This is a genomic window from Streptomyces sp. CB09001, assembly GCF_003369795.1.
GTDB lineage: Bacteria > Actinomycetota > Actinomycetes > Streptomycetales > Streptomycetaceae > Streptomyces.
Genome location: NZ_CP026730.1, coordinates 112,295 through 559,080 on the forward strand (window position 1 = coordinate 112,295; position 446,786 = coordinate 559,080).

Consider the following 446,786-nt stretch of genomic DNA (forward strand, 5'->3'; position numbering starts at 1 on the left):
GAGTGACGTGAAGAACGGGTTCTCGATGTCCGGGATGATCAGGGCGATGACACTGGAGCGCTGTTTGCGCAGCGACCGCGCCAGCCGGTTGGGCGCGAAGCCGAGTGCCGCGGCGGCCTGCTGCACGGACTGGACCCGTGCCGGGGTGACATTGCCGCCGTTGAAGACCCGTGAGACGGTCGCCGGGGATACTCCGGCGGCTCGCGCCACGTCCTGGATCGTCACCACCTGCGCCCGCGCCCTCTCACTCCGCGTAAGGTCCACCTGCTTACCCTACCCGCGTCTGAAAAGGATTTCACCCTTGGCTTGAGCGGGTGAGCGGCGGACGGACCGGCGCGGGACGCTCCCGCAGCCGGCGACCGCGCCGGGTGAGTCCCCAGGGCTTGAGGAGCGAGAGCACCGTCATGAACACATAGGCGGACAGGGAGACCACCGGCCCGAAGAGCACGTCCCCCGCGTCGGGCAGCGGCTCGCCGGCGGCCACGGCGGCGACCGCCGCGTTCACCCCGGGGCGCAGCGCGAAGAACGTGGCGGCGGTCGTGCCCAGGGTGAGCCAGAACTTGGTGTACACCCACCGGTGCCGGGCGAGGCCCCACGGCGTGCCCAGGGCCAGCACCAGACCGCTCACCAGGGTGAGCAGGGCGAGAGGGAGCAGCAGCCAGTCGGCGAACAGCTTCATGCAGCGGGCGGCGGCCTCCACCGCCACCGGGGAGGCGCTCGTCGCCGCGGTGACGCCGAGCGCCAGCAGCCCGAAGGTGAGCCCGAGCCAGGCGGCGGAGGCGACGACATGGACGACGAGGGAGGCCCTGCGTGCGGGGCGGCCGAGTTTCACGCCACCCACGCTGCCGGTCCGCGGCCGCCGAGGCGTCCCGCGACGGGAGTATCCGCCCGTACTGGCCCGGGCGTAGGCGGCGGGGGACGCCGTGACCCGATCGGCGCAGGCCTCGGACGCCCGCACTGCGCGGGGCACATGGGCGTCCTAGCCTGGGCGTGTCTTCGAGGAAACGCCGCTAGGAGTTCCCATGCGTCTGCCCATCGAGCTCAGGCATGTCGCCCCACGACTCGCCACCGGGGCCTTCATTCTCAATTCCGGTCTGGCCAAGCGAGGGGCCGACGAGCAGACCGCTGCGATGATGCACGGAATGGCGAAGAACACCTATCCGTTCCTCGGCAGACTGCGGCCCGAGACCTTCCTCCGCCTGCTGTCCGCCGGTGAGATCACGCTCGGTGCGGCGCTGCTCCTGCCGGTCGTGCCCACGGCTGTGGCGGGCATCGGTCTGACCGCGTTCTCGGCCGGGCTGGTGGGTCTGTACCTGCGCACCCCGGGGATGCGCGAGGAGGGCAGCCTGCGCCCGACGCAGGACGGGACGGCCCTGGCGAAGGACACCTGGATGCTCGGCATCGGGATCGGATTCGTCGTCGACGGGGCCACTCGCAGGCCCTGCTGACCTGGAGCGCCGGGCGCTCCGGCCGGTCCATGCCCGCCGCGGCCCCCTACGACACCGCCGCCCGGCACCAGTCCTGCTCGGTGCGGGACAGCATGGCCCCGACGGTGTCCTCGTCGGGCAGGGGCCCGTGGTCCCCCACGACCCTCAGCGCGGAGGCCGCGGTGATGTGGCCCAGGCGCAGGGCCCGGGTGAGGTCCGTTCCGTGCCACAGTCCGGCGAGGAATCCGGCGGCGAACGCGTCGCCCGCCCCCACCGGCTCCACGACCTCGGTGGTCAGCGCGGGCACGGTGCACGCCCCCTGCCCGGTGAACGCGGTGGCACCGCGCCCGCCGTCCTTGACGACGAGGACGCGCGGGCCGCTCAGCAACCGGCGCACGTCCGTCGCGGTCAGGTCGGCGCCCCACAGGTCCTGGGCCTCGTCCAGGCCGACGAAGGCGATGTCGGCACGGTCGGCCAGGTCCCGGAGCACCGCGGCGGCCGTGTCCGGCGGCCACAGCGCTGGGCGGTGGTTGACGTCGAAGCTGACGGCGTGGGTGCGCCGCGCCGGCGGAGTGCGCAGGGCTCGTTCCACCAGGGCCCGGCAGGACGGGGACAGCGCCGGGGTCACCCCGGTCAGGTGGAGGAGGGCGGCGCCGCCGAACCGTTCGTCGTCCAGGACGTCGGGGCCCAGCGCCGAAGCCGCCGAACCCTGACGGTAGTAGTGCACACGGGTCCCGGCGGCGCCCGGGTCCTTCAGGAGCAGGCCGGTCGGCCGCGCCGGGTCGGTGCGCACGCCGGAGACATCCACGCCCGCCCGCGCGACGGCCGCCCGCACCCGCCGGCCGAGTGCGTCGTCCCCGACCGCCGAGAGCCAGGAGACGGGCAGGCCCAGGTCCGCGAGGTACATGGCCACGTTCGACTCGGCGCCCGCAACCGACAGGCGCAGGGACTCGGTGCCGTCCAGCGAGTCCGACGGGTCCGGGGCCAGGGCCGCCATGGTCTCCCCCAGACACACCACCGGTCCCCGCGGTGGCCGCCAGGGGCTCGTGTCCGGACCGGCAGCGTCGTTCGCGGGCCTGCGTACGGGGGTGTCGTCGTCCCCCTCGGACACGGGCCCCGCGTCAGTCACGGCCGGGCCTCCCGCACGGCGGCGCGGAAGGCGCGGGCACGGGTGCGCAGGCCGTCGAGGCTGCCTCCGTCCGCGGCGTCGCCGATCAGCGGGGAGCCGACCCCGACCGCGGTCGCTCCCGCCGCCAGATGGGCACGGGCCGCCGCCTCGTCGACACCGCCGACGGGCACGAGGGCCTCGTGCGGGAAGGGGCCGCGCAACGCCTTCACGTAGGCGGGTCCGCCCGCCTGGGCCGCCGGGAAGATCTTCAGCGCGGTGGCGCCGAGGGTGCGCGCGGTGATGACGTCGGTGGGCGTCATGACACCGGCCAGGACGGGCATGCCCCGTTCGCGGGCCGCCGTGACCCCCTCCCCCAGGCCCGGGGTGACCGCGAAGTCGGCGCCGGCTTGGTGGGCGGCCACCGCGTCGTCCGCGGTGAGGACCGTCCCGGCGCCCAGGGGCCGGTCGGGACCGAGGGCCGCTCTGGCGCGTTCGACGACCCGGAGGGCGTCCTTGCCTGTCAACGACACCTCGATGAGTTCCACGCCCTCCTCCGCCAGCGTCAGCACGGTGCGCAGCGCGGCGTCGGCGTCGTCTCCGCGCACGATGGCGACGAGGCGGTGTGCGGCCAGGGCAGCTCGCAGATCCACAGACTGGTCTCCTACTCCGGGGCATCGGGGGCACGGGGGGAGCACGCAGCGGCACTCGACGGCCAGGGTAGAACGCCGCCGCACCTGGCCGGAGGCCGGGGCTGACATCCCATTACGTACAGGGCGTATCCGGCACGAACCCGGGACGATGTCCAGCTTGCGCGTTTTGCGGCATTCCTCATGGTGACCCGGGTGGAGGACATCCACGTGCGACGAGGTGAGAAATATGCTGGTGCTGGGTCTCCTGCTCATGGCGGGCGCCGCCGCCTTCGCAGGCCTGCTGATCGCGTACAACCTGTCCGGCGGTCCGGACTACACCGTGACCCTGCTGGGGAGCGACCCATTCACGATCAGTACGCTCGGGGCGTTTCTCGGCGGCATCGCCCTGACTCTGATCTTCGGCCTGGGCATGTGGATGCTCTTGGCCGGGACCGTCCTGGCACGCCACCGCGGCAAGAAGCGCCGCAGGGACCGTGAGACCGCCGAGCAGGCCGCCGCCGAGCGCGACGCGATGGCCGGCCGGCTGGAGGGCCGGGGCAGCACGAACGACGCGGCCGAGCCGGCCGGTCACCGGCGCCCCGCCGCCCACCGACCGCAGTGGCTGCGGCCGCACGGCCACCACTGACCGGCCTGGACAGGGGCCGACCGGCCCGGCTCACCCGCCGGACCGGTCGGCTCGTCCCATGTGCGGTCCACCGGCGGGCCGGTAAATACGTTGGCGGTGACGCGAGCCCGTGATGGGATGAGCGACGACGGGGGCGGCTCCCCGGCGTGCATCCTTCTCACCTTCCTGAAAAGACCGGCGCGCCCACTCTCCGCCCCCGTTCTTCCGTCTCTTCCGTGTTGAGCCGTCGTGGAGGGCTTCCTGTTGCTCGCTGCCGAGTCCGTACTGCTGCGCCGTGACCAGAGCGTGTACGTGGACCGAGGGTCCGAGCCGGGCGGCGGAACGGGACCGGCACTGCGCCGGCTCGAGGCCGAACTGCTCGGCCGCGGCCACGTCGTCTCCGCGCAACTGCACGAGGTCCTGGCCTCGTTGGACTCCGAGGAGCTGGCGGCCGCGCACATACGCACGGTGGGACTGGTCGACGACCTGCTCGGCTCCGACCGTACCCACACCCCGCTCTTCCGCCGCTTCCCCGGTACCGTGCCGCGCGACACCGAAGCGCTGTACGTGGACCGGGTCTTCGCCTACCTGCTGCAGCAGCCGGAACAGCCCTGCGTGCTGTGCGGCGAGGCGCGCACCGTCCTGCCCGTGTCCCCGTGCGCGCACCTGGTGTGCCGGCTGTGCTGGGACGGGTCCGACTACGCGGGCTGCCCGTTGTGCCACCGCCGCATCGACGCCGACGACCCCTTCCTGCGCCCGGTCCGCGCCGTCGGCGCCGCCAGAGCGGCCGTACCGGGCCCCTTGCGGCTGCTGCGCCTGGGCACCGCCCTGGCCGCCGACGCGACCGCGGCGGTGGACGCCCTGCTGGCCCGCCGCACTCCGCTCTCGCCGCAGGACCGGTACGACCTGGTGACCCTGCTGCCGCTCACCCCGGCCGGGCGGGGCCTGCTGCCCGAGGACATCCCGGTCCGCGAGACCAGGGCACTGGTGCTGGGCGCGCTGGTGCGCGAGGCGCCGCCGGGGCTGCCCCTGCGTGACCTGCTGACCGAGCGGCTCACCACCGCCACCGACGTGCTGCGCCTGCTCGCCGTGGTCTCCGGCGGTGACGCCGGGCTGGTGACGCCTTCGCGTTTCACGAACGTCCCGCGCTCTCTGCGCCGCGATCTGCTCTCCGTCCTCGACGGCCTGCCGACCCCGTATCTGGTGGAGGACGTGCTGCGGCACCCCACTGCGTGGAAGCGGGCCGCTGAAGTCCTGCACCCCTTCGAGCGGCACACCCGGCAACCCCGGGCCGCCCTCGCCTTCGCGGTGCTGCGCGACACCCCGGTGGATCCGGGCACCGCGTTCGGCGCCGCCCTGCTCGACACGGCCGCCGCGAACCCGGACGCCGTGCGCGTGGCCGGCACGCGGATCCGCCCGGCCACCTGGTCGGGACGGCTGGAGCAGGCCCTGACCGGGGGCGACGCGGGACGGGCGTCGGCCCTCGCCGGGGAACGCCCCGGTGAACTGGTGCGCCGCCTGGACGTGTTGCTGCGCCTGCACACCGGTGACGTGCTGGTCCCCGAGCTGGCGACGGCTCTTCGGCGCGGGCTGCCGAAGGTGGGGCCGGGTCCGCTGCTGTCGGCGCTCGGGGCGCTGCGGGTGCGCACCGAGGACCGCGTCGGTGACCGCCGGGTGTTCTTCCCGCGCGGGGACGTCACCCGGGCCCTGTCCGTGCCCGAGCGGCGCCCCGCGCTGCCCACCTCACTGGTGTCGGAAGTGGTCACGTCGTTGGAGGGGGAACTGCTGCGCAGGTTCGCCGCCGGGGAGCCGTACGAGCTGTCGGTGCTGGACACCGGGCTGGCCGGCCTCACCCTGCCGTTCACCGAGCGGACCGCGGCGAAGGCCCTGGTGACCGTGGGGCGCGGCAGCACGCAGGCACTCCCCGAGGGTGGCGTACTCCGGCTCTTCCTGCACTGGACGGAACCGCGGGGCAATCGCACCGACCTGGACCTGTCCGTCGCGTTCTTCGACGCCGCGTGGAAGTTCACCGGCCTGTGCGACTACACGAACCTGGTGCACGGCGGGGAGGCGGCGGTCCACTCCGGCGACCTCACGTCGGCCCCGGCACCGCGCGGCGCCACCGAGTACGTGGACCTGGATCTGCGGCGCCTCGCGCTGCGGGGGGACGCCTACGCCGTCCCGCTGGTCTTCAGCTTCAACAACATCCCGTTCGAAGAACTGCCGGACGCGTTCGCGGGTTTCATGGCCCTGCCCGCGCACGGCCCGCGCGACGCGTCCTACGACCCCCGCACGGTCCGGCAGCGGTTCGACCTGGCGGGCGACTCGAAGGTGTGCCTGCCGATGATCGTCGACCTGGGCCGGCGGCGGGCGCTGTGGACCGACACCCACCTGCCGGCCACGGGCGGCTTCCAGAGCGTCCGTTCGCACGGCGGCGACGGTCTGGCCACGGTGGCCGCGGACCTCTGGCAGCAGTTCACCTCGGGCGGCCGGGTCACCCTGTGGGACCTCGCGGTCTGGCGGGCGGCCGCGCTCTCCTCGCAGGTGGCGGTGGTGTCCCGGGAACCGGAACCCGCCCTGCTCAGCTACCGGCGCCGGCCCGAGGAGACCGCGGCCGCGTTCGCCGTGAGAGTGTCGTCGCTGAAGGACGCCGAGGAGCATCGCGAGTACGTCGACCCCGACGCGGCCGCGGCCGGTCTCTCCGCCGGCAAGCGGATCTTCCTCGCGACGGTCCACGGGGACGTCCACCCGCCGGGCGCGACGGGCACGGCCTACCGGCTCTTCCCGGGCACCGGCGACGCGCGGCAGACCCTGCCCCGCGTGACCGCCGGAGACCTGGTCGCCGACCTGGCGTGAGCCCCTACGGTGCCCTGGAGACGGCGGCGCCCGGGCGACCGGTGGCTCCGCGGGCCGGCCGCCGCGGAGGCGAAGCCGCGTGCCCTGCGTACGGGCGCACCGCGTCAGTCCGCAGCGACGCGGAACTCGAATTCGGGACGGTCCCACGGCACCGCGGGCGGATTCGCGAGCGCGGTACCGGTCCGCACCGCACCGGCGCGGTGGTAGAAGCCCTCGGCGGGGAGGTGCGACACGACCTTGACACGGTCTAGCCCGGCGGCTCGGGCCTCCGACCGCATGTGCGCGACGAGCAGCCGTCCGATGCCCCGTCCCTGCGCTTCGTCGGCGACGAACAGCAGGTCGAGCTCCGGCGGAGCGAGGACGAGCGAGTAGAACCCGAGGACCCGGCCTCCCTGGTCGTCGGCGCCGACGGCCACGAAGACACGGTGGGCCTCGATGTAGTCGGGCCCGACCCGGTAGCCCGCGACCGCGGCCGCGTACTGGCCCGCGTAGGCGCCCGAGCCGCGCACGAGCCGGGTGAGCCGTTTGGCATCCCGCGCGACGGCCCGCCGTATCGTGACCGGCGGGTCGGCCGGGGAAGTGCGAGGCCTCATCCGCAGAGTATTTCCCACCGGGGCGTCCACCAGCCATTCCCACAGGTCAACGGGCTCCTCCGCGCGGCGGGGAGCACGCCACGCCCCGAAGGGCCGGGCAGCCGGGTGCTGGGACCCGGGTATCGGTCGTGCACCCGGAGACGACCCGGTACGACGCCGAGCGGGTAGTGATTCCACGGGTCGTGGGCCACCACTACCTGCGGGTGGGTGGCCGCTGCGGAGTCGGGGGAGGAGACAGGGATGAGTTCCGGAGAGACAGGCGGTTTACCCGAGGGGGAGCAGCGTCGGCCCCCGGGAGAAGAAGCAAGTGGCAGCTCTGGGCCACAACGGCCGAGCAGGAGACCGGGCGATGGCGACAGACCTTCCACTCGGCCGGAGGGCGATGCCGCGGCAGCGCAGCCCGGGGACAACGGCCCACCTCGGGAGGGAGGCTTCTGGCACAGGCAGACCAGGATGCTCGAGATCGTCGGCACCGTCGTCACGGTGATCGCCGGGGTGGCCGGACTGATCTTCCTCTTCTGGCCCGACGCGCAGCCCAAGCCTGAACCCGAGCCGCCGCCGGCGGTCCAACTGGTCGACTCGGACGTCGACCGGGAGCAGAACATCGCTGCCGATGTGGTCTTCGACGGACAAGTAACCGAGCAGGTTCAGGTGCCCGCGTCCCTGGTCAGCGCGACGCTGAGGAACAGCTCGGACAATCCCGTGCTGATCACCCGTGCTGAAGTGAACCTTGCTTCCGCCACCGCGGTCCACTGCCGCTATGGTGCCGGGCCGACCGACATCACGGCGCAGTACGACATCAAGCTCCCGGCCGACCCCCAGGCAGGTGCCGTGGTCCCCCGGAAGATGAAGTACACCCTCCCGCCGCATGCCCAGGAGCGGATCGCGTTCACGGTGGGGCCCGAGCGTTACGGAGAGGGGTCGGTGCCCTGGATCTATGCCTTCACGATCTCCCTGTACATGGACGACGGCGCCTCGGTCACGGTGCCCCAGATCACCTACCTGGCTCCGACCGACATGGCCACGGCTTTTCTCGCCATGGCGGAACAGGCCACGGATGCGCAGCGGCCGGGAGGGCCGGGGTTGATGGACCCCTCGTGCATCTCCGAGCAGGCCCGCTCCGTGGCTCAACTGGTCAGATCCGCGCCACGTCCGTCGCCGGAGTTGCGGGAGTTCAGCGCAGAACTGACCCGCGTGGCCGCTCGGTGAACGGACGTCGTGCCTGGCGCCGCTTGCCGTGCACGAGCTCGGGGTGATGGTCAGGCGGCCCGGGTGGCGAAGGTCGTGGCGAGGGTGCGGGCTCGGTCGTGGGCGGCCGTCATGGACGCCTCGTGCAGGGGGAGGAGCGAGGCGAGGGCCGGTGCGTGGGGGGCCATGGTCAGCTCGGGTGTCACGGTGGTGACGTCCAGGCCGAGGAGATCCTCGTGGCCCAGGACGGTTTCCAGCGTGGGCACCAGGTAGTCCAGGCCCTCCCTCGGAGCGCCGGGGGCATAGCTGCCGCCGCGGGCGGATATCAGCAGGGCGGGGCGGCCCGCGGCCGGGGAGGCCCCGGCGTGGGTGAAGGTACGGTCCGTGACGAGGATCTGGTCCAGCCACGCCTTGAACGCCGACGGCATGGACAGGTTGTACAACGGCACCGTGAACAGGTACGCGCCGGCGCCGAGGAACTCCTCGATCAGCTCGTCCTGCAGTGCCTGGGCCTTGGCCTGCTCGGGGGTGTGCCGGGCCGGGTCGGCACTGCGGGCGGTGACGCCCGCCGCCGTCAGGTGCGGCACCGGAGAGGCCGCGAGGTCGCGGTGGACGACCGGGCCCTGCCACTGGTCGCGGAAGGACTGGGCGACCTGGCGGGAGACGGACGCCTCGCCGAGCGAGGAGGAGTCGATGTGCAGCAGGTACGACATGGTGGTTGCGCCTTTCGAGGAGACGGGTGTGGGGTGGGGTGGCGGGTCAGGGGCGGGCGGGGACCGCGCATCCGGCGGGGCCGCAGCCCGGGGCGTCGCCCGCGGGGGTGAGGGTGACGGGGTGGGCTTCGTCCCAGGCGGTTCGGAGCAGGGCGAGCAGGGCGTCGCTGCTCTGGGCGCCGGGGACGCCGTAACGGCCGTCGACGACGGTGAACGGGGCGCCGGTGGCGCCCAGACGCTGCGCGCGGCGGGCGTCTTCCTGGACCTGGGCGCGGTAGTGGCGCTCGGTGAGGGTCCGGCGCGTCAGGTCACGGTCCAGGCCCAGCCGGTCGGAGAGCCTGAGCAGGTCGTCGAGGGTGAAGACGGGTTCTGCCCTGCCGAAGTAGGTGTGGAAGATCGTGTCCCAGGCTTCGCGGTTCTTGCCCTGCGCGGTGGCGTGGGCCAGGAACTCGTGTGTCAGGTCGGTGTTGCCGACGACGTTGTCCAGCACCCGGTAGGGGCTGAGCCCCTCGGCGGCGGCCAGCGTCTCGATCTCCCCCGTCGCCGCCTCCGCCTGCGTGCCGCTCATGCCGTACCTGCGCAGCAGGATCTCGCGGACGTCGATCGTGCGGTCCGTGGGGAGCCCGCCGCCCAGCGGGAAGGAGTGGTGGACCGTCTCGACCTCGTCGCCGTGCTCGAACCGCTCCACTGCCCGGTCCACCCGGTGACTGCCGAGCCCGCACCAGGGGCAGGTGACCTCGGCCCAGATTTCTACCTTCACGGCTTGACCTCCAATTCCTACGTTTTGTTCGTAGCGCCATGATGCGCCAGTATGGAGGTCGTTACAAAAGGCACACGGGTGTGCGCGACGGAGAGGAATGGGTGCCATGCCGGACAGCACCGATACGGAGATGGCGGCCGCGACCGGGCCGTGTGCGAGCATCCCCGCCGAGCACATGCCCTTCGTCCGACAGGTGTTGGACCGGGTCGGCGACAAGTGGAGCATGCTGATCGTCGTCGTCCTGGACGACGGCCCGCTGCGCTACACCGACCTGCAGCGCCGGATCCCCGGCATCTCCCAGCGCATGCTCACCCACACACTGCGCCAGCTCGTCGCGGACGGTTTGATCACGCGCACCGCCTACGCCGAGGTTCCGCCGCGGGTGGAGTACGCCCTCGCCCCGCTCGGCCGCGGCCTGCACGAGATCGCCATGCGGCTGATCGTCTGGGCCGCGGACCACCACACGGAGATCCGTGCCCACCGCTCCCGGGCCGACACCGTCACCGCCCCGCCCCGGCCCTGACCCGCGACCGACGGTGTCATCCCGCCCGGGGGAGCCGGGAGGCGTCACCGGTCATGACGTCCTTGGCCACCAGGCACCCTGCGCCAGTCGGCGTCGGCGTCGATGAGCTGCTGCGCGAAGGCGGGTCCACTTAGGCGAGAGCCGCGATCTCGACTCCGCGAAGCCTCCGCGGGTCGGGGTGCACTCCCCTCACAGCGCCGGAGCGTCGCCGGCCTCCCTCCCGGCCCTCCCGTTGCGACGACGGTCCGCGGCGAACATGAGGGCGACACCGGCGAGGGTCCACAGGCCCAGGACGAGTGCCGGGCCGCCCGCGCCGGTTCCGCCGTAGAAGGCGTTGGCGCGCAGCAGGCTGCCCGAGGCGCCGGGCGGCAGGAGCTGGCCGAGCGTGGACCAGCCGTCGGGCAGCCAGTACGGGCCGGTGGTGAGGCCGGAGAGCGGGTTGCCGAGGAACATCATCACGACGGAGCCCACACCGAACCCGGCGTATCCGAACAGCGACTCCAGCCCGAGGAACGGGATGGCGAGCGCGGCCATGCCCAGCCCGAGACCGAGGGACGTGACCCAGTAGTCGCCGTCCAGGGTGCCGATCCCGAACTGGAGGACGGCGGTCACGGCTGCTCCACCGGCCAGAGCGAAGGCGACGACCCCGGCGAGGCGGGTCCGCAGATTGGCGTGGCCGGGGAAGAACTGGAGCAGGGCGATGGCGGGCAGCATGCCACCGAAGATCATCGGCAGCGCGGCGGCGGCGAGTCCGGTGCCCCGCGGGTCGTCCTTCGGGAAGGGCACCACGTCGTGGACGGTCGCGGGGACGTGCTGCTGACCGGCGAGCGCGGTGCCGAGCCCGCTGATCGCGTTGCTGATCATCTGGCCGCCCGCAGTCGCCGTGTAGACGGTCACGCCGTCGTCGCCGAAGGCGAGGCCGCCCACGGCGTCGCGCTCCTCGACGGCACGGACCAGGGCACGGGAGTTGTCATACGCCGTGACCTCCCAGTCGTCGCCGGAGAGCTGCTTCTGCACGGCGGCCACCGCTGACTCCGGGCCGGTGACGCCGAGCGGAGCATGGTGGGGGCCGCCGCCGGCAGACCTCGCCGGCGAGTTCTCGTCGGTCGTCAGCGGTCAAGGCACCGCGCGGGCATGCGATCTCGATGAGGAACATACGGATCCTCCCAGAGTCGGAGACGGTCTCGCCACTATACCCCTGGGTGGTATGAGGGGCGGGCTCTCGAACCGCAGCGGCAGTCCACCGTCGTGGCACCGGGAACCGCAGGAGCAGCACATCGGCAGCGGATCAAGAAGGCCGGCCAGACCGACATCCCCGACGGGATGGTCGTCTACGGCCTGCGGCACTTCTTCGCATCCAACTGCCTCACCCACGGCATCCCGATCACCGACGAGCGCCTGGACCTGACCGATGAGCAATGGGCACGCCTGGCGCCCTGCCTTCCCCGCACTGCGGGGGGGGTGCCTCTATGTCCTTCGTCAAGGCGCCCCTGTCGGGTTTGGGGTGATTCGGTCTTGCTGGGGTCATGCCGCGAGCTCGACGCCCGCGGGCATGCGGGATTCGTAGAAGGTGCCGTCTCGGAGCATGGCGAACAGGACGCTGATGCGTTGGCGGGCGAGGCGGAGGAGGGCCTGGGTGTGGGTTTTGCCGCGGGCTCGCTGGCGGTCGTAGTAGGTGCGGGAGGCGGGGTCGGCGTTCATGCAGGCGAAGGCGGACAGGAACATGGCGCGTTTGAGCTGGCGGTTGCCGCCTCGGGGCGCGTGTTCGCCGTGGATCGAGGTACCGGACGACTTCGTGGTCGGGGCGAGTCCGGCGTAGGAGGCCAGGTGGGCGGCGGTGGGGAAGCTGGTGCCGTCGCCGACGGTGACCAGCAGGACGGCGGCGGTCCTGACGCCGACGCCGGGCATCGACGTCAGGACCGGGGAAAGAGGGTGGGCCTCCAGCAGGGCGTTGATCTGGGCTTCCAGGGCCCGGCGCTGTTCGTGGACAGCGGCGAGAGAGCTGGCCAGGGAGGGCACGACGATGTCGAGGGTGCCGGTTCCCGGGACCACGACGGTCTGCTCGTCCAGGGCGTCGAAGATGTCGTCGATCAGCCGCTGGGCCATGCGCGGGGCCTTGGGCCGGACGAGCTCGACGAGCCTGCGGCGTCCGGCTTTGCGCAGTGCGGCCGGAGAGCCGTAGCGCTCCAGCAGCCAAGTGACGGCCTGGTGGTCGAGGCGGGGGCCCAGGACGCGCTCCAGCGAGGGGTGGAACTGGGTGAGCAGGCCGCGTATCCGGTTGGAGGTGCGGGTGGCCTCGGCCGCGAGGTCCTGGTCGAAGCCGACGAGGACCGAGAGCTCGGCGGTGATCTCGTCGGTGAGCTCCAGGGAACGCAGGGTGTGCGCCATCGTGCGGGCCGCGTCCGCGATGACCGCTGCGTCCTTCGCGTCGGTCTTGGCCTCGCCGGGATACAGGTCGGCGATCCGCCGCATCGCCAGGCCGGGCAGGTAGGCGACCTTGCAGCCGGCGTCCCGGGCGACCGTGAGCGGGAGGGCGCCGATGGAAGCGGGCTGGTCCACGATCACCAGGACCGTGCCGAACTTCGCGGCCAGCTTGTCGAAGACGGCCCGCAGTCTCGGCTCGCTGTTGGGCAGCTGCTTGTCGAGGACCTTCTTCCCGGCCGGGGTGAGTCCGTGGCCGTGGTGAGCGGTCTTGCCGACGTCCAGGCCGAGGAACACGCCCACGTCTTCGGTGCCGAACATCGCGCCCTTTCAGGTGAGTTGCACGTGCCGGCCTCGGCAGTGGTGTCGTACGCGCGCATCCACGTTATGCAGACCTGCCGCCCGCGAGCTGTCCGGCATTGCGCCGGACCAGGCGGTGGCCGGACCTCTCATCAGCGTCTCCGACGGCACCTCCCGGGCCCGGTGACACCACCCCCCAGGTCATACCTTCGACAGGGGGACACAGTCATGCCGGGCCCGGAGGCCAGCGGCCCTCTTGCAGGACCGCGGAAAACATAACGGGGACAGGACGTTGGTGACGGGGAGGCGGGTCACACCTGCCGCCGGCTGGGATCAACGTGGACCTGATTGAACCCCTGGTCCAGCAGGGCTGGGCGGTCCGCGTTCCCGTCCGATCGGGCCCACTGGCTGGATACAGCGTCGAGCACAGCCGTGGCGGCGTTGGTGAGCAGATCCGCGGTGTACGGGTCGAGGTCGGTCCCTGGCCGATCTTGGAGCGCGTCGCTGACTCGCCTGCGCCACTCGGTTCTGCGCTGGTGGAGTCGCCCAGCCAGTGCGGGCGTTGCCTCGATCAGGCGGATGGTTGCGAGCGCCTGCTCACTGGCGTGGATCTCCTCCTGCCAAGCCTGCAGGACCTGGTGCAGGCACTCCCACGGCCCTTCGCCCGCTGGTCGCATTGCGATGTCGGCGACGACGCTCTCTCCGGTGAGGTCGATGCCGTCGAAGACGACGTCTTCCCGAGCGCCACCTTCGCGCCCTTACCGGCGTGGCTCCCGTCCTGGTCGCGGCCGACCGGCATCCCGGCTACCGGTCGCGGCGTGGGCCCGCCGGTACGGGCCGCCCGTCCGCCTGGTCCAGCATCATCACGCCCACGTCGTCTCAGCCATGGCCGAGCACGGCGTACGGGAGCCGGTGCTGGGCGTTGCCTTCGACGGCACCGGCTACGGCGACGACGGAGCGGTCTGGGGCGGCGAGATCCTCCAAGCCGGCCTCGCCGGTTTCCGGCGGCTCGCCCATCTGGCGTACGTGCCTCTCCCGGGTGGCGACGCGGCCGTGCGCAACCCGTACCGCATGGCACTGTCGCACCTGCGCTCGGCGGGCATCGCGTGGACTCGTGACCTGCCGTGTGCAGCCGCCGCGGACGATGGTGAGTTCGCATTGTTGCGGAAGCAGTTGGACTGCGGTGTGCAGTGCGTCCCGACCTCCAGCATGGGCAGGCTCTTCGACGCCGTCTCGTCCCTGACCGGACTCTGTCACCGGGTGGACCACGAGGCCCAGGCCGCCGTGGAGCTGGAGGCGGCTGCTCTCACGGCGGGCGAGGTCGACGAGGGCTATCCGTTCACTCTCGACCGGCCCGGGCGTCTGTTGACCGCGGTCGTCGCGGACCTGCGGTCGGGCACGCCGCCCCAGCTGATCGCCGCTCGCTTCCACCTGGCGGTGGCGGACGCCGTGTGCTCGGCCTGCCGCACGGCCCGCCGGCACACGGGGATCGGCACAGTGGCCCTCACCGGTGGGGTCTTCGCCAACGCATTGCTGGAGCAGCTGTGTGCCACGGCTCTGCACGCTGCGGGGTTCACGGTGCTGAGACACAGCGTCGTGCCACCGGGCGACGGTGGTCTCGCTCTGGGACAGACAGTGATCGCAGCCCGAGTCGGCAGCGACTGAGCGAACGAAGGAGAAGCACATGTGTCTCGCGGTGCCGGGGCAGGTGGTGGACATCCGGCAAGAGGACGGAATCCGCATGGCCAGCGTCGACTTCGGCGAGGTCGTCAAGGAGGTGTGCCTCGACTACCTGCCGGACATCACGACCGGCGAGTACGCCATCGTCCATGTGGGCTTCGCGATCCAGCGGCTCGACGAGGAGTCGGCTCTCGCGACCCTGGGCCTCTTCAAGGAGATCGACGCGCTGGACGAGGAGTTCGGAGATCCGTGGGCCCGAGCGGCGGCGGAGGCGGGTCAAGCACCCGAGGAGCCCGACCAGTGAGATACATCGACGAGTTCCGGGACTCCGGGCTGGCCCGGCGGCTCCTCGACGACATCACCCGGTCCCTCACACGGCCCTGGTCCCTGATGGAGGTCTGCGGCGGCCAGACCCACTCGATCATCCGGCACGGCATCGACCAGATGCTGCCGGACGGGATCGAGCTGATCCACGGTCCGGGCTGCCCCGTCTGCGTCACCCCGCTCAACGTGATCGACAAGGCCCTGGACATCGCCGCCCGCTCCGACGTGGTCTTCTGCTCGTTCGGCGACATGTTGCGGGTCCCCGGCAGCCATCGCGACCTGTTCCGCGTGAAGAGCGAGGGCGCGGACGTCCGCGTCGTCTACTCACCGCTGGACGCGCTGAATGTCGCACGGCGGGAGCCGAACCGACAGGTGGTGTTCTTCGCGGTCGGGTTCGAGACGACCGCCCCGGCCATCGCCATGGCGGCCCGGCAGGCCCGGAGGCTGGGCCTGAGCAACTTCAGCCTTCTGGTCTCGCACGTCAGGGTGCCCCCGGCCATCGAGGCGGTCATGCGGTCACCGGGGTGCCGGGTGCAGGCGTTCCTCGCGGCCGGACACGTGTGCAGCGTGATGGGGACGGCTGAATACCCGGCCCTCGCCGACGCGTACGGGGTACCGATCGTGGTCACCGGCTTCGAACCGCTGGACATCCTGGAGGGTATCCGCCGAACGGTACGTCAACTGGAGCGCGGCGAGCACCGGGTGGAGAACGCCTACCCGCGGGCCGTGCCCGCACAGGGCAACCCGGCGGCGCTCCGAACGCTGCGCGAGGTCTTCTGCACGACGGACCGCTCCTGGCGCGGCATCGGCGTGATTCCCCGCAGTGGTTGGCGTCTGCGGGACGCCTACCGTGATTTCGACGCGGAGCACAGGTTCGACGTCGAGGACCTGACCGTCGAGGAGTCACCGGAGTGCCGCAGCGGAGAGGTGCTGCAGGGACGGCTGAAACCGCACGAGTGTCGGGCTTTCGGTACCACCTGCACCCCTCGGACTCCCCTCGGCGCAACCATGGTCTCCAGTGAGGGCGCCTGCGCCGCCTACTACCTGTACCGACGAGTCATCACGCCCGATGCCAAGGAGACGGTCGCCCATGACTGACGGCACCACGGACCTCGCCGACTGGTCCTGCCCGGCCCCGCTGCGCGACCATCCGGTCGTGGTGATGGGCCACGGCGGCGGAGGGGCCCTCTCGGCGGAGCTGACCGAGCACCTCTTCCTCCCGGCCTACGGCGGTGAGGTCCTGGCCGGTCTCGCCGACTCGGCCGCCGTGACCATGGGCACCGCACGGCTCGCCTTCTCCACCGACACGTACGTCGTCCGGCCGCTCGCCTTCCCCGGTGGCGGCATCGGGGATCTGGCGGTCAACGGCACGGTCAACGACCTCGCCATGAGCGGGGCGGTACCGGCGTACCTGTCCTGTGCCTTCCTCCTGGAGAAGGGCACGCCCATGAGCACGGTCGGCCGGGTCGCGGACCAGATCGGTGCGGCGGCGCGGGCGGCGGAGGTCCAGGTGGTCACCGGCGACACGAAGGTCCTCGACTCGGGGCACGGCGACGGCGTGTACGTGAACACCTCCGGGATCGGGCTCATCCCCGACGGGGTCGACATCCGGCCCGGGCGGGCCCGGCCGGGAGATGTGGTGATCCTCAGCGGTCCCGTCGGCCAGCACGGCATCGCGGTGCTCAGTGCGCGTGAGGGTCTCTCGTTCGGTACGGAGATCGTCAGCGACACCGCACCGCTGCACGGCCTGGTGCGGGAGATGCTCCTCGTCACGCGCGACATCCACGTCCTGCGCGATCCGACCAGGGGCGGTCTGGCAGCCTCACTCAACGAGGTCGCACGGGCGTCCGGCACCGGAGTGGTGCTGGACGAGAGAGCGGTGCCGGTCCCCGAGCCGGTGGCCGCCGCCTGTGCCTTCCTCGGCCTGGATCCCCTGTACGTGGCCAATGAGGGACGCCTCGTGGCATTCGTCGCCCGGGAGGACGCGGACGCGGTACTGGAAGCGATGCGCGCGCACGTCCTGGGCCGCGACGCCGTCGTCATCGGCGGGTGCGTGGCGGAGCATCCGTCCGTGGTCGTGGCCAGGACCGCGTTGGGCGCAAGCCGGATCGTCGATCTGCCGCTCGGTGAGCAACTGCCGCGCATCTGCTGAACCGGGCCGTCGGTGCGCGAGGCCCGGAGATCCGCGTCGGACACGATGGGCCAGTGGCGGGGGTCGGCGAAGAGGCGCGACGCCTACGTCTCCCGCAGTGGCTGGATGACGCGGCCGCTGACCCGGTGCGGCAGGACTCGGACCCACAAGTCGCGCTTCCCCCCGGCCCAGGGGCCGGTACCGAGCCTTCGTTCCAAGACCTCCAGCGCCTCGCGATCGGCCGGGTGCTCGGCGGTGCCCGCCAGCAGGACGCTCCAGCCCAGGCCGGTCTGCTCGTCGACGTGGTCGGCCTCGAACGCGATCGCCTCTCCGACACGGACGCCCGCCGCGCCGGCTGAGTCCGTCCGGTAGACGACGCTCCGCCCTTCCACGAGGAAGTTGACCGGCACCACCACCGGAGCCTCCCTGCCCGGGTCGACCGTGAAGGAGATGCGGCCGATGCCGTGCGTTCCCAGCCGCTGCCAGCACTCCTGCTCGGACAGCCGCACCAGGACGGGACGCTGGGCCGGACCTCCCCTTCCAGGCGGCGCGTCCGTCCGCCCGGCCGTCAGCTCCTCGTAGGGCATCTCCAGCACGACCGCGAGCCGCGCGAGCGCCCCGGGGTCGAAGTCGCCGGCCCGGCTCTCGACTTCCCCCAAGTATGTCGTGGACATGCCCGCTCGCCGCGCCAGCTCGTCGCGAGACATGCCCAGCTGCCGGAGCCGCACCGCCATCCGGTCGGCCATGCGGCCGGCCTCGGAAGAGGGCTCAGCCCCGTCACCTGACCGTTCTGGATCGGCGTGCACGACTGTCCCCTCCATTCCTTCCGCCTTCCTCCAGAGGAGCAGATGCACCGTCCGTCCGCCAGCGCAGCGAACCGCGGCGAAGCCCACCGAACAGCGTCCGGCCGGATCCGTGCCGGGATCGGGGCTCGTTCGAGTCGAAGGTCCCGCGGGTCTGGGCCGAACGAAACCGATGGGCGGCCTGTACGGCCCTCCCCGCGAACGGCGCGCTCGATGGACACTGGAGGTGGTGGACGAAAGTCGCGCCGAGACGACCGTGACGGGGTCTCGCGAGCGCCGCGATCACAGAACGGAGGCCCACGGAAGACAACCTCAGCACCCGGGTATCCGGCCCAGGAGCCGGACCGCCGGTGGGGTCACTGGGAGGGCTCCATGGTTCAGGTTCAACTCGACCGGCAGACGGTGACCACCTTGGTGGCCGAAGCCACGACCGCCCCATCCATGCACAACGCGCAACCGTGGCGCTTCCGGTTCCTCGCAGCCGAACGCCTCGTACTGCTGCGCGCCGATCCCGAGCGGGCCATGCCCCGGTCCGATCCGGGGAACCGGGCGCTCCACATCGGCTGCGGCGCGGCCCTCTTCAACCTTCGCGTCGCCGCGGTGCACGCGTCCCTGGTACCCCGTACCCACTTGCTTCCCGACCCGCGGGACTCTCTGCTTCTCGCGTCCGTCCAGCTGGCCGATCTGTCGGAGGCACCGCAGGAGAGGGATCTGTGGCGGCTGCACCCGGCGATTCGACAACGACGCACGAGCCGTCACCCGTTCTCCGAGAGAGACATCCCCGAGGACGTCCGGGCCACGTTGCAGGCGACCGCGGCACGAGAAGGGGCGACCTTGCTCTTCCCCGGTCTGTGGCACGTCGAGACTCTGCTCGCACTGGTCCACGATGCCGAGAGTCGCGACCTGCTGCGGGCGGAGGGGAATGAGGACATGGTGCGCTGGACCAGGCTCGGCGGTGAGGTGGACACCGCTGTCGACGGCGTCCCCGCGTACGCCTTCGGTCCGCGCAAGAGGGACGGCAAGGCCCCGGTGCGCGACTTCTCCGGACGCAGGCCGGTGCCCGACCGGGAGAGCGCGGCCTTCGAGCGCACTCCCCATCTGGCCCTGCTCGGTACCCGCAGTGACGGCCCCAGGGACTGGCTGATGGCCGGACAGGCTCTGGAACGCGTTCTTCTGGAGAGCACCCTGGCGGGTCTGTCCACGTCCTTGACCTCGCATCCGCTGGAGGACCGGGAGCTCCGCCTCCTGGCTCGGGATCCCGGTTCGGGCGTCGGCCACGTACAGATGGTGCTTCGTCTGGGGTACGGGCCGAAAGGGCCGGCCACGCCTCGACGGCCCGTACCGGATGTATTGAGTATCGGCTGAGGGCCGCTCTCCCCCACGCGGGCCGGCCGGCACGGGCGACGCGCTGGGCCAGCCACGCCCGGATGCAGCACGAAGGGCGATGAGGTACCCCTCAAGGGAGAACGCAGCATGTTCACACAGAGCGGAGGCTGCCTGTGATGACGTCAACCGTCGGTGCGGGCCCTGCCGTACGAAAGGGTCGCTGTGCCTGAGCCGGGGCGCCGCGAGGATCCGGCCGTGGCACAGCGCGCGGACGTCCGCGAGACGCACACTGCGGTGGTCTTCTTCGTGGAAGATCGCGTGTACAAGCGCAAGAAGCCGGTGGATCTGGGGTTCCTGGACTACACCACCCTGTCGTCGCGTCGCGCCGTGTGCGAACGCGAGATCGAACTCAACCGGCGGTTCTCTCCGGACGTGTACATGGGCCTGGGTGAGCTCCGTACCCCGGGTGAGCAAGCGGCCGAGCCACTCGTGGTGATGCGGCGCATGCCCGATGATCGCCGCCTGTCTCACCTCGTACGGACGGGAGCACCCGTCGACGACGCCCTACGGGCCGTCGCCAGGCAACTGGCCGCATGGCACGCCACCGCACCCCGGGGCCCCGGCATCGCGGAACAGGGCACACGGGACGCCCTGGCGTCGCGCTGGGAGGCCGGCTTCGCGCAGGTAGACGCCATGGCGGCCGAGGGCCCGACGCCGGGCGAGACGGCGGAGGTCGAACGGCTGGTCCGCCGCTATCTCGAGGGACGCAAGCCCCTGTTCGACCTCCGTATCGAACAGGACCGAGTGCTCGACGGGCACGGCGACCTCCTCGCCGACGACATCTTCTGCCTCGGCGACGGGCCGCGGATCCTTGACTGCCTGGAGTTCGACGACCGTCTCCGGTACGTCGACGGTCTCGACGACGCCGCGTTCCTGGCCATGGACCTGGAGCTGCTCGGTGCACCCGAATCCGCAGCATTCTTCCTCACCCAGTACGGCGAATACTCCGGTGACCCCGCACCGCCGTCCCTGTGGCACCACTACGTCGCCTACCGTGCCTTCGTCCGAGCCAAAGTGTCCCTGATCCAGGCGCGGCAGGGCGCGCCCGGCGCGCAGGCGGCGGCGCGACGGCTCGTCCTGATCGCGCTGCGCCATCTGAGGGCCTCAGCCGTCGGCCTGACACTCGTCGCCGGACTTCCCGGCAGCGGGAAGTCCACGCTGTCCGGCGCGCTTGCCGACCGTCTCGGAGCGGTGCTGCTCAGCAGTGACCGTGTGCGCAAGGAGTTGGCGGGGCTCTCCGTGCAGCAGAGCGCCGCGGCCGACTACGGCGAGGGGCTGTACACCCCCGAGTGGACGGCCAGGACCTACGCCGAACTACTGGACCGGGCAGCAGCTCTCATGGCTCGGGGCGAATCCGTGGTTCTGGACGCCACGTGGATCGACTCGGCCCAGCGCGAGGCGGCACGGCGCACCGCCGAAATCACCGGCGCCGACCTCGTGGCCCTGCACTGCCACGTGCCCAGCGACGTGGCAGCTGCCCGCCTGAACACCCGTACCTCCGGCTCGTCCGATGCCGACCTCGGCGTGGCCGACGCCATGGCGGCCGAAGAACAGCCGTGGGCCGAGGCGGTCGGCGTCGACACCAGCGGCTCCCTGGGCTCCGCGGTCGCCCAGGCTCTGGCAGCTGTCCGGCCCTGGGGCTCGGACCAGGCCAAGGTGTTCCGACGTCCCTACATGGAGCCGGGCTGACGTACGACGATGCCCGACCGTCCCCGTGGGGGGCCGATCGTCACTGGCCCAGGGGGGCACGCCGCGCTTCCATGGAGGGAGCGACCGACGTTGCCGCGCCGCACGGACCGAGGTGCCCATGAACCGCTTGCTCCTCGTCGCGCGACTGCGCCGCTCAACGGCGGCCATCGCATCCCCCCGACTCGAGCACGGCCTCCTCGCTGTCACGACCGCGGCTCTGGTGGGTGGAGCCGTCGCCCACTTTCTCGACGCCACCGGCCTGGCAGACCTCTTCTGGGGGCTGGGCACCCTGGCCGCCGTTGTTCCCGCGGTGGGCTGGGTACTGGTCGCACTCCGGCGCGGGCACGCGGGCGTGGACCTGATCGCCGTACTCGCGCTCGGCGGCACCCTGGCCGTCGGTGAGTACCTGGCCAGGACCCTGATCGCGCTCATGCTGGCCACGGGCCGCACGCTGGAGGAAGCTGCTCAGCGCCGCGCCTCCCACGACCTGCACGCCCTGCTCGCGCACGCGCCCCGCTCGGCACGACGTCGCACCGACGAAGGCGTGGTCAGGGTGCCGCTGGGAGAGGTCGCTGCCGGGGACGCACTGGTAGTCGGCCCGGGTGAGGTCGTCCCGGTCGACGGCCGCGTCGAAAGCGCCGAAGCGGTCCTCGACGAGTCGGTGCTCACCGGTGAACCGCTCCAGGTCACGCGGCACCGGGATGAGGGGGCACGCAGTGGCGCGGTCAACGCCGGCGGCGCGTTCGACCTGCGCGCCACCGCTACCGAACAGGACAGCACCTACGCCGGCATCGTGCGGCTCGCCCAGCAGGCCGGCGCGGAATCGGCGCCGGTGGTGCGGCTGGCGGACCGGTACGCCGCCTGGTTCCTTCCGCTGGCACTCGTCACGGCGGCACTGGCGTGGCTGGTCAGCGGCTCCCCGGTGCGCGCGGTCGCCGTACTGGTGGTCGCCACTCCCTGCCCCCTGCTGCTGGCCGCCCCGGTCGCCGTCGTCTCCGGTCTCTCCCGTGCCTCCCGCCGCGGTGTGGTCGTCCGGGACGGTGGAGCACTGGAGAACCTGGGCCGGGCCCGCACCCTCCTGCTGGACAAGACGGGGACCCTGACCGTGGGCCGTCCTTGTGTCCTGGACGTGGTGGCCGCCCCGGGTCGCGTGCCGACGGAGGTCTTGCGAACGGCCGCCTCGCTGGACCAGTTCTCGCCCCATGTGCTGGCCCAGGCCATCGTCGAGACCGCTCGGACTCGAAGGCTGGAACTGTCGGAGCCGACCGAGGTGACGGAGGAGCCGGGCCGGGGGCCCGGGGCGTCGTCGAGGGTCACCGCGTCTTCATCGGTCGCGACGACGCCGCCCGGGCACGGCCGGCCTGGGCGAAGGCGGTCGACAACCGCGCCCTCCTCGACGGGGCGACCGTGGCATGGCTCGCTGTCGACGAGCGCCTCATCGGTGCCGTCCTACTGCGTGACCCCCTGCGCCGCGATGCTCCGCACGCCGTGCGTCGGCTCCGGGACGCCGGCATCGGACGACTGGTGATGCTCACGGGCGACCGGGCGGCCACGGCTCAAGAGGTGGCGGCCGTTCTGGGACTCGCCGGCGTCCGCGCCGGACTCGGTCCTGCCGACAAGGTGGCCGCCGTGCGCGACGAACGCAGTCACGCCGTCACGGTGATGGTCGGAGACGGGGTCAACGACGCACCCGCCCTGGCCGCTGCGGACATCGGTGTCGCCATGGGTGCCCGGGGCTCCACGGCTTCCTCCGAGGCCGCCGACATCGTGCTCACCACCGACCGCGTCGACCGCCTGGCCGACGCCGTTGTCATCGCTCAACGATCGCGCCGTATCGCTGTGCAGAGCGCCCTCAGAGGCATGCTGCTGTCACTGGCCGCCATGGTCGCGGCCGCTCTCGGCCTGATCCAGCCCGCCGTCGGCGCCCTGCTGCAAGAGGGCATCGACGTCGCGGTCATCCTCAACGCCCTGCGGGCCCTGCGCGCCGGCCGTGCCGAGCAAGTGGTCCTCGCACCGGCCACCGAAGCCCTCGTCCACCGGTTCGCCGCCGAGCACGACGACCTGCAGGATGTCCTCCAGGCGGTGCGTGCCGCCGCGGACCGCCTTTCCGGGGTTCCCGAGCCGTCGGCACTCGCGAGCGTCGAGGAGGCGCACCGGCTGATCACCGAGCGACTGCTGCCGCACGAGTACGCCGAGGAGCATCAGCTCTACCCGGCTCTGGCACCGGTGCTCGGTGGCCCGGAGTCCACCGCGACGATGAGCCGCGCGCACACCGAGATCGGACGTCTGTCCCGCCGCATCGCCACCCACCTGCAGCTCGCCCGTGCGAACGGCGGCCTGGCCTCCGAACAGCTGGACGACCTCCGCTCCTGCCTGTACGGCCTCAACACCGTGCTGCGCCTGCACTTCGCCCAGGAGGAGGAGAGCTACTTCTCCCTGGCCCCGTGACACGGGCCCCATGCCGGTGGATGCCGGGCTCGCACGCGGCGACGGCCTCGACGATGTAACTCCTCACTCACCCTGAGACGGGTCGCGCAGCCCGCGTGGCCGCGATGTCGCGCTCGGCGATGTCCAGCAGTTGCTGAGCGATGTTACGCAAGCCGCGTCCTGCGGCCGGCTCGTCGCCGATCTCCGGCACGTTCGCGTCGGCCGGTGGCGATGTGCGGTCCCACGACCGGTGAGCGCCGTGGTACCGGTTCCAGCACCACGTGCGCCTTGGTACCTCCGTCGTCGACCTTGCCGTCCCCTGTCCGCGCCTCACGTCACCAGGTCTCGCGAGGCGTCGCTCGTTGCTTCATGGTGGTGGGAGGGGGGCGGCGGCCCAGCTCCCGCGGCTCACCCGCCAGTGTGTTCCTCGTGGCTCTTCCCCGCACGCAGTGAGGACGGTTCTTCTGCCTCGCCGTGACGTCGATATCGCCAGGAAGATCAACCTTGGTTCCCTCCCCCGCCTCGGGAAACACCCCCGCCCCGGTGGCATGCACGCGACCCGAGTGCGGTCAGGACCCGGCAGGTGTGAGGGAGCTCAGTGCCGCGTCGAGGCGGCGACCGGCTTCCTCGGCCACGGGCGTCATGGCGTCGACGCCCGTGAGGGTGACCATGGTGCCGGGGTCGATGGCCTCGACGACCACTCGGTCGCCGTCGCCACGGACCACGACGTTGCAGGGCAACAGAAGCCCTACGGACCGGTCGGCTTCCAGGGCTCGGTGCGCCAGAGGCGGATTGCAGGCTCCGAGGATCAGGTAGGGCTCCATGTCCTCATCCAACTTGGCCTTGAGAGTCGCCTGTACGTCGATCTCGGTCAGGACTCCGAAACCCTGGTCGGCCAGGGCCTCACGGACGTCGTGCTGCACCTGATCGAACGGGCCTTCCAGCTTGACGGTACGACCGTAACGCATGGTGCTTCCTCCCCGCTTCTGAGGCTACCGGGGTACCCGGCGGGCGCACTCTTCACGCGCTCCGCGAGGGAAGGCCGCGAGGTTGCGCGTCACTCGACTTCTTCTGCTTCGGCCGAGCCCGTCGGTGCCGGGCAACGGGCGGTCTGATTCCGTACTTCCCGCTGCGGCGCATCTCCTAGGATCGCAGGAACCGTACGGGAACGAGCGGGAGGGGCTGCGGGGGCCTGTGACTCTTGACGGAGAGACGTACCACCGGAGACCGGAGCAGGAGCCCGACGGGCGACTCCCCCGCACGATGTCGAAGCAGGACGCATACGGGGTGGTGCTGGACTGCCTCTCCCGGACACCCGATGAGGTGCCCCGCACCCGTGCGCTGGTCCGGGCGGGAGAGACGAAGCCTTGGTGGTTCACCCCCCTCAGTCTCTTCATCGCCGTGCTCGGCACCTATGGCGCGTTCTTGTCGGGCGCGGGGACGTACTTCGTGTTGCGGGACGCTCCGCCTGCGGTCGCGATCGCCTGTGGTGTCTGCGCCGCTCTGGCCGTGTACCTGCTGTTGCTCGTATCGTCCGCGTGGTTCGACCGGACCGGACGGCGAGAAGGGCTGGTACACAGAGGCACCGACGCGGTGATCGCCTGCGTTCGTGCCCTTGAGGCGCCGGAAGCAGATCGTGCCGGCCTCCTTCAGGAGGTCGACGCCCTGTATCGCCGGATCGAGCCTCTCGTGCTGCGCGCCCACCGGACCCGCGGCACCATGGGGAGCTCCTCGCCACGGCGGACTGTCGCGCGTCAGCACGCGGAACTGGTGGCGGGCGCGCTCCGCCGCGACCTTTGCCGCGTGGATGCCGAGCCGCGGGAGGCGCTGCGAGATCTGGCGGGAAAGCTGGTCACGGTCTGCGAGCGTTACGCCGAGGGTCGGGTGGGTCGGCTACTGACCGAGGTCGACCTGGAAGGCGTGGAACCGGTCACCCTCGCTCGCGAGAGGCTCCGGGAAACGGCGCACATGACGGCGGTGGTCCTCGCGATGTTCTGCGGAGCGCTTGCCGCATGGCTGGCCTGCCGGGCCGCCGGCCTGCCGAAGGGCCTTCCCTTGGAAATGGCGCCGGTGGTGGGGATGGTGCTCGGCGGACTGCTGGCTGGTGGCTGGCAGCGCATGGCACGGGTGGCGGAACTGCTGCCAGGACGGTAGCGCCGCCACAGGGAGGCCGTGCTCCGGGGCAGCACCTGTCCGGTGCGCGGCGACGGCCACGCGGTCGCACGGCCCACCGCGTGCCCTGCGGGTACGGGGATACCGACCGACGTGCGCATGCGCTGCTCGCGACCGACCAGTACCGTGCTGACACGGAGGGCATCGGAACGCGGGGGCTGGAGGTCGCATGGCAGGCAAGGAGCTCCGGACGATCTCACGCAGAACGTACGAGACGGAGTTGCTGCGCTTGCAGACCGAACTGGTGAAACTCCAGGAATGGGTTCTGACCGGAAAGAAGCGCGTTGCGGTGGTGTTCGAGGGCCGGGACGCGGCCGGTAAGGGCGGCGCCATCAAGCGGCTCACGGAACACCTCAACCCCCGAGTGACGCGTGTCGTGGCACTGCCCCGACCGACCGAGCGGGAACGCACACAGTGGTACTTCCAGCGGTACGTGGAGCACCTGCCCGCGGGCGGCGAGATCGTTCTCTTCGACCGCAGCTGGTACAACCGGGCCGGGGTCGAGCGCGTCATGGGGTTCTGCACCGGCGAAGAACACCGTCGGTTTCTGCGACACTGCCCCGTCTTCGAAAGGATGCTCGTCGAGGACGGGCTCCTGCTGCGGAAGTACTGGTTCTCTGTGAGTGATGTGGAGCAGCAGGACCGCTTCCGGCGTCGCCTCGAAGACCCGCTGAAGCGCTGGAAACTCTCGTCGGTGGATCTGGAGTCGATCACCCGGTGGGAAGCCTACTCCCGCGCCAAGGACGAGATGATGGCGGCCACGGACACTCCCGAGTCCCCGTGGTACGTGGTGGAGAGCGACGACAAACGTCGGGCCCGGCTCAACATGATCGCCCACTTCTTGGACTCCGTCGCCTACCGCGACGTGCCGCCCCCCTCACTCACCCTCCCGGAGCGCCCACCGCCGACCGGATACACGCGCTCGCCCAGGGGACTGCAGACGTACGTCCCGGACCACGCGGCTCGCTTGTGACAGGTGATGGGGCGAGGCCACCGGCACCGACGTCGTGCAGCGAACCCCGTCACGTGACCTGTGGCACCACTACGACCGGGCAGGACGCGTGCTGCAGCAGCGTATGGGTGACCCGCCCGAGCTGAAGGCCGAAATGGCCCGACCGGTGACGGGCCCCGACGACAACGAGGTCGGCTGCGGCCGTCTGATGGACCAGCACCTTGCGGGCAGGCCCTTCGACCGTCCGCTTGCGCAGCCTCACGCTCGGATACTCTGCCGCGACTTCGGCCACCAGTGTGTCGATCAGAGCGGAAGCTCGTTGCTGGTGCTGGTACTCGGAGTCCTCACGTGACGTCCCGTCGTCGGCGTTCTCGTACGCCGGACACCGCCAGGCCCGCACGACGTCCAGCTCGCAGCCCCGTACGTCGGCCTCTCGAAAAGCGAACCGCACGGCCTCGCCGCTGGTGTCCGGGTCGCCGGCGCCGAGCAGGACGCGGGCGTGGGAGCCGGACAGCGCCGACTTCTCACCCCTGACGACGATCACCGGGCAGTCGGCCCGAGAGGCGACGGCCAGGCTGACAGAGCCGAGGAGGGCGCCCTTCAGCTCCCCACGGCCTCGTGATCCGGTGACCACCGCTGTGGCGTGCCGGCCTTCGGCCAAGAGCGCGGACACCGCTTCCGCGGGAACCGTGTCGGTGTCGACCGTGAGGCTGGCATCGTATCGCCGGACACGCTCTGCAGCGGTGCCAACGATGTTCTCAGCCATCACCTGCTCCGAGGGGCGTTCTCGGCCCGCCGTCGGCAGTGCTCCCTCATACCGCTCCCAGAGAGAGGCGTACACCAGACGCAGCGAGAGCCCTCGGCGTTGTGCCTCGTCCACCGCCCAGTCGATGGCAAGAAGGCTGCCGTCCGACCCGTCGACGCCCACAACCAGGGGGAGTGCCATCATCCCCACTACCCTTCTCTCTTGGTGCCGGTTCACGCAGCAGGGCTGCCACCTTCACGGTGGCATCGGGCGCCCGGGTTCGGCAGGGGCGATTGGGCCCGTACAAGGGACCTTCGACCCCACCCGCCCAGGCCGTCTCGGCCTCGTCCCGAGGGCCGGTGTCCCCATGGCCTGCGCAGTGGCGAGGGGTGAACATGAACAGAGGGGGTATCGCGAGACGAGGCGATCGTCATGGAACGGATCCAGGTGACAAGGCGACCGCGCCCTCCACGGCGGCCGGATCTTCCCGACCTGCGCACACCGTCGGGACGTCCCATGCCCTATTAGGCGCTGTCCGGGCGATCACATGACCGCTCACTCCCTGGTGCGTTGTTGTGGCCCTGGCGGACTGCGGCTCACGCACCGTGTGCGCTTCCCCTGATTCCGTAGCGCAACGCGTCCGGCGCCCTGAGGTCGTACGGCGCGTGCGGCGGCGCTCCCGTCCGGGGCCGACGGTCCCTCGTCAGTGCCCGGGAGGCCCATGGTGCCCGGGGGCTCACCCGTTGCAGACTGGTACCAGGGAGGCGGTCGCACCCGGCCGCCGCCCAAGACACTTGCTCGCCCCGACGGACCGCAGGAAGTGGAAGGAGACAGAACAATGACCTCCACGACTACGCTCCCCATAGCCATGCCGGCAGAGCACCGCGAACGTCTGCTGCGGCTCGCACGCCAGGTCTCGTTCCCGTCGGGTGCGCGGCTGTTCGAAGAGGGGCGACACGCCGATCGCTTCTGGATCATCCGCACGGGAACCGTCGTTCTTGACATCCGTCTCCCGGGCCGACGCAACGCCGACATCGAGTCGCTGGGCCACGGAGAACTGCTCGGCTGGTCCTGGCACTTCCCCCCGTACCAGTGGCACCTGGGCGCCGAGGCACTCAGCCCGGTACGGGCCTGGGAATTCGATGCGGAGACCGTCCTGGCCATGGGCGCCGAGCACCCGGAGTTCGGCCGGGCGATCGCGTCCTGGGTCGGACAGGTGGTGGCCGACCGCCTGCAGAGGACGCGCATCCGTCTGCTGGACCTGTACGCGCCTCATGGCAGCGGAATCCTGCCGTGAGTACAGCTCCTCGGGGCGAGGAGGAAGCCATGCTCAACAGCCCTCACACCGTAAGTGACGTGATGACGCACACGGCTGTCGCCGTGGGTCCACAGGCCCCGTTCAAGGACGTCATCGCGCTCATGGACCAATGGAAGGTCAGCGCTCTGCCCGTACTCGAGGGCGAGGGACGGGTGGTCGGTCTCGTGTCCGAGGCCGACCTGCTGCCCAAGGAGGAGTTCCGGGACAGTGACCCGGATCGGTTCACTCAGATGCGGCGCCTGACCGATCTGGCCAAGGCCGGTGGCCTGACCGCGGCGGACGTGATGACGGCCCCGGCCGTCACCGTCCATCCCGACGCCACCCTCGCCCAGGCCGCGCGCATCATGGCGCAGCGCAAGGTCAAGCGGTTGCCCGTCGTCAACGCCGAGGGACTCCTCGAAGGCATCGTCAGCCGGGCCGACCTGTTGAAGGTCTTCCTTCGCACGGACGACGACATCGCCGACGAGGTCGGCCAGGACGTCGTCGCCCCGCTCTTCCGCTCACTGGCGGACAACGTCCGGGTGGAGGTGTCGGACGGTGTCGTCACCCTCAGGGGGCGGGTCGAGGACACCTCGCTGGTTCCCGTCGCCGCCCGCTTGGTGCGCGCCGTGGAAGGTGTCGTCGACGTCCGGTGGAATCCGGCGGACGCCGACACGCTTGACGAACGGTGACGGACTCACTGACTGCCCACCTACTCCGTCGCGAATGCATCGACCGCGGTTCCGTAGCCGCCACCGCCTGGGGTGACCAGGACGAACACGTCACCGGCCTGCACCGCAGTGGAGCCACAGGCCGCCATGGGCACAACAATGCCCTCGCGTTCCACGCAGTGGTGGTCGAGAACGCCCACCCTTACGGCGCACCCGGGAAGCGCTGCCGGGCGTTCACACTCGCGTCACACATCACCAGTATTCACCCGTCCCCGCCCCATCCCATCGCCGCCCACGCCACCGTGCGTCGCGGTCGTCCATGAGACGCCGCCTCGCTTCACACCAGCCCGGTGCCGTTGCGCGACCGGCGGCACGTACGGGTGTGCGGCCACGCCCGCCGCGAGCCGCACACCCTGTTGTGCAAGCACCTGCCTCACTCAGGTGCGTCGCACCGGAATGGTCCGGGTTCCCGCCTTCGGGGTCGGAACCGGGACCGTGATGGTCAGTACACCGTCCTCGTACTCGGCAGTCGCCTTGTCGTCCTGTGCTCCGGCCGGAAGCCGGACGGAACGGGCGAAGGTGCCGTAGCGGAATTCGGTGCGGTGCTTCTCCTTGGTCTCCTCCGTGCGCTCGGCGCGCACTGTCAGCAGACCGTCCTCGACGGCGATCTCGACGTCCTTGTCGGGGTCGATGCCCGGAAGCTCGGCCTTGAGGACGTACACGTCGTCCGTTACATGCTCCTCAACCCGGATGCCGTGCAGACCGGGGGCGACGGGTGCTCCGGGAAGTCCGGTCTCGACCCAGCCGAACAGGTCGGGCCAGCCCGGCAGCCGCTCCAGCACGCTGCTCATATGACCCTCCTTTCCACCATTCAACGATCGCTCCGTCGAGCACTGCGTGGAAGGGCCGAACGACCCAGCCGGTCTGCCGGAGGAGCTGCGTTCTCCGACTCTCCTGCCGGACGGTGCCTGGGGCCCGTCAGCGCGCACCGCACGTCCACGACGCCCTCGACCGAGCGCACCAGCCGTTCGGCCAGCGGAACGAACGAGGTGTCCGGCACCCGGCCGGTGAGTGTGACCACTCCCTCGTGCACCTCCACGCGGACCGATTCGAGCCCTTCCGGGAACCGGCCGCCGACGATCTCCCGACGGACTTCCTCGGCGATGTCGAGGTCGGACCGCAGGAAAACCCTGAGCAGGTCCGCGCGGCTGACGATGCCCTGCAGTACGCCGTCGCGGTCGACGACGGGGAGACGCTTGACCTTGCGACGTGCCATGGCGCGGGCTGCCCGGGCCACAGGGGCGTCCGGGCGGACGGTCACGGCGGGAGTGCTCATCAGGTCCTCCGCGGTGACAGCCCGAGCCTTCACCAGCGCCTCGGGGATCCGGCTCCGGGGACCGCGCTCGTGGTCGGTGTCACGGAATTCCTCCTTGCGCAGCACATCGGCCTCGGAGACGACACCAATCACGTGGTTTCCCTGATCGATGACGGGAAGTGCACTGATCCGTTGTGTCTCCATGGTCCGGACGATGTCCTTGAACGTCGCTCCACCGGCCAGGGCGATGACTCTGCGGGTCATGACGTCCTCGACCCTGTAGACGTGGCCGTCCATGGCTTCCTCCCACCCGGGTGGTGAGTGTCCCGACACCTACAGAGTGTGTCACCGGCTCGGCGGACGCATGGGGCCCAGTGGCCACAAGGACTGACCGGCCGGCCCTTCCTCATGCCCCACTACCAGGTGCAGATTTGTTCTTGACCGGGCACGAGCGGCTACGGGCAGGTGAGCAACATGTCGGATGTGACGACCACGGACCTGTACGAGGTCACGATGGCCCTGTCGTACCTTCTCGAAGACATGAGCCGGCCCGCGACGTTCAGTCTGTTCGTGCGTGACCTGCCTTCCGAACGTGGATTCCTCGTCAGCGCGGGCATCGAACCGGCGCTCGACTACCTCAGCGCCTTCCGCGTCACCTCGGCGGACGCGGAGGACTTCGCCTCCGCTCTGCACCGTCCGTACGCCGACCTCTCCCCGCTCTGTGGCATGACATTCACCGGCGAGGTGCGCGCCGTGCCCGAGGGACGTGTGGTCTTCGCCGGAGAACCACTGCTGGAGGTCACCGCGCCGCTCGCGGAGGCTCAGCTCGTGGAGACCTTCCTGCTCAACCAGGTCTCGCATCAGACGGCCGTGGCGTCGAAAGCGGTGCGGTCCGTCCTGGCCGCCGCGGGGCGTCCGGTGGTCGACTTCTCCCTGCGCCGCACCCACGGGACCTCCGCCGGAATGCAGGCCGCGCGCACGGCGGCGCTCACGGGTTTCGCGGGGACCAGTAACGTGGCGGCGGCGGTCCGCTGGGGGCTGTCCGCGTCCGGGACGATGGCGCATTCGTACGTCGAGGCGTTTCCAGACGAGGAGGCCGCTTTCCGCGCCTTCGCCCGCGCCCACCCGGGGCCCGTGACGTTCCTGGTGGACACGTACGACTCGGTACGCGGGGTCCGTACCGCGGCTCGTGTCCTGCGCGACCTGGGGCGGGGGCCGGGGTGTGCCGTACGGCTGGACAGCGGTGACCTCGGTGATCTCGCCCGTCGTGCGCGCGCCGAACTGGACCGCGCCGGCCTTCCCGGCGTCCGTGTCGTCGCCAGCGGTGGCCTGGACGAGTACGGCGTGGACAGCCTCGTCCGTTCCGGGGCGCCCATCGATGTGTACGCGGTCGGCACCCGTGTGGGCACCTCCGCCGACGCTCCGTATCTGGACTCGGCCTACAAGCTGGTGGAGTACGACGGGCGCCCGGTAATGAAATTGTCGTCCGCCAAGGTGACGTCGCCGGGACGCAAACAGGTCTTCCGCCGTCAGGGGGGTGACGACGTCATCGCCCTGTGGGACGAGCCGGGGCCGGCCGGGGCGGAGCCACTGCTGCGTACGGTCATGCGTGACGGACGGCGGCTCCGGCCACCGGACACCCTGCCGGAGGGACGCGCGCGCCTCACGGCAGAGCTGGCGACCCTGCCGGCCGACGCACTGCGTATCCGGGCTCCCCGGCCGAGCCGAGCCGTGTGCTCCGAACGGCTGTCCGGACTGACCGCGGACCTTCGCAGGCGCCTCGGTTCGTTCTAGTCTCCTCGCCCCGGGCTCGGTGCGCGCAGTCCGACGGGCGTCTCTCCGCTGGCGCGGTGGCGTGGTAACGGGCAGCGTGGACAGTGGCGGACGACGCTCATGAGCGAGGTGACCATGCAATCCTCTGATTCGGCAGCACGGGTGGTCGTGGGAGTGGACGGGTCCGCGTCCTCCTATGCCGCGCTGCGCTGGGCCGACCGGTACGCACGCTCCGTCGGTGGTGTCGTGGAGGCGATCCACGTCTGGGACACACCGTCCGCCGTCGGTTTCGCCGGTCCGGCCATCGACCCCGATTTCGACCTGGAGCAGGCGCGTGAGCGTTTCACGGCGGAGCTGAACGCCATCTTCCCCGAGGAACGGCCGCCGGGTTTGCGGGAGGTCCTCGTGGAGGGCGACCCGTCCGAGACCCTCATCCGCGCTTCCCAAGGGGCCGAACTCCTCGTGGTGGGCCGCCGGGGCAGGGGCGCCTTCGCGCGGGCGATGCTTGGTTCGGTGAGCCAGCGCTGTGCTCAGCACGCGGCCTGCCCCGTCGTCGTCGTTCGCCAGGAATCGGAAGCCGACCCGGTTCACTGACCCGTCTCCCCGCTGGCCGCCCGCCCTGGGCTGCTTTGCGACGCGCGGGGCCATCGTCTGCATGGAACAGAGGGCATCGCACCCGTACGACGAGTGAGACGCACGGAGGCGTTGACGGCAGGGCGCCCACGCCGGGGCCAAAGACGGCGTCCCCGGCGGCACTCATCGCTGAGTCGTCTCCGTGTCCCGGACCGTCTCCCCGGAGACGGCGCTGCGCACCGCCAGCACCACCTCCGGCGCCTGGGCCAAGGTGTTCGTGACGGTGCAGTGGGACACAACCGCGCGCAGGGCGGCCTGCTTCTCTGCCGGCAACGCGGGAGCCGTCACGGTCAGGTGCAATGTCGCTACGCGCGGCGGCCGGTCGTCCGCCATCTGGAACTCGGCGCGGACGGAGAAGCCCTCCCGGCCGGCACCGTGCCGGTCCAGGAAGCGCCCGGCGTAGTGCGCGGCGCACGCGGCCACCGCTGCCACGAACAGCTCCACGGGTGTGGGGGCGGTGTCCGTTCCTCCTTCGGTGAGCGGTTGGTCGACGGTCAACTCATGCCCACGGACCCGGATCGCGTAGGCGTCCCCGGCGACCGACACCGCCTCGACGACTCCGGGCACGGCACGGGGCCCCGATTCCACAGCGGCTGCCTGGAGCAGCAGCAGACCGGCCAGACGCCTGGCCTCCTCCGCCGTGAGCGACGTCCACAGTTCGTCCTCGTCGTAGGAGGCGAAGGACGTGTCCAGGACGACGCGGCTCATCCGCGTGGGCAGCCCCTCGGGAGTGAACCGGGTGACATTGAGCGTACGGCCACAGCGTGTGTGCAGTTTCATCTCGTCTCCCGTCGAGTTTCGGCCGACCTCACCGCGTCGACCGGTCCTGGTCCGGTCCGTCGCCGTCGTGGCACGTGCTTACGGGGCCGGACGGCCCCTCCTCGCGCGCCGTGTGAGCGCACACCCCTCACGGGGCTGGGACGGAAGTGATGCGGCGCCCTGTCAGGCGTTCCATCTGCACGGCAAGCCACATGGTGCGTCCTCCGCCGGCCCACGGCTCGGTAGGCGCTCTTTCGGTCAGCCAACGCGCCTTCTCCGGATCCGTCACGGTCCGGCACCGGCCGACCACGAGGACGCTCCATCCCTGGCTCATGGGGTCGTCGATGTGGTCGACCTCGAAGGCGACCTCACTGTCCGCGGCTGCGGCAGTGGCCGCTTCGGGGGCAGTGCGGAACGCGATGGTTCCCTCCGACACCACGTAGTTGAGGGGGAAGACCGCCGGGCCGTCCGGCGTGTTCAGCGCGAGGCGGCCCACTCCGTGTGCGGAGAGGAGGGCGCGGCACTCCTCCTCGTCGAGGTCACGCAGCACGGGGTTGCGAAGTGCCACTCCCTGGCCCGGCGGGCGGTCGGCGCCGCCTCCCTGCAGTTCGACGTATGTCGTGCCGAGGGCGTCAGCCAGTCGCACGAGGCTGCCGAATCCCGGGTCAGCGGTGTGCGTCTCCAGGTAGGCCAGGTACTGCGGTGCCATCCGGGCCCGCTGGGCCACCTGCTCCAGGCTCAGGCCCTTGCTTCGGCGCGCCGCGGCCAGGCGTCGGCCGACGTCGCCGGCTTGGGCGGCGACCGGCGCGGAGCCCGCCGCTTCGCCACGGGGTACGTCCGGATTCGTTCCTGCCGAAGCCGTCGTCTCTTCTGCCCCGTGGTCCACGCGCGCGTCCGGGTCGGGGAACACCAGAGTGACGTCCCCGGTGTCGGACCAGCGCACGTCGTACGGCGGAGTTCCGTCGTCGTGGTGGAGTCCGACGATCTCCCCGTCCCGACGGGTGACGCCGGTGGACGGGCTTTCGACGATCAGACGGTCGCCGAGGTGTGCGTACATGACCGTGCCCTCTCCGTCGAAGGGGTCCCTGCACTCCAGCCTCGCGCGGAGACGCCATGCCCACCATGCGGCCGACGGTCCCGGTGGGAGTGCCGAACGGCCCTCGTCGTCGGCCCGAAGGACTCAGGCCGGGGACAGCGCCGAGCAGCACGTTGAAGGTGAGGAAGTGCGGACTGTCGCGACATCGGTGATCCGCAGCGGCTCGACGCCCGGAGGAGGCTGTCATGCAGCACCGAACGATAGGTGATCTCATGACCCGGCCCGTTGTCCACGTCCGGACGGACACGACGTTCAAAGCGGTCGTCGCGACCCTTGCCCACAACGATGTCACCGCCGTACCAGTAGTGGACGACATCGGCCGCCCCGTCGGTGTCGTCTCGGAGGCGGATCTGGTCCGCAGAATCGCTCAGCGCCCCGACCCCGCCGGCCCGACCCGGCTCCCCGAGCCGACGGACCGCTCCACCGGTGAGAACGTCACGGTCGAGGAGCTGATGACCACACCCGCGGTGTGCGCACGACCGGAGTGGACCGTTGTGGAGGCCGCGCGGATCATGGTCGCTGAGGGAGTCAAACGCCTTCCCGTGGTCGACGAGGCAGAGCGTCTCGTCGGCATCGTCAGTCGTGGCGACCTCCTTCGGGTGTTCCTGCGCCGCGACGACTCCCAGCGGGAGGAGATATCTCGCGACGTCCTGGTTCGAACGCTGGGCCTGGCACCGGCCGACATGACGGTAGAGGTGGATGAAGGCCAGGTGACCATCGCGGCTCTCCTGGACGATGCCCAGCTCGTTCCGGTCGTCGAACGGCTGTGCCTGGGCGTCGACGGCGTCGTCTCGGTCGACATGCACGTGTCCGGCCGAGGAGCCGGCACAGGCCCTGTCGGCACCCGCGATTGAACCGCCGCCACGACCGAGGGAGACGCCGTGGGACAGCGATCCGATGGTCCACGCGGGGCAGGTCGGCACCCGCCGCGCCCTTTTGGCAGTCCGGCCCGACGAGGTTCGGGGCCGTTCGACCCCCTCGGGTCCCGAGTGGGTGCCCGAACGGCCCCTGGACCGCGAATCGCCGCGGCGTGAGGCTGAAGGGGACAGCCGGAGGTGGTCACAATGCGCGGAGGCACAACCATTCGGCGGTCCCTGTGGCGTTGGCGCCGCAATCCGCTGCGCCGCCGCGAGGACGTGCTCGAGGCCTGGATCCTCCTGGTCGTCTGGTTCGTCATCGCCGTCGCCGGCCCCGTGGCCGGGGTGTTGGCATCCCACGCCGCGGCACACAGTGCCGCAGAACGGCGTGTGGAGCGGCACCCCGCAACCGCCACACTCGTGTCGGACGCATCCAGCAATCCCCTGGCCACGGGGACGACCGGAGGCCGGGTCGACGCGTCCGTGCGGTGGACGGCACCTGACGGCACGCGGCACTCGGGCAGGATCCCCGTCGACGAAGGGATGAAGGCCGGCTCGCGAGTGACGGTCTGGACGGACTCCCAGAACCAGCTGACGACGGCGCCGCCATCCGCCACCCAGGCAGGGGTGGACGCGGCGTTCATGGGTGCCGCGTCCTCCTTCGCCGTCGTGGCGGCGGCAGCCGCCGGCTACTACGGCGCGCGAGTCGTCCTCAACCGGCGTCGCCGCGCCGCGTGGGCGCACGAATGGGAGGACGTCGGTAGCCAGTGGGGACGAGCGTCCAACTGAGTCCGGGCGCCTCGTTGCGGTCCCTCCCGGCACTGTTTCCAGCGGTTCCCGGGGCAGTGAGAAGCCCTTCGGGGGACAGAAGGAGGACGGATGAACGGCTTCATGGTCGTGGGCGCCGACGGTTCCGCGCCGGGTCTCGAAGCCGTCGGCTGGGCCGCACGTGAGGCGGAAGTCCGCAACGTACCGCTTCAGGTCGTGCACGCGCTGGCCCGGCCGGCACATCTGCCGCTGGATGCCGCCCTGCCCAGGTCGGTCCGAGAACGTTTCCGGGTGACGGCGGATGCCGTGGTGGAGGAAGCGCTCCTGCGGGCTCGCGCCGAGGCGCCGGACGCCGACGTTTCGGGCCTGGTCATTCCGGGCGAACCGCTTCCGGTGCTCTTGGCGCGGGCTCGGTCCGCCGCGATGGCCGTCGTGGGGCACAGGGGTCTCAACGCCTTCCCAGGAACACTTCTCGGCTCCGTCGCGACCGGGCTCGCCGCCCACGCCGAGTGCCCCGTCGTGGTCGTACGCGAGCCGGCACGACCGGCGGGTCCCGTGGTGCTGGGCGTCGACGGATCGGCAGCCGGAGCGGCAGCCGTCCGGTTCGCCTTCCAGGAGGCTTCCCAGCAGGGCACGGGCATCACCGCCGTGCACGCGTGGACGGCCTGGAACGCGCCGATGCCGCCTCCCACGGACGAGACCGAGCCCTACGCCTACGGACCCGGCATGCTCGCGGCGGAGGAGGAGCGACTGCTGGCCGAGACGCTTGCCGGCATGCGCACCCGGTATCCCGACGTGAGAGTGGAACGCAGCACCGTCCACGGACCGGCACGGCCGGCATTGATCGAGGCGAGCCGCACGGCGCGGCTGACGGTGGTCGGTTCCCGGGGCCGCGGAGGCTTCACCGGCCTGTTGCTGGGCTCGGTCAGCCAGGCGGTCCTCCACCACGCGCACAGCCCGGTCGCGGTCGTACGGGCCTGACGACGACGGCGGCAGGGCCGCCCAAGACCTCTGGAGTGGAGGCGCAGACCATGCGCACCGAGATGAAGTCGTCCCCCATCGTGGTCGGCGTCGATGCCGATACCGAGAGGCGCGCGGCTCTTGCCTGGGCCGCCGACGAGGCCCGGCGTCGACGGCGGCCACTGGCCCTCGTACACGCCCAGGGTGAACCGCTTCCGGGGAGCAGGCAGGATCCCAGTCTCCCCTCATGGCAACAGTGGCGCGACGAACCGCACGCCAAAGGAAACGCCGTGCTCGAGGACGCGCTGGCTTTCGTCGAGAAGCGCTGCCCCGGCGTCGCGGCGTCCGCGCTGCTGGCCGAGGGACATCCCGCGTGGGTTCTGGCCGAACAGTCGCGTCATGCGGCGCTGGTGGTGGTCGGCTCACGGCACCTGGGAGCCGCACGTGAGCTGTTCTCCTCCGCCGCTGTGGCGCTGCCGCTGAGCGCGCGGTCGGCATGCCCGGTCGTCGTTCTGCGCGAGGACGAGCACACGACCCGACAGCCGCCCCATCTGGTCGTCGGCGTGGACGGCAGCCCGAACTCGGCGGCGGCCGTGGACTTCGCGTTCGAGGAGGCCGAACTGCGCGGCGCGAACCTGCGCGCCCTGTATGTCTGGCACACCCCTCTGCTCGGTGCCTTGGACGAACGCGCCGCACTGCAGGAGTGCCGGCGGGTGCTGGCCGAGACGACGGCGGGGCGTACCGCGGCCCGTCCGAGCGTGGAACTGCACCACGAGGTGGTCGAGGGGCACCCGGTCCAGGAACTGAGCAGAGCCGCTGCGGATGCCCTCGGTCTGGTCGTGGGCACCCGAGGGCGCGGCGGCTTCCGCGGCATGCTGCTGGGCTCCGTCAGTCAGGGCATTCTGCATCATGCGTACTGCCCGGTGTTCCTCGTCCCCCACCGGCAACACCAGTGATCCTCCGGAAGCTCACGCTCAGGGAAGGTGCTCGGTCATGACGCAAACCGTGGTGGTGGGAGTGGACGGCTCCCCGTCGAGTTCGAGAGCGGTGAGGACAGCGGCCCGGGAGGCGGAACTGCGTGGTGCCGGACTGCGGCTGGTGCATGCCTTCGGATGGCCGATGCCGCACGTGCCGCCAGGCGGCCCGCCCTGGAATCCGGACACCCGGGACGTGCGCGAGCTGGCCGACGGCACACTGGCCGATGCGGAACGGCTGGCGCGCGAAGTGGCTCCGCGTGTGGAGACCACCCGCCACGTCACCGTGGGCGAGCCGCTGATGGTGCTGGAGATCGCGTCTCGCACGGCTTCCGTCGTGGTGGTCGGCAGTCGCGGCCTGAACGCCTTCACCAGCCTGCTGCTCGGCTCCACCGCAGGGCATCTGGCGGCCCACGCCCGCTGTCCGGTGCTGGTCGTCCGCGGGCGGGGCGACCCCAACGGCCCCGTGCTGCTGGGAGTGGACGACGCACCCGCATGTCGGGAGGCCGTGCGCTTCGCCTTTTCCGAGGCCTCCACGCGCGGCGCGGAGTTGCTCGCTGTACACGTGAGCGGGTCAGGAAGCGTCGACGCGTACGACGGACCCGCCGACCCGCCCTTCGTGACGCGAGACGCGAGGCGTGAGCGAGTCCACGCCGAGCACGTGCTCGATTCAGTGCTGGCAGCCCCCGCGGACGAGTACGCCCATGTCACGGTGCGTCGTATGCCCGTCGTCGGCCGGGTGCGCCCAACGCTCGTGGAGGCCAGCGCCGACGCCCAACTTCTTGTGGTGGGTGCTCGTGGCAGGGGCGGGTTCGCCGGCCTGCTGCTCGGTTCCGTCAGCCAGGCTCTCCTGCACCATGCGCAGTGCCCCGTCGTCGTCGCCCGCCACGCCGGTCCTCCAGTGCCGTGAGCCGGGGGCCCGGACTCTGTTCGCCGGAGTCCGGGCCGCCGTCAGATCTCGGTCAGTAGATCGTCCACCTCGCTGACGTCGGCGATGCGCTTCACGGCATCGGTCAGAGCAGCGATACGCGCCGCGTTGAGTGCGCCCGTGAGCGTGACGACACCGTTGCGTACCCGCACCCTCACCTGAGAACTCGGGATGTCGAGTTCACGCAGGACGCGGTCCGCGATCTCGTCGTGGATGGCGCTGTCGTCGCGCACCAGGGCATGCAGCAGTTCGTTCCGGGTGACCACTCCCACGAGCCGGTCGTGGTGATCGGTGACGTAGATCTGCCGGACCCTTGCCCGCGCTGCCGTCCGTGCTGCTTCGATCACGGCCGTCCATGGCCGGACCGTGACCACCGGTGCAGTCATCAGCGCGGCCGCTGTCTCCTTCGCGACCGGCACCTTCGCTTTCGGGAACAACCGGACGGGCCCGGTGCCGCCCTTCGGCCCGGCGAGCGTCGCGGCACGGGCCAGCAGATCGGATTCCGCCACCACACCGATGACGCGCCGGTCGTCGTCCGTCACGGGCATGGCCTCCGCATGCCTGCGTGCCATCGCGCGAGCGACGTCCAGAAGCGGGGTCCCGGCGGTAACGGTCGGCACGGCGCCCGAGCGCCGCATGATGTCGGACACCCGGAGGTCCGCGACCACCCGCGGCCGCGCCGCCCGCCAACGTGCGTCTCCGCCCCGCTGCCCCTCCATGGGAGAGGCTCTCCTCGGGCGGCCTCAGCCGAGTGGGATGCCATGGCCTGCAGATAGCGCACCATATGTTCTTGCCGGTGTTGCAACGTCCGTTGCGCTTGGTCGCTCATGGCAACCTCCCACACTCCGGTTCACGTCTCCCACTCCACCGTCTCTCGGGCACCGGGCCGAGCCCAGGGTCGCCCGGCCCCGTCCTCGCGCCGATCGGCCCGGCTACGCCGGCGTTGCTTCCTCTCTCCCCTGTCCCTCCGCGGTATCCACCGGTGCCCACCAGACGAGGCGTGTGCCGTCGCCTTCCCGAGCCTCCAGTTCGAGCTCTCCCCCGCATGTCCGCGCCCGCTCCTCCATGTTCCGCAGACCGCTGCGGCGACCCCCAGGAGCGAAACCCACACCGTTGTCACTTACCGTGAGCCGCACCTTCTTGCCGTCCGTCTCCAGAAGGACGTCGACATGGTCGGCACGCGCGTGCCCGGCGACGTTGGCGAGCGCCTCTGACAGGACGGCCAGAATGTGGTCCGCGATCTCCCCGGCCACGTGCGTATCCAGCAGGCCCGCCATGCGAACGCTGGGAGCGAAGCCGAGAACGGCCACCGCATCTCCCACCGCTCCCACGGTCCGGGTACGGAGACCGGGGGTCGCTTCGTCGTCCCGGGAACGCAGGCCGAAGATCGTCGATCTGATGATCTTGATCGTCTCGTCGAGATCGTTCACTGCCCGCAGCACACGCTGCCGGGCCTTGTCGTGGTCGATCAGCTTCCCGGCACTCTGCAGCGTCATAGCGGTGGCGAACAAACGCTGGATCGCGAGATCGTGCAGGTCACGGGCGATCCGGTCTCTGTCCTCCAGCACAGCGATCTGTTCCGCGTCACGGCGACGATCGGCCAACTCCATCGCCACGGCCGCCTGAGCAGCGAAGACCTGCAAGGACTCGGTCTCACGATCACTGAAGGAAACACCGCCGCCCTCGCGCGCCAGGAGCACCACGCCACGCACGCCTTCGCTCGACCCGATGGGCACGGTCACCGCCGGGCCCAGCCCCTCGAACCGCCGAGGGCCGGCCGAGATCCGCTGGTCCCGGGACACGTCCGGGCTGCTCACCGGCACACCTTGCACGAAAGCTTCGCCGACAAGCGTCCCCTGAACGGGCAGGACCATCCCGCGCAGCACCTCGGCCTCCTTCCCGATGGCGAGTTCCACCGCCAATGAGTCGGTGCCGCGGACCGGGATGGCCACCACCCCCAGCGCCGCGGCGGTGATCTCTCGACTCCGTTGCGCGATCAGCTCCAGAACGTCGCTCTGCTCAGCACCCGACATGAGCGACTCGGCGATCTCCGCGTTCGCCTGGAGCCAGCGCTCACGCAACCGGGACTCCTCGTAGAGCCGCGCGTTGTCGATGGCCACACCGGCAGCAACCGCCAGCGTCGACAACACTGACTCGTCGTCCTCGTCGAACTGCAGACCACCACGCTTCTCGGTGAGATACAGGTTGCCGAAGACATGGTCGCGTACGCGGATCGGCACTCCGAGGAAGCTGTTCATCGGGGGATGGTTCGCCGGGAAGCCGTACGAAGCCGGATGCTGGGAGAGCTTCGGGAGCCGCAGCGGCTCCGGGTTTCGAATCAGCTCACCGAGGATCCCGTGTCCTTCAGGGAAATGACCGATGCGCGCGATCTGCTCGTCGTCGACACCCACCGTGTAGAAGGCGGACAGGCTCCGGCCGTCCGGGCCGATCACGCCAAGTGCCGCATATTCCGCGTCAACGAGAGTCGCCGCAGCTTCGACGATCGTCCGGAGGGCTTGTTCCAATTGCAGATCACGCCCTACAAGAAGCACGGCTTCCAGGAGGCTGTGCACGCGGTCCCGCGTTCCACGGGCCGCGTCCAGACGGGCCTGCAGTTCCCCCAACAGCTCGTCGAGTCTCAGCTGCGGCAGCTGCACAGACGCGTCCCGGGCCTCTTCGGAGCTTCCCACTGCCATGCCTCCGTGCCCTCGGGCTCTCGACCGGCCAGACACTCTCTTGCCACAGTAACGGCTCACGTTGGGAGAGCAACGCCGACGAAGCACGGAGCCGGAAGCAGACGCGTGTGGCGTACGCCTTCCAGCAGTACACGGGTTCGCGGGCATTTGACCATCCGCCGTGAACCGCTCCGTGCAGCAGCGGTCGCGACGCACCGCGCGGCGTAGCGAAAGTACTGAGATGCTGGAGGTGAAACAGCGCTGTCCGCGGGTGTACCTCGACAACCCGGTAGGGAACCGACGACCGGGTCCTGGCCGGACGGAGGACGGAAATGGACGCACAAACCTACCTTGCGTACGACTACCCGCTGCTCGGAGCCTTCTGGACGATGCTGATGATCTTCCTGTGGGTCATGTGGTTCGTCCTCCTGTTCCGCGTTGTCATCGACGTCCTCAGGGACGACGAACTGAACGGCTGGACGAAGGCCGGGTGGCTGGTGTTCTGCATCGTCCTGCCTTTCCTGGGTGTGCTCGTTTACGTGATCGTCCGTGGCAGGGACATGGGCCGCAGGGAAACGACCCGGGCCCGTGCGCAGCAGCAGGAGTTCGACGCCTACGTCAGAAAGACAGCGGCCGGAGGCTCAAGCAGCGTCGACGAACTGGCCCGGCTTTCCGAGATCCGGGACCGGGGTGCCATCACGAACGAAGAGTTCCGCAGGGCCAAGGAGCTTGTTCTCTCTGGTCACGGTCCGGCAGAACGGGCCGGTGATGGAGAGACGTCATGACTCGGACCAGCACGGACAAGGCGCACGGATCGTTCCTTTCCCGCCCCGGCGTCCGCCGTCTCATACCATTCGCGGTGATCACCGCGATCGCGCTGATCTTCATTTTCGAGAACAGCGCGAGTGTTGAGATCCGTTTGCTGATTCCGATCGTGACCATGCCGCTGTGGGGCGCGCTCTTGATCGCCTGGGCACTTGGCATGCTCGCCTGCCTGTTCACCCTGCGGCGACGGCCGAATCGGCACTCACGTCGGGCGGACTGACCCCGGCCCTCGGCCATGCACGCGCAGAGCGGCGGTCACCGCCCCTGCCCGGTCCGACCAGCCCGCGGCAGTCAACACCGCCGCTGGGCTCGGCGAGTCATCGGCAAGGCCGAACGGCCCACCCTTCCGGGACCGGTGGGCTTCGCATCGGGCCGGCCGGTGAAGGGACGCTGGAAGCGGCATACCGTGCCGGAACCGGCACACAGTCCTCCGAGTCGAGGAGCGGGAGACATGGTCCGATACGTGTACGACTTCACCGACGGCGGGCGCGAGCTGGCCGGTCTGCTCGGTGGCAAGGGGGCGAACCTGGCCGAAATGACCCGGCTCGGCCTGCCGGTCCCGCCGGGCTTCACTCTCACCACCGAGGCGTGCCGGGCGTATCTGGAGACCGGCGCGGAGCCGGCCGGTCTCGCCCGCGAGATTTCCGCGCACCTGGCCGAGATGGAGAAGGCTGCCGGGCGGCGGCTGGGGCAGCGGGACGACCCGCTGCTGGTGTCCGTGCGGTCGGGTGCCCGGTTCTCCATGCCCGGCATGATGGAGACGATCCTCGACGTGGGCCTGAACGACGACTCGGTGGCCGGTCTGGCGAAGGCGTCGGGCAGCGCGCGCTTCGCCTGGGACTCCTATCGCCGGCTGGTCCAGATGTTCGGCAGCACGGTGATGGGTGTCGACGCCGCGCTGTTCGCGGGCGCGCTGGAGCGTCTGAAGGAGCTGCGGGGCGTCTCGGACGACGTGCACCTCGACGCCGCTGACCTGTCCGGGCTCGTGGAGGCGTACAAGGGACTGATCCGCCGCGAGACCGGCGAGGACTTCCCGCAGTCCCCGGCTCACCAGCTGCGGCGGGCGGTCCTGGCCGTCTTCGACTCCTGGAACAGCGAACGAGCGCGGCTGTACCGCCACCGCGAGCACATCCCGGACGACCTCGGCACCGCCGTCAACGTACAGCGCATGGTCTTCGGCAATCTCGGGGCCGACTCCGGCAGCGGCGTCGCCTTCACCCGCGACCCGGCCTCCGGACGGCGCGGACTGTACGGCGACTACCTGCCCGACGCACAGGGCGAGGACGTCGTCGCCGGCATCCGCAATACCGTCCCCCTGGCCGAACTGGAGCACCTGGACCCGCACTCCTACGGGCAGCTCCGGGAGCACATGCGGACGCTCGAACAGCACTACCGCGACCTGTGCGACATCGAGTTCACCATCGAGCGCGGAAAGCTGTGGATGCTGCAGACCCGGGTGGGGAAACGCACCGCCGGGGCGGCCTTCACCATCGCCGCCGCCCTGGCGGACGAGGGCCTCATCAGCCCGGACGAAGCCGTCGCGCGAGTGAGCGGGGAGGGACTGGCCCGGTTGATGTTCCCCCGCTTCGACGCCTCCTCGACGGGTGACCCGCTCACGCGCGGCCTGCCGGCCTCGCCGGGCGCCGCGGTCGGCGCGGCCGTCTTCGATTCCGCGGAGGCGGTACGGCGCCACGCCGCCGGCGAGCCGGTGGTCCTGGTGCGCCAGGAGACCAACCCGGACGACCTCCCCGGCATGGTCGCCGCCCGGGCGGTGCTGACCAGCCGTGGCGGCAAGACCTCGCACGCGGCCGTTGTCGCGCGCGGCATGGGCAAGGTCTGCGTCTGCGGCGCCGAGGAGCTCGTGGTGGACACCGAGGGCCGGCGGCTCACCACCGGTGACGGCACCGTCGTCGAGGAGGGCACCGTGCTGTCCGTGGACGGCTCCGCGGGCACGGTGTACGCCGGTGCGGTGCCCCTCGTCGACTCCGCCGTGATGCGCCGCCTGGAGACCGGTACGGCCGACGGGGCCGACGAGGCTCCGGACGCGGTGGTCGGCGCCGTCACCCGTGCCCTGGACCGCGCGGACGCGGTACGGCGGCTGGAGGTCAGGGCCAACGCCGACACTCCCGAGGACGCCGCGCGCGCCCGCCGGTTCGGCGCCCAGGGCATCGGCCTGTGCCGCACCGAGCACATGTTCCTGGGCGAGCGGCGCCGACTGGTCGAGCGGATGATCCTGGCGGAAACCGAAGCGGGCCGCGACCGGGCGCTCGACGCCCTGCTGCCGCTGCAGCGCCAGGACTTCACGGGCATCCTCACGGCAATGGACGGGCTGCCGGTCACCATCCGCCTCCTCGATCCGCCGCTGCACGAGTTCCTGCCCGACCGCCTCGACCTCGCCACCCGCCTCGCCGCCGCCGAAGCCCGCGGTGAGGTCGTGGACGCGCACGACGCCGAGCTGCTGGACGCCGTCAACCGCATGCACGAAGAGAATCCGATGCTCGGGCTGCGCGGCGTGCGTCTCGGCCTGGTGGTTCCCGGGCTGGTCGCCATGCAGGTCCGGGCGATCGCCGAGGCGGTCGTGGAGCGTGCCCGGGCGGGTGGCAACCCCCGGGCGGAGATCATGGTCCCGCTCGTCGGCGACGTCACGGAGTTCCGGCTGGTGCGCGAGGAGGTGGAGCGCGTCCTGGCCGAGGTGTCCGCAACGACAGGCGTCCCGGTGGCCTGCCCGGTCGGCACCATGATCGAACTTCCGCGGGCGGCGCTCACCGCCGGACCGATCGCCGAGGTCGCGGAGTTCTTCTCCTTCGGCACCAACGACCTCACCCAGACCACCTGGGGTTTCTCCCGCGACGACGTCGAGGCGGCCTTCTTCTCCGCCTACCTCGACAAGGGCGTCTTCGCCGCCTCCCCCTTCGAGACGATCGACCGCGAGGGCGTCGGACGGCTGGTGGAGACCGCCGTCACCGAGGGCAGAGCCGCTCGCCCCGCCCTGGAGACAGGTGTGTGCGGCGAACACGGCGGAGATCCGGAATCGGTGCACTTCTTCCACAGCGCCGGTCTCGACTACGTCTCCTGCTCTCCGTTCCGGGTCCCGGTGGCACGGCTGGAGGCCGGACGGGCCGCACTGGACGAGGGCGAACCCGACGACAGCAGGTGAAACCTCATGCCCTTTCTGTTCCCCGGGATCTCCCGCCGTGCTGCCGCACGTCTCCGACGGAGTGTCGAAGCTCATGAATTCGGGTTCGCCACGTGTGTGCCGTCGGCTTCGGGGGGCGGTCATTCCTCCAAACCGGGAAGGAGCGGTTCATGGCCCCGTCCGGCCCGTCACGAGGACGGGCGCACGCCGTACACGGTCCGTCCCGCGAGGAGTTCGCGACCAGTGACGATCTCGGGGGCGATGCGGACGAATACCTCGTCCGGCCACGGCACCCACGAGCGTGGGCCGATCACTGTGAGACGGTCCCGCTCAACGGGGTCCGCTGTCACGGAGGCGACTCCGGTGACGACGACGCTCCAGCCGGCGTGTGTCGCCGCGTCGACTTGGTCGGCCTCGAAGGCGACGACGGCCCCGTCGACCGCGCGGACCATCTCGGACGCCGCCGAGGTGCGCAGCAGCACGGCATCGTCCTGGTCCAGGCAGAAGTTGACCGGGAGGACTGCGGGCAGGGCGTCGCGTGTGAAGACGACCCGGCCCACATCCGCCGTTGACAGTCGCTCAAGGCATTCCTGCCGGTCCAGTTCGCGGAACCCGTCGTTGTCGTACATCAGCCGCCACCCGTATCTCGCGTGTGCGTACTCGTGATCACGGCCTTCTCTCTCCGGTCGGGACGGAGATCCACACCGCGGACTCCGCCCCTGCTTGATGATCATTCGGCGGGCGACCGCCGACGCGTCCGGCGGCGTACGTGTCCGACGCGCGGCCCGCCCGACGGACCGGGCGGCGTCACACCGCGTCTGCGGCGACGACTCCGCTCTGGGAACTGCCGAGGACCACCTTCAGTGCTCCGGTGTCCGCGGCGCCGGAGAAGACCTCGTACGCCTCCTCCATGCGTTCCAGTGGGAAGGTGTGGGTGACCAACTGGGCGGTGGGAAGCCGTCCGGAGGCGGTCATGCGCAGCAGCGTGGGTGTGGACCGGGTGTCGACCAAGCCGGTGGTGATCGTGACGTTCTTGATCCACAGGTCTTCCAGGTGCAGGGACGCCGGCTTGCCGTGCACGCCGACGTTGGCGACGTGCCCGCCCGGACGCACCATGCGGGTGCACATCTCGAACGTCTCCGGTACGCCCACGGCTTCGATGACGACATCGGCGCCGAGTCCCCCGGTCAGGTCGGCGACCAGTTGCTCCGGTTGCTCGCGGGCGTCTGCCACGGCGTCGGCCCCGATCTTCCTGGCGGCCTCCAACCGGGCGGCGGCCAGGTCCACGACGACGATCCGTTCGGGCGCGAACAACCGTGCCGTGGCGACGGCGGCCAGTCCGATGGGCCCGGCGCCCACCACGACGACCGTGTCCCCCGGGCGGACGTGCCCGTTGAGCACACCCACCTCGTAGGCCGTCGGGAAGATGTCGGCCAACAGTACGGCGTCCTGGTCGGCGACCGCACCAGGCAGGGGGTGCACGGAGAGGTCCGCGTACGGAACGCGTACATACTCCGCCTGGGTCCCGTTGATCAAGTGGCCGAGGATCCAGCCGCCTCCGCCGAGGCACTGGCCGTACACGCCCTCACGGCAGTAGCGGCACCTTCCGCAGGCGGTGATGCAGGACACCAGGACGCGGTCTCCCGGACGTACGGTGCGCACGTCCGTGCCGACCTCGACGATCTCGCCCACCGCCTCGTGGCCGAGGACGGTTCCGGGGCGCACCTCGGGGACGTCCCCCTTCAGGATGTGCAGGTCCGTGCCGCAGATCGTGACGGCGTCGACCCGGACCACCGCGTCGGTGGGCTCCTTCACGTCGGGGTCGGGTGTGTCCTCCCACCCGGACCGGCCCGGCCCGTGGAATACGTAGCTCTTCATCGCGATGCTCACCCTCTCTGTGCTCGGGAGCCTCCGGGGCCTGGTGACCGGTCTGCACCGAGTGGGCCCACGACCGCCGGTTCGACGGGGATCGCCCCACAACTCCAGCCTGTCCACGGCAACGCGCCCACGCTTGGGCCGGTCGGCCCTCGCCTGTCGCCTGTCGGCCCTGGGTTGGGCAGGTTCGTGGTGCTCGCTCGTGAGGGTTACGGCGAGCGGCCGCGAGCCCATACGCGGCGGGCAGTAGGGGCCTGTCAGGGGCGTTGCGCCCCTGCAGGGAGAGCCGTGGAGCATGGGCGGTTCACCTTCCGTCGGGAATCGTCTGCCGCCCAGTCCCCTCGTCAGCGGAGTCGGCGCAGATACGGGTCCTGCGGACGGCGCGGCAGCAGGCGAACTCGGGCATCCAGGACCGAGAGCCCGCCGGATGTCGCGAGAACCGGGTTGAGGTCGGCCTCGGCAAGTTGCGGCACGTTCTCCGCCATCCATGAAAGCCGGTGGAGGAGTTGCTCCAGGGCGTCAATGTCGACCGGATCCGAGCCGGAGGCTCCGAAGAGCAGCGAAGCGCAGCGCGGTGAAGCGATCAGGTCGTGCACGTCCAGATCGGTGAGGGGAGCGAGCCGAGCCGCCCGGTCGGCGAACACCTCCGTGGCGGTGCCGCCCAGTCCGAAAATGATCAGCGGTCCGAAGACCTGGTCCTGGACGACACCGGCGAGCAGTTCGGTACCGCGTCCAGCCAGCGACTGCACGACGACCCCGGTCATCAGTCCGTCGAAGCGTGCCCGAAGATCCTCGTATGCACTCCGTACCTGGCCTGCGCCGATGAGATCAAGACACACGGCATGCTGGTCACTCTTGTGCACCAGTCCCGGCCAGTAGGCCTTCAGTACGACCCGGCCGTCGGGACCGCCCAGACGCTCGGCGGCGCGTATGGCTTCGTCCTCCGTCTCCGCCCAGGCCCACGGGACTTGTGGGATGCCGTAGCAGCTCAGGAGTTGGGCACGGGTCCGCGGCCCGAGCCATCCTCCTTCCGGGTGCGCCGCAAACCAGTTGTCTGCCACGGCACGCGACCGGCGCGTGTCGATCCTCTCGGGAATCCTTCTGATGCCGGGTGGGCGGGCCAGCCAGGCCGTCCGGCGGGCGGCGTGGGCCAACGCGCGTGCCGCCGCGTGCGGTTCGGAGTACGAGGGGATCACATTCCCCCCGGTGGCCGGCAGCAGACGGACGGACAGGCCCTGTTCCATACGGACCAGCACTGTTGGACCGCGCCGTCCGGCGGGCCCCTGCGTGACGGCTCTTACGAGGTCGTCGCCGGTCGCGGCGGCCACCGCCGTGGGTACGAGGGCGACCACGACGGCGTCGACACCGCGGTGGTCGGTGAGCAGGTCGAGGCAGGCACGCAGTTCGTCCTCACCGACAGCGGCGGTGACATCCACCGGGTTGCCGACGGCCGCTCCGTCGGGTAGCACCGCCGACAGGTCCTCGCCCAGGTCGGAGGCGAGCGCGGGCAGCGCGAGTCCCGCTTCCACACATGCGTCTGCGGCCAGTACGCCGGCCCCGCCCGCGTTGGTCACGATCGCGACCCTGGGGCCGGCGGGCAGCGGTTGGGCATGGAACAGGGCGGCCGCCTCCAGCAGTTCGCCGACCGAGCGGGTCGCGGTGATGCCGGCCTGAGTGAACAGGGCATGCCTCGTCAGAGTGCTGGTGGCCGCGGCGGCACTGTGCGAGGCGGCAGCCCGACGCCCCGCGTCGGTGCGTCCTGCGTCGACGGTGAGCAACGGCATCCGTCGGGTGACACGCCGGGCGGTGCGCGAAAAGGCCCGCGGGTTGCCGAAGGACTCCAGGTGCAGCAGGGCGAGGCGGGTCACACCGTCGTTCTCCCACCACTGAAGCATGTCGTTGCCACTGACGTCGTACTTGTCGCCGAGCGAGGCGAACGTCGACACCCCGATGCCCAGACGGGACAGTCCTTCGAGCAGGGCGATACCGACGCCACCGGACTGAACGCCGATGCCCGCGGATCCGGGGCGCGGGTGTCCGGCGGCGAAGGTCGCGTCCATCCGCAGCGCCGGGTCGGTGTTGGCGACACCGAGGCAGTTGGGGCCGACAAGGCGCATTCCATAGGTGCGGCAGGCAGTGAGCAGCGCCTGCGCCTGAACGGAGTCGAGACCTGCCGACACCACCGCCAGGGCGCGTACACCGGCCTTGCCGGACTCCTCCGCCACGGTGGGCACGGCGGGGGCGGGGGTCGCGACAACCACGAGGTCGGGCGGGAAGGGCAGTTCAGCGACTGCCGGGTACGAGGGGACACCGAGGAGTGCATGAGCGTGAGGATTGACGGCGAACAATCGACCGGTGAAGCCGCCGGTGATCAAGTGCCGGAGCACGGCGCGTCCCACGGACCCAGGTCGTCGGCCGACCCCGACCACGGCGACTGCCCGGGGCCTGAACAGAGGTTCCAAACTCGCCAGGTCCGCGGTACGGCCACGGTCCTCCACCGCCCTGAGGTAGGCGTCGTCCTGGTCGAGCGTGATGGTGCAGCGCGTCTCGGGTCCGTCTGCTCGACGGGTGACTCGCAGCCCCAGATCGGTGAAGAGACGCATCACTTCCCGGTTCTCACTGAGGGCGTCGGCCCGGAAGAACGTGATGCCGTCGGCCCGGGCCGCGCACGCCAGGTGCTCGACGAGCAGTGTGCCGACGCCGCGATGGTGCAGGCCTTCCGCGACAGCGACGGCCAGCTCCGCCGACCCTCGCTCGTCGCCCGCGTCGTACTCGGCGAGGCCGATGATCCGGCCCTGTAGCTCGGCTACCAGGGCCCGGCGGCCCGGCCTGGCCGGTTCGCATGCGTGGTCTGCGGCGAGGGCGGCGGAGCCAGGGCTCACGGCGAAAAAGCGCATGCGCAGGTTCTCGGGCGACATCTCCTCGTAGAGCCTGTGCAGTTGATCACGATCCTCGGGTTCCACGGCGCGAATGCGAACGGTGGTGCCGTCCGCGAGCAGGGCGTGGATAGCCGGCCTTGCCAAAACCGCTGTCATCGGGCTCTCCTCTCGCCAGTACCGATAGCGCTGACCGATGCCGCGTTACCCGGCCGACCGGTCCCGGCCGGCTGCGTGGCCGCGCAGTGCGCTCACGTCCGCTCGGGCACGACGACGACCGGGCAGGCCGAGCGGTGCAGGACGGCGTGGGCGACCCGGCCGAGCCGCCCGTGGACGCGGCGGCCGATCACCAGCAGGCCTGCGTCCGCCGAAGCGGCAGGCAGCACGGCGCGGGCCGGGCCCTCGACGGTGTGCCGCCCCACGGCGACATCGGACGGTGCGTCTCCCAGGGCTGTTTCCAGCTCCTTGGCTGCGCGCTCCTCGTACAGCCGGGCGGGTTCTCCCGTCAGCAGTGGGTGATCGACCGTTTCGTGGGCGGGGCAGCGCCAGGCCCGTACGGCTGCCAGCGGCACCTGGCGCAGATGCGCTTCGGTGAAGGCGAGCCGCAGGACGGATGCCGACGTCTCGCCGGCACCGATGCCGACGACAATGCGGTCGTGTCGTCCTCCGAGGGCCCGGTTGTCGTGGTTGCCGCGTACGACGACGACCGGGCAGTCGCTCATGGCGGCCACGGTCCGGCTGACGGAACCCAACAGCCTGTCGGCCACACCGCTCCGACCTCGGCTGCCCACAATGATCATGGACGCGTTCCGTCCCGCGCACACCAGGGCGTGCTCGGCCTCGTCGGGCGCCGTCTCAGTGGTGACCACGAGGTCGGGATGCCACTGCCGGGCACGCCGGGCTGCGGCCTTGAGGATGTCGTCAGCCTTCATCTCGGTGGACGGCCTGCCCAGCTCGCGGGCGAGCGCGGCACCTTCGTACCGCTCCCACAGGGTCCCGAAGACCACGAGGAGCGGGACTTCGTGCAGGTCGGCCTCGTCGGCCGCCCAGTCCACAGCCCGCAGACTGGACTCGGATCCGTCTACTCCGACCACCAGAGGCAGATACATGACGCCTCTCCTCTCGACGGGACGCGTCAGGGATGCGCCACGACGGCGACGGGTGCGGTTGCATGGTGCAGCACCGCGTGCGTGACGGCGCCGATGTGCACGCCCAGCGGGTTGCGCCGAATGCGCCGCCCGACGACCACCAGGGACGCGTCGTGCGACACGTCGACCAGATGGTTGGCGGGGCTGCCGGAGCGGGACACCTCGATGACCTTGACGCTCGGGTACTTCTGCCGCCAGGGCAACAGCACGCGGGTAAGGTCGGCCGCTTTCCTACGGGCCACCCCTTCGTTCAGTGAGGCGTCCGCGGCCAGTCCATAGGGGGAGTAGGCCGGCAGGTGCCAGCCACTGACCACGCACAGCGTCGTCCTGCGGCACCGTGCCTCCGCGAAGGCGAAGTCGAGCACATCGTCGTCAGAGCTGCCGATGTCGAGTCCGACGACGACCGGACGGAAGTCAGTGGCTGCGGACGGGATGCCGACGGGGTCCATGACGTGCTCGTCGGCCGCCTGCTCACCGGCACGTACGAAGATAACGGGAGTCTCGGTGTGGACGATCACCGATTGACCTACCGAGCCGACCAGAAAGCCGCCGAGTCCGCTCAGGGCGCGCGAGCCGAGGACCAGGAGTTCCGCCTCGTCGGCGGCCTTGACCAGGGTGTCCGCCGGTGGGCCCGACCGCTGGTCACTGGTCACCACGACACCGGGATGACGCAGTCGGAGCCCTTCGCCGGTCTCCCGCGGGACACGCTCGGTCCAGTACCGGTGCGTCTCGGCACCGAGAATCGGATCCTGGGTCAGGGCTGCGGGGGCCGGCTCCCACACGTGCAGGAGTCGTACGGGCAGGTCACGCAGATCAGCCTCGCGGGCCGCCCACTCAGCGGCGGCGTGGCTCTGAGGAGAGCCGTCGATCCCTACGGTGATCGTGCGGGTCATGCCTCCCACCTCCCGTGTCGGTCCTTCTGACTTCAGCATTGCTCGCAACAGGTGGACGGGGTAGGGGCTGCTCGTCCCGGAACACGGACGAGGGTCCCTTCGACGGACTGCCGGAGCCGACCGGGCCGGGCACACGGCAAAACGGTGGTTGTGCCGCCGCTCACTCCCTTTCGTCCCGCAGACGGTCCTCCGCGTGGGTGGCGATGACGGCGGCCTGGACGCGACGCTCCACGCCCAGCTTGGCGAGCAAGCGGGAGATGTGGTTCTTGACCGTCTTCTCGGCCAGGTACAACCGCTGGCCGATCTGTCGGTTGGTCAGCCCCTCGCCGATCAGTGCCAGGATGTCCCGCTCCCGCTCGGTCAGACCGGGCAGCGCGTTCGACTCCTGCTCCCGGTCCTGACCGCCGCGCAGGCGTGCCATCAGCTTCGCGGCGGCGGCCGGGTCCAGCAGTGACTGGCCACGGGCCACCGTGCGTACGGCCGAGACGAGGTCCGAGCCCTCGATCTGTTTCAGGACGTATCCGGCCGCGCCCGCCATGATCGAGTCGAGCAGCGCCTCCTCGTCGTCGAACGAGGTCAGCATCAGACAGGCGAGGTCCGGCATGCTCGACCGCAGCTCCCGGCACACGGTCACCCCGTCACCGTCCGGCAGCCGTACGTCCAGCACCGCGACGTCCGGACGCAGCGCAGGGACGCGCACCAGGGCCTGCTCGACGGTCGCCCCCTCGCCGACCACGGTGATGTCGGGCTCGTCGTCCAGCAGGTCGTGCACCCCTCGCCGGACCACTGCGTGATCGTCCAGAAGAAAGACTGTGATCGCGGTCACGCGGTCGGGCTGCTCGCTGTCCATCGTCGATCGCTCCTCGATGAGGCGTCCTGCCCACAGTGCCAGTCTTCTTCCAGCAGGGACCGAATGCCAGGGCCGGTCGGCCCTCTTCCAGCCGTCCGCCCGGCTCGCGGCTCCGATGCCCGGCAGCCGACGGCCTCCTCGTTCAGCCGTTGCCGGACGTCCAGGTCTGTCCGTCCGGCATCACCGCGAACGCGGCGACGCCGGGCAGGGTGCCCAGCCACCCGTGGGCTTCGGCGCCCATGCAGTACGCAGCCGTCGCGAGCATGTCGGCCTCCGTGAGCGAAGATGCGGTCACGGTCAGCGAGGCGAGGCCGTCCGTGGGCGGCGCGCCGGTGCGCGGGTCCACGATGTGGCATCCCCGCTCGCCGGGCCTGGACGTGGCGATTGCCAGCGGGCCTCCGGGCGACTCGACCACCGCGGCGCAGGAACCGGGCCGGAGGGGATGGGTGATGCCCACGCGCCAGGGCCCGCCGTACAGTTGCACGTCCCCTCCCCCGTTGAGACACACGTGCTCCGCCCCCGCCTCGCGGAGCAGAACCGCAGCACGCTCCACCGCCCATCCCTTGACGAGACCGCTCGGGTCGAAGACGCCCGAGTGCCACGCCGCGAACCGGCCGCCGGTGCGCCGGTGGGCGTCCGCACACAGGGCGAGGATTTCACGCAGTTCCGGCTGCCACTCCTCGGGCACGGGCCGCCCGTCCCTGACGCGACTGACGGCGCTGTCCGGCCGGAAGGGCGAGAAGACCTCGTCGACGTGGTGCAGCAGGCCTTCGGCCGCGTCGAGGGCCCGGCGGAGGCTGGGCGTGGGTTCGGCACGCACCGTGCAGGAGAACGCCGTGCCCATCGTGTGCACCACGCGGTGCAGTTCCGGCTCAGGCACGAGCCTGGTCCAGCGCGCTCTGCAGAGAGCTCATGTAGCCCTCGCTCGTGTAGGTCGCGCCCGAGACCGCGTCGAGGTGGGCGCTCTGGGCGTCCACCGTCTCCTTGATGAGAGCGGGCACCGCCGAGGCGTTGATCTGCCGGCTGCGGGGGTCGCCGCCGGGAGACTGCACGGCGCGCGCGGCGACGATCCGCGAACCGTCGAGCGTGAGCTGCACCTGAACGGGTCCGTAGCGGGTCTGGACCGTGGGACCTGTGACCGTACGGGTTCCCGAGGAGGTTCCCCCCGTGCCGGTGCCGCTGCTCGGCGTGGGCGTCGTGGCGGGCGGCAGGGCGCCGACCGGCGGATGGTGAGGCTTGAGGGACAGCGCGAGGACCGTCACGGTGACGGTGGCGGCGCAGGTCAGCGCGGTGCGGCGGACGGGGTGGGCGCGCATGGCGGGGCTCACAGTTCGAAGGACTCGTGGTGGATGCGGGACGCGGGCACCCCGGCGTCCCGCAGGGCGTCGTACACGGCCAGGGACAGCCCCCTCGGCCCGCACAGGTACACGTCGTGCCGGTCGACGTCCGGCACGATCGCCCTGAGCCGTTCCGCGGTGATCCGGACGCGCGCGCCGTCCGGGTTGTTGAGGACGTACACGAGACGGGCTCCGCGTGCGGCGGCGACGGCTTCCAGTTCCCCGCTCAGCGCCAGCTCCTGCGGGGTGCGCGCCCGGTAGAGCAGCGTCAGGTCGCCGGGCGCGGCGGGCAGCGTCTCGAACAGCGTGCGCAGCGGGGTGATCCCGGTGCCGCCCGCGATCAGCAACACCTTGCGGCGGCTGCGTCGTGCCGCGGTGAGGGCTCCGTACGGCCCTTCCGCCCACACCCGGGTGCCGGGGCGGAGGGCGGCGACGGCCGCACTGTGATCGCCGAGCGTCTGGACGGTGATGCGCATCAGGTCGTCGCGCGGCACGGCCGAGAGCGAGTACGGATGGCTGGCGCCCCGCATGCCGGGGGTCAGGAAGCGCCAGCGCAGGAACTGCCCGGGCCGGGCGTCGAGCCGGTCGAGCCGGCGACCCTGCATCCAGACGGAGTACACACCGGGCGCCTCGGGCACGACGGCCTCGACATGGATCCGGTGCCGGAGATTGAGCCGCACCGGGATGAGGACACGGAAATACAGGACCAGGCAGGCCACGGAGACGTACAGCGTGTACCAGGCGGCGCGAGCGGGCGGGTTGCTCACGAAGTCGGCGCCCAGGGCCAGCTGGTGCGAGAAGCCGAGGAAGACCGCCGCGTACGTGAACAGGTGCAGGTGGTACCAGGTCTCGTAACGCATCCGGCGGCGTACCGCGCGCGCCGAGGTGTAGCCGACGGCGAGCAGTATCAGGGCGCCTGCCGTGGCTTTGAGCATCTCCGGCAGATCGAACACGATCGTGCCGAGTTCTCTCAACGCCCCCACCTGTGCCTGTGCCGCGTAGCCGAGGACGATCAGCAGGATGTGTGCCAGGAGCAGGCCGATGGTCCAGCGACCCGCCGAGGCGTGCCAGCGCGCGGCACGGTCGCTGCCCACCCGGCTCTCCAGCCACGGCACCCGCGCCATCAGGGCGACCAGCAGGGCACACATGTATCCGCACAGGAGCCCCGTGATGCGCCCGGCACCGGTGAGCCAGCCGGCCGCGCCGACGACCGAGCCCGTGTCCCTCCACCACAGCGCGAGTACGGCGATGCCTCCGGCCCACGCGGCCGCCTGGAGCGCCGCGGCCGGTGACGCCCGCCACGGCGTGGCGGGGGCGCGGTGCCGCGCCGGGGGCGGTCGGTCGGTCACGGTAGCCATGGACGTCTCCTCGGGCAGGGGCTGTCCACTGTGGCGCCGCGACCTCTGAGCCGGCTCTGAGCCGCACCCCGGCCGCGACGGTACGCGGGGCGCAGACGACGTTCAGAGGAAATCCAGAGGGTTACGGGGGATGCTGGGACGGCCATGACCACACCCAGCGCAGTCCTGACCCGTGCCGACGGCACCCCCGTGCGCGTCCTCGTCGTCGACGACGAACCCGATCTCGCCGAGGTCGTTACCGGGGCCCTGCGCTACGAGGGCTGGGATGTCCGCGCGGCGGCCTCGGCGGATGCCGCCGTCCGCGAAGCCCGCGCCTTCCGGCCCGACGCCGTCGTCCTGGACATCATGCTGCCGGACCGCGACGGGCTGTCGGTCCTGCGCGACCTGCGCGCCGAGCAGCCGCACGTGTGCGTGCTGTTCCTCACGGCGCGGGATGCCGTCGAGGACCGCATCACCGGGATCACGGCGGGCGGCGACGACTACGTGACCAAGGCGTTCAGCCTCGGGGAGCTCGTCGCGCGACTGCGCGGCCTGCTGCGCCGCGCCGGGATGACGCGCGAGCGGGCGACCGACTCCCTGCTCGTGGTCGGGGACCTGGAACTGGACGAGGACGCGCACGAAGTCACCCGGGGCGGCGACCTGATCGACCTGTCGCCGACCGAGTTCCAGCTGCTGCGCTGCCTCATGCGGCACGCTCGTCAGGTGTTGAGCAAGACGCAGCTTCTCGATCTGGTCTGGTCCTACGACTTCGGAGGCGGTGCCCACGTCGTCGAGCTGTACATCTCGTACCTTCGCAAGAAGATCGACTCGGGCCGCACCCCGATGATCCACACGGTGCGGGGCGCCGGGTACGTCCTGAAGCCGGCGCCCCAGTGAGGTGGCCGCGCCTTCGTACGCTGCGCGCCCGCCTGACCGCCGGACTGCTCGTGCTGCTCGCCGTCGCGTGCGCCACGGTGGGCGGGGCGGCCGTACTTGGAACTGAACGGGTTCCTCACCGACCGCCTCGACCAGCAGCTGGCCGACACGGGCAGCGCTTTCGCGGCGAGTCTGGAGCACCCGGACACGGACCACGACGACCACGACGGAGACGAACGCGGTGACACCCGCCGCCAGGCCGCCGAGACGCTGGGGGTCCGGATCGCGGACGGCCGGGTGACCAACGCCGCCGTGGTCCGACAGGGCGACGCACCGGCTGACGTGGTCACCCTCGAGGTCGACGCCGACGACGCCCGGGCCCTCGCGGCTGTGCCCACGGACGGACAGGGCCACAGCGTCGAGCTGACCGGCCTCGGCGACTACCGAGTGATGGCATGGCAGGGGCGGGACGGCGACACACTGATCACCGGCCTGCCGCTGGAGCCGGTCGAAGCGGCGGTCCACCGGCTCGAACTCGTCGCGGGCGGCGTCTTCGGGCTGGCGCTCGTCGGTGCCGGCGTCGCGGGTGCGCTCTGGGTGCGCTGGTCCCTGCGCTCCCTCAGCCGCATCGCCGACACCGCGACCCGGGTCAGTGAGCTTCCCCTCGCGAGCGGGACGGTCGCGCTGCCCGCGCGCGCCCCCGACACCCGGCCGCGCAGCGAGGAGGTGGACCAGGTCACCACCGCGTTCAACCGGATGCTGGGCCACGTGGAGCATGCCCTGACCCAGCGCCAGCGCAGTGAGGAGCGTCTGCGCAGCTTCTCCGCCGACGCCAGTCACGAACTGCGCACCCCCGTGGCCTCGGTGCGCGGTCACGCCGAGCTGGCCCTGCTCCACCCCGGCCCCCTGCCACCCGAGGTGGGCCGCGCGCTGGAGCGGATCGCCGCGGAGTCGGCCCGGATGGGCGCCATGGTCGACGACCTTCTCCTGCTCGCCCGCCTAGACGCCGGCCGCCCCCTGGAGGACGAACCCGTCGACCTGACGCGGCTCGTGCTGGACGTGGTCGACGACGCGCGCGCCGCCGGTCCGGATCACCGGTGGTCCCTGGAACTGCCGCGGGAGCCGGTCATCGTGTCGGGCGACCGGCACCGCCTTCACGAGCTTCTCGCGAACCTCACGGCCAACGCCCGGCTGCACACACCTCCCGGTACCGCGGTGACCGTGGGTGTACGACGGGACGACGAGGGCACCGCCTGCCTCACGGTGACCGACGACGGGCCGGGTGTCCCGCCCGCCCTGCGCGACCACCTCTTCGACCGATTCGTCCACGGAGACGGCCCCCGCGGCGCCGACGGGGGCGGCACGGGCCTCGGGCTGTCCATCGTCGCCGCGGTGGCCGCCGCACACGGCGGCACCGCGACCGTCACCGGCGGCCCGGGCACCACCACGTTCACCGTGCGCCTGCCGCGACGACCGCCTGGATAGCCTCGGCCGGCATGGGACTGGAGCGTCGCACTGGCCACGGACCGTGGCCGTCGGGGTGCACCGGACGTGCTGGGGATCCACTCTGGAAAGGAAACCGGCAGTGATTCCGTCAGGCACTCCGCCGGGCTTCCGGCGCGTGCCCTCCACCGACTTCAGGAGGCGGCCGTGAATGCAACAGCGCACAGTGTCGACCCCGTCGACGTGGCCCGAGCAGCGTTCCGGTCCGTGGCCGCCGGACATCTGGACCACTTCACCGAACTTCTCCACGAGGATGTCGTCTACGACATCGTCCCCGTGGGTCGGCGCCGGGGCCGACAGGCTGTGCGGCGGTACTTCGAGGAGGTCCGCCTGGCCATGCCCGACCTGGTGATGACCATGGAACACGCCGTCGGAGACGACCGGTACGCAGCGGTGGAATGGCGCATGACCGGTACCTTCGACGGAGCGCCGTACCAGGGTCTCGCCCCCACGAAACGGCACATCGCCCTGCAGGGTGTCGACTTCGTCGAAGTGGACACCGGACGCATCCGGCGTTCCCGAACCATCTTCGACGGCGCCGAACTGGGCCGCCAGATCGGCCTCCTGCCCTCCCGCGGTTCAGCGGCCGACCGTGCCGCGACCAGGGCGTTCAACGTGAAGACGCAGCTGACCGACCGCTGGCGGGAGCATCACGCGCGTCAACGCAGCCACGCTCCGTAGCCCCCGCCTGGCGCCTTGGCCCCGCGCGCGGACCGGCCGTCAGCGCATCCCGTTCCTGGGAGGACGCCGGGCGGGTGATCGTGGTGCCCTCGCGCCCTCGGGGCCCTGTCCTGCGGGCAGAGCGTGCCCGCCCCGTTCCGCGTCCGGCAGGGCGGCTGCCGCCTCTCGTTCCCGAGCCGCCTGCTCGGGATGACGACGCTGCCAGTAGGGGTTGTCGTGCGACAGCTTGCTGGACACCCGGCCGTACATGCCGAACGTGGCGATGGCCAGTCCCATGACGAAGCTGAAGATCACGTTGGTCATCCCGAAGTCGAGGACGTTGGCGCGACGGTCCAGTACGAAGACGTGGAAGAACCCGCTCAGGACGAAGAGCGCGCCGACCGTCATGTTGAGGACCGAGGCGAAGTTGCCGCCGACCGCCGCGCCGGCGAGCAGCGTCAGACCGACGACGGCGGAGATCACGCTGAGCGCGACGTTGGTGGTCATGCCGGCGATCGTGTCGCCCGCGGTGTCGAACGGGCTCAGCGCGTCCGCGAAGCCGAGACATGCGAAGACCAGCAGGACCAGCCCGCAGAAGCCCGCGCCGTAGCGATAGACGGTGGCCAGATGGTGATCGACGGGCATTTCGTCTTTTAGCCTCATGTCCGTTGTTTCCGCGTGTGCGCTTACTTCGGATGCATGTCCGGAAACAGGGCCCCGGGCCGGTACCGCAGCGTGCATCCGCCGCGGGCCCTGTATCCGAAGTGGGCAGTGACGACCTGGTGCGGGCAGCGGCCGCACCGCCCGGCCTGCCGGCAGGAGACGCTCATGCACGAGGTGGCGACGGACCAGGCGTTCGACGCGTACGGCCGGCGGCACGACGACGGCGTCGGTGGCCGTCCGGCGCGGGAGCCGGTGGTACGGCAGGTACCGCTCACCTGGCGCGGCCTGGGTCTGGACACGATGGCGTCGCTGCTGGTGGAGTCCTTCGGCCGCCTCGGCAGTCGCTGCTTCGCGGCCCGTTGCCAGTGGCCCCGCCTGCATCCGCTGAACGAACGCGCGCTGGGCGCGGTGGCGCACCATCCGCTGATCATGGCGGAGTCCACCCGGCAGCTCGCCCTCGCACTGGAGTACGGCCGTCCTCCGGGAGCGGTTCGTGCTCGGCTCGAACCCGTCTCGGTCGGCCTGGGACTGCGGCTGCGGTCGTGGCCCGTGGAGCGGGACGGCGCCACCGACGTGGACGTGCGGATGAGCGTGAGCGATCTGGTGACCGTGGCCGGTCGGCCCGTGTCCCATCGCGTCACGACCGAGTTCCTGCACACGGGGGAATCCTTCGGGTCGTGCACCATGCGGTTCACCCGCCCGGCGGGCTCGGCGGTACCCGTGGAGGGAGCACCGCTTCCGGGTCTGCTGCATCCCCCGGCGGCCGCGGTCGGTGCCACGGCCGCCGGCGACGTGATGCTGGCGCGGACCCCTCGGGAACGACTGGTGACCGCCCCGCGCGACCCCGGGCACCCGGTGCTCCTGGCAGGCCGGCCGGCGCGCATGCCCCTGTTGGCGGTCCTGGAGGCGGGGCGGCAGGCGGTTCTGCTGGAGAGTGGGATGACGGCTGCCGCGGTGATCGGGCTGCGGGCGGACGTGTGCGCACCGGTGCCGTCGGGCGGTGCCCTGATCGAGACCTTGGCGGAACCGGGCGGGTCCCGGTTCCTGGCCACGGCCGGGGGCCGCCCCGCCGCGACGGGCGCGGTGACGTTGTGGAGCAAGTGATCGGAAGTCCCGGCAAGGTGTGGTGAACGGACCGGAAGGAAAGAGCCGTGGCGGCGAACGGACGGCAGGACCAGGAACGACTGCTCTCTCTGGTGACCGGCGCCTCCGGGTACGTCGGCGGACGCCTCGTGCCGGAGTTGCTGGGGGCCGGTCACCGGGTGCGGTGTCTGGCCCGCACCCCGGCCAAACTCCGTGACCAGCCCTGGGCGTCCGATGTCGAGAGCGTGCGGGGAGACGTCACCGACCCGCGTTCCGTCGCCGAGGCCATGCGCGGCGTCGACGTCGCCTACTACCTGGTGCACGCCCTCGGGTCGGGCTCCGGCTTCGAGGACACCGACCGTCGCGCGGCGCGCGTCTTCGCCCAACAGGCGTACAAGGCGGGCGTGCGGAGGATCGTCTACCTGGGTGGTCTGACTCCGCGGGGCGTTCCCGAACGCACGCTCTCCCCTCATCTGCGGTCACGCGCGGAGGTCGGCCGCATCTTCCTCGACGCACCCGTGCCCGCCACCGTGCTGCGGGCCGCTGTGGTCATCGGATCGGGGTCGGCGTCCTTCGAGATGCTGCGCTACCTGACCGAGCGGCTTCCCGTCATGGTGACGCCCAGTTGGGTGCACACCCGTACCCAGCCCATCGCGATCCGCGACGTGTTGCACTACCTGGTCGGGTCGGCCACCATGCCGGACAACGTCGACCGCGCCTTCGACGTCGGAGGGCCGGGCGTGCTCACCTACCGCGAGATGATGCGCCGCTACGCCACCGTGAGCGGGCTCCGGCGGCGGGTCATCGTGCCCGTTCCGGTGCTCACTCCCGGGCTGTCCAGCCACTGGGTCGGCCTCGTCACCCCGGTCCCGGCCGCCCTCGCCCGGCCCCTGACGGAGTCCCTGCGTCATGAGGTGGTGTGCCAGGAGCACGACATCGCCCGGTACGTCCCCGACGCTCCCGGCCGGCCCCTGCCGTTCGACGAAGCCCTGGCGCTGGCCCTGCGTCGGGTCCGGGAGGCCCAGGTGGCCACGCGCTGGTCGTCCGCCTCGGTCCCCGGGGCCCCCAGTGATCCCCTGCCCACCGACCCCGACTGGGCCGGCGGCAGTCTGTACCAGGACGAGCGGGAACTGCGGGTCGACGCGTCTCCGGAAGCCCTGTGGAAAGTGGTGGAGGGCATCGGCGGGGACAACGGCTGGTACTCCTTCCCGCTGGCCTGGGCCGTCCGCGGCTGGCTGGACCGGTTCGTCGGCGGTGTCGGGCTGCGCCGCGGCCGGCGGGACGCCCAGCACCTGCGGGTCGGCGACTCGCTGGACTTCTGGCGGGTCGAGGAGATCGAACCGGGACGGCTGCTGCGGCTGCGTGCGGAGATGCGGCTGCCGGGACTGGCGTGGCTGGAGATGCACGTCGAGACGGACGCGGAAGGCCATACCCGCTATCGGCAGCGTGCCCTGTTCCATCCGCGTGGGCTGCTCGGCCACGCCTACTGGTGGTCGGTGTCCCCCTTCCATGCCGTTGTCTTCGGCGGCATGGCGCGCAACATCGGTCAGGCCGCCGCCAAGGGCCTGACCGCCCGCAGGAGTGATGACCGATCGGGGCGCATCCGGCGTCGACGCAGCCCGCGAAGTGTGGAGCACTGAGCCTTCGTCCAAGCACCACTCAAGCACCACTGCGCCAGGAGTGACGTCATGACCGTCGCGGTCGTCCTGTTCACCTCGGACCTGCGTCTGCACGATCACCCGCCTCTGCACGCCGCGCTCGAGGCGGCGGACGAGGTGGTGCCGCTGTTCGTCCTCGACGCCGGCATCCACGCGGCGGGGTTCGACGCCCCCAACCGCAGGGCCTTCCTCGCCGACTGTCTCGGCGACGTCGACTCCTCGCTGCGCCACCGCGGTGGCCGGCTCGTGGTCCGCAACGGACCGGTCGTCCGGGAGGTCCGCGCGGTCGCCGCCCAGTGCGGGGCCGCCGAGGTGCACGTGGCCGCAGGTGTCACCGCGTACGCCCAGCACCGCGAGGAACGGCTGCGCGAGGAACTGGGCGAGGACGGCGTCGCACTGCGCGTGCACGAGACGGTGATCACCGCCGTCGCCCCGGGGGCGGTGACGCCCTCCGGCTCGGACCACTTCGCGGTGTTCACTCCCTACTTCCGCCGCTGGTCGCAGGTCTCGTCGAGAAAGCCCCTGGCCGCTCCGCGCACCGTGCGTGTGCCGGACGGAGTCCGCGGCGAGCCGCTGCCCGACCGCGCGGACGTGGCCGGTGCCTCGCCCGGTCTTCCGGCCGGAGGGGAGACGGCCGGGCGCGACCGGTTCGCACGGTGGTCGCGCTCCGGACTGTCCCGCTACGAGGAGCGGCACGACGACCTCGCGGACGATGCCACGTCCCGGCTGTCGCCGTACCTCCACTTCGGTGCGCTCTCCCCGCTGGAACTCGTCCACCGGGCCCGCGCGCACGGCGGGCCCGGCGCGGAGGCGTTCGTCCGCCAGGTGTGCTGGCGGGACTTCCACCACCAGGTGCTGGCGGCCCGGCCCGAGGCGTCGGTGAAGGACTACCGCACCCGGCACGACCGCTGGCGTGACGAGGAGGACGCCGCCGAGGACATCGTCGCCTGGCGGGGCGGACGGACGGGTTACCCGGTCGTCGACGCGGCCATGCGCCAGTTGCGTCACCAGGGCTGGATGCACAACCGGGCACGGTTGCTGGTGGCGAGTTTCCTGACCAAGACGCTGTACGTCGACTGGCGGATCGGCGCCCGGCACTTCCTGGACCTCCTCGTGGACGGCGATGTCGTCAACAACCAGCTCAACTGGCAGTGGGTCGCCGGCACCGGCACCGACACCCGCCCCCACCGCGTCCTCAATCCGCTCGTCCAGGCCAAGCGGTTCGACCCGGACGGCATCTACGTACGGCGCTGGGTCCCCGAACTCAGGAACGTGACCGGCAGGAAGGTGCACGAACCCTGGCGCCTGTCGGCAGCGGAACGAGGAGAACTCGACTACCCGGACCCGCTCGTCGACCTCGCCGACGGGCTCGCGCGCTTCAAGCACGCCCGCGGCCGGGACTGAGGGGACGCGTCGTGCACTGGCTCTTCGGTGACCAACTGGGTCCGCACTTCCTCACGCCGGGCGAAGGGGGACCCGGACCGGAAACCCCGTTGCTCATGATCGAGGCGCGCTCCGTCTTCCGGCGGCGCCGATTCCACCGGGCCAAGGCCCACCTGGTGCTGTCCGCGATGCGCCACCGCGCGGCCGAACTGGGCGACCGCGTCACGTACGTGCGTGCCGACACCTACCGTCAGGGCCTCGAACGGGCGGCGCGCGGGCGCCCGGTCGGCGTCCACCACCCCACCTCGCACGCGGCCCTGCGCCTGGTGCGCACCCTGCCCGGAGTGACGGTGGGCCCCGCCCGCGGCTTCCTCGTGCCGATGGCCGACTTCACCGCCTGGGCCGACGGCCACGGCGGCAGGCGCCTGCGGCAGGAGGACTTCTACCGCTGGGTCCGCCGCGGGCACGACCTGCTCATGGACGGCGAGCAGCCCGCGGGAGGACGGTGGAACCTCGATCACGACAACCGGGAACCCCCGCCCCGCGAGGCCACCTCACTCCAGGTCGGCCGCCCGTACCGGCCCCGCGAGGACGGCATCGACGAGGAGGTCCGCCACGACCTCGACCGCTGGGAGCGCGACAGTGACGTCTCCTTCGTCGGACGGGACGGGCCCCGCCTGTTCCCCGCCACCCGGGCGGAGGCGCGACGGGCACTGCGGCGTTTCGTCGAACACCGGCTCGCCACGTTCGGCCCCTACGAGGACGCCATGCTCGTCGGCGACCCCGCGATGAGCCACAGCCTTCTCTCGTCCTCCCTGAACCTCGGCCTGCTCGACCCTGCCGAGTGCGTCGAACGGGCGGAGCGCGCCTGGCGCGGGGGTCTGGCGCCGCTGAACAGCGTGGAGGGCTTCGTGCGGCAGATCGCCGGCTGGCGCGAGTACGTCTGGCAGGTGTACTGGTACTTCGGCGAGGACTACCGGCGCTCCAACACGCTCCGGCACACCGCGCCGCTGCCGGACTGGTGGAGCGGCCTGGACGCGGACGCCGTGCGGGCGAACTGCCTGCGCACGGTCTTGGCCCAGGTGCGGGACACGGGCTGGACGCACCACATCCCCCGACTGATGGTGCTCGGCAGTCACGCGCTCCAGCGGGGCTGGGACCCCGCCGCCGTCACGGACTGGTTCCACCGCTGCTTCGTGGACGGCTACGACTGGGTCATGCTCCCCAACGTCGTCGGCATGTCCCAGTACGCCGACGGCGGCCGGATGACCACCAGGCCCTACACGTCGGGCGGCGCGTACGTGAACCGCATGAGCGACTTCTGCGGCCCGTGCGTCTACCGGCCCGGCGACCGCACCGGCGAGCACGCGTGTCCGTACACCGCCGGCTACTGGGCGTTCCTCGACCGGCACCGGGAACTGCTGGCCGGCAATCAGCGCGTGGCCCGGCCGGTACGGCAGTTGGACCGGCTCGCCGGCCTTCCGGAGGTACGCGACCAGGAGCATGCGCGGGGTGACACACCCCCTTGAACCTCTCACCGTTGCGCCGGTGGGGTGAAGTCGGACCGGACCCTGCGCCGGAGCGGGCAGAAGTCAGTGCATCCGCAACAGGGCGCCCGGTGGAAGCAGTGGCGTGCGGACAACCAAGAGTGAGAAGGGGCTGCGCATGCCTGGACTGCCGCCGATGGTGGCCCCACCGGCCGAGCCGGTCGACGACCCCCTCACCGCGTCCGACGCGGCGAACGCGGTCGGCACCGTCCTCGAGGAGGTACTGGACGAACGACTGCGGCACTCCCGTGCCGTCGACCCGGTCTTCGCCCGGGAGTTGGCCGACCGTCTCGCGGCGCTGACCGCGCGGGGCGGAAAGCGGTTGCGTACCGCGTTCGCCCACTGCGGCTGGCGCGCCGCGGGCGGCTCGGGAGACGCCACGGCCGTCCTGCGAACGGGAGCCGCACTCGAACTGCTCCAGGCGTGTGCTCTCGTCCACGACGACGTGATGGACGGCTCGGTGCGGCGACGAGGTACACCGGCCCTGCACGTCGACCTGGCCCGCAGGCACTGGGCCGCGGGCAGGCACGGCTCGTCGGAGTCCTTCGGCACCTCGGCCGCCGTCCTGACCGGTGACCTGGCCCTCGCCTGGGCGGACGACCTGCTGGCCGAGACGGCACTCGGTACGCCGCACGGCACGCGCCTGCACGGCGAGTGGCGGGCGATGCGCACCGAGATGGTCGCCGGGCAGTACCGCGACCTGCACGCCCAGGCCGCCCGGTCCTCCGGCGTCGACGAGGCGCTGACCATCGCCACCTTGAAGAGTGCCCTGTACACCGTCGCGCGGCCCCTCGCGCTGGGAGCCGTGCTGGCCGGAGCCGAAGAGGAAGCACTGGACGCGCTGCGGGCGGCCGGCCGGTGCGCCGGGCTGGCCTTCCAACTGCGCGACGACCTCCTGGGCGCCTTCGGCGACCCCGCGCTGACCGGGAAACCGGCCGACGACGACCTGCGCTCCCGCAAGCTCACCTACCTGCTCGCCGTCGCCGTCCGGCTCGCCGATGCCGCCGATGACCACTTGTCGGCCGCGGCGCTGGCTCCGGACGCGGACCCGAAGTCCGACAGGGCCGTCCGGCAGGTGCGGTCCGCGCTGGTGCGCACCGGTGCCCGGGACCTGGTGGAGGCGAAGATCGGGGAGCTGACGGACATGAGCCTCGTGCACTTCGACCGCTGCGGCGCGCGCCCGGCCGTGCGGCACGAGTTCGCCGCGCTGGTCGGGCGGGCCACGGGCGCGGCCCCGCGTGGTGACGGGGAGGTCGCGTGAAGCGGGTACCAGGGCCGACCGACCACGTCGTCGTGGTCGGGGCCGGGCTGTCCGGACTGGCGTGCGCCCTGCACCTGCTGGGTGCGGGCCGCAGGGTCACCGTCGTCGAACGGGACGCCAGCCCCGGCGGCCGGGCCGGCCGGGTGCGGCGGGCCGGCTACGCGATGGACACCGGTCCCACGGTGCTGACCATGCCGCACCTGGCCGACGAGGCGTTCGCCGCCGTCGGGGACAGCCTCCACCGCCGCGTCGAGTTGACGGCTCTGGATCCGGCCTACCGGGCCTGTTTCGCGGACGGGTCCTCACTCGACGTGCACACCGACGGCGAGGCGATGGAGGCCGAGGTGCGCCGCTTCGCCGGACCTGCGCAGGCGGCCGGTTACCGCGACCTGCGGCAGTGGCTCGAACGGCTGTACCGGGTGCAGATGCGCCGTTTCATCGACACCAACTTCGACTCTCCCCTCCAGTTGCTGCACCCGGACCTGGCCCGGTTGGCGGCACTGGGAGGATTCGGACGCCTGGACGGCCGCATCGGCCGCTTCCTGTCCGACGAGCGCCTGCGCCGCGTCTTCTCCTTCCAGGCGCTGTACGCCGGGGTGGCCCCCGCCCGCGCACTCGCTGCCTACGCGGTGATCGCCTACATGGACACGGTGGCGGGCGTCTGGTTCCCCAAGGGTGGCATGCACGCACTGCCCCGAGCCATGGCCGACGCGGCGGCGGACGCGGGTGCCGATCTGCGCTGGACGGCCGAAGTGGACACGCTGGAGCGGTCCGCGGGCCGGGTACGGGCCGTCCGCCTGGCCTCCGGCGAGCGCATCGCCTGCGACGCCGTGGTGCTGACGTGCGAACTGCCCGCCGCCTACGGGCTGCTGGGACGGGCACCCCGGCGTCCGGCACGGCTGCGGCACTCACCGTCCGCCGTGATCCTGCACGCGGGCACCGACCGCACCTGGCCGCACCTCGCCCACCACACCATCTCCTTCGGCGCCGCGTGGGAGCGCACCTTCGAGGAGCTGACCCGTACCGGAGAGCTGATGAGCGACCCGTCCTTGCTGATCACCCGCCCCACCACGCACGACCCGGCCCTGGCACCGCCCGGGCGCCACCTCCACTACGTCCTCGCGCCCTGTCCCAACACCCACGTCGGTCCGGAGGCAGCCACGTGGCGTGACCTCGGCCCGCGCTACCGCGACAGCCTGGTCGGCGTACTGGAGAAGCGGGGGCTGGAGGGATTCGCGGACAGTGTCCAGGAGGAGCTCCTGGTGACGCCGCTCGACTGGGACGCGCAGGGCCATGCGGCGGGCAGCCCCTTCTCGGTCTCCCACACCTTCGCCCAGACCGGCCCCTTCCGCCCGCGCAACCTCGTACGAGGGCTGGACAACGTGGTGCTCGCGGGCTGCGGGACCACCCCGGGAGTCGGCCTTCCGACCGTACTGGTCAGCGGCAAACTCGCCGCCGCGCGTATCACCGGCGGCGCCCGCTCCCGGCCCGCCCGAACGCGTCGGTACCCGGCCGTTCCCGCCGCGTATCCCGCCCCCGCCCCGGCAGGTACCGATGAGCCGTCGTGAACTGGACGCGGCGGGGATCACCGATCCCCCGCTGCGCGCCGCCTACACCCGGTGCCGCCGGCTCAACGCCCGCCACGGCAAGACCTACTTCCTGGCCACCCGCCTGCTGCCACTCGAACGCCGCTCCGCCGTGCACGCCCTGTACGGCTTCGCCCGCTGGGCGGACGACATCGTGGACGACCTCGACCGGCACCGCACGCCCGAGGAACGCGACCGGTTGCTGCGGCGCCTGGAGAGCGACCTGGCCGACGGGCTGCTCACCCGGGCGGGCCGCGAACCCGTGGTCAGGGCCGTCGCTGACACCGCCGGCCGGTACGGCATCGATCATGCGCTCTTCGCCGACTTCCTGTCCTCGATGCGGGCCGACCTGACCGTCACCCACTACCCGACCTTCGCCGATCTGCAGGGGTACGTGCACGGTTCGGCGGCGGTCATCGGCCTGCAGATGCTGCCGGTCCTCGGCACGGTCACGGCCCGGGAGGAGGCAGCGCCGCACGCGGCGGCGCTCGGCGTGGCGTTCCAGCTCACCAACTTCCTGCGCGACGTCGGCGAGGATCTCGACCGCGGGCGGGTCTACCTGCCCGGTGATCTGCTGGCCGCGCACGGCGTGGACCGGCCCCTGCTGGAGTGGAGCAGGCGTACCGGGCGCCGCGACCGCCGCATCCGGGCCGCTCTCATGGCGGCGGACGCCATGACGCGGCGCGTGTACCGGACGGCGGAGCCGGGCATCACCATGCTCGATCCGCGGGTGCGTCCCTGCATCCGTGCCGCGTTCACCCTCTACGGCGGGATTCTCGACGCGATCGCCGAGCAGGATTACAGCGTGCTGCACCGTCGTGCGGTGGTGTCGCGTCGGCGTCGGGCGGCAACGGCCGCTGCCGGGGTGCTGCGCGTAGCCGGTGCCCGGTTGCGTGCTCGTACGGAGGACCGCGTGGCACGGGCAGGAGCGTCGGCAGTCGAACGGAAGGGTCCGGTGCGGTGAGTGGTCGAGGGAACGGCAAGCGGTGGTCGCCACCCTTGCGCCGACGTGCTTCCGGTCCCCACTGGGCGGCTCAGACTCCGACGTGGCGACAGGCACGTCCCGCGCTCATCGCCGACGCGCTCAAGAGGGCGTCCGCCCGTCCGTCCGGCAACTGGTTCGTGGTCGGCGCCTCCCGGAACGTGCGCGCGGGCGACCGGCCCTACGGCCGGACGGTCGGTGGTGTGGAGGTCGTGCTGTGGCGGTCGGAGGACGGCGAGCCCCATGCCGGTGAGGGCAGCTGCCCGCACCTGGGCGCTCCGCTGCGCGACAGCCGGGTGGTGTGCGGCACGCTGGTCTGCCACTGGCACGGGCTCGCCCTGGACGGTTCCGCGTCCGCCGGCTGGCGGCCGTTCCCCGTGCACGACGACGGCGTACTCGTCTGGGTGCGGCTGGACGAGGTGAGCGGCGAGGAGCCCGGCGAGCGGCCCGTCGTGCCCGCCCGGCCTCTGACGGGCCGTGGGGTGGACGCGGTGTTCACGGCGGTGGGGCGGTGCGAACCGCAGGACGTGGTGGCCAACCGGCTCGATCCGTGGCACGGCTCGTGGTTCCATCCGTACTCGTTCGTCGACCTTTCGGTGGTGCGTGAGCCGCAGGGGGACGAGGACGACGCCTTCGTCGTCGACGTCTCCTTCCGGGTGGCTGGGCGGCTCGTGGTGCCGGTGCGGGCCGAGTTCACCGCGCCGGAGCCGCGCACGGTCGTCATGCGCATCACCGACGGGGAGGGCGCCACGTCCGTGGTGGAGACGCACGCGACGCCGCTGACCGGGCCGGACCACGAGCGTCCGCGCACCGCCGTGGTCGAGGCGGTCGTCGCCGCCTCGGACCGGCCCGGCTTCGCCGTGGCCCGGGCCGCGGCCCCCGTGCTGCGCCCGCTGATGCGCCGTACGGCCGGACGGCTGTGGCGCGACGACCTTGCCTACGCCGAACGGCGCTGGACGTTGCGCAGCACCGGTCGGTTTCCCGGCTGAGGGCGGCCGCCGGTCAGGGCGCCGAGTGGCGCCCTGCGGCGGCCGCGAGCGCTCGCAGCACGGGCGACCGCCCGGTCCGGGGAACCGTCCACAGGGTCTGGCCGCGCACTCCACGGTCGGCGAGCAGGGCGTTCGCGGCCAGGAAGCCGGTGGTGGCGGCGCGTTCCATGAGGGCGACGGGCAGGTCGCAGCGGATTCCGTCGCCGGCCAGGGTCAGCCACGGGTGGGGGGTGCGCACGGCGGGGCGCCGCCGGTGGGAGCCGACCTCGAACAGCGGGCAGTCCGAGCGCCACTCGTGCCGGGCGTCGACGACGCGCGCCTCACGGGTTTCCGGGTACACCTGGTGCAGCCGGTCGGCGAGTTCGTCCTGCACCTGCTTCGGTTCGGCCGCCGGGTCCACGGCGTAGGCGTGCAGTTCCACGACCGATCCCCCGTTCCGCGCGGCCCAGCGGGCGGCCTCGCCCTCGTACCGCTCCAGGACGCTGACGTTGTCCAGTCCGTCGTAGCCGCTGGTGCCGAGGAACCCGGGCCGGTCGGCGTCGACCGGCCGGTCGAGCCAGAGCCGCGAGACGAGGAACGGCGGCGCGGTGCGCAGGGCGGCGATGGCGTCCCGCCAGGCGTCGGTGCCCAGGCCGGGTGACGCTGCGACGGTCTGCCGCAGCCCCGCGGTGTCGAGGGCCAGCACCACCGCCTGGTGGCGGTCGGCATCGGTGTCCGTGATCACGTCCGCTCCCCCGCCGTCGCGCGGAAGGACCCCCTGCACGGGGGTTCCGGTGCGCACGTCCACTCCGAGGCGCCGGAGGTAGTCGCCCAGCGGGTCCCACAGTGCCTGGGGGAAGGGTTCGGCCGGTACGTCGAAGAGCAGGCCCTCGGCCGATCCGAGGAAGTAGATGTGGAACATCAGCAGCAGTTCCGCGGCGGACAGCCGCCGCGGATCGGCGAAGAAGCTGCGGGAGAACACCTCGAAGGCCAGGTGGTGCGCCGCTTCGGGGAAGCGCACGCCTTCCAGGAAGCCGGTGGCGGTGACGGTGTCGAAGCGTTCGTAGACCTCGGGCACGCGCACGTCGAGGAGCGGCAGTGCTGCCCGCGCGTCCATCGCGGCGAGGTCCCGCCACCCGAAGGTGGGACTGAGCGCGACGAAACCGAGCGCGCTGAACGGCGGGGTCCGCGGGACACGGGCGAAGCTGTCGGTCAGACCGCCGCTGTGCCGCAGTGGGTAGTCGGGCAGCGGAGTGAGGCGCTCCAGGCCGGGGTCCGTGCGGCGGAGCAGTCCGCGGAGGTTGTAGTACTGGCGGAAGAAGGCATGGAACCCTCGGGTCATGGTCACGGCGCTGCCGTCCGCCAGTGTGGTGCGCCGGCCGGAGAGCCGGCCACCGAGTGAGTCCCCTTTCTCGTACAGGGTCACGCGGGCGCCGCGTTCGGCCATGAGCGTGGCCGCGGCCAGGCCGGCGATCCCGCCGCCGATCACCGCGACCGACGGCTCGTCACCGCGTCGGAGTCGGTCCGCACCGGGTGCGGGGAAGACGATCTCGGCCTTGCGGTCGCGGCCCCGTCGGGCGGCGGTGGTGCGGTGGGCGGTCACCGGACGCGCTCCTCTGTCGTCCTGGGCTCGCCGTTGCGGGCGAGGAAGGTGTGCACGATGCCCGTCTGCCATCCGGCGACGGGGGCGACGCGCACCGAGCTCAGGCCCGCCCGCCTCAGCCGGGCGGCGAACTCGGGTGCGGTGTCGAAGGCGACGACGCCGTGCCGGAGATGGCGGTAGAGGGTGCGGTCGCCGGTGAGCGTGCCCGCGGGGACGACGAGCCCGCTGCACACCGCCGACCACAGGGCCCGGTGCACCGGTGAGCCGCTGAGGCTGTACTCGTGGGCGGCGAAGCGTCCGCCCGGCCGCAGGAGTCCGCGGACGCTCCCGAGGACCGCGTCCGGGTCGGTGACGTTGCGGAACAGGTAGGCGGCGAAGACCGCGTCGAAAGGGCTCTCGCCCTCGCGGGCCGCACCGACTTCCTCGGCGGTCAGGTGGAGGAAGCGCACGCGTGCGGGCCACGGTTTGGCAAGTGCTCGGCGCAGCATACCGGCGGACGCGTCCACGGCCGTGATCCGGGCCCGTGGGGCGGCCCTGAGCAGAGCCCGGGTGGAGGCGCCGGTGCCGCATCCGAGGTCGAGCAGGTGCAGTCCGGTCCCGTCGTCCGGGAGCGCGAGGCGTCGCGCCGAGCGCAGGAGGCCGGTGCGGTGGCCGGGGTTGAGGGCCGTGAGGCGGTCGTAGGTGTGGGAGGCGTGGTCGAAGGCGCGGGCCAGGTCGTGGTCGCGCAGGAGCGTCATCGGGTGTGTCCTCCGGTTCGGTCGGCGGGCCGGGAGCGGCGCGGGAGAAAGGGCACTTCGGCCGCGGTGCGCAGCATCGGCCGGACGGGGGTGCGCAGCCCGATGCCCCACTCCTCCCGGAGCGAGGTCGTGCCGTCGAGGAACCTCAGCAGACGCTCGGCCGGGACCCGGCGGAACAGGTCCGTGAAGAAGCGCGGCCCATCGATGCGACCGGTGTCCAGGGCGCGCAGCAGGATCGCGTCCATGGCCAGTGCCCGCAGCCCGTGCGGTGCCGGGAAGCGGTCGTGTCCGTCCCGCAGGGCAGCGGCGATGGCCCTGCTGTGGCGTTGCACCGCGGCGAAGGTGTAGCCGGTGGCGGGACGAGTGGCACCGCCTGCGGTCCCGATCCGGAACACGGCGTGCCCGGCACGCCGTGGAAAGCGGGCGTCGGTCATGGGGATGACGCCCTGCTCCGTCCGTTCCACGGTGAGTCGGCCGAGTCCGAGGATGTCGCGGCAGTAGTGCCCGAGTGCCGACTCGTACGCCGCGGTGGTCAGCACCTCGCGGGAGAACTCGGTGTACTCCACGAGCGCCCGGTCCGGCGCCAGCGGCAGGACGTAGCCGAAGGCGAGCCCGTGGGCCGGCTGCGGAACCCGGAAGTCCATCAGATCCGCGACCGCGGGATCGAACCGGTCGGTGTCGGTGCGCACGAACCAGCCGCGGAAGTGCTGGAGCAGCCGCGTACGCGCCGGCGGCAGACCGGGCAGCGGCCGCGAGTCGAAGACCCTGCGGGCGTGCAGCGTCAGAAACCGGCCTCCCGGCAGCGCGCACCGGACCTCCGCGCCCGCGGGTACGGCGCGCACCGCTTCCGCCGTCCCTCGCAGAAGGCGCGCACCCTCCGTACGGGCCAGGCGGCCGTGGACCAGTCGCTCGAAGTCCGCGGAGCGCACCATGCGGTAGGTGAACGGGGCCGGATCGACGGTGACCGAACCGCCGACCGCGCCGTGCAGACGCAGTACGGACCAGGAGGCGCTGACCGCCTCTTCGAGGCCGTCGGTGCCCGCCCCCCAGTAGCACCAGGTGCGCTCCGCGGGGCGCAGCGGGCCGTCCGGCGGCTCCACCAGGGTCACGGCGGTGGCCGTGCCGCTCTCCGTCAGCCGGTGAGCGAGGCTGAGACCGGCCGCACCGCCACCGAGGACGAGCACGCCAGAGTCCTCGGTGCAGCGGGGTGTCACCACGGTCGGCGTCCGACGACCGGGCTGCCGTCGGGGCCCGGGTGCCGCAGTCCGCCGTGCACCTCGGAGCCGGTGGCCGGCGTGCCGGGACAGGTTCCTGCCGCTCCTGCCGCCAGGACACGCGCGACAAGCACACCCCTCGGATCCACGTTTCACCCCTCAGTACGGACAGCGATTCCGTCCGGTCGCCATGGCTTCGGGACCTAGGCCGTCCATGGATGCGGCCGGACTCCACTTCATCACTGGCGTCGCCCCTGCGCTTCCAGGTCCGCCCGTACCTCCCGCGCCGCGCGCGTACCCGATGCCAGGGCACCCTGCACGGAGCCGGTCGCGCGGTGGTCCCCGCACACGTACCTCCCGGGGCCGAGGCGGGTGGTTCGGCTCAGCGGCCACGGCGGAAGCATCGCGGGCAGCGCGCCGTCGACGGTGCGGGCGGCCACCTGCTCCCAGCCCCTCGTGTCGGTCCCGTACAGCTCGGCCAGCCGCCGGAGCAGCGCCTGTGCCCTGCCGGGGAGGTCCGTACCCAGCACGGAGGTGGAGACCAGTGCGGTGCCGGGGGGCGCGTACGTGGGAGCGACTTGGCTGAGGACGCAGGTGTTCAGGATCGCTCCGGTGCTGTCCACCATGAGGATCGGTTCGGCCGTCGGCGGACTGTCGGTGGCGTGGTAGTAGGTGGTGACGGTGCGCGTGGCCGGAACGGACAGGTCCGGGAGCAGGCCGGCGGCGGTCGCCGGGTCCGTCGCCACCACGACCGCCCGGGCCGGCACCTCGCCACCGTCGCCGAGCAGCGCTCCGGCGTCCGTGATCTCCGCGACGGGCGTACCGAGGCGCAGGACGCCGTCGGGCAGGCCGTCGGCGAGCTGGGCCGGTACGGCGCCGATGCCCTCAGCCGGCAGGCACAGGGACCCTCGGGCCATGCTCCGCCAGACGAGGTGGAAGAACCGGGCGGAGGTCTCGAGCCGGTCCTCCAGGAAGACGCCGGACAGGAACGGCCGCAGAATGCCGGCGATCGCGGCGTCCGACAGTCCCGCCCCGGACAGGGCTGCCGCGGTGGAGCGGTCCCGGCGTCGTCGAGTAACGGACACGGGCAGTACGGCGTCCCGTGCGGTGAGTGCCGCCAGCGCGGTCAGATCGCGGGCCGACAGGGCCCGCCCCGGTAGCAGCGTCCCCGCCGCACGGGGCTCCCTGGTCGGATCGGCGAGGCGGACGGGCCCGCTCGGAGTGTGCGCCACGACGCCCGCAGTGAACGGCCTCAGTCGCAGGCCCTTCAGGGCCATACGCCGCTTCACCTGCGGATAGGAGGTGTTGAACACCTGGAACCCACGGTCCAGCAGGAAGCCGTCCCGCCGGTCCGTGCGCATCCGGCCCCCGACACCGTCGGACGCCTCCAGGAGTGCCACCCGCCATCCGGCACGGCACAGGTCGAGGGCGCAGGCCAGGCCTGCCAGCCCCGCACCGACGACGACCACGTCCGCTGCCCGGCGATGTCCGTCGCTCATCTGTCTCCTCACTCGACGTCATGTCCGTGCTGTCCAGGCGCTGCGGGCCGACCGTTCGGCCCCTCCGCCTCGGCCGACGTCCCAGACCGTTCGGCACGGGCCGGGGACCGAAACCCGGTGCGAGTCGCGGCGAAACGCCCGCCGGCCGACGACCGGGCCACGACCACCAGGTCAGCGGACCACGTCACCCGGCCGATGCCCAGCCGCCACGACGAAGGGCAGTCGGACGACAACACCTCACGGGTACACCGACGACTCCAGAGCGGCGACCGCTTCGGCAAGCCCCGACGGACGCGCCAGACCGGCCACCGCCTGGCCCGACCATCCGGGGCCCAGGGTGAGCACGACGGGCCGCCGCCGGGCGCCGCGCACGCCCCACTCCATGGCGGCCACGTGCTGGGCCAGCGGCCGGCTGGCGGTGGTGCGGGACTGCGACCACAGCGCCACCGCGGCCGGCCCGGTCCTGCGCACCGCCGCGACGAGCGACTCTACGGGCAGCGCACCTCCGAACATCCGCACCGGGATTCCTCGCTCCGTGAGTGCCGCCGACAGTACCTCCAACGGCAGCGTGTGATTCTCCCCGGGCACGCAGGCAAGCACCGTGGTGGCACCGGGGCGGTCCTCGACCGTGCGGGATGTGGCGCATCGGAGCGCCCCCGACACGTGCCAGGACAGGAAGTGCTCGACCTCGACGTACTTCTCGCCGGACGTCTCCCACTTGCGGCCGACGGCCTGGAGCGTGGGCACGATCACCTCGGTCCAGGCGGCGACCAGCCCGTGTTCGGCGATTGCGGCGAGCAGCAGTTCGTCCAGGACGGCGGCGTCCAGGCGCAGGGCGGCCCTCGCGATCCCCCGGCACTCCTGTCGCACGTCGCCCAGTCGCAAGCCGCTCCCCGCCCGGCTTCGGTGCCCGCCGGAAACGCGTCGGGCCGCGTCCGTACTTCGGGGCCCGGGCGCTGTCGGGCCCTCCTCGCTGCGCGCGAGCCGGGCCGCCTCGGCCGGTGGCAGCCCGGTCGCCGTCAGGGCGCACATCCGTTCCAGCCTCGCCACGTCCTCCGCCGTCCAGCGCCGATGCCGTCCACCCGTGTGCGCGTCCGGCCCCAGTCCGTACCGGCGGTCCCACGTGCGGACCGTGGTGGGCGCCACCCCCAGACGCCGGGCCACCTCGCCGGTGGTCAGCCCGCCTCGGCGTGTACCGCCCTCGCCGACCGGGTCGTCACTGGCTCCCGTGTGCGCGTTCACACCCCCCACTATACGACGCACAAACGACGCGTGTTGTCTGCGTCGTTTGTGCGCCCCAACACTGGGACCACGCACGAGGCAGCCACGCAGGGCAGACCGGCGACGTGCAGCTCGGCGGACGGCCCCTCCCGTCCCCCCGTACAACGCACGGCAGGAGGAACGGGCATGAACACGCGCACACGACCGACCACCGCCTTGGTCCCGCCCGTGGAGGAGACGCGGTACGAGGAGGAACTGGCGCAGGGCCTCGTGAACGCCGACGAGGAAGCGTTCGCGGCGATCTACCGGCGCTGGGGATCACTCGTGCACACCATGGCCACCCGGTCCCTCGGCGACACTCACGAGGCCGAGGACGTGACCCAGCAGGTCTTCGTCGGCGCATGGCGCGGGCGGCACGGTTTCCGGCCCGAGCGGGGCCCACTCGGCGCCTGGCTCGTCGGCATCACGCGCCGGAAGATCGTCGACGCGCTGGCCGCCAGGACACGGCGTCTGTCCCTGATCGAGTCGGCCGGACAGGACGTCACGCCCGCCCGTCTCGTCCGGCCGGCACCGGACGAGGTACTCGACCGCGTACTGCTTCTGGAGGCCCTGTCCCGACTGCCCCCAGCCCAGCGAGAAGTCTTGTGCCTGGCCTTCTACGAGGACCTGACACAGGCCCAGATCGCGGAACGCACGGGGGCGCCCCTGGGCACGGTCAAGAGCCACGCCCGCCGCGGCCTGCACCGGCTGCGCACGGCAGTCGACCCGGGCACCGCGCAGGAGATGTGCGCCTGACCGGAAAGGAGCGGAGACGGCCGGGGCGCATCCATGGCACCGGTCACCCGCGAAACACCTCTGAGACTGCCCAGCAGGCGGAATCTCCCCAAGGAGGGCTGATCCTCATGACTTCCCGCACCACCATCACCGTCGCCGCCTCGGCCGGGGCCTGCGTCCTGGCCCTCGGCCTGACCGGACCCGCCGCCACGGCTGCTCCGGAACAGGCGCAGGGCACGGGCCTGGTGTCCGTCTTCCACGGCATCCCCGGGATGACGGTCGACGTCTACGCCAACGGCGACGAACTGCTCAGCGGCTTCAAACCCGGCACGGTGACCGATCCCCGGTCCCTCGACGCGGGGACCTACGACATCGAGGTCTTCAAGGCCGGTCAGGATCCCGACGGCACACCGGCCCTCGGGAAGGAGGTGAAGGTGACCGAAGGCAGCAACGCGACCGTCGCCGCCCATCTCTCCACCGACGGCAAGCCCCGGCTGACGACGTTCGCCAACGACGTCTCGAAGACGGACACCGGCAAAGCGCGCCTCACGGTACGCCACGTCGCGGCCGCGCCCGCCGTGGACGTACGGGCAAACGGGCAGCCCCTGTTCACCGACCTGACGAACCCGGGCGAGGACACCACGTCCGTCGACTCGGGCACCGTGACCGCCGACGTCGTGCTCGCCGGCACGGACACCGGGGCCATCGGACCGGCCGAACTCACTCTCAAAGAGGGCACGGCCAACGTTGTCTACGCGTGGGGCAGCGCCGAGGACAAGACTCTGACTCTGGCCGACCAGACCTTCAGCGGCCCGAAGTCGACGCCCCACGCGGTCCACCCGGGCGGCGCCGGCGCGGCAATAATTCCGAACTCGTCCGACCAGTGGGCGCTCTGGGCCGCGACGCCGGAGCGGTCGCGGTGACCGGAATCCTGGTGTGCCACCGAGTCACCGGCCCGCGTGGCGGACACCGTGCGAACGACTGACCGGACCGGCGAGGTCGGCCGTCACACCGGCGGCCGACCTCGCCGTTTCGGGCCGGCCGCCGAAACCCGCGCCGGGACCGCCCGCTTCCGGGCTTGCACCCCCGTAGCGGGAGGCGGCTGCCGAGCCTTTGCCCGCGCCGGACAGTCACCGCCCGGCACCGCCGTCGCGGCCGCGTCGCCCAACCGTGATGGCCCCCGTCGTCGAACGGCTTACGTGTGCGCTGCCGTTCGGGTTCGTGCGCGGGTACTACGCCGCCAACCTCGTCGGCCCGGCGGAGTCTGCACGCGAGTGACCACACGCCGCCCAATGCGCGAGCGGCGTGCACGGGCAAGGACGACGAAGCCCCAGAGCAGGAGGGCGCAGTGGGTCACGTACACCCCTCGCACCTGGTGGATCTGGCACTCGGTCACGCGGGGGGCGACGCGGACGTCGGCGCCCTGCGGCACGCCGAGTCATGCCCGCGCTGCCGCGAGGAACTGCTGCGGTTGACCCGCGTGGTAACCACTGCGCGCAGCGTGGAAGCATCGGACTTGCCAGTGGCTCCGCCCGAGTGCGTGTGGCAGCGCATCTTCCTCGAAGCACACCAGGAGACCGCCGGGCTGCCCCGACCCGGGGAACACCCCGCTCACCGGTCCGCCGGCGGGAAGGCTCGCGTTGTGCAACACCGGTGGACGAGCCGCGCGGACAGGGGCCTTCTCGGACGCGCTCTGGCCACCGCCGTCCTTCTGCTCCGGCGGAGGCGGATCAAGGCCGGTCGGGCGACTGATCGATAGTCCGACGCGGAGGCGGTACGGGCCATGGACTCCAACGATGCGGAGTCCGGACGTCTCGCCGCCGCCCGGGCAGGCATCGCGGCCCCTCGCCCCTTGGGAGTCGGGACCGAACACGGTTGCGACTGCCCTCATTTCTGAGGGGCTGGTTGTGCAGACCGGCGGCGCGGCGGGTGTCGTGGGTGACTCCCCCACCACCAGCGTGCCGCTGTCTGTGCCCGCCGGGGGTGAGCGCTTGGCCTCGCCGGACCGCGGCGCCTGCCGTCACGGCGTTCGTGGCCCCTGCGGGCTGTCGAGCGCGTGGGCCCAGGCCAGCAGTTCGGGAGCGTCCAGCGACGGTAACCACGCGTCGGCCCGGATGGCACCGTCGCCCTGCGGCCGGGGACCGACGCCCAAGACCCGCAGGCTTGCCCGGCGGGCTGCCTCCACACCGGTCAGGGAGTCCTCCACCGCGAGCGCCCGGCGTGGGGGGACACCGCAGAGCCGGGCCGCCACGGCGTACACGTCGGGATGGGGCTTGGGGCGTACGCGGTCCCCGGCGTCGGGGACGACGAGGTGCCGAAAGTGCGCGAGCAGCCCGGCCCGTTCCAAGCTGCCTTCGACCACCACTCTCGGGCAGTTGCTGGCCACCGCGAGCGGCAGACGGCCGGAGAGCAGCCGTACGAGCCGGGCAGCACCCGGCATCGTCACCGGTTCTTCGGTGACCAGTGCCAGAAAGTGGTCGAGAAGCGCGGCTGTCAGGTCCTCGGCCAGTTCGGGTTTGTGCACGGCCTGGGCCATGAGCCGGCCGCAATCCTCGTAGTGCAGGCCGAGGGCCTGCTCCGCGAACCCGGGCGGTGGTTGAAGGCCGTGCTCCCGGAAGGCCCGGCTGCGGGCCTCCTGCCAGTGGCGTTCGCTGTCCATGAGGGTGCCGTCGCAGTCGAAGACGACGGCTTCGAGTGACCAGTCGAGCAAAGCGTGGTCCAAGGTGGTCACCGGGGCCTCCCATGCTTTCGCACATATGCGGTATTCCCGCCTCCACAGGAAACGGAAAGATAGTTCCCACTACGTTATTTCCGCCCGGGCAAATCGGGCAATAACCCTTTTCGGTGACTCGACGGGCGTCAAGAACAGGTGTATAGCGATGCGGCGACCCGTCTGGCGCGGCCGTTGAGCGTCAACGCCACGCGACTGCCGGTTCGGTTGACACGCACGCTCGACCGCAAGGCCCGGAGCGTTGTCCTTCCATTACCACTCGCACGCGTTCGCATTCGAAAGAACTGTGTAATTGCCGCCCGAAAGGGCCCGTTTGGGCTCCGGGCGTACGCTGGCGCACTAAATTCGTGGCCCGGCATCAGAACACATGAGGGCGGACGGAACGTTGCAGGAACGGGCGAAGGCAACCCGCAGATCCCTGGTGGAAGCGGCAGCCCAACTGTTCGCCGAACAGGGATATGCTGCCACCAGCGTCAACGGCATAAGCGCGAGGTCGGGCCGTACCAGCGGCGCCGTCTACTTCCACTACACCGGCAAGGAAGGAATCGCCGTCGCCGTCGTCGAGGATCGGTTCGCCACCTGGCCCCAGCTCGCAGCACGCTACGGAGACGACACCGTCCCCCCTCTCGAACGGCTCGTCGCCGTCAGCTACGACATCGCACACGCCCTTACTCGGGATCCCGTGACGCGTGCCGGTGCCCGTCTGTGGACCGAGCGCACCGTCATCAAAGCTTACGTTCCCGACCCCTTCGCACTCTGGACCGCCGCCACCACGCGACTGCTCGCACAGGCCCGGCTGGCAGGACACGTCAACGAGGGCATCCGCCCCGCCCGCACGGCCCGCACCCTGGTGCCCGCCTTCTTCGGTCTGTGCACCCTCACCGAGGCAATCGAGGGCACGACCGTCCTCGACGGCCGCGGCGAACCAGCCATGGGCCAGGCTGCTCTGCGAGTCACCGGCGACACTCGCCCTCCCGCGTCCGATGGTCACGCGGACGGTCAACCCTCTGCGCCTTCGAAAGGACAGTCGGCGCCACGCCGGGAGACCGAGGCGTGAGCTTTGCAGTAGCTGACAGTGTGCGCGGCAGTCGATCGCACAGTTGCCGAGCCCCCCGCCGGGCAGTCGCGCCACTAACCTCACCGCTACAGCAGTCGCACCTCTTGTAGAACCTCCACAAGCGACCAGGTCGAGTAGCAAGTCAGTGCACCGGAGCGTTCGACGGCTGCCCGCCGGTTCAGAATCCATCCGACGGTCAGCCAGTCTGCAATGTCACCACCATCACGGCAAGGTAAGCCACGCACTCCGCCGGTATCTGTTGACGCGTCAGTATGGTTAGCAAGGGGTTAGCAAGTGTCCTGCCACAGCCACCCACACATGGACACACTCTCGACAGGTACGGCTCGGCGCATCGGGCTTGCAGCGAACCCAGTCGCCCAGCGTGCGTGAGGAGCCCGTGAAGGACGACGGCAGGACGGCCGACCGGCTGGCCACCACTGGCCCGTCATCGATTCCAGCAGGTCAGCGCAGCCTTCCGCGCGGCTTCAGTGGCACCGAAGGCAGCACAGGGGCTGGCAACGGGTCCCCGTCGTACCCCTCCACCTCTCCGAACCGCGCCCCTTCCATCCAATCCCGCCGGGCCTGTACGATCTCTTCCTGCGACCGTCCGATCCAGTTCCAGAACATGATCAGCTCCTCCTCGAACGGCTCGCCGCCCAGCAGCATCAGGCCCGCGTCCGAGTCGGCCCGCAGCGGCAGTTCGGTGCGGCCGCAGCCGAGGTAGAGCATCGAGCCCGGCACCAGGGGCACACCGTCGACGTGCGCCGCGCCGCTCATGGCCAGTACCGCGTACTCGAAGTCCCGTTCCAGCGGCAGGCGTACGTCCGTGCCGCCGGTGAGGGCCAGGTCGGCGCCGACGAGGGGGGTGTACGTGGTGCCGGGCGAGGTGGCGGTGTCGAGGGTGCCGAGGAGCACGGTGGCGGTCAGTCCCGGGGCCGCGACCCGGGGCAGTTCGGCGTGGAACTCGAAGTGCGGGTCGGTGTGGCGATGGGTGTCCGGCAGGGCCACCCACAGCTGCGCGCCGTGCAGGAGGCGCGCGTGCGGGCGCGGGCTCTCCTCCGAGTGGCTGATCGCGCGGCCGGAGGTCATCAGGCCCAGCTGGCGCGGGCGGATGGTCTGCAGGCTGCCGGTGGAGTCACGGTGCAGTACCTCGCCCTCGTGCAGCCAGCTCACCGTCTGCAACCCCATGTGCGGATGGGGCGGCACCTGCATGCCGGGCTCGTCGGCGATGTCGTCGGGGCCGTAGTGGTCGACGAAGCACCAGGCGCCGACCATGCGCCGGCCCAGGTTGGGCAGCAGTCGGCGCACCTCGGTGGACTCGCCGAGCTTGACGTGGCGAGGGCTGAGAAGTTCCCGTACGGGCTCCGTCACCACGAAGCCGCGGCCGCCGCAGAGACTGGGTACGGCCTCGCGATCAAGGTTGCTCATGCCGCCCAACCTAGACCCGGCGGGGCCCGTGCGTCAGACGGACCGCGGGCCGTCACCGTGGCGGGCGACAGTGCCCCCACGAGGACCTCCACGCACGCCTCCAGCAGTAGTGGAATGTTCAACCGTCTGGAGTGGTTGCACGGGCCGAAGGAGGTCTCCAGTGGACATGACGTACTACGACCACGGAACGCCGGCGGAGCGCTGGGAGCGCGGGCGGATGTTCTTCGACGCCAAGGACTACGCCGCGGCCGCGCGTGTCCTGGACGGACTGGTCGCGCAGGTGCCCGAGCAGAACGGCCCGCGGCTGCTGCTGGCGCGTTCCTACTACCACTCGGCACAGCTGCGGCGGGCGGAGGCCGAGCTGCGGACCCTCGTCGAGCGCGACCCCGTCGAGCAGTACGCCCGGCTGATGCTGGGCCGTACCCTCGAACGGCAGGGGCGGCAGGAGGAGGCCGACGCACAGCTGCGGATCGCCTCGGCCCTCGCGGGCGACTTCGCGGAACTCTGAGCGGGAACTCGGAGCGTGGCATCCTGGCGCGATGGGAACCGCGATGGGAACTCCGAGTGATCGTGTCCCGCTGGCCGAGCGGGTCGAGGAACTGCTCGCCGTCGGCGGCCCGTTGCCCGTCGTCGCGGCCGGTGAACCGGTGCTGCGGCGCGCGGCGGAGCCGTTCGACGGGCAGTTGGCCCCCGCACTCCTCGCGAGGTTCGTCGAGGCGCTGCGGCTGACCATGCACACGGCGCCCGGCGTCGGACTGGCCGCGCCACAGGTCGGCGTGGGGCTGCGGATCGCGGTGATCGAGGATCCGGCGCCGGTGCCGGAGGAGGTGCGGGTGGCGCGGGGGCGGGTGCCGCAGCCGTTCCGGGTGCTGGTCAATCCCTCGTACGAGCCGGTCGGCGCCGGGCGGGCCGCGTTCTTCGAGGGCTGTCTGAGCGTGCCGGGCTGGCAGGCGGTGGTGGCGCGCCACGCCGAGGTGCGGCTGCGGGCGCGGGACGAGCACGGACGGGCGGTGGACGAGGTGTTCGCGGGCTGGCCGGCCCGGATCGTGCAGCACGAGACGGACCACCTCGACGGCACGCTGTACCTGGACCGGGCCGAGCTGCGCTCGCTGGCCTCGAACGCGGCGATGGCGGCGCTCTGGTCCCAGCCGACGCCGCTACGCGCGGCGTCGGCACTGGGCTTCGAACTGCCCGGCCCGGCGGCCTGAACGGGGCGGCCCGAGGCCCGGCGGTCTCAACCCCGCCACCTGCCGGCCCGGGCCAGGCGGCTCGAACCCGGCGACCGAGCCCGACACGCCCGTGCCCGACCCGCCCGTGCCCGGCGGCCTGGTCCCGGCGACCCGAGCCCGACACGCCCATGCCCGACACGCCCATGCCCGGCGGCCTGGTCCCGGCGACCGAGCCCGACCCGCCCGCGCCAGCCGGCCCAGGGCCCAGCCGCCCGAACCCAGGAGCCCGAACCCGGCGGCCGGTACCGGCGCCCCGGCCGGCCACCGGGCCCCGCTCCCCGCTCCCCGCTCCCCGCTCCCCGCGAGGGGACGCGTCAGTTGTCCCGGTACGTCTCCAGGAGCCGCAGCCACACCTCGCTGATCGTCGGGTACGACGGGACCGCGTGCCACAGGCGGCTGATCGGCACCTGGCCGGCGACGGCGATCGTCGCGGAGTGGATCATCTCCCCGACGCCGGGGCCGACGAAGGTGACGCCGCGGACGATCTCGTCCGCCAGGTCGACCACCATGCGGGCGCGGCCCTTGTAGTCGTCGCCGTACAGACTCGAACCCGCCACCGCGATGTCGACGTCGACGGCGCGGACTCGGTGCCCGGCCTGTTCGGCCTCGGCCAGGCTCAGGCCGACGGACGCCACCTCGGGGTCGGTGAACACCACCTGGGGAACGGCGTCGTGGTCGGCGGTCGCGGCGTGCGCGCCCCAGGGGTCGGACTCCAGGATCGGTACCCCGGAGGCACGGGCGGCGATGGCGGCCCCCGCGATGCGTGCCTGGTACTTGCCCTGGTGGGTGAGGAGGGCGCGGTGGTTGACGTCGCCGACGGCGTAGAGCCAGTCGTGGCCCTCCACCCGGAGGCTGTCGTCGACCGGCAACCAGGAACCGGGCTTCAGTCCGACGGTCTCCAGTCCGACGTCACCGGTGCGCGGCGTCCGGCCGGTGGCGAAGAGGATCTCGTCGGCCTCCAGGCGGTCGCCGGTGTCGGTGACGGCGACGACGGTGCCGTTCTCGCGGGTGACCGATTCGACGGAGACGCCGGTGCGGATGTCCACGCCGGCCTCGGTGAGCCCCTCGGCGACCAGTTCCCCGGCGAACGGCTCCATGCGGGCGAGCAGGCCGCCGCGCACCAGCATCGTCACCCGGGATCCGAGGGCCTGCCAGGCGGTGGCCATCTCGACGGCGACGACTCCGCCGCCGACCACGATCAGCCGGCCGGGCGCGCTCTTGGCGCTGGTGGCCTCGCGGCTGGTCCAGGGGCGCACCTCGGCGAGTCCGGGCAGCGGGGGCAGGGCGGCGGCGCTGCCGGTGCAGACGGCGACGGCGTGCCGGGCGGTCAGGGTCCGGCGGGTGCCGTCGGGACCGGCCACCTCCACCGTGCGTGGTCCGGCGAGCCGCCCCTGTCCGCGGTACAGGTCGGCGCCGATGCCCTCGACCCACTGGACCTGGCCGTCGTCCTTCCAGTGCGAGGTGAACCCGTCGCGGCGGGCGAGGACGGCCTGCGCGTCGAGGGGTTCCTGGACGGCCCGGGCGAGCCCGGGCAGGCGGCGGGCGTCCGCGCGGGCGAGGACCGGGCGCAGCAGGGCCTTGCTGGGCATGCACGCCCAGTAGGAGCATTCGCCGCCGACCAGTTCGCTCTCCACGATCGCGGTGGACAGCCCGGCCGCGCGGGTGCGGTCGGCGACGTTCTCACCGACGGGGCCCGCCCCGATCACCACGACGTCGTACGTGAGGGAATCCGATTGCGTCATGGGGTCAGTCTGGTGGGTGGTGTGCCGCGTGGCCACATGGGTACGTGCGCGGAATACCCACCAGGTCGGCAGTGTTGTGCCGACGGCCCGTCCCCCGAACCAGGAAGAGGGATCACCTCATGACCAGCACCGTGGAACTCACCAAGGAGAACTTCGACCAGACAGTCACGGACAACGAGTTCGTGCTGATCGACTTCTGGGCGGAGTGGTGCGGTCCGTGCAAGCAGTTCGGACCGGTCTACGAGAAGGCGGCGGAGGCCAACCCGGACCTGGTGTTCGGCAAGGTGGACACCGAGGCGCAGCCCGAGCTGGCGCAGGCCTTCGGCATCAGTTCGATCCCGACGCTGATGATCGTGCGGGACCAGGTGGCCGTGTTCGCGCAGCCGGGCGCGCTGCCGGAGGCGGCCCTCACCGACGTGATCGGACAGGCCCGGAACCTGGACATGGACGAGGTTCGCAAGGCGGTGGCCGAGCAGCAGGCGCAGGCCGGTCAGAGCGGCCAGGAAGGCCAGTAGCGGGCCGCTCGGCCGCCGGTCAGCTCGACTCCCGGTGCACCACCGTCGCGCCCAGCACCTTGCGGCGTTCGGGCGCGGCGCCGGGGTCGTGCACCGCCCGGTCGACGAGTGCGGCCAGGTCGCGGCCGGCGGGCAGTTCCAGGTGGACGGTGCTCAGCCGGGGCCGCAGCAGCCGGCCCAGCATCAGGTCGTCGGCGCCGATCACGGCGGCGTGGCCGGGAATGTCGAGGCCCTCGTCCTGGAGGGCACGCATCAGCAGCATCGCGTACTCGTCGTTGTACGCGAACACCGCGTCGAGCCCCAGGGGGCGCCAGCGTGCCGCGAGGCGGGCGGCGTCCCCTTCGTCGTAGGCGAGGGACAGTTCGGTGACGGTGGCGTCGGTGCCGGACACGGCCGCGCGGGCGCCCGCGAGACGCGGCGCCGAGAAGACGTCCAGGCCGCGTTCCGCGGGCACGACGACGCCGATTCTGCGGCGTCCGCGCTCGTACAGGTGACGGGTCGCGCCGCGGCCGACGCCCGCCTGGTCCGTCAGCAGCGCGTGCGCTCCGTCGACGGCCTCGGGGCCGAGGGTGACTACCGCGCGTGCCCCGGAGCGTTTGAGGACCTCCACGCCCTGCGGGCCGAGGTCGGAACCGGGTGCGAGGACGGCGACCGGGCGTAGTTCGGCCCAGGCGCGGGCGGCCTCGTCGCCGCGCAGGCCGACGGTGCCGTACTGCACGACGGTGTAGTCGAGGCGGCCGAGCGCCCACTGGAGTTCGTTGAGGAACCGGCTGTAGAGCGGGCCGGCGGGGAAGGACGGCGCCGGCATCAGGACCATGCGGCTGTGCCCGGCGCGCAGTGAGCGGGCCGCGGCGTGCGGGACGTAGCCGAGTTCCCTGGCGGCCTCGCGGACGCGGCGGCGGGTGGGTTCGCTGATCCGTACGGCGCCGGTGTTGTTGAGGACGTAGGAGACGGTCGCGCGCGACACGCCGGCCAGGCGGGCCACATCGGCGCTCGTGGGCACGGAGCGCGGTGCGGTGGGATCGGGCGGTGGATTCGGTATCTGCACCATGACGTACGGCATCCTGGCAGAAGCCGTACGCGGGGCGGAGGGCGGGGCAACGTCCTTGGCGGCGGACGCCGTTCAGGCCACGGGGTCGGTGCGGGTCACCCGGGCGACCAGGTCGTACCAGCCGGCCCGCAGCCGCTCCGGGGGCAGCCCGCACTGTTCGGTGAGGTGGTGGATCAGCGCGGCGTCGAGATACGCCAGCAGCGTGTGGGACAGCAGTTCGCTGTCGCCGTCCGGCACCGCCTCCCGCAGCAGCAGGGCGAGGTGGCCGAGCAGGAAGCGGCGCGGCGCGGCCGTGTGGCGGCGTTCCGCGCTCGGCTCGGCGGCGAGTTGCAGATCGAGTTCGTCGATGGAGCGGCGCAGCTGTGCGCAGCCGAAGGCCCGCAGCCGCTCGACCGGCGGTGCGCCGGGGCCCAGGGGCGGCGGACCGCTCAGCAGCGCGGCCTGGAACTTGCGCTCGGAGTGGTCCAGGAGCGCCGTGAGCAGTCCGGTGCGGTCGCCAAAGCGGCGGAAGACGGTGCCCTTGCCGACGCAGGCCGCGGCGGCCACCGCCTCCATGGTCAGGGCGGCCGCGCCGTGCTCGGCGACCAGGCGCCCGGCGGCCTCCAGCAGCCGGGCCCGGTTGCGCGCGGCGTCGGCCCGCAGGCAGGGCTCGTCCTCCTCGATGCCGGTGCCCAGTTCCAGCAGCTCGGACGGGCCGACGGCGTCCGGGGGCATCGGGAGGGAGGGCGGCAGGGCGGCGGACATGAAGCCAGAGTAAAGCATCGGGAAGAAAACTGGACCGCGGTCCGTTTGAGATGTTAGAAATTAAACGGACCCCGGTCCGGATTGTTACCGCAGTGTTTCGGCACGCCCGCCGACACGTGTTCCAGCAATGGGAGTACTCATGTCTGTCCGCATCCTTGCGCTCGTCGGCAGCCTTCGCGCCGGTTCGCACAACCGCCAGCTCGCCGAGGCGGCCGTCAGGTTCGCGCCGGAGGGCGCCGAGGTGCAGCTGTTCGAGGGGCTTGGCGAGATCCCCTTCTACAACGAGGACGTCGACGTCGAGGGCAGCGTCCCGGCCGCCGCCGCGAAGCTGCGCGAGGCCGCCCAGGGCGCGCAGGCCTTCCTGCTCTTCTCGCCCGAGTACAACGGCACCATCCCGGCCGTCCTGAAGAACGCCATCGACTGGCTGTCCCGCCCCTACGGCGCCGGCGCCTTCACCGGCAAGCCCGTCGCCGTGGTCGGCACGGCCTTCGGCCAGTACGGCGGCGTGTGGGCGCAGGACGAGGCCCGCAAGGCCGTGGGTATCGCGGGCGGCAAGGTGATCGAGGACCTCAAGCTGTCCATCCCCGGCTCGCTGACCCGCTTCGCCGAGACCCACCCGGCCGACGACGCCGAGGTGGCCGGCCAGCTGACCGAGGTCGTCGCCCGGCTGCACGGCCACGCGGACGAGGCCATCGCCGCCTGACCGGCGCGGTAGGACGTCGTACGGGACCGGAGCTCCGCCGAGCTCCGGTCCCGCCGCGTGTCAGGCCACCGCCGCGGCGGCCAGCGTGCGCAGCTCGTCCAGCGCCGCCGCGACCGCCGCGCGACCGTGCCCACCGCCGCGCGTGCAGGTCAGCAGTTTGCGGTGCGGCCGCCCTGCGCAGGGCACGCGGACGATCGGCAGCTCGGGGGTGAGCCGGGCGAGCCGGGGCACCAGCGCCACGCCGAGCCCGTGCGCGACCAGGTGGGCCGTGACGTTCCAGTCCACCGCGAGATGGACCACGTCGGGGGTGAACCCGGCGGCACCGCAGGCCGCCACCATGTGCGTCCGGCAGGGACTCTGCGGCAGCGGCGCGATCCAGGCCTCGTGGGCCACGTCGGCGAGGTCGGCCTCCTCCCGTCCGGCCACCGGATGGTCCACGGGGACGACCAGGTCGAACGGCTCGTCCAGGAGCGGCCGCTGTTCGAAGCGGGTGTCGGCCGCAGACGGGCTGGCCGGAGTCGCCTCCACCACCGCCAGATCGCTCTCCCCCTCGAAGAGCAGGTCGAAGCTCTCCGCCACGTCGACCTCCCGGATCCGCACCGACAGCCGGGGGTGCCGCTCGCGCAGCCGCGCCGCCATCGGGGCCAGCAGGACGGCGACGGCCACCGGGAACCCCGTCACCCGCAGCGGTCCGGCCGGGGCCCCCTCCCCCGCCCGCAGTTCCTGTTCGGCCTCGTCCCAGCGGGCCTCGATCGCGTCGGCGTGTTCCAGCAGGCTCTCCGCGGCGGCGGTGAGCCGCACCCCGCGCCCCTGCGGCTCCAGCAGGTCGACGCCCAGGTCCCGGGCGAGCTGCCGGATCTGCTGCGAGGCGGCCGAGGTGGTGAAATGCAGGGCGCGGGCCGCCGCGGTGACGGTGCCGTAGTGGGAGACGGCCCGAAGCACATGCAGCCTGCGCAGATCAATCATGAAGTGCACGCTTCACGGTGAAGTCCGCAAAGTCAACCTGGACGTGAACGGATCCGCGGCCGCACCCTGTCAGTGGCGCCACGGTGGGCCCAAAATCCCACACCGGCATCCCGACGTACCACTGACGCCCACTGACGCACGAGGAGTCGCCATGCCCAGCACGACCGGTCTCGTCTGCCCGCACTGCGGGTGGCCCGACGGCGCCGAGCCCTTCCAGGTGCTGTCCGCGCACCCCACCGGAGCGGGCGGCACCCTGTGGACCCGGTGCGCCTGCGGTTCGCTCCAGGCCCGTGTCGTCGACGGCCACGGCACCCGCGTGGTCTCGCGCGGCAGGCCCACACCCGCCGGCTGCTGAGCGACTCCGGCAACCGCAGCGACCGGAGCGCCTACCAGGGCAGCGGGCCCGCCGCGTCGAAGTAGCCCCCGGTGGGTCCGTCCGGACCCAGCCGGGCCATCCGGACGATCACCTCTGCGCCCTGGGCCACGGTCTGCGTACCGGTGTTGCCGTTCAGGTCGGTGGCGGTGAAGCCCGGCTCGACCGCGTTGATCCGCATCCCGGGGAACGCCTTCGCGTACTGCACGGTCAGCGCGTTGACCGCGGTCTTGGACGCCGGGTAGGCGAGGCCCGGGTAGCCGTACCCGGGAGTCTCCGGCGAGGTGAGCCCGGTCAGCGAGGCCAGGCCGCTGCTCACGTTGACCACGACCGGCGCGGCGGAGCTGTGCAGCAGCGGCAGGAACGCGTGGGTCACCCGCACCAGACCGAAGACGTTGGTCTCGAAGACGGTGCGCAGCAGGTCGGCGGTCGTGTCGTCCGCGCCGGTCACGGAGTTGTGCTCGCCGCGCTGCTCGATGCCGGCGTTGTTGACCAGCACGTCCAGGCCGCCGTCGGCCGTCACGGTCCGCACGGCGGCGGCGACGGAGGCGTCGTCGGTGACGTCGAGGACGAGGGGCCGCGCACCCAGTTCCTCGGCTGCGCGGCGGCCGCGCTCGGGATCGCGGGCGGCGGCGTAGACGGTGTGGCCCGCGGCGAGGAGGCGGCGGGCCGTCTCGAAGCCGAGGCCCTTGTTGGCTCCGGTGATCAGTGTGGTCGTCATGGGGTCAAGCCTGCGGCGCGCCGGGGCGGGCAGCCAGGCGTCCGGTCTTCCTGGGACCACGGGTACCAGGAAGAGCGGACGCCCGAGGTGTTCACTGGGGGCATGACGGCTACGGAGTTCGGGCGGGCGCTGCGGCTGCGCAGGGACCGGGTCTCCCCCGAGGCGGCGGGGCTGCCCGCGGGCGGGCACCGGCGGGCGGCGGGACTGCGGCGCGAGGAGCTGGCCCTGCTGGCCGGCGTCTCCGTCGACTACGTCACCCGCCTCGAACAGGGCCGGGCGGCCAACCCGTCGGCTCAGGTCGTCGAGGCTCTCGTACGGGCACTGCGGCTGCCGGCCGAGGAACGCGCGCATCTGTTCCGGCTGGCCGGGCTGGCGCCGCCGGGTCCCGAGAGCGTCCCGGGGTACATCCCGCCGAGCGTCCACCGGCTCCTCGACCGGCTGGCGGGCACCCCGGTCGCCGTGTACGACGCGATGTGGACACTGCTGCTGGCCAACCCGCCCTACGCGGCGCTGATGGGCGATCCGTCCGAGTGGCAGGGCCCGGAGCGCAACGGGGTGTGGCGCAACTTCGTCGGGCCGGAGAGCCGGGCCCGGTACACGCCCGACGAACGCCGGTCCTTCGAGTCGGCGCTCGTCGCGGACCTGCGCGCCACCGCGGCCCGCTATCCCGCCGACCGGCGGCTCGGCCGGCTGGTCGCGGAGCTGCGCGCCCGCAGCGAGCGGTTCGCCGAGCTGTGGCGGGCGGACGCGGTCGGCCGGCACGAGGCGGCGCGCAAGACCATCGACCATCCGCGGGTGGGTCCGGTCGTCCTGGACTGCGACGTGCTCGGTGTGGCGGGCAGCGATCTGCGGATCATGGTCTACACGGCCGAACCGGACACCGCCGACGCGGAGCGGCTCGCCCTGCTCACGGTCCTGGGCACCCAGGAGCTGGTGGAGTAGCCCGCCGTGGTGGCCACCGTCATGCCCGCTCCTGCCGCCGCGTGGTCCACAGGCTGGTCGCCGTGGTGACCGCGAGGACGAGCACGATGAACCCGAGCGAGAAGGGGATGCCGATCTCGGGCACGTGGACGCCGGACTCGTGCAGGGCGTGCAGCACCAGCTTGACGCCGATGAAGCCGAGGATGACCGACAGGCCGTAGGAGAGGTGCACCAGCTTCTTCAGCAGGCCGCCGATGAGGAAGTACAGCTGCCTGAGGCCCATCAGGGCGAACGCGTTGGCCGTGAACACGATGTACGGGTCCTGGGTGAGCCCGTAGATGGCGGGGATGGAGTCCAGGGCGAAGAGGATGTCGGTGAAGCCGATGGCGAGCATCACGACCAGCATCGGGGTCATGACCCGCCTGCCGTTGTCCTCCGCCCACAGCCGGGTGCCGTGGTAGCGGTCGGCGACGCCGAAGCGGCGCTCGATCGACTTCAGCAGCTTGTTCTCCTCGTACTCCTCCTGCTCGTGCCCGCCCTTGCGGGCGTCCTGGACGAGCTTCCAGGCGGTCCAGATCAGGAAGGCGCCGAAGACGTAGAAGACCCAGGAGAAGGCGGAGATGATCGCCGCGCCGGCCGCGATGAAGGCGGCGCGCAGCACCAGCGCCACCAGGACGCCGACCATCAGCACCCGCTGCTGGTACTGCGAGGGCACCGCGAACTTCGCCATGATCAGGACGAAGACGAAGAGGTTGTCGACGCTGAGGGACTTCTCGGTGAGGTACCCGGCGAAGAACTCCCCGCCCGGCCCGCCGCCGCCGAACACGAGCAGCCCCACGCCGAACAGACAGGCCAGGACCACCCAGACGGCCGTCCAGATCCCGGCCTCCCTCAGGGACACGTCGTGCGGCTTGCGACCGATGAAGAAGTCGGCGGCGACGAGGACGCACAGGCCCGCGACGGTCAGCAGCCAGACGCTGAGGGTGACGTTCACCGGTGCTCCTCGTTGCGGTACGGGTCGCGTACGGACGGTCCTTGGTCAGGGTGTTTCCGGGATGCGGCGCAGGCAACCCGGCACCGTGCGCGGCTCCAGCACCGAAACCGGCGCGCGCGCCGGCCGACTCGGACGCGACGGGCGCCGGACGACCCTTCGGTCCTCGCCCGGGTCAGCTCGCCCAGTCGAGGAGGCGTTCCCGGTGCTCGGGGGCGCGCAGGTGGGCGAGCGAGGCCTTTTCCAGCTGGCGGACGCGTTCGCGGGTGAGGCCCACGTGCCGGGCGACCTGTTGCAGGGTGCGGGGGCGGCCGTCGTGCAGTCCGTAGCGGAGGCTGAGGATCAGGGACTCACGGGGTGCGAGGGTGCCGACGGCCTCCCGCAACTCCGCGGCGAGCGCCTGGAATTCGGCGACCTCCGGGGCGCGCAGCACCTCGGTGTCGGGGATGAGGTCGCCGACGACGGTGTCGCCGGTCTCGTCCACGGGGGTGTCCAGGCTGACCGCGTCCCGTCCGACCCGGCGCAGCCGGACGACCTTGTCCACGTCGATGCCGCTCTCGGCGGCGACCTCCTCGGTGGTCGGCTCCCGGTCGAGGCCCGCGCGGAGCTTGCGTTCGACCTTGGCGAGCTTCTGGAGCTGCTCCACGACGTGGACCGGCAGCCGTACCGTGCGCGCGTGGGTGGCCAGGCCCCGTTCGATGGCCTGACGGATCCACCAGGTGGCGTACGTGGAGAACTTGAAGCCCTTGGTGTGGTCGAACTTCTCCACCGCCCGGATCAGTCCGAGGTTGCCCTCCTGGATGACGTCGAGGAGCGGCAGTCCGCGGTGGGCATGGCGTTTGGCCATCGACACGACGAGCCGCAGATTGGCCCGCACCATGTGGTCCTTGGCCTCCTGGCCGTCGTGGACGGTCTCCTCCAGCGTGCGGCGGCGCCCGGGCGCGGGAGCGCGCTCGCCGGTGTCGGCGGTTTCCAGTTCCTCCCTGGCCCGGACGCCCGCCTCGATGCGGGTGGCGAGCCGTACCTCGTCCTCGGCGGTCAGCAGGGGCGTGGCCCCGATCTGGGTCAGGTACTGGCCGAGCAGGTCGGGTTCCTCGTCGGGTTCGGGGATCCGGGTGCGCAGCCGCGCGGTGCGGGTGGTGGCACGACGGTCCTCCCGGGTGCGTGCCGCGGGTGTGCCTGCCGTGGGCGCCATGTCGTTTCCTCCGTCCCCTTCCGGATCACAGGGTTCCGGTCCCGCGTCCGCTTCTCAGCCGGCGGACCACCACCAGCAGGTCGGCCGCCGCCAGCAGCGCGAGCGCCGCGCACACCACGGCGACGACCACGAGCATGCCGCGCCCGGGGCTGTCGCCGGGGGCGGTGTCCGCGGCCCACACGCCGAAGCACACCGCCCCCGCGAGGAAGAGCGGCAGGAAGACCGCCGACAGCAGCAGTCTCAGCCGCAGGGCGCTCCGCGCCTGGACCGGTTCGCTCATGAGTGGCCGGGTGCGGCCCGGCTGATGTCCGCGAGCGCGGAGTCAGGGTCGTCGCTGGCGGCGAGGTCGCCCAGGGTGACCACGCCGACCGGGACACCGCCGTGCTCGACGACCGGGAGCCTGCGCACGGCGTGGCGGCGCATCAGCTCGGCGGCGCGGTCGGTGGTGTCGTCGGGTTCGAGGGTGACGACCGGCGGGGGCGTGCACACCGCGCCGACGGTGGTGGCGTCGGGGTCCCGTCCGTCGGCGACGCTGCGCAGCACGATGTCGCGGTCGGTGAGCACGCCGAACAGGTCGCAGTCGTAGGTCACCAGGACGTCGCCCACGTCCTCCTCGCGCATCAGCCGGGCCGCCCGGGCCACCGTCGTCATGGGCTCCACGGCCACCGCGGCCGGTGACATCACGTCTCGGATGCGCCGTGTCATCTCGCGCCTCCCGGGGTCGGTAGGTGTCGTTGCGGGGCTTGCTGCGGGCCGCGTAGCCCGGACCCGGGCCGGTAAACCGTTCCGCGGCGCCGGGCTCAGCCGGGGTCGATCAGGGCCAGCCCGATGTCGGGACGGTGGGTCCTGGCCAGCTCCGCCGGGCTGTCCCGGACGACGACCTCCAGCGTCGGCCAGACCCGGCCGGACAGCAGGTGGCCGCCGCGGGTGGAGCCGTCGGACAGGCCCAGTACGGCGTGCAGGTGCGGGGTGGGTCCGTCGTCGGCGACGGCGATGTCCCCGATGAGGGACAGCACCTCGCACTGCTCCCGCACCGGGATGTGCCGGTAGTCCTTGGCCTGCCGGTCGAACCAGCCGACGACCGCCCGGGAGAAGGCGCCCACGGCGGTCACCTGGGAGGCCCCCAGCGACCGGTCGCGGGCGAAGTCGGTCAGCTCGGCGACCGCGTCCTCGCCCCGGTCGAGCACCACCACGTACACGGCGGACGGACCGTCCTGGACCTGCTGCCACTTCATGGCCCGGCGGGTACCCGGCACGGGCCGGGGCAACCCCGGCCGGCTTCCCGGCCGGCGCCCGACGCGAGATCCGGTGCGGGTCGTGGCGCACGCTCGGCGTGGACACCGACGGGTTCGGCACCGCCCGGCCGCCCTCGTCCCGGCCGGGGACGCCGACCGCGACCGGCCCGCAGCACGCCGAGGTCCGGAGGTCACCGGGGCGGTCGCGGTGACTCGGGCGCGTGCGTCGGCCCCGGCGCGCCCGTGACGTCGCCGCGCCGCGACGCCGTCACGTCTCCAGGGCCCGGCGGACGGCGTCGAGCCAGCCGTCGACCGGCCCGAAGGTGAGCAGCCCGCTGCCCGCGCCCGCGAGTTCACCGGACGCGGGCAGCAGCCTGTCGTAGGTCCGCCGCAGGGCCGGGCGGTCGTCGAGGGCGAGGGCCAGCGCGGCCTCGGCGCAGCACAGCGCCTCGTAGAGGAGGTCGGGCGGCGGTTCGGTCAGGGCCCGCAGGGCGTTTCGGGCCTCGGTGCCCCGGCCCTCGGCCAGCAGGGCGAAGGGCTCGGCCCAGGGCCGGTACGGTCCCCAGTCCGCGCCCGGGTCCACCTCCGCGGGCCGGCCGTGGGCCAGGCGCAGGCCGAGCAGGGCGAGCGGCAGCAGTCCGCGTTGCAGACCGGGCATCCCCGCGCCGTCGAGTCGCGCGGCGGCCGAGCGGTAGGCGGCCTCGGCGCTGTCGTGGGTACCGGCCGAGGGGTCGGCGGTGGCGGCCCGGCGCAGGGCCAGGTACCAGGCGGTGAAGACGGCCACGAGGGGTCGCTCGTGCCGTTCGGCGAGGCGGTCCACAGCGGTCGCGTGCTCGTCGGCGGCCGTGAAATCGGCGCGCGCCGAGCGGGCCTGGAGCCGGATCAGACGGCCCAGCACCTCGTGGTTGACCAGGCCGTGCCGGGTGCCGAGGGCGACGAGTTCGGCGCCGATCGCGTCCCGGCGCGGCGCCAGTCCGGCGCGGGTGCAGGACTGCATGAAGACGCCGTTGAGGGCGAAAGCCAGCAGGGCGGGGTCGTCCAGGCGTCGGGCGATGCCCTCGGCCTCGGTGGCGGCCCGCGGCCCGCGCGGGCCGCGCACGCCCCGCGACTCCAGCGCGACGGTGGCCAGCAGACGGCAGCGTGCCGCCTCGGTGGTGGGGTCCTTCGGCAGGGCGCCGAGAGTGCGCTCGGCGGCCTCGACGAGGCGCCGGGCCAGTTCGGGGTCGTCGCTACGGGTCCAGTTGGCGGGGACGTCGTAGGCGCCGATCACCCGGGCGGTCAGTTCCGCGTCGCCCGTCTCCTCCGCCGCCAGGACCGCCGTCATCCGGTGCTCCCGGGCGGCCTCCAGACCACCGCCGCCGGTGACCGCGAGGCTCCGCAGCAGGCCGACGGTGGATTCCAGGCGGGCCCGGGAGCCGGCGGCGACCGTACGGTCGTACGCCTCGGTGGCCCGGGCCCAGAGCCTGGCCGCCGCGTCGGCCGGTTCGCCGGGCGGGTCCAGTTCCGGGTCCTGGGCGAGGATGCCGGCCTCCAGGCGGCGCAGCCGCGGGCCGGGGTCGATGCCGAGCCGCCCGGCCAGCAGGGCGCGGGCCCGGCGCAGCACGGCGAGGGCGTCCGCCTGCCGCCCGGTCCGGTACAGGGCGAGCGCGAGCAGGCGCCAGGAATCCTCGCGCCAGGGGTGCTCGGTGAGGTGCGCGTCCAGGTCGGGGACCGCCTCGGCGGCGCGCCCGAGTTCCACGAGCAGTTCCGCGCGCCGTTCGACGGCACGCAGCCGCAGCTCGGTGAGGCGGGAGCGTTCGCCGCGGGCCCAGTCCGCCGCGCCGAACTCGGCGTAGGCGGGTCCCCGCCACTCCCCGAGGGCCGCCCGCAGCCGCTCGGGAGCCTGAGCGGCCGGCAGCCGGTCCGCCTCCGCGACGGCGGCCTCGAAGCGCCACGCGTCCACGGTCTCCGGCGCCGCGCGCAGGGCGTAGCCCGGTCCCTCGGTGACCAGCAGCCGGGCCGGGGCGCGCGGCGGGCGGTCGGGTTCCAGGGCGCGGCGCAGGTCGCCGACGAAGGTGCGCACCGCTCCCACGGCCCGCGGCGGCGGCGCGTCCCACAGGTCCTCGACCAGGCGGGCGACCGGGACGACCCGCCGCCGGGCCAGGAGCAGGCGGGCGAGCACGGCCCGGTGCCGGGGGCCCTTGAGGGCGAGCGCGTGGGGGCCGCGCCGTGCGGTGACCGCCCCGAGCACACCGAACGTGACCGCTTCCATGTTCCGTGTTCCGTCCGCTCCGATCCGCCACCGCGCATGCGGTCACCACGGTACGCGTGCGGGCCGGTCCGTCCCCGGCCGGTCGCCGGCCGGCTGCTGATCGGTCGCCGGCCGGCTGCTGATCCGTTGCTGATTGGGGCGCGGCAGCCTCGAAGGCGTCGCCAGGACGTGTGACAAGAGCAGGAAGAGAGAGGCACTGACCACCATGACCACCCTGACCACCACCGTGGAACCGGCCATTCCCGGCTTCACCCACGAACGGGTGACGGCCACCGACGGCGTCGGCCTGCACGTGGCCGTCGGCGGCACGGGCAGCCCGGTCGTGCTGCTGCACGGCTTCCCCCAGACCCACCTGATGTGGCGGCACGTCGCCGCCGACCTGGCGGCCGACCACACGGTCATCTGCCCCGACCTGCGCGGCTACGGTGCCAGCGACAAGCCCGCCGACCCGGACGGCACCGCGTACGCCAAGCGGGCCATGGCGGCCGACGTGGTCGCCCTGGCCCGGGAGCTGGGGTACGAGCGGTTCGCGCTGGCGGGTCACGACCGGGGCGCGCTGGTCGCGGTGCGCGCCGGGCTCGACCACCCCGACGCGGTGACGCACCTGGCCGCGCTGGACGTGCTGCCGACGCTGGACATGTGGGACGTCCTGCACGGCACGACGGCGGCGGTGGGCTTCCACCTGTATCTGATGGCGCAGCCGCCCGGGCTGCCGGAGCAGCTGATCGGCGCCGCGCCGGAGGCGTTCTTCGGTCACTTCCTCGACGTGTGGACCCGGGACCCGGACGCCCTGCCCGCCGACGTCCGCGCCGCCTACCTCAAGGCGTCCCGCGAGGCGGTGCCCTCCATCGTGGCCGACTACCGGGCCTCGGCCGGTATCGACGTGGACCACGACCGGGCGGACCGGGAGAACGGCAACCGGCTGCGGATGCCGGTGACCGTGCTCCAGCAGGACTGGGGTGCCGCTCTCGGGTACGACGCCGCCGCGTTGTGGCGGGCGTGGGCCCCCGACCTGCGGCACGAGACCGTCGGCAGCGGGCACTTCATGGCGGAGGAGGCGCCGGACGAGGTCGCCGGGGCGCTGCGCGAGCTGCTCACCCGGTAGCGCCCACCTCAAGGCGTGTGCACAACGATCGGTTGTATGTGGTGCCCGGCCGGTTGTTTGATCCGCCCGGCCCCGGCTCGCTTTGATGTCGGGCGTGACGGAGTCGGGTGTGGTCGAGTCGGACGTGGTGGACGGCGGGTCGTTGGGGCGGGGGTTCGGATGGCTGTGGGGTGCGTACGCGGTCAGCGCGTTCGGCACGCGGCTCGCTTTCGACGCCTTTCCGTTGATCGCGGTCATGGTGCTGGACGCCGGTCCGGCACAGGTGGCGGCGCTCTCGGCGGCCGGCCTCGCGGTGGGCGCGGTGGTGGCCGTGCCGCTCGGGCCCTGGGTGGAGTTCCGCCGCAAGCGGCCGGTGATGATCGCGACGGACCTGCTGCGGTGCGCGGTGCTGCTGAGCGTGCCGCTCGCGTACGCCTTCGGCCGGCTCGGCTTCGCCCAGCTGCTGGTCGTGTCGGTCGTCGTCGCCGCGGCCGACATCACGTTCAGGGCCGCCGCCGGTTCCTGTCTCAAGGCACTGGTGCGAGGGCCGGCCCTGCTGCGGGCCAACGGCCGCCTCGAGGCGACGACCTGGACCGCGGCCGTGCTCGGACCCCCGGTCGGCGGGGCCGCGATCGGGCTCTTCGGCCCGGTGGTGACGGTGGCGGCCGACGCGGTCAGCTATCTCCTCTCGGCGCTGGGCATCCGCGCGATCGGGGGCCGGGAACCGCACCCGCGGCGCGCGGCGGCGAGCCGGTTGCGGGCCGGTGACCTGCTGGACGGCTGGCGGTTCGTGCTCGCCTCACCGGCTCTGCGTCCGCTGTTCCTCAACACGGTCCTCGTCAACGGGCTGATCATGGCGACGGCACCGTTGCTGGCCGTGCTCATGCTGGGCGACCTGGGCTTCTCGCCCTGGCAGTACTCGCTCGCCTTCGCCGTGCCGTGTGTCGGCGGGCTGGTCGGCTCGCGGCTGGCCGGACCGCTCGTGGCACGCTTCGGGGAGCACCGGGTGCTGGTGACCAGTGGCGTGCTGCGCGTGTGCTGGCCCGTCGGGCTGGCCTTCGTCGGTCCGGGAACCGGGGGGCTGGTGCTGGTGATGGCGGTCGAGTTCGGACTGATCACCTCCGTGGGCGTGTACAACCCGGTGTACGCCACCCGTCGGCTGGAGTTGACGCCCGCGGACCGGGTGGCGCGCACCCTGTCGGCCTGGACGGTCAGCGGGAAGCTGACGACCGCGGCGCTGACGGGGTTGTGGGGCCTGCTGGCGGGCCTGACCGGGACGCGTACGGCGGTCGCGCTCGCGGGCGTGCTGCTCCTGGCGACCCCGCTCCTGCTGCCGCGGCGGACTCCCTCGTCCGCTCCCTCCCCGTCCCGGCCCACCGCTGACGGCTGAGGCCCCACCGTCCCGCGCACGCCACCGCACCCCGACGCAGGTCGCCCAGGCACGGCCGAACCTGTCCAACCAACCGACCCCGACGGCCCAGACCCCACCCGCGACCCCGGCCCCGCACCCGCCCGATCCGGCCCCGAACCAGCCCGCCGGACACGAAGGGCCGTCGGGCACCCCGCCCCTCACACCCCCGGAGACACACCCGCGCCCAGGTCGGGGAAGCGTCGGCGGGCCTCGGCGAACAGGGTCGGGTAGTCGGTGCCGTGGGTGACCGCGGCGGCGAAGAGGGCGCCGAGCGCGGCGCGCAGGGGGTCCGGATCGGCGGCGGCGCGGAGGGCGGGCAGGGCCAGGGCGCGGCACATCGGGGCGCCATGGTCCGCGCCCGGCGGGTCGGGCGCGGTGAGGGCGGTGCGGGCGTCGGTGAAGAAGCGGTCCCAGGCCCGCCGGGGATCGTCGAACGGGGCCGGCAGGGGCTCGCCCCGGTCCAGCGCGCTCAGCGCGGGCGCGATCCAGTCGACGCCGTCCAGTCCGGCGGCGGTAAGTGCCCGGCGGGCGGCCCAGCGGGCGAGGCCGCGCTGGGTGGCCGGGCACACCGCGTCGACGGCGTCGAGCAGCTCCCGGTCCAGCGGCACGAGCCCGCGCGCGTCGGCACCGGCCTCCCGCACGCGTCGGCTGGGCAGCCGGCCGCCCCAGGACCGGATCTCGGCGCGCTCCCGCTCGGTCCGCGCCCCGGACACGGGCGGCTCCAGGGCGCGCGCGTAGCGGTGCCGGTGTGCGGCGCTGCGCGAGGTCTGCCGCACGACCCGGTCCGCGCTGGGCGGGGCCGGCCAGAACTGCAGCAGGTACTGGCCGGCCCGCCCCGCGTCCCGGGCCGTGGCGGACCCGGCCCCCGCACCGCCGTCCATGCCGCGTCCGCAGTAGCGCACCCGGTGGTCGGCGGGCGGCAGGGCCCATTCGCACAGGGCGCCGTGGCCGCAGGGCAGCACCGCGGTCGAGGCGGTCAGCGGGCGGAAGGACGCCTCCACCACGTCCTCCCAGCGGTCGTCGAGAGGCGGCGCGGCGGCGTGCACCTCGACGGTCAGTGCGACTCTTCCGCTGCTGAGGCCCGTGCAGAGGAAGAGGCAGCCCGGGACCGCCGCGCCGCACAGACCGTTGGTCTGCCCGGCACAGGCCTCCGACGGCACCGGCGCCCACGGATCGTGACGGCTGTCCACGTGGAATCGCCCGTGGGCGACCGGTAGTTCACCCCTGTACACCGTCCGCATCCGCACGGCCAGCCCCCTCGCATCCGGCACTTCGAGGCCACCAGTATGCGGAGAGGGTCCGACAACGGTCCCGGCGATCGGCCGCTGACGGCCTCGGGGACGCCGGTCAGCAGGCCCCGGGCACGTCCTCGGTTACGCCGTTCAGCGGCGAGGTCGGGTCACTGCCGTAGGGGCGGGTGAAGGCCTCCATGCCGTGCCCGGACGGGTCGGTGAAGTACACGCCCCGGCCGCCGTCGTTGCGGTTGATCCGGCGCGGGTGCCGGCCGTGCGGGTCGGCCTGGATGGGCGTCCCGCCCTCGACGAGCCGGGCGAGGACGCCGTCGAACTCGTCCTCGGAGACGAGGAACGCGTAATGCTGCACGGGGATGTCGAGGTCGACGGTGGCGAAATCGAGGGTGACGCCGTTGGCGGTCGTCACGGGCAGGAACATTCCGGCCGGTTCGCCGACCTCGAGACCGAGGATTCCGGCGAGGAAGTGGGCGGACTTCTCCCGGTCGTGGGACAGAACGATGGTGTGGTTGAACTCGACTGACACGGGTCAATGCCTCCACGGGCATCTCCACGGCGCCTCCATGCCTCACCCGGACGGTGACCGACACGCGATGCCGCACGATGATCATACGCCCCGGGTCCGCCCCCGGGTCCACCCCGATCCGTCCCTGCCCCACCCCCGATCCGTCCCTGATCCGCCCCTGATCCGCCCCTGATCCGTCCCTGATCCGTCCCTGATCCGCCCCCGAGATGTGTCAGAAATCTTTGACAGGTAGCTCCGCCCCCCGTCAGCCTTTCCTGACAGGTACGACGAGAAAGGGGTGCGATGCCCGAGGCCCCATCTCCGGCACCGACCGGTGACGAGTTGCTCAAGGTGCTCTCCGCGCTCGGCAATCCGCACCGCATGCGGATCGTCGCGGCGCTCCTGGAGAGCCGGAACTACGTCAGCGCACTGGCCCGCCTGATCGGCATGGGCCGTCCGCTGCTGCACATGCACCTGCAGCGGCTGGAGGCCGCGGGCCTGGTCGCCGGCACGCTCGAGGTCGCGGAGGACGGCAAGACGGTGAAGTACTACGACGTCACCCCGTTCTGCTACGAGCTCACCCCGCGGGTCGTCGCGCAGGCGGCCGCGACGATCACCGACACCACCGAGACCGACCGGACCGCCGGCCGGAGTGCGAAAGAGGAAGCGAAGTGAACGAGGACGTGGTGACTCTCGCCGCAGGGGCCGAGGAGCTGGGGGTCCTGGTCGGCGCCGTGGGCGCGGCCGGGTTCTTCGGCCTGATGATCGTGATCGTCTGGCAGGTCGCCGCCACCTGGCGGGCCCGGATGCTGGCGGCGCGCGAGGAGCAGTACAAGGAGCTGGCCACGCGGTACGCGCGACTCCTGGAGGACACGGTGGAATTGCAGCGCCGCACGGTGGAGGAGCAGCGGCAGACCCTCGACGAGCTGACCCAGACCCGGCTCGCGGTCGGCTCGATGGAGAAGATGATGCGCGAGATCGAATAGGCACCGCCACCGGACACCGCCGCACACGTACGGCCGGGAGCGGCAACTCCCGGCCGTACCGCGGCGGAACACACCCGACATCGCCAGATGTCACACCGGAGACACACATCCGTTCCGTACACCGCGGCAGGTCGGCACACCTGAGCGCCGCGGTGCGGTTCCCGTGCGCCCTCGTGCCGGTCGACGACCGGCGGGCGCGTTCCCCATGAAGGAGATTACTCATGCGTGCGCTGTTGCGGCGTGTGGCCCGTGCGCCCGGTGGGCGGCGCGGCAAGTGGTACGTCCTGGCGGCCTGGCTGATCGTGGCCGTCGCGCTCGGTCCGCTGGCGGGCCGGCTGGGCGACGTCGAGGACACGAGCGCCAACGCCTTCCTGCCGCGCGGCGCGGAGTCCGCGCGGGTCAACACGGAGCTGGAGAGGTTCCGCACGGACACGCTGATGCCCGCCGTCGTCGTGCACACCGGTGCGGGGGCGAAGGAACAGGCGACCGCCGACCGGCCCGTGCTGGCCCGGTACGCCGCCGCGGGCGAGGAGGTGTCGCCGCCGGTCCCGTCCGAGGACGGGAAGGCACTGATGACGGTGGTTCCGCTGGACAGCGAGGACGACATCACCGGGACGATCGACGAACTGCGGGCGTCCGTGGGCGCGAACGCGCCGCCCGGCGTGGACGTCGCCGTCGGCGGACCGGCCGGTTCGCTCACCGACCAGGTCGCCGTCTTCGACAGCCTGGACGCCACCCTGATGCTCGCCACCGGGCTGGTCGTGGCCCTCCTGCTGCGATCACGTACCGCAGTCCCGTCCTGTGGCTGCTGCCGCTGCTCTCCGTCGGCTTCGCGGCCGTCCTCACCCAGGTCGGCACCTATCTCCTGGCCCGGTACGCCGGACTGCCGGTGGACCCGCAGAGTTCGGGCGTGCTCATGGTGCTCGTCTTCGGCGTCGGCACCGACTACGCGCTGCTCCTCATCGCCCGTTACCGCGAGGAGTTGCACCGCCTCGCCGACCGGCACGAGGCGATGCGGGTCGCGATGGTCCGCTCGGGCCCGGCGGTCCTCGCCTCGGCCGGCACCATCGCGGCGGGCCTGGCCTGTCTGGGCTTCGCCGACATCAACTCCTCGCGCTCGCTGGGCCTGGTGGGCGCCGTGGGCGTGGTCTGCGCCTTCCTCGCGATGGTCACCGTGCTCCCGGCCCTCCTCGTCGTCACCGGCCGCTGGGTGTTCTGGCCCTTCGTGCCGAGGGCCGGTACGCCCGCCCGGGCGTCGCGCACGGTGTGGTCCCGCGTCGGGTCCGCGGTCGCCCGGCGTCCCCGCCGGTCATGGCTGATGTCGGTGGCCGTCACCGGCGGCCTCGCGCTCAGCACGGCCGGTCTCTCCATGGGGCTGACCCAGGAGGAGATGTTCCAGGACAAGCCGGAGTCGGTCGTCGCCCAGGAACGGATCTCGGCCCACTACCCGTCGGGTGCCTCCGATCCGGTGAAGATCGTCACCGCCACGGCGCACGCCGACGCGGTACGACGGGCCGCGGCGGACGTCGGGGGCGTGGCCCGGGTGGAGGCCGGGGGCGACCGCACGCCCGACGGCGGCCGCACCCAGCTGTCGGTCGTCCTGGCGGACATCCCGGACAGCGAGCGTGCCAAGGACACGGTCGGCGGCCTCCGGGACGCCGTGCACCGGGTGGCCGGCGCGGAGGCGCTCGTGGGCGGCACCACCGCGCAGTACCTGGACACCCAGCGGGCCGCGGGGCGCGACCTGACCACGGTCGTTCCGATCGTGCTCCTGGTGGTCCTGGCCGTGCTGGTCGGGCTGCTGCGCGCCCTGGTCGCCCCGCTGCTGCTCCTGGCGACCGTGGTGCTGTCGTACCTGGCGGCGCTGGGCGCGTCGAACCTGCTCTTCGAGCACGTACTGGGCTTCGCGGGTGTCGACTGGTCGATTCCGCTGATGGGCTTCGTGTTCCTGGTCGCCCTGGGCATCGACTACAACATCTTCCTCATGCACCGGGTGCGCGAGGAGACCGCCCGGCTCGGGCACTCCCGCGGTGTGCTGGAGGGCCTGACCAGTACCGGGGGTGTGATCACCTCCGCCGGCGTCGTGCTGGCCGCGACCTTCGCCGTCTTCGCCGGGCTGCCGCTGGTGACCATGGCGCAGCTGGGCGTCCTGGTCGGGATCGGCGTCCTGCTGGACACCTTCCTGGTGCGTACGGTGCTGGTGCCCGCCCTCGCGCTCGACATGGGCCGCCGGTTCTGGTGGCCGGGCGCGTTGTTCCGGCGCCCGGCGCGACAGGAGGCGCCGTCCGTCAGCCGGACTGGGAGCTGTCCTTCAGCGCCCCCCAGCCGTGCCAGCGCTCCACCTCGATCCAGGCGCTGACCCGGGGACGCTCCCGGTCCGGATACGGGTTGCCCGTGTAGTGCCGGGAGAGACGGTCGATGCCGGAGAGGTCCTCGTCGTCGCGCATCTCCGCGACGCGGCCGATGAGGGTGACGTGGGTGTACCACTCGTCGCCCGAGAGGACGGTGAGGGTGACGCGCGGGTCGCGGCGCAGGTGTCCCAGGCGCACGCGGCCCGCGTCGAGGTTGATCAGCACCCGGCCGTCGTCGTCCCACGCGTACCAGGTGGGCGTCGAGACGGGGGCGCCGTCCTGGCGGAGGGTGGCCATGACGCAGGGGTTGGGGCGGCGCAGCAGTTCGACGGCCTCGGGCGGCAGCGGCGGCTTCGACATGCGGTCTCTCCTCACGGTGTGGTGTGGTGCGGCACCGGGTCCGGTCACCGGTGCCGGGCTGTCTCGTGCACCCGGTACCCCGGGTGGGCTCAGTCGGTCGCCTTCTCCTCGAAACTGGCGAAGTAGGCCGCCGCCATGTCCTCGTCGCCGTGTCCCTGGGCGGCGGCCCGGGCGAAGCGATCCGCACCGGCCGCGGCGAGGTCCAGCCGGACGCCGTTCGCCTCGCCGGCCTCGACGATCAGGCGGGCGTCCTTCTCGGCGGTGGCGACGGCGAACTGGGCCGGCGTCAGCGCGCCGTCGCGGATCAGCCCGGCCTTGGCCCGCAGGTAGCCCATGTCGAGCGGACCACCGGCGATGGCGTCGAAGAAGCCGTCCGGGTCCACGCCCAGTGCCTTGGCGAGCGCCAGGACCTCGCCGACCGCGTTCGTGGCGGCGAGGACCCAGCTGTTGGCCACCAGCTTCAGCCGGGTGGCGCTGCCGGCCGCGCCGTCCTCGCCGGTCCACACGGTGCGCGAACCGACCGCGTCGAACACGGGGGCCACGGAGTCCCGCGCCTTGCTCGGACCCGCCGCCAGCACCAGCAACTGACCGGCCTCGGCCGGCTGCCGGGTGCCGAGCACGGGCGCGTCGAAGAAGACGAGACCCCGCTCGTGGGCGTAGGCGGCCAGGTCGGCGACCGCGTCGACGCCCGCGGTGGTGGACTGTACCCACACGGTGCCGGGACGCAGGCCGGGCTCGGCCCGCCGCATGACGTCGAGGGCGGCCGGGCCGTCGTACAGCATCGTGAGGACGACGTCGGCGCCCCGTACGGCCTCCTCCGGGCTGTCCGCGACGTGCGCGCCGTCGGCGGCCAGCGGCTCGGCCTTGTCCCGGCTGCGGTTCCAGACGCGGACGGCGTGTCCGGCGCGGGCGAGGTTGCGGGCCATCGGGGCACCCATGATGCCGGTGCCCAGGACGCTCACGGTGAGCTGGTCGGTCATGACGTCGCCTTCTGACTCGTACTGTCTCGTGTCGCGGGTGGCCGGGCCACGGCGAGCCGGGCCCGGGGCCAGCCTGCCACCGGACGCGGGTCCCCGCGCGTCCGCGTTGCCCCGTCGCGTACGGTACGGCCGTGAGCGCCTTCACCGACGACATCGACAGCAACGGCGAGACCGTCCCGGGCCGTTACGGTCCCTCCGCCACCACCGAGGCAGACCCGCGGGAGGTGGGCCGGGTGCGGACCGAGTACTCCCCCGCGCACGACGGCGATCCCGATCCCGGCGAGATCGTCTGGACGTGGGTGCCCTATGAGGAGGCGGACGGCCGGGGCAAGGACCGGCCCGTCCTCGTGGTCGCCCGGGAGGCGGCCGGGACCGTGCTGGCGGTGCAGCTGTCCAGCAAGCGGCACGACGGGGACCGGGAGTGGGTGCCGATCGGCAGCGGGCCGTGGGACCGCTCCGGGCGGGACTCCTGGGTCGACGTCGACCGGGTGCTGCGCCTGCACGACGCGGGCATGCGCCGCGAGGCGTGCGCCCTGGACCGGATGCGTTTCGACCTCGTACGGCAGCGGCTGCGGGAGCGCTACGGCTGGAGCTGACGGGAGCGCTACGACTGGAGCTGACCGGGACATCCGGCGCCCTCCGGGAAGGCGCGCTCGAAGGCCACCCGGACGGTGGCGCCAGGGGTGCGGTCCAGGATGCCGAACGCCACCCGCTCGAAGGCACCGGCGAACCGCCCGTCGGGCCCGAGCAGGGTCCGGAACGCGCCCGCCACCCGGGCGGGGTCGTTGCGGAACACCCCGCAGCCCCAGGCGCCCAGGACCAGCCGCCGGTACCCGTGGGCCGCGGCCGTCTCCAGCACCCGCTCGGCGCGCCGGGCGAGCGCGGCGGGCAGGTCGGCGGCACGCTCCGGGGCCGTGCGGAGCACCACGCCCGCGTTGGGCGCGGCGGAGGTGAGGAATCCGGCCCTGAACGGCTCGTCCAGCAGGCGGCCCCGGTCGTCGCGGAAGACGGGTACGCCGGGCGAGTGGACGACGCGGTCCGTGTAGAACGGGTCGCGGTGGGCGCGGTGGTGGTCGTAGAACTCGCGCGCCCGCAGCAGGCAGGTGTACAGGGCGGAGGCCCGGCACAGGGCCTCCTCCTGGGCCTGGGCGCCGTTGAGGTAGCCGCCGCCCGGGTTGCGTGCGGAGGCGAAGTTGAGCACGGCGACCTCGCCGCCGAGCCGCCGGGCGGCCTCCAGGCTGCTCTCGCCGGTCACCTCGAGGACCGTGCGCACCCGGGCCGGAACGGACACCTCGACGGGCCCCGGCCCGTACATCCGCGTACCGTCCCGGGCCGCCCCGACCGCCGCCGCGAGGGACACCTCACGCCCGTCGGACGTGCGGTAGGACCCGGCCGCGACGATCTGCTCCGTCTGCTGTGCGATGCCCCGCAGGCGCGCGCTCACGGCGCCACCCCCGTGGGCGCCGTGACCGCGCGCGGCGCGGTCTCCCCCGTCGTGCTCATGCGGGAATCCTGGGTGATGCTGAGGGTGCGGTGCAACGGAGTTTCCCGACCGGCGAACGACGCGGAAAGCCCCCGGAAACGGGCGGCTCGCGGAGATTACCGAGCGGGAACGTCCCGAAATGCATCCTTGTGCGGAGCGGCACGAGGGTCTTGGGTGGGACGAGTGTGCCGGCCCGGCCCACTGCAGAGGGCCCGGCGGCATGGTGGAATCTCAGGAGGATCCCGACATGTCCGATTCGGTTGGTGGCTGTATCCGGCCACGTACCGCGGTCAGTGAGGCCGAGGTCGAGGCGCTGGTCCGCGGCATCTGCTTCAAGACCGGTCCGCCCAGGCGCCTCGGCGTCGAGGTGGAATGGCTCGTCCACGAGCTGCGCGCGCCGCAGCTCCCCGTGTCACCCGAACGGCTCCACGCGGTGTACACCGCGCTGCGGGCCGTGCCCCTGAGGTCGGCGCTGACCGTCGAACCCGGCGGCCAGCTGGAGCTGAGTTCGCTCCCCGCCGCCTCGCTGATGGAGTGCGTCCGCTCCGTCTCCGCCGACCTCGACGCCGTCCGCGCCCTGCTGCGCGAGGACGGCCTCGCCCTGGTCGGCCTCGGCCACGATCCCTGGCAGGCGCCGCGCCGTTACCTGCGGCAGCCGCGCTACGACGCCATGGAGGCCTGTCTCGACCGCACCGGCCCCGGTGGCCGCTTCATGATGTGCGCCTCCGCCTCGGTGCAGGTGTGCGTGGACGCCGGGCACGAGGAGCCGGGGCCGCTCGGTCACGTACGCCGGTGGTGGCTGGCCCATCACCTGGGCGCGGTCCTGCTGGCCGCGTTCGCCAACTCCCCGCTGTCCGGCGGGCGCCCCACCGGCTGGCGGTCCACCCGGCAGCTGCGGTGGACGCAGATCGGCCCCGGACGCGCGGGCGGTCCCCCGCTGGACAGCGACCCGCGCGGCACCTGGGCGCGGCACGTGCTGGACGCCCCGGTGATGTGCGTGCGCCGCGACGGCGGCCCCTGGGACGTGCCGGAGGGCCTGACGCTGCGGGAGTGGACCCGCGAGCTGGTGCCCCGGCCGCCGACCCGGGAGGACCTCGACTACCACCTCACCACGCTCTTCCCGCCGGTGCGTCCGCGCGGCCACCTGGAGCTGCGGATGATCGACGCGCAGCCCGGGGACGACGGCTGGATCGTGCCGCTGGCGGTGACCGCCGCGCTGTTCGACGACCCCGAGGCGAGCGAGACCGCCTACCGGGCCGTCAAACCCCTGGCGGAGCGCACACGCGGCCTGCCCGCGCCGCACAACCCGCTGTACGAGGACGCGGCCCGTGCCGCCCTCACCGATCCCGAGCTGCGCGAGGCGGCCGTCACCTGCTTCACCGCCGCACTCGCCGCGCTGCCCCGGCTCGGCGCGAGCACCGAGGTGACGGACGCCGTCGCCGGGCACCTGGAGCGCTACGTCCTGAGGGGCCGCTGCCCCGCCGACGATCTGCTGGACATGCCGGGCGGCGCGGACCGTGGCCCGCACGGGAGGGAGACCCGCTCATGACCGACCCCACTGACGCGACCACGACCACAACGCCCGAGGCCCTGCGTGAGCGGGCCCTGACCACGCTGGTCACCGCCCGCGAGCGCACCACCCTGCTCACCAGCTGCGTGGAGGGCCCCGACCTGACCGCCCAGGTGTCGCCGCTGATGTCCCCGCTGGTGTGGGACCTGGCGCACATCGGGAACCAGGAGGAGCAGTGGCTCCTGCGCGCGGTCGCCGGGCAGGAGGCGATACGTCCGGAGATCGACAGCTTGTACGACGCCTTCGAGCATCCGCGCTCCGAGCGGCCGAGCCTGCCGCTGCTGTCGCCCGCCGAGGCCCGCAGGTACGCGGCGGACGTGCGCGGGCGGGCCCTGGACGTGCTGGAGGCCACCGCGTTCGACGGGACGCGGCTGACGGAGGCGGGCTTCGCCTTCGGGATGATCGCCCAGCACGAGCAGCAGCACGACGAGACCATGCTGATCACGCACCAGCTGCGCAAGGGCCCGCAGGCCCTGACCGCGCCCGACCCGGACCCTGTACCGCTGTTCACGGGACCGGCCGAAGTCCTGGTGCCGGGCGGCCCGTTCGCCATGGGCACCTCCACCGAGCCGTGGGCCCTGGACAACGAACGCCCCGCGCACCGGCGCGAGGTGGCGCCGTACTTCATCGACACCGTCCCGGTGACCAACGGCGCCTACCGGGCGTTCATCGACGACGGCGGCTACGACGACCCGCGCTGGTGGACCCCCGAGGGCTGGGACCACATCCGCCGGCACACCATCACCGCCCCGCTGTTCTGGCGCCGGGACGGCGGGCAGTGGCTGCGGCGCCGCTTCGGGGTGACCGAGGCGGTTCCGGCGGACGAGCCGGTGCTCCACGTGTGCTGGTACGAGGCCGACGCGTACGCCCGCTGGGCGGGGCGCCGGCTGCCCACCGAGGCCGAGTGGGAGAAGGCCGCGCGGTACGACCCGGCCGGCGACCGCGCCATGCGCTATCCCTGGGGCGACGCCGACCCGGGCCCGGAGCACGCCAACCTCGGGCAGCGGCACCTGCGCCCGGCCCCCGCGGGCAGCTACCCGGCCGGTGAGTCGCCCCTCGGCGTACGGCAGTTGATCGGCGACGTCTGGGAGTGGACGTCGAGCGACTTCGCGCCGTACCCGGGCTTCAGGGCGTTCCCGTACAAGGAGTACTCGGAGGTGTTCTTCGGCCCCGAGTACAAGGTGCTGCGCGGCGGTTCCTTCGCCGTGGACGCGGTGGCCTGCCGGGGCACGTTCCGCAACTGGGACTATCCGATCCGGCGGCAGATCTTCTCCGGGTTCCGCACGGCCCGGTCGGCGTCGGCACAGGCCGCCTGATGTGCCGCCACCTGGCCTATGTGGGCCCCGGGGAGCCGCTCGGCGACCTCCTCGTCACGCAGCCGCACGGTCTGTACCGCCAGTCGTGGGCGCCGCGGCACCAGCGGTACGGCACGGTCAACGCCGACGGGTTCGGCGTCGGCTGGTACGCCGAGGGCGACCCGGTGCCCGCCCGGTACCGGCGGGCGGGCCCGATCTGGGCGGACCAGTCCTTCGCCGACCTCGCGCGGGTGGTACGGACCGGCGCGCTGCTCGCGGCCGTACGGGACGCGACGCTGGCCGGCGCCGACGCGGAGGCGGCCGCGGCCCCGTTCGCCGCGGGGTCCTGGCTGTTCAGCCACAACGGGGCCGTGGCGGGCTGGCCCGCTTCGCTGGCTCCGGTGGCCGCTACGCTGGCGCCCGCTGAACTGCTGTCGCTGGAGGCGCGCAACGACTCGGCGCTCGTGTGGGCGCTGGTCCTGGCCCGGCTGCGGGCCGGGGACGACGAGGGCCGGGCGCTGGCCGAGACGGTGCTGGAGGTCGCCGCGGCGGCCCCGGCCTCCCGGCTCAACCTGCTCCTCACCAACGGCTCCACCGTCACCGCCACCACCTGGGGCGACACCCTGTGGTACCTGTCCCGGCCGGGTGGCGGCACGGTCGTCGCCTCCGAGCCGTACGACGACGACCCCCACTGGCAGGAGGTCCCCGACCGCACCCTGCTCACGGCGAGCCGCACCGACGTGCGACTCGCCCCGCTCAAGGACCCGGGCGGGACCGCCGCCCCCGGCCTCGGCCCGACCGACGCTTTCGTCTCTGCGAAGGAGCCCCGCACGTGAGCCAGTTCCGTCTGACCCGGACGCTGCCCGAGGACGCCACGGACGCCGCCCTGCGCGCCGACGTCCTGGCGGGCCTGACGAGCACGCCCAAGTGGCTGCCGCCGAAGTGGTTCTACGACGCGCGGGGCAGCGAGCTGTTCGAGGCGATCACCGCACTGCCCGAGTACTACCCGACCCGGGCCGAGCGGGAGATCCTCGTCGACCGGGCCGGGGAGATCGCGGCGGCGACCGGCGCCCGCACGCTGGTGGAGCTGGGCTCCGGCTCCTCGGAGAAGACGCGCGTGCTGCTCGACGCGCTCACCGAGCGGAACGGACTGCGCGGCTACGTGCCGGTCGACGTGAGCGAGAGCGCCCTCACCCAGGCCGGGCGGGCGCTCGTGACCGAGCGCCCCGGACTCCAGGTGCACGCGCTGATCGCCGACTTCACGGCCGGTCTGACGCTGCCCGACACGCCGGGCCCCCGGCTGGTGGCGTTCCTCGGCGGCACCATCGGCAACCTGCTGCCGGAGGAACGCGCCGCGTTCCTGGCCACCGTGCACTCCCTGCTCTCCCCGGGCGACAGCCTGTTGCTGGGCACCGACCTGGTCAAGGACGAGGGGGTGCTGGTCCGCGCGTACGACGACGCGGCCGGGGTGACGGCCGAGTTCAACAAGAACGTGCTGTCCGTGGTGAACCGCGAGCTGGAGGCCGACTTCGCGCCCGCGGCCTTCGATCATGTGGCGCTCTGGAACGCCGAACGGGAGTGGATCGAGATGCGGCTGCGCTCCCGCACCGCGCAGTCCGTGAAGATCCAGGCACTCGACCTGGCCGTGGACTTCGCGGACGGGGAGGAGTTGCGCACCGAGGTGTCCGCGAAGTTCCGGCGGGAGGGTGTGCGGACCGAGCTGGCGGCGGCCGGGCTCGACCTGGCCCACTGGTGGACGGACGGCGAGGGCCGTTTCGCCCTGTCGCTGAGCGTGGCGCGCTGAGTCCGGGGCGTCGGCACGCGCCCCGGCACCGGCCGGTCAGCGCGTGTTGACGTCCAGCAGTTCGGTGACGCGGTCGGAGGCCTTCCGGGCCTCCGACTTCGCCTTCGCCCCCTTGAGCACGTTCGTCATGTACTCCTTGATCGGGTTGTCCGCCTCGACCGCGCCCCACCGGGGCGTACCGGGGGTCGCCCGGCCCTGTGCGGCGCCGGCCGCCATGGCCTCGATCCCCTCCTCGCCGGAGACGTCCTCGGCGAGCGACTTCTTGTTGGGGACGTAGTTCATGGTGCGGGCCAGGTCGGTGTTCCACTTGGTGCTCACGAGCGCCTCGACCACGGCACGGGCGCCGTCCTCCTGGTCGGTGTTCTTCGGGACGACGAGGTCGGAGCCGCCGGTGAAGACGGCGCCGGGCTTGTCGGCGCTCTTGCCGGGCACCGGGAAGAAGCCGATCCTGCCCTTGAGTTCGGGGTTCTCGCGCAGGATGGACTGGGCCTGGCCCGGCACCGCGATGATCTGCGCGACCTGTCCGTTGGCGAAGACCCCGGCCTGCGGCGGGTGTTCCTCGTCGGCGTCGACCGGGCCCTCGCCCAGGGCCTGCAGTTCGCGGTAGAAGTCCATGCCGCGCAGGGCTGCCGCGGAGTCCAGGGCGCCCGTCCAGACGCCGCCCTCGCCGTCCTGGGTGGCGAGTTCGCCGCCCTCGTCCCAGATGAATCCGGAGAGCGTGTACCAGTCCTGCCCGGCCAGGTAGATGCCCTGGTCGCCGTTCTGGTCGAGCTTCTCCGTGGCGGTGAGCCACTCCTCGCGGGTGCGGGGCGGCTCGTTGATGCCGGCCTGCTCGAAGAGGTCCTTGCGGTAGATGACGACGCGGTTGGCGGCGTACCAGGGGATGCCGAACTGCTGGGACATCCACTGCCCGGGTTCGGCGAGGCCCGGCAGCCAGTCGCGGATGCCCCAGTCGCGCATCGACTCCAGGGTCAGGTCCTGCAGCCGGCCGCCCTCCGCGTACTGCGGGACCTGGGTGTTGCCGACCTCGACGACGTCGGGTCCGTCCGTGCCGTCGGCCTTCAGCGCGGCCTGCACCTTGTCGCCGATCCCGGTCCACTCCTGGATGCGGACGTCCAGGTCGAGGTCGGGGTGGTCGGCCTCGAAGCCCTCGGTGAACCGCTTCAGGAAGTCCTGCGAAGCGCTGTCCTTCATCAGCCACACGGTGACGGTGTGCCGTTCGCTCCCGCCGTCCTGCGAGATCAGGCCGCAGCCGCTGAGCACGGTGGCGGACACACTGACAAGGGCGAGCAGGCGACGTCTCACGAGGGGTCCTTCTGACTGACGAACAGAGGGCGCGGACAGGTGTGTCCTGCACACGCGAAGGGAGACCCGACGTGGGGGACGAGCCCGAAGCTCGAACGGGTGTCTGGGATTTTGGTATGGACCATTACAAAGGTCAAGGGGAGGTACCGGAGGGTTTCCACCCCGAACGCCGATGCCTCGCGCTCCGTCCCGTCTTGGGGCACGGTGGAGTGACACAGGGCACACCGCTGCCCCGTGGAAGGGAGCACCGCATGTCGAACCACACCTACCGGGTCACCGAGGTCGTCGGTACCTCGCCCGACGGCGTCGACCAGGCCGTCCGCAACGCCGTCACGCGCGCCTCGCAGACCCTGCGCAAGCTGGACTGGTTCGAGGTGACGCAGGTGCGCGGCCAGATCGAGGACGGGCAGGTCGCGCACTGGCAGGTCGGGCTCAAGCTCGGCTTCCGCCTGGAGGAGTCCGACTGACGCCCCCGAGGCCCACTCCGGCGATCACGTGCCTCAGGTGCGGCCCTCGCGCTCCTGCGCCACGCGCAGCTCGGCCGACCGGGCCGCCCAGCGTGCCCGGAGCACGGGGAATCCGGCCCGTTCGGCGTCGTCGCAGACCAACTCGTCGTCGTCCACCAGGACCCGGACCTCGCGGGTCCGCGCGAGCCGCCGCAGGATCTCCAGCTTGGTGCGCCGGGCGGGCCTGCGGTCGGCGTTGCCGCGCATGTGCACGGCACCGTCCGGCAGACCGTGCGCGGCCAGCCAGTCGAGCGTGTCGCGCCGGCACCGCTCGGGCCGTCCGGTGAGGTAGACGATCTCGCACTCCTTCGCGCTCTCCCGCACCAGCGCGATGCCCTCCGCGAGGGGCGGATCGTGCGGCGCGGCGGCGAAGAAGGCGTCCCAGTCGCGCGGCCTGCGCTCCAGGAACCGCTGCCGGTGCGCGGTGTCGGCGAGGGTGTTGTCCAGGTCGAACACGGCCACCGGTGGCCTGCTGCTGTCGCTCACCCGCCCACCCTAGAGCGCGCCGCCGGGAATCTGTGCGGCGTGCGGGCGTTGAAGACGGTGTGACCCCTGCACTCGCCACCACCCGCTTCTCCGTCCTCGACCGCTCCCGCATCCGGGCGGGCCGCAGTGCCGGGGAGGCACTGCGCGACACCGTGGAGCTGGCCCGGGAGGCGGAGCGGCTCGGCTACCACCGGTTCTGGGTGGCGGAGCACCACGGCGTGCCCGGGGTGGCGGGATCGGCGCCGACCGTCCTCGCGGCGGCCGTGGCCGGGGCCACGCGCCGCATCCGCGTCGGCACCGGGGGCGTGATGCTGCCCAACCACCGGCCGCTGGTGGTCGCCGAGCAGTTCGGCGTGCTGGAGTCGCTCTACCCCGACCGGATCGACATGGGACTCGGCCGCTCGGTGGGCTTCACCGACGGCGTCCGCAGGGCGCTGGGCCGGGAGAAGGACGACGCCGAGGACTTCGACGCGCAACTGGCCGAGCTGCTCGGCTGGTTCCGGGGCACCTCGCCCACGGGCGTGCACGCGCGCCCCGCGGAGGGACTGACCGTACCGCCGTTCGTGCTGGCCATGGGCGAGGGCGCGGCCGTCGCGGCTCGTGCGGGCCTGCCGATGGTCATCGGCGACCTGCGCGACCGGGACCGGATGCGCCGCGGCATCGACCGCTACCGCGCCGCGTTCCGCCCCTCCGAGTGGAGCCCGGAGCCGTACGTCGTCGTCTCCGGCACCGTCGCGGTGGCCGCCACGCCCGAGGCGGCCCGGCGGCTCCTGGTCCCGGAGGCGTGGTCCATGGCCGAGGCCCGCACGCGGGGCTCCTTCCCGCCGCTGCCGACGGCCGAGGAGGTCGAGGCCCGGACCATGACAGGCAAGGAGCGCGACCTGTACGAGGCCGGTCTCGCCGGCCACGTCACCGGCACCGAGGAGCAGGTCGCCGACGAGCTGGAGACGCTCGTGAAGGAGACCGGCGCGCAGGAGGTGCTGGTCACCACCAGCACGTACGACCGTGCCGCGCTGCTCGACTCCTACCGGCGGCTCGCCCGTGTCACCGGTACGGGACCTCTCGGCACCCCGGCGTAGAATCGCGGGGTTTGTCCCACCCACCGTACGGAGCTCCCCGCGATGCACAGCCCCCATGACCCGTACGTCCGGGTGCGCGACGCCCGCGAGCACAACCTCAGGGGTGTGGACGTGGACGTCCCCCGGGACGTGCTGGCGGTGTTCACGGGCGTCTCCGGATCGGGGAAGTCGTCGCTGGCCTTCGGGACGGTCTACGCGGAGGCGCAGCGGCGCTACTTCGAGTCGGTCGCGCCCTACGCCCGGCGGCTGATCCACCAGGTCGGCGCGCCCAAGGTCGGCGGGATCACCGGGCTGCCGCCCGCCGTGTCGCTCCAGCAGCGGCGGGCGACGCCGACGTCCCGCTCCTCGGTGGGGACGGTCACCAACCTCTCCAATTCCCTGCGGATGCTCTTCTCCCGCGCCGGCACATACCCGCCGGGCGCCGAGCGGCTGGACTCCGACGCGTTCTCGCCGAACACGGCGGCCGGGGCCTGCCCGGAGTGCCACGGCCTCGGCCGGGTGCACCGCACGACCGAGGAGCTGCTGGTCCCGGATCCGTCGCTGTCCGTCCGGGACGGGGCGATCGCCGCGTGGCCGGGCGCGTGGCAGGGCAAGAACCTGCGGGACGTCCTCGACGCGCTCGGGTACGACGTGGACCGGCCCTGGCGCGAGCTGCCCGCCGAAGCGCGGGAGTGGATCCTGTTCACCGACGAGCAGCCGGTGGTCACGGTCCACCCGGTGCGGGACGCGGGCCGCATCCAGCGGCCGTACCAGGGCACGTACATGAGCGCCCGGCGCTACGTGCTGAAGACGTTCGCGGACTCGAAGAGCGCCACGCTGCGGGCGAAGGCGGAGCGCTTCCTGACCAGCGCGCCCTGCCCGGTGTGCGGCGGCGGCAGGCTGCGGGCCGAGTCCCTCGCGGTGACCGTCGGCGGCCGCAGCGTCGCAGAGCTGGCCGCGCTGCCGCTCGCCGAGCTGCCCGGCCTGCTGCCGGCCGAGGGCGAGACGGCCAGGGTCCTGACCGAGGACCTCACCTCCCGGATCGCGCCCGTCGTGGAGCTGGGGCTCGGCTATCTGAGCCTGGACCGGCCCACCCCCACCCTGTCGGCGGGCGAATTGCAGCGGCTGCGCCTCGCGACCCAGCTGCGCTCCGGGCTGTTCGGCGTCGTGTACGTCCTCGACGAGCCCTCGGCGGGTCTGCACCCGGCGGACACGGAGGCGCTCCTGACGGTCCTCGAACGGCTGAAGGCGGCCGGCAACTCGGTGTTCGTGGTGGAGCACCACCTCGGTGTGATGCGCGGCGCCGACTGGATCGTGGACGTCGGCCCGCTGGCCGGGGAGCACGGCGGGCGGGTGCTGTACAGCGGCCCGGTCGACGGGCTGGCCGGGGTCGCGGAGTCCGCCACCGCCCGTCACCTCTTCGACCGCTCCCCCGCGCCCGCCCGCGAGCCGCGCACCCCGCGCGGCACGGTGACGGTCGGACCGGTCACCCGGCACAACCTGCGCGAGGTCACCGCGCGGTTCCCGCTCGGGGTGCTGACCGCGGTGACCGGCGTGTCCGGCTCGGGGAAGTCGACGCTGGTCGGCGAGATCACGGAGGACCTGGCGGGGGTGGACCGGCTGGTCTCGGTCGACCAGCGGCCGATCGGCCGCACCCCGCGCTCCAACCTGGCCACCTACACGGGCCTGTTCGACGTCGTGCGCAAGGTCTTCGCCGCCACCGACCGGGCGAGGGAGCGCGGGTACGGCGTGGGCCGGTTCTCCTTCAACGTGCCTGGCGGGCGCTGCGAGACCTGCCAGGGCGAGGGCTTCGTCAGCGTCGAGCTGCTGTTCCTGCCGAGCACGTACGCGCCGTGCCCGGACTGCGGCGGTGCTCGCTACAACCCGGAGACGCTCGAAGTGGTGTACCGGGGGCGGAGCATCGCCGAGGTGCTGGACCTCACGGTGGAGGGCGCGGCAGAGTTCTTCGCGGACACGCCGGCGGTGGAGCGCAGTCTGGCCGCGCTGCTGGACGTCGGTCTGGGCTATGTGCGGCTCGGCCAGCCCGCGACGGAGCTGTCCGGCGGGGAGGCGCAGCGCATCAAGCTGGCGAGCGAGCTGCAGCGGGGACGCCGTGGCCACACCCTGTACCTGCTCGACGAGCCGACGACCGGTCTGCACCCGGCCGACGTGGAGGTGCTGATGCGCCAGTTGCACCGTCTGGTGGACGCCGGGCACACCGTGGTCGTGGTCGAGCACGACATGAGCGTGGTGGCGGGGGCCGACCACGTGCTCGACCTCGGGCCGGGCGGCGGCGACGCGGGCGGCCGGATCGTCGCCGCGGGGCCGCCCGTCGAGGTGGCGCGCGCCCGGGACAGCGCCACCGCGCCCTATCTGTCCCGGGCCCTGGACGGCGGGCAGCGCCGGTGAAGTCGGTTCACCGGCGCACGGTCCCGCGCTGACGGCGGGGGACGGTCACTCGCGGCCCCGCCGCTTGCCGCCCCGACCGGTCTCGTCCTCCGTGAGGGACTCGGTCTCGGCCTCGATGCGCTCCTTGCGGACCTGGCCGCGCACCGTCTCGTTCTCCGTGAGCTCCTCCGTGGTCATCCGGACCCGCTCCACCGGCACCGTCTCCGTCTCCACGACGGGGCGTTCCGCGTGCAGCGTGACCTCGTGCTCGGCCTCGCTGATCTCCGGCCCGGCCAGGGCCTCGTCACGGTTGGCGTCCGTGATGGGCTCGCGTACCACGCGCACTTCCTCGTGGGTCACCGGAACGGTCTGCTGGACCTCTTCCGTGACCACGTACTTGCGCAGCCTGGCCCGGCCCGACTCGTGCCGTTCGACGCCGACGCGCATCTGCTCCTCGGAGCGGGTCATGGCCTCGTCGCCGCGCATGCCCTCGCGTTCCATGGCGCCCTTGCGGCCGGTCATGCCGCCGGCGGTCCCGGCCTTGCCGGTACCGGCCGTACCGCGCATGTCCTTCCCGCCGGCCCCGCCGGTCCGGCCGGCCATGCCCGCCGCACCCGCCGCTCCGGCGGCTCCCGCCGCTCCGGCCGCGCCCGCCGTGCCCGGTCCCGCGGCAGAGCGGCCGTCGTCGGTACGCTCAGCCTCGGACAGCACGCTGTCCCAGTTGATGCCGTAGTAGTCGTAGAGCCGGTGCTCCTCGGTCTCCGACAGATGGCCGCCCGCGTCGACGTCGACAGAGGGCGCGCCCTTGACCTGGTCCTTGCCGTAGGGAACCTCGAGGTGGTCCTGCACCAGTGCGGCGTCCCGGATGGGCACGAAGGACTCGGTGGAGCCGAACATGCCCGTCTTGACGCTCACCCACTCGGGGCGCCCGGTCATGTCGTCGAAGAAGACATGCTTCGCGTCGCCGATCTTGTTGCCGTCACCGTCGTAGACCGGTTGGTCCAGGACGTTGGCGATCTCTTCACGGGTGATCATCTGCCATCACCCTCCTTTCGAGTGCCTGCCTTCCGGTTGTCCGCATCCGGCGGTATGGAAACGGAACAAACCTCACAAAGCACACATACTTTTCGAAGGTGCTTTCCCCTGGTCACCGTGGACCGCGTACTCGGCGGCCCGGGCCAGGGCACGGCGGTCACGGTGGCGGCCAGGCGGTACGACCGGCCGCACCTCCACCTCGGCGGTCAGGCCGCGCGCCGACGCCACCCGCCACAGGGAGGCGAGCAGCGTGTCCACGCCGACGAACGCGGGCGTCGTGCTCACCGCCCGCTCCCCCGTCCGGTAGTGGATCCGGACCGGCTGGACCGGCACCCCTGCGTCCAGGGCGGCCTGGAACACCGCCCGGCGGAAGGGGCCGTGGGCCCGCCCGCACCACGTGCTGCCCTCGGGGAAGACGGCCACCGCGGCGCCCGCGCGCAGGGCCCGCGCGATCGCGTCGACCGTGCCCGGCAGGGCCCGCGGCCGGTCCCGTTCGATGAACAGCACCCCGGCGCGCGCCGTCGGTGCGCCCGCCACCGGCCAGCGCCGGATCTCGCTCTTGGCCAGCATCCTCGCGGGGCGTACGGCGGCCAGCAGCGGGATGTCGAGCCAGGAGACGTGGTTGGCGACGAGGAGCAGCCCGCCGCCGGGGACGGCGGCCCCCGTGACGCGGACCCGGACCCCGGCGGCCCGCACGACCCACCGGCACCAGCGCCGTACCAGGGCCGCGGGCAGCCTGCGCCGCAGCCCGGCGGGGGCCAGCACGACGGCGATCCCGGCGAGGAGCAGCACGGCGACCGCGGTGAGGCGCAGCACGGCGTGCGGTACGGCCGCCGCGGCCCGGGACCGTTCCACGCACGCGGCGGGGGTGCAGGGCGCGACGGGCAGCCAGCCGCTCATCAGGCCGGGGCCAGCGAGAGGAAGTGCCGCAGGTAGCGCGGGTCGACCCGGTTCATCGGCAGCAGCACGTACAGGTCCGCGACGCCGAAGTCCACGTCGTGCGCGGGCTCCCCGCAGACCCAGGCGCCGAGCCGGAGGTAGCCGCGCAGCAGCGCCGGCAGCTCGGTGCGGGCGGCGGGCGCGGCCGGGCGCGGGACCCACGGCAGCAGCGGCCGTACCCGGTACTCCTCGGGCGCCAGGTGCTTGGTCCGCACCCGGTCCCAGGCTCCCGCGGCGAGGGCCCCGCCGTCGGCGAGCGGGAGCGAGCAGCAACCCGCCAGCCACGCGTGGCCGCGGTCGGTCATGTAGCGGGCTATGCCGGCCCAGACGAGTCCGATGACGGCGCCGTCGCGGTGGTCGGGGTGCACACAGGACCGGCCGACCTCGACCAGGGAGGGCCGGATCGCGTCCAGGGAGGCGAGGTCGAACTCGCTCTCCGCGTACAGCCGTCCGGCGACCGCCGCGCGCTCCGGCGGCAGCAGCCGGTAGGTGCCGACGACCTGCCCGGTCGTCTCCTCGCGCACGAGCAGGTGGTCGCAGTAGGCGTCGAAGGGGTCGACGTCGTACCCGGGCTGCGGGCTCGCCAGCAGCGCGCCCATCTCCCCGGCGAACACGTCGTGCCGCAGCCGCTGGGCGGCCCGCACGTCGTCCTCGTCGCGGGCGAGGGCGACGGTGTAGCGACGGGGAGCGGCGGGCTTCGGGGGACGGTCAGCGGTCAGTACGCCGGTCATGGGTGCTCTCCTGGTCGTGAGAACGGTGGTCGTGGGGACGGCTCCGCCCCAGTTCTTCCGACGCCGGCTGTACTGCACATGACGACTGCCGGGAGCGCGGATGTGCGCTTCCTGAATGCCGGGCTCCCGCTCCCGCTTCCCGGACGCCGGGGGCGACCGAGCGAAACGGGGCCGGGAGGAGCACCTCTCCCGGCCCCGTCCGTCCGCACCTGTCGGCGAACGTCGTGGGGCTACTTCCTGGCCACCTTGCGCGTGGCCCGCAGCCACTCCTTGTTCATGCTGGTGATGGACACCAGGGGAATGCCCTTCGGGCACGCCGTCGCGCACTCGCCGGTGAGCGTGCAGCCGCCGAAGCCCTCGTCGTCCATCTGCGCCACCATGTCGAGCACCCGCGTCTCCCGCTCGGGCGCGCCCTGCGGCAGGACGCCCAGGTGGTTCACCTTCGCGGAAGTGAACAGCATCGCCGCCCCGTTGGGGCAGGCCGCCACGCACGCGCCGCAGCCGATGCACTCCGCGTGCTCGAAGGCGAGGTCGGCGTCCGGCTTCGGCACCGGCGTCGCGTGCGCCTCCGGCGCGGCACCGGTGGGCGCGGTGATGTAGCCGCCGGCCTGGATGATCCGGTCGAAGGCCGAGCGGTCGACGACGAGGTCCTTGACGACCGGGAATGCGGAGGCCCGCCAGGGCTCGATGTCGATGGTGTCGCCGTCCTTGAAGGACCGCATGTGCAGTTGGCAGGTGGTGGTGCGCTCGGGGCCGTGGGCGTCGCCGTTGATGACCAGCGAGCAGGCGCCGCAGATGCCCTCGCGGCAGTCGTGGTCGAAGGCGACCGGGTCCTCGCCCTTGAGGATGAGTTCCTCGTTGAGGGTGTCGAGCATCTCCAGGAAGGACATGTCGCTGGAGATTCCGTCCACCTCGTACGTGGACATGACGCCGTCGGCGTCGGCGTTCTTCTGGCGCCAGACGCGCAGGGTGAGCTTCATGCGTAGCTCCGCTGGGTGGGGTGGACGTATTCGAAGACCAGGTCTTCCTTGTGCAGGGTGGGGGCGTCGCCGGTGCCGGTGAACTCCCAGGCGGCGGCGTAGCCGAACTCGTCGTCCCTGCGGGCCGCCTCGCCGTCGGGGGTCTGGGACTCCTCACGGAAGTGGCCGCCGCAGGACTCGGCGCGGTGCAGCGCGTCGAGGCACATCAGCTCGGCGAGTTCCAGGTAGTCGACGATGCGGTTGGCCTTCTCCAGCGACTGGTTGAACTCCTCGCCGGTGCCGGGGACCTTGATGCGCCGCCAGAACTCCTCGCGGATCTGCGGGATGCGCTCCAGGGCCTTGCGCAGGCCGGAGTCGGTGCGGGCCATGCCGCAGAACTCCCACATCAGTTCGCCCAGTTCCCGGTGGAAGGAGTCCGGGGTGCGGTCGCCGTCGACGGACAGCAGCAGGTTCAGCCGGTCCTCGGTCTCGGCCAGCACCTCCTGCACCACCGGGTGATCGTCGTCGACGTCGTCCTTGTGAGGGTTGCGGGCGAGGTAGTCGTTGATGGTGGCCGGGAGGACGAAGTAGCCGTCGGCCAGGCCCTGCATCAGCGCGGAGGCGCCTAGCCGGTTGGCGCCGTGGTCGGAGAAGTTGGCCTCGCCCACGGCGAAGAGGCCGGGGATCGTGGTCTGGAGGTCGTAGTCGACCCACAGTCCGCCCATCGTGTAGTGCACGGCGGGATAGATCCGCATGGGCACCCGGTACGGGTCCTCGTCGGTGATCCGCTGGTACATGTCGAAGAGGTTGCCGTACTTGGCCTCCACCGCCTTGCGCCCCATGCGCTCGATGGCGTCGGCGAAGTCCAGGTAGACGCCCTGGCCGCCGGGGCCGACCCCCCTGCCCTCGTCGCAGACGTTCTTCGCGGCGCGGGAGGCGATGTCGCGCGGGACCAGGTTGCCGAAGGACGGGTAGATGCGCTCCAGGTAGTAGTCGCGCTCGTCCTCGGGGATCTTGTTCGGCGGCCGGTCGTCGCCCTTGGCCTTGGGCACCCAGATCCGGCCGTCGTTGCGCAGCGACTCGCTCATCAGCGTCAGCTTGGACTGGTGGTCGCCGGTGCGCGGGATGCAGGTCGGGTGGATCTGCGTGAAGCAGGGGTTCGCGAAGTAGGCGCCCCGCCGGTGCGCCCGCCAGACGGCGGTCGCGTTGGAGTTCATGGCGTTGGTGGAGAGGTAGAAGACGTTGCCGTAGCCGCCGCTGGCCAGGACGACGGCGTCCGCGAAGTAGGTGTCGATCTTCCCGGTGATCAGGTCCCGGGCGACGATGCCGCGGGCCCGGCCGTCCACGACGATCAGGTCGAGCATCTCCGTGCGGGCGTGCATCTCGATGTTGCCGGCCGCGATCTGCCTGCTGAGCGCCTGGTAGGCGCCGAGCAGCAGCTGCTGCCCCGTCTGGCCGCGGGCGTAGAAGGTGCGGGAGACCTGCACGCCGCCGAAGGAGCGGGTGTCCAGCAGACCGCCGTACTCGCGGGCGAAGGGCACGCCCTGCGCCACGCACTGGTCGATGATCTCGACCGAGATCTGCGCCAGCCGGTGCACGTTGGACTCGCGGGACCGGAAGTCCCCGCCCTTGACGGTGTCGTAGAACAGGCGGTGGATCGAGTCGCCGTCGTTGCGGTAGTTCTTCGCGGCGTTGATGCCGCCCTGGGCGGCGATGGAGTGGGCGCGGCGCGGGGAGTCCTGGTAGCAGAACTGGACGACGTGGTAGCCCTGTTCGGCCAGCGTCGCGCCCGCGGAGCCGCCCGCGAGGCCGGTGCCGACGACGATGACGGTCTTGCCGCGCCGGTTGGCGGGGTTGACCAGCTTCGCCTCGAAACGGCGGGTGTCCCAGCGCTCGTTGACGGGTCCTGCCGGAGCCTTGGTGTCGGCGACCGGCTCTCCGGTCGTGTAGTCGGCGTAGGTTGTCATGTCAGCTCACCACTCCGGTCATGACGCCCACGGGTACGGCGATGAAACCGATCGTGAGCAGCAGCGCGAGGACGTTCGCGGTCGTCTTCAGGGCACGGTCGCGGGTACGGCTGCCGGCGCCGAGGGTCTGGGCGGCGCTCCAGAAGCCGTGCTGGATGTGCAGGCCGAGGGCGAGCATCGCGACGATGTAGATGACGTTGCCGTACCAGGTGGAGAAGGTGTCCACGACGTTCTGGTAGGGCTTGCCCGTCTCGAAGCCGCCGGAGTGCACGGTGCCGGTGGTCAGGTCGAGGAGGTGCCAGACGATGAACAGGCCGAGGATGATCCCGCCCCAGCGCATGGTGCGCGTCGCGTAGCTGGAGCGCGGCTTCTTGTGCACGTACTTGCTGGGCCGCGCCTTGATGTCGCGGCGGCTGAGCTGGTACGCGGAGACGGCGTGGGCGACGACGGCGACCACCAGCACGACGCGGATCAGCCAGAGCGTCCACTCGTAGTGCATGAACGGCTCGCCGACCGTGCGCAGCCAGTGGGCGTAGTGGTTGAACTCCTCGACCCCGAAGTAGATCTTCAGGTTCCCGATCATGTGGGCGACCAGGTAGAGCAGCATGACGAGACCGCTGACCGCCATCACTGTCTTCTTGCCGACGGTCGAGTCCCACACGGTGCGCGCCAGGGACGGCCGTCGGTCCGTCCGCGTTGCCAGAGCCATGTCACAGGACGTTACGGGCCCCGCACCTCATCGGTCCAAGACATGGAATGCCTGGTTTCCATAGGGCTTGGCTATCGACGTCGTATGCTCGCGGTATGCAGTTGCAACAGCTCCAGTACTTCGTGGCGGTCGCCGAGACCCGGCACTTCACCCGGGCCGCCGAGGTGGTCCACGTGGCGCAGCCCTCGCTGTCGCAGCAGATCAAGGCACTGGAGCGGGAGCTGGGCGCCGACCTGTTCCTGCGGGCGCGGGGGAACATCACCCTCACCGACGCCGGGGAGGCGCTGCTGCCGCTGGCCCGGCGCATCCTGGCCGACGCGGACACCGCCCGGCACGAGGTGCTGGAGCTGGCGCAGCTGCGCCGGGGCCGGATCAGGCTGGGCGCCACCCCGAGCCTGTGCACCGGCCTGCTCCCGGACGTGCTGCGCGCCTTCCACGACCGCTACCCCGGCATCCAGCTGCTGATCGAGGAGGGCGGCTCGCACGACCTGGTGCGGGAGCTGGCGCGCGGCGCGCTGGACCTCGCCCTGGTCGTACTGCCGCTGCCCACCGCCTCACCGGCACTGACCACGGTGGAGCTGCTGCGGGAGGACCTGGTGGTGGTGTCCTCCCCGGAGTCGCCCCCGCCGGGCGGCGGGCGCCGTGCCGTGCGCATCACCGACCTGGAGGGCGAGCGTCTGGTGATGTTCCGGCACGGCTACGACCTGCGGGAGCTGACCGTGGCCGCGTGCCGCTCGGCCGGGTTCGAACCGGACTTCGCCGTGGAGGGCGGGGAGATGGACGCGGTGCTGGGCTTCGTGCGGGCCGGGCTCGGCATGGCGGTCGTCCCGCGGATGGTGGCCGCCCGCTCCGGTCGCGGGCTGCGGGTGACCCCGCTGGCCCGGCCGGGCCTGTACCGGACGATCGCCCTGGCCCACCGCAGCGACGTGGCTCCGCCGCGGGCGGCGCGGGAGCTGCAGCGGATGCTCCTGGAGCGGTGACGGACCCGGCCCGTCAGGCGAGCGTGGCCGGCCTGAGGACCTCCTCGCACCAGCGGCGGAAGCTCGTGGGCGCGGTGTCCGGGGTGCTGGGCTCGACCGCGCCGTAGAAGCCCTGGGCGTCCATCGCCGAGGCCATGTCGGCCAGCCCCTGGGCCCCGCTCTCACTGGCCCCGAACCGCAGGGCGGACGCCCTGTACGCCTCCGGGGTGGTCTCCCGTACCCGTACCGGGCGGCCCAGCACGTCGGACAGCACCTTGGCCATGCCCTCCGGGGTGAGGTCGTCGGGGCCGACGAGCGGGACGTCGGCGCGGCCGGTCCAGGAGTCGTCGAGGAGCAGACGGGCGGCCGTGGCGGCGATGTCGGCGGTGGCGCAGGTCCGCAGGACGCGGTCGGCGGCGTACGCCATGCGGAACTCGCCCGTGTCGCGCAGGGCGGCCGCCTGCCCGAGCAGGTTCTCCATCAGGAAGGGTGGGCACAGCGCCCGGTAGTGCACACCGGTGGCCGCGATCCGGTCGTCCATGGCGAGCGAGGCGGAGACCGGTCCGGCGTCCTTCGCCACGCCGCGGCCCAGGCTGGAGACGGCGACGACCCGTGCCACGCCCTGCCGGGCGACCACCTCGCACAGCGGCAGTGTGAAGTCGCGGAAGTGGCCCTCGACGCTGTCGGCGCCGGGCGCGGGCGGCACCAGCCAGAACACCTGGTCGGCGCCCTCGCAGGCCGCGCCGAGGATCTCGGGGTCGGCGTGCGAGCCCTGGAACACCCGGGCCCGCTCCCGGGCCCGTGCGGTGAGCCGGGCGGGGTCGCGGGCGACGACGCGCAGGGCGGTCCCGTCGTTCCGGGCGGCGAGGCCGTCCAGGACGTTGTCGAGGACCTGTCGGCCGATTCCGCCGGTCGGGGTGGTGATGACGATCACGAGCACAACTCCGGTTCGGGGAGGGGGAAGAGGGTCGGTGCGGCCGGGGCGGCAAGGCGGTCTCCTTCGCTCTCCGGCGCTCTCCCATCCTGTTCGCCGGGCGCCTGGAACTGAAGGATCGACCGGATCCCGCTTGTTACCCTGAAGGCAATACCGGGCGGCACCGGAGGAGGCGGAGCATGGAGTCGCGTTCCCTGCGCTACTTCGTGGCGGTCGCCGAGGAACTCAACTTCGCGCGCGCCGCCGAGCGGCTCGGCATCTCTCCGCCACCCCTGTCCAGGGCCATCCGCCGCCTGGAGACGGAGCTGGGGGTCACCCTGTTCGAGCGGACCACCCACAGTGTCACCCGGACCCCGGCCGGGGACGTCCTGCTCGCCGAGGCACGCGTCGCGCTGGACGCCCTGGAGGCCGCCGGGCGGCGGGCCAGGCGGGCGGCCGAGGGGCCGAAGCTGGTGCTGGCCGTGAAGGCCGACGGGGACGCGGGGCTGCTGGAGCCGGTCCTGGCGCGCTACGCCCGCGAGCCCGGGTCCGTGCCGGTCACCGTCCGGCTGTGCGGGTGGCAGGAGCAGCCGCGGCTGCTGCGCGCCGGCGAGGCGGACGTCGCCCTGGTCCACGCGCCGTTCGACGGCACCGGCCTCGACACGGAGACACTGGCCGCCGAACCGCGCGTCGCCGTCCTCGCCGCGGACCACCCGCTCGCCGCCCGCGAGCGGCTGGAGCTGGCCGACCTCGGCCTCGACGCGGGCAGCGTGGAGCGGCACATCGACGAGGCCCGGCGCGGCCACGACGACCTGGCCCAGGTGCTCACGGCCGTCTCCCTCGGGAAGGTGGTCACCCTGCTGCCCGCCTCGGTGACCTCCCGCTACCCCCGCCCGGGCGTCGCCTACCGCCCGGTCCTGGACGCCCCGCCGGTCGTCCTCTCCCTCGCCTGGCCCCAGCAGTCACGCTCGACGGCGACGGCGGCTCTCGTCCGCGCGGCGGTGGAGGTCGCCGAAACCGCGCGCGACGGGGCGTGGGCGCACGGCCAAGGCTGGAATCCGGTCCGCCCGTGACGGTGCCCGGGCGGACCGACGGTCCCGCTCAGCCGGTGGCGTCCACCAGGGCCAGTTCGTGCAGCCGCTCCGGCGGGCCGGGGCGGGCGTAGTACCAGCCCTGGGCCGTGTCGCAGCCCAGTATGCGCAGTTGCTCGGCCTGGGCGCCGGTCTCCACGCCCTCCACGGTGACCGCGAGGTCCAGGCTGTGGGCCAGGGCGACGATCCCCTCGACGATCTTCAGGTCGACGGGGTCGGCCGGGAACTGCTGCATGCTCTGCGTGAACGAACGGTCCAGCTTGAGGACGCTCACCGGCAGCCGGCGCAGGTTGGCGAGGTTGGAGTAGCCGGTACCGAAGTCGTCCAGGGCGATGTCGACACCCATCTCGGCCAGTCGGCGCAGCGGCTTCAGCAGGTCGTCGTCCGCGCCGATCAGCGCCGACTCGGTGACCTCCAGGCACAGCGCGTCGGGCGCGACGCCGGTGCGCTCCAGGATCTCCACGGTGTCCTGGACCAGGCCGGGATGGGTGAGCTGGCAGGGCGAGAGGTTGACGTTGATGCGCAGCGGGCCCGCGGCGCCGCCCTCGCCGTACCGCTCCCGCCAGACGCGGGCCTGGCGTACGGACTGCTCCAGGACCCAGCGGCCCAGCGGCACGATCAGCCCCGTGTGCTCCGCGAGCGGGATGAACCGGTCCGGGCCGAGCACCCCGTGCTGCGGGTGCAGCCAGCGCACCAGCGCCTCGGCGCCGCGCACACTGCCGTCGCCGAGGTGGACCAGCGGCTGGTACTCGATGAAGAACTCGCCGCGCTCCAGCGCCGCGGGCAGCGCCGTGGTCAGCCCGTGCCGGGTGATGACGCGGGCGTCGGCCTCCGGGTCGGCCAGCTCGAAGCGGTTGCCGCCCGCCGACTTGGCCCGGTACATGGTGATGTCGGCGCTGCGCAGCACCTCGGCCGGGCTGCGCTCCCCCGCGGGGCCCTCGACGATGCCGATGCTGCCGCGCACGGTCAGTTCACGGCCGTCGACGCTGACCGGGGCGAGCAGCGCGTTCATGATGCGGCCGGCCAGCTCGTCGACCTCGTGCCGGGTGTCGGGCCCGGTGGTCAGCGCCACGAACTCGTCGCCGCCCAGCCGGGCGACCATCTCGCCGGGCGCGGTGGCGCAGGCCTGGAGGCGGTCGGCGACCTCCACGAGCAGCCGGTCGCCGGCCGCGTGGCCGAGGCTGTCGTTGACGGTCTTGAAGCCGTCGAGGTCGAGGTAGCACAGGCCGAAGCGCTGTCCTGGACCGGCGTTCAGGGCCTTCTCCAGGCGTTCGAAGAAGAAGCTGCGGTTGGGCAGCCCGGTGAGCGCGTCGTGCGTGGCCTCGTAGCGCAGCCGCAGGTTGAGCAGCCGCCGCTCGGTGGTGTCCTCCATCAGCGCCAGCTGGTACTGCGGGGTGCCGTCGGCGTCGCGCAGCAGGGAGACGGTGAGATTGGTCCACAGGACCGTCCCGTCGGGCCGGTAGAAGGCCTTCTCCACGTGGTAGTGCTCGCGCTCGCCGCGCACCAGCTCGTCGTAGAGCCGCCAGGTCTGCGGCGCGTCGTCGGGGTGCGTCCACTCGGTGGCCCGGCGACCGCCGAGCGTGGGGTCGGCGATGCCGAACATGCGCATCAACGCCTCGTTGACCTGGAGGACGTTGCCGTCCAGGTCGGCGATGCCGATGCCTATGGCGGCGCCCTCGAAGACCGCTCGGAAGCGGGCCTCGCTGGCGTGCAGGGCCTCGGCCACCACGCCCTGCGCCTTCAGGGCGGCCTGCGCGATGGCCTCCTGCTCGGCGAGGGTACGGACCCGCAGCGCCCCGGCGAACCCGGCCGCCATCGCGTGCTGGAGCCGCGCCGAACGGGCCCGCAGGTCCTCCGGGTCGCCGTCCTCGCCGCAGTAGAGCACCAGGTAGGCGTCGACGCAGTCCAGCGTCCGGGAGAGCGCCTCCGGGTCGGTGCAGTGCGCGTCGACGAGGGCGGCACCGACCGCCCTGGCCTCCTCCGCGTCGAAGCTCCGGGCGCGCAGCACGTCGCTCAGCCGGCGGGCCAGTGGCAGCAGTTCCGCCTCGAACTCGGGCCGGGTGGAGGACGTCGAGGTCACCGGGAACACCGCCCGGCTCCAGATCGTCGCGAACCGCCGCAGCCTGTCCTCCGGCCCGTCCGGCTCCGCGCTCACGCCGTACGCCCCACGCCCGCGAACCCGGAGAACGCGTACGGGTCCTCCTCCTCCGGCTCGCCCTCCGGCCTCCAGCGCGGCATCGGAACCAGTCCGGGTTCCACCATGTCGTACCCCTCGAAGAACCGCGCGATGTCGTCGCGCGAACGCATGATCAGCGGATTGCGGATGTCCTTGTACACGTCCACCGCGCCCCCGGCCCGCTCGGCGGGCAGCGGGATTCCCTCGTACGAGGCGTGCGTGAGGACGAGCAGGCTGCCAGGCGCGAGCGCGTCGCTCAGCTCGGCCACCGCGGCGTACGGGTCGTCCTCGTCTTCCACGAAGTGCAGTATGGCAACCAGCAGCAGGGCGACCGGCCGATTCAGGTCGATCAGCCGCCGCACCTGGGGACTGGCCAGGATCTCCCGCGGCTTGAGCAGGTCGCCCGCCACGACGTCCGCGTCGTCGTGACCCGCCAGGACGGCCTCGCTGTGCGCGACCGCCACCGGGTCGTGGTCCACGTACACCACGCGGGCGCCGGGGCGGCTGCGCACGGCCACCTCGTGCACGTTGCCGAAGGTCGGGATGCCGGAGCCGATGTCGAGGAACTGGTCGATGCCCTCGTCGGCCGCGAAGCGCACGGCCCGCCGCATGAACGCCCGGTTCGCCTGCATGATCTTGGGGAGCCCCGGCATGAACTCCATGGCCCTGCGGGCCGCTTCGCGGTCCACCTCGAAGTTGTGCGAACCGCCCAGGTAGAAGTCGTAGATCCGGGACACGCTGGGCACCGAGATGTCGATGCTGCGAGGGGCCCAGGCGGGACGCTCCATCTAGCTCTCCAAGGCATAGGCGATCCGGTGTTCGAGCTGAGGCTACTGATCGCCCGCCAAAGGGGCGAGCCCAAACGGAAATTGACCGTCCGTTCCCGGTCACTGCCCGGGGCACGTGCCGTGGGCGAAGGCATGCCAAAGCACACGAACGGGACCGTCCCCGCCGTGTGGGCACGGAGGGGACGGTCCGCTGGTCGGACGCCGAAGGGCGGCGGGCGGGAGGTCGCTACTTCTTCGGCGCGCCGACCGGTTTTCCGTCGGGCTTGACGGCGTACCAGGTGCCGCCGACGCCCTGACCGTTGGTGTCCCCGGCCTTCTTGTCGCCGGCGAAGGTGTAGATGGGCCAGCAGTCGATCGTCTGCTGGGCGGCGCCGTCGGGCCGGGTGAAGCTCATCAGCCCCTTCTTCTCGACGCCCTTGGTGTCGTTCGTCTCGACGGGCGCCACGACCGGCCACTTCTCCAGGCAGGCGCCGGTGCAGGCCGACACCGGCTTCGGCCAGGCCTCGTCCTTCATGAAGCGGTAGACGGTCATGCCGTTCTTGTCGACGACGATCTCGCCGAGCTTCGGGTCCTCGCGGGTGGACAGCCCGGCGGCCGGCTCGGCCTTGGCCTTCTTGCCGTCGGCGGCCAGCGCGTACCACTTCTTGCCGACCCCCTGGCCCTTGACCTCCCCGGCGGCCGTGTCCTTGGCGTAGCGGTACGCGGGCCAGCCGCCGATCGTCAGCTGCTTGGTGCCGTCGGGGCGGGTGACCTCGCCGAGCAGGTCCTTGTCGATGCCCTCGCCGGCGAGGGCGTCGTCCGCGGCGACCGGCGGCCAGGTGGTGGCGCAGTCGTTCTCGCAGGTGGTCTTGGGCGGCTCGGCGGTGTCCGCGTCGAAGCGGTAGAGGGTGCGACCCGCTCCGTCGGTCACCAGATCGCCGATCTCGGCGTTCGCCGAGACGGACAGCTTGCCCGCCGGCTCCGGCGCGCTCGCCGAGGCCTGTCCGGCGCCCGCCCCGGTACCGAGTCCGTCACCGGCGCCGGTGCCGAGGTCGCCGACGTCGCCGGGGGCGGCCGTGGCGCCCACGTTCTGGCTGCCGGTGGGGCCACCGCCGTCCTGGCCGCACGCCGTCGTCAGCGCCAGCAGCGCCGCGGCGCCCGCCACGAGTGAGGCGCTCCGCCAGGAGGTCTTCATCGTCAATCCCCGATCGTCACGAAGGTGTTGGGGCGCCCTGCTGGGCCACCGCACGACACTGGGTACGCACGGGGGAGCCCGTTGTGTTCAACCGGTCGCGGGCTTTCTTCCCGTCCGCCACCGGCACGCGGCGCGTCGTACAGGTTTCCGGGCTCCGGCGCGAGCCGATCCGCCGTCGTCAAACCCCTGGTGGGCCCATGTCCCTCCTTCGGGGCAATCACCGGGTACTCGGGCGTGGGACGGTGCGCCAGGCTTCATGATCTGCGTCGTGCATGGACCCGAACCGACCCGATCCGCCGCTGCCGGACGGGTGTTGGCCCTGGTGACGTTGACGTTCACCCTCGTCGGCATACCGGTCGGCCCGGCGCGGGCCGACGCGTGTGCGTACGCGTCGACCGGACCGGACGGCACCGACGCGGTGGCGGTCGCCGGGAGCGCTTCCTGGCCCACCATTCCGCCCTGCCCCAGGCCGACCCCGACACCAACGCCGACGCCGACGCCGACACCCCCACCGGACCCCGAACCGACGCCTCCGCCGCCCGAGCCCACTCCTCCGCCCGCCCCGAAGCCGCCCCCGCCGAAGCCACCGGCGCCGGAGCCCGAACCGCCGCCTCCCGCCCCGCGGCCGGCGCCACCGCGGCCCGCCCCGGAGCCGAGCCCGACGCCGACGCCCGCTCCCACCCCGCCGCCGGCCCGTTCCGCGGCGCCCGCCCCCGCGCCCTCGGTCACGCCCACGCCCCGTCCGTCGCTCAGTCCGGTGCACTATCCGCGCCACCGCGCCGCCCGGGCGCCGCAGCGTTCCTCGCGCGGGACCACGTCGCCGCTCGTCTTCGTCCTGCTCATCACGGTGCCCGCGGTGGTCGCCGTCGCCGCGCTCCGTGCGCGCTGATCCCTGGAGGCCTCTCTTGCCGGAATGGCTTGTTCTCACCCTCGCGATGCTGGCCGCCTGCGTCGTGGTGGTCATCATCACCCTCCTACGGCACCGCACCGCGTCCGACGACGAGGACATCACCGAGACCCCGGACGTCATCGAGTACATGACGATGTGGATCGGCGTGGTGTACGCCATCGTGCTGGGCCTGGCCATCGCCGGTGTCTGGGAGGCGCGCAGCGCCGCCGAGGCCGACGTGCAGACGGAGGCCGTCGCGCTGCACGAGATCTCGGAACGGGCCCGGGTCTACCCGCCCGACGTCCGTGACCGCATCCGGGCGGATGTCAACGCCTATGTCGGACACGTCGTCACCACCGAGTGGAAGGCCATGGCCGACCACGCCGAGGTGACCGACCGCGGCACCGAGCTGCTCGACCGGGTCCGCGCGGACGTCACCGACTACGAACCGAGGTCGGACTTCGAGGCGCAGGCGTACCAGCCCCTCGTGGACCAGGTGGCCCTCGCGGACCAGGCCCGCAACGCCCGTGCGCAGTCGACCGGGGCGACCATGCCCGGGGTGGTGTGGTTCGGGCTGATCGCCGGGGCCGTCATCACCATCGGGATGGTCTTCGCCCTGCAGATCCGGCGCACCACCCGCGAACTGGTCCTCGCGGGCCTGTTCTCCGCGCTGATCGCCTTCCTGCTCTTCCTGATCTGGGACTTCGACGCACCCTTCAGCAGGGGGGTCTCGGCGTCGACCGACCCGTTCCTGAGCCTGTTCCCCGGCGCGGGGGACTGACCGGGCACCGGGTACCGGCCCGCTGACAGAACACCGGGGACGGCGGCGGCCGACTCGCCGTCACCGTCCCCTGAGCGGCCCACACTCTTGCCCCATTCGCGCGACTGCGATCGCGGCGACGTGCACGGCTTCCTAGCGTTCGGGACATCGAGGTGCATTCCTGGCGCGAGCGGAACAGGTCCGCCGCTGCTCCTCGGGGACCCGGAGGATTCACCATGCGCGCGATACCCCTCGCCTCGGTCGCACTGCTGGGCGGCGCCGCCCTCTCCGCCTGTGTACCGGCCGGGGCCGTGGGCTCGAACACGTTCGGCTTCACCGTCAGCCCCGCCACCGTGGCGCCCGGCGGCGAGGTCACGCTGGGAGTGGGCCGTACCGAGGCGGGGTGCCGGGGGCGGGTGACGGTGACCTCGCCGGTGTTCGACACGGTCACCATCCCCCGGGACGAGTCGTCCGCCACGGCGCGGGTCGACCGGGACGCCCGGCGCGGGGCGGTGTACCGGGTGACGTTCGCCTGCCGGGACAAGACCGGCACGGTGGACCTGACGATCGCGGGCGGCGGCTCGCACCACCCGACCGAGAAGCCCTGGCACGACAAGGGCGTGCACGCCGGTCAGGGCGGCAGCGTCGCGGGGTTCGACCTGAGGCAGATCGGGCTGGGCGCGGCGCTCGTCGTGGGGGCGGCGGGCACCGCCTACCACCTCTCGCGCCGCCGTTCCGGCGAGGACCGGGCCTGACCCATCCGCACCGACCCACCCGCAGCGCGCGGCACTTCGCCCCGGGTCCCACCGGACCCGGGGCGAAGTGCCGCTGCCGTCCTGCGCCGCGGTCAGATCCGCCGCTCGGACCGGCGGCGCATCCAGAACAGTCCGCCGCCGGCGACGGCCGCGGCGACGAGCCCGCCGCCGATCGCGATGTCCGTCGGGGTCGCCCCGCTGGAGCTGCTGCCGCCGAGGCCGCCGCGGACACCGCCGATGACGGTGAAGGCGGCCGGCCGGGTCAGCCGGCGGCCCGAGCAGTTGACGGTGATGTCGTACGAGCCCGGCCTGGCGTCCTGCTTGATGGTGGCGGTGCCCTTGGACGTCTCGTTGGCTCCTCTGACCGGGGTCAGGTGGGTGGTCCGGAAGGCGTCCGAGGTCATGGTGCCGCCCTGGGGGCAGCCGTCGACCGTGACGGTCATCTGGCCGCCGCGGGCGATCACGCTGGGCAGCGCGACGATGTTGCTCGGCTGGTTGTGGTCGCCGCCCGCGGTGGCCGTGGGGGCGGCCAGTCCGAGGACAGCGACGGCGGCGCCGGCTGCCGCGAGGGCACGAGTGTTGCGCATGTGATCCTCCGCGGAAGACGCCCCGGGTCCCGTCCCCGGTCGATCGGCGAGAAAGCGCCTCCCAGAAAGACCCTCAGTTGCCCTGCCCGCAGCCGCATTTCGGGAATGGTCCGTCCTGGTGAGCGGGTTGCCGGGCCGAAACCGCGCGAGTGGATATCGCCGCAGGTCACGCCCCGTCAGAAAATCTTGCCGGTCATCTCCCGGATGGCGCACGGAAGGACGCGCGCACCACCCGTTCGCCGCCGCCCCGTCGCCGGTCCCACGCACGGCGCTTAGCGTGCTCGTATGCGCGGATGACCCGGCGACGGCCGGGTCGAGAGGGGATGGCGAATGTACGACTCCGAGTTGGCCGAAGAGGAGGAGCGGCGGAGGAAGCGCGCTCCCTGGGGCGTGATAGCGCTTGTTCTGCTGACCGGTCTCGCGCTCATCCGCAACGGTTCCGGGGAATTCGACGAGGGCCCCCCGCAGCCCGCGTCGGCCGCCGCGTCGGACACCCGCGCGGCGACCGGCGACGGCGCCGCGGCCGGCGTGACCCCGCTGCCGTATTCGGTGCCCGACCAGGTCTCCATCCCCGCCATCCAGGTCGACGCGCCGGTCATGGGGGTCGGTCTCGACGCGGACGGCTGGGTCGACGCGCCGCCGCCCGAGGACCCGAACCTGGCCGGCTGGTTCACCGGCGCGGTCTCCCCGGGGGAAAAGGGCACCGCGGTCGTGGTCGGCCATGTCGACAACCAGCAGGGCCCCGCCGTCTTCTACGGACTCGGGGCCCTGAAAAAGGGAAACAAGGTGGAAGTGCACCGCCAGGACGGAAAGACGGCGGTTTTCGAGATCTACGGCATCGAGGTCTTCGAGAAGAACAATTTCCCCGGCGACCGGGTCTACGGCTCGAAGGGCAGCCCCGAATTGCGGGTCATCACCTGCGGCGGCGGTTTCACCAAGCAGAACGGCTACGACGGGAACGTGGTCGCCTTCGCCCGCCTGGTCGAGGTCCGCTGAGCGTGCCCCGGCCGGGCGGGCCCGGCGGCGGTCAGACCAGGCGCCGTCGGGGGACGGTGAGGTGGTAGCCGGAGTCCAGCAGCTCGGGCAGATAGCGCCGCAGGGCGCGGACACTCTGCGAACGGTCGCCCCCGGCGTCGTGCGAGAGCACCACGACACCGGGGGCCGCGCCTTCCTCGACCCGGTCGACGATGGTGCCGGTGCCGGGTGTCGTCCAGTCCAGGGTGTCCACGGTCCAGGCGAGCGGCTCCATGCCGAGTTCCGCGCCGAGCTGGAAGGCGGCCCGGTTCCACGCTCCGTACGGGGCCCGGAACCAGCGGGGCGCCTCCCCGTAGGCCTGCTCGACGACCTCGCTGGTGCGCTCCATCTCGGAGCGGATACGGCGCCGGGTGAGTTTGGTCAGCAGCGGGTGGGACCAGGTGTGGTTGCCCACCACGTGTCCCTCGTCGGCCATCCGCGTCAGCAGGTCCCGGTTGTAGTCCGCCATCTCCCCGCACACGAAGAACGTCGCCCGCACGTCGTACTTCGCCAGGGTGTCCAGGATCCGCGGGGTGTACTCGGGGTGGGGACCGTCGTCGAAGGTGAGCAGCATGGTGCGGCCCCGGCCCGTCATGCGCAGGATCGGCTCGCTGCGCACCGGGGGCCGGCCGGGCGCGGCGCGCGGTGCGCCGTATCCGGTCAGGGGCTGGAGCCGGTAGGCGGAGGGTTTGAGCGGGCTGCGCTGCACAGGGCCCGGGGCGGGTACGGGGGCGGGCGGCCGGGACGGTCCGTGTCCCAGGCCCGCCGCGAGTGCGCCGCCGGCGCCGGCCGCGCCCAGGGCCGCGACGCCGGTGAGCAGGGTGCGGCGGGTGAGCAACTGGTCCTTCTTCATGACTCATCAGTCGCCCGGTCACGGTGCGCCGCACCTGAGCAACACCGGTGCGGCGGCATGAAACCACCCGCCCGGCGCAAGATCACCGGGGACTCCGATAGCCTCGCCGCGTGACGGAACAGCACTCCCATCAGTTCGAACGCGGCACGGACGGACCGAAGGTCATCGTCGTCGGCGTGGACGGCTCCGACTCCTCGCTGCGGGCCGCGGCCTACGCCGGGGGGATGGCCAGGCGGCAGGGCGCCCTGCTCGCCGTGGTGTACGTGCAGCCGGTGCTGGCGGGTGGTGCGGCGCTCGGAGCTTCGGTGGCGGAGACGACCGACGAGATCGCCGAGGGGCTGGTCGCCCAGATCCGGGAGGCGACCGAGCGGGTGAAGGGGATATTCGACATCCGCTGGGAGTTCCACACGTTCCGCGGCGACCCGTACAGCGGACTGAAGCAGACGGCCGACGAGCTGAAGGCGGACGCGGTGGTGGTCGGCGCCTCCGAGCAGGCCGGTCACCGGTTCGTCGGCTCGGTCGCGGTGCGGCTGGTGAAGGCGGGGCGCTGGCCGGTGACGGTGGTGCCGTAGCACCGGTGGGGTCGGTGTGTGCGTCTTGGGACCCTTGTGCGTCGTGACTTCCGTCACGGACCTGTGTGCGTCATCATGATCCACCGTCAGCCGTTTGCCGTTCACGAAGAGGTGAGGCGCATGGCCCGGTTCCGCATGGGTGAGGGTGTTCTCCGCCGCAAACCCATCGAGCATATCGAGGAGACGGAGAGCGGCGGGGGCCTGGTGCGCTCGCTGGGGCTGTGGCAGCTCACCGCGATCGGTGTCGGCGGCATCATCGGGGCCGGCATCTTCACGCTGGCCGGCACGGTCGCCAACGGCACGGCGGGGCCCGCGGTCCTGATCTCCTTCCTCATCGCCGGTGTCGCGAGTGCGGCGGCCGCCCTGTCGTACGCCGAGTTCGCCGGGCTGATCCCGAAGGCGGGTTCCGCCTACACCTACGGCTACGCGGTCCTGGGCGAGCTGGTGGGCTGGTTCATCGGGTGGGACCTGCTCCTGGAGTACACGGCGATCGTGGCGGTGGTCGCGATCGGCATCTCGGGCTACTTCAGCTTCCTGGTCGGCGAGATGGGGGCCGACCTGCCGAACTGGATGCTGGGCGCGCCGGGCACCGGGGACGGGCACAAGGTCGACCTGTTCGCGGCCGTGCTGTGCCTGCTGATCGCGTACCTGCTGACGCTGGGCATCAGGAACGCCGCCCGCTTCGAGATGGTCGTGGTGGTGCTGAAGGTGCTGGTGGTGCTGCTGGTGATCGGGGTCGGCGTCTTCCACATCAACAGCTCGAACTACCACCCGTTCTTCCCGTTCGGGGTCGGCGGGGCGTTCACCGGCGCGGCGACGGTGTTCTTCGCGGTCTTCGGCTACGACGCCATGTCGACGGCGGCCGAGGAGTCCAAGGACGCCCAGCGGCACATGCCGAAGGCGATCATCTACTCGCTGATCATCTCGATGGTGCTGTACGTGGCGGCCTGTCTGGTGCTGACGGGTATGCAGAACTACAAGGAGATCGACCCGGAGAGCGGCTTCTCGACGGCGTTCAAGTCGGTGGGGCTCAGCTCGCTGGCCGACATCATCGCGGTGGGCGCGATCATCGGCATCCTCACGGTGATGTTCACGTTCATGCTGGGTGTCACCCGGGTGTGGTTCTCCATGTCGCGCGACGGGCTGCTGCCCAAGTGGTTCGCCAAGACACACCCGACGCGGCACGTGCCGACCCGGGTCACCTGGATCGTCGGGGTCGCGTCGGCCGTGATCGCCGGGTTCCTGCCGATCGGCGAGGCGGCGGAGCTGACCAACATCGGCATCCTGCTGGCGTTCGTGGTGGTGTGCGCGGCGGTGATCGTGCTGCGCTACCGGCAGCCGGAGCTGCCGCGCACCTTCCGTACCCCGTGGATGCCGTTCGTGCCGGCGCTGGGCATCGTCTTCTCGATCTGGCTGATCACGTTCCTGCAGTGGCAGACCTGGGTGCGGTTCGCCGTGTGGTTCGTGGTCGGCCTGGTGGTCTACTTCGCGTACTCGTACCGGAAGTCGGAGCTGGCGCGCCGTTAGAGGGTGCGCAGGAACTCGGCGACGATGCCCGTGAACGCCTCGGGCCGCTCCATGTTCGGGTAGTGCGCGACCCCTTCGACGGTGACGGAACGGCCGTCCTGGACGGTACGGGCGAGCCGTTCCGCGTCCGCGATCAGATCGGGCGCGTCCAGGGCGCCGTTGACGGCGAGGACCGGGACGTCGATCTTCGGGACCCGGGGCCAGGTGCCGGTCAGGGGCACGTGGTGGTTCTCCTCGTCCGGCGTGTGCTTGGAGAGGGTGCCGAGAGCCATCTCGCGCACCCGGCGCAGCACGTCCGGGTCGACGTCGTCGAGGGTGCGGTGCTCCCCCGGCACGAAGCGCAGGAACGCGGTGAGCCAGCCCTCGACGTCGCCCGCGGCGAGGGCGCCGGCCTGTTCGGCCCGCACCTGGCGCACCCACGGGTCGGTGTACTCGAACTCGCTGGTGGACGCGCCGCAGGCGACCACCGCACGGACCAGCTCCGGGTACTCGATGACCGTGTCGGTGGCGATGGCCCCGCCCATGGACACGCCGACGAGTACCGCCGAGCCGGTGTCCAGGTGGCGCAGCAGCGCGGCGAGGTCGTCCGCCCAGCGGAACGGCCCGCTCGCGTTGGCCGAGGCGCCGTGTCCGCGCACGTCGGGGGCGATCACGCGGTAGTCGCGGGCCAGGGCCGGGATCTGGGCGTCGAACACCCGGTGGTCGGTGAACCCGGAGTGCAGCAGGACGACCGGGTCTCCCGCGCCGGTGTCGCGGTAGGCGAGGTCGCCGTCGGCGGAGGTGAAGAAGCGGAGGTCCGAAGCAGCGTTCATGACAACCAAGGTGTCAGGTGAGGTCGACTTTGGCAACCTGGGTGTCATGATGGCGGGGTGAACGACATCGACGCACCCCTCCCCCCCGACGCGCTCGCCCGGCGCCTCACCGAGGTGTACGACCTGGTCGGCCCCCTCTACCGACGCGCGCAGCGCGGTGTCGAGCAGGGCCTGGACGGCGACGGCCCGTCCGTGGGCGTCCGCGCCGTGCTGACGATGCTGCGGCGCGGCGGGCCGATGACCGTGCCCCAGATGGGCCGGGCCCAGGCGATCAGCCGTCAGTTCGTCCAGCGGATGGTCAACGACGCCGCGGCCCAGGACCTGGTGGAGAGCACCCCGAACCCGGCGCACCGCCGGTCCTCGCTGATCCGGCTGACCGCCCGGGGCCGGGACACGATCGACGCGGTCCTCGACCGGGAACACCGACTGCTGCGCGAGGTCGGCCCCGGCCTCACGGACGCCGACGTCACCACCTGTCTGCGGGTGCTCGGCGCCATGCTGACGGCCCTGGACCACGTGGCCGACGCCTGACCTACTTCCCCATCAGCAGCCCGTCCTCGGCGGCGCCCCGGCTGAGCACCACGTCGCGGATGCGGTCGCGCACGCCCCGCAGCTCGGCGCCCCGTTCCAGCGCCCGGTCGAGGTTCACCACCCGGCCGGCGTCCACGTCGAACAGCTGCGGGACGAACTCGGCCTTCGTCACCTTCCAGCGTTCGCCGTCCCGGTCGGGCGGGGCGAAGGTGAAGCGGCCGATGGCCGACTGGTTGCCGCGCGGATCGCGGGCGCCCTCGTTGTTGACCATCTCGCCCGCGATCTGGTCCCCCATGCCGTACACCACCCAGGTGCCGTTGACCTTCTCGTAGGCCTGCGGGACATGGGCGTGGGTGCCGAGGATCAGGTCGATGTCGGGGCGGTCGCCGGTCCGGGCGGCGGTCAGGCTCCGGGCGAGGGCCAACTGGTCCCGGTCGGGCTCGTCCTGCCATTCGGTGCCCCAGTGCATGGACACGACGACGACGTCGGCGCCGGCCTTCCGGGCGGCCCGCGCGTCCTCGACGATGCGCGCCTCGTCGATCAGACCGACCGCCCAGGGCTGGTCCGCGGGCAGCGGCCGGCCGTTGGTGTGGAGGGTGTAGGAGAGGTGGGCCACCTGGGCCCGGCCCGCACGCAGCACCGTCGCGATGTCCGCCTCGGCCTCGGTGCGCGCCGTCCCGGCGTGCCGTACGCCGGCCCGGTCGAGGGCGTCCAGGGTGCGGCGGATGCCGTCCGCGCCGTCGTCGACGCTGTGGTTGGAGGCGGTGGAGCAGCTGTCGTATCCGGTGGCGGCCAGCACCTTGGCCACCTCGGGCGGGGACTTGAAGAGCGGGTAGCCGCTGTAGTCGCCGTTCTCGCCGTAGACGGTCTCCATGTGGCACAGCGCGAGATCGGCCCGCGCGACGACGGGCCGGGCACCGGCCAGCATGGGGCGGAAGTCGTAGCCGGAGCCGCCGGCGTCGAAGCGGGCCCGCTCGATGATCGAGTCGTGCGGGAGCACGTCTCCGGAGGCGACCAGGGTGAAGGAGCCTTCGACGGCGGCGGGCGGGGCCGGGGCCGGGGGCTTCGGCGGTTCGTGGTCGCGGGCCTGGCAGGCCGCGCCCGCCGTGAGGAGGGCGGTCAGGGCCAGGGCCACCTGCCGACTGCGCGTGATCATGCGTTCCCTCCGCTGGGTCGCACACACCGATGAAAAGTCACATTTACGTACGAACAGGTAAAGAGTCACGGCTCGTCACAGGCGGCTTCGACACGCCCATTAGCCCGTCCGGCGGGCGCGATCCGGGTGCACGGCGCCCCGGCGACCGCGGACCGACCGTTCGTCGAACCGTTCGTCGACGCGATCGACCGTCCGCCGCACACCCGTGCGTGCGCCCTGTCCCCGCCCGGCCCCCTGCGATGCCATACGGCCATGACGGCCGGAATCACCCTGACGGACACAGTGAACGGGACGACCGCCGAGCACGAGCTCGCCACACTGCAACGCGAGCACGGCCGGCCGCTCTTCGCGCTGCTGCTGCGGCTCAGCGACGGCGACCGGCAGCGCGCCGAGGACCTGGTGCAGGAGACCCTGGTCCGCGCGTGGCAGCATCCCGAGGCCCTGCGCGCCGACGACTTCGACTCCGTACGGCCGTGGCTGCTCACCGTGGCCCGGCGGCTCGCGATCGACGCGCGCCGCGCCCGCCAGGCGCGCCCTCCGGAGGTCGGCGACGCCGTGCTGGAGAACGCGCGCGTCTGCGCGGATCACGCCGAACGGGCCGCCGCCGCCCTCGATGTGCGGGAGGCTGTGAAGACACTCACTCCGGAGCACCGTGAAGTCCTGGTGCTGGTGTACTTCCAGGGGGCGAGTGTGGCGGAAGCCGCGGCCGCCCTCGGCATCCCACCCGGTACCGTGAAGTCCCGCGCGTACTACGCGCTGCGCGCCATGCGCAGGGTGCTACCGGGATACGCCGCCGACCTGCGGTGAAACCGACCTTTTGGTCAAGCCTCCGTAAAGCGCCTTGCCCAGGACCCCGGTTGAGCAGTCGGCTGTCCTCATCCGTGTTCCGGACGGGGGTCCATGACCCGGGTCGGGCGACGCGCACGCACCGGAGGAAGGCAGGAAGGGATGCTGCACAGAGGTCAAGAGAGCACGGACGGCACCGGCGGGGGCGAACTGAGCGTTCCCATGGCGTGGTTGTACGCCGAGTACATCGCCGACGAGCTGCTGCGGAGCGGCGACCTGATGCCGCCGACGTCCTTCGAGTTCCGCGCCGGACGCGACGCGCTGGCGCTCACCGTCTTCCTGTCCGACACGGAGAACGAACTGAGCGGCATCCGGGTCGTCACCCACCTGGAGACCTGGCTGTCCCTGACGGCCTACGACCAGCCCTGGCACGAGTGGGTGCACGGACGGCTGGCCGAGGTCACGGCCGACGCCCTCGCCGCCGGACGCCGCTCGCCGGACCTGGAGCTGGCCCGGGCGGCCTGGCGCTGGCTCCAGGACACCGAACTGCTCGCCCCGGACCTGAACGCGGTGCCCGGGGGTGCGCCGGTGACCGGAGAGGACGAGGGGCCGAAGGTGTGGACACCCGCCTGGCAGCTCGGGCTGCCGCTGGGACACCTCGCCATCCACCTGTTCTAGCCTCCGCGGCCGGCTCTTCCAGCCTCCGCGGCCGGCCTCTTCCAGCCTCCCCGGCCGGCCTCACGAACTTTCCCGCGGGACGGACCAATCCGCGCCTCGGGCCGCTCCGAACACCTTGGTTGCGATTCCGAGGTGGCTTGAGTGATTCGGCTGTCGGGTGCGTACGGGTGGGAGCAAGGAGTAACCCCACCCGCACCCAACGGTACGAGGATTCGGCATGAGGTCCCTGGAGAGGCATCGTGACGTCGGCGCCTATGCGCTCGGCGTGCTGGACGAGGCGGAAGCCTTCCGCTTCGAGGACCACCTCATGGAATGCCCCCGGTGCGCGGCCCAGGTGACCGAATTCGGCCCCGCCACCCGCCAGTTGATGCTGTACCGGCAGGCGACACCCCGTATCGTCCACCCCCTGACCAGGCCGGGACCGCGACTGCTCGACCGGCTGCTGACCGAGGTGGCCACGCGTCGGCGGGCCGGCCGGCGGCGGGTGCTGTACGCCGTGGCCGCCGCCGTCGTGTGCGCCGTAGCCGGGCCCGGCGCCGTGCTGTACGCGAGCCAGGGCGACCCGGCGGCGCCGGTCGCCGCGACCGACGCCCGGTCCGGGGTGTGGGCGCGGATCACGGCCGAGGACGAGATTTGGGGCACGGACGTGCGGCTCGAGGTCAAGGACGCGGGCGGCCCGCGCTCCTGCCGGCTCGTCGCCGTGGGCCGCGACGGGTCCGAACAGACGATCACCAGCTGGATGGTCCCCGGGCACGTCACCCGGCCGCACATCATGCGCGGCGGGGCCGCCCTGCACCCCGGACAGATCGACCGCTACGAGGTGCGCACGGCGGACGGCGAGCACCTGGTGACGCTGCCGGCCGGATGACCGCCGCTCCGGCGACCGCCGGCCCCCGGGGCCACCGCTACTTCAGCAGTCGGGACATCCTGCGGTCCGCCAGCGGTTTGCCGCCGGTCTGGCAGGTCGGGCAGTACTGGAGCGAGGAGTCGCTGAAGGAGACCTCGCGGACGGTGTCGCCGCACACCGGACAGGGCTCTCCGGTGCGGCCATGGACCCGCAGCCCGCTCCTCTTCTCGGCCTTCAGGCGTCCGGCGGCGATGCCCCGGGAGCGTTCCACGGCCTCGGTGAGCGTGCCGCGCAGGGCCGCGTACAGGCGGGCGGTCTCCTCGTCGGTCAGGGAGGCGGCCAGTTTGAACGGGGACATCTTCGCGGCGTGCAGGATCTCGTCGCTGTACGCGTTGCCCACGCCCGCGATCAGGCTCTGGTCGCGCAGCGCGCCCTTGAGCTGCCGCCGCTCACCCTCGAGGAGGGCGGCGAAGCGTGCCTCGTCGAAGTCGTCGGCGAGCGGGTCGGGTCCGAGCCGTGCCACGCCCGGCACCTGCCGCGGGTCGGCCACGACGTGGACCGCGAGCCGCTTCTGCGTGCCCGCCTCCGTCAGGTCGAAGCCCGCACCGGTCTCCAGGGCGACCCGCAGCGCGAGCGGGCCCTTTCCGGGCTTGGGCAGGCCGCTGGGCAGGCTGTCCTTCCAGTGCAGCCAGCCGGCCCGGGCCAGATGGGTCACCAGGTGCGGGCCGCCGGCCGTCTCGACGTCGAGGAACTTGCCGTGGCGGTGCACGGCCGCCACCCGGTGGCCCTCCAGCGCCGTGAGCGGGGGGTCGTACGTCTTCAGGACGCTGATCGCCACGGGCAGGACCCGGACGATCTCGCGGCCGGTGAGGTGTTCGGTCAGGAAGTCGCGGAGCGCCTCGACCTCGGGCAGTTCTGGCATACGTCCAGAGTGCCACCGGCCACCGACGGCGCCAGCGGGTTCAGCCCGCCCCGTGCGCCACCACGAACTCCGCCCAGACGACCTTGCCGCCGCCGCGTGCCTCCACCCCCCACTCGTCGGCGAGCGTGTCGACCAGGAGCAGCCCCCGTCCGGACACCCCGTCGGCCCCGGCCTCCCGGCGGCGCGGCAGGGCGCTGGAGGAGTCCTCGACCTCGACCCGCAGCCGCCGGTCCGTTCCGGTGAGCAGCCGCAGGGTGACGACCGCCGAGCCCTCGGTGTGCATGAGGGCGTTGGTCGTCAGCTCGTCGGCGACCAGTTCGATCTCGTCGCTCTGGCCCCGGGCGCCCCAGGACCGGACCGCGGCGCGGATCATGTGCCGGGCCTCGGTGAGTCCCTCCGGGTCGCCCGGGGAGACGTGCTGCTGCACCCGGCCGAAGGTCCGCGGGGCGCCCAGGCCGTGCCGGCGCAGCACCAGCAGCGCGACGTCGTCGTCGCCGCGCCGCTCGTCGACCACGTCGATCAGGCGGTCGGCCAGGTCCCGCACGTCCTGCGGCCCGGAGGTGATCAGCGCGGTGAGGACGTCCATGCCCTCGTCGAGGTCCGCGCCGGGCTGCTCGACCAGACCGTCGGTGCACAGCAGCAGGGTGTTGCCCGGGTCCAGCTCCAGGGTGGCGACCGGGTAGGCGAGGCGCCCGAACTCGGCGGACAGGCCGAGCGGCAGCCCGCCCTCGACGCGCACCAGGCGGCAGCTGCCGTCCCCGAAGCGCAGCAGCGGGTCGATGTGTCCGGCACGGACCACCTGGACCACTCCGGTGCCCAGGTCGGCCTCCGCGTAGAGGCAGGTCGCGAAGCGGTCGGTGTCCAGCTCGTGCAGGAAGACGGAGGCCCGGGCCATCACGGTGGCCGGCGGGTGGCCCTCGGCGGCGTAGGCGCGCAGCACGATGCGCAGCTGGCCCATGACGGCGGCGGCGTGCGTGTCGTGGCCCTGGACGTCGCCGATGACGGCGCCGACGCGGCCGCCGGGCAGCGGGATCAGGTCGTACCAGTCGCCGCCGATGTCCCGGCCGAGCGCGCCGCCGATGGACGCCGCGCGGTAGCGGACGGCGACGTCGCAGCCGGGGACGCTGGGGATGGTGCGCGGCAGCATGGCCTGCTGGAGTCCCTCGGCGAGGTCCATCTCCTGCTCGTAGAGCATGGCCCGCTGGAGGCTCTGCGCGATGCCGCTGCCGAGCGCGACCAGCACATTGCGGTCCTCCGGGGAGAAGCCGTGCCGGTCGCTGTAGAGCAGCCCGATGGCGCCGATCGGCCGGGCCTGGGCGATCAGGGGCAGATAGGCGGCCGCGGTGATGTCGAGGTGGGTGATGTCCTTCCACAGTCCGGGGTAGCGCTCCGCGAACTCCTCGGGCGACTCGATGAAACGGGGACTGAGGGTCCGTACGGCCTCGCTCATCGGGTACGGCTCGTCGATCCGGGTGACCCGGGTCCCGGGGATGAAGCTGTTCTCCGGGCCGTCGGCGACCAGCCGGATGCGACCGGCCTCGACCAGGCCCATCACCAGGCTGGTGGCGCCCAGCCGGGTGAGTCCGTGGGTGTCGCGCAGCACCTCGATGACGTCGTCCACCGTGCGGGCGTGCGCGAGGGCGGCCGTGGCGAGCTGGACGACGTTGGTGAGCCGGCGGCGGGCCTCGTCCTGCACGGCCTGGTCGCGGCTGGCCGCGGTCTCGGCCATCTCCTGGGTGGCGTCGCGGACGATGCCGATGATCCGGCGCGGGCGGCCGGTCTCGTCGCGGCGGATGTAGCCCTGGGTGCGGGTCCAGCGCAGGGTGCCGTCACGCCGGCGCAGGCGGAAGTAGGTGCCGTAGTTCTCGCTGCCGTCCTTCATGGCCTGGGCGACGATGGCGTCCATACGGCGGCTCTCCGCCGTGGGCACGCGCAGCGACAGCGACTCGGGGCGCCCGTCGTACTCCTCCGGGCGCAGGTCGAACACCTCGTGGGCCTGGGCGTCCATGTGGAACAGCCCGGCGTCCAGGTCCCAGTCGAAACTGCCCATGCGGTTGAGCGCCAGGATCGGGTCCGGGTGGGCGGGCCAGTCGTCCGGGAGTGACGGGGCGCTCGCTCCCCGATCAGACATGGACCCCACCTTGCCAGGATTTGTCGGAATCTTCGACTCCTGGTCGCCGGACAGGGGAAAGGGTCCGGAGGGGGCCGGTGGCCGACCGGGGGTACCCGGAGCAGGTACGAGAGGAGCCCGGCCGTGGAGTGGTTCACCGCACCCGACTACTGGCTTGCCCGGCTGGTCTTCCAGCGGGCCCTGGCCGTCGTCTACCTGGTCGCGTTCCTGACGGCCGCCCTGCAGTTCCGGGCGCTGCTCGGCGAGCGCGGTCTGACGCCCGTGCCCCGCTTCGTCGAGCGGGTGCCGTTCCGGCGGGCGCCGAGCCTGTTCCAGTGGCGCTACTCGGACCGGCTCTTCGCGGGCTGCGCCTGGGCGGGCTGCGCGGTGTCGGCGGCGCTGGTGGCCGGGCTCGACTCGCTGCTGCCGCTGTGGGGGGCGATGCTGCTGTGGCTGGTGCCGTGGGCGCTGTACCTGTCGATCGTCAACGTCGGACAGACCTGGTACTCGTTCGGCTGGGAGTCGCTGCTGCTGGAGACGGGCTTCGTCGCCGTGTTCCTGGGCAACGAGGAGGTGGCGCCGCCGGTCGTGGTGCTGTTCCTGCTGCGCTGGCTGCTGTTCCGGGTGGAGTTCGGGGCGGGGCTGATCAAGATGCGCGGCGACGAGTGCTGGCGGAAACTGACCTGCCTGGACCACCACCACGAGACCCAGCCGATGCCGGGCCCGCTGAGCTGGTTCTTCCACCACCTCCCTGGGCCCCTGCACCGTGTCGAGGTCGCCGCGAACCACGTCACGCAGCTGGTGCTGCCCTTCCTGTTGTTCGCCCCGCACCCCGTGTCGACGGCCGCCGCGGCGCTGATGATCGCCACCCAGCTGTGGCTGGTGCTCTCGGGCAACTTCTCCTGGCTCAACTGGGTCACCATCGTGCTGGCCCTGTCGGTGGTCCGCTTCCCGGCCGATGCCCCTTCCGTGGGCGCCGCGCCGCGCTGGTACGAGGCCGTGGTCCTGGCGGTGACGGCGCTGCTGGTGTTCCTGAGCCACCGGCCGGTGCGCAACATGATCTCCCGCCGCCAGGTGATGAACCGCTCCTTCGACTCGCTCCACCTGGTCAACACCTACGGCGCCTTCGGCTCCGTCAGCCGGGTCCGCTACGAGGTGGTGATCGAGGGCACCGCCGACGAGGTCGCCAGGAAGGACGGCGACTGGCGGGAGTACGAGTTCAAGGGGAAACCCGGCGACCCGCGCCGGTGGCCGCGCCAGTTCGCGCCGTACCACCTTCGCCTGGACTGGCTGATGTGGTTCGCCGCGTTGTCGCCCTCGTACGCCGGATCGTGGTTCGGCACCCTGGTGGAACGGCTGCTGGAGAACGACCGCGCCACGCTGCGGCTGCTGCGCCACTCCCCGTTCCCGCCCAACGCGCCGCCGCGCTTCGTGCGGGCCCGGCTGTTCCGCTACCGGTACACGACCTGGCGGGAGCTGCGGGAGACGGGCGCGTGCTGGGAGCGGACGTATGTCCGGGAGTACCTGCCGCCGACCCGGCTCACCGCCTCCGGGTGAGCCGGGTCGGCCGAGGCGCTACGCGCGCTTCAGCCGCAGGGTCATCAACTGGAACGGCCGCAGCCGTACGGTGATCCGGTCGCCGTCCGCCCGCGGGGCCTCCGCGTCCGCCAGCGGGCGCTCCAGCAGGTCGGTCACCTGGACGTCGGTGGCCGCGAACCCGGTGGTGAGCGTGGCGCGGGCCCGGCCGCCGTGGGCCTCGTGGAAGCGGAGGACGACGTCGCCGCTGCCGTCGTCGGCGAGCTTGACGGCGGTGACGACGACCGCGTCCCGGTCCACCGTGACGAGCGGCGCGACCTCCCCGGCGCCGCCCGTGACACGCCGCTCGGGCAGGTTGATCCGCCAGCCCTCGCGCACGGCGTCGCCGATGCCCGCGCCCGGCACCAGCGCGTGCCGGAACCGGTGCACGCCCTGGTCGGTCTCGGGGTCGGGGAAGCGCGGGGCGCGCAGCAGGGAGACCCGTACCGTGGTGGTCGTACCGGAGTCGCCGTCGGTGCGGACGGTGCGGGTGACGTCGTGTCCGTACGTCGAGTCGTTGACGACGGCGACGCCCCAGCCGGGCTCCTCCAGGTGCACGAAGCGGTGGTTGCAGGCCTCGAACTTGGCGGCCTCCCAGCTGGTGTTGGTGTGGGTGGGCCGGTGGAAGTGCCCGAACTGGGTCTCCGACGCGTACCGTTCGGCGTGCACGTCGAGCGGGAAGGCGAGCTTGAGGAACTTCTCCGTCTCGTGCCAGTCGACCTCGGTGTACACCTCCAGCCGTCGCTCCCCCGGCGCCAGGGTCAGCACCTGGGTGACGCGGGAGGAGCCGAAGGAGCGGACGATCCGCACCGACGCGCCGTCCTCGCCGGGGACGACCTCGTCGGCGTCGGTGAGGTCGGTGACCGTGTTGCGGTAGAACTCGTCGACGTCCCAGGCGTCCCACATGTTCGGGAAGTCCGGGTGGAGCTGGAGCAGGTTGCCCGCCCCGCCCGGCGCGATCGTCTCGCGGTCGGCGGCGAGGTCGTACGCCGAGACGACCAGCCCTCGGTCGTCGATCCCGACGCGCAGCAGGCCGTTGTCCAGGACGTGGCCGCCGCCGGGGCGGGAAGTCAGGCTGGTCCGGCCCTCGGGGGCGGGGGACGCGGCGGCGCCCGCCGGGACCCCGGCCCGCGCGTGCGGGGCGGAGTTGAAGACCAGCGGGGTGTCGCCCTCGCCGGCCAGGGCACGCTGGGCGGCGTCGATGATGCCGTTCAGCTCCTCGGCGACGCGGTCGTAGGTGGCGCGGGCCTCGCGGTGCACCCAGGCGATGGAGGAGCCGGGCAGGATGTCGTGGAACTGGTGCAGCAGGACCGTCTTCCAGATGCGGTCCAGGTCGTCGTACGGGTAGGGGAACCCGGCGCGCACGGCGGCCGTGGCCGCCCACAGCTCGGCCTCGCGCAGGAGGTGTTCGCTGTGGCGGTTGCCCTGCTTGGTCCTGGCCTGGCTGGTGAGGGTGGCGCGGTGCAGTTCGAGGTACAGCTCGCCGACCCAGACCGGCGGGGCGGGGTTCTCGGCCTCGGCCTTCTCGAAGAAGGCGTGCGGGGTCTCCCACTCGACGGTGGCCGAGCCTTCGAGGTTCCGCAGCCGGGCCGCCTTGGCGACCATCTCGCGGGTGGTGCCGCCGCCTCCGTCGCCCCAGCCGGTGGGGGCGAGGGAGTGCCGGGCGACGCCCTTGTCCTTGAAGTTCCTCGCCGCGTGGGCGATCTCGCTGCCCTTCATGGAGCAGTTGTAGGTGTCGACGGGCGGGAAGTGGGTGAAGATCCGGGTGCCGTCGATGCCCTCCCAGCGGAAGGTGTGGTGCGGGAACTTGTTCGTCTGCGACCAGGAGATCTTCTGCGTCAGCAGGTACTTGGCGCCGGCCGCCTTGATGATCTGCGGGAGGCCCGCCGCGAAGCCGAAGGTGTCCGGCAGCCACGCCTCGTCGTTCTCGACGCCGAACTCGTCGAGGAAGAACCGCTTGCCGTGCACGAACTGGCGGGCCATCGCCTCCGAGCCGGGCATGTTGGTGTCCGACTCCACCCACATGCCGCCGGCCGGCACGAAGCGCCCGTCGGCCACGGCCTTCTTGACCCGCGCCCACACCTCGGGCCGGTGGTCGCGCACCCACGCCCACTGCTGGGCCTGGGACATGGCGAAGACGAAGTCGGGCTCGTCCTCCAGCAGCGCGGTCATGTTGGAGGTGGTGCGGGCCACCTTGCGGACGGTCTCGCGCAGCGGCCACAACCAGGCCGAGTCGATGTGCGCGTGCCCGACGGCGCTGATGCGGTGCGCGGAGGGGACGGCGGGGGCCGACAGCACCTCGGTCAGGCGGGAACGCGCCTGCTCCGCCGTGCCGTTGACGTCCTGGAGGTCGATGGCGTCCAGTGCCTTGTCGACGGCGCGCAGGATCTCCCAGCGGCGCGGTGACTCCACGGGCAGCTCGGCCATCAGCTCGCCGAGCACCTCCAGGTCGAGCACCAGGTTCCACACCGTCTCGTCGAGGACGGCGAGATCCATGCGGGCGAGTGTGTACTGCGGTTCGCTGCCCGCGGTGTCCTTGTCGCCGAGCTGGGTGGGCACGAAGGGGTGGTAGTCGAGGATGACGGGGTTGGAGGCCGCCTCGACGTGCAGGCGGACCTCCTCGCCGCCCTCGACGGGGGCGCCGATCCGCACCCACTGGTTGCGCGGGTTGAGGCCCTTCACGGGGGTGCCGTCGGGGCGGTAGACCAGGCCCTCGCACTGGAAGCCGGGCATGTTCTCGTCGAAGCCGAGGTCGAGGACGGCCTCGACGGTCCGGCCGGCCCACTCCTTCGGCACGGTGCCGGTGACGCGGAACCAGCTGGTGCCCCAGGGCGCGCCCCAGCGGGCGCCGACCTCGATGGGACGCGGTTCGGCGGCGAGTGCCTCCTCGACCGGGACGGGCTCGCCCGGCGCGTGCCAGACCGCCACGTCCAGCGGTACGGACTCGGGGTAGAGGGCGGGGCGGACGCGCTCGTCGAGGACACGCTTGAGACGGGCTTCGACCAGGCTGCGGTCGTCATGCATGCGGGTGCTCCGGGGTCGGGGGCGGGTGGTGCCGGGGTGGGTCGCGGGGGCGGGGACCGACGTCAGGTACAGCTCCCCAGCGGGACGCGCTTCGAATCGTGCGGCGCCCTCGTTCCGCCGCGCGGGGCGGGGGTCACGGGGCGGGGACCTGGTCGGGGGTGACGACCTCGGTGATGCCGCGGGCCGCGAGGTGCGCGGGGTCCGCTGCGCGCGTGTCGAGGACGGTGGTGGGACGGGCGCCGTCGGCGACCAGCCGGAAGAAGGCGTCGAAGACGGCACCGCCGGGGGCGCAGGCCGAGCGCGCTGCGGGGTCGGCCGGAACGGCGAGGGCCGTGGTGCGCGGGGCGGGGGCGGGGCGGGCTCCGTCCCGGGCCGCGCGCGCCGCGCTCGCCAGCACCCGTGCCGTGTCCTTGGGGCGCCGGTCGTTGGTGAGGAGCCCGAGCCCGTACTCCAGCTCCGGGAAGTCGGCCAGCGCCCGGGACACGTCGTGGGAGCACCACCAGGTGACGCCCCACAGGTCGGGGCAGTCCAGGGCGTTCTCGACGGTCGCCTCGGTGAAGGCGGCGGCGTGCTCGGCGGGGACCAGGGGTGCGGGGGCGCCGACCTCCTGGAGCCAGACCGGGCGATGCGGGTCGTCGGCCCAGGCCTTGCTCAGCTCGATCAGGTAGGCGGCGTGGTGCTCGCTGGGCACGGAGGCGCGGCCGTGGCGCTGGGCGGTGCCGTTGAAGACCCAGGAGTGCACCGCCGTGACGGCACCCTGCCGGGCGGCCTGGGCCGGGGTGAAGGGCTGGTCGTCCTGGTACCAGGTGGCGTCGTACTCGGCGTGCAGGTGCATGCGGCCCGGGGCGCCCTCCTCGCAGGCGGCCAGCATCCGCTCCAGCCAGGCGTCGATCTGGGCGCTGGTGGCGCGGTCCGGGTCGGGGTGGGGGCCGGCGGAGAACTGGTTGACCTCGTTGCCGAGGGTCATGCCGAGGAAGTTGGCGCGGCCGGCCAGGGCGGCGGCGAGGGTGCGCAGGTAGGCGGCCTGGCCGTCGATGACCTCCGGGTCGGTGAACAGGTTGCGCCGGTGCCAGGTGCGGGTCCAGGCGGGCACGTAGTCGAAGCTGCTCAGATGGCCCTGGAGGCCGTCCACGTTGACGTCGAGGCCGCGTTCGCCGGCCGCGTCGGCCAGCGCCACCAGGTGCTCCACCGCGCGCTCGCGGATCAGGGTGCGGTTGGGCTGGAAGTACGGCCACAGCGGGAAGACGCGGACGTGGTCCACGTCCAGCGCGGCGATGGAGTCCAGGTCGGCGCGTACGGAGTCGAGGTCGAAGTCGAGCCAGTGGTGGAACCACCCCACGCTCGGGGTGTAGTTGACGCCGAAGCGCACGGCAGAAGGCATGCGGTGTCCTTGTGAGGGGGAAGCGGGTGGTTCAGCCCTTGACGGCACCCTCGCCCACGCCGCGGAAGAAGTACCGCTGGAGGCAGGCGAAGAGGACGATGAGCGGCGCCACGGCGATGATCGTGCCGGCGGCGACGAGGCGTTCGTCGTTGGCGAAGGTGCCGTGCAGGTAGTTCAGGCCGATGGTCAGGGTGAACCTGGACGGGTCGCTGAGCACGATCAGGGGCCACAGGAAGTCGTCCCAGGCGCCCATGAAGGCGAAGATCGCGACGACGGCGAGGGTGCCCTTCACGGCGGGCAGCGCGATCCGGTAGAAGCGCTGCCAGACGTTCGCGCCGTCGACGAAGGCGGCCTCCTCGATCTCGTGCGGGAGGTTGAGGAAGGCGTTGCGCATCAGCAGCACGTTCAGGGCGCTGACACAGCCCGGCAGCACCACGCCGACCAGGGTGTTGTTGAGGCCCAGCTCCCGCATGGTGGTGAACTGGGCGATGATGATGCCCTCCACCGGCACGAGCATGGCCAGGATGAACACCAGCGTGGCGACGCGTCGGCCCCGGTAGCGCAGACGGGCCAGGGCGTAGCCGGCGAGGGCGGCGCCGACGCAGTTGGTGACGACGTTGGCCGCGGCGACCTTCAGCGAGTTCAGGGCGTAGTCCCACACCGGGATGGTGTCGGCGACCCGCTCGTAGTTGTGCAGGGTGGGGTCGGCGGGCAGGAACTTCGGCGGGGAGCTGAAGATGTCCTCGGTGGGGCCCTTGAGGGAGGTCGACAGCTGCCACAGGAACGGCCCGATGGTCAGGGCCAGGACGCCGAGCAGCAGCAGGTAGCGCAGCGCCAGTTCCCACCCACGTACGCGGCGGCCGTGCTCGTCGGTGACGCGCGGCTCCCGTTTCCGTCCCCGGTGGGTGGCCCCTGGCCGCTCGGCGGGCCGGGTCTTCTCGGCGATGCTCACGCATCCTCCTTCCGGTCGGCGCGCAGAACGAGCAGCATCAGGACGACGGTGACGACGAAGACGACGACGGAGATGGCGGAGGCGTAGCCGACCCGGCCGGTGAGGCCGGTGCCGGTGCGCTGGACCAGCATCACGAGGGTGGTGTCCTCGCCTGCCGGTCCACCGCTGGGGCCCGCCATCAGGTACACCTCGGAGAACACCTTGAAGGCGGCGACCGAGGAGAGCGCGGCGACCAGGACCATGGTGGAGCGGACCGCGGGCACCGTGACGGTGAGGAAGCGGCGGACCGCGCCCGCGCCGTCCACGGCGGCGGCCTCGTGCAGCTCACGGGGCACGTTGGCCAGCGCCGCCAGATAGATGATCATGTAGTAGCCGAGGCCCTTCCAGACCGTGACGCCCATCGCGCTGAGCAGGATCAGCCACTGGTCGCTGAGGAAGCCGACGGGGCTCCCGCCGAGCGTCTCCAGCAGCGAGTTGACCAGGCCGCGCTCGTCGAGGAGCCAGACCCAGATCAGCCCGACGACGACGATCGAGGCGACGACCGGGGTGTAGAAGGCCGAGCGGAAGAAGGTGATGCCGGGGATGTTCTTCTGCACCAGCAGCGCGAGCAGCAGCGGCAGCAGGACCAGCGCGGGGACGACCCCGAGGACGTACAGGGAGCTGTTGCGCAGGCCGATCCAGAACATGTCGTCGTGGAGCAGCTCGCGGAAGTTGGCGAGGCCCACGAACTGGCCCGGGACCAGGGTGCGGCGGTCGGTGAAGGAGTTGACGAGGGTGGAGACGAACGGGTAGAGGATGAACGCGCCGGTGATCAGCAGACCGGGTGCGGCGAACAGCCAGGGACTGGCGGGCAGTTGCCGTCGCACGCGCCGGGCGCCGCCGCCCTTGCGGGCGTCCGGTGTGCCGGTGGTGAGGGTGGGACTCGCCATGATGTCTCAGCCCTGCTGCTGAAGCAGCCGGTCGCACGCCTTGACAGCGTTGTCGAGGGCTTCCTCGGGGCTCTGCTTGCCCTGGAGCGCCTTGGCGACCTCGTTGCGCAGCTCGGTCTTCATCTGCTCGCTGAACAGCACGGGCGTGTAGTTGACGGCCGTCTTCAGCGACTTGGCGGCGGCGACCCGGACACGGGTCTCGTCGGTGCCGTCCTCCTTGGTGAAGTACGGGTCGTCCAGCGAACCGGCGGTGCTCGGGAAGATGGCGACCTGCTTGGCGAACGACATCTGGTGCGCCGCGTCGGTGACGTAGTGCGCGAAGGCGACCGCGGCGGGCTTGCGCTCGCTCTGCGCGTTGACCATCAGGCCCATGACGTACATGTTGACGTGGCCGGTGCTGGTGATCTGGTCGGTGATGCCGATGTTCTTGTACAGGTTCGGCGCCTGCTTCTTGAAGTTGGCGAGGTCGAGGGCGCTGCCCGGGTTCATGGCGACGGCGCCGGTGAGGAACTTCTTCCCGGAGGACTCGGGTGTCGCCGTCAGCGCCTGCGGGTCGAGGGCCTTGGCCTCGTACAGCTCCTTGTAGCGGGTGAGGAGCTGGACGCCCTTGGCGTCGTTGAACGCGAAGGCGGTGCCCTCCTTGTTCATGAGCGGTACGCCGTAGCGGCCGAAGTCCTCGATGGTGGGCACGTTGGCGAGCGTGGCGACCTCGCCGTCGGTCTTGTCGGCGATCTTCAGGGCGGCGTCGAAGACCTCGTCGTACGTCTTCGGCGGCTGCTCGGGGTCGAGTCCGGCCTTCTCGAAGAGGGACTTGTTGTAGAAGAGCGGACCGGTGTTGAGGTACCAGGGGAAGGCGTAGGTGCCGTCCATGCCCGGTATCCGGTGGCTGGCCCAGGCCCCTTCCAGGTACTCCCTCTCGTACTGGCCGGCGGCCTTGTCCAGGTCGAGGGCGAGGCCCGCCTTGGCGAGCGGGGCGACGAGGTCCGGGGAGACGTTGACGACGTCGGGCAGGGTGCCGCCGGCGGCGTCGGCGCTGATCTTGTCGGCGTAGCCCTCGCCGGGCTGGTCCACCCACTTGACGTGGGTGTCGGGGTACTTCTTCTCGAAGTCGGCGATCAGGCCCTCGAAGTAGTCCTTGAAGTTGGCCCGCAGGTTCCAGGTCTGGAAGGTGATGTCGCCCTCGACCTTGCCCGAGGCGTCGGTCGAAGAACCGCCGTCGCCTCCGGAGCCGCAGGCACTGAGCGGCAGGACGAGGGCGGCGACGGCGGCGACGGCGAATGTTCTGCGCGAGGTGGGCACGGTGACACGTCTCCCTGAAGGACGTCGGCGGTGGGATGCCAGCGACCATGCACGGCGATTCCGCGGAAAGTCAATGGATTCACGCGAACTAAAGCGAATGAGGCAGCATTAGTCCAGGTCAGAGAGGTGTGGACGAACACTTGCCAGGAACTACTAATGCGCTTTAGGATCTTCACACTCAAGCGCTTTAGCTGAGACATCTCTCACCGCTCGCACCGAGGAAAGGAGCGCGCATGCCGGCCAAGCGGCCCGCCGCGCGCCGGCCGACGATGAAGGACATCGCACGCCGGGCCGGGGTCTCCGAGAGCGCGGTGTCGTTCGCGCTGAACGACCGGCCGGGGGTCTCCGAGATCACCCGGGACCGGGTGCGCCGGGTGGCCGAGCAGCTCGGCTGGCGGCCCAGTACGGCGGCGCGCGCGCTGTCCGGGGAGGGCGCGGCGACGGTCGGCTTCGTGCTGGCGCGGCCCGCGCACACCCTCGGCGTCGACTCCTTCTTCCTGCAACTGGTCTCGGGCATCCAGGAGGTGCTGGCCGGGCGCCACCTGGGGCTGCTGTTCCAGGTGGCGCGGGACGTCGAGGACGAGTGCGCGGTGTACCGGCGCTGGTGGGCCGAACACCGGGTGGACGGTGTCCTCGTGGTGGACCCGCGCACCGACGATCCGCGCCCGGACCTGCTGGACGAACTCGGCCTGCCGGGTGTGGTGATCGGCGGGGCGCCGGACGAACGCCATCCGGGGCTCTCGACGGTGTGGGCGGACGACGCGGGTGCGATGGCCGCGCTGGTGGACGGGCTGCACGCGCTCGGGCACCGGCGGATCGTGCACATCGCCGGGCTGCCGGACCTCGCCCACACCGAACGCCGTGTCCGCGCCCTGCGTGCGGAGGCCGGGCGACGCGGTCTGGGCGAGGTCGAGTCGGTGACCACCGACTACTCGGACGCCGAGGGCGCGGCCGTGACCCGCCGCGTACTGGAGGCACCCACGCCTCCGACCGCCCTGATCTACGACAACGACGTGATGGCCGTCGCCGGGGTCGCCGCCGCGGCCGAACTCGGCTTCTCGGTACCGGTGGACGTGTCCGTGGTGGCCTGGGAGGACTCGGCGCTGTGCCGCATGGTCAAGCCGTGGCTGTCCGCCCTGTCCCGGGACAGTGTGGAGTTCGGCCGCACGGCGGCGACGGAGCTGACCGCCCTGCTGGACGGCGGCCCGGCCCGGACGGTGCGGGTTCCGGTGCCGCGGCTGATCGAGCGGGACAGCACGGGAGCGGCCCGGCCGTCGGCCTGAGGGTCGGGCCGGGCGGCCCGGGCTCCGACCGGCGGGTGGTCCCGCCCTGTCCGGCGTCCCTGGGCGTGACCGCGCCGACCCACTGGACGGCCGGTACGTCGGTGGACGCGCGGGGCCTGGACCGGCGGTTGCCGACCGGGCGCACGCGGGTGCACGCGGCCCTCGGGCGGCGCTTCGCCGGCCGGGTGGCGACGGGCTCGGGCCGCGAGCGGCTGCGCGAACGGCTGGAGCCGTTCTTCGCCGGGTACGACGTGCTGCTCACCCCGGCGCCGGCCCGCCGCTCCCCCGCGGCAGGGCCCTGGCACGAACGGGGCCGGCTGCGCAACGTGGTGGCGAACTCGGCGTACTCACCCTTCTCTCCGCCGTGGAACCTGACCGGCCGGCCCGCGATGTCGGTGCCGTTCGGCACGCTGGACTCGGGCGCGCCCGGCGCCGTACAGCTGGTGGGGCGCCCGGGGTCGGAGGCGGCGCTGCTGGAGCTGGCGGAGCGGATCGAGGCGCTGCGGCCCTGGCGGCGGACGGCGCCGCTCGACTGAGGATGCCTACAGGGCGCGGTGCATGATGTGCAGGCCGACCCGCCCGTGCCGCGGGTGGTCGAAGGCGTCCGGCACCGTGCCGAGGATCGTGAAGCCGAGGGAGGTCCACAGCCGTACGGCGGGGTTGGTCTCGACGACGGCGTTGAAGACCATGCCCCGGTATCCGTCGGCCCTGGCGGCGTCCAGGACGTACTCGGCGAGGGCCCGGCCGGTGCCGCGGCCTGCCCGGCCGGGGTCGACCATGAAGCCCGCGTTGGCGATGCGGGCGGCGGGGCCGCCGTAGTTGGGGGTGACGTAGGCCGAGCCGACGACCGTGCCGGTGTCGTCCTCGGCGACGTAGACGCGTTTGGCGGGGTTCATCCACAGGGCCCGGGCGTCCTCCTCGGAGGTGTCCGGGTCCCAGGCGTAGGTCTCGCCGGCGGCGACGATGCGGTGCCAGAAGGGCCAGATGTGCGGCCAGTCGCCGGCCGTGGCTTTCCTGATCGGCATGGGCGTGAGTGTGGCACGCCCATGCGCGCGGCGGCCTCGGTGGGTGGCGGGCGGGTCAGTCCACGCTCGGCAGGATGTGCGGCTCGGCGAGGTCCTCCTCGTAGCCCGCGAGGCGGATGGGGGCGGAGCGCGCCCACACGTCGAGGCTGCCGATCTCGCCGGGCCGGCGGCCGGCGCGCCCGGTGCGTTCCTCGGTGCGTTGCTCTGGGTTCGTCGTCGTTTCCGGTGTCACCGCGCACTCCTTATGTGTCGGGTCACCCTCGGGCCCGCCGGCGCCAGTCTCCTGTCCGGCACCCGGCGCCCGCTCGGGTGTGGGTCGAATGCAGTTCGGACGCGGTGGCGCCGGCAACTCGTGCGGAAGCAGGCCGTTGTGAACCGGCTTGTCCCATGACGGACCTGGGTGTGGGTAGTGCCCTGTGCTGCCGTCCGTCCGATTCAGATTAACCAAATGAGCGGGGGCGCGCTCTATGGGGCTCAAAAGATGGGACAACCATTGCCCTTCACTCCGCGCGCAGTTGACCCGAGTCTGCCCCGATTCCTCCACTTCCGCACGGTGTGCAACTCACCCGTTCGGCCTACATCGACGTCCGCACCTTCGAATGTCGGCGGCGCCGGGTCGCGCAGTTAAGTTCCCGTTGGCTGCGGCGCAAGCTCGCCATGGTCTGCTGCTCGTCGGCAACGGCTGTCTCGTGGGAGGACCGAGGCATGGAACTGCGCAGCGTCGAGGAGCTGATGGACCTGCTGTACGCCTGCCGGGGCGAACGGCCCGCCGATGGGGCCGGTGGCGGGCCCGGGGATCCGCACGGGCACGCGCTGCGCACGGCCGCGCTGCTGCGTCGGCGCCGCCCTGCGGACAAGGAGCTCCAGGTCGCGGGGCTGGTGTCGCCGGTGGGGCGGCTGCTGTGGCCCGGCAGCCCGGCCGCCAGGACCGCCGACGCGGTACGGCCACTGCTGGGCGCCCGCGTCGCCCGCCTGGTGCGCCGTCAGGCCCACCCGGAGGCCTGGGACCACGACGACGACCTGGTCAGCCTGCGTCAGGCCGACGAGGAGGCGCGCACCGCCGTCTTCGACGCGGGGGTCCTGGAGGACTGGCGCACGGTGCTGGAGCTGACGGCGGCACGGAACGCGCGGCTGGGTGCGGTCGACTGAGACGCCGTCCGGTGCGGTCCGGCCGGTCCGGCCGGCCCCGGCCGCCCGGAGTGCCGGGAGCACTGGGAGCGCTGGCAGGGCCGGGAGCGCCGGAAGGACCCCGTCACCACTTGCCGGGCGCGTAGTCCTTGAGGAAGACGCCGTACAGGTCCTCGCCCGCCTCGCCGCGCACGACGGGGTCGTAGACGCGGGCGGCGCCGTCGATCAGGTCGAGGGGGGCGTGGAAGCCCTCGTCGGCCAGGCGCAGCTTGTCGTAGTGGGGACGCTCGTCGGTGATCCAGCCGGTGTCGACGGAGGTCATCAGGATCCGGTCGGTGTCGAACATCTCCTGGGCACTGGTCCGGGTCACCATGTTCATGGCGGCCTTGGCCGCGTTGGTGTTCGGGTGACCGGCGCCCTTGTAGCCGCGGGCGAACACGCCCTCCATCGCCGAGACGTTGACGACGTAGGCACGCCCCGCGGGCGCCTTGCGCGCGGCCTCGGCCATCGACGCGCGCAGCGCGCTGATGAGGATGAACGGCGACGTGTAGTTGCACAGCTGGGTCTCCAGCAGTTCCACCGGGGAGATCTGCTCGATGGTCTGGACCCAGGTGTTGGAGTCGACGACGTCCGGGACCAGCCCGCCCGCGTCGATGGCGGTGCCCTCGCGGTGCCGGACCACGCTGGCGTTGCCGGCGACCAGGGCGAGGTCGGCCACCTTCTGCGCGTCGAGCCCCGAGGTGCCCAGCGGCAGAGCGGCCAGGCCGTCCACCGCACCGGAGTTGAAGGCGCCGATGACCTGGTGCGCGGGCAGTTCACCGGCGGGCAGCGGGGCGCTCTCGCCCTCGACCAGCGCGGCGTACGCGGAGGGCAGGCGGCGCACGGTCTGGGTGGCGTTGTTGATCAGGATGTCGAGCGGCCCCTGCTCCGTGACCTGCTCGGCGAGGGCCACGGCCTGGGCGGGGTCGCGCAGGTCGATGCCGACGACCTCCAGGCGGTGCAGCCAGTCGGCGGAGTCGTCCATGGCCTTGAAACGGCGGATGGCGTCCTTGGGGAAGCGGGTGGTGATCGTGGTGTGCGCGCCGTCGCGCAGCAGCCTGAGCGCGATGTACATGCCGATCTTGGCCCGGCCGCCGGTGAGCAGCGCGCGCTTGCCGGTGAGGTCGGCGCGGGCGTCGCGGCGGGCCCGGTTCTCGGCGGCGCAGTCCTGGCAGAGCTGGTGGTAGAAGTAGTCGACCTCGGTGTAGCGCTGCTTGCAGATGTAGCAGGAGCGGGGACGCTGGAGTATCCCCGCGATCGTGCCCTGCTCGGTGCGCGAGGAGGGCAGCAGGCCCTCGGTCTCGTCGTCGATGCGCTCGGCGGACCCGGTGGCGGTGGCCTCGGTGACCGCCTTGTCGTGGGCGGTCTTGGCGGCCCGGCGCTCCTGGCGGCGGCGCTGCTTGACCATGCGGTAGATGTGCGAGGTGGCCCGGCGGACCCGGATCGCGTCCGGATGGTCGACGTCGAGTGTGTCCAGCTCCTCCAGCACGCTCAGGCAGACGGCGAGCCGCTCGGGGTCGATGCCGGGGCCGTACGCCGGGGCGGTCGCCGCTCCGGCGGACACCTCTTGCGTGGACGCCCGGCCGGCGGCCACCTCGTCCGTGGTCGCCGAGCCGTCCTGTGTCACCGTCATCGCCGCTGCCGTTCCCTGGTCACCGTTGCGGCGCTCCGGGAGGCGACCGCTGTCGAACAGCGGATTTTATTCAGCGCGCGGCGTGGATCCAAACCCACCGGGGTCAGGGACGGCATGCCGTGAGCAACGTCTCCACCTCCTCGGCCACCGCCAGGGCGAACCGGTCCAGGTCCGGCACCGCCTGCGCGTCGGCGACCAGGCCGTAGTGGACCTGTCCGCGGTACGTCGATACGGCCACCGCCAGGGAGTGGCCGCGGGCCAGCGGCGCCAGCGGGTAGACCTCGGTGAGCGGGTGCCCGCCCAGTCGCAGCCCGAGGCTGGGCAGCGGCACGCTGGTGACCAGGATGTCGAACCAGAGCCGGGCGGCCCCGGAGACCAGTGGCCCGCCGAGCCGGTGGCCGAGCGCGGGCACGTGGTCGGCGAGCAGGGCGACGGCTCCGGCGCCGCGGCCGGGCCCGGCGTCCTTGTTGCGGTCCATGGCGGCGCGGACCGCGCCGAGGCGGGAGAGCGGGTCGGGGTCGCCGACCGGGAGTCGCATCAGGTACCCGGAGAGCCGGTTGCCCGGCGGATGGGCGGTGTGCGGCCGGCGTTTGGAGACGGGGATCAGGGCCCGGGGCGCGACGCCCTCGCTGCCGTCGCCGCGCTCGTCCAGCCAGCGGCGCAGGGCGCCGGCGACGACCGCGATCAGTACGTCGTTGACGGTGCCGCCGGTGGTCTTGCGGACGTGGTGCACGTCGTCGAGGTCGACGGCCACGCCCGCGGTCCGGCGGGTGCCGGAGGACGCGGCGGTGAGCGCGGGCGAGGAGCGCACGTCGAGGGTGGACAGCGCGGCCGCGGCACCGATGTCCAGGGCGCGTCCCGCGTCCGACAGGGCACCGCGCAGCCGGTCCGGCAGGGCGCGCACGTCCGGCAGGAGTCCGCGCGGCGGCTGCTCGGGGCGGGGCCGGGGGGCCGGCAGGTCCATCGGGTCGAGGACGCCCGCGGCGAGGGTCAGGGCGCGCAGACCGTCGGCCAGGGCGTGGTGGAACTTGAACAGCACGGCGAAGGACCCGCCGTCCGCGCCCGGCAGCACGTGCGCCTCCCACGGGGGCCGGCCGCGCTCCAGGGGGCGTTCCATCAGGCGCCCGGCCCGGGCGTGGAAGTCCGTGGTCGGGTCGTGCAGCCGCACGTGGTCGAGCGGGTCGAAGCGGGGGGCGGGCTCGCGGGTCGCGCCGCCGAACGCGAACGGCCGGCGCAGGGTCAGCGGTGGCTGCCAGGTGTCCCGGATCCTCATCCGCAGTCCGGGCACGCCGGGGGCGCGGGCCGCGAGCAGGTCCGCCGCGTGGGCGCCCGCGGTGGGCGAGTCGGCCTCGAAGACGCCGAGCGCGCCCAGGTGCATGGGGTGCTCGGCGGACTCGATGTTCCAGAACGCCAGGTCGAGGGGAGCGAGCGGATCGGGAGTCACGGGCTGGCCTCGCAAGGACGACGCATGGGTGGCGGATGGACAACGGGTGGACAAGCAGTCAATCGCTCTCCGACGATTACGGTCAAGTACGATCAAGCTACGCACAGTTAACAGGAGATTAAAGTCCCGCCCCTTTCGGCAGGGGCGGGACTGCTGTGACTCATGGGGCGCCTGTGCTCACGTCAGCGGCGGCGGCACCGCCTCTGCCCCGGTACCCCACCCGGACGGCTGCGGGCCGACCGTGAACGCGAGCGACCGCACGGAGCGCAGGGCGTCCGTCGTCAGCCACGTCCGGGGGTAGGCCGAGCCGTCGGTGCGGGCCGACTGGACGTACCGGTCGGTGTCCGAGGTGCCGGGGGCGGTGATCGTCAGGGCTCCGCGCGGGTAGTAGCGGCGGTCGAGGGTGAGGTCGACGCGGTCGAAGACCGGGGTGGACAGGCCCCAGGTGTCGTAGCCGGGCTGGATCGGGAAGATCCCGATCGAGGACAGCACGTTCCAAGCGGACATGGTCCCGAGGTCGTCGTTTCCGGTCATACCGGTCGGCGTGTCGGTGAACAGGGTGAGCGCCGCGTGCACCACGTCGGTCGTCTTCCAGGGCTGCCCGGTCGACAGGTAGGTGTACGGGGCGATGAGGTCGGGCTCGTTCTGCGGGTTGTACTTGTCGGCGTTGTAGTAGTCGTACGGCCCGTTCACCCACACCTCGCGGGCGGTCTTCGCCGGGTCGGCGAGGAGCTGGTCGTAGGCGAAGAAGGAGTCGAGCCGCTCGTTCGCCGCCTCGGTGCCGCCGATGAGGTCGATCATGCCGGGCAGGTCCTGCGGCACCAGCCACTGGTACTGCCAGGACGTGCCCTCGTGGAAGCCCTCGCTCTGCGCCGGGTCGGCCGGCCCGGTGAAGGCGCCCTCGGCGTCGCGGGCGCGGAAGAAGCCGGTCGAGGGGTCGAAGACGTTGCGGTAGCTCTGGGCGCGCTCGGCGTACCGCTTCGCGTCCGCCTCATGGCCGAGGTCCCGGGCCATGCGGGAGAGCATGGCGTCGGACAGGGCGTACTCCAGGGTGGCGGAGGCGCCGTGGTCGTAGTCGGAGTCGCCGGGCTTGGCGTGCGGGCGGCCCTTGACGTACGGCGCGAAGCCCTCGGCGAGGTACTCGCGGTTGGCCTCCCGGCCGACGGCCGGCGAGTCGGCCGGAGGGACCCCGTCGGCGTTCTTCTTGAGCGCCCGGTAGGCCTTCTCCTCCCAGCCGTGCAGCAGGCCCTGCTGGTAGGCGTTGGTGAGGAAGGGGGTCACCGGGTCGCCCGTCATGATGTTGGTCTCGACGGTGCCGTAGCCCCACTTGGGCAGCCAGCCGCTCTCCTCGTCGATCTTGATGACGGAGATCGCCATGTCGCGGGCCTCGCGGGGCGCGAGCAGGGACAGGAGCTGCGACTGGGTGCGGTAGGTGTCCCACAGGGACCAGTTCTGGTAGTACGTGAAGCCCCTGGCGCGGTGGACCTCCTGGTCCCAGCCGGTGTAGCGGCCGTCGACGTCGCTGCCGACGTTGGGCGCGAGGAAGGACCGGTACAGGGAGGAGTAGAAAGTGCGGCGCAGGGTGTCGTCGCCACCCCGGACCTTGACGTCGTCCAGCCGCTGCTCCCAGGTGCGCTCGGCACCGCGGCGCACGGAGTCGAAGGAGTGCCCGCTCTCGGCGCGCAGGTTGAGCGCGGCGCCGCGCGCGTCCACGTAGGACAGGGCGGTGGTGGCCTCGACGGTGCGGTCCTTCGTGGTGTCGAAGCGGACGTAGGCGCCGTCGCCGCCGCTCTTCGCGCCCGCCGTCACGGTGCCGTCGTCCCAGGTGCCGTAGGAGGCGAAGGGCCGGTCGAAGCGGGTGATCGTGTAAACCGTGTACGGCTTCGTGTCCTGGCAGAAGCCGCTGCCGGTGATCGCGGTGCGCACGGTGCGGCTGTCCAGCACCTCGACCTTGGTGCTGATGTTCCTGTGCAGCGACTGGCCGGCGTTGAGCAGCACGTTGGCCTTGTCGGTGGCCGGGAAGGTGTAGCGCTGCACGCCGGTGCGTTCGGTGGCGGTCAGCTCCGCGTCGACGCCGGAGTCGAGGCCGACCCGGTAGTAGCCGGGGCTCGCCTCCTCGTCGTCGTGGCTGAAGGAGGCGGCGTACTTCGCGTAGTCCGTCTCGGTGACGTCGCCGGTGGTGGGCAGCACCGGCAGGTCGCCGCCGAGGCCGCAGCCGACGCCGGAGAGGTGGACCAGGGAGAAGCCGCGGATGCGGGTGTCGGAGTGGTCGTAGCCGGTGTTGTGGCCGGTGTCCGGCGAGAACTGCACCATGCCGAAGGGCACGGCGGCGCCGGGGTAGGTGTTGCCCTCGTTCTCGGTCCCGATGAAGGGGTTCACGAGGTCGGTCAGGTGCTGGTCGGTCGTCGGGGCGGCCTGCGCCGCCGGGGCGGTGAGCAGCGCGGACGCTGCCACCACCCCGGCCACGCACAGCCGCAGACGCCGGGTGGCTCTCATGTGCCGTGACCTCCGGAAGGTCTGCTGTGTCGTGCGGTCGTTCCTCGAGTGAGCGTGATCAGGCGGTGCAGCCCGCCGGGGTGGGCCGGGACGCGTCGTGGATGAGTGCCTCCTGGGCGGCCCTCACCCGCTCGACGTCCGGCTTGAGCACCTTGCGGTCGTACGTCGTCAGGCCGTTCAGCTCGCCCTCGACGTCCGAGATCTGGGTGTAGACGGCGCCGTTGCTGCCCCGGCAGACCAGGGCGCGCACCTCGTCGAGCTTGGTGAGGTAGTCGTCCGTGTACGTCTGCGGGTCGACGTCGACGTACGACTGCTGCACGGACCAGGCATGGCCGGGCACCGCCAGGCCGAGGCCGCCGTACTCGCCGGTGACCAGGGCGCGTTCACCGTCCGGGGACGGCGGCAGGGCGGGGCTCGGATAGCCGTGCTCGTCCATGATGTCGCCGGCGCCGCCGTCGGCCCCGAGGTTCAGGCCCGACTGGTTGTTGACGAGCCGGGTCGGGTCCCAGGCCTTGGCCTGCGCCGCGACGCGGCCGATGTCGTACTGGCCCCAGCCCTCGTTGAAGGTGACCCACATGACGATCGACGGGTGGCTGACGTGTTCGTCGATCATCTCCTTCATCTCCCGCTCGTACTCGGCGCGGGCGGCGGTGGACGGGTTCTTCCCGGCGGTCATCGCGGGCATGTCCTGCCACACCATCAGGCCCAGCTTGTCGGCCCAGTAGAACCAGCGGTCCGGCTCGACCTTGATGTGCTTGCGCACCGAGTTGAAGCCGAGCTGCTTGTGCAGCCTGAGGTCGTACGCGAGGGCCTCGTCGGTGGGCGCGGTGTGCAGTCCGTCCGGCCAGAAACCCTGGTCGAGGGTGGCCATCAGGAAGGTCGGCTTCCCGTTGAGCATGGTGCGCGGGACGCCGTTCACCTTCTCGACGGCGATGGAGCGCATCCCGAAGTAGCTGTCGACCTGGTCGCGTCCGACGGTGACCTTGAGGTCGTAGAGGAACGGGTCGTCGGGCGACCACAGGCGCGGGTCGCGGATCTTCAGGGTCAGCGGCTCACCGGTGCGGCCGCTCACCGTGGCGACCTTGCGGTGCCCGGCGTACGCCGTGGCCTTGACCCGCACGCCGTCGCGCACGCCCTTCGGCTCGACGGTGAGCGTGCTCGCCGCGCCGTCGACGTGCGGGGTGAGCTTCAGGGAGTCTACGTGGTCCCGGGCGACCGGCTCCATCCAGACGGTCTGCCAGATGCCGGAGCTGGGCGTGTACCAGATGCCGCTCGGGTCCAGGCGCTGCTTGCCGAGCGGCGGGTTCTCGCCCTCCGCCGCGTCGGTCGGGTCGTAGACGCCGACGATCAGCTCCTGGGTGCGGCCGGGCTTGAGGGCCTCGGTGACGTCGGCGCTGAACTTGTCGTAACCGCCCTTGTGGTCGGCGACCTTGGTGCCGTTGACGTACACCTCGGACTGCCAGTCGACGGCGCCGAAGTTCAGCTGCAGCCGCTGGGAGGAGCCGATGTGCCAGTCGCGGGGCACGGTGAAGGTGCGGCGGTACCACATGCGGTCCTCGTGCCGCTGGATGCCGGAGAGCTGGGACTCCACCGGGTACGGGACGAGGATGCGCTCCTTCAGGTTCTCGCCGACCGGCGGCTGCTCACCCGCCTCGGCGGCGGCGAACTGCCAGCGGCCGTTGAGGTTCTGCCACTCGTCTCGGGTCAGCTGCGGGCGCGGGTACTCCGGGAGGGCGTTGTCCGGCCCGACCTCGTCGGCCCAGTCGGTGCGCAGCTCGTAGGTCGAGTCGTTGCCGCCGCTGCTCCAGAAGGCGTTGACAACGTTGCCTTCTGTGTCGGTAAGGCCGCCTTCGCCGTCGTAGCGGACGTCGGCGGCGCCGGGGGCGTCGCCGTTCTTGTTGCCGACGACGGGCTGGTCGAGGGCGACGAGCAGGGCGCTGGGGTCGGCGGGGTCCAGCTTGGTCTCGCCGAGCGGCCACGTGGCGCCGCCGATCACCGCTTCGAGGTGGTCGGTGAGACCGGCCGGGGGTGCGGCCAGCGGGCTCGCGAAGTCGAGCTTGAGGGTGCGGCCCGTGGACTGGACGGTGGTCGCCGTCGCACCGTTGTAGTCGAAGCCGTCGGGCAGGCGGAACGCCGACTGCGGGATCGCCTCCTTGCTGCCGCCGGGCTCGGTCCAGCGCAGGTGGAGGTTGGAGCCGCCGTAGTGCTCGAAGTACTCCAGCTTGATGTCGTAGGACTGGCCGGCCGTCAGCTCGATGGGCTGGGCGGTCTGTTCGCGGTCCCAGTCGTCGACCCAGTGGTCGATGGCGAGCTGTCCGCCGACCCAGAGGCGGAAGCCGTTGTCGCCGATGATCGAGAAGGTGTGGGCGCCGGTCTTCTCCGGGACGAGCTTGCCGGTCCAGCGGACGTTCACGTCGTCCGACTGCCCGGTGGCGAAGGCGAGTCGCGGCTCCAGGGTGTTGAAGTCGACCTGCGGGTCGAAGCCGGTGGCCTTGAGCTCGTGGAAGTCGAAGGCGCCGGGGGCGGACTGGGTGTAGTACTCGCCCTTCAGGCCGTGGATCTCCGCGGTGTCGTCGGCGGCGGACGCGTTGGCGGCCGGCACGGCGGCGAGTCCCGCGACGCCGAGCGCGGCGGCCAGCAACAGGGCGAGTCTGTCTCTGAGTCGTTTGGTGCGCACTGACCCTCTCCTCGAGAACGGGTGGTGGCTGATGGCTCAGGACATCGATGTCATACATCGATGTAACGGCAGCGGTGCAGAGGCATGACAACACGGATTCCGCTTGACGTCCAGGGACATGACAACGGCCCCGGGATCAACGCGCGTATCACGGGTGTCGCGCGCTCCCGGGGCCGCCGTCCGCCCGGCCGGCCGTGTCTCACGGCACCCGCTGCCCCTTGCCCAGCGCGATCACGCCGCCCTTGGAGACCGTGTACAACTCGCCGTCCCGCTGCGGGTTGACGCCGATCGTCGCGCCCGGCGGCACCTGGACGTTCTTGTCCAGCACCGCTCCGCGCACCACCGCGCCCCGGCCGATGTGCACGTTGTCGTGCAGCACCGAGCCCTGCACGACCGCGCCCGGGTCGACCACCACCCCCGGGGAGAGCACGGACCGGGTGACCTGACCCCGGATCAGGCAGCCCGCGCTGATGATCGACTCGCTGGCGATGCCGCCGGCGTTGAAGCGGGCGGGCGAGAGCTGGGTGGAGTGGGTGTAGACCGGCCAGTCGCGGTTGTAGAGGTTGAACGCGGGCCGCTCGGCGATGAGGTCCATGTGGGCGTCGTAGTAGGCGTCCAGGGTGCCCACGTCCCGCCAGTAACCCTGGTCCCGGGAGGTCTCCCCCGGCACGTGGTTGGCGCTGAAGTCGTACAGCGCGGCCTCGCCCCGATCGGTGAGCCGGGGCAGGATCGAACCGCCCATGTCGTGCAGGGAGTTCGCGTCCTCGGCGTCCCGGTGCAGGGCCTCCACGAGGGCCTTGGTGGTGAAGACGTAGTTGCCCATCGACGCGAAGACGCACCCGGGGTCGTCGGCCAGGCCGGGAGGGTCGGCGGGCTTCTCCAGGAATCCTGTGACGGTCTGCCCGTCCGAGCCGGGCGTGATCACGCCGAAGGACGGCGACTCGGCGCGCGGGACCCGTATCCCGGCGACGGTGACGCCCGCCCCGGACTCGATGTGCTGGGCGAGCATCTGGCGCGGGTCCATCCGGTACACGTGGTCGGCGCCGAACACCGCGACGTACTCGGGCTGTTCGTCGTGCACCAGGTTCAGGGACTGCAGGATCGCGTCGGCGCTGCCGAGAAACCAGCGCGGGCCGAGGCGCTGCTGGGCGGGGACCGGGGTGACGTAGTTGCCGAGCAGGCTGGACATCCGCCAGGTGGTGGTGATGTGCCGGTCCAGGGAGTGCGACTTGTACTGCGTCAGGACGCAGATCCGCAGGATGTCCCCGTTGACCAGGTTGGACAGCACGAAGTCGACGAGCCGGTAGGTGCCGCCGAAGGTGACCGCGGGTTTGGCGCGGTCCGCGGTCAGGGGCATCAGGCGCTTGCCCTCTCCGCCCGCCAGCACGATGCCGAGCACCGAAGGACCTCCACGACGCATGGCCGCTCCCCTCACCCTCGTTCACCCTCGGCCGCCCCGGGCGGGGCGGCTCAAGCCCGCTTGAGGATCTCCTCGTAGAGCCGGACCGTGCGGCGCGCGACCGCGTCCCAGCCGAACTCCTCCACCGCGCGCTCCCGGCCCGCCTCGCCCATCCGCCGGGCGGCCGCCGGATCGCCGAGGACGGAGTCCAGGGCGCGCGCGAGACCCGTCTCGAAGGCGTCGTCCGCACCGTCCTCCCTCGGGACGAGTACCCCCGTCACGCCGTCGGCCACGACCTCGGGGATGCCGCCCACCCGGGAGGCCACCACCGGGGTGCCGCAGGCCATCGCCTCCAGGTTGACGATGCCGAGGGGCTCGTAGACGGAAGGGCAGACGAAGACGGCCGCGTGGGTCAGGAGCTGGATCACCTCGGGGCGCGGCAGCATGCGCGGGATCCAGTGCACGCCCTCGCGGGCGCGGCCGAGTTCGGCGAAGCGCTCGCGGAACTCCTGGTCGATCTCGGGGGTGTCCGGGGCGCCCGCACACAGCACCACCTGAGCGGCCGGTTCGATGTCCCGTACCGCGCGCAGCAGATGGGGCACGCCCTTCTGACGGGTGATGCGGCCGACGAAGAGGACGTACGGGCGGGAGCGGTCCAGGCCGATCCTCTCCAGCACGTCGGTGCCGTGGTCGGGCCGGTAGAGCCGGGTGTCGATGCCGTTGTGCAGGACGTGGACCCGGGAGGCGTCGAGGTCCGGGTAGCAGCCGAGGATGTCCTCGCGCATGGCGCCGGAGACGGCGACCACGGCGTCGGCCGCCTCGAACGCGGTGCGCTCGGCCCAGCCGGACAGCGCGTAGCCGCCGCCGAGCTGCTCGGCCTTCCAGGGACGCAGGGGCTCCAGGGAGTGGGCCGTCACCACGTGCGGGACGCCGTACAGGAGCTTGGCGAGGTGGCCGCCCAGGTTGGCGTACCAGGTGTGGGAGTGCACCAGTTCGCGCCCTTCGAGGGCGGCGGTCATGGCGAGGTCCACGGAGAAGGTGCGCAGCGCGTCGTTGGCGCCGTCGAGCGCGGACCAGGGGCGGTGGCGCAGCACGCCGTCGCTGCGGCCCTCGCCCCAGCTGTGCACGTCCAGGTCGACGAGGCGGGCGAGCTCCCGGGCGAGGAACTCGACGTGGACTCCGGCACCGCCGTAGACGTCCGGCGGGAACTCACGGGTCAGCAGTCCCACGCGCACCCGGAACCTCCCGTCTCGGCGGCTGGTTCCCTCATGGTCACCCAGAGCGGGCGCCTGGGGAAGAGCGCGGGGGGCGCGGGGAGTTGCCGGGCTCCGGCGGGCGCGGGGAACGGGTGGGCCCCGGCGGACTCGGGAAGCAGCAGTCGCCGCAGACGCCCCCGCCGGGCACCCGGTAGTACAGGCAGCAGCTGCGGCGCCGGAAGGACGTGCCGGTGAGCGTCCCCGCGCCGGCGAGCAGTGGGTGGGCCAGCAGACCCGCGGTGAGCGACCGGGCGCGGGCGGCGGTGTCCGTACGGCCGTGTCGGCGGGCCCAGCGGTCCAGTTCCCGGCCGGCGCCGGCCAGGGCGGAGGCCGTGTTGCCGCGCAGCAGTCCGGTCGCGACGCCGTACCGGGTGTGCACGGCCTCGGTGAGGGGCGCCAGGTGGGTGGTGAGGACGACGTCCGCGACGGTGGCGCCGTCCCCCGGCTGGGCGCGCACCTCGGTGAGCCACAGGTCGTCGGGTGCGGTGGCCTCGGGGTCCCAGTGCAGCAGGCGCGGATCGAGATCCGGGACGTGTCCGTACAGGACGGCGCAGGCCAGGGTCACCGACCACAGGCGGGCCGCGAGTCCCTGCTGGGCCACGGAGGCGGCGACCCGGGCCTCGGGGGCGCCGAGCGCGGTGGCGACCTTGCGGACGCGACGGCCCAGCGGGTCGGACCAGTCAAACGGAACCTGAACGTCCGCCATCGCGTCTCCGTATTCGGTGTAACCGGGGCACTCGGACGCGTAGACGTGTGCGAGGGGCGAGAGGGCGGCGGGCCGCCGTGACGGCGCGGTCCGCGAGACGCGCAGGACCGAGAAGCCGCCGAGCGGGCGGAGGGCGGAGAGGGCGGGGTCGAGGTCCACGGAGAGCAGTAGTATCAGGGCCCTTAGGGGACGGGGCCAGGGGTCGGGGTCGGAAGTCGCCCACCCTGGGGAGGACGGCGGCGCCGTCGTACTCCATCGGTAGTAGGACCCAAAGAATGCTCAGGGACGACGACGGGAAGACCCTGAGACGGCATCGTGTTGTCCATGGATGACGACCGTTCGCCGCGCCGGGCCCAGTGCCCCCGCCTCACGCAGAGGAGCAGCCGATGAGCGCCCTCGCGTTGTCCGTGCTGCTGTCGCTCGTATCCGCGGTGGCCTACGCGGGCGGAGCGATCGTGCAGGAGCAGGTCGCGGCGTCGTCCCCGGGTGCTCAGTACGCTCCTCTGCGCCGGCCCGCCTGGTGGGCGGCGGTCTCGCTCAACGGCCTGGGCGGTCTGCTGCACGTGGTCGCCCTCGCGCTCGGTCCGCTGAGTCTGGTGCAGCCGCTGGGAGCGCTCACCATCGTCTTCGCGCTGCCCATGGCGGCGCTCTTCGTGGGCCGCAGGGCCGGTGCGACGGCCTGGCGTGGCGCGCTGATGGCCACGGCGGGTCTCGCCGGTCTGCTGTCCCTGGTCGGCGCCTCCGACGCGCAGTCGCTGGACACGGCGCAGCGGGTCGGGGCGGCTCTGGTCACCGGTGGCGCGGTCGTCGCGCTGATGATCGCCGGCCGGGCCGCGCACCGGCACCCGGCGGTCCGCAGCATCCTGCTGGCGACCGCGTCCGGCATAGCGTTCGGAATGTCCTCGGTCTTCACCAAGACGGTCGCGGTCGACTGGAACGGCGGGGTGTCCGCCGGTGATCTGCCGTCGCTGGCCGTGATCGGCGTACTCGCCACGGCCGGCATGGTGCTGTCGCAGGCCTCCTACCGGGGCGCCGGTCTCGCCGCCCCACTGGCCACGCTGACGGTCGTGAACCCGGTGGTGGCCGCCGTCGTCGGCATCACGATGTTCAACGAGACGTTCCGTCACGGCACGACCGGCACCGTGCTCGCGCTGAGCTGCGGTGTGGTGGCCGCCGGTGGACTGATCATGCTGACGACGGAGCGCATCGCGCGGGAGGGCGCCGGTACGGACGGGTCCCCGGCCCTGGCCGCGGACACCGTGGCACTCCTGGAGGCCGGAGCGGCAACGACCGGGACCCCGGCACCCGGGCCGGTGCAGGTGGCCGGACCGGTGCAGGCTCCCGGGCCGGCGCAGGCGGCTGGACCGGTGCAGGCACCCGTACCGGCCGAGGACGCCCCGGTCCGGGAGCCGGTGGCAGCCGTACCGCAGGTGGCCCGGCTGTCCGACAAGGTCTTCGTGCCGTCACCGGTGGCACAGCCGGTGACGGACCTCGCCCCCGCCGAGGAGGCGTACGAAGCACGGATACCGGAGGAGAGCGACGACAACACGACGCTCTCCTACGGCCCCTTCTACGGCGGCCCGTTCATCCCGCCGCCCGTGCTCGGCCCCCGCCGGGTCCGGATCAGATCCTGACGCCGCCGGCCCGCAGGTACGCCACCGGGTCGACGTCCGAGCCGAAGCCGGGCCCCGTCCGCACCTCGAAGTGCAGATGCGGGCCCGTGACATTGCCCGTGGAGCCGGAGCGGCCGAGGCGCTGACCGACGCCCACCGACTGACCGTTCCTCACGGAGATCGCCGAGAGGTGCGCGTACTGGGAGTATCGGCCGTCCCCGTGCCGGATCACCACCTGGTAGCCGTACGAACCGCCCCACCCCGCGCTGACCACCCGGCCGTCCGCGACCGACTTGACGGAGGTGCCGGTGGGGACGGGGAAGTCGACGCCCGTGTGGTAGCCCTTGGACCAGGAGGAGCCCGACTGGTGGTAGGGCGTGCCGGTGGCGGCGTCGACGGGGGCCACGACGGCTCGGTGGGCGGTGGCCTTGCCGGCCGCCCTGGCCTTGCCGCTGTCGGCGGACGACTCCTTCGGCGCCTTCCGCTGCTCCTGGTGCTTCTGCTCCTGCCCCTTCTGTTCCTGCCGCTTCCGTTCCTTCGGCTCGTGCTTCGGCTTCTGCTTCTGCTCTTTCCGCTGCTGCTTCTGCTGCTTGTCCTGCTGTTTCTGCCGCTGCTCGTCCTGCTGCGTCCGCTGCTGCCTGCCCTGCGGTCTTCCCGCCTCGGGGCCGGGCGCCTTGGTGGTCCCCTGACCGCGCAGTGACAGGCGCTGGCCGGGCAGGATCAGGTCGGGATCGGAGCCGATCGCGCTGCGGTTGGTCTCGTACAGGCGCTGCCAGCCGCCGCGGACCTCGTGCGTGTCGGCGATGCCGGAGAGGGTGTCGCCGGTGACCACCGTGTACATCTTCGCCTTGCCCGCCCGGGACTGCGGGGTGGTCTGCGGCTGGATGTCCTTCACCGAGCCCGACTTCTTCTGCGCGGGCGCCGCGGACCCGGCCGGCCGGATGTCGGGCGGCTCGCCGCCCCGGGTCAGTCCGGCCCGCTCCGAGCACACCGGCCAGGCGCCTGGGCCCTGCGTGTCCAGCACCTTCTCGGCGACGGCGATCTGCTGTTCCCTGGAGGCCAGGTCGGCGCGCGGGGCGTACCGCGTGCCGCCGAAGGCTTCCCAGGTGGACTGGGTGAACTGCAACCCGCCGTAGTAGCCGTTGCCGGTGTTGATGTCCCAGTCGTCGGTGGACTCGCAGGCGGCGACCTTGTCCCAGGTCTCCACGTCGGCCGCGTGGGCCGTGCCGGTGCCGACGAGGGGAAGGGCCAGTCCCGCACCCCCCGCGGTGACGGTCAGTGAGGCGCGGTTGATCCTGTTCGGCTGATACCGGCGGTGCCGGCCGCGTACGGCCATGGAGGTCCCCCTCGACATTGCGTCAGGAGGGGCAAAAGTAAGCGCCGCGAACAGGCCATGACAAGACGGCAACCGGCCGGTTGGTCACCCCGAGTGGCCGGGAACGGGCGGCCGTTGGCCGGATGACGGGTCGGCCCACTGAGGCGCCCGGCCCGTTCCGCGCGTACTGAAGTCCCGGGGGAGGACGGGAAGCAGAAAGTGCGACGCGCGTCCCGGCACGTCAGCATGGTCGAGCGGCGAAACCGGCGATACTGGCGGGCACCGGCACCAACTGCACGGGGCACCACGTACACAGGGCAACACCTACACAGGCACCACGGACACCAAGGTCACTAGGAGCCAACCCAATGAGTACTACAGCGCAGATCGGCGTCACAGGTCTCGCGGTCATGGGCCGCAACCTCGCCCGCAACTTCGCCCGCAACGGCTACACGGTCGCGGTGCACAACCGGACCGCGTCGCGCACGCACGCGCTGGTGGAGGAGTTCGGGAGCGAGGGCGACTTCGTCGCGACCGAGACCGCCAAGGAGTTCGTGGCCGCGCTGGAGCGCCCGCGACGTCTGGTGATCATGGTGAAGGCCGGAGACCCGACCGACGCGGTGATCCGGGAGTTCGCCCCGCTCCTGGAGCCCGGAGACATGATCATCGACGGGGGCAACGCACACTTCGCGGACACCCGGCGCCGGGAGCGCGAACTGCGCGAGCAGGGCATCCACTTCGTGGGCACCGGCATCTCCGGCGGCGAGGAGGGCGCGCTGCACGGGCCGAGCATCATGCCGGGTGGCTCGAAGGAGTCGTACGAGTCGCTGGGCCCGATGCTGGAGAAGATCTCGGCGAAGGCCGCGGACGAGGCGCCCTGTGTGACCCACGTCGGTCCCGACGGCGCCGGGCACTTCGTCAAGATGGTGCACAACGGCATCGAGTACGCCGACATGCAGCTGATCGGCGAGGCGTACCAGCTGCTGCGCGACGTCGCCGGGTACTCCCCCGCGCAGATCGCGGAGATCTTCCGCACCTGGAACACCGGCCGCCTGGACTCGTACCTGATCGAGATCACGGCGGAGGTGCTGTCGCACGTGGACGGGGCGACGGGCAAGCCCTTCGTGGACGTGGTGGTCGACCAGGCCGAGCAGAAGGGCACCGGCCGCTGGACGGTGCAGATCGCGCTGGACCTGGGTGTGCCGGTGTCGGGCATCGCGGAGGCCGTCTTCGCGCGTTCCCTGTCCGGGCACGCGGCACTGCGGGAGGCGTCGAGCGGCCTGGCGGGCCCGAAGGCGTCCCCGCTCGGCGAGTCGGAGGCGGCGGCCTTCGCCGACCGGGTGGAGCAGGCGCTGTACGCGTCGAAGATCGTGTCGTACACGCAGGGCTTCCACGAGATCGCCGCGGGCAGCGAGGAGTACGGCTGGGACATCGATCTCGGCGCGGTCTCCGCGATCTGGCGCGGCGGCTGCATCATCCGGGCGGCCTTCCTGGACCGCATCCGGGCCGCGTACGACGCCCGGTCCGACCTGCCGAGCCTGCTGTCGGACAAGACGTTCGCCCAGGAGATCGCCGCCGCGCAGGACGACTGGCGCGAGGTCCTGGTCGCCGCGACCCGGCAGGGCGTGCCGACGCCGGGCTTCGCCGCCGCCCTCGCCTACTACGACGCCCTGCGCGCCGAGCGGCTCCCCGCCGCCCTGACCCAGGGGCAGCGGGACTTCTTCGGGGCGCACACGTACCGCAGGACGGACCGGGACGGCGCGTTCCACACGCTGTGGGGCGGGGACCGGTCGGAGGTCACCGCGTAGCCCCTTGCCCGGTGCCCGCCTCGCCCCTGGGCTCAGGTGAGCGGCGGCCCCGGCTCCGGGTTGGGCACCGGCTCGGGCCCCGGCGGGATCGGGGACGGCGAGGGCCCGGGAGGGTCGGGAGGCGGCTGCGGGCCGGGGCCGGGGGGCGGAGGGGTCGGCTGCGGGCCGGGCCCCGGAGGCTGGGGCGTGGGCTGCGGGCCGGGCCCCGGGGGCGGCGGCGGAGGGGTCGGCTCCGGACCGGGGGCCGGTGGTGAGGCCGGGTCCGGGTGCGGATGTGGTGGCTCCGGGTCCGGACCTGGAGCGGGTCCTGGAGTGGGCCCGGGCGGGACGGGATCCGGATACGGGTTCGTCATGGTGCTGTCCTCCGGCCAGTCGGTCGACGTCGGCTCTGTGGACTTGTCCCCCGCCTACCCGACGGCCGCCTCCCCACTCACTCCCCGGCAGGAACCCCGGGGTCCGGGTGGCCCAGTCCGCCCGGCCGGACCCGGCGGGCCGCGTGCGCCCCGGCGGCCAGTCCGGGCGCGGGGCTGGCCAGCACGGGGACGCGGGCCGTCGTCGACTCCCTGGCGGGCGCCATGGACGCCTGGGCCAGGACGATCACGTCGGCGCCGGTGGCGGAGTCGGCCGCCTCGACCACCCGTCGCAGGTAGTCCCCGACGTCGCCCGCCTCGAACCGCGGCCAGGCGCCGTCCACCAGCCGGGTCCGCACCTCCACGGGGCGGCCCGCGCGCTGTGCCTCCTCCTCGATCAGCGCCGCCGTCGGAGCGAGCGTGCTCTCCAGGGCGGCGAGGACGAGGACACGCGGACCGACGGCCACCGCGGCCGCGGCCATGGGCCGGTCCACGCGCAGCACCGGCACGCCGGCCACGGCGGCTGCCGCCTCGGCGACACCACCGATGGTCGAGCAGGTGCACAGCGCGGCGCGCGCCCCTTCCGACACCGCCCGCGTCAGCACGGCAGCGACGGATGCGGCCACCGCCTCGGGCCCGTCCCGCCGGGCCCGCTCCAGCAGCCCGGCGTCGACGTGATGCCGCAGTTCAAGGCCCGGATGCGCCGCGTCACGCAGCGCGTCGAAGACCGGAACGTGAACGGCCGAGGTGTGCAAGAGCGCCAGCACGCGCGTCCCCGTCCCTCTCTCTTGGTCCGCGGTCAGAACAGCTCGGGATGGGCCACGAGCCACTCCTTGGCGGCGCGCAGCAGCTCCGGGGCGGCGGCGGGCGCCTCGTCCGGGTGGCGCTCGGCCCACTTCACGACGTACGGGCACAGCGGGGCGACGGTGACGCCCTCCCGCCGTGCGATCCCGTACAGCTCACGCGCCAGGGAACCGGCGATGCCGTGGCCTTCGTGGGCCGGTTCGACGATCGTGTGGACGGGGACGAGGGCCCGCTCGGGGCCGTCGAGCTCGAAGTACTCGATGCGGCCGACGACCTCTCCGGCCGCCACCGCTTCCAGCCGCCCCGCCGCCCTGTCGTCACGGATCTCGATGTCACTCACGGCCACGCTCCTCGTCCCCGCGGGATCAGCAGGTCAGTACACCGGTACGTCAGGCCGACACGGCCTGAGGGCTGCGTCGCTGGTCCGAGCCCGGTACCGGCTCGGACGCGTCGGCGCCCAGGGCGACGATACGGTTGTCGCCGTCCACGTGCACGACCCGGGGCCGCAACGACCGTGCCTCGGCGTCGTCGACCTGGGCGTAGCTGATGAGGATCACCAGGTCACCGGGGTGCACGAGGTGCGCCGCGGCCCCGTTGATCCCGATCACCCCGGACCCGCGCTCCCCCTCGATGACGTACGTCTCCAGCCGGGCCCCGTTGGTGATGTCCACGATGTGCACCAGCTCACCGGGCAGCAGATCCGCGGCGTCCAGCAGCTCGGCGTCGATGGTCACCGAGCCGACGTAGTGCAGGTCGGCCTGGGTGACGGTGGCACGGTGGATCTTGGACTTGAACATGGTGCGGAACATCGGGGCACTCCCAAAAGTAGGCTCCCTGCCCGCGTTCTCGCAGGTCAAGGGCTATTTCGACACCCTACAACGAGTCGCGTGTCCGGACAGCCGTCCCGCACTCTCCTCGGGACTCACGCTGCCCCCTCACAACCCACCGTGGCGCCGGCAGCCCAAGCCTACGCAGCGCCCCCGAAGGACGTCCGTGATCGCCGTCACGCCTGCCGCTGAACGGCGATCTTCGTCCGGCCTTCGTCGGACGGTCCGACAGCCAGCTCCATGAGGACGTCGGCGCGGGCGTAGTAGTCGGACACGGGGAGACGGTTGCGGGGGATTCTGACGAATCCCGCGTCCTCGTAGAGGTGGAGGGCGGGAGCCAGTTTGGTGTTCGTGCCGAGGAACAGCCGTGTCCCGCCGAGTGCCTTGGCGCGGTCGATCGCTGCGGCCATGAGCAGGCGGCCGATGCCGCGTCCTTGCGTGGCGGGCGCCACGGCCATCTTCGCCAGCTCGAACACATCGTCCGGATACGCCAGAAGCGCGACGCAGCCGACCACCGACCCACTGCCCGGCTCCTGGGCCACGAGTACGTCGCCGCCCGTGGCCACGATGCGGCCGAACGGATCACCGAGCACGGCTCGGTCCTCGTCCTCCAGGGTGAAGAGGCGCGAGATCCACTCCTCGTTCAGCGCTTGGAACGCTTCGGCGTCACTTTGTGTGGCGATCGAGGAGACCTCGATGGGGGCAGAGGCATACGACATGGGTGCGGACTCCCTTCCGGTGTCGCTTCCCACAGCGTCCGGCCATGCTCACCCATATGTCCAATACCAGCATCAGTGCCTATCAATAAGCTGCCCCTATGGATCGACGCATCGAGCTTCGCCATCTGCGGTACTTCCTGGCGCTGACCGAGGAACTGCACTTCGGCCGCGCCTCCCGTCGGCTGCACATCGCTCAGCCCGCGCTGTCCCAGCAGATCAGACAGCTCGAGACGATCGTCGGCGTCGAGCTGTTCCGGCGGACCTCTCGGAGCGTCCGCCTCACAGAGGCGGGGGCGGCGTTCCGGCCACGGGCTCAGAGTCTTCTGGACACGCTGGCCGCCGACCTCGACGAGGCCGGGCGCGTCGGCCGTGGCGAGGCCGGCCGCCTGGACGTCGCCTTCATCACCTCCGCCACCACCATGGTCGGCGAGCACCTCCGGGAGTTCTCCCGGCGCCGCCCCGAGGTCCAGGTCAAACTGCACGACGGCTTCACCACCGATGTCCTGGCGGCCCTGGAGCGCGGCACGGCCGACGTCGGAATCGTCCGGGATGCCGAGAAGCGGGACGACATCGACCTTTGGCTCCTGGCGTCGGAACGGTTCGTCGCCGTCGTCCCCGCAGATCACCCCGCTGCCGTGGGCGACCGGGTGGCAGCGCGAGCGCTGGCCGCCGACCCCCTGCTCCTCTTCCCGCGTTCAGCGGGACCCAAGGCGTTCGACACGAACACGCGGCCACTGCGGAACGCCGGCGTCGACGTCAAGGTCACCCAGGAGTGTTCGAACTGGCACACCATCGTCACGTTCGTCGCGGCCGGCCTCGGTGTCACTGTCGCTCCGTACAGCGTCACCACACTGCTTCCCTCGGGCGCCCGAAGGCTGGAACTCGACGAGCCGACCACGGTGAGCCAGGTCTTCATGGCCACCCGCCGAGGAGACGACCGCCCCCTCGTACAAGCCTTCATCGCGGCAACCGGCCAACGGCGGTGATCTCAGGTCGGATCCTGGCCCGCCCCGGAGTGGGCCGCCTCGGCGGTGGCCGGGGGTGTCCCGTGCGGAAGAGCGCCCTGCGCGAGCTGCTCCCGCACATCGCGCGGCACGCGCATGCCGTGACTGCGCAGATCGTCGATGAAGCGTGCGACGAGCGGATCCGGCTCCGTGGACGTCACCGCCACCAGTTGCCTGACCCACCGCGGAGAGAACGACCGCACTGCGCCGGGAAAGCCGTGGCTGACCGCGCTCACGGGACACACGGCGATTCCCAGTCCGGCGGCCGCGAGTTGCGGTGCCGTCGCGGTCACCGATGTCCTCATCACCGTCTGCGGGTGGACGCCCACGCGGGCCAGGGACTGGTCGAGCCAGGCGCTGAGGCCGTTGTCCGGTGTGAAGTGGACGAGCGGCGCGCCTTCGAGGTCCTCGAGGCGGACGGCCGGCCGCTCGGTCAGCGGATGGCCGACGGGCGCCGCCCATACGATCTCCTCCTCCGCGAGGGCGGTGATCGTGAAGCGGCCGGCCGAGGGCGCGGTCAGCACCGCTACGTCGACTTCGTCGGAGTCGACGAGGCCGAGCGCCTCGTCCATCGCCGTGGACTCGCGCAGCGTGATCGCGACCTCCGGGTATCGGTGATGCCACTGCCGAACGACGGCAGCGAGCAGCGGCACCGTGAGGCTCTGTGCGCAGACCAGTCGCAGGACACCGCCGGCCGCCTGGCCCGCTGCGCGCGCCGACCGAACCGCGGAGGCTGCCGCTTCGATCGCTCGTCTGGCGTCCGCTACGGCGGCACGCCCCGCGGAAGTGAGCTTGACCCCCCGAGGCTCGCGGCGAAGCAGAACCGTCCGGGTCTCGCGTTCCAACGAAGCGAGCTGATGGGAGACGGCGGGTTGCGACGAATGCAGCAACAGCGCGGCCTGTGTGATCGATCCGGAGTCCGCGACAGCGACGAGGCACTCCAGTGCCCGCAGAGAAGCCATCCATGAATTGTATGGCAAACCTTCAAAGCATGATTGCGATCGAGGGAAGCCATTCGGATCCCTGACTGCTCCAACCCACGAGACCTTCCCGCCGAGGGCGGCGAGGGGCTCACACAGAGCGAAGGAGAAGGAGAGGTCCATGGCACACGTATTCGTCACCGGCGGTTCCGGGTTCATCGGTCAGGTACTGGTACGGCGACTCCTCGGAGAGGGGCACACGGTAGGGGTTCTGGTTCGAAGCGAGGCTTCGGCTGCGAAGATCTCGGCGCTGGGCGCGGAGCCCGTGCGCGGCGAGTTGACCGACCCGCTCACGTGGCGGAACGACCTGAAGGGCCGCGACGTGGTGTTCCACCTCGCCGCCGAGACGGATATCACCGCTGATCGTGAACGCCATGAACTGGTGACCGTTCGGGGCACCCAGGCAGCGGTCGACGCTGCTCGCTACGCGCGGGTTCCACGCTTCGTCCACTGCGGGAGCGAGGCCGCGCTGCTCGCCGGTGCCCCGCTCGTGGACGTCGACGAGACGGCGCCGCTGCGGCCCGACTCGGAAGCCGCCTACAGTGCCACGAAGGCCATGGCAGAGAAGATCGTGCTCGACGCCAATACCCCGGACTTCGCCACGGTGTCGATTCGCCCGCGGTTCGTCTGGGGACCCGACAGCTTCCTCGTCGAGAGCCTGGTCGCGGCCGCGAAGGCGGGACAGTTCGCCTGGATCGACGGAGGCCGCCACACGACCGACATCACGTTCGTCGAGAACGCCGTGGAAGGACTCGTCCGCGGATGGCAGCGCGGCCGACCGGGGCAGGCCTACTTCGTCACTGACCGGCACCGTGTCACCCTCCGCGAGTTCCTGGGGGCCCAGTTCGAGATCTACGGCGTCGACGTCGACGTCCCCGACATGGACGCGGAGACCGCTTCCGGCCAGGTCCCCGTTCCCGCTCGGTGGTTCCTCGGGCAGGAGTGCACCCTGCGCACGGACAAGGCCGTGACGGAGCTCGGATACGAGCCCGTTGTCGCGCACGCCGCCGGCCTGGAGGCGGTCAGGGACTCGGTGGCCGTCGGCCGCGTCTGAACGCGTATCCATCGTCGGAATACGTGACCGCCCGCCGGGCAGCGGTCCAACGTTTGGAGAATTTCATGTATGACAAGGTGATTTGGCCCCAACCGTACGACCCAACGGCGTCGGCTCTCTACGCGCTCAACGACATCGACGTGAAGGCGCCGCCCGAAGTGGTGTGGAAGCTACTCGTCGACGCCGAGAACTGGTCGAGCTACTTCCCTCCCGAGGACCGGGTCAAGATTCGGTCCGGAGGGATTCGGTCCGGAGGATCGGGACTGGCTCTGGGGACCCGGTTCAGCCGAGTCACGGTAGGTTTCCCCATGATTCTCCACGTGACGGAGTACGAGCCGTTCACCAGGCTCGCGTGGGAGACGACGGTCGACGGCGACGAAACGGGTTCGAGCGCGTACCACGGCTGGGTCATCACCCCCACGGACGACGGCTGTCACGTATTGACCGAGGAAACGCAGCAGGGCCCCTTCTTCGTCGAGGAACTCGGACGCAAGCACCCCGGTGCGCTCTACCGATACCACCAGGACTGGGTCGAGTGCCTCGCCCGCGCCGCCGAGGCGGAAGGGGCGAAGCCCGCAGCATGACCAAGGCCACTCGCCCCACCAGGGTCTCGACGTGGTTGTTGTGGGTCACGGCCTACAACGAGCGGGCTACGAGCTGTGCCGTGAGTTCCACGCACCGCGTCCGGGCGGCGGAGAAGCCATAGGGCATCTTGGTCACCGCTGCGAGGGCGCTCGTCCGGGGGCTCTCCTCGCCGCTCACCTCGGCGTCGTAGGTCTCGAAGAGTCTCTCCTCGGCCACGTCGAGTCCGGCCGCTTCGATGGCCTGGAGCAGGGCCTTGTGGTGGGCGCAGTGCTGGGCGGCGAGTTCCTCGACCTGCGGGTCGTGCGGGTCGACGGTGTCGTCGAGGGCGGCGTCGGCCGCGTCGAGGCGGTCCGCCTCGGCCCGCAGGTCGGGACGGGTCGCCAGGGTGATGAACACGCTGGCCTGGATCGCGGCGCCCAGCGGCCCGAAGATCCGTTCCGTGACCAGCAGGGCGTCCAGGTCGGAGGGGCGCAGAGCGCCAGAAGGCAGGTGGCTGAGCCGGTCCGTGACCAACGGGGAGAGCAAGCCCAGTGGGCTGCCCACGGTCCGCAGGCGCTGGACCGCCGCGCGCTGACGCTTGATGTCGGCCTCCTGGGCGGCCAGGGTCTCCTCCAGCCGGCCCAGGACGCCCTCGACGTCCCGGGCTTCGTCGAAGGCGCCCCGCATGTCGTCCAGGCTGATGCCGGCCTCGGACATCTTGCGGATCCACAGCAGGCGGATCATGTCGTCGTAGCCGTAGCGGCGGCGGCCGTCTCCGCCTCGCTCGGGCTCCGGCAGCAGACCGATCTGGTGGTAGTGGCGAACGGCGCGCGGGGTGGTTCCGGCGAATGCGGCGGCATCGCCGATCTTGACCTCGCGGGGAGGTGTGGCGGAGGGGTACATCGCAGGCAGGCCTTTCGTGCTGTGGGTGCCCTCGACGACACCACATGCCACTACGGCATGTGCAACTACACCCCACTCGGGCCCGCAACGAGGTCGGGTCTCACGTCCAGGTCTGGACGGCCCGCGGCTCGGCCGAAGCCGCGGGCCCCTTCTCGCGGGTCCGGACGCCGCTCAGGGCGCCGGCTCCAAGGTGCGGCCGGGAAACTCCGCTCGGGTCAGGGAGAGCAACGGGCGGGCCTTCACCGCGGTCTCCTCTAACTCGTCGGCCGCGTCGGACAGGGCGATGATCTCGTCGGCGGTGACCGTGCCGGTGCGGGCGGTGCGGGCGGTGCGGGCGGTGCGGGGCGAGATCGTTGCGGACGAGGTCCACGATCACGAGGTTTTCCGCGCGGTCCTTCTCGCTGCCGCGTCCGCCGAGATCCTCAGGAAGCGCTCGGGAGACGTGCTGAGCACGGACAGGTCGGCGCCGAGGAGAGGAGCGCGGCGACGGGGGCGGGGCTGGTGCGGCGCAGTCGCGGTGGGCCTGCCAGGGGTCGAGTGGGCCGGTGCCGCAGCCGGCCAGCCTCGCCTCCGGGGTCGACCGCGAGTCGTTCGAGCGGTGCGCGGCACAGCCCGTCTTCCAGGAGATCTTCGGCGCCACCAAGCGCGTGGTCGACATCGACCACCACCGCTGCGCGGTGATCAGCACCGGCGAGGCTCCGTCCACCGCACGGTGACGCTCGGCGCACGCCTCCTCAGCAGTCACACCTCAGGCCCTCCCGGCCCGCCCGACACCTCATGGAGATCCGGAACCCCACGGTCAGGACCGGCATCTCCGGCGAGCCTGGGAGGCGCTTCCTTCATCACTGGGGCGTGGCCCATGAGCCGGAACCCGCCTACCCGCGCCATCCGGAACTCAACACGACCGGCCTACGGGCCTACGGACCGCCTGGCACCTGGCACCTGGCACCTGGCACCTGGCACCTGGCGGACGGCACGTTCGTCGAAGCCCAAGGGCCTCATGACGAAGGAGACGTACGCGGCGAAGGTCGCGCGCAAACGGGAACTGGCCCTCCACCACGGTCTGCGTCTCGCCACCGTCACGGCCGAGGACCTGGACCGCCTCCGGGAGGTCTTCGTGGACTGGCTGGGAACAGCGGCCGGCCATCGTGGAGTCGGTGCCGTTCAGCAGACGGCGGAAGGAGCCCCGCAAGCCGCCGCCGACGCTGATGGAAGACCTGCGCGAAGCCGTCGGGAGAGGTGACCGGGCCTCCGCCCGAGGTCCGCGACCGTGCTCGATGCTCAGCGACCGGCTGCCTCCGTGAGTACGGATTCCAGCAGACCGAGGCTGGCCAGGATCTCGGCCTGCCGGGCCGTGTCGAGGCCGGTGGTGGTCAGGCGCTCCAGTTCCGCCCAGGCGTCGGCGACCTTCGCGCGCAGCGCGAGGCTGGCCTCCGTCGCCTCGACGATCACCGCTCGTCGGTCGTCGGGTGAGGCGCTGCGGCGGACGAGACCGGACTTCTCCAGGCGGGCGATGCTGCGCGCCATCGTCGGAGCGTCCGTTTCGACCGCGGCGACCAGGTCGACCTGCCGCTGCGGGCCGCGCTCCCAGAGCGCCATCAGGATGAGTTCCTGTCCCGTGTGCAGGCCGGTGTCCCGCAGCAGCCGGCCTGCGAGCACCCGATGGAGCCGTGCCACTCGGAAGATCGCGTGGCTGACCGGGCCCGCCCCGGCGGGCGTGGCCCGTTCCCTCGGCTGTTCTCGCATGTCGTGATGGTACTCCCGAAAAAGTTGTCCGGCCAAGGAATGCGGTCTACGTTTTACTTGTTCGGCTAAGTATCCGATCGTTCCGATCCTCGGGAGAACAACCATGTCCACCGCTTTCCAGCCCACCACCGCAGGAACCCTCAAGCTCCGCAACCGCATCGTCATGGCTCCGATGACCCGCAGCCGCGCCGACGGCACGCTGCCCACCGCCGACACGGCGACCTACTACGCGCAGCGTGCGAGCGCCGGCCTGGTCATCACCGAGGGCGTCCAGCCCTCCGTGATCGGACAGGGCTATCCCGCGACGCCCGGCCTGCACGCGGCCGAGCAGGTCGCCGCGTGGCGAAAGGTCACCGACGCCGTGCACGCGGCGGGAGGCACGATCGTCGCCCAGCTCATGCACACCGGCCGCATCGGTCACCCGAGCACCACCGAAGCCTCCGGGCACGGCGGGCTCACCCCGGTCGGCCCCTCGCCGGTGAAGGCGGCGGGACAGATCTTCACGCCGACCGGTCTCCAGGACCACGTCGTCCCCGACGAGCTGACCGAGGCGCAGATCACCGACACGATCGCCGACTTCGCCGCCGCGGCCCGCAACGCCGTCGACGCCGGGTTCGACGGTGTCGAGATCCACGGCGCGAACGGCTACCTGCTCCACCAGTTCCTGACCACCAACGCCAACCTGCGCACCGACCGCTGGGGCGGCTCGCAGAGGAACCGCACCCGACTCACCCTGGAGGTCACCCGGGCCGTCGCAGCGGCGATCGGCGCCGAACGCACCGGCATCCGGCTCTCCCCGGCCAACGGGCTTGGCGACACGGCCGAAGACGACTACGCCACGCTCTACCCGCACCTGGTCGCCGAACTCGACAAGTTCGGCCTCGCCTACCTCCACCTGGTCGAGGCCGGGGACCCCGCTCTGACACCCGCGCTGCGGGCCGCATGGGCCGGCACGTTCATCCTCAACTCCGCGGACGCCGACACCGCCGGGCAGTCCCGCCGACTCGGCCTCGTCGACGGCGGGCAGGCCGACGCGGTCTCCTTCGCCCGGCTGTTCATCTCCAACCCCGACCTGGTCACCCGGCTCGCGACCGGTGCCCCGCTCGCCAAGCCCGATCTGAGCCGGGCCTACGGCGGCGACCGGCACGGCTACACCGATTACCCGGCGCTCGACGGCACCCCGCCGGCGCTCTGAACCGTCGACCACCGAACCCACCCACAGCAAGGACACGACCATGCGCGCCTACACCCTGAACGCCTACGGGCCCGACGGAATGACCCTGACCGATGTGACCGAACCCGAGGTCGGACCGGGGCACGTCAAGGTCCGCGTCGAGCAGATCGCCGTCAACCCGCTCGACTGGAAGATCCGCAACGGCTACCTCGCCGAGATGCTGCCGCTGCCGCTGCCCGTCGTCATCGGCAACGACGTCGCGGGCACCGTCCTGGAGGTCGGCGACGGCGTCGACGACCTCGCCGCCGGTGACCTGGTGGCCGGCTTCGCGGACTCGGGCGCCTTCGCCGCCGTCGTGGTCACCCGCCGCGAGCGCCTCACCAAGGTGCCCGACGGGCTCGATGCCAGGCTGGCGGCAGCCGTCGTCACCTCGGCCGAGACCGCCCAGCGGGTGATCGGTCTGCTCGACCCGGCTCCGGCGTCGACGCTCGTCGTCAACGGCGCCGCCGGGGCCGTCGGCAGCGCCGTCACCCAGCTCCTGACCGCCGCGGGGCACCGGGTGATCGGCACGGCGAGCACCGCCAACCACGACCACCTGCGGCGCCTGGGCGCCGTTCCGGCCGGCTACGGCGACACCATGCCCGCCGAACTGCGCGCCGCCGCCCCCGACGGTGTCGACGGCGCGATCGACACCGCCGGACGGGACTTCGTCGCCCGTGTCGAGGGACTGATCCCCGCCGACCGCATCGTGACGATCGTCGACTTCGCGGCCGGTGCGCGGGGTGCCATCGTCGCGGGCGGCGACCCGACCCAGCTCACCGCCGAGACCGTCGCTACCGTGCTGGAGCAGGCCGCCGAGGGCACCTTCACCGTCGAGATCGACGCCGTGTACCCCTTCGAAGCGCTCGACCGGGCGCTGGCCCGCAGCGAAGCGGGACACCTTCGTGGCAAGCTCCTCGTCACCGGGCCGTCCTCGTGACCGCGCCCGACACGGCGACGCAACGGCCATGCGTGGGGCGGCAAGCCGGAAGGCGCTCCGCCGCTCGCGTGGCGGTTTCACCACCAAGCTCCACCTGACTGCGGATGGCCGCTGCCGCATCCTGTCACTGGTCATCACACCTGGACAGCGTGCCGACTGCACCCAGTTCGAGGAGGTGATGCGACGGTCTCACACGTCGGGTCGGTCGACGAAGGCGCGGCGCACGGCCTCGCGCAGGGAGGCGCGGCGGCGGTGGTGGATCTGCTGTCCCTCCGAGGCGGTTCCCGTGGTGGTGATGCTGGCGGCCGACCACGTCATGGCCATCGCGATGACCATCGAATGGACGTCCTGGGCGTCGATGTCGGAGTTGAGGGTGCCGTCCTCCTGGCGCTCGACGAGCGCGGCGATCTTCGCCGAGTCGCCGTTGTTCGGGAACAGTGCTCCGACGGGCCTGCGCTCCAGGCGGTTCCAGGTCGCCAGCCGCACCACGGCCGGATCGGCCAGGTAGGCGTCGTACAGCCGAACCGCATAGCCGGGCAGGTCGTGCGGGGTCAGCCGGACGACGTCGGTCAGCGCATCGACGTGTTCCGCCAGCACCGCGTCGAACAGCGCCTCCTTGCTCGGGAAGTGGGAGTAGAGCTGGGACTTGTTCGCCCGTGCCTGTTTCGCGATGCGATCCACCCTGGTTCCGGCGATGCCGTGGTCGGCGAACTCCCGGGCCGCGGCATCGAGCAGCCTTCGGCGGGTGGCCTGTCCGTCGCTGCGTACCCGTCGCCACTCTCGTTCTTCGGTCACCCCTCCATCCTAGATGAACCAGCCAGTCCATCTCCGTGTTAGCTTAGATGGACCAACTGGTACTTCTAGGAGTGATCATGAATGCGACTTCGGAGCGAGAACGCCTCGCGCCGGCCCTGCTGACCGAGGGGCCGCTCCGTCTCCTGATCGGCGGAAACTGGGAGCCGGCACGGTCCGGCAAGGTGGCGCCGACCACGGACCCGACCACCGGGCAGGTGCTGACCGAAGTGGCGGTGGCGGGCCCCGAGGATGTCGACCGTGCCGTCGCTGCCGCTCGCCGGGCCTTCGAGTCCCCGTCCTGGTCGGCGATCACGCCCCAGGAGCGGGGGCGTCTGCTGTTGCAGATCGCCGACGTGCTGGAGGAGCACGCCGAGGAACTGGCCGTGCTCGACTCGCTGGACATGGGCGGCGCCCTGGTGACCATGCGGTGGCTGGCGGGGCAGTGCGTCGACGTCCTGCGTCACTACGCGGGCTGGCCCACCAAGATCTACGGGCAGGCGGCGCCCTCCGAGCCCTCGAAGCTGCACTACGTCCTGCGTGAACCGCTCGGCGTCGTCGCCGCCATCACGGCGTGGAACGGCCCGCTGCAGCAGCTGGTCTGGAAGATCGGCGCCGCGCTGGCCACCGGCAACACCGTGGTCGCCAAGCCCGCCCTCTGGAGTTCCCTCTCGGCGATCCGGCTGGGCCAGTTGCTCGCGGAGACGGACCTGCCCCCGGGTGTCGTGAACATCGTCACCGGGGACGGCGGAACCACAGGGGAGGCGCTGATCAGCCATCCCGACGTCGACAAGATCTCGTTCACCGGCTCACTGGCCGTCGGCCGCCACATCCAGGAGACCGCCGCGCGCGATCTCAAGCGGGTCACCCTGGAGCTGGGCGGGAAGTCGCCGACGATCGTGTTCGACGATGCCGATCTCCACGCGGCCGCGCAGACGGCGGTAGCCGGATTCGCGATGGGGAGTGGACAGGGATGCGTGGCCGGCAGCCGGATCCTGGTCCAGGAAACGATCTACGACCGGTTCCGCGAGCTGCTGCTCGAGGAGATGGGGAAGTACGTCGCCGGCGACCCCTTCGAGCCCGGCACGATGATGGGCCCCCTCGCGGCTCCCGAGCACTATGCACGGGTCAACGACTGGATCGACACTGCTCGCGAGGAGGGGGCGACCGTGACCAGGGTCGCGGACTGGGAAGCCGACGGGCGGTTCATCCCACCCACCTTGCTGGAGAACGTCGATCCCGGTATGCGCTCTGTCCGGGAGGAGATCTTCGGTCCGGTCTCGGCGCTGATGTCCTTCACCGACGTCGAAGACGCGATCGCCCGGGGCAACGACACCGAGTACGGCCTGTCCGCCTCGGTGTGGACCCGAGACATCGGACGGATCAACCGTGTTGCGCGTGGCATACGCGCGGGCACCGTCTGGTTCAACACGTTCGGCGACATAAGTACCGGGACAGTGCCGTTCGGCGGGTTCAAGGGCTCGGGCATCGGACGGGAGCACGGGACCGATGTTCTCAGCGCCTACACCGAGGCCAAGACAGTGATGATCAACACCTGACCGGTGCGGCCGGTGGTTGTGTGCCCTCTCGGATTCCTCGGCGTCGAGAGGCCCCATCCCTGCCGTCCCCGCCTCCAAGCAGATCATCGGAGGGCGCCGCCTCGGGCATGTCGAGGGAGACGCCGGGGTCGCGGGTACGACTTCCACGACCCGCCGGTTCTCCTCGAAGCGGGACGACCGAGCCCCCCTCCATCCCCGACGCACCGTGGAGTTGGCCACCGCCGGGCCCGCCAGGTCCACGGCGGTGGCGTTGCGGGTCGGGTTGGGGCCCTCGACCGGTGCAGCCCGCCGAACGCCTGCGACACCTCTCCGCCCAGTGTCGTTCGGTCGGCGGCATCGGCAAGTAGCCAGGACGCGACATGCGAGATCACTTCATCGCCGTCAGCGGCGACGATGGTCTTCGGGCCCTACCGGGCGCAGCACTCAGCAAGGTCTGTTCTCCCTGGCCACGGAGCACGTTCTGTGTTTGGGGTCCGATCACCTTCAAGATCGTGAAGCGCCCGGGCCAATAGGACGTCGAACCGCTTGGCTGTCAGACGACTGCTGGATGGAAGGTGTCACGTGCCACTCCAACACATCACGATCCCGCGCGGACCGATCGAGCTGGCGGCCGATCTCCACCTGCCCGACGACGGTGAGGCCACACGCACCGTCGTGCTCTCCACGCCAGGCAGCAGCGTCAAGGAGCAGATCGGCGCCAACTACGCCTCCAGGCTCGCCGCCAGGGGCATCGCGGCGCTCGTGTTCGACCCCGCCCACCAGGGCCGCAGCGGCGGCGAGCCGCGGGACCTCGAGGACCCGTACCGCCGCGGGGAAGACATCAGCTACGCACTCGACGCGCTCAGCACGATCGTCGGCGTCGATCCGGAGCGCACTGGCGTCCTCGGCGTCTGCGCGGGCGGGGGCTACGCGGTACATACCGCCCGTACCGATCACCGCATCAAGGCTGTCGGCGTGGTCGTTCCCGTCAACCTGGGCGCCGCGTTTCGCAGCTTCCAGCCGGATGGCCCGGCCGCCGCACTCGATGCCATGGCCACCGCACGCCGCACCGAGAACCGCATCGGGGAGCTCACCCGCGAGAACTGGCTCCCCGACACCGTTGAGGACGCCGCCGCCGGCGGCGTGACCGACATCGACACTCTGGAGGCAGTCCGGTACTACCGCACCGAACGCGGTGGGAACGAGTACTCGACGAACCGTCGGCTCTCCCGCAGCGACCCACTGCTCCTGGGTTACGACGCCTTCCATCTCGTCGATCAGCTCATGACCCAGCCGCTACAAGTCGTCCTCGCCGGCCGCATCGGCACCACCGGCTCGTACGAGAACGGCACGCGACTCTGGGAGATGGCCCCCAATCCGGTCGATCTCATGGTGATCGACGGCGCGGGCCACTACGAGATGTATGACGAAGCCGCCTACGTCGACGCCGCCGTCGACCGACTTGTCGGTTTCTACACGGCCAATCTCTGAGGGGAAGACGTCGTCGTCGCTGAGCGCCCGGGGCGGCCGGCAGTGGCAGCGCCGTCAACGCACGCAGCAGGCTCGGCCGCGAGACCGCCAGGATGGCGCGGCCGCTGTCGGCGGCGTCCGTGGCGCGATGTGCCTCACGCCGGTGAGGCAGACGGACACATCATCGACGCTGCCGAGCATCGTCACGCCCGTGCTGAGTTCCTACCTTCGAAAGGAGACATCAGCCCGACATCTGGAGAAGCAGTTGAAGATCGAGAACTCAGTGGCGCTCGTGACGGGAGCGAACCGTGGCATCGGTGCACAGTTCGCCCGCAAGCTCCACGAGAGAGGGGCGTCGAAGGTGTACGCCGGGGCACGGGACGCGGCGCGCGTGACGGTGCCGGGTGTCGAACCGGTATCGCTCGACATCACCGACCCGAAGTCGGTCGCCGCGGCTGCAACGCTGGCCGGCGACGTCACGCTGCTGGTCAACAACGCTGGGATCGCCCAGGCACAGGATCTGGTCGACGGTGATGTCGACCGGATCCGCGCCGAGATCGAGACGAACGTCTTCGGGACGCTGGCGATGATCCGCGCGTTCGCTCCGATACTGGCCCGCAACGGTGGCGGGGCGATCGTCAACATCCTCTCCGCGGCCTCCTGGTTCTGCTACCCGGGGAGCAGTTCCTACGCGGTGAGCAAGGCGGCACAGTGGAACTTGACCAACGGTGTGCGCATGGAGCTGGACGCGCAAGGCACGCTCGTCGTCGGCGTGCACGTGGGACTGGTCGACACCGACCTGACGTCCGCCCTGGACGTGGAGAAGATGCCGCCGGCCGAGTTCGTCGAGATCGCGCTCGACGGGCTCGAGAACGGCCAGCTGGAGATCGTCGCCGACGACCTGAGCAGGCGCGCCAAGGCCGCCCTGGCCGGTGCGCCCAGCCTGGCTGTCCCATGAGGACCCTCCTCGACCCGGTGGTGACCGGCTTCGAGGTCACACACGATATTGCTGGGAGCAGTTGACATGCATGCACTCGTTCATGCCCCGTCGGCTCGGACCGGACTTGCTCTCGCTGAGGTCCCCGACCCCGTCCCCGCCGCCGATGAAGCGCTGGTCGCGGTGGAAGCGGTGTCGCTGAACCACGGGGAGGTGCGCTACCTCGCCGCGATGCGGCAACCGGGCGAGGTGCCGGGCTGGGACGCGGCCGGCGTCGTCGTCACCCCTGCCGCCGACGGTTCCGGCCCACCGGCCGGCGCCCGCGTGACGACCTTCGGCGCCGCCGGTGGGTGGGCCACCCTTCGGGCGGTGGCGACCGGCGAGCTGGCCGTCGTTCCCGACGCCGTCGATCTCGGGGCCGCCGCGACCGTACCCGTCGCGGCGGTGGCCGCGCTGCGGGCGCTGCGCCGCCTCGGGCCCCTGCTGGGCCGCCGTGTCCTCGTGACCGGAGCCTCCGGTGGGGTCGGGCGCTACGCCGTGGCGCTCGCGTCCCGGATGGGCGCCGAGGTCGTGGCCGCCGTCGGCTCTCCCGAGCGCGAGAAGGGGCTGCGGGAGATCGGCGCGTCTCGTGTGGTGCACGGCCCTGAGCTCACCGGCCTCGCCGGCAGGCTCGCGGGCATCGTCGACAACGTCGGCGGCGCCGCGCTTGCCCGGGCGGTCGACCACCTCGAGCCCGGGGGGATCGCGGTGAACGTCGGCGCGACCTCGGGGGAGCCGCTGGTCCTCGATCTCGAGGCGCAGCGCCGCCGTGGAGCCGGTACCCGCGTCGAGATCTTCGTCCGGGGTGGCGAGAGCGCCGACGACCTCACCTTGATCCTCGACCTCCTGGCGAACGACTCGCTCGACCCGCACATCGGTTGGCGCGGGTCGTGGCGCGACGCCGACGACGCGGTCGACGCCCTGCTCGGCCGCAAGATCGACGGCAAGGCCGTCCTCGACGTTTCCTGACCATCCGACCACCCGTTCTCCCCCAGCATGAGGAGCCACCATGTCCACCGAACACCGCGGCACTCCGTACCCCGGCACCGCCCGACCCCCTACACGCACCGCCCGCATCGCATGGGAGGGAGATCTCGAAGGAGGCTCCGGCCAGGTGACGCTGGAGAGTTCACGGGTCGCCACGCACCCGATCTCCTACTACGAGCGCACCGCGCAGGACGCCGGCGGCACCACCAGCCCCGAGGAGCTGCTCGCCGCCGCGCACACAACCTCCTACGTCATGGCCCTCTCGGCGGTCGTCGCGCAGTCCGGCGGCACCCCGGAATCCCTGGACGTGAGCGAGGACGTCTCGCTTGCACCCGATCCCGCGGGCGGGTTCCGGCTCGCGGGCCTCACGCTCACGGTGCGCGGGCGGGTCGCGGGCCTGGACGCCGACGGCTTCGCCGAAGCCGCTCGACGCGCAGCCGGCACCGACCCGTTCGGCAAGGCGCTCGCCGCGGTGCAGATCACCGTGCATGCCGAGCTCGAGCCTTGAGCACCCATCCCCTCCGGCGGCCACCTCTCGGCGACGCCGTTTCCCCACCTTGAGACGGAGAACTCCCATGATCCGTTATTTCGCCATGCTGACCCGGTTGCCCCAGGTCGCCCCGGAGGTGTTCCACGATCACTGGCGCCACCCGCACGCGACCTACGGCAGCCTGATCCCCGGCATCCGCACCTACGTGCAGGCCCATCAGATCCACAGCGACCTGCTCGACGCCGACCAGGCCACGCACGAAGCCATTTCGGTGATCGAGTTCGACTCCGTCGCCGAGGCCCGCGGCCTGGTCGGCGAGCGGCAGTACTACGACTGGATCCTGCCCGACGAACCCCTGTTCATGGACAAGTCGAAGATCGAGAACTTCGCCACGGAGGAGGAGGTGCTCGTCGCCCGCCCCCGGCCCCAGGACGGGGCGAGCTACGGCGATGCGCAGTGGTACCACCTCGACCGCAGCGTGACCATCCAGCTTCTGCAGTTCGTCCGGCTCGACGGCAACGCCGACTGGGCCGGCAGTGACGACGCCGACCTGGGCCGGCGCATCGGCGCCCTGCGTCACGTGCGCAACCACCCCTCCAGCGAGTTTCACGGCGACAACCCGAGCTTCCTCGGGGCACGGCAGCTCTGGTGGCCGACCCGGACCGCCTTCGAGGACGGCGTGGCCGCGGACCCGGAGGCGTTCACCGAGCTCGTCGGCCGCGGCGGCCACTCCCTGACCGTCCTCGTGCAGTCGGAGCGCTTCGTCCGATGACCAGTCGCGCCGTCCAGTGCGGCATCAATCACCTCGAGTGCCACAGAGCCGTGGCCGCGCGATACGACAGGCTCGCGGTCCGCCACGAGGCGAGAGTCCTCGTCGCGGCCATCGACGAGTGGCGGTGACCAGCAACGCCGGTGATCTGCGGTCTCCAGGGGACGAGCCCCGCCCGCCCAGCCGCGCGTCAGCTACTCGCTCAATGCCACACGGAGCCCGGGACACCCGCTCCCACCTGCGAAAACACCCTAAACCACCGGCATTGCGGTGACCAGCACATTCGATACGCACTCCAACACACCATCACGAGAGGCCGACATGACATTCGGGTTCTTCTTGCCCAACTTGGGGCCGGCGGCCACCCCGGAGGGAATCAGCGAGATCGCGCGGCGCAGTGAAGAGGGCGGGTTCGGATCGCTGTGGGTCACCGACCGTCTGCTCGTGCCGACGCGGCCGACCCGCCGGCACCCGGGCTCGGCGGACGGCCTCCCCCCAGAGGCGCACCGGTACGCTCTCGACCCGATCGCGGTGCTCACCTACGTGGCCGCCCGGACCTCCCGCATCCGTCTCGGCACGAGCGTGCTGATCGCCAGCTACCTCAATCCGGTGGTACTGGCCCGCCAGCTCACGACGCTCGACATCCTCTCCGGCGGCCGGGTGGTCGCCGGGCTGGGCGTCGGGGCGAACCCGGAGGAGTTCACCGCGACCGGCGGTGACCTGTCCACACGCGGGCGGCGCATGGACGAGTTCCTGGACCTGCTTGTCTCGGTGTGGACCGAGAACCCCGTGAGATACGAGGGGCGGTTCTTCACCGTGCCCGAGTCCTCGATCCTGCCCAAACCCGTCCAGGACCCGCACCCGGCGATCGCCCTCGCGACCAACAGTGCCGCAGCGGTGCGGCGCGCTGCGTGCTTCGGTGCGGCCATCCACCCGGTGAACGCGGCCGGCAGTGACCTCGCCGATCTCGTCGAGCTGTACCGGTCCGCGCTCGCCGAGGCCGGTCGTGACGCGGGTGACGGACGAGTCATCCTCCGCGCGGAGATCTCGCTTTCCGACCGGCCACTCGGCCACGATCGCGCCCCGTACCACGGGACGGTCGAGCAGGTCGCCGACGACGTCGAGAACGCGCGCGGGTCCGGCGTCACCGAGGTTCTGTTCGACCCCTCCTACGCTGCGGGATCGCTGAGCGAGTTCGAGTACTACCTCGACGCGCTCATCCCCGTGGCGCTCGCCGCCACGTGAGGTGGCGGGCGCCAGTGAGCACCCTCCGTGCGTGCGACCGCTACGTCGGCAGTCGGCGACCGATGTGCGCGGCCGCGCGCACATCGGTGCGGAACTCGCTCGGTGTCAACCCGTGAGCACGCCGAAAGGCGCGACTGAACGCGTGCGGCGAGGTGTACCCGACGGCGGCGGCCACGGCCTCGACCGTGTCATCGGTGTCGCGAAGCCGTGCGACGGCTAGATCGATACGCCATGCCGTGAGGTAGGCGCCGGGTGTCTGGCCGAGCGCGGCCGGGAACCGACGCGACAGGGTGGCGCGCGACACCCGGATCGCGTCGGCCAGGGTCGCGGTCGTCCAGGCGCGGTCGGGCTCGCGGTGGATGCACTCCAGCGCATCGCGGACGACCGGGTCGCGCAGCGCGCCGAGCCACGAGCTGGGCGGCTGCGCCGGTTGCGTGGTCAGCCACGCCCGGACGAACTGGAGCAACAGCAGATCGATGAGGCTGTTGACGGCCGCGGTGGTGCCGATCTGTGGGTGGGCCAGTTCCCGGGTCAGCAGCCGGACGGTGTCGTCGAGGTAGGCCCGCTCGCTCGCTGCCACGTGCACAGATCCCTCGAGAGCGGTGATCACCGGCGTGCTGATCTCCGGGTCCTGCTCGTAGTGCAGGGTCACCAGGGTGGTTTGCGTCGGTTGTGCCCCGAGTTGCAGGACGTCCCCGATCACCCGCGCCCGGTCGGCCCTCTCTCGGTCGCAGGGGCCCATCATGACGCCCGGCTCGCTTGCCAACCCGTGCTCGGTGCCCGCGGGGAGGAGCACGGCGTCGCCGGCTTCCATCCTCCGCGGCCGCGTTCCGGGGACAGTGAGCCACAGTGTCCCGGCAGTGACAACGTGTAGGGCGACGCCGGGAAAGGTATCCAGCCACAGTCCCCACGTCTCGCCGGCCTCCACGCGCGTCCCCAACGAGCCACGCGCGCCGGAGACCCGCAAGGCGTCTGCCAACAGGTCCATCTCGCCAATCTACCCGACGAGAACCGGCGGATCCGCCGGTTGCCATCAGGCACGCACCAGCTGGTCCGAGGGGGCGTGTCGGATCACCGGCGCCGGCGCACTGGCGGTCTGGGCGACGAGGCCGCCCAGCCCCTCCCCCATGCCGAGCCGCAGTTGCTGGAAGCGGGCGGCGACCGAGCCCTCGGTGACCCGCATGTAGGTGTCGCCTCGGTCGGGGTCGTTGAGGCTGAGGTAGGTGACGTCGGTGCCGAGGAGGGAGCGGGCGCGCTGCACGATCGCGCGCAGTACCGCGTCCAGGTCCCGCAGTCCTGCGAGGTCGTGGGCGGTCTCGAACAGCGCGGACAGCTCGGCCTCGCGCCTGCGCCGGCCCTCCAGCTCCGAGCGCACCCGCAGCGCGAGGCGCTTGGCCCGTTCGAGCGCGTCGATGCGCTCGGCCGGTCCGCCCTCGGCGCGGGCGAGCAGCACCGGCTGCTCGTAGGCGTCGGCAAAGGCGCATCGGGCCAGCAGCTCGAGGAACGGCGTCTCGGCGGACTGCGCATGATCGCGGGACATGCTCACAGGATTCCTCATCACCCGTTCGTCCCGGCAGCCCTGTGGAAAACCCCGGCTCAGTGCGCGGTCCAGCCGCCGTCCAGGACGAGTGAGGTGCCCGTGAGGCCGGACGTGTACGGGCCGCACAGGTACGCCACCGCTTCGGCGACCTCGTCGGGTTCGATCAGCCGCCGCAGGGCGCTGTCCCGCAGCAGTACGTCGGAGAGCACCTGTTCCTCGGGGACCCCGTGGGCCCGGGCCTGGTCGGCGATCTGCCGCTCCACCAGCGGGGTGCGGACGTAGGCGGGGTTCACGCAGTTGGAGGTGACGCCGTGGGCGGCGCCTTCGAGGGCGGCGGTCTTGGACAGGCCCTCCAGCCCGTGCTTGGCGGACACGTAGGCCGCCTTGTAGGCCGAGGCCCGCAGACCGTGCACGGAGGAGATGTTGACGATCCGGCCCCAGCCCTGCCCGTACATGTGGGGCAGGGCGCCGCGGATCAGCCGGAAGGGGGCCTCCAGCATCACGGTGAGCACGGTGTGGAAGACGTCCGGCGGGAACTCATCGAGGGGGCGCACCAGTTGCAGCCCGGCGTTGTTGACGAGGACGTCGGTGCCGGCCGCGACGCGTTCGGCGGCGTCCAGGTCGGTCAGGTCCAGGATCTGCGGCTGGACGCTGCCCGGGAGGTCCCCGCAGCTCCCGGCGAGCGCCTCGAGACCGGCGGCGTCCCGGTCGACCGCTCTGACCTCGGCCCCGGCCGCGGCCAGGCGCAGTGCGCAGGCACGGCCGATGCCGCCGGCGGCGCCGGTGACGAGGGCGGTGCGGCCGTGCAGGTCGAGCGAGGAGGTGTGGGGGGCCTGGAGGACGCTGGGCGAGGTCATGCCCCGACCCTAGGCAGCGTCCGCGCCACCCCCCATGTGGGTACGCCCCATACTTCAGAAGGAATCAGTGGGTTCGAACCATGTGGGGGCGTCGGACATGGCCTGCTTGACCCTGGTCTGCCCGAAGTCCTTGATGTCCGGCAGCGCGTCCACCGCGAACCAGCCCACCTCGAGCGACTCGTCGTCGTTGACCCGGGCCTCGCCGCCCACGGCCCGGCAGCGGAAGGTGATGTCCATGAACTGGCAGACGTCACCGTTGTCGTAGGTGACCGGCTTCAGCGCCTGCACGAGGACCAGCCGCTCGACGACGCACCGGACGGCGGTCTCCTCCTCGACCTCGCGCACGGCGCAGGCGGCGGGCTGCTCCCCCGGCTCCGGGATGCCTCCGATCAACGACCAGCGCCCGTTGTCGGACCGGCGGCCGAGCAGCACTCTGCCCTCGTCGTCGAAGACGACGGCGGTGACTCCGGGGAGCCACAGGAGCTGGTGTCCGGCCGAGGCGCGCAGGTCGCGGATGAAATCGGGAGTAGTCATGTGTCCGACCCTAACGGGGCGTCCGGACCGCTCCCGCCCTCGTCACGGGGCGTGCACCGGGCGTACGGCTACACGTCGCGGGCGCGTCGACCGCGCACACCGGCGCCGACGGCCCAGCCGAGCCCGCCGGCGGCGACCAGCACCAGGGCGATCTCGGGTGCGATGCCGAGCCGGGTGGCGGGCGTCTCGGAGGAGCGCAGCGGCACCTCCTGCACCAGGGAGTCGGCCACGAACATTCCGGTCCTCTGGGTGATCCGGCCGTCCGGCATGATGATCGCGCTGACGCCGCTGGTCACCGGGACGGTGACGGTCCGGCTGTGCTCGACCGCCCGGATCCGGGACATGGCGAGCTGCTGGTAGGTCATCTCGCTGCGGTCGAAGGTGGCGTTGTTGCTGGGCACGGAGATCATCTGGGCGCCGTCGGTGACCTCCGAGCGCACGGCCCAGTCGAAGGCCGCCTCGTAGCAGGTCACCAGGCCCACCTTGGTGCCGGCCATGGTGAACACGCCGGGTTCGGTGCCCCGGCTGAAGTCCCGGCTGACCATGCTCGTCCAGGTGTCGTTGATCGCCCCGATGAGCGAGCGCAGCGGCAGGTACTCGCCGAAGGGCTGGATCTGCCGCTTGTCGTACGTGTCGACGGGGCCCTTGTCCGGGTCCCACAGGATCTGCTCGTTGAGCAGCTTGCCGTCGCGTTCCACGACGCCGCCGACCGAGATGGGCGCGCCGATGGCCTTGGCGGCCCGGTCGATGACGAGGCGGGCGTCGGCGTTGGCGAAGGGGTCGATGTCCGAGGAGTTCTCCGGCCAGAGCACGAAGTCGGGGCGTGCCACCTTGCCCGCCTTCACCTCGTCGGCCAGGCGCTGTGTCTCGCGCGCGTGGTAGTCGAGTACGGCCCGGCGCTGGGCGTTGAAGCCGAGTCCGGCGCGCGGCACGTTGCCCTGGATCACGGCGACGGTCGCGGTGCCGTCCTCCGCCGTGTCGCTGACCAGCGGCCGGGCGGCCACGGCGCCCACCACGGGTACGGCGACGCCGAGGAGTGCCACTGCCGCGGCGCCGCGCCGCACCTCGTCGCCGCGGCGGGCCCGGACGGCCAGGCGCACGGCCTCGTGGAGGGCGAAGCCGCACAGGACGACCGCGAAGCCGAGAACCGGTGTGCCGCCGACCGCGGCGAGCGGCAGGAACACGCCGTCCGCCTGCCCGAACGCGATCTTGCCCCAGGGGAAGCCCTCGAAGGGCGCACGCGCGCGTGCCGCCTCCCCGGCGATCCACAGCGCCGCCGCCCACACCGGCCACCCCGGCAGCTTCGACACGGCGGCGACGCCCGCGCCGACCGCCGCCACGAAGAGCGCCTCGATGGCGGCCAGGGCGAGCCAGGGGCCGGGGCCGACCTCCACCCCGGTCCACACCAGCAGGGGGAGCAGGAAGCCGAGGCCGAAGAGGTAACCGAGGCCGAGGCCCGCCTTCCAGCCGCGGCCGCGCAGCACCCAGCCGAAGACGGCGAACGCGGGCAGCGCCAGCCACCACAGGGTGCGCGGCGGGAAGCTGATGTAGAGGAGCACTCCGGAGAGCGCCGCGGCGGCGGCCGGGAGGAGGCGCACGAGCCGCGAGACGGCCCGGGAGGCGGGCGTGGTCTGCGGATGCGTCCGGTCCGACTCGCCGACGGAAGTTGCGGTGGCTGTCACCCCCCGGAGTGTACGGCGGGTGACCTGGCCGTGGACAGGACGGTCCGGGGACGTCGAAGGGCCGTGGGCGACCCCTGCCGCATCGTTTCGCCACAACCGGGCGCCGACCGGTCCACAATCCGCCGACCAGCCGTTACGGTGTGGCCGAGCCCCGGACGCCGGCCCGATTCCGCCAGGCGGCGGGGCCCGTGAGGTCAGGGGCGACGGGGCGGGGGACACGGTGGGTTCGAGGGGGACGGCGTCCGCGTCCGGTGCGGCCTGAGCTGGGCGGTGCCGGGCGGCTTCGTGCCGGACGCACTCGCCGCGTCCCTTGAGGGGCAGCTGACCTCCCATCGCGTCCGGCTCTGGGCCGACGCGCTGGAGTTGCTGCGCGGGGACCCGGCCCTCGGCGTGGGGCCGGGACGGTTCGGGGCGTCGAGCCCGACGGCCTCGGGGTCGCCGGTGCCGGACGGCCGCCCGCACTCCGCGGTGTGGCAGCAGGGGGCCGAACAGGGGCTGGTGGGGGCAGCGCTGCTGGTCGCGGCCTTCTGCTGGGTGCTGTACGCGCTGTGGCGCTCCCCGCGCCCCACTCCGGTCGCCCTCACCGCCGGCGTGGCACTCACCGGGCTCGCGGCCGTCGCCGCCGTCGGCAACGCGCTGAGTTTCTCCGCGGTCCCGCTGGGCGCGGGACTCCTCGCTGGACTGGCCACGGCCCGCCCCCTCGCCGAGGAGTCGCCGGCTCGGGGCACGGACGCAAGGCCGCGGAACGGCCGGCTGCCCCGCTGAGGCCGTGCGGTTCGGCGTACGTCTCGTGCCGCGGGCTCGGCGGGCCTGGTTCCCCTGTCTGTCTCAGTGTGCCGGGCCCGGTGCCTTCGGGCGCAGACGGTCCTTGATGACCTGGACGGCCGCCTCCGCGTCGTCCACGGTGATCGTGAAGGTGTGACCGTCCAGCAGGCGCAGGATCAGGCCCTCCCCGCGCCGTACGACGACGGCCGTGCCCATCTCCGGCCGCCACCGGTAGCCCCAGCCGCCCCATTGGCGCGGGGTGACGTGCGGCGCGAACTCGGCGCCCGCGACGTGGGAGAGGGGGATGCGGCGGCGAGGCACGCCGATGTGGCCGCAGCGCACTTCGAGGCAGTCCTCGTCGACTCTCAGCGCGACGTGTACGAACGCGAGTGTGCCGAACAGGACCAGCAGTCCGGCCGCGATGCAGCCGACGACGGCCATGGCGAGCGGGGCGACGCCGGACTCCCAGGCCGATTCGACGGCCAGGGCGATGCCGAGCGCCAGGCAGGCGGCGCCGATGAGCGCCAGGAACCACTGGACCCGGCTGGTGGCACGGCCGGTCCAGACGTTGGGCTGTGGGACGGTCTCGCCGTGGCGATGCCTCATGGCTATGAGGTTACTCATGTTTCGCTGCGCGGGTACCTCGTCGCGCAGGGTGACTGGGCCGACCGGGCGCGGAGGACTCGTCAGCCGGCCGGTGTGACCGCGCGCAGGAGCCTGCCCTCGTCGTAGGCAAGCGCGGGCGCGGGCAGGGGGCCCTCGCGTCCGCTCAGCAGCACGGTCAGGGTGCCGGTCGCCGGGGCGCCGGGGTCGGGGCGGGCGCCGATCCGGCGCAGCGCCTGGGCGGCCACCGCTCCGGCGGAGCCGTGCAGAACGAGCCGCGGAGCGCGGGGGCGCTGCACGGCGGCGCGGATGCGCTCGGCGACCAGTTCGTAATGGGTGCAGCCGAGGACGACGGTCGTCACGTCGTCGGGTGTGAGGGCGGCCGCGGCGGCGACGGCAGCGGTGACCGCGGTCTCGTCCGCGTGCTCGACGGCGTCGGCGAGGCCCGGGCAGGGCACCTCGGTGACCGTCGCGTCCCCCGCGAAGTCCTCGATCAGGCCCCGCTGGTAGGGGCTGCCCGTAGTGGCGGGGGTCGCCCAGATCGCCACCGGTCCGCCGCCGGCCGCAGCGGGCTTGATCGCCGGCACGGTGCCGATGACGGGCACCTCGGGCTCGAGCCGGGCGCGCAGTGCGGGCAGCGCGTGCACCGTGGCGGTGTTGCAGCCGACGATCAGGGCGTCCGGGCGGTGTGCCGCGGCGGCCTCGGCCACGGCGAGGGCGCGCCCGGTCAGATCTTCGGGGGTGCGCGGGCCCCAGGGCATTCCGTCGGGGTCCAGGGAGAGGATGAGATCGGCGTCCGGTCGCAGCCGTCGTACCGCGGCGGTGGCCGCCAGCAGGCCGATTCCGGAGTCCATGAGCGCGATCTTCACCCGGCCACCATAGACGATGCGCCGCCACCGGCCGGTGCCGTGCGGCAGACTGCGCACGTGAGCGCCGATGCGTGGACTTCCGTCGTGACCGTCGTGACCTTGGTGTCAGCCCTCTCCCTCGCCGCCTGGCTGTGGCTGCTGTTCGCCCGGGGCTTCTTCTGGCGCACGGACGTCAGACTTCCGGCCCTTGAGGAGCCCGGCGTCTGGCCCCCGGTGTGCGTCGTCGTCCCGGCGCGCGACGAGGCGGCGGTGCTGTCGTCGAGCCTGCCGTCGCTGCTCGCCCAGGACTATCCGGGGCGGGCGGAGGTCTTCCTGATCGACGACGGCAGCACGGACGGCACGGGTGAGCTGGCGTGCGAGCTGGCCCGGCGGCACGAGGGGCTGCCGCTGACCGTGGCCTCGCCGGGGGAGCCGCCCGCCGGCTGGACGGGCAAGCTGTGGGCGGTGCGGCACGGCATCGGCCTGGCGCGCACGCGTGAGCCCGAGTACTTGCTGCTGACGGACGCCGACATCGCGCACGCTCCGGACAGTCTGCGCGCGTTGGTGTCCGCGGCCGGCACCGGAGGTTTCGACGTCGTATCCCAGATGGCCCGGCTGCGGGTGGATAGCGTGTGGGAGCGGCTCGTGGTACCGGCCTTCGTCTACTTCTTCGCCCAGTTGTACCCGTTCCGGTGGATCGGTGGTGGCCGCGCCGGGAGCAGGCGGCAGAGGGCGACGCGGACGGCGGCCGCGGCGGGCGGTTGCGTACTGCTGCGGGCCGACGCCGCCGAGCGGGCGCGGATCCCGGACGCCATCCGGCACGCCGTCATCGACGACGTGGCCCTCGCCCGCGCGGTGAAGGGCGCAGGCGGCCGGGTCTGGCTGGGCCTGGCCGACCGGGTGGACAGCGTGCGCCCGTATCCGCGGCTGCACGACCTGTGGCGGATGGTCTCGCGCAGCGCCTACGCGCAACTGCGGCACAACCCGCTGGTGCTGGCCGGAACGGTGCTCGGCCTGGCCCTGGTGTATCTGGTGCCGCCCGCGGCGGTGCTCGTCGGCGCGGCGACGGGGCAGGGCGCGACGGCCGCGTTGGGCGCGGCCGCCTGGCTCGTGATGGCGGGGACGTACCTGCCGATGCTGCGCTACTACCGGCAGCCCCTGTGGCTCGCGCCGCTGCTGCCGTTCACCGCGTTCCTCTATCTGCTGATGACGGTCGACTCGGCGGTGCAGCACTACCGGGGGCGCGGCGCGGCCTGGAAGGGCCGCACTTACGCCCGTCCGGACGCGGTGCCCGAGGAGGGCCGAGCGGGCTGAGCTCCTCCCGGGGGCGGGTCATTTGCGGCCGGGGGTCCAGTTCATGCCCCACCCGTAGGCGTGGTCGACCGTTCGCTGCGGGCTCACCCCGCGGTCGGGCACCAGGTAGCGGGCCTCGCGCTGGACGACGAGGTCGTTTCCGGTGTTGGTGATCAGCGCGAGGGCGCACACGGTCGAGGGCACGGTGCACTCGTCGAGCGAGAAGTCGACCGCAGCGCCGTACTGCGGCTGGAGGGTGACGGTGGCGTGCAGGTCGGCGAAGGAACGGGCGCCCTCGTAGATGGTCACGAATACGAGGATGCGCCGGAAGTACTGCTTGTGGTCGAGGCTGATGGTGAGGTTCTCGCCGGTCGACACGGCGCCGGTGCGGTCGTCGCCGTCGAGGTGGATGAACGGCGGCTGGTGCAGCGCCCCGAAGGCGTTGCCGAGCGCCTGGACGACACCCTTGCTGCCGTCGCTCAGTTCGTACAGGCAGCACAGGTCGAGGTCGAGGTCGTCGTGCATGGCGACCGGGCGGCCGAGCTTGCGGGCCCAGCCCGAGAACTGCTTGCGCACCTGCCAGTTGAGGTTGACGCGCATGGAGCCGGAGGTGCCGCCCTGCTTGGTGAGCGAGACGGAGGGCGCCGCCTTGGTGAGCGTGACCTTGGTCAGCCGGACCGGCTCGGCGGAGGGCGCGGCCGGGGGTGGCGGAGGCGCCGCGGACGGCCGTGTCACGGGAGGTGCGGGAGGCGCCGGCGGGGGCATCGCGGGCGCGGGGGCGGGCGCGGGCGGGGCCGTCGGCGGGGCGTACTGCGGCTCGTCCACCGAGATGCCGTAGTCCGTGGCCAGGCCCTCGAGTCCGCTGTCGTATCCCTGTCCGACGGCGCGGAACTTCCAGGCGCCCTGGCGGCGGTAGAACTCGCCCAGCACGAAGGCCGTCTCGACGCTCGCGCCCGGGTTGTCGAAGCGGGCCACGACGGTGTTCCGCGTGGTGTCGCGCACCTCGATGTACAGATCGGGGACCTGCCCGAACGCTCCGCCGTCCGAGGAGGCGGCGAGGATCACCGTCTCGATCGCGGGCTCCACGCGCGTGAGGTCGACGAGGAGGCTGTCGGTCACCCGGCCGCCGGCGTCCCGCTTGCCCTCGTGGCGGACCGAGCCGGAGGCGTGGGCCGGCTGGTTGTAGAAGACGAAGTCCGCGTCGGAACGGACCTTGCCGCCCACCAGCAGGAGGGCGGAGGCGTCCGCGTCGGGCACGCCGGGGCCGGATCGCCAGCCCAGTTCGACCCGCAGCGCCGCCGTCGGCACCGGGGTGTTCGACCCTTTCGACATTGACATGTCCGCCCCCATCACGTGTCACCGAGCCGAGTCGTGTCCCGGCGAATCGTCGAGTTCCTGACGCACAACCTATTCTCCGGGCGGCCCGCCCTTGAAGAAGAGGCCGGCAGAAGGTTCGGTCAACCGCCGGTAACCCGTGCGGAACTCGGCCTTTACCGCAAAATCGCGTGGCGTGACGCCCTATTTTGCCAAGTTCGCTCGCATTGGGGATGCCCGGTCACTGCGGACACGGAAAACAACCCTCTTATCGGTCTCCCCAACCAGCACATCGTGGGCTTAACTTATGGCCATGACCTCCCCCCGCTCCACTTATGGCGGCGGCTACTACTCCGCCTCCTTCCCGGACACCCCGATCTACGACTCGCTCGTGGCCGAACGGGGCACACCGCAGATCGCCCCGATCCGGGTCCCCGCCGCGTACGACATGCCGAGCAGCAGCCATCTGCCCGCGCTGCCGTCCGCCCTGCCCGCCCTCCCGGCGGGCCCTTCGCAGCCCTCCTACGGATATTCGCAGCAGGCCCCGCAGCCCGCCCCGCTGCAGCAGGCGCCCGCCGCGTACATCCCGCACCAGGCGACCGCGCCCCGCGGCTACCCCGGCCCCCAGCAGCCGCAGCAGCCCCGCCCGGGCGCGCCCGGCCCCGCGGGGTACGAGGCGATGCGCCCCGCGGCTCCCCGGCCGGCCCCCGCGCCGTACCAGGATCCGTACAACCAGCAGCAGTACCGCGGCTACTGAGCCGTCCTCCGGGTTGTCGGTGCCGGCTGGCACGATGACCTGATGGGGTACGCGCGACTGCAGTCGATCCACGTCCATCCGGTCAAGGCGTTCCGGAGCCTGTCGCTCCAGGAGGCCGTCGTGGAGCCCTGGGGGCCGGCCGGAGACCGACGCTGGATGCTGATCGACGACGGGGGAAAGGTCGTCACGCAACGCCGGCAGCCGCGCCTCGCCCTGGCCGCCGCCGAGCTTCTGCCCGGCGGCGGCGTACGGCTGTCCGCGCCCGGCATGGCACCGCTCGCGGTCCCGGTCCCGCGCGCGGTGGGCACCGTGACGGTGCAGATCTTCCGGGACAAGGTCGAGGCGCTCCCCGCCGAGGACGCGGCCGCGCACGCCTGGTGCAGCACGCTGCTCGGAGCCGACGTCCGGCTGGTGCACCTGGACGATCCCGCCACCCGCAGGCCCGTCGACCCTGCGTACGCGCTGCCGGGCGAGACCGTCTCCTTCGCGGACGGGTTTCCGTTGCTGCTGACCACCACCGCCTCGCTCGACGCCCTCAACTCCCTGATCGCGCGGGGCGAGCACGCGGACGAGGGCCCCCTGCCGATGAACCGCTTCCGGCCGAACCTGGTCGTCTCGGGCACCGAGCCCTGGGCCGAGGACCGCTGGTCCCGCGTCGCCGTCGGCGAGGTCGTCCTGCGGGTCGCCAAGCCGTGCGGGCGGTGCGTCGTGACGACCACCGACCAGGGCACCGCGGACCGCGGCGCCGAGCCCCTGCACAGCCTCGGCCGGCACCGTCGCGTCGACGGCAAACTGGTCTTCGGGCAGAACCTGGTCCCGCTCGGCCCCGGCACGGTCCGGGTCGGCGACCCGGTGCGGATCGTCGAGTGACGTGCGCCCGTTCGTCCGCACGGGTTCAGGGTTCCCGGCTCAGGGCTCAGGGCTCAGGGCTCAGGGCTCAGGGCTCAGGGCTTAGGGCTCAGGTTCCGGACAAACGGCCCGGTAACGGGAACCCGGTCCGGGGTCCGCGCGTTGGGCTTTGTGAGAGGTTCATGAGAACCAGGCCGGCACGGGCCACCGCGCGGCGACGGCACGCCCCCGCGGTCCGGCCCGCCCGGGATCCGCGTGGACGGCTCGACGGGGGTGGAGCGGAGCGGTGAGGGGGTGAGCGGGTGCGAGCGGTCCGAGGTCTCTGGCGCTGGAGGGGCAATCCGCTGCGCCGCGGGAGCGACCTGGCCGAGGCCTGGGTGGCCCTGACGGCGCTGCTGCTGATGCTGTCCGTGGCACCCCTGTTCGGCGTGCTCGTCGGCGGCGCGGCGCAGAACGCCCTGCAGCGGTCGGTGCGCGAGCAGCACGAGTACCGGCACCGGGTGACGGCCACCGTGGTCCGTGCCCTGGAGCGTTCGCGTTCGGCCGTCGACCCGGAGGGCGCCTCCTCCGGCGACGAGCTGCGCAGCCGTGTCCTGGCCGCCTGGACCGGGCCGGACGGCTCGCGGCACGAGGGCCCCGTCCTGGTGGGCATCGACCGCCCGGACAGCGGCGACCGGTTCGCGATGTGGACGGACGCGCGGGGCCGTGAGGTGGCCCGCCCGCTGGATGCCGAGACCGCGACCACCCACGCGGTGCTCGCCGGGATCGGCACCGCGGTGGCGGTGGCGGCCCTCGTGGAGGCCGCCCGACGCACAGTGGTCTGGCGCCTGGTCCGCCGCCGGTACGCGCGCCTGGAGCAGGAGTGGGAGCGGGCGGGACCGGACTGGGGCAGGACCGGCGCGGGCAGCTGACGGGCTTCCGCCACCGGTCAACTCACCACCTGCGCACACGCTACGGTGGACCGGCCGAACCGAATCGGCGACGACCCGCGTACGACGAGGTGGGGGCACAGCAACGCCATGGCACAGGGCACGGTCCAGGTGACGCACACCGGCACCTCGCGGTGGCGGCGCCGCACGGGTGAGTACGCATCGCTCGCCGCCGCCCTGGAGGCCGCGGCCGACGGTGACGTCCTCACCGTCGCCCCCGGGACCTACCGGGAGAACCTCGTCGTCCAGCGGGCGGTGACCCTGCGCGGGCCCGACGGCGCCCAGGGGTCGGTGCGCATCGCGCCGGTCGACGGCGTCCCGCTGACCGTGCGCGCCCCGGCGGTGATCCAGGACCTGCACGTGGAGGGCCAGGACGCGGCGGCGCCGGCGGTGCTGGTCGAGGACGGTACGCCGGAGCTGCTGGGCCTCAGGGTCGTCGCGCGTTCCGCCTCCGGGATAGAGGTGCGCGGCGCGCGTCCCACGGTGCGGCGCTGCACCGTCGACAATCCGGCCGGTGTCGGCATCGCCGTCCTGGACGGCGGGGGCGGCGTGTTCGAGGAGTGCGAGGTCGTCGCGGCCGGCCAGGCGGGCGTCGCGGTGCGCTCCGGCGCCCACCCCCGCCTCGAGCGCTGCCGGGTGCACCACGCGGCGGGTTCCGGACTGACGGCGACCGGCGAGGGCTCGGCGCTCGAGGCCGTGGGCTGCGAGGTCTATGAAGTGCGGGGCAGTGGCGTGCAGGTGACCGCCCGGGCCACGGCCCACCTGACCGACTGCGACGTGCACCGCACCACCGGCGACGGTGTCACGCTGGACACGGACGCGGTGCTCACCCTCGCCGACTGCCGCATCCACGACATCCCGGAGAACGCGGTCGACCTCAGGTCCCGCTCGGTCCTCACCCTGACCCGCACCAGCGTGCGGCAGTTCGGACGCAACGGCCTGTCGGTGTGGGACCCGGGCACACGCGTGGACGCAAACCAGTGCGAGATCTTCGACAGCACCGGCGACTACCCGGCGGTCTGGGTCAGTGACGGTGCCACCGCCGTGCTCGACTCCTGCCGGGTGCACGACGTGCCGGACGCGCTGTTCGTCCTGGACCGCGGCTCGCGCGTGGACGTCGTCGACAGCGACCTCTCCCAGGTGCGCAACACCGCCGTGTCGGTGAGCGACGGCGCCACCGCGCAGCTCGACGACTGCCGCATCCGGGACGCCGCCACCGGCGCCTGGTTCCGCGACCACGGCAGCGGCGGCACCCTGAACAACTGCACCCTGGACGGCAATCGCACCGGTGTGATCGTCACCAAGGGCGCCGACCCCACCATCGAGCGCTGCACGGTCGACTCGCCTTCCGAGGCGGGCGTGTACGTGTCGGCCGGAGGCCGCGGCAGCTTCCTGAACTGCCGGGTGACCGGCAGCGCCGGCTACGGCTTCCACGTGATCGACGGCTGTCGTACGACGCTGCGGAAGTGCCGCACGGAGCGGTGCGCGCGCGGCGGTTACGAGTTCGCGGACGGCGGCCCCGACACGGCGTACGACTCCGGGCCGCTCGTCGAGGACTGCACCAGTGACGAGAGCACCGGCCTGACGTCACCCGCCGTGCCCGAGCCGGTGGTGCAGACGTCGGCCCAGTCCCCCGGTCTGCTGGGCTCGATCCCCGGGCAGCGCACCACAGAGCAGGAGCCGCTGATCGCGGGCACCTTCCCGCCGGAGCCGGCCCGGACCTCGAAGGCCGTCCTGGGCGAACTGGACGCCCTGGTGGGCCTGGACAGTGTCAAGCGCGAGGTCCGGGCGCTGACCGACATGATCGAGGTGGGCCGGCGCCGGCAGCGGGCGGGCCTCAAGGCCGCGTCGGTCAAGCGGCACCTGGTCTTCACCGGCTCCCCGGGCACGGGCAAGACGACGGTCGCCCGGCTGTACGGCGAGATCCTCGCCTCGCTCGGGGTCCTGGACAAGGGCCATCTGGTCGAGGTGTCCCGGGTGGACCTGGTGGGCGAGCACATCGGCTCCACGGCGATCCGCACCCAGGAGGCGTTCCAGCGGGCGCACGGCGGCGTGCTGTTCATCGACGAGGCGTACGCGCTCTCGCCCGAGGACGCGGGCCGGGACTTCGGCAAGGAGGCCATCGACACGCTGGTCAAGCTGATGGAGGACCAGCGGGAGGCCGTCGTCGTGATCGTCGCGGGGTACACGGCGGAGATGGAGCGCTTCCTGTCCGTCAACCCCGGTGTGGCGTCCCGCTTCTCACGTACCATCACCTTCGGCGACTACGGCCCCGGGGAGCTGCTGCGGATCGTGGAGCAGCAGGCCGACGAGCACGAGTACCGGCTGGCGCCGGGCACGTCCGAGGCGCTGACGAAGTACTTCACCGAGATCCCCAAGGGCCCGGCCTTCGGCAACGGCCGCACCGCCCGCCAGACCTTCGAGGCGATGGTGGAACGGCACGCGAGCCGCGTCGCCCAGCTGTCCGACCCGAGCACGGACGACCTGACCCTGCTGTACCCGGACGACCTGCCCGGGCTGCCGTAACGGAACCGGGGCGGGCTGCCGTAACGGAACCGGGGCGGGGTGCCCGGCCGGGTATCAGCAGTCGCCCGCCGTGTCGTCGGCGGCCGGGACGGTGGCGGCACCCTCGGTGTGACGCGGTGCCGGCACCTCGGGCCGCAACCGGGCCAGCAGCCGGCCGCGTTCCTCGGCGAAGGCCGGGTCGGCCTGGTATTCGGAGTGGCCGAGGATCGGCGCCGGCAGCGGGTGGAGTTCGGTCCGGCCGTACGTCAGCGGGTCCTTGAGGGGTGCGCGGTCCACGGCTGGGCCCGCGTCGCCCGGCAGTCGCATCGGGCCGCCGATGGGGTCGGTGCGCCGGTAGAGGTTGCGCCAGCAGTCGACCTCCTCGTGCAGTGAGGCGAGCGCGTCGGGGCCGAAGTGGGCCGGGAACCAGCGGCCGTACAGCCGCTCCAGCGGGGAGCCGTAGGTGAGCAGGGCGACGCGCCCGCGGGCGGACGGTTCGAGCTGCCAGGACGCGGCGGCGGCGAGGACGCTGCCCTGCGAGTGCCCGGAGATGACCAGCCGGCCACCGGTGGCGCGGGTCCAGGTCGCCATCCGCCAGGTCAGGTCGGGCACCGCGCGCTCGGCGTAGCAGGGCGGTGCGAAGGGATGCGCGGCGCGCGGCCAGAAGGTGCCGACGTCCCACAGGATGCCGATGGTGCGCCGCGCGGAGGCGTCCTTGTAGGCGCGCCTGCCCCAGGTGACGAACAGTATGAAGCCGAGACCGATCAGCCAGGAGCCCATGTCCTGCGCGGTCTGCGCGGCCCCCTGGACGACGGCGTACGTGCCGCGCGCGGCCTCGCCGGGCACCTGGTCCGTCGTCAGGGCACCCACCAGGGCTCCTGCGCCGAGGAGCAGGGTGGCGGCGGAGGTGATGGCGACGAGGAGGGGCACCCGGTCGGTGAGGGTGGCCATGGCGCGGGTGAGGGCGATGCGCCGCGTGCGCCCCGGGTCGCCGGCCTCCCCCGGGTGGTCGCCCTCCACGGCGTCCCGTTCCGCGCGGGCCAGGCGCAGGGTGTGCCGGGCGAGCGCGGCGCACAGCAGCAGGACGACGACGAGCAGTGGCGGGATGACGGACGCCTGCCAGGTCAGCAGGACGGGCGGTCCGTCGAGGGAGGTGCCGGTGCCGTCCATCCAGTCGGAGACGCGCTGGGCGACGCCGCCGGACATCACGCCGCCCAGCGCGCAGGCCAGCATGGCGACGGCGGGGCCGCCGAGGCCGCGGAGCGCGGCGCGGGCGTCGGGGCGGCTGCGGTGGAGCAGGTGGGCGACCACGGCCAGGGTGACGACCAGCAGTCCCTGTACCAGGGCGATGCCGCCGAAGGCGGTGTTCCCGGACAGCCGGCCGCCCGAGGTCCAGTCCGGGCGGGCCCAGCCGCCGTAGAGCAGGGCGAGGACGAGCAGGAGGAGGGCGGCGAGCGGCAGGCGGCGTACGAGGTGCTCGTCGAGTGTCCGGTCGATGAGCCGCTCGCTGCGGCCGCGGCGGCACACCACCGCGATCACGGCGACCGCCCCCGCGGCCAGCGCCGCCAGCAGCGCCCATCCGAGCGTGTCGAGCAGCGCGGGCCCGCCCGGCCGGCGGTCGAAGCGGGCCGCCGGGACGGCCACCGCCACGGCGACGGTCAGCAGACCGGCGGCGGTGTGCGCGGCACGCAGCCGGGCCACCAGACGGCGCCCGTACCAGAACCCGGGGCGGCCCAGCGCGCCGCGGCGGGGGTCCTCCTCGGCGTCGATCTCGCGGTCCATCGGCTGCTGGGACTCGTACGCCCGCCAGGTGCGCAGCGACAGGTACCAGAGCAGCCCGGTCAGGGCGGCGGGCACCGCGGCCGCGAGGGCGAGCCTGCGGCCGGGCGTGCTCCACCAGCCGCCGCCCGACAGCGCCGGTGACAGGAAGCCCAGCCAGGAGTGCCGCTCGGCGCACGCGCGCGTGCCCGCGCACTGCCAGGCGACGAGGTCGAGGGCGACCTCGCAGGCGGCCGCGACCAGCAGCACCGTCAGGGTCAGGCCCGTGAGCCGCAGCAGCAGCCCGTAGAGGCGGACCGTGCGGATCCGGTCGTGGGCGGCGGGCCGCATCCAGTGCGCGATGTTGACCACCATGAAGGGCAGGAGCAGCAGCCACAGGGCGCGGGTGCCGTTGCCGGAGGTCAGGTTGCACCAGACGTAGGCCTCGGGCACCGGCCGGCCGCGGTAGTCCTCGGGCCGGGACTCGGCGTCGGCGTCCTCGGTGCGCCGGAAGACGGCCGCGACGTGGTCGCCGGTGATCCGCACGGTCCGCGGGTCGTCCAGCATCTCGGCGGGTGTCGTACCGCCCACTCCGTGCACCAGGAGTTCCAGGGCGGTGCCGCTTCTCGCGTCGCTCCCGCCGGTCCCGGCCCGTTCCTGCGCCTTCTTCACTGTGCGCGCTCCCCCGTGACGTGCCGTCGGCTCTGTCCGTGCGGGCACAAGGATCTCCCTTCCGCGGACCGCGTACACCCCTCGGCACGGAATCTCCCCGATCCGTGCGACCGGTGGTGCCCGGGGCGGGCGGTGGGCGCGGGCCGTGGCGGGGCGTGCGAGGATGGGACATCCGCGCACGGGTGCGGGGAGAAGTCCTCATCAGAGCGAGTGCGGCGGCGTGTCGGACGGTTTTGCGGCGAAAGGACCGGGGCGTACGTGAGTGAGAATCCGAACCTCCTCGCGGAGCAGCGGCGCGCCCTGATCCTCGACGAGGTGCGCCGCCGGGGCGGGGTCCGGGTCAACGAGCTGACCCGCAAGCTCGGTGTGTCGGACATGACGGTCCGCCGCGACCTGGACGCGCTGTCCCGACAGGGCGTGCTGGAGAAGGTGCACGGCGGCGCGGTCCCGGTGGCCGAGGCGAGCACGCACGAGCCGGGTTTCGAGGCCAAGTCGGGTCTGGAGCCGACCGCCAAGGAGGACATCGCGCGGGCCGCGGCGGAGCTGGTGGCGCCGGGCGCCGCGATCGCCCTGTCGGGCGGTACGACGACGTACGCGCTGGCGCACCGGCTGGTGGACGTGCCGGATCTGACGGTGGTCACCAACTCGGTGCGGGTGGCCGACGTGTTCCACGTGGCGCAGCGTACTTCGGGGGCGCGGCAGGGCGCGGCGACGGTGGTGCTCACCGGCGGGGTGCGCACACCCTCGGACTCGCTGGTGGGCCCGGTCGCGGACCAGGCGATCGCGACGCTCCACTTCGACGTGCTGTTCCTGGGCGTGCACGGGATATCGGCCGAGGCCGGCCTGTCCACGCCGAACCTCGCGGAGGCCGAGACGAACCGGCGGCTCGTGCAGTCGGCACGGCGTGTCGTGGTGGTCGCGGACCACACCAAGTGGGGTGTCGTGGGCCTGAGTTCGTTCGCCGCGCTGGAGCAGGTGGACACGCTCGTGACCGACTCCGGACTGTCGGCGGAGGCCCGCGCGGAGGTCGCCGAGCACCTCGGGCTGATCGTGGCGGGCGAGCCGGAGCCCGAGACCGACTGACGTCGACGCCGGCCGTGCGCGGAAGCTCTCTGTCCCGAGAGCCGTGTCGCGAGAGCCCCTGTCACGGGAACGCCGGCCTGGTGCGCCTGCCGGGTGTGCCTGCCGGGCAGGGCGCCGCGGCGGCCGGCCGTGGGGCGCCCGCCCCGCTGACACCCGGCGCGCCCGGGTCTATCGTGGCGCCACCCAGCCGATCGTCCGCCGTGCGCGCGGCTTCGCCCCAGGGGGTGGTGTCCATGGCTCGCCGTCTGCGTCCGGTGGGTCTCGACTTCGTCGAGACGGCACCGGTACGCCTGGTCTTCGCGCGGGAGGTCTCCGCCGCTCCGGACACCGTCTTCCGCGCCCTGGCCGAGGACGTGCCCGGCTGGACCGCGTGGTTCTCGGCGGTGACGTTCGCCCGGCCCATCGGTGAGGGCGCGGGGCGCGAGATCCGGCTCAGGGGCGGTGCGCGCTTCGTGGAGACGGTGCTGGCGGCCGAGCGGCCCGAGGTGTACGCCTACCGCGTCGACGTCACCAACGTGCCGGGCGCCCGGGCCATGCTCGAGGAGTGGCGGCTGACGCCGGCCGGTGCCGGGACACGGGTGCGCTGGACGTTCGCGGCGGACGGTACGGCGCCGTTCCGTTTCGTGCTCGACCGGGCGCGTCCGGGGCTGGGACGGGCTTTCCGGGGCGCCGTCACCTCGCTGGACCGGCGGCTGCGGCGGCCGTAGCCCGGCGACCGGCGACCGGCGACCGGCGACCGGCTCAGTCGAGCAGGCGGCCGGTGCGCAGCAGGGACTCGATCGCCGCCGTGTACGGCTCGATGTCGAGGCCCTGTTCGGCGAGCCAGGCGTCCGAGTAGTACTTGTCGAGGTAACGGTCCCCCGGATCGCACAGCAGTGTCACGACGCTGCCCCGCTCCCCCGCGGCAACCATCTCGGCGACGATCTTCAGCGCGCTCCACAGCCCGGTGCCCGTGGAGCCGCCCGCCCTGCGGCCGATCACCCGCTCCAGGGAGCGTACGGCCGCGACGCTCGCCGCGTCCGGCACCTTCATCATGCGGTCGATCGCGCCGGGCACGAAGCTCGGTTCCATCCGGGGCCGGCCGATGCCCTCGATGCGGGAGCCGCGGTCGCAGGCCACGTCGGGGTCGCCGGTGGTCCAGCCCTCGAAGAAGCAGGAGTTGTCCGGGTCGGCGACGCAGACGCGGGTGTCGTACTGCATGTAGTGGACGTAGCGGGCGAGGGTCGCCGAGGTGCCGCCGGTGCCGGCCGTGGCGACGATCCAGGAGGGCTCGGGATACCGTTCCAGCCGCAACTGACGGAAGATCGACTCGGCGATGTTGTTGTTGCCGCGCCAGTCGGTGGCGCGCTCGGCGTAGGTGAACTGGTCCATGTAGTGGCCGCCGGTCTCCGCCGCGAGGCGGGCCGACTCCTCGTACATCCGCCGGGAGTCGTCCACGAAGTGGCACCGTCCGCCATGGAACTCGATCAGCCGGATCTTCTCGGTGCTCGTCGTGCGGGGCATGACGGCGATGAAGGGCACGCCGACCAGGTTCGCGAAGTACGCCTCGGAGACGGCCGTCGAGCCGCTGGACGCCTCGATCACCGGGCGGTCCGGCCGGATCCAGCCGTTGCACAGGCCGTAGAGGAACAGGGAGCGGGCGAGCCGGTGTTTGAGACTGCCGGTCGGGTGGGTCGACTCGTCCTTCAGATACAGGTCGATGCCCCAGTGCTCCGGGAGCGGGAACAGGAGCAGGTGGGTGTCGGCCGAGCGGTTGGCGTCGGCCTGGACCTTGCGGACGGCCTCTTTCAGCCAGGCCCGATAGGCGGCGTCGCTGTGATCGACGTCGAGAGTGGTGCCGGTGCCGGTCTGTCGGTCAGTGCTCACTTCGGGGGCTCCTTACGCCGCGCGCCGACGGCGGACAGCGCGGCCGACACCTGGATCATAAACACCTTCCACACGCTTCTCACCTGCATAAACGCCCCTTTGGGGGCCTCAAAGGCACCCCTGGGGTGCGGGGGTCGACGCGGCGGGGGCGCGACGGGGGGCGCATTCACGCGAGTGCTCCGGTCGCCTCCGGAAAGGCCCGGCGCGTACTGGTGCTCGGAGCTTGGCGCGGGCAGACTGCCAGCGGCGGAACCGACGCGCACAAGGGGGCGACGGCGATGGCGGAGCCGGAGTTCAGGGCCACGGGGGTGCGGATCGGCAAGCGGCTGCGTTCACTCACCCGGGCCGGGACGGTCCGGATCAGCGGTGGCCGGGTGGAGTTGCTGACCAGCTACGGCAGCGAGATAGACAGCGCGCCGGTGCAGTCGGTGCGCGCCTCCCGCCCGTGGTTCGCCCCGCAGGACCGGGCGCTGGCCGACCTCGACGGCAAGCGGTACCTGCTGACCCTCGGCGAGCGTGACCCGGCCCCCGGCGAACCGGGGCCTCCCGCCGCCCGCCGCTTCATCGAGGCGGTGCGCAGGGCGGCCGGACGCCGCGCCTGAGAGATGTCCGTAACTTGCGGTGCCTCACCCCTTGCGTCACGCTGGTCTCACGTCACTCTGGGTTTACCGGCGATAACGCTGCGAACCAGCCCGCCGGCCATGACAGCGGGCGACGTGCGCCACGTGCGGCTCGCTGGATCCGAACTCCGTGTTCTTCCGGACCTCTATGTCGGGGAGTCGCAGCCGTGATCACTCACCCAAGCAGACACTGCACGGTGGAGCTCCAAGCCCTGCCGTCGCGGATCGGCCAGGTCCGCAGAATCGTATCTGCGCAATTGCGCTACTGGCATATGGATCTCCTGATCGACCGGGCGGTGCTCGGCGTGACGGAGTTGCTGACCAATGTCCACCTCCATGCGCGGCCCGACAAGACGTGCACCGTGGAGATAGAACTGCTCCTGGACCGGCTCACGGTCTCGGTGCGCGACCACGATGCGCGACTGCCCGTCGTGGACGATGCCGAACCCCTCGCGACGTGCGGGCGCGGCCTCGCCATGGTGGCCGCGATGAGCGAGAGCTGGGGCGCCCGGCCGGACGGCGAGTCCGGCAAGGTCGTCTGGTTCACGCTTCCGACGGCCGTGACCGCCGCGCCGGTCACCGCGCCACCCGTGTCGGCCCGTCCGCCGCGCCGTCTGGTCGAGGAGGTGCCGGCCGCCGCGTTCGCCGAGGTCGAGCACACGGTCGACCTCGGCACCCGCCAACCCGCTCCCGCCCGGTCGGCCGTTGTCGGCTGACCGGGCGGTGACCGTCCGCCGCCGCGGACCGCGCGGTACGGGTTCCGGCCCACGGCCGGGACGCGGATCCGCGACTGCGGCGGCCCCCGACCGCCGTGGCCGGTGGCGGCTCCGACGGCACGTCGGACGTCCGGAGGGGCGCGTGACGGAGGCCGGGCGAGGCGGAGACTGAGGCCGGCCAGAACGGGGCGGGACGGGCCGGGGCGGGGCGACCGATCGATGTCTCCGCTACCGGCAACCGTTGGCACCCGTGTCCCTCAGGGGTCCGAGCGTCCTTTCCCGCGGCGTCAACCCGCGCGGGTGCGGACGATCCGCGGTCGGTGCACCCGCCCGTCCTGCGGTGACGGGCGGTCGGTGCACCCGCCCGTCCCGCGGTGACGGGCGGGTGCACCGGCCGGGATGTCACCCGTACGGCGCGGGCTACTCCGTGGCGACGGCGCGCAGTACGTCCAGGCGGGATGCCCGCCGGGCCGGGCGCAGGCCCGCCAGGGCACCGGCCCCGAGGCCGACCAGGGCCACCACCGCGAGCTGCACGGGCGGCACGGCGAAGGCGAAGGCGCTGTCCGAGGCACCGTCGGAGGCCGCCACCAGGACCCAGCCGAGGAAGGCGCCGAGGCCGAGCCCGCCGACCGTGCCGAAGGCGGCGACCAGGACGGACTCCCAGCGGACCATGGCCCGCAGCTGGGCCCGGGTCTGGCCGACGGCGCGCAGCAGGCCGAGTTCGCGGGTGCGCTCGTGAATCGCCAGGGTGAGGGTGTTGGCGATGCCGAGCAGGGCGATGAGCACCGCGAGGGCGAGCAGCGCGTAGACGAGGGTCAGCATCATGTCGATGCCGCCCGCCGAGGACTCGGCGTACTCGTCGCGGGTCTGCACCTCCGGGTTGCCGTACTGGCCGGCGACCTTCTCGACCGCTGCCTTGCCGGCGTCCGCGCCCACTCCGTCCTCGAAGGCGACGGCGACCAGGGTGTCGGAGTCCTGGGTGCGGTGCGGGGCCCAGGCCGCGCGGGTGATGACGTAGTCGCCGGCGAGTTCGGACTGTCCGTAGACCGCGCGGACGGTGAAGGTCCCGCTCCGCCCGTCGGTGAAGGTGAGCCGCGTGGTGTCGCCGGTGGTCAGCCCCTGCTTGTCCGCCTCGCTCTCGGTGACCGCGATGCCGTCGGTGCCGAGGCCGTCCAGTGAGCCGTGGACGGCGCCCAGGTCGAAGGTGCGGTTCAGGGCGACCGGGTCGGTGACGGTCAACGCCCGTCCCTCGCCGTCCACTTTCGCGACGCCCCGGCCGAGGCCGACGGCGGTGTCCACCTCGGGCAGCTTCTGGACCGCTCCGGCCAGTCGCGGGCTGAGGCCGCTGCCGCCGGCGCCGAAGGAGGGCGCGCTGACGGCGACGTCGCCCGCGAAGGACCGGGAGACGGTCTGGTCCATGGTGGCCTTGAGCGAAGCCCCGAACACGGTGAACAGCGACACGACCGCCACGCCGATCATCAGCGCCCCGGCGGTGGCGGCCGTGCGCTTGGGGCTGCGCAGGGCGTTGCGCCGGGCGAGGACGCCGGTGACGCCGCGCAGCCGGTCCAGCGGGGCTCCGAGGACGCGTACGGCGGTGGCGGAGGCGACCGGGCCGAGCACCACGAAGGAGGCCAGGGCGAGGACGGCGCCCAGTCCCGCCAGCCACACCGACGGGGAGAGCAGGACCCCGACGAGTGTCACCGCGAGGGCGAGCGCGAGCAGCGCCGTGCCGGTGACCGCCCGCGCGCGGGAGGCGCCGGAGGTGTCGACGGCCGTCTCGCGCAGCGCGGCCAGGGGTGCGGTGCGGCCGGCCCGGGCGGCGGGCAGCAGGGCGGAGCCGAGGCAGACCACCACGCCGACGGCGAGCGGCAGCAGCAGCGACAGTGCGCTGATCACCAGGGCTCCCTCGGGGAAGGGGAAGCCGATCGCCGGGAAGAGGGCCTGGAGTCCGGCCGCGATGCCGATGCCGCCCGCGAGCCCGGCGGCGGACGCGGTCACGGCCACGACGGCCGCCTCGACGAGGGTGGCGGCGGTGACTTGGCGGCGGGAGGCGCCGAGGGCGCGCAGCAGGGCGTTCTCGCGGGTGCGCTGGGCGACCACGATGGCGAAGGTGTTGTGGATCGAGAAGGTCGCGACGAGCAGGGCGATGCCGGAGAAGACGAGCAGGAAGGTCGTGAACAGGGTCAGGAACTGGCTGGAGATCATGTCGGTGTTCTCCGCGGCCGACTCCTGCCCCGTGATGGCCTCGACGCCGTCGGGCAGCGCGGGGGTCAGCCGGTCGACGAGTTCCCGCTGGCCGACGCCCGGCCCGGCCCGCACCTGGATGCTCGCCGCCTCGCCCGGCCGCGCCGTGAGGTACTTCTCGGCGTCGGCCCGGGTCATGCCGGTGAAGGTCACCTGGGCCATGCCGTCCTCGCCGCCGAAGGTCGCGAGACCCACGACGGTGACCTCGACGGGGTCGGGCGTGCGCAGAGTGGTGGTGTCGCCGATCGCCAGGCCGCCCTTCTCGGCGGCGCCGCGGTTGACGACGACCTCGCCGGACCTCTGCGGGGCGCGGCCCTCGGCGAGGCGGTACGGGTTCAGCTCCGGGTCGGTGATCCAGTTGCCGGCCAGGGTGGGCGGGCCCTGGCCGCCGATCGGGTCGCCGTTCGCGCCGACGAGCTGGCCCGCGCCCTGGATGCTGGGGGCGACGGCGGCGACGCCGGGCACCCGCTCGATCGTCCGGACCAGGTCGGTGCCGACCGGCTGCCGTACGCCCTGGCTCTCGCCCGGTGTCGTGATGGCGTCGGCGCTGCGGACCACGACGTCGGTGCCACTGGCGGCGTTGCCGAACATGGTGTCGAAGCTCGCGCGGAGCGTGTCGCCCATGACCAGGGTGCCGGCCAGGAAGGCGACACCGAGGACCACGGCGAGGAACGTCCCGGCGAAGCGGCGTTTGTGGGCCCTGAGCGAGGAGACGCTCAGGCGGACGGAGGCGTTCATGAGGGCACCTCGAAGGCTTTCATCCGGTCCAGGACCTTGTCGGCGGTCGGCGCGTCCATGCGGTCGACGAGGCGTCCGTCGGCGAGGAAGACGACCTCGTCCGCGTGGGCGGCGGCGACGGGGTCGTGGGTGACCATGACGACCGTGCGGCCGGTCTGCCGGACGGTGCGGCCGAGGAGGCCCAGCACCTCGCCGCCGGAGCGGGAGTCGAGGTTGCCGGTGGGCTCGTCGGCGAAGACCACGTCCGGCTGTCCGGCGAAGGCGCGGGCCACGGCCACGCGCTGCTGCTGGCCGCCGGAGAGTTCGGCGGGCCGGTGGTGGAGGCGGTCGCGCAGTCCGACGACGTCGATCAGCGCGTCGACCCACTCGGTGTCGCCCCGGCGGCCGGCGAGGTCGAGGGGGAGGGTGATGTTCTCGGCGACGGTCAGCGTCGGCACCAGGTTGAAGGCCTGGAACACGAAGCCGACGCGGTCGCGGCGCAGCAGGGTGAGCCGGCGGTCGTCGAGGGTGCTCAGGTCGGTGTCGCCGATGCGGGCGGTGCCCGAGGTGAGCGTGTCGAGGCCGGCGGCGCAGTGCATGAGGGTGGACTTGCCGGAGCCGGAGGGCCCCATGATGGCGGTGAAGCGGCCGGCCGGGAAGTCGACGCTGACGCCGTCGAGGGCGCGTACGGCGGTGTCGCCACCGCCGTACACCTTCACCGCGTCCACGACCCGGGCCGCGGCCCGGGTGGCGGTTGTCGTAGTCATGCCGCACCGCCCTTTCCGGTCCGGCCGAACTGCTCGTCCAGTACGGACAGGCGGCGCCAGTACTCGTCCTCGTCGATCTCGCCGGAGGCGAAGCGGTGGCCGAGCACGGTGATGGGCGAGTTCTCCTCGACGGTCCTCGGCCGCCCGGGGCCGCGGCGCCCGCGCCACACCGTGCGGCGCAGCAGGGTGATGCCGCCGCCGATGATCAGTGCCCAGATCAACGGGAAGAGCAGGATCCACGGGCCGGGCCCGCCGTCGCCGAACTGTGCCAGGGTCTCCATGTCGTCCAACTCCTCGGTCGCGATGTCCCTTGTGTCGCTTCCGAGCCTCGCTCCGGGAGGGGGTCCCGGTCGTCGTACGGCCAGCGGCAGTGCGGGTACGACGCAGGGAGTACTCCGGCGGTCCGCGTCTGCTTCTCCGCGTCTCTCGTCGGCCGCTCGACTTCTCCGCGCCTCTCGTCGGCCGCTCGACGCCTGTAACTACTAGTATGTACAGTGCTTGCATGAGCACCTCGGAACGACTGATCGAGTCCACCCGCGAGCTGTTGTGGGAGCGCGGGTACGTGGGCACCAGTCCCAAGGCGATCCTGGAGCGGGCCGAGGCCGGGCAGGGCAGCATGTACCACCACTTCAAGGGCAAGCCCGACCTCGCACTCGCCGCGATCCGGCGCACCGCCCAGGAGATGCGGGGCGTCGCCGGGGCCGTGCTCGCCGGTCCGGGGACACCGTACGAGCGCATCGCGGCGTATCTGCTGCGTGAGCGCGACGTCCTGCGCGGGTGTCCGGTCGGGCGTCTGACGATGGACCCGGACGTGATCGCCGACGACGCCCTGCGCGCCCCCGTCGACGAGACCCTCGACTGGCTGCGCGAGGAGATCGCCCAGCTGGTCGAGGAGGGCAGGGAGCAGGGTGAGTTCGCACCCTGGCTGGACGGCGAGGAGATCGCGGCGGCGGTCGTCGCGACCGTGCAGGGAGGCTACGTCCTGGCCCGTGCGTCCGGTTCCCCCGCCGCCTTCGACGCGGGTGTCCGGGGCCTGCTCTCGCTGCTCGCACCGCCGAAGTCCCGCACCCCGTGACGGAGTTCGCAGCCACCGAAAGGTCCGGAGGATCACGACCGTGCATGCCATGCAGTACACCTTCACCCTGCCCGCCGACTACCCGATGGGCGTCATCAGGGAGCGGGTGGCCCGCACCGGGCATCTGCTGGACGACTGGCCGGGACTCGGGCTGAAGGCGTATCTGATCCGCGAGCGGGGCGAGGACGGTTCGCCGGTCAACCAGTACGCGCCGTTCTACCTGTGGCACACCGTGGAGGGCATGAACTCGTTCCTCTGGGAGGGCGCCTTCCAGCGGCCCACCGACGACTTCGGCAGGCCCGCGGTCCGGCAGTGGACGGGCCTGGCGTACGAGGAGGGAGGCACCGCCGGCGGCCCCGCGCGGCACGCGGTCCTGCGGCGGCACCGGGTGCCGGAGGGGGTGCCGCTGTCGGAGGTGGCGGCGGACGCGGTGCGGGAGACCGGGCGGCTGGCGGCCACCGGTGGGGCGCTGCTCGCCGCGGCGGTCGTCGACACCGGGCGCTGGGAGCTGGTGCACTTCTCACTGCACGCGGGCGGCGCGCCCGACGGGGTGGAGGGCGAGGTCTTCAAGGTGCTGCACCTGTCCGCGCCGGGGCGGGCCCTGCTGCCGAGGGGGCGCCAGTGGTGAGCGCCGTCCGCACGGTCCTCGGGGACGTGCCCGGCGGGGAGTTGGGGGTGTGCGACGCCCACGACCACCTGTTCTTCGCCAGCCCCCGGCTGCCCGGTGAGGAACTGCTCGACGCCGCGGCGGCACGGGCGGAGCTGGCCGCATTCCGGGCACGGGGCGGCGGCGCGGTGGTGCAGTGGACGCCGTACGGACTGGGCAGGCGGGCCGCCGATCTGCCGGCTCTGTCCCGGGACACCGGCGTCCACGTGGTGGCCGCCACGGGACTGCACCAGGACGTCCACTACGACCAGGACACGCTCGCCGCGCTGCGGGGCCGGGCCGCCGAGGTCTTCGTGGCCGAACTGACCCGGGGCATCGGGACGTCGGGCGTCCGCGCCGGGCTGATCAAGGTGGCGGGCGGCTTCCACGCGCTCGACGGGCACGCGCGGTGGACCATGTCGGCGGCGGCCGAGGCGCACCACGCGACGGGGGCGCCGATCGCCGTGCACCTGGAGCTGGGCACCGGCGCCCTGGACGTCCTGGAGCTGCTGTGCGGCGAGTCGGGCGTCCCGCCGCACCGGGTGATCCTCGGTCACCTCAACCGCTCCCCCGACCCCGTGACCCATCGGCAGGCCGCCGCGTCGGGGTGCTGGCTGGCCTTCGACGGACCGTCGCGGGCCCACCACGCCACCGACTGGCGGATGCCGGACGCCGTGCGGGACCTCGCCGAGGCGGGTTTCGGCGACCGGCTGCTGCTCGGCGGCGACACGACCACGGCGTCCGCCCGGTCGGTCGACGGGGGCCCGGGGATGCCGTACCTGCTGCGCCGCGTGGCCCCCCGGCTCGCGCTCGCCGTGGGCGAGGAGCCGGTGCGGCGCGTCCTCACCGAGAACCCGGCGCGGGCGTTCGCCGTCGACTGGCGCTGACGCGCCCCTTCCACCGACTTGTCCCGGCCCCGTCCGACAGGAGATCACTCATGCCCTTCGTCCGCATCGACGCGCACGGCTGCGGCACCGGCGACGACCGGCTCGACGCGCTCGGGCGGGCCGTGCACGATGCCCTGGTCGAGACGCTCGGCATCCCCCGCGACGACCGCTTCCAGGTCCTGACCGCGCACGATGCCGCCGCCCGCACCCTGCGCCACGACGACTACCTGGGGGTGCGCCGGGACGCGGGCATCGTGTTCGTGGCGATCACGCTGCGGGCCGGCCGGACGACCCGGCAGAAGGAGGCGCTGTACGCCCGGATCGCCCAACTCGCCGAGGAGTATGCGGGGACGGCCCCCCGCAACGTCTTCGTCACCCTGACCGAGAACACCTCCGCGGACTGGTCGCTCGGCAACGGGCTGGCGCAGTACGTAGGGTCGGGGTCATGCTGAGACTCGGAATCCCCGTCGTCGGTGTCACGGACCTCCCCCGCGCGGTGGCGTTCTGGACGGCCGCGCTGCCGCTGGTGGCCGTGGAGGAATGGCAGAGCGAGACCTGGCGCACACTGGAGTACGCGGACGGCTCCGGGCGGGCCCTCGGCCTGCTGCGCAGTGACTCGCCGCCCGAACCCCGGCCCCGGCTGCACCTCGACCTGTTCACGGACTCGGCCGAGGAGCAGCGGGCGGAGGTGCGGCGGCTGATCGGCCTCGGCGCGCGGGCCGTCGAGTGGGACCTGTACCCGCCCGACCCCGACTTCGTCGTCCTGGCCGACCCGGACGACAACATCTTCTGCGTCGTCGACCTCGGCCACGCCCCGAGCGGAAGCGACCGGCCCGCGCCCTGAGGCGTGGGCACGTCCGGCTGCCTACGCCGGCACGCCCAGCGGGTCGTCCAGGACCGGCTGCCAGGCCAACTCGGCCGCGCCGACCAGGCTGTTGTGGTCCAGGCCGCAGGGCAGGATGGGCACCCCGCCGCTCTGGCCCCACAGGCTGCGCCCGGCGACGACCGCACGCAGCCGCTCGGGGTCCGCGTCGAGGAGCGCCCGGTGCAGTCCGCCGAGGATGATGCGGTCCGGGTTGAGGATGTTCACCAGGCCCGCGAGTCCCAGGCCGAGACGGTCGATGAGGGTCTCGGTGGCGGTGCGGACGGCCGGGTCGGCGTAGTGCTCGCGGATCAGGTCGTAGGACTGCTGGAGCAGGGACACCTCGGGTCCCGGTTCGCGTCCGGCCGCCGTGAGGAAGGCCAGCGGGTCGGTCTCCACGTCCAGGCAGCCGCGGCTGCCGCAGTGGCAGGGGCGGCCCTCCGGGTTGACGGTGAGGTGGCCGACCTCCAGGGCGAGTCCGGAGCTGCCGGTGTGCAGACGGCCGTCCAGGACCAGCGCACCCCCGACGCCGCGGTGGCCGGTGGCCACGCACAGCAGGTCGCGGGCGCCCCGCCCGGCACCGTGGCGGTGCTCGGCGAGGGCGGCGAGGTTGACGTCGTTGGCGGCGAAGGCGGGCCCCTCGATCCCGGCGGCACGCACCTGCTGCGCGAAGATCTCCCGCACGGGCGCGCCCGCGGGCCAGGCAAGGTGCAGCGGGTTCAGGGCCAGGCCCTCCGGTTCCGCGACGGCGGACGGCACGGCGAGTCCGGCGCCGACGCAGCGCCGCCCGGTCTCCCGCAGCAGTTCCGCGCCCGCCTCGACGACGGAGCCCAGCACCTTCGCCGGGTCGGCGTCGACGACCTCGCAGCCGGGCGCGGTGGCGACGATCCGGCCCCCGAGGCCGACCAGGGCCGCGCGGAATCCGTCGGCGTGGATCTGGGCGGCGAGGGCGACCGGCCCGTCCTCGGCGACCGAGAGACGGTGCGAGGGGCGGCCCTGGGAGCCGGCCGCCGCGCCGGGCCTGGCGTCCACCCGGATCAGGCCGAGCGCCTCCAGCTCGGCGGCGACCGCGCCCGCCGTGGCCCGGGTCACGCCCAGTTCCGCGGTGAGGACGGCCCGGGTCGGGGCGCGCCCGGTGTGCACGAGCTCCAACGCGGGTCCGAGCGCGCCGCGCCCCCGGTCCAGCCGCGTCCTCGAGGTGGTCCCTTCCCCCGCCGCCCGGGGGTCCGCCTTGCCGCTCATGAGGGGGAGTCTCCCATGATCCGTCCGCACGGGGTGCCTAGAAGCCACTGACCCGGAGCGTGATGTTCAGCCGCCCCTGGAGTCCCAACTCGGGCGGCGCGGTGCCCGGGTGCACCCTCGGCACCCCGTGGTACGCGAGCCGCGAGGGGCCGCCGAAGACGAACAGGTCGCCGCTGCGCAGCTCGGTGTCGGTGTAGGGCCGGGTGCGGGTCTCGGGGTTGCCGAAGCGGAAGACGCAGGTGTCGCCGAGGCTCAGGGAGACCACGGGGGCCTCGGAGCGCTCGTCGGCGTCGCGGTGCATGCCCATGCGGGCGTGGGCGTCGTAGAAGTTGATCAGCGCGATGTCGTACGGCGCCGGTGCCACCGCTTCGGCGCCGAGCGCCTCGCTCACCGCGCGGCGGGCGAGGTCGCCGAGCCGGGCCGGGAAGGGCTTGACCGGGGCTCCGTCGCCGTCGACGGCGGTGCGGGCGTAGCCGTACGGGTACCAGTGCCGGCCGAGGCAGACCTGCTGTGCGGTCATGGTGCCGCCGCCGGGGGTGCGCACCGTGCGCAGTCCGGCGGGCGGGCGCGCCCAGTCGCGGCAGGCCTCCACCAACTCGCGCTGCAGTGCCGGGGCCAGCCAGTCCGGGACGTGGACGGCACCGGGCGCGGTCTCGGCCCGGGTCCTGGGGAACAGCTCGGCGTCCATGCCCCCATCCTGCCTCCGCGCCCCGCTCCCCCGGCGGGACCGGCGCTGAGCTGCGGCTCGGCTAGCCTGGACCCACGATGAACGACCGCAGCACGAACGACCGCAGCGACCACGACGACCGCATGACGACCCCGTGGGGCGAGCACGTGCTGTCCCGGTTCCCCGAGGACCCGCGCGACCGGCTCCGTGCCTGGGACGCCTCCGACGAGTACCTGCTCGGGCACCTCGCGGAGCGGGAGGTCCCGCTGTCCGGCACGGTCGTGGTGGTCGGCGACCGCTGGGGCGCGCTGGTGACGGCGCTGGCTGCGCACCGTCCGGTGCAGATCACCGACTCCCACCTCGCGCGGGAGGCGACGCGGGTCAACCTGGAGCGCGGCGGTGCCGAGCCGGGCTCGGTGCGCCTGCTCACCACGCAGGACCCGCCGCCGGACCGCGTCGACGTGCTGCTGGTGCGGGTGCCGAAGAGCCTGGCGCTGCTGGAGGACCAGTTGCTGCGGCTGGCGCCCGCGCTGCACGAGGGCACGGTCGTGGTCGGCACCGGGATGGTCAAGGAGATCCACACCTCGACGCTCCGGCTGTTCGAGCGGATCGTCGGCCCGACCAGGACGTCACTGGCCGTGAAGAAGGCCCGGCTGATCTTCGCGGAGCCGGATCCCGCCCTGAAGCGGCCCGCCAACCCCTGGCCGCTCGGCTACCGGCTGCCCGACGACATCGGGACGCTCTCCGGCAGGCCCGTCGTCAACCATGCCGGGGTCTTCTGCGCCGACCGTCTCGACATCGGCACCCGCTTCTTCCTCCGGCACCTGCCGGACCCCGGGGCCTTCCGGCGGGTGGTGGACCTGGGCTGCGGCAACGGAGTGGTCGGTACGGCGGTGGCGCTGGCCGATCCCGGCGCGGAGCTGCTGTTCACCGACGAGTCGTTCCAGGCCGTGGCCTCGGCCCGGGCGACGTACCGTGCGAACGAGGTCGCGGGCCCGGCCGAGTTCCGGGTCGGCGACGGGCTGGCCGGGGTGCCGGACGGCAGTGTCGACCTGGTCCTGAACAACCCGCCGTTCCACTCCCACCAGGCGACGACCGACGCCACGGCGTGGCGGATGTTCACCGGGGCGCGGCGGGTGCTGCGCCCCGGCGGCGAACTGTGGGTGGTCGGCAACCGGCACCTGGGCTACCACCTCAAGCTGCGGCGCCTGTTCGGCAACAGCCGGCTGGTGGCGGGCGACCGGAAGTTCGTGGTGCTGAAGGCGGTCAAGGAGTAGCCGGGGGAGGGGGAACGGGCGCGGTCGGGGTCACCACCTGGATGAGCGTCGCCACCGTCCGGACCGTGGCCTCCCGTCCCGCGGTGAGGTGGCCGCGCGCGTCGACCTTCTCGGGACGGGTCGCGAGGTGCTCCCGGATCGCTCCGGTCATGGCGACGTTGAGCGCGGTGCCGACGTCGGCTCTGTCATGCCGCACACTCCCGCCCACGCATTGATTGTTTCTGCAAGATATAGCGAACTTTCAATCACCATCATGCAATTCGAGGAAAGGATGCGTGCGCTAGGGTCGGCGGGGATCGAGGAACGGAGGCGCGGATGTCGCGCGACGCCCGCTGGAAGGCGCTGCTGGAACTGCTCGTCGAGCGCGGCCGGCTGGACGTCGAGGAGGCGGCGACCGAGCTGGAGGTCTCGGCCGCGACGATCCGCCGTGACTTCGACCGGCTCGCCGAGCAGCAGATGCTGGTGCGCACGCGCGGCGGCGCGGTGGTGCACGGGGTGTCGTACGAACTGCCGCTGCGTTACAAGACCGCCCGCCGCGCCTCGGAGAAGCAGCGCGTCGCGCAGGCGGTCGCCGCCCTGGTGGCGCCCGGCGAGGCGGTGGGACTGACCGGGGGCACGACCACCACGGAGGTGGCGCGCGCTCTGGCCGTGCGCGCCGACCTGGCCTCCGGCACCCCCGCGCTGACCGTGGTGACCAACGCGCTCAACATCGCCAACGAGCTGGCCGTCCGCCCGCAGTTCAAGATCGTGGTGACCGGCGGGGTGGCCCGGGCGCAGTCGTACGAGCTGATCGGGCCGCTCGCGGACGGCGTGCTGGGGCAGGTGACGCTCGACGTGGCGGTCCTCGGAGTCGTCGCCTTCGACGCCGCCCACGGTGCCGCGGCCCACGACGAGGCGGAGGCCGCGATCAACCGGCTGCTGTGCGAGCGCGCCGAGCGGGTGGTCGTGGCCGCCGACTCGAGCAAGCTGGGGCGGCGGGCGTTCGCCCGGATCTGCGCGACCGAGTCCGTGGACACGCTGGTGACGGACGCGGCGGCCGATCCGGAGCTGGTGGGGCGGTTCGAGGAGGCGGGGGTCCGGGTCGTCACGGCCTGAGGGGGTGTCCGGCGGCCCGGCCGCGCCCGCGGCGGTGCAGGTCAGTGCCCGTGGCCGTCGGCGTGTTCCGGTGTGGCGCCCGGGTCGGCCTCCGTCGTCGCACCGGTCGTCGAGTCCGTCGCCGATCCGGCGCGCACGGTGAACGCCGCGGTGTGGACCTCGCCCCGGTGCCGGAAGTCCAGGAAGAGGCGGTAGGTGCCGTCGCTGGGCGCGGTGGCGGTGAACGAGATCTCCGGGCCCGGCGCGGTGGTGCCGTCGCCGGGTTCGCCGTTCGGGTGGACGTGGAGGTAGGCGAGGTCGCCGGAGCGCAGGGCCACGAGGTGGCCGTAGGCGCCCAGGTACGGCTGGAGGTCGCCCACGGGTTCGCCGTCGCGGGACACCTTCAGCTTCAGCTCGCTCGCCCTGCCGGGGCGCAGGGAACCGTCGAGTTCGACCTCGTAGCCGTCGGTCCGGGCCGTGCCGTTCGGCGCCGGGAGCCGTGCGGGCTCGTATCGGCCCGAGGCGGCCAGGTCGGCGCCGAGGGTGAGGTTCTCCGCGTCCGCGCCGGACGGGGTGAAGTCGGCGAAGACCCGGTAGCCGCCCGCGGCGGGCAGGTCGACGGGGGTGCTCCAGGTGCCGTCGGCGGCACGGGTGGGGTGCAGGTGGCGGTAGGTGACCAGATCGCGTGAGGCCAGGATGAGGTGGAGTTCCTTCTCGTGCTCGCGCTGGAACGCGGTCACGGCCGCGCCGCTCGCGTCCCGGACCGTGAAGCGCAGCTCGGTGCGCTGACCGGCGGTGACGCGCGGAGTGGCGAGGTCGAGGGTGTAACCGCCCTCGGAGATCCGCAGGCCGCCGGCCGGGGTGCTCTCGTGACCCCCTTGGGCACCGCCCCGCGTCGGCCGCGGCGTCGGTTCACGCGGCCCGTCCGGTTCGCCGTGCTCGTCGTGGGGCGCGGGCGCGGCGCCGTCCGCGACGATCGGGTCCATCCCCGTGCCTACGCCGTAGGCGGTGCCGAAGGTGGCGGCCAGCGCGGCGGCGAACGCGGTGATCCTCAGTCCGGTGTGCATGACGGTCGTCCTCTCCTCGGATCAAGGCTCCGGCTCACTCGGAGGCCTCTTCATGCACTTCACCATACCCCTAGGGGGTACCCAGTCAAGCGAAGGGGACGCTTGCTTTCGGTACCCCCTAGGGGTATACATGGATGCGACGGACGGATACCCCCGCCCCGTATTCGCGACCACACCTCCGGAGGAAGCAATGCCCTCGAACGCCACCGCCCCCGTCACCACCGCCTACGCCGTCGCGGGCATGAGCTGCGGTCATTGCAGCGCGACGCTCACCCGGGTGATCGGCGAGCTGGCCGGTGTCACCGGTGTCGACGTCGAGCTGGACACCGGCCGGGTCACCGTCACCGCCGACGCCGAGCCGGACGACGCCGCGATCGCCGAGGTGGTCGAAGAGGCCGGGTACGAGCTGACCGGCCGCGTCTGACCGACCCGCACTCCCCCGCCGCACCGCCGGGACCCGCGACACCGGGTCCCGGCCGACGACCCCGCATCAGGAGCAGCCATGACCACCAGTACGACCAGCCCACCAGCCGAGGTGGAACTCGCCATCGGCGGCATGACCTGTGCCTCGTGCGCCGCCCGGATCGAGAAGAAGCTCAACCGGTTGGAGGGGGTCACCGCGACCGTCAACTACGCGACGGAGAAGGCCAAGGTCAGCTACGGCGCTGACGTGTCCGTGCCGGAGCTGATCGCCACCGTCGAGGCGACCGGGTACACGGCCCGCGAGCCCGAACCGGCGCGTACCGACGCCGGGCCCGGGCCGGGGGACGCCGAGACCGTCGACGAGCTGCGGCCCCTGCGCGAGCGGCTGGTGACGGCGGTGGTGCTGGCGGTCCCGGTGATCGCGATGGCGATGGTGCCCGCGCTGCAGTTCGAGTACTGGCAGTGGCTGTCGCTGACGCTCGCGGCGCCCGTGGTGACATACGCGGCCTGGCCCTTCCACAAGGCGGCGTTCACCAACGCCCGGCACGGCGCGGCCACCATGGACACCCTGATCTCGGTCGGCACGTCCGCGGCGTTCCTGTGGTCCCTGTGGGCGCTGTTCCTCGGCACCGCGGGCACGCCCGGCATGACCCACCCCTTCGAGCTGACCATCGCCCGCGGCGACGGCTCCGGGAACATCTACCTGGAGGCCGCGGCGGGCGTGACCGCCTTCATCCTCGCCGGGCGCTACTTCGAGGCACGGTCCAAGCGCAAGGCCGGTGCCGCGCTGAAGGCGCTGCTGGAGCTGGGCGCCAAGGACGTCACGCTCGTGCGGGGCGGCCGTGAGGAGCGGATCCCGGTGGGGGACCTGAAGGTCGGGGACCGGTTCCTGGTCCGCCCCGGCGAGAAGATCGCGACCGACGGCACGGTCGTCGAGGGCAGCTCAGCGATCGACGCGTCGATGCTCACCGGCGAGTCGGTGCCGGTCGAGGTCGGCACCGGCGACGGGGTCACCGGGGCGACGGTGAACGCGGGCGGCCGGCTGGTGGTCGAGGCGACGCGGGTCGGCACGGACACCCAACTGGCGCGGATGGCCAGGCTGGTGGAGGACGCACAGAACGGCAAGGCCGCGGCCCAGCGGCTCGCCGACCGCATCTCCGGTGTCTTCGTCCCCGTCGTGATCGCCCTCGCGCTGGCCACCCTCGGCTTCTGGCTCGGCAACGGCTCCGGAGCGGCCGCCGCGTTCACCGCCGCCGTCGCCGTCCTGATCATCGCCTGCCCCTGCGCGCTGGGCCTCGCCACCCCGACCGCGCTGATGGTCGGCACCGGGCGCGGCGCCCAGCTCGGCATCCTCATCAAGGGGCCCGAGGTCCTGGAGTCCACCCGCAAGGTCGACACCGTCGTCCTGGACAAGACCGGGACCGTCACCACCGGCCGCATGACCCTGCTCGCCGTGCACACCGCCGACGGCACCGACGAGACGGACGTGCTGCGGCTGGCCGGGGCCTTGGAGCACGCCTCGGAGCACCCGATCGCGCAGGCGGTGGCCGCGGGCGCCACCGAACAGGTCGGCACCCTGCCCGCCCCCGAGGACTTCGCCAACGTGCCCGGTCTCGGGGTGCAGGGCGTCGTCGAGGGCCACGCGGTCCTGGTCGGCCGCGAGAGGCTGCTCTCCGAGTGGGCCATGGAACTGCCCGCCGAGCTGGCCCGCGCGATGGCCCGGGCGGAGGCCGCCGGCCGCACCGCGATCGCCGTCGCCTGGGACGGTGAGGCCCGGGCCGTCCTGGAGGTCGCCGACGCGGTCAAGGACACCAGCCGCGAGGCCGTCACCCGGCTGCGGGCGCTGGGCCTGACGCCGGTCCTCCTCACCGGCGACAACCGGGCCGTCGCCGAGGCGGTGGCCGCGGAGGTCGGCATCGCTCCCGAGCACGTGATCGCCGAGGTCATGCCCGAGGACAAGGTCGCCGTCGTCAAGCGCCTCCAGGGCGAGGGGCGTTCGGTGGCGATGGTCGGCGACGGTGTGAACGACGCCGCCGCACTCGCCCAGGCCGACCTGGGTCTCGCCATGGGCACCGGCACCGACGCCGCCATCGAGGCGGGCGACCTCACCCTCGTCCGCGGCGACCTGCGCGCCGCCGCCGACGCCATCAGGCTGGCCCGCAGGACACTCGGCACCATCAAGTCCAACCTGTTCTGGGCCTTCGCCTACAACGTCGCCGCCCTGCCGCTCGCCGCCGCCGGACTCCTCAACCCGATGATCGCCGGAGCGGCCATGGCCTTCTCCTCCGTCTTCGTCGTCGGCAACAGCCTGCGCCTGCGCGGTTTCAAGGCGGCGGACTGACCCGCCGCCGCACCGGGCCGCCGCCGACTCCACGAGGGTCGGGCGGCGGCCCGCCGTCGTGCGTGGACCCGGCCGGGCCGGCCCGCGGCGCCCGGACCGGGCCCGCCTCACCTCGGGCCGTCCCCCGGACGGGCCCCGCCCGCGCGCCGCCGGATCCGCGCACGACCAGGATGGCTGGGGTCCCGTCTCCCCGCGGAGCAGGAGCCCATGACCGAACCGACCTGCGCCGACGGCGGCGCCCCCGGCCCGCTCGGGCCGCCTCCCGGCCCGGGGTCCGCCCGCAAGCGGGCCCTCGGCGCCGTACTCGGGGATCTGCGGGCCGTGGACGGCGCGTTGTACGCGGCGGTGGCCGCCACGTCCACGCCCACGCTCGACCGGGCGCTGCGGCGCCTGTCCCACGCCGCGGACCATTCGAAGCTCTCGCTGGGGATCGCCGCCGCACTCGCGCTGAGCGGTACGCGGGCGCGGCGGGCGGCCCTGGTCGGCGTGGGTGCGGTCGCCGTGGCGTCGGCCTCGGCGAACCTGCTGGGCAAGCGGCTGGTGCACCGGGCACGCCCGGACCGGGAGGCTGCGCGGGTGACGGTGGACCGGTACGTCCCCATGCCCGCGTCGGCGTCGTTCCCGTCGGGGCACACGGCCGCGGCGGTCGCGTTCGCCACCGCCGTGGGCGTCGTCCTGCCCGAGGCCGCCCTGCCGCTCGGCGCGCTGGCGAGCGCCGTCGGCTACTCCCGGGTCCACACCGGCGTGCACTATCCCGGTGACGTCGCCGCGGGCGCCGTCCTGGGCATCGCCAGTGCGGCGGCCGCGCTGGCGGCGGCGCCTGCCCGGGTTCGTCAGCCGAACACCTTGACGGCCTGGTAGTACGTCCAGGCCGTGCTGTTGCAGGCGGTCTTGGTGGCCCCGCCGTAACCGGCGCAGACGCGCTTGAGGTCCTCGTAGAAGGCGCTGTCGAGACGGGACTTGTTGGCGCTGAAGCTGCCCGCGTCCTTGTAGTTGCGGTAGCCGAAGTCGTGCCGTGCGCAGGAGGTGCTGAAGGGGAAGCCGAACGGGTTGTCCGGCGAGGAGGAGCAGTAGTCGGTGGTCCAGTCGAAACCGTAGGCGGACCACGCGGACTTGTTCGCCCGTGCGGCCGTCCAGGCCTGGTAGCTGGACGCGCTGGTCTGCGTCCAGCTCGCGAGTACCTGTGCCTTGTCGGCGGGAGCGGCGTCGGCGGCCGCGGCGGTGGCGACGACGGTGGTCACGGCCAGCGCCGCGGCGGTGAGTCCGGTGGCGAGTCTGCGGTGCATGCCCACACCTCCATGAGGACGCGGCCCGCCCCTCGGACCGCAGGTTCATGCCAAGATGATGCGCATCTCCACCACCCGTTCACACCTGTGGCGGCCCAACTCGCTGTGAACAATCCGGCTTTGGGACGTTACGCGTGCTCTGCGGGGGCCCAGTCGGGGTGGCCGCCGTGCATCGCGGAGTAGAAGGGGTCACCGGCGGCGATCTCGCCCGCGCGCACCGGCCGTCCGGTGAACGCCGCCTTGTACAGGGCTGCGGCGAACTCCAGCGTGGCGCGGGCCTCCTGGCCGCTGCCGGGCGGGCGGGCCCCGGCGTCCCAGGCGTCCAGTACGGCGCCGAGCTGCGCCGTGTGGGAGCTGGGCACGTCGGCGTCGGGGGTGCGCCAGGCGGCGGCGCGGGCGGGTGCGACGTGCCGGGCCGGGGTGTAGGTCCAGTCGTCGTTGCGGTGGCCGTACAGGTGGGTCAACTCGACCGTCGCGTCGGCACAGTCGACGCGTATCCGGCTCACCTCGTCCGGGGAGAGCACGCTGTTGACGACGGTGGCGAGGGTGCCGCTCTCGAAGCGCACCAGGGCGGTGGAGACGTCCTCGCTCTCGGTGTCGTGCACCAGACGCGAGGCCATGGCCCGTATCTCCGCCCAGGGGCCGAGCAGATGCAGCAGCAGGTCGTACTGGTGGATGCCGTGGCCCATGGTCGGGCCGCCGCCCTCGGTGGACCAGCGTCCGCGCCAGGGCACCGCGTAGTAGGCGGCGTCGCGGTGCCAGGTCGTCTGGCAGTGGGCGACCAGCGGGGCGCCCAGTGCGCCGCCGGCGATCAGGTCGCGGGCGTGCGCCGCGCCGGAGCCGTACCGGTGCTGGAAGATCACGGACGCGTACGCCCCGGACGCCTCCTCGACCGCCGCGATGTCGTCGTACTCGGCCAGGGAGAGGCACAGCGGCTTCTCGCACAGCACCCACGCACCGGCCTTCAGCGCGGCCACCGTCTGCTCCCGGTGCAGCGAGGGCGGTGTGCCGACCAGGACGAGGTCGGGCCGTACGGCGTCCAGCATGGCGCCCGTCGACGCGTACCCGGCGACGTCGCCGGGCGCCTGGGCGCGGAAGGCGTCGAGGCGCGCGGGATCTACGTCGACGGCGGCGACCAGTTCGGTGCGGTCGGCGTGGGCGGCGAGGGCGGCCAGGTGGCCGCCGGTGACGATGGCACCGGTGCCGACCACCGCGACCCGGCGCCGGGCGGGACGTAGGGACATGCGGTCCTCCTCGGACGGCGACGCGGTCGCACGCGCCCGTCGGCTAGAAAGCGCTTTCAAGCAGGGCCGACCCTAAGCGGCGACCGATGGCCCGGACAACCCCCACCGTTTGCGGGCCGGGCCTACGGCTGGTCGACTGGCGCGGGGGGACCGGGACCGGCGGTTATCGCGCCGGCCCGCTCTTCAGTCCTCTCCGGAAGGAGTCCAGGCGTGAGTTCCCCGAAGCCGAAACCCTCGTCGTCCGTGGAGCACCGGTCGGACGGCAGCCAGCCCTGGCTGCACCAGAAGGGCCGGACCATTCAGGAGTTCGGCACCGTCAAGCAGTTCCCCGTGGCCCTGACCATGGACACCCGGCTCTACTCCTGCCAGCGGCTCAACAAGGTCCTGGCGGACACCCGGATCCTGCACGATCTGTACAAGAAGTACCACTGGCTGATGCGCGGGGCGACGTTCTACCAACTGCACCTGCTGCTGGACAAGCACGCGGGTGAGCAGCTGGAGCTGATCGACACCGTCGCCGAACGCGTCCAGACGCTCGGCGGCGTCGCGGTCGGCGACCCCCGGCACGTCGCCGAGATCACCACCGTGCCGCGCCCGCCGGACGGGGTGGAGGAGGTGCCGTCGATGCTCTCGCGGCTGCTGGCGGCGCACGAGCTGATCCTGACCGAGTGTCACGACGCGGCGGCCCGCACCCAGGAGTACGGGGACGACGGCACCAACGACCTACTGGTCTCCGAGGTCCTGCGGACCAACGAACTCCAGGCGTGGTTCGTGGCGGAACACCTCGTGGACACGCCGCTGGTCCACGCCTGACCCGGCCGGCATGGCGCACACCGGCGAGGACACCGACGACGGCCCACCGGCGCCCGGGCGGTGGGCCGCCTTCCGGCGGTCGCCGTTCTGGCCGGCCACCGTGCTGGTGGTGATCGTCGCGGCCGCGGCAGGGCTCTTCGCGGGCTCGTACACCTACTCGATGGCGAACCCGACGCCCCGTCTGATCCCCACGGCGGTGGTCGGCTCGTACGAGCAGGCCGGCGGCCGGGCCTATCTGCACGGCCTGGAACAGGCGCTGGACACCTCGGTGAAGGTGCACCCCTACGAGACCCGTGCCGCGGCCCGCCGGGCGATCGAGCAGCAGGAGGTCTTCGCCGTCTTCGAGCTGCGCGACGACGGGCGGGACGCCGTCCTCGACGTGTCCGGCGCGTCCGGCGCCTCGGTCGCCGAGCTGCTCGCGCAGACGGCACCGGCCGTGGGGAAGAAACTCGGCGTCCAGGTCACCGTCCGGGACGTCAACCCCCTCCAGCGGGGCGACCCGCGCGGGCTGGCGATCTTCTACATCTCGCTGGCCGCCGTGATCATCGGCTTCGTCGGGGCGATCCAGCTCAGCGTGCACGCGCGGACGCTCACCCCGATGGAGCGCATCCTGTTCACGGTGGCGTACGCGCTGCTCGGCGCCTTCGCCATCGCCGCCGGGGTGGACTGGCTGCTGGGTGCGGTCGACCTGCCGTTCGCCGAGTCGTGGGCGATCCTCGCGCTCACCATGTTCGTCTCCGGCATGGTCTTCACCATGTTCAACACCATGTTCGGCCGCTGGGCGATGCTGCCGACCTGGGGCCTGATGGTGATCATCGGCAACCCCTCCTCGGGCGGCGCGGTGTCCTGGCCGCTGCTGCCGTCCCCGCTGGGGGTGATCGGCCGGTGGCTGCCCCCGGGGGCCTCGGTCAACGCGCAGCACACCGCGGTGTACTTCCAGGGCCACCAGCACGCGTTTCCGTTCCTGGTGCTGGGCGGGTGGGCGCTGCTGTCCTGCACGGTCTTCTGGGTGTGGCGGCACCGGCATCCCGGCGGCCGCGACAAGGACCCGATGGGGGCGGACGACTCCTGAGCGGTCCGTCGTGGGCCTCTGTCGTGAGCGCCGGGCTGCTGCGATCATGATGCGCGAGTCACCCGCTCTCGGGAGTCCCGGCCGTCGGGAGTCCCCGCTTCCGGTTGGAGTGCACATGGCCCTCGACGTCGACGCGATCCGCGCCCAGATACCCGCCCTGAAGTCCGGCTCCGCCCGCTTCGACGCGCCGGGCGGCACCCAGACCCCGCAGCCGGTCATCGACGCGATCGCCGAGGCCCTGGCCAACCCGCTGGCCAATCGCGGCCGGACGACCGAGGGAGAGCGCAACGCGGACGACATCGTCGCCGGCGCCCGCGGCGCCCTCGCCGACCTGCTGGGCACCGACCCACGGGGCGTCGTCCTCGGCCGCAGCGCGACGCAGCTCTCCTACGACCTGGCCCGGACGCTCGCCAAGTCGTGGGGACCCGGGGACGAGGTGGTCGTCACCCGGCTGGACCACGACTCCAACATCCGGCCCTGGGTCCAGGCGGCGGAGGCGGTGGGCGCGACCGTCCGGTGGGCCGACTTCGACCCGGCGTCCGGGGAACTGCGTCCCGAGCACGTCGCGGCGGTGCTCTCCCCGCGCACCAGGCTGGTGGCGGCGACGGCCGCCTCCAACCTGATCGGCACGATGCCCGACCTGCCCGCCCTCGCCCGGCTGGCGCACGGCGTCGGCGCCGTGTTCCACGTCGACGCCGTGCACTACGCCTCGCACGCCGTCGTCGACCCGGCGGCCCTCGGCGCGGACACCCTGGTGTGCTCGCCGTACAAGTTCCTCGGACCGCACCTGGGGGTGCTCGCGGCCCGGCCGGAGTTCCTGGAAGGCCTGCGCCCCGACAAACTGCTGCCCTCCAGCGACGCAGTCCCCGAGCGCTTCGAGCTGGGCACGCTGCCCTACGAGCTGTTGGCCGGCGCCCGCGCGGCGGTGGACTTCCTCGCCGGTCTGGAAGCGGACGCGTCCGGCAGCCGCAGGGACCGGCTCGTCGCCTCGTTCGCGGCGCTCGAGGCGCACGAGGACGTGCTGCGCGAGCGGATCGAGCGGGGGCTGGCCGACCTCGGCGGCGTCACCGTGTACTCGCGGGCCGCCCGGCGCACCCCGACCCTGCTGTTCACGGTGGCCGGCCTGGGCCCGGCCGACGTGTACCGGCAACTGGCCGAGCGGGGCGTCGACGCGCCCGCCGGGTCCTTCTACGCCCTGGAGGCCTCGCGCCGCCTGGGCCTCGGCGACGGGGGCGCCGTCCGGGTCGGACTGGCGCCCTACACCAGCGCGGACGACGTGGACCGCCTGCTGGCCGCGCTGGCCGGCCTCGACCGCTGAGGCGCGCGGCCTCACGACGGCGGCCTCACGACGGCGGCCTCACGGCAGCGCTACGGTCACCTCGCCCTCGCCCTCCGCGCTCGCGCCGCCCGCGACCCGGACGGTGAAGGGGCGGTCGGTGCCGCTCGCGGTGACCCGCAGGACGTCCCCGTCGCGCCGCACCCGGAAGGTCGCGGCCGGTGTGCCCAGCAGGTCGGGCACGGTGACCTCGGCCGCGTAGTCGGCGTCGTCGGCCGGGTGGACCAGCAGGGTCGGGGCGTCCAGCCAGTCGCCGTCGGGCCGCTGGTCGTCCGAGCCCAGCGGCAGGACGGCGCCCTCGCGGACGTACAGCGGCAGGCTGTCGTAGCCGTGCCGTTCGGTGCGCCAGGCCGGGCCGGTGACGCGCTCGCCGGTCAGCAGGTGGGTCCAGGTGCCCTCGGGGAGGTAGACCTCGACCTCGCCGTCCTCGGTGAAGACCGGGGCGACCAGGACGTCGGAGCCGAGCATGTACTGGCGGTCCAGCGGACGGCACGCCGGGTCGTGCGGGAACTCCAGGACCATCGGCCGCATCATGGGCACGCCGGTGCGGTGGGCCTCGGCGGCGACGCCGTACAGGTAGGGCATCAGGCGGTGCTTGAGGAGGGTGAAGCGGCGGGCGACGTCGACGGCCTCCTCGCCGAACTCCCACGGCACCCGGTACGACGAGGAGCCGTGCAGCCGGCTGTGCGAGGAGAGCAGGCCGAAGGCCAGCCAGCGCTTGAAGACCGCCGGGTCGGGTGTGCCCTCGAAGCCGCCGATGTCATGGCTCCAGAAGCCGAAGCCGCTCAGCGAGAGGGACAGGCCGCCCCTGAGCGACTCGGCCATCGCCTCGAAGGACGACCAGCAGTCGCCGCCCCAGTGGACGGGGTACTGCTGGCCGCCCGCGGTCGCGGAGCGGGCGAAGAGGACGGCCTCGCCCTGGCCGCGCTCCTTCTCCAGGAGTTCGAAGACGGTGCGGTTGAACAGGTGCGTGTAGTAGTTGTGCATGCGCACCGGGTCGGAGCCGTCGTGCCAGACCACGTCGGTGGGCACGCGCTCGCCGAAGTCGGTCTTGAAGCAGTCCACGCCCTGGTCGAGCAGCGGCTTGAGCTTGCCTGCGTACCAGTCGCGGGCGGCGGGGCTGGTGAAGTCGACCAGGCCCATGCCGGCCTGCCACAGGTCCCACTGCCAGATGTCGCCGTCCGGCCTGCGCACCAGGTGCCCGAGGGCGGCGGCCTCGTCGAACAGCGGGGACTTCTGGGCGATGTAGGGGTTGATCCAGGCGCTGATCCGCAGGCCCTTGGCCTTGAGCCGGGCGAGCATGCCGTCCGGGTCCGGGAAGACGTCCGGGTCCCACTCGAAGTCGCACCACTGGTACTCGCGCATCCAGAAGCAGTCGAAGTGGAAGACGGAGAGCGGGATGCCGCGCTCGGCCATGCCGTCCACGAACGAGGTCACCGTCTGCTCGTCGTAGGAGGTGGTGAAGGACGTGGTGAGCCACAGGCCGAAGGACCAGGCCGGCGGCAGGGCGGGGCGGCCGGTGAGGGCGGTGTAGCGGGTGAGGACGTCCTTGGGGGTGGGGCCGGCGACGACGTAGTACTCCAGCGTCTGGTCCTCGACGCTGAACTGGACCTGGCCGACGGACTCGGAGCCGACCTCGAAGGAGACCGCGCCGGGGTGGTTGACGAAGACGCCGTAGCCGCGCGAGGAGAGGTAGAACGGGATGTTCTTGTAGGCCTGCTCGCTGCTGGTGCCGCCGTCGGCCTGCCACATGTCGACGACCTGGCCGTTCTTGACGAACGGGGTGAAGCGCTCGCCGAGCCCGTAGATCTGCTCTCCGACACCGAGGGCGAGGCGGCTGAGCATGTGGTGGGCGCCGTCGCCGGTGGTGGCGAAGGCAGTGCCCTTGGCGTCGGCGCGGGTCAGCTCACGCCCGTCCGCGCCATGGAAGGTGAGGCCCCAGGGGCCCTCTCGGTCCAGGCGGAGGGTGAGCGGGCCGCTGGTCAGCTCGGTGACGGTGCCGTCCTGGCGTACCTCGCCGGCGCCGTCCGCCGCCCCGGAGAGGGTGAAGTCTGGGCCCGGCCGGCGCTTGCCGGCGTGGTGGGTGACGCGGACGCCGATGACGCCCTCGGCGGGTGAGAAGCACTCGACCGTGAGGAGCGGCGCGTTGAGCGTGTCCCCCCTCCGCGTCACCTTCTTCACGGCGGCGTGGGCGGTGAAGCGCTTCGATTCGGGGCGTACATCGCGTACCTCGGTGGCGTACGAGAGATGCACGCCCTCGCGGATGAGCCAGAAGCCGTCGGTGAACTTCATGATCTTCCTTGGGTGGGGCGGGAGCTGTCGGGGTGGGAGCACGGGGGCCGTCTCACAGCGTTTTGATCGTACACAAAACAAATCCCGACGCCGAGGTGTTCACACCGGCTCCAGCGCGCTGAACTGGCATTATTACGCAAGAGAACGGTCTCCTCACCCCGCGGAACGTAGAGAGCGGGGCCACTTTGCTCTAGCGCGGAAGCGGGTTCGTGACGTATTAGTCATCACATCAAACAAAACAGTTCGGCGAGGAAGCCGGACGGTACGACAGCAAGGGCCCGCACCATGTCGAAGCGCTTCACCTCGCTCGCCTTGACAGCACACCCCCCGGCTGCCGCGCGCCGCGGGCGAGGACGCTCACGCCGAGTCGTCGCCCCGTTCACCGCGGTGTCCGTGCTGGTCGCCGGGGCGGCACTGGCCGGCTGCGGACAGCAGCGCGACGCCGGCACGTACACCGTGATGAACTCCTCGACCGACGAGTCGTACCACCGCTGGGACGCGGAGGCGATGGCCCGTTGCGGCAAGGAGCTGGGCGTCACGATCGAGCAGCAGAGCGTCCCGGCGGCACAGGTGATGACGAAGGCGCTGCGCATGGCCTCGTCCAAGTCGCTGCCCGACATCGTGCAGTTCGACGCGTCCGAGATGCCGACCTTCGCCGACGCGGGCGGCCTGGTCGACCTCCGGACCCTCGGGCTGAGCACCGACGACGTCCCCGACGGGATCGTGGACTTCGGTTCGTACAAGGGCACGTACTACGGCGCGGCCCGCTCGGTGAACACGCTCGCCCTCTTCTACAACAAGGACGTCCTCGACAAGGCGGGCGTGCAGGTGCCCACCACGTGGGCCGAGCTGCGGGAGACGGCGAAGAAGCTCACGCGGGGCAAGCAGTACGGCCTGGCGCTCAGCGCGGGCGGTGCGGAGGACGGCGTCTTCCAGTTCACGCCGTTCATGTGGTCCAACGGGGGTGACGAGACCGACCTGGACGGCCCGAAGGTGGTCGAGGCCCTGGACTACTGGAAGGGTCTGCTGAAGGACCGTTCGCTGTCGAAGTCGACGGTCAACTGGACCCAGGCGGACGTCAACGACCAGTTCATGGCCGGGAACGCGGCGATGATGATCAATGGCCCGTGGCAGGTGGAGACGCTCAACAGCGACAAGTCGCTGCACTGGGGCATCGCGCCGATCCCGGTGCCCGAGGCCGGGGACGACTCGGTCGGCCCGCTCGGCGGTGCCGTCCTCACCGTGCCCAACACCGGTGACGAGGCCCGGGAGAAGACGGCCGGCAAGATCGTCGCGTGTCTGGCGAGCGAGCGGGAGCAGCTGACCTACGCGCTCAACAGCTGGATGGTCCCGGCCAACGCCGAGGCCGCCGCCGCCTGGCGCGAGAAGGTGCCCGAGCTGGACTCCCTCGCCGACCAGGTGGCCGTCGCCCGGTCCCGGACGGCGAAGCTCGGCGCCGGCTGGTCGAGCGTGTCACTCGCGCTGCAGAGCGCCTTCCAGTCGGCCCTGACCGGCCAGTCCAGTGAGACCGCCCTGAAGCGCGCCCAGCAGCGGGCCACGAGCGGGAACTGAGGTACGCCCCCATGACCACGCCCATGCCCACCTCCACCGCCGCCGCGCAGGCGCCCGCGAAGGCGTCCACGTCGCCCGCCGCGCCGGACCCCGGCCGGATCGCGCGCCGCCGCCGGCTCACCCAGTGGGGGTTCGTCGCCCCCGCCGTCGTCTTCATGCTGCTGTTCTTCGGCTACCCGCTCGTGCGCAACGTCGTGATGAGCTTCCAGGACTACACGCCGAAGACCTTCTTCACCGGTGAGGCGCCCTTCAACGGTGCCGACAACTGGTCCAACGTGTTCCAGGACGCCCTGTTCGGCAAGGCGCTGTGGCACACGCTCGTCTTCACGGCGGGCTCCCTGCTCGGCCAGTTCTGCATCGGCCTGGCGCTCGCGGTGTTCTTCAGCCGCCGCTTCCCCCTCAACGGTGTGCTGCGCTCGCTGATCCTGCTGCCCTGGCTGGTGCCCATGGTGGTGTCCGGCATCGTTTGGCGGCGCATCCTCGACCAGGACACGGGCGTGCTCAACTCGTTCCTGGACACGCTCGGGATCGGCGGTCACACGCCCTGGCTGACCAGCCCGGAGATGGCCCTGCTCTCGGTCATCCTGGTCAACATCTGGATCGGCATCCCGTTCAACATGGTCATCCTGTACGGCGGCCTCCAGGAGATCCCGAAGGAGCTGCACGAGGCGGCCGCGCTGGACGGGGCCTCTGCCTGGCGGACCTTCCGTTCGGTGACCCTGCCGATGCTCAAGCCCGTCGTGACGGTGGTCCTCGTGCTGGGCTTCATGTCGACGGTGAAGATCCTCGACCTGATCCTCGCCCTGACCGACGGCGGCCCGGCCGACGCCACCCAGACGCTCGGCACCCTGACCTACCAGAACTCGTTCGTCCAGCTGGACTTCGGCGCCGGCGCCGTCGTCGGCAACGTACTCATCCTGATCTCCGCCGTGTTCGCGGTGTTCTACCTGCGGGCCAACCGCACCGAGGGGAAGTGACGTCCATGGCCTCCCACACGCCCACCGCCTCCCGGCGCCGCTGGGGCTCCACCGTCGCCGGCGTTCTGATCCTGTGCGTGATGCTGTTCCCGCTGTACTGGATGCTCAACACCGCGCTCCAGCCCGACTCGGGGCTGCTCCAGGTCGACCCGGTGCCGGGCAGCCTGGACTTCTCCGGCTTCTCCAAGGCGATCAGCGACCAGGGCGGGCACCTGCTGACCTCGCTGGCGGTCTCGCTCGGCGCGGTCGCCATCTGCCTGGCGGTCTCGGCGCCCGCCGCGTACGGTCTCGCGCGGTTCGGGCTGCGCGGCTCGCGCACCATCGTGTTCGGCACGCTGATCACCCAGATGGTGCCGGGCATCGTCATCGCCAACGCGCTCTACAACTCCTACGTCGACCTGGGCCTGGTCAACTCCTACTTCGGGCTGATGCTGGCGGACGCCTCGCTGGGCATCCCGTTCTCCATCGTGCTGATGCGCTCCTTCATGGTGTCCATCCCGGGCGAGGTGATCGAGGCGGCGCAGATCGACGGCGCCGGTCCGGTCCGCACCTTCGTACGGGTGGTGCTGCCGATGAGCCGCAACTCGCTGATCACGTCGGGGTTGTTCGCGTTCCTGTTCTCGTGGAGCGACTTCATGTTCGCGCTCACCCTGAACACGACCGACGAGGTCAAGCCCATCACCCTGGGCATCTACCAGTACATCGGCGCGCACGTCGGCGACTGGGGCTCGGTGATGGCCGCGTCGGTGCTGTCCGCGGTGCCCGCCGCGATCCTCCTCGTCCTCGCCCAGAAGTACATCGCCGCCGGGATCTCCGGCGGCTCCGTCAAGTGACCCCCGCACCGCCCCGAACGCATGGAGATGAGCAGCACAGCATGAGTGAGTACCCCAGCTTCCCGCCCGGCTTCGTCCTCGGCGCCGCGACCGCCTCGTACCAGATCGAGGGCGCAGCGACCGAGGACGGCCGCGGTCCGTCGATCTGGGACACCTACAGCCACACCCCCGGCCTGGTGGTGAACGGCGACACCGGTGACGTGGCCTGCGACCACTACCACCGCTACCCCGAGGACGTGGCCCTGCTGCGCGACCTCGGCGTGGACTCGTACCGCTTCTCGATCGCCTGGCCGCGCATCGTGCCGGACGGCTCGGGCGCGGTGAATCCCAAGGGGCTCGACTTCTACTCCCGCCTGGTGGACGAACTGCTGGCGGCGGGCATCGAACCGGCCGCCACCCTCTACCACTGGGACCTGCCACAGGCGTTGGAGGACCGGGGCGGCTGGCGGGTGCGGGAGACGGCGGAGCGGTTCGCCGAGTACACGGCGGTGGTCGCGGAGCACCTGGGCGACCGGGTGCCGCGCTGGATCACCCTCAACGAGCCGTGGTGCAGTTCCTTCCTCGGGTACTCGATCGGCCGGCACGCGCCCGGCGCCAAGGAGGGCCGGGGCGCCCTGGCCGCCGCCCACCACCTGCTGGTCGGCCACGGGCTGGCCGTGCGGGCGCTGCGCGCGGCCGGGGTGCGCGAGGTCGGTATCACGCTCAACCTGGACCGCAACCTGCCCGCCACCGACTCCCCCGCCGACCTGGCGGCGGTGGTCCGCGCGGACACCCAGCACAACCTGGTGTGGACCGAGCCGATCCTCGCGGGCCGCTACCCGGCCACCGAGGAGGAGACCTGGGGCGAGCTGATCACCGGGGAGGACTTCCGGCGGGAGGGTGATCTGGGGCTGATCTCCCAGCCGCTGGACTTCCTCGGCGTCAACTACTACCGGCCGATCGTGGTCGCCGACGCCCCCCACCGCGAGAGCGACCCGGCCCGGCGCGTGGCGACGGACAACCGCTACGAGGAGGTACAGCACCCCGGAGTGCGGCACACGGCGATGAACTGGCCGGTCGTGCCGGACAGCTTCACCGACCTGCTGGTCCGGCTGAGGGAGCGGTACGGCGACGCGCTTCCACCCGTTCACATCACCGAGAACGGCTCGGCGGAGGACGACGCGGCCGCCGCCGACGGCACGGTGCACGACGCCGACCGGGTCGCCTACCTGCGCGACCACCTCACGGCGCTGCGGGCGGCGATCGACGCGGGCGTGGACGTACGCGGGTACTACGTGTGGTCGCTGCTGGACAACTTCGAGTGGGCGTACGGCTACGACAAGCGTTTCGGCATCGTGCGGGTGGACTACGACACGCAGGAGCGCACCCCCAAGGACAGCTACCGCTGGTACCGGGAGATGATCGCCGCCAACCGCGGGTGAAGGAGGCGGCCTGACGTGGAGCGCTGCCGGGCGGCCGCCCTCCGCGTCAGGCCGCGTCCCGTTCCGCGTACGCCGCCGGGTCGGCCAGTACCTCGCGGACGATCACGCCGGCCGCGCCCCGGGCCGCGTCGCCGAGCGAGGACGCGGCCCGCAGCCGTTTGCCGGCCTCGCTCCACAGCCCGGACACCACGCGCAGGGCGAGTTCGCGGTCGACGGCCGGAGCGAGCCACTCCATGAGCTCGCGGTAGACGCCGCCGAGCATCACCGCCTCGGGGTCGAAGAGGTTCACCGCGCCCGAGACCACGACGCCCAGTTGCCGTCCGGCCCGATCGATCGCGGACAGTGCGCAGGGGTCGCCCCGCCGGGCACGGCGTTCGAGTTCGGCGACGACACCGCCGCCCGGGTCAGTCCCACGTGCGTGGCGACGCCGGCCCTGGTCGCCTCCCCCGCGTCGTGCACGGCCCTCAGGACCAGGCTGAGGTTGTGCCGTCTGACCGTGGCCTTGTCGGCCTTCGGCTCCAGGGGGGTGAGGTTGTTCATCATGGTGCTGTCGAGCGTATGCGACACCCGGGGCACCGGGCCCCGGGTGCCCTCGCCGCTAGGCGGGCAGGTTCCACTTCTGGGTGCCGAGGCCGTTGCAGTCGTAGATCTGCAGCTTGGTGCCGTTGGCGGTGCCGCCGGACGGGATGTCCAGGCAGCGGCCGGACTGCGGGTTGAGCAGCGAGCCGTCGGCCTGGTGGCGCCACTGCTGGCCGCCGACGCCCGGGGCGCAGTCCCACACCTGGACCTTGGTGAAGTTGGCCGTGCCGTTGCCGTCGATGTCCAGGCACTTGCCGAACGCGCGCACCGTGCCGTCGGGGGCCACGGACCAGCGCTGGCCGGTGGCGGTGCTGCAGTCCCACAGCTGGGCGGCGTTGCCGTTGCCGCTGGTGTTGGTGTCGACATCGAGGCACTTGCCCGCGACCCACGGCGTGGTGACCTGGCCGACCGGTCCGCCGAGGCTTCCGGTGCCGAAGCGGACCTGGCACTGGTTGCCGGTGCCGAGCCAGGTGGCGGTCAGGTAGAGGAAGGAGGTGCCGTCGGCGCGCGGCACGATCGGCGAGCTGTAGCCGGGGCAGGAGGGCTCACCGGGGTTGTAGCCGCCGGTGGGGCCGGTCTGGACCGGGGCCTCGATCTCGGTCCACTCCCCCGCGCCGAGGCGGGTGTTGGCGAAGACCACGGTGCCGGACTCCGACAGTACGGTCTTGTTCCCGGTGGGTCCGCTCACCACGCGCTGGCCGGACATCAGCAGTGTGCCGTCGGGTCCGCCGCCCGGCACCCAGGCGAGGTAGGGGGTGTGCAGCAGTTCCCTGCCGTCGGCGGTGCGCACCAGGGTGCCCGGATTGTCGGCGGGCGCCCAGTTCAGGCCGTCGGGGCTGGTCTTGGTGTACACCTCGCAGGCGTGGTCGGCGTCGGTGGCGTCCCGGCACATCTCGTACGCCATCATGAACCGCCCGTCGGGCAGCGCGACGACGATGGACATGCCGGGGCGGGCCAGGTTGTCGGCGGGGAAGGCGACGTCCTGGGTGAGGGTGCCGCTCCAGGTGCGGCCGCCGTCGGTGGAGGTGTAGTGGCCGATGACCTGGTTGTTGGTCGGGCTGTTCGCGGGCCGCTCGTCGGAGATGAAGCAGGCCAGCGTGTTGTCGGGGGCCAGCAGGAACCAGGGTTCCCAGATGCCGTGCCCGATGGTGTCGGGCAGGCCGCTGGTGCGGGTGCAGTCGGAGAGGTACTGCCAGCTCCGGCCGTGGTCGGTGCTCCTGAAGACCTCGACGCGCTGCGTGGTGTAGTCGCCGGCCTGCCAGGCGGTGCCGGCGGCGAGGAGGTCGCCCTGGTTCAGGCCGTTCGCGGTGCGCGGCACCTCGTAGAGGACGGGTGCCTCGATGTCCCAGCCCGGGGTGTGCGAGGTGATGGTGGAGATGGGGGCGGCGCTCCAGGTGCGCCCGCCGTCGGTGCTGCGGTGGACGGGCAGGGTGTTCGTGGCGCCCTGTTCGCGCCGGGCGTAGGTGGCCAGCATGGTCTGGCCCGCCGAGCCGTCGTGGTCGAGGCGGACGGCGCGCGGGTAGCTGTTGTCGCCCTGCGGGTGGGCCGCGAGGTCGGGCGACGCCAGGACCTGGCCGGCGGGCGCGGCCGACGCGGGCTGTGACCACAGGGACAGCAGGGCCGTGAGCAGGGCGAGGACGCCGAGCAGGGCCGGTGATCTTCTGAGAGTGGTGGGTGACGGGTTGCGCACGGATCGACTCCTTGGTGGTGGGGATGTCGGGTGGTGCGGGGTCGGTTGGCCGGTTGGCCGGTGGGCCGGTGGGTCGGTGGGTCGGTGGGTCGGTGGGTCGGTGGGGAGTCAGGCGGTCGGGAGTCAGGCGGTCGGGAGCGCCTGCGGGTCGTCGCCGATGTGGGGTGCGGTACGCGTGTCCACGTCCAGCGCGGTGCGCGCGGCGACGGTGCCGTCCACGACCAGTGCCAGGTGCAGCCGGCCGCTGGTCCAGCCCTCGGGCAGCGCGGCGGGCACGGTGACGGGGGCGCCGAGGACGTATGGCTTGGCCTCCGCGCGGCCGCCGGGGACGGCGTCGCCGGGAGCGTCGGGCGTCCTGGCGTACACCGGGGTCCAGGTGGTGTGCAGGGTGCCCGCGACCGGGTCGGCGCCGTGGTGGGAGACGTGGACGTCGACCGTGAAGTCGGGGCCGGGGGTGAGCAGGTCGCGGCCGGGTGCCACCGGCGTCACGTCCAGGACGAGGGTGGTCGGCGCGTTGGCGTGCGCCGGGTCGACGCCCGCGAGGTCCTTCGCGCCGCGCCCGAAGTCCAGCAGCCCGGCGCTCTCGTGCTCGATGTCGTACAGCTCGGTGTACACGTACCCGGCGAGCCGGTCGTGGCGGCGCAGCTCCTGGGTCTGCCAGCGCAGGTGCCAGGCGCGGTCCAGGCCGGTGAAGCCACCGCCGTACTCGCTGTTGAGGTTGGGCAGGCCGCGCAGCGGCTGACCGGGGACGGCGAGCTTCTTGTGGACGACGAGGTCGGGGCCCAGCTTGACGGGGAAGTCGTCGCGTTCGCCGGAGAGCAGCTCGGCGACGGTGGTGGCCCAGGAGGCGGCGCTCTCGTCGTAGTAGTGCCAGTCGAGCAGGTCGGTCTTGACGTGGGTCCAGCCGGAGTTGTCGACGACCGGGCGGGTGGCGTCGAGGGCCTTGAGGCGGTCGTAGGCGTCGGCGGTGGCGCGCTGCTTGGCCGGGTCGCCGGGAATGTCCCAGTCCAGGCCCCATTCCTCGTTGTACAGGCCCCAGATGACGATGGCGGGGCTGTTGCCGTCGCGTTCGACCATGGGCTCGATCTGCTCGGTGAAGGCGGTGACGGATGCGGGTGAGAAGCGGCCGGGCGAGGCGGGTTCGGCCCACAGGAGCATGCCGAGGGTGTCGGCGTGGTGGGTGAAGCGGGGGTCCTCCAGTTTGAGGTGCTTGCGGACGAGGTTGTAGCCGGCCTCGGCCGCGAGTTCGAGGTCGTGCCGCAGGGCGGCGTCGTCGGGGGCGGTGATGCCGCTTTCGGGCCAGTAGCCCTGGTCGAGCACACCGCGCACGAACAGCCGCCGCCCGTTGAGGTACAGGGATTCGCCGTCGACGGTGACGGTGCGCAGTCCGGTGTACGCGGCGACCCGGTCGGTGCCGTCGGCGGAGGTGAGTTCGGCGTCGACGTGGTAGAGGTGCGGGTCCTCGGGCGACCACGGCCTCGGTGCGGCGAGCGGGAGTTCGGTGTTGAGCCGTCCGTCGGGGTCCACGGTCGCCGTGACTGCGGTGTCCTCGTCGCGTACCCGCAGCCGGAGTTCGGCGCGGTCCGCCGCGGGGCCGTGCACGACGGCTTCGACGGTGATGCCGGTCAGGTCGCCGTTCGGGCGCAGCCGGAGCGCGGCGAGGTGGGTGGCGGGACGGGCTTCCAGCCAGACGCTCTGCCAGATGCCCGAGGACGGGGTGAAGCAGACGCCGTCGTAGTCGTCGCGGGGCATGCTGCGCTGTTTGCCGTGGGCGATGTCCAGCTTGTCCGCGGGGGCGTGCACCCGCACCGTGAGCAGGTGATCGCCGTCGCCGAGCGCGTCGGTGACGTCGGCGGCGAAGGGGGTGTAGCCGCCCTCGTGGCGGGCGACTTCGGTGCCGTCGACCCAGACGGTCGCGGCGTGGTGCACGGCGCCGAAGTGCAGGATGACGCGCTGTCCGGCCCAGTCGGAGGGCACAGTGAACGTGCGCCGGTACCAGGCGGTCCGGAGCCAGTGCTCGGCGATGCCGGAGGCGGGCGTCTCCCAGGCGAAGGGCACGGTGATCGACCGGTCGTAGCCGTCGGGGGCGTCGGCCGCGTACCGCTCGGCGGGGTCGGCGCGGAAGTCCCAGGTGCCGTTGAGGGTGAGCCAGGAGTGGGACCGGTCGAAGTGGGGCCGGGGGTATTCGGGACGGGGGGTGGTCATGGGCGTGTGTGCTCCGATTCGGTGCGGCTGCGGGAGAGTCGGCGGGTGTACCGGGGGAGGTCAGCCCTTGACGCTGCCCGCGAGGATCCCGTTGATGAAGTGGCGTTGCAGCAGGACGAAGAGGGCCAGTACGGGGAGCATCGCGATGCTTCCGGCGGCGAGCAGTTCGCCCCAGACGGTGGCGAAGTCGGCGCCGACGCGGTTGCCGGTGACGTTCTGCGCGAGGGTGGACAGCACCACCTGGAGCGTCTGGTGGCTCTCGTCGTTGACGGCGACGACCGGCCAGACGAAGTCGTTGTAGATGTTCATGGCGGTCAGGACGCCGAGCGCGGCGATGCCCGGCCGGATGACCGGCACCACGATCCGGGCGAAGATGCCGAACTCGCTCGCTCCGTCCACGCGTCCGGCGTCGAGGAGTTCGTCGGGCACGGCGGCGATGGTCTGCCGCATCCAGAAGATGCTGAAGGCGTCGATGCTGCCGGGCAGGATCAGCGCCCGGTAGGTGTTGACCCAGCCCAGCTCGCTCATCTCCAGGAGCAGCGGGATGACCAGTACGAGGGTCGGCAGCATCAGGGTCAGCATCAGCACGCCGAAGAGCAGGTTCTTGCCGGGGAAGCGGTACTTGGCGAAGGCGTAGCCGGCCAGCGGGCAGAAGAACATGGTCATCGCGCCCTTGACGGCCACGACGAGCACGGTGTTGACGAACCCGGTGCCGATCGGCACGTCGTCGAACATCGCCCGGTAGTTGTCGAGCGTGGCCGAGCCGAGCGAGAAGGACAGCGGGTCGCGGACGATGTCGGCCGGCGGCTTCAGCGAGGAGCTGACGGCCCACCAGATGGGGTAGACGAACACGAGGGCGAGGAGGCCGAGCACGAGGTACTGGAGCGGTCCCGGGCGGGGCTGGGACATGCTCCGGCCCGCCTTCTTGGTCTGGCTGGTCATGGTCACTCGTCCTTGGAGCGGAGCAGGCGCACGGACAGCAGGGACAGCGCGAACACCAGCAGCACGAGCAGGAAGGAGTTCGCGGCGCCGGTCCCGAGGTCGGACGCCAGGATGTGGTTGTAGAGGTAGAGCCCGCCGGTGGTGGTCGAGCCGTACGGGCCGCCCTGGGTGACGACGAAGGGTTCGGCGAACATCTGGAACACCGCGAGGGTCTGCACCACGACGAGGAAGGCGATGCTGCGCCGGACCAGTGGCAGGGTCAGCGACCAGAACTGCCGCTTGCGGGAAGCCCCGTCGAGGGCGGCGGCCTCGTACACGTCGGAGGGCACGGCTTGGAGCCCGGCGAGCAGGATGATGATCGCGAACCCGGTGGTCTTCCACAGGAACAGCAGCGCCAGCGTCGGTTTGGCCCAGGCGGTCGACTGGAGCCAGTCGATGTCCGGCAGGCCGACCAGGTTGAACAGGTGGTTGACCAGCCCGTAGTCCGTGTCGAAGGCGACGATCCACACCTGGGCCATCGCCACCAGCGGGGTGACGAACGGCGCGATGAAGGCGACCCGGAACATGCCCCGCAGCCGCAGCCGCGCGTTGGCGAGCAGCACCGCCGCGGCGAGGCCGCCGACGATCTGGAGAGGGACGATCAGCAGCCACATCACGGCGCTGTTGCCCAGCGAGGACCAGAACTCCTCGCTGGTGAGCAGGTAGGTGTAGTTCTCCAGGCCGATGAAGTCGGCCTCGCCGGCGCCCTTCCAGTCGGTGAAGCTCAACTGGAGCGCGAAGACGAGGGGGTAGAGGCCGAAGGCCGCGAAGACGACGTAGAACGGCGCGACGAAGAGGTACGGCGCGAGGAAGGGCCCCCGGCGGGAGCGGCGGGCGGGGCTCGGCGTGGCGGGCGCCGCCCGTTCCTTGCGCGGCGGGGTAAGGGTGCCGGAGGTCATGCGCGGTCCACCAGGTTGCGCTGGATCTTCTTGGTGGAGTCGTCGATGACGTCGTCGGGGGCCATCTTCCCCTCGATGAGCCGCTGGAGGTTGTTTCCGAGGTAGTCGACGGACTTGGCCCACCAGGCCGGGATCGGCGCGGCGGACGGGATGGTGTCGGCGGCGTCCACGGCGACCTTCCACAGGTCCTGTCCGCCGAGCGCGGCCACCGGTTCGAACAGCGGCTTGTCGGGGCGCCGGGCGGGCCCGTAGCTCGGCACGGAGGTGGTCAGACCGCCCGGGTAGACCTCGCTCGGCCCGTACACCGCGCTGTAGCCGGGTTCCTTGAAGCACAGGAACTCGTACAGCAGCCAGGCGAGTTCGGGGTTCTTCGCCTTCGCCGGGATGATGAAGCTGCTGCCGCCCATGGCGCCGCTGCGGGCCCCGCCCGGGGTCCAGGCCGGCAGGGGTGCGGCCCGCCACGTGCCCTTGGCCTTCTTCAGCAGCTGCTGAGGGGCGAAGGACCACCACACGGCCCAGGGGACCAGGGCCTGCTGTCCGTTCTCCAGGGCGGCGAGGTCGGCCTGCTTGAGGTACTCGGCGTGGGTGACCAGGTCGTCGTCGACGGCGTCCCGGACCCAGTTGAGGACGTTGCGGTACTCCTTGGAGTCCAGCCGCACCTGCCCGTCGGCGTCGGCGAGGCTGGTGCCCTGCTGGCCCGCGAGCATCTCCAGCCAGAGCTGGCCGAGGAAGGGGTCCTTCTCCATGTGCAGGGGGCGGGCCTTGGGGTTCTTCTCCCGCAGCGACCGGGCCGCCGCCAGCAGGTCGTCGTAGGTCTTCAGGCCGGCCGGGTCGACACCGGCGTCCTCCAGCAGGTCCTCGCGGTACCAGAGCAGCCCGGGGTCGAGGTCCCAGGGCACGCCGTAGATCCGCCCGCCCACGGTGTTGACCGAGAGCTTGTACGCCGAGGTCTTGTCGCGGTAGGGCGCTATCAGGTCCGTCAGGTCGTACAGGTGCTCCACCTGACCACCGATCTTGGCGTCGTCCCAGAAGCTGCCGTCGGGCAGGTCGGTGCCGCTGATCAGGGTGTTGGCGAGCTTGGCGTCGATGTCGACGGCCTGGTGGTTGACCTTGATGTCCGGGTAGGCCTTGCGGAAGGCGTCGATCGCCGCGTCGAAGACCTTGAACAGGTCGCCCGAGCGGTTCCAGATGGTGATCTCGCCCTTGGCCGACGCGCTGGGCGTCCCGGTGAGCTTGCGCGGCTCGGACCCGGAGGAGCCGGGGGCGCACGCGGCGAGGGGACCGGCGGTCGCGGCGAGCGCGCCGGCGCCGAGTGCGCCGCGCAGCACGCTACGCCGCGGGACGAATGATCTGGACATGAGCACGGCTCCTCGGTCGGGAATGCGGGCTGTGGTGCGCGAGAAGGGGGTGGCTGAGCAGGGGTGGACGTGAACGCGCGCAGGCGTCGTCGGCGGTGCGGCGGTACGCACCTGCCCCGTGCCGCCGCCTCGCTTTGCAACGATGCAGAGATGATGCTGCGCCTTTTGCAACGATGCAATACCTGAGTAACATCAACCTGCGTCAGCGCCGGTCCGCACCGACGCGAACACGAGATGCTGCCGACCGAGGCCCCGCGGGGGCCGTGAGGGGGAACTGGATGGCCGGCTCCACGCTCCGCGACGTCGCCCGACGCGCCGGAGTCTCGATTCGCACCGTGTCCAACGTGGTCAACGGTTCGGTGCCCGTCTCCGACGAGTTGCGGGTCCGGGTGCAGGCCGCGCTCGACGAACTCGACTACCGGCCCAACCTGGTGGCCCGCAATCTCCGCCGGGGCCGCAGCGGCATGATCGCCCTGGTCGTCCCCGAGCTGGACGTGCCGTACTTCGCGGAACTGGCCCGCGAGGTGATCACCGCGGCGCGCACCCACGGGTACGTGGTCATGCTCGACCAGACGGACGGCGACGGCGAGCGCGAGCGGGAACTGCTGGGCCGCGAGTCCCGGGCCACGATGTTCGACGGCCTGCTGCTGAGCCCGCTGGCCATCTCCGCGGACGAGTTGCGCCGGCGCACCAACCGGGTGCCCGTCGTGCTGCTCGGCGAGCACATCTTCAACGGCAGCCTCCACCACGTGGCGATCGACAACGTCGCCGCGGCCCGGGAGGCGACGGAACACCTCGTCGGGCTCGGCCGTCGGCGCGTCGCGGCCATCGGCGACCAGCCCTACAGCACCGGTGAGACCGCGCAGTTGCGCACGACCGGGTACCGCCAGGCGCTGGAACGCGCCGGGCTCACCGTGGACGAGGAGCTGATCGTCCCCACCCCGCGCTTCCACCGCCACCTCGGCGCCCAGGCCATGGAGCGGCTGCTCGCGCTGCCCGAGCCGCCCGACGCGGTGTTCTGCTACAACGACCTGCTGGCCATCGGCGCCATGCACACCCTGACCCGGGCGGGGGTACGGGTGCCCGACGACATCGCGGTCGTCGGGGTCGACGGCATCCAGGAGGGCCGGTACAGCTCGCCGTCACTGACCACCGTCGCCCCGGACAAGGGCGCGATCGCGCGCACGGCGGTCAGCACCCTGCTCGGCGTGATCGACGGCTCGGCGCCCGCACCGACGGAGGCCAAGGCACCGCACCGGCTGGTGGTGCGGGAGAGCACGGCGGGGACACCGGGCGACTGACGACGCCGGGGGCCCGCACGTCACGGCGCCTGCCCGGCCCCGGGGCCGGCCACCCTTGCCGCGCCCCCGGGCCCGCGTCTAGCCTGACTTTGTGCCGCAAATAAACAAAGCCCGATCGCACAACGTCGTGCCGGGCTCCCGCGACGACCTCACCCGTCTCCGAATCGCCCTGACCGCCTTCTTCGCCCTCGACGGCTTCGTCTTCGCCGGGTGGGTGGTCCGGATCCCCGCCATCAAGGAGCAGACCGGCGCCTCCGCCGGCGCGCTGGGGCTCGCCCTGCTCGGTGTCTCGGCGGGTGCCGTGGTCACCATGACGCTCACCGGACGGCTGGTCCGCCGCTACGGCAGTCATCCCGTCACCGTCGCCTGCGCGGTCCTGCTCTGCCTCAGCATCGCCCTGCCCCCGCTCACCCACTCCGCGCTCGCTCTGGGCCTCGTCCTGCTGGTCTTCGGCAGCGCGTACGGCGGGATCAACGTGGCCTTCAACAGCGCCGCCGTCGATCTGGTGGCCGTACTGCGGCGCCCGATCATGCCCAGCTTCCACGCGGCGTTCAGCCTCGGCGGCATGGTCGGGGCGGGGCTCGGCGGGCTGGTCGCCGGGGCGCTGTCGCCGACGCGGCACCTGCTCGCCCTCACCGTGACCGGCCTGCTGGTCACCCTCGTCGCGGGCCGGGCCCTGCTGCGCTGCGAACCGGCCGCGCCACCGGACCGCACCTCCGAGGAGGACGGCACCCCGCACCGCCGGGACCGCCGTACCCGTCGCCTCGTCGTCACCTTCGGCGTGATCGCCCTGTGCACGGCGTACGGCGAGGGTGCCATGGCCGACTGGGGCGCCCTGCACCTGGAGCAGGACCTCGACGCCTCCCCGGGCCTGGCGGCGGCGGGCTACTCGTGTTTCGCGCTCGCCATGGCCGTCGGCCGGCTGACCGGGACCACGCTGCTGGAACGCCTCGGCCGGACGGCCACGGTGGTGGCGGGCGGCACCACCGCGGTGGCCGGCATGCTGCTCGGGTCGCTCGCGCCGTCCGTGTGGGCGGCGCTGTTCGGCTTCGCGATCACCGGACTCGGGCTGGCCAACATCTTCCCGGTCGCGATCGAGCGGGCCGGCGCGCTCGGCGGCCCGAGCGGGGTCGCGACCGCGTCCACCCTGGGCTACGGCGGCATGCTGCTCGGTCCGCCCGCGATCGGTTTCATGGCCGACTGGTTGTCCCTGCCGGCCGCCCTCACCAGCGTGGCGGTGCTCGCGGCGGTGGCGGTGCTGGTCGCGGTCGCCACGCGGCGCGCGGCGGTTCCCGGCTGAGCCAGCCGGGGGCGCCGCCCCGGGGAACGGGCCGGGGAGGGCTGCCGTCGAGTGCACTCCATGCGGCACACTCCCTGCCATGAAGACCGCGGCGTACATCGAGATCCTGGACCGTGAAGGCGCGTTGCTGGCCGCGGCCGCCGAGGCGGCGGGCAGCGACGCCGAGGTGCCGACCTGCCCCGGCTGGCACGTGCGGGACCTGCTGCGGCACACGGGGATGGTGCACCGCTGGGCGACGGCGTTCGTCGCCGAGGGGCACACCGGTCCCCGGCGTGCCGACGACCCGCCCGCCCTCGACGGCGCCCGGCTGGTGAGCTGGTTCCGGGAAGGACACGAACGGCTCGTCGACACCCTCACCGGCGCCGCGCCCGACGTGCGGTGCTGGTACTTCCTGTCCGCACCGTCTCCGCTGGCCTTCTGGGCCAGGCGGCAGGCACACGAGACGGCGGTGCACCGAATCGACGCCGAGTCGGCGCGCGGCGGCGAACCCACCGGCGTCGGCGTGGACTTCGCGGTGGACGGCATCGACGAGTTGCTGTGCGCCTTCCACGCCCGCCCCAAGAGCGCCGTGCGCACCGAGGAGCCCCGCACGCTGCGGGTGCGGGCGACGGACGCGCCGGACGCCGTGTGGACCGTACGGCTGTCCGCGCAGCCGCCGGTGGCCGTGCGGGCGGCCGCGGGGACCGCCGACTGCGAACTGTCCGGACCCGCCGCCCGCCTCTACCCGGCGTTGTGGAACCGCACGCCGTTCCCGGAGGTGACCGGCGACGGCTCGCTCGCCGCGTTGTGGCGCGAGCGGTCGGGCGTCACCTGGAGTTGAGACGGGCGCCCCCGGAGATGGCGGTCAGCCGGCCAGCATCCGGTGCAGCACCGCCCGCTGCACCGGGAGCGCCTCGCCGTGCCGTGCGCGCCCCCTCGGCGTGAGGGCCACCCGCACGCCCCGTCGGTCCTCGGGGCACAGGGAGCGCTCGACGAGACCGTCCTTCTCCAGCCGGGCGACCACCCGCGACAGCGCGCTCTGGCTGAGGTGGACCCGCTCGGAGATCTGCTGGACGCGGTATCCGCAGGAGCCGGAGCCGTCCTCGTCCCGGGTGCCGGCCAGGACGTCCAGGACCTCGAAGTCGCTTCCGCACAGGCCGTGTCCGTGCAGCGCACGGTCGACTTCGCACTGGACGCGGGCGTGCAGGACCAGGATCGAGCGCCACCGGGTCACGAGCGCCTGTTCGGCCTTCTTCGCCGCCATCCGCGCACCGTAGCAGAGCTGCGCGCGGCAGGCACCGCGCTGCCGAAACGCCGACGCTCCGCGATACTTGCCGCCATGGATGCCCACGGGGGACGGCGCACGCAGGGCGAGCGGGACGCCGTCACGGTCGAGATCGGCTACGCGCTGTGCAGCGCGGCGTTCGCGGCGGCCGTGCTGTTCGGTGCGGTGGCGGGGCCCGCGTACCTCTTCGGCCCGACGGGCGGGGTGCGCGCGGCGCTCGTCGGGGCGGGCGTGGTGCTCGCCGTGGCGGTGTTCTCCGTCCGGGTGGTGAGCGTCCTGGTCCGGTTCACGCGCGGCGGTCAGCCGAGCCAGCCCGGCCGTACCAGCCCCGACTCGTAGGCCAGGACGACCAGTTGGGCACGGTCGCGGGCGCCCAGTTTCACCATGGTCCGGCTGACGTGGGTCTTGGCGGTCAGCGGGCTGACGACCAGCCGGCGGGCGATCTCCTCGTTGGACAGGCCGATGCCGACCAGGGCCATCACCTCGCGCTCCCGTTCGGTCAGCCGGGCCATCTCGCCGGCCGCCGCGGGCTCCTTGGAACGGGCCGCGAACTCGGCGATCAGCCGGCGCGTCACCCCCGGCGACAGCAGCGCGTCGCCGTCCACCACCGCCCGCACGGCGCGCAGGAGTTCCTCGGGTTCGGTGTCCTTGACCAGGAAGCCGGAGGCGCCGGAGCGAATCGCCTCGAAGACGTACTCGTCGAGTTCGAAGGTGGTGAGCATGACCACCTTCACGTCGTGCAGCCCCGGGTCGCCGGTGATCCGGCGGGTCGCGGCGAGGCCGTCGAGCAGGGGCATGCGGATGTCCATGAGGACGACGTCGGGGCGCAGTTCGCGGATCGAGCGCACCGCCTCCTCGCCGTCGGCGGCCTCCGCGACCACCTCGATGTCCGACTGAGCGTCCAGCAGCGCCCGGAAACCGGCCCGTACCAGTGACTGGTCGTCGGCGAGCAGTACGCGGATCACCGGTCGTCCTCCTTCGCGTGGGTCGTGTGCTTCACGTCGATCGGCAGGGCCGCCAGGACCCGGAAGCCGCCGTCGGGGCGCGGGCCCGCCTCGATGGTGCCACCCAGCGCCGCCGCCCGCTCCCGCATCCCGGCCAGCCCGTTGCCGCTGCCGCCCGCCTCGGCGCCCGTCGCGGGACCGTCGTCGTCGACGCGCAGCAGCAGCATGCTCCCGTCCCGGTCGAGACGGAGGCGTGCGTGCCGGGACCCCGAGTGCCGTACGACGTTGGTGAGCGCCTCCTGCACGATGCGGAACGCGGCGAGGCCGGTGCCCGGAGACAGGCGCGGCGGTTTCCCCTCCACCTCGACGGTGAGGCCCGCGCTCGCCGCCTGCTCGACCAGTTCGGGGAGCCGGTCGAGGCCGGGGGCCGGAGCCCGCGGCGCGTCTCCGGGGGTGCGCAGGGTGTCGAGCACCTGGCGCACCTCGCCGAGGGCTTCCTTGCTCTGGTCCTTGATGGTGGTGAGCGCGGTGCGGGCCTGCTCCGGGTCGGTGTCCAGGAGGGCGAGTCCGACGCCTGCCTGCACGTTGATGACGGAGATGCTGTGCGCGAGTACGTCGTGCAGCTCGCGGGCGATCCGCAGCCGTTCCTCGTCCGCGCGCCGCCGTGCCGCCTGGGCCCGCTCGGCCCGCTCCCGCGCCCACTGCTCGCGGCGGGCCCGGGCCAGTTCCGACAGGGCCGCGACGGCCACGACCCAGGTGGCGATCACCAGTTCCTGCCCCCAGGAAGCGGCCGAGTCCCCGGACGGTGGCAGCCACCGGTAGAGCCAGTGCGCCACCAGGGCGTGCCCGGCCCACAGGGTCCCCATCGCCGCCCACGCGGCCCTGCGGTGCCCGGCGACGACCGCGCTGAAGCAGGCCACCGCGACGGCCACGAACACCGGGCCGTACGGGTATCCGGCGCCCAGGTAGACGAGGGTGGTGACCGCCGTGCCGAACACGACCGGCACCGGGTACCGCTGCCGCCACAGCAGGGCGGCTCCCGTCACGAAGAGCAGCACGCGCGCGAAGGGGTCCAGTCCGGCCCGCTCCCCCTCCTGGGCGTGGGCGGCGAAGGTGGAGCCGACCAGCACGAACGCCGTGACGAGCACGGTGGAGCGCCAGGGCCAGGCGGGGCGCTGTTCCCCGTCGCCCCGCCGGTTCCACCACGGGGGCCCGTGCCACCACCACTGCGGCGCCCGGCCCGCGCGCTCGTGCTGTCCGTCCATGACCGCCACGCTAGACGCCGGGCCCGGCGAGCGGCGTCACCCGCGCGTGGTGACCACACGTACTCCCGGCGAAGTACACACCTCGACGGCCCGGGAAACCGCCATGGGCCCGGACCCGCGGCGGACGGCCGGGGGAACACCCGGCCGACCGGACGGGCGAGGCGGTCCGCCGGGGGCGGCGGGGCGGCGGGGCGGCGGGGCGGCGGGGCGGCGGGGCGGCGGAAGAACGTCTCACGCTCCTCCACGACCCGGTTGCCCGGTCCGAACACCTCGGACCCGACCAACCCGGACGGCTCGGTCCGGCGGGCCGCCATCGCCGTCACGGTCTCGGGCCGCAGCCCGGCGGGCAGAACCGGCTTGGCGAGGCCCGTGCCCCGGTGCGCCTCACGGTCAGGTCCCCACCCGGCGGGCACCCACGGCCGGAGCCGGACGGACCGCCGCCGACGGGCGGTCGTCCCCGGTCAGGCGCCGGCCTCTTCTCCCTCCGGCGACGCGGACGGGGCGGACGCCTCGGTCCGACGGTCCATCGCTCCCAGCGCCCGCTGCGCCAGCGGATGGCTGCGGACCAGCTCGCCCAGCGAGGTCGAGCCCTGTGTGATGTCCTTGAACGCCTTCCAGGCCGGGCGGAAACCGGTGAGAGCCGCGTGGAAGAGCCCGGGCCGCCGCTCGAACACCGTCAGCATCCGCTTGCCGATGCTCATCTCCACACCCAGCCCGGCCTTGATCGCGAACGCGTAGTTCAGGGCTTGCTTGCGCGCGTCCACGGCGTCGTGCGCCTCGGAGATGCGCACCGCCCACTCCCCGGCGAGCCGTCCCGAGCGCAGCGCGAAGGAGATGCCCTCGCGGGTCCACGGCTCCAGGAGCCCGGCCGCGTCCCCGCACACCAGGACCCGGCCGCGGGAGAGCGGCGAGTCGTCCGCGCGGCAGCGCGTCAGGTGGCCGGAGGAGACGCTCGGTTCGAATCCGGCGAGCCCGAGCCGGGCGACGAAGTCCTCCAGGTACCGCTTGGTCGCCGCGCCCTCGCCGCGCGCCGAGATGACCCCGACCGTGAGCGTGTCGCCCTTGGGGAAGACCCAGCCGTAACTGCCGGGGATCGGGCCCCAGTCGATGAGTACCCGGCCCTTCCAGTCCTCGGCGACCGTCTCGGGCACCGGGATCTCCGCCTCCAGGCCGAGGTCGACCTGGTCGAGCTTCACCCCGACGTGCGCGCCTATCCGGCTGGCGCTGCCGTCCGCGCCGACCACGGCCCGGGCCAGCACCGTCTCGCCGCCCTGGAGGACGACGGCGACCGTGCGCCGGTCCGGCACCGCCGACCCGTGCTGCTCCACCCGGGTCACCGTCGCCCCGGTGCGCAGCTCGGCGCCCGCCTTCTGGGCGTGCTCGACGAGCTGCAGGTCGAACTCGGGCCGGTTGATCAGCCCGAACAGCATCTGCCGGGAGCGCCGGGTCCGGGTGAAGCGCCCGTTGTTCGAGAAGGTCACCGCGTGCACCCGGTCCTGGAAGGGCAGCTCGAAGCCGGGCGGGAGGGTGTCGCGCGAGGGCCCGATGATGCCGCCGCCACAGGTTTTGTAGCGGGGCAGCTCGGCCTTCTCCAGCAACAGGACGCGGCGCCCCGCGACCGCCGCCGCGTAGGCGGCCGAGGCCCCCGCCGGTCCCGCGCCCACCACGACCACGTCCCAGACCTGACGCGCGTCGTCCGCCGAAGAGTTCTCGCTGCTCACGATGGTCTACTGCTCCGATCAAACCGCATGCCGCACCTGACCCCCGCATCCTACGGCGGGCATCGCCGCAGGCCACTGTGGGAGGATCGGCCCGTCATTCCAAGTACTCCTTGGTACAACGTCGCACCCACAAGGAGCGTGCCCATGTCGTCGAATCCGGTCGCCGAGACCGTCGCTTCGCTGATGCCCCGCGCGAAGGAGGAACTCGCCGCGCTGGTGGCCTTCAAGTCGGTGGCCGACTTCGACCAGTTCCCGCGCAGTGAGAGCGTGGGTGCCGCCAACTGGATAGCGGCGGCCCTGCGCGCCGAGGGTTTCCAGGACGTCGCGCTGCTGGACACGCCGGACGGCACCCAGTCGGTGTACGGGTATCTGCCGGGGCCCGAGGGCGCGAAGACGGTGCTGCTCTACGCCCACTACGACGTGCAGCCGCCGCTGGACGAGGCGGGCTGGGACACTCCGCCGTTCGAGCTGACCGAGCGCGACGGCCGCTGGTACGGGCGGGGCGCCGCGGACTGCAAGGGCGGCGTGCTCATGCACCTGCTCGCGCTGCGCGCGCTGAAGGCGAACGGCGGCGTGCCGGTGCACGTCAAGGTCATCGCCGAGGGCTCCGAGGAGCAGGGCACCGGGGGCCTGGAGCGGTACGCGGAGGCGCACCCGGAGCTGCTGGCCGCCGACACCATCGTCATCGGCGACGCGGGCAACTTCCGGGTCGGTCTGCCGACGGTCACCTCCACGCTGCGCGGCATGACGATGCTGCGCGTGAAGGTCGACACACTCGAAGGCAACCTGCACTCGGGGCAGTTCGGCGGTGCGGCGCCCGACGCGCTGGCCGCCCTGATCCGCGTACTGGACTCGCTGCGGGCCGAGGACGGCTCGACGACCGTGGACGGTCTGGCGGCGGACAGCACCTGGGAGGGGCTGGCCTACGACGAGGAGCAGTTCCGCCGGGACGCGCGGGTGCTGGACGGCGTGGAGCTGATCGGTTCCGGTTCGGTCGCCGACCGGATCTGGGCGCGGCCGGCCGTCACGGTGCTCGGCATCGACTGCCCGCCGGTCGTCGGCGCCACCCCGTCGGTGCAGGCGGGCGCACGGGCGCTGGTGAGTCTGCGGGTGCCGCCGGGCGTGGACGCCGCCGAGGCCACCAAGCTGCTCCAGGCCCACTTGGAGACACGTACGCCGTGGGGCGCGCGGGTGTCCGTCGAGCAGATCGGCCAGGGCCAGGCGTTCCGCGCCGACACCACAAGCCCCGCGTACCAGGCCATGGCGGACGCGATGGCGGTGGCGTACCCCGGCGAGGAGATGCAGTACGCCGGTCAGGGTGGCTCCATCCCGCTGTGCAACACCCTGGCGTCCCTCTACCCGGACGCGGAGATCCTGCTGATCGGCCTGAGCGAGCCGGAGGCGCAGATCCACGCCGTGAACGAGAGCGTGTCCCCCGAGGAGCTGGAGCGGCTGTCGGTGGCGGAGGCGCACTTCCTGCGCAACTACGCGGCGGGCTGAGCCGGGGCGCGGTCTCTGGTCGACGGGTGTGTGCCGCTCGCTGCGCCCGACGTCGACCGGGACCGGGCCGTCGCCCTCGGCGCGGACGTACGGGGGCCGTGGCCCGGCGTCAGCCGACCGGGGTGCCCGCCTCCAGGTAGTGGGCGGCGCCGCGTTCCCGGGCCCGCAGCGCCCAGCGCAGCCGCTCGTAGCGGACCGGGGGCAGCAGGTCGGCGGCCTCGTCCTCGGTGGCGAAGCGCCAGTCGCGCAGCTCGGGGCCGGGCAGCAGCACCCGGTCGGCGTCCGCGGCGTCGAGCCGGCCGCCGTCGAAGAGCAGCCGCAGACCGCCGTAGGCGGGAGGGGCCGGTGGTTCCCAGTCGACGACCAGCAGGGCCGGTACGTCCGGGAGGCTGAGGCCGGTCTCCTCGGCGACCTCGCGCATGCCGGCGCGGGCGGGCGCCTCGCCGGGTTCGACTACCCCGCCGGGAAACTCCCAGCCGGGTTTGTAGGTGGGGTCGACGAGCAGGACCCGGTCCCGCTCGTCGAAGAGCAGGACGCCGGCGGCGACGGTCTCGCCGGTGGGCTCCGGTGTCTGGACGATCTCGCAGGCCGGCGCGGCACCCGAGCCGACGGCCTCGGCGACCCGGGCGGCGGCCTCGTGGGGGGTGAGGGCACCGGTGTCGACGGGGTGGGCGTCGGCGGTGAGCCAGGAGGCGAGGGCGGCGCGGTAGGGCTCGATGTGGTCGTAGGACCACTGCCGTACCCGCAGCTCGCCGTCCGGGAGGTCCCGCGGTACCTCGCGGCTCGCTATTCGCTCGCGCAGGATCGTTTCGGCCGGGGCCAGCAGAATGTGCCGGACCTCGATCCTGCGGGCGGCGAGACCGCCGAAGATCTCGTCCCGGTACTCCTGGCGCAGCAGGGTCATCGGGACCACGAGCGTCCCGCCGAGGTCGGCGAGCAGCGCGGCCGCCGTGTCGATCACCAGTCGGCGCCAGATCGGCAGGTCCTGGAAGTCGCCCACCTCGGCCAGGCGTTTGGGCGGCAGCAGGTGCGCGAGCGCCCCGCCGATGACCTCGGGGTCGAAGAGCGTGCTGTTCGGGATCAGTTCGATCAGTTCCCGGGCGGTGGTGGTCTTCCCCGCACCGAACGCGCCGTTGATCCAGACGACGGTCACAGGTCCCCCTCTTCTGTTGGCCCACTGTGGCTTGCCCGCTTCACCCCGCCACGGAAACCAGCCCGGCCTGTGACGTGGGAAAGGGCATATGACAGCGGCGCCGACGCCCCCTCGGGGCACCGGCGCCGTGTGGCCCCGACCGGGCGCGCCGGCCCGGTCCAGGGTGTCAGCCCAGCTGTCCCAGGGCGTCGTCGTCGAGGGTCAGGCTCTCGGTGGCGACGGTGTCCTCCAGGGTACTGACGGTGTCGTCCACCCCGAGATTGAGCGGAAGGTCGCTCGGGGCGGCGTGGGACGGGCTGACGGCCGCGACCACGAAGCCGGTGGCGAGGGTCGCGAGGGCGAGGATGCTGCGCTTCTTCATGCCCCGTTCAACTACGCCGCCGCCCCGGGGTCACGGGCAGGACAGCGGGAGTCGCCCGTGGCCCGGAGTCCGTCCCGGCCGCCGCGGCGGGGCTCAGACATGCGCGGGGCTCAGACATGCGCGGGGCTCAGACGTGCGCGGCGGTCACGGCCGCCGTCCTCGACAGGGCCGCGGCGGCCGCGCCGACCAGCCCGGCGTCCGTCCCCATCTGGGCGGGGACGACCGCGAGGCGCTGGACGAAGGACAGCGTCGCGTAGTCGGTGAGGGCCTTGCGCAGGGGGGCGAAGAGGACGTCCCCCGCCTTGCCCACTCCCCCGCCCACCACCGCGATGTCGATCTCGACGAGGGTCGCGGTGGCGGCGATACCGGCGGCCAGCGCCTGCGCGGCCCGTTCGAAGGAGGCGACGGCGACGGGGTCACCGAGGCGGGCCGCGGCGGCGACCGCGGCGGCGGAGGTGTCGCCCCCGGGACCGGGCAGCCAGCCCGCCTCCAGGGCACGGCGGGCGATGTTGGGGCCGCTCGCTATGCGCTCCACGCAGCCGCGCGCTCCGCACGGGCAGGGGTCGCCGTCCAGGTCGACGCTGATGTGGCCGATGTGGCCCGCGTTGCCGGTCGGTCCGGGGTGCAGCCGGCCGCCCAGCACCAGGCCGCCGCCGACGCCGGTCGAGACCACCATGCACAGCGCGTTGTCGTGCCCGCGGGCGGCGCCCTGCCAGTGTTCGGCGGCCGTGATGGCCACACCGTCGCCGATCAGCTCCACCGGCAGGCCGCCGGCGGCGTCCCGGACCCGCCGGACCAGCGGGTAGTCGCGCCAGCCGGGCACGTTCACCGGGCTGACCGTGCCGGCCGAGGCGTCCACCGGGCCGGCGCTGCCGATGCCGACCGCCGTGGCCCGGTCCCACAGGGGCGACGCGGTCAGTTCCGCGAGCACGGCCTCGACGGCCCCCATCACGGTGTCACCGTCCTCCCGGGCGGGTGTCGCACGCTGTGCGCGCGCCTGGATGCGGCCGTGGCCGTCCACCAGTGCGCCGGCGATCTTGGTGCCGCCGATGTCCAGCGCTGCCACGAGGTCGGTGTGCATCAGAGTCGGATCTCCCCGTCGGACCGAAAGCGAAAAATGTCGTACCCAAGAGCGCGCAGCGACCGGTCCCGCGGTGGGGACGAGGACCGGCGGAGTGCGTTGGACAGTGTCTCCCGCATCTGACAACGTTGTCCAGGCTCTATGCTCGACGCCACATCCTCATACAAGCCCATCACCGACACATCCCCCCGGACAGCAGGAGCCGACGCATTCCCGTGGACGACAGGACAGGACACCGCATCGTGCCCGACACGACCCGCCGCGCAGACCGGCTCCCCGGGAACCGTTACGGCAATCGCCCGACCATGAAGGACGTCGCCGCCCGCGCCGGGGTCGGCCTCAAGACCGTCTCCCGGGTGGTCAACGGGGAGCCCGGCGTCACTCCGGAGACCGAGCGCCGCGTCCAGGAGGCCATCGACGCGCTGGGCTTCCGCCGCAACGACAGCGCGCGGGTGCTCCGCAAGGGCCGCACCGCGAGCATCGGCCTGGTTCTGGAGGATCTGGCGGACCCGTTCTACGGGCCGCTCAGCCGCGCCGTGGAGGAGGTGGCCCGGGCCCACGGCGCCCTGCTGATCAACGGGTCCAGCGCGGAGGACCCGGACCGCGAGCAGGAGCTGGTGCTCGCGCTGTGCGCGCGGCGCGTGGACGGTCTCGTGGTGATCCCCGCCGGGGACGACCACCGGTATCTGGAGCCCGAGCTGAAGGCGGGCGTCGCCACGGTGTTCGTGGACCGTCCGGCGGGGCAGATCGACGCGGACGTGGTGGTCTCCGACAACTTCGGCGGTGCCCGTGACGGGGTGGCCCACCTGATCGCGCACGGGCACCGCAGGATCGGCTTCATCGGCGACATGCCCCGCATCCACACCGCCGCCGAGCGGCTGCGCGGCTACCGGGCGGCGATGGAGGACGCCGGCATACCGCTCGAGGACTCCTGGATGTCCCTCGGTGTCACCGATCCGGTGCGGGTGCGCCGGGCGGCCGAGGAGATGCTCGCCGACCCGCAGCCGGTCACCGCGATCTTCACCGGCAACAACCGGGTGACGGTCACCGTGATCAGGGTCCTGGCCGAGCACACCCGGGGCGTCGCCCTGGTCGGTTTCGACGACATCGAGCTGGCAGACCTGCTCCAGCCGGGCGTCACCGTGGTCGCGCAGGACGCGGCCGCCCTCGGCCGCACCGCCGCCGAGCGGCTCTTCCGGCAGCTGGACGGCTCCCTCCTCGCCCCCGACCGCATCGAACTGCCGACCAGGCTGGTCACCCGGGGCTCGGGCGAGCTGCCGCCGTCGGGCTGAGCGCACAGCCAAGCCACAGCGACAGCGACAGCCACTAGGAGCATCACACCGTGTCGAAACCGCCCGGCGAGGACCGGACGCTGCGGGCGCTCGGGCTGGCCGGGGTGCCACGCGAGCAGCCGCTGCTGTACCCGGGCGTGTGGCCCCGGGAGTCCGGGCTGCTGGACGGGGACCGGCTGCTGCCGCTGGACCGGCCGGTGTACGGGGAGGGGGACGGCCGGGTCCCGGTGCTGGCGATCGGGTCCAACGCGAGCCCGGCACAGCTGCGGCACAAGATGGCCGAGTTCGGGATCGACGCGCCGATCCCGATGGTCAGGTCCCGGGTCACCGGACTGGACATCGGCGTCTCCGCGCACGTGAGCCGCATGGGCTACGTGTCCGCCTCGCCGGTGAGTGCCCCGGGCACCGTACGGGAGCTGTTCGTCCTGTGGCTCGACGCCGAGCAGCTCGCGGTGATCGACGCGAGCGAGGGCGTGCCGATGGCGGGCGGCAACTTCGACCGCGTCCGGCTGCCGGCGCCCGACGTGCGCGTCGAGCAGGGGGACGGCTCGGTGCTGGGCGGCGCGTACGCGTACGTCAACCGCCACGGCGTCCTGCACGACGGCGCCGGTGCGCCGCGGCGGCATCCGGGGGCGCAGCGGCCGCTGATCACCGAACTGCTGCGGGGGTCGGCCCGGCTGCGGGAGCTGTTCGGGGCGACACCGGAGGAGTTCTGTGCGCGGGCGCGGGCGGACCGGCGGCCGTGCGACCGGGGGACGCTGTTGTTCGCCGAGGAGAAACGGGTGACGACGTCCGGCCTGGAACGGTACGTGGGCGCCGGGCCGGAGGATCCCTTCGCCGGGGGCCGGACGCCGTCGACGGGGCCTACTGCGCCGATGCCGTGAGGTCGCCGCGTCGCGGGCCCGAGAAGCCCTCCAGGTCGGCTCGGGTCAGTCCGGTCAGCCGGGCGACCTCGCCGATGTCCAGGGCGCCGCAGTCCAGGCCGCGCAGCAGGTAGCCGCTGAGGGCCTTGGCGGTGGCGGGCTCGTCCATGACGTCGCCGCCGGTGCGGTTGGCGTAGCGGGCCAGGCGGGCGGCGGCCTGCTCGAAGCCCTCGCGGTAGAAGGCGAAGACGGCCGCGTACCGGGTGGGGATGTGGCCGGGGTGCATGTCCCAGCCCTGGTAGTAGGCGCGGGCCAGGGCGCGGCGGGTGAGGCCGTAGTGCAGCCGCCAGGCGTCGTGGACCTGCGCGGTGGGGCCGACCGGCAGGACATTGGTGGAACCGTCCGAGACCCGTACGCCGGTGCCCGCGGCGGCGACCTGCATGACCGCCTTGGCGTGGTCGGCGGCCGGGTGGTCGCTGGCCTGGTGGGCGGCGGAGACGCCGAGGCAGGCGCTGTAGTCGAAGGTGCCGTAGTGCAGGCCGGTGGCGCGGCCCTCGGCGGCCTGGATCATGCGGGCGACCGTGGCGGTGCCGTCGGCGGCGAGGATGGACTGGCTGGTCTCGATCTGGATCTCGAAGCCGATCCGGCCGGGCGTGAGGCCGCGCGCCTTCTCGAAGGCCTCCAGGAGCCGCACCATGGCGGTGACCTGCTCGGGGTAGGTCACCTTGGGCAGGGTGAGGACCAGTCCGTCGGGCAGGCCGCCGGCCTCCATCAGGCCGCTGAGGAAGACGTCGAGGGTGCGGATGCCCCGGGCGCGCACGGGGGCCTCCATGCACTTCATGCGGATGCCCATGTACGGGGCGGCCGTGCCCTGCCCGTACGCTTCGGCGACCAGCCGGGCGGCGCGGGCGGCCGCCTCGTCCTCCTCGGCGTCCGTGCGGTTGCCGTAGCCGTCCTCGAAGTCGACGCGCAGGTCTTCTATCGGCTCGCGCTCCAGTTTGGCGCGCACACGGGTGTACACGGGCTCGGCGAGGTCGTCACCGAGGCCGAGGACGGCGGCGAAGGAGGCGGCGTCGGGGGCGTGTTCGTCGAGCGCGGCGAGGGCCCGGTCGCCCCAGGAGCGGATCGTGTCGGCGGCGAAGACGTCACCGGGGACGTAGACGGTGTGGACGGGCTGGCGGGTGCCCGGGTCTCCGGGGTAGCGGCGCTCCAGCTCCGCGTCGACCGGTGCGAGGGAGGCACTGATCTCCTCGCCGACGGCGCCCGCGAGGCTCGTTGCCACCTTCTCCTGCTGACCCATTCGACACCCTCCTGATGTTCATTTTTCCGCTGAACGGAATCACTTATCCGTAGAGTGAAGTTATCTGGCGAGTCTTCGCCGGTCAACACCATCCTGCGCGCACGCCGAGGCCCCCGCGACGTCCGTGGACGTCACCGGGGGCCTCGGTGTGCGGTGCGGGGGGGAGGTTCAGCCCTTGCGGGTCTTGACTTCCTCGGTGAGCTGCGGGACGACGTCGAAGAGGTCGCCGACGACGCCGTAGTCGACCAGGTCGAAGATCGGGGCCTCGGCGTCCTTGTTGATCGCCACGATCGTCTTCGAGGTCTGCATGCCCGCGCGGTGCTGGATCGCCCCGGAGATGCCGGAGGCGATGTACAGCTGCGGCGAGACGGACTTGCCGGTCTGGCCGACCTGGTTGGTGTGCGGGTACCAGCCCGCGTCCACCGCGGCGCGCGAGGCGCCGACGGCCGCGCCGAGCGAGTCGGCGAGCGCCTCGATGATCGCGAAGTTCTCCGCGCCGTTGACGCCGCGGCCGCCGGAGACGACGATCGCGGCCTCGGTCAGCTCCGGACGCCCGGTCGACTCACGCGGCGTGCGCGAGGTGACCTTGGTGCCGGTGGCGGCGGCGGAGAAGGTGACCGACAGGGCCTCGACGGCGCCGGCGGCCGGGGCGGCCTCGACGGCGGCCGAGTTCGGCTTGACCGTGATGACCGGGGTGCCCTTGGAGACGCGGGACTTGGTGGTGAAGGCGGCGGCGAACACCGACTGGGTGGCCACCGGGCCCTCGTCGCCGGCCTCCAGGTCGACGGCGTCGGTGATGACGCCCGATCCGAGACGCAGCGCCAGGCGGGCGGCGATCTCCTTGCCCTCGGCGGAGGACGGGACCAGCACGGCGGCCGGGGAGACGGCGGCGACGGCGGCCTGGAGGGCGTCGACCTTCGGCACGACCAGGTAGTCGGCGTACTCGGCGGCCTCGTGGGTCAGGACCTTCACCGCGCCGTGCTCGGCGAGGGCGGCGGCGGTGTCACCGGCGCCGTTGCCCAGCGCGACGGCGACGGGCTCGCCGACCCGGCGGGCCAGGGTCAGCAGCTCCAGGGTCGGCTTGCGGACGGCACCGTCCACGTGATCGACGTAGACGAGAACTTCAGCCATGGGACTTCTTCTCTCCTGCTTGCGAAAGATGAGGGGCGGTAGGGGCGGCGGGGCCTCAGATGAACTTCTGGCCCGCGAGGAACTCGGCGAGCTGCCTGCCGCCCTCGCCCTCGTCCTTGACGATCGTGCCCGCGGTGCGCGCCGGACGCTCGGCGGCCGACTCCACGACCGTGTAGGCGTTGTCCAGACCGACCTCGTCCTCGTCGATGTCGAGGTCGGACAGGTCCCAGGACTGAACCGGCTTCTTCTTGGCCGCCATGATGCCCTTGAAGGAGGGGTAACGCGCCTCGCCCGACTGGTCGGTGACCGACACGACCGCCGGCAGCGACGCCTCCAGCTGCTCCGTGGCCGTGTCGCCGTCGCGGCGGCCCTTCACGACGCCGTCCGCGACCGAGACCTCGGACAGCAGCGTCACCTGCGGCACGCCCAGGCGCTCCGCGAGCAGCGCGGGGACGACGCCCATGGTGCCGTCCGTGGAGGCCATGCCGGAGACGACCAGGTCGTAGCCGGCCTTCTCGACGGCCTTGGCCAGGACCAGGGAGGTGCCGATGGCGTCGGTGCCGTGCAGGTCGTCGTCCTCGACGTGGATCGCCTTGTCCGCGCCCATGGACAGCGCCTTGCGCAGGGCGTCCTTGGCGTCCTCGGGGCCCACCGTCAGGACGGTGACCTCGACGTCGTCGTCGGAATTCTCGGAGATCTGCAGCGCCTGCTCGACCGCGTACTCGTCCAGCTCGGAGAGCAGACCGTCCACGTCGTCCCGGTCGACGGTCAGGTCATCAGCGAAGTGCCGGTCGCCAGTGGCGTCGGGCACGTACTTCACAGTGACAACGATCCTCAAGCTCACGCCGGCTCTCCTACTGCGTCGACATTTCAGTGCTGCCTCTTGCAGGCAGCATAGGCGCCCCAAGCGGCCGATCCCGGTCGGGGCGACCTGCGCTCCGCCCGGAATATTACTCGTCAGTACACCCAGTTCCTGCCCGCTAAGCAAGCGCTTTGAACTGTGACCTTCGCAACGCAGCGTAACCGGAACCCGACGCCTTCGCAGACGCCGTCCCGCTGACCGGTCAGTCGCGCAGACCCCGGTAACGCCCCTGGTGGTACAGCAGCGGCTCGCCGACACCGGCGGGGTCGCCGAGGAGGACTTCCGCCAGCACGATCCGATGGTCCCCCGCGGGCACCCGGCCGACCACCCGGCACACGAGCCAGGCGAGCACGCCGTCCAGCACGGGCACACCCTCGGGCCCCTCCCGCCAGACGGTGGGTGCGGCGAAGCGGTCGGCGCCGCTGCGGGCGAAGGTGGCCGCCAGCTCCTCCTGGTGCTCGCCGAGCACGTGGACGCCGACGTGCTCCGCCTCGGACACCGCGGGCCAGCTCGAGGAGCCGGTACCGATGCCGAAGGAGAGCAGCGGCGGGCGGGCGGAGACGGAGGTGAGGGACGTGGCCGTGAAACCGGCCGGCCCGCCGGGACCCCGCGCGGTGACCACGGCGACGCCCGCCGCGTGCCGCCGGAAGACGGACCGCAGCAGGTCGTCGGTGGCGGGCCGGGGTGCGGCCAGGTCGGGTGTGACCGTCATGCGGGGTGGTCCTTCTGCGTTGCGCCCCGGTCCCGGAAAGGGCGAACGGGGCATGGGGGCAGGCTGACGACGGGTGGCACACACAGTCAATTACGTCCCGGGATGTGGAGGCTGTGGAGAAGACCTCACCGCTGGCGTGGCGCTTGTCACACCGCCTCGCCCAGCGCGGCGATCACGTCCGCCCTGCGCGGCTGCCCGACGGCACGACGCACGACGCGGCCGTCGGCATCCAGGACCAGCACGGTGGGGGTCTTGAGCACGTCCAGGGCGCGGACGAGTTCGAGGTGCCCCTCGGCGTCGATCTCGACGTGGGCGACACCGGGGACCAGGCCGGCCACCTCGCCCAGTACCCGCCGGGTGGCCCGGCAGGGCGCACAGAAGGCACTGGAGAACTGTACGAGCGTCGCCCGGACGCCCAGCTCCGCACCGAGGTCGGCCGCGCCGAGCCGTGCGGCGGTGGCCTCCGACCCGTTGCCGTCGTCCTGCCCGCGCACCAGCGCGCCCCCGTTCCGCCGCCACCGCGGCACTCATGGACGCGCGTACCCCGCACGCCACAGGTCCGGTACTCCGAAGGTGCAGCGTTCGCGGGGCCGCCGAGATTCCCGCCCACCGTCGCATTTCGGCCAGGACAGGGCCGGGCAAGTGATGAGGATCTCGCCGCGCACGGGCACCAAGGCTGGTACACCGGCCGTTCTTGGGGCACGATCTGCGACAAGCCCGTAAACCTACGGGTGCGTAACTTTCGACTGGGAGCCCCCTTCCCAGGCTGACAAGGAAGGGTTCGACCCGCCCATGGCAGAACTCGTCTACCGCCCGGTGATCGGTCTCGCCCGCACCCTGTTCAAGGCGTGGGACCTCAAGATCGACTGCCAGGGATCGGAGAACATCCCGCGCTCGGGCGGCGCCGTGCTGGTGAGCAACCACATCAGCTACCTGGACTTCGTCTTCGACGGCCTGGCCGCGCTGCCGCAGAAGCGGCTGGTGCGCTTCATGGCGAAGGAGTCGGTCTTCCGGCACCGGATCTCCGGTCCGCTGATGCGCGGGATGAAGCACATCCCGGTCGACCGCAAGCAGGGCGAGGCGGCCTACGCACACGCCCTGGACTCGCTGAAGTCGGGCGAGATCGTCGGGGTCTTCCCCGAGGCGACGATCTCCGAGTCGTTCACGCTGAAGAGCTTCAAGTCGGGTGCCGCGCGACTCGCGCAGGAAGCGGGCGTCCCGCTGGTCCCCATGGCGCTGTGGGGCACCCAGCGGCTGTGGACCAAGGGCCACCCGCGCAACTTCAAGCGCAGCCACACCCCCATCACCATCCGGGTCGGCGAGGCGATGGAGGCCCCGCGCGAGCAGTACGCGGGTGCCATCACGCGGCGGCTGCGCGAGCGGGTGCAGGAGCTGCTGGAGGCCGCGCAGCGCGCCTACCCCGTGCGCCCCAAGGGAGCCGACGACACCTGGTGGATGCCGGCCCATCTCGGCGGTACGGCCCCGACGCCCGAGCAGCTGCGCACGGCCCAGGCGCACTGAGCCGGGCGTTTCAGAGGGCGGCCGGGAGGGTCTCCCACAGGTGCGGGCGGTCGGTGGCCGCCTTGAGGACGTCCAGCACCGCGGGATGCGGCGCCGCGTACAGCTCCGGACAGTCCTCCTCACCCGCCGCGCGGTCCGGCGTGAAGGCCAGTTGCTCGCGGCCCAGGGAGAACCGCGCGTTCACGCCGGGCTTGTTCCCGCGCGGGTCCTGCCGGTGCCAGGCGCCGTCGAGACGTACGGCGACCAGTCCGTGCACCACGTCGAACCGTTGGTAGCACAGCGCCGTGGGGATGTCCTCGGCGCGCAGCAGCGCGGCCAGCGCGTGGGCCTTGGCGTAGCAGATGCCGGTGCGCTGCTCCAGGACGTCGGAGGCCCGCCAGGTGACGCGCGGGTCCCCGGAGTCCTGTGAGTGCGGGATGGTGTCGCGCACGAACTCGAAGGCCAGGCGTGCATAGACATACGAGTCTTCCGCCTGCTTGGCGAGTCCGCCGGCCACCTCCCGCACTCGCGGATGGTCATGGTCGATGACCTCGTCGACAGCCAGGTAGGCGGACAGGTCAGGTGTCTTCTGGATCAGCTCCATGCCCGCAGAGCATAGGAAAGCGATCACCCGACAGTCAATGACTTTTCGAGTGACCGCATACCTATGCATTCTCGGGGGCTTCCCCGTCAGCGCGCCGTCTCCTCCTTGAGCGCGGCCACGAACGCGTCGACGTCGTCCTCGGTGGTGTCGAAGGCGCACATCCAGCGCACGTCACCCGCGGCCTCGTCCCAGAAGTAGAAGCGGAACCGCTTCTGCAGGCGCTCGCTCACGTCGTGCGGCAGCCGGGCGAAGACCGCGTTGGCCTGCACCGGGTAGAGGATCTCCACGCCGTGCACGGCGCGCACACCCTCGGCCAGGCGCTGGGCCATCTCGTTGGAGTGCCGGGCGTTGCGCAGCCACAGGTCCTTGGCGAGCAGCGCCTCCAGCTGCACGGACACGAAGCGCATCTTGGAGGCGAGCTGCATGGACAGTTTGCGCAGGTGCTTCATGTGGCGCACCGCGTCCCGGTTCAGCACCACGACCGCCTCGCCGAACAGGGCGCCGTTCTTGGTGCCGCCGAGCGAGAGGAGGTCAACGCCGACCGCGTTGGTGAACGTCCGCATGGGGACGTCCAGCGAGGCGGCGGCGTTGGCTATCCGGGAGCCGTCCAGGTGCACCTTCATGCCGTGCGCGTGGGCGTGCTCGCAGATGGCGCGGATCTCGTCGGGCGTGTAGAGGGTGCCCAGCTCGGTGCTCTGGGTGATCGAGACGACCTGCGGCATCGCGCGGTGCTCGTCGTCCCAGCCGTATGCCTGCCGGTCGATCAGCTCGGGCGTGAGCTTGCCGTCCGGGGTGGGGACGGTGAGCAGCTTGAGGCCGCCCATGCGTTCGGGGGCGCCGCCTTCGTCGACGTTGATGTGCGCGCTCTCGGCGCAGATCACCGCACCCCAGCGGTCGGTGACCGCCTGGAGCGCGACGACGTTGGCGCCGGTGCCGTTGAAGACCGGGAACGCCTCGGCGCCGGAGCCGAAGTGGCTGCGGATCACGCGCTGGAGGTTCTCGGTGTAGTCGTCCTCGCCGTACGCGACCTGGTGCCCGCCGTTGGCCAGCGCCAGGGCGGCGAGCACCTCGGGGTGGGCGCCGGCGTAGTTGTCACTGGCGAAACCGCGGACCTCGGGGTCGTGATGGCGACGCGCGTCGGTCTTCGGGGGGTTCACGGCTTCTCGGTCAGCCACAGACGGTTTCCGTTCACTTCCGCGGCGGGCTTCGCCCAGACACCGGCGACGGCCTCGGCGAGGTCACGCACGTCCGTGAAGCCCGCGAACTTCGCGTTGGGGCGCTCGGCGCGCATCGCGTCGTGCACCAACGCCTTGACCACCAGGATCGCAGCCGCCGACGTCGGCCCCTGCTCGCCCCCCGCCTTGCGGAAGTAGTCCGCCATGGCCAGCGTCCACGCCTCCGCGGCGGCCTTGGCGGCCGAGTAGGCGGCGTTGCCCGCGGTGGGGCTGGACGCGCCGGCGGCGCTGATCAGGACGTAGCGGCCGCGGTCGCTGCGCTGGAGCGCCTCGTGGAAGGCGAGGGAGGTGTGCTGCACGGTGCGGACGAGCAGCTTCTCCAGGAGGTCCCAGTCGCCGAGTTCGGTCTTGGTGAAGGTCTTGCTGCCGCGCCAGCCGCCCACGAGGTGGACCACCCCGTCGACGTGGCCGAACTCCTGCTCGGTGCGGTCGGCCCAGGCCCGGGTGGAGTCCAGGTCCAGCAGGTCGACCGTCTCGCCGGTGACGGTGGCACCGCCGTGCGCGTAGCGTGCCGCGTCCACCGCCTCGGCCAGCCGCTCCGGGTCGTTGTCCGCGCCGACGACGGTCGCACCCGCCTCGGCGAGCCGCAGCAGGGCGGCCCGTCCGGCGGGTCCGCCCGCCCCGGCCACCGCGATCACCGCGCCGTCGAGCGCCCCGTTCCCCATGGTCCTCGCCTCCCGAGCCTGCTGAGCCTGTGTCTGCCGTGCGTGTTCGTGCGTGCCGCCGCCGTCGCTCACGCGGCGGCCCGCTCGGCGCCGTCCGCGGCCGCGGTGATGCCCCGGGTCGAGGCGATCACCTTCTTCAGCTTCTTGGACAGGGCCTCGTAGAACATGCTCAGCGGAAACTCGTCCGGAAGCACGTCGTCGACGAGTTTGCGCGGCGGCAGGGTCAGGTCCAGGGCGTCGGGGCCCTTGGCCCACTTCGAGCCCGGGTGCGGGGCGAGGTAGGTCGAGACCAGCTCGTAGCCGGCGAACCAGTGGACGATCTTGGGGCGGTCGATGCCGTCGCGGTAGAGCTTCTCGATCTCGGCGCACAGCTGGTTGGTGACCTGCGGGGCGCGCTGCCAGTCGATGAAGAGTTTGTTGTCGGTCCAGCGGACGACGTCGTGCTTGTGCAGGTAGGCGAAGAGCAGCTGGCCGCCGAGACCGTCGTAGTTGCGCACCCGCTCGCCGGTCACCGGGAAGCGGAACATGCGGTCGAAGAGCACCGCGTACTGCACGTCGCGGGCCTGCGGGACGCCGTCCGCCTCCAGCTTCACGGCCTCCTTGAAGGCGGTGAGGTCGCAGCGCAGCTCCTCCAGGCCGTACATCCAGAACGGCTGGCGCTGCTTGATCATGAACGGGTCGAAGGGCAGGTCGCCGTGGCTGTGGGTGCGGTCGTGGACCATGTCCCACAGGACGAACGCCTCCTCGCAGCGCTTCTGGTCGTCGACCATGGCGGCGACGTCCTCGGGCAGCTCCAGGCCCAGCAGATCCACGGCGGCCTCCGTGACGCGGCGGAAGCGGGCGGCCTCCCGGTCGCAGAAGATGCCGCCCCAGGAGAAGCGCTCGGGGGCCTCGCGCACGGCGATGGTCTCCGGGAAGAGGACGGCCGAGTTGGTGTCGTAGCCGGCCGTGAAGTCCTCGAAGGTGATGCCGCAGAACAGCGGGTTGTCGTAACGGGTGCGCTCCAGCTCCGCCAGCCAGTCGGGCCAGACCATGCGCAGGACGACCGCTTCGAGGTTGCGGTCCGGGTTGCCGTTCTGCGTGTACATGGGGAAGACGACGAGGTGCTGGAGGCCGTCCGCGCGGTTGGCGGCGGGCTGGAAGGCCAGCAGCGAGTCGAGGAAGTCGGGCACCGCGAAGCCGCCGTCGGCCCAGCGGGCGAGGTCGGTCACCAGGGCCTCGTGGTAGGCGCGGTCGTGGGGCAGCAGCGGGGACAGCTCGCGCACGGCCTCGGTGACGCTGCGTACGGCGTCCTCGGCGGCGGCCCGCCCGGGGGCACTCTCGGCGTCGAAGTCGATCGACCCGTCCTTGGACTGCCATGGCCGGATCCGCTCCACGGCATCCTTGAGCACGGGCCACGCCGGGTGCTCCACCACCCTGCTCGCCGGAGGAACGTCGCCCTCCACACCCACCTGCACAAGAATTTCCGTCATGTCCCATCCTCCACGGGAGAAGCTTGCGTCAAGACACCGTAGGCATACGACGTTTCTCCTATCAAGGGGAGACTCCGTAAATTATCCTGCCTCACCCCAGGCTTCGCCGCATTTTTTCCTGTCGAGCGCCGGATTCGTATACCCGGCGCGGCACGGGGGAAACGGTCCCGCAGGGCCGTTAGGCTGCCGCCCTGCCACGCCGACGTCGACGGAAGCGAGTCGAGCCTTGAACTTCCTCACCATCGGTCACCGCGGAGCGATGGGTGTCGAACCCGAGAACACCCTGCGCTCCTTCGTCGCCGCCGAGCAGGCCGGCCTCGACGTCGTCGAACTGGACCTGCATCTGAGCAAGGACGGCGCGCTCGTCGTCATGCACGACGCGGACGTGGACCGCACCACCGACGGCACCGGTGCGATCGCCGACAAGACGCTGGAGGAGCTGCGTGCGCTGGACGCCGGCCGCGGGGAGCAGATCCCGGTCTTCGAAGAGGTGCTGGACGCCGTCTCGGTACCGTTGCAGGCCGAGATCAAGGACGCGGCGGCCGCGCGACTCCTCGCCGACGTGATGCTCCGCCGGGACCTGGTGGACCGGGTGGAGGTGATCTCGTTCCACGACGAGGCCATCGTCGAGATCGCCCGGCTGGTGCCGGGGGTACGGACCGCCCTGGTGGCGCAGTACTACGGCCCCGAGGTCGTGGACCGCGCCGTGCAGGCGGGCGCCCGGACCCTGTGTCTGGACATCAACAGGGTCACGCTGGAGATCGTGCACAAGGCCCGCAAGGCGGGACTGCGGGTCTTCTGCTGGACCGTGAACACCCAGGACCACCTGCGCCTGGTGCGCGCCCTGGGCCTGGACGGCGCGACGACCGACTACCCGGAGATCAAACGCACCGGCCGCTTCACCGCCTGAGCGGCCCCGGCTGCCCCAGCGGCCGGGTCCGGCGGGCTCGCGTCACACCAGGGGCTTGACCAGCAGCTCGAACCGGAGGTCGTCGCGCTGCGGGATGCCGAAGCGCTCGTCGCCGTACGGGAAGGGGGTCATCTCTCCCGTGCGGCGGTAGCCGCGGCGCTCGTACCAGGCGATGAGGTCCTCGCGCACGGAGATCACGGTCATGTGCATCTCCGTGACGCCCCACGTCGTGCGGGCCTGCCGCTCCGCCTCCGCGATGATCGCCCTGCCCAGTCCCCCGCCCTGGAGCGCCGGGCTGACGGCGAACATCCCGAAGTAGGCGTGCGCCCCGCGGTGCTCGAGCTGGCAGCAGGCCACGATCCCGCCGTCCCGCTCCACCGTCAGCAGACGGCTGTCCGGCGCCTTGACGACCTCCAGCACGCCCTGGGGGTCGGTGCGCTGCCCCTGGAGGATGTCCGCCTCGGTGGTCCACCCGGCCCGGCTGGAGTCGCCCCGGTACGCGGACTCTATGAGCGCCACGATCGCGTCCACGTCGGCGTCGGTGGCGTCACGGTAGGTCAGTGGGCTGGCGGCGGTGTCCATGGGGGCGTCTCCGGTTCGGTCTCGGGCGCGGCGCGGGCACCGATGAGCGTAACGCCGCCGCTGGTCGCCGCTAGCCTCGGGACGCATGGTGCACGTACTCAGCAGCCGGACCCTGCTCCGCCCCACCGATCCCGACCGCTCCCGCGCCTTCTACGGCGACCAGCTCGGCCTCGCCGTCCACCGGGAGTTCGGCACCGGTCCGGAGCGGGGCACCGTCTACTTCCTCGGCGGCGGTTTCCTGGAGGTCTCCGGGCGCTCCGACGCTCCCCTCACCCCCGGGCTCGCCCTGTGGCTCCAGGTCGAGGACGCGGCGGCTGCCCACGAGGAACTGGCTGCCAAGGGGGTCGCGATCGTGCGACCGCCGGTCAAGGAGCCGTGGGGGCTGGTGGAGATGTGGATCGCGGATCCGGACGGCACTCGGATCGTGCTGGTGGAGGTGCCCGCGGAGCATCCGCTGCGCCTCCGGCCCGGGATCTGAGCCGGCGGGCGGGCACCGCGACCGGGGGTGCGTACGTGCCGGATGGCCGCGGCCCCGGCCCGGCCTTAGCGTGCTGGAGGGGGACGGACGGTCTGCGGCCCCGGCGGAAGGACGCCAGCACGATGAAGCTCCACGAACCGGTGACCGGCGGGCCCTGCTGGGCGGAGCTGGGGACCACCGACCTGGAGGCGGCCAAGCGGTTCTACACCGGGGTGTTCGGCTGGCGTCCCGAGACGGACCCGCGGCAGCGGGCGGGCGGCTACACGATCGCCCGGATCGACGACGCGCCGGTCGCCGCCCTGACGCCGCTGTACCAGCAGGGGCAGCCGGTGGCGTGGAACGTGTCGTTCGCCGTGCGCGACGCGGACGCGGCCGTACGGCAGGTGACGGCGGCCGGCGGGGTGGCCCTGCAGGGGCCCGCGGACGTCTTCGACGCGGGCCGCTTCGCGGTGGCCGCCGATCCGACCGGGGCGGTGTTCCAGTTGTGGCAGGGACGCTCGTTCCCCGGGGCCGGACTCTTCAACGCGCCCGGCTCGCTGGGCTGGGTGGAGCTGCTGACCCGGGAGCCCGACCGGGCCGCCGACTTCTACACGACGGTGTTCGGCTGGAGCGTCGGCGCCTCGGACCGCTATCCGCAGTGGGGGATCGACGGGGCGGACTTCGGCGGCATGGTGACGATGGACGACAAGTTCCCGCACGAGGTCCCGGCGCACTGGCTGCCGTACTTCGCGGTGGCGGACGTGGACACCGTCGCGTCCGACACGACGGACGGCGGCGGCACCGTGCTCATGGAGCCGACCTCCGTGCCCGACGGGCCGCGCATCGCGGTGCTGCGGGACCCGCAGGGCGCGATGTTCGGCGTGTACCGGGCGGGCGACGAGCGCTGATCCGCCCGGTGCGCGGGAGGCCGCACCGTTCGCGCCGCGGTCAGGCCCGCAGCGCGTCCAGACGGCCCTCCAGCTGACCGAGGAGCCCGCCGAGGAGCGCCGCCAGCTCACCCTGCCGCGGCCCGGCCACGCCGGACAGGACCGCAGACTCGTAGGCGAGCTGTTCCGGAAGGATGCCGTCGACGAGGTCGCTTCCGGTGTCCGTGAGGCGGACGTGGGCGACCCGGCGGTCGCGGGTGTCGCCGCGCCGCTCGACGAGGCCACGCTCGGTGAGCTGCTTGAGGCGCTTGGTCACGGCCGCGCCGGAGGAGAAGGTCTCCCGGGCCAGCTCCCCCGGCGTCAGCTCGTGACCGGTACGGCGCAGCGCGCCGAGCAGGTCGAACTCGGCACGGCTGAGGCCCGCCCGGCGCAGCGGCGCGTCCTCGGCCTGCTGGAGGAGGGCGGCGCAGCGGTTGATCCGGCCGATGATCTCCATCGGCCCGGTGTCGAGGTCCGGGTGGACGGCACGCCACTGACGTACGACCGCGGCCACGGTGTCCCCGCCCGGCCCCGTCCCGCCGTCACCGGACCCGGGCCCGGCTCCCCCGTCGTGCGCTCCCCCGTCGGTTGCGGTCATGGCCGTACGTCCTCCGTTCTCGTGCTCACGCCCCGGTCCGGACGCGTTGCCTGGCGTCGCACCGCCTCGGCGAGCGTACGGTGTCCGGCCTGCTCGGCGAGCACGACCCTCTCCTGGGGCAGTGCGCGTCCCCACCATTCGCCGGCCGCCCCGTCGGCGATGGCCCGCAGGTCGGTCAGCGCGGCGGCCAGGGACCGGCGGGCGGCCTCCAGGACGCCGGGGGCGGGGTCGGGCTCGGCGAGGAGGCGCGCGGCGCGTTCCCGGGCGCTGTCGGCCGCGGTCACCGCCTGTTCGACGCGGTTCCCGGCGCGCCGGTTGGTGACGACGACGGCGGCGAGGAAACCGACCAGGGCGCCGACGAGGGTGTCCACGGTCCGCTCGGTCATCAGGTCGCCGGGGGCCTGGTACCCGGCGAACTCGGTGACGAGCAGGGCCATCGGGGTCACGCAGACGCTGCCGAGCCAGTAGTTGCGGGTGATGAGGGCCTCGGCGCCGAAGTTCAGGGCGAGGCAGCACAGGACGAGCAGCGCCTGCCCGAGGTGGGCGAGCGGGGCTATGGCGGCGAAGGCCAGCACCCCGGCGAGGTTGCCGACCACGCGCTGCACGGCCCGGCTCCAGGTCAGGGTGACGTTGGCCTGGTAGAGCGCGGCGGCGGTGACCAGGGCCCAGTAGGGGCGGCCGATGCCGAGGGCGAGGGAGGCGTACCCGGCCAGCGCGCAGCCGAGCGCCGTGCGGGCGGCGATCGGGGTCAGCGGGCCGAGCCGTTGCCACAGGGGCGCGGGGCGGGCGGCGAGTTCGGCGTCCACGCCGAGCAGTTCGTCGGTGTCCTCCGGGGCGTCGCCGGTGCGGGGGATCCGGCCGCCGCCGCGCAGGGCGTGGGCCCAGGCGCGCAGCCGCTCCGGGTCGGTGTCGGCGGGGGCGGCGAGGGCTACCTCGGCGCGGACGACGAGGCGTTCCAGGGCGTGCCGGGTGGCGGCGCGGGCGCCGGTGGACGGCAGGGCCGGCAGCGTCTGCCAGGCGGCCTGTACGGCGGCGTACCCGGCGGCGCGGGCGGAGGCGTGGTCCTCGCCCGCGCCGGTGCCGTGGGCGGCGGCGTACGCGGCTGCCGCGTTCAGGGCCTGGGCGGTGGCCCGGCGTTCCGGGCCGTGCGGACGGACCGGGGCGGGTGCCATGCCGACGAGCCAGGCCCAGGCGCCCGCGGCGGCGGCCAGCGCCAGGTGGGCGGGGACCTGGGCGAGGGTCTGCGGGACGAAGAGGGCGGCGGAGCTGATGAAGGTCAGGACCACGTTGCCCGGCGGGCCGACGCGGGTGGCGTCGCACAGGACCTTCTGCACGGCGGCCAGCAGGGCGCCGACGGTGACGAGGACGACGGCGTTCCGGGTGAGGGAGGCGGTGACCAGCGCGGCGGCTACGCCGGCGAGCATGCCGAGCACGACCCACGCCAGGGTGCGGGCCCGGGCGGCGTAGGGGCGGTTGTGGGCGTAGAGCGCGCACAGGGACCCGGCCATGGTGTACATCGCCAGGTCGAGCCGGCCGAACGCCAGCAGGAGGAGGTTGGGAGGGGCGACCGCGGCGACCGAACTCAGGGCGGGCTTGAACCAGATCTCGGAGGGCCGGCGCAGGCGCAGCACGCCTGCCAGGGACAGACGTCGGGCCGTCGAGGTGCCGGAGGTGGGGGTCGCACTGCTCATACGCATAAGGTTAACAAGTGTTTTACCTGTAAATCGAATACCGGGCGTGAGCCCGTCCGCATCACCGACCAGCCGTGATCCACCGCGGTGAGGTCGCGCGCTCCCCCGGATGCTCCCGCGTACACCCTTGCGCTCGCGTGCGCGCCGCATGGCCCGGGCAGTTCTTGACAGACCGTGGACCGCCGAACGGGGAGGTGCGTGTGCACGGACCGGCGTCACCCGGATGGCTGCTGGTCGCGCTGTGCGCGGCGACCGGCGCCTACTGCCTGCTGCGGATGCGCAGCGGTGTCGAGGAGCAGCGCCGGGCCGCGGGCGGCGAGGCCCTCATGGGGTTCGGCATGGCCGCCATGGCCGTACCCGCGGCGGTCTTCACCCCGCCGGGCTGGGTCTGGCCCGCCTACGCGGTGGTGTTCGGCGCCGCGGGACTGCGGGCGTTGTGGGCGGCCCGGTCGGGACGCCACCACCTGCACCACCTCGTGGGAGCCGCGGCGATGGTCTACATGGCGGTGGTGATGGCCGCCTCCCCCGCCCACGGGCACGCGCACGGCGCGTCGGGCACACCGGTGCTGACCGGGGCGCTGCTGCTCTACTTCACGGGATACGTGCTGCTGACCGGCGTGCGTCTGATACCCGTCGTGGCGGTGGCGGGGAGCGGTCCGGGTGCACCATCCGTGCCCGCGCCCGGGGGCGGTGCGGGGGCCGACGGCCGTGCGGCGGCCGGGTGGGGCGACCGGCCGGAGCTGGCGCGGGCCTGCCGGCTCTCCATGGCGATCGCGATGCTGGCCATGCTGCTCCCCCTGTGACACCGGAGAGGCACGGGCGGCCGGGCGCGGGGCTGCCCGGCGTTCACCGCGGCGGCGTCGGGCTGCCCGGCGTTCACCGCGCGCAGTCGTTGCCTGCGTCACTTTGCGCGGCGGGCCGTACTGCCGACGGCGCGGCGCTCATAGGCTGCCCCCATGATTCTCCCCGCGGCACTGCTGCTGCTCGGTGCGCTGACCGCCGTGCTCGCCCCCAGGCTGCTCGCCCGGGCCGACTGGCCGGATCGCGAACCGGTGGTCGCCCTGTGGGTCTGGCAGTGCGCGGTGGCGGCGGTGATCGTGTGCTGCGCGCTGTCGATGACGTTGAGCGCGGCGGCGGCCTGGCACGCGGTGGGCGGCCCCGTCTTCGCGACCGCTCCCGGTCCGGTGGTCGAGGCCTACGCCCTCGGCACGTCCGGGCTCTGGGCGGACACGACGGCCGTCACGCTGGCCTGCGGCGGACTGTGGAGCGCGCTCATGCTGGCCCGGGAGGTGGCACGGGCCCGCGCCCGGCGGCGGCTGCGCCGCGCGGAACTCCGGCACCGCGCTCCGCTGCTGCCCGGCGAAGAGCCCGGCCCGGGGCGGCTCGTCGTACTGGAGGGTGAGCGGCCGGACGCCTGGTGGCTGCCCGGCGCTCCCCCGCAGCTGGTGGTCACCACCGCCGCCCTGCGTCGTCTCGAGGGGCGGCAACTGGACGCGGTGCTCGCCCACGAGAAGGGACACGCGCAGGCGCGGCACGACTGGCTGCTGCACTGTTCCGCCGCGCTGGCGGACGGGTTCCCGCAGGTTCCGGTCTTCGCCGGGTTCCGCGACGAGATGCACCGCCTGGTCGAACTCGCCGCCGACGACGTGGCCTCCCGCCGCTTCGGCCGCCTGACGACCGCCCTGGCACTGGTCGAACTCAACGAGGACCGCGGTGTCTTCGGTCCGTGCCCGTCGGGCCGGGCCGGCGGCCCGCAGCGGGTGCACCGCCTGCTCACCCCGCCGAACCGGCTGACGGCGGCCCGCAGGCTGCGGCTGACCGCGGCCGCGGCGCTGGTACCGGTGGTCCCGGTCCTGTTGGCGTTCGCACCGGGCCTGCGGGCGTTGGGCTAGGGCCCGCCCCCGCTACGGCATTGGCCTCGGAGCCACCGGTTCGGCGAGGATCGCGGCATGCAGACGCCGCCGGTCGACTCCCCGCCCGCCCCGCCGCAGCCACGCACCGCCCTCCGCGTCACCTGGGTACTGACCGTGTGCTCCGCGCTCCTGCTCTCCCTGGTGGCCGTCGAATGGCGCCCGTTGGTGCGGCTGGACGAGGACATCGCCGGCACGACCCACCGCTGGGCCGTCGAGGAAGGCGGCCTCACACACGTCATGCGGATCCTCACCGACTGGGTGTGGGACACCTGGACGATGCGCCTGCTGTGTGCGGTGGTGGTGCTGTGGCTGTGGTGGCGCCGGGCGGACCGGTGGACGGCGGTCTGGCTGGGAGCGACCTGTCTGCTGGGCAGCCTGCTGCAACAGGCCCTCAAGGCGGCGGTGGACCGCCCCCGCCCGGTCTGGTCCGACCCCGTGGACTCCGCGCACTACGCGGCCTTCCCCTCCGGGCACGCCATGACCGCGACGTTCGTGTGCGGCCTGCTGGTGTGGCTGCTCCACCACTACGACGCCGGGCGCGCCCTGCGCCGTACCGGCCTGGCCGTCGCCGTGGTCTCCGTGGCGGGGGTCGGCGTCACCCGGGTGTGGCTCGGCGTCCACTGGGCCACGGACGTGCTCGGCGGCTGGCTCCTGGGGGGCCTGGTCGTGGCGCTCGCGGTGCTGGTGCACCGGCGCCTGCATCCGTGAGCGGAGCGGCGATCCGCCGGGTCGGCCCCGCCCGCACCGCGACGTCGCCCCCGTCGCGTCCTTCGCCCCCTAGGATCCGGCCCATGACCGCCGTTCTGTTCGACTTCTCCGGAACCCTGTTCCGCATCGAATCCACCGAAGCCTGGCTGCGCGCGGCCCTCGACGGTGCCGGGCTGGAGCTGGCCGCACCGGAGCTGGCCGAGAAGGCCGAGGCTCTCGAGCGGGTGGGAGCGCTGCCCGGCGGGGCCCCGCCGCTGCGGATCCCGGAGGAACTCGCCGAGGTGTGGGAGGCCCGCGACGACAGCTCCGCGCTGCACCGGGCCGCGTACACCGGGCTCTCCCGTCAGGTGCCGCTGCCGGACCCGGACCTGCACGACGTGCTGTACGAGCGGCACATGGCGCCGGACGCGTGGCGTCCCTACACCGACGCCACCGAGGTGCTGAGCGCGTTGCGCGGGCGCGGAGTCGCCGTGGGGGTGGTCAGCAACATCGGCTGGGACCTGCGGCCGGTCTTCCGCGCACACGGCCTCGACCGGTACGTGGACACGTACGTCCTCTCCTACGAGCACGGCATCCGCAAGCCCGACGCCCGGCTGTTCGGCGTCGCCTGCGCGGCGCTGGGCGTGGAGCCGGAACGCACGCTGATGGTCGGCGACGACCGGAGGGCGGACGGTGGCGCGGCGGCACTCGGGTGCCGGGTGCACTTCGTCGAGCATCTGCCGGTGTCCGAGCGCCCGGCGGGACTGCGGCCGGTGCTGGACCTGGCCACGTAGCCCGAGGCAACCACATGGTGGTTCCGTCCGCCTCGGACGATCCCCCGTGTCGCCCGAGACAGACGGTAGCCGGAGCGGCCCCGGAGGCCTCTCCGTCTGCGCCGAGTATAGTTGGCTGGCAGCCAGTCAACGCAGGAGTACAGCATGTCCCCGCGCAGCGCCTCGGTCAATGAAGAATTGCGGCGGCGCTCGAAGGAGCGTCTCCTGCAGGCAGCCGTGGAGCTGGTGGGCGAGCGCGGGTACGACGCGACCACACTGGGCGACATCGCGGACCGGGCGGGCTCCGCACGGGGGCTGGTCTCGTACTACTTCCCCGGAAAGCGCCAGCTGGTGCAGTCCGCCGTGCACCGGTTGATGCACCGCACCCTGGAGGAGGCCCTGGAGCGCGAGCCGCGCACCGCCGAGGGGCGTGAGCGGCTGGCGCGGGCCATCGACGCGATCCTGGGGCTCGCCCGGGACCGGCCGGTGCTCATGCGCCAGCACATGGCGGGCCTGCTCCAGGCGGAGGTGGGCTTCGTGCCCTGCCCGGAGCAGCGGAGGCTGGCGGAGCTGCTGCGGGACACGGTGGCCCGGCACGGCTCGCGGGACGTCGACCGCGACTACCCGATGCTGCGCGCGCAGCTCATGGGCGCCGTCTTCGCGGCTCTCGTGCCCGGTGTACCGATGCCGGTGCCGGAGCTGCGCGCCGAGTTGTTCGAGCGCTACCGGCTGGACTGGAAGCTGGGTGTCCCGCCGGACGCCGAAGCGCCCGGCGGGACGACGTGCGACCCGGACCTGTCGCGGTTCTTCGCGACCGGTGTACCCGATCCGCAGGACCGGACGGACCGCGGTCCTCAGTCGAAGTAGTCCGGCTGCGTCTGCGTGTTGAGCTCCCGCAGATGGACCCGCTTGGCCGGGTCCGTGCGCCGGTCGCTGAGCTTGAGGACGTCGAAGCCCTTGGCGATGTCGTTCGAGTAGATGTAGCCGTTGTAGTAGTAGGCCGACCAGGAACCGCCGGTGGTCATCGTGTCGGTGGTCAGCGGACCCCGCTCGAAGTAGGCGATCTCCCTGGGCCGCGAGGAGTCGGTGAACTCCCAGACGGAGATGCCGCCCTGGTACCAGGCCTGGACCATGATGTCCTTGCCCTTGACCGGGATCAGCGAGCCGTTGTGGGCCACGCAGTTCTCGGTGTCCGCCTGGTGGCGCGGGATCTTGAAGTAGCTGCGGAAGACCAGCTTGCGGTGGTCGCCCCGGCCGACGATGTCGTAGATGCCGTCGGCGCCGCGGTCCGGGCCGATCTCCGCGTTGCAGGTGGCGGCGCCGCCGCCGCCCAGCTCGTCGGTGAACACCACCTTGTTCGCCTTCTGGTTGAAGGTCGCCGAGTGCCAGAACGCGAAGTTCACGTTGTCCTGGACGCGGTCGATGACCTTCGGGCGCTCGGGGTCCTTGATGGAGAACAGGATGCCGTCGCCCATGCAGGCGCCGGCCGCCAGGTCCTCGGAGGGCAGGACGGTGATGTCGTGGCAGCCGGTGGTCTTGGAGACGCCCGGGTTGGTGGGCCCGCCCGGGTTGCCGCCGCCGTCGGGGCCCTCACCGGGGAAGAGCACGGGGAAGCCCACGAGGGCCGCCCGCTCGGGTGCCTTGCGCGGCACCTTGATCACCGAGATCCCGTCGTGCGGCGGCTTGCAGTCGGGGTAGGCGGCGTTCGGCGAGTACGAGGAGACGTAGATGTAGACGTCCCTGCGCTCGGGCACCAGCGTGTGGGTGTGCGAGCCGCAGGCGGTCTCGACGGCGGCGACGTACTTCGGGTTCCGCTTGTCGCTGATGTCGAAGACCTTCATGCCCTCCCAGGAGGACTTCTCGGTCGCGGGCTGCGTGGTGCTGTTGCAACTGCTGTCGCTGCGCGAGGAGTCGGTCGACAGGAACAGCAGGTCACCGGAGACGGAGATGTCGTTCTGCGAGCCGGGACACAGCACCTGGGCGACGGTCCTCGGCTTCTTCGGGTTCTTGATGTCGAAGATGCGGAAGCCGTCGTAGTTCCCGGCGAAGGCGTACCGGCCCTGGAAGGCCAGGTCCGAGTTGGTGCCGGGCAGTGCGTCCTTGGGGATGTTGGTCAGGTGCTCGATGTTGTCCGAGTGGACGATCTCGTCCTGGCCGGGTATGTCGCCGCTCTCGATGGCGTCGCGCACCTCGGCGCGCGCGCTCTTGGACACCTCCTTCGACGTGGCCGGGCTGTCCCCGGGGTCGGGGGTCGCCACGGCCGGGCCGGCGGTGAGCAGCGCGGACAGGAGTCCGGCGGCGGCAGCCGCGACTCCCAGGCGTCTGCGCCGCGTTCGCGGGTCGTTCAACAGGGTCACTGTTTCCTCCCAACGTCCGTTCCCGTCGGAACGGTTCACGCATCCCGCAGTATCGTCTTCGCCATGCACATACCAACAGGGGGCAACAAACTCGCAATGAAGTTTTTTGATCAGTGACGCGCGGAAGCGTGCTAGGACGGTCATCGCACCCACAAGGTGCTCCCGCCTCCCTCCACCCAGAGGGGCACCCGCAGCCACAGGAGGTCGTTGTGTCCTTTCGCCCCGCGATGTCCCGCGCGTCACTCGTCACGGCCTCGCTGACCGCACTGGCCGTGCTCGGGCTGGGGGCCTGCGACTCGGGATCGGACACCGGTCCGGCTGCCGCCGCCGGGCCCTCGGTGATCGCGCCGGGCAAGCCGGGCGAGGGCAACCGGACCCTGTCCGCCGAGGACGCCGAGAAGCAGCGCGCCGACGACGACTCCCCCAACTCGGCGGACGTCTCCTATGCGCGGATGATGATCCAGCACCACGCCCAGGCGCTGAAGATGACCGAACTGGCGCCGGAACAGGCCGAGTCCGGCCAGGTCAAGAAGCTGGCAGAACGGATCTCGGCCGCGCAGGGACCGGAGATCAAGGCGATGGAGGGCTGGCTCGAGACGCACGGCGAGAAGGTGACGGGCGGCGGTCACGAGCACGCCACGATGCCGGGCATGGCGACCGAGCCACAGCTGAAGAAACTCCGCGCGGCCGAGGGCAAGGCCTTCGACCGGCTCTTCCTCACTCTGATGATCACTCACCACGAGGGGGCGATCAGCATGGCCACGGACGTCAAGTCCGGGGGCAACAACGTGCTGATCGAGGAGATGGCGGACGACGTGGTCGCCCAGCAGACGAGCGAGATCTCACGCATGCGCGCGATGCTGTGACGACGCGGAGGTCCGGTGCCGGGGCGCGCCCGCCGGCGTGTCTCAGCGGCGCGCGCGACGGGGCGCCAGGAACCCCTCGTCGCGCGCCTGGCCGATCAGCCTGAGCGACCTGCGCCTGCTGTGCCCGGTCGCGCGCATCACCGCGAGGACCGGATCACCGCCCTCCGCCCGGGCCGTCCGGTACTCCTGGGCGACCAGCCTGCGCCCCTCCCGCCCGCGCGGCCACGCGGCCCGTGCCCGCCGCGACGCGGCCGGCGCCCCGAGGGCGGGGGCCGCGACGCAGGCCTCGAAGAGCGGACTCTCCAGCCACTCGGCCAGTACGGCCAGGTCGTCGAGGGACAGCGGCGGCCGGGCCCGTACGTCCTCGACCCGCACGTCCGCACCGGACAGCACGGCGAGCGCGTCCACCCGGGCGCCGTCGGCGAAGGTCAGCCGGACGTCGAACCAGGAGGTCGTGGTGGAGCCCTCGCTCACCACCCAGGCGTGCCGCACGGACATCTCACCGTCGTCCGGACAGCGGTCGGAAAGCTGAAGAGAACGATCAACGAAGGACGCTTCGAGCACATACGCAACGTAACCGAATGATCACATTCCATACGAACGGAACACGCTTCGTTCACCGAGTGCGGCACCCTGTCAGCGCAGCGGACCGGGACACGGCCGGCCGGGCGGGACGGCCCCGCGCCGAGACACGGCCGGCCGGGCGGGACGGCCCCGCGCGGCGTCAGCCGCTCGCCACGACGGCGGCCTGGCGGGCGGCCGCGGCCAGCAGGGCGTCGAGCAGCCCGGGAAAGAGGCTGTCCAGGTCGTCCCTGCGCAGGCCGTTCATCTTGGCCGTCCCCCGGTAGGTCTGCCGGATCACCCCGCTCTCGCGCAGCACCCGGAAGTGGTACGTGGTGGTGGACTTGGTGACCGGCAGGTCGAAGTGCGAGCAGGAGAAGAGTGCGCCGCTGTCGGCGGCGAGGTCCCGCACGATCCGCAGCCGCACCGGGTCGGCGAGCGCGTGCAGCACTCCCTCCAGCCGGATCTCCCCGCGCGTCGGGTGCGGCAGCTCGCGGGTGCCGGCGGCAGTGGCGGCGGCGGTCACGGCGACTCCAGTTCGTCGGGGGCCCACCGGTCAGGAGGGGTTCCCCATTGTACGAAGGACGCCGTAGTTTGACACTCGACGTACTACGAGAGTTACCGTACGAGCCGCCCCGACCCGCCGCGACCCAGGAGCAGCCCGCCATGAGCGCCCTCTTCGAGCCCTTCCGGCTCCGTGACACCACGATCCCGAACCGGATCTGGATGCCGCCGATGTGCCAGTACTCCGCGGCGCCGGAAGGCCCGTCGGCGGGCGTGCCCGGTGACTGGCACTTCGCGCACTACGGCGCCCGCGCGGCGGGAGGCACCGGCCTGATCGTCGTGGAGGCCACCGGCGTGTCGCCCGAGGGCCGCATCTCCCCGCAGGACCTCGGACTGTGGAACGACACCCAGGTCGAGGCGTTCCGCCGGATCACGGGCTTCCTGCGCTCACAGGGCACGGTTCCGGCGGTCCAGCTGGCCCACGCGGGCCGCAAGGCGTCGACCGCGCAGCCCTGGAAGGGCGGGGCACCGGTGGGGGCGGACGCGTACGGCTGGCAGCCGGTGGCCCCGAGCGCGCTCGCGTTCGACGAACGGCACCCGGTACCGACCGAGCTGACGGCCCCGCAGATCCAGGAAGTCGTCGGCCGGTTCGCGGACGCCGCACGCCGGGCGCTGGCCGCCGGTTTCGAGATCGCCGAGATCCACGGCGCCCACGGCTACCTGATCCACGAGTTCCTGTCGCCGTACTCCAACCGCCGCACCGACGCCTACGGCGGCTCGTACGAGAACCGCACCCGGTTCGCCCTGGAGGTCGTGGACGCGGTACGGGAAGTCTGGCCCGACGACAAGCCGCTGTTCTTCCGCGTCTCGGCGACCGACTGGCTGGAGGAGGACGGCTGGACGCCGGAGGACACCGTCCGCTTCGCCCGGGACCTCGAGGCACACGGCGTCGACCTGCTCGACGTGTCCACCGGCGGCAACGTCCCGCGCGTCCGGATCCCGACCGGGCCCGGCTACCAGGTCCCGTTCGCCGCGCGCGTGAAGGCCGGGTCCACGCTGCCGGTCGCCGCCGTCGGTCTGATCACCGAGGCCGAGCAGGCCGAGAAGATCCTGGCCAACGGCGAGGCCGACGCGGTGCTGCTGGGCCGCGAGCTGCTGCGCAATCCTTCCTGGGCCCAGCATGCCGCGCGAGAGCTGGGCGTGGACGCCCGGATGCCGGACCAGTACGGCTGGGGCATGTAAGGCGGACCGCCGTCCGAGGCGTTGACTAGAAAGCGCTTACCCTCTACGGTCCGTTCATCAGCATGACCGTCGCGAACGCTGCGGCTCCACGCTTCCCCACAAGTGCGGCCGCGCGTTCGCGATCTCAGTCAGGTTGACGCACGACGTTCACGTACATGTTCCGTTCCACCCCCACTCCCTACGGAAGGGACCAGAACATGACCCCTGTGACACGACCGCGCGCGCGGCGCGCGGTGACCGGCGCGCTGGGCGCACTGGGCTCGCTCGGGCCGGTTGGCATGCTCATGACTTCCGCGGCCCCCTCCGCACAGGCCGCCACCTGGCCGACCCCCAACGGCAGCGAGGGCGTCTCCTCCACCATCCCGGTCTCCGGCACCAAGGACTACGGGATGAAGCGCCTGTACGGCACCGGCGACCTGGGCTCCGACGGCCAGGACGAGGACCAGGGCCCGATCCTCGAACTGGCCCCCGGCGCCGTCCTCAAAAACGTGATCATCGGCGCGCCGGCCGCGGACGGCGTGCACTGCAAGGGCAGTTGCACGCTGCAGAACGTCTGGTGGGAGGACGTCGGCGAGGACGCGGCGACCTTCCGCGGCTCCTCGTCGTCGAACGTCTACACGGTCTCCGGCGGCGGCGCCAAGGAGGCCGGCGACAAGGTGTTCCAGTTCAACGGCGCCGGCACACTGAACGTCTCGGGCTTCGCCGTCAAGAACTTCGGCACCTTCGTCCGGTCCTGCGGAAACTGCTCGACGCAGTACAAGCGGACCATCAACCTCAGCAACATCGAGGTGAGCTGGAAGGGCGGCCGGATCGCCGGGATCAACACCAACTACGGCGACAGCGCGACCCTGCGCGGCATCACGATCGTCGGGGACGGCAGCAAGAAGATCGTCCCGTGCCAGAAGTACATCGGCAACGACGACGGCGACGAGCCGGACTCGAACGGCTCCGGCGCCGACGGCACGTACTGCAGGTACTCCTCGTCCGACATCACCTACAAGTGACGCGTCAGGTCCGGGTGCCGTGCGCCCGGACCTGTCCGGACTGCTCCCGCTGGTAGCGCGCGTAGGCGTCCCGCAGGGCCGTCCCCGGCCAGTCGGGCGGGAGCAGTTCCGCGGGCAGCACCGGGTCGGCGAGCAGGTGGCGCACGACGGCCGCGAAGGCGGTGAGCCGGCCGGCCGGGCGCCGGGCTCGGTCGACCTGGGCGAGCAGCACCCGTGCCGTGTCCGCCCAGGCGTCCAACGGCCACAGACGCGCGGCCAGTTCGCGGGCGGGAGCCTCGGGGCGTGAGACGAGCCGCTCGGCCACCCGGTCCAGAGCCGCGGGCAGCGGGCGGTCCAGGTTGGCGGGGCGCAGCCAGACGCCCTCGCGGAGTTCGGCCAGGCGCAGGGCGGTCAGCCCGGTCCGCAGCTCGGCACGGGCGGCGGGACCGCGCCCGGTCGCGGTGACCACGAGCACCTCCCAGTCGCCCTTCCACGCGCGCGTGTGCGGACGCATCGCCTCGTCCTGGCGCCGCTGGCGCTCCAGCAGCCGCTCGCTGAGCCGGTAGCCGTTGTGCGTGCGGCACAGGTCCCCGGCGGCGGCCATCCGGCTCAGCGCCGCGCGCGCGGTGGAGGCGCCGACGTCGAACCCCGCCACGAGCCGCACCAGGTCCCGCGCCGGCAGCTCCGGCGGGTGGGTGCCGAGCAGCAGGCTCAGGACCACCGACCGCGCGGACAGCGGACGCAGGGCGGGCCCGTCGGCGGCCTCGGAACCGGTCATCCGCGCGCGGGGGTGTCGTTCGTCCACATGGGCACGTACTGTACGTGCGCCCATCGTGTTGCACTATTGCTGCGCTCGTAGGAATGCTGCAACACTCGAGGCATGACGACATTCGCGCAGGAGCCGCCGCACGAGTCCCACGAGCCGTCCGAGGAGCCCTGGGGCCGTCCGGAGGGGTACGCGACGCACGACGTCACCAACCAGCCCCCTCCCCTGGCCCCCTACGACGCGTCCGACGACCCGGCCCTGCTGGAGGGCGTGCGGCGGGAGGGCGCCGGCTGGGCGGAGGACGGCTTGCGGCGGCTGGGCCGCCGGGCGGGCAGCGCCGAGGCGCAGGAGTGGGGCGACCTCGCGAACCGCCACGAGCCCGTGCTGCGCACCCACGACCGGTACGGCAACCGGGTCGACGAGGTCGAGTACCACCCGAGCTGGCACCACCTGATGCGGGTCGCGGTCGGCGAGGGCCTGGCCGGGGCACCGTGGGCGGACGAGCGGCCCGGCGCGCACGTCGCACGGACCGCCGGCGGACTGGTCTGGGGCCACACCGAGGCGGGACACGGGTGCCCGACCTCGATGACGTACGCGGCGGTCCCGGCGCTGCGCGCCCAGCCCGAGCTGGCGAAGGTCTACGAACCGCTGCTGACCTCACGGGAGTACGAACCGGGGCTGCGGACGCCGACGGACAAGCGCGGTCTGCTGGCCGGCATGGGGATGACCGAGAAGCAGGGCGGCTCGGACGTCCGGACGAACAGCACGACGGCCACCGCGACCGCCGAGCCCGGCGTCTACACGCTGCGCGGGCACAAGTGGTTCACTTCGGCGCCCATGTGCGACGTGTTCCTCGTGCTGGCCCAGGCGGCCGGGGGACTGTCCTGCTTCCTGGTGCCCCGCGTGCTGCCCGACGGGACCCGCAACACCTTCCGCATCCAGCGGCTGAAGGACAAGCTCGGCAACCGGTCCAACGCCTCCTCGGAGCCCGAGTTCGACGGGACGGTGGCGTGGCTGGTCGGGCCCGAGGGGCAGGGCGTCAAGACGATCATCGAGATGGTCAACTGCACCCGGCTGGACTGCGTGATGGCCTCGGCGACGCTCATGCGCAAGACCCTCGTCGAGGCCGGTCACCACGTACGGCACCGCACCGCGTTCGGCGCGCGGCTGGTGGACCAGCCGCTGATGCGCAACGTCCTGGCCGACCTCGCGCTGGAGTCCGAGGCCGCGACCACCCTCACCCTGCGGCTGGCCGGCGCGGCCGACCGTGCCGTGCGCGGGGACGAGGGGGAGGCGGCGTTCCGGCGGATCGCCACCGCCGTCGGCAAGTACTGGGTGACCAAGCGCGGGCCCGCCTTCACCGCGGAGGCACTGGAGTGCCTGGGCGGCAACGGCTACGTGGAGGAGTCGGGCATGCCCCGCCACTACCGCGAGGCGCCGCTGCTGTCGATCTGGGAGGGCTCCGGGAACGTGAACGCCCTCGACGTGCTGCGGGCGCTGCGCCGCTCGCCCACCGCCGCGCACGCGCTCTTCGGGGAACTGTCCCTGGCCGGCGGGGCGGACGCCCGGCTGGACGCGGCGGTGGACCGGCTCCGGGCGGGGCTCACCGAGGCGTCCGAGACCGGTGCCCGCCGCCTGGTGGAGCTGATGGCCCTCACCCTCCAGGCCTCCCTCCTGGTCCGGCACGCCCCGCCCGCCGTCGCCGACGCCTTCTGCGCGACCCGGCTCGGCGGCGACTGGGGGCACGCCTTCGGCACGCTTCCGGACACGGCCGACCTCGGCCGGATCCTGGCGCGGGCCCTTCCGGGCGAGGGCTGAGCAGGCGGCCCCCGGAACTCTCCGGACCCGACACCACCGCCCTGACCTGGGCCGACACTCCTTCCGGGGGTGACTGTCAGTGCCTGGGTGCAGACTGGCCCGTGTCCGAGACGAAGGCGTCGACGAAGACGCCGCGGAGGTGATCGGCATGACCGAGGTACTGCTCGCCGTGGGCACCCGCAAGGGCCTGTTCATCGGGCGCCGGCGGGGTGGCACCTGGGAGTTCGACGAGAGTCCCTACTTCAACGCACAGGCGGTCTACTCGGTCGCCCTCGACACCCGCGGCGACACCCCGCGGCTGCTGGCCGGCGGCGACAGCGCGCACTGGGGTCCGTCGGTGTTCCACTCCGACGACCTGGGCCGGACCTGGACCGAACCGGCCGCGCCGGCCGTCAAGTTCCCCAAGGACACCGGCGCCTCCCTGGAGCGGGTGTGGCAGCTGCACCCGGCCGCCGCCGAGCCGGACGTGGTGTACGCGGGCACGGAGCCCGCGGCGCTGTACCGCTCGGAGGACCGCGGTGAGAGCTTCGAGCTGGTCCGCCCGCTGTGGGAGCACCCCACGCGGCCGAAGTGGGTGCCGGGCGGTGGCGGCGAGGGGCTGCACACCGTCCTCACCGACGCGCGCGACCCCAGGTCCGTGACGGTCGCCGTCTCGACCGCGGGCGTCTTCCGCACCTCCGACGGCGGGGCGAGCTGGGCGCCGTCCAACTCCGGCGTCTCCGCCGTCTTCCTGCCGGACCCCGACCCGGAGTTCGGCCAGTGCGTGCACAAGGTCGCGCGCGACGCGGCCGCCCCGGACCGCCTGTACCTCCAGAACCACTGGGGGGTCTACCGCAGCGACGACGCCGGAGCGCACTGGACGGACATCGGCGAGGGCCTGCCCTCCACGTTCGGCTTCGCGGTGGCCGCCCACCCGCACCGCGGCGACACGGCGTACGTCTTCCCGATCAACGCGGACGCCGACCGGGTGCCCGCGGACCACCGCTGCCGGGTCTTCCGCACGGCGGACGCGGGCAAGAGCTGGGAGCCGCTCTCGGCGGGCCTGCCCCAGGAGGACCACTACGGCACGGTGCTGCGCGACGCGCTGTCCACGGACGACGCGGAGCAGGCGGGCGTGTACTTCGGCAACCGCAACGGCGAGGTGTTCGCGTCGGCCGACGACGGCGACAGCTGGCGGCAGTTGGCCTCCCACCTGCCGGACGTGCTGTGCGTGCGGGCCGCGGTCGTCGCGTGAACCGGACCGGGGGGACCGGCCTTGGCCACCGGTTGATCGGCGTCACCCGTACGGCAGTAGGGTGACGCCCGTGGCACCACGACCCTTGAATGAAATCGTCGAAGCGGGCTGGGCGAAGGCCCTGGAACCCGTCGCCGGACGGATCACCTCGATGGGTGAGTTCCTGCGCGCGGAGATCGCCGCCGGACGCACCTACCTCCCGGCGGGGGCGAACGTCCTGCGGGCCTTCCAGCAGCCCTTCGACGATGTCCGGGTCCTGATCGTCGGACAGGATCCCTACCCCACTCCGGGGCACGCCGTCGGACTGTCGTTCTCCGTCGCGCCCGAGGTACGCCCGCTGCCCGGCAGCCTCGTCAACATCTTCCGGGAGCTGAACACCGACCTGAGTCTTCCGCAGCCCTCCAACGGGGATCTGACGCCCTGGACACAGCAGGGCGTGCTGCTGCTCAACAGGGCGCTCACCACGGCCCCGCGCAAGCCCGCGGCCCACCGCGGCAAGGGCTGGGAGGAGGTCACCGAGCAGGCGATACGGGCACTGGCGGCGCGCGGCAAGCCGATGGTGTCCATCCTCTGGGGCCGCGACGCCCGCAATCTGCGGCCACTGCTCGGCGATCTGCCGGCCGTGGAGTCCGCACACCCGTCCCCCATGTCGGCCGACCGGGGCTTCTTCGGCTCCCGTCCGTTCAGCCGGGCCAACGACCTGCTGATGCGCCTGGGAGGTCAGCCGGTCGACTGGCGCCTGCCGTGAGCACCGGCTTCCTGGCCGTGGACTCGGGCGGCTCGGGGCTGCGCGTCGTCGTCGGCGCCGTCGGCGACCGCGGCGGCGGACCCGGCCCGCTCGGTCGGCGGGTCTCGCGGGAGCCCGTCCGCACCGGCGCGCGCGGGATCGACCCCGAGCACCTCCTGGCGCAACTGCTGCCCATGGCCAGGGCGTTGACCGCCGAAAGCGGCGTCTCCCGGCTCGACACCGTCGTCGTCGGGGCCGCCGGACTGGCCACGCTGGGCGACGCACTGCGCGCCGAACTGCCGGGCGCGCTGGCCCGGGAGCTGGGCGTACGGACGGTCGCCCTGGCCGCCGACGCCGTCACCGCGTACGTGGGCGCGCTGGGTGCGCGGGCCGGCTCGGTGGTGGCCGCCGGTACCGGCCTGATCGCGGTCGGCACCGACCTGACCCGCTGGCGCCGGGCGGACGGCTGGGGACATCTGCTGGGCGACTGCGGCGGCGGGGCCTGGATCGGGCGGGCCGGTCTCGAGGCGGCGCTGCGCGCCCATGACGGGCGGGAGGGCGGCTCCGCGCCGCTGCTGGCCCGCGCCGAGGCGCGTTTCGGCCCGGCGGCGGGGCTGCCCGGGCAGGTGTATCCGCGGTCCGACCGTCCGGCCGTCCTGGCCTCCTTCGCGCCGGAGGTGGCGGCGTGTGCCGGCACCGACCCCGTCGCGGCGCAGATCCTCGGGACCGCCGCCCGGCACCTGGCCGACTCGGCCGCCGCGGTCTGTCCGGCCGGCGGTGAGCCCCTCGTCGCCGTCACCGGCGGGCTGACGCGGCTGGGCGATCCGCTCCTCGTACCGCTGGGCGAGGAGCTGGCGCAAAGGCTGCCGCAGGCGCGGTGGACGGCCGCCGAAGGTGATCCGCTGGACGGCTCGGTCCGGGTCGCGACCGACCTGGCGACCGCTTCGTTCACGCTTCCGAGTGACGACGGGATGCTGTCGGTGACGACCGTGCCGGACGGCTGAGAACCGGTCCGCCGACGAGGTGAATCATGCCGATGTCAGCCGATCCGTACATCACTCAACAGACAAAACAGGACGGATACCGCTCACCCGCACCCTCCCCGAACAGGGAAACCCCGGAAACCAGTAACATGCGGCGCCATGAGCTCCCCCACTGGGCCCGCGTCCGGCCTGCCAGTACGAATGCCGCGCCCCCGCCAGCCCGGACGGCACCGCCGTCCCGAACCCCTGGTGGCTCCCGAGGGCGCGCCGGCGCTCGTCCTCGCGGTGCCGGGGACGCCCAGTAGCGCCACCCGGGGCCTCGCCGACGAGGTCATCAGCATCGCCCGTTCCGAGCTGCCCGGGCTCGACGCCCGGATCGGCCACCTCGACGGGGACGACGACGCCGAGTTCCCCTCGGTGACCACCGTGCTCGTCCGGGCCGCCGAGGAGCGCACCGCCCGCTTCGAGCAGGCGCGCGCCGCCGGACTCGACGTGAAGGAGCCGGACGGCCCCGTCGCGGTCGTCGTGCCGCTGCTCGCCGGGCCGGACAACGCGCTGCTGCGCCGGATCCGGCAGGCCGTGATGGACAGCAAGATCGCGGCCGAGCTGACCGATGTTCTCGGACCGCACCCGCTGCTGGCCGAGGCCCTGCACGTGCGGCTCTCCGAGGCCGGTCTCGCCCGCGCCGACCGCGCCCGTCTGTTCACCGTGGCGACCGCCGCGGACGGCATCATCCTCGCCTCCGTCGGCGGTGACGAGGCCGTCCAGGCGGCCGGGATCACCGGCATGCTGCTCGCCGCGCGGCTCGCCGTGCCGGTGATCGCGGCGGCGCTGGACGAGGAGGGCTCGATCGCCTCCGTCGCCGAGCAGCTGCGCTCCTCGGGCTCCCAGCAGCTGGCGCTCGCGCCGTATCTGATCGGCCCGGAGATCGAGGCGTCCGTGCTGGAGGAGGCGGCCAAGGAGGCGGCCTGCTCCACCGCCGAGCCGCTCGGCCCCTACCCGGCGATCGGCAAGCTGGCGCTGGCCAAGTACACGACGGCGCTGGGCATCTCGCCGCAGCCGGCGCAGGGGGCGCCGGTTCGGTGAGGGGCGCGTGCGCCTGCGCATTTTGGCGTGTGTGAAGGGGCCCGCTCCGGGTGAGGAGCGGGCCCCTTCGGCGTGGCCGTGGGGTACGGAGCCGTGGGTCGGGATCGCGTCCGGCGTGGGTGCGGGCGGGGGTGGGTCGTGTTGCCCGGCGCCGGCGGGGCGCCTCCCCCACTCGCGGCTTCGCTCGAGCGGGAGGTGCCCCACCGCCCACCCGTGCCGCCCCAGCGGCACGACCGCCCGCAGCTGGGGTCACTCGGCCGTTTGCGGCTAGGGGGCGAAGATCACGCAGGAGGCTGCCGGGACCGCGAGGGAGCCGGTGCGGCGGGGGACGCCGGTGGTCGGGTCCAGGGCGAACCAGGTCACGTCTCCCGAGCGCTCGTTGGCCGCGTACAGGAAGCCGTCCGCCACGGAGATGTCGCGGGGCCAGTGCCCGCCGCAGGGCACGGTGGCGGACAGCCGCAGTCCGTCCGGCTCCACGGCGAGCACGGACAGGACGTCCTCCCCGCGGGTGGCGGTCCACACGAAGCGGCCGTCGGGCGAGACGACGACGCCGGACGGGTAGGCGTCGCCCGCCGGGGCGCCCGGCAGCACCGGCACCTCGGTGAGGGGCTTGAGCGAGCCGTCGGCGGCGTCCCAGTGGCAGACGGTGACGGTGGGCGCCAGTTCGTTGAGGACGTAGGCGTGCGAGCCGTCCGGATGGAAGGCCAGGTGCCGCGGCCCCGACCCCGGCCGCAGCGCGATCTCGCGGTGCACGGCGGGGGCACCGTCCGCGAGGGTGCAGACCCGCACGGAGTCGGTGCCGAGGTCCACGCTGACGGCCCACCGCCCGCTGGTGTCGGGCCGCACCTGGTGGGCGTGCGGTCCCTGCTGCCGCTGGGCGTGCGGGCCGGAGCCGGTGTGCCGCAGCACGCCGGACGCGGAGCGGGCGAGGGTGCCATCGGCGCGGACCGGGACGGCGGTGACGGTGCCGGAGCCGTAGTTGGCGGTCAGCACGTGCCCGGCGTACAGGCTGAGGTGGGTCGGTCCGTCGCCCTCGACGGGCACCGGCCGTCCGGTGGGCTCGGGCCTGTCCCCGTTCACCCGGTAGGCGGCCACCGCACCCTCGGCCGTCTCGCTGACGGCGTAGAGCGTGTCCCCGTCGGGCGCCAGGGCCAGGTAGGAGGGGTCGGCGAGCCCGTCCGTGCCGCTCACGACCGTGAGGGCGCCGCTGTCGGGGGCGACGGTCGCCGTCAGGATGCCGGGGCCGCCGGCCGCCGTGAACGACCCGATGTATGCCCGCCGCTGCCGCCTGCCGCCGTCCGTCACCGCTGCCCCTCTCGTCCCGCTTCGCCCTCGGTCGCCTGGAGCGCCACCCTGATCGTCCGCCCCGGAGCGACGGTAGCAGTCGATCACTGGCGGTCTAGACCAAACGGGTGTCGCAGGGGCGTCGGGCGGCCCGGGTCAGGCGCCGGCCAGACGTGAACCCGAGGGGCTGCGCAGGGGCGCGGCGAGTTCGGCGAGGGCGTGTTCCAGGTCGTGGAGGTGGGCCAGCGCGGGTTCGGCGGCACGCGGGTGGCCCGCGCGGGCCGGGACGGCGCCCCCGCCGGTGAGCGCCTCGACCGCCGCCTCGACACGCCAGCAGGCGGCGGCCAGCCGGGCGTCGTGCGAGGCTTCGGGGTCGGCGGCCACGGCGACCAGGCCGCGGATCTCCCGGGCGCAGTCGTCGAGCAGGTCCAGGACCCGTCGCGCCCGCCGCCTACGGCCGTACATGGGGCTCAGCGGGTGCACGAGCGGGGCGACCGACAGCCGTACCCGGCCCAGCAGCTGTTCCAGTTCCGCCACGCGTGGCGCCGGGTCGGCACCCTCGGTCCCGGCGAGGCGGGCTGCGGCCTCAGCGGTGCAGGCGTGCACGCAGCGCAGGGCGCGCTGGATCCAGACGTCGGTGACGGCGTGCGTGGTGACCGGCAGGACGAAGAGCACGGCGAGCGCGGCGCCGAGCGCGCCCACGCCGGTCTCGGCGATCCGCAGGGCGAGCAGGCCGGGGCCGAGAACGCCCAGGAGGCCGTAGAGCAGCTCGGCGAGAAGGGTCACGCAGAGCATCATCCAGGTGTAGGAGACCGCGGCGGTGTAGAAGATGCCGAAGACGCAGGCGGCGGCGAGTACGGCGGTGGGCACCGGCGCTCCGGCCACCGGCACGGCGATCAGGAAGCCCAGCCCGATGCCGACGACCGTGCCGAGGACCCGGCGGAAGCCGCGTACCAGCGTCTCACCGCGCGAGGTGGTGTTGACGAACACCCACCAGGTGGCGCCGACGGCCCAGTACCAGCGGTCCCCGGACACCAGCTGGCCCACGACCAGGGCGAAACCGGCGCCCGCGGTCGCCTGCACGGCCTGCCGGGTGGTGATGCGGGCCAGTCCGGTGCCGGCGGGCGGCGCGGGGACGGCGGGCGCGGGCCGGCGACGCTCGTAGCACCACAGTCCGAACCGCACCGCCGCGGCGGTGGCCACGGACAGCAGGACGGCGGCGAACATCTCGGGCAGCCGGTCCGTGGTGGCGTGCAGGAACTGGGCGATGAAGAAGGTCATGAAGGCGAAGACGCCGAGGCTGTGCCCGCGCGGGCCCCAGCGACGCGCGTACACGCCGGCGCCGACGACGGCGAGGAAGGTGAGATCCCGGGCCACCGGGAGGTCGTGCAGCGCGGCGGCTGCGGTGAGCACGGGCAGCCCGGCGACCGGCAGCAGCGCGGTGGTGAAGGCCTGACCGCGCACGGTGGCGTCGGTGACGGTGAAGAGCGCGAGCAGGGCGGCGAGGCCCCCGATGATCGCGCCGATCAGGGACGTACCGGCCAGCCCGCACACCACGACGGCCAGCCCGATGCCGAGGACGGCCCGGGCGGCGAACCGCAGCCGGGACCGTCCCGGGTCCGGGCTCACGAACACCTTCTTCAGCACTGATTACCGCCCCCTCGCTCGCTCACGCCACCGGCCCGGAAGTCACCACACGCAAAAGGCGCCGCGGGGTCCGCAGCGCCATCGACACGTCTATAGGAGCATCCCGGACGCCAGTGGCTCAACAGGCTGCCGCCGGAATGGGCCATTGGTACTGTGATCACGGCATGCCTGCGGCCACCGGAGAGCCAATGGCCGACTGAAGGGGGCCGGACCCGCGATGGCCGTCGACGAACTCGACACCCGCATCCTGCGGCTGCTGCTCGAGCAGCCGCGCACCAGCGTGCGCGAGTACGCACGCCTCCTCGGGATCGCCCGCGGCACCCTCCAGGCCCGCCTCGACCGCCTGGAGCGGGACGGCGTGATCACCGCTACCGCTCCGTCCCTCTCCCCCGCCGCCCTGGGCCACCCGGTGCTCGCGTTCGTGCACATCGAGGTCACCCAGGGCCGTCTGGACGAGGTGGGCGAGGCGCTGGCGGCCGTGCCGGAGATCGTCGAGGCCTTCTCCATCACGGGTGGCGGGGACCTGCTGACCCGTGTCGTGGCCCGCGACAACGCGCACCTGGAGGACGTGGTGCAGAAGCTGATCAGCCTGCCCGGCGTGGTCCGCACCCGCAGCGAGGTGGCGCTGCGCGAGCGGGTGCCGCACCGGCTGCTGCCCCTGGTGGAGGCGATCGGGCGCTCGGCGCGCAGGTGATCCTTGGCATCCTGGACGCCATGAGCACCATGAACCCGCTGGGCGGCATCTCGGTCATCTTCGATCTCGACGGAACGCTCGTGGACAGCGAGCCGAACTACTACGAAGCGGGCCGTCGCACCCTCGCCGAGTACGGCGTCCCGGACTTCACCTGGGCCGACCACGAGGCGTACGTGGGCATCAGCACCCAGGAGACGGTCACCGACTGGAAGCGGCGGTACGGGCTGCGGGCCACGGTCGAGGAACTGCTCGCCGTGAAGAACCGGCACTATCTCGGGCTCGCCCGCACGTCGGCCCGCGCGTATCCCGAGATGCGGAAGTTCGTCGAGCTGCTGGCGGGCGAGGGTGTACCGATGGCGGTGGCGTCGGGTTCGTCTCCCGGGGCCATCGCGACGATCCTGGCGCGCACCGGCCTGGACGCACACCTGCGCACGGTCGTCTCGGCCGACGAGGTGGCGCGGGGCAAGCCCGCCCCCGACGTCTTCCTGGAGGCCGCCCGCCGGCTCGGCGCGGAACCGGCCCGCTGCGTGGTGCTGGAGGATGCCGCTCCCGGTGCCGCCGCCGCGCACGCGGCCGGGATGCGCTGCATCGCGATCCCGTACGTCGCGGGGCAGGCCGACGCGCCGGAGTTCGCCACCGCGGAACTGCTGGTGCGCGGTGGTCAGGAGGAGTTCACCGCGCGGGCGGCGCACGACTGGCTGCGGACCGACGGAAACATTATGAGCAACTGCTCGAAACGGTGATCAGACCGCCTCTCGTATCCGTATCCCCTGGTGTCCGAGCCTGTCTTCGCCCCAGGAGGCACGATGCGCATCACGCGCACCACGGCAGGGACCGCCTTCGTGGCCGGTGCCCTGGTCCTCACCCTCACCGCCCTCGCCTACCCGGCCATGCTCGGGGTACAGAACGCGGGCAGTGACCAGGCCCGGGTCGTCACCAACACGCGGTACGGGCCGCTCACCGAGCAGGACCGGGACTTCGTGGTGAAGGTGCGTGCGGCGGGGCTGTGGGAGCACCCGCTGGGTCTGATGGCCATGGAGCGGGGGACGACACCGGAGATGAGGGAGGCCGGTGAGCACCTGGTCGTCGGTCACTCCCGGCTGGACGCCACCTGCCGCAGGATCGCACCGGAGCTGGGTATCACCCTGCCCAACCTGGCCTCACCGCAGCAGCAGCAGTTCGTCTCGACCGTGAACGGGACGACGGGCAAGCAGTTCGACACCACCGCGGTCAACATCATGCGGATCACGCACGGCCAGATCTTCCCGGCCATCGCCAACATCCGCGCCAACACCAAGAACTCCCTGGTGCGGCAGCTCGCCGACCAGGCCAACGACACCGTACTCGACCACATCACCGTGCTGGAGAAGACCGGGCTGGTCAACTTCGACCAGGTCAACTTCCAGCAGACCGCACCTCCGAACCTGCCGAAGGCGCAGCTCACGCCGCCCGCCCCGCAGCCCGGCGAGCCGGTGCTCTCGCTCACCTCGCCGCCCGGGCTCGAGGTCAACACCTCCGCGCCGACGCCCAGTCCGACGGTCCGCTGACGCGCCGGGGCCGACGGGTCGGCCCACGCACCGGGGGCCGACGGGTCGGCCGTGGCCGGTATGCCGAGGGCCGGCGGTCACCGGTCTGCCGACGGGGTCAGCGCTGGCGCGGCCTGCCGCCGCGTCCGCCACCCTTGCCCTTGCCGCCGCTCGCGCCCCGGTGGCCGCCACCGGTGCCGCGCCGGGCGCTCCCGGTCTGCTTCCCGCCGGTCCTGCCGCCCGCGGCTCCGCCCGTCCTGCCGCCCGTCTTCCCCGCCGCCGGTTTGCGACGCGCGGAGGCCGTCGCTTCCGCGCGTCCGTCTTTGGAGCGCGCCGGTTCCGGCTGCCGGCCCCGCGTGCTGTTGACGGTCCGGCCCCGGACGATGCCGATGAAGTCCTCGACGCGGTCCGTGTGCGCGTCCTCGGGCCAGGACAGGGCCACGCTCGACTCCGGGGCGTCCGTGACCGTGCGGTACGTGAGGTCCTTGCGGTGGTGCAGGCGGGCCAGCGACAGCGGCACGAGCAGCACGCCGATCCCGGCCGCCACCAGTTCGACGGCGTCCGCGGTGGTGGCCGGGCGCTCGAGGGCGGGCCTGCCGGGCGGCCGCTCCCAGTCGAGCACGTCGTCCAGGGGGTGCAGCACGACCTCGTCGGCGAGGTCCCCGACGGTCACCTCCTCGGCCGCGGTGACGAGATGGTCCCTGGGGATCAGCACGACCGTGGTCTCGGTGTAGAGGGGGATGGCGCTGAGCGCCGTACGGTCGACGGGCAGGCGTACGAGCCCGGCGTCGGCGTCGCCGCCCAGCAGCACGCCGGCCGCATCGGCGGCGGGGACCTGGGTCAGGGCGAGGGGGACCTCCGGCAGCCGCTCGTTCCAGATGCGCACCCACTTGTCGGGCGTCACCCCCGGGACGTACGCGAGCCGGAACGAGGGGGGAGCTTCCGAGCCTGTCACCCGGCCAGGTTACCGGGCGTGGTCGGGAGCCACTCACACGATCGATACCCTTGGGCGCATGACGTCGCACCAGAACACCCAGACCATGAAGCCCGCGACCGCGGCGAAGAAGCTGGGTGTGTACCTCGAGGCCACACCCGCCGAGTTCCGGGAGGGCGCCGTCACGCGTGCCGAGCTGAACGCGCTCCAGGCCGACCCGCCCGCGTGGCTGCGCGAGCTGAGGCGCGACGGTCCGCACCCGCGGCCGGTGGTGGCGGCCCGGCTGGGCGTCTCCATCGCGGGCCTGCACCGGGGCGGGGTCACCGAGCCGCTCACCACGGAGCAGATCGACGCGCTGAAGCAGGAGCGCCCGGAGTGGCTGGAGCGGGAGCAGGCGGTCCAGGCCGACGTGCGCAAGGAGGCGGCCCGGGTGAAGAAGCTGCACGCCGAGCGGGCTGAGCGCGCCGAGCGCGACTGACCGGCCGCCCGGCCCCGGGCCCCCATCCGTTCGTTCCCCGGCTCATTCCTCGCTCATTCCCCGGCTCATTCCTCGCTCATTCCTCGGCCTTCTGCGCCGTCAGGCTCCACGCGTACTGCAGCCAGTCCGACACCACGACCGCGCTCAGGCCCGCGCACACCAGCCGCCCCGCCCTGGGCGCGACGGCGTAGGTGCCCACCAGCCCGCCGGCCACCCAGGCGGAGGTGCAGAACGGGCAGGAGATCAGGTCGCCGACGGCACGGCGCAGACCGGTTCCGCGCCCGGTGTCCATCACCTCGTTGGCGTTGCCCTCCCGTTCGCGGCGGGTGAACGGGGCCCGCAGGAAGCTGGTGACCCTGTCCTTGGTCAGCAGCCGGGAGGCCTTGAACGTCGCGGTTCCCAGCAGGACCACGTCCCAGGCGGGGACGGAGTCGGGCAGGCGGACCCCACGGCGCCACGCCGTCACCGTGAAGGCACCGGCGCCGGCCGCGAAGGTCGTGGCGAGCGCCGCGTATCCGAGGAGAGGTGTCTCCTCGTCGTCGGCGTAGCGCTGCTCAACGTCCGTCATGGGTGTCTCCTCAGTGGGGTGCCGGGCCGCCGAAGAGATCGGCGCAGTCGGCGGGCAGGCGGGCCAGCAGTCGGTCGACGCGTTCGCGGGGCACGGCCTCGGCGAGGGTGGACAGCACGGCGCCCGCGTCCCATTCGGCGGTGCGCGGCCGGGCGCCGGTCTGCTGGGCCACCCGCCGCAGGAACTCCTCGCGTCCGAAGGTCTCGGGGCGCCCGCGCTCCAGGCGCAGCGCGTCGTCCAGGGGTGCGGGCAGGTCGCGGGCCAGGTCGGCGGCCTCACCCGGCGGGATGCGGGACGCGACCACCCACAGGACGGCCGTGGCGACCTGCTCGGCCTCGTCGTCGCCGTGGAACTCACCGCGGTCGCGGACCCTGGTGAGGAAGTCGTCGAGCCGCACGGCGTCGCCTCCTTGTGCCGGTTCGCGCTCCGGGCGGGTGCCCCGTGTCCGTCCGGGAAAACGGCGTGCGCTCCCCCTCCGTGCTCGCGGCGCTCTCTCACCGCCGTGCGCCCGCACGCGCGGCGTCGGCGAGATCGGTCACCAGGGTCAGGGCGTCCGCGTCGTCGGTGAACAGGGCGCGTCCGGCGGCGATCCGCCGCCGCCGGTCCCGGCCGGGTGCGGTCAGCCGTGCCAAGGCTTCGAGCAGCGCGGTCCGGTCCTCGGCGACCTCGGAGACGCCCAGCGCGGCCATCCGCCGGACGCCGTCCGCGCCGTGGCCGGGTATGGGGCGATGGGCCACGACCGGCAGTCCGGCCGCGAGCGCCTGTACGGCGGTCTGGCCGGCCGCGTTGTCGATCAGGGCGCGGGCGGCGTGCAGCAGGCCCGGGACGTCCGTCACCCAGCCCAGGGCGAGGACGCCGGGTGTGCCGGACAGCGTGCGGCGCAGCCGCTGGTTGTCGCCGCAGAGCACGACCGGCAGATAGCCGTGGTCCGCCAGGAGCCGGACGGTGGCGTCCAGGTGCGAGCCGACTCCCCAGGCGCCGGCGGCCAGCACCACGGCGGGCCGCCCGGGGCCGAGCCGGTCGAAGGTCTCCCGCCACCGGGCCGCCCCCGGGACGTGGTCGGCGCAGAACTCGGGCGCCACTACGGGAGAGCACGTTCCGGCCGGAGTGCCGGCACTCCGCCGCACCTCGCGCGCCGCTTCCTCGGTGAGACACAGGAGGTGGTCGTTGCCGGGGTGCAGCCACTGCCGGTGCGGCTCGAAGTCGATCACGAGGACGACGCTGGGCACGGACAGCAGCCCGCGGTCCCGGAGGTGGCCGGTCAGCTGGGCGCCCAGATGGAAGACGGGCACGATCACGTCCGCGCCGGTGCGTGCGGCCAGCTCGCGCAGCCGGTTTCCGGCGAGCCGGGCCAGGGGTGTCCCGCTCGGCCGGCGTCCGGCACCGGGCCGCAGGAAGAGGCGGTACAGGGCGGCGTACGTCCACGGGAAGTGGCGTACGGACCCGCGGTAGAAGCACCTGAGGGCCGTGCCCAGGCCGTACGGCAGGAGGGCGAGGACATCGACGACCTCGGCCGTGTCGCCGCGTTCCCGGGCGCGCCGGACCAGTTCGGCGGCGACCGTGTCGTGGCCCGCGCCCATGCTCGCGCTGATCACCAGCAGACGTCTGCCGCCCTGCGGACCGCGCGGGGCGCCCGGGCGCCGGGGCACTGATGAGCTGCGAGGATGCACGACGGACCAAGTTGCCGGTGCCGCGGGTTCCAAACCACCGCACAAGCGGGCGTTTCGGTCGACCCCTGGGGGATACTCCGTGACCGCCCGTCCGGCCGGACGCCGGAGCCCGACCGCCCGGTCGGCCGCTTCCCGGTGCCCGCCCCGAGCCAAGGTGGTCCCCATGGTCCATGCGTTCTCCCGTCCCCGGTCCGTTCCCGGACCGCAGGTCGTCGCACCCGACGCGGACCGCGCGAGGCCCCGGCGGCAGCCCGTCGGGCTCCGGGACCCGCGGACCCGTACGGCGCTCGTGACGGGGGCGTCCTCCGGCATCGGCGCGGCCGTGGCCCGTCGGCTGGGTGACGAGGACGGCTGGCGGCTGGTGCTCACGGGCCGTGACCCGGTGCGGCTGCGCCAGGTCGCCGACGACACGTCGGCCACCGCGTTCGCCGCCGACCTCACCCTGCCCGGCGCCGGCCGGCAGCTCACCGACTTCACGCTGGCCACGGCGGGCCCGGTGGACCTGCTGGTGGCGGGAGCCGGGGTGGGCTGGGCCGGGGAGTTCCTGGACATGCCCCCGCACACCATCGACGAGGTCCTCGACATCAACGTGCTGGCCACGCTGCGACTGGTGCGGCTGCTGCTGCCGGGGATGGTGGCCGCCGGGTCGGGGCGGGTGGTGCTCATCGGGTCGCTGGCGGGCAGTGTCGCGGTGCGTGACGAGGCCGTGTACTCCGCCGCCAAGGCCGCGATCGGCGCCTTCGCGGACTCGCTGCGCTACGAGTTGCGGGGCACGGGCGTCGGGGTCACCCATGTGGTGCCGGGCGTCGTCGACACCCCGTTCTTCGAGCGCCGGGGCGCCCCCTACCAGCGGTCCAGGCCGCGCCCGGTGCCTCCCGAGCGCGTGGCCGACGCGGTGCGGACCGCGGTGCTGCGGGGCCGGGACGAGGTGTACGTGCCCTCGTGGCTGCGCCTGCCCTGCCGGGTGCGGGGCGCGGCCCCGGGGCTGTACCGGCGGCTGGCCGCACGGTTCGGATGACCGGGAGTGCGCCGCGGTGAGTGTCCTCACCGTCGTCCTCGCCCTGTTCGCGGCGCTGTCCAACGCGGCGGCGTCGGTACTGCAGCGCAGGGCCGCGGCGCAGGACGAGGACCGGGCGGGGGCCCGGCACACGATGCTGCGCTCACTGCGGCGACTGGTGCGCGACCGGTACTGGGTCGGCGGGGCAGCGCTGCTCGCGCTGACGACGGTGTTGCAGGCGGCCGCCCTGGCGGTGGGCAGTCTGGCCGTCGTCCAGCCGCTGATGGCCACCGAACTGCTGTTCACGCTGGTGGTCGGCAGTGCGGTCTTCCACCGGCGCCCGGACTCGCGGACCTGGCTGGCCTTCGTGGCACTGGCCGTGGGGCTCGCACTGTTCCTGGGCTCGGCCGCCCCCGCGCCCGGTCACGACACCGCCACCGCGGGCCGGTGGCTCTGGGCGGGGCTGGCGCTGTCCGTCCTGATGACGGTCCTCGCCTCGGTCGGCAGCCTGGTGCACGGCGCGCCCCGCGCGGCGCTGTTCGGATCGGCGTCCGCGGTGGGGTTCGGCGGTACGGCGGCGCTGCTCAAGGAACTGACCGGGCGGCTCCCCCAGGGGGTGGGCGAGGTGCTGACCCAGTGGCCGCCGTACGCCACGGCCGTCCTGGGCGTGGCCAGCTTCCTGCTGCTGCAGAGCGCCCTGCGGGCGGGGACCCTCGCGGCCTCGCAGCCGGCGCTCACTCTCGGCGACGCGCTGACCAGCGTCGCCCTCGGCTGGGCCCTGTTCGGCGAGGAGATCCTGCTCGGAGTGCGGGTGCTGCCCGAGCTGATCGGCGTGGCACTGATCGGCCTCGGCAGCGTCGGACTGGCCCGGGCACCGTCGGTGCACGGCGCCTGGGACACGGCCCCGGCGGCGCGGGACGGTCCCGGGCGGGCGGTGAAGCGGTGAGCGGAACGATCGGACGGACACACCAGGACGGAACACAGTGAACAGACCGGAGGCACCACGGATGCGTCACGGGTTTCCGACCGGACGGGCGGTGTACGCCGTCGCTCCGGTCGTCGCCGCCGCGCTGGCCCACATCGGTCCGGCCGCGACCTGGCTGCCGGAACTGCGCCGCCGACGGTTCCCGGGCCTGGCCGGCCGGGGCAGCCCCGGCCACGTCGCGCTCACCTTCGACGACGGCCCCGATCCGGCGTCCACGCCGCGGTTCCTCGACGTACTGGACGGACTCGGAGTACGCGCCACCTTCTTCCTCCTGGGCGAGAACGCCGTGCGCCACCCCGCGCTGACCCGTGAGCTGGTCCGGCGCGGACACGAACTCGCCGTCCACGGCTGGACGCACGACCGTCCCTGGTGGCCGTCGCCTGCGCGGGACACCCGCGACCTGCTGCGTGCCGTCCGGCTGGTGGACGAGGTGTCCGGGACCGCGCCGCGCTGGTACCGGCCGCCCTACGGGATCCTCACCTCCGGGCGCTGGGCGGCCGCCCGGCGGGCCGGGCTGCGGCCCGTGCTGTGGACGGCGTGGGGCAAGGACTGGCGGCACGACGCCACGCCCGCTTCGGTACGCGCGACCGTCGCGGCCGATCTGTGCGGGGGTGGCACGGTCCTCCTCCACGACACCGACCACGCCTCCGCCCCGGGCAGCTGGCGGGCCACGCTCGGCGCGCTGCCGGACATCGTGCGCGACTGCCGCGAGGCGGGGCTGGCGGTGGGCCCGCTGGGCGAGCACGGTGCGGACGGGGCCACGGAGTTGGCGGGGGACAACTGTGGCGGCCGGCACGGCAGGGACCGCAGGGACGACGGCACCGTTTCGGCCACCGGCGCCGGGACAGCCGTAACGTCATGAAGGAGAGCGACGAAGGGCGCACGGCGGCACCGGACACGTCCTGCCCGCCTTGGGCGCTGCGCGAGTACGCCGTGCTCGCCGACGGTGAACGAGGTGCGGTCCTGGATCCCCGGGGCCGGATCGTGTGGCTGTGCGCCCCGCGGTGGCACGACGACGCGGTGTTCTCCGCGCTGATCGGCGGGGCGGGGCACTTCACGGTGGAGCCGACCGACCCCTGGCACGTCTGGGGCGGCTCCTACGAGGAGGGCACGCTGATCCGGATCAGCCGCTGGGTGACCGCCGACTGTGTGATCGAGTGCCGCGAGGCGCTGGCCCTGCCGGCCCGGGAGGACCGGCTCGTGCTGCTGCGCCGCATGCGGGTGGAGCGGGGCGAGGCGCGCCTGAACCTGGACCTGGACCCGCGGCCCGGCTTCGGGGAGGCCTGGATGCGCGATCCCCGGCGGGAACGGGGGGTGTGGACGGCCGGGGCACGCGGGCTGCGGATGCGGCTCGCCGGGGCCCCGGACGCGGTGTGGCGGGACGGGGCCGGGCTGCGCGGCGAATTCCGGCTGCGCGAGGGCGAGAGACACGACCTGGTCCTCGAACTGTCCACGGGGCGGGAGACCGGACCGCTCGACGCCGACGCGCTGTGGCGGGCCACGGAACGGGAGTGGCGGCGGGCCGTGCCGGACTGCTCCCGGCTGGTCGCGCCCCGCGATGCCCGGCACGCCTACGCCGTGCTGCGCGGGCTGACCAGCGTTCGTGGCGGGATGGTCGCCGCCGCGACCACGTCCCTTCCGGAACGGGCCAACAGCGGGCGCAACTACGACTACCGCTACGCGTGGCTGCGCGACCAGTGCTACGCCGCTCTCGCGGTCGCCGCGCACGGGCCGCACCCCCTGGTCGACGACGCCGTGCGCTTCGTCGCCGAACGCATCCTCGCGGACGGCGACCGGGTGCGCCCCGCCTACACGGTCGACGGGCGGCCGGTCGAAAGGGAGCGTTCCCTGCGGCTGCCCGGCTACCCCGGCGGCAACGACCACGTCGGCAACGACGCGGGCGCCCAGTTCCAGCTGGACACCTTCGGCGAGGCGCTGCAGTTGTTCGCGGCGGCGGCCACGCACGACCGCCTCACCGACGAGGCGGAACGGGCCGCCGCCGTAGCCGTGGATGTCGTCGAGCGGCAGTGGTTGAAGCCGGAGGCCGGTCTGTGGGAGCTGGAGGACCGGTGGTGGACCCACTCCCGGTTGAGCGTGGTGTGCGGTCTGCGGCGGATGGCCGAGGTGCTGCCCGGGCCCGCGGGGCGCCGGTGCGCCGACCTCGCCGACACGGTGCTGCGGGAGACCCGGCGCCGGTGCCTGCACACCGACGGCCGCTGGCGGCGGGCCGAGGACGACGACGGGCCCGAGGCCGCGCTGCTGGTGCCGATGGCCCGGGGCTGCGCCTTCGGGGACGACGGCGACGCCGCCACCCGCGCGTACGTCGAATCCCGCCTGTCCGAGGACGGGTACCTGTACCGCTTCGAACACCCCGGGGCGCCGCTGGGCGAGGCCGAGGGGGCCTTCCTGCTGTGCGGCTTCGCCATGGCGCTCGCCACACACCGGGACGGCGACCGGGTGAACGCGTTCCGCTGGTTCGAGCGCACCCGGGCGGCCTGCGGACCGCCCGGGCTGTTCGCCGAGGAGTACGACGTGCGCCAGCGCCAGCTGCGCGGCAACCTCCCGCAGGCCTTCGTGCACGCCATGATGCTGGAGTGCGCGGTCCGCCTGGCCGGCGAGTCGGCGCTGCCCTGAACCTTGTTCTCAGGCGGCCGCCTCCGTCGGCCTCTCCTCGGGCTGCCGCCCCGTCGCCTCCCGGTGGATCGGTGCCGCCCCGCCCGTCAGAGGAACGCCCGTGCCGCCACGGCGGGTCGCGACGATCTCCGCCGCGATGGACAGGGCCGTCTCCTCGGGGGTGCGGGCGCCGAGGTCGAGGCCGATCGGTGAGCGCAGCCGGGACAGCTCGTCCTCGGTCAGGCCCGCCTGGCGCAGTCGGCGGTCGCGGTCCTCGTGGGTGCGGCGCGAGCCCATCGCGCCGACGAACGCGACCGGCATCCGCAGCGCCTCCGTCAGCAGTGGCACGTCGAACTTGGCGTCGTGGGTGAGCACGCACAGCACCGTGCGCCCGTCGGTCGGGGTGTCCCGCAGGTAGCGGTGCGGCCAGTCGACGACGACCTCGTCGGCCTCCGGGAAACGGGCCCGCGTGGCGAAGACGGACCGGGCGTCGCACACCGTGACGTGGTGCCCGAGGAACTTCCCGGCCCGCACGAGCGCCGCGGCGAAGTCGACCGCGCCGAAGACGATCATGCGGGGCGGCGGCACGCTGGACTCGACGAGCAGGGTGAGCCCGCCGGGGCAGTGCGAACCGTCCTCCGAGAGCCCGACGGTGCCGGTGCGCCCGGTGTCCAGCAGGGCACCGGCCTCGGCGGCCGCGGTGCGGTCCAGGTCGGGGTGGCCGCCGAGACCGCCCGTGTGCGAACCGTCGGGCCGGACGAGCAGTGCCCTGCCCAGCAGCTCGGGCGGACCCTCGACGACGCGGGCGAGGGCCGCGGTCCCGCCCCGGGCTGCGGTGGCCAGCGCCGACCGGAGCACCTCGCGCGAGGGTGCGTCGGCGCCGACCGGGGTGACCAGTACGTCGACGATTCCGCCGCAGGTCAGTCCGACCGCGAAGGCGTCCTCGTCGCTGTAGCCGAAGCGTTCGCGCAGCGTCTCGCCGGTGCGCAGGGCGTCGGCGCACAGGTCGTACACCGCGCCCTCCACACAGCCGCCGGAGACCGAGCCGATCACGGTGCCCCCGCTGTCGACGGCGAGGGCGGCGCCGGGACCGCGCGGCGCGCTGCCGCCCACGGAGACGACGGTGGCGACGGCGAACTCCCGGCCCTCGGTGAGCCAGCGGTCCAGCTCCTCGGCGATGTCAAGCATCCGCCGCTCCTGAGCTGGCGGGCGCCGCCGACAGCACCCGGTCCGGCCGGATCGGCAGGTTGCGGTGGCGCACGCCGGTCGCGTGCCAGACGGCGTTGGCGACGGCCGCCGCGGCGCCCACGATGCCGATCTCGCCGACGCCCTTGATCCCGACCGGGTCGTCGGGGTCGGGGTCGTCCACCCAGTCGGCCTGGATGTCGCCCACGTCGGCGTTGGTGGCCACGTGGTAGCCGGCGAGGTCGGGGGCGTAGAGGCCGCCGCTCGCCCGGTCCCGTACCGCCTCCTCGTGCAGGGCCATGGAGATGCCCCACACCATGCCGCCGACGAGCTGGTTGCGGGCGGTGAGCGGGTTGACGATCCGGCCGGCGGCGAAGATGCCGAGCATGCGGCGCACCCGCACCTCACCGGTGGCGGTGTCCACGGCGACCTCGGCGAACTGCGCGCCGAAGGAGTGCCGTTCCTTCTGCGCGAGGGTGCCGAGCAGTGCGGTGGTGTCGGACCGTACGGTGATGCCCTCCGGCGGGATGGCCGTGCCCAGGGCCAGCCGCTCCCGCAGTTCGCGGGCCGCCTCCGTGACCGCCCAGGCCCAGGACCGCGTGCCCATCGAGCCACCCGCGATCATCGCGGGGCCGAAGTCGCTGTCCCCGATGCGGACCCGGACCCGGTCGGGCGCGACCTCCAGGGCGTCGGCGGCGACCAGGGTGAGCGCCGTACGGGCGCCGGTGCCGAGGTCGGCGGCGGCGATCCGTACCGTGAATCCGTCGTCGGCCTCCGCGGTCACGACGGCCGTGGAGGGCCCGGCGCCCGAGTGGAAGGAGGCGGCGGCGGTGCCCGTGCCCAGCAGCCAGCGCCCGTCACGGCGCACCCCGGGTCGCGGGTCGCGCCCGGCCCAGCCGAACCGCCGGGCTCCCTCGCGGAAGCAGGCGTCCAGGTTGCGGCTGCTGAAGGGCAGACCGGAGACCGGGCCGACCTCGGGTTCGTTGCGCAGGCGCAGTGCGATGGGGTCGATGCCGCCGCGCTCGGCGAGTTCGTCGAGGGCCGACTCGACGGCGAAGGAGCCCGGTGCCTCGCCCGGCGCGCGCATGAACGTCGGCGACGGCACGTCGAGGGGCGCGACCTCGTTGGCCGTGTGGTGCGCCTCGGCGTCGTACATCACCCGGGCCACGCCCGCGCTGGGCTCGACGAACTCGTAGACGGTGGACGTCTGGTTCAGCGAGCGGTGTTCCAGGGCCCGCAGCCGGCCGTCGGCGTCGGCGCCGAGCCGGACGCGCTGGAGGGTGGGGCTGCGGTAGCCGGCCAGCGAGAACATCTGCCGCCTCGTCATGACGACGCGCACCGGCCGCTGCAGTTCGGTCGCGGCCATCACGGCGGCGACCTGGTGGGCGCGCAGGCCCTTGCTGCCGAAGCCGCCGCCGATGTGCTCGGAGCGCACCCGTACCGCGGAGGCGTCGAGGGAGAACAGGCTGGCCAGTTCGGTCTGGATCCAGGTGGTGCCCTGGTTGGAGTCGACGACCTCCAGCCGGCCGCCGTCCCACCGGGCGGTGGCGGCGTGCGGCTCCATCATGCTGTGGTGCTCTTCGGGGGTGGTGTACTCCTGGTCGACCACGACGGCGGAGGCGGCGAGGCCGGCTTCCAGGTCGCCCTTGGCGGTCTCACCGGGCATGACCCCGCCCGCCGGGTGGGCACCCGGGTGGTCGGCGGTGAGGACGGTGTCGTGCGGTTCCTCGTCGTAGGCGACGACGAGGGCCTCGGCGGCCTCCCGGGCCTGCTCGGACGTCTCGGCGACGACGAGGGCGACCGGCCAGCCCACGTGGTGCACCCGGTCCTGCTGGAAGACGGCGGCGGTGGGGTCCGGCGGGATGCCGAGCAGGCCGACGTAGTCGGTGTCGACGCGCGGGGCGTTGCCGTGGTGCAGGACGGTGAGCACGCCCGGCATGGCGAGGACGGCCTCGGTGTCGAGGGAGCGGATGCGGCCGCGCGCGACGGTGGAGAGGACCAGCCAGCCGTGCGCGAGGTCGGCGAAGGGGATCTCGCCGGCGTAGCGGGCCGCTCCGGTGACCTTGTCGCGGCCCTCGACGCGCGTGTGCGCGGTGCCGACGACGCCCCGGAGCGCCGTACGGCCGGTCGTGGCGGTGGTCATCGGGCGGTCTCCTCGGCGAGTTCGGTCAGGACGGCCACCGCGAGGTTGCGCATGAGGGTCACCTTGTATCCGTTGTCGGGCAGCGGCCTGGCGGCCGCGAGTTCGGCGTCCGCGGCGGCGGCGAAGGTGTCGCCGTCGGCCGGTGCGCCGGTGAGGACGGCCTCGGCCGCGCGGGCCCGCCAGGGCCGCGAGGCGACCGCGCCGAAGGCCAGCCGGGCCTCGCGTACGACGCCGTCCTCGACGTCGAGCGCGGCCGCGACCGAGCCGATCGCGAAGGCGTACGAGGCGCGCTCGCGCACCTTGCGGTAGCGGGAGCGGGCGGCGACCGGGGCGGGCGGCAGGGTGACGCCGGTGATCAGCGCGCCGGCCGGCAGTGCGGTCTCCCGGTGCGGGGTGTCCCCGACGGGGAGGTAGAAGTCGGCGAGCGGCAACTCGCCCGGACCGTCAGGGGTTTCGAAGCCGACGACGGCGTCGAAGGCGGCGAGGGCCACCCCCATGTCCGAGGGGTGCACGGCCACACAGTGGTCGGAGGCGCCCAGGACGGCGTGGTTGTGGTGCTCACCCGTGATGGCGGAGCAGCCGCTGCCGGGGACGCGCTTGTTGCAGGGCTTGCTCAGGTCCGTGAAGTAGCCGCAGCGGGTGCGCTGGAGCAGGTTGCCCCCGACGGTGGCCATGTTGCGCAGCTGGCCGGAGGCGCCGGCCAGGACCGCCTGGGTCAGTGCCGGGTAGCGGCGGCGCACTTCGGGGTGGGCGGCCAGGTCGCTGTTGGTGACGGTGGCGCCGATGCGCAGACCGCCGTCCGAGGTCTCCTCGACGGCGTCCAGGGGGAGTTCGCGGACGTCGACGAGCCGGGCGGGGCGCTCGACGCCGGTCTTCATCAGGTCCACGAGGTTGGTGCCGCCGCCGAGGAAGCGTGCGTCCGGATCGGCGGCGAGCAGTGCCACGGCGCCGGAGACGTCGTCGGCACGCTGGTATCCGAACTCCCTCATGCGGCCGTCTCCTCGGTGGTCTTGTCGGTCTCGTCCTGCTCGGCGCGGTCGTCGTCGTGGGCCGCGGCCTGGTGCGCCTCGGCGGCGCGGGTGACGGCCTGGACGATGGAGACGTAGGCGCCGCAGCGGCACAGATTGCCGCTCATCCGTTCGCGGATCTCGTCCGGCGTCAGGGGTGGCGGTCCGGCCTCGGGGCGTACGTCCTCGGTGGCGGCGCTGGGCCAGCCGGCCGCGTGCTCCTCGATGACGGCGATCGCCGAGCAGATCTGCCCGGGGGTGCAGTAGCCGCACTGGTAGCCGTCGAGGTCGAGGAAGGCCTGCTGGACCGGGTGCAGCCGGTCTCCCTCGGCCATGCCCTCGATGGTGGTGATCTCACGTCCCTCGGCCGCGACGGCGAGATTCAGGCAGGACACGGCGCGACGCCCGTCGACCAGGACGGTACAGGCGCCGCACTGCCCCTGGTCACAGCCCTTCTTGGTGCCGGTGAGGTCGAGGCGCTCGCGCAGGGCGTCGAGCAGGGTGGTGCGGTGGTCGACGGTCAGCTGGTGCTTCTCGCCGTTGATGTTCAGGATGACGGCGCTGGACGTCGACGAGGGCGCTGGGGCCATGATCAGCCTTCTTTGGTGTCTGGTGACCGGGAAAACTGGCTGTAGGCATTGGGTTCATAGGCGGGCGGGGGCCATCGGCCGCTTTCCGCCGGTAGAGTGGGCGGACAACCGGACAACTGTCCACTCACTGGAAACGTAACGGACAGCTGTCCGCTTAGCAAGGTCGGGATTCGGCCACGAACCCGGAAGGGGGACGAGTGTCGCAGCCGAAGAAGGACAAGCCGGACGCTCCCTTGCGCTCGGACGCGCAGCGCAACCGCGAGCGCATCCTCGCCGTGGCCACGGAGGAGCTGACGCACTGCGCGAACGCCCCGTTGAGCGCCATCGCCAAGAAGGCGGGGGTCGGGCAGGGCACCTTCTACCGCAATTTCCCGAACCGCGAGGCGCTCGTCCTGGAGATCTACCGGCACGGGATGCAGCAGGTGGCCCAGGCCGCGCCCGAGATGCTGGCCACCCGGGAACCCGACCTCGCCCTGCGCGAATGGATGGACCGCCTCGCCGAGTTCGCCATGACCAAGGCGGGTCTGGCGGACGCGATCCGGCTGGTCACCAGCGCACCCGGGGCACCGGAGAAGCCGCGCCCCACCCCGCTGGAGGACGCGGCCGAGCTCCTGCTCCGCGCCAACGACGAGGCCGGCACGATCCGGCCCGGAGTGACCGGGGACGACTTCTTCCTCGTCCTCGGTGGTCTGTGGCTGATCGGTCCCGGTGAGGACCGGCAGCCGCGGGTCACCCGGTTCCTGGACTTCGTCATGGACGGCCTGCGCGCCGGAGCGCCGGGCCGGTGACCGCGCCCCGGAAGCGGTAGCGGCGCTCGGGGCGTCCCGCGACCCCGTAGCGCAGGGAGACCTCCGCGCTGCCCACGGTGTGGAAGTGCTCCAGGTACCGGCGGGCGCTGACCCGCGAGATGCCGGTCAGCGCCGCGCACTCGCTGGCGGACAGGGTGCTCGCGGCCTCGCGCAGCGCACGCTCGACCAGTTCGGCGGTCTCCACGCTCATGCCCTTGGGCAGCCCGGGGGCCGGCCCGGTCTGTGCCGCGGCACCGGCCAGTACGCGGTCGACGTCGGCCTGGCTGCGCACCACCGTGCCGAGCAGCCGCCCCCGCTGGACCGCGTAGCGCTGCAGCCGGACCCGAAGGTCCTCGAACTCGAAGGGTTTGAGGAGGTAGTCGACCACGCCGTGCCGCACGGCGCCGCGCACCGCGTCCGCCTCCCGGGCCGCGCTGATGACCATGACGTCGCAGTCGTGGCCCGCGGCGCGCAGCCGTGGGATGACGTCGAGACCGAAGGCGTCCGGCAGGTACAGGTCGAGCAGGACCAGGTCGGGGCGCAGCTCCCCGGCGGCGGCGAGCGCCTGTTCCCCGGTGCCCGCGACCCCGACCACCCGGAAGGGCTCGACCCGTTCGACGAACGCGCGGTGGACGCGGGCCACCATGAAGTCGTCGTCGACGACGAGCACGCCGATCGGGGCGGCGCCCGGGGGCGTCTCCAGGGGGGCGGCGCTCGGGGCGGTCGCGTCGGACGGGCCGCTCGTAGCCGTCATGGTGCTGCTCCTTCCGCCACCGCGTCGGTGAGGTGGCTGACGGTCATGCGTGCGGTGAACACGGCCCCCTCGGGGGTGTTGGTCACCGAGATCTCACCGCCGTGACGTTCGCAGACCAGCCGGGTGAGCGCCAGGCCGATGCCGCGCTCGCCCTGCCGGGCGGCCTTGGTGGTGAAGCCGTGCGAGAAGACCTCCCGGGCCAGTTCGGGCGCCACGCCGGGTCCGGAGTCGCGGACCACGATCTCCACGCTGGCGGCGTCCTGCCGCAGCTCGACCTCGACCCAGGCCTCGTGCGCGTCGCCCAGGGCCGCGGCGGCGTCCACGGCGTTGTCGACGAGGTTGCCGACCACGGTCGCCACGTCGGCGGCGTCCGCCGGCTCCAGCCGGTCCAGCGCCGTGCGGTCCGAGACGCGCAGCGCGACCCTGCGCTCGGCCGCGAGGGAGGACTTCGCGGTGATCAGTGCGGCCACGGCGGTGTCCCGGACCCGGCGGCTGAGGGTGACGTCCAGGGACTGGCGGCGCTGGTTGAGCCCGCGGACGTAGCGCACCACCTCGTCCTGCTCGCCGATCTGGATGAGCCCGGAGATGGTGTGCAGTTGGTTGGCGAACTCGTGGGCCTGGGCGCGCAGCAGCTCGGAGGTGCTGCGGAAGGAACCGATCTCCCGTTCCAGGCGGGCGAGCTCGGTGCGGTCGCGCAGGGTGGTGACCGAGCCGAGCGCGCGGCCGTCCTTGGTGACGGTCATGCGGTTCATGACCAGGACCCGGCCGCGGCGGACGACGACCTCGTCGCGCGGCTCGGCCGCTTCGCGGGTGGCGCCCGCGAGGACGTCGCGCAGCCGCCCGTCGATGCCGAGGCCGTCCAGGCTCTGGCCCACGCAGTCGGCGGGCAGGTCGAGCAGACGCCGGCCCATCTCGTTGACCAGGGTGAGCCGATGCTGCGGATCGAGGGCGACGACGCCCTCCGCGATGCCGTACAGCATGGCCTCCCGGTGCTCGGCGAGGCCGGCGATCTCACGCGGCTCCAGGCCGAGGGTCTGCCGCTTGACGCGCCGGGCCAGCAGCCAGGAGCCGGCCACGCCGAGGCAGCTGGCGATGCCGAGGTAGGCGAGGAGGTAGGAGGAGGCGCCGCTGAGACGCTGCCACACCGTGGGATCGGCTTCGCCGACCATCACCGTGCCGAGGTGGCGGCCGAGGGTCTGCCGGGTGGCACCGAGCACCGGGACCTGGGCGACCAGTTCCCGGCTGCCCTGCACGGTCAGCGGACCCGACCAGCCGCTCGAGACACCGGCACCCGCACCGCGCGGCAGCCGGGCGCCGATCAGCGTGGGGTCGGTGGAGCTGACGACGCGGCCGTCGGCGTCGGCCACCGTGACGGAGGTGACCCCGGACTGCGTCTGCGTGGAGTTGACCAGCGGGGCGAGGGCCTCCTGCGGCACCGGGCGCAGCAGCTGGCTGCGGACCAGCGGCGTGGCGGCCAGCTGCTCGGCCAGGGCGGTGACCCGGCGGCCCTCGACACGGTTGAAGGTGGCCTCGGACTGGGCGAGCGATACGGCGGCCACCGCGAGCAGGACGACCACGACGATGGCGAGCTGGAGGACCAGCATCTCGCCCGCGAGGGTCTGACGGCGAAAGGTGGGGGCCACGGCGGACTCGTTCTCGGCTCACGGAGGGGGCGGGGGTGCCGGGTCGCCATCATGGCGCCCACCTGCGGCGAGGGAAAGGGATGTGCCTGCTTCGCAATGAAGCGGCGACCGGACAGCGATGTCGGTCCGGCTCTCGCGGCGACCGCAATGAACACAACCTCCCTTGGTTCCGCAAGGAAGACACGGAACAGGCGCGCGGGCACCATGTGGCCCACGTCACCCTCCCCACAGGGCTCCCCGTAACGAACTACCCAACCGACAGGTGGTGTCATACGTGCGCCTGCGCACCCCCCTTGCCCTGCTCGGGGCCGCCGTGCTCGTACTGGCCGGACCGCCGTTGCTCTCCTCGGGCGACGACTCGGATTCCGGCACCCGAATCCCGGGCCTGCGTTTCATGGTTCCCAACACGCCCGGCGGCGGCTACGACATCACCGCCCGCACGGCCGCGAAGAACGCCGAGGACGCCGGGCTCACCCACAACATCGAGGTGTTCAACCTGCCCGGCGCGGGCGGCACGGTGGGCCTGAGCCGACTGGTGAGCGAGCACGGAAACGGCAAGCTCGCCATGTCCATGGGCCTCGGCGTCGTGGGCGCCGTCCGCTCCAACCACGCCCCCAAGACCCTCGCCGACACCACGCCGATCGCGCGGCTGACCGAGGAGCAGGACGTCGTCGTGGTCGGCAAGGACTCGCCCTACAAGACGATCGACGAGCTGATCGACGCCTGGAAACAGGACCCGGGGAAGATCCCGGTGGGCGGTGGTTCGTCCCCGGGCGGACCCGACCACCTCGCGCCGATGCTGATGGCGCAGGCCGCCGGGATCCAGCCGAAGTCGGTCAACTACATCCCGTTCGACGGCGGCGGCGAGCTGCTCGCCTCGATCCTCGGCAACAAGGTCGGCTTCGGGGTCTCCGGCGTCGGCGAGTACCTGGACCAGATCAGGGCGGGCGAGCTGCGGGTGCTTGCGGTGACCGGCCCCGAGCGGGTGGACGACCTCAAGGACGCGCCCACGCTCAAGGAGTCCGGCTACGACGTGAACTTCACCAACTGGCGGGGCGTCGTCGCCCCGCCCGGCCTGTCCGAGGCGCAGCGCAACAAGCTGACCCGCCTCTTCGAGGAACTGCACGACTCCCCCGAGTGGAAGAAGTCCATGGACCAGAACGGCTGGGACGACGCCTTCCTGACCGGTGAGGAGTTCGGCGACTTCCTGGACGCCCAGGACGAGCGCGTGGTGTCGGTGCTGAAGGAGCTGGGGCTGTGACGACGCGGACCGAACTCCCCGAGCAGCCCGAGGAAACGGCCGGCGGCCCGCGCTCGTGGCTGCGCGAGCACTCCGAACTGGGCGTGTGTGTCCTGCTGCTGGCGCTCGGCGTGCTCGTCCTGACCGACGCGCTCACCATGGACGTCGACATCACCCAGCGCGGCCCGGTCGGCCCCAAGACCGTGCCCGTCGTGGTGGGCGTCGGCCTGCTGGTGATCGCCGCGCTGCTCGCCGTCGACGTGCTGCGCGGTGGCCGGGGCGAGGCCGAGGGCGGCGAGGACATCGACCTGTCCGAACCGGCCGACTGGCGCACGGTGCTGCTGCTGTCCGGGATCTTCCTCGGCGCCGCCGCCCTGATCGAGCCGGCCGGCTTCCCCGTCGCCGGGGCGCTGCTCTTCTGGGGCGCCGCCTTCGCCCTCGGCAGCCGCCGGGTGGACCGCGATCCGCTGATCGCCGCGGTGCTGTCCCTGATCACCTACCTCGTCTTCGACAAGCTGCTCGGCGTGCCGCTGCCCGGCGGTCCGCTGATGGGAGTGCTCTGACATGAACGCCCTCAACTCCCTCATGGACGGGTTCGGTACGGCCCTGACCCCGCTCAACCTGCTGTGGGCCGCGCTCGGTGTGCTGCTCGGCACGGCCATCGGCGTGCTGCCCGGCATCGGCCCGGCGATGGCGGTCGCGCTGCTGCTGCCGGTGACGTACGGGCTGGATCCGGTCGCGGCGTTCATCATGTTCGCGGGCATCTACTACGGCGCGATGTTCGGTGGTTCGACCACCTCCATCCTGCTCAACACGCCGGGCGAGAGCGCCGCCGTGGTCGCGGCGATGGAGGGCAACCCCATGGCCAAGGCGGGGCGCGGCGCTCAGGCGCTGGCCGCCGCCGCCATCGGCCACTTCGCGGGCGGCATGATCGGCACGATCCTGCTCGTGGCCCTCGCTCCGACGGTCGCCGACCTGGCCGTGGACATCGGCGCCCCGGACTACTTCGCCATCATGGTGCTGGCGTTCATCGCCGTGACGTCGGTGCTGGGATCGTCCCGGATCAGAGGCCTGGCCTCGCTGCTGATCGGGCTGACGATCGGCCTGGTGGGCCTGGACCAGATGACGGGCCAGCAGCGGCTGACCTTCGGTTCGCTGCAACTCGCCGACGGCGTGGACGTGGTGATCGTGGCGGTCGGCCTGTTCGCGATCGGCGAGGCGCTCTGGGTGGCGGCCCATCTGCGGCGCGGGGCGGCCGAACCGATCCCGGTGGGCCGTCCCTGGCTCGGCCGCGCCGACGTGAAGCGCACCTGGAAATCCTGGCTGCGCGGTCCGCTCATCGGCTTCCCGTTCGGCGCGATCCCGGCGGGCGGCGCGGAGATCCCGACCTTCCTGTCGTACGTGACGGAGAAGCGGCTGTCCAAGCACAAGGACGAGTGGGGCAAGGGTGCCATCGAGGGCGTGGCGGGTCCGGAGTCGGCGGCGTCGGCCTCGGCCGCGGGCACGCTGGTGTCCATGCTGACACTGGGCCTGCCGACGACCGCGGTCGCGGCGGTCATGCTGGCCGCCTTCCAGCAGTACGGCATCCAGCCGGGCCCGCTGCTCTTCGAACGGGAACCCGAGCTGGTGTGGGGCCTGATCGCCTCGCTCTTCGTCGGCATGGTGCTGCTGCTCGCCCTGAACCTCCCGCTGGCGCCGGTCTGGGCCAAGCTGCTGCGCATCCCGCGGCCGTACCTCTACGCGGGGATCATGTTCTTCGCGGCGGTCGGCGCGTACGCGGTCGGCGGTGAGGTGGTCGACCTGGTGATTCTGCTGGTCATCGGCCTGATCGGGTTCGGTATGCGACGCTACGGGCTGCCCATCCTGCCCGCCGTGATCGGCGTCATCCTCGGCCCGAACGCCGAGCAGCAGCTGCGCCGCGCCCTTCAGATCAGCGACGGCAGCGTGTCGGGCCTGGTCAACACGCCGTTCTCGGTGACGGTGTACGCGGTGATCGTGCTGCTGCTGGCCTGGCCGCTGGTGAAACGGCTGGTGCTCCGGGGACGGACGCGGGCGGACGCCTGACCCCCGGCCCGCTCCGGCGGCGCGTCCACGCGCTCAGGAGCGTTGTGTGCGGCCCGGTACGTCGATCCCGTACCGGGCCGTCCTGCGGTAGCGGGTGGCGCGGCACGCGCCACCCTCGCGCCGGGCCCGGTGCGACGGCGCGGAGATCAACTTCATCGGTAACCTCGTCGGCAGCCACCTCCACCCGTGCGAGCCGATGGTGCTCGCGACCGAGGACCGGTCACGGCCGCACACGGCGACGTACCCGCTCGACCGCTTACCGGACGGGCCGGCCGGTCCCGCAATCACAGAAAGCGAACCCATGATCTTCATTACGGCGAAGTTCCAGGTACTCCCCGAACACGCTGACCAGTGGCCGGAGATCGCCGGCGAGTTCACCCGCGCCACCCGGTCGGAGCCCGGCTGCCTCTGGTTCGACTGGTCGCGCAGCGTCGACGACCCGACGGAGTACGTGCTGGTCGAGGCGTTCCGCGACGACGAGGCGGGGGCCGCCCACGTCCAGTCCGCGCACTTCCGCGCCGCCCAGGACAAGCTGCCGCGCCACCTGGCCCGCACGCCGCGAATCGTGAGCACGACGGTCGACCAGGGGGACTGGTCGGAGCTGGGCGAGATGGCGGTGGAGTAGGACTCCGCGTCCCGTTCAGCCCAGGAAGCTCAGCCGGACCCGGCGGTCGGGGTTGTCCCGGTTGGTGTCCACCAGGCACACCGACTGCCAGGTTCCGAGTTCCAGACGGCCGCCGACCACCGGCAGCGTCGCGTGCGGCGGTACGAAGGCGGGCAGGACGTGGTCGCGGCCGTGTCCGGGGCTGCCGTGGCGGTGCTGCCAGCGGTCGTCGGCCGGGAGCAGGGTGTGCAGGGCGGACAGCAGGTCGTCGTCGCTTCCCGCGCCGGTCTCGATGATCGCGATCCCGGCGGTGGCGTGCGGGACGAAGACGTTGAGCAGGCCGTCGCGGCCGGACGCCGCCTCGCGCAGGAAGGACTCGCAGTCACCGGTGATGTCGGCGACCCGCTCCGCCGAACCGGTGGCGAGGTTGAGGACTCGGGTGGTGAAGGCAGCTGGCATGACCCCATCCTGACACCGGGGGAAGATCGGGGCCTGCGTCGCCGTTGGTAGAAACGTGAACAACACACGCGAGGTCGAGGTCGTCGTCATCGGGGCCGGTCAGGCCGGACTCGCCGCCGCCTATCATCTGCGGCGCACGGGGTTCGAGCCGGAGCGCGACTTCGTGGTGCTCGACCACTCCCCGGCACCCGGTGGTGCCTGGCAGTTCCGCTGGCCGTCCCTGACGTACGGCAAGGTGCACGGCATGCACGCCCTGCCGGGCATGGAGCTGACCGGGGCGGATCCGGCGCGGCCGTCCGCCGAGGTGGTGAGCGGATACTTCGCGGACTACGAGCGGACCTTCGACCTGCGGGTACGACGGCCCGTCGACGTCCGCGCGGTGCGCGAGGGGACGGAGGGGCGGCTGCTCGTCGAGACGTCGGCCGGGTCCTGGTCGACGCGTGCGCTGATCAACGCGACCGGCACCTGGGACCGCCCGTTCTGGCCGCGCTACCCGGGGCAGGAGACCTTCCGGGGGAGGCAGCTGCACACCGCGCAGTACGCCGGGCCCGAGGAGTTCACCGGTCTGCGTGTGATCGTGGTGGGCGGCGGCGCCTCGGGGACGCAGCACCTGCTGGAGATCGCACCGTACGCCGCGGCCACCACGTGGGTGACCAGGAGGCCCCCCGTCTTCCGCGAGGGGCCCTTCGACGAGGAGGCGGGCCGGGCCGCGGTGGCGCTGGTGGAGGAACGGGTGCGGCAGGGGCTGCCGCCGAAGAGTGTCGTGTCGGTGACGGGGCTGCCACTGAACGACGCGGTCCGGGCCGGGCTGGAGTCCGGCGCACTGGACCGACAGCCCATGTTCGACCGGATCACGCCCGAGGGGGTGGAGTGGGACGGCGGGCGGCGGGTGGCCGCGGACGTCATCCTGTGGGCGACCGGGTTCCGGGCCGCCATCGATCATCTGAGGCCGCTGCGGCTGCGGGAGGCCGGGGGCGGTGTCCGCGTCGAGGGGACGCGCGCGGTCGCCGACCCGCGGATCCATCTCGTCGGCTACGGACCCTCCGCCAGCACCATCGGCGCCAACCGGGCGGGACGCGCGGCCGTGCGGGACATCAGGCGGCTGCTGGCCGAGGGGGAGCCGGTCGCCGCATGACGCCCCGACCGGTCACTTGGCGGCCTCGGCCCCGGCCTGCTTCGAGGCGCTCTGCCGGAGGCGGTTGAACTCGTCCACGTTGCGCCGGTGTTCGGCGTAGTCGGCGGTGAAGCGCGTGTCGCCCGGCTTGACCGTGACGAAGTACAGCCAGTCACCGGGGGTCGGGTTGATCGCGGCGGTCATCGCCTCGTCGCCCGGACTGGCGATGGGGGTGGGCGGCAGCCCCATGCGCTGGTACGAGTTGTAGGGACTGTCGATCTTCGTGTCCTTGCTGGTGGTCTTCAAGGTGCTCCGGCCCAGCGCGTAGTTGATGGTGGAGTCCATCTGCAGCGGCATACCGCGTTCCAGCCGGTTGAAGATCACTCGGGCCACCTTGCCCATGTCCTCCTTGGCCGCGGCCTCCGCCTGCACGATGCTGGCGATGGTGACCGCCTGATAGACGTTCAGCGCGTTGCGCTGGGCGCCCGCGGCGACCGGCGCGCCGGTGAACTTCTTGTTCGCGGTGTCGACCATGGCCGTCAGCAGCTTCTCCGGAGTCGGGTTCCCGCCGAGCGGATAGGTCGCCGGGAAGAGGTAGCCCTCGGGGTTGCCCTCGGCGTCGTTGGGCAGCTTGAGGTTGGCCTTGGCCAGGGACTTCTTGGTGGTGCCCGCGGGCAGGGCGAGGGCCTTGTCGACGGCTCCGTAGACCTGGGTCGCGCGCCAGCCCTCCGGAATCACCAGGGACGTGGGACGGGACTCGCCCTCGTCGTCCGTCGTCAGCAGCGGCACCGCCACGGCGGTACCGGCGATGACGGCGCCGGCCGCGATCAGCGCGATACGGCCCCGGCGCGTCAGCCGGATCGCCCTTCTGGGGCCTTTTGGACTTCTGGGACCTCTGAGGCTTGTGGGGCTCCTGAGGCTCCTTCTGGGGCCTCTGGCACTCCTCGCGCTCCGCGTGCTCCGTGACGGAGTGTTCATCTGCATGCGGGCACGGTAACCCCCACATGCTCACAAACCCGGCATATCTTCATCTTGTCGGCTCCAGTCGGGCGTCCCGGCGGACCAGCGCGGCATACCTCCCGTCCTGTGCCAGCAGAGCCTCGTGCGTGCCCTGTTCGGCCAGGCGCCCGGAGTCGAGGACCACGATCCGGTCGGCGTCACGGACGGTGGACAGGCGGTGGGCGATGGTGATCGTGGTGCGGTTGGCGGACAGAGCGTCGATGGCGCCCTGCACGGCGGCCTCGGTACGGGTGTCCAGGGCGCTGGTCGCCTCGTCCAGGACGAGGACGGGCGGGTCGCGCAGGATGGTGCGGGCGATGGCCAGGCGCTGCTTCTCGCCGCCGGAGAAGCGGTGTCCGCGCTCCCCGACCACGGTGTCGTAGCCGTCGGGCAGGGCGGCGATGTGGTCGTGGATCTGGGCCGCCCTCGCCGCCGTTTCCAGCTCGGCCTCCGAGGCGTCCGGCTTGGCGAAGCGCAGGTTCTCGGCGACGGAGGCGTGGAAGAGGTACGTCTCCTGCGAGACGACGCCGACCGCGCGGGCGAGGGTGTCGAAGTCGAGGTCGCGCACGTCGACCCCGTCGAGGGTGACCCGGCCGTCCGTCACGTCGTACAGCCGCGGCACCAGGTGGCCGAGCGTGGACTTTCCGGCGCCGGTGGGACCGACGACGGCGAGGCTGCTGCCGGCGGGAACGGTGACGTCGATGCCGTCGAGAACCGGTCCGCCCTTGCCCCCGTAGCCGAACCCGACGTTCTCGAAGCGGACCTCGCCCTTGATGTGGTCGAGGTGGACGGCGTCCTTTCGCTCGGTGATGTCGATCGGCAGGTCGAGGTACTCGAAGATGCGCTGGAAGAGCGCGAGCGAGGTCTGGATCTGCACGCCGGTCTGCAGCAGGCTCACGGTCGGGCGGAACAGCCCCTGCTGGAGCGAGACGAAGGCGACGATCGTACCGAGGGAGACATCGGGGCCGCCGAGTTGCAGGGCGATGCCCGCGGTCCAGTAGATGACGGCCGGCATGGCGGCCATGACGATCGTGATGACGGCCATCCGCCAGCGGCCCGCCATGTTCGACCTCACCTCCAGGTCGACCAGGCTCTCGGACTCGTCCGCGAAGGCGCGGGTGAGCGAGTCGGAGCGGCCCATGGTGCGGCCGAGCAGGATGCCGCTCACGGAGAGCGACTCGGTGACCGTGGCGGCCATCGCGGCCATCTGCTTCTGGCGCCGGGTGGTGATCTTCCTGCGTTCCCTGCCGACACGACGGCTGATCCACACGAACACCGGGAGCAGGAGCAGCGAGACGACGGTGAGACGCCAGTCGAGGACGACCATGGCGACGATCGTGGCGACCACGCTGGTCAGATTCGACACCAGTGAGGTCGCCGTGGAGGTGACGGTGGCCTGCATGCCGCCGATGTCGTTGGCGATGCGGGACTGGACCTCGCCGGTGCGGGTGCGGGTGAAGAAGGCGAGGGACATCTGCTGGAGCCGGCCATAGACGGCGGTGCGCAGGTCGTGCATGACGCGCTGGCCCACGGTCGTGGAGATCAGGGTCTGCAGCACGCCGAAGACGCTGGTGAGGACGGCGCCGAAGATCATGCCGAGGGCGAGCAGGCTCAGCAGGCCCGTGCGCCCCTCGGGGATCGCGACATCGAGGATCTCCTTGAGCAGGAAGGGCGTGGCGACCGACACCAGGGACGCGGCACCGACCAGCAGGCCGACGACCGCGAGGCGACCGCGGTAGGGGCGGAACAGCTTGAGGATGCGGCGCACCTGCCGGGGCTGTTCCACGGCGTCGGCGGGTGCGGTCCAGGCGGATTCGCGATCGGGGTGCATGGGCTCCTTCGGCGGCGGCGAGGGGAGGCCCGCGAAGCTCCGGGACGGCAGGCCCTCGGGGACCGGCCACAGGCGTTCGCGGACCTTACGGATCATAGGTCATTGTTACCTATACTCACAATGAACATCATCCTGATATTGTTCCCGTATGACCGCCCCCGATCCCGACGGCCTGCTCGCCGAACAGCTGCTGCGCCTCACCCGCCGGGTGCACCGCATCCAGAAGCGCCATCTCGAGCACCGCGACCTCGGCATCACCCCGGCCCAGTCCAGGCTCCTGCGCACGCTGGCGCACTGGGGCTCGCCTCCCCGGATGGCCGACGTCGCCGAGCGGCTGGAAGTCGTGCCCCGGGCGGTGACGACCCTGGTCGACGGGCTGGAGGCGGCTGGAAAGGTGCGCCGCGTCCCGGACCCCGCCAACCGCCGGGTGATCCGGATCGAGCTGACCGACGACGGTCGCGCGGCCCTGCGGGAACTGCGCGGTGCGCGCCGGTCGGCCGCCGAGGAGATCCTCGCGCCGCTGACGGACGAGCAGCGCACCGTGCTGGGCGGACTGCTGGACACCCTGATCGACGGGCCCGACACCGGCGAGGACCGCCGCACGGCGTGATCCCGGACGCCATGGGTGGTCAGGCCTTCAGGTGCTCCCTGTCCCCCATCACCACCACGGGGTGGCGGTCCGGGTCCAGTGTGCGCAGCAGGTACTCCATCGCCGGCTTGGGCAGGCTGACGCAGGCCGACGTACCGCTGCCGTGGTCCATGTGCAGCCAGATCGAACCGCCCTTGGACGTGCCTTCGGGGCGGGTCGGGTCGTTTGGCGAGGTACCCCGGACGCGGTTGTAGTCGATGGCGATGACGTAGTCGAAGTCGTGCCAGTAGGGCTTCGCCCACCACCGCGGTGCCGCGAAGCTCTCCGACCTGCTGTACGGCAGCCCCGTGCCGAGGGCCGGATCCGGGTCCGGGAGCACGCCGCCCGCGTCGCTGAGGGTGAACACGCCGACGGGGCTGCGCTTGTCGTTCTCGTGGTGGTCGGTCGTCCACCCCTTCGTGCCGTTGTGCGCCGCCCAACTCCGGGCGCGGTGCCAGGCGGAGCCCTGTTTGGTGTAGAGCACGACCGTGGAGTCGGCGGAATCCCTGCCGTCCCCGTACACCGCGACGACCTGGCGCGCATCGCCGGGGATGCGGTCCTGGAACCGGTCGCCGACGCCGGGGATCCTCGTCGGGTCGGCCGCGGCGCTGCTCCGGCCCGCCCCACCGGGGGTTCTGCCCGCCCGGGAGTCCCCGCCGTCCCCCGACGGGCCGCCACAGGCGGACAGCGCCGTCACCGCCAGCAGGGTTCCAAGGGCCGCCATCGCGACCGCCGTACGCCGTCCACCACCACGTGCCATCCGTCCATGCTCCCACTCCCTTCGGACATGCCGTCAGGACGGCCGCGAAGGAGCGCACGGGCGGCCATGGCGGGTGATGTGGAGACCGTGTGTCGGACCGCAGCCGGATTCGTACCCCCTCGCGGAAAACCGCTTGATTTTGGGCACGTCGCGACGCGAACCTTTCACGGTTTGCAGCCTCTTGATGCCGTATATCAACGGCACCCCCTGACACGAGCCACTGGGACGTCATGCAGATCCAAGACCTTCCGTATCCCGACCCGGGTGTGCCGGACGCACGCTCGGGCCCCCGATTCCTGTGGTGGCTGTTCCGCAACCAGCTCGGTGGGCAACTCAAGTCACTGGCCTGGGGCCTGCTGCACTTCGCCTCCGTCTCCGCCCTGCCCTTCTGCGTCGGTCTCGCCATCCAGGCGGTCGTCGACCGCTCCGGCAGCCGGCTCGCCCTCGCGGGCGGCGTCATGGTCCTGTGCTGTGTCGGCAACGCGCTCGGCGACACCTTCCTGCACCGCGCCGCCGTCACCAACTGGATCACCGCCGCGGCCCGCGTCCAGCAACTGCTGGCGCGCAGGACGGCGCTGCTGGGCTCGGCGCTGACCCGGCGCGTCGCGGCCGGTGAGGTCGTGGCCGTGTCCACCGGCGACGTCGAGAAGATCGGCTGGTTCGTGGAGGCCGTCTCCCGCTTCACCGCGGCCGCGCTCACCATCGTGCTGGTCTGTGTCGCGCTGGTCGTCTACCAGCCGGCGCTCGGCATCGTCGTGATCGTGGGTCTACCGGTGCTGGCCCTCGCGGTGCTGCCCCTGCTGCCCCGCGCCACCCGGCGCGCCGACGTCCAGCGCGACAAGGCCGGCCGCGCCACCGAACTCGCCTCGGACACCGTCGCCGGACTGCGCGTACTGCGCGGCATCGGCGGCGAGGAACTCTTCCTCGACCGCTACCGCGACGCCTCCCAGCAGGTGCGCCACGCTGCCGTGCGCAGCGCCCGCATGTGGTCCTTGATCTCCGCCATCCAGGTGCTGCTGCCCGGACTGCTGCTGATCGCCGTGGTCTGGCACGGCGTCCACCTGGCCCGCCAGGGCCGCATCGACGTCGGCGAACTCGTCACCGTCTACAGCTCCGTCATGATCCTCACCTACCCGCTGCGGCACTTCGAGGAGATCGCCATGGCGTACTCCTTCTCCCGGCCCTCGGCCAAACGGGCGGCACGGGTGCTGTCCCTGGAACGCACCACGGACACCGCGGGTTCGCGCGCGGCCGAGATCCCCACCGGCGACCTGTACGACCCCGACACCGGTCTGCTGGCTCCGGCGGGCCGGTTCACCGCGGTGGTGTGCGGCGACCCGGACGCGGCCGGGCGGCTGGCGGAGCGCCTCGGCGGGCATCCCTCGGAGGCGGGCACGTCGGCCCTGCTGGGCGGGGTGCCGCTGGACGAGCTTCCCCTGAAGTCCGCGCGCACCGCCGTCCTGGTGCAGGACAAGGACCCCGTCCTGCTCTCCGGAACGCTCCGGGAGCTGCTCGACGTGCCCGCGTCCGGCGCCGTCGACTCCGAGGACGCGCTGGCCGCCGCCCAGTGCGGTGACGTACTGACGGCGCTCGCGCAGGGCTCACTCGGCGCCGACGACCCGATGGACGCCCGCATCACCGAACGCGGCCGGTCGTTGTCGGGCGGCCAGCGCCAGCGACTGGCACTGGCCCGGTCCCTGATCACGGATCCGGAGGCGCTGGTCCTGGACGAACCGACCTCGGCCGTCGACTCGCACACCGAGGCGCGGATCGCGGAAGGCGTACGGGCGCTGCGCGCGGGGCGCACCACGGTGGTCCTCACCTCCTCGCCGCTGCTGCTGGACCGTGCGGACCGGATCGTGTTCCTGCACGAGGGCGCGGTCGCGGCGGTCGGCGCCCACCGGGAGCTGCTGCACACCGAGCCCCGGTACCGGGCGGTGGTGACCCGCGAGACCGACGAGGAGACCGCGGCGCACCCGGACGCCGTACCGGCCGGCGGGAAACCGGCGAAGCCCCCGGCCGACGACGGCCGCGCCGAGGACCGGGACGGCTCCCTGAGCGACGACGACGTACTGCACCGACTGGAAGAGATCGAGGAGACGGCATGATCGGCGTCGCGCCACCGTCCTACGACCCGGCGGCTCCCACGACGGCCAGCACCCTGCCCGTCGGCGCGCGCCCCACCGTGCGCGCGTACGTGGGGGAACTGCTGCGCCGGCACCGCCGCGCCTTCCTCTTCCTCGTCACCGTCAACACCGTCGCCGTGATCGCCTCGATGGCGGGCCCCTACCTGCTGGGCGGGCTCGTGGAGCGGGTCTCGGACGACGCGCGCGAGCTGCGGCTCGGCCTCACGGCCACGCTCTTCGTGCTCGCCCTCGTCGTGCAGGCCGTGTTCGTGCGCGAGGTACGGCTTCGGGGGGCCATGCTCGGCGAGCGGATGCTGGCCGATCTGCGCGAGGACTTCCTCGTACGATCGGTGGGACTGCCGCCCGGCGTACTGGAACGGGCAGGCACGGGCGACCTGCTCTCCCGGATCACCACGGACATCGACCGGCTCGCCAACGCGATGCGCGAGGCCGTGCCCCAGCTCGCGATCGGCGCCGTGTGGGTGGTGCTGCTGCTCGGTGGCCTGGTGGTGACGGCGCCGCCACTGGCGCCCGTGGTACTGATCGCGGTGCCGCTGCTGGTGATCGGCTGCCGCTGGTACTTCCGCAGGGCGCCCGCCGCCTACCGCTCGGAGGCCGCCGGGTACGCCGCGGTGGCCGCCGCGCTCGCCGAGACGGTGGACGCCGGGCGCACCGTGGAGTCCCACCGCCTGGACGCCCGTCGCATCGAGCTGTCCGAGCGCCGGATCAGGGAATGGACGGCCTGGGAGCGCTACACCCTCTGGCTGCGGTCGGTGCTCTTCCCCGTCATCAACGTCACCCACGTGACCGTACTCGCCTCCGTCCTGCTCATCGGTGGTGTCTTCGTCCTCCAGGGCTGGATCGGGGTCGGTCAGCTGACCACGGCCGCCCTGATCGCGCAGATGCTCGTCGACCCGGTCGGCATCATCCTGCGCTGGTACGACGAGCTGCAGGTGGCCCAGGTGTCCCTGGCCCGCCTGGTGGGCGTGCGGGACATCGAGCCGGCCGCCGGTGACGCCACGCTGGCCCCCGACGGCCGGCACGTGCACGCCGACCGCGTGCACTTCGGCTACCTCGAGGGGGTGGACGTCCTGCGCAAGGTGTCGTTGGAGGTCGCCCCGGGCACCAGGCTCGCCCTGGTCGGCCCCTCGGGCGCCGGCAAGTCCACCCTGGGCAGGCTGCTCGCGGGCATCTACGGTCCCAGGGAGGGCCGGATCACCCTGGGTGGGGCGGAACTCTCCCGGATGTCCGCGGAACGGGTCCGCTCGCACGTCGCCCTGGTGAACCAGGAGCACCACGTCTTCGTGGGCTCCCTGCGCGACAACCTCCGGCTCGCCAGGACCGGCGCCGCCGACGCCGAGCTGTGGGCGGCGCTGGGCGCGGTCGACGCGGACGACTGGTCCCGTGGGCTGGACGAGGGACTGGACACCGAGGTCGGCTCGGGCGGCTTCGCACTGACCCCGGCGCAGGCCCAGCAGATCGCGCTGGCCCGCCTGGTGCTGGCCGACCCGCACACCCTGGTGCTGGACGAGGCGACGTCCCTGCTCGACCCGCGGGCCGCACGCCATCTCGAACGGTCCCTGGCCCGGGTCCTGGACGGTCGCACGGTGATCGCGATCGCCCATCGCCTGCACACCGCCCACGACGCGGACGTCATCGCCGTGGTCGAGAACGGCCGGATCAGTGAGCTGGGCAGCCACGACGAACTCGTCACTGCGGACGGTGCCTACGCGGCACTGTGGCGGTCCTGGCACGGGTAGCCACGTGGCACCGTCCGTGGGCGGGAGGGTTCCGGGGCGGGCCGCGGGTCCCGGACCGCCCGACGAGGACCGGAGACGGCCGGACGCGGGGCCGGCATCGGCCCCGTCGGTGTGGGCCGGACGGGCCGGTACAGCGGGAGGGGCGCCCGGCCCGGCGGGTACCCCGACGGCGTCCGTGCCGTTGCGCGGTCCCGAACGGGAGTGGAAGGCTGGGAGAAGGCACCGGCTCGAGGCAGGCCCGGGAACCGCACGGTTCTCCGACGGGTGAGACCTGTGCCCCGTGCAGCGGCGGCCCGCCGCGGGCCACGGTGAGAAGGGGCCGGTCCCCACCCCCTGGAGGTATCCGTGAACAGCGTCGACGGATGGGGAGATGACGTCTACCAGCCCGACGGATCCGAGCAGAGGGAGGACACCGGCCTGCTCGACGGTGAGGACACCCTCGAGGAGGACGGTGTCGATGATCCCCTCGACCGGGGCTGGTCCCCGCCCGAGCGCCCCTGGGGGGTGGAACACACCGGCGTGACGGCCGCCGAACGCCGCCGCGGCGAAACACTGGACCAGCGGCTGGCCGAGGAGCGGCCGGACGAGCTCGCGCCCGACGGTGACGGGCTGGGCGATTCCGACGGCACCGACGGGGAACTGCTGGACAACGAGGTCGGCGCGGACCGCTCTGGCCGGCTCGTGGCACCCGACGAAGGGGCGCACGAGGACGAGGAGCCGACGCTGGTCGCCCTGGACGTGGGCATCGACGGCGCGGCCGCCTCCGCCGAAGAGGCCGCGATGCACGTGGTCGACGAGGATTCCCTGCCCGGCTGACGCCACTCGCGACGGCGGACACCTGCCGTCGCCCCGATGAACCGTGCCGTAGGAGGAGCAGCCATGCAGCAGGACAAGCATCCCGAATACCGGCCCGTCGTCTTCCGGGACCGCAGTGCCGGGTACGCCTTCCTGACCCGGTCCACCGCGACCAGCGACCAGACCATCGCGTGGGACGACGGCGAGACGTACCCGGTGGTGGACGTGGAGATCTCCTCGGAGAGCCACCCCTTCTACACCGGCAAGGCGCGAACGGTGGACTCGGAGGGGCGCGTCGCCCGCTTCGAGCGGCGCTACGGCACGGGCGAGGGGCGGGACGCCGGGGAAACCGGCTGACCCGGCCGGCCGCGGGCCGCTCAGATGAAGTTGAGCGCGGCCGCGCCGCCCACTCCCCCGAGCAGCATGAACACCGGCATCAGCACCTTGAGCTCCACCCAGCTGCCCGCCCGGAACCGCATGGCCTTCGGCGGGCCGATGGGATACCACCGCTTGCGGCCCACCGGTATGGGCCAGAGTATCGGGCAGCCGGAAACGGTCAGCGCGTCGCCGATGTCGTGCACCAGGGCACCGAGCACGATCGGCAGTCCCAGCCACAGGTACTCCTGGCCCGGCGCGGTGAACAACCAGTCCGCGCCGCCGTCCGGCTTGTCCAGGATCCCGGCGAGGATCCATGCGCTGGTCCCGGCCAGCAGCCAGACCAGCACGTCGCTGCTCGAGCCGCGGGTGGCCCGCCAGAGCAGGCCCTCGATGGCCAGCACCATGTGCACGAAGAGGATCGCCAGGACCGCCCAACGGCCACCCGTGATGGCCAGGACCGAGGTGCCCCCGCCGATCAGGACCGCCCACAGCCAGGTGTGCGTCAGCGTGCGGTGCCCGCCGGAGCGGCGCGGGTCGCCCCGCTTCCTCGTGGCCTTGTAGACGCTGTAGGACAGCTTGTCGACGATCTCGCACAGCCCCCGTGAGACCGGTCCGAAGGCCCGGGAGATGGTGGCCGCCTTGTGGTCGAGATCGGGGGCCAGCGCCGCTCCGGCACAGATCAGGGCTCCGGCGAGCAGCACCGGCCAGGGCATCGGATGTCCCGCGGCGGCGGTCGCCGCCCCGACGCCGAGCCACGCCGCGGCGCCCGAGAGTGAGTGTGCTGGTCCCATCATCGCCGTTGCCCGCCCCATTCCTCGTGTACCGCTGTGCAGTTGTCCGGATCCGCGGTTGCCGCGTCGGCGACCCAGCGTAGCGTTCGTGATCTTCATGCGGACAGCCGATTCCCCCATCACGACCCGGGACAGGCAAGATGGGGGCGTGACCCTCATCGATCAGCTGCCGCGGACCGCCGACCCCGATGCCTTGTACGAAGCCTTCGAGGCGTGGGCCCAGGAACGCGGTCTCACGCTCTACCCCCATCAGGAGGAGGCGCTGATCGAGGTGGTCTCCGGCGCGAACGTGATCGTGTCCACCCCCACCGGTTCCGGTAAGAGCATGATCGCGGCCGGCGCGCACTTCGCCGCTCTGGCCCGGGACGAGGTCACCTTCTACACGGCTCCGATCAAGGCGCTGGTGTCGGAGAAGTTCTTCGAGCTGTGCAAGATCTTCGGCACCGAGAACGTGGGCATGCTGACCGGCGACGCCTCGGTGAACTCCGACGCCCCGGTCATCTGCTGCACCGCCGAGGTCCTGGCGTCGATCGCGCTGCGTGACGGCAGGCACGCGGACATCGGCCAGGTCGTCATGGACGAGTTCCACTTCTACGCGGAGCCGGACCGTGGATGGGCCTGGCAGATTCCCCTGCTGGAACTGCCGCAGGCCCAGTTCGTCCTGATGTCGGCGACGCTCGGCGACGTCTCCTTCTTCGAGAAGGACCTGGCGCGCCGCACCGGGCGTCCCACCGCGGTGGTCCGCTCGGCCACCCGTCCGGTGCCGCTGTCCTACGAATTCCGCTACACCCCGCTCACCGAGACGCTCACCGATCTGCTGGCGGCCCGCCAGGCCCCGGTGTACATCGTGCATTTCACCCAGGCGCAGGCCGTGGAGCGGGCGCAGGCGCTGATGAGCATCAACATGTGCACGCGTGAGGAGAAGGAACGGATCGCCGAGCTGATCGGCAACTTCCGCTTCACCACGAAGTTCGGCCGCAATCTCTCCCGGTACGTGCGGCACGGCATCGGGGTCCACCATGCCGGCATGCTGCCCAAGTACCGGCGGCTGGTGGAGAAGCTCGCGCAGGCGGGCCTGCTGAAGGTGATCTGCGGGACGGACACGCTCGGTGTGGGCGTCAACGTCCCGATCCGGACCGTGCTGTTCACCGCCTTGACCAAGTACGACGGCACCCGGGTCCGCACGCTGAGGGCCAGGGAGTTCCACCAGATCGCCGGCCGGGCCGGGCGCGCCGGGTTCGACACGGAGGGCTTCGTCGTCGCCCAGGCGCCCGAGCACGTCGTCGAGAACGAGAAGGCGCTCGCCAAGGCCGGTGACGACCCGAAGAAGCGGCGGAAGGTCGTCCGGAAGAAGGCTCCCGAGGGGTTCGTCGCCTGGTCGGAGAGCACGTTCGACAAGCTCATCGGCTCGGAGCCGGAGCCGCTGACGTCCCGCTTCCGGGTCACCCACACCATGCTGCTGTCGGTGATCGCCCGCCCGGGCGACGCGTTCTCCGCGATGCGGCACCTGCTGGAGGACAATCACGAGCCGCGCAGGCAGCAGCTCAGGCACATCCGGCGGGCTATCGCCATCTACCGCTCGCTGCTGGACGGCGGCATCGTGGAGAAGCTCGACCAGCCGGACGCGGAGGGGCGCATCGTGCGTCTCACGGTGGACCTGCAGCAGGACTTCGCGCTGAACCAGCCGCTGTCGACGTTCGCCCTGGCCGCCTTCGAACTGCTGGACCCGGAGTCGCCTTCGTACGCGCTGGACATGGTGTCGGTCGTGGAGTCCACGCTGGACGACCCGCGGCAGATCCTCGCCGCCCAGCAGAACAAGGCCCGCGGTGAGGCCGTGGCCGCGATGAAGGCGGACGGCGTCGAGTACGAGGAGCGCATGGAGCGCCTCCAGGACATCACGTACCCGAAGCCCTTGGAGGAGCTGCTCTTCCACGCCTACGACACGTACCGCAGGAGCCACCCCTGGGTCGGTGACCACCCGCTGTCCCCGAAGTCGGTCATCCGCGACATGTACGAACGGGCGCTGACCTTCACGGAGCTGGTCTCGCACTACGAACTGGCCCGCACCGAGGGCATCGTGCTGCGCTACCTGGCGAGCGCCTACAAGGCCCTCGACCACACCGTGCCGGACGACCTCAAGTCCGAGGACCTGCAGGACCTGATCGAGTGGCTCGGCGAGATGGTGCGCCAGGTCGACTCCAGTCTCCTCGACGAGTGGGAGCAGCTCGCCAATCCGGAGGAGATGACCGCCGAGGAGGCTCAGGAGAAGGCCGATCAGGTACGCCCGGTCACGGCCAACGCTCGTGCCTTCCGTGTGCTGGTCCGCAACGCCATGTTCCGCCGTGTCGAGCTCGCCGCCCTGGACCAGGTCGGTGAGCTGGGCGAGATGGATGCCGACGCGGGCTGGGACGCCGACGCGTGGGGCGAGGCCATGGACAAGTACTGGGACGAGTACGACGACCTCGGCACCGGCCCCGACGCCCGCGGTCCGAAGCTGCTGATCATCGAGGAGGAGCCGCAGAACGGGCTGTGGCGCGTGCGGCAGATCTTCGACGACCCGAACGACGACCACGACTGGGGCGTCAGTGCGGAGGTCGACCTCACCGCCTCCGACGCGGAGGGCCGCGCGGTCGTCCGAGTCACGGATGTCGGCCAGCTGTGAGCACAGGAGAACCCCACGCATGACGAATCCGGCCGAGAGCCTCGTCGCCCTGCTCGACCTGGAGCAGATCGAGGTCAACATCTTCCGTGGCCGCAGCCCCGAGGAGTCGCTGCAGCGGGTCTTCGGCGGCCAGGTGGCCGGCCAGGCCCTGGTCGCCGCGGGCCGCACCACCGACGGTGACCGCCCGGTGCACTCGCTGCACGCGTACTTCCTGCGTCCGGGACGCCCGGGGGTGCCCATCGTGTACCAGGTCGAACGGGACAGGGACGGACGGTCGTTCACCACCCGCAGGGTCACCGCCGTGCAGCAGGGCCGCACGATCTTCACGCTCACCGCCTCCTTTCACAAGCCTGAGCAGGGGAGTTTCGAGCACCAGTTGCCGCCGGCCCGCGAGGTCCCCGATCCGGAGTCCCTGCCGACGGTCGCCGACGAGGTACGGGAGCACCTCGGCGCACTGCCGGAGCAGCTGGAGAGGATGGCCCGCCGTCAGCCCTTCGACATCCGCTACGTCGACCGGCTTCGCTGGAGCGCCGAGGACGTCGAGGGCGCCGAGCCCCGCAGCGCCGTGTGGATGCGCGCCGTCGGGCCGCTGGGCGACGACCCGCTCGTGCACACCTGCGCCCTGACCTACGCCAGTGACATGACGCTGCTGGATGCCGTGCGCATCCCGGTGGAGCCGCTGTGGGGTCCCCGGGGGTTCGACATGGCGTCCCTGGACCACGCCATGTGGTTCCACCGGCCGTTCCGGGCCGACGAGTGGTTCCTGTACGACCAGGAGTCGCCGATCGCGACCGGCGGGCGTGGGCTGGCCCGTGGGCGGATCTACGACAGGGAAGGACGCATGCTGGTCTCCGTCGTCCAGGAGGGGCTGTTCCGCGCCCTGTAGGTCAGGAGTCTCTGCGCCACAGCCTGCCGAACAGGCCGCTCAGCCGCCCCGGTCGCTTCGCCGCCCGCGGTGCGGCGTTCTCCGCCTCGGGCGGCACCGGTGCCGCCGGCTCGCGCGGCGGGGATTCCGGACCGGGCGGGTGCGGCGCGACGTGCCCGGCCGTGCGGGGCGCCGGAAGATGGCGGCGGGCCGTGTCCAACGCGGCCGCCAGGTCCGAGCGGAGCCAGTCGATCTCGTCCGGGTCGCCGGCCGTGACGATCTCCTCGGCGAGCTGCGCGGCCGGGGAGCCCGGCGACCCGTGCGTGGGGAGTGCGGGGCGGAACCGGCGCAGATGGGTGCGCTCGTAGGGATCCGTGACGACGTCCGCGATCTCGGCGGCGTCGAGCAGCGACGCCACCGCCGCGGCCCGGGCCCACGGGTCGTCCGCCTGCCGGAGCAGGAATCCCAGGTGCCTGCCCCGCCAGTTGCGGGGGCGCAGGTCGAGCCCCTCCCCCAGTTGGTCCCGCAGGCCTTCGGGCGTGCGGCCCGTCAGCAGTGCGGTGTTGCGCTCGTCGGCCCTGAACTGCCTCAGCTCCTCGGCCGGATACAGCCAGACGACGGCGCGGTACCGGTTGACGTAGAACTTCACGGGCACCAGCAGCCCGAGCCGGGCGAGACGGGTGAACCGGGCCGTGGTCACGTCCATGAGGGCCGCGCCCTCCGTGGTCCCGACGGTATGGACAGCGGCCCGCAGCACCTCGGGGAAGCCGTCCGCCGCCCGGATCCGGTCGATCTCGTCGCGGGGGACGCGCCGCCCGCCTCCTCCGTCGTCGGGGACCGTGCGGACCCGGCCGAGGTGCACGGCGAGGTCGAACTCGCTGCGCCTGAGGCCCAGTTCCCGAGCCGCGCGATGACACGTGACCGCGGCGCCCCGGGTAGTGCCGGTCTGCTCGCCGGCCGCTGCGACGTTGTGCGTGATGGTGTTGCCGGACATGGTTCGTCTCCCCCGTGGAGTGTGTGGCCGGCGCCGTCCGCGCCCGCCGACACAAAAACCGTAGCCGCAACCGCGACATCCGTGGCGAGCCTGTGGACAACTCTGATGCCAACCATCGGGGACACCGAAAGCGCAGGTCAGGGCTCGGTGGGTGATATACGTCCCGGCTGCCGCGCGTCGACGTCGAGGTGCTCACCCACCCGGTTCACGAGCAGTGTCATCTCGTAGGCGATCTGCCCGATGTCGACCTCCGCCCCGCTGAGCACGCACAGGCAACTGCCCGAGCCCGCCGCGGTGACGAACAGGACGGCGTCGTCGAACTCGACCATCGTCTGCCGTACCTGGCCGGCGCCGAAGTGGCGGCCCGAGCCCTTGGCCAGGCTGTGCAGTCCGGACGACACGGCGGCGAGGTGCTCGGCGTCCTCGCGTCGCAGGCCCGTGCTCGCCCCGGTCACCAATCCGTCGTTGGACAGGACCAACGCGTGCCGCACGTGTTCGACGCGTGCGGTCAGGTCGTCCAGCAGCCAGCCCAGTCCCTGGTTCTGCACCATGATCCGATCTCCCCGTGTCTCCCCGTACGCGTTGCCTCCCCCTGGCCGGGGGATCCGTCCGCCAGCCTTCACCACGCCCGTGCTCCGGGCAAGGAGGATGGGGGCATGGCACAGAAGATGACCGATGAGGAATGGCGGGCGTTCGTCTCGGACGGCACCCGCACCGGAAAACTCTCGACCGTCCGGGCCGACGGCAGCCCGCACGTCGCACCCATCTGGTTCCTGCTGGACGGGGACGACCTGGTGTTCAACACCGGCAAGGACACCGTGAAGGGGCGCAATCTGGTCCGTGACGGCCGCATCGCCCTGTGTGTGGACGACGACCGGCCGCCCTTCCACTTCGTGGTGCTGCAGGGGCGTGCGCGCATCTCGGAGGACCTCGGCGAACTGCGGCACTGGGCCGCGCGCATCGGCGCCCGGTACATGGGTGAGGAGCGCGCCGAGGAGTTCGGGGCACGCAACGGTGTCCCGGGCGAACTGCTCGTCCGGGTGACCGTGGACAAGATCCTGGCCCAGAAGTCGGTGGCCGGCTGAGAGCCCCCTGCCCGGGGGAAGCGGTCCGGTCAGCGGACGGAGTCGAGGAGCCGGGCGGTGTGCATCCGTCCGGCGTACTCGACGAGCCTGATCAGCACCTCCTTCCCCGAGTCGCGGTCCCGGGCGTCGCACAGCACCACGGGTGTTCCCGGATCGAGGTCGAGGGCGCGCAGGACGCTGTGCTCGTCGTGGCGGCGTGCTCCCGTGAAGCAGTTCACGGCCACCACGAACGGGATGTGCCGGTGTTCGAAGTAGTCCACCGCCGGGAAGCAGTCCGCCAGGCGTCGGGTGTCCGCGAGGACGACGGCGCCGAGCGCCCCCTGCGCCAGTTCGTCCCAGAGAAACCAGAACCGGTCCTGCCCCGGTGTGCCGAAGAGGTAGAGCGAGAGTCCGGACCGGATGGTGATGCGTCCGAAGTCCATGGCGACGGTCGTGGTGACCTTCCGGTCGATGCCGCCGGTGTCGTCCACCAGCCGACCGGCCTCGCTGAGCAGTTCCTCCGTGCGCAGCGGCCTGATCTCGCTGACGGCGCCCACCAGGGTGGTCTTGCCCACGCCGAAACCTCCGGCGACCAGGATCTTCAACGCCAGCGCGGTCGTGTCGCCGTCCGTGGCGTCGGAGCGTTCGGAGGCCATCGATCACTTCTCTCGGTGCGGGTGGTCGTGCACGTGCGTGCCGGTCATGGTCGTTCGTTCGGCCTTCCCTACAGAGCGCGCAGTCCGTCGATCACTTCGCGCAGAATCCGTTCGTCCGGCAACTGCGCCGGTGGCACGGGACGGCTGACGGTCACGCACCCCAGTTCCGCCAGGTCGCCGAGGAGTACCCTGACGACGCCCACCGGCAGGTCCGCGTCGGCGGCGAGTTCGGCCACCGACTGGGTCTCCGTGCGGCACAGGTCGATCAGCGTGCGGTGTTCCGGTCCCAGCACGGTGTCGTCCACGTCCGGTGCGCCGACTGCGTGTGTGACGAGGGCGATCAGGTCGAACCGCACCCCCGTGGGCCCCGGCCGGGTGCGGCCACCGGTCATCGCGTAGGGGCGGACGAGGGGTCCGGCCTCGTTGTCGTACCACTGGCTGCCCGGTCCTTCCCGGCCGCCGTCCGTGATGTCGTCGGTCATCCCTGGGGCCCTTCCGGGTCATGCGCCGAAGGGTGGTCGTGCGGCGGCACGTGGCGCGGTGTGCAGGTGCTCGCCGACGCGTCTCACCAGCCGTGCCATCTCGTAGGCCACGAGACCGATGTCCGCGGTCACGGCGGTGAGGACGGCGAGGCAGGAGCCGTCCCCCGCCGCGGCCACGAACAGGAACCCGTCGTCCATTTCGACCATGGTCCGGTGCACGCCCCCGGCGCCGAAGTGCCGGCCCGCCCCCTTGGCCAGGCTGTGGAAGCCGGAGGCGACGGCGGCGAGGTGTTCGGCGTCTTCGCGGCCGAGTCCGTGCGACGCGCCCACGGCGAGTCCGTCGTTCGACAGCACCACGGCGTGCCGCACCTCGTGTACGCGTCCGACGAGGTCGTCCAGGAGCCAGTCGAGTTCGCGGGCCCGCCGGGCGGTTCCCGTGCCGGGATTCTGGATCATGCGGGGTCTCCTTCGGTGCTGTCGCCGGGCGGCGGCTCCGGCGGTGCGGGGTGGCCGGGGCGACGGCCACCGCCGCGCGACCAGCCGTCGCGGTAGGCGGTCATACGGTCCCGGACGGCCTCGGGGGTGCGTTGTTCGTCGTCGTGCGCTGGGCCGGGCCGGGTCGGCTCAGGGGGTCTGCCGTCGCGCAGCTGGGGGGCGAGACTCGCCTGCCGTACCCGGCGGGGGAGGTCGTCGGGCTCCCCCGTCGGCCGCGGTGTGCGGGGGACGTCGCCCGTCGCGAGGGCTTCGGAGGCATCGGGGACGTCGGAGGACCGGTGGAGTCGCAGCGCGGGCGCTCCAGGGGGCCGGCCCGATGTCGTGGTGCGCGTCGCCGTTGGTGCGGCCGATGCCAGCGCCGGCCGGTCGACCGGTGCGGGCACGGATTCCTGCTGCCCCGAGGCGCCGGGCACGCGCGCGTGGAGGTGCTCCTCGGGCCGGGTCGCCTCGTGGGCCGCCCGGGGAGGAGGTGGCGCCGTTTCGCTGTGCAGGATCGCGGTGGGCAGGAGGACGACCGCGGTGGTACCGCCGTAGGGGGAGGTCTTGAGGTGCACCTTGATGTCCTGCCGGGCGGCGAGCCGGCTGACGACGAACAGACCGAGCCGGTCGCTGTCGAACAGGTCGAGTGTCTCCGACCTCGTGATGCGGTGGTTGGCCTCGTCGAGGGCGCCCCTGCCCATGCCGAGGCCGCGGTCCTCGACCTCGATCGCGTAGCCGTTGCCGACCGGTTCACCGGTGACCCGTACGCGTGTGTGGGGTGGGGAGAACTGGGCCGCGTTCTCGATGATCTCGGCCAGGAGGTGGGTGACGTCGGCGACGGCCGCGCCCTGCACGGACGCCTCGGGGAGCTGCCGTACCTCCACGCGTGCGTAGTCCTCGACTTCGGAGACGGCGGCACGGACCACGTCGGTCAGGGACACCGGCCTGCGCCAGGCCCGTCCGGGCGCCGCACCGGAGAGGATGATCAGGCTTTCGGCGTGGCGCCGCATGCGGGTGGTGAGGTGGTCGAGCCGGAAGAGGTCGCTGAGTTCGTTCGGGTCGTCGGAGCGGCGTTCCATGCTGTCCAGGAGGCTCAGTTGGCGGTGGACGAGGATCTGGCTGCGGCGGGCGAGGTTGACGAAGACCCCGGCGATGCCGCCGGCGAGTTCGGCACGTTCCACCGCGGCGCGCAGGGCGGCCCGGTGCACGCTGCCCAGGGCCTCGGCGACCTGACCGGCCTCGTCCTCGGCGGGAGGCTGCGCCGGTGCCTCGGTCCGGATGTCTATCGGGTCCCCGGCGCGCAGCCTGCGCATCGCCTCGGGGAGCTTGTGCCGGGCGATCTCCAGGGCGCTGTTGCGCAGACTCACCAGCTCGACCACCAGACCGCGGCCGATGCGGACGGAGATGACCAGCGACGCGACGACGGCGAGGAGTCCGAACAGGACCGCGGCCCCGGCCGGAGTGAGCACTCCGCGGGTGAACGGGTCGGCCCGGTCGGCGACCGAACGTCCGGCGTCCCGCTCGATGGCCCGCATGCCGTCACGCACGCGCGCGTGCGCCCCGTCCCAGGCGGTCCGGGATGCCGTGGCCTCGGCCGGCCGGCCCGGTGATCCGCTGTCGAGCAGCCGGTCCTCCGCCGCGCCCACGGTCAGGTAGGCACCGCTGCCCGCCAGATCCCGCCAGGCGGTGCGCTCGGAGCCGCCCAGATCGGCGACGGAGGACTCGGTCAGCGTCCGGCGCGTGGCGACGGCTCCGGTGAACAGGCGCAGCCGCTCACCGGCGAGTCCGTCGGCCGGGCGGACACCGCCCAGCAGGGCGTCCTCCTGGGCCAGTGCCTCGCCCGCGCGGGCGAATTCGACCAGCACGCGCGCGTCGGATCCCGGATCGGCGTCCTGGACGCCGCTCAGCGCGCCACCCACGTGAAAGGCGGCCGAGATGGCCACCGTGTAGCTGCGGTAGGTCTCCTCCCAGCCCGCCCGGTGGTCGAGGACGGCGGTACGCAGCGACGCCAGCCGTTCGGCGCCGGTGACGAACGCCTCGAGCCGCCGGGCCACTCCGGCAGGCAGTTCCTCGCTGTCGGCCACGGTGTGGCGGTCGCCGAGCCGCAGCTGTCCCACCGCGCGGTCGGTGCGCGCGATCAGGTCCCGGAAGTCGGCACCCGGCACCGACGACGGGTCGGTGGCGTGGCGCACGGCGGCGAGCCGCTCGGCCTGCAGAGCGGCGACGGCGGTACTGACGGGGGCCCGGACACGGGCGTCCACACGCTGGACCTGCCGCAGCCGGGAGACGTCCTGGGCGGTGGTGACGGTGGCGTACGCCCACAGGGCCAGCAGGGAGACGACGGGCACCATCAGGAGGCAGATGATCCGGGCGCGCACGGTGCGGGGCTGCATGCGCCCGCGCCACGCGCGCGCGGCGGGCGGGTCGGGTGCCTCGCCCGCGGGCTCCGCCGGGCGCTCGTCGGCGGGTGGTCCGGCGTGCGCACGACGGCCGCGCACGGACGGCTGGGCCGAGGTCTCGGCGCCGGCTTCGGGCGTGGGGCGGGCGGGGGTGGTACGGGGTGGACGCATGGCCTCCTCGCTCGGGACGGTGTGCGGTGCGTTGTGGCCGGGCCCTGACGCCCGGTCCGCCGTTACGGGGCGGTACTCCCGACGGGTTGCTGCCGGGCCGAGGCGGACGCCTCGCGCTCCCGGGCCGTCGGCGACAGCGCGACGAAGGCCGACGTCAAGAAGAGGTAGGACCCTAGGCCGACGGCGAGGGGGAAGATGAACTGCATCGCCGTGGCCCCCGGCAGCGCCTCACCGGAGGGCGTGACACGCACGCTCACCGCGAACATGCCGGTGTAGTGCATGCTGCTCACCGCCGCCCCCATGATCAACGAGGCGAGGGTGACGGCGAGGGGCGACCGGGTGTTCAGCGCCGCCCACAGGGCCGCTGTGGCGGCCGCGACGGCGATGAGCACCGAGAGTCCGACGCGTCCCGGGTCGTAGCTCACCTCGCCGTGCAGGCGCATGGCCGCCATGCCGAGATAGTGCATGCTCGCGACGCCGATTCCGGTGGTGAGTCCGCCGAGCAGGAGTGCCCGCGCCCGGTTGCGGCCGTAGCCGACGGCGAAGACGCCGGCACAGACGACGAGCACCGCGACGAGCAGACTCACGAGGGTGAGCGGTACGTCGTAACGGATGTCCGTGCCGCTGACCCGGAAGCCGAGCATGGCGACGAAGTGCATCGTCCAGATACCCGTGCCGATCGCCGAGGCCGCGGTCAGGAGCCAGTTGCGGCGCGTGCGCCCGGTGGCGGCCAGGGCGCGCACGGTGCAGCGCAGCCCGAGAGCGGCGCCGGTACAGGCCATCGCGTACGACAGCGCGGGGGTCAGCCAGCCGAGGGCGGCGTGGTCCAGGTGTCCCATGGCCCCGGGACGCTAGTCCCGATCGGGGCGCACAACGGGGGCGCATTTCGAAAGGTGTTGCTATCTGACACAGAGGGGAGATGGAACGATCGCGTCACGCTCGAACATGTGCGCTGCGGCGTCTTCTGTGCTCTTGAGGGATCATGCGACGCATGAGCGACGACCACACGCACATCCAGGAATTCTTCGGTTCCCGTGCCGCCGACTGGGACCGCCGGTTCCCGGACGACGGCCCGGCCTACACCGCCGCGGTCGCCGGACTGGGGCTGCGTGAGGGCGACCGGGTGCTCGATGCCGGATGCGGCACCGGTCGGGCCCTGCCCCCGTTGCGTGCGGCCGTGGGGCCGTCGGGGCTGGTCGTCGGGGCCGATCTGACACCTGCCATGCTCCAGGCCGCCGTAGGGGCGGGGAGGGACCGTGACGGGCGCCTGCTGCTGACCGACGTGGCCGCGTTGCCCCTGCGTTCCCGGACGCTCGACGCGGTCTTCGCGGCGGGTCTCGTCGCGCACCTTCCGGATCCGGCCGGAAATCTGCGGGAGTTGGCGCGCGTAGTGCGTCCCGGCGGTGTGCTGGCGCTGTTCCACCCGATCGGCCGGGCGGCGCTCGCGGCACGTCAGGGACGGCGGCTCACGCCGGACGACCTTCGTGCCGAGGCCAATCTCCGGCCGCTGCTGGCCGGTTCCGGGTGGGAGATGACGACGTACGTCGACGAGGACGCCCGGTTCCTGGCCCTGGCGACCCGCGCGGGCTGAGTCAGTCCAGCCGGGCGACCGCCGCCGCGAACGCGTCGGGACGGTCGAACATGACGTTGTGCCCGGCACCAGCCACGGTCGTCACGCGCACGCCCGTCGCCTCCAGAGCCTCCCGGCCCTCCAGTCCGCCGCTGAGTTCGCCCTGAAGGTAGACACGCTCCACCTCGAGCTCCCCGAGAAGGGTGCGCATGACGGGGTCCGATCCCCGGCACAGCCCGACGGCGGAACGGTGCAGGGCGCGGGGGTCCGTCAGCCGCATCGTCGCCGCCCACCGGGGGCCGACGTCCGCCAGCACGCGCGCGTGGCCGCCGTCGACGAACTCGTCCTCCTCGTAGGAGGCGATGACGCTGCTGCCGGCGGTCGGCGGCGGGGGCGCGTCCAGGTTGGCCTCCGTGAGGACCAGGCGGGAGACCAGTTCCGGCCGCCGGTGGGCGAGGACGACGGCGACCGCGCCACCCATGCTGTGCGCGACCAGTTCGGCGCCGGTCAGTCCGGCCGAGTCCAGAACGGCGGCCAGCGCGTCGGCGTGGTCCACGAGCGTGTATCCGAACTGCTCCGGGCGGTCGCTGATGCCGTGACCGGGCAGATCGACGAAGAGGCTGCGCCGGCCGGCGAGTTCCGCGCGCGCCGCGATGTGGGCGTGGTACGCGGACGAGACCGAGCCGAGCCCGTGCACGTACACCCGGGCGGGTTCCTCTCCGGGCGTCTCCGTCCAGCGGATGAGACTTCCCCTGTCGTCGAACCGTGCCTCGTTCATTCCGTCCCCCTGTGGTGTGCCACGTTCCTCGTACCGTTCCAGAGAATACATCGACTGCGATGTATTGCGTCCACGAGGTACACCGTCGTCAAGAGCCGCAGGGGCCGCGGGAGATAATGCGGGCATGCTGGAGCTCGCCGTCCTCGGTTTCCTCTACGACAACCCGCTGCACGGCTACGAGCTGCGCAAGCGCATCACCGCACTGACGGGGCACGTGCGTCCGGTCGCCGAGAGCACGCTCTATCCCGCGATCAAACGCCTGGAGAAGGCGGGCCTCCTCGCACGCACCACGCAGCCCGGCTCCGTGGCCGCGCCACGTCATGTCCTGGCCCTCACCGAGGAGGGGCGGCGGGAGCTGCGCCGACGGCTCGCCGATCCCGTTCGGCGCGACATCACCGACGAGAACCGCTGGTTCACGGTGCTCGCCTTCCTCCGGCACCTGGACGACGCCGCCGCCCAGACCGCCGTACTGCACCGCCGGCTCGCCTTCCTGGAAGAGCCCGCGAGCTTCTTCTACGACGGTGAGCGACCCTTGGGCGCCGAGGAGTTGGACGACCCCTTCCGGCGTGGCGCACTGATCGTCGCGCGGGCCACCTCCCGGGCCGAACTCAGCTGGCTGCGGGAGACGATCGCTTCACTCGGCGGCTGACGTGTCGACGTGACGGACCGGGCAGCCCCGGAGGCCGGGAGCCGGGCGCGTGCCCAGATCGGCCAGCCGGTAGCCGTTCGGATAGCCCTTGATCTCCCGGTTCTGACGGGCATGGTGCGGGGCACGCCTCGGCGGCAGCAGGCGGACCGCGCGCCCGCGCAGTCTGACGGCGCGGCGCACGACCGCGCGGGTGACGGGGCTCGGCGGAACGTAGCCGAAGGCCCGCAGCAGGGGTTCGTCGAGCAGGGCGAGGGTCCCGGCGCGCAGGAGCGGCGCGAGAGGGCGCGGATACCAGGAGGCCATGAGGTCGAGTGTGGCGTCGGAGACGCGGCGCGCGCCCTCGTCCCAGGCGAAGTTGGCCTCCTCGTAGGCGTCGAGACAGGCCTCGAACTCCTCGTAGGAACCGGGAATGTCCTTGATGCCCATGTGCCGCCCCAGCGTGCGGTAGTGCACGGCGGAGGCGACGGTCTCGTGGCGCGACATCCTGCGCCATCCGTAGGTGTCGATCCAGCGTTTGGGGATCACCACGAACGTGCACAGGACGTACCGCATGTCGTCGTTGGTGATGTCGTAACTGCGGTGCATCTGGTTGATGCGCCGGATGGCGGTGCGGCCCTGCCGGCTGCCGAAGCCGTGCTCGACCACGGCGTCGAGCAGCAGCGCCGTGTCGTCGTACCGTTTCTGGGGCCGGCCGGTGAACTCCGCGGTCTCGGCGAGCAGCCGGCCGATGCTCGGTACGGCGTAGGTGCGGTAGAGCGCCAGTTCCAGGGCACGGGCGAAGTCCCAGGGGAACTCGTGGGCCGAGGACAGCCGATAGATCTGCGAGGCGTCCTCGTGGGGATCCATGCGCCGGATCCGTGCCAATTGCTCGAAGCGCCCTGCCATGGCCGCCCCCTTCTGCCGTCGGGACTTCAACTCTACGTTGAGTAGCAGGAGATGCACGGTCAGCCAGGATGATCGGTTGGGGAGGGTGGTCCGCTTGTTCGGCAGGATCCGCGAGGCCTGGGACAGATCCCGCACCGCTCGGCGCACGGAGCGGGGCAAGCGGGGGGACGCGGGCGGCGGGCCCCGCTCGCACAACCTGTTCGAGGCCGCGGCCGCGTACGTCTCGGCGTGTGTGGACGACGACCAGGACCGGATCGACGAGGCGGCGGGCCGCGTGTCGCCGGAGGCCCTGTCGTTCGGGGTCAACGAACTGGCGTGCCGGGCCGTGATCGCGCTCGCGCGGGAACGGGACGAGCCCCCGGGGGACGTGGCCCGTGCGCTCCTGGGGCTGCCCGCGACCTGAGTCCGCCCCCGGCGCCAGGTGGTCGATTCGCCCCCGTCCAACCGGAAAACTGCAGCTCGGGTGCGTCTGGGAGTCGTGACAAGGGCTTCTCGGGCGCACTAGGGTGCCCGCCATTGGACGAACCGATGGGGAGGCTGGGATGGCCGGGACGGACGAGGACGCCGTCGCCGCGGACGATGCGCTCTATGTGCTCACGGCGGTACTGCTGACGCCGGCGAAGTTTCCGAGTGTGCTGGGCGACGACTATCCGGAGGCGTGCGCCGCGCTCGGTCTCCCCCCGCTGGCCGACGGCTACGGCCTGGTGCTGGGACAGGACGGCGACGGGGCCCGGTGGACGGTCGTCATCGATGACGTCTCGCTGGTCGCCGTGGCCGTGGCGTCCTGGGACTGCGGCATGGAGTACGACCTGTCGCCGGACGAGCGCACGGTCGTCACGGCGCTGCCCGGCTGGCCCCTCGCGGTCGCCGTGGCGGCACCCGGTGTACCCGTGCCGCACGACCCGGGGCCGGAGTCCACCGACCAGCCCGCGCTGCGCCCGCCGGACACCACCGTCTGGGGACCGCCGCAGCGCCGCCTCGGGGCCGACGAGATCGCTCTGCAGTGGGCGCAGTGGCGGGAGCAGATCGACGACGCGGAGTTCCCGACACCGGGCGGCGGCGCCGGTTCGGTGGAGGGTGCCGCCGGCGACGGCGGAGAGGGTGACGGGGGCGGCGGCGGAGAGGGTGACGGGGGCGGCGACGCGGGCACCGGCTCGGACGCACCGGCCGACACCACGGACGAGACCGCGACCACGGACGGCCGGCCCGGCGCGGCGCCCTCCGGACACGGCGGCGTCCGGCGAGTCCTCGCGGAGGCCCGCGCCTACGTCGACACGCCACCACCGCTCGGCCGGGTCCGGTCGTCGTTCGCGCCGGGGGACGCGCGGACGCTGCGTGCGGACGGCCCCGGCTGGTCACTCGTCGCCAGGACCGACGACATCGCTTTCATCCTGCTCGACGAGGAGCCCGGTGAGGTCCTGCCGGTGGGACGAGGGCCGTCGCTGCCCGGACTCCTGGAGGCCCTCGACAAGATGGCCGTACGGCCGAGCTGACCAGGGACAGGGAAGGCGTCCCACCGCCGGGACCCTGCCGTCGTGGGCGTCAGCGCCTCAACGGCCTATCTCCTTGCGTGAGACACGGCGCAGCCTGCGCCGCTGGGAGGGATCGAGCGTGAGGTAGGCGGCGGCCGGGACTCCCAGAACTATCAGCAGGGCGGCCCACCAGGGCAGCCAGATCAGCAGGATGAGCCCGGCCGCCACGCCACCTGCTGCGACCTTGGCGTTCTTCGACATGATGTCGCCTCCTTCGCGGCCACTGCCGCTCTCTGTCCTGAAAACGGCCCCGCGCTCGTGGCGGTTCCGCAGCGCGACCCTGAGAACTCCCTGAGGACCGACCCCTACGCGCCCCTGAGAGCTCGTCGGCGACTGGGTCCGGGAAGGCATCGGAAGAACACCTCCCCCACTGCATAGTGACGCATGCCACGCCCAAGCCGCAGCCCACGCTCTCGACGTCCGTGTACACTCGGCGGCCGCACCCTGGCTAGTCAAATTTGAGGAATACGTCATCGCTGCGCAGAACACTCCTCCCGCCCCCTCCGAGATCTCCGCACTCGTCGACTGCTGTGCCGTCTTCCTGCCCGGCGATCCGGCACGCACCGGCACGGTCGCGTTCTGGCGCCCCGACGGCGAGGCGCCCGGCACCGTACCGACGGGGGCCCCGGGAAGCCTGACGGTCGCCCTGCCCGACGGCGACGGTGTGGAGGCGGTGAGCGTGCCGGCCGTGCTGCTCCCGGTACGGGCCGCCCTGCCCGTGCTCACACGCGCGCGGGCCCATGCGGACGGCCATCGGGCGACGGTGTTCTGGGGGGCGGTCGCCGTCGAGGCCCTGCACCTCGTGGCGCGCGGGCTGTTGCTGCCCGGCCTGTCCGCGGCCGAACACGACGCCTGGCGCGCGGGACCACTGGACGCCGAGGGGACCGAGCGGGTCCGCCACCTCGCCGCCGCCATGCCGCCCGAGGCGCACGCGGTCCCGCTGGACGGCGCCGGTCCCCTGCGGCTGCCCGACCCGGAACCTCTGGTGCGGTCCTTCCTGGACGCCGTCGCGGACACGCTGCCCCGCTCCCCCGCCGCCGAACTCCTCACGGCCGGGGCCGCCTACGCCTCCCGGTCGCCCCGGCCCTCGCCCGAGCTGCGCGAGTGGGCCCTGGACGTCGCCGCGGGACACGACACCGGCGTGCGGCTGTCGCTGCGTATCGAGGTGCGGGGGCTGTCGGCCGCGGCTCCCCAGGACGCCCGGCCGACGTTCCGGGCGGTGCCACAGGTGCACAGCGTCAGCGATCCCGGGCTCGTCGCCGACACCGCTCAGGTGTGGGGCGGCACCGTGGGAGAGGCGTTCGGCACGCGCGCGCGGATGGACGCCCTGCTCGCCCTGCGCCGGGCGGCACGGGCCTGGCCCTCGCTCACGCCCCTGCTGTCGGCGACCGTACCGGATGCCGTGGAACTCACCGACGAAGAGATCACCGAGCTTCTCGGAACCGGTTCCCGGGCACTCGCCGGCGCCGGAGTCGACGTGCACTGGCCGAGGGAGCTGGCCCGCGACCTGACCGAGCGCGCCGAGGTGGGACCGCCCGACGGCGGCCCGGCGGCGCACGCGGCTGTGACCGAGGCCGGCCCGTCGTTCCTGTCCGCCGACGCGCTGCTCGCCTTCAACTGGACGTTCGCCCTGGGCGACAGGGCCCTCACGCGCGAGGAACTGGACCTGCTCGCCGAGGCCAAGCGCCCCGTCGTACGCCTGCGCGACCAGTGGGTGCTCGTCGATCCGGAGGAGGCCCACCGCGCCCGCGCCCGCCAGGACCACAAGGTCACGCCCGTCGACGCGCTGGCCGCGGCCTTGACGGGCTCGACGGAGGTCGACGGACACCGCGTGCAGGTGCGGCCCACGGGATGGCTGGCGTCCCTGCGGGAGCGCCTCGCCGACCCCGAGGCGCAGGAGCCCGTGGCGCAGCCGGCCGCCCTCGAGGCCACGCTGCGCGACTACCAACGACGTGGCCTCAACTGGCTGGTCCGCATGACGTCGTTGGGCCTCGGCTGCTGCCTCGCCGACGACATGGGGCTCGGGAAGACCATCACGCTGATCGCCCTGCATCTGCACCGGCAGTCGGACGCGGACGCCGCCGGTCCCACCGTGGTGGTCTGCCCGACCTCCCTGATGGGCAACTGGCAGCGGGAGATCGAACGGTTCGCGCCCGGCACGCCGGTACGCCGATTCCACGGGCCCCGCCGCGACCTCGACGACCTCGCGCCCGGCGAGTTCGTGCTGACCACCTACGGCACCATGCGCCTGGACACCGACCGGCTCGCCGCCGTGTCGTGGGGCATGCTCGTGGCGGACGAGGCGCAGCACGTGAAGAACCCGTACTCCGAGACCGCGCGACAACTGCGCACCATCGGCGCACGCGCGCGCGTGGCGCTCACCGGCACCCCGGTGGAGAACAACCTCTCGGAGCTGTGGGCCGTCCTCGACTGGGCCACCCCCGGGTTGCTGGGCCGGCTCGGCAGCTTCCGCCGGCACTACGCCCAGGCCGTCGAGGGCGGACAGGACCCGGCGGCGGCGGAGCGACTCGCCCGGCTCGTACGGCCCTTCCTGCTGCGACGCCGCAAAGCGGATCCCGGAATCGCGCCGGAACTGCCACCGAAGACCGAGACGGACCATCCCGTGTCGCTGACCGCCGAACAGACGGGCCTGTACGAGGCGGTGGTGCGCGAGGCGCTCGCGGAGATCGCCGGTGCCGGCCACATGGCGCGGCGCGGCCTGATCGTGAAGCTGCTGACGGGCCTCAAACAGATCTGCAACCACCCGGCGCAGTTCCTCAAAGAGGACCAGCCGAAGATCACCGGCCGCTCGGGGAAGCTGGAACTGCTGGACGAGCTGCTCGACACGATCCTCAGTGAGGAGGCGAGCGTACTGGTCTTCACGCAGTACGTGCAGATGGCGCGGCTCCTGGAGCAGCACCTGGCCGCGCGCGGCGTGTCGTCGCTGTTCCTGCACGGCGGCACGTCGGTCACCGCACGGGAGTCGCTGGTGCGGCGCTTCCAGGACGGAGAGGCCCCGGTCTTCCTGCTGTCCCTGAAGGCCGCGGGCACCGGACTGAACCTCACGCGCGCGGAGCACGTCGTGCACTACGACCGCTGGTGGAACCCGGCCGTCGAGGCGCAGGCCACCGACCGTGCCCACCGGATCGGCCAGACCCGACCCGTGCAGGTGCACCGGCTGATCGCCGAGGGGACCATCGAAGACCGCATCGCCGCCCTCCTGAACCGCAAGAGGGAACTCGCCGACGCCGTTCTGGGCTCGGGCGAGGCGGCGCTCACGGAACTGACGGACGCGGAACTGGCCGATCTGGTCGAGTTGCGAGGGGGTACGCGATGACCCGGTACGACGACGAGGCGGAGCGGACGTTCGTCGCGCTGCCGCCCGCCCAGGGACGGGGCTTCGCGCAGACCTGGTGGGGCCGCGCCTGGCTGAAGGCGCTGGAGGACGCGGCGATGGACGCGGCGCAGGTGAAGACCGGGCGCCGGCTGGCACGCGCGGGAGCGGTCGGCGCGGTGTCGGTGCGGCCGGGGCGCATCACCGCGGTCGTCCAGGACCGGGACCGTACGACGCACCGGGCCGACGTCCTGCTGGAGCAGCTCTCCGACACACAGTGGGACCGGTTTGTCGACATGGCGATCGAGCGGTCGGGGCATGTCGCGGCGCTGCTGGACCGCGACATGCCACCGCACCTCGTGGAGGACGCAGCGGCCGCCGGCATCGACCTGCTGCCGGGCATGGGCGACCTGGAACCGGAGTGCGACTGCGGCGCCTGGGACCACTGTGGGCACACCGCCGCGCTCTGCTACCAGGTCGCGAGGCTGCTGGACCAGGACCCCTTCGTCCTGCTGCTGATGCGGGGACGGGCGGAGGTAGCGGTGCTCGACGCCCTTCAGACACAGGGCTCCGCGCCCGCGCAGGAGGTCGCATCCGGGCCGGAGGGTGTGGACGCCGCAGAGGCGTACGCGGCGGGCCAGATGCTGCCCCCGTTGCCCGCGCCACCCAGCCTCGGGGAGGGCCCGGGCGTGCCGCCGTCCCTGGACACCGAGGCGGCGCCTCCGCCGGGTGTCGACCCTCGCGGCCTGTCCTTTCTGGCCTCCCGGACGGCGGCAGAGGCCCACCGCCTGCTCGCCGAGGCCCTGCGCGCCGGGCACGGCGGGCGCGCGGTGGACCCGGAGCCGACCACGGCACAGGATGCGGTGCGCCTGGCCGCGGGGGATCCGGGACCGGACGTACTGGATCGCCTCGGCGAGGGTTCGGGGCGCACACGGGAGGCACTGGCCGCGGCCGTACGCGCATGGCGGCTCGGAGGCGGAGCCGCCCTGTCGGTGCTCGAGGAGGAATGGGCGGTGGCGGGCGACACGCTCGCACGCGCGCGTGCGGCGCTGGAGTCGGCCTGGGAAGAGGACGAGCGGCCCCCGTTGGTGGCGCGGGCCAACCGGTGGACCGTCGTCGGCGCACCTCACCAGCTCCGCCTGGACCGCGAAGGACGTTGGTGGCCGTACCGCAGGGAGCACGGCCGATGGGTCCCCGTGAGCGGCGCGAGCCAGGACCCGGCGACGGCCCTGGCTTCCGCGACTCTCGCGACGGACTGCGAGCCCTGACGGCCCCGCCCCCTCCTGCCTCTTCCTGCCTGCCTCTTCCCGCTTCGCGCGGTCTGTTCCTGACCCGTCCGACGCGCCTGGATTCCGGGGGGGTGACACCCCGCACGAGCTCCGGCCCCGTCCTCGATGGACGGGGCCGGAGCATTCTCACGGGTGCCGGACCGGTCAGCGGGCGCCGAGGAGGTGGTCCATGGCGAGCTGGTCGAGGTGCTCGAAGGCCATGCCGCGCTCGGCGGCCGCGTCCACGTCGAAGGTGTCGTAGGCGCTCCGGTCGGCCAGCAGGGCGGCGAGACCGTCCTCGGCGGTCGGGCGGGCCAGTTCGTCCAGCCGGGCAGCGGCCAGCGCCTCCTGCACCTGCGGGTCCGCGCGGAATGCCGCCGCCCGGTCCTTGAGGATCAGGTAGTTGCGCATGCAGCCGGCGGCCGACGCCCACACGCCGTCGAGGTCCTCGGTCCGCGGCGGCTTGAAGTCGAAGTGCCGCGGCCCCGCGTACCCGGCCCGCTCCAGCAGGTCGACGAGCCAGAACGCGGCCCGCAGGTCGCCCGCCCCGAACCGCAGGTCCTGGTCGTACTTGATGCCCGACTGGCCATTGAGGTCGATGTGGAAGAGCTTGCCCGCCCACAGCGCCTGTGCGATCCCGTGGGGGAAGTTCAGACCGGCCATCTGCTCGTGGCCGACCTCCGGGTTCACGCCGTACAGCTCCGGCCGCTCGAGACGCTCGATGAACGCCAGGGCGTGCCCCACCGTCGGGAGCAGGATGTCACCGCGCGGCTCGTTCGGCTTGGGCTCGATCGCGAACTTCAGGTCGTAGCCCTGCTCGGTGACGTACTCGCCCAGCAGGTCGAAGGCCTCCTTCATGCGGTCGAGCGCGTCCCGCACGTCCTTGGCCGCACCCGACTCCGCGCCCTCGCGGCCGCCCCAGGCCACGTAGACGCTCGCGCCCAGCTCGACCGCGAGGTCGATGTTGCGGATCGTCTTGCGCAGGGCGTACCGCCGTACGTCCCGGTCGTTCGCCGTGAAGGCGCCGTCCTTGAACACCGGGTGTGTGAACAGGTTCGTCGTCGCCATCGGCACCTTCATGCCGGTCGCGTCCAGCGCCTGCCGGAACCGCTTGATGTGCGACTCCCGCTCCGTGTCGCTCGACCCGAAGGGGATCAGGTCGTCGTCGTGGAACGTGACGCCGTACGCACCCAGCTCGGACAGCCGCCGTACCGACTCGGCGGGGTCCAGGGCCTGCCTGGTGGCGTCGCCGAACGGGTCACGGCCCTGCCAGCCGACCGTCCACAAACCGAACGTGAACCTGTCCTCGGGAGTGGGCTGGTAGTTCATTCCGCGGCTCCTCACTCAATGCCGATCAATCGCTGCCGACTATTTCGTCATGGCGCTTTACAAATTAGTATGCACACACGGTCCTGGGAAGGGACAAGGTGTCCCCGAAGGAATGGAGTCCGGGTCACAGGACCCGCGGAAGAGGGAGAAGCCCGATGTCAGCAGCCGAGGGTCCGCTCGTCGTCGGCGTGGACACGTCCACCCAGTCCACCAAGGCACTGGTCGTCGACGCGGCCACCGGCCAGGTCGTCGCGAGCGGCCAGGCGCCCCACACCGTGTCCTCCGGCGCCGGCCGCGAGAGCGATCCCCGCCAGTGGTGGGACGCGCTCGGCGAGGCCCTGAGCCAGTGCGGCGAGGCCGCCCGCGAGGCCGCCGCGGTGTCCATCGGCGGGCAGCAGCACGGTCTGGTCACGCTGGACGCCCAGGGCGAGCCGGTGCGCCCCGCCCTGCTCTGGAACGACGTACGCTCCGCTCCGCAGGCCCGCCGCCTGATCGACGAGCTGGGCGGGGCCAAGGCCTGGGCGGAGCGCACGGGGAGCGTGCCCAGCGCCTCCTTCACGGTCACCAAGTGGGCCTGGCTGGCCGAGCACGAGCCGGAGGCGGCCCGCGCGGTGAAGGCCGTACGGCTCCCCCACGACTACCTCACCGAGCGCCTCACCGGCGAGGGGACGACCGACCGCGGCGACGTGTCCGGGACCGGCTGGTGGGCGTCGGGCACGGAGGCCTACGACGAGGAGATCCTCGCGCGCGTGGGGCTCGATCCGGCGTTGCTGCCCCGGGTGGTCCGGCCCGGTGAGGTGGCCGGTACCGTACGCGCCGACCACGGCCTGCCGTTCTCGAAGGGCACCCTGGTCGCCGCCGGCACCGGCGACAACGCGGCCGCCGCGCTGGGTCTCGGGCTGCGCCCCGGCGTCCCGGTGATGAGCCTCGGCACGTCCGGGACGGCGTACGCCGTGTCGCAGCGCCGGTCCGCCGACCCGACCGGCACCGTGGCGGGCTTCGCCGACGCGCGCGGCGACTGGCTGCCGCTGGCCTGCACCCTCAACTGCACGCTCGCCGTGGACCGCGTCGCGTCCCTGCTGGGCCTGGACCGGGAAGCCGTCGAGCCGGGCGCCGACGTCACGCTGCTGCCCTTCCTCGACGGCGAGCGCACACCGAACCTCCCGCACTCCTCCGGCCTCCTGTACGGGCTGCGCCACGACACGACCGCCGGACAGCTGCTCCAGGCCGCTTACGACGGTGCCGTCCACTCGCTGCTCGGCGCGCTCGACCTCGTCCTCGACGCCGACGCGGACCCGTCCGCTCCCCTGCTGCTGATCGGGGGCGGTGCCCGGGGGACGGCCTGGCAGCAGACGGTACGGCGGCTGTCGGGGCGCCCGGTCCAGATCCCGGAGGCCAGGGAGCTGGTCGCGCTCGGTGCCGCGGCGCAGGCGGCCGGTCTGCTGACCGGTGAGGACGCGGCCGCGGTCGCCCGACGCTGGAACACGGCCGCCGGGCCGGTGCTCGACGCCGTGGAACGGGACGAGGCGACGCTGAACCGGATCACCGGGGTACTCTCCGACGCGGCACCGCTGCTGGAAAGGGACGCGGCCTCCCGCTGAGGGCGCGCCCGCACGGGTGAGGCCAACGACGGACGGTCCGCGCTCTGTTCCCCGCGGAGCCGCCGCGGACGGGGCGCCCGGCAGACCGGGACGTGACGAGGGGGCTCCTCCCCCGTCGCCTCCGCGCCGGACGGTCCGCAGGTGGCCCGACCGCGACCCGTGGCGACCGGCCGAGACCGGACCGACGACAGACCGAGGATTGACGGAGGCATGACCGCACCGCCGCACGACGCCCAGCCGGCCCGCCCCGGGCGCGCTCTGCCGGACACCCAGCAGGGGATGCGCCGCCGCAATCTGGCGCGGGTGATGCACACCGTCAGCGCCGAGGGTCCCCTGTCCCGGGCCGCCGTGGCCTCGCGGATCGGGCTGACGCGGGCCGCGGTGTCGACCCTCGTGGACGAGCTCATCCGCTCGGGCCTGCTGGAGGAACTGGGCCCCGAACGCCCCGGCCGCGTGGGCCGTCCCGGGTCCGCACTCGCCGTCAGCGGACAGGGTCCGGCCGGCATCGGGGCGGAGGTCGGCGTCGACCATCTCGCGGTCTGCGCGGTGGACCTCCGCGGCCGGGTACGCGCGCGTGCCGTGCGGTACGGCAGCAACCGGAGCCGTTCGCCGGAGCCGGTGCTGGAGCAGCTCGCCGGTCTGGTGCGGCAGGTGGTCTCGGAGGCGGAGACCGAGGGACTGTGGCCGGCCGGGCTCGCGGTGGCCGTGCCCGGTCTGGTTGCCCGCGACGGCCGGACGGTCGTGCGCGCACCGAACCTGGACTGGCACGACGCGGACCTCGGCGCCCTGCTGCCGGCGGATCTGCCGCTGGCCGTGGACAACGAGGCCAATTTCGGCGCGCTCGCCGAACTGTGGCTCGGCGACGGCACCCCCCGGGACTTCCTGCACGTCTCGGCCGAGATCGGCATCGGTGCGGCCGTGGTGTTCGACGGCCGGCTGCTGCGCGGCACCCGCGGGTTCGCCGGTGAGCTCGGGCATGTGCCGGTCCATCCCGACGGACCCGGGTGCGCCTGCGGCGGGCGCGGGTGCCTGGAACAGTATGCCGGTGAGAAGGCGGTCCTGCGCGCGGCGGGCGTGGAGCCCGGGGAAGACCGTGTCGGGCTGCTCGCCGGACGGGCGGCGGAGGGTGACGAGGACGTACGGCGTGCCCTGCGTGAAGCGGGCACGGCACTCGGCATCGCCCTGACCGGTGCGGTGAACCTGCTCGACCCCGAAGGCGTGGTGCTGGGCGGCGCCCTGGCCGGACTCGCCCCCTGGCTGCTGCCGTCGTTGCGGGACGAACTGGCCCGGCGCACGGCGGGCCCCGCCTGCCCGGTCGCGGTGTCCGAGCTGGGTCCGCAGGGGCCGCTGCTCGGCGCCGCGCACTCCGTGGTCCGGGCGGTCCTGGACGACCCGGGCGCGGTGGCGGAGCGGGCCTGACACTCGCCCGTCGGAGGGTTCACCGGGAGGCTGACCCATCACTCCTGTTCACTCGATCGAGTGAGCGCGGTGTCCACAAGGCGGTGGCTGTCCACGGAACGGCGCGGCGCTCTACTGCGCAACCCCCGCTCCCCGTACGGTGATTCACGCGGACGCACCTAGCCCCCGGGGCGGTCGGACGTCCGCGTCGGCGTTCCGCTCCGCAGTCATGTCGCTCTGTCGTGCCGCTCGGACATGTCGCTTCGTCATGCCGGACGGCTGAGCACCCACCCCCCACCGGGCCCAGGGCCCACCGACGAAAGGGCAATCCCATGGACAGGGAGAGGACAGCACCCGTTCCGACCAGGCGGCGGATCCTGAAGGGCGCCGCGCTGGCCACCGTCCCCTACACCCTGCTCTCCGGTACACGGGCCGCCGCACAGGCCCGTGCCGTCGACTACCCCTCCGCCGAGTGGCTGCCGGCGAGCACGTCGAACTACAGCCGGTCGAGCCGCCCCACGGCCTACCCCGTCGACTTCGTGGTCGTCCACGTCACGCAGGAGACGTACGCGGACACCCTGTCCATCTTCCGCGATCCCGCGAGGCAGGTGTCCGCCCACTACGTCGTCCGGTCCTCCGACGGCCACGTGGCGCAGTGTGTCCGCGAGACGGACATCGCCTGGCACGCGGGCAACTGGGACTACAACACCCGCAGCATCGGGATCGAACACGAGGGGTGGGTCGACCGGCCCGAGTACTTCACCAACGCCATGTACGAGCAGTCGGCCCGGCTCACCGCGGCGGTCTGCACCGCCTACGGCATCCCCAAGGACCGCACGCACATCATCGCGCACCACGAGGTTCCCGGCAGCGACCACACGGATCCGGGGCCGTTCTGGGACTGGACCCGCTACATCAGACTGGTCAACTTCGCCTGACCCCTCGCCGGGCCGTCGCCGGACCGTCGCCCGGCCTCGCCACCGGTCCACTCGGAACGCCACATTCGGGTGTCCGGCCGGTCGAAGTGGTTGTCCACGCGTACCCGCGGAGTCACGATGTCCCACACCGCCACACCGTCCGGGGAGGCCGAGTTGACTGATGCATGGCTGGCTCTGGAACCGGGGGCCGACCCCGTCGAGCGCGCGCGGGCACTGCGCCGGGCCCACGCGACCTTCACCGAGGCGGGGACGGTGCCGCGGCCCGTGCGGGCCGTGGTCGCGGACTCGTGGCGGCGGTCGGTCCGGGCGGGTGTCGGCCCGGACGGCACCGCGAGCGTGGAGCTGATGGACGGCGACCTCGGCGCCTACCGGGCCGAACACCCGCTGTCGCGGGTGATGCCGCTGGTCCGTGAGCTGCTGGGCACGTTCGCCGCGGACGGCGAGCATCTGCTCGCGGTGTGCGACGCGCACGGCAGGCTGCTGTGGGTCGAGGGGCATCCGGCCACCCGGCGCCGGGCGGGGCGGATGAACTTCGTGCCCGGGGCCCGCTGGTCGGAGTCGGCCGTCGGGACGAACGCGCCGGGCACGGCGGTGGCCGTCGGCCGTCCGGTGCAGGTCTTCGCGGCCGAGCACTTCATACGCCGGGTCCAGCCCTGGACCTGCGCCGCCGCTCCGGTGCACGATCCCCGCACCGGGCGGGTGCTCGGCGCCGTGGACATCACCGGCGGGGACGGACTGGCGCATCCGCACAGCCTGGGCTTCGTACAGGCGGTGGCACGGGCCGCGGAGTCCCAGCTGGCGCTGCTCGCTCCGGAGCGGTCCGGTCCTGAGACGGCCGAGCTGACCGCGCTGGGCCGTGACGAGGCCCTGCTGAGCGCGGACGGTCGCCGGGTACGGCTGAGCCGGCGGCACAGCGAGATCGTCGTGCTGCTGGCCCACCATCCGGAGGGTCTGACGGGCGACGAGTTGCTGTGCGCTCTGTACGAGGACGAGACGGTGCCGCCGGTGACGCTGAGGGCCGAGCTGGCCCGGCTGCGCGGCATCCTGGGTCCCGGCCGGCTGGCTTCCCGGCCGTACCGGCTCACGATGCCCGTCGAGTCCGACGCCTTCGTCGTCGAACGGCGGCTGCGGGCCGGTGCGATCACGGCGGCCGCGTCGGCGTACGCGGGTCCACTGCTGCCCGGCTCCCAGGCGCCGGCGGTCGGACGGTTCAGGCGCCGGCTCGCCGACGGTCTGCGCGCGGCGCTGATCGCCTGCGGTGACCCCGACCTGCTGGCCGACTGGGCACACGCGCCCTGGGGGGAGGACGATCTCGACGTGTGGCGCGCACTCGCGGCGGTGCGGCCCACGGCGGCGACGAGCTCCCGGCTCGCGGCGCTGGAGTCCGAGCTGGCCGCGCCCCACGCGTGGTGAGCACCCTCCGCCGGGCGCCGGACGACCGGGCGCCGACCGCGACGCGCGCAACGTCTGTGCAACGTCCCGCTTCCTAGCCTCGCGCGCAGAGCTGTCCAACGGCGGACAGCGCTCGATGAGGGAGGCAGACAGGATGACCCGTTACGCGGCGCCCGGCACCGAGGGCGCGATCGTCTCCTATCAGTCGCGCTACGACCACTTCATCGGCGGCGAGTACGTGCCACCGGCGCGCGGGCAGTACTTCGAGAACCCGTCTCCGGTGAACGGCCTGCCGTTCACCGAGATCGCGCGCGGCACGGCGGACGACGTGGAGCGGGCGCTCGACGCCGCCCACGAGGCCGCTCCGGGCTGGGGCCGTACCTCGGTGACCGAGCGCTCCGACATCCTGCTGAAGATCGCCGACCGCATGGAGGCGAACCTGGAGCGCCTGGCGGTCGCCGAGAGCTGGGAGAACGGCAAGCCGGTGCGCGAGACACTGGCGGCCGACATCCCCCTCGCCATCGACCACTTCCGCTACTTCGCGGGCGCGGTCCGCGCCCAGGAGGGCTCGCTCGGCGAGATCGACGACGACACCGTGGCGTACCACTTCCACGAGCCACTGGGTGTCGTCGCGCAGATCATCCCGTGGAACTTCCCGATCCTGATGGCGACCTGGAAGCTCGCACCCGCCCTCGCCGCCGGAAACGCGGTCGTACTGAAGCCCGCGGAGCAGACCCCGGCCTCGATCCACTACTGGCTCAGTCTGGTCGCGGATCTGCTGCCGCCGGGGGTTCTGAACGTCGTCAACGGCTTCGGCGTGGAGGCGGGCAAGCCGCTCGCGTCGAGCCCCCGGGTGGCGAAGGTGGCGTTCACCGGCGAGACCACCACCGGGCGGCTGATCATGCAGTACGCCTCGGAGAACATCAAACCGGTGACGCTGGAGCTGGGCGGCAAGTCGCCGAACATCTTCTTCGACGACGTATGGGCGCGGGACGACGACTTCCGCGACAAGGCGCTCGAGGGCTTCACGATGTTCGCGCTCAACCAGGGCGAGGTCTGCACCTGCCCGTCCCGGGCGCTCGTCCAACGGGGCAGCTACGCCGAGTTCATGGAGGCGGCCGTCGCCCGAACCGAGCTGATCAAGCCCGGCCATCCCCTGGACACCGACACGATGATCGGCGCGCAGGCCTCCAACGACCAGTTGGAGAAGATCCTCTCCTACCTGGACATCGGCCGCCAGGAGGGCGCGAAGGTACTCACCGGTGGTGAGCGGATCGAGCACGACGGCGAGTTGAAGGGGGGCTACTACGTCCAACCGACGATCTTCGAGGGCCACAACCGCATGCGGATCTTCCAGGAGGAGATCTTCGGCCCGGTCGTGTCGGTCACGTCCTTCGACGATTTCGACGACGCCATCAAGACCGCCAACGACACCCTTTACGGCCTCGGCGCCGGGGTGTGGACCCGCGACATGAACACCGCCTACCGCGCGGGCCGCGCCATCCAGGCGGGACGTGTGTGGACGAACTGCTACCACGCGTACCCCGCGCACGCCGCCTTCGGCGGATACAAGCAGTCGGGCATCGGCCGGGAGAACCACAAGATGATGCTGGAGCACTACCAGCAGACCAAGAACCTTCTTGTGTCGTACAGCCCGAAGAAGCTTGGGTTCTTCTAGAGCCGCGACTCGGCTGCCTGGAGGGGGCGTCGCCCTGCCGGGCAGCCGCAGGGCGCAACAGAGCACCTCTGCCCCGGCTACGCGGGCGAAGCGGTTCGCCGTGTCGGGGGCGGCGACCTCGATCTCGTACACCTCGACCGGAGTGAGCGGCTCCGGCTTCTCGTACGAGCGGTGGAAGCGGCAGCGGAAGATGCCGTCGGTGAGGTTCATGGCGAAGCCGTGCGGACAGTCGGCGTTGGGCCGGCGACTGGGCAACGACGTCCTCGCAACCGTGGCACGGTGAACGCGACGGCGAGCACGAGGGCGAGGCTCCGCGGGCCGTTGTCGGTGACCGCCGTCTCGTTGTGGGAAGTGGGCCGGATCTGCATGGAGCGGCTACTTGGGCGCCTCGGCACCGACCCCGCGTCGGTACTCACGGACGAACGTCGATGACCGTCTTGCCGCTGATCCGCTGGGGTGAGTTGAAGGCGTCGACGGCATCGTCGAGGGTCGCCACTCGGCCGATGTGCGGCCGCAGCCGCCCGTCCCGTACCCGCTGGGCGATCTCCCGCAGTTGTGTGCGATCGGGTACGACGACGAAGTCGACGACCCGGCCGGCCGCCGGTCGTGCCTCGGGCCTGCCGACGACGCTCACCAGTGTTCCTCCGGCTCGGACCAGTGCGGCGGACCGCCTCCCGATGTCACCCCCGAAGACGTCGAGGACCAGATCCACCCCACCAAGGTCCTCCAGCGCGTCGCGCTCCAGGTCGACGAACTCGTGCGCGCCGAAGTCGGTCGCCGCACGACGGTGGCCGGCGCGTCCGGTGCCGATGACGTAGGCGCCGCCGTCACGTGCCAGCTGTGTCGCCACGGAACCGACCGCGCCGGCCGCTCCGTGAACGAGGACGCTCTGGCCCGTGCGGAGGTGGCCGTGCTCGAACAGTCCCTGCCAGGCCGTCAGGCCGGCCATCGCCACGCCCGCGCCCGCCGTGAAGGCGATGTCGCCCGGCAGCGGCGCGAGGTTGCGCGCTTCGACGACGACGTACTCCGCCAGGGTGCCGTCGCGGGTCCAGTCGGTGAGCCCGAACACCCGCTGCCCCACCGACAAGCCGGCAGCTCCATAGCTGAGAGAAGTGACCACACCGGCCACTTCGTGGCCGGGGATGGACGGCGTCCGCTCACGACCGAGGCGGTCGAACCAGGTGGAGGGCCACTCCAGCTCGTTGCCGGTGAATCCCGACGCATGCACCTCGACGACGACATCGCCGTAGTTCGCGCCCTCCAAGCCGGCGAGTTTCGCCGCGTCCGGCGCGGGGCGTTCGGCCAACCTCATCCCCGCGGTCCCCGCGGTCCGGTCGGTCACCACGATTGCCTTCATGTGCATACCTCTCCCGTTGACACAGCTCGGGTCGCCGCCCCCGTCCGTTCGCCGGACAATTCTTCGGCCCCGAGTCGAACGTCGCCGTGCGTGCCGCCTTCCTACCGGCGGACACGGATGACCGTCTTCCCCTTGACCCGCTCCGCCGGGTTGAAGGCGGCAACCGCGTCGTCAAGGTCCGCGACCTGGCCGATGTTCGTCCGCAGCCGGCCTTCCCGGACCCGCCGGACGACCTCGGCCAACTGTGCGCGGTCTGCCTCGACGACGAAGTCGACCGCCAGACCGTCCTTGGGCTGGGCCTCGGGCGGACCTGCGATGCTCACCAGCATCCCTCCCGCTCGGACCAGACCTGCCGACGTCTTCCCGATGTCCCCGCCGATCACGTCGAACACCAGATCCACTCCGCCGGCGTCTTCAAGCGCTTCGTTGTCCAGGTCGAGGAACTCGTGGGCGCCGAAGTCCAGGGCGTTCTGGCGGTCGGCGGCGCGCCCCGTTCCGATGACGTGGGCGCCGGCCTCGTGGGCGAGCTGCGTGACCACCGAGCCGACACCACCGGCCGCGCCGTGCACCAGAACGGTCTGCCCGACCTGGAAACGGCCGTGCACGAACAGCCCCTGCCACGCGGTCAGGCCGGAGATCGGCAGGCTCGCACCCACCGTGAAGTCGACATCGCCCGGCAGCGGCGCGAGGTTGCGGGCTTCGACGGCCGCATACTCCGCCAGGGTGCCGTCGCGTGTCCAGTCCGTGAGACCGAACACCCGCTGTCCCACCGACAGCCCCCTGGTGCCGTAGCCAAGGGCGCTGACGACGCCGGCCACCTCGTGGCCGGGAATCGACGGTGTGCGGTCCCGGCCCAGCCGATCGGTCCAGGTACCGGGCCACGTCAGCTCGCCGGGGGTGTATCCCGACGCGTAGACCTCAACGAGCACGTCGTTTCCCGCGGCCTCCGGCTCGGGCCGGTCGGCCAGGGTCATTCCGGCCGCTCCCGCGGCCTGATCCGTCACCACGATCGCTTTCATCCCGCACCTCACTACGATCAGTTCGTGCCTGAGCGGCATTCTCGGTTCATCAGTAGTAGCGACACCGGACCACGGCGTCTTACCAGGGAGCTCGAAGAGGGCGTGAGCGCGTCGGGGAAACGGTCGGGGGCCGCGGCGTCGACGGGTCAGGCCGGAGGGTCGCCCCGCCCAGCGGTCCCACCGCTCGCTTGGTGCCCGACCGACCGCGTCCTGTCACGCGCCCTCTGCGAGTGAGCGGCGCCCGGGCAGGGGCGGGACGTCCAGGTCCCCCTCTCGCAGCCGATAGACCTGCAAGGTGAGCCCGTAGTACTTGTCCGTCTCGCCCACCCATTCCATGCCCACGCGCCGGGCCGTCGCGATTCCACGCGTGTTGCGGGGGCGCACCACGGCGAAGACCTCGTCCACCCCGGCCGTGAAGGCGTAGTGGGCCACGCCGTGGCCCGCTTCGGTTGCCAGGCCCCGGCCCCAGAAGGGTCTCGCAAGCTGCCAGCCGATCTCCAGGTCGACACCGTCGGGTGGCAGTGGCAGGATCGCGGCCCCGCCGACGAGCCGGCCGGTCTCCGAGAGCTCGATGGCCCAACGACCCGCGGGGGGTTCGAGGCGCGAGCATTCCTCGATCCACCGGCCGAGCACTCTCGCCATGGCATCGCTGTCGGGCACCGTCTCCATGGCCGGGGCCAGCCATCGGGCGACCTCGTCTTCGCCGTACACGGCGACATCCCCGGCAGCATCGTTTGTCGACCACCGCCGCAGCACGAGCCGTTCGGTCTCGATGCGGGCATCGTCGACCCGCACACGATGCTCGCGATCTGACGGACCAGACATCTCTGCTCATCCAAACCTTCGGGCCGTGGGGTCGGCGGCGATCCCACCCGGCCGGCCGGCAACCTCCGGTGGCGCCTGGGGCAGCTTCCAGCTCTCCCGAACGAAGTGGCACGTGTAGCCGTTCGGGTAACGCTGAAGATAGTCCTGATGCTCGGGTTCTGCGATCCAGAAGGTTCCGGCGGGCACCACTTCGGTGACCACCTTGCCGGGCCACAGCCCGGATGCCTCGACGTCGGCGATCGTCGCCTCGGCGACGCGGCGCTGCTGGTCGTTGAGGTAGAAGATGGCAGACCTGTAGCTGAGGCCGACGTCGTTCCCCTGTCGGTTCGGCGTGGTGGGGTCGTGGACCTGGAAGAAGAACTCCAGAAGACCGCGATAGGTCGTTTGGGACGGGTCGTAGGTGATCTCGATCCCTTCGGCGTGGTTCCCGTGGCTCCGGTAGGTCGGATTCACGACCTCGCCCCCGGTGTAACCGACACGCGTCGCCACAACTCCCGGGAGCGATCGGAACAGTTCCTGCACCCCCCAGAAGCAGCCGCCGGCCAGCACTGCTTTCTCATTTTCCGTTGCCATGCCGCACTCCCTGCCTACGAGACTCCCTGCCTACGAGGTTCACCTGATTGGCTTCCTCGGCCGCGGACTCCTTACCTTGTTGTCACTCCGCGTGTTCGCCCAAGTAGCGGACCAGGCCGAGGACGTCGTCCGGCACGAGTCGTCCGACGGCTCCGCTGGAATAGACACTGACGACGACGTTTCCAGAGGGGTCGAGCACGAACCCGGTCGACTGCAGGTAGGTGGGTCCGCTGTTCACGAATGCTCCGGTCGCGGCCGAGATCGCCCCCGCGTCGGCGCTGTGGCCGACCGGAAAGGTCAGACCCAGCTTCGTGATCAGTTCCGCTGTCGTCGCCTCGCCGTCGACGGAGAGTGCGACGACCTTGACGCCGGCCTCCGCCAGGCGCTGATCGGCCCGCTGGAAGGCGCGCAACTGGGCGTTGCAGTACGGGCACCAGGATCCGCGATAGAACAGCACGACGCCGTAGCCGTCTCCGAACGCGTCCGGCAGGGTGACCGCCCCACCGCCCGTCAGGTGCAGGGTGAGGGCCGGGAACGGGTCTCCGGGGCTGAGCAACGGCATCACTGTCTCCTCATGATCTGTCGGGTGCTTGACGGTCACCAGAACGGACGGCGCCGGATCCCAGCGCCGTTCAGCCTGCTGCGCGTGCATGGGGTCGCGAGGCAGACGGGAACGGTCAGACAGGCCCCAGGTGGCCCTCCGCGACCAGCCTGGCGCGCAGCTTCTTGCGTGCGTCGAACATGGTCTTGTAGAGAGCGTTCCGGTTCGTCTCCAGCTCGTCGGCCAACGTCTCCAGGGGGGTCCCCTTGAGGACGACCTCGGTGAAGACCTGGCGCTGCCGGATGCTCAGTGCTGTGTCGACGGCATCCTGGACGGCCTCGACCAGCTCTTGTGCCTGGCAACAGCTGACCGGGTCGGCTCCGGAGCGGTCTGGTACCTGCGCCCACTCCTCCAGGTCGAAACGGGCAGTCGACACACGCCAGAAATGACGGCTGAGCTTGCTGGAAACCTCAAGCACCACAAACCGGAACGCCCAGGTGGTGAACCTTGCGTCACCACGGAAGTCGTGGATCTTATGCGTGATCCTCATCAAGGCGTCAGCAGCCACCTGATGGGCGAGGTCATTCAGCTCGGGTCCCGTGATCCGATAACGGCATCCTCGGCGGAAAACGTCATCCATCGCGATCCGGACCAGCAGCGCGTGCAGGCGCGCACAGGTCGGCTCGTATTCCGCTCCGCTCCGGTCCTTCAGCGCATCGACCCACGCGGCGGATTCCGGATCCAAGGACCCCGGCCGCCCGGATTTCCCTTCCGTCCGAGTCTCCTGGTCACCTCCGGCGGCGCTGCTTGAACCCGAGTGACACGACTGTCCGGCATCCGCAGGGTGCATGGCTCTCAAATCCCCAGGTCATCTCGTGTGAAAGAGCCAACCACGCCCGCATCTACAGACCGTCTACGCGAAGTCGCCACTCGACCCCCCGGGACAACTCCGCATTTCCCCTGCGGTCTGCCACGGCTGGGCAGCGCGGGGAGGCAATCCTCATGAAAGCGACCATGAACGGGTACGTACTCGGCTTCCTGTCGCCAGTGCGCACCGACGGGCGTCAGGCCCCCGGAGCCCGGCCGGGTGCCGCGAGCCGCTCGGCGGCGAACGCGGCGACGAGCCGGTTCCAGCTGTACCTGCCTGGCCCGACCTCTGAGATGAGGTGTGCGTGGACCAGCCGCGGCAGCGTCTGCCGGACCCGGTGTTCGGGCTGGGCGACCATGTGCGCGGCGTCGGAGGCGGCGAACATGGCTCCGGGCGCACCACTGAGGGCACGGAAGAGGGAAGCCGCCTCCGGATCCAGCAAACCGTAGGACCGGGCAATCGAGGCACGGACGTCGAGTACCGGGTCCTCGTCGCCGGCGAAGGCGTCCAGGGCGCCGTGTCCGGACGGAGCGCACTCGTCGGCCAGGCTCGCCAAACGCATCTGGGGGCGGTAGGCCGCGCGGGCTGCCACGTTGGCCAGCGCGAGGGGGAGGCACCCGGCGAACTGGATCATACGGTCGACGGCCTCCGGCTCGGCCGCGGTCCTCGCCGCGCCGAGGCGACGGGCCAGGAAACTGCGCGCGTCGGCCTGGCTCAGTGGCAGCAGGGTCAGTGGGAGCGCCTGATATGCCGCCACCAGCGTGTGCAGCTGCATGCGACTGGTGACGAGGGCCATGGAACCGGGGCTCCCCGGAAGGAGGTCCTTGAGCTGGTTCGTGCTGCGGGCGTTGTCGAGCACGACGAGCATGCGACGCGTCGCCAGCAGGCCGCGGAACATCAGCCCTCGGGCCTGCGCGGTCTCGGGTACGGCTTCCGGCCGCACCCCCAGGGCGTGCAGGAAGCCCGCGAGTACCTCAGCGGGGTCGCGGGGCTCGGCCTCGGCGTCGACGCCGTGCAGGTCGGCGAAGAGTTGTCCGTCGGGGAAGCGATCGGCCAGACGGTGGCCGGTGGCTGTGGCGAAGGCCGTCTTGCCGACCCCCGCCATCCCGCCGACGACACAGATGGCCACCGAGGACGAGACCGCCGCGTCGTCCGCCAGCCGCTCCAGCTGCTCCTGCTCCTTCTCACGCCCGACAAGGCTGGGGAGACCGGCCGGCAGCTGCGCGGGCGCCCGGGGCGACGCGGAGTGCCGCTCGCGGACCGGGCCGTCCGTGCTCCGCGGAAGCCGGAATCGCCCGGAGAGAATGCGCTCGTGCACCTGCTGCAGCTCCGGTGAGGGGTTGACTCCGAGGCGCTGACGCAGCAGGTGGCTGGTCGTGTGGTAGATCGTCAGGGCCTCGGACTGCCGTCCCGCTCCGTACAGGGCGGTCATGAGCAGACCGCAGACGCGCTCGCGCAGCGGGTGTTCGACGAGCAGAGCGGACAGCTCCGCGGCGGCCTCGGCAAAGCGCCCCCGCTCCACTTCGCAGGCCAGCTGCTCCTCGGCGCAGGCGAGTCGCAGCTCGCCCAGCACGCTTCGCTGCATGGCGGCGAACGGTCCGGGCACGCCGGCCAGAGCGACGCCCTTCCACATTCCGAGGCTCTCGGACAGCAGGTCCGCTGCCAGTGCGAGGTCTCCTCCGCCGCGCGCTTCGCGCGCCTTGGCCGTCGTCTGCTTGAAGCGGTTCAGGTCCAAGCCGTCCGGTCTGACATGGAGCAGGTAGCCGCCGTCGACGAGCCTGACGAAGCTTTCGCTCCGCTCGCCGAGGGCCTGCCTGAGCCGGTAGACGTATGTGCGCACCGAGCCGACGGCGGAGGGAGGAGCTTCGTCGCCCCACACGTCCTCCACCAGCGTCGAGAGGCTGACCGGCCTGCCCGCTCTGAGCAAGAGCGAGGCGAGGACCGCGCACTGCCTCGGCTGGCCGGCCGCCTCCTCGACTCCTTGCCTGTGCAGTCGGACCGGGCCGAGGACTGAGAACTGGATGCCTGTGTGCATGGCTCGTACCGCCCTGAGGCCTCGAGGATGTGTTGCCCGGCCGTCCGCGAGAGGGACCACCTTCCTCGAACATACCGCAGGGCGCGTCGAATTTCTGGACTAAATAGTCCCTTCCAAGGTGGCCATACTTCACTTTCCGCGACAACTTTGAACGCATCCGTGCCAAAGGACGTGGCGTGCGCGGAAGGCAATGCCCGGGCGCCCGCCGACGCCGTCAGCGCACGCCGGCGCCGACCTCCGGCGGCGCTTCCCCGGCGGGAGCCGCGTGCGCCTTGACGTGGGCGATCGCCATGTCGAGGGCGATGCGCATCGGCTCGACGTCCCGCGCCGTCTGCGCGAGGAGGTAGCCACCCTGCAGCGCCGCCATGAGGCCGGTGGCGAGCCCGCTGACGTCGGCGTCCGCCCGGAGGACTCCCGAGTCCCTCATTCTGGCGAGCCCGGCTTCGAGGAGGCCTTCCCAGGCTGCGAAGTGCCGGGCCATCGCCCTGCGCACCTCCTCGTCCTGGTCGGCCAGTTCGCTCGCCAGAGAACCGAGCGGGCAGCCGTAGGCCCCGTTGTGCAGCGCGTTGCGCTCGATCAGCGCATCACGCCAGCGTTCCAGTCCACGGAAGGAGCTGAGACGCTGCAGGTGTTGGTGCTGGCGCTCGAGCACTTCAGCGGCCCGCAATGCGACGACGTCCCGCATCAAGGCGTCCTTGTCAGGATAGTGGCGGTACAGCTGGGACTTGCTCGTTCCGCTGGCCGCCCTGACGTCGTCGAGCGTTGTGAGCGCCACACCTTTGACATACATCATGTCGGCAGCAGCCGTCAGGATGCGCTCTCGAGTGGCTCGCCCTCGCCCGGTGAGCCGAGAGTCGCCGTTTTCCCGCACCCGTCCTGCCACGTCGGCCAGGTTAACTCCCGCAGAGATTAGCAGGTCGATACTGGACTACATAGTCCATTGCCAGTGTGGCAATGGACCGGGCCGCCCCTCACCTCCACCGGGGCTGCCACCCGTCGGCGAGGTGGCGTGCGTGGCGCACGACGCGCCGTCCGCGGGTAAGGAGCACGGCTCCGCCGACGCGAATCAGCTGGGCGGAGACCGCGGGTCCCCGTGGGACCACAGGAGGACGGCACCATGACCGAGAACCTCGACGGCCTGCCGGCGGAGGACGGCGCCGAAGCACCGGCCGACCGGATCACAGTCCGCCCTGCCACCGGGCCCCGCAGGCGTTCCCCGTCGATCGCCTCGCCGCACTGGACGCCGCTGACGCGGGCTCGCCCCCGAGGCGCTGACCAGGCACGGCTCCGAGACGGAACGAGCGCTCACGCTCCTGGCCCGCGTCGAGGTCGCTCGTCGCCCACGTGCCCCACCTCTCCTCACGCGCCGTCCGTACCGCCCCGCACCGCAGCAGGGCGCGCGGACACGGACGTACGGCGAACCGGCAGCCCACCGCTCGCTTCACCGACGAAGCGGCACGTTACTGGCGTTCCACACCGGATGAGAGGGACAGCAACATTCCATGAACACCGAAGCGTACGAACCACTCGCCGCGTCCTCACACACGCTCCCGACGGTCGCCTTCGTCGGAGGGCTGGTGATCGCGGGTGCGTTGGTCTGGGCCGTGTGCCTGGGCGTGAGAGTCATGGACCGGGAGCCCCGGCGTCCCCGCGCCGAGGAGCACGGCATGCTCCCGGCGACCGGGGCCGTGCACGAGGAGTTCGAGAGGCGCGAGCCCGACGAGATCCCGCCGGCGGCGGACGGTGCCCCGCGACTGCGGCCGTACCAGCTCCGTCACTCCCCCAGCCGTCGGAGCGAGGACCAGACCCGTCGTCGCTGGCTGCCGGGTTCCAGCGGAGCCTTCGGCAGCGGCGGGCCCGGTCACGTATGACGGGCACTCCGAGGCTCCCGCCGCACCGCAGGCGCGGCACTCCGACCGTGTGGTTGGCTTGACGCATGGCCAAGCGCATACGGGTTCGCGCCCCTGAGCTGGAGGGCAGGGGCGGCTGGATCAACACCGGCGACCGGGAGCCGACTTTGGCGGCCTTGCGCGGGCGGATCGTGATCGTCGACTTCTGGACCTTCTGCTGCATCAACTGCCTGCACGCCCTCGACGAACTGCGCGGGCTGGAGGAGAGACACCGGGACACCGTTGTGATCGTCGGTGTGCATTCACCGAAGTTCGTGCACGAAGCCGATCACAGGGCCGTTCTGGACTCCGTCGAACGCTACGCCGTCGAGCACCCCGTGCTGGACGACCCGGAGTTGGCCACCTGGAAGCAGTACGCGGTACGCGCCTGGCCCACCCTCGTCGTGATCGACCCCGAGGGCTACGTCGTCGCCCAGTACGCGGGCGAGGGACACGCGCCCGCCATCGAGCGGCTGGTCGAGGAGTTGGAGGCCGAGCACCTGGCCAAGGGCACACTGCGACGCGGCGACGCCCCGTACGTCGCGCCCGAACCGGAGCCGACGATCCTGCGCTTCCCCGGCAAGGCGCTGCTGCTGCCCTCCGGGACGCTCCTGGTCAGTGACACCACCCGGCACCAACTGGTGGAGCTGGCACAGGACGGTGAGAGCGTCGTGCGGCGGGTCGGGAGCGGAGAGCGGGGCTTCGCGGACGGTGCCGCCGCCAACGCGTCCTTCAGCGAGCCGCAGGGCCTCGCTCTGCTCGACGACGGCTCGGTGGTCGTCGCCGACACCGTCAACCACGCGCTGCGCCGCTACGACCCCGTCACCGGCGACGTCTCCACCCTGGCCGGCACGGGCCGGCCGTGGATGCGTGGGGAACCCACGTCCGGACCGGGCCGTGCCGTCAGCCTCTCCTCGCCCTGGGACGTCGCCCTGTGGAACGACCGGGTGTGGATCGCCATGGCCGGCGTGCACCAGCTGTGGGCCTACGACCCGCGGGACGGCAGCGTCGCCGTCACGGCGGGGACGTCCAACGAAGGACTCGTCGACGGGCCCGGCGACGAGGCCTGGTTCGCGCAGCCGTCCGGGCTGGCGGCGTCCGGGGAGAGGCTCTGGATCGCCGATTCCGAGACCTCCGCACTGCGCTGGGTCGACCTCGACGGCACGGTCCGAACGGCCGTCGGGACCGGACTGTTCGACTTCGGGCACCGAGACGGTCCGGCCGGCCAGGCCCTGCTGCAGCATCCGCTGGGCGTGACGGCCCTGCCCGACGGCTCGGTGGCCGTCGCCGACACCTACAACCACGCCCTGCGCCGCTACGACACGGCGACCGGCGAGGTCAGCACGCTGGCCACCGACCTGCGCGAGCCCAGTGACGCCGTAGTCGTCGGGGACGACATCGTGGTCGTCGAGTCGGCCGGGCACCGGCTGACCCGGTTGCGCCTGCCGCAGGAGGCCGTGCGTCGGGCGTCCGCCGGCCCCCGCACCCGACGGGACGTGACGGAGGTGGCACCGGGCATCCTGCGACTGGAGGTCGTCTTCCGAGCGCCTCCCGGACAGAAGCCGGACACGCGATACGGGCCCTCCACCCGGCTCCTGGTCTCCGCCTCCCCACCCGAACTGCTGCGCACGGGGGAGGGTGCGGACGCCGGCCCGGCCCGCTTGCTCGAACTGGACCCGACGGTTCCGGAGGGTGTGCTGCACGTGTCCGCGACGGCCGCGTCCTGCGACGACGACCCGGACATCCCGTTCCCGGCCTGCCATGTCCACCAGCAGGACTGGGGCATCCCGATCCGTCTCGCCGACGGCGCGGCGGGCAGCCTGTCGCTCGTCCTGGCCGGCCCGGACGACGCCTCCGCCTGACACGGCCGTGGGGTCCCGTTCGGATCGGTGCCGCGAGACACGCGTGGATCCAGCCGTGCTCCGGACGGCTCTCCGAGGTCGTGCCGTCCACTGCGCCTCCACTGCGCGTCGACACCCGGTCGCGCGGCCCGCCACGTCCTGGTCCGCCGGACTACCATCGGGCGGGCCAAGAGGACCGCAGCCCGATCGACCGCAGCCCGATCACGTCCTGTCGGCCCTCAACGGTTCGCTTCGCCAGGGAAGGGCGCGGGAGAGATGACCAGTGCGCTGGACAACCGGTCCGACGCAGTGCCGACCGCCATCACCGATACCACGACGCGGGGCCTCGGCGTTGGCGTCGGCGTCGGCGTCGCACCGATCTTCTCGGTGGCGCGCCACCAGCAGGTCGCGGGCGCCTACCCGGCAGCCCTCGAAGGGGCCACGGACGCCGCGGCCGAGGTCGCCACGTGCGTCGTCGGCCTGATCGCCCCAAAGACGGTGAACCGCACCGGCACAGGAGTGGAGTCCGCCTCGACATGAGTACCCCCGGCAGCCCTCCCCGCGAGGTGGAGGTCGTTCAGCTGCTCGTCTCGCCGGTGCACCGGTACGCCGGACGCCCGGCCGACGGCGCGGCGGCGGACCCGGACGGTGGCCTGGTCGAGCAGGTCGAGGTGCGCAGCCGGCTGGGGATCGTCGGCGACCGCTACTTCGCCCGGCCGGCGCACCGGGACGCGGCAGTCACCGTGATGGCCGTGGAAGGCCTGCCCTTCGGCGCCGATCTCGGGCAGACCCGCCGAAACGTCCTGCTCCGTGGCATCGACATCGACTCCTTCATCGGCCGGACCATCGAACTCGACAGCGGCGACGGCCCCGTGGCGCTGGCGGTCAACCGAGCCGCACGGCCCTGCGCATGGATGGACGCCGTCATCGGGCCGGGCGCACAGCGGGCACTGCGGGGCAAGGGCGGTGTCCGGTGCACACCGCTGACCGACGGTGTGATCCGTGTCGGCAAAGCACGCTTTCGCGTCCTGGAGCAGCCCGACGACGGCACGTAGCGCTGCGTCGGGCTGTGCGCGCGTTCGGAACGGCGGCCCGACGGCCGGGAACGCCTGTGCGCCCCCGTCGTCAGGCCCCTTGGACGCCCGCCTCCCCCAGCGGGATCGACAGCAGGCCGACGCCGGTCATGTCGAGGCATGCGGCGCCCCTCGCACGCACCATGCGCAGCACGACTCCGCCGCACTGCTGACAGCGCGCGACGAGGCCCGGGGCCTTGTCGTACACGTACAGGCGGGCGAGCGGACCCGTACAGCCGCAGTGTGCGCACCGGCTCGTCGCGGCGGTGACGTCGACGGCGAACACCTCGGAGAGGGGACCCGCCAGAGCGTTTCCGTCGATGTGTCCGTCAGGGACGCCGTCCGCGTCCGGTTCATCCGTCCTCGTCGGCGTCATCTCAACCTCCACTGTCGCCGAAGCGTTCGGTGCGGACACGCTCCGGCGCGTGTCCGAGCAACACCAGATAGGCGGCCGCCTTCTCGACGAACCCCGTGGGCCCGCACACATAGCAGGTCGGCTCGAAGTCGGGGGGCCAGCCCTTTCGTGCAAGATCGTCGGGCGTGATGCGACCGGGAGGGCGCGGCGCGTCGGCGGGCGTCTCCCGGGTGTAGAGAAGGGTGGTGTCCAGCCCCGGAGCCCCCATGCGGAGCTCGGAGCGGTACAGCAGGTCTTCGGGGGTCCTCACGGAGTACAGGAGCCGAAACGGCGTCCTGCTGCCGGCTGCCTCGCGAGCGCGGACCATGCTCATCAGCGGGACGAGGCCGGAGCCGCCCGCCACGAGCAGTACCGGCTCCGTCTGCCTGTGGTGCCAGACGAACCAGCCACCGACCGGGCCGCGCAGTTCCAGCTGGTCGCCGGGGGCGAGTCCGTCGACCAGATAGGGCGACACCTCACCGTCGGGCAGGCGCTGGACAGTGAGCTCGAGGCGGCCTTCCCCGGGCGCGGAGGCGATGGAGTAGCTGCGCTGGGTGCTGTACCCGTCCTCCGCGGTCAGCCTGACGTCCACGTGCTGGCCGGCCGTGTGCCCGGGCCACTCGGGTACGTCGAGCTCCAGTGTCACCGCTGTGGCGGATTCCGCCCGGCGGCCGGTCACCTCGGCGACTCGCCACCGGAGCCGCTCTCCTAGTCTCCCTGGTACCGCTGTTCCCGCCATGGGTCTCCGTAGTTGTGGTAGCCGGCGCCTTCCCAGAAGCCGGGGACGTCGCTCTCTGTCAGCCGGATGTCCCGCACCCACTTCGCCGACTTCCACAGGTACAGGTGCGGGACGAGGAGCCGTGCGGGCCCTCCGTGCTCGGGCGTCAGGTCACCGCCGCCGTATCCGTAGGCGATCCATGCCTTGCCGTCGAGCAGATCGGCGAGCGGAATGTTGGTGGTGTAGCCGCCGTAGGAGCCGACGAGGACGTGCTCCGCCGCGGTCTCCACGTCCGCCAGCAGGACGTCCAGGGAGACGCCCCGCCATTCGGTGCCGAACTTCGACCATTTGGTCACGCAGTGCAGGTCGACCGTCGGGGACTCCGCCGGCAGGGCCATCAGGCCGTCCCAGTCCCATGTGCGCCGCTGCCCCGTCTCCGTGGTGACGGACAGCTCCCAGGTCTCCCGTGGCACACGGGGGGTGGGTCCGGCGGACAGCACGGGGAAGCTGGTGGTCTCGTACTGACCGGGCGGCAGTCTGGCACTTTCGAGCGGCCTTCGGCCGTGGAAACCTCGCGAGACGATGGCCATGCTCGCCGTCCTTCGCTGTCGGTTGTCGATGCCGTCGTGACGGCCCTGTGGGATGGGCGTCAGCGGGCGGCGGCTTCTTACCTCACGCCGCCCACGAGGCCCGGGCCCGGTGCATCCCGTTCCGGCCCTGCCGTGGCAGCCTGCTCGTGCCGTTTTGTGGGTTTGCCCCACTTCCACGCTACCCGGGCTGTCGGGCATCCGCCGCCGCTGCCGTCCTGTCACCGCGTGCCGACTCGGTTCGCGCGGCGGCGGTGGACGGGGGCGGCGTTCAGTAGTCGTCGTCCGCGTCCGGCACGATGTGGACGGCCGCCTCCTCCGCGGAGGACGCGCCGCCGTCGATGCCGACGTCCCGCGCCCAGTAGTCGTCACCGTCGTAGCCGGTGGTCGCGATGCCGGTGTCCCGGCCCAGGAGGCGCCCCGCCCGCTTGGCGCCGACCTGGTCGTCGATGAGCTCTCCATCCGTACCGACCGTGTCGCCGAGCCCGTCGCCGTCGTCGTCGGACGGGTCGTTCTCGGGGAGCTCCCGCCGCAGCCGGTGCGTGAGGTCCTCGTGGGAAGCTCCCTCTCTTGCGGTGAGTCCCCAGTCGTTGACGGCGAACGGTGATTCGGCCGGCGAGTAGCCCCGGTCGAGAACGTCCTCGCCGAGCTCGTCCTCGTCGTACCCCTCCTGCGAGCGGAGTGGGTTGGAGGCCGAGGGATCCTCGAAGGAGGGGAAATCGTCAGAAGCAGTCATCACGGCCTCCATGCCATGGACGGAGCGATGTGAACGCCGATGCCTTCGGGCCGCGGCGGGGTGGACGGCTCCATTCAAGGGGTGAGGCGTCGACCGGACGTCTACCGGAGATGGTCCCCCTGCCCGCCGGGCCGAGGAACGCTCGCGCCGCCCCAGCCGCGCGCCCGGTCCCGGCTGCCGGGATGACCGGGGTCGATCAGTTCCTCGTCACGTGGCTTCTCTTCGGTCGGGGGATCAGTGCGGTTGGCCTGCGCGCAGAGCCTGAATCTCCGTACTCGCCCCGGTCGTTCACGAGTGGCACCACCGTCCCCCCGAAGTCGGGACGGCGTGCGCCTCGTGCACGGCATCGCCGCACGGCCGACGGCAGTCGGGCGCGCGCACGACGGCGGTCCGCAGCCCAGGTGCAGGAGATGGAGACGGCGGCGACGCGGGGCAGGCGCGTACTCCCTCCAGTTGGTATGAGAAATATTTATCGCAACCCGTCTTTCTATCGATCCTAGGACGGGAAGGGTGGCTTCCTGTCGGCAGTTGCACAGCAGACAGAGGGCGGGCGCACCGCTCGTCCTGTGCAACTTCGAGGAGCATTCGATGGCGTATTCGCTGAAGGACAAGCACGTTCTGATCGTGGGAGCCGGCTCGGACATCACTGCCGCCCTGGCCACCGATCTCCTGGAAGAGGGCGCGCGGATCACCCTCGCGGGCCGGAACATCGAGAAGGCGGCCGTCGCGGCGAACGCCCTCGGGGACAAGGTCCGGCCTGTCGCCCTCGACCTGTCGGACGAGGGGTCGGTCCAGGCGGCCGCGGATCAGGTCAGGGCCACCGGCGGGCTCGACCACCTTGTCAGCGTCGCCACGGAACGGACCAACGGGCCGGTCGCCTCCCTCGAGCGCCGCGCGCTGCTCGCGGCCTTCGACGCCAAGGTCCTCGGACCGATCCTGCTGGCCAAGCACTTCGCCCCGATGATCGCGGAGGAGGGCTCGCTGCTGTTCTTCTCCGGCCTGGGTGCGTGGCGGCCGTCACCGGGAGGCGTCGTGATGGCGGCCACCAACGGCAGCGTCAGCGCGCTCGCATCCGCTCTCGCGGTTGAACTGGCGCCCACGCGCGTCAACGCCATCTCGCCCGGAGTGATCACCACCAGCGCGTGGAACACCGCGGTACCCGACAAGAACGAGTTGTTCCAGCGGGTCGCGGCCTCCGCGCCGGCGCGCCGTGTCGGGGAGCCCTCCGACGTCGCGGCCGCCACCCTCGCACTGCTGACCAACCCTTTCATCACCGGCGAGACCCTCCACGTCGACGGCGGAGCGCGCTGGGCCTGACCCCCGGCGCGAGCGGCACAGACGGAAGAACGACAAGCAGGTCGCGTCCCCACCACATCTGTCACCACTGAGGAACGGGATACATCATGAGCAGCATCAGCATCATCGGCCTGGGAAACATGGCCCGCACCATCGCCGCCCGGGCGGTCGCAGGCGGCAACGCCGTCGAGGTCATCGGCCGCGACGCGGCCAGGGCCAAGAACCTGGCCGAGGCCCTCGGCAGCGGCACCACGGCCGGGACGTCCGGCACCGCACCGGCCGGCGACATCGTCATACTCGCCGTGCCGCACGACAACGCGGTGCCGGTCGTGGCCCAGTACGGGCACGCGCTGGCCGGCAAGGTCATCATCGACATCACCAACGCCTTCAACTCCGACGCCACCAGGCTCACCACCGCTGCCGGCACCTCCATCGCGCAGGAGGTCGCCAAGGTCGCCCCCGCCGGCGCACACGTCGTGAAGGCGTTCAACACCGTTTTCGGCCACGTCCTGGCCCAGGGCCGCCCGCTGGACGTGCTCCTCGCCGGTGACGACGCCCAGGCCAAGGCAACCGTGTCGGCGTTCGTCAAGAGCCTCGGGCTGCGGCCGCTGGACACCGGCTCCCTGGAAATGGCGCGCTGGCTGGAGGGAACTGGCCTGTTGATGATGGGTCTGGGCCGCTACGGCGCAGGGAACTTCAACTTCACCCTCGGCGTCAACACGTCCGCCTGAGTGCGCCCGCACCCGCCCGCGCCTGGCGCCTGGCGCCTGGTGCCTGGTGCCTGGCGCCGAAAACGGCCGGTCACTCGTCGCCGGCAGGCTGCCCGGCGGGTGCGGCGTATCTCTTGACGTGGGCGATCGCCATGTCGATGGCGATCTTCATGGGCGCCACGTCCTGCGCGGTCTGGGCCAGGAGGTAGCCCCCCTGCACGGCTGCCATCAGGCCGGTGGCAAGCTTTCCCGTATCGGCGTCCCGTACCAGGATCCCCGACTCCCTCATCCTCGCGAGCCCCGCCGCGAGCAGCCCCTCCCAGGTGGCGAAGTGGCGGGCGATCGCCTGGCGCGCCTCCTCGTCCTGGTCGGCCAGCTCGCCGGCCAGCGAGCCGAGCGGACAGCCGTAGGCGCCGTTGTGCAGCGCGTTTCGTTCGATGAGCGCATCGCGCCAGCGTTCCAGCCCTCGGAAGGAGTTGAGCCGCCGCAGTTGCTGGTGCTGACGTTCGAGCACTTCCGCGGCCCGTAGGGCCACAACGTCCCGCACCAGAGCGTCCTTGTCGGGGTAATGGCGATACAGCTGGGACTTACTCGTTCCACTGGCCGCTCTGACGTCGTCAAGGGTCGTGAGAGCGACACCCCGGACACGCATCATGTCGGCAGCTGCCCTGAGGATGCGCTCTCGAGTCGCTCGCCCACGCTCCGTCAGTCGGCTGTCACCTGCGTCGCGCCCCTGTTCTGCCACACCGGCCAGGCTACCGTGGAGTCAGTTTCCCCAAGAGAATGTCCGGGACGTCCGGGGCCCGTCGTCAGTGGGTCGCCCTTCCGCCGCTGATGTCGTGGACCGCGCCGGTGGAGAAGCCGGTGAGGTGGTCCAGGACCTCGGGGGCGGTGGAGTCGTTCATCGGGGTCGCGATGACGGCGGGCGTGATGACGACGGTCGGCCGTCATGTCCTGAGTCCTCCGGTCGTCCGTGGAAGGCGTTGCACGAGGTCGTGTGTCAGTGGGACTCGCGGCTCACCTCGGAGCCGCTGGAGCCGACGAGGAAGTCGAGATCGGCACCGGCGTGCGCCTGTTGGACATGGTCGACATAGAGGCGCTCCCAGCCCCGCTTCGGGTGGGCGAAGCCGTCGAGAGTGGCCTTGTTCGGGGTGCGGCGGGCGAGTTCGTCGGCCGGGACGTCGATGTCGATCCGGCGGGCCTCCACGTCGAGGCTGACGATGTCACCGGTGCGTATGAGGCCGAGCGGTCCGCCCGCCGCCGCCTCGGGCGCCACGTGGAGCACCACCGTGCCGTACGCGGTCCCGCTCATCCGGCCGTCGCAGATCCGCACCATGTCCCGTACACCCTGCTCCAACAGCTTCTTGGGCAGAGGCATGTTGGAGACTTCGGGCATCCCCGGGTACCCCTTCGGCCCGCAGCCGCGCAGGACGAGTACCGAGTCCGCGTCGACGTCCAGGCCGGGGTCGTCGACGCGGGCGTGGAAGTCTTCGATGGAGTCGAAGACCACGGCCCGGCCACGATGGCGGAGGAGGTGTGGTGAGGCGGCGGCGGGCTTGATGAGCGCGCCGTCCGGGGCGAGGTTGCCGCGAAGCACGGCGATGCCGCCCTCCGTGACGAGCGGTTGCTCGCGCGGACGGATGACGTCTGCATCCCAGGCGGCGGCGGTGTCGAGGTAGTCGACGAGCGGCCGGCCGGTGACGGTGAGTGCTCCCGGGTCGAGGAGGTCTCGCACCTCACGCAGGACCGCGAGCAGACCGCCGGCACGGTGGAAGTCCTCCATGAGGAACCGGCCGGCCGGCTGGAGGTCGACGAGGACGGGGACATGCGAGCCGATGCGGTCGAAGTCGTCGAGGGTGAGGTCGATGCCGAGGCGTCCGGCGATCGCGAGGAGGTGGACGACGGCGTTGGTGGAGCCGCCGACGGCCGCGAGTGCGACGATCGCGTTGTGGAAGGACGCCTTGGTGAGGAAGGCACCGGGGCGGCGGTCGGCGCCGACCATCTCGACGGCGAGGCGGCCCGTTCCGTGGGCGGCCTGCAGAAGCCGGCTGTCGGGCGCGGGGGTTCCGGCCACGCCGGGTACGACCGTGCCGAGGGCCTCGGCGACCAGGGCCATGGTGGAGGCGGTCCCCATGGTGTTGCAGTGGCCCCGGCTGCGGATCATCGCCGACTCGGACCCGGTGAAGTCCTCCTGGCTGAGCGTGCCGCCGCGGACCTCCTCCGACAACCTCCACACATCGGTGCCGCAGCCGAGCGGCTTGCCGCGGAAGGAGCCGTTCAGCATCGGTCCGCCGGGGACGACGACCGCCGGCAGGTCGACCGACGCGGCGGCCATCAGCAGCGACGGAATGGTCTTGTCGCAGCCGCCCAACAGCACGACGCCGTCTATGGGGTTGGCCCGCAGCATCTCCTCCGTGGCCATCGCCGCCATGTTCCGCCACAGCATCGCGGTGGGCCGCACGTTCGTCTCCCCCAGTGACACCACGGGCAGGTCGAGCGGGATGCCACCGGCCTCGTACACGCCGTTGCGCACCGAGGCGGCCACCTCGTTCAGGTGGGCGTTGCAGGGGGTCAGGTCGGACGCGGTGTTGGCGATGGCGATCTGGGGGCGGCCGGTGAACGCGTCGTCCGGTACGCCGCGGCGCATCCAGGCCCGGTGAAGGTAGGCGTTGCGATCCTGGCCCGCGTACCACTGAGCGCTGCGAAGCTGCACTCTTGCCTCTTTCCAATAATCGACACGTCGGTCTAATCTTTGGAACGCCATGGACGATACGCAGACGTTCAACGGATCGAAACCCCTCGGTCGCGAGAAGACCGAGCCCGAAACAGGTCACTCGGCCGAGGCCGAAGGCAGGGGACTTGTGGGATCCGACCGGGTCCTCGCCGTGCTCAAGGAACTCACCCGTCACTCGGGCGGGGTGAGCCTGGAGGAGATGACGCGGGTGATCGCCAGCCCCAAGCCGACGGTGCACCGCGCGCTCCAGTCGCTGCGCCGGGCCGGTCTGGCCGACCAGGACCGGCACGGGCACTACCTGCTCGGGGACGAGTTCGTGCGCATGGCCTTCGCCCACCACGAGGCCCGCCCCGACCACGTGCGTGTACGCCCCGTCCTGGAGGCTCTGGCCGAGCGGTTCGGTGAGACCGCGCACTACGCGGTGCTCGACGGGCACGAGGTCGTCTACCGCGCCAAGGTCGACCCGCCCACCGGCGCCGTCCGCCTGACCTCCACGGTCGGCGGCCGCAACCCCGCGCACGCCACCGGTGTGGGCAAGCTGCTGCTCGCCCACGCGTTGCGCACCGCACTCGACGTCGAGACATGGATCGGCGACGGTGCGCTGGTGCGGCGGACCCCGAGGACACGCTGCACGGCCGCGGAGCTGCACGCGGAGTTCGAGTCCATCCGGGCACGCGGCTGCGCACTGGACGACCAGGAGAACGAGCCGGGCGTCAACTGCCTCGCCCTGCCGGTGTACGCGACCTCGGCGACGGCACCGTCCGGCGCCGTCAGTGTCAGCGCGCTGGCCTACCGCACCCCGCTGAGCACACTCGTCGGCGCCTACGACGAGATCCGCTGTCTCCTCGGCCCGTTGGGTGCCCCCCTCCAGTGACCGCACGGCGACCGACCGCCGCGTCATCGCCGACACCGGCAATGACGTCCTCGTACCACTACCCACTGAGCCCGTCCGCGGGCATCGGCCGGCCCGAGCACGGGCCGGCCGATGCCCGCACCATTTGACTGACTGACCACTCTCCTACATGCTGTACTCATGCCCAGGCCGAGGAGCGACGACAAACGCGCGGCGATCACGGCTGCCGCCACGCGGATCATCGCCGCCCAGGGACTGGGGGCGGCGACGGCGGCGATCGCGAAGGAGGCCGGCGTCTCGAACGGGTCGCTGTTCACCTACTTCGACACCAAGGCGGATCTGCTGAACCAGCTCTACCTGGAGCTGAAGGGGGAGATGGGGGCAGCCGCACTCGGCGGCGCGCCCGCGGCCGACGCGCGCACCCAGATGCTGCACATGTGGTCGCGATGGATGGACTGGGCGACGGCCAATCCCCACAAGCGCCGCGCACTGGCGCAGCTCCAGGTCTCCGACGAGATCACGGCCTCCACCCATGAGTCCGCGAGCCGGACCATGGCGGGCATGCGGGAGATCATGGAGCGCAGCCGGGCGAACGGCCCGATGCGCGACGCCCCGGCGACTTTGGTGTTCGCGCTGTGCAACGCACTGGCCGAGGCCACCATCGACTACATCATCGGCGATCCGGACCGCGCCGACGAGCACACGCGGTCCGGTTTCGACGCGCTCTGGCGCATGATCGGCTGACCGGTCCGGGTCCACTGCCCCGTCCTCACCTGCATCCATTAATGACTGACTAGTCAGATTTCTACGAACGCTGTGTCCAAGGAGTGCCATGAACGACAAGGCTTACGTCATCACCGGCCCGACCTCCGGCTTCGGCCGCCGCACCGCCCTCGAACTGGCCGAGCACGGCACCGTCGTGCTGGTCGGGCGCGACGCCGCCAAGCTCGACGCCGTACGCGAACGCGTCGAAGGCAGCGGCGGAGAGGCCGTGACCGTCGTCTGCGACCTCTCGGACCTGACGAGTGTGCGACGCGCCGCCGCCCAGGTCATCGAGCTCGGTCTCCCGATCACGGGTGTACTCAACAACGCCGGCATCTTCCCCAACCGCCCCGGCACCAACGCCCTCGGCTGGGACATCGCCTACGGGACCAACCACATCGGGCCCTTCGTGTTCACGGAGACGCTCGTGCCCCACCTCGAAGACGGCACGCAGGTGGTGTTCGTCGTCTCGGCGGTGGAGGATCCGGAGCGCAGGCCCGCCACCATGTCCGGTTTCCGTGGCGCCCGGTACATCTCCGCCGAGGCGAGCGCCCGTGGCGAATGGGAGCCCGGCGGCTCGAAACTGCCCGGCGGAGACGCCTACGCCACGACCAAGCAGTGCAACCTGGCAACGGTCCTCGCCTTCGCCCGCGAGACACCCCGCCTGCGGTTCAACGCCATCGAGCCCGGCTTCGCCCCCGGCACGAATCTCGGCCGTGACGCCAACCTGTTCCTGCGTCTGCTGTCGAAGTACGTGCTCTCGGCACTGGCCCCGCTCGTCAAGTACTGGACCAACCCGGGCACCGCTGCCCGCGTGATCACCCGGATACTCACCGACGAGTCGGACGCCAGCGGCATCTACTACGACGAGAAGGGACGCCCCATGCGGGGTTCCACACAGGTGCACGACCCGGCGTTCAATGCGCGGGTGGTCGCCGAGACCCGCGCGCTACTGGCGACGGTTCCCGCCTGAGGCACCGTTTCGGGATGCGGCTCGTGGCATCGCTACAGCCTGCCCGGCAGCACGGCCGCGAGATGCTCGATCGGCTCGGTCACCCGGCGCGGGACATGTCCGTCGTCGTCCTCCCCGTACAGCGCATGGACGCCGGCCGGCGGTGAGGGGACACGGGGCGGCACGCGGACCAGCTCGCCGCGCTCCGGGTGGGGCCGGACGTGCCACTCGGACCGCATGATCACGCCCCGTTTCACGCCGGGATCCCTGCCCTGGCACCGGGGGATCCGCCCGGCCACCGGCGACTGCGCCGTGCGAACCGTCCGGTTAGGCTGAGCAGCGATCAACCACAGGGGCCGGGGGAAGCAAGGACAGCGGATGCCATGACGAGCGCCGAGGGCAAACACACGACGGGAACGGGGCGTCCCACCTCGCGGGACGTCGCCCGGCTCGCCGGGGTGTCGCACACCGCCGTCTCCTTCGTCTTCAACGGCCGCGCCGAGGGCAACCTCTCCCCCGCCACCCAGGAACGCATCCGGCTCGCCGCCGCGGAGCTCGGCTACCGGCCCGACCCCGTCGCCCGCGGTCTGCGCCGTCGCCGTACGGCCGTGATCGGGCTGGTCACCGACGAGATCGCGTCCTCCCCGTTCGCGGGTCAACTGCTGCGCGGCGCGATGGAAACGGCCTGGGCGAGCGAACACCTCGTGCTCACCATCGACTCCGGCGGCGACCCCGCCAAGGAGGACGCGGCCGTCGCCGAACTGCTGGACCGGCGGGTGGACGGCATCATCTACGCCGCCATGTCGTTGCGCCGAGTCCGTGTCCCCGAGGGGCTGCACCGTACCCACTCCGTCCTCGCCAACTGCCTGCCGCAGGACGACTCCCTGGTCGCCGTCATCCCCGCCGAGCGGGCCGGCGGCCGTACGGCGGCCCGGCTGCTGCTCGACAACGGGCACCGCAGGATCGCCCACATAGGAGGGCTCGACGACATCGCGTCCGTGGAGCGGCTGCGTGGCTTCCGCGACACCCTGCGCGCCGAGGGGATCACCGTCCCCAAGGAGTGGGTGCTGCGCACCGGTGGAGAGATCGCCGGCGGCTACGACGGCGCCCTGCGACTGCTGGACGACACGGATCCGGCCCGCCGTCCCACTGCCGTCTTCTGCTACAACGACCGGGTCGCGGCGGGCGTTCTGCACGCCGCGACCCGGCTCGGCCTCGCCGTTCCCGCCGAGCTGTCGGTGATCGGTTATGACGACCAGGAGCACATGGCCGCCTTTCTCACGCCGTCCCTCACCACGGTCGCCCTGCCGCACCGCGGGATGGGCGAGTCCGCCGTCCAGCTTCTCCTCGACGCCATCACCACCGGCCGCACCCCGGCGGCCACGGTCCGTCGCCTGGCCTGCCCGCTGGTGCCCCGGTCGTCGGTGGGCCCGGTCCCGTTGGTGTGACGGTGCCGCGGGGGCGCGTGAGGGCAGGGGCGGTGCTCAGTTCACGGTCGGTCCGGCCAGTTCCCACGCGGTGACGGCGGATTGGGGGCCCGTGACGGTCAGTTCGGGCGCGTCGCCGGGGCCGCGGTAGACCCGCTCGGTCACCATGGCCCGGTCGTCCGCGAACACCTCGTACAGCGAACCGTCGACGAGGACGCGGACGTTCAGCTCCGCACCGCCCGCCACCCGCACCTCCACCGGCGCCGGCCGTCCGGCACGCTGTACGGTCAGGCCACCCACTGTGGGGTCGATCCGGAGCGTCAGCTCCTCCCCCAGGCGGACCGTTGTGACCGTACGGGCGGTGACGGTCAGGTCGTACGCGTCCGGGAGCCGTGTGCCCGAGCCCGGTGCGGTGACGAACGGCTCCGGCGCCCGCAGTGCGTTCAACTCCGGCGCCGGCCGGAGCCGGAGGGTGCCGTCGGCATGGACGTCGAGGACGCGCGGCGCGGTGAGCACGCCGGCCCAGCCGGCCCGCTCCGCCTCGCCGGGCCCGCGGGACTCCCAGGACCAGCCCCACATCAGCGCCCGCTCCGGCTCCTGCAGCACGGCGGGCGCGTAGAAGTCACGGCCGTGGTCGAGGGGGCCGCCGGTGCGTGGGGCGAACCGCAGTCCGTGCGCCGGTGAGGGGTCCAGACGGCCCGTCAGGTAACCCGTCCCACTGGGGTCGCCGTCCCACAGCGACACGAGCAGCACCCGGTCGCCGCCCGGAGTCACCAGCAGCTGCGGGCACTCCCAGCCGACGGCCTTGTCGCCGAACGCGGCCACGGCGACCGGGTCGTCGCCGTCCAGGAACACACCGGCGAATCGCCAGTGGGTCAGCTCGTCGCAGTCGTACAGCAGGACCGAGGGCGTGCCGTCGGCGTGGCCCGCGCCGACCAGGGCCCAGCGGTGGCCGGCGTGCCGGAAGACGAACGGATCACGGAACATCACCACGTCCAGGCCGGCCGGCGGACTCGGCACCACGGGCGAGGGCAGCGGCTTCCACCCGGTCAGTGCCGGGTCGGCCGGGTCGGTCGCGCGGGCCAGGCAGACGGTGCCGAGTCCGGTGTGCTGGTGGTCGATACCCGTGTACACCGCGGTCGGTACCCCGCCGTCGTCGACCACGCAGCCGGACCAGCAGCCCGCCTCGTCGGGCCCGCCGGGCGTCGGGGTGAGCGCGATCGGATGGTGCTGCCAGCGGACCAGGTCGGGACTGGAGGCATGGCCCCAGTGGACGTTGGTGTGCACCGGCGCGTCCGGGTTGTACTGGTAGAAGAGGTGGTAGCGGTCACCCCAGCGGAACGGACCGTTCGGGTCGTTGATCCAGTTGGCAGGCGGTCGGACCCGGAAGCGCGGCGCGTTGCTGTCGAGGCTCAACGGTTGACTCCTGCGGAGGTGATGCCCTCACGGAGAGGGCGTTGGCCGACGACGAACACGGCGACGGCGGGGATCATGGACAGCACCACACCGGCGAGCACCACCGAGATGGAGCCGGTGCCGAGGTTGCCCTGGAGGGAGACCAGCCCCAGCGGCAGGGTGTAGTTCTGGCCGGAGGTCTCCAGGATCAGCGGGCGGAAGAACTCGTTCCAGTGGTAGTTGAAGGCCAGTACGCCGACGATCGCGAGACCCGGCGCGGCGAGCGGCGCGTACACCGAACGGAACACCCGCCACGGGCCCGCCCCGTCGAGCATCGCCGCCTCGCCCAGGTCCTTCGGCATGCCCAGGAAGTACTGGCGCATCAGGAAGGTGCCGAACGCCGTCGGGAACGCCGGAACGATCAGGCCGAGCAGGGTGTCGGTCAGCCCCATCGACTTCAGCACCAGGAACACCGGCACGATGGTGACCTGCAACGGCACCATCATGGTCGCCAGGACCAGGCCGAACAGCGGCTTCTTGAACCGGAACTCCAGACGGGCGAAGGCGTATCCGGCGAGCCCGGCGGTGATCATCTGGCCGACCGCGATCAGCACCGTCACCAGTGTCGAGTTCAGCGCGAGCAGCCAGACGTCGATCTGCGCGAAGACCCCGCGGTAGGCCTCGACGGTCGGCTCCGAGGGAATGATCTCGGGCGGCAGGTCGAAGGACTCCGCGGGAGTGCGCAACGAGGTCGAGACGGTCCAGATGACCGGGCCGAGGGTCAGCAGGGCGCAGACGGCCAGCCCGGCGATCCGCGCCCACGGCGCGAGGGAGTGACGCACCCGGCCGGTGGTCAGGGTCGTGTGGCTCATGGGACTCACCCGGCTCACTGGTAGTGGACGAAACGCCGGCTGAGCCGGAACTGGAGTGCGGTCACCGCCATGATCAGCACGAACAGCAGCACGCCCACCGCGGACGCGGTACCGAAGCGCAGCTGCTCGAAGGCGGTCTCGTAGATGACCATCACGACGGTGCGGGTGGAGTCGCCCGGGCCGCCGTTGGTCAGCACGTACGGCTGCTCGAAGACCTGGAGCGCGTTGATGATGCCGACCACGGACGCCACCAGCAGCGTCGGAGACAGCAGCGGCAGGGTGACGTGCAGGTGCTTGCGGGGCCCGGTGGCGCCGTCGAGGGCGGCCGCCTCGTGGACCTCCTTCGGGATGTTGTTGAGCCCGCCCACGAACAGCAGGAACGAGAATCCGAACTGCTGCCAGACATAGACCAGGATCACCGCGGCCATCGCCCCGTTCTCCGAGGTCAACCAGGGCACCGGAGCGATCCCGGTCAACCCGAGCAGCCAGTTCACCAGCCCGAAGTCCTGGTTGAACAGGTACTTCATCACCACGGAGATGGAGGCCGCGGACAGCACCAGCGGGAAGAAGAACGCCGAGCGGAACACCGATCGCAGCCACACCGGCATGCGCCCGTTCACCGCGATCGCCAGGACGAGTGCGATCAGCAGTTGCAGGGCGACCGCCAGCACCATGAAGAGCAGCGTGTTGCGGAAGGAGACCAGCACGGTCGAGTCGCCGAAGACCTCGCCGTAGTTGGCCGCCCCGGCGAAGCTCGGATCGTCGATCACGTTCCAGTGGAAGAGGCTCAGCACCACCGAGCCGACGATCGGGACGACCGTGAAGACGACGATGCCGACGATCGTCGGTGCCAGGAACAGGGCGGCCAGCAGTCGCGTGCCGCGCTCGCGCGCGGAGGGACGGACCACGGCCTTGGGCGGCCGGGGCACCGGCCGCGAACTGACAGGCGGAATCCGGATGTTCGTCATACGTCACGCTCCATGGCCTTCTCCAGATCGCCCTGGAGCCGGCGCAGCGCCGGACGCACCGCGCGCGGGGACGACAGGGCGGTGCCGGTGTGTTTCAGCAGCACCTGTTCGACCTCGGCGACCTGTGGCGGCGCCGGGACGGGTCCCGTGTCGGGGAACCGGTCGAGGGTGTCGTAGAAGACCCGCCAGTGGTCGGGGCCGGTCTCCCGGTAGCGGTCGGCGGTCAGCATCGAGCGGCGCGCCGGGGTCGTCTGGTTGGTGGTGAACAGCCGGGTCAGGGTGTCCTTGCGGGCGGCGTACTTGATGAACTCCCACGCCTCCTCCTGCCGCTTCGAGGTGCGCAGCAGTGCGTAGCCCGCCGCTCCGAACTGGTGGCGCCGGGTGCGCCAGCGTGGGAAGTACTGCGTGTCGTAGCCGTCGGCGGGCATCCCGGCCTGGTGCAGGCCGCCGGCCCAGAAGCCGCCCGCGGGCGTCACTCCGACCCGGCCCGTGGAGAACACGCCGACCAGGTTCTGCCCGTTGCCGCCCTCCGGGCGCGTGCACAGGCCCTCCTCGATGAGGGAGGCCAGATACTCGTACGTCTCCTCGAAGCGGGCGCCGGTCGCCTGGGGCGTGGTCCAGCGGAAGCCGCCGCCGCGCCCCGAGCGCTGCCGCGCCGGATAGAAGGCGTCCCACAGCCAGTCGCCGCCCGGCGCCTTGGACTCGGCCAGCAGGTTGGTGCCGTTGGCGAAGAGCCAGGGCACGACCCCGCCCCACAGGCGGTTGGTCCAGAAGTACGGCGTGAAGTGGGAGTCGCTCGACTTCTTCATCCGGCGCAGCAGGGCGGTGAAGTCGTCCCGCGTCCAGTCGGCCGGCGGTCGGTCCGCGCCGGCCCGTCGCAGCACCTGCCGGTTGAGGTACATGTCGGCCGCGTTGAACTCCACGGGCAGCTGGTACAGGCTGCCTTCGTACATCATCGACTCCACCAGTGCGGGGTGGACGTCGGCGAAGTACTCCCGCAGTTCGCCGGCGTCCCGCCGGACCCAGTGGTCCAGCGGCACCCCGAGCTGCCGCGCGAACAGCTGCACGCCCTCCGTCGCGACGTAGACCAGGTCGGGGGCCAGGCCCGCGGCGATCTGGGTGAGGATCTTGGCGAAGAAGTCCGACCAGTCGACGGCCTGCACCGCGTTGATCCGGAGCTTGATGTCGGGGTACTCCTCGGCGAATCCCTCGGTGAGGGAGCGCACGGCGGCCGGGCCGTAGGCGGGGCCCAGGGTGGCCACGACGAGGGAGCCGTCGTCGCGCCCCGGGACGTCGGCCGCGGTGAGCCGGTCCCAGGAGGCGGCGGTGCCGGTCAGCGCGGCGGCCGCCGCGCCGTAGGCGCCGTACCGCAGCAGGCTGCGGCGGGTGTGCGAGTCGGTCATCGGACATGCCTAACTCGTGTTAGTCAGGGGCTGATGCCGACGATGATGGGAACCGCGCCCTGCCGCTGTCAAGACCCGGGCGCCCCTTGACCTTTAACGAGTTAGGTCTACAGTCCTGGTTCCACATGAGCCGCCGTTCGGAGCCATCGTTTCCGGGGGCTCACTCGGCCGAAAGGAACGATGTGTGATGCGTGGACCGTCCAGACGAGCACTCCTCGCCGGGTCTGCCGCGAGCGCCGGCGCCGCACTCCTGCCGCCGGCGGGACCCGCCGCGGCGAATCCCCGGGCCGCGGAACCGGCCTGCGCCCGCTACCGGGCGGCGTACCACTTCACCGTCCCCGACCAGTGGAAGAACGACCCGCAGCGCCCGGTCTGGATCGACGGCGAGTACCACTACTACTACCTGTACAACCCGGACTATTTCGCCGGCGGCACCACCTCCGGCACCGCCTGGCGCCTGGTCACCAGCACCGACCTGGTCCGCTTCACCGACCGCGGCATCGCCGTCCCGAAGGACACCACCCCGAACGGGGACGTCTGGTCGGGCTCGGCGGTCGTGGACCCGCGGGGCACGGCGGGCTTCGGCGCCGGCGCCGTGATCGTGCTCGCGACCATGGAGCCGGCGGGCGGTGCGCAGGCCCAGTACCTGTACTACTCCACCGACAAGGGCCGCACCTTCCGCCCGCACGGCACCGCCCCGGTCCTGCCCAATCCAGGTGCCCGCGACTTCCGGGACCCGAAGGTGATCCGCGACGAGGAGCGCGACCGGTGGGTGATGGCGCTCGCCGAGAACAACAAGGTGGGGTTCTACCACTCGGCCGACCTGAAGGCGTGGACGTACGCCGGCGGCTTCGTCAAGGACGGCATCGGGGTGCTGGAGTGCCCCGATCTGTTCCGGATCACCGCCGAGGACGGCACCGTGAAGTGGGTGCTCGGGGTGAGCGCCAACGCCAAGGGCGCCGGGCTGCCCAACACGTACGCCTACTGGACCGGCGCCTTCGACGGCAGCGCCTTCGCACCCGACGCGCCGGACCCGCAGTGGCTCGACCACGGCTGGGACTGGTACGGCGCCGTCACCTTCGAGAAGCGGAACGCCGGCGGCACCCTCGACGAGCACGCCCGCTACGCCATCGGCTGGCTGAACAACTGGGACTACGCCAACACCACGCCCACCATCGACACCGACGGCTTCAACGGCACCGACTCCGTCGTCCGTGAGGTGACCCTCAGGCGCGCCGCCACCGGCGCCTACCACCTCGCCTCCCGCCCGGTCGCCGCCCTGGACCGGTACGTCTCACGCACGGTGGAACTGGGCGACCTCGAGGTCGAGGGCACGCGGGTGCTCGACTACCGCGGCACCGCCTACGAGGTGAGCTGCGAGATCACGTGGGACCGGCTCACCGGCGCGGGTCTCCAGCTGCGCCGCTCCAACGACGGCGGCCGCCACGTCGACGCGGGGGTGTACGGCGACTACGCCTTCCTCAACCGGAGGGCCACCGTCAACCCGGACGCCTCGGGACGCTGGCAGGAGAGCAGGAGCCCGTTCGACCCGTCGGCGCGGCGGGTGCGGCTGCGCGTTCTGGTGGACCGCACCTCGGTGGAGGTGTTCGTGGACGACGGCCGGTACGTGCACACCTCGGAGGCGTTCCCGTACCTCATCGACAACCGCCTCGCGCTGTTCACCGTCGACGGCCGGGCGGTGTTCCGGAACACGGTGATACGGGAGTTCACCGTGTGAGGCCGGAGCCGGGTGGGCGCGGCACGTGCCTCACCCGCTGCGGACTTCCGTGTTCTGGCAGGCGTGCAGCAGCCAGCGTCCGTCGTCCTGCCTGGTCATGACGTACAGCGGCGCGCCCTCCGTGTCTCCCTCGGCCGAGTGGTAGACCTGCCGGACCTTGACCGCCGCCACGTCCGGGCGCAGGAACTGCGTGTGGATCACCTCGTAGGTGACGTCGCCGTCCCACACGGCCTGGGGCAGCACCGCGCGGGTGAACTCGGAGATCGCGTCGAGGCCCAGGAGCACCTTGCCGTGCCCGGTCGTCCAGAGCGCGTCGGGTCGGAAGAGGGAAAGGAACCCTTCGGCGTCCTTGTCGCGCTGGGTGCGTTCGACGGTGGCCACGACGTGCTCGATGGCCTTGATGTCCTCGGTGTCGGCCTCCGTGGGAGAGCCCTGTGTGTTCATGCGGATCACCGTGGCGCCTCAACCATGCTTGAGGTCAAGGGCCGGCCGGGACGGCGGCGGCCGGCAGGGCGGGGCGACCGAGACGGACCGGGACCCCGGGCGAGTAGAGGACGCTGACCGGGCCCTCTCCCGTCGCCGGTACCCCGGCACTCGCGACCAGGTCCTCGTCGCACGAGAGGAGTCGCGCCCGGTGCAGGGGCCAGCGGGGATGGTGGTTGGGCAGGTACGCCGCTTGGCCGAAGAACATGTTGTGCATGCCCCAGCGGGCGGTGAGGAAGTGCTCCAGGTCCGTGGGCTCGTGGATGCGTTCGCCGGTCCGCAGGGTGATGCGGCTGTGGGCACCGCGCGGTCCCGGCCAGCGGCGGGAGCTGGTGTAGGTCACGGTGTCGCCCACGGAGCGGACGGTCATGCGGGACCACAGGTAGGGCAGCCGGAAGCCGACGCGCCCCATCACCACCGGTATCAGCCGCGAGGCGTCCATCGACCGGAAGACCACGCCGCGCCGCCCGTGCGCGTCCACGCTGTACAGCCGCACGTTGGTCTCCGGGAACGAGCCGAAGTACGGGATCCCGGGCAGCCTGAACCATCCGACCCGGTGCATGCGGAACGCGACGAGTCCCACGTACGTGAGTCCGTCGTGCGTGTCGGGGACGGTGCCGCGCGGCATGAGTCCCGCCACGGCGGCGGGCTCGACGGCCCAGTGGATGAAGGCGAGGTCGAGCCACTCCTGGGTGAGGAGCGGCGTCCGTATCGCCGCGGGGGCGTCCGGGGTCACGGCGCTGGGCTTCTGCACGGCGCAAGGATGACAGACGGACGGGCCGTGCGGCCCGAGGGGGTCGGGCGGAGCGGCCGAGGGGGATCGGGCGGTGCGGCCAAGGGGGGGTCGGGCCGTGCGGCCAAGGGGGGTCGGGCGGTGCATACGGCCCGCTGCTGCTGCGGGGATCCCCTCATGATTGACCCTCGACCTGGTCCAGGGATCAGAGTTCCCGACGTGGAGAGCGAGATGCGCAGCATTGGCGAGATGGCCCGCGACAGCGGACTGGGCGTGAGCGCCCTGCGGTTCTACGACCGTGCCGGTGTGCTGGTCCCCGCCTGGGTCGATCCGGCGAGTGGCTACCGGTGGTACGCCCCCGGCCAGCTCGATGAGGCCAGGGTGCTGGTCCGGCTGCGGGGGGCGGGTGTGCCGCTGGCGGACATCCGGCTGGTGCTGGCCGGCTGGTCCGGGGCGGACGCCGACCTGGTGCGAGGGCTGCTCCGGGCACACCTGAGCCGTCTGGAGCGGGGGCTGGCCGAGGCCCGCAGCGAGTTCTCCACGCTCGAAGCGCTACTCGATCACAGGGAGAATCCCATGACCACCTCGCCGCGTACCGGCACCGTCCGACTGTCCCTTCCCGCGCCCGCGCTGGCGGACGCGCTCGACGCGGTCCGCTTCGCCGCGGGCCGGGACCCCGAGCTGCCGATGCTCGGCGGCGTCCTGTTCGACGTCGAGGGCGACGCGCTCCACGTCGTGGCCACCGACCGCTACCGGATGGCCGTCGCGCGCCTGACCGCCGTCGGACACGGGGGACCGCGCGAGCAGGTCGTCGTGCCCGCACCGCTCGTCGACGCGATGCGCGCGCTGCTGGGCGAGGACGAGCCCGCCCGCTTCGGCGTGGAGGGAGAGCGCGTGACGCTGGAGGCCGGGGAGCGCGAGGCGTCGGGGCGGCGCCTGGCCCACGACTTCCCCGACTACCGCCGTCTCGTGCAGCTGCCGCCCGGGCGGCGGGTCGTCGTCGATGTGCCCGAGTTCCGGGAGGCGTTGGCGACCGGCCCCGTCCGCACGGCCGAACAGGGCGAGCCGGGCGGCCGGTCCGCGCGCGACGTCAGCGTGCTCGCGACGGTGGACGGCACGGTGATCGTCTGCGGGGAGGCAGACCCGGACGGGGCCGGGCACCACGTCGGTGTCGACCGCGGGTACCTGCTGGACGCGCTCGCGGCCGCGGACCGGGACCGGCTCGTCCTGGAGTTCGGGCCCGCTCCCACCGCGCCGCTGGCGATCCGCCGGGCGGACGACGAGGGGGCGTTCTCGCTGCTGATGCCGGTCCGCCTGGACGACTGACGGCTCCCCGGTCGCCCGCCCCGTGCCTCTCCCCCGCCCCGCGTCCCCCGCACCGACGGCGTTGTCAGTGGGCTCGCCTACAGTCGTCAGCACTTGATCACTGCGGTGCGGGGAGGCACTCATGGGGTGGGTGACGGCCGGGGACTACGAGGTCGCCCTGGACGACGGGAAGGTGGTGTGCCGCAACGCCACCGGACGGCGGCTGAAGTCGGTGCCGGCCAAGCTCGCGGACGATCCCGCGGTGGTCGGACTGCGGCAGCTCGTCGAGTGGCTGGAGCGGCACGAACGCCAGTGCCTGAGCGACGTGGAGCGGTGGATGGTGCGGTCGCTGCCCGTGCCCCTCGCCGTGCTCACCCGCGTGTGGCCCGACCCGGCCTGGCGGTCCGCCCTGCGCGACCTCGTGGTCACCGGTGCCGACGGCGAGGTCGCGGGATTCCTGCGCGACGCCGACCCCGAGCGCGGCCTCGGCCTCGTCGACCTCGACGGTGACACGGTCCGTGTCACCCCCGACCTGGTCCGTCTCCCGCATCCCGTGCTCCTCGAAGACCTGGAGGAGCTGCGGGAGTTCGCCGTCGAGCTCGGCGTGGAACAGCGCGCTCAGCAGCTCTTCCGCGAGGTCTGGCACCGCCCCGCGGTGCTCGACGCCGAGGCCTCCTCGGTCGAGGAGTACGCGGGCGGCGCCTTCAAGGAGCTGCGCTTCCTGCACGGCCGGGTCAGCCGGCTCGGCCACCGGGTACGGGGCGGATACGCGGTCTGCTCCGCCTGGGAGGACGGCCGGGGTGTGGAGGCCCGGGTCTGGATCGGCGACTACGACGGCTACGAGGAGACGGAGACCGGCCCCCTCATGTGGACCGACACCGCCGGACGGCTGCTGAAGCTGGGCCAGGTCGGGCCGGTCGCCTGGTCGGAGGGCATGCGCATGGCTGCCGCGCTGTACGCCGGTCGCGACATCGAGGACGAGGAGCGGGCCGCGTGAACGCCATGGACAGCACCACCGCGCCCCACGGCGCCACCGGCGCGCGCGGGGTCACCGGACTCGACGACGCCACCGTTTCCGCCCTGCTGGAGGCCGGCGCGCTCCTGCCGCCGGGCAGCAGCGGCCGGGCGGACGCCGACGCCCTCACCGTCCGTACGTACACCCATGCGGCGCTGGGCGGACGCCCCGTGGTCCGGCTGGTGCCGGGCACTCTCGGGGAGGCCGAGGACCTCGCTCTGGACTTCCTCGGTCTCGTGCGGGACCCGGAGACCCCCGAGGTGGGGCAGGTCAGGCGGGAGACCCTCGGCTTCCCCGCCTGGGCCCTGGTCAACGACCCGGCCAACGGCCACCACGCGCTGGCCCTGGTCAAGGACATCGAGCGGCTCGCCCGCCAGGCCAAGTCCCGCCCGGGTACCGCCAAGGAGGGCTTCGAGAAACTCGGCGACCGGCTCGGCCGGGCCGTGCCGCACTTCCTGCCGACCTTCTACGAGCAGGCCGCGCGGATCTTCCTCCAGTTCGACAACACCACCTACGCCGCCGCCTTCTTCGGCAAGGCGCGCGAGGCGGAGCGGGTGCACGCGCTCACGGTCGACGAGCAGCGGCAGCGCGCCGTGTTCCTGGAGTTCGCCTTCGCCGGGGCGCTGACGGTCAAGGCGCTGAAGCAGCATGTGCGGGATCTGGCCGCCAGGCTGGACGCCGCCGAGGCCTGGGCCCAGTTCCGTCAACTGGCGGTGGAACGCTGTGCGGCCGGTATGCCGCCGTACGCCTCGCTGCCGCAGGACGCGCGCGTGCTGATCAAGGCGGCCGGGCTGCCTCGCGTCGAGGCGGAGTGCGACCTTGTCGCCGACCTGGTCGCCTCGCCCGCCGCCGTCCGGGCGCCCGCCTCCTTCTGGACGGCCTACCGTGCGACCCTCGGCATCCTCGCCGGACGGCGGCCCGCCGTCCGGGAGCGCCTGCTGGAGATCATGCCGGCCGGTCTGGACCACAACGCCAAGAGTGACGAGTTCTGGCTGGAGCTGCTGGCCGAGTGCGGTGCCGACCGGCTGCTGACCGGCGAGGACGGCGGGACGGCGGGCCCGAGCGGTGCGGCCGGCGCATCCGCGGGCGGTGTGGACGCGGCGGACTGGCTGAGCCGTTGGGCCGCCCATCGCAAGCGCGGCGCCACGGTGTGCGGCAGTTCCCCGGCCACGCTCGGCCTCGTCTCGCGGATGGCACCCCGGTTGCGCTCCGGCGGACGTGCGGTCGACCTGTTCACCGGCCGCCGGCACGTGGGTGTGGACATCGCCCTGCTCGACCTGTGCGCCGCGGAGAACATCCCACTCGCCCTGCCCGCGAAGGACGCCGAGGTCCACCTCGGACTCGACGGCTGGGTGCGCGACACCCGGCCGGAGCGGCGCGATCTGGCCGCCGTCGCCACTGACCCGCGGCTGCGCCCCCTGCTCCTGCGGGCGGTGGGTGCCGCGGGGCGCGAGCGGCAGTCGAACGGGGTACTGGACCATCTCGCCGGCCATCACGTACTGAGCGGGGTCCTGCGCGAGTGGCTGGCCGGCGCCGTCGGTGAACTCGTCGGCGCCGTGGGCCTGCCCGGAGCCCGCGAGGCGCTGAACCGGCTGAGTCCCTTCCGGTCGGTGGCTCCCCGGGCCAATCCCGAGGCCGTCGCCCGTGCCGCCGGGTACGAGGCCGCTCCGCTGCTCGGGCGTACCCTGCGGACCGGCATCCTGGACGAACTGGGCTGGCCCGCCCTGGACGCGGCCCTGCGGCTGCTCGACGCCGAGACCCGGGCCCGCAACGGCAACGGGACCGGGACGCGCGGGGACCGCGACACCGCGCTGGTCGTGGACGAGGCATGGCCCTGCCTGATCCTCAGCCGCGGGCACAAGGCGGTCGTCGTGGGTCCGGACGGGATCCTGCTCGAACACGACCTGCGGCTCCCGGCCGACCTGGACCGCTGGCAGCGCCCCCGGTTCCGGTACGCCGACGGGGAACTGCTCGTGGTGTGGTGGCAGGACGGCAAGCAGCGCGGCTACTGGTCCACCCGGCCGTCCGAGGTCCTCACGCTCACCGGCGAGCAGCTCCCCCACTGGTGGCGCAACGACGACGTCGCCCCCTCCATCCCGCTGCCCGGCGGCGGCCGGGCCACCGGCGGGCGCACCCTGCACGCGGGCGACACCGTCCTGCCCCCGAGCAGGCCCGTCATCGGTGACGGCACGTCCTACTGGCGGCAGGGCAGGCAGGGCAGGCAGCACGTGTGGCTGGAGTACGACCCGGCGACGGGCACGCACAGTCGCGCGTCGCTGCCCGCCTTCCTCCGTTCCGGCATCGGCGACGACGCGACGCTGTTGCAGGACAGGTGCGAGGTGCTGCCGCTGCAACCCGGTCTCGAACAGAGCCCGTTCGGCACCGACGGCGTCGTGCTCGGGCGTTGGGTGCGCGCCGGGGAGGTGGCGGGCGAGGTACTGACCACGGCGGGAACGCCCGACGGCCGGACCGTCACGCTGCGCACCTCCGGGCGCGGCGAACGCGTCGCCCCGCTCGGTGCGCTGCGCCTGCCCGGGGGCGCCGCGCCCGTCGTGGCGCGCACACGGCGCCAGATCTCCCTGTTCGCGCCGGACGACGGCAGCGACGCGGGCGTACTCGGCCGCGTGACGCCGAACGAGCGGGGCGGGGAGTTCGCCGCGGGTACCCCGTTCGTCCCGCCGGTTTCCTTCTGGCACGCGCTGCGCCCCCGCGACGAGCGGTCGTCGGCCGTTCTGCGCGCCTTCACCGACGAGGCGGCGGCCGACCTGCTGCGCGCGGCGGTACGGGCCCTGGCGGAGCGTCAGGCGCAGGTGAGCGCGGCGAATGCCGCGCATGAAGCGGCCGGTGACGGCGGTGCGGGCTCCGGACCGGCCGACGGGTCGGCCGCCACCGGGAACGGGCCCGTGGTGCCGTCCGCCGACGAGGTGGTACGGCGGGTCGTGACCCGTGCGCTTCCCGGACTCACCGACAAGCGGCTCCTCGTCGGGGTGACGGCTCTGGTCCGCACCACGGTCCAGATCGCGGACGCGGTCGCCCGCTTCGTCACCCCGACCGTGGAGCAGCCGAAGCCGGAACGCAAGCGGACCGAGGGCATGTTCGCGGACTACCGGCCCGAGCACGGCGACGACCGCACACTCCGCGCGGCGGCCGACGGCCTGGCCCGCATGTGGGGGTCGTGGGGCGGCGAGAGCCAGTGGACCGCGCTCCGGCAGATCCGTGCCGTGAACCAGGTGCTGTCGGGAGAGCCCGCCGACGGCATGCGCCTGCCCGACCGCACCCGGCTGTCCGTGCTCGGCGACGGGTGGCACAGCGACGAGTACACCGTCCCCCGTATCGGCATGATCTGGCCGGAGCTGCTGGGCGTGCTGCGGCCCCTGGCCTACCGGGCCACGGCACCGACCCTGCCTGCGGCGGAACGGGAGGCGCTGCTCCTCCTGTTCGAGGCGCTCGCCGAAGGTCCACTGGCCGCTCCCGGGGACGGGCTTCGGGAGATCGTGCTGGGCGAGCCGTACGAAAAGACACGGCAGCGGGAGCGTGCGGGTCAGGTGCTGCGACGTGACGGCCGCACCGTGGTCGTCCTGGGCTGTCAGAACGTCGACACCGCCCGGGACCGCGTCAACTGGCTGGCCCTCGACCACGATCCGGCGGGCCGCTTCGGAGCCGTCGCCCACTTCACGCTGGAGAAGGAGACCCGGCACACCCAGTCGCTCCCGGCCGAGGCGCTCGCCGCGGTCGCCCGGCTGACCCGGGACAAGGGAGCCGCGCCCTGGCAGCCCGGGGCACCCGCCGCCCTCGCCGCGGCCACCGGCCACGGCATCGGACCGCTCCAGGCCACGGTGCTCCTCGCCGCGCAACCGGAACGCCTCGACGCCGGCGCACTCGCCACGGCCGATCTCAAGCCCCGGCAACTGGACGCGGGCAACCGCATGCTCAACTCCCTCCTCGCCACCGACCGGGCGGCGCTCATCGGCGCGCTGCTGCCCGACGAGCCCGCCGAGTTGTGGACGGCGGGTCCGGACACGAGCGCCGTGGGCCGGGTCTGGGCCGAGCGCCTGGGTTCCCTCGTCCGCCTGCCCGAGGACCTGGCCGTCGCGCTCGACGGCCTGCCGGTCGGGTCCGCCGAGGCCGTACTCAATCCCGGGCGCACCCCGTGGCTCAGCCGTACCACGGTCCAACGGCCGGACGAGAACGGCCGGCTGGTCTCGGAGGACCCTGCCGCCGTGCCGCGCCGTTACGGGCTGACCGGCGCCGTCGACGCCCTCGCCTCGCTCGCCTACGCCCTCCCCCACGGCCACCCCTTGCGCGCGGCGCTGCCGCAGGGTCTGGCCGCGCTGCGCCACCGCCTGACCGACCCGGGACTGCTGCTCGACCTGGACGTGAACTGGACGGAGAAGGGCGGCACCACCGCCGCCGAGCTCCGCAAGGCGTACGGGCTGCCCGCCACCGGCGGCGCCGACGCGGAGGGCACGACGCGGATCGGTGAGGCCCTCGCCCTGCGGCCCTGGCACGGCGACAGGGAGACCGTACTGGTGCGGCCGGCCGGTCTCACCGGCCCGGACGACGCCGTGTTCGGGCTGCTCGAAGGGCTCGTGGGCACCGCACACGGCTCCGGGGTGCGGGCCCTGCGGACGATCCTGGGCGAGGAGTTGGCGCGCGGTGTCGATGCCGGGCTGGATTCCGAGGCGGCCGACGGGGCCGCCCAGGATCCCACGGTCAGTGTGCCGGCGCTCGTCAGCGAGGTGGCGGCCGCCCACGGCCTGAGCGAGGACGCGGCGGCTCTGTACCTCCAACTGCTGGCCCTGCCCGATCCGACCGACCGCAACTGCGCGCGCTGGACCGGCTGGAGGCCCGCCCGGACGAAGAAGGCACGGGCCGAACTCGCCGCCACGGAACTGGTCGTCGAGGCCAAGCGCCCGCGGGCGGGCCGTTTCCTTTTCCTTCCCTGCGGCTGGCGTGACCTCAAGTCGCCCGCCCTGCCGGTGGAGACATGGAAGGAGGAGCTCTACCCGGTGGGTGAGGGGTCCCGGGCCGTTCCGCTGCTCCCGGTGGCCGAGCTGTTCACCCGTGCCTGGGCACGGGTGCGCGCCGGGGACGCGCCCGCCTACGAGGAACTCACCACCCGCGCCACACGCAGGGGCCGCCGCCGATGACCCTGCGCGTAGTCCCAGTGACCGCTGCCCGATCCCACCGGAAGATCCGCCGATGACCACGACCCTCTCCCCCGACACCGCCCGGCAGATCGTGCCGCCGGAGGACCGGTACGCCTCCGAGCTGGCCTTCCTCGCCGCCTACGACGACGGTCCGCGCCCACCCGCCTGGCGGCTCACGCCCCGCGCCGTGGTCACCTTCGTCATGGGCAGCGGCGGCCGTTCCCTGCGGCTGCCCGAGCACACCGCCGCACCCGAGGGCGTTCCGCGCCGGATGGAGGTGGAGGGCAAGTTCGTCGGCGACAGGTCGCTGGTCGAGCGGTGTGTCGTCACCCTCGCCGGGGAGCGCGGGCTGCTGCTCGTCGGAGAGCCCGGCACCGCCAAGTCCATGCTGTCCGAACTGCTGTCGGCGGCCGTGTGCGGCACCAGCGGCCTGGTGGTGCAGGGCACGGCGGGCACGACCGAGGACCAGCTGAAGTACGGCTGGAACTACGCCCTGCTGCTCGCCCAGGGCCCCAGCCGGACGGCTCTCGTGCCCTCTCCCGTCCTGACCGCGATGAGCCGGGGCGGCATCGCCCGTGTCGAAGAGGTGACCCGCTGTCTGCCGGAGGTGCAGGACGCTCTGGTCTCCCTGCTCTCCGAGCGGCGCATCGCCGTTCCCGAACTCTCGGGCACCGACGACGCCCTGGCGCACGCCGCACCCGGCTTCAACCTCATCGCCACCGCGAACCTCCGCGACAAGGGCGTCTCCGAGATGTCCGCCGCGCTCAAGCGCCGTTTCAACTTCGAGACGGTCGGCCCGATTCCGGACCTGGACGCCGAGACGGCCCTGGTCCGCAGCCAGGCTCGGGCCTCGGTCGAACGGGCCGGCGCGCCCTTCGAGGTCGACGAGGCGGTCCTGGAGGCACTGGTCGTCGCCTTCCGAGACCTGCGCGAGGGCCGGTCTGCGGAGGGCTGGGAGGTCGAGCGCCCCTCCACGGTCATGAGTACCGCGGAGGCCGTGTCGGTCGCGGGTGCGCTGGGGCTGGCCGCGGCGTACTTCCCCGGGGACCGCGACGTGCTGGGTCTGCTGCCGGGGCATCTCCTCGGTGTGGTCCGCAAGGACGATCCGGCCGACGCGGCGCGGCTGCGCGGGTACTGGGACGGCCCGGTCCGGCGCCGTGCCGAGCAGGGTTCCGCCACCTGGCGCACCCTGTGGGACCTGCGCACGGTCCTGGAGGGCTGACCGCCGTGTCCCGCTCCCCGTCCTCTCCCGGCCGCCACTCTCCCTCCTCGCCGCTGTCCGCGGACCAGGCGGTCGCGGCGCTCACCGGTCCCGGGGTGCCGTTCCTCGTCGGCGTACGGCATCACGCGCCGTCCCTGGCCGCGGCCGTGCCGACACTGCTCGACCGGGCCGCCCCGGATGTCCTGCTGGTCGAGCTGCCGGCCGAGATGCAGGAGTGGCTCCCCTGGCTGGCCCACGAGGAGACGCGGGCGCCGGTCGCGCTGGCCGCGGCCGGTGGGGAGGAGGGGGCGGGGCCGGCCTTCTATCCGTTCGCCGACTTCTCCCCCGAACTGGCCGCCCTGCGCTGGGCCGCCCGGCAGGGCGTTCCGGTCGTCGCCTGCGACCTGCCGCTGGCCGACCGGGCGTGGCGGGAAGGGACGCGCTCGGGAGCCCCCGCCGCGCGCACGGCACCCGTCGCGCCGGAATCGCTGTCGCAGCCGGTTCCTTCGGACCGTTCCGGCCTCAGCAAGGCGCTGCGGGCGCGGCTCACCGGTCGTCCCGGTGAGGATCTGTGGGACCGTCTCGTCGAGGCCGCGGCTCCGGGGTCCGGGCCGGAGGCGTTGCGCCGCGCCGCGCTCCTGACCGGCTGGGCCCTGCGCGAGGAGGCCGTGGCCTCCGGAGGCGTACCCGCACTGGATCTGCGGCGCGAGGCGTGGATGCGCTCCCGGCTGGCCGCCGCCACCGCGGACGGTGCGCGGGCCGCCCTGGTCGTGGGCGCCTTCCACGCGCCTGCGCTCGTCTCTCCGGCCGCCGCGGCCGAACCCGGGCAGGACGGCCCCAACGCCCCCACCGGGCCGGACGGCCGGCCCGGGTGGGTCACGTCCCTCATCCCGTACACGTACGCCCTCCTGGACGAGCGGTCCGGTTACCCCGCGGGCATCCGGGACCCCGAGTGGCAGCATCTGGTGGTGCGGGCGGCCGGTGATCCGGGGGCGCTGGAGGAGGCGCTGACGCACGCGGCCGTACGGGTCTGTGCGGCGCTGCGCGGCCTCGGACATCCGTCGGGTCCGGCCGACGCGCGCGAGATCGTGCGGTTGGCCTCGGACCTGGCAAGGCTGCGCGGGCTACCGGCGGCCGGCCGGGGAGAGCTGGTCGAGGCGGTGCAGACCGTACTCGCGCAGGGCGAGCCGTACGGCAGGGGACGGGCCGTCGCCAGGGCGATGGAACAGGTGCTCGTCGGCACCCGCAGCGGCCGCCCCGCCCCGGACGCACCGCGCAGCGGCCTCGCTCCGGCGGTCGAGGCCGAGCTGACGGCCCTGGGGCTGCCCGGCCCGGGGTCGGCCGGCGGCGGGCCGACGGGGAGGGGTGACACCGCACGGGGCGGCGGCACCTCGGGCGGCACGGCACCGACGGCCGCCCGGGACCTGCGGCTGGACCCCCTGCGATCCGACCTGGACCGTGCGCGCGATCTGTTGCTTCGCCGCCTGACGGTGTGCGGCGTGCCGTACGCCGAGGCGCGGGACGCCGTCGGTGCGGGCAGCGCCGAGACGTTGACGACGCGGTGGGAGCTGTGCTGGACGCCGGCGACCGCGGCGATGCTGTCCGCGGTCGGCGTGCACGGTGTCACGCCCGCCCAGGCCGCCGAGGGGGTGCTGCGCGAGCGGTGGCGGACGGAGCGGGACGAGGGCGGTCCCACCGCCGCGCAGACCCTGGACGGGCTCCGGCAGGCGGCCGAGTGCGGTCTGCCGGACCTGGCGGACGCACGGCTCACGGAGACCGCCGAGGTGCTGCCCGGCGCCGCCGCACTGCCCGAGCTCCTCACCGGCCTCGGTCTGTTGGACCGGTTGCGGGCGGGGCACGTCCCCGGGCTCGGTGCCGACGGGGACCGTGCGCTGCGGGCCTCCGCCGTGGCCGAGCTGCTCACCGCCGCGGCGGTGCGTCAGGTGGACGGGCTGAGCGGTGCCGAGGACCCGGCGGACGCGCACGCCCTGCTGGAACTCGCCCACCGCGCGGACGTGCTCGGCGGCGTCCGGCTGGCCGATGCGCTGGCGCGGTTGGCCCGAGAGGGTTCGCCCCTGATGCGCGGCGCCGCCGGAGCCGTCCGGGTGCTCCTCGGGCACGAGGACGCCGACGTTCTCGGCGAACGTGTCGCGTCCTGGGTCGACGGCGCCCGCGACGGCGCCTCCCGCTCCGCGCTCGCCGTCCGGCTCGCCGGGCTGCTGACGGCCGCGGGTCCGCTGCTGGAGTCGGCGGCCCCGGCGCTCGAGCCGCTTCTCGACCGGGTGTCGCAGTTGGCCGACCGGGAGTTCCTGGACCGGCTGCCGGCGCTGCGCGGCGGCTTCGACACCCTGAGTCCGGCCGCCCGCGACCGTCTGCTGTCCGTCGTCGAGGAGCGCGTCGGCGTGGACCGGCCGGCCGACACGGGCGGGGTGGATCCCACGGCGCTCGCCCTGTGGACCCGCGCCGACCTCATGGCGCGGGCCGCCCTCGACGGGTTGCGACTGCTGCCCCCGGATCCGGACCGGCCCCAGCCCTCGGCCGACGCCCCCGACCCGCCCCACAGCACGGCCACGGCTGTCGCCGCGGGCGCGTCTGTCGGCACGTCTGTCGCCGCATCCGTCGGCACGTCCGTCGGCACGTCCGTCGACACGTCCGTCGGCACCCTGAACGTCGGCGTCGGGGATCACCACCTCACGCCCGCCGACCGCTGGCGGCTCGTGCTCGGTCGCCGTACCGACCGGTTGTCCCCGGCTGCGGCCTCGGCAGCCACCGCGTTGGACGAGCTGTACGGCAGCGGACGCGGCGAGGGCAGCCGCGGTGACCTGACCGGGCGAGGCCGGGGCGGCGGCCGGGAGCCCTCGTATCCGAGTGTGCGCGAGTGGTCGGAGGAACTGGCGGCCCTGTTCGGGCCGGGCATTCGCGAGGAGGTCCTGGCCACCGCGGCCGCGTCGGGCCGGCCGGACGTCCTGGCCGAACTCGACCCGGACAGCGTGCGGCCCTCCGTCGACCTGCTGCGCACCGTGCTGCGGCACGCGGGAGGCCTGCCCGAGGCACGGCTGGCCGCGCTCCGGCCGCTCGTGCGGCGCCTGGTCGAGGGGCTGACCCGGGAGTTGGCCACCCGGTTGCGCCCGGCGCTGCACGGCACCGTGATGCCGCGCCCCAGCCGCCGGCCGGGCGGCGGACTCGACCTGCCCCGAACCCTGCGGGCCAACCTGGCCTCGGCACACCGCGGTCCCGACGGCACGGTCCGGGTGGTCCCGGAGCACCCCGTCTTCCGCACCCGCGCCAGAAGATCCGCCGACTGGCGGCTGATCCTGGTGACCGACGTGTCGGGGTCCATGGAGGCGTCCACGGTCTGGGCCGCCCTCACCGCATCGGTGCTGGCGGGCGTGCCCACGCTGTCCACGCACTTCCTGGCCTTCTCCACGGAGGTCATGGACCTCACCGGCCACGTCGACGATCCGCTGTCCCTGCTGCTCGAGGTCAGCGTGGGCGGCGGCACCCACATCGCCGCGGGGCTGCGGCACGCCCGTGAGCTCGTCACCGTGCCGTCCCGCACCCTCGTGGTCGTCGTCAGCGACTTCGAGGAGGGCTATCCGCTGGGCGGACTGCTCGCCGAGGTCCGCGCCCTCGTCGGCGCCGGATGCCATGTGCTGGGCTGCGCGAGCCTCGACGACACGGGCCGCCCGCGCTACTCCACCGGGGTGGCCGGCCGGCTGGTCGCCGCGGGCATGCCGGTCGCCGCGCTCAGTCCGCTCGAACTCGCCCGCTGGGTAGGGGAGAAGATCGCATGAGCCCGCTCCTTCCGCCGGTCAGCCCCTCGGTGACCGCCGAGCTCGTCGCCGCGCTCACACCCCGGCTGCGCAAGCGGCTGGACGCGGGGGTCGCCAAGGTCTCGGGGCGGCCGGTGGTCCGGGACGGCGACATCGTGCGCATCGCGGTCGACGACGAGACCGACCTCGAACTGCACGCTCCCGACGGGGTCGTGTCCAGTACCGAGGCGATCCGCTGCGGGTGCCTGCTGGCGCCCGACTGCCTTCACCGGGCCGCCGCGGCATCGGCAGCCCCGGTCGCCGAGCCCACGGAACCGGCGGTCGGGACGCCTTCGCCCGCGGAGCCACCGCGCACGGAGCCTCCGGCACCGGCCGGGGCCTCGACCCCCGCCCAGTGCGCCGCCGCGGCGGCGCTGCACGATGCGGCGGCCGCCGTGCTGGAGGCAGGCATCGAAGGAGCCGGGGCCGTGCTTCAGGCGGAGCTGCTGCGGGCCGCGCACACCGCGCGACTCGCGGGCCTCCCGCGCGCGTCCGGCCGTGCCGTCGCCGTGGTCACGGCGTTGCGTTCGGCCCGTGCCGCCGACCCCGCCCACCGCCTGAGCGACCTCAGCGCCGCACTGCGCGACGTCCTCCTCCTCGCGCACCGCCTCCCGCACGCCACGGGACCCGAGTTGGCCGGGCTGCGCGGCAGAGTACGCCAGGCGTACGCACCGGACGGGTCACTGCGCCTGTACGGGCTCTTCGCCGAGCCGGTCCTCACGACGACCGGCTACGCGGGCACCGTCACCTGGACCGCCGATGCCGCGGGGCGGCTCTACACGGTCCCGGACGTGGCCCCGGGCGGCGCCGAACGGGCCACGGGCTCGGCGGACCGTGCCGTGCGCGTCGGCGACACCTCCCTGACGCATCGCGAACTCTCCCGCGGGGGACTCGCCGTGTCGGGGGCGACGGTCTCCCCGACCGGCCGCCTGGGCGCGGGGGCGGGGGTACGGGCCGTGCGCGCACCCGGCGCCTCGTGGCACGCCGAGCCGCTCGGCCGACTGTGGGCGGTGCCGGTGGCCGAGCAGGTCTCCCGGGCCCTGGCGAGCGAGCTGATCGCGGGGAGGACCGACGACGCCCACGAGGACAACACCGCCGACGCCGGTGCAGGAGCCGCGCGGGACGGCCAGGACCTGCTGTTCCTCGATGTCACTCTCATCGGCACGGTCCGCGAGGCGGCGGGCGAGTGTCTGCTCGCCGACTGCGACGGCCTGACGGTCCGGCTGGCCGCCGCCCACGACGACCCGGCGCTGCCCCACCGTGAGAACCTGCGTCTCCTCGCGCTCCTGACGTCCGCGCGGAGTGCGCGGCTCCGCGTGGTCGCCCGGCTCACGCCGGCCCCGCAGCCCCGCGCGTTGCTGCTGGCGGCGAGCCGTCCGTCCGATCCGGACAGCCACGTCGACCTCGGTCTCGACCGGCTCCGCCGCGCGGACCTGCCCGCGGATGCGGCGGCGGGCCCCGCGGGCGGCGCCGGGACCACGCGGTCCGTTCCGGCGGCGACCGCCACGGACGAGGCTCCCGTGCATCTGCTGCGGCGCCGGGTCCACCAGGCCGTGTCCGGTGGCCGCCGCGTGCTGGCCTTCCCGGGGAGCCGGGAGTCCGGGGCCGCGCGCCTGCGCCGGTACGGCCTCGGCACCGCCGGTGAGCTGCTCGCCGAGTTGCACGCCACCGCCGCGGAACGGGCGCGCGACCCTTTCGGCCGGCTGCTCCCCGCCGACACCCGGCGCTTCGCCCAGGCGTGGCTGGGCGCGGCCGTCTACACGGAGGAGGTGGACCGTGCCCTGTGCGCCGCCGCGTGGGGCGGGAGGCTCCCGGACCTCACCTCTCGGTGATCCGCCGTCCCGGCAGGCGGGCAACCCGGCGGGTCACCGTAAGATCGGATGATCTCGTGGGGGAAGGCGGGCGGACATGGGCAGGCAGCGTCCCGGTACGCCGACGCTGGAGGAGGTGGCCGCCCGCGCAGGCGTGGGGCGAGGCACCGTCTCAAGGGTCGTCAACAACGCGGCCGGCGTGCGCGACTCGACGCGCCGCGCCGTGCAGCGGGCCATCGCCGAACTGGGGTACGTGCCGAATCTCGCGGCGCGTTCCCTGGCGGGCCACCGTGCCGACGCCGTCGCTCTGGTGATGACGGAGCCGGACTGGCGGCTGTTCGGGGAGCCGTTCTTCACGGAGATCGTCCACGCGGTCGGCGACGCCCTCACCGACACGTCGTTGCAGCTGCTGCTCACCCTGGTCCGCACGGACACCGAGCGGCAGCGTTTCGTGGAGTACGCGCGGGGCGGCCGGGTCGACGGGGTGCTGCTGATGTCCGTGCACGCCCAGGATCCGCTGCCCGACATGCTCGCCGGGGCGGGGCTGCCCACCGTCATGCTGGGGCGGCGTTCCGGCGAGGAGTGCGTCACCTACGTCGACGCGGACAACGCGGGCGGTGCGCGGGGCGCGGTGACGTATCTGCTGGACGCCGGCCGGAGCACGATCGGGGCCATCAGCGGACCGCTCGACATGTACGTCGCACAGTGCCGGCTGCGCGGGTACCGGGAGGCGCTGGAGCCGGCGGGCGTGACGGCCGGGGCGTCGCTGGTCGTCGAGGGGAGCGACTTCACGGAGGAGAGCGGGTACCGGGCGATGACCGAGCTGCTCGCCCGGCACCCGGACCTGGACGCGGTGTTCGCCGCCTCGGACACGCTGGCCGCCGGGGCGCTCAACGCGCTGCGTGCCGCGGGCCGACGGGTGCCGCAGGACGTAGCCGTGATCGGCTTCGACGACTTCCACCCGGCCCGGCCCACGGACCCGCCGCTGACGACCGTGCGGCAGCCGCTGGAGGAGATCGGCCGCACGATGGTGCGGCTGCTGCTGGAGGAGATGGAGGACTCCCCCGTCGCCTGGCGGCACGTCATCCTCCGTACGGAGCTGGTGCTCCGGGACTCCGCCTGAGCGGCCCGGCCTCCGGGAGCGCTCCCGGAGCGCGACGCCTCCCACCTGCGGCTTCGAGATTCCTTCGACAACTCTGACGCGCACAGTCTTGTCAGGAACATGAACGGCTTCTACAGTCCCATCAACCGGTAAGTGGGAGCGCTCCCATCAGTGGGGAGTTGGGAGCGCTCCCGCACCGGCCCCTCCTTCCCCCCGCACCCTCCCGGAGAGGCCCCCCATGCGACCGTTACGGCCCCAGGCCCGCGCCCCTCGCGGCCTCTTGAGCGCCCTGGGCGCGGCCTTCGCGACCTTCGCCCTCGTCGCGTCACTCGTCACCGCCGCCGCGCCCGCCCAGGCGGACACCACGATCTGCGAACCCTTCGGGACGGCGACGGTCCAGGGACGGTACGTCGTCCAGAACAACCGCTGGGGCTCCACCGCCACCCAGTGCGTCACCGCCACCGACACCGGCTTCCGGGTCACGCAGGCCGACGGCTCGGCATCGACCGACGGAGCGCCGAAGTCGTACCCGTCGCTCTTCAACGGCTGCCATTACACGACCTGTTCACCGGGCACCGCCCTCCCCGCCCGGCTCGACACCGTCGCCGCGGCGCCGTCCAGCATCTCGTACGGTTTCGTCGGCGACGCCGTCTACAACGCCTCGTACGACATCTGGCTCGACCCGACGCCCCGCACCGACGGGGTCAATCGGACCGAGATCATGATCTGGTTCAACAGGGTGGGTCCGATCCAGCCGATCGGCTCGCCGGTGGGCACGGCCTCCGTCGGTGGCCGTACCTGGGAGGTGTGGAGCGGCGGCAACGGCTCCAACGACGTGCTGTCGTTCGTGGCACCGTCGGCGATCACCGGCTGGAGCTTCGACGTCATGGACTTCGTCCGGGCGACCGTCGCGCGCGGACTCGCCGAGGACGACTGGTACCTGACGAGTGTGCAGGCAGGCTTCGAGCCCTGGCAGAACGGCGCCGGGCTGGCGGTGAACTCCTTCTCCTCCACCGTCGTGACCGACGGCACCCCCGGCGGCACCGACCCCGATCCCGACCCGGGTGGCACGTCGGCGTGTGCGGTGTCGTACGGCACGAACGTCTGGCCGGACGGCTTCACCGCGGACGTCACCGTCACCAACACCGGCACGACTCCCGTCGACGGCTGGCAGCTCGCCTTCACCCTGCCCTCCGGCCAGCGGATCACCAACGCCTGGAACGCGTCCGTGACGCCGTCCTCGGGTGCCGTCACGGCGACCGGCGCGAGCCACAACGCCCGGATCGCACCGGGCGGCAGTCTGTCGTTCGGCTTCCAGGGCACCTACGGCGGCGCGTTCGCCGAGCCGACCGGCTTCCGTCTCAACGACACCGCCTGCGCCACGGCGTAACGGCCCCGCCTCCCCGCCCGTCCGGTCGAAGCGCCCGCCCCGGACGGGCGGGGGTTCCATCCGATCTTGTCATGAACGGAACATCAAGATCGCTTGTCACCCACCCACGGACCGGAACCAGGAGACCCCCTATGGTTCGACGCACCAGACTCCTCACCCTCGCGGCGGTACTGGCCACCCTGCTCGGCTCGCTCGGCGTGACCCTTCTGCTCGGGCAGGGGCGGGCCGAGGCGCACGGCGTGGCGATGATGCCCGGCTCCCGCACCTACCTGTGCCAGCTGGACGCCAAGACCGGCACCGGCGCCCTAGACCCGACGAACCCCGCCTGTCAGGCCGCCCTCGACCAGAGCGGGGCGACGGCCCTGTACAACTGGTTCGCCGTGCTCGACTCCAACGCGGGCGGGCGCGGCGCCGGTTACGTGCCGGACGGCACCCTGTGCAGCGCCGGCGACCGTTCCCCGTACGACTTCTCCGCCTACAACGCCGCCCGCTCGGACTGGCCCCGCACGCACCTGACGTCGGGTGCGACGATCCCGGTGCAGTACAGCAACTGGGCAGCTCACCCCGGTGACTTCCGGGTGTACCTGACCAAGCCGGGCTGGTCGCCGACGTCCGAGCTGGGCTGGGACGACCTGGAGCTGATCCAGACGGTGACCAACCCGCCCCAGCAGGGCTCGGCGGGCACCGACGGGGGCCACTACTACTGGGACCTCGCGCTGCCCTCGGGCCGCTCGGGCAACGCGCTGATCTTCATGCAGTGGGTGCGTTCGGACAGTCAGGAGAACTTCTTCTCCTGCTCCGACGTCGTCTTCGACGGCGGCAACGGAGAGGTCACCGGCATCCGCGGTTCCGGCAGCACCCCGGACCCGGATCCGACACCGACCCCGACGGACCCGACCACCCCGCCGACGCACACCGGCTCCTGCATGGCCGTGTACTCGGTGCAGAACTCCTGGAGCGGCGGCTTCCAGGGTTCGGTCGAGGTGATGAACCACGGCACCGAGCCGCTGAACGGCTGGGCCGTGCAGTGGCAGCCGGGCAGCGGGACCACGCTCGGCGGGGTGTGGAACGGCTCGCTGACCAGCGGCACCGACGGTACGGTCACGGTCCGGAACGTGGACCACAACCGCGTCGTACCACCGGACGGGAGCGTGACCTTCGGCTTCACCGCCACGTCGACGGGCAATGACTTCCCGGTCGACTCGATCGGCTGCGTGACGTCCTGACGCACGTCCCGACGCACGCCCCGACACCCGTCGGGACACGGTCGGCGGGGGCCGCCAGGGCTCCCCGCCGACCTCACGTGCCGGTTACAAATCGCTCAACCTCTGGTTGCGAAGCGGTGAGCGGGCGACGATAGGGCCATGACTCCGGCCCAGCACGCCTTTGAGCGGCTGCAAGCCTGGCCCGACCTCTCGGCGGGTCAGGCCAGTTGCGGAACCGGACGGGCCCTGTGCTCCGTCCGCGACGAGATCGTCCACTTCCACTCGGACCGGGACGTGGACCTCCACCTCACCCACCGGGCCATCCAGCGCTTCCAGTACGACCTCGGGGGCTCCACCGCCATCCGTCTGGTGCCCGGCTCCCGCTGGGTGACCGTGCACCTGGACTGCGACGCGGACGTCGATCTGCTGCTGAGCCTGGTGAGCATCGCGCTCAAGGCCCACCAGTCCCGGCCCCCGACCGACCTCACGCCCGCTGCGTCGGGACCGGCGGGTCTCCCGGCGTCCCCGGGGTGCAACTTCCACCGGGTCACGGTGCTTCCGCGGGCCGCGGCCGGGGAGGCCTGAGTCCGGCCGCGGCCAGCGCCGCGCCGAGGACGCAGAGGGCGCCCGTGACGACCACGGCCACGTGCACGCCGTTCATGAACGCCTGTCCGCTGCCCCGCACCACGGCGGCACGCAGCCCGGCCGGCATCTCGCCGGAGACGGGGGCCACGCCCATCGCGACGGCGTCCCGGGCCTCCTGGAGGCCGTGGGCCACGGCCGGGGGCACACCCGCGCCGGTCAGCTCACCGGTGAGGGTGGCGCCCACCTTGGCGCTGATCAGGGAGACCAGCACGGACGTGCCGAGCGCGCCGCCGATCTGCAGGGTAGTCGCCTGGAGACCTCCCGCCACACCGCCGTCCCGGACGGGGGCGTTGCCCACGATGGCGTCGGAGGAGGCGGCCATCACCATGCCGACGCCGAGGCCGAGCGCGATGAAGGGCGGCCACATCGTGCCGTAGGCCGAGTCCGTCTGCCAGGTGAGCATGCCGAAGCAGGAGGCGGCCTGGAGCAGCATGCCCAGCGGCATGGTCAGCCGGGGCCCGAAGCGCTGGGTCAGCAACGCGCCCAGCGGCGAGGCGACCAGCGAGGCGAGGCTGAGCGGGAGCGTGCGCACGCCCGCCTCGACCGGCGTGAAGCCGCGCACGTTCTGCAGGTAGAGCATGACGAAGAAGATCACGCCGAGCATCACGAAGAAGTTCAGCGCGGTGACGATCGCGCCGATGGTCAGCGCGCGGCTGCGGAACAGGCGCATCGGCAGCAGCGGGTGCTCCACGCGGGTCTCGTACCGGCCGAACACGACGAGGAGGACGAGCCCGGCGGCGACGGCGCCGAGGGTGCCGGCCGACGTCCAGCCCCAGGTCTCGCCCTTGACGACGCCGAAGACGACGGCCAGGAGCCCGAGGGCGAGCAGGACCAGGCCGGGTATGTCGAAGCGCTCGCGGCCCGCGGCGTTGCGGCTCTCCGGGAGGACGAGGGCGCCGAAGACGATGGCGGCGACACCGATGGGGGCGTTGACGTAGAAGACGGACTCCCAGTCGACGTGCTCCACGAGGAGGCCGCCGACGATCGGCCCGAGGGCCGTGGCGACGGCGGAGACCATGGCCCAGATGCCGACGGCCATGCCGAACTTCCTGGGCGGGAACACGGAGCGCAGCAGTCCGAGGGTGTTCGGCATCAGCAGTCCGCCGAAGGCACCCTGGAGGGCGCGGAAGGCGACGACGCCCTCGATCGAGCCGGACAGGCCGATGGCGACGGAGGCGAGGGTGAAGCCGGCGACACCCACCAGGTAGTAGGTGCGGCGGCCGAAGCGGTCACCGAGCTTGCCGCCCAGGATGAGGGTGGCGGCGAGGGCCAGCAGATAGGCGTTGGTCACCCACTGGAGCTGGGCGGTGGACGCGTGCAGGTCGCTGCCGATCTCGGGGTTGGCGATGGCGACGACGGAACCGTCGAGCTGGACCATGAACAGGCCGAACGCGACGGCGAGGAGGGTCAGCCACGGGTTGGACCGCGGGCGGCCGGCCGCCCGCGGGGCGGAGGCGGTCTCGGCCGCGGGCATGGCGGAGTGATCCACGGACGTGGAGGGCATGACGGAGTCTTCTCTTCCGGATTCAGGGGTGGTGCGGGAAGGGAACGGCGCGCCGCAAGGGCGGGCACGTGTGTCAGCGGGCGCCGGGGTGGAGGTGCCGCGTCAACGCGTCGAGGGCGTCCATGGCGGAGCCGAGCGCGCCCTGCTGGCCCTCGGTGAGGGAGGTCAGGGCGTGGCGGATGAACGCGGTCTCCAGTTCCCGCACCTCGGACACCCGCTCACGGGCCGTGGCCGTGAGGTGGAGGTGGGCGACCCGCTTGTCGGCGCTGTCCCGCCGGCGCTCCAGGTCACCCTGCTCGACGAGCTGGGAGACCAGGGCACTGACGTTGTTCGGCTTCATCAGCAGGGCCTCGGCGGCCTCGCGCACCGTGACTCCCTCGTACTGCGCGACGTACCGCAGCAGGGCGAGCTGTCCCTCGGGGGGCTTGGGGTGCGGGTACCGGGCGGTGACCTGTCGGTCCAGCGCCCGGTGCAGGACGGGAAGGCACGCCGCGAGCCCGGAGGCCATGCGGTCGATGTCCCGTCGCGGGGTGCTGGAGCCGGTCACCCCGAGACAATAGATATGGGCAGATAGGTATGTCAAAGGAGGTACCTTGCGAAGGAGGCGGCCGGCCCGCCACCGGTGCCGCGCAACGCACTCGCAACGTTCCCCGTGCTGGCATACGCGGTATGGGCGACACATACGAGGAGACCCCGCGCGTCGAGCTGACCCCCGAGGCGTCCGCACTGCTGCGGCGGCTCCGCGAGGCGCACGGCCCGCTGATGTTCCACCAGTCCGGCGGTTGCTGCGACGGCAGCGCGCCCATGTGCTACCCGGCCGGCGAGTTCCGCACCGGCGCCTCGGACATCCTGCTCGGCGAACTGGCCGTCGACGGCGTCGGAGAGCCGGTGGAGTTCTGGATGTCGCGCAGCCAGTACGAGGCGTGGCGCCACACCCGCCTGATCGTCGACGTGGTCCCGGGCCGGGGCAGCGGCTTCTCGCTGGAGGCGCCCGAGGGGGTGCGCTTCCTCATCCGCTCCCGGGTCGTGGACGCCTAGGAGGACGTCTGGATCCTGCCGGAGTCGCGGGATCCGGCACGCACTCCCGTCAGCGCACCAGGGGCAGGAAGATCGTGTCGACGATCTCCTCGACGACGTCGGCGGGGACCGGCGCGAGGGTCGCGAGGATTTCCTGGCGCAGCAGGTCGAAGGGGAGTGACCTGACCCGTTCGGTGAGCCGTTCCGGCCTGGCCTCGCCGCGGGCGACGGCCCGGTCGTAGACCTCGGCGAGCGCGTCCGCGGACTTCCCGCGCGTCGCGTCGAGCAGCTCGCCCGGGTTGGTGCCGGTCTCCTGGTAGTAGCCGGCCAGATGCGCGTACATGAGGATGACGAGCCGGGCGTTGGCGGTACCGATCTCCCGCATGAGGGCGAGGACGTCCCCGCGCAGGCTTCCCGTGTCGGGGGTGCCGACGCGGGCTTCCTCCATGGCGTGGACGACGGCCGCCCGGGCCAGTTCGTCGCGGTGTGCCCAGCGCCGGTACAGCACCGGCGGGCTGGTGCCCGCGCGCCTGACGACGGCGTCCATGGTGAACCTGGCGTAACCGCGCTCGGCGAGTTCGTCCCAGGCCGCGTCCAGGAGTGCCTTCTCGAGTGCCGCTCCGCGGCGCCGCTGAGCCATGCACACCTCCTCACATTGGAAAGGGTTGTCTTTCTTAGCCTACCGCCCTACTCTGGCGACGGTAAGAAAGATTTCTCTATCTTAAGGAGGTGGGGGTTCGTGAGCACCCCCAACGGGACCGCTCCCGCGGCACCGGGTCCCGATCGCATCGACCCCGCCGTGTGGCGCATGGCGGTCACCCTCGTCGTGGGCGCGCTCGCCGTCGTCTTCGACACCACCATCGTCAGCGTCGCGCTGGGCGACCTGGTGAACGCGTTCGACGCCCCGCTGGCCACCGTCCAGTGGGTGAGCACCGGCTACCTGCTCGCGGTGTTCGTCACCATCCCGCTCGCCGTGTGGGCCCAGTCGCGCTTCGGCGGCCGGCGGCTGTGGATCGCGGCGCTGGGCGGGTTCCTGCTCGGCTCGGTCCTGAGCGGGCTGGCGTGGAACGCCACGAGCCTGATCGTCTTCCGTGTCCTGCAGGGCCTCGCGGGCGGCATCATGATGCCGCTCATGGCCACGCTGCTCATGCAGGCGGCCAAGGGCCGCCACCCGGGCAAGGTCATGGCGATCATCACGGTGCCCACCGCGCTCGGCCCGGTCCTCGGCCCGGTCCTGGGCGGCCTCATCCTGCATCTGGCCGACTGGCGCTGGATGTTCTTCGTCAACATCCCGTTCTGCGTCGTCGGCGGATGGCTGGCCCTGCGGAACCTCCCCGACGACCGGCCGGAGCCCGGCGCCACCCGCGTCCGCCTGGACGTCGTCGGCCTGCTCCTGCTCTGCCCGGGCATCACCGCCCTCGTCTACGGTCTGACCCAGGTCGAGGGCAGCGCGGGCTTCACCGGCGCCGCGGTCCTGGTGCCGCTGCTCGCCGGACTCGCCCTCGTCGGCGGTTTCACCGTCCGGTCGCTGACCCGCCCCGGCGGCGCCCTGGTCGATCTGCGGCTGTTCCGCCACCGCTCGGTGGCCTCCTCCGGCACCCTGCTCTTCCTGGGCGGCATCGCCCTGTACGGGCCGATGATGCTGCTGCCCCTGTACTTCCAGCAGGTCCGCGGCGAGGACGCCCTCGGCGCCGGGCTCCTGCTCATCCCCCAGGGTGTCGGGGCGCTGCTGGCACGCGGCCTGGCCGGCCGGTACATGGACCGCGTCGGTCCCCGCCAGGTCGCGGTCGCCGCCTTCACCCTCGTCGCGGTGGCCACCGTGCCGTTCGCCTTCGTCACCGCCGACACGGACGTGGTCCTGCTCATGGCGGCGCTGTTCGTCCGCGGCATCGCGCTCGGCGCCGCCATGATCGCGCCGATGGGCGCCGCCTATGTCGGGCTGCGGCACCAGGAGATCCCGGACGCGGGTGTCCTCACCCGCATCGCCCAGCAGGTCGGCGGCTCGGTGGGGATCGCCCTGCTCACCGTCGTGCTCCAGCGCGCCTCCGCCGGTGCCCACGACCCGAGCGCCCTGGCCGACGCCTTCGACCGGGCCTTCTGGTGGTCGGTGGCCCTCACCGCGCTCGCCGTCCCGCTGTGCCTGCTGCTGCCCGGCCGGCCGGAGGCCCCGTCTCCCGCCGCGACGGCGCGGGCCGACGCGGCGGCCGTTCCTCGCCGCCCTACGGTCTGAGGCTGCTCACGATGTCCGCCGTGGCGGTCAGTCCGCTGTTGATCGTCGGGGCGATGCTCGTGCTCGCCAGGTAGAAGCCGAGCAGCAGACACACCAGGGCGTGCGAGACCTTCAGCCCGCCGTTGCGCAGAAAGAGCACCGCCAGGATGGACAGCAAGAGCACCACAGAGATGGAAACGGCCATCGTCAACCTCCTCCGCCACGTCCACTTCGCGGCGTTCGGCCGTAAGTGTGGCGTAGCAGAGGGTTCGTCCGGGCGGCTGACCTGTCCTCCGAACGAGTGGTGTTCCGACGCTGCCCTACGCGTCCCGGTGCGCGTCGAGGAACGCTTCGAGGCCCCCGAGGTCGTCGGTGTTGAGGTGGTCGACACCGGCGGCGAGCAGTTCGGCCCACACGGCGTCCCGCGCGGGCCCCGCCACGTCGGGCGTGGCCCAGAAGCGCACCCGCTGCCCGCGCGCGTGTGCCGCGCCCACGATGCCCCGCAGTCCGCGCCGCTCGGCCGCCGGGAAGGTGCCGACGCCCTGCCAGGTGAAGTTGAGCGTCCAGTTGTCGCTGATCAGCGGGACGAAGGAGGCCGGTGCGGTGGTGCCGAGGTCGGCGAGGCGGCCGTCGTAGAAGGCGCGGCGGCTGCGCTGGGCCTCCATGGGCGCACGGGCCGCCCGGTCGCCGGAGACGACCACCGTGACCGCGCCCGGGAAGACCCGCCCGTGGGCGTAGGAGGTGAACAGGTGCTTGTAGCGGCGCAGTCGGCGGTCGAGCTCGCGGTACGTCGCCTCGCCCTCGGTCTTGATGTCGACCAGCAGTTGCAGGGAGCCGCGGTCTCCCCGGTGGACCCGGCCGTGGTTCGCGCGGACGCGGGCGGCGAGCGGGTCGATGTAGAGCGACTCCAGGGTGCGGGACGGGTCGAGGTCCTCGGGGTCGTGGGCGACCAGGAGTTGGCCGCCGACCAGGTAGATGTCGGCCTCGACGCTGCCGAAGCGGTGGTCGAGGGCGTCCAGGAGGGGCCGGGGGTGCTCGTAGTCGTTGTGGGCGTGCGCGCGCCACAGCGGGCGCGGCCCGTGCCTGCCTTCCGACGCCAGCGCGGTGCCGGCGGGCAGGGCGACCGCGCCCGCGAGGGCGGCGCCGAGAGTGGTGAGGGCTCTGCGTCGGGTGGTGAGGGCCATGCTCTGCCTCCCTGGAAGTGCCGTACGGGACGCCTGTGAGTATGGGGTCCCGACGGCCCCAGGGAGCAGAGCCGTGCGGTGAGTTGGCCGGACCGACGCCGGTCGTTCACTTCACTGCGGGCAGGTGTGTCAGGGAGCCCGCAGGTCGACCAGGTCGGCCAGCGCCGCGCGGTGGGTGCCCGCCGCTCCGTAGGCGATGGAGTCGGCCTTGGCCCGCTTGAGGTAGAGGTGGACCGGGTGTTCCCACGTCATGCCGATGCCGCCGTGCAGTTGCAGCGCCTCCTCGGCGGCGTGCACGGCGACCTGGGCCGCGTACGCCTGGGCCACGGCCACGGCCACGTCGGTGTCCGCGCCGGTCGCCAGGGCGTCGGCCGCGTTCCGGGCGGCGGCGCGCAGGCCCGCCACCTCCAGCCACAGCCGGGCCAGCCGGTGCTTGAGCGCCTGGAAGCCGCCGACCTGGCGGTTGAACTGCCTGCGTTCCTTGAGGTAGCGGACCGTCTCGGTCAGCAGCCAGTCGGCGAGCCCCAGTTGCTCGGAGGCGAGCAGCCCGGCACCGGCCCGCAGGGCACGGCGTACGGCGGGTTCCGCGTCACCGAGGCGGCGTCCCGGGGCACCGTCGAGGGTCACGCGTGCCAGCGGCCGGGTGGCGTCGAGCGACACCTGCTCGGTGACCGTCGCGTCGGCGGCGCCGACCGCGTACAGGCCCCCGTCGTCCGCGGGCACGAGCAGCACGTCGGCGACGGCCGCGTCGGCCACGCCGGTCGACTCCCCGTGCAGTACGCCCCCTTCGAGCCGCATGTGCGGGACGGCGCCGCCCGGTGCGACGTACAGCCCGACGGCGAGTACGGCGACGGTCGTGGCGGACGCCAGCTCGCCGAGCAGGTCGTCGGCGCCGCAGGCCAGCAGCGCCTCGGTGGCGACGACGGCGCTCGTCAGGTACGGCACCGGTGCGACCGCACGGCCCAGTTCCTCCAGGACCACGGCGGCTTCGCGGTGGGTGGCCCCCTGCCCGCCCAGTTCCTCCGGGATCAGCAGGCCCGCGAGCCCCATCGAGTCGGCGAGGGCCTTCCACAGCGACACGTCGTGGGGGGCGGCCGACTCGGTGCGGGTGATGACGCCCGCCGGGTCGCAGTGGTCGGTGAGCAGGTCCCGGACGGCGGCGCGCAGCGCCTCTTCCTCCTCCGAGGGGAGCAGAGCGGGTTCCGGCTGTGCGCTCATCGGGCGAGGTCCTTCCATGCGACGTCCTTGTCGGTGCGCGGCTCGGCGGGCAGGCCGAGGACCCGCTCGGCGACGATGTTCAGCAGGACCTCGCTGGTCCCGCCCTCGATGCTGTTGCCCTTGGACCGCAGGTAGCGGTATCCGGCGTCGCGACCGGTGAAGTCGACCAGTTCGGGGCGGCGCATGGTCCAGTCGTCGTAGAGCAGTCCCTCCGCGCCGAGGAGTTCGACCTCCAGGCCGCTGATCTCCTGGTTGAGCCGGGCGAAGTTCAGTTTCATGCCGGCGCCCTCGGGGCCGGGCTGGCCGGCTGCCAGTTGCTGGCGCAGGCGTACGCCGGTGAGGCGGGCGACCTCGGCCTCGACCCACAGGGCGAGCAGCCGCTGGTGCAGGTCGTGGGTGCGCAGTTCGGGGCGTTCCCGCCAGGTCTCGGCGATCTTGCCGATCAGGCCGCCCTCGCGGGGGATCGGTGTGCCGCCGATGGCGACGCGTTCGTTGTTCAGCGTGGTCTGCGCGACCCGCCAGCCGTCGCCGATCTCGCCCAGGCGGCGGGAGTCGGGGATGCGGACGTCGGTGAGGAACACCTCGTTGAACTCGGCCTCGCCGGTGATCTGGCGCAGCGGCCGCACCTCGACCCCGGGGTCGGTCATGTCGCACACGAAGTACGTGATGCCCCGGTGCTTGGGCACGTCCGGGTCGGTGCGGGCGATGAGGATGGCCCAGCGGGCGAGGTGCGCGCTGGAGGTCCACACCTTCTGCCCGCTCACGACCCAGTCCGCGCCGTCCCGCAGCGCGCGGGTGCCGAGGGCGGCCAGGTCGGACCCGGCGCCCGGCTCGCTGAAGAGCTGGCACCAGACCTCCTCGCCGGTCCACAGCGGGCGTAGCAGCCGGCGCTTCTGCTCCTCGGTGCCGTACTGGAGGATGGTCGGTGCCGCCATGCCGAGGCCGATGCCGATGCGCCGGGGGTCGTTGTCGGGGGCGCCCTCCGCGGCCAACTCGGCGTCCACGACGGCTTGCAGGGCGCGCGGGGCGCCGAGGCCGCCGAGGCCCTGCGGGTAGTGCACCCAGGCGAGTCCCGCGTCGAAGCGGGCCCGGAGGAAGTCCAGGCGGTCCGTGGCGGCCGGTGGGTGCGCGGCGAGCAACTCACGGGTACGGCGGCGCAGTTCCGCTGCGTCGGTCATGCGGCGGCTCCCTTGTCCAGGTTCTCCGGTACGACGGCCAGGCGGCCGGTGGTCCTGCCGTCGGCGACGCGCTGTACCGCCCCGGCGGCGTCGGCGAGCGGCACCCGCTCGCTCACCAGAGGCTTGATCGCGCCCCTCGCGGCCAGCTCGGTGAGTTGCTCGTGGCAGTGCCGGACCAGCTTCGGGTTCTTGGTGTTGTACAGGCCCCAGTGCAGGCCGAGGATCGTGTAGTTCTTGACCAGCGCGTGGTTGAGCGCCGGGCTGGGGATCGTGCCGCTCGCGAAGCCGACGACGACGATCCGGCCCTCGAAGGCGACGGTTTTGGCGGACTGGGCGTAGGCCTGACCGCCGACGGGGTCGTAGATCACGTCGGCGCCCCGGCCGCCGGTGGCCTCCTTCACGGCCGCGACGACGTCCTCGGCGTGCCGGTCGACGACCACGTCGCAGCCCAGCTCGCGGGCGACGGCCGCCTTCTCCGGGCCGCCGACGACGCCTACGACGGTGGCGCCGGCCGCCTTGCCCAGCTGCACGGCGGCGCTTCCGACGCCGCCCGCGGCGGCGTGGACGAGCAGGGTCTCACCGGCTTCCAGCCGGGCCCGGCGGTGCAGGCCGAACCAGCCGGTCTGGTAGCCGATGTGCAGGGCGGCGGCCTCGGCGTCGTCCAGGGAGTCCGGCGCGGGCAGCAGGGCGCGGGCGTCGGCGAGGGCGTACTCGGCGAAGCCGCCGTGCGGCAGCGCGGGGTTGGCGAGGACGCGGCGCCCGTCCTCGGTCTCGCCGCAGATCTCCACACCCGGCGTGAACGGCAGCGGCGGCCGGACCTGGTACTGCCCCCGGCACAGCAGGGCGTCCGGGAAGTTGATGTTCGCGGCGCGGACCCTCAGCAGGACCTGGCCCTCGCCGGGCGTCGGCGGCGCCACGTCCGCGAGGCGCATCACCTCGCCCGGCTCGCCGTTCTCGTGCACCTGCCATGCCTGCATGCGGGGCCTCCACCGACTGCGTCGTCCGACCGGGTCACTCGCATACTAAGCGGTCGCTTGCCGATCGGGGAACAGGGTGGGATCGGAGAACAGGGTGCGGGGTCATGCCTGCGCGGGCCGCGCCCGTACGTGCATCCGCTCCCCCTGCGGCCCGAAGAGGCTGAGGAACTCGGCCGGCCCCTCCCCCGTCGACCCGAACCAGTGCGGCACCCGGGTGTCGAACTCCGCGGCCTCCCCCGCCGACAGCACCACGTCGTGCTCGCCGAGCACGAGCCGCAGCCGGCCGGAGAGGACGTAGAGCCACTCGTACCCCTCGTGGGTGCGCGGGTCCGGTTCCTCCCGGCGCTGGGGCTCCAGCACCTTGAACGCCTGGAGGCCGCCCGCCTGGCGGGTGAGCGGCCAGTGGGTGCGGCCGTGGCGCACGATGGGCTTGGCGCGCACCCGGGGGTCACCGACCGGTGGGGAGCCGACCAGTTCGTCCAGCGGCACCTGGTGGGCCTGGGCGATCGGCAGCAGCAGTTCGAGGCTCGGTCTGCGCAGGCCGGACTCCAGCCGCGACAGGGTGCTGACCGAGATGCCGGTCGCCTCGGACAGCGCGGCCAGGGTCACCTCCCGCTCCTTGCGCACCTGGCGGAGCCTCGGCCCGACACCGGCGAGGACATCGTCTGCGGTCGTCATGCGTTTATTGCAGTTCCGGCAAACTTATTTGTCAATCCCGTCGGATCTGAGCGACCTTCTGGGTGGAGGTGGTCACCATGACCCAGAACACGAACCCGAAGGACCCGAAGGACCCGAAGGACCCGTCCGGGACGTACGACGTGGTGGTGGTCGGCGGCGGCGCGGCCGGGCTCTCCGCCGCGCTCGTCCTGGGCCGCTCGCGGCTGCGCACCCTGGTGGTCGACGCCGGTGAGCCGCGCAACGCGCCCTCGGACCACATGCAGGGCTACCTGACCCGGGACGGCATGTCCCCCGCCGAGTTCCTGGCCCTCGGCCGGGAGGAGATCGCCCGCTACGGGGTGGAGCTGGTCCGCGACCGCGCGGTGGACGTGTCCCGGGGCGAGGACTTCGCGGTGGAGCTGTCCGGCGGGGGCACCGTGCACGCCCGCCGGCTGATCGTCACCACCGGTCTCAGGGACGAGCTGCCGACCGTGCCCGGGGTCGCCGAGCGGTACGGCCGGGACGTGCTGCACTGCCCGTTCTGCCACGGCTGGGAGGTGCGGGACGAACGCTTCGGCGTCCTCGCCACCAGCCCGCTCAGCGTGCACCAGGCCCTGATGGTGTCCGGCTGGTCGGACGACGTGACGCTCTTCCTGCACACGGTCGCCGAGCGGGAGCTGTCCGACGACGACCTGCGGCGGCTCGCCGCGGCCGGGGTCAAGGTGGTGCCCGGCGAGGTGGCCGCCCTGCGGGTCGAGGACGACCGGCTGACCGGGGTGCGGCTGGCGGACGGTACGGCGCACGACCGCACGGTGGTGTTCGTCGCCCCGAAGGCGGTCCCGCAGACCGGCCTGATGGAGCGGCTGGGGGCGGAGCTGCAGGAGACTCCGTTCGGCGCCTACCCCGTGGTGGACCCGACGGGCCGGACCAGCGTGCCGGGCGTGTGGACCGCCGGCAACGCGATGGGCTTCGCCGAGCAGGTCGTCCACGCGGCGAGCGGCGGGTACCGCGCGGCGTCGGCGGTCGTCGGCGACCTGATCATGTCGGACCTGGACGCGGCCGTCGCGGAGTGAGGTCACTGCGGAGCACCCGGGGAGGGCGTACGCGGCCTCGCGCGGCAGCCGCGGGGTGTACACCCGCCCGCTCCGGTGCACCATGACTGCATGCTGCTTGCCCGGTTGGCCAAGGTGTCCCGGGAGGTCGCCGCCACGTCGGCGCGGTCCCGGAAGACCGTCCTGCTCGCGGAGCTGTTCCGCGAGGCGGAGGCGGCGGACGTGCCGGTCGTCATCCCGTACCTGGCGGGACGGCTCCCGCAGGGCCGGATCGGCGTCGGCTGGAAGGTGCTGAGCCGCCGGTTTCCGCCGGCCGACGCGCCGAGCCTGACGGTGCGGGACGTGGACGCCCGGCTCACCCGGCTCGGCGCGGTCTCCGGCGCCGGTTCGCAGGCCGAGCGGACCCGGCTGGTCGGCGAGCTGATGGGCGCCGCCACGGAGGACGAGCAGCGCTTCCTGGTCGGGCTGCTCACCGGGGAGGTCCGCCAGGGCGCGCTGGACGCCGCCGCGGTCGAGGGCCTGGCCGCGGCGACGGGCGCTCCCCCGGCGGACGTACGACGCGCGGTGATGCTCGCGGGGTCGCTCCAGACGGTGGCCCAGGCCCTGCTGGCCGACGGGGCCGGCGCCCTGGACCGGTTCCGGCTCACCGTCGGCCGGCCCGTGCTGCCGATGCTGGCGCACAGCGCGTCCTCCGTCGCCGAGGCGGTCGGCAGGCTGGGCGCCGCGGCCGTGGAGGAGAAGCTGGACGGCATCCGCGTCCAGGTGCACCGGGACGGCGGCACCGTACGCCTCTACACCCGCACCCTGGACGACATCACCGACCGGCTCCCCGAGGTCACCGAGGCGGCCCTGGCGCTGCCCGGCGAGCGGTTCATCCTGGACGGCGAGGCCATCTCCCTCGACGCGAGCGGGCGGCCCCGCTCCTTCCAGGAGACCGCCGGCCGGGTCGGTTCACGCACCGACGTGGCCACGGCGGCGCGGGCGGTCCCGGTCTCGGTGGTGTTCTTCGACGCGCTCTCCGTCGACGGACGCGACCTGCTCGACCTGCCGCTGGCCGAACGGCACGCGGAGCTGGCCCGGCTGGTCCCCGAGCCGTGGCGGGTACGGCGCACGCTGGTGCACGGCCCCGAGGAGACCGGGGACGCGGAGGAGTTCCTCGCCGAGTCGCTGGCACGCGGGCACGAGGGCGTCGTCGTCAAGGGGCTCGACGCCGCCTACAGCGCGGGACGGCGCGGCGCGTCCTGGCTGAAGGTCAAGCCGGTCCACACGCTCGACCTGGTGGTGCTGGCCGCCGAGTGGGGCCACGGCCGCCGCACCGGCAAGCTCTCCAACCTCCACCTGGGCGCCCGCACCGCCGACGGCTCCTTCGCGATGCTCGGCAAGACCTTCAAGGGCATGACCGACGCGCTGCTGGTCTGGCAGACCGAGCGTCTGAAGGAGCTGGCCGTCGAGGAGCACGGCTGGGGTGTGACCGTACGCCCCGAACTCGTCGTCGAGATCGCCTACGACGGCCTCCAGCGCTCCACCCGCTACCCGGCCGGCGTCACCCTCCGCTTCGCCCGCGTGGTCCGCTACCGCGAGGACAAGCGCCCCGAGGACGCGGACACCGTGGACGCCCTGCTCGCCGCCCACCCCGGGGTGGCCCGGTGAGGCGCAGCGCGGGCCTGCTGCTGTACCGGCGTGGACCGGGCGGGGAGCTCCAGGCGCTCCTCGGCCACATGGGCGGCCCGTTCTACACCCGCCGCGACGCCGGGGCGTGGACCGTCCCCAAGGGCGAGTACGACCCCGGGGAACCGGCGTGGGAGGCGGCCCGGCGCGAGTTCGAGGAGGAGCTGGGGCTGCCGCCGCCCGAGGGCGGGGCCGTCCCGCTCGGCGAGGTGCGGCAGGCGGGCGGGAAGCTCGTCACGGTCTGGGCCGTCGAGGCCGACCTCGATCCGGCGACGGTCGTCCCCGGCACCTTCCGCATGGAGTGGCCGCCGAGGTCGGGGCGGACCGAGGAGTTCCCCGAGCTGGACCGGGTCGCGTGGTTCGGGCTGGACCGGGCTCGCGAGGTGATCGTGAAGGCGCAGGCCGCGTTTCTCGACCGGCTCGCTGAGCACTCGCACTGACGAGAGGCGAACACGGACGGCGGCTTCGGGACGCGCGGCGGGGCTGCGGCACGCACCGGCGGGACCCGTCCGCGTTGCGGCACCGCACGCCGCGCGCCAAGGTCGAAGCACGAATGCACCCAGGGAGGTCGGCCATGCCCATCGCGACGGTGAACCCGGCGAACGGCGAGACGCTCAGGACGTACGAGGCCATGGGCGAGGAGGAGATCGAGCGCCGGATCGAGCTCGCGGAGGCCACCTTCCGCACCTACCGGACCACGGGGTTCTACGAGCGGGCCGGGATGATGCGCCGGGCCGCCGACCTCCTGGAGGCGGACCAGAAGGAGATCGGCAAGGTCATCACCACGGAGATGGGCAAGCCGGTCAAGCAGGCCCGCGCGGAGGCGGCCAAGTGCGCCAAGGCGATGCGCTGGTACGCCGACCACGCGGCCGAGCTGCTGGCCGACGAGGAGCCCGCCGAGGCCGACGTGAAGGACTCCGGCGCCTCCTGGGCCCTGGTCCGCTACCGGCCGATCGGCCCGGTGCTCGCGGTGATGCCGTGGAACTTCCCGCTCTGGCAGGTGATCAGGTTCGCGGCGCCCGCGCTCATGGCGGGCAACGTGGGGCTGCTCAAGCACGCCTCGAACGTGCCGCAGACCGCCCTGTACCTGGAGGACCTGTTCCACCGGGCGGGCTTCCCCGAGGGCTGCTTCCAGACCCTGCTCATCGGCTCCGCCCAGGTCGACGACATCCTGCGCGACGAGCGGGTGCGGGCCGCCACCCTCACCGGCAGCGAGCCCGCGGGCCGCGCGGTGGCCTCCACCGCCGGGGAGATGATCAAGAAGACGGTGCTCGAGCTGGGCGGCAGCGACCCGTTCGTCGTCATGCCGTCCGCCGACGTCGAGCGGGCCGCCGAGGTGGCGGTGACGGCGCGCACGCAGAACGCCGGGCAGTCGTGCATCGCCGCCAAGCGGTTCATCGTGCACACGGACGTGTACGACGCCTTCGTGGAGCGCTTCACCGAGGGCATGCGGGCGCTGAAGGTCGGCGACCCGATGGACGAGGAGACCGAGGTCGGCCCGCTCTCCAGCGAGCAGGGCCTGAACGACCTGGTGGAGCTGGTCGACGACGCGGTGCGCGGCGGCGCGACGGTGCTGTGCGGCGGCGAACGCCCCGACGGGCCGGGCTGGTACTACCCGCCGACCGTCCTGGCGGACGTCACCCGCGAGCTGCGCATCCACCGCGAGGAGGCCTTCGGACCGGTCGCCACGCTCTACCGGGCGGCCGACCTGGACGAGGCGGTACTGATCGCCAACGACACCGACTTCGGCCTCAGTTCGAACGTGTGGACGCGTGACGACGCCGACGTGGACCGTTTCGTCCGGGACCTGGAGGCGGGCGGCGTGTACGTCAACGGGATGACGGCGTCCCATCCGGCGTTCCCGTTCGGCGGGGTCAAGCGGTCGGGCTACGGGCGTGAGCTGTCCGGGCACGGAATCCGGGAGTTCTGCAACATCACCACCGTATGGCACGGAGCGTGAGCCTTCCGCGACTACGATCCCCTTTGTGAACCGCGAAGTGACCCTGCCTCTGATCGTCGACGACCGCGGCACGCTCCAGGTCGCCGCGTCCGATGTGAGCAAGCTGCTGCGCACGGTCGGCGGGCGGTGGCTGCGGCTGGTGGAGACCGGCGAGGAGAGCCTGGACGAGGACACCGTCGCGGCCCTCACCATCGAGCTGGCGAAGCTGGCCGACCGGATCGACGTGGCCTGCATCGCCCACAGCAGCGGCCCCTCGTCCTGACGCCTGCCGCCCGCTCCCCTGACGCCTGCCGCCCGCTCCCCGAGACGGAGTAACCCGGCGAGAGATCGCCGCCCCGGTGAGCGATCGTGGATGGGCACCCCTGAAAGGGTGCGGCACTTTCCGGCCGGGGGGCGCAAGCCTTCCGCGAGGCGAAAGCAGGCACGGTTCATGGCGACTTTGTGCAGACCCTCGGTGTCCGTCCCGGAGCACGTGATCACGATGGAGGAGACGCTGGAGCTGGCGCGTCGGCGTCACACCGCCCATCCTCAACTGCCGCTCGCGCTCCGGCTGATAGAGAACACCGGGGTCCGCACCCGGCACATCGTGCAGCCCATCGAGGACACGCTGGAGCACCCCGGCTTCGAGGACCGCAACAAGGTCTACGAACGGGAGGCGAAGTCCCGTGTCCCGGCCGTGATCCAGCGTGCTCTGGACGACGCGGAGCTGCTCACCACCGACATCGACGTGATCATCTACGTCTCCTGCACGGGCTTCATGATGCCCTCGCTCACGGCGTGGCTGATCAACGAGATGGGCTTCGACAGCACCACGCGCCAGATACCCATCGCCCAGCTGGGCTGCGCGGCCGGCGGCGCGGCGATCAACCGCGCCCACGACTTCTGCACCGCCTACCCCGAGGCCAACGCGCTCATCGTGGCCTGCGAGTTCTGCTCGCTGTGCTACCAGCCCACCGACCTCGGCGTGGGCTCCCTGCTCTGCAACGGCCTCTTCGGCGACGGCATCGCCGCCGCGGTGGTCCGCGGACAGGGCGGCACCGGCGTGCGCCTGGAGCGCAACGGCTCGTACCTGATCCCCAAGACCGAGGAGTGGATCATGTACGACGTGAAGGCGACCGGTTTCCACTTCCTGCTGGACAAGCGGGTGCCGGCCACCATGGAGCCGCTCGCGCCGGCGCTCAAGGAGCTGGCGGGGGAGCACGGTTGGGACGCCGCCGACCTGGACTTCTACATCGTGCACGCGGGCGGCCCCCGGATCCTCGACGATCTCAGCACGTTCCTCCAGGTGGACCCGCACGCCTTCCGGTTCAGCCGGGCGACGCTCACCGAGTACGGCAACATCGCCAGCGCCGTCGTCCTGGACGCGCTGCGCCGGCTCTTCGACGAAGGGGGCGTCGCCGACGGGGCGCGCGGGCTGCTGGCCGGTTTCGGTCCGGGCATCACCGCGGAGATGTCCCTGGGCTGCTGGCGGACCGCGGACGTGCGGCCGGGCGTGCGACAGGACGTGACGGGGACCCCGGCCCGGGGTGTGACGCGGAGTGTGAGGCAGACATGAGCGAAGAGACGATCCCCCAGACCGTGCCGCCCGTCCGGGACTGGCCGGCCGCCGACCTGCCCGGCAGCGACTTCGACCCGGTGCTGACCGAGTTGATGCGGGAGGGCCCCGTCAACCGGATCTCGCTGCCCAACGGCGAGGGCTGGGCCTGGCTGGTGACCCGCCACGACGACGTGCGCCTGGTGACCAACGACCCGCGGTTCGGGCGCGAGGCCGTCATGGACCGGCAGGTCACCCGGCTGGCCCCGCACTTCATCCCGGCGCGCGGCGCGGTCGGCTTCCTGGACCCGCCCGACCACACCCGGCTGCGCCGCTCGGTGGCCGCGGCCTTCACCGCACGGGGCGTGGAGCGCGTGCGCGAGCGGTCCCGAGGCCTGCTCGACGAACTGGTCGACGCCATGCTGCGGGCCGGTCCGCCCGCCGACCTCACCGAGGCGGTGCTGAGCCCCTTCCCCATCGCGGTGATCTGCGAGCTGATGGGTGTGCCGGCCACCGACCGGCACGCCATGCACACCTGGACCCAGCTGATCCTGTCCTCCTCGCACGGGGCCGAGGTCAGCGAGCGGGCCAAGAACGAGATGAACGCCTACTTCTCGGATCTCATCGGGCTCCGGTCCGACAGCACGGGCGAGGACGTCACCTCGCTGCTGGGTGCCGCCGTGCGGCGGGACGAGATCACGCTGTCGGAGGCCGTCGGGCTCGCGGTGCTGCTCCAGATCGGCGGCGAGGCGGTCACCAACAACAGCGGGCAGATGTTTCACCTGCTGCTGAGCCGCCCCGAGCTGGCCGAACGCCTGCGCTCGGATCCGGAGATCCGTCCCCGCGCCATCGACGAGCTCCTGCGCTGGATCCCCCACCGCAACGCCGTCGGGCTCTCCCGGATCGCCCTGGAGGACGTGGACATCAGGGGCGTGCGGATCCGCGCGGGTGACGCGGTCTACGTGTCGTACCTGGCCGCCAACCGCGACCCGGAGGTCTTCCCCGACCCGGACACGATCGACTTCGAGCGCTCCCCCAACCCGCACGTGTCCTTCGGCTTCGGCCCGCACTACTGCCCGGGCGGCATGCTGGCCCGGCTGGAGTCGGAGCTGCTGGTGGACGCGGTCCTGGACCGGGTGCCGGGGCTGAAGCTCGCGGTGGCGCCCGAGGACGTGCCCTTCAAGAAGGGTGCGCTGATCCGCGGGCCCGAGGCCCTGCCGGTGACCTGGTGAGCGGCCTGGTCGCGGCGGCCGAGGGCCTGCTGGTGCCGCCCGGTCAGGGCCGGGTGGTGCAGGCACCGGCCCAGCACGTGACCTTCAAGGTGACCGGATCGCACTCGCGCATGGCGTCCACCTTCGAGGTGATCGTGCCGCCCGGATTCGACGTCGGCGCCCATGTGCACACCCGCAGCGAGGAGTTGTTCTACGTGCTGGAGGGCGAGCTGGACGTGCTCGCCTTCGAGCCGAGGATCCGTACGCCGGACAGCTGGGAGAAGTGGGAGTCGAGCTCGGGCAACCGGGTGGTGCGCGCCACCCCGGGCACGGTCATCGTCGTACCCCCCGGCTGTCCGCACGCCTTCGCGAACCCGACGGGCGAGCCGGCCAAGCTGTTCTTCCAGGCCGGCCCGCCCCCGGACCACGAGCGCTACTTCGAGGAACTGCTGGAGATCCTGGGCGACGGGGGCCCGCCGGACCACGAGGCGATCGAGGCCCTGCGGGCGAAGTACGACATCGAGCAGCTCACACCCCTGAAGCACCGGTGAGCATGCCGGCCTCAGGGGCGGGAGGAACCGCGCGACCAGCCACAACGGCCCCGCACCCGGCGGCGCGCCGAACCCCCCACGGCGCTCAACGAATCGGCATGCCCGCCAGCGTCCGCGCGATCACCAGCCGCTGGATCTCACTCGTGCCCTCGAAGATCGTGTAGATCGCCGAGTCGCGGTGCATCCGCTCCACCGGGTACTCCCGCGTGTAGCCGTTGCCGCCCAGGATCTGGATCGCCTGGGCGGTCACCTTCTTCGCGGTCTCGCTCGCGAACAGCTTGGACATCGAGCCCTCGGCCGCCGTGAACGGCTTGCCGTTGATCGCCATCCAGGAGGCCCGCCACACCAGCAGCCGGGCCGCGTCGATGGACGTCCGCATGTCGGCCAGCTGGAAGGCGACGCCCTGGTTGTCGATGATGGGGCGACCGAACTGCTCCCGGGTCTGCGCGTACTCCAGCGCCACCTCGTACGCGGCCCGGGCGGTGCCCACCGCCATCGCGCCGACCGCCGGGCGGGACGCCTCGAAGGTGGCCATCGCCGCGTTCTTCACACGCTCGCCGCCCTTCCTGGCCTTCTCCCGGGCGCGGGCGAGGCGGGCGTCCAGCTTCTCCTTGCCGCCGAGGAGGCAGGAGCCGGGCACGCGCACGTTGTCGAGGACGACCTCGGCGGTGTGCGAGGCGCGGATGCCGTGCTTCTTGAACTTCTGGCCCTGGGAGAGTCCCGGCGTGCCCGGCGGGACGATGAAGGAGGCGTGGCCCTTGGAGCCGAGGTCCGGGTCGACGACCGCGACGACGACGTGGACGTTGGCGATGCCGCCGTTGGTCGCCCAGGTCTTGGTGCCGTTGAGCACCCACTCGTCCTTGGCCTCGTCGTACACGGCACGGGTACGCATGGAGGCCACGTCGGAGCCGGCGTCGGGCTCGGAGGAGCAGAAGGCGGCGACCTTGACGTCGTTGGCGTCGCCGTACATCTGCGGGATCCAGGTGCCGATCTGCTCCTCGGTGCCGTTGGCGAGGACGCCGACGGCGGCCAGGCCGGTGCCGACGATCGACAGGGCGATGCCCGCGTCGCCCCAGAACAGCTCCTCCATCGCCATGGGGATGCCGAGGCCGGTGGAGTCGAAGTACTGCTGGGCGTAGAAGTCCAGGGAGTAGATGCCGACCTTGGCGGCCTCCTGGATCACCGGCCAGGGGGTCTCCTCGCGCTCGTCCCATTCGGCGGCCGCGGGGCGGATGACGTCGGCGGCGAAGCCGTGCAGCGAGTCCCGGACCTCCTTCTGTTCGTCGCTCAGCTCCATGGTGAACTCGGCCATGTCCCCTCCAGTGACGCCCGTGCATGTTACTTGCGGTAACACCGAGTCTGTTACCCGTCGGTAGGAAAAGTCAACTCCCGGGACCACCTCGCCCTCCCGTTCGATGGCCCTCGTCCCGTGAGTGTTAGTTTGCGCAGGCGTCACCGAAACAGCACGGGTGGGGAGAGCACATGAACACCACGCAGCGGGCCGATCAGCAGACATCCGCCGACCGCAGACGGCGCGAGCTGCTCGAGGCCGCCGACCGGGTGGTGCTGCGCGACGGTCCGCACGCCTCGATGAACGCCATCGCCGCCGAGGCGGGCATCACCAAGCCGATCCTGTACCGCCACTTCGGCGACAAGGGCGGACTCTACGCCGCCCTCGCCGTCCGGCACACGGACGCTCTCCTGGCCTCGCTGCGGGCCGCCCTGGACGCCCCGGCCCAGCGGCGGCAGCGGGTGGAGGCCACCCTGGACACCTATCTGGCGGCCATCGAGGCCCGCCCGCAGGTGTACCGCTTCCTGATGCACCCGGCGGACAGCGCCGGCGCTCCGGGCGACCAGTCCGAGCAGGGCTTCGACGTCGGCAGGCATTCGGCGCCGCTGCTGCGCCGCATGGGCGAGGAGCTGGCCCAGGTGATCGAGGAGCGCCTCGACGTCGGACCGGGCACCCAGCAGCTGGCCCGGGTCTGGGGTCACGGCATCGTCGGCATGATGCACGCCGCCGGGGACTGGTGGCTGGGTGAACGACCCTGCCCCCGGGAGGAGTTGGTGCGCACCCTGGCCGATCTGCTCTGGGGCCGCCTGGCCGAGGCCGGGGACAAGGCGGGCGGTCCCGGATTCTGACCGCACCGGTCGCCGCGCCGCCGGCCGTCTTCGGTGGAGGCGCTCAGCGGTGCCAGGACGCCCGGGCCACCCGGCGCATCAGCTTCCGGTGCCGCCGGCCGGTCAGGCGATCGGCGTAGACCCGCCCCTCCAGATGGTCGCACTCGTGCTGGAGGCACCGGGCGAAGAACCCCGTCCCGCGTACGGTGACCGGCTCACCGGTCGCCGTGAAGCCGGTCACCACCGCCTCGTCGTGCCGCTCGGTCCCCGCCTCCAGACCCGGCAGCGACAGACAGCCCTCGGGACCGCGCACCACCACCCCGCCGGTCTCCACCAGCCGGGGGTTCACCACGTGCCCGAGGTGCCGCTCGTCCTCGTCGTCCGGGCAGTCGTAGACGAAGACGCGCAGCGCCTCGCCGATCTGGTTCGCGGCCAGGCCCACGCCGTGGGCGGCGTACATGGTCGTGAACAAGTCCTCCACGAGCACCGAGAGTTCCGGACCAAAATCCGTCACCTCCGCGCAGGGGGCGTGCAGGACGGGGTCGCCGAGGAGGCCGAGGGGACGGACGCGCCCGTGGGCGCCCGGGATGGAGCCTTGTCGCATGGCGGCCAGAGTAAGGTCCCTGTGTCCCCCGGCGGCACGCGCCCACCGCCGGAACCGGAGGCCGGTGCCGCGATTCGGGAGTGCGAATGGATCTCGATAGGCTGAGGTCCACACCACGTGGCCGTCAGGCTTCACAGGCTTCAGGCGCGGCGCGTACGGCAAGGAGGATCGAGAACTGATGGCAGGCAACTCGGACCCGCTCACGCCGCGGGCCAAGATCGCCGTGACCGCGGGCAAGGCGGTCGCGGCGGCGTCCCGCGCCGCGGGGCGCGGCAGCGGTTCGGTGATCGGCGGCCGGGTCGCGCTGAAACTCGACCCCGACCTCCTCGGCCGGCTCGCCGGGCACCTGGACGTGACCCTGGTCTCGGCGACCAACGGCAAGACCACCACCACCCGGCTCATCGCCGAGGCGCTCAAGGCGGCCGGACCGGTCGTCTCCAACGCGCTCGGCGCCAACATGCCGGCCGGCATCACCTCGGCCCTCGCGGGTGGTGCGGAGGCTCGCTACGGGGTCATCGAGGTCGACGAGAAGTACCTCGTCGGCGTCGCCCAGGCCACCGACCCGAAGTGCATCGCGCTGCTCAACCTCTCCCGCGACCAGCTGGACCGCGCCGCCGAGACCCGCATGCTCGCCGAGAACTGGCGCGAGGGGCTGGCCGGCTCGAAGGCCGTGGTCGTCGCCAACGCGGACGACCCGCTGGTGGTGTGGGCCGCGTCCTCCTCCCCCAACGTGATCTGGGTCGCCGCGGGCCAGATGTGGAAGGACGACGCCTGGTCCTGCCCGTCCTGCGGCGGCGTGATGCAGCGCCCCGGCGACGACTGGTTCTGCGGCGAGTGCGGCTTCCGCCGTCCCACGCCGAGCTGGGCCCTGTCCGGCGACCACGTGCTCGACCCGCACGGCTCCGCCTGGCCGATCCACCTCCAGCTGCCGGGCCGCGCCAACAAGGCGAACGCCGCCTCCTCGGCCGCGGTCGCCGCCGTCTTCGGAGTGCCGCCGCAGGTCGCCCTGGAGCGCATGTACCAGGTGCAGGCGGTCGCCGGGCGCTACGACGTCGTCCAGTTCCAGGGCCGCGACCTGCGCCTGCTGCTCGCCAAGAACCCGGCGGGCTGGCTGGAGACCTTCTCCCTGATCGACCCGCCGCCGGCCCCGGTGATCCTCTCGGTGAACGCGCGCGGCGCCGACGGCACCGACACCTCCTGGCTGTGGGACGTGGACTACACCCGGCTGTCCGGGCACCCGATCTGCGTGGTCGGGGACCGGAAGCTGGACCTCGCGGTGCGCCTGGAGGTCGCGAACCAGCAGTTCCAGGTGTGCGAGGACCTCGACCAGGCGGTGCAGCTGTGCCCGCCGGGACGCATCGAGGTCATCGCGAACTACACCGCCTTCCAGGACCTGCGCCGCCGCGTCGGCAACTGACCGCGAGACTTCAGGGGATTTTCGTGAGCGACAACCAACTGCGGATCGTCTGGATCTACCCGGATCTGCTCAGCACGTACGGCGACCAGGGCAACGCCCTCGTCGTGGAGCGCCGGGCCCGCCAGCGCGGCCTCGACGTGGCACGGCTCGACGTGCGCAGCGACCAGCCGATCCCGACCTCCGGCGACATCTACCTCGTCGGCGGCGGCGAGGACCGGCCGCAGCGGCTCGCGGCCGAGCGGCTGCGCCGCGACGGCGGCCTGTACCGGGCGGTGGAGAACGGCGCGATCGTCTTCTCGGTCTGCGCCGGCTACCAGATCCTGGGCCACGAGTTCATCAACGACCTCGGCCAGCGCGAGCCGGGCCTCGGCCTGCTCGACGTGGTCTCCACCCGCGGTGAGGGCGCACGGTGCGTGGGCGACGTCCTCGGCGACATCGACCCGCGCCTCGGCCTGCCCCCGCTGACCGGCTTCGAGAACCACCAGGGCGTCACCCACGTCGGGCCGGGCGCCCGCCCGCTCGCCCAGGTCCGCTTCGGCAACGGCAACGGCACGGGGGACGGCACCGAGGGTGCGTACAACGACACGGTCTTCGGCACGTACATGCACGGCCCCGTGCTGGCGCGCAACCCGCTGATCGCGGACCTGCTGCTCAAGCTGGCCCTCGACGTGAACGCGCTGCCGCCGACCGACGACCGCTGGTACGAGGCGCTCCGCAACGAGCGCATCGCGGCTGCCCAGCAGCCTGCGTGAACACAGCTGCCCAGCAGCCCGCGTGAACACAGCCGCGCAGCAGCCCGCCCGAGCGCTTTCCCGACGGCCCGTCTGATGACACATCCGCACAGGTGAGCGGGTGCGTCCAGTAGGCGGACGCGTGGTTCGGCCCCGCCCCCTCGTACCGCTAGGGTGGCGGGGATCGAGCCGGACAGCGCGGTCCGGACCCGTGCCACGTTGAGAAGGTATTTCGGGCTATGCGCATTGGTGTCCTCACGTCCGGCGGCGACTGCCCCGGCCTGAACGCCGTCATCCGGTCCGTCGTACACCGCGCCGTCGTCGACCACGGCGACGAGGTCATCGGTTTCCGGGACGGCTGGAAGGGCCTCCTGGAGTGCGACTACCTCAAGCTCGACCTCGACGCGGTGGGCGGCATCCTGGCACGCGGCGGCACCATCCTCGGCTCCTCCCGGGTCCGGCCCGAGCATCTGCGGGACGGCGTCGAGCGGGCCCGCGGCCACGTCCGGGAACTCGGCCTCGACGCGATCATCCCGATCGGCGGCGAGGGCACGCTGAAGGCGGCCCGGCTGCTCTCCGACAACGGCCTGCCGATCGTGGGCGTGCCGAAGACCATCGACAACGACATAGCGGTCACCGACGTCACGTTCGGCTTCGACACGGCGGTCACCGTCGCCACCGAGGCCCTGGACCGGCTGAAGACCACCGCCGAGTCGCACCAGCGGGTGCTGATCGTCGAGGTCATGGGCCGGCACACCGGCTGGATCGCGCTGCACTCGGGCATGGCGGCCGGCGCGCACGCGGTCGTCGTACCGGAGCGGCCCTTCGACATCGACGAGCTGACCGCGAAGGTCGGGGAGCGTTTCTCCGCGGGCAAGCGGTTCGCGATCGTGGTGGCGGCGGAGGGCGCCAAGCCGAAGACCGGCACCATGGACTTCGACGAGGGCGGCAAGGACGTCTACGGCCACGAGCGCTTCGCCGGGATCGCCCGCCAGCTCTCCATCGAGCTGGAGGAGCGGCTCGGCAAGGAGGCCCGGCCGGTGATACTCGGGCACGTCCAGCGCGGCGGCACGCCGACGGCGTACGACCGGGTGCTGGCGACGCGGTTCGGGTGGCACGCGGTGGAGGCGGTGCATCGCGGGGAGTTCGGGATGATGACCGCTCTGCGGGGGACCGACATCGAGATGGTGTCGCTCGCCGAGGCGGTGGAGTCCTTGAAGACGGTGCCGGATGCGCGGTACGCGGAGGCGGAGTGTGTTCTCTGACCTGCCGGTCGGAGCCCGGGCCCTGAGGTGATTCGCGGTCCGCGGGCCGTACGTGGCTTGTCGCGCAGTTCCCCGCGCCCCTGAAGGGCGCGTTTCACCGCCCCCAGTCGCGAGTGCGGCCGGGGGCGGTTCTAGTCTTGCTTCGGACAAGCGGCGTTCAAACGCGCTCAACCCCCACGAAACAGGAGCGGGCGGATGGATCACAGCGGGCACGGCATGACGATGGATCTGCCGCCGTTCACGCTGGGGCGGGGGCTCGCCTGGTCGGCGGATCCCTTCTTCCTGATCGCCTGCCTCCTGGGACTGGCGCTGTACGGCTGGGGCGTCGTGCGTCTGGTGCGGCGCGGTGACAAGTGGCCGGTCGGCCGGACCGTGGCCTTCGTGACCGGTGTGCTGAGCGTCGCCCTGATGATGTGCACCAAGCTGAACGACTACGGCATGGTCATGTTCAGCGTGCACATGGTGCAGCACATGGTGATCAGCATGGTGTCGCCGATCCTGCTGCTGCTCGGCGCCCCGATCACACTGGCCCTGCGCGCGCTGCCCCCGGCGGGCCGCGGCCGCAAGGGTCCCCGCGAGCTGCTGCTGATGCTGCTGCACAGCCGCTACATGCGGATCATCACGCATCCGGCGTTCACCATCCCGCTGTTCATCGCGAGTCTGTACGCCCTGTACTTCACCCCCCTCTTCGACACCCTCATGGGCTCGCAGGCCGGGCACATCGGGATGATGGTGCACTTCCTCGCCGTGGGTGTGGTGTTCTTCTGGCCGATCATGGGCGTCGACCCGGGCCCGCACCGGCCGGGCTACCTGATGCGGATGCTGGAGCTGTTCGCGGGGATGCCGTTCCACGCCTTCTTCGGCATCGCGCTGATGATGGCCTCCTCCCCGATGGTCGAGACGTTCAGGAACCCGCCCGCCTCGCTCGGCATCGACGCGCTCTCCGACCAGAACGCGGCCGGTGGCATCGCCTGGGCCTTCAGCGAGGTCCCGTCCGTGCTGGTGCTGCTCGCGCTGCTCTTCCAGTGGTACGCCTCGGAGGAGCGTCAGGCCCGGCGCAGCGACCGGGCCGCCGACCGCGACGGCGACAAGGAGCTGGCGGCGTACAACGCCTACCTGGCCTCTCTGAACACACGCGGCGGCTGAACGGGGCACCATGGAGGGCAACGGACACGAGGAGGGTGTTGCGATGCCCGGTTCCACGGACAGTTCGACGAAGACGATGGGGGCGCTCACCATCGGTGGTCTCGTCGCGGTGACGGCGTACACGGTGGCGCTCGGGAGTAACGGCTGGCTGTGGTTCGGCTGGGTCGTGCTCGGTCTGATCACCCTGGGGCTGGTGGCCACGCGCAGCGCCTGAGCCCCCACGCGGGGCGCCCCGTCACTCGGCGGGCCGGCTCAGTCTCGACCGAGCCGGCCCGCCGAGTGCACGCCCGGCTGGTACTTCGGCAGCCGGACCGTGATCTTCATGCCCGCACCGACGGCGGTCTCGATGACGAGGCCGTGGTCGTCTCCGTAGACCTGGCGGAGGCGGTCGTCGACGTTGGACAGTCCGATGCCGCCCGACGGGCTGACCTCGCGCGCGAGGATGCGGCGCAGCAGGTCGGGGTCCATTCCGGCGCCGTCGTCCTCGATGACGACCAGGGCCTCGGCGCCCGCGTCCTGGGCGGTGATCTGGATGCGGCAGCGGTCCGCCTTGCCCTCCAGGCCGTGCTTGACGGCGTTCTCCACCAGTGGCTGGAGGCAGAGGAAGGGCAGCGCGACCGGCAGCACCTCGGGAGCGACCTGGAGGGTGACGGCGAGACGGTCGCCGAAGCGGGCCCGCACCAGCGCCAGGTAGTGGTCGATGGCGTGCAGCTCGTCGGCGAGGGTGGTGAAGTCGCCGTGCCTGCGGAACGAGTAGCGGGTGAAGTCGGCGAACTCCAGCAGGAGCTCTCGGGCGCGCTCGGGGTCGGTGCGCACGAAGGACGCGATCACCGCGAGCGAGTTGAAGATGAAGTGCGGGGAGATCTGGGCGCGCAGTGCCTTGATCTCGGCCTCGATGAGGCGGGTGCGGGACTGGTCGAGGTCGGCCAGCTCCAGCTGGACGGAGACCCAGCGGGCCACCTCCCCGGCGGCGCGGACCAGGACGGCGGACTCGCGGGGCGCGCAGGCGACGAGGGCACCGTGCACCCGGTCGTCGACGGTGAGCGGGGCGACGACGGCCCAGCGCACCGTGCAGTCCGGGGTGTCGCAGGTGAGCCGGAAGGCCTCGCCGCGGCCCGTGCTCAGCGGTCCCGCGAGGCGTTCCATGATCTCGGTGCGGTGGTGGTTGCCCACGCCGTCCCAGACCAGGACCTCTTCGAGGTCGGTCAGACACAGCGCGTCCGTGCCCAGCAGGGAGCGCAGCTTGCGGGCCGACTTCCCGGCGGTCTCCGCGGTCAGCCCCGCCCGCAGTGGGGGCGTGGCCAGGGACGCGGTGTGCAGGGTCTGGAAGGTCGCGTGCTCGACCGGGGTGCCCAGGCCGCCGAGGTTCTGCGGGCGGGCCGTGCGCCGCCCCAGCCAGAATCCGGCGGCCAGCAGGGGGAGCAGAGCGACGGCGAGACCCGCCAGGAAGCCGCCCACGGAGCCGCTCACCGCGTCGGCTCCTCGCGCACGCCGCGCACCTCGCGCACCTCGCGTACCTCGCGTACCTCGCGCACGTCGGCCGCCGCCTCCAGACCGTCGGTACGCGGTTCCTCCGTGCGCAGTTCTTCCGTGCGCAGTTCCTCCGTGCGCAGTTCTTCCGGCAGGTGGAAGCGGGCGAGGATCGCCGCCGTCCCGGCCGGTACCCGGCCCGGGGTGGCGAGGGAGACCAGCACCATGGTGAGGAAGCCCAGCGGCACCGACCACAGGGCGGGCCAGGCGAGCAGCGCGTGCAGCGCCCCGCCGCCGCCCGGGAAACCGCCCATCGTGGCGGCGACGGCGAGCAGGGCCGAGCCGCCCCCGACCAGCATCCCGGCGGCCGCGCCCGGCGGGGTCAGTCGCCGCCACCAGATGCCGAGGACGAGGAGCGGGCAGAAGGAGGAGGCGGACACGGCGAAGGCGAGGCCGACGGCGTCGGCCACCGGCAGCCCGCCGACCAGTGCGCTCGCCGCCAGCGGCACGGCCATGGCGAGCAGGGTGCCGAGGCGGAAGTGCGGCACGGCGCGGGAGGGCAGTACGTCCTGGGTGAGGACGCCCGCGACGGCCATGGTGAGCCCCGAGGCGGTGGACAGGAACGCGGCGAAGGCGCCGCCCGCCACCAGCGCGCCGAGCAGGTCGCCGCCCACTCCCCCGATCACCCGGTCGGGCAGCAGCAGGACCGCGGCGTCGGCGTCCCCGGTGAGGGTCAGCTCGGGGGCGTAGAGGCGGCCGAGGGCGCCGTAGAGGGGCGGCAGCAGGTAGAAGGCGCCGATGAGGCCGAGCACGGCGACGGTGGTGCGGCGGGCGGCGACGCCGGTCGGGCTGGTGTAGAAGCGGACCACGACGTGCGGCAGGCCCATGGTGCCCAGGAAGGTGGCGAGGATCAGGCCGTACGTCGCGTACAGCGGGCGTTCCGTGCGGCTCTCGGCCCGGGAGGGGGACAGGGCGTCGTCGGCGCCGCGTCCGGCGGCCGGGACGGGGGTGTGCGCGGCGAAGGTGAGGCGGGCGCCGGCCTCGATGCGGTGGGTGCCGACGGGCAGGGCGACGCGGTCGCCGTCGTGGGCGCGGCCGTCCACGGTTCCGTCGACGGTGACGGTCAGCGGCTCCTCCAGCTTGAGGGTGAGACTGTCGTCGACCCGGACGGAACGCTGCTCCCGGAAGGTGGCGGGCTCCTCGAAGGGGCGGCCGGGTGCGCCGTCGCCCTGCCAGGCCAGCACCAGGAAGAGGGCGGGGACGAGCAGCGCGGTGAGCTTGAGCCAGAACTGGAAGGCCTGGACGAAGGTGATGCTGCGCATGCCGCCGGCGGCGACGATGGCGGTGACGACGACGGCGACGATCACCCCGCCCAGCCAGTCGGGCGCCCCGCTGAGCACGGTCAGCGTCAGCCCGGCGCCCTGGAGCTGGGGCAGCAGGTACAGCCAGCCCACCCCGACGACGAAGGCCCCCGCGAGCCGCCGCACCCCCTGGGAGGCGAGCCGGGCCTCGGCGAAGTCGGGCAGCGTGTAGGCGCCCGAGCGGCGCAGCGGGGCCGCGACGAACAGGAGCAGGACGAGGTAGCCGGCGGTGTAGCCGACCGGGTACCAGAGCATGTCGGGGCCCTGGACGAGGACCAGGCCCGCGATGCCGAGGAAGGACGCGGCGGAGAGGTACTCGCCGCTGATGGCGGCGGCGTTGAGGCGGGGGCCGACGGTGCGGGAGGCGACGTAGAAGTCGGAGGTGGTGCGGGAGATGCGCAGGCCGAAGGCGCCGACGAGGACGGTGGCCACGACGACGAGCGCGACGGCGGGTATGGCGTAGCTGGAGTTCATGGTGCCTTCACGGCGTCGTCCGGCATGGTCACCGGTCCTCGACGAGCCGCACGAAGTCGCGTTCGTTGCGCTCGGCGCGGCGCACGTACCAGCGGGCGAGGAGGACCAGCGGAGCGTACAGGCCGAAGCCGAGGACGGCCCACTCCAGGCCGCGGGCGTCGGGCAGTGCCGCGAAGAGCAGGGGCAGCGGTCCGACGAGGAGGCCGAGGACCGCGAGGGCGGTGAGGCCGGCGCGCAGCTGGCTGCGCATCAGGGAGCGGACGTAGGTGTGGCCGAGGGTGGTCTGCTCGTCGATCTCGGTGCGCGGCCGGTGGTCGCCGGTGGCCTGGGGGTGGCGCCCGCGGGAGCGGAGCCGGGCGGGCGGGACGGTGCGCCTGGGCGGGCCGGTGACGGTGACGCGGCGTTCGGTGGGGTCCTGGGGCACGGCTCACGGCCTCCGCATGAGCAGGTCCCGCAGTTCGCGGGCGTGACGCCGGCTGACCTGGAGCTCCTCGGTGCCGACCAGGACGCTGACGGTACCGGCGTCGAGCCGGAGTTCGCCGACGTGGCGCAGGGCGACGAGGTGTCGGCGGTGGATGCGGACGAAGCCGCGAGCACGCCAGCGCTCCTCCAGGGTCGACAGCGGGATGCGGACGAGGTGACTGCCGCGGTCGGTGTGCAGGCGGGCGTAGTCGCCCTGGGCCTCGACGTGGGTGATCTCGTCGACGGGGACGAAGCGGGTGACGCCGCCGAGTTCCACGGTGATGTGGTCGGGATCGGGCTCGTGCACCGGGATGCGCGGGGCGGGCACGGGGGCGGTGCCGCGCTGCTCGGCGACCCGGCGCACCGCTTCCGCGAGCCGCTCCCTGCGCACCGGTTTGAGCACGTAGTCGACGGCCTTCAGGTCGAATGCCTGGACGGCGAAGTCCTCGTGCGCGGTGACGAACACGACCAGCGGCGGCCGGGCGAACCCGGTGAGCAGCCGGGCGAGGTCCAGTCCGTCGAGGCCGGGCATCTGGATGTCGAGGAAGACGACGTCGATGGCGTCGGGACCGCCGGGGCCCGACTCCAGAGCCCGGTTGATGCGGCGCAGCGCCTCCGTCGAGTCGCTCGCCCCCTCCGCCGTGCCGACGCGGGGGTCGGCGTTCAGCAGGTACACGAGTTCCTCGAGCGTGGGGCGTTCGTCGTCGACAGCCAGGGCGCGCAGCATGAACGTGGAGTGTAGGGGCGATCCGCGCGCCTGCACACGCCTGCGACGTGCCGGTATCCCCTGGATACAGTGCCCGCATGAACAGCAGGCCCGCTTCGTTCGACGAACTCGACCGGAAGATCGTCACCGCCCTGATGGAAAACGCCAGGACGTCCTTCGCCGAGATCGGCGCGGAGATCGGACTGTCCTCCACCGCGGTCAAGCGCCGGGTGGACCGGCTCCGCGAGACCGACGTGATCACCGGGTTCACGGCGACGGTGCGGCCCTCCGCGCTGGGGTGGCGTACGGAGGCGTACGTGGAGGTGTACTGCGAGGGGGCGGCGCCGCCGCGGCGGCTCGCGGAGGTCGTGCGGGGCTATCCGGAGATCACCGCGGCGATGACGGTGACCGGGGGCGCGGACGCGCTGCTGCACGTGCGGGCGCGCGACGTGGAGCACTTCGAGGAGGTGCTGGAGCGGATTCGTGCGGAGCCGTTCATCCGGAAGACGATCAGTGTGATGGTGCTGTCCCACCTGATCCCGGACAGTCCCGAGGCAGGGGCGGCCCTGCTCGCCCCGGACGGCGCAGCAGACGTGCGCTGACCAGGGGTACAACGCAGCGATCCGGCGGGAAGACGCAGCTTTCGTCGCTTGTCGGGCGCGGTCGTCACTTCTTACCGTGGTGTCAACACCCCGTCACACACCGTGAAAAGCGGAGGTACCCCTCTGTGACCGAGTCCCGTGTGCCGCGCCGGCGGCGCTTCGTGGTCTGCGAACCCAGACACTTCGCCGTGCAGTACGCGATCAACCCGTGGATGAGCACCGACCGGCCCGTCGACGTCATCCGCGCCCTCGACCAGTGGCAGGCGCTGGTCGGCACCTACCGTGCCCATGGCCACACCGTGGACACCGTCGCGCCGGTCCCCGGACTGCCCGACATGGTCTTCGCCGCGAACTGCGCGGTCGTGGTGGGGGGCCGGGTCTTCGGGTCCCTCTTCCAGGCGCCCGAGCGGCGACCCGAGTCCGTGCCCTTCGAGGCGTGGTTCAAGACGGAGGGCTTCGAGGTCCACCACCCCGAGTCGGTCTGCGAGGGCGAGGGCGACCTGGTCCCGGCCGGCCGCTGGATCCTGGCCGGCACGGGGTTCCGCACCACCCGTGCGGCGCACCGCGAGGTGCAGGAGTTCTTCGGCGTGCCGGTGATCTCGCTGACCCTGGTGGACCCGTACTTCTACCACCTGGACACGGCCCTGTTCGTGCTCGACGACGGGACGGACGGGACCGACGGGGACGGCCGAAGCGGGGGGAGCGGCGGGAACATCGCCTACTACCCGGGCGCCTTCTCGCCCGGCAGCCGCGAGGTGCTGGAGCGGCTCTACCCGGACGCGGTGCTCGCCTCCCGCGAGGACGCGATGGCGTTCGGGCTCAACTCCGTGTCCGACGGACGGCACGTGTTCATCGCTCCGGAGGCCAGGGGGCTGGCCGAGCGACTCGACGGTCTCGGCTACGTGCCGGTCCCCGTCGACCTGTCCGAGTTCCACAAGGCCGGTGGCGGCATCAAGTGCTGCACCCAGGAGATCCGGGAGACCCGCTCATGACCGCACCCGCCCGCACCAGCCGCGGCTCCGAGGAACTGATCCGTGCGGAGGAGCCCGTCCTGGCGCACAACTACCACCCGCTGCCCGTCGTCGTGGCCCGCGCCGAGGGCGCGTGGGTCGAGGACGTCGAGGGCCGCCGCTACCTGGACATGCTGGCCGGCTACTCGGCGCTCAACTTCGGCCACCGGCACCCGGCACTGGTCGAGGCCGCCCACCGGCAGCTGGACCGGCTCACGCTCACCTCGCGCGCCTTCCACAACGACCGGCTCGCGGGCTTCGCCGAGCGGCTGGCCGCCCTGACCGGCACGGACATGGTGCTGCCCATGAACACCGGCGCGGAGGCGGTGGAGAGCGGCATCAAGGTGGCCCGCAAGTGGGCCTACGACGTCAAGGGCGTCCCGGCCGACCGGGCGACGATCGTGGTCGCCGCGGACAACTTCCACGGCCGTACGACGACGATCGTGAGCTTCTCCACCGACGAGACGGCCCGCTCCGGCTTCGGCCCCTTCACTCCGGGCTTCCGGATCGTGCCGTACAACGACCTGGCGGCGATGGAGGCGGCGGTCGACGAGACGACGGCGGCCGTGCTGATCGAGCCGATCCAGGGCGAGGCGGGCGTGCTGATCCCGGACGACGGCTATCTGGCCGGGGTGCGGGAGCTGACTCGCCGCAAGGGCTGTCTGTTCGTCGCGGACGAGATCCAGTCCGGTCTGGGCCGCACGGGGCACACCCTGGCCGTCGAGCACGAGTCGGTCGTGCCCGACGTGGTGCTGCTCGGCAAGGCACTGGGCGGCGGCATCGTCCCGGTGTCGGCGGTGGTGGGCCGCCGGGACGTGCTGGGCGTGCTGCACCCGGGCGAGCACGGTTCGACCTTCGGCGGCAATCCGCTGGCCGCCGCGGTGGGCACGGCGGTGGTGGAGCTGCTGGAGACCGGCGAGTTCCAGCGCCGGGCGGCCGAGCTGGGCGCGGTGCTGCGCGAGGGCCTCGCCGCCCTGGTCGGCAGGGGCGTCGTCGGCTTCCGGGCGCGGGGACTGTGGGCGGGCGTCGACGTGGACCCGGCGCTGGGCACCGGACGCGAGGTCAGTGAGCGGCTGATGCGCGAGGGCATCCTGGTCAAGGACACCCACGGTTCCACGATCCGCCTGGCCCCGCCGCTGACCGTCACGGCCGAGGAGCTGACGGGCGCCCTCGGGACGCTGGAGAAGGTGCTGGCTCCCTGACCCGTTCCCCCGGGTTCACCGAGCGGCTCGGCGGTCCTCGTCGAGCCGCTCCACGTGCGCGACGTTGTCCCGGTCCTCGGCGTCCTCGCTCGGGCCGCCCGCGAACCAGGCGTCGAGGATCTCCCGCAGCAGCGGTCCGGACGTCAGCCGCAGGCCGATGGCGAGCACGTTGGCGTCGTTCCAGCGGCGGGCCCCGTCGGCGGTGTAGGCGTCGGCGCACAGGGCCGCGCGGACGCCCGGCACCTTGTTGGCGGCGATGGACGCGCCGGTGCCGGTCCAGCAGCACACCACGGCCTGGTCGGCCCGTCCCTCGGCGACCTCGCGCGCCGCCCGCTCGGAACAGGCGGCCCACCGCGGGTCCGCCCCGGGGCTCAGTGCGCCGTGCGCGCGCACCTCGTGGCCGCGTGCGCGCAGCTCCTCGACGAGGAGCCGGGCCACGGGTTCGTCCATGTCGGAGGAGACGGAGATACGCATGTGTGAAGCGTACTCACCGGCCGCTCACCTCATCGGCCCAGTCACATGACCGAAGTCACGACCATACCCAGCATGATCGGGGGAACGGGTACGAGCTGAAAGACGTACGACCGAGCAGTTCTCCTCCTGGAGTGTCTGCGCGTGGAAAGGGAGGCCGCCACGTCCCCCACCGAGAACGGACCGGAGACCGACGCCGCGGCGGTGCGCCGCCACCCCGCCCTGTTCCGGGCGATCAAGCGCCGGCAGAACCCCCGACTGCGCCGGTCGGACATCACCGTCACGGACGAGGCCGCGGTCAAGCGTGCCGTCAAGGCGGCCTCCCTCGGCAATGCCATGGAGTGGTTCGACTTCGGCATCTACGCCTATCTGGCGGGCACCATCGGCCGGGTGTTCTTCCCGTCCGGGAGCGACACCGCGCAGTTGCTCTCCTCGTTCGCCACGTTCGCCGTGGCATTCCTGGTGCGGCCGATCGGTGGCATGGTCTTCGGCCCGATGGGCGACAAGATCGGCCGCAAGAAGGTGCTGGCGCTGACGATGATCCTCATGGCGATCGGCACGGCCGCCATCGGGTTCATCCCCAGCTACGACTCGATCGGCTTCTGGTCGCCGCTGCTGCTGATCCTGTTCCGGCTGCTCCAGGGCTTCTCCACCGGCGGCGAGTACGGCGGCGCGTCCACCTTCATCGCCGAGTACGCGCCGGACAAGCGGCGCGGGTTCTTCGGCAGCTTCCTGGAGCTGGGGACGCTGGCCGGGTACACCGCAGCCGCCACTCTGGTCACCGCCCTGACCGCGATTCTGGGCAGCGACGGCATGGACTCATGGGGCTGGCGCGTCCCGTTCCTCGCCGCGCTTCCGCTCGGCATGATCGGTATCTACCTGCGGCTGCGGCTCGACGACACGCCGGCGTACCTGAAGCTGGAGGACTCCAACGTCCACGTCTCGGAGGCCGCGACGGCGGTGGAGACCACCGCCCGGGGCGACCTCGCCAAGATCTTCCGCACCCACTGGCGGGCGCTGGTGCTGTGCATCGCGCTGGTCGGCGCGTACAACATCACCGACTACATGCTGCTGTCGTACATGCCGACGTATCTGTCGGACGAGCTGGACTACAGCGAGAGCCACGGCCTGATGATCCTGGTGGCGACGATGGTGCTGCTGATGCTGATCATCAACCAGGTCGGCCGGCTGTCCGACCACTTCGGGCGCAAGCCCGTCCTGATGACCGGCATGATCGGGTTCTTCGTGCTGTCCGCACCGGCCTTCGTGCTGGTGCAGGACGGCAGTCTGCTCGCGGTCTCGGGCGGCATGCTGATGCTCGGCCTGTCGCTGGTCTGTCTGCTGGGCACGATGTCGGCGGCGCTCCCGGCGATGTTCCCGACCAACGTGCGGTACGGGTCCCTGTCGGTCGGCTACAACCTGTCGGCGTCGCTGTTCGGCGGGACCACGCCGCTGGTGATCACCGCGCTGATCAGTGTGACCGGCTCCGACATGATGCCCGCCTACTACTCGATGGCGGCGGCCCTGATCGGTGTGGTGGCCGTGGCCTGCATGAAGGAGACGGCCCAGAAGCCGCTGGCGGGCTCCCCGCCGTCGGTGCAGACCGAGGAGGAGGCGGCGGAGATGGTGGAGGCGCAGGCCCCGACGCCGAAGTTCTGACGCCGCGGTCGCGGGCACACGCCGGGGGCGGTGGGGTTCGGTGCGAACCCCACCGCCCGTCGGCGTGTCAGGCCTTTCTCAGCCGCGGGTCAGAGGCGCTGCCACAGGGCGGGGACGTTCGGCGGCTCCCAGCCGGGGTAGGCGGTGTGGCCCTGGATGCACCGGTAGCTGACGCCGTCGTAGCTCACCTCGTCACCGGCCGCGTAGGTGGCTCCCAGCTGCCAGGTGGTCTCACCGCCGTCGTCGCCGGGCACGGTGAGGGTGTACGTGGTGGTGTGGGTGACGGTGCCCGTGCCCGTGAGGGTCAGGGTGTAGGTGCCGCCGGCCGTGCCCGCGGCGACCTGGACCGTGGCGGTCGAGGACTGGCCGGAGGTGACCGAGTCCGGGCTGAAGCTCACGCTCACACCGGTCGGCGCGCCGGATGCCG

At 72.5% G+C, this 446,786-nt stretch carries 418 protein-coding genes and 11 pseudogenes (2 of these 429 running past the window's edge); 218 read left to right on the forward strand and 211 right to left on the reverse strand.

The annotated features are described in order from the left end of the window. Both C4J65_RS00550 and C4J65_RS00555 read right to left on the reverse strand, forming a co-directional pair. A protein-coding gene (locus tag C4J65_RS00550) for a LacI family DNA-binding transcriptional regulator (protein WP_115740555.1) crosses the window boundary here: on the reverse strand, positions 1 to 264 show its 5' portion. It extends 801 nt beyond the left edge of the window; 264 of the gene's 1,065 nt are visible here — the first part of the coding sequence; the start codon lies at positions 262 to 264; its stop codon lies off the left edge, out of view. Between the two features lie 31 nt (positions 265 to 295). Further along, positions 296 to 832 (reverse strand): DUF2269 family protein, encoded by a 537-nt coding sequence (locus C4J65_RS00555; protein WP_115746226.1) that lies wholly within the window; start codon positions 830 to 832, stop codon positions 296 to 298. A 190-nt stretch (positions 833 to 1,022) separates the two neighbouring features. Here C4J65_RS00555 and C4J65_RS00560 point away from each other — a divergent pair, with 190 nt between their 5' ends. After that, positions 1,023 to 1,448, forward strand: a complete 426-nt coding sequence (locus C4J65_RS00560; protein ID WP_115740556.1) for a hypothetical protein — start codon at positions 1,023 to 1,025, stop codon at positions 1,446 to 1,448. A 46-nt stretch (positions 1,449 to 1,494) separates the two neighbouring features. On the opposite strand, the gene C4J65_RS00565 is transcribed toward C4J65_RS00560, so the two are convergent. Together C4J65_RS00565 and C4J65_RS00570 are read right to left on the reverse strand one after the other, a co-directional pair. Beyond that, entirely contained in the window at positions 1,495 to 2,445 is a 951-nt protein-coding gene (locus C4J65_RS00565) for a sugar kinase (protein WP_162833521.1), read from the reverse strand. Between the two features lie 107 nt (positions 2,446 to 2,552). Beyond that, positions 2,553 to 3,185 (reverse strand): bifunctional 4-hydroxy-2-oxoglutarate aldolase/2-dehydro-3-deoxy-phosphogluconate aldolase, encoded by a 633-nt coding sequence (locus C4J65_RS00570; RefSeq protein WP_115740558.1) that lies wholly within the window; start codon positions 3,183 to 3,185, stop codon positions 2,553 to 2,555. A gap of 226 nt (positions 3,186 to 3,411) precedes the next feature. On the opposite strand from C4J65_RS00570, the gene C4J65_RS00575 reads away from it, so the two are divergent. Together C4J65_RS00575 and C4J65_RS00580 are read left to right on the forward strand one after the other, a co-directional pair. Next, entirely contained in the window at positions 3,412 to 3,810 is a 399-nt protein-coding gene (locus C4J65_RS00575) for a hypothetical protein (protein ID WP_115740559.1), read from the forward strand. A gap of 243 nt (positions 3,811 to 4,053) precedes the next feature. Further along, positions 4,054 to 6,645 carry an MXAN_6230/SCO0854 family RING domain-containing protein gene (locus C4J65_RS00580; protein ID WP_115746227.1) on the forward strand — a complete coding sequence of 864 codons (2,592 nt, stop codon included), beginning with the start codon at positions 4,054 to 4,056 and terminating at the stop codon, positions 6,643 to 6,645. Between the two features lie 104 nt (positions 6,646 to 6,749). Here the strand turns inward: C4J65_RS00580 and C4J65_RS00585 are convergent, their stop codons facing one another. Beyond that, complete coding sequence (locus C4J65_RS00585) at positions 6,750 to 7,238, reverse strand: GNAT family N-acetyltransferase (protein ID WP_162832954.1); 489 nt, start codon at positions 7,236 to 7,238, stop codon at positions 6,750 to 6,752. A 453-nt stretch (positions 7,239 to 7,691) separates the two neighbouring features. On the opposite strand from C4J65_RS00585, the gene C4J65_RS00590 reads away from it, so the two are divergent. Then, a complete protein-coding gene (locus C4J65_RS00590) occupies positions 7,692 to 8,447 on the forward strand; it encodes a hypothetical protein (RefSeq protein WP_115740560.1) in 756 nt (251 codons plus the stop codon). 50 nt (positions 8,448 to 8,497) lie between these two features. Here the strand turns inward: C4J65_RS00590 and C4J65_RS00595 are convergent, their stop codons facing one another. Both C4J65_RS00595 and C4J65_RS00600 read right to left on the reverse strand, forming a co-directional pair. Then, the gene (locus C4J65_RS00595) at positions 8,498 to 9,139 is read right to left on the reverse strand and encodes an NAD(P)H-dependent oxidoreductase (RefSeq protein ID WP_115740561.1); all 642 of its coding nucleotides are present in this window, start codon (positions 9,137 to 9,139) and stop codon (positions 8,498 to 8,500) included. A 46-nt stretch (positions 9,140 to 9,185) separates the two neighbouring features. Next, positions 9,186 to 9,899 (reverse strand): DsbA family oxidoreductase, encoded by a 714-nt coding sequence (locus C4J65_RS00600; RefSeq protein ID WP_115740562.1) that lies wholly within the window; start codon positions 9,897 to 9,899, stop codon positions 9,186 to 9,188. Between the two features lie 97 nt (positions 9,900 to 9,996). Here C4J65_RS00600 and C4J65_RS00605 point away from each other — a divergent pair, with 97 nt between their 5' ends. After that, complete coding sequence (locus tag C4J65_RS00605) at positions 9,997 to 10,422, forward strand: helix-turn-helix domain-containing protein (RefSeq protein WP_115740563.1); 426 nt, start codon at positions 9,997 to 9,999, stop codon at positions 10,420 to 10,422. Positions 10,423 to 10,611: 189 nt separating this feature from the next. Here C4J65_RS00605 and C4J65_RS00610 read toward each other — a convergent pair whose 3' ends face one another. From C4J65_RS00610 to C4J65_RS00625, 3 genes are all read right to left on the reverse strand, one after another. Then, positions 10,612 to 11,535, reverse strand: a complete 924-nt coding sequence (locus tag C4J65_RS00610; protein WP_240330609.1) for a hypothetical protein — start codon at positions 11,533 to 11,535, stop codon at positions 10,612 to 10,614. Between the two features lie 411 nt (positions 11,536 to 11,946). Further along, a complete protein-coding gene (locus tag C4J65_RS00620; RefSeq protein ID WP_115740564.1) occupies positions 11,947 to 13,164 on the reverse strand; it encodes an IS110-like element IS110 family transposase in 1,218 nt (405 codons plus the stop codon). 290 nt (positions 13,165 to 13,454) lie between these two features. Further along, positions 13,455 to 13,820, reverse strand: a complete 366-nt coding sequence (locus tag C4J65_RS00625; protein ID WP_162832955.1) for a hypothetical protein — start codon at positions 13,818 to 13,820, stop codon at positions 13,455 to 13,457. A gap of 62 nt (positions 13,821 to 13,882) precedes the next feature. On the opposite strand from C4J65_RS00625, the pseudogene C4J65_RS00630 reads away from it, so the two are divergent. The 4 genes and pseudogenes from C4J65_RS00630 to hypE all read left to right on the forward strand — a co-directional run. Then, positions 13,883 to 14,808 (forward strand): annotated as a pseudogene (locus tag C4J65_RS00630) (carbamoyltransferase HypF); the annotation flags it as partial. 19 nt (positions 14,809 to 14,827) lie between these two features. Continuing rightward, positions 14,828 to 15,127 (forward strand): HypC/HybG/HupF family hydrogenase formation chaperone, encoded by a 300-nt coding sequence (locus tag C4J65_RS00635; protein WP_115740566.1) that lies wholly within the window; start codon positions 14,828 to 14,830, stop codon positions 15,125 to 15,127. Next, on the forward strand, positions 15,124 to 16,245 hold the full coding sequence (gene hypD, locus C4J65_RS00640; RefSeq protein WP_115740567.1) for a hydrogenase formation protein HypD: 1,122 nt from the start codon (positions 15,124 to 15,126) through the stop codon (positions 16,243 to 16,245). The genes C4J65_RS00635 and hypD overlap by 4 nt, the downstream gene beginning before the upstream one ends. Continuing rightward, the gene (gene hypE / locus C4J65_RS00645; RefSeq protein ID WP_115740568.1) at positions 16,238 to 17,299 is read left to right on the forward strand and encodes a hydrogenase expression/formation protein HypE; all 1,062 of its coding nucleotides are present in this window, start codon (positions 16,238 to 16,240) and stop codon (positions 17,297 to 17,299) included. The genes hypD and hypE overlap by 8 nt, the downstream gene beginning before the upstream one ends. Before the next feature lie 83 nt (positions 17,300 to 17,382). Here the strand turns inward: hypE and C4J65_RS00650 are convergent, their stop codons facing one another. Next, positions 17,383 to 18,099: a pyridoxamine 5'-phosphate oxidase family protein gene (locus C4J65_RS00650; RefSeq protein WP_205350938.1), complete on the reverse strand. Its 717-nt coding sequence runs from the start codon at positions 18,097 to 18,099 to the stop codon at positions 17,383 to 17,385. A gap of 354 nt (positions 18,100 to 18,453) precedes the next feature. Here C4J65_RS00650 and C4J65_RS00660 point away from each other — a divergent pair, with 354 nt between their 5' ends. The 3 genes and pseudogenes from C4J65_RS00660 to C4J65_RS00670 all read left to right on the forward strand — a co-directional run bounded on the left by C4J65_RS00660 (position 18,454) and on the right by C4J65_RS00670 (position 23,604). After that, on the forward strand, positions 18,454 to 19,446 hold the full coding sequence (locus tag C4J65_RS00660; RefSeq protein WP_115740570.1) for a nitroreductase: 993 nt from the start codon (positions 18,454 to 18,456) through the stop codon (positions 19,444 to 19,446). Between the two features lie 216 nt (positions 19,447 to 19,662). Beyond that, positions 19,663 to 21,156, forward strand: a complete 1,494-nt coding sequence (locus C4J65_RS00665) for a bifunctional aminoglycoside phosphotransferase/ATP-binding protein (RefSeq protein WP_240330355.1) — start codon at positions 19,663 to 19,665, stop codon at positions 21,154 to 21,156. Positions 21,157 to 21,274: 118 nt separating this feature from the next. Then, positions 21,275 to 23,604: pseudogene (locus C4J65_RS00670) on the forward strand (heavy metal translocating P-type ATPase). Positions 23,605 to 23,671: 67 nt separating this feature from the next. Here C4J65_RS00670 and C4J65_RS00675 read toward each other — a convergent pair. Both C4J65_RS00675 and C4J65_RS00680 read right to left on the reverse strand, forming a co-directional pair. Next, positions 23,672 to 23,888 (reverse strand): annotated as a pseudogene (locus C4J65_RS00675) (dsRBD fold-containing protein); the annotation flags it as partial. A 264-nt stretch (positions 23,889 to 24,152) separates the two neighbouring features. Beyond that, entirely contained in the window at positions 24,153 to 24,551 is a 399-nt protein-coding gene (locus C4J65_RS00680; RefSeq protein WP_115740572.1) for a DUF302 domain-containing protein, read from the reverse strand. 295 nt (positions 24,552 to 24,846) lie between these two features. Between C4J65_RS00680 and C4J65_RS00685 the strand changes: the two genes are divergently transcribed. After that, a complete protein-coding gene (locus tag C4J65_RS00685; protein ID WP_162832956.1) occupies positions 24,847 to 25,737 on the forward strand; it encodes a hypothetical protein in 891 nt (296 codons plus the stop codon). A 187-nt stretch (positions 25,738 to 25,924) separates the two neighbouring features. After that, positions 25,925 to 26,728, forward strand: coding sequence for a polyphosphate kinase 2 (gene ppk2 / locus C4J65_RS00690; protein WP_115740574.1), 804 nt, complete (start codon positions 25,925 to 25,927; stop codon positions 26,726 to 26,728). 49 nt (positions 26,729 to 26,777) lie between these two features. Here ppk2 and C4J65_RS00695 read toward each other — a convergent pair whose 3' ends face one another. Continuing rightward, the gene (locus C4J65_RS00695) at positions 26,778 to 27,662 is read right to left on the reverse strand and encodes a universal stress protein (protein WP_115740575.1); all 885 of its coding nucleotides are present in this window, start codon (positions 27,660 to 27,662) and stop codon (positions 26,778 to 26,780) included. A gap of 628 nt (positions 27,663 to 28,290) precedes the next feature. Between C4J65_RS00695 and C4J65_RS00700 the strand changes: the two genes are divergently transcribed. After that, on the forward strand, positions 28,291 to 28,749 hold the full coding sequence (locus tag C4J65_RS00700; RefSeq protein ID WP_162832957.1) for a cyclic nucleotide-binding domain-containing protein: 459 nt from the start codon (positions 28,291 to 28,293) through the stop codon (positions 28,747 to 28,749). 29 nt (positions 28,750 to 28,778) lie between these two features. Then, a complete protein-coding gene (locus tag C4J65_RS00705; protein WP_162832958.1) occupies positions 28,779 to 29,441 on the forward strand; it encodes a CBS domain-containing protein in 663 nt (220 codons plus the stop codon). Positions 29,442 to 29,857: 416 nt separating this feature from the next. Here C4J65_RS00705 and C4J65_RS00715 read toward each other — a convergent pair whose 3' ends face one another. Both C4J65_RS00715 and C4J65_RS00720 read right to left on the reverse strand, forming a co-directional pair. Then, a complete protein-coding gene (locus C4J65_RS00715) occupies positions 29,858 to 30,271 on the reverse strand; it encodes an Hsp20/alpha crystallin family protein (protein WP_115740578.1) in 414 nt (137 codons plus the stop codon). A 20-nt stretch (positions 30,272 to 30,291) separates the two neighbouring features. After that, positions 30,292 to 31,032, reverse strand: a complete 741-nt coding sequence (locus C4J65_RS00720) for a CBS domain-containing protein (RefSeq protein WP_205350939.1) — start codon at positions 31,030 to 31,032, stop codon at positions 30,292 to 30,294. A gap of 177 nt (positions 31,033 to 31,209) precedes the next feature. Between C4J65_RS00720 and C4J65_RS00725 the strand changes: the two genes are divergently transcribed. Beyond that, the gene (locus tag C4J65_RS00725; RefSeq protein ID WP_115740579.1) at positions 31,210 to 32,529 is read left to right on the forward strand and encodes a nicotinate phosphoribosyltransferase; all 1,320 of its coding nucleotides are present in this window, start codon (positions 31,210 to 31,212) and stop codon (positions 32,527 to 32,529) included. A gap of 114 nt (positions 32,530 to 32,643) precedes the next feature. Continuing rightward, positions 32,644 to 33,102 carry a universal stress protein gene (locus C4J65_RS00730; RefSeq protein ID WP_115746231.1) on the forward strand — a complete coding sequence of 153 codons (459 nt, stop codon included), beginning with the start codon at positions 32,644 to 32,646 and terminating at the stop codon, positions 33,100 to 33,102. Between the two features lie 162 nt (positions 33,103 to 33,264). Here the strand turns inward: C4J65_RS00730 and C4J65_RS00735 are convergent, their stop codons facing one another. Together C4J65_RS00735 and C4J65_RS00740 are read right to left on the reverse strand one after the other, a co-directional pair. Further along, a complete protein-coding gene (locus tag C4J65_RS00735) occupies positions 33,265 to 33,921 on the reverse strand; it encodes an OsmC family protein (RefSeq protein WP_240330356.1) in 657 nt (218 codons plus the stop codon). A gap of 127 nt (positions 33,922 to 34,048) precedes the next feature. Next, on the reverse strand, positions 34,049 to 34,957 hold the full coding sequence (locus C4J65_RS00740; protein ID WP_115740580.1) for a pyridoxamine 5'-phosphate oxidase family protein: 909 nt from the start codon (positions 34,955 to 34,957) through the stop codon (positions 34,049 to 34,051). Positions 34,958 to 35,181: 224 nt separating this feature from the next. Between C4J65_RS00740 and C4J65_RS00745 the strand changes: the two genes are divergently transcribed. From C4J65_RS00745 to C4J65_RS00765, 5 genes are all read left to right on the forward strand, one after another. Then, the gene (locus tag C4J65_RS00745; RefSeq protein ID WP_115740581.1) at positions 35,182 to 35,850 is read left to right on the forward strand and encodes a CBS domain-containing protein; all 669 of its coding nucleotides are present in this window, start codon (positions 35,182 to 35,184) and stop codon (positions 35,848 to 35,850) included. Positions 35,851 to 36,060: 210 nt separating this feature from the next. Beyond that, complete coding sequence (locus C4J65_RS00750) at positions 36,061 to 36,642, forward strand: hypothetical protein (RefSeq protein WP_115740582.1); 582 nt, start codon at positions 36,061 to 36,063, stop codon at positions 36,640 to 36,642. A 90-nt stretch (positions 36,643 to 36,732) separates the two neighbouring features. Then, the gene (locus tag C4J65_RS00755; RefSeq protein ID WP_115740583.1) at positions 36,733 to 37,602 is read left to right on the forward strand and encodes a universal stress protein; all 870 of its coding nucleotides are present in this window, start codon (positions 36,733 to 36,735) and stop codon (positions 37,600 to 37,602) included. 50 nt (positions 37,603 to 37,652) lie between these two features. Continuing rightward, the gene (locus C4J65_RS00760; protein WP_115746232.1) at positions 37,653 to 38,537 is read left to right on the forward strand and encodes a universal stress protein; all 885 of its coding nucleotides are present in this window, start codon (positions 37,653 to 37,655) and stop codon (positions 38,535 to 38,537) included. A gap of 37 nt (positions 38,538 to 38,574) precedes the next feature. Continuing rightward, positions 38,575 to 39,465, forward strand: a complete 891-nt coding sequence (locus C4J65_RS00765; RefSeq protein ID WP_115740584.1) for a universal stress protein — start codon at positions 38,575 to 38,577, stop codon at positions 39,463 to 39,465. Positions 39,466 to 39,506: 41 nt separating this feature from the next. Here the strand turns inward: C4J65_RS00765 and C4J65_RS00770 are convergent, their stop codons facing one another. Together C4J65_RS00770 and C4J65_RS00775 are read right to left on the reverse strand one after the other, a co-directional pair. Further along, positions 39,507 to 40,133 (reverse strand): CBS domain-containing protein, encoded by a 627-nt coding sequence (locus C4J65_RS00770; protein WP_162832959.1) that lies wholly within the window; start codon positions 40,131 to 40,133, stop codon positions 39,507 to 39,509. Between the two features lie 282 nt (positions 40,134 to 40,415). Continuing rightward, on the reverse strand, positions 40,416 to 42,173 hold the full coding sequence (locus C4J65_RS00775) for a GAF domain-containing protein (protein WP_115746233.1): 1,758 nt from the start codon (positions 42,171 to 42,173) through the stop codon (positions 40,416 to 40,418). A gap of 317 nt (positions 42,174 to 42,490) precedes the next feature. Between C4J65_RS00775 and C4J65_RS00780 the strand changes: the two genes are divergently transcribed. The 3 genes from C4J65_RS00780 (at position 42,491) to ppdK (ending at position 46,140) form a co-directional block, all read left to right on the forward strand. Beyond that, complete coding sequence (locus tag C4J65_RS00780) at positions 42,491 to 42,943, forward strand: SHOCT domain-containing protein (protein ID WP_115740586.1); 453 nt, start codon at positions 42,491 to 42,493, stop codon at positions 42,941 to 42,943. Next, complete coding sequence (locus C4J65_RS00785; RefSeq protein WP_102929781.1) at positions 42,940 to 43,203, forward strand: hypothetical protein; 264 nt, start codon at positions 42,940 to 42,942, stop codon at positions 43,201 to 43,203. The genes C4J65_RS00780 and C4J65_RS00785 overlap by 4 nt, the downstream gene beginning before the upstream one ends. A 231-nt stretch (positions 43,204 to 43,434) precedes the next feature. Beyond that, a complete protein-coding gene (gene ppdK, locus C4J65_RS00790) occupies positions 43,435 to 46,140 on the forward strand; it encodes a pyruvate, phosphate dikinase (protein ID WP_115740587.1) in 2,706 nt (901 codons plus the stop codon). A 167-nt stretch (positions 46,141 to 46,307) separates the two neighbouring features. Here ppdK and C4J65_RS00795 read toward each other — a convergent pair whose 3' ends face one another. From C4J65_RS00795 to C4J65_RS00835, 9 genes are all read right to left on the reverse strand, one after another. Then, positions 46,308 to 46,748, reverse strand: a complete 441-nt coding sequence (locus C4J65_RS00795) for a pyridoxamine 5'-phosphate oxidase family protein (protein ID WP_115740588.1) — start codon at positions 46,746 to 46,748, stop codon at positions 46,308 to 46,310. 178 nt (positions 46,749 to 46,926) lie between these two features. Further along, a complete protein-coding gene (locus C4J65_RS00800) occupies positions 46,927 to 47,997 on the reverse strand; it encodes a zinc-dependent alcohol dehydrogenase family protein (RefSeq protein ID WP_115746234.1) in 1,071 nt (356 codons plus the stop codon). A 341-nt stretch (positions 47,998 to 48,338) separates the two neighbouring features. Then, complete coding sequence (locus tag C4J65_RS00805) at positions 48,339 to 51,029, reverse strand: bifunctional GNAT family N-acetyltransferase/acetate--CoA ligase family protein (protein WP_115740589.1); 2,691 nt, start codon at positions 51,027 to 51,029, stop codon at positions 48,339 to 48,341. Positions 51,030 to 51,121: 92 nt separating this feature from the next. Further along, positions 51,122 to 51,979, reverse strand: a complete 858-nt coding sequence (locus tag C4J65_RS00810) for a universal stress protein (protein ID WP_115740590.1) — start codon at positions 51,977 to 51,979, stop codon at positions 51,122 to 51,124. Positions 51,980 to 52,005: 26 nt separating this feature from the next. After that, positions 52,006 to 52,911, reverse strand: a complete 906-nt coding sequence (locus C4J65_RS00815) for a universal stress protein (protein ID WP_115740591.1) — start codon at positions 52,909 to 52,911, stop codon at positions 52,006 to 52,008. A gap of 160 nt (positions 52,912 to 53,071) precedes the next feature. After that, complete coding sequence (locus tag C4J65_RS00820; RefSeq protein ID WP_115740592.1) at positions 53,072 to 53,761, reverse strand: response regulator transcription factor; 690 nt, start codon at positions 53,759 to 53,761, stop codon at positions 53,072 to 53,074. A 142-nt stretch (positions 53,762 to 53,903) separates the two neighbouring features. Next, positions 53,904 to 54,605 (reverse strand): FAD:protein FMN transferase, encoded by a 702-nt coding sequence (locus C4J65_RS00825; RefSeq protein WP_162833523.1) that lies wholly within the window; start codon positions 54,603 to 54,605, stop codon positions 53,904 to 53,906. 28 nt (positions 54,606 to 54,633) lie between these two features. Continuing rightward, positions 54,634 to 55,077 carry an FMN-binding protein gene (locus C4J65_RS00830; RefSeq protein ID WP_115740594.1) on the reverse strand — a complete coding sequence of 148 codons (444 nt, stop codon included), beginning with the start codon at positions 55,075 to 55,077 and terminating at the stop codon, positions 54,634 to 54,636. 8 nt (positions 55,078 to 55,085) lie between these two features. Continuing rightward, a complete protein-coding gene (locus tag C4J65_RS00835; protein WP_115740595.1) occupies positions 55,086 to 56,456 on the reverse strand; it encodes a ferredoxin reductase family protein in 1,371 nt (456 codons plus the stop codon). 144 nt (positions 56,457 to 56,600) lie between these two features. Here C4J65_RS00835 and C4J65_RS00840 point away from each other — a divergent pair, with 144 nt between their 5' ends. The 3 genes and pseudogenes from C4J65_RS00840 (at position 56,601) to C4J65_RS00850 (ending at position 59,495) form a co-directional block, all read left to right on the forward strand. Further along, complete coding sequence (locus tag C4J65_RS00840) at positions 56,601 to 57,332, forward strand: response regulator transcription factor (RefSeq protein ID WP_115740596.1); 732 nt, start codon at positions 56,601 to 56,603, stop codon at positions 57,330 to 57,332. Continuing rightward, a pseudogene (locus C4J65_RS00845) lies at positions 57,329 to 58,796 on the forward strand (HAMP domain-containing sensor histidine kinase). The gene C4J65_RS00840 and the pseudogene C4J65_RS00845 overlap by 4 nt, the downstream one beginning before the upstream one ends. A gap of 165 nt (positions 58,797 to 58,961) precedes the next feature. Continuing rightward, positions 58,962 to 59,495: an ester cyclase gene (locus tag C4J65_RS00850; protein WP_115740597.1), complete on the forward strand. Its 534-nt coding sequence runs from the start codon at positions 58,962 to 58,964 to the stop codon at positions 59,493 to 59,495. A 39-nt stretch (positions 59,496 to 59,534) separates the two neighbouring features. Here the strand turns inward: C4J65_RS00850 and C4J65_RS00855 are convergent, their stop codons facing one another. After that, positions 59,535 to 60,137 carry a DUF4383 domain-containing protein gene (locus C4J65_RS00855; protein ID WP_115740598.1) on the reverse strand — a complete coding sequence of 201 codons (603 nt, stop codon included), beginning with the start codon at positions 60,135 to 60,137 and terminating at the stop codon, positions 59,535 to 59,537. A gap of 165 nt (positions 60,138 to 60,302) precedes the next feature. On the opposite strand from C4J65_RS00855, the gene C4J65_RS00860 reads away from it, so the two are divergent. The 8 genes from C4J65_RS00860 to C4J65_RS00895 all read left to right on the forward strand — a co-directional run bounded on the left by C4J65_RS00860 (position 60,303) and on the right by C4J65_RS00895 (position 70,626). Continuing rightward, positions 60,303 to 61,241, forward strand: a complete 939-nt coding sequence (locus tag C4J65_RS00860) for a hypothetical protein (protein WP_115740599.1) — start codon at positions 60,303 to 60,305, stop codon at positions 61,239 to 61,241. Positions 61,242 to 61,288: 47 nt separating this feature from the next. Next, positions 61,289 to 62,860 (forward strand): SDR family oxidoreductase, encoded by a 1,572-nt coding sequence (locus C4J65_RS00865; RefSeq protein ID WP_115740600.1) that lies wholly within the window; start codon positions 61,289 to 61,291, stop codon positions 62,858 to 62,860. A 48-nt stretch (positions 62,861 to 62,908) separates the two neighbouring features. Further along, positions 62,909 to 64,282, forward strand: a complete 1,374-nt coding sequence (locus C4J65_RS00870; protein WP_115740601.1) for a deoxyribodipyrimidine photo-lyase — start codon at positions 62,909 to 62,911, stop codon at positions 64,280 to 64,282. An 11-nt stretch (positions 64,283 to 64,293) separates the two neighbouring features. Then, entirely contained in the window at positions 64,294 to 65,790 is a 1,497-nt protein-coding gene (locus C4J65_RS00875; RefSeq protein WP_162832960.1) for a cryptochrome/photolyase family protein, read from the forward strand. A 136-nt stretch (positions 65,791 to 65,926) separates the two neighbouring features. Beyond that, entirely contained in the window at positions 65,927 to 67,069 is a 1,143-nt protein-coding gene (locus C4J65_RS00880; RefSeq protein ID WP_162832961.1) for a polyprenyl synthetase family protein, read from the forward strand. After that, complete coding sequence (gene crtI / locus C4J65_RS00885; RefSeq protein ID WP_115740602.1) at positions 67,066 to 68,637, forward strand: phytoene desaturase family protein; 1,572 nt, start codon at positions 67,066 to 67,068, stop codon at positions 68,635 to 68,637. Before C4J65_RS00880 ends, crtI begins: the two co-directional genes overlap by 4 nt. Continuing rightward, positions 68,624 to 69,619, forward strand: a complete 996-nt coding sequence (locus tag C4J65_RS00890; RefSeq protein ID WP_115740603.1) for a phytoene/squalene synthase family protein — start codon at positions 68,624 to 68,626, stop codon at positions 69,617 to 69,619. The genes crtI and C4J65_RS00890 overlap by 14 nt, the downstream gene beginning before the upstream one ends. Next, a complete protein-coding gene (locus C4J65_RS00895) occupies positions 69,616 to 70,626 on the forward strand; it encodes a DUF5914 domain-containing protein (RefSeq protein WP_115740604.1) in 1,011 nt (336 codons plus the stop codon). The genes C4J65_RS00890 and C4J65_RS00895 overlap by 4 nt, the downstream gene beginning before the upstream one ends. 13 nt (positions 70,627 to 70,639) lie before the next feature. Here C4J65_RS00895 and C4J65_RS00900 read toward each other — a convergent pair whose 3' ends face one another. From C4J65_RS00900 to C4J65_RS00920, 5 genes are all read right to left on the reverse strand, one after another. Then, positions 70,640 to 72,208 carry an FAD-dependent oxidoreductase gene (locus tag C4J65_RS00900; RefSeq protein WP_115740605.1) on the reverse strand — a complete coding sequence of 523 codons (1,569 nt, stop codon included), beginning with the start codon at positions 72,206 to 72,208 and terminating at the stop codon, positions 70,640 to 70,642. Then, entirely contained in the window at positions 72,205 to 72,945 is a 741-nt protein-coding gene (locus tag C4J65_RS00905; protein WP_115740606.1) for a methyltransferase domain-containing protein, read from the reverse strand. Before C4J65_RS00905 ends, C4J65_RS00900 begins: the two co-directional genes overlap by 4 nt. Further along, positions 72,942 to 74,159, reverse strand: a complete 1,218-nt coding sequence (locus C4J65_RS00910; protein ID WP_115746236.1) for a lycopene cyclase family protein — start codon at positions 74,157 to 74,159, stop codon at positions 72,942 to 72,944. Before C4J65_RS00910 ends, C4J65_RS00905 begins: the two co-directional genes overlap by 4 nt. Positions 74,160 to 74,398: 239 nt before the next feature. Next, positions 74,399 to 75,658: an NAD(P)/FAD-dependent oxidoreductase gene (locus tag C4J65_RS00915; protein ID WP_115740607.1), complete on the reverse strand. Its 1,260-nt coding sequence runs from the start codon at positions 75,656 to 75,658 to the stop codon at positions 74,399 to 74,401. Positions 75,659 to 75,895: 237 nt separating this feature from the next. Beyond that, entirely contained in the window at positions 75,896 to 76,900 is a 1,005-nt protein-coding gene (locus C4J65_RS00920) for a MerR family transcriptional regulator (RefSeq protein ID WP_115746237.1), read from the reverse strand. 165 nt (positions 76,901 to 77,065) lie between these two features. Between C4J65_RS00920 and C4J65_RS00925 the strand changes: the two genes are divergently transcribed. Together C4J65_RS00925 and C4J65_RS00930 are read left to right on the forward strand one after the other, a co-directional pair. Continuing rightward, the gene (locus tag C4J65_RS00925; protein WP_115740608.1) at positions 77,066 to 77,674 is read left to right on the forward strand and encodes a sigma-70 family RNA polymerase sigma factor; all 609 of its coding nucleotides are present in this window, start codon (positions 77,066 to 77,068) and stop codon (positions 77,672 to 77,674) included. Positions 77,675 to 77,781: 107 nt separating this feature from the next. Continuing rightward, positions 77,782 to 78,576: a DUF4397 domain-containing protein gene (locus tag C4J65_RS00930; protein WP_115740609.1), complete on the forward strand. Its 795-nt coding sequence runs from the start codon at positions 77,782 to 77,784 to the stop codon at positions 78,574 to 78,576. Positions 78,577 to 79,673: 1,097 nt separating this feature from the next. Here the strand turns inward: C4J65_RS00930 and C4J65_RS00940 are convergent. Then, complete coding sequence (locus C4J65_RS00940) at positions 79,674 to 80,384, reverse strand: HAD family phosphatase (RefSeq protein ID WP_115740611.1); 711 nt, start codon at positions 80,382 to 80,384, stop codon at positions 79,674 to 79,676. Between the two features lie 367 nt (positions 80,385 to 80,751). Here C4J65_RS00940 and C4J65_RS00945 point away from each other — a divergent pair, with 367 nt between their 5' ends. After that, positions 80,752 to 81,441: a ScbR family autoregulator-binding transcription factor gene (locus C4J65_RS00945; RefSeq protein WP_240330357.1), complete on the forward strand. Its 690-nt coding sequence runs from the start codon at positions 80,752 to 80,754 to the stop codon at positions 81,439 to 81,441. Between the two features lie 462 nt (positions 81,442 to 81,903). Here C4J65_RS00945 and C4J65_RS00950 read toward each other — a convergent pair whose 3' ends face one another. Continuing rightward, positions 81,904 to 82,869 carry a pirin family protein gene (locus C4J65_RS00950; protein WP_115740612.1) on the reverse strand — a complete coding sequence of 322 codons (966 nt, stop codon included), beginning with the start codon at positions 82,867 to 82,869 and terminating at the stop codon, positions 81,904 to 81,906. A gap of 160 nt (positions 82,870 to 83,029) precedes the next feature. Here C4J65_RS00950 and C4J65_RS00955 point away from each other — a divergent pair, with 160 nt between their 5' ends. Next, positions 83,030 to 83,377, forward strand: coding sequence for a tetratricopeptide repeat protein (locus C4J65_RS00955; RefSeq protein ID WP_115740613.1), 348 nt, complete (start codon positions 83,030 to 83,032; stop codon positions 83,375 to 83,377). A 43-nt stretch (positions 83,378 to 83,420) separates the two neighbouring features. After that, positions 83,421 to 84,077, forward strand: coding sequence for a peptide deformylase (locus C4J65_RS00960; RefSeq protein WP_115746238.1), 657 nt, complete (start codon positions 83,421 to 83,423; stop codon positions 84,075 to 84,077). Between the two features lie 335 nt (positions 84,078 to 84,412). On the opposite strand, the gene C4J65_RS00965 is transcribed toward C4J65_RS00960, so the two are convergent. Next, positions 84,413 to 85,840 (reverse strand): NAD(P)/FAD-dependent oxidoreductase, encoded by a 1,428-nt coding sequence (locus C4J65_RS00965; protein WP_115740614.1) that lies wholly within the window; start codon positions 85,838 to 85,840, stop codon positions 84,413 to 84,415. Positions 85,841 to 85,959: 119 nt separating this feature from the next. On the opposite strand from C4J65_RS00965, the gene trxA reads away from it, so the two are divergent. Beyond that, entirely contained in the window at positions 85,960 to 86,355 is a 396-nt protein-coding gene (gene trxA / locus C4J65_RS00970) for a thioredoxin (protein WP_115740615.1), read from the forward strand. Between the two features lie 19 nt (positions 86,356 to 86,374). Here trxA and C4J65_RS00975 read toward each other — a convergent pair whose 3' ends face one another. Both C4J65_RS00975 and C4J65_RS00980 read right to left on the reverse strand, forming a co-directional pair. Continuing rightward, positions 86,375 to 87,406 (reverse strand): LacI family DNA-binding transcriptional regulator, encoded by a 1,032-nt coding sequence (locus tag C4J65_RS00975; protein ID WP_115740616.1) that lies wholly within the window; start codon positions 87,404 to 87,406, stop codon positions 86,375 to 86,377. 72 nt (positions 87,407 to 87,478) lie between these two features. Continuing rightward, the gene (locus C4J65_RS00980; RefSeq protein WP_115740617.1) at positions 87,479 to 88,150 is read right to left on the reverse strand and encodes a TetR/AcrR family transcriptional regulator; all 672 of its coding nucleotides are present in this window, start codon (positions 88,148 to 88,150) and stop codon (positions 87,479 to 87,481) included. Positions 88,151 to 88,289: 139 nt separating this feature from the next. On the opposite strand from C4J65_RS00980, the gene C4J65_RS00985 reads away from it, so the two are divergent. Further along, the gene (locus tag C4J65_RS00985; RefSeq protein WP_115740618.1) at positions 88,290 to 88,853 is read left to right on the forward strand and encodes an NAD(P)H-dependent oxidoreductase; all 564 of its coding nucleotides are present in this window, start codon (positions 88,290 to 88,292) and stop codon (positions 88,851 to 88,853) included. A 60-nt stretch (positions 88,854 to 88,913) separates the two neighbouring features. Here the strand turns inward: C4J65_RS00985 and C4J65_RS00990 are convergent, their stop codons facing one another. After that, entirely contained in the window at positions 88,914 to 89,819 is a 906-nt protein-coding gene (locus C4J65_RS00990; RefSeq protein WP_115746239.1) for a LysR family transcriptional regulator, read from the reverse strand. A 151-nt stretch (positions 89,820 to 89,970) separates the two neighbouring features. On the opposite strand from C4J65_RS00990, the gene C4J65_RS00995 reads away from it, so the two are divergent. Next, a complete protein-coding gene (locus C4J65_RS00995) occupies positions 89,971 to 90,174 on the forward strand; it encodes a hypothetical protein (RefSeq protein WP_016325524.1) in 204 nt (67 codons plus the stop codon). A gap of 31 nt (positions 90,175 to 90,205) precedes the next feature. Here the strand turns inward: C4J65_RS00995 and C4J65_RS01000 are convergent, their stop codons facing one another. Next, on the reverse strand, positions 90,206 to 90,913 hold the full coding sequence (locus C4J65_RS01000) for an SDR family NAD(P)-dependent oxidoreductase (protein WP_115740619.1): 708 nt from the start codon (positions 90,911 to 90,913) through the stop codon (positions 90,206 to 90,208). Between the two features lie 102 nt (positions 90,914 to 91,015). Between C4J65_RS01000 and C4J65_RS01005 the strand changes: the two genes are divergently transcribed. Then, positions 91,016 to 91,855 carry a helix-turn-helix transcriptional regulator gene (locus C4J65_RS01005; protein WP_115740620.1) on the forward strand — a complete coding sequence of 280 codons (840 nt, stop codon included), beginning with the start codon at positions 91,016 to 91,018 and terminating at the stop codon, positions 91,853 to 91,855. Positions 91,856 to 91,874: 19 nt separating this feature from the next. Here the strand turns inward: C4J65_RS01005 and C4J65_RS01010 are convergent, their stop codons facing one another. The 6 genes from C4J65_RS01010 to C4J65_RS01035 form a co-directional block, all read right to left on the reverse strand. Further along, complete coding sequence (locus C4J65_RS01010; RefSeq protein WP_115740621.1) at positions 91,875 to 92,828, reverse strand: TerC/Alx family metal homeostasis membrane protein; 954 nt, start codon at positions 92,826 to 92,828, stop codon at positions 91,875 to 91,877. Between the two features lie 172 nt (positions 92,829 to 93,000). Beyond that, positions 93,001 to 94,020 (reverse strand): sigma-70 family RNA polymerase sigma factor, encoded by a 1,020-nt coding sequence (locus C4J65_RS01015; protein WP_115740622.1) that lies wholly within the window; start codon positions 94,018 to 94,020, stop codon positions 93,001 to 93,003. Between the two features lie 25 nt (positions 94,021 to 94,045). Continuing rightward, the gene (locus C4J65_RS01020) at positions 94,046 to 94,300 is read right to left on the reverse strand and encodes a DUF6343 family protein (protein WP_115740623.1); all 255 of its coding nucleotides are present in this window, start codon (positions 94,298 to 94,300) and stop codon (positions 94,046 to 94,048) included. After that, positions 94,297 to 94,725 carry a CBS domain-containing protein gene (locus C4J65_RS01025; RefSeq protein ID WP_115740624.1) on the reverse strand — a complete coding sequence of 143 codons (429 nt, stop codon included), beginning with the start codon at positions 94,723 to 94,725 and terminating at the stop codon, positions 94,297 to 94,299. Before C4J65_RS01025 ends, C4J65_RS01020 begins: the two co-directional genes overlap by 4 nt. Positions 94,726 to 94,820: 95 nt before the next feature. Further along, on the reverse strand, positions 94,821 to 95,255 hold the full coding sequence (locus tag C4J65_RS01030) for a PPC domain-containing DNA-binding protein (protein ID WP_115740625.1): 435 nt from the start codon (positions 95,253 to 95,255) through the stop codon (positions 94,821 to 94,823). Positions 95,256 to 95,523: 268 nt separating this feature from the next. Further along, positions 95,524 to 97,506, reverse strand: a complete 1,983-nt coding sequence (locus C4J65_RS01035) for a BTAD domain-containing putative transcriptional regulator (RefSeq protein ID WP_115740626.1) — start codon at positions 97,504 to 97,506, stop codon at positions 95,524 to 95,526. A gap of 205 nt (positions 97,507 to 97,711) precedes the next feature. On the opposite strand from C4J65_RS01035, the gene C4J65_RS01040 reads away from it, so the two are divergent. Continuing rightward, the gene (locus C4J65_RS01040) at positions 97,712 to 98,611 is read left to right on the forward strand and encodes an alpha/beta hydrolase (protein ID WP_115740627.1); all 900 of its coding nucleotides are present in this window, start codon (positions 97,712 to 97,714) and stop codon (positions 98,609 to 98,611) included. Between the two features lie 85 nt (positions 98,612 to 98,696). Beyond that, on the forward strand, positions 98,697 to 99,980 hold the full coding sequence (locus C4J65_RS01045) for an MFS transporter (protein ID WP_115740628.1): 1,284 nt from the start codon (positions 98,697 to 98,699) through the stop codon (positions 99,978 to 99,980). A gap of 179 nt (positions 99,981 to 100,159) precedes the next feature. Here C4J65_RS01045 and C4J65_RS01050 read toward each other — a convergent pair whose 3' ends face one another. Beyond that, positions 100,160 to 101,191: a hypothetical protein gene (locus C4J65_RS01050; RefSeq protein WP_240330358.1), complete on the reverse strand. Its 1,032-nt coding sequence runs from the start codon at positions 101,189 to 101,191 to the stop codon at positions 100,160 to 100,162. A 157-nt stretch (positions 101,192 to 101,348) separates the two neighbouring features. After that, positions 101,349 to 101,777, reverse strand: coding sequence for a VOC family protein (locus C4J65_RS01055; protein WP_115740630.1), 429 nt, complete (start codon positions 101,775 to 101,777; stop codon positions 101,349 to 101,351). Between the two features lie 282 nt (positions 101,778 to 102,059). On the opposite strand from C4J65_RS01055, the gene C4J65_RS01060 reads away from it, so the two are divergent. The 3 genes and pseudogenes from C4J65_RS01060 (at position 102,060) to C4J65_RS01070 (ending at position 105,101) form a co-directional block, all read left to right on the forward strand. Further along, complete coding sequence (locus C4J65_RS01060; protein WP_115740631.1) at positions 102,060 to 102,431, forward strand: winged helix-turn-helix domain-containing protein; 372 nt, start codon at positions 102,060 to 102,062, stop codon at positions 102,429 to 102,431. Further along, on the forward strand, positions 102,428 to 102,742 hold the full coding sequence (locus C4J65_RS01065) for a hypothetical protein (RefSeq protein ID WP_162832962.1): 315 nt from the start codon (positions 102,428 to 102,430) through the stop codon (positions 102,740 to 102,742). Before C4J65_RS01060 ends, C4J65_RS01065 begins: the two co-directional genes overlap by 4 nt. 221 nt (positions 102,743 to 102,963) lie before the next feature. Continuing rightward, positions 102,964 to 105,101, forward strand: a pseudogene (locus tag C4J65_RS01070) (MMPL family transporter). On the opposite strand, the gene C4J65_RS01075 reads toward C4J65_RS01070, so the two are convergent. After that, positions 105,031 to 105,453 carry a PPOX class F420-dependent oxidoreductase gene (locus C4J65_RS01075; protein WP_115740633.1) on the reverse strand — a complete coding sequence of 141 codons (423 nt, stop codon included), beginning with the start codon at positions 105,451 to 105,453 and terminating at the stop codon, positions 105,031 to 105,033. The pseudogene C4J65_RS01070 and the gene C4J65_RS01075 overlap by 71 nt on opposite strands. 89 nt (positions 105,454 to 105,542) lie before the next feature. Next, on the reverse strand, positions 105,543 to 106,433 hold the full coding sequence (locus C4J65_RS01080) for an NAD(P)-dependent oxidoreductase (protein WP_115740634.1): 891 nt from the start codon (positions 106,431 to 106,433) through the stop codon (positions 105,543 to 105,545). Positions 106,434 to 106,564: 131 nt separating this feature from the next. On the opposite strand from C4J65_RS01080, the gene C4J65_RS01085 reads away from it, so the two are divergent. Beyond that, positions 106,565 to 107,029 carry a type II toxin-antitoxin system PemK/MazF family toxin gene (locus tag C4J65_RS01085; protein WP_007389286.1) on the forward strand — a complete coding sequence of 155 codons (465 nt, stop codon included), beginning with the start codon at positions 106,565 to 106,567 and terminating at the stop codon, positions 107,027 to 107,029. An 8-nt stretch (positions 107,030 to 107,037) separates the two neighbouring features. On the opposite strand, the gene C4J65_RS01090 is transcribed toward C4J65_RS01085, so the two are convergent. Further along, on the reverse strand, positions 107,038 to 107,877 hold the full coding sequence (locus C4J65_RS01090) for a TIGR02452 family protein (RefSeq protein WP_162832963.1): 840 nt from the start codon (positions 107,875 to 107,877) through the stop codon (positions 107,038 to 107,040). A 286-nt stretch (positions 107,878 to 108,163) separates the two neighbouring features. On the opposite strand from C4J65_RS01090, the gene egtA reads away from it, so the two are divergent. The 4 genes from egtA to egtD are packed head-to-tail and all read left to right on the forward strand — an operon-like array spanning position 108,164 to position 112,585. Continuing rightward, entirely contained in the window at positions 108,164 to 109,465 is a 1,302-nt protein-coding gene (gene egtA / locus C4J65_RS01095; RefSeq protein ID WP_115740635.1) for an ergothioneine biosynthesis glutamate--cysteine ligase EgtA, read from the forward strand. Beyond that, positions 109,462 to 110,802, forward strand: a complete 1,341-nt coding sequence (gene egtB / locus C4J65_RS01100; protein ID WP_115740636.1) for an ergothioneine biosynthesis protein EgtB — start codon at positions 109,462 to 109,464, stop codon at positions 110,800 to 110,802. Before egtA ends, egtB begins: the two co-directional genes overlap by 4 nt. Beyond that, positions 110,802 to 111,617 (forward strand): ergothioneine biosynthesis protein EgtC, encoded by an 816-nt coding sequence (gene egtC, locus C4J65_RS01105; RefSeq protein ID WP_115740637.1) that lies wholly within the window; start codon positions 110,802 to 110,804, stop codon positions 111,615 to 111,617. Before egtB ends, egtC begins: the two co-directional genes overlap by 1 nt. Then, positions 111,614 to 112,585 (forward strand): L-histidine N(alpha)-methyltransferase, encoded by a 972-nt coding sequence (gene egtD, locus C4J65_RS01110; protein ID WP_115740638.1) that lies wholly within the window; start codon positions 111,614 to 111,616, stop codon positions 112,583 to 112,585. The genes egtC and egtD overlap by 4 nt, the downstream gene beginning before the upstream one ends. 36 nt (positions 112,586 to 112,621) lie before the next feature. Here the strand turns inward: egtD and C4J65_RS01115 are convergent, their stop codons facing one another. Next, a complete protein-coding gene (locus C4J65_RS01115) occupies positions 112,622 to 113,890 on the reverse strand; it encodes an extracellular solute-binding protein (RefSeq protein ID WP_115740639.1) in 1,269 nt (422 codons plus the stop codon). Between the two features lie 251 nt (positions 113,891 to 114,141). On the opposite strand from C4J65_RS01115, the gene C4J65_RS01120 reads away from it, so the two are divergent. Next, on the forward strand, positions 114,142 to 114,357 hold the full coding sequence (locus tag C4J65_RS01120) for a dodecin (protein ID WP_016325534.1): 216 nt from the start codon (positions 114,142 to 114,144) through the stop codon (positions 114,355 to 114,357). Between the two features lie 33 nt (positions 114,358 to 114,390). Here C4J65_RS01120 and C4J65_RS01125 read toward each other — a convergent pair whose 3' ends face one another. After that, positions 114,391 to 114,882 (reverse strand): hypothetical protein, encoded by a 492-nt coding sequence (locus tag C4J65_RS01125; protein WP_003977943.1) that lies wholly within the window; start codon positions 114,880 to 114,882, stop codon positions 114,391 to 114,393. 59 nt (positions 114,883 to 114,941) lie between these two features. On the opposite strand from C4J65_RS01125, the gene C4J65_RS01130 reads away from it, so the two are divergent. Next, on the forward strand, positions 114,942 to 115,961 hold the full coding sequence (locus C4J65_RS01130) for an LLM class flavin-dependent oxidoreductase (RefSeq protein WP_115740640.1): 1,020 nt from the start codon (positions 114,942 to 114,944) through the stop codon (positions 115,959 to 115,961). A gap of 42 nt (positions 115,962 to 116,003) precedes the next feature. Beyond that, positions 116,004 to 118,349, forward strand: a complete 2,346-nt coding sequence (locus C4J65_RS01135) for an excinuclease ABC subunit UvrA (protein ID WP_115740641.1) — start codon at positions 116,004 to 116,006, stop codon at positions 118,347 to 118,349. 45 nt (positions 118,350 to 118,394) lie between these two features. Here the strand turns inward: C4J65_RS01135 and C4J65_RS01140 are convergent, their stop codons facing one another. The 6 genes from C4J65_RS01140 to C4J65_RS01165 all read right to left on the reverse strand — a co-directional run bounded on the left by C4J65_RS01140 (position 118,395) and on the right by C4J65_RS01165 (position 124,632). Further along, positions 118,395 to 119,363: a PRC and DUF2382 domain-containing protein gene (locus C4J65_RS01140; RefSeq protein ID WP_115740642.1), complete on the reverse strand. Its 969-nt coding sequence runs from the start codon at positions 119,361 to 119,363 to the stop codon at positions 118,395 to 118,397. Between the two features lie 72 nt (positions 119,364 to 119,435). Next, entirely contained in the window at positions 119,436 to 120,263 is an 828-nt protein-coding gene (locus C4J65_RS01145; RefSeq protein ID WP_115740643.1) for a lysophospholipid acyltransferase family protein, read from the reverse strand. Beyond that, positions 120,263 to 121,033: a GNAT family N-acyltransferase gene (locus C4J65_RS01150; protein WP_115740644.1), complete on the reverse strand. Its 771-nt coding sequence runs from the start codon at positions 121,031 to 121,033 to the stop codon at positions 120,263 to 120,265. The genes C4J65_RS01145 and C4J65_RS01150 overlap by 1 nt, the downstream gene beginning before the upstream one ends. Before the next feature lie 230 nt (positions 121,034 to 121,263). Beyond that, positions 121,264 to 122,013 (reverse strand): succinate dehydrogenase/fumarate reductase iron-sulfur subunit, encoded by a 750-nt coding sequence (locus tag C4J65_RS01155; protein ID WP_115740645.1) that lies wholly within the window; start codon positions 122,011 to 122,013, stop codon positions 121,264 to 121,266. Further along, positions 122,010 to 123,959, reverse strand: coding sequence for a fumarate reductase/succinate dehydrogenase flavoprotein subunit (locus C4J65_RS01160; RefSeq protein ID WP_115740646.1), 1,950 nt, complete (start codon positions 123,957 to 123,959; stop codon positions 122,010 to 122,012). The genes C4J65_RS01155 and C4J65_RS01160 overlap by 4 nt, the downstream gene beginning before the upstream one ends. A gap of 1 nt (position 123,960) precedes the next feature. Beyond that, positions 123,961 to 124,632, reverse strand: a complete 672-nt coding sequence (locus C4J65_RS01165) for a succinate dehydrogenase (RefSeq protein WP_115746242.1) — start codon at positions 124,630 to 124,632, stop codon at positions 123,961 to 123,963. 131 nt (positions 124,633 to 124,763) lie between these two features. On the opposite strand from C4J65_RS01165, the gene C4J65_RS01170 reads away from it, so the two are divergent. Then, positions 124,764 to 125,648: a LysR substrate-binding domain-containing protein gene (locus tag C4J65_RS01170; RefSeq protein WP_115740647.1), complete on the forward strand. Its 885-nt coding sequence runs from the start codon at positions 124,764 to 124,766 to the stop codon at positions 125,646 to 125,648. A gap of 13 nt (positions 125,649 to 125,661) precedes the next feature. On the opposite strand, the gene C4J65_RS01175 is transcribed toward C4J65_RS01170, so the two are convergent. After that, positions 125,662 to 126,561, reverse strand: coding sequence for an NAD(P)H-binding protein (locus C4J65_RS01175; RefSeq protein WP_115746243.1), 900 nt, complete (start codon positions 126,559 to 126,561; stop codon positions 125,662 to 125,664). 179 nt (positions 126,562 to 126,740) lie between these two features. Between C4J65_RS01175 and C4J65_RS01180 the strand changes: the two genes are divergently transcribed. Then, complete coding sequence (locus tag C4J65_RS01180; protein ID WP_115740648.1) at positions 126,741 to 127,613, forward strand: LysR family transcriptional regulator; 873 nt, start codon at positions 126,741 to 126,743, stop codon at positions 127,611 to 127,613. 28 nt (positions 127,614 to 127,641) lie between these two features. Here C4J65_RS01180 and rmdA read toward each other — a convergent pair whose 3' ends face one another. The 3 genes from rmdA to C4J65_RS01195 all read right to left on the reverse strand — a co-directional run bounded on the left by rmdA (position 127,642) and on the right by C4J65_RS01195 (position 131,769). Beyond that, a complete protein-coding gene (gene rmdA, locus C4J65_RS01185; protein WP_115740649.1) occupies positions 127,642 to 129,786 on the reverse strand; it encodes a cyclic Di-GMP phosphodiesterase RmdA in 2,145 nt (714 codons plus the stop codon). Next, on the reverse strand, positions 129,783 to 130,595 hold the full coding sequence (locus C4J65_RS01190) for an SAM-dependent methyltransferase (RefSeq protein ID WP_115740650.1): 813 nt from the start codon (positions 130,593 to 130,595) through the stop codon (positions 129,783 to 129,785). The genes rmdA and C4J65_RS01190 overlap by 4 nt, the downstream gene beginning before the upstream one ends. A gap of 226 nt (positions 130,596 to 130,821) precedes the next feature. Then, positions 130,822 to 131,769 carry an SCO0930 family lipoprotein gene (locus tag C4J65_RS01195; protein ID WP_115740651.1) on the reverse strand — a complete coding sequence of 316 codons (948 nt, stop codon included), beginning with the start codon at positions 131,767 to 131,769 and terminating at the stop codon, positions 130,822 to 130,824. A 757-nt stretch (positions 131,770 to 132,526) separates the two neighbouring features. Between C4J65_RS01195 and C4J65_RS37000 the strand changes: the two genes are divergently transcribed. The 3 genes from C4J65_RS37000 (at position 132,527) to C4J65_RS01210 (ending at position 134,173) form a co-directional block, all read left to right on the forward strand. Then, a complete protein-coding gene (locus C4J65_RS37000; RefSeq protein ID WP_016325543.1) occupies positions 132,527 to 132,658 on the forward strand; it encodes a hypothetical protein in 132 nt (43 codons plus the stop codon). Positions 132,659 to 132,674: 16 nt separating this feature from the next. Next, a complete protein-coding gene (locus tag C4J65_RS01205) occupies positions 132,675 to 133,439 on the forward strand; it encodes a DUF4239 domain-containing protein (RefSeq protein ID WP_115740652.1) in 765 nt (254 codons plus the stop codon). Between the two features lie 215 nt (positions 133,440 to 133,654). Continuing rightward, positions 133,655 to 134,173: a hypothetical protein gene (locus C4J65_RS01210; RefSeq protein ID WP_115740653.1), complete on the forward strand. Its 519-nt coding sequence runs from the start codon at positions 133,655 to 133,657 to the stop codon at positions 134,171 to 134,173. Between the two features lie 92 nt (positions 134,174 to 134,265). On the opposite strand, the gene C4J65_RS01215 is transcribed toward C4J65_RS01210, so the two are convergent. Next, the gene (locus C4J65_RS01215; RefSeq protein ID WP_016325544.1) at positions 134,266 to 134,760 is read right to left on the reverse strand and encodes a hypothetical protein; all 495 of its coding nucleotides are present in this window, start codon (positions 134,758 to 134,760) and stop codon (positions 134,266 to 134,268) included. Positions 134,761 to 135,090: 330 nt separating this feature from the next. On the opposite strand from C4J65_RS01215, the gene C4J65_RS01220 reads away from it, so the two are divergent. Then, the gene (locus C4J65_RS01220; protein WP_115740654.1) at positions 135,091 to 135,756 is read left to right on the forward strand and encodes a class F sortase; all 666 of its coding nucleotides are present in this window, start codon (positions 135,091 to 135,093) and stop codon (positions 135,754 to 135,756) included. 31 nt (positions 135,757 to 135,787) lie between these two features. Here C4J65_RS01220 and C4J65_RS01225 read toward each other — a convergent pair whose 3' ends face one another. Next, positions 135,788 to 136,627 (reverse strand): polysaccharide deacetylase family protein, encoded by an 840-nt coding sequence (locus tag C4J65_RS01225; protein WP_115740655.1) that lies wholly within the window; start codon positions 136,625 to 136,627, stop codon positions 135,788 to 135,790. Between the two features lie 110 nt (positions 136,628 to 136,737). On the opposite strand from C4J65_RS01225, the gene C4J65_RS01230 reads away from it, so the two are divergent. Both C4J65_RS01230 and C4J65_RS01235 read left to right on the forward strand, forming a co-directional pair. Continuing rightward, positions 136,738 to 137,199 (forward strand): universal stress protein, encoded by a 462-nt coding sequence (locus C4J65_RS01230; RefSeq protein ID WP_115740656.1) that lies wholly within the window; start codon positions 136,738 to 136,740, stop codon positions 137,197 to 137,199. Positions 137,200 to 137,319: 120 nt separating this feature from the next. After that, positions 137,320 to 138,726, forward strand: coding sequence for an amino acid permease (locus tag C4J65_RS01235; protein WP_115740657.1), 1,407 nt, complete (start codon positions 137,320 to 137,322; stop codon positions 138,724 to 138,726). Here C4J65_RS01235 and C4J65_RS01240 read toward each other — a convergent pair. Next, on the reverse strand, positions 138,723 to 139,538 hold the full coding sequence (locus C4J65_RS01240) for an alpha/beta hydrolase (RefSeq protein WP_162832964.1): 816 nt from the start codon (positions 139,536 to 139,538) through the stop codon (positions 138,723 to 138,725). The two genes, C4J65_RS01235 and C4J65_RS01240, sit on opposite strands and share 4 nt — an antisense overlap. Positions 139,539 to 139,595: 57 nt before the next feature. On the opposite strand from C4J65_RS01240, the gene C4J65_RS01245 reads away from it, so the two are divergent. Then, positions 139,596 to 140,069 (forward strand): MarR family transcriptional regulator, encoded by a 474-nt coding sequence (locus C4J65_RS01245; protein ID WP_115740659.1) that lies wholly within the window; start codon positions 139,596 to 139,598, stop codon positions 140,067 to 140,069. 1 nt (position 140,070) lies between these two features. Here the strand turns inward: C4J65_RS01245 and C4J65_RS01250 are convergent, their stop codons facing one another. Continuing rightward, positions 140,071 to 141,225: a CapA family protein gene (locus C4J65_RS01250; protein ID WP_115740660.1), complete on the reverse strand. Its 1,155-nt coding sequence runs from the start codon at positions 141,223 to 141,225 to the stop codon at positions 140,071 to 140,073. A gap of 252 nt (positions 141,226 to 141,477) precedes the next feature. On the opposite strand from C4J65_RS01250, the gene C4J65_RS01255 reads away from it, so the two are divergent. From C4J65_RS01255 to C4J65_RS01265, 3 genes are all read left to right on the forward strand, one after another. After that, positions 141,478 to 142,032, forward strand: a complete 555-nt coding sequence (locus C4J65_RS01255; RefSeq protein WP_115746246.1) for a sigma-70 family RNA polymerase sigma factor — start codon at positions 141,478 to 141,480, stop codon at positions 142,030 to 142,032. Between the two features lie 141 nt (positions 142,033 to 142,173). Continuing rightward, positions 142,174 to 142,689 (forward strand): hypothetical protein, encoded by a 516-nt coding sequence (locus tag C4J65_RS01260; protein WP_115740661.1) that lies wholly within the window; start codon positions 142,174 to 142,176, stop codon positions 142,687 to 142,689. A gap of 217 nt (positions 142,690 to 142,906) precedes the next feature. Then, positions 142,907 to 143,557, forward strand: a complete 651-nt coding sequence (locus tag C4J65_RS01265) for a zf-HC2 domain-containing protein (RefSeq protein WP_115740662.1) — start codon at positions 142,907 to 142,909, stop codon at positions 143,555 to 143,557. 37 nt (positions 143,558 to 143,594) lie between these two features. Here the strand turns inward: C4J65_RS01265 and C4J65_RS01270 are convergent, their stop codons facing one another. Beyond that, positions 143,595 to 144,458: a DNA-formamidopyrimidine glycosylase family protein gene (locus tag C4J65_RS01270; RefSeq protein ID WP_115740663.1), complete on the reverse strand. Its 864-nt coding sequence runs from the start codon at positions 144,456 to 144,458 to the stop codon at positions 143,595 to 143,597. Positions 144,459 to 144,498: 40 nt separating this feature from the next. Further along, positions 144,499 to 146,589, reverse strand: a complete 2,091-nt coding sequence (locus C4J65_RS01275) for a SpoIIE family protein phosphatase (RefSeq protein ID WP_115740664.1) — start codon at positions 146,587 to 146,589, stop codon at positions 144,499 to 144,501. Between the two features lie 123 nt (positions 146,590 to 146,712). On the opposite strand from C4J65_RS01275, the gene C4J65_RS01280 reads away from it, so the two are divergent. Beyond that, the gene (locus C4J65_RS01280) at positions 146,713 to 148,125 is read left to right on the forward strand and encodes a lipase maturation factor family protein (RefSeq protein WP_115740665.1); all 1,413 of its coding nucleotides are present in this window, start codon (positions 146,713 to 146,715) and stop codon (positions 148,123 to 148,125) included. An 18-nt stretch (positions 148,126 to 148,143) separates the two neighbouring features. On the opposite strand, the gene C4J65_RS01285 is transcribed toward C4J65_RS01280, so the two are convergent. The 5 genes from C4J65_RS01285 to C4J65_RS01305 all read right to left on the reverse strand — a co-directional run bounded on the left by C4J65_RS01285 (position 148,144) and on the right by C4J65_RS01305 (position 155,728). Then, complete coding sequence (locus tag C4J65_RS01285) at positions 148,144 to 151,167, reverse strand: glycoside hydrolase family 38 C-terminal domain-containing protein (protein WP_115740666.1); 3,024 nt, start codon at positions 151,165 to 151,167, stop codon at positions 148,144 to 148,146. 133 nt (positions 151,168 to 151,300) lie between these two features. Continuing rightward, positions 151,301 to 152,548, reverse strand: a complete 1,248-nt coding sequence (locus C4J65_RS01290; RefSeq protein ID WP_115740667.1) for a glycosyl hydrolase — start codon at positions 152,546 to 152,548, stop codon at positions 151,301 to 151,303. Positions 152,549 to 152,579: 31 nt separating this feature from the next. Further along, complete coding sequence (locus C4J65_RS01295; protein WP_115740668.1) at positions 152,580 to 153,500, reverse strand: carbohydrate ABC transporter permease; 921 nt, start codon at positions 153,498 to 153,500, stop codon at positions 152,580 to 152,582. Beyond that, positions 153,497 to 154,429: a sugar ABC transporter permease gene (locus tag C4J65_RS01300; protein WP_115740669.1), complete on the reverse strand. Its 933-nt coding sequence runs from the start codon at positions 154,427 to 154,429 to the stop codon at positions 153,497 to 153,499. The genes C4J65_RS01295 and C4J65_RS01300 overlap by 4 nt, the downstream gene beginning before the upstream one ends. Positions 154,430 to 154,435: 6 nt before the next feature. Next, positions 154,436 to 155,728 (reverse strand): sugar ABC transporter substrate-binding protein, encoded by a 1,293-nt coding sequence (locus C4J65_RS01305; protein ID WP_115740670.1) that lies wholly within the window; start codon positions 155,726 to 155,728, stop codon positions 154,436 to 154,438. A gap of 233 nt (positions 155,729 to 155,961) precedes the next feature. Between C4J65_RS01305 and C4J65_RS01310 the strand changes: the two genes are divergently transcribed. Together C4J65_RS01310 and C4J65_RS01315 are read left to right on the forward strand one after the other, a co-directional pair. Continuing rightward, on the forward strand, positions 155,962 to 157,011 hold the full coding sequence (locus tag C4J65_RS01310; RefSeq protein ID WP_115740671.1) for a LacI family DNA-binding transcriptional regulator: 1,050 nt from the start codon (positions 155,962 to 155,964) through the stop codon (positions 157,009 to 157,011). Between the two features lie 29 nt (positions 157,012 to 157,040). Next, positions 157,041 to 157,547 (forward strand): annotated as a pseudogene (locus tag C4J65_RS01315) (amidase family protein); the annotation flags it as partial. Positions 157,548 to 157,553: 6 nt separating this feature from the next. Here C4J65_RS01315 and C4J65_RS01320 read toward each other — a convergent pair. Further along, a complete protein-coding gene (locus C4J65_RS01320; protein WP_115740672.1) occupies positions 157,554 to 158,036 on the reverse strand; it encodes a GNAT family N-acetyltransferase in 483 nt (160 codons plus the stop codon). 55 nt (positions 158,037 to 158,091) lie between these two features. Beyond that, on the reverse strand, positions 158,092 to 158,268 hold the full coding sequence (locus C4J65_RS36280) for a hypothetical protein (RefSeq protein WP_115740673.1): 177 nt from the start codon (positions 158,266 to 158,268) through the stop codon (positions 158,092 to 158,094). Between the two features lie 473 nt (positions 158,269 to 158,741). Between C4J65_RS36280 and C4J65_RS01330 the strand changes: the two genes are divergently transcribed. Further along, on the forward strand, positions 158,742 to 159,185 hold the full coding sequence (locus C4J65_RS01330; protein WP_115740674.1) for a hypothetical protein: 444 nt from the start codon (positions 158,742 to 158,744) through the stop codon (positions 159,183 to 159,185). Positions 159,186 to 159,288: 103 nt separating this feature from the next. Here C4J65_RS01330 and C4J65_RS01335 read toward each other — a convergent pair whose 3' ends face one another. The 7 genes from C4J65_RS01335 to C4J65_RS01370 all read right to left on the reverse strand — a co-directional run bounded on the left by C4J65_RS01335 (position 159,289) and on the right by C4J65_RS01370 (position 170,973). Next, on the reverse strand, positions 159,289 to 160,836 hold the full coding sequence (locus C4J65_RS01335) for an SDR family NAD(P)-dependent oxidoreductase (RefSeq protein WP_115740675.1): 1,548 nt from the start codon (positions 160,834 to 160,836) through the stop codon (positions 159,289 to 159,291). 103 nt (positions 160,837 to 160,939) lie between these two features. Beyond that, complete coding sequence (locus tag C4J65_RS01340; protein WP_115740676.1) at positions 160,940 to 162,280, reverse strand: wax ester/triacylglycerol synthase family O-acyltransferase; 1,341 nt, start codon at positions 162,278 to 162,280, stop codon at positions 160,940 to 160,942. Positions 162,281 to 162,457: 177 nt separating this feature from the next. Further along, positions 162,458 to 164,776, reverse strand: coding sequence for a GH92 family glycosyl hydrolase (locus C4J65_RS01350; protein ID WP_115740677.1), 2,319 nt, complete (start codon positions 164,774 to 164,776; stop codon positions 162,458 to 162,460). A gap of 58 nt (positions 164,777 to 164,834) precedes the next feature. Then, a complete protein-coding gene (locus tag C4J65_RS01355; RefSeq protein ID WP_115740678.1) occupies positions 164,835 to 167,453 on the reverse strand; it encodes a PA14 domain-containing protein in 2,619 nt (872 codons plus the stop codon). 199 nt (positions 167,454 to 167,652) lie between these two features. Then, entirely contained in the window at positions 167,653 to 168,873 is a 1,221-nt protein-coding gene (gene glgC, locus C4J65_RS01360; RefSeq protein WP_115740679.1) for a glucose-1-phosphate adenylyltransferase, read from the reverse strand. Positions 168,874 to 168,923: 50 nt separating this feature from the next. After that, positions 168,924 to 170,087, reverse strand: coding sequence for a glycogen synthase (glgA, locus tag C4J65_RS01365; protein ID WP_115740680.1), 1,164 nt, complete (start codon positions 170,085 to 170,087; stop codon positions 168,924 to 168,926). 37 nt (positions 170,088 to 170,124) lie between these two features. Continuing rightward, positions 170,125 to 170,973 (reverse strand): (2Fe-2S)-binding protein, encoded by an 849-nt coding sequence (locus C4J65_RS01370; RefSeq protein WP_115740681.1) that lies wholly within the window; start codon positions 170,971 to 170,973, stop codon positions 170,125 to 170,127. A 227-nt stretch (positions 170,974 to 171,200) separates the two neighbouring features. Between C4J65_RS01370 and C4J65_RS01380 the strand changes: the two genes are divergently transcribed. Further along, positions 171,201 to 172,448: a DMT family transporter gene (locus C4J65_RS01380; RefSeq protein ID WP_115740683.1), complete on the forward strand. Its 1,248-nt coding sequence runs from the start codon at positions 171,201 to 171,203 to the stop codon at positions 172,446 to 172,448. Here the strand turns inward: C4J65_RS01380 and C4J65_RS01385 are convergent. Continuing rightward, positions 172,438 to 173,763 carry a transglycosylase family protein gene (locus C4J65_RS01385; protein ID WP_115740684.1) on the reverse strand — a complete coding sequence of 442 codons (1,326 nt, stop codon included), beginning with the start codon at positions 173,761 to 173,763 and terminating at the stop codon, positions 172,438 to 172,440. The two genes, C4J65_RS01380 and C4J65_RS01385, sit on opposite strands and share 11 nt — an antisense overlap. 347 nt (positions 173,764 to 174,110) lie before the next feature. On the opposite strand from C4J65_RS01385, the gene gndA reads away from it, so the two are divergent. Further along, positions 174,111 to 175,550, forward strand: coding sequence for an NADP-dependent phosphogluconate dehydrogenase (gndA, locus tag C4J65_RS01390; RefSeq protein ID WP_115740685.1), 1,440 nt, complete (start codon positions 174,111 to 174,113; stop codon positions 175,548 to 175,550). A gap of 430 nt (positions 175,551 to 175,980) precedes the next feature. Here gndA and C4J65_RS01400 read toward each other — a convergent pair whose 3' ends face one another. From C4J65_RS01400 to C4J65_RS01415, 4 genes are all read right to left on the reverse strand, one after another. Continuing rightward, a complete protein-coding gene (locus C4J65_RS01400; RefSeq protein ID WP_115740687.1) occupies positions 175,981 to 176,667 on the reverse strand; it encodes an aspartate/glutamate racemase family protein in 687 nt (228 codons plus the stop codon). Positions 176,668 to 176,699: 32 nt separating this feature from the next. After that, positions 176,700 to 177,044 (reverse strand): GNAT family N-acetyltransferase, encoded by a 345-nt coding sequence (locus C4J65_RS01405; protein WP_162832965.1) that lies wholly within the window; start codon positions 177,042 to 177,044, stop codon positions 176,700 to 176,702. A gap of 49 nt (positions 177,045 to 177,093) precedes the next feature. Continuing rightward, a complete protein-coding gene (panD, locus tag C4J65_RS01410; protein WP_115740689.1) occupies positions 177,094 to 177,513 on the reverse strand; it encodes an aspartate 1-decarboxylase in 420 nt (139 codons plus the stop codon). Positions 177,514 to 177,707: 194 nt separating this feature from the next. Next, complete coding sequence (locus C4J65_RS01415; RefSeq protein ID WP_115740690.1) at positions 177,708 to 178,250, reverse strand: GNAT family N-acetyltransferase; 543 nt, start codon at positions 178,248 to 178,250, stop codon at positions 177,708 to 177,710. A 98-nt stretch (positions 178,251 to 178,348) separates the two neighbouring features. On the opposite strand from C4J65_RS01415, the gene C4J65_RS01420 reads away from it, so the two are divergent. Continuing rightward, entirely contained in the window at positions 178,349 to 179,236 is an 888-nt protein-coding gene (locus C4J65_RS01420) for a LysR substrate-binding domain-containing protein (protein ID WP_115740691.1), read from the forward strand. Between the two features lie 2 nt (positions 179,237 to 179,238). Here C4J65_RS01420 and C4J65_RS01425 read toward each other — a convergent pair whose 3' ends face one another. After that, on the reverse strand, positions 179,239 to 180,216 hold the full coding sequence (locus C4J65_RS01425; RefSeq protein ID WP_115740692.1) for a LysR family transcriptional regulator: 978 nt from the start codon (positions 180,214 to 180,216) through the stop codon (positions 179,239 to 179,241). A gap of 139 nt (positions 180,217 to 180,355) precedes the next feature. Here C4J65_RS01425 and C4J65_RS01430 point away from each other — a divergent pair, with 139 nt between their 5' ends. Both C4J65_RS01430 and C4J65_RS01435 read left to right on the forward strand, forming a co-directional pair. After that, the gene (locus C4J65_RS01430; protein WP_115740693.1) at positions 180,356 to 181,288 is read left to right on the forward strand and encodes an NAD-dependent epimerase/dehydratase family protein; all 933 of its coding nucleotides are present in this window, start codon (positions 180,356 to 180,358) and stop codon (positions 181,286 to 181,288) included. A gap of 65 nt (positions 181,289 to 181,353) precedes the next feature. Next, entirely contained in the window at positions 181,354 to 181,872 is a 519-nt protein-coding gene (locus tag C4J65_RS01435; protein ID WP_115740694.1) for an SRPBCC domain-containing protein, read from the forward strand. A 52-nt stretch (positions 181,873 to 181,924) separates the two neighbouring features. Here the strand turns inward: C4J65_RS01435 and C4J65_RS01440 are convergent, their stop codons facing one another. Continuing rightward, on the reverse strand, positions 181,925 to 182,755 hold the full coding sequence (locus C4J65_RS01440) for a MerR family transcriptional regulator (RefSeq protein ID WP_115740695.1): 831 nt from the start codon (positions 182,753 to 182,755) through the stop codon (positions 181,925 to 181,927). 545 nt (positions 182,756 to 183,300) lie between these two features. On the opposite strand from C4J65_RS01440, the gene C4J65_RS35970 reads away from it, so the two are divergent. After that, positions 183,301 to 183,471, forward strand: coding sequence for a hypothetical protein (locus C4J65_RS35970; RefSeq protein WP_162832939.1), 171 nt, complete (start codon positions 183,301 to 183,303; stop codon positions 183,469 to 183,471). A 284-nt stretch (positions 183,472 to 183,755) separates the two neighbouring features. Then, a complete protein-coding gene (locus C4J65_RS36460; RefSeq protein WP_240330359.1) occupies positions 183,756 to 183,998 on the forward strand; it encodes a hypothetical protein in 243 nt (80 codons plus the stop codon). A 38-nt stretch (positions 183,999 to 184,036) separates the two neighbouring features. Here C4J65_RS36460 and C4J65_RS01455 read toward each other — a convergent pair whose 3' ends face one another. Further along, positions 184,037 to 184,501, reverse strand: a complete 465-nt coding sequence (locus tag C4J65_RS01455) for a MarR family winged helix-turn-helix transcriptional regulator (protein WP_115740697.1) — start codon at positions 184,499 to 184,501, stop codon at positions 184,037 to 184,039. Between the two features lie 103 nt (positions 184,502 to 184,604). Here C4J65_RS01455 and C4J65_RS01460 point away from each other — a divergent pair, with 103 nt between their 5' ends. From C4J65_RS01460 to C4J65_RS36465, 3 genes and pseudogenes are all read left to right on the forward strand, one after another. Further along, positions 184,605 to 185,696 (forward strand): alkene reductase, encoded by a 1,092-nt coding sequence (locus tag C4J65_RS01460; protein ID WP_115740698.1) that lies wholly within the window; start codon positions 184,605 to 184,607, stop codon positions 185,694 to 185,696. A 40-nt stretch (positions 185,697 to 185,736) separates the two neighbouring features. Then, positions 185,737 to 186,654 (forward strand): NADP-dependent oxidoreductase, encoded by a 918-nt coding sequence (locus tag C4J65_RS01465; protein ID WP_115740699.1) that lies wholly within the window; start codon positions 185,737 to 185,739, stop codon positions 186,652 to 186,654. A gap of 61 nt (positions 186,655 to 186,715) precedes the next feature. Next, positions 186,716 to 186,802 (forward strand): annotated as a pseudogene (locus C4J65_RS36465) (IS5/IS1182 family transposase); the annotation flags it as partial. A gap of 41 nt (positions 186,803 to 186,843) precedes the next feature. Here the strand turns inward: C4J65_RS36465 and C4J65_RS01470 are convergent. Next, positions 186,844 to 187,449 carry a TetR family transcriptional regulator gene (locus C4J65_RS01470; RefSeq protein ID WP_115740700.1) on the reverse strand — a complete coding sequence of 202 codons (606 nt, stop codon included), beginning with the start codon at positions 187,447 to 187,449 and terminating at the stop codon, positions 186,844 to 186,846. A 77-nt stretch (positions 187,450 to 187,526) separates the two neighbouring features. On the opposite strand from C4J65_RS01470, the gene C4J65_RS01475 reads away from it, so the two are divergent. The 8 genes from C4J65_RS01475 (at position 187,527) to C4J65_RS01515 (ending at position 194,921) form a co-directional block, all read left to right on the forward strand. Continuing rightward, positions 187,527 to 189,005 (forward strand): aldehyde dehydrogenase family protein, encoded by a 1,479-nt coding sequence (locus C4J65_RS01475; protein ID WP_115740701.1) that lies wholly within the window; start codon positions 187,527 to 187,529, stop codon positions 189,003 to 189,005. Positions 189,006 to 189,566: 561 nt separating this feature from the next. Further along, positions 189,567 to 190,475, forward strand: a complete 909-nt coding sequence (locus tag C4J65_RS01485) for an alpha/beta hydrolase (RefSeq protein ID WP_115740703.1) — start codon at positions 189,567 to 189,569, stop codon at positions 190,473 to 190,475. A 244-nt stretch (positions 190,476 to 190,719) separates the two neighbouring features. Next, positions 190,720 to 191,412, forward strand: coding sequence for an SDR family oxidoreductase (locus C4J65_RS01490; protein ID WP_115740704.1), 693 nt, complete (start codon positions 190,720 to 190,722; stop codon positions 191,410 to 191,412). A gap of 66 nt (positions 191,413 to 191,478) precedes the next feature. Next, entirely contained in the window at positions 191,479 to 192,399 is a 921-nt protein-coding gene (locus C4J65_RS01495; protein WP_115740705.1) for a zinc-binding dehydrogenase, read from the forward strand. Positions 192,400 to 192,439: 40 nt separating this feature from the next. Beyond that, positions 192,440 to 192,925 carry an OsmC family peroxiredoxin gene (locus tag C4J65_RS01500; RefSeq protein WP_115740706.1) on the forward strand — a complete coding sequence of 162 codons (486 nt, stop codon included), beginning with the start codon at positions 192,440 to 192,442 and terminating at the stop codon, positions 192,923 to 192,925. Positions 192,926 to 192,992: 67 nt separating this feature from the next. After that, positions 192,993 to 193,679 carry an EthD domain-containing protein gene (locus C4J65_RS01505; RefSeq protein WP_115740707.1) on the forward strand — a complete coding sequence of 229 codons (687 nt, stop codon included), beginning with the start codon at positions 192,993 to 192,995 and terminating at the stop codon, positions 193,677 to 193,679. Continuing rightward, positions 193,676 to 193,807 (forward strand): hypothetical protein, encoded by a 132-nt coding sequence (locus tag C4J65_RS37005; protein ID WP_275898142.1) that lies wholly within the window; start codon positions 193,676 to 193,678, stop codon positions 193,805 to 193,807. Before C4J65_RS01505 ends, C4J65_RS37005 begins: the two co-directional genes overlap by 4 nt. A 190-nt stretch (positions 193,808 to 193,997) precedes the next feature. Beyond that, entirely contained in the window at positions 193,998 to 194,921 is a 924-nt protein-coding gene (locus tag C4J65_RS01515; protein WP_115740708.1) for a TIGR03619 family F420-dependent LLM class oxidoreductase, read from the forward strand. Between the two features lie 40 nt (positions 194,922 to 194,961). On the opposite strand, the gene C4J65_RS01520 is transcribed toward C4J65_RS01515, so the two are convergent. From C4J65_RS01520 to lnt, 5 genes and pseudogenes are all read right to left on the reverse strand, one after another. Beyond that, positions 194,962 to 195,909, reverse strand: a complete 948-nt coding sequence (locus C4J65_RS01520; protein ID WP_115740709.1) for an AraC family transcriptional regulator — start codon at positions 195,907 to 195,909, stop codon at positions 194,962 to 194,964. 102 nt (positions 195,910 to 196,011) lie between these two features. Next, positions 196,012 to 196,461 (reverse strand): annotated as a pseudogene (locus tag C4J65_RS01525) (diguanylate phosphodiesterase); the annotation flags it as partial. A gap of 56 nt (positions 196,462 to 196,517) precedes the next feature. Continuing rightward, positions 196,518 to 197,318, reverse strand: a complete 801-nt coding sequence (locus C4J65_RS01530; RefSeq protein ID WP_115740710.1) for a 3-hydroxybutyrate dehydrogenase — start codon at positions 197,316 to 197,318, stop codon at positions 196,518 to 196,520. A 54-nt stretch (positions 197,319 to 197,372) separates the two neighbouring features. Beyond that, on the reverse strand, positions 197,373 to 197,852 hold the full coding sequence (locus C4J65_RS01535) for an NUDIX domain-containing protein (protein WP_115740711.1): 480 nt from the start codon (positions 197,850 to 197,852) through the stop codon (positions 197,373 to 197,375). A 68-nt stretch (positions 197,853 to 197,920) separates the two neighbouring features. Continuing rightward, positions 197,921 to 199,534, reverse strand: a complete 1,614-nt coding sequence (gene lnt / locus C4J65_RS01540) for an apolipoprotein N-acyltransferase (RefSeq protein ID WP_115740712.1) — start codon at positions 199,532 to 199,534, stop codon at positions 197,921 to 197,923. Between the two features lie 255 nt (positions 199,535 to 199,789). Between lnt and C4J65_RS01550 the strand changes: the two are divergent. After that, positions 199,790 to 200,299, forward strand: a pseudogene (locus C4J65_RS01550) (hypothetical protein); the annotation flags it as partial. Between the two features lie 63 nt (positions 200,300 to 200,362). Here the strand turns inward: C4J65_RS01550 and C4J65_RS01555 are convergent. After that, positions 200,363 to 200,905 carry a hypothetical protein gene (locus C4J65_RS01555; RefSeq protein WP_115740713.1) on the reverse strand — a complete coding sequence of 181 codons (543 nt, stop codon included), beginning with the start codon at positions 200,903 to 200,905 and terminating at the stop codon, positions 200,363 to 200,365. 80 nt (positions 200,906 to 200,985) lie between these two features. Beyond that, positions 200,986 to 201,771, reverse strand: a complete 786-nt coding sequence (locus tag C4J65_RS01560; RefSeq protein WP_162832967.1) for an aspartate/glutamate racemase family protein — start codon at positions 201,769 to 201,771, stop codon at positions 200,986 to 200,988. An 84-nt stretch (positions 201,772 to 201,855) separates the two neighbouring features. Here C4J65_RS01560 and C4J65_RS01565 point away from each other — a divergent pair, with 84 nt between their 5' ends. After that, a complete protein-coding gene (locus C4J65_RS01565) occupies positions 201,856 to 203,064 on the forward strand; it encodes a glycosyltransferase (protein WP_162832968.1) in 1,209 nt (402 codons plus the stop codon). Between the two features lie 18 nt (positions 203,065 to 203,082). Here the strand turns inward: C4J65_RS01565 and C4J65_RS01570 are convergent, their stop codons facing one another. Continuing rightward, the gene (locus C4J65_RS01570; protein ID WP_115740715.1) at positions 203,083 to 204,375 is read right to left on the reverse strand and encodes a TerD family protein; all 1,293 of its coding nucleotides are present in this window, start codon (positions 204,373 to 204,375) and stop codon (positions 203,083 to 203,085) included. Between the two features lie 295 nt (positions 204,376 to 204,670). Between C4J65_RS01570 and C4J65_RS01575 the strand changes: the two genes are divergently transcribed. The 4 genes from C4J65_RS01575 (at position 204,671) to C4J65_RS01590 (ending at position 209,418) form a co-directional block, all read left to right on the forward strand. Then, positions 204,671 to 205,114: a DUF6643 family protein gene (locus C4J65_RS01575; protein WP_162832969.1), complete on the forward strand. Its 444-nt coding sequence runs from the start codon at positions 204,671 to 204,673 to the stop codon at positions 205,112 to 205,114. Positions 205,115 to 205,156: 42 nt separating this feature from the next. Continuing rightward, positions 205,157 to 205,984, forward strand: coding sequence for an MOSC N-terminal beta barrel domain-containing protein (locus C4J65_RS01580; protein WP_115740717.1), 828 nt, complete (start codon positions 205,157 to 205,159; stop codon positions 205,982 to 205,984). A gap of 281 nt (positions 205,985 to 206,265) precedes the next feature. Continuing rightward, on the forward strand, positions 206,266 to 206,874 hold the full coding sequence (locus tag C4J65_RS01585) for a hypothetical protein (RefSeq protein ID WP_115740718.1): 609 nt from the start codon (positions 206,266 to 206,268) through the stop codon (positions 206,872 to 206,874). Between the two features lie 108 nt (positions 206,875 to 206,982). Further along, on the forward strand, positions 206,983 to 209,418 hold the full coding sequence (locus C4J65_RS01590) for a right-handed parallel beta-helix repeat-containing protein (protein WP_162832970.1): 2,436 nt from the start codon (positions 206,983 to 206,985) through the stop codon (positions 209,416 to 209,418). Between the two features lie 54 nt (positions 209,419 to 209,472). On the opposite strand, the gene C4J65_RS01595 is transcribed toward C4J65_RS01590, so the two are convergent. After that, a complete protein-coding gene (locus tag C4J65_RS01595; RefSeq protein WP_115740720.1) occupies positions 209,473 to 211,827 on the reverse strand; it encodes a hypothetical protein in 2,355 nt (784 codons plus the stop codon). Between the two features lie 258 nt (positions 211,828 to 212,085). On the opposite strand from C4J65_RS01595, the gene C4J65_RS01600 reads away from it, so the two are divergent. Together C4J65_RS01600 and C4J65_RS01605 are read left to right on the forward strand one after the other, a co-directional pair. Beyond that, the gene (locus C4J65_RS01600; RefSeq protein ID WP_115740721.1) at positions 212,086 to 212,910 is read left to right on the forward strand and encodes a DeoR/GlpR family DNA-binding transcription regulator; all 825 of its coding nucleotides are present in this window, start codon (positions 212,086 to 212,088) and stop codon (positions 212,908 to 212,910) included. Positions 212,911 to 213,143: 233 nt separating this feature from the next. Beyond that, positions 213,144 to 213,617 (forward strand): SRPBCC family protein, encoded by a 474-nt coding sequence (locus C4J65_RS01605; protein ID WP_115740722.1) that lies wholly within the window; start codon positions 213,144 to 213,146, stop codon positions 213,615 to 213,617. A gap of 34 nt (positions 213,618 to 213,651) precedes the next feature. On the opposite strand, the gene C4J65_RS01610 is transcribed toward C4J65_RS01605, so the two are convergent. Next, on the reverse strand, positions 213,652 to 214,776 hold the full coding sequence (locus C4J65_RS01610) for a PLP-dependent cysteine synthase family protein (protein ID WP_115740723.1): 1,125 nt from the start codon (positions 214,774 to 214,776) through the stop codon (positions 213,652 to 213,654). Positions 214,777 to 215,054: 278 nt separating this feature from the next. On the opposite strand from C4J65_RS01610, the gene C4J65_RS01615 reads away from it, so the two are divergent. Together C4J65_RS01615 and C4J65_RS01620 are read left to right on the forward strand one after the other, a co-directional pair. Beyond that, positions 215,055 to 215,378: a hypothetical protein gene (locus C4J65_RS01615; protein WP_115740724.1), complete on the forward strand. Its 324-nt coding sequence runs from the start codon at positions 215,055 to 215,057 to the stop codon at positions 215,376 to 215,378. A gap of 185 nt (positions 215,379 to 215,563) precedes the next feature. After that, the gene (locus tag C4J65_RS01620) at positions 215,564 to 216,112 is read left to right on the forward strand and encodes an ATP-binding protein (RefSeq protein ID WP_205350942.1); all 549 of its coding nucleotides are present in this window, start codon (positions 215,564 to 215,566) and stop codon (positions 216,110 to 216,112) included. 420 nt (positions 216,113 to 216,532) lie between these two features. Here C4J65_RS01620 and C4J65_RS01625 read toward each other — a convergent pair whose 3' ends face one another. From C4J65_RS01625 to C4J65_RS01635, 3 genes are read right to left on the reverse strand one after another with little or no spacing between them, the layout of a single operon-like run. Beyond that, positions 216,533 to 219,094 (reverse strand): FtsX-like permease family protein, encoded by a 2,562-nt coding sequence (locus tag C4J65_RS01625; protein WP_115740725.1) that lies wholly within the window; start codon positions 219,092 to 219,094, stop codon positions 216,533 to 216,535. Next, positions 219,091 to 219,840 (reverse strand): ABC transporter ATP-binding protein, encoded by a 750-nt coding sequence (locus tag C4J65_RS01630; RefSeq protein ID WP_115740726.1) that lies wholly within the window; start codon positions 219,838 to 219,840, stop codon positions 219,091 to 219,093. The genes C4J65_RS01625 and C4J65_RS01630 overlap by 4 nt, the downstream gene beginning before the upstream one ends. Continuing rightward, positions 219,837 to 220,121, reverse strand: a complete 285-nt coding sequence (locus C4J65_RS01635) for an SHOCT domain-containing protein (protein WP_115740727.1) — start codon at positions 220,119 to 220,121, stop codon at positions 219,837 to 219,839. Before C4J65_RS01635 ends, C4J65_RS01630 begins: the two co-directional genes overlap by 4 nt. 206 nt (positions 220,122 to 220,327) lie before the next feature. On the opposite strand from C4J65_RS01635, the gene C4J65_RS01640 reads away from it, so the two are divergent. The 5 genes from C4J65_RS01640 to C4J65_RS01660 are packed head-to-tail and all read left to right on the forward strand — an operon-like array spanning position 220,328 to position 223,292. Beyond that, positions 220,328 to 220,915, forward strand: a complete 588-nt coding sequence (locus tag C4J65_RS01640; RefSeq protein ID WP_115740728.1) for a TetR/AcrR family transcriptional regulator — start codon at positions 220,328 to 220,330, stop codon at positions 220,913 to 220,915. 40 nt (positions 220,916 to 220,955) lie between these two features. Continuing rightward, positions 220,956 to 221,543: a DUF4865 family protein gene (locus C4J65_RS01645; RefSeq protein ID WP_115740729.1), complete on the forward strand. Its 588-nt coding sequence runs from the start codon at positions 220,956 to 220,958 to the stop codon at positions 221,541 to 221,543. After that, complete coding sequence (locus C4J65_RS01650) at positions 221,540 to 222,448, forward strand: phosphotriesterase (protein WP_115746249.1); 909 nt, start codon at positions 221,540 to 221,542, stop codon at positions 222,446 to 222,448. The genes C4J65_RS01645 and C4J65_RS01650 overlap by 4 nt, the downstream gene beginning before the upstream one ends. Positions 222,449 to 222,498: 50 nt before the next feature. After that, entirely contained in the window at positions 222,499 to 222,900 is a 402-nt protein-coding gene (locus C4J65_RS01655) for a tautomerase family protein (RefSeq protein WP_115740730.1), read from the forward strand. After that, positions 222,894 to 223,292, forward strand: coding sequence for a VOC family protein (locus C4J65_RS01660; protein WP_162832971.1), 399 nt, complete (start codon positions 222,894 to 222,896; stop codon positions 223,290 to 223,292). The genes C4J65_RS01655 and C4J65_RS01660 overlap by 7 nt, the downstream gene beginning before the upstream one ends. Positions 223,293 to 223,313: 21 nt before the next feature. Here C4J65_RS01660 and C4J65_RS01665 read toward each other — a convergent pair whose 3' ends face one another. Together C4J65_RS01665 and C4J65_RS01670 are read right to left on the reverse strand one after the other, a co-directional pair. Further along, the gene (locus C4J65_RS01665) at positions 223,314 to 224,552 is read right to left on the reverse strand and encodes an ROK family protein (protein ID WP_115740731.1); all 1,239 of its coding nucleotides are present in this window, start codon (positions 224,550 to 224,552) and stop codon (positions 223,314 to 223,316) included. A 37-nt stretch (positions 224,553 to 224,589) separates the two neighbouring features. Beyond that, on the reverse strand, positions 224,590 to 225,240 hold the full coding sequence (locus C4J65_RS01670; RefSeq protein ID WP_115740732.1) for an alpha-ketoglutarate-dependent dioxygenase AlkB: 651 nt from the start codon (positions 225,238 to 225,240) through the stop codon (positions 224,590 to 224,592). 122 nt (positions 225,241 to 225,362) lie between these two features. On the opposite strand from C4J65_RS01670, the gene C4J65_RS01675 reads away from it, so the two are divergent. Then, on the forward strand, positions 225,363 to 226,496 hold the full coding sequence (locus C4J65_RS01675; protein WP_115746251.1) for a methyltransferase: 1,134 nt from the start codon (positions 225,363 to 225,365) through the stop codon (positions 226,494 to 226,496). Here C4J65_RS01675 and C4J65_RS01680 read toward each other — a convergent pair. Next, on the reverse strand, positions 226,486 to 226,692 hold the full coding sequence (locus C4J65_RS01680; protein ID WP_205350943.1) for a hypothetical protein: 207 nt from the start codon (positions 226,690 to 226,692) through the stop codon (positions 226,486 to 226,488). The genes C4J65_RS01675 and C4J65_RS01680 overlap by 11 nt on opposite strands. Before the next feature lie 119 nt (positions 226,693 to 226,811). Here C4J65_RS01680 and C4J65_RS01685 point away from each other — a divergent pair, with 119 nt between their 5' ends. Next, positions 226,812 to 227,591, forward strand: a complete 780-nt coding sequence (locus C4J65_RS01685) for a DeoR/GlpR family DNA-binding transcription regulator (protein WP_115740733.1) — start codon at positions 226,812 to 226,814, stop codon at positions 227,589 to 227,591. Positions 227,592 to 227,632: 41 nt separating this feature from the next. Here the strand turns inward: C4J65_RS01685 and C4J65_RS01690 are convergent, their stop codons facing one another. Continuing rightward, positions 227,633 to 228,637, reverse strand: coding sequence for a hypothetical protein (locus tag C4J65_RS01690; RefSeq protein WP_115740734.1), 1,005 nt, complete (start codon positions 228,635 to 228,637; stop codon positions 227,633 to 227,635). A 190-nt stretch (positions 228,638 to 228,827) separates the two neighbouring features. On the opposite strand from C4J65_RS01690, the gene C4J65_RS01695 reads away from it, so the two are divergent. From C4J65_RS01695 to C4J65_RS01705, 3 genes are all read left to right on the forward strand, one after another. Next, on the forward strand, positions 228,828 to 229,061 hold the full coding sequence (locus C4J65_RS01695; protein ID WP_115740735.1) for a heavy metal-associated domain-containing protein: 234 nt from the start codon (positions 228,828 to 228,830) through the stop codon (positions 229,059 to 229,061). 78 nt (positions 229,062 to 229,139) lie between these two features. After that, positions 229,140 to 231,401, forward strand: a complete 2,262-nt coding sequence (locus C4J65_RS01700; RefSeq protein WP_115740736.1) for a heavy metal translocating P-type ATPase — start codon at positions 229,140 to 229,142, stop codon at positions 231,399 to 231,401. Between the two features lie 207 nt (positions 231,402 to 231,608). After that, on the forward strand, positions 231,609 to 232,262 hold the full coding sequence (locus C4J65_RS01705; protein ID WP_115740737.1) for a phosphatase PAP2 family protein: 654 nt from the start codon (positions 231,609 to 231,611) through the stop codon (positions 232,260 to 232,262). Here the strand turns inward: C4J65_RS01705 and C4J65_RS01710 are convergent. Both C4J65_RS01710 and C4J65_RS01715 read right to left on the reverse strand, forming a co-directional pair. Continuing rightward, a complete protein-coding gene (locus C4J65_RS01710; protein WP_115740738.1) occupies positions 232,235 to 232,687 on the reverse strand; it encodes a phospholipase in 453 nt (150 codons plus the stop codon). The two genes, C4J65_RS01705 and C4J65_RS01710, sit on opposite strands and share 28 nt — an antisense overlap. Positions 232,688 to 232,815: 128 nt before the next feature. Then, positions 232,816 to 233,931 carry a Gfo/Idh/MocA family oxidoreductase gene (locus C4J65_RS01715; protein ID WP_115740739.1) on the reverse strand — a complete coding sequence of 372 codons (1,116 nt, stop codon included), beginning with the start codon at positions 233,929 to 233,931 and terminating at the stop codon, positions 232,816 to 232,818. 210 nt (positions 233,932 to 234,141) lie between these two features. Between C4J65_RS01715 and C4J65_RS01720 the strand changes: the two genes are divergently transcribed. The 3 genes from C4J65_RS01720 (at position 234,142) to C4J65_RS01730 (ending at position 237,134) form a co-directional block, all read left to right on the forward strand. Then, positions 234,142 to 234,744, forward strand: a complete 603-nt coding sequence (locus C4J65_RS01720; RefSeq protein WP_115740740.1) for a DNA starvation/stationary phase protection protein — start codon at positions 234,142 to 234,144, stop codon at positions 234,742 to 234,744. 10 nt (positions 234,745 to 234,754) lie between these two features. After that, complete coding sequence (locus C4J65_RS01725; RefSeq protein ID WP_115740741.1) at positions 234,755 to 235,816, forward strand: ABC transporter permease; 1,062 nt, start codon at positions 234,755 to 234,757, stop codon at positions 235,814 to 235,816. Between the two features lie 115 nt (positions 235,817 to 235,931). Next, positions 235,932 to 237,134: a cysteine desulfurase-like protein gene (locus C4J65_RS01730; protein ID WP_115740742.1), complete on the forward strand. Its 1,203-nt coding sequence runs from the start codon at positions 235,932 to 235,934 to the stop codon at positions 237,132 to 237,134. Positions 237,135 to 237,173: 39 nt separating this feature from the next. Here C4J65_RS01730 and yicI read toward each other — a convergent pair whose 3' ends face one another. Next, the gene (yicI, locus tag C4J65_RS01735; protein ID WP_115740743.1) at positions 237,174 to 239,444 is read right to left on the reverse strand and encodes an alpha-xylosidase; all 2,271 of its coding nucleotides are present in this window, start codon (positions 239,442 to 239,444) and stop codon (positions 237,174 to 237,176) included. A gap of 285 nt (positions 239,445 to 239,729) precedes the next feature. Here yicI and C4J65_RS01740 point away from each other — a divergent pair, with 285 nt between their 5' ends. From C4J65_RS01740 to C4J65_RS01755, 4 genes are read left to right on the forward strand one after another with little or no spacing between them, the layout of a single operon-like run. After that, the gene (locus C4J65_RS01740) at positions 239,730 to 241,016 is read left to right on the forward strand and encodes a sugar ABC transporter substrate-binding protein (protein WP_162832972.1); all 1,287 of its coding nucleotides are present in this window, start codon (positions 239,730 to 239,732) and stop codon (positions 241,014 to 241,016) included. A 23-nt stretch (positions 241,017 to 241,039) separates the two neighbouring features. Next, positions 241,040 to 241,993, forward strand: coding sequence for a sugar ABC transporter permease (locus C4J65_RS01745; protein ID WP_162833528.1), 954 nt, complete (start codon positions 241,040 to 241,042; stop codon positions 241,991 to 241,993). A 5-nt stretch (positions 241,994 to 241,998) separates the two neighbouring features. Then, positions 241,999 to 242,826, forward strand: a complete 828-nt coding sequence (locus tag C4J65_RS01750) for a carbohydrate ABC transporter permease (RefSeq protein WP_115746253.1) — start codon at positions 241,999 to 242,001, stop codon at positions 242,824 to 242,826. Positions 242,827 to 242,867: 41 nt separating this feature from the next. After that, positions 242,868 to 244,247 carry a GH1 family beta-glucosidase gene (locus tag C4J65_RS01755; protein WP_115740745.1) on the forward strand — a complete coding sequence of 460 codons (1,380 nt, stop codon included), beginning with the start codon at positions 242,868 to 242,870 and terminating at the stop codon, positions 244,245 to 244,247. Between the two features lie 46 nt (positions 244,248 to 244,293). Here the strand turns inward: C4J65_RS01755 and C4J65_RS01760 are convergent. The 7 genes and pseudogenes from C4J65_RS01760 to C4J65_RS01790 form a co-directional block, all read right to left on the reverse strand. Further along, positions 244,294 to 244,635, reverse strand: a pseudogene (locus C4J65_RS01760) (ROK family protein); the annotation flags it as partial. Continuing rightward, a complete protein-coding gene (locus C4J65_RS01765; protein WP_115740746.1) occupies positions 244,533 to 244,790 on the reverse strand; it encodes a hypothetical protein in 258 nt (85 codons plus the stop codon). The gene C4J65_RS01765 and the pseudogene C4J65_RS01760, both read right to left, overlap by 103 nt. A 55-nt stretch (positions 244,791 to 244,845) precedes the next feature. Next, positions 244,846 to 246,516, reverse strand: coding sequence for a sialidase family protein (locus C4J65_RS01770; protein ID WP_115740747.1), 1,671 nt, complete (start codon positions 246,514 to 246,516; stop codon positions 244,846 to 244,848). Positions 246,517 to 246,639: 123 nt separating this feature from the next. Next, positions 246,640 to 248,721, reverse strand: coding sequence for a sugar-binding domain-containing protein (locus C4J65_RS01775; protein WP_115740748.1), 2,082 nt, complete (start codon positions 248,719 to 248,721; stop codon positions 246,640 to 246,642). Positions 248,722 to 248,781: 60 nt separating this feature from the next. Next, the gene (locus C4J65_RS01780) at positions 248,782 to 249,663 is read right to left on the reverse strand and encodes a carbohydrate ABC transporter permease (protein ID WP_205350944.1); all 882 of its coding nucleotides are present in this window, start codon (positions 249,661 to 249,663) and stop codon (positions 248,782 to 248,784) included. A gap of 2 nt (positions 249,664 to 249,665) precedes the next feature. Then, positions 249,666 to 250,601, reverse strand: coding sequence for a sugar ABC transporter permease (locus tag C4J65_RS01785; RefSeq protein WP_115740750.1), 936 nt, complete (start codon positions 250,599 to 250,601; stop codon positions 249,666 to 249,668). Beyond that, positions 250,598 to 251,959 carry a sugar ABC transporter substrate-binding protein gene (locus C4J65_RS01790; RefSeq protein WP_115740751.1) on the reverse strand — a complete coding sequence of 454 codons (1,362 nt, stop codon included), beginning with the start codon at positions 251,957 to 251,959 and terminating at the stop codon, positions 250,598 to 250,600. The genes C4J65_RS01785 and C4J65_RS01790 overlap by 4 nt, the downstream gene beginning before the upstream one ends. Before the next feature lie 278 nt (positions 251,960 to 252,237). Here C4J65_RS01790 and C4J65_RS01795 point away from each other — a divergent pair, with 278 nt between their 5' ends. The 3 genes from C4J65_RS01795 (at position 252,238) to C4J65_RS01805 (ending at position 255,380) form a co-directional block, all read left to right on the forward strand. Next, the gene (locus C4J65_RS01795) at positions 252,238 to 253,260 is read left to right on the forward strand and encodes a LacI family DNA-binding transcriptional regulator (RefSeq protein ID WP_115740752.1); all 1,023 of its coding nucleotides are present in this window, start codon (positions 252,238 to 252,240) and stop codon (positions 253,258 to 253,260) included. Positions 253,261 to 253,387: 127 nt separating this feature from the next. Next, the gene (locus C4J65_RS01800; protein WP_115740753.1) at positions 253,388 to 254,560 is read left to right on the forward strand and encodes an MFS transporter; all 1,173 of its coding nucleotides are present in this window, start codon (positions 253,388 to 253,390) and stop codon (positions 254,558 to 254,560) included. A gap of 79 nt (positions 254,561 to 254,639) precedes the next feature. Further along, entirely contained in the window at positions 254,640 to 255,380 is a 741-nt protein-coding gene (locus C4J65_RS01805) for a maleylpyruvate isomerase family mycothiol-dependent enzyme (protein ID WP_115740754.1), read from the forward strand. 24 nt (positions 255,381 to 255,404) lie between these two features. Here the strand turns inward: C4J65_RS01805 and C4J65_RS01810 are convergent, their stop codons facing one another. Beyond that, complete coding sequence (locus C4J65_RS01810) at positions 255,405 to 255,803, reverse strand: MarR family transcriptional regulator (protein ID WP_162832973.1); 399 nt, start codon at positions 255,801 to 255,803, stop codon at positions 255,405 to 255,407. Between the two features lie 75 nt (positions 255,804 to 255,878). On the opposite strand from C4J65_RS01810, the gene C4J65_RS01815 reads away from it, so the two are divergent. Next, on the forward strand, positions 255,879 to 256,163 hold the full coding sequence (locus C4J65_RS01815; protein ID WP_115740756.1) for a DUF6332 family protein: 285 nt from the start codon (positions 255,879 to 255,881) through the stop codon (positions 256,161 to 256,163). Here C4J65_RS01815 and C4J65_RS01820 read toward each other — a convergent pair. The 3 genes from C4J65_RS01820 to C4J65_RS01830 form a co-directional block, all read right to left on the reverse strand. Then, a complete protein-coding gene (locus C4J65_RS01820; RefSeq protein ID WP_115740757.1) occupies positions 256,124 to 256,789 on the reverse strand; it encodes a response regulator transcription factor in 666 nt (221 codons plus the stop codon). The two genes, C4J65_RS01815 and C4J65_RS01820, sit on opposite strands and share 40 nt — an antisense overlap. Then, a complete protein-coding gene (locus C4J65_RS01825) occupies positions 256,786 to 258,033 on the reverse strand; it encodes a sensor histidine kinase (protein WP_115746254.1) in 1,248 nt (415 codons plus the stop codon). Before C4J65_RS01825 ends, C4J65_RS01820 begins: the two co-directional genes overlap by 4 nt. Positions 258,034 to 258,494: 461 nt before the next feature. Then, positions 258,495 to 259,754, reverse strand: coding sequence for a geranylgeranyl reductase family protein (locus C4J65_RS01830; protein WP_115740758.1), 1,260 nt, complete (start codon positions 259,752 to 259,754; stop codon positions 258,495 to 258,497). Between the two features lie 144 nt (positions 259,755 to 259,898). On the opposite strand from C4J65_RS01830, the gene C4J65_RS01835 reads away from it, so the two are divergent. Next, complete coding sequence (locus C4J65_RS01835) at positions 259,899 to 261,254, forward strand: dipeptidase (RefSeq protein ID WP_115740759.1); 1,356 nt, start codon at positions 259,899 to 259,901, stop codon at positions 261,252 to 261,254. A gap of 109 nt (positions 261,255 to 261,363) precedes the next feature. Here C4J65_RS01835 and C4J65_RS01840 read toward each other — a convergent pair whose 3' ends face one another. From C4J65_RS01840 to C4J65_RS01850, 3 genes are all read right to left on the reverse strand, one after another. Beyond that, positions 261,364 to 262,407: an NUDIX hydrolase gene (locus C4J65_RS01840; RefSeq protein WP_115740760.1), complete on the reverse strand. Its 1,044-nt coding sequence runs from the start codon at positions 262,405 to 262,407 to the stop codon at positions 261,364 to 261,366. Positions 262,408 to 262,573: 166 nt separating this feature from the next. Beyond that, positions 262,574 to 262,768 carry a hypothetical protein gene (locus tag C4J65_RS01845; RefSeq protein ID WP_115740761.1) on the reverse strand — a complete coding sequence of 65 codons (195 nt, stop codon included), beginning with the start codon at positions 262,766 to 262,768 and terminating at the stop codon, positions 262,574 to 262,576. 127 nt (positions 262,769 to 262,895) lie between these two features. Continuing rightward, positions 262,896 to 263,849 carry an ROK family protein gene (locus C4J65_RS01850; protein ID WP_115740762.1) on the reverse strand — a complete coding sequence of 318 codons (954 nt, stop codon included), beginning with the start codon at positions 263,847 to 263,849 and terminating at the stop codon, positions 262,896 to 262,898. 215 nt (positions 263,850 to 264,064) lie between these two features. Here C4J65_RS01850 and C4J65_RS01855 point away from each other — a divergent pair, with 215 nt between their 5' ends. Together C4J65_RS01855 and C4J65_RS01860 are read left to right on the forward strand one after the other, a co-directional pair. Then, positions 264,065 to 265,141: a LacI family DNA-binding transcriptional regulator gene (locus tag C4J65_RS01855; protein ID WP_162832975.1), complete on the forward strand. Its 1,077-nt coding sequence runs from the start codon at positions 264,065 to 264,067 to the stop codon at positions 265,139 to 265,141. Positions 265,142 to 265,191: 50 nt separating this feature from the next. Then, positions 265,192 to 266,025 carry a hypothetical protein gene (locus tag C4J65_RS01860; protein ID WP_115740763.1) on the forward strand — a complete coding sequence of 278 codons (834 nt, stop codon included), beginning with the start codon at positions 265,192 to 265,194 and terminating at the stop codon, positions 266,023 to 266,025. On the opposite strand, the gene C4J65_RS01865 is transcribed toward C4J65_RS01860, so the two are convergent. From C4J65_RS01865 to C4J65_RS01885, 5 genes are all read right to left on the reverse strand, one after another. Beyond that, a complete protein-coding gene (locus tag C4J65_RS01865) occupies positions 266,006 to 267,304 on the reverse strand; it encodes an aldolase/citrate lyase family protein (protein WP_115740764.1) in 1,299 nt (432 codons plus the stop codon). The genes C4J65_RS01860 and C4J65_RS01865 overlap by 20 nt on opposite strands. Positions 267,305 to 267,472: 168 nt before the next feature. Continuing rightward, positions 267,473 to 268,435 carry an electron transfer flavoprotein subunit alpha/FixB family protein gene (locus C4J65_RS01870; protein WP_115740765.1) on the reverse strand — a complete coding sequence of 321 codons (963 nt, stop codon included), beginning with the start codon at positions 268,433 to 268,435 and terminating at the stop codon, positions 267,473 to 267,475. A 55-nt stretch (positions 268,436 to 268,490) separates the two neighbouring features. Beyond that, the gene (locus C4J65_RS01875) at positions 268,491 to 269,279 is read right to left on the reverse strand and encodes an electron transfer flavoprotein subunit beta/FixA family protein (protein ID WP_115740766.1); all 789 of its coding nucleotides are present in this window, start codon (positions 269,277 to 269,279) and stop codon (positions 268,491 to 268,493) included. Positions 269,280 to 269,499: 220 nt separating this feature from the next. Next, a complete protein-coding gene (locus tag C4J65_RS01880; protein WP_115740767.1) occupies positions 269,500 to 270,009 on the reverse strand; it encodes a flavin reductase family protein in 510 nt (169 codons plus the stop codon). Between the two features lie 146 nt (positions 270,010 to 270,155). Next, a complete protein-coding gene (locus C4J65_RS01885) occupies positions 270,156 to 270,503 on the reverse strand; it encodes a thioredoxin family protein (RefSeq protein WP_162832976.1) in 348 nt (115 codons plus the stop codon). Between the two features lie 298 nt (positions 270,504 to 270,801). Between C4J65_RS01885 and C4J65_RS01890 the strand changes: the two genes are divergently transcribed. After that, a complete protein-coding gene (locus C4J65_RS01890; protein WP_115740769.1) occupies positions 270,802 to 271,530 on the forward strand; it encodes a lysophospholipid acyltransferase family protein in 729 nt (242 codons plus the stop codon). Positions 271,531 to 271,540: 10 nt separating this feature from the next. Here the strand turns inward: C4J65_RS01890 and C4J65_RS01895 are convergent, their stop codons facing one another. The 4 genes from C4J65_RS01895 to C4J65_RS01910 all read right to left on the reverse strand — a co-directional run bounded on the left by C4J65_RS01895 (position 271,541) and on the right by C4J65_RS01910 (position 275,485). Then, positions 271,541 to 272,113, reverse strand: a complete 573-nt coding sequence (locus tag C4J65_RS01895; protein ID WP_162832977.1) for a transglutaminase domain-containing protein — start codon at positions 272,111 to 272,113, stop codon at positions 271,541 to 271,543. 86 nt (positions 272,114 to 272,199) lie between these two features. Beyond that, a complete protein-coding gene (locus C4J65_RS01900; protein WP_115740771.1) occupies positions 272,200 to 273,270 on the reverse strand; it encodes a low specificity L-threonine aldolase in 1,071 nt (356 codons plus the stop codon). Next, complete coding sequence (locus C4J65_RS01905) at positions 273,267 to 274,013, reverse strand: SDR family NAD(P)-dependent oxidoreductase (RefSeq protein WP_162832978.1); 747 nt, start codon at positions 274,011 to 274,013, stop codon at positions 273,267 to 273,269. The genes C4J65_RS01900 and C4J65_RS01905 overlap by 4 nt, the downstream gene beginning before the upstream one ends. Positions 274,014 to 274,081: 68 nt before the next feature. Then, the gene (locus C4J65_RS01910; protein ID WP_115740773.1) at positions 274,082 to 275,485 is read right to left on the reverse strand and encodes a DUF6421 family protein; all 1,404 of its coding nucleotides are present in this window, start codon (positions 275,483 to 275,485) and stop codon (positions 274,082 to 274,084) included. 226 nt (positions 275,486 to 275,711) lie between these two features. Here C4J65_RS01910 and C4J65_RS01915 point away from each other — a divergent pair, with 226 nt between their 5' ends. Continuing rightward, the gene (locus C4J65_RS01915) at positions 275,712 to 276,395 is read left to right on the forward strand and encodes a glycerophosphodiester phosphodiesterase family protein (RefSeq protein ID WP_115740774.1); all 684 of its coding nucleotides are present in this window, start codon (positions 275,712 to 275,714) and stop codon (positions 276,393 to 276,395) included. A gap of 42 nt (positions 276,396 to 276,437) precedes the next feature. Here the strand turns inward: C4J65_RS01915 and C4J65_RS01920 are convergent, their stop codons facing one another. Beyond that, positions 276,438 to 276,977 carry a GNAT family N-acetyltransferase gene (locus tag C4J65_RS01920; protein WP_115740775.1) on the reverse strand — a complete coding sequence of 180 codons (540 nt, stop codon included), beginning with the start codon at positions 276,975 to 276,977 and terminating at the stop codon, positions 276,438 to 276,440. 85 nt (positions 276,978 to 277,062) lie between these two features. Between C4J65_RS01920 and C4J65_RS01925 the strand changes: the two genes are divergently transcribed. Then, positions 277,063 to 277,455 (forward strand): glyoxalase superfamily protein, encoded by a 393-nt coding sequence (locus tag C4J65_RS01925; protein WP_115740776.1) that lies wholly within the window; start codon positions 277,063 to 277,065, stop codon positions 277,453 to 277,455. Between the two features lie 122 nt (positions 277,456 to 277,577). After that, entirely contained in the window at positions 277,578 to 278,342 is a 765-nt protein-coding gene (locus C4J65_RS01930) for a VOC family protein (RefSeq protein ID WP_162832979.1), read from the forward strand. Positions 278,343 to 278,382: 40 nt separating this feature from the next. Here the strand turns inward: C4J65_RS01930 and C4J65_RS01935 are convergent, their stop codons facing one another. Then, positions 278,383 to 278,958 (reverse strand): MarR family transcriptional regulator, encoded by a 576-nt coding sequence (locus tag C4J65_RS01935; RefSeq protein ID WP_115740778.1) that lies wholly within the window; start codon positions 278,956 to 278,958, stop codon positions 278,383 to 278,385. Then, positions 278,955 to 280,649, reverse strand: a complete 1,695-nt coding sequence (locus tag C4J65_RS01940; protein WP_162832980.1) for an FUSC family protein — start codon at positions 280,647 to 280,649, stop codon at positions 278,955 to 278,957. Before C4J65_RS01940 ends, C4J65_RS01935 begins: the two co-directional genes overlap by 4 nt. Positions 280,650 to 280,849: 200 nt before the next feature. On the opposite strand from C4J65_RS01940, the gene C4J65_RS01945 reads away from it, so the two are divergent. The 5 genes from C4J65_RS01945 (at position 280,850) to C4J65_RS01965 (ending at position 284,889) form a co-directional block, all read left to right on the forward strand. Next, on the forward strand, positions 280,850 to 281,452 hold the full coding sequence (locus C4J65_RS01945) for a DUF5134 domain-containing protein (protein WP_115740780.1): 603 nt from the start codon (positions 280,850 to 280,852) through the stop codon (positions 281,450 to 281,452). A gap of 153 nt (positions 281,453 to 281,605) precedes the next feature. Further along, positions 281,606 to 282,541 carry a M56 family metallopeptidase gene (locus C4J65_RS01950; RefSeq protein ID WP_115740781.1) on the forward strand — a complete coding sequence of 312 codons (936 nt, stop codon included), beginning with the start codon at positions 281,606 to 281,608 and terminating at the stop codon, positions 282,539 to 282,541. Positions 282,542 to 282,598: 57 nt separating this feature from the next. Further along, positions 282,599 to 283,270 (forward strand): phosphatase PAP2 family protein, encoded by a 672-nt coding sequence (locus C4J65_RS01955; RefSeq protein ID WP_115740782.1) that lies wholly within the window; start codon positions 282,599 to 282,601, stop codon positions 283,268 to 283,270. 83 nt (positions 283,271 to 283,353) lie between these two features. Continuing rightward, a complete protein-coding gene (locus C4J65_RS01960) occupies positions 283,354 to 284,043 on the forward strand; it encodes an HAD-IA family hydrolase (RefSeq protein ID WP_115740783.1) in 690 nt (229 codons plus the stop codon). A 144-nt stretch (positions 284,044 to 284,187) separates the two neighbouring features. Continuing rightward, entirely contained in the window at positions 284,188 to 284,889 is a 702-nt protein-coding gene (locus C4J65_RS01965; RefSeq protein WP_115740784.1) for a TetR/AcrR family transcriptional regulator, read from the forward strand. On the opposite strand, the gene C4J65_RS01970 is transcribed toward C4J65_RS01965, so the two are convergent. Continuing rightward, a complete protein-coding gene (locus tag C4J65_RS01970) occupies positions 284,877 to 286,379 on the reverse strand; it encodes a hypothetical protein (protein ID WP_115740785.1) in 1,503 nt (500 codons plus the stop codon). The genes C4J65_RS01965 and C4J65_RS01970 overlap by 13 nt on opposite strands. Positions 286,380 to 286,588: 209 nt before the next feature. Between C4J65_RS01970 and C4J65_RS01975 the strand changes: the two genes are divergently transcribed. Beyond that, positions 286,589 to 287,245, forward strand: coding sequence for a DUF305 domain-containing protein (locus tag C4J65_RS01975; RefSeq protein ID WP_115740786.1), 657 nt, complete (start codon positions 286,589 to 286,591; stop codon positions 287,243 to 287,245). A 42-nt stretch (positions 287,246 to 287,287) separates the two neighbouring features. Here the strand turns inward: C4J65_RS01975 and C4J65_RS01980 are convergent, their stop codons facing one another. Continuing rightward, positions 287,288 to 287,743, reverse strand: a complete 456-nt coding sequence (locus C4J65_RS01980) for a DUF6214 family protein (protein ID WP_115740787.1) — start codon at positions 287,741 to 287,743, stop codon at positions 287,288 to 287,290. 226 nt (positions 287,744 to 287,969) lie between these two features. Next, entirely contained in the window at positions 287,970 to 288,332 is a 363-nt protein-coding gene (locus tag C4J65_RS01985) for a helix-turn-helix transcriptional regulator (protein WP_115740788.1), read from the reverse strand. Positions 288,333 to 288,472: 140 nt separating this feature from the next. Here C4J65_RS01985 and C4J65_RS01990 point away from each other — a divergent pair, with 140 nt between their 5' ends. After that, positions 288,473 to 289,552, forward strand: coding sequence for an NADH:flavin oxidoreductase/NADH oxidase (locus tag C4J65_RS01990; protein ID WP_115740789.1), 1,080 nt, complete (start codon positions 288,473 to 288,475; stop codon positions 289,550 to 289,552). Positions 289,553 to 289,749: 197 nt separating this feature from the next. After that, the gene (locus tag C4J65_RS01995; protein WP_115740790.1) at positions 289,750 to 290,556 is read left to right on the forward strand and encodes a pectate lyase; all 807 of its coding nucleotides are present in this window, start codon (positions 289,750 to 289,752) and stop codon (positions 290,554 to 290,556) included. Positions 290,557 to 290,560: 4 nt separating this feature from the next. Here C4J65_RS01995 and C4J65_RS02000 read toward each other — a convergent pair whose 3' ends face one another. Further along, on the reverse strand, positions 290,561 to 291,313 hold the full coding sequence (locus C4J65_RS02000; RefSeq protein ID WP_240330611.1) for a PaaX family transcriptional regulator C-terminal domain-containing protein: 753 nt from the start codon (positions 291,311 to 291,313) through the stop codon (positions 290,561 to 290,563). Between the two features lie 102 nt (positions 291,314 to 291,415). Here C4J65_RS02000 and C4J65_RS02005 point away from each other — a divergent pair, with 102 nt between their 5' ends. The 5 genes from C4J65_RS02005 to C4J65_RS02025 all read left to right on the forward strand — a co-directional run bounded on the left by C4J65_RS02005 (position 291,416) and on the right by C4J65_RS02025 (position 297,149). Next, a complete protein-coding gene (locus C4J65_RS02005) occupies positions 291,416 to 293,119 on the forward strand; it encodes a DNA alkylation response protein (RefSeq protein WP_115740792.1) in 1,704 nt (567 codons plus the stop codon). A gap of 79 nt (positions 293,120 to 293,198) precedes the next feature. Beyond that, positions 293,199 to 294,353, forward strand: a complete 1,155-nt coding sequence (locus tag C4J65_RS02010; RefSeq protein ID WP_115740793.1) for an exo-alpha-sialidase — start codon at positions 293,199 to 293,201, stop codon at positions 294,351 to 294,353. A 70-nt stretch (positions 294,354 to 294,423) separates the two neighbouring features. Beyond that, complete coding sequence (locus C4J65_RS02015) at positions 294,424 to 295,101, forward strand: uracil-DNA glycosylase (RefSeq protein WP_115740794.1); 678 nt, start codon at positions 294,424 to 294,426, stop codon at positions 295,099 to 295,101. Further along, positions 295,098 to 296,084, forward strand: a complete 987-nt coding sequence (locus C4J65_RS02020; protein ID WP_115740795.1) for a BadF/BadG/BcrA/BcrD ATPase family protein — start codon at positions 295,098 to 295,100, stop codon at positions 296,082 to 296,084. Before C4J65_RS02015 ends, C4J65_RS02020 begins: the two co-directional genes overlap by 4 nt. A gap of 138 nt (positions 296,085 to 296,222) precedes the next feature. Next, positions 296,223 to 297,149, forward strand: coding sequence for a hypothetical protein (locus C4J65_RS02025; RefSeq protein ID WP_115740796.1), 927 nt, complete (start codon positions 296,223 to 296,225; stop codon positions 297,147 to 297,149). 267 nt (positions 297,150 to 297,416) lie between these two features. Here C4J65_RS02025 and C4J65_RS02030 read toward each other — a convergent pair whose 3' ends face one another. Then, the gene (locus C4J65_RS02030; protein WP_115740797.1) at positions 297,417 to 298,454 is read right to left on the reverse strand and encodes a lactonase family protein; all 1,038 of its coding nucleotides are present in this window, start codon (positions 298,452 to 298,454) and stop codon (positions 297,417 to 297,419) included. Positions 298,455 to 298,589: 135 nt separating this feature from the next. Beyond that, positions 298,590 to 300,080, reverse strand: coding sequence for an FUSC family protein (locus C4J65_RS02035; RefSeq protein ID WP_115740798.1), 1,491 nt, complete (start codon positions 300,078 to 300,080; stop codon positions 298,590 to 298,592). A 217-nt stretch (positions 300,081 to 300,297) separates the two neighbouring features. On the opposite strand from C4J65_RS02035, the gene C4J65_RS02040 reads away from it, so the two are divergent. The 3 genes from C4J65_RS02040 to C4J65_RS02050 all read left to right on the forward strand — a co-directional run bounded on the left by C4J65_RS02040 (position 300,298) and on the right by C4J65_RS02050 (position 302,321). Beyond that, positions 300,298 to 300,774, forward strand: coding sequence for an Lrp/AsnC family transcriptional regulator (locus C4J65_RS02040; RefSeq protein ID WP_115740799.1), 477 nt, complete (start codon positions 300,298 to 300,300; stop codon positions 300,772 to 300,774). A 29-nt stretch (positions 300,775 to 300,803) separates the two neighbouring features. Next, the gene (locus tag C4J65_RS02045; RefSeq protein ID WP_162833529.1) at positions 300,804 to 301,517 is read left to right on the forward strand and encodes an HAD family phosphatase; all 714 of its coding nucleotides are present in this window, start codon (positions 300,804 to 300,806) and stop codon (positions 301,515 to 301,517) included. A gap of 63 nt (positions 301,518 to 301,580) precedes the next feature. Beyond that, the gene (locus C4J65_RS02050) at positions 301,581 to 302,321 is read left to right on the forward strand and encodes a DUF4142 domain-containing protein (RefSeq protein WP_115740800.1); all 741 of its coding nucleotides are present in this window, start codon (positions 301,581 to 301,583) and stop codon (positions 302,319 to 302,321) included. 97 nt (positions 302,322 to 302,418) lie between these two features. Here C4J65_RS02050 and C4J65_RS02055 read toward each other — a convergent pair whose 3' ends face one another. Further along, positions 302,419 to 303,255: a LysR substrate-binding domain-containing protein gene (locus tag C4J65_RS02055; RefSeq protein WP_115740801.1), complete on the reverse strand. Its 837-nt coding sequence runs from the start codon at positions 303,253 to 303,255 to the stop codon at positions 302,419 to 302,421. A 58-nt stretch (positions 303,256 to 303,313) separates the two neighbouring features. On the opposite strand from C4J65_RS02055, the gene C4J65_RS02060 reads away from it, so the two are divergent. Further along, complete coding sequence (locus C4J65_RS02060) at positions 303,314 to 303,712, forward strand: DUF5997 family protein (RefSeq protein WP_115740802.1); 399 nt, start codon at positions 303,314 to 303,316, stop codon at positions 303,710 to 303,712. A gap of 76 nt (positions 303,713 to 303,788) precedes the next feature. Here the strand turns inward: C4J65_RS02060 and C4J65_RS02065 are convergent, their stop codons facing one another. The 3 genes from C4J65_RS02065 to C4J65_RS02075 all read right to left on the reverse strand — a co-directional run bounded on the left by C4J65_RS02065 (position 303,789) and on the right by C4J65_RS02075 (position 305,860). After that, positions 303,789 to 304,280, reverse strand: a complete 492-nt coding sequence (locus C4J65_RS02065; RefSeq protein ID WP_115740803.1) for a DUF1360 domain-containing protein — start codon at positions 304,278 to 304,280, stop codon at positions 303,789 to 303,791. Between the two features lie 10 nt (positions 304,281 to 304,290). Beyond that, positions 304,291 to 304,677, reverse strand: a complete 387-nt coding sequence (locus C4J65_RS02070) for a DUF2267 domain-containing protein (RefSeq protein ID WP_115740804.1) — start codon at positions 304,675 to 304,677, stop codon at positions 304,291 to 304,293. A 97-nt stretch (positions 304,678 to 304,774) separates the two neighbouring features. Then, positions 304,775 to 305,860: a glycosyltransferase gene (locus tag C4J65_RS02075; RefSeq protein ID WP_162833530.1), complete on the reverse strand. Its 1,086-nt coding sequence runs from the start codon at positions 305,858 to 305,860 to the stop codon at positions 304,775 to 304,777. Between the two features lie 253 nt (positions 305,861 to 306,113). Here C4J65_RS02075 and C4J65_RS02080 point away from each other — a divergent pair, with 253 nt between their 5' ends. From C4J65_RS02080 to C4J65_RS02095, 4 genes are all read left to right on the forward strand, one after another. Further along, the gene (locus tag C4J65_RS02080) at positions 306,114 to 306,968 is read left to right on the forward strand and encodes an SDR family NAD(P)-dependent oxidoreductase (RefSeq protein ID WP_162832981.1); all 855 of its coding nucleotides are present in this window, start codon (positions 306,114 to 306,116) and stop codon (positions 306,966 to 306,968) included. Between the two features lie 16 nt (positions 306,969 to 306,984). After that, the gene (locus C4J65_RS02085) at positions 306,985 to 307,893 is read left to right on the forward strand and encodes a DMT family transporter (RefSeq protein ID WP_115740807.1); all 909 of its coding nucleotides are present in this window, start codon (positions 306,985 to 306,987) and stop codon (positions 307,891 to 307,893) included. 61 nt (positions 307,894 to 307,954) lie between these two features. Further along, positions 307,955 to 308,794, forward strand: a complete 840-nt coding sequence (locus tag C4J65_RS02090) for a polysaccharide deacetylase family protein (RefSeq protein ID WP_240330360.1) — start codon at positions 307,955 to 307,957, stop codon at positions 308,792 to 308,794. Continuing rightward, a complete protein-coding gene (locus tag C4J65_RS02095) occupies positions 308,791 to 310,566 on the forward strand; it encodes a glycoside hydrolase family 15 protein (protein ID WP_115740808.1) in 1,776 nt (591 codons plus the stop codon). The genes C4J65_RS02090 and C4J65_RS02095 overlap by 4 nt, the downstream gene beginning before the upstream one ends. 9 nt (positions 310,567 to 310,575) lie before the next feature. On the opposite strand, the gene C4J65_RS02100 is transcribed toward C4J65_RS02095, so the two are convergent. The 4 genes from C4J65_RS02100 to C4J65_RS02115 are packed head-to-tail and all read right to left on the reverse strand — an operon-like array spanning position 310,576 to position 315,470. After that, positions 310,576 to 311,733: an XdhC/CoxI family protein gene (locus C4J65_RS02100; RefSeq protein ID WP_115740809.1), complete on the reverse strand. Its 1,158-nt coding sequence runs from the start codon at positions 311,731 to 311,733 to the stop codon at positions 310,576 to 310,578. Continuing rightward, entirely contained in the window at positions 311,726 to 313,873 is a 2,148-nt protein-coding gene (locus C4J65_RS02105) for a xanthine dehydrogenase family protein molybdopterin-binding subunit (protein ID WP_115740810.1), read from the reverse strand. The genes C4J65_RS02100 and C4J65_RS02105 overlap by 8 nt, the downstream gene beginning before the upstream one ends. Further along, a complete protein-coding gene (locus C4J65_RS02110) occupies positions 313,870 to 314,862 on the reverse strand; it encodes a xanthine dehydrogenase family protein subunit M (protein ID WP_115740811.1) in 993 nt (330 codons plus the stop codon). The genes C4J65_RS02105 and C4J65_RS02110 overlap by 4 nt, the downstream gene beginning before the upstream one ends. Beyond that, positions 314,859 to 315,470 carry a 2Fe-2S iron-sulfur cluster-binding protein gene (locus tag C4J65_RS02115; RefSeq protein ID WP_115740812.1) on the reverse strand — a complete coding sequence of 204 codons (612 nt, stop codon included), beginning with the start codon at positions 315,468 to 315,470 and terminating at the stop codon, positions 314,859 to 314,861. The genes C4J65_RS02110 and C4J65_RS02115 overlap by 4 nt, the downstream gene beginning before the upstream one ends. A gap of 197 nt (positions 315,471 to 315,667) precedes the next feature. Between C4J65_RS02115 and xdhR the strand changes: the two genes are divergently transcribed. Beyond that, positions 315,668 to 316,258 (forward strand): purine salvage operon transcriptional regulator XdhR, encoded by a 591-nt coding sequence (xdhR, locus tag C4J65_RS02120; RefSeq protein WP_115740813.1) that lies wholly within the window; start codon positions 315,668 to 315,670, stop codon positions 316,256 to 316,258. On the opposite strand, the gene C4J65_RS02125 is transcribed toward xdhR, so the two are convergent. Beyond that, positions 316,221 to 317,012 (reverse strand): response regulator, encoded by a 792-nt coding sequence (locus tag C4J65_RS02125; RefSeq protein ID WP_115740814.1) that lies wholly within the window; start codon positions 317,010 to 317,012, stop codon positions 316,221 to 316,223. The two genes, xdhR and C4J65_RS02125, sit on opposite strands and share 38 nt — an antisense overlap. Then, positions 317,009 to 318,655, reverse strand: a complete 1,647-nt coding sequence (locus C4J65_RS02130) for an ATP-binding protein (RefSeq protein ID WP_115740815.1) — start codon at positions 318,653 to 318,655, stop codon at positions 317,009 to 317,011. Before C4J65_RS02130 ends, C4J65_RS02125 begins: the two co-directional genes overlap by 4 nt. Before the next feature lie 274 nt (positions 318,656 to 318,929). On the opposite strand from C4J65_RS02130, the gene C4J65_RS02135 reads away from it, so the two are divergent. From C4J65_RS02135 to C4J65_RS02150, 4 genes are all read left to right on the forward strand, one after another. Further along, on the forward strand, positions 318,930 to 319,916 hold the full coding sequence (locus C4J65_RS02135; RefSeq protein ID WP_162832982.1) for a tripartite tricarboxylate transporter substrate binding protein: 987 nt from the start codon (positions 318,930 to 318,932) through the stop codon (positions 319,914 to 319,916). Continuing rightward, positions 319,913 to 320,458, forward strand: coding sequence for a tripartite tricarboxylate transporter TctB family protein (locus C4J65_RS02140; RefSeq protein WP_115740817.1), 546 nt, complete (start codon positions 319,913 to 319,915; stop codon positions 320,456 to 320,458). Before C4J65_RS02135 ends, C4J65_RS02140 begins: the two co-directional genes overlap by 4 nt. A gap of 1 nt (position 320,459) precedes the next feature. After that, positions 320,460 to 321,959 carry a tripartite tricarboxylate transporter permease gene (locus C4J65_RS02145; protein ID WP_115740818.1) on the forward strand — a complete coding sequence of 500 codons (1,500 nt, stop codon included), beginning with the start codon at positions 320,460 to 320,462 and terminating at the stop codon, positions 321,957 to 321,959. Between the two features lie 301 nt (positions 321,960 to 322,260). Continuing rightward, the gene (locus tag C4J65_RS02150; protein WP_115746257.1) at positions 322,261 to 322,584 is read left to right on the forward strand and encodes a putative quinol monooxygenase; all 324 of its coding nucleotides are present in this window, start codon (positions 322,261 to 322,263) and stop codon (positions 322,582 to 322,584) included. 15 nt (positions 322,585 to 322,599) lie between these two features. Here C4J65_RS02150 and C4J65_RS02155 read toward each other — a convergent pair whose 3' ends face one another. Next, positions 322,600 to 323,022, reverse strand: coding sequence for a secondary thiamine-phosphate synthase enzyme YjbQ (locus C4J65_RS02155; RefSeq protein ID WP_115740819.1), 423 nt, complete (start codon positions 323,020 to 323,022; stop codon positions 322,600 to 322,602). A gap of 55 nt (positions 323,023 to 323,077) precedes the next feature. Between C4J65_RS02155 and C4J65_RS02160 the strand changes: the two genes are divergently transcribed. Continuing rightward, positions 323,078 to 324,157 (forward strand): NAD(P)-binding domain-containing protein, encoded by a 1,080-nt coding sequence (locus C4J65_RS02160; protein ID WP_115740820.1) that lies wholly within the window; start codon positions 323,078 to 323,080, stop codon positions 324,155 to 324,157. 12 nt (positions 324,158 to 324,169) lie between these two features. Here C4J65_RS02160 and mltG read toward each other — a convergent pair whose 3' ends face one another. Both mltG and C4J65_RS02175 read right to left on the reverse strand, forming a co-directional pair. Next, positions 324,170 to 324,931 (reverse strand): endolytic transglycosylase MltG, encoded by a 762-nt coding sequence (gene mltG, locus C4J65_RS02165; protein WP_115740821.1) that lies wholly within the window; start codon positions 324,929 to 324,931, stop codon positions 324,170 to 324,172. Between the two features lie 232 nt (positions 324,932 to 325,163). Further along, the gene (locus tag C4J65_RS02175; RefSeq protein ID WP_115746258.1) at positions 325,164 to 326,966 is read right to left on the reverse strand and encodes an ABC transporter ATP-binding protein; all 1,803 of its coding nucleotides are present in this window, start codon (positions 326,964 to 326,966) and stop codon (positions 325,164 to 325,166) included. Positions 326,967 to 327,114: 148 nt separating this feature from the next. On the opposite strand from C4J65_RS02175, the gene C4J65_RS02180 reads away from it, so the two are divergent. Further along, entirely contained in the window at positions 327,115 to 327,576 is a 462-nt protein-coding gene (locus tag C4J65_RS02180) for a MarR family transcriptional regulator (protein WP_115740823.1), read from the forward strand. Between the two features lie 19 nt (positions 327,577 to 327,595). Here C4J65_RS02180 and C4J65_RS02185 read toward each other — a convergent pair whose 3' ends face one another. Next, on the reverse strand, positions 327,596 to 328,354 hold the full coding sequence (locus C4J65_RS02185; RefSeq protein ID WP_115740824.1) for a L,D-transpeptidase family protein: 759 nt from the start codon (positions 328,352 to 328,354) through the stop codon (positions 327,596 to 327,598). Between the two features lie 230 nt (positions 328,355 to 328,584). Between C4J65_RS02185 and C4J65_RS02190 the strand changes: the two genes are divergently transcribed. From C4J65_RS02190 to C4J65_RS02205, 4 genes are all read left to right on the forward strand, one after another. Further along, positions 328,585 to 330,462: an ABC transporter ATP-binding protein gene (locus tag C4J65_RS02190; RefSeq protein ID WP_115740825.1), complete on the forward strand. Its 1,878-nt coding sequence runs from the start codon at positions 328,585 to 328,587 to the stop codon at positions 330,460 to 330,462. Further along, positions 330,459 to 332,240 (forward strand): ABC transporter ATP-binding protein, encoded by a 1,782-nt coding sequence (locus C4J65_RS02195; RefSeq protein ID WP_115740826.1) that lies wholly within the window; start codon positions 330,459 to 330,461, stop codon positions 332,238 to 332,240. The genes C4J65_RS02190 and C4J65_RS02195 overlap by 4 nt, the downstream gene beginning before the upstream one ends. Positions 332,241 to 332,585: 345 nt before the next feature. Next, positions 332,586 to 333,056 carry a DUF5709 domain-containing protein gene (locus tag C4J65_RS02200; protein ID WP_115740827.1) on the forward strand — a complete coding sequence of 157 codons (471 nt, stop codon included), beginning with the start codon at positions 332,586 to 332,588 and terminating at the stop codon, positions 333,054 to 333,056. A 63-nt stretch (positions 333,057 to 333,119) separates the two neighbouring features. Further along, the gene (locus tag C4J65_RS02205; protein ID WP_115740828.1) at positions 333,120 to 333,392 is read left to right on the forward strand and encodes a type B 50S ribosomal protein L31; all 273 of its coding nucleotides are present in this window, start codon (positions 333,120 to 333,122) and stop codon (positions 333,390 to 333,392) included. Positions 333,393 to 333,412: 20 nt separating this feature from the next. Here C4J65_RS02205 and C4J65_RS02210 read toward each other — a convergent pair whose 3' ends face one another. Then, on the reverse strand, positions 333,413 to 334,207 hold the full coding sequence (locus C4J65_RS02210; protein ID WP_115740829.1) for a metal-dependent hydrolase: 795 nt from the start codon (positions 334,205 to 334,207) through the stop codon (positions 333,413 to 333,415). A 145-nt stretch (positions 334,208 to 334,352) separates the two neighbouring features. On the opposite strand from C4J65_RS02210, the gene C4J65_RS02215 reads away from it, so the two are divergent. Both C4J65_RS02215 and C4J65_RS02220 read left to right on the forward strand, forming a co-directional pair. Continuing rightward, a complete protein-coding gene (locus tag C4J65_RS02215) occupies positions 334,353 to 336,866 on the forward strand; it encodes a DEAD/DEAH box helicase (protein WP_162832983.1) in 2,514 nt (837 codons plus the stop codon). A gap of 19 nt (positions 336,867 to 336,885) precedes the next feature. Further along, a complete protein-coding gene (locus tag C4J65_RS02220; RefSeq protein ID WP_115740830.1) occupies positions 336,886 to 337,752 on the forward strand; it encodes an acyl-CoA thioesterase II in 867 nt (288 codons plus the stop codon). 1 nt (position 337,753) lies between these two features. Here the strand turns inward: C4J65_RS02220 and C4J65_RS02225 are convergent, their stop codons facing one another. Beyond that, positions 337,754 to 338,725 carry a DUF6397 family protein gene (locus C4J65_RS02225; protein WP_115740831.1) on the reverse strand — a complete coding sequence of 324 codons (972 nt, stop codon included), beginning with the start codon at positions 338,723 to 338,725 and terminating at the stop codon, positions 337,754 to 337,756. Between the two features lie 137 nt (positions 338,726 to 338,862). Continuing rightward, entirely contained in the window at positions 338,863 to 339,276 is a 414-nt protein-coding gene (locus C4J65_RS02230; RefSeq protein WP_059297523.1) for a roadblock/LC7 domain-containing protein, read from the reverse strand. Positions 339,277 to 339,381: 105 nt separating this feature from the next. Between C4J65_RS02230 and C4J65_RS02235 the strand changes: the two genes are divergently transcribed. Beyond that, on the forward strand, positions 339,382 to 339,810 hold the full coding sequence (locus tag C4J65_RS02235; protein WP_115740832.1) for a PPOX class F420-dependent oxidoreductase: 429 nt from the start codon (positions 339,382 to 339,384) through the stop codon (positions 339,808 to 339,810). Between the two features lie 29 nt (positions 339,811 to 339,839). Here the strand turns inward: C4J65_RS02235 and C4J65_RS02240 are convergent, their stop codons facing one another. The 5 genes from C4J65_RS02240 to C4J65_RS02260 all read right to left on the reverse strand — a co-directional run bounded on the left by C4J65_RS02240 (position 339,840) and on the right by C4J65_RS02260 (position 344,810). After that, positions 339,840 to 340,445, reverse strand: coding sequence for an ATP/GTP-binding protein (locus C4J65_RS02240; protein WP_115740833.1), 606 nt, complete (start codon positions 340,443 to 340,445; stop codon positions 339,840 to 339,842). Between the two features lie 68 nt (positions 340,446 to 340,513). Continuing rightward, complete coding sequence (locus C4J65_RS02245) at positions 340,514 to 340,927, reverse strand: DUF742 domain-containing protein (RefSeq protein WP_115740834.1); 414 nt, start codon at positions 340,925 to 340,927, stop codon at positions 340,514 to 340,516. A gap of 18 nt (positions 340,928 to 340,945) precedes the next feature. After that, positions 340,946 to 341,383 (reverse strand): roadblock/LC7 domain-containing protein, encoded by a 438-nt coding sequence (locus C4J65_RS02250; protein WP_115740835.1) that lies wholly within the window; start codon positions 341,381 to 341,383, stop codon positions 340,946 to 340,948. Then, positions 341,380 to 343,971: a nitrate- and nitrite sensing domain-containing protein gene (locus tag C4J65_RS02255; protein ID WP_115740836.1), complete on the reverse strand. Its 2,592-nt coding sequence runs from the start codon at positions 343,969 to 343,971 to the stop codon at positions 341,380 to 341,382. Before C4J65_RS02255 ends, C4J65_RS02250 begins: the two co-directional genes overlap by 4 nt. A gap of 62 nt (positions 343,972 to 344,033) precedes the next feature. After that, positions 344,034 to 344,810, reverse strand: coding sequence for an MHYT domain-containing protein (locus tag C4J65_RS02260; RefSeq protein ID WP_115740837.1), 777 nt, complete (start codon positions 344,808 to 344,810; stop codon positions 344,034 to 344,036). Between the two features lie 152 nt (positions 344,811 to 344,962). Between C4J65_RS02260 and C4J65_RS02265 the strand changes: the two genes are divergently transcribed. Then, on the forward strand, positions 344,963 to 345,562 hold the full coding sequence (locus C4J65_RS02265; RefSeq protein WP_115740838.1) for a class I SAM-dependent methyltransferase: 600 nt from the start codon (positions 344,963 to 344,965) through the stop codon (positions 345,560 to 345,562). Between the two features lies 1 nt (position 345,563). On the opposite strand, the gene C4J65_RS02270 is transcribed toward C4J65_RS02265, so the two are convergent. Next, on the reverse strand, positions 345,564 to 346,319 hold the full coding sequence (locus C4J65_RS02270) for an alpha/beta hydrolase (protein WP_115740839.1): 756 nt from the start codon (positions 346,317 to 346,319) through the stop codon (positions 345,564 to 345,566). Between the two features lie 124 nt (positions 346,320 to 346,443). On the opposite strand from C4J65_RS02270, the gene C4J65_RS02275 reads away from it, so the two are divergent. Then, positions 346,444 to 346,968: a PadR family transcriptional regulator gene (locus tag C4J65_RS02275; protein ID WP_115740840.1), complete on the forward strand. Its 525-nt coding sequence runs from the start codon at positions 346,444 to 346,446 to the stop codon at positions 346,966 to 346,968. Here the strand turns inward: C4J65_RS02275 and C4J65_RS02280 are convergent. After that, on the reverse strand, positions 346,954 to 347,853 hold the full coding sequence (locus C4J65_RS02280) for an oxygenase MpaB family protein (RefSeq protein ID WP_115740841.1): 900 nt from the start codon (positions 347,851 to 347,853) through the stop codon (positions 346,954 to 346,956). The two genes, C4J65_RS02275 and C4J65_RS02280, sit on opposite strands and share 15 nt — an antisense overlap. A gap of 94 nt (positions 347,854 to 347,947) precedes the next feature. Here C4J65_RS02280 and C4J65_RS02285 point away from each other — a divergent pair, with 94 nt between their 5' ends. Both C4J65_RS02285 and C4J65_RS02290 read left to right on the forward strand, forming a co-directional pair. After that, entirely contained in the window at positions 347,948 to 348,256 is a 309-nt protein-coding gene (locus C4J65_RS02285; RefSeq protein ID WP_205350945.1) for a hypothetical protein, read from the forward strand. 139 nt (positions 348,257 to 348,395) lie between these two features. Continuing rightward, positions 348,396 to 349,346 carry a hypothetical protein gene (locus tag C4J65_RS02290; RefSeq protein ID WP_115740843.1) on the forward strand — a complete coding sequence of 317 codons (951 nt, stop codon included), beginning with the start codon at positions 348,396 to 348,398 and terminating at the stop codon, positions 349,344 to 349,346. A gap of 57 nt (positions 349,347 to 349,403) precedes the next feature. Here C4J65_RS02290 and C4J65_RS35975 read toward each other — a convergent pair whose 3' ends face one another. After that, entirely contained in the window at positions 349,404 to 349,586 is a 183-nt protein-coding gene (locus tag C4J65_RS35975) for a hypothetical protein (RefSeq protein WP_016325661.1), read from the reverse strand. Between the two features lie 271 nt (positions 349,587 to 349,857). Between C4J65_RS35975 and C4J65_RS02300 the strand changes: the two genes are divergently transcribed. Together C4J65_RS02300 and C4J65_RS02305 are read left to right on the forward strand one after the other, a co-directional pair. Next, entirely contained in the window at positions 349,858 to 352,722 is a 2,865-nt protein-coding gene (locus tag C4J65_RS02300; protein ID WP_115740845.1) for a DEAD/DEAH box helicase, read from the forward strand. Next, positions 352,719 to 353,987 carry an SWF or SNF family helicase gene (locus C4J65_RS02305; protein WP_115740846.1) on the forward strand — a complete coding sequence of 423 codons (1,269 nt, stop codon included), beginning with the start codon at positions 352,719 to 352,721 and terminating at the stop codon, positions 353,985 to 353,987. Before C4J65_RS02300 ends, C4J65_RS02305 begins: the two co-directional genes overlap by 4 nt. A 165-nt stretch (positions 353,988 to 354,152) precedes the next feature. Here the strand turns inward: C4J65_RS02305 and xylA are convergent, their stop codons facing one another. Beyond that, positions 354,153 to 355,316, reverse strand: a complete 1,164-nt coding sequence (gene xylA, locus C4J65_RS02310; RefSeq protein ID WP_115740847.1) for a xylose isomerase — start codon at positions 355,314 to 355,316, stop codon at positions 354,153 to 354,155. Positions 355,317 to 355,471: 155 nt separating this feature from the next. On the opposite strand from xylA, the gene xylB reads away from it, so the two are divergent. From xylB to adh, 5 genes are all read left to right on the forward strand, one after another. Further along, complete coding sequence (xylB, locus tag C4J65_RS02315) at positions 355,472 to 356,917, forward strand: xylulokinase (RefSeq protein WP_115740848.1); 1,446 nt, start codon at positions 355,472 to 355,474, stop codon at positions 356,915 to 356,917. A gap of 210 nt (positions 356,918 to 357,127) precedes the next feature. Further along, positions 357,128 to 358,336, forward strand: a complete 1,209-nt coding sequence (locus C4J65_RS02320; protein ID WP_115740849.1) for an ROK family transcriptional regulator — start codon at positions 357,128 to 357,130, stop codon at positions 358,334 to 358,336. Positions 358,337 to 358,647: 311 nt separating this feature from the next. Then, on the forward strand, positions 358,648 to 359,253 hold the full coding sequence (locus tag C4J65_RS02325; RefSeq protein WP_115740850.1) for an N-acetylmuramoyl-L-alanine amidase: 606 nt from the start codon (positions 358,648 to 358,650) through the stop codon (positions 359,251 to 359,253). Between the two features lie 153 nt (positions 359,254 to 359,406). Further along, positions 359,407 to 360,666, forward strand: a complete 1,260-nt coding sequence (locus C4J65_RS02330; RefSeq protein ID WP_115746260.1) for a GAF domain-containing protein — start codon at positions 359,407 to 359,409, stop codon at positions 360,664 to 360,666. 133 nt (positions 360,667 to 360,799) lie between these two features. Continuing rightward, the gene (adh, locus tag C4J65_RS02335; RefSeq protein ID WP_115740851.1) at positions 360,800 to 362,323 is read left to right on the forward strand and encodes an aldehyde dehydrogenase; all 1,524 of its coding nucleotides are present in this window, start codon (positions 360,800 to 360,802) and stop codon (positions 362,321 to 362,323) included. A gap of 96 nt (positions 362,324 to 362,419) precedes the next feature. Here the strand turns inward: adh and C4J65_RS37010 are convergent. The 9 genes and pseudogenes from C4J65_RS37010 to C4J65_RS02380 form a co-directional block, all read right to left on the reverse strand. Then, positions 362,420 to 362,578: pseudogene (locus C4J65_RS37010) on the reverse strand (CocE/NonD family hydrolase C-terminal non-catalytic domain-containing protein); the annotation flags it as partial. A 157-nt stretch (positions 362,579 to 362,735) separates the two neighbouring features. Next, the gene (locus tag C4J65_RS02345) at positions 362,736 to 363,680 is read right to left on the reverse strand and encodes an NADP-dependent oxidoreductase (protein ID WP_115746261.1); all 945 of its coding nucleotides are present in this window, start codon (positions 363,678 to 363,680) and stop codon (positions 362,736 to 362,738) included. Between the two features lie 101 nt (positions 363,681 to 363,781). Further along, entirely contained in the window at positions 363,782 to 364,699 is a 918-nt protein-coding gene (locus C4J65_RS02350; RefSeq protein WP_115740852.1) for an NADP-dependent oxidoreductase, read from the reverse strand. A 213-nt stretch (positions 364,700 to 364,912) separates the two neighbouring features. Continuing rightward, on the reverse strand, positions 364,913 to 365,524 hold the full coding sequence (locus C4J65_RS02355) for a GNAT family N-acetyltransferase (protein ID WP_115740853.1): 612 nt from the start codon (positions 365,522 to 365,524) through the stop codon (positions 364,913 to 364,915). A 6-nt stretch (positions 365,525 to 365,530) separates the two neighbouring features. Further along, positions 365,531 to 366,097 carry a peptide-methionine (S)-S-oxide reductase MsrA gene (gene msrA, locus C4J65_RS02360; RefSeq protein WP_115740854.1) on the reverse strand — a complete coding sequence of 189 codons (567 nt, stop codon included), beginning with the start codon at positions 366,095 to 366,097 and terminating at the stop codon, positions 365,531 to 365,533. 82 nt (positions 366,098 to 366,179) lie between these two features. Continuing rightward, positions 366,180 to 366,749: a peroxiredoxin family protein gene (locus C4J65_RS02365; RefSeq protein ID WP_240330362.1), complete on the reverse strand. Its 570-nt coding sequence runs from the start codon at positions 366,747 to 366,749 to the stop codon at positions 366,180 to 366,182. A 25-nt stretch (positions 366,750 to 366,774) separates the two neighbouring features. Continuing rightward, a complete protein-coding gene (locus C4J65_RS02370; RefSeq protein ID WP_240330363.1) occupies positions 366,775 to 367,383 on the reverse strand; it encodes a sigma-70 family RNA polymerase sigma factor in 609 nt (202 codons plus the stop codon). Positions 367,384 to 367,702: 319 nt separating this feature from the next. After that, positions 367,703 to 369,541 carry a BTAD domain-containing putative transcriptional regulator gene (locus C4J65_RS02375; RefSeq protein WP_115740857.1) on the reverse strand — a complete coding sequence of 613 codons (1,839 nt, stop codon included), beginning with the start codon at positions 369,539 to 369,541 and terminating at the stop codon, positions 367,703 to 367,705. Positions 369,542 to 369,755: 214 nt separating this feature from the next. Then, positions 369,756 to 370,424, reverse strand: coding sequence for a TetR/AcrR family transcriptional regulator (locus C4J65_RS02380; RefSeq protein ID WP_240330364.1), 669 nt, complete (start codon positions 370,422 to 370,424; stop codon positions 369,756 to 369,758). A gap of 619 nt (positions 370,425 to 371,043) precedes the next feature. On the opposite strand from C4J65_RS02380, the gene C4J65_RS02385 reads away from it, so the two are divergent. The 4 genes from C4J65_RS02385 to C4J65_RS02400 all read left to right on the forward strand — a co-directional run bounded on the left by C4J65_RS02385 (position 371,044) and on the right by C4J65_RS02400 (position 374,326). Continuing rightward, positions 371,044 to 371,412, forward strand: a complete 369-nt coding sequence (locus tag C4J65_RS02385; RefSeq protein ID WP_115740859.1) for a DUF6479 family protein — start codon at positions 371,044 to 371,046, stop codon at positions 371,410 to 371,412. Between the two features lie 65 nt (positions 371,413 to 371,477). Further along, on the forward strand, positions 371,478 to 373,292 hold the full coding sequence (locus C4J65_RS02390; RefSeq protein WP_115740860.1) for an NHL domain-containing thioredoxin family protein: 1,815 nt from the start codon (positions 371,478 to 371,480) through the stop codon (positions 373,290 to 373,292). A gap of 255 nt (positions 373,293 to 373,547) precedes the next feature. Continuing rightward, positions 373,548 to 373,811 (forward strand): hypothetical protein, encoded by a 264-nt coding sequence (locus C4J65_RS02395; protein ID WP_115740861.1) that lies wholly within the window; start codon positions 373,548 to 373,550, stop codon positions 373,809 to 373,811. Then, positions 373,808 to 374,326 carry a molybdenum cofactor biosysynthesis protein gene (locus C4J65_RS02400; RefSeq protein ID WP_115740862.1) on the forward strand — a complete coding sequence of 173 codons (519 nt, stop codon included), beginning with the start codon at positions 373,808 to 373,810 and terminating at the stop codon, positions 374,324 to 374,326. Before C4J65_RS02395 ends, C4J65_RS02400 begins: the two co-directional genes overlap by 4 nt. 70 nt (positions 374,327 to 374,396) lie before the next feature. On the opposite strand, the gene C4J65_RS02405 is transcribed toward C4J65_RS02400, so the two are convergent. From C4J65_RS02405 to C4J65_RS02420, 4 genes are all read right to left on the reverse strand, one after another. After that, positions 374,397 to 374,720, reverse strand: a complete 324-nt coding sequence (locus C4J65_RS02405) for a DUF6510 family protein (RefSeq protein WP_115740863.1) — start codon at positions 374,718 to 374,720, stop codon at positions 374,397 to 374,399. A gap of 1 nt (position 374,721) precedes the next feature. After that, the gene (locus tag C4J65_RS02410) at positions 374,722 to 375,477 is read right to left on the reverse strand and encodes a ferredoxin reductase (protein ID WP_115740864.1); all 756 of its coding nucleotides are present in this window, start codon (positions 375,475 to 375,477) and stop codon (positions 374,722 to 374,724) included. Beyond that, entirely contained in the window at positions 375,447 to 376,046 is a 600-nt protein-coding gene (locus tag C4J65_RS02415; RefSeq protein WP_115740865.1) for a molybdopterin-dependent oxidoreductase, read from the reverse strand. The genes C4J65_RS02410 and C4J65_RS02415 overlap by 31 nt, the downstream gene beginning before the upstream one ends. A gap of 268 nt (positions 376,047 to 376,314) precedes the next feature. After that, the gene (locus tag C4J65_RS02420) at positions 376,315 to 376,779 is read right to left on the reverse strand and encodes a DUF5709 domain-containing protein (protein WP_115746262.1); all 465 of its coding nucleotides are present in this window, start codon (positions 376,777 to 376,779) and stop codon (positions 376,315 to 376,317) included. Positions 376,780 to 377,367: 588 nt separating this feature from the next. On the opposite strand from C4J65_RS02420, the gene C4J65_RS02425 reads away from it, so the two are divergent. Next, a complete protein-coding gene (locus C4J65_RS02425; protein WP_115740866.1) occupies positions 377,368 to 378,096 on the forward strand; it encodes an SDR family oxidoreductase in 729 nt (242 codons plus the stop codon). A gap of 86 nt (positions 378,097 to 378,182) precedes the next feature. Continuing rightward, a complete protein-coding gene (locus tag C4J65_RS02430) occupies positions 378,183 to 378,806 on the forward strand; it encodes an NAD(P)-binding domain-containing protein (protein WP_115740867.1) in 624 nt (207 codons plus the stop codon). Positions 378,807 to 378,876: 70 nt separating this feature from the next. Here the strand turns inward: C4J65_RS02430 and C4J65_RS02435 are convergent, their stop codons facing one another. Together C4J65_RS02435 and C4J65_RS02445 are read right to left on the reverse strand one after the other, a co-directional pair. Further along, positions 378,877 to 379,530 carry a TetR/AcrR family transcriptional regulator gene (locus C4J65_RS02435; protein WP_205350946.1) on the reverse strand — a complete coding sequence of 218 codons (654 nt, stop codon included), beginning with the start codon at positions 379,528 to 379,530 and terminating at the stop codon, positions 378,877 to 378,879. 255 nt (positions 379,531 to 379,785) lie between these two features. Next, entirely contained in the window at positions 379,786 to 381,498 is a 1,713-nt protein-coding gene (locus tag C4J65_RS02445; protein WP_115740868.1) for an IlvD/Edd family dehydratase, read from the reverse strand. Between the two features lie 148 nt (positions 381,499 to 381,646). Here C4J65_RS02445 and C4J65_RS02450 point away from each other — a divergent pair, with 148 nt between their 5' ends. From C4J65_RS02450 to C4J65_RS02460, 3 genes are all read left to right on the forward strand, one after another. After that, complete coding sequence (locus C4J65_RS02450; protein ID WP_240330613.1) at positions 381,647 to 382,393, forward strand: IclR family transcriptional regulator; 747 nt, start codon at positions 381,647 to 381,649, stop codon at positions 382,391 to 382,393. 159 nt (positions 382,394 to 382,552) lie between these two features. Next, complete coding sequence (locus tag C4J65_RS02455) at positions 382,553 to 383,116, forward strand: TetR/AcrR family transcriptional regulator (protein WP_115740870.1); 564 nt, start codon at positions 382,553 to 382,555, stop codon at positions 383,114 to 383,116. A gap of 88 nt (positions 383,117 to 383,204) precedes the next feature. Beyond that, complete coding sequence (locus C4J65_RS02460) at positions 383,205 to 384,107, forward strand: SDR family NAD(P)-dependent oxidoreductase (RefSeq protein WP_115740871.1); 903 nt, start codon at positions 383,205 to 383,207, stop codon at positions 384,105 to 384,107. Between the two features lie 32 nt (positions 384,108 to 384,139). Here C4J65_RS02460 and C4J65_RS02465 read toward each other — a convergent pair whose 3' ends face one another. Then, complete coding sequence (locus C4J65_RS02465) at positions 384,140 to 384,343, reverse strand: hypothetical protein (RefSeq protein ID WP_115740872.1); 204 nt, start codon at positions 384,341 to 384,343, stop codon at positions 384,140 to 384,142. Between the two features lie 126 nt (positions 384,344 to 384,469). Between C4J65_RS02465 and C4J65_RS02470 the strand changes: the two genes are divergently transcribed. Further along, positions 384,470 to 385,534 carry a LacI family DNA-binding transcriptional regulator gene (locus C4J65_RS02470; protein WP_115740873.1) on the forward strand — a complete coding sequence of 355 codons (1,065 nt, stop codon included), beginning with the start codon at positions 384,470 to 384,472 and terminating at the stop codon, positions 385,532 to 385,534. 36 nt (positions 385,535 to 385,570) lie between these two features. On the opposite strand, the gene C4J65_RS02475 is transcribed toward C4J65_RS02470, so the two are convergent. From C4J65_RS02475 to C4J65_RS02490, 4 genes are read right to left on the reverse strand one after another with little or no spacing between them, the layout of a single operon-like run. Beyond that, positions 385,571 to 386,929, reverse strand: a complete 1,359-nt coding sequence (locus tag C4J65_RS02475) for a glycoside hydrolase family 32 protein (protein WP_115740874.1) — start codon at positions 386,927 to 386,929, stop codon at positions 385,571 to 385,573. Continuing rightward, on the reverse strand, positions 386,926 to 387,780 hold the full coding sequence (locus C4J65_RS02480; RefSeq protein ID WP_115740875.1) for a carbohydrate ABC transporter permease: 855 nt from the start codon (positions 387,778 to 387,780) through the stop codon (positions 386,926 to 386,928). Before C4J65_RS02480 ends, C4J65_RS02475 begins: the two co-directional genes overlap by 4 nt. Before the next feature lie 14 nt (positions 387,781 to 387,794). After that, entirely contained in the window at positions 387,795 to 388,748 is a 954-nt protein-coding gene (locus C4J65_RS02485) for a sugar ABC transporter permease (RefSeq protein WP_115740876.1), read from the reverse strand. Continuing rightward, positions 388,745 to 390,151: an extracellular solute-binding protein gene (locus C4J65_RS02490; RefSeq protein ID WP_115740877.1), complete on the reverse strand. Its 1,407-nt coding sequence runs from the start codon at positions 390,149 to 390,151 to the stop codon at positions 388,745 to 388,747. The genes C4J65_RS02485 and C4J65_RS02490 overlap by 4 nt, the downstream gene beginning before the upstream one ends. A 187-nt stretch (positions 390,152 to 390,338) precedes the next feature. Here C4J65_RS02490 and C4J65_RS02495 point away from each other — a divergent pair, with 187 nt between their 5' ends. Then, positions 390,339 to 391,889 carry a glycoside hydrolase family 32 protein gene (locus tag C4J65_RS02495; protein ID WP_115740878.1) on the forward strand — a complete coding sequence of 517 codons (1,551 nt, stop codon included), beginning with the start codon at positions 390,339 to 390,341 and terminating at the stop codon, positions 391,887 to 391,889. A gap of 30 nt (positions 391,890 to 391,919) precedes the next feature. Here C4J65_RS02495 and C4J65_RS02500 read toward each other — a convergent pair whose 3' ends face one another. Further along, the gene (locus tag C4J65_RS02500) at positions 391,920 to 392,333 is read right to left on the reverse strand and encodes an SgcJ/EcaC family oxidoreductase (RefSeq protein WP_115746264.1); all 414 of its coding nucleotides are present in this window, start codon (positions 392,331 to 392,333) and stop codon (positions 391,920 to 391,922) included. Positions 392,334 to 392,367: 34 nt separating this feature from the next. Beyond that, positions 392,368 to 393,126, reverse strand: coding sequence for a DUF2071 domain-containing protein (locus C4J65_RS02505; protein WP_115740879.1), 759 nt, complete (start codon positions 393,124 to 393,126; stop codon positions 392,368 to 392,370). Positions 393,127 to 393,336: 210 nt separating this feature from the next. Between C4J65_RS02505 and C4J65_RS02510 the strand changes: the two genes are divergently transcribed. The 10 genes from C4J65_RS02510 to C4J65_RS02560 all read left to right on the forward strand — a co-directional run bounded on the left by C4J65_RS02510 (position 393,337) and on the right by C4J65_RS02560 (position 411,681). Then, positions 393,337 to 394,431: a MerR family transcriptional regulator gene (locus C4J65_RS02510; protein WP_240330365.1), complete on the forward strand. Its 1,095-nt coding sequence runs from the start codon at positions 393,337 to 393,339 to the stop codon at positions 394,429 to 394,431. A 121-nt stretch (positions 394,432 to 394,552) separates the two neighbouring features. Next, the gene (locus tag C4J65_RS02515; protein WP_115740881.1) at positions 394,553 to 395,407 is read left to right on the forward strand and encodes a DUF4132 domain-containing protein; all 855 of its coding nucleotides are present in this window, start codon (positions 394,553 to 394,555) and stop codon (positions 395,405 to 395,407) included. Positions 395,408 to 395,412: 5 nt separating this feature from the next. Beyond that, positions 395,413 to 400,575, forward strand: coding sequence for a hypothetical protein (locus C4J65_RS02520; RefSeq protein WP_240330614.1), 5,163 nt, complete (start codon positions 395,413 to 395,415; stop codon positions 400,573 to 400,575). Positions 400,576 to 400,627: 52 nt separating this feature from the next. Continuing rightward, positions 400,628 to 401,797: an AAA family ATPase gene (locus C4J65_RS02525; protein ID WP_115740883.1), complete on the forward strand. Its 1,170-nt coding sequence runs from the start codon at positions 400,628 to 400,630 to the stop codon at positions 401,795 to 401,797. Positions 401,798 to 401,802: 5 nt separating this feature from the next. Next, complete coding sequence (locus tag C4J65_RS02530) at positions 401,803 to 405,570, forward strand: DUF5682 family protein (RefSeq protein WP_162832984.1); 3,768 nt, start codon at positions 401,803 to 401,805, stop codon at positions 405,568 to 405,570. Next, the gene (locus C4J65_RS02535; protein ID WP_115740884.1) at positions 405,567 to 407,420 is read left to right on the forward strand and encodes an SWIM zinc finger family protein; all 1,854 of its coding nucleotides are present in this window, start codon (positions 405,567 to 405,569) and stop codon (positions 407,418 to 407,420) included. The genes C4J65_RS02530 and C4J65_RS02535 overlap by 4 nt, the downstream gene beginning before the upstream one ends. Before the next feature lie 76 nt (positions 407,421 to 407,496). Further along, the gene (locus C4J65_RS02540; RefSeq protein WP_115740885.1) at positions 407,497 to 408,522 is read left to right on the forward strand and encodes a LacI family DNA-binding transcriptional regulator; all 1,026 of its coding nucleotides are present in this window, start codon (positions 407,497 to 407,499) and stop codon (positions 408,520 to 408,522) included. 217 nt (positions 408,523 to 408,739) lie between these two features. After that, on the forward strand, positions 408,740 to 409,891 hold the full coding sequence (locus C4J65_RS02550) for a cellulose binding domain-containing protein (RefSeq protein ID WP_115740886.1): 1,152 nt from the start codon (positions 408,740 to 408,742) through the stop codon (positions 409,889 to 409,891). Between the two features lie 131 nt (positions 409,892 to 410,022). Beyond that, positions 410,023 to 411,117 (forward strand): lytic polysaccharide monooxygenase, encoded by a 1,095-nt coding sequence (locus C4J65_RS02555; protein WP_115740887.1) that lies wholly within the window; start codon positions 410,023 to 410,025, stop codon positions 411,115 to 411,117. 138 nt (positions 411,118 to 411,255) lie between these two features. Beyond that, positions 411,256 to 411,681, forward strand: coding sequence for a luciferase family protein (locus C4J65_RS02560; protein ID WP_115740888.1), 426 nt, complete (start codon positions 411,256 to 411,258; stop codon positions 411,679 to 411,681). On the opposite strand, the gene C4J65_RS02565 is transcribed toward C4J65_RS02560, so the two are convergent. Continuing rightward, positions 411,644 to 413,245, reverse strand: coding sequence for an MFS transporter (locus tag C4J65_RS02565; protein ID WP_115740889.1), 1,602 nt, complete (start codon positions 413,243 to 413,245; stop codon positions 411,644 to 411,646). The genes C4J65_RS02560 and C4J65_RS02565 overlap by 38 nt on opposite strands. A gap of 73 nt (positions 413,246 to 413,318) precedes the next feature. Further along, on the reverse strand, positions 413,319 to 413,792 hold the full coding sequence (locus C4J65_RS02570; RefSeq protein ID WP_115740890.1) for a MarR family winged helix-turn-helix transcriptional regulator: 474 nt from the start codon (positions 413,790 to 413,792) through the stop codon (positions 413,319 to 413,321). 122 nt (positions 413,793 to 413,914) lie between these two features. Here C4J65_RS02570 and C4J65_RS02575 point away from each other — a divergent pair, with 122 nt between their 5' ends. Next, a complete protein-coding gene (locus C4J65_RS02575; protein ID WP_115740891.1) occupies positions 413,915 to 414,283 on the forward strand; it encodes a DUF779 domain-containing protein in 369 nt (122 codons plus the stop codon). Between the two features lie 49 nt (positions 414,284 to 414,332). On the opposite strand, the gene C4J65_RS02580 is transcribed toward C4J65_RS02575, so the two are convergent. Further along, on the reverse strand, positions 414,333 to 414,902 hold the full coding sequence (locus C4J65_RS02580; protein ID WP_115740892.1) for a TetR/AcrR family transcriptional regulator: 570 nt from the start codon (positions 414,900 to 414,902) through the stop codon (positions 414,333 to 414,335). A 99-nt stretch (positions 414,903 to 415,001) separates the two neighbouring features. Between C4J65_RS02580 and C4J65_RS02585 the strand changes: the two genes are divergently transcribed. Next, positions 415,002 to 416,492 carry an MDR family MFS transporter gene (locus C4J65_RS02585; protein ID WP_115740893.1) on the forward strand — a complete coding sequence of 497 codons (1,491 nt, stop codon included), beginning with the start codon at positions 415,002 to 415,004 and terminating at the stop codon, positions 416,490 to 416,492. On the opposite strand, the gene C4J65_RS02590 is transcribed toward C4J65_RS02585, so the two are convergent. The 6 genes from C4J65_RS02590 to C4J65_RS02615 all read right to left on the reverse strand — a co-directional run bounded on the left by C4J65_RS02590 (position 416,482) and on the right by C4J65_RS02615 (position 421,706). After that, a complete protein-coding gene (locus C4J65_RS02590; protein WP_030181846.1) occupies positions 416,482 to 416,676 on the reverse strand; it encodes a hypothetical protein in 195 nt (64 codons plus the stop codon). The two genes, C4J65_RS02585 and C4J65_RS02590, sit on opposite strands and share 11 nt — an antisense overlap. A gap of 115 nt (positions 416,677 to 416,791) precedes the next feature. Next, positions 416,792 to 417,655: a phosphatidylinositol-specific phospholipase C/glycerophosphodiester phosphodiesterase family protein gene (locus C4J65_RS02595; RefSeq protein ID WP_115740894.1), complete on the reverse strand. Its 864-nt coding sequence runs from the start codon at positions 417,653 to 417,655 to the stop codon at positions 416,792 to 416,794. Positions 417,656 to 417,784: 129 nt separating this feature from the next. Beyond that, positions 417,785 to 418,873 carry an acyl-CoA dehydrogenase family protein gene (locus C4J65_RS02600; protein ID WP_115740895.1) on the reverse strand — a complete coding sequence of 363 codons (1,089 nt, stop codon included), beginning with the start codon at positions 418,871 to 418,873 and terminating at the stop codon, positions 417,785 to 417,787. Further along, positions 418,870 to 420,051, reverse strand: coding sequence for an acyl-CoA dehydrogenase family protein (locus C4J65_RS02605; protein WP_115740896.1), 1,182 nt, complete (start codon positions 420,049 to 420,051; stop codon positions 418,870 to 418,872). Before C4J65_RS02605 ends, C4J65_RS02600 begins: the two co-directional genes overlap by 4 nt. Then, complete coding sequence (locus tag C4J65_RS02610; protein WP_115740897.1) at positions 420,048 to 421,028, reverse strand: NADPH:quinone oxidoreductase family protein; 981 nt, start codon at positions 421,026 to 421,028, stop codon at positions 420,048 to 420,050. The genes C4J65_RS02605 and C4J65_RS02610 overlap by 4 nt, the downstream gene beginning before the upstream one ends. 102 nt (positions 421,029 to 421,130) lie before the next feature. Continuing rightward, positions 421,131 to 421,706: an XRE family transcriptional regulator gene (locus tag C4J65_RS02615; RefSeq protein ID WP_115740898.1), complete on the reverse strand. Its 576-nt coding sequence runs from the start codon at positions 421,704 to 421,706 to the stop codon at positions 421,131 to 421,133. A gap of 77 nt (positions 421,707 to 421,783) precedes the next feature. On the opposite strand from C4J65_RS02615, the gene C4J65_RS02620 reads away from it, so the two are divergent. The 8 genes from C4J65_RS02620 (at position 421,784) to C4J65_RS02655 (ending at position 429,661) form a co-directional block, all read left to right on the forward strand. Then, positions 421,784 to 422,758 (forward strand): NAD(P)/FAD-dependent oxidoreductase, encoded by a 975-nt coding sequence (locus tag C4J65_RS02620; protein ID WP_115746266.1) that lies wholly within the window; start codon positions 421,784 to 421,786, stop codon positions 422,756 to 422,758. Between the two features lie 90 nt (positions 422,759 to 422,848). Then, a complete protein-coding gene (locus tag C4J65_RS02625) occupies positions 422,849 to 424,387 on the forward strand; it encodes an ATP-dependent DNA ligase (RefSeq protein ID WP_115740899.1) in 1,539 nt (512 codons plus the stop codon). Then, positions 424,384 to 424,845: an NUDIX domain-containing protein gene (locus C4J65_RS02630; protein ID WP_115740900.1), complete on the forward strand. Its 462-nt coding sequence runs from the start codon at positions 424,384 to 424,386 to the stop codon at positions 424,843 to 424,845. Before C4J65_RS02625 ends, C4J65_RS02630 begins: the two co-directional genes overlap by 4 nt. A gap of 134 nt (positions 424,846 to 424,979) precedes the next feature. After that, positions 424,980 to 426,365, forward strand: a complete 1,386-nt coding sequence (locus C4J65_RS02635) for an NADP-dependent succinic semialdehyde dehydrogenase (protein WP_115740901.1) — start codon at positions 424,980 to 424,982, stop codon at positions 426,363 to 426,365. A gap of 25 nt (positions 426,366 to 426,390) precedes the next feature. Then, positions 426,391 to 426,627 carry a DUF6213 family protein gene (locus C4J65_RS02640; protein WP_003977626.1) on the forward strand — a complete coding sequence of 79 codons (237 nt, stop codon included), beginning with the start codon at positions 426,391 to 426,393 and terminating at the stop codon, positions 426,625 to 426,627. Between the two features lie 90 nt (positions 426,628 to 426,717). Beyond that, positions 426,718 to 427,920, forward strand: coding sequence for a 1,3,6,8-tetrahydroxynaphthalene synthase (locus tag C4J65_RS02645; RefSeq protein WP_275898143.1), 1,203 nt, complete (start codon positions 426,718 to 426,720; stop codon positions 427,918 to 427,920). After that, positions 427,917 to 429,131, forward strand: a complete 1,215-nt coding sequence (locus C4J65_RS02650; protein ID WP_115740903.1) for a cytochrome P450 — start codon at positions 427,917 to 427,919, stop codon at positions 429,129 to 429,131. The genes C4J65_RS02645 and C4J65_RS02650 overlap by 4 nt, the downstream gene beginning before the upstream one ends. Next, positions 429,128 to 429,661: a cupin domain-containing protein gene (locus tag C4J65_RS02655; RefSeq protein WP_115740904.1), complete on the forward strand. Its 534-nt coding sequence runs from the start codon at positions 429,128 to 429,130 to the stop codon at positions 429,659 to 429,661. The genes C4J65_RS02650 and C4J65_RS02655 overlap by 4 nt, the downstream gene beginning before the upstream one ends. A gap of 85 nt (positions 429,662 to 429,746) precedes the next feature. Here C4J65_RS02655 and C4J65_RS02660 read toward each other — a convergent pair whose 3' ends face one another. Further along, positions 429,747 to 430,973, reverse strand: a complete 1,227-nt coding sequence (locus C4J65_RS02660; RefSeq protein ID WP_115740905.1) for an acyl-CoA dehydrogenase family protein — start codon at positions 430,971 to 430,973, stop codon at positions 429,747 to 429,749. Between the two features lie 170 nt (positions 430,974 to 431,143). Here C4J65_RS02660 and C4J65_RS02665 point away from each other — a divergent pair, with 170 nt between their 5' ends. Further along, complete coding sequence (locus C4J65_RS02665; protein WP_115740906.1) at positions 431,144 to 431,800, forward strand: TetR family transcriptional regulator; 657 nt, start codon at positions 431,144 to 431,146, stop codon at positions 431,798 to 431,800. A 43-nt stretch (positions 431,801 to 431,843) separates the two neighbouring features. Here C4J65_RS02665 and def read toward each other — a convergent pair whose 3' ends face one another. Beyond that, entirely contained in the window at positions 431,844 to 432,383 is a 540-nt protein-coding gene (gene def, locus C4J65_RS02670; RefSeq protein ID WP_162832986.1) for a peptide deformylase, read from the reverse strand. A 178-nt stretch (positions 432,384 to 432,561) separates the two neighbouring features. On the opposite strand from def, the gene C4J65_RS02675 reads away from it, so the two are divergent. The 5 genes from C4J65_RS02675 to C4J65_RS36285 all read left to right on the forward strand — a co-directional run bounded on the left by C4J65_RS02675 (position 432,562) and on the right by C4J65_RS36285 (position 437,156). Then, complete coding sequence (locus C4J65_RS02675) at positions 432,562 to 433,800, forward strand: MurT ligase domain-containing protein (protein WP_115740907.1); 1,239 nt, start codon at positions 432,562 to 432,564, stop codon at positions 433,798 to 433,800. 23 nt (positions 433,801 to 433,823) lie between these two features. Continuing rightward, complete coding sequence (locus C4J65_RS02680; protein ID WP_115740908.1) at positions 433,824 to 434,552, forward strand: glutamine amidotransferase; 729 nt, start codon at positions 433,824 to 433,826, stop codon at positions 434,550 to 434,552. 218 nt (positions 434,553 to 434,770) lie between these two features. Continuing rightward, positions 434,771 to 435,796 carry a 6-phosphofructokinase gene (locus C4J65_RS02685; RefSeq protein WP_115740909.1) on the forward strand — a complete coding sequence of 342 codons (1,026 nt, stop codon included), beginning with the start codon at positions 434,771 to 434,773 and terminating at the stop codon, positions 435,794 to 435,796. 195 nt (positions 435,797 to 435,991) lie between these two features. After that, positions 435,992 to 436,942: a cytochrome c oxidase assembly protein gene (locus C4J65_RS02690; RefSeq protein ID WP_115740910.1), complete on the forward strand. Its 951-nt coding sequence runs from the start codon at positions 435,992 to 435,994 to the stop codon at positions 436,940 to 436,942. A gap of 43 nt (positions 436,943 to 436,985) precedes the next feature. After that, positions 436,986 to 437,156: a hypothetical protein gene (locus C4J65_RS36285; RefSeq protein WP_016325678.1), complete on the forward strand. Its 171-nt coding sequence runs from the start codon at positions 436,986 to 436,988 to the stop codon at positions 437,154 to 437,156. A 38-nt stretch (positions 437,157 to 437,194) separates the two neighbouring features. On the opposite strand, the gene C4J65_RS02700 is transcribed toward C4J65_RS36285, so the two are convergent. The 4 genes from C4J65_RS02700 to C4J65_RS02715 are packed head-to-tail and all read right to left on the reverse strand — an operon-like array spanning position 437,195 to position 441,436. Then, a complete protein-coding gene (locus tag C4J65_RS02700; protein ID WP_162833531.1) occupies positions 437,195 to 438,400 on the reverse strand; it encodes a histidine kinase in 1,206 nt (401 codons plus the stop codon). 8 nt (positions 438,401 to 438,408) lie between these two features. After that, positions 438,409 to 440,247, reverse strand: a complete 1,839-nt coding sequence (locus C4J65_RS02705; RefSeq protein WP_115740912.1) for a cation acetate symporter — start codon at positions 440,245 to 440,247, stop codon at positions 438,409 to 438,411. Between the two features lie 28 nt (positions 440,248 to 440,275). Continuing rightward, a complete protein-coding gene (locus C4J65_RS02710; protein WP_115740913.1) occupies positions 440,276 to 440,671 on the reverse strand; it encodes a hypothetical protein in 396 nt (131 codons plus the stop codon). Positions 440,672 to 440,674: 3 nt separating this feature from the next. After that, positions 440,675 to 441,436, reverse strand: coding sequence for a LytTR family DNA-binding domain-containing protein (locus C4J65_RS02715; RefSeq protein ID WP_115740914.1), 762 nt, complete (start codon positions 441,434 to 441,436; stop codon positions 440,675 to 440,677). Between the two features lie 77 nt (positions 441,437 to 441,513). On the opposite strand from C4J65_RS02715, the gene C4J65_RS02720 reads away from it, so the two are divergent. The 3 genes from C4J65_RS02720 to rocD all read left to right on the forward strand — a co-directional run bounded on the left by C4J65_RS02720 (position 441,514) and on the right by rocD (position 444,229). Beyond that, positions 441,514 to 442,017, forward strand: a complete 504-nt coding sequence (locus C4J65_RS02720) for an Lrp/AsnC family transcriptional regulator (RefSeq protein WP_061446010.1) — start codon at positions 441,514 to 441,516, stop codon at positions 442,015 to 442,017. A gap of 125 nt (positions 442,018 to 442,142) precedes the next feature. Further along, positions 442,143 to 443,009 (forward strand): dimethylargininase, encoded by an 867-nt coding sequence (ddaH, locus tag C4J65_RS02725; protein ID WP_115740915.1) that lies wholly within the window; start codon positions 442,143 to 442,145, stop codon positions 443,007 to 443,009. Continuing rightward, positions 443,006 to 444,229, forward strand: a complete 1,224-nt coding sequence (gene rocD / locus C4J65_RS02730) for an ornithine--oxo-acid transaminase (protein ID WP_115740916.1) — start codon at positions 443,006 to 443,008, stop codon at positions 444,227 to 444,229. Before ddaH ends, rocD begins: the two co-directional genes overlap by 4 nt. Positions 444,230 to 444,244: 15 nt before the next feature. Here rocD and C4J65_RS02735 read toward each other — a convergent pair whose 3' ends face one another. Then, positions 444,245 to 444,703, reverse strand: coding sequence for an RpiB/LacA/LacB family sugar-phosphate isomerase (locus tag C4J65_RS02735; RefSeq protein ID WP_115740917.1), 459 nt, complete (start codon positions 444,701 to 444,703; stop codon positions 444,245 to 444,247). Positions 444,704 to 444,844: 141 nt separating this feature from the next. On the opposite strand from C4J65_RS02735, the gene C4J65_RS02740 reads away from it, so the two are divergent. After that, positions 444,845 to 446,359 carry an MFS transporter gene (locus C4J65_RS02740; RefSeq protein WP_115740918.1) on the forward strand — a complete coding sequence of 505 codons (1,515 nt, stop codon included), beginning with the start codon at positions 444,845 to 444,847 and terminating at the stop codon, positions 446,357 to 446,359. 89 nt (positions 446,360 to 446,448) lie between these two features. On the opposite strand, the gene C4J65_RS02745 is transcribed toward C4J65_RS02740, so the two are convergent. Next, positions 446,449 to 446,786: the 3' portion of a M28 family peptidase gene (locus C4J65_RS02745; protein WP_115740919.1), read on the reverse strand. Its footprint extends 2,863 nt past the window's final position; only the last 338 of its 3,201 coding nucleotides appear in the window; the start codon falls outside the window, past its right edge; its stop codon occupies positions 446,449 to 446,451.

What these genes read in the sequence shown, in the direction of transcription:
- C4J65_RS02220 (WP_115740830.1), top strand. Translation starts at nt 336,886, where the DNA reads ATGACGAATCCGGCCGAGAGCCTCGTCGCCCTGCTCGACCTGGAGCAG.
- C4J65_RS01385 (WP_115740684.1), bottom strand. Translation starts at nt 173,763, where the DNA reads ATGGCCGTACGCGGCCGGCACCGCCGGTATCAGCCGAACAGGATCAAC.
- C4J65_RS00650 (WP_205350938.1), bottom strand. Translation starts at nt 18,099, where the DNA reads ATGGAGGGGACAGTCGTGCACGCCGATCCAGAACGGTCAGGTGACGGG.
- C4J65_RS01895 (WP_162832977.1), bottom strand. Translation starts at nt 272,113, where the DNA reads ATGGAGCTGATCCAGAAGACACCTGACCTGTCCGCCTACCTGGCTGTC.
- C4J65_RS01380 (WP_115740683.1), top strand. Translation starts at nt 171,201, where the DNA reads ATGAGCGCCCTCGCGTTGTCCGTGCTGCTGTCGCTCGTATCCGCGGTG.
- C4J65_RS01750 (WP_115746253.1), top strand. Translation starts at nt 241,999, where the DNA reads ATGGCCTCCCACACGCCCACCGCCTCCCGGCGCCGCTGGGGCTCCACC.
- C4J65_RS01995 (WP_115740790.1), top strand. Translation starts at nt 289,750, where the DNA reads ATGACCCCTGTGACACGACCGCGCGCGCGGCGCGCGGTGACCGGCGCG.
- egtC (WP_115740637.1), top strand. Translation starts at nt 110,802, where the DNA reads ATGTGCCGCCACCTGGCCTATGTGGGCCCCGGGGAGCCGCTCGGCGAC.
- def (WP_162832986.1), bottom strand. Translation starts at nt 432,383, where the DNA reads ATGCGACAAGGCTCCATCCCGGGCGCCCACGGGCGCGTCCGTCCCCTC.
- C4J65_RS00860 (WP_115740599.1), top strand. Translation starts at nt 60,303, where the DNA reads ATGCACGAGGTGGCGACGGACCAGGCGTTCGACGCGTACGGCCGGCGG.
- C4J65_RS02430 (WP_115740867.1), top strand. Translation starts at nt 378,183, where the DNA reads ATGAGCAGCATCAGCATCATCGGCCTGGGAAACATGGCCCGCACCATC.
- C4J65_RS01695 (WP_115740735.1), top strand. Translation starts at nt 228,828, where the DNA reads ATGCCCTCGAACGCCACCGCCCCCGTCACCACCGCCTACGCCGTCGCG.
- C4J65_RS01530 (WP_115740710.1), bottom strand. Translation starts at nt 197,318, where the DNA reads ATGACCTCGCCCAGCGTCCTCCAGGCCCCCCACACCTCCTCGCTCGAC.
- C4J65_RS01025 (WP_115740624.1), bottom strand. Translation starts at nt 94,725, where the DNA reads ATGACACGGCGCATCCGAGACGTGATGTCACCGGCCGCGGTGGCCGTG.
- C4J65_RS02555 (WP_115740887.1), top strand. Translation starts at nt 410,023, where the DNA reads ATGGTTCGACGCACCAGACTCCTCACCCTCGCGGCGGTACTGGCCACC.
- C4J65_RS01505 (WP_115740707.1), top strand. Translation starts at nt 192,993, where the DNA reads ATGATCCGTTATTTCGCCATGCTGACCCGGTTGCCCCAGGTCGCCCCG.
- C4J65_RS02415 (WP_115740865.1), bottom strand. Translation starts at nt 376,046, where the DNA reads ATGGCCATCGTCTCGCGAGGTTTCCACGGCCGAAGGCCGCTCGAAAGT.
- C4J65_RS00590 (WP_115740560.1), top strand. Translation starts at nt 7,692, where the DNA reads ATGCTCGAGATCGTCGGCACCGTCGTCACGGTGATCGCCGGGGTGGCC.
- C4J65_RS01785 (WP_115740750.1), bottom strand. Translation starts at nt 250,601, where the DNA reads ATGACCTCCGGCACCCTTACCCCGCCGCGCAAGGAACGGGCGGCGCCC.
- C4J65_RS00735 (WP_240330356.1), bottom strand. Translation starts at nt 33,921, where the DNA reads ATGAAACTGCACACACGCTGTGGCCGTACGCTCAATGTCACCCGGTTC.
- C4J65_RS00575 (WP_115740559.1), top strand. Translation starts at nt 3,412, where the DNA reads ATGCTGGTGCTGGGTCTCCTGCTCATGGCGGGCGCCGCCGCCTTCGCA.
- panD (WP_115740689.1), bottom strand. Translation starts at nt 177,513, where the DNA reads ATGTTCCGCACCATGTTCAAGTCCAAGATCCACCGTGCCACCGTCACC.
- C4J65_RS00700 (WP_162832957.1), top strand. Translation starts at nt 28,291, where the DNA reads ATGACCTCCACGACTACGCTCCCCATAGCCATGCCGGCAGAGCACCGC.
- C4J65_RS01790 (WP_115740751.1), bottom strand. Translation starts at nt 251,959, where the DNA reads ATGTCCAGATCATTCGTCCCGCGGCGTAGCGTGCTGCGCGGCGCACTC.
- C4J65_RS02045 (WP_162833529.1), top strand. Translation starts at nt 300,804, where the DNA reads ATGAACCCGCTGGGCGGCATCTCGGTCATCTTCGATCTCGACGGAACG.
- C4J65_RS01795 (WP_115740752.1), top strand. Translation starts at nt 252,238, where the DNA reads ATGGCCGGCTCCACGCTCCGCGACGTCGCCCGACGCGCCGGAGTCTCG.
- C4J65_RS02145 (WP_115740818.1), top strand. Translation starts at nt 320,460, where the DNA reads ATGAACGCCCTCAACTCCCTCATGGACGGGTTCGGTACGGCCCTGACC.
- C4J65_RS01665 (WP_115740731.1), bottom strand. Translation starts at nt 224,552, where the DNA reads ATGAGCGGCAAGGCGGACCCCCGGGCGGCGGGGGAAGGGACCACCTCG.
- egtB (WP_115740636.1), top strand. Translation starts at nt 109,462, where the DNA reads ATGACCGACCCCACTGACGCGACCACGACCACAACGCCCGAGGCCCTG.
- C4J65_RS01320 (WP_115740672.1), bottom strand. Translation starts at nt 158,036, where the DNA reads ATGCCGATCAGGAAAGCCACGGCCGGCGACTGGCCGCACATCTGGCCC.
- xylB (WP_115740848.1), top strand. Translation starts at nt 355,472, where the DNA reads ATGTCAGCAGCCGAGGGTCCGCTCGTCGTCGGCGTGGACACGTCCACC.
- C4J65_RS00930 (WP_115740609.1), top strand. Translation starts at nt 77,782, where the DNA reads ATGACTTCCCGCACCACCATCACCGTCGCCGCCTCGGCCGGGGCCTGC.
- C4J65_RS02240 (WP_115740833.1), bottom strand. Translation starts at nt 340,445, where the DNA reads ATGGCCTCCGAACGCTCCGACGCCACGGACGGCGACACGACCGCGCTG.
- C4J65_RS01350 (WP_115740677.1), bottom strand. Translation starts at nt 164,776, where the DNA reads ATGAGAGCCACCCGGCGTCTGCGGCTGTGCGTGGCCGGGGTGGTGGCA.
- C4J65_RS02590 (WP_030181846.1), bottom strand. Translation starts at nt 416,676, where the DNA reads ATGGCCGTTTCCATCTCTGTGGTGCTCTTGCTGTCCATCCTGGCGGTG.
- C4J65_RS01965 (WP_115740784.1), top strand. Translation starts at nt 284,188, where the DNA reads ATGTCCCCGCGCAGCGCCTCGGTCAATGAAGAATTGCGGCGGCGCTCG.
- C4J65_RS01925 (WP_115740776.1), top strand. Translation starts at nt 277,063, where the DNA reads ATGGTGCACGTACTCAGCAGCCGGACCCTGCTCCGCCCCACCGATCCC.
- C4J65_RS01865 (WP_115740764.1), bottom strand. Translation starts at nt 267,304, where the DNA reads ATGGGTCAGCAGGAGAAGGTGGCAACGAGCCTCGCGGGCGCCGTCGGC.
- trxA (WP_115740615.1), top strand. Translation starts at nt 85,960, where the DNA reads ATGACCAGCACCGTGGAACTCACCAAGGAGAACTTCGACCAGACAGTC.
- C4J65_RS01980 (WP_115740787.1), bottom strand. Translation starts at nt 287,743, where the DNA reads ATGTCCGTGCGGCACGCCTGGGTGGTGAGCGAGGGCTCCACCACGACC.
- C4J65_RS02125 (WP_115740814.1), bottom strand. Translation starts at nt 317,012, where the DNA reads ATGACGGCTACGAGCGGCCCGTCCGACGCGACCGCCCCGAGCGCCGCC.
- C4J65_RS01440 (WP_115740695.1), bottom strand. Translation starts at nt 182,755, where the DNA reads ATGTACCCCTCCGCCACACCTCCCCGCGAGGTCAAGATCGGCGATGCC.
- C4J65_RS00720 (WP_205350939.1), bottom strand. Translation starts at nt 31,032, where the DNA reads ATGGACGGCCACGTCTACAGGGTCGAGGACGTCATGACCCGCAGAGTC.
- C4J65_RS02250 (WP_115740835.1), bottom strand. Translation starts at nt 341,383, where the DNA reads ATGATCCAGAATCCCGGCACGGGAACCGCCCGGCGGGCCCGCGAACTC.
- C4J65_RS02575 (WP_115740891.1), top strand. Translation starts at nt 413,915, where the DNA reads ATGGGCGACACATACGAGGAGACCCCGCGCGTCGAGCTGACCCCCGAG.
- C4J65_RS02345 (WP_115746261.1), bottom strand. Translation starts at nt 363,680, where the DNA reads ATGAAGGCAATCGTGGTGACCGACCGGACCGCGGGGACCGCGGGGATG.
- C4J65_RS01890 (WP_115740769.1), top strand. Translation starts at nt 270,802, where the DNA reads ATGGCAGAACTCGTCTACCGCCCGGTGATCGGTCTCGCCCGCACCCTG.
- adh (WP_115740851.1), top strand. Translation starts at nt 360,800, where the DNA reads ATGACCCGTTACGCGGCGCCCGGCACCGAGGGCGCGATCGTCTCCTAT.
- C4J65_RS02235 (WP_115740832.1), top strand. Translation starts at nt 339,382, where the DNA reads ATGGCACAGAAGATGACCGATGAGGAATGGCGGGCGTTCGTCTCGGAC.
- C4J65_RS02255 (WP_115740836.1), bottom strand. Translation starts at nt 343,971, where the DNA reads ATGCGTCCACCCCGTACCACCCCCGCCCGCCCCACGCCCGAAGCCGGC.
- C4J65_RS02080 (WP_162832981.1), top strand. Translation starts at nt 306,114, where the DNA reads ATGGTCCATGCGTTCTCCCGTCCCCGGTCCGTTCCCGGACCGCAGGTC.
- C4J65_RS00760 (WP_115746232.1), top strand. Translation starts at nt 37,653, where the DNA reads ATGCGCACCGAGATGAAGTCGTCCCCCATCGTGGTCGGCGTCGATGCC.
- C4J65_RS02535 (WP_115740884.1), top strand. Translation starts at nt 405,567, where the DNA reads ATGAGCCCGCTCCTTCCGCCGGTCAGCCCCTCGGTGACCGCCGAGCTC.
- C4J65_RS01430 (WP_115740693.1), top strand. Translation starts at nt 180,356, where the DNA reads ATGGCACACGTATTCGTCACCGGCGGTTCCGGGTTCATCGGTCAGGTA.
- C4J65_RS00915 (WP_115740607.1), bottom strand. Translation starts at nt 75,658, where the DNA reads ATGAGCGACGGACATCGCCGGGCAGCGGACGTGGTCGTCGTCGGTGCG.
- C4J65_RS02460 (WP_115740871.1), top strand. Translation starts at nt 383,205, where the DNA reads ATGAACGACAAGGCTTACGTCATCACCGGCCCGACCTCCGGCTTCGGC.
- C4J65_RS01120 (WP_016325534.1), top strand. Translation starts at nt 114,142, where the DNA reads ATGTCGAACCACACCTACCGGGTCACCGAGGTCGTCGGTACCTCGCCC.
- C4J65_RS01250 (WP_115740660.1), bottom strand. Translation starts at nt 141,225, where the DNA reads ATGATCACGCGCAGTCGGCAGGTGGCCCTGGCCCTGACCGCCCTCCTC.
- C4J65_RS01040 (WP_115740627.1), top strand. Translation starts at nt 97,712, where the DNA reads ATGACCACCCTGACCACCACCGTGGAACCGGCCATTCCCGGCTTCACC.
- C4J65_RS01035 (WP_115740626.1), bottom strand. Translation starts at nt 97,506, where the DNA reads ATGGAAGCGGTCACGTTCGGTGTGCTCGGGGCGGTCACCGCACGGCGC.
- C4J65_RS02320 (WP_115740849.1), top strand. Translation starts at nt 357,128, where the DNA reads ATGACCGCACCGCCGCACGACGCCCAGCCGGCCCGCCCCGGGCGCGCT.
- msrA (WP_115740854.1), bottom strand. Translation starts at nt 366,097, where the DNA reads ATGGCAACGGAAAATGAGAAAGCAGTGCTGGCCGGCGGCTGCTTCTGG.
- C4J65_RS02180 (WP_115740823.1), top strand. Translation starts at nt 327,115, where the DNA reads ATGACCGCCCCCGATCCCGACGGCCTGCTCGCCGAACAGCTGCTGCGC.
- C4J65_RS02245 (WP_115740834.1), bottom strand. Translation starts at nt 340,927, where the DNA reads ATGACCGACGACATCACGGACGGCGGCCGGGAAGGACCGGGCAGCCAG.
- C4J65_RS02400 (WP_115740862.1), top strand. Translation starts at nt 373,808, where the DNA reads ATGAGTACCCCCGGCAGCCCTCCCCGCGAGGTGGAGGTCGTTCAGCTG.
- C4J65_RS01495 (WP_115740705.1), top strand. Translation starts at nt 191,479, where the DNA reads ATGCATGCACTCGTTCATGCCCCGTCGGCTCGGACCGGACTTGCTCTC.
- ppk2 (WP_115740574.1), top strand. Translation starts at nt 25,925, where the DNA reads ATGGCAGGCAAGGAGCTCCGGACGATCTCACGCAGAACGTACGAGACG.
- C4J65_RS01135 (WP_115740641.1), top strand. Translation starts at nt 116,004, where the DNA reads ATGCACAGCCCCCATGACCCGTACGTCCGGGTGCGCGACGCCCGCGAG.
- C4J65_RS02210 (WP_115740829.1), bottom strand. Translation starts at nt 334,207, where the DNA reads ATGATGGGACCAGCACACTCACTCTCGGGCGCCGCGGCGTGGCTCGGC.
- C4J65_RS02425 (WP_115740866.1), top strand. Translation starts at nt 377,368, where the DNA reads ATGGCGTATTCGCTGAAGGACAAGCACGTTCTGATCGTGGGAGCCGGC.
- C4J65_RS01850 (WP_115740762.1), bottom strand. Translation starts at nt 263,849, where the DNA reads ATGCACACCGACCTCGTGGCAGCGCTGGACATCGGCGGCACCAAGATC.
- C4J65_RS01940 (WP_162832980.1), bottom strand. Translation starts at nt 280,649, where the DNA reads ATGAGCAGTGCGACCCCCACCTCCGGCACCTCGACGGCCCGACGTCTG.
- C4J65_RS01215 (WP_016325544.1), bottom strand. Translation starts at nt 134,760, where the DNA reads ATGCGCAACACTCGTGCCCTCGCGGCAGCCGGCGCCGCCGTCGCTGTC.
- C4J65_RS01640 (WP_115740728.1), top strand. Translation starts at nt 220,328, where the DNA reads ATGTACAGTGCTTGCATGAGCACCTCGGAACGACTGATCGAGTCCACC.
- C4J65_RS01285 (WP_115740666.1), bottom strand. Translation starts at nt 151,167, where the DNA reads ATGCATGACGACCGCAGCCTGGTCGAAGCCCGTCTCAAGCGTGTCCTC.
- C4J65_RS02580 (WP_115740892.1), bottom strand. Translation starts at nt 414,902, where the DNA reads ATGGCTCAGCGGCGCCGCGGAGCGGCACTCGAGAAGGCACTCCTGGAC.
- C4J65_RS00925 (WP_115740608.1), top strand. Translation starts at nt 77,066, where the DNA reads ATGAACACGCGCACACGACCGACCACCGCCTTGGTCCCGCCCGTGGAG.
- C4J65_RS02550 (WP_115740886.1), top strand. Translation starts at nt 408,740, where the DNA reads ATGCGACCGTTACGGCCCCAGGCCCGCGCCCCTCGCGGCCTCTTGAGC.
- C4J65_RS01160 (WP_115740646.1), bottom strand. Translation starts at nt 123,959, where the DNA reads ATGACAACCTACGCCGACTACACGACCGGAGAGCCGGTCGCCGACACC.
- C4J65_RS00730 (WP_115746231.1), top strand. Translation starts at nt 32,644, where the DNA reads ATGCAATCCTCTGATTCGGCAGCACGGGTGGTCGTGGGAGTGGACGGG.
- C4J65_RS02090 (WP_240330360.1), top strand. Translation starts at nt 307,955, where the DNA reads ATGCGTCACGGGTTTCCGACCGGACGGGCGGTGTACGCCGTCGCTCCG.
- C4J65_RS02605 (WP_115740896.1), bottom strand. Translation starts at nt 420,051, where the DNA reads ATGACCGACGCAGCGGAACTGCGCCGCCGTACCCGTGAGTTGCTCGCC.
- C4J65_RS01275 (WP_115740664.1), bottom strand. Translation starts at nt 146,589, where the DNA reads ATGTCTGATCGGGGAGCGAGCGCCCCGTCACTCCCGGACGACTGGCCC.
- C4J65_RS00705 (WP_162832958.1), top strand. Translation starts at nt 28,779, where the DNA reads ATGCTCAACAGCCCTCACACCGTAAGTGACGTGATGACGCACACGGCT.
- C4J65_RS01140 (WP_115740642.1), bottom strand. Translation starts at nt 119,363, where the DNA reads ATGATCACCCGTGAAGAGATCGCCAACGTCCTGGACCAACCGGTCTAC.
- C4J65_RS00685 (WP_162832956.1), top strand. Translation starts at nt 24,847, where the DNA reads ATGTCGAAGCAGGACGCATACGGGGTGGTGCTGGACTGCCTCTCCCGG.
- C4J65_RS02305 (WP_115740846.1), top strand. Translation starts at nt 352,719, where the DNA reads ATGACCCGGTACGACGACGAGGCGGAGCGGACGTTCGTCGCGCTGCCG.
- C4J65_RS01870 (WP_115740765.1), bottom strand. Translation starts at nt 268,435, where the DNA reads ATGGCTGAAGTTCTCGTCTACGTCGATCACGTGGACGGTGCCGTCCGC.
- C4J65_RS01415 (WP_115740690.1), bottom strand. Translation starts at nt 178,250, where the DNA reads ATGTCGTATGCCTCTGCCCCCATCGAGGTCTCCTCGATCGCCACACAA.
- C4J65_RS01020 (WP_115740623.1), bottom strand. Translation starts at nt 94,300, where the DNA reads ATGAGCGAACCGGTCCAGGCGCGGAGCGCCCTGCGGCTGAGACTGCTG.
- C4J65_RS02195 (WP_115740826.1), top strand. Translation starts at nt 330,459, where the DNA reads ATGATCGGCGTCGCGCCACCGTCCTACGACCCGGCGGCTCCCACGACG.
- C4J65_RS02280 (WP_115740841.1), bottom strand. Translation starts at nt 347,853, where the DNA reads ATGGCAGGGCGCTTCGAGCAATTGGCACGGATCCGGCGCATGGATCCC.
- hypE (WP_115740568.1), top strand. Translation starts at nt 16,238, where the DNA reads ATGACTGACGGCACCACGGACCTCGCCGACTGGTCCTGCCCGGCCCCG.
- C4J65_RS00990 (WP_115746239.1), bottom strand. Translation starts at nt 89,819, where the DNA reads ATGATTGATCTGCGCAGGCTGCATGTGCTTCGGGCCGTCTCCCACTAC.
- C4J65_RS01520 (WP_115740709.1), bottom strand. Translation starts at nt 195,909, where the DNA reads ATGGACCTGTTGGCAGACGCCTTGCGGGTCTCCGGCGCGCGTGGCTCG.
- C4J65_RS00995 (WP_016325524.1), top strand. Translation starts at nt 89,971, where the DNA reads ATGCCCAGCACGACCGGTCTCGTCTGCCCGCACTGCGGGTGGCCCGAC.
- C4J65_RS01625 (WP_115740725.1), bottom strand. Translation starts at nt 219,094, where the DNA reads ATGAACGCCTCCGTCCGCCTGAGCGTCTCCTCGCTCAGGGCCCACAAA.
- C4J65_RS01300 (WP_115740669.1), bottom strand. Translation starts at nt 154,429, where the DNA reads ATGGCGAGTCCCACCCTCACCACCGGCACACCGGACGCCCGCAAGGGC.
- C4J65_RS02520 (WP_240330614.1), top strand. Translation starts at nt 395,413, where the DNA reads ATGGACAGCACCACCGCGCCCCACGGCGCCACCGGCGCGCGCGGGGTC.
- C4J65_RS00855 (WP_115740598.1), bottom strand. Translation starts at nt 60,137, where the DNA reads ATGAGGCTAAAAGACGAAATGCCCGTCGATCACCATCTGGCCACCGTC.
- C4J65_RS01740 (WP_162832972.1), top strand. Translation starts at nt 239,730, where the DNA reads ATGTCGAAGCGCTTCACCTCGCTCGCCTTGACAGCACACCCCCCGGCT.
- C4J65_RS01045 (WP_115740628.1), top strand. Translation starts at nt 98,697, where the DNA reads ATGTCGGGCGTGACGGAGTCGGGTGTGGTCGAGTCGGACGTGGTGGAC.
- C4J65_RS02705 (WP_115740912.1), bottom strand. Translation starts at nt 440,247, where the DNA reads ATGAACTCCAGCTACGCCATACCCGCCGTCGCGCTCGTCGTCGTGGCC.
- C4J65_RS01660 (WP_162832971.1), top strand. Translation starts at nt 222,894, where the DNA reads ATGCTGAGACTCGGAATCCCCGTCGTCGGTGTCACGGACCTCCCCCGC.
- C4J65_RS01335 (WP_115740675.1), bottom strand. Translation starts at nt 160,836, where the DNA reads ATGACGGTGACACAGGACGGCTCGGCGACCACGGACGAGGTGGCCGCC.
- C4J65_RS01255 (WP_115746246.1), top strand. Translation starts at nt 141,478, where the DNA reads ATGACGGCCGGAATCACCCTGACGGACACAGTGAACGGGACGACCGCC.
- C4J65_RS01465 (WP_115740699.1), top strand. Translation starts at nt 185,737, where the DNA reads ATGCGCGCCTACACCCTGAACGCCTACGGGCCCGACGGAATGACCCTG.
- C4J65_RS01220 (WP_115740654.1), top strand. Translation starts at nt 135,091, where the DNA reads ATGTACGACTCCGAGTTGGCCGAAGAGGAGGAGCGGCGGAGGAAGCGC.
- C4J65_RS02150 (WP_115746257.1), top strand. Translation starts at nt 322,261, where the DNA reads ATGATCTTCATTACGGCGAAGTTCCAGGTACTCCCCGAACACGCTGAC.
- C4J65_RS01905 (WP_162832978.1), bottom strand. Translation starts at nt 274,013, where the DNA reads ATGGGGAACGGGGCGCTCGACGGCGCGGTGATCGCGGTGGCCGGGGCG.
- C4J65_RS00605 (WP_115740563.1), top strand. Translation starts at nt 9,997, where the DNA reads ATGGGTGCCATGCCGGACAGCACCGATACGGAGATGGCGGCCGCGACC.
- C4J65_RS02665 (WP_115740906.1), top strand. Translation starts at nt 431,144, where the DNA reads ATGAACACCACGCAGCGGGCCGATCAGCAGACATCCGCCGACCGCAGA.
- C4J65_RS35975 (WP_016325661.1), bottom strand. Translation starts at nt 349,586, where the DNA reads ATGTCGAAGAACGCCAAGGTCGCAGCAGGTGGCGTGGCGGCCGGGCTC.
- C4J65_RS00745 (WP_115740581.1), top strand. Translation starts at nt 35,182, where the DNA reads ATGCAGCACCGAACGATAGGTGATCTCATGACCCGGCCCGTTGTCCAC.
- C4J65_RS00800 (WP_115746234.1), bottom strand. Translation starts at nt 47,997, where the DNA reads ATGAAGAGCTACGTATTCCACGGGCCGGGCCGGTCCGGGTGGGAGGAC.
- C4J65_RS02645 (WP_275898143.1), top strand. Translation starts at nt 426,718, where the DNA reads ATGGGCACCCCTGAAAGGGTGCGGCACTTTCCGGCCGGGGGGCGCAAG.
- C4J65_RS02065 (WP_115740803.1), bottom strand. Translation starts at nt 304,280, where the DNA reads ATGACGGACGTTGAGCAGCGCTACGCCGACGACGAGGAGACACCTCTC.
- C4J65_RS01435 (WP_115740694.1), top strand. Translation starts at nt 181,354, where the DNA reads ATGTATGACAAGGTGATTTGGCCCCAACCGTACGACCCAACGGCGTCG.
- C4J65_RS00890 (WP_115740603.1), top strand. Translation starts at nt 68,624, where the DNA reads ATGAGCCGTCGTGAACTGGACGCGGCGGGGATCACCGATCCCCCGCTG.
- C4J65_RS02075 (WP_162833530.1), bottom strand. Translation starts at nt 305,860, where the DNA reads ATGGGCGCGGGCCACGACACGGTCGCCGCCGAACTGGTCCGGCGCGCC.
- C4J65_RS02690 (WP_115740910.1), top strand. Translation starts at nt 435,992, where the DNA reads ATGGATCACAGCGGGCACGGCATGACGATGGATCTGCCGCCGTTCACG.
- C4J65_RS02100 (WP_115740809.1), bottom strand. Translation starts at nt 311,733, where the DNA reads ATGCTTGACATCGCCGAGGAGCTGGACCGCTGGCTCACCGAGGGCCGG.
- C4J65_RS00585 (WP_162832954.1), bottom strand. Translation starts at nt 7,238, where the DNA reads ATGAGGCCTCGCACTTCCCCGGCCGACCCGCCGGTCACGATACGGCGG.
- C4J65_RS02350 (WP_115740852.1), bottom strand. Translation starts at nt 364,699, where the DNA reads ATGAAAGCGATCGTGGTGACGGATCAGGCCGCGGGAGCGGCCGGAATG.
- C4J65_RS01930 (WP_162832979.1), top strand. Translation starts at nt 277,578, where the DNA reads ATGAAGCTCCACGAACCGGTGACCGGCGGGCCCTGCTGGGCGGAGCTG.
- C4J65_RS02060 (WP_115740802.1), top strand. Translation starts at nt 303,314, where the DNA reads ATGACGTCGCACCAGAACACCCAGACCATGAAGCCCGCGACCGCGGCG.
- C4J65_RS01015 (WP_115740622.1), bottom strand. Translation starts at nt 94,020, where the DNA reads ATGGCGCCCACGGCAGGCACACCCGCGGCACGCACCCGGGAGGACCGT.
- C4J65_RS02565 (WP_115740889.1), bottom strand. Translation starts at nt 413,245, where the DNA reads ATGCCCTCCACGTCCGTGGATCACTCCGCCATGCCCGCGGCCGAGACC.
- C4J65_RS02495 (WP_115740878.1), top strand. Translation starts at nt 390,339, where the DNA reads ATGCGTGGACCGTCCAGACGAGCACTCCTCGCCGGGTCTGCCGCGAGC.
- C4J65_RS01670 (WP_115740732.1), bottom strand. Translation starts at nt 225,240, where the DNA reads ATGGACGCCGAGCTGTTCCCCAGGACCCGGGCCGAGACCGCGCCCGGT.
- C4J65_RS01685 (WP_115740733.1), top strand. Translation starts at nt 226,812, where the DNA reads ATGTCGCGCGACGCCCGCTGGAAGGCGCTGCTGGAACTGCTCGTCGAG.
- C4J65_RS02375 (WP_115740857.1), bottom strand. Translation starts at nt 369,541, where the DNA reads ATGCACACAGGCATCCAGTTCTCAGTCCTCGGCCCGGTCCGACTGCAC.
- C4J65_RS01615 (WP_115740724.1), top strand. Translation starts at nt 215,055, where the DNA reads ATGGCGGAGCCGGAGTTCAGGGCCACGGGGGTGCGGATCGGCAAGCGG.
- C4J65_RS00715 (WP_115740578.1), bottom strand. Translation starts at nt 30,271, where the DNA reads ATGAGCAGCGTGCTGGAGCGGCTGCCGGGCTGGCCCGACCTGTTCGGC.
- xylA (WP_115740847.1), bottom strand. Translation starts at nt 355,316, where the DNA reads ATGAACTACCAGCCCACTCCCGAGGACAGGTTCACGTTCGGTTTGTGG.
- C4J65_RS00635 (WP_115740566.1), top strand. Translation starts at nt 14,828, where the DNA reads ATGTGTCTCGCGGTGCCGGGGCAGGTGGTGGACATCCGGCAAGAGGAC.
- C4J65_RS02635 (WP_115740901.1), top strand. Translation starts at nt 424,980, where the DNA reads ATGCCCATCGCGACGGTGAACCCGGCGAACGGCGAGACGCTCAGGACG.
- C4J65_RS01780 (WP_205350944.1), bottom strand. Translation starts at nt 249,663, where the DNA reads ATGACCAGCCAGACCAAGAAGGCGGGCCGGAGCATGTCCCAGCCCCGC.
- C4J65_RS00945 (WP_240330357.1), top strand. Translation starts at nt 80,752, where the DNA reads ATGAGGGCGGACGGAACGTTGCAGGAACGGGCGAAGGCAACCCGCAGA.
- C4J65_RS02230 (WP_059297523.1), bottom strand. Translation starts at nt 339,276, where the DNA reads ATGGTGCAGAACCAGGGACTGGGCTGGCTGCTGGACGACCTGACCGCA.
- C4J65_RS00975 (WP_115740616.1), bottom strand. Translation starts at nt 87,406, where the DNA reads ATGGTGCAGATACCGAATCCACCGCCCGATCCCACCGCACCGCGCTCC.
- C4J65_RS02390 (WP_115740860.1), top strand. Translation starts at nt 371,478, where the DNA reads ATGGCCAAGCGCATACGGGTTCGCGCCCCTGAGCTGGAGGGCAGGGGC.
- C4J65_RS00560 (WP_115740556.1), top strand. Translation starts at nt 1,023, where the DNA reads ATGCGTCTGCCCATCGAGCTCAGGCATGTCGCCCCACGACTCGCCACC.
- C4J65_RS02455 (WP_115740870.1), top strand. Translation starts at nt 382,553, where the DNA reads ATGCCCAGGCCGAGGAGCGACGACAAACGCGCGGCGATCACGGCTGCC.
- rocD (WP_115740916.1), top strand. Translation starts at nt 443,006, where the DNA reads ATGACCGCACCCGCCCGCACCAGCCGCGGCTCCGAGGAACTGATCCGT.
- C4J65_RS00835 (WP_115740595.1), bottom strand. Translation starts at nt 56,456, where the DNA reads ATGGCTACCGTGACCGACCGACCGCCCCCGGCGCGGCACCGCGCCCCC.
- C4J65_RS00625 (WP_162832955.1), bottom strand. Translation starts at nt 13,820, where the DNA reads ATGCGACCAGCGGGCGAAGGGCCGTGGGAGTGCCTGCACCAGGTCCTG.
- C4J65_RS01910 (WP_115740773.1), bottom strand. Translation starts at nt 275,485, where the DNA reads ATGACGGAAATTCTTGTGCAGGTGGGTGTGGAGGGCGACGTTCCTCCG.
- C4J65_RS00620 (WP_115740564.1), bottom strand. Translation starts at nt 13,164, where the DNA reads ATGTTCGGCACCGAAGACGTGGGCGTGTTCCTCGGCCTGGACGTCGGC.
- C4J65_RS02110 (WP_115740811.1), bottom strand. Translation starts at nt 314,862, where the DNA reads ATGAGGGAGTTCGGATACCAGCGTGCCGACGACGTCTCCGGCGCCGTG.
- C4J65_RS02540 (WP_115740885.1), top strand. Translation starts at nt 407,497, where the DNA reads ATGGGCAGGCAGCGTCCCGGTACGCCGACGCTGGAGGAGGTGGCCGCC.
- C4J65_RS01715 (WP_115740739.1), bottom strand. Translation starts at nt 233,931, where the DNA reads ATGTCCCTACGTCCCGCCCGGCGCCGGGTCGCGGTGGTCGGCACCGGT.
- C4J65_RS02620 (WP_115746266.1), top strand. Translation starts at nt 421,784, where the DNA reads ATGACCCAGAACACGAACCCGAAGGACCCGAAGGACCCGAAGGACCCG.
- ppdK (WP_115740587.1), top strand. Translation starts at nt 43,435, where the DNA reads ATGGTCCGATACGTGTACGACTTCACCGACGGCGGGCGCGAGCTGGCC.
- C4J65_RS00870 (WP_115740601.1), top strand. Translation starts at nt 62,909, where the DNA reads ATGACCGTCGCGGTCGTCCTGTTCACCTCGGACCTGCGTCTGCACGAT.
- C4J65_RS36460 (WP_240330359.1), top strand. Translation starts at nt 183,756, where the DNA reads ATGACGAAGGAGACGTACGCGGCGAAGGTCGCGCGCAAACGGGAACTG.
- C4J65_RS00820 (WP_115740592.1), bottom strand. Translation starts at nt 53,761, where the DNA reads ATGGACAGCGAGCAGCCCGACCGCGTGACCGCGATCACAGTCTTTCTT.
- C4J65_RS01580 (WP_115740717.1), top strand. Translation starts at nt 205,157, where the DNA reads ATGGGGTACGCGCGACTGCAGTCGATCCACGTCCATCCGGTCAAGGCG.
- C4J65_RS01730 (WP_115740742.1), top strand. Translation starts at nt 235,932, where the DNA reads ATGGCCCTCGACGTCGACGCGATCCGCGCCCAGATACCCGCCCTGAAG.
- C4J65_RS01000 (WP_115740619.1), bottom strand. Translation starts at nt 90,913, where the DNA reads ATGACGACCACACTGATCACCGGAGCCAACAAGGGCCTCGGCTTCGAG.
- C4J65_RS02355 (WP_115740853.1), bottom strand. Translation starts at nt 365,524, where the DNA reads ATGTCTGGTCCGTCAGATCGCGAGCATCGTGTGCGGGTCGACGATGCC.
- C4J65_RS01655 (WP_115740730.1), top strand. Translation starts at nt 222,499, where the DNA reads ATGCCCTTCGTCCGCATCGACGCGCACGGCTGCGGCACCGGCGACGAC.
- C4J65_RS00830 (WP_115740594.1), bottom strand. Translation starts at nt 55,077, where the DNA reads ATGCGCGCCCACCCCGTCCGCCGCACCGCGCTGACCTGCGCCGCCACC.
- C4J65_RS01425 (WP_115740692.1), bottom strand. Translation starts at nt 180,216, where the DNA reads ATGGCTTCTCTGCGGGCACTGGAGTGCCTCGTCGCTGTCGCGGACTCC.
- C4J65_RS36285 (WP_016325678.1), top strand. Translation starts at nt 436,986, where the DNA reads ATGCCCGGTTCCACGGACAGTTCGACGAAGACGATGGGGGCGCTCACC.
- C4J65_RS02115 (WP_115740812.1), bottom strand. Translation starts at nt 315,470, where the DNA reads ATGGCCCCAGCGCCCTCGTCGACGTCCAGCGCCGTCATCCTGAACATC.
- C4J65_RS01075 (WP_115740633.1), bottom strand. Translation starts at nt 105,453, where the DNA reads ATGTCGAAGCCGCCGCTGCCGCCCGAGGCCGTCGAACTGCTGCGCCGC.
- C4J65_RS02265 (WP_115740838.1), top strand. Translation starts at nt 344,963, where the DNA reads ATGAGCGACGACCACACGCACATCCAGGAATTCTTCGGTTCCCGTGCC.
- C4J65_RS02095 (WP_115740808.1), top strand. Translation starts at nt 308,791, where the DNA reads ATGAAGGAGAGCGACGAAGGGCGCACGGCGGCACCGGACACGTCCTGC.
- C4J65_RS01825 (WP_115746254.1), bottom strand. Translation starts at nt 258,033, where the DNA reads ATGGACGGACAGCACGAGCGCGCGGGCCGGGCGCCGCAGTGGTGGTGG.
- C4J65_RS01455 (WP_115740697.1), bottom strand. Translation starts at nt 184,501, where the DNA reads ATGCGAGAACAGCCGAGGGAACGGGCCACGCCCGCCGGGGCGGGCCCG.
- C4J65_RS02290 (WP_115740843.1), top strand. Translation starts at nt 348,396, where the DNA reads ATGGCCGGGACGGACGAGGACGCCGTCGCCGCGGACGATGCGCTCTAT.
- C4J65_RS02050 (WP_115740800.1), top strand. Translation starts at nt 301,581, where the DNA reads ATGCGCATCACGCGCACCACGGCAGGGACCGCCTTCGTGGCCGGTGCC.
- C4J65_RS00825 (WP_162833523.1), bottom strand. Translation starts at nt 54,605, where the DNA reads ATGGGCACGGCGTTCTCCTGCACGGTGCGTGCCGAACCCACGCCCAGC.
- C4J65_RS01955 (WP_115740782.1), top strand. Translation starts at nt 282,599, where the DNA reads ATGCAGACGCCGCCGGTCGACTCCCCGCCCGCCCCGCCGCAGCCACGC.
- C4J65_RS00965 (WP_115740614.1), bottom strand. Translation starts at nt 85,840, where the DNA reads ATGACGCAATCGGATTCCCTCACGTACGACGTCGTGGTGATCGGGGCG.
- C4J65_RS01190 (WP_115740650.1), bottom strand. Translation starts at nt 130,595, where the DNA reads ATGGAGCGTCCCGCCTGGGCCCCTCGCAGCATCGACATCTCGGTGCCC.
- C4J65_RS01775 (WP_115740748.1), bottom strand. Translation starts at nt 248,721, where the DNA reads ATGACCACCCCCCGTCCCGAATACCCCCGGCCCCACTTCGACCGGTCC.
- C4J65_RS01310 (WP_115740671.1), top strand. Translation starts at nt 155,962, where the DNA reads ATGCCGGCCAAGCGGCCCGCCGCGCGCCGGCCGACGATGAAGGACATC.
- C4J65_RS02185 (WP_115740824.1), bottom strand. Translation starts at nt 328,354, where the DNA reads ATGGCACGTGGTGGTGGACGGCGTACGGCGGTCGCGATGGCGGCCCTT.
- C4J65_RS01590 (WP_162832970.1), top strand. Translation starts at nt 206,983, where the DNA reads ATGGCACAGGGCACGGTCCAGGTGACGCACACCGGCACCTCGCGGTGG.
- C4J65_RS02270 (WP_115740839.1), bottom strand. Translation starts at nt 346,319, where the DNA reads ATGAACGAGGCACGGTTCGACGACAGGGGAAGTCTCATCCGCTGGACG.
- glgC (WP_115740679.1), bottom strand. Translation starts at nt 168,873, where the DNA reads ATGCGTCGTGGAGGTCCTTCGGTGCTCGGCATCGTGCTGGCGGGCGGA.
- C4J65_RS01330 (WP_115740674.1), top strand. Translation starts at nt 158,742, where the DNA reads ATGGAACTGCGCAGCGTCGAGGAGCTGATGGACCTGCTGTACGCCTGC.
- C4J65_RS02395 (WP_115740861.1), top strand. Translation starts at nt 373,548, where the DNA reads ATGACCAGTGCGCTGGACAACCGGTCCGACGCAGTGCCGACCGCCATC.
- C4J65_RS02510 (WP_240330365.1), top strand. Translation starts at nt 393,337, where the DNA reads ATGCGCAGCATTGGCGAGATGGCCCGCGACAGCGGACTGGGCGTGAGC.
- C4J65_RS01815 (WP_115740756.1), top strand. Translation starts at nt 255,879, where the DNA reads ATGGATGCCCACGGGGGACGGCGCACGCAGGGCGAGCGGGACGCCGTC.
- C4J65_RS01690 (WP_115740734.1), bottom strand. Translation starts at nt 228,637, where the DNA reads ATGCACACCGGACTGAGGATCACCGCGTTCGCCGCCGCGCTGGCCGCC.
- C4J65_RS00985 (WP_115740618.1), top strand. Translation starts at nt 88,290, where the DNA reads ATGTCTGTCCGCATCCTTGCGCTCGTCGGCAGCCTTCGCGCCGGTTCG.
- C4J65_RS00980 (WP_115740617.1), bottom strand. Translation starts at nt 88,150, where the DNA reads ATGTCCGCCGCCCTGCCGCCCTCCCTCCCGATGCCCCCGGACGCCGTC.
- C4J65_RS02675 (WP_115740907.1), top strand. Translation starts at nt 432,562, where the DNA reads ATGGCAGGCAACTCGGACCCGCTCACGCCGCGGGCCAAGATCGCCGTG.
- C4J65_RS02205 (WP_115740828.1), top strand. Translation starts at nt 333,120, where the DNA reads ATGCAGCAGGACAAGCATCCCGAATACCGGCCCGTCGTCTTCCGGGAC.
- C4J65_RS02225 (WP_115740831.1), bottom strand. Translation starts at nt 338,725, where the DNA reads ATGTCCGGCAACACCATCACGCACAACGTCGCAGCGGCCGGCGAGCAG.
- C4J65_RS01765 (WP_115740746.1), bottom strand. Translation starts at nt 244,790, where the DNA reads ATGATGAACAACCTCACCCCCCTGGAGCCGAAGGCCGACAAGGCCACG.
- C4J65_RS02000 (WP_240330611.1), bottom strand. Translation starts at nt 291,313, where the DNA reads ATGACCGGTTCCGAGGCCGCCGACGGGCCCGCCCTGCGTCCGCTGTCC.
- C4J65_RS01155 (WP_115740645.1), bottom strand. Translation starts at nt 122,013, where the DNA reads ATGAAGCTCACCCTGCGCGTCTGGCGCCAGAAGAACGCCGACGCCGAC.
- yicI (WP_115740743.1), bottom strand. Translation starts at nt 239,444, where the DNA reads ATGAAGTTCACCGACGGCTTCTGGCTCATCCGCGAGGGCGTGCATCTC.
- C4J65_RS01260 (WP_115740661.1), top strand. Translation starts at nt 142,174, where the DNA reads ATGCTGCACAGAGGTCAAGAGAGCACGGACGGCACCGGCGGGGGCGAA.
- C4J65_RS02175 (WP_115746258.1), bottom strand. Translation starts at nt 326,966, where the DNA reads ATGCACCCCGATCGCGAATCCGCCTGGACCGCACCCGCCGACGCCGTG.
- C4J65_RS02480 (WP_115740875.1), bottom strand. Translation starts at nt 387,780, where the DNA reads ATGAGCCACACGACCCTGACCACCGGCCGGGTGCGTCACTCCCTCGCG.
- C4J65_RS02365 (WP_240330362.1), bottom strand. Translation starts at nt 366,749, where the DNA reads ATGCACGCGCAGCAGGCTGAACGGCGCTGGGATCCGGCGCCGTCCGTT.
- C4J65_RS00785 (WP_102929781.1), top strand. Translation starts at nt 42,940, where the DNA reads ATGACTCGGACCAGCACGGACAAGGCGCACGGATCGTTCCTTTCCCGC.
- C4J65_RS01460 (WP_115740698.1), top strand. Translation starts at nt 184,605, where the DNA reads ATGTCCACCGCTTTCCAGCCCACCACCGCAGGAACCCTCAAGCTCCGC.
- C4J65_RS01570 (WP_115740715.1), bottom strand. Translation starts at nt 204,375, where the DNA reads ATGTCGAAAGGGTCGAACACCCCGGTGCCGACGGCGGCGCTGCGGGTC.
- C4J65_RS02610 (WP_115740897.1), bottom strand. Translation starts at nt 421,028, where the DNA reads ATGCAGGCATGGCAGGTGCACGAGAACGGCGAGCCGGGCGAGGTGATG.
- C4J65_RS01030 (WP_115740625.1), bottom strand. Translation starts at nt 95,255, where the DNA reads ATGAAGTGGCAGCAGGTCCAGGACGGTCCGTCCGCCGTGTACGTGGTG.
- C4J65_RS01500 (WP_115740706.1), top strand. Translation starts at nt 192,440, where the DNA reads ATGTCCACCGAACACCGCGGCACTCCGTACCCCGGCACCGCCCGACCC.
- C4J65_RS01005 (WP_115740620.1), top strand. Translation starts at nt 91,016, where the DNA reads ATGACGGCTACGGAGTTCGGGCGGGCGCTGCGGCTGCGCAGGGACCGG.
- C4J65_RS00810 (WP_115740590.1), bottom strand. Translation starts at nt 51,979, where the DNA reads ATGTATCTGCCTCTGGTGGTCGGAGTAGACGGATCCGAGTCCAGTCTG.
- C4J65_RS01080 (WP_115740634.1), bottom strand. Translation starts at nt 106,433, where the DNA reads ATGACCGACCAGCTCACCGTGAGCGTCCTGGGCACCGGCATCATGGGT.
- C4J65_RS01180 (WP_115740648.1), top strand. Translation starts at nt 126,741, where the DNA reads ATGGAGTCGCGTTCCCTGCGCTACTTCGTGGCGGTCGCCGAGGAACTC.
- C4J65_RS01195 (WP_115740651.1), bottom strand. Translation starts at nt 131,769, where the DNA reads ATGAAGACCTCCTGGCGGAGCGCCTCACTCGTGGCGGGCGCCGCGGCG.
- C4J65_RS01225 (WP_115740655.1), bottom strand. Translation starts at nt 136,627, where the DNA reads ATGAAGAAGGACCAGTTGCTCACCCGCCGCACCCTGCTCACCGGCGTC.
- C4J65_RS02660 (WP_115740905.1), bottom strand. Translation starts at nt 430,973, where the DNA reads ATGGCCGAGTTCACCATGGAGCTGAGCGACGAACAGAAGGAGGTCCGG.
- C4J65_RS02685 (WP_115740909.1), top strand. Translation starts at nt 434,771, where the DNA reads ATGCGCATTGGTGTCCTCACGTCCGGCGGCGACTGCCCCGGCCTGAAC.
- C4J65_RS00795 (WP_115740588.1), bottom strand. Translation starts at nt 46,748, where the DNA reads ATGTACGACAACGACGGGTTCCGCGAACTGGACCGGCAGGAATGCCTT.
- C4J65_RS01475 (WP_115740701.1), top strand. Translation starts at nt 187,527, where the DNA reads ATGAATGCGACTTCGGAGCGAGAACGCCTCGCGCCGGCCCTGCTGACC.
- C4J65_RS01150 (WP_115740644.1), bottom strand. Translation starts at nt 121,033, where the DNA reads ATGACCGGCGTACTGACCGCTGACCGTCCCCCGAAGCCCGCCGCTCCC.
- C4J65_RS02715 (WP_115740914.1), bottom strand. Translation starts at nt 441,436, where the DNA reads ATGCTGCGCGCCCTGGCTGTCGACGACGAACGCCCCACGCTCGAGGAA.
- C4J65_RS02560 (WP_115740888.1), top strand. Translation starts at nt 411,256, where the DNA reads ATGACTCCGGCCCAGCACGCCTTTGAGCGGCTGCAAGCCTGGCCCGAC.
- C4J65_RS01515 (WP_115740708.1), top strand. Translation starts at nt 193,998, where the DNA reads ATGACATTCGGGTTCTTCTTGCCCAACTTGGGGCCGGCGGCCACCCCG.
- C4J65_RS00755 (WP_115740583.1), top strand. Translation starts at nt 36,733, where the DNA reads ATGAACGGCTTCATGGTCGTGGGCGCCGACGGTTCCGCGCCGGGTCTC.
- C4J65_RS01420 (WP_115740691.1), top strand. Translation starts at nt 178,349, where the DNA reads ATGGATCGACGCATCGAGCTTCGCCATCTGCGGTACTTCCTGGCGCTG.
- C4J65_RS01210 (WP_115740653.1), top strand. Translation starts at nt 133,655, where the DNA reads ATGCGCGCGATACCCCTCGCCTCGGTCGCACTGCTGGGCGGCGCCGCC.
- C4J65_RS01935 (WP_115740778.1), bottom strand. Translation starts at nt 278,958, where the DNA reads ATGACCGCAACCGACGGGGGAGCGCACGACGGGGGAGCCGGGCCCGGG.
- C4J65_RS02405 (WP_115740863.1), bottom strand. Translation starts at nt 374,720, where the DNA reads ATGACGCCGACGAGGACGGATGAACCGGACGCGGACGGCGTCCCTGAC.
- C4J65_RS02025 (WP_115740796.1), top strand. Translation starts at nt 296,223, where the DNA reads ATGAGCTCCCCCACTGGGCCCGCGTCCGGCCTGCCAGTACGAATGCCG.
- C4J65_RS02720 (WP_061446010.1), top strand. Translation starts at nt 441,514, where the DNA reads ATGAACAGCAGGCCCGCTTCGTTCGACGAACTCGACCGGAAGATCGTC.
- C4J65_RS02650 (WP_115740903.1), top strand. Translation starts at nt 427,917, where the DNA reads ATGAGCGAAGAGACGATCCCCCAGACCGTGCCGCCCGTCCGGGACTGG.
- gndA (WP_115740685.1), top strand. Translation starts at nt 174,111, where the DNA reads ATGAGTACTACAGCGCAGATCGGCGTCACAGGTCTCGCGGTCATGGGC.
- C4J65_RS01810 (WP_162832973.1), bottom strand. Translation starts at nt 255,803, where the DNA reads ATGGCGGCGAAGAAGGCCGAACAGGCGCTCGTGACCCGGTGGCGCTCG.
- C4J65_RS01710 (WP_115740738.1), bottom strand. Translation starts at nt 232,687, where the DNA reads ATGCACCGCAGACTCGCCACCGGACTCACCGCCGCGGCGCTGGCCGTG.
- C4J65_RS01745 (WP_162833528.1), top strand. Translation starts at nt 241,040, where the DNA reads ATGCCCACCTCCACCGCCGCCGCGCAGGCGCCCGCGAAGGCGTCCACG.
- C4J65_RS02485 (WP_115740876.1), bottom strand. Translation starts at nt 388,748, where the DNA reads ATGACGAACATCCGGATTCCGCCTGTCAGTTCGCGGCCGGTGCCCCGG.
- C4J65_RS01960 (WP_115740783.1), top strand. Translation starts at nt 283,354, where the DNA reads ATGACCGCCGTTCTGTTCGACTTCTCCGGAACCCTGTTCCGCATCGAA.
- C4J65_RS00725 (WP_115740579.1), top strand. Translation starts at nt 31,210, where the DNA reads ATGTCGGATGTGACGACCACGGACCTGTACGAGGTCACGATGGCCCTG.
- C4J65_RS02515 (WP_115740881.1), top strand. Translation starts at nt 394,553, where the DNA reads ATGGGGTGGGTGACGGCCGGGGACTACGAGGTCGCCCTGGACGACGGG.
- C4J65_RS00840 (WP_115740596.1), top strand. Translation starts at nt 56,601, where the DNA reads ATGACCACACCCAGCGCAGTCCTGACCCGTGCCGACGGCACCCCCGTG.
- C4J65_RS02410 (WP_115740864.1), bottom strand. Translation starts at nt 375,477, where the DNA reads ATGGCGGGAACAGCGGTACCAGGGAGACTAGGAGAGCGGCTCCGGTGG.
- C4J65_RS02470 (WP_115740873.1), top strand. Translation starts at nt 384,470, where the DNA reads ATGACGAGCGCCGAGGGCAAACACACGACGGGAACGGGGCGTCCCACC.
- C4J65_RS02325 (WP_115740850.1), top strand. Translation starts at nt 358,648, where the DNA reads ATGGACAGGGAGAGGACAGCACCCGTTCCGACCAGGCGGCGGATCCTG.
- C4J65_RS00815 (WP_115740591.1), bottom strand. Translation starts at nt 52,911, where the DNA reads ATGACCCGCACGATCACCGTAGGGATCGACGGCTCTCCTCAGAGCCAC.
- C4J65_RS02105 (WP_115740810.1), bottom strand. Translation starts at nt 313,873, where the DNA reads ATGACCACCGCCACGACCGGCCGTACGGCGCTCCGGGGCGTCGTCGGC.
- C4J65_RS02260 (WP_115740837.1), bottom strand. Translation starts at nt 344,810, where the DNA reads ATGGGACACCTGGACCACGCCGCCCTCGGCTGGCTGACCCCCGCGCTG.
- C4J65_RS01705 (WP_115740737.1), top strand. Translation starts at nt 231,609, where the DNA reads ATGACCGAACCGACCTGCGCCGACGGCGGCGCCCCCGGCCCGCTCGGG.
- C4J65_RS02595 (WP_115740894.1), bottom strand. Translation starts at nt 417,655, where the DNA reads ATGGCCCTCACCACCCGACGCAGAGCCCTCACCACTCTCGGCGCCGCC.
- C4J65_RS01240 (WP_162832964.1), bottom strand. Translation starts at nt 139,538, where the DNA reads ATGAACGCTGCTTCGGACCTCCGCTTCTTCACCTCCGCCGACGGCGAC.
- C4J65_RS01535 (WP_115740711.1), bottom strand. Translation starts at nt 197,852, where the DNA reads ATGACTACTCCCGATTTCATCCGCGACCTGCGCGCCTCGGCCGGACAC.
- C4J65_RS01920 (WP_115740775.1), bottom strand. Translation starts at nt 276,977, where the DNA reads ATGGACACCGCCGCCAGCCCACTGACCTACCGTGACGCCACCGACGCC.
- C4J65_RS00960 (WP_115746238.1), top strand. Translation starts at nt 83,421, where the DNA reads ATGGGAACTCCGAGTGATCGTGTCCCGCTGGCCGAGCGGGTCGAGGAA.
- C4J65_RS01630 (WP_115740726.1), bottom strand. Translation starts at nt 219,840, where the DNA reads ATGACTACGACAACCGCCACCCGGGCCGCGGCCCGGGTCGTGGACGCG.
- C4J65_RS00740 (WP_115740580.1), bottom strand. Translation starts at nt 34,957, where the DNA reads ATGTACGCACACCTCGGCGACCGTCTGATCGTCGAAAGCCCGTCCACC.
- C4J65_RS01605 (WP_115740722.1), top strand. Translation starts at nt 213,144, where the DNA reads ATGGCTCGCCGTCTGCGTCCGGTGGGTCTCGACTTCGTCGAGACGGCA.
- C4J65_RS00905 (WP_115740606.1), bottom strand. Translation starts at nt 72,945, where the DNA reads ATGACGCTCCTGCGCGACCACGACCTGGCCCGCGCCTTCGACCACGCC.
- C4J65_RS01990 (WP_115740789.1), top strand. Translation starts at nt 288,473, where the DNA reads ATGAGCGCCCTCTTCGAGCCCTTCCGGCTCCGTGACACCACGATCCCG.
- C4J65_RS37005 (WP_275898142.1), top strand. Translation starts at nt 193,676, where the DNA reads ATGACCAGTCGCGCCGTCCAGTGCGGCATCAATCACCTCGAGTGCCAC.
- C4J65_RS02155 (WP_115740819.1), bottom strand. Translation starts at nt 323,022, where the DNA reads ATGCCAGCTGCCTTCACCACCCGAGTCCTCAACCTCGCCACCGGTTCG.
- C4J65_RS00680 (WP_115740572.1), bottom strand. Translation starts at nt 24,551, where the DNA reads ATGCGTTACGGTCGTACCGTCAAGCTGGAAGGCCCGTTCGATCAGGTG.
- C4J65_RS01635 (WP_115740727.1), bottom strand. Translation starts at nt 220,121, where the DNA reads ATGGAGACCCTGGCACAGTTCGGCGACGGCGGGCCCGGCCCGTGGATC.
- C4J65_RS00595 (WP_115740561.1), bottom strand. Translation starts at nt 9,139, where the DNA reads ATGTCGTACCTGCTGCACATCGACTCCTCCTCGCTCGGCGAGGCGTCC.
- C4J65_RS02005 (WP_115740792.1), top strand. Translation starts at nt 291,416, where the DNA reads ATGACGACATTCGCGCAGGAGCCGCCGCACGAGTCCCACGAGCCGTCC.
- C4J65_RS01835 (WP_115740759.1), top strand. Translation starts at nt 259,899, where the DNA reads ATGTCGTCGAATCCGGTCGCCGAGACCGTCGCTTCGCTGATGCCCCGC.
- C4J65_RS01700 (WP_115740736.1), top strand. Translation starts at nt 229,140, where the DNA reads ATGACCACCAGTACGACCAGCCCACCAGCCGAGGTGGAACTCGCCATC.
- C4J65_RS00950 (WP_115740612.1), bottom strand. Translation starts at nt 82,869, where the DNA reads ATGAGCAACCTTGATCGCGAGGCCGTACCCAGTCTCTGCGGCGGCCGC.
- C4J65_RS02190 (WP_115740825.1), top strand. Translation starts at nt 328,585, where the DNA reads ATGCAGATCCAAGACCTTCCGTATCCCGACCCGGGTGTGCCGGACGCA.
- C4J65_RS02385 (WP_115740859.1), top strand. Translation starts at nt 371,044, where the DNA reads ATGAACACCGAAGCGTACGAACCACTCGCCGCGTCCTCACACACGCTC.
- C4J65_RS02615 (WP_115740898.1), bottom strand. Translation starts at nt 421,706, where the DNA reads ATGACGACCGCAGACGATGTCCTCGCCGGTGTCGGGCCGAGGCTCCGC.
- C4J65_RS02525 (WP_115740883.1), top strand. Translation starts at nt 400,628, where the DNA reads ATGACCACGACCCTCTCCCCCGACACCGCCCGGCAGATCGTGCCGCCG.
- C4J65_RS01290 (WP_115740667.1), bottom strand. Translation starts at nt 152,548, where the DNA reads ATGCCTTCTGCCGTGCGCTTCGGCGTCAACTACACCCCGAGCGTGGGG.
- C4J65_RS01060 (WP_115740631.1), top strand. Translation starts at nt 102,060, where the DNA reads ATGCCCGAGGCCCCATCTCCGGCACCGACCGGTGACGAGTTGCTCAAG.
- C4J65_RS00765 (WP_115740584.1), top strand. Translation starts at nt 38,575, where the DNA reads ATGACGCAAACCGTGGTGGTGGGAGTGGACGGCTCCCCGTCGAGTTCG.
- C4J65_RS01265 (WP_115740662.1), top strand. Translation starts at nt 142,907, where the DNA reads ATGAGGTCCCTGGAGAGGCATCGTGACGTCGGCGCCTATGCGCTCGGC.
- C4J65_RS01235 (WP_115740657.1), top strand. Translation starts at nt 137,320, where the DNA reads ATGGCCCGGTTCCGCATGGGTGAGGGTGTTCTCCGCCGCAAACCCATC.
- C4J65_RS01845 (WP_115740761.1), bottom strand. Translation starts at nt 262,768, where the DNA reads ATGAAGAAGCGCAGCATCCTCGCCCTCGCGACCCTCGCCACCGGCTTC.
- C4J65_RS02500 (WP_115746264.1), bottom strand. Translation starts at nt 392,333, where the DNA reads ATGAACACACAGGGCTCTCCCACGGAGGCCGACACCGAGGACATCAAG.
- C4J65_RS00880 (WP_162832961.1), top strand. Translation starts at nt 65,927, where the DNA reads ATGCCTGGACTGCCGCCGATGGTGGCCCCACCGGCCGAGCCGGTCGAC.
- C4J65_RS01555 (WP_115740713.1), bottom strand. Translation starts at nt 200,905, where the DNA reads ATGAGGCATCGCCACGGCGAGACCGTCCCACAGCCCAACGTCTGGACC.
- C4J65_RS01575 (WP_162832969.1), top strand. Translation starts at nt 204,671, where the DNA reads ATGACCTCCCCCCGCTCCACTTATGGCGGCGGCTACTACTCCGCCTCC.
- C4J65_RS02625 (WP_115740899.1), top strand. Translation starts at nt 422,849, where the DNA reads ATGCTGCTTGCCCGGTTGGCCAAGGTGTCCCGGGAGGTCGCCGCCACG.
- C4J65_RS01170 (WP_115740647.1), top strand. Translation starts at nt 124,764, where the DNA reads ATGCAGTTGCAACAGCTCCAGTACTTCGTGGCGGTCGCCGAGACCCGG.
- egtA (WP_115740635.1), top strand. Translation starts at nt 108,164, where the DNA reads ATGTCCGATTCGGTTGGTGGCTGTATCCGGCCACGTACCGCGGTCAGT.
- C4J65_RS01950 (WP_115740781.1), top strand. Translation starts at nt 281,606, where the DNA reads ATGATTCTCCCCGCGGCACTGCTGCTGCTCGGTGCGCTGACCGCCGTG.
- C4J65_RS02040 (WP_115740799.1), top strand. Translation starts at nt 300,298, where the DNA reads ATGGCCGTCGACGAACTCGACACCCGCATCCTGCGGCTGCTGCTCGAG.
- C4J65_RS01725 (WP_115740741.1), top strand. Translation starts at nt 234,755, where the DNA reads ATGGCGCACACCGGCGAGGACACCGACGACGGCCCACCGGCGCCCGGG.
- C4J65_RS02490 (WP_115740877.1), bottom strand. Translation starts at nt 390,151, where the DNA reads ATGACCGACTCGCACACCCGCCGCAGCCTGCTGCGGTACGGCGCCTAC.
- C4J65_RS00780 (WP_115740586.1), top strand. Translation starts at nt 42,491, where the DNA reads ATGGACGCACAAACCTACCTTGCGTACGACTACCCGCTGCTCGGAGCC.
- C4J65_RS00660 (WP_115740570.1), top strand. Translation starts at nt 18,454, where the DNA reads ATGGTTCAGGTTCAACTCGACCGGCAGACGGTGACCACCTTGGTGGCC.
- C4J65_RS01880 (WP_115740767.1), bottom strand. Translation starts at nt 270,009, where the DNA reads ATGACGGTCACACCCGACCTGGCCGCACCCCGGCCCGCCACCGACGAC.
- C4J65_RS01755 (WP_115740745.1), top strand. Translation starts at nt 242,868, where the DNA reads ATGAGTGAGTACCCCAGCTTCCCGCCCGGCTTCGTCCTCGGCGCCGCG.
- C4J65_RS01270 (WP_115740663.1), bottom strand. Translation starts at nt 144,458, where the DNA reads ATGCCAGAACTGCCCGAGGTCGAGGCGCTCCGCGACTTCCTGACCGAA.
- C4J65_RS01145 (WP_115740643.1), bottom strand. Translation starts at nt 120,263, where the DNA reads ATGAGCGGCTGGCTGCCCGTCGCGCCCTGCACCCCCGCCGCGTGCGTG.
- C4J65_RS02275 (WP_115740840.1), top strand. Translation starts at nt 346,444, where the DNA reads ATGCTGGAGCTCGCCGTCCTCGGTTTCCTCTACGACAACCCGCTGCAC.
- C4J65_RS02600 (WP_115740895.1), bottom strand. Translation starts at nt 418,873, where the DNA reads ATGAGCGCACAGCCGGAACCCGCTCTGCTCCCCTCGGAGGAGGAAGAG.
- C4J65_RS01675 (WP_115746251.1), top strand. Translation starts at nt 225,363, where the DNA reads ATGACGACCCCGTGGGGCGAGCACGTGCTGTCCCGGTTCCCCGAGGAC.
- C4J65_RS02735 (WP_115740917.1), bottom strand. Translation starts at nt 444,703, where the DNA reads ATGCGTATCTCCGTCTCCTCCGACATGGACGAACCCGTGGCCCGGCTC.
- C4J65_RS02420 (WP_115746262.1), bottom strand. Translation starts at nt 376,779, where the DNA reads ATGACTGCTTCTGACGATTTCCCCTCCTTCGAGGATCCCTCGGCCTCC.
- C4J65_RS00750 (WP_115740582.1), top strand. Translation starts at nt 36,061, where the DNA reads ATGCGCGGAGGCACAACCATTCGGCGGTCCCTGTGGCGTTGGCGCCGC.
- C4J65_RS01805 (WP_115740754.1), top strand. Translation starts at nt 254,640, where the DNA reads ATGAAGACCGCGGCGTACATCGAGATCCTGGACCGTGAAGGCGCGTTG.
- C4J65_RS00805 (WP_115740589.1), bottom strand. Translation starts at nt 51,029, where the DNA reads ATGACAGCGGTTTTGGCAAGGCCGGCTATCCACGCCCTGCTCGCGGAC.